376 protein-coding genes, 3 tRNA genes, 1 rRNA gene and 1 pseudogene are annotated in these 415,698 nt (G+C 61.1%); 162 read left to right on the top strand and 219 right to left on the bottom strand.

All coding sequences use genetic code 11. The annotated features are described in order from the left end of the window. The 12 genes from H585_RS0104125 to H585_RS0104065 form a co-directional block, all read right to left on the bottom strand. The coding region (locus H585_RS0104125) for a flagellin N-terminal helical domain-containing protein (protein ID WP_027366869.1) at window positions 1–461 on the bottom strand (461 nt) is incomplete at its 3' end. Window positions 462–591: 130 nt separating this feature from the next. After that, window positions 592–1,377: a tRNA (adenosine(37)-N6)-threonylcarbamoyltransferase complex dimerization subunit type 1 TsaB gene (tsaB, locus tag H585_RS0104120; protein ID WP_034627081.1), complete on the bottom strand. Its 786-nt coding sequence runs from the start codon at window positions 1,375–1,377 to the stop codon at window positions 592–594. Then, on the bottom strand, window positions 1,367–2,443 hold the full coding sequence (gene rseP, locus H585_RS0104115) for an RIP metalloprotease RseP (protein ID WP_027366867.1): 1,077 nt from the start codon (window positions 2,441–2,443) through the stop codon (window positions 1,367–1,369). The genes tsaB and rseP overlap by 11 nt, the downstream gene beginning before the upstream one ends. Before the next feature lie 3 nt (window positions 2,444–2,446). Further along, on the bottom strand, window positions 2,447–3,718 hold the full coding sequence (gene dxr, locus H585_RS0104110; RefSeq protein WP_027366866.1) for a 1-deoxy-D-xylulose-5-phosphate reductoisomerase: 1,272 nt from the start codon (window positions 3,716–3,718) through the stop codon (window positions 2,447–2,449). Window positions 3,719–3,770: 52 nt separating this feature from the next. Continuing rightward, window positions 3,771–4,574: a phosphatidate cytidylyltransferase gene (locus tag H585_RS0104105; protein WP_027366865.1), complete on the bottom strand. Its 804-nt coding sequence runs from the start codon at window positions 4,572–4,574 to the stop codon at window positions 3,771–3,773. Window positions 4,575–4,708: 134 nt separating this feature from the next. Further along, the gene (locus tag H585_RS0104100; RefSeq protein ID WP_005983064.1) at window positions 4,709–4,927 is read right to left on the bottom strand and encodes a rubredoxin; all 219 of its coding nucleotides are present in this window, start codon (window positions 4,925–4,927) and stop codon (window positions 4,709–4,711) included. 47 nt (window positions 4,928–4,974) lie between these two features. Further along, window positions 4,975–5,745, bottom strand: a complete 771-nt coding sequence (gene nfi / locus H585_RS20785) for a deoxyribonuclease V (protein WP_027366864.1) — start codon at window positions 5,743–5,745, stop codon at window positions 4,975–4,977. Window positions 5,746–5,760: 15 nt separating this feature from the next. Then, window positions 5,761–6,696, bottom strand: a complete 936-nt coding sequence (locus H585_RS0104090; RefSeq protein WP_027366863.1) for a DUF5996 family protein — start codon at window positions 6,694–6,696, stop codon at window positions 5,761–5,763. A gap of 159 nt (window positions 6,697–6,855) precedes the next feature. Further along, the gene (locus tag H585_RS0104085; protein WP_005983069.1) at window positions 6,856–7,527 is read right to left on the bottom strand and encodes a TIGR04211 family SH3 domain-containing protein; all 672 of its coding nucleotides are present in this window, start codon (window positions 7,525–7,527) and stop codon (window positions 6,856–6,858) included. Between the two features lie 547 nt (window positions 7,528–8,074). Further along, on the bottom strand, window positions 8,075–9,364 hold the full coding sequence (locus H585_RS0104075; protein WP_027366862.1) for a homoserine dehydrogenase: 1,290 nt from the start codon (window positions 9,362–9,364) through the stop codon (window positions 8,075–8,077). A gap of 9 nt (window positions 9,365–9,373) precedes the next feature. After that, window positions 9,374–10,546: an aminotransferase class I/II-fold pyridoxal phosphate-dependent enzyme gene (locus tag H585_RS0104070; RefSeq protein ID WP_027366861.1), complete on the bottom strand. Its 1,173-nt coding sequence runs from the start codon at window positions 10,544–10,546 to the stop codon at window positions 9,374–9,376. Window positions 10,547–10,731: 185 nt separating this feature from the next. Beyond that, complete coding sequence (locus tag H585_RS0104065; protein WP_014260673.1) at window positions 10,732–11,154, bottom strand: universal stress protein; 423 nt, start codon at window positions 11,152–11,154, stop codon at window positions 10,732–10,734. Window positions 11,155–11,354: 200 nt separating this feature from the next. On the opposite strand from H585_RS0104065, the gene H585_RS0104060 reads away from it, so the two are divergent. The 3 genes from H585_RS0104060 (at window position 11,355) to H585_RS0104050 (ending at window position 12,841) form a co-directional block, all read left to right on the top strand. Beyond that, complete coding sequence (locus H585_RS0104060) at window positions 11,355–11,768, top strand: PA2779 family protein (protein WP_005983079.1); 414 nt, start codon at window positions 11,355–11,357, stop codon at window positions 11,766–11,768. Window positions 11,769–11,879: 111 nt separating this feature from the next. Continuing rightward, window positions 11,880–12,380 carry a cysteine peptidase family C39 domain-containing protein gene (locus H585_RS0104055; protein ID WP_027366860.1) on the top strand — a complete coding sequence of 167 codons (501 nt, stop codon included), beginning with the start codon at window positions 11,880–11,882 and terminating at the stop codon, window positions 12,378–12,380. Next, window positions 12,377–12,841, top strand: a complete 465-nt coding sequence (locus H585_RS0104050) for a tetratricopeptide repeat protein (RefSeq protein WP_027366859.1) — start codon at window positions 12,377–12,379, stop codon at window positions 12,839–12,841. The genes H585_RS0104055 and H585_RS0104050 overlap by 4 nt, the downstream gene beginning before the upstream one ends. An 872-nt stretch (window positions 12,842–13,713) precedes the next feature. Here the strand turns inward: H585_RS0104050 and H585_RS0104040 are convergent. Further along, a complete protein-coding gene (locus H585_RS0104040; protein ID WP_027366857.1) occupies window positions 13,714–16,926 on the bottom strand; it encodes an efflux RND transporter permease subunit in 3,213 nt (1,070 codons plus the stop codon). Window positions 16,927–17,038: 112 nt separating this feature from the next. Here H585_RS0104040 and H585_RS0104035 point away from each other — a divergent pair, with 112 nt between their 5' ends. The 5 genes from H585_RS0104035 (at window position 17,039) to H585_RS0104015 (ending at window position 24,219) form a co-directional block, all read left to right on the top strand. After that, complete coding sequence (locus H585_RS0104035; RefSeq protein WP_027366856.1) at window positions 17,039–18,319, top strand: TolC family protein; 1,281 nt, start codon at window positions 17,039–17,041, stop codon at window positions 18,317–18,319. Then, window positions 18,316–19,548 carry an efflux RND transporter periplasmic adaptor subunit gene (locus H585_RS0104030; RefSeq protein ID WP_027366855.1) on the top strand — a complete coding sequence of 411 codons (1,233 nt, stop codon included), beginning with the start codon at window positions 18,316–18,318 and terminating at the stop codon, window positions 19,546–19,548. Before H585_RS0104035 ends, H585_RS0104030 begins: the two co-directional genes overlap by 4 nt. 216 nt (window positions 19,549–19,764) lie before the next feature. Further along, window positions 19,765–21,120, top strand: a complete 1,356-nt coding sequence (locus tag H585_RS0104025) for a hypothetical protein (protein ID WP_027366854.1) — start codon at window positions 19,765–19,767, stop codon at window positions 21,118–21,120. 13 nt (window positions 21,121–21,133) lie between these two features. Beyond that, window positions 21,134–21,916, top strand: coding sequence for a transporter (locus H585_RS0104020; protein WP_244432472.1), 783 nt, complete (start codon window positions 21,134–21,136; stop codon window positions 21,914–21,916). Window positions 21,917–22,113: 197 nt separating this feature from the next. Continuing rightward, the gene (locus tag H585_RS0104015) at window positions 22,114–24,219 is read left to right on the top strand and encodes a copper-translocating P-type ATPase (RefSeq protein WP_027366852.1); all 2,106 of its coding nucleotides are present in this window, start codon (window positions 22,114–22,116) and stop codon (window positions 24,217–24,219) included. A 70-nt stretch (window positions 24,220–24,289) separates the two neighbouring features. On the opposite strand, the gene H585_RS20780 is transcribed toward H585_RS0104015, so the two are convergent. The 5 genes from H585_RS20780 to H585_RS23410 all read right to left on the bottom strand — a co-directional run bounded on the left by H585_RS20780 (window position 24,290) and on the right by H585_RS23410 (window position 27,934). Beyond that, window positions 24,290–24,529, bottom strand: a complete 240-nt coding sequence (locus H585_RS20780; protein WP_102046939.1) for an EF-hand domain-containing protein — start codon at window positions 24,527–24,529, stop codon at window positions 24,290–24,292. 40 nt (window positions 24,530–24,569) lie between these two features. Then, window positions 24,570–26,594 carry a methyl-accepting chemotaxis protein gene (locus tag H585_RS0104005; RefSeq protein ID WP_034627074.1) on the bottom strand — a complete coding sequence of 675 codons (2,025 nt, stop codon included), beginning with the start codon at window positions 26,592–26,594 and terminating at the stop codon, window positions 24,570–24,572. 328 nt (window positions 26,595–26,922) lie between these two features. Next, complete coding sequence (locus tag H585_RS23610; RefSeq protein ID WP_051182922.1) at window positions 26,923–27,183, bottom strand: SHOCT domain-containing protein; 261 nt, start codon at window positions 27,181–27,183, stop codon at window positions 26,923–26,925. A 70-nt stretch (window positions 27,184–27,253) separates the two neighbouring features. Next, window positions 27,254–27,610 carry a hypothetical protein gene (locus tag H585_RS0103995; protein ID WP_027366849.1) on the bottom strand — a complete coding sequence of 119 codons (357 nt, stop codon included), beginning with the start codon at window positions 27,608–27,610 and terminating at the stop codon, window positions 27,254–27,256. Between the two features lie 33 nt (window positions 27,611–27,643). Continuing rightward, complete coding sequence (locus tag H585_RS23410; RefSeq protein WP_027366848.1) at window positions 27,644–27,934, bottom strand: hypothetical protein; 291 nt, start codon at window positions 27,932–27,934, stop codon at window positions 27,644–27,646. A gap of 219 nt (window positions 27,935–28,153) precedes the next feature. Between H585_RS23410 and H585_RS0103985 the strand changes: the two genes are divergently transcribed. Both H585_RS0103985 and H585_RS0103980 read left to right on the top strand, forming a co-directional pair. Next, complete coding sequence (locus H585_RS0103985; protein WP_051182921.1) at window positions 28,154–29,977, top strand: ATP-binding protein; 1,824 nt, start codon at window positions 28,154–28,156, stop codon at window positions 29,975–29,977. After that, window positions 29,974–31,329 (top strand): sigma-54-dependent Fis family transcriptional regulator, encoded by a 1,356-nt coding sequence (locus tag H585_RS0103980; RefSeq protein WP_027366846.1) that lies wholly within the window; start codon window positions 29,974–29,976, stop codon window positions 31,327–31,329. The genes H585_RS0103985 and H585_RS0103980 overlap by 4 nt, the downstream gene beginning before the upstream one ends. 285 nt (window positions 31,330–31,614) lie before the next feature. On the opposite strand, the gene H585_RS20775 is transcribed toward H585_RS0103980, so the two are convergent. Then, a complete protein-coding gene (locus H585_RS20775) occupies window positions 31,615–31,977 on the bottom strand; it encodes a helix-turn-helix domain-containing protein (protein WP_081678587.1) in 363 nt (120 codons plus the stop codon). Between the two features lie 410 nt (window positions 31,978–32,387). On the opposite strand from H585_RS20775, the gene H585_RS22990 reads away from it, so the two are divergent. From H585_RS22990 to H585_RS20765, 8 genes are all read left to right on the top strand, one after another. Further along, the gene (locus H585_RS22990; protein ID WP_138708161.1) at window positions 32,388–32,723 is read left to right on the top strand and encodes a hypothetical protein; all 336 of its coding nucleotides are present in this window, start codon (window positions 32,388–32,390) and stop codon (window positions 32,721–32,723) included. A gap of 210 nt (window positions 32,724–32,933) precedes the next feature. Further along, on the top strand, window positions 32,934–33,962 hold the full coding sequence (locus H585_RS0103965) for an LPP20 family lipoprotein (protein WP_161628416.1): 1,029 nt from the start codon (window positions 32,934–32,936) through the stop codon (window positions 33,960–33,962). A 39-nt stretch (window positions 33,963–34,001) separates the two neighbouring features. Continuing rightward, complete coding sequence (locus H585_RS0103960) at window positions 34,002–34,937, top strand: hypothetical protein (protein ID WP_027366844.1); 936 nt, start codon at window positions 34,002–34,004, stop codon at window positions 34,935–34,937. Between the two features lie 21 nt (window positions 34,938–34,958). Then, entirely contained in the window at window positions 34,959–35,534 is a 576-nt protein-coding gene (locus tag H585_RS0103955) for an LPP20 family lipoprotein (RefSeq protein WP_027366843.1), read from the top strand. Window positions 35,535–35,681: 147 nt separating this feature from the next. Further along, on the top strand, window positions 35,682–37,103 hold the full coding sequence (locus H585_RS0103950; protein WP_027366842.1) for a WD40 repeat domain-containing protein: 1,422 nt from the start codon (window positions 35,682–35,684) through the stop codon (window positions 37,101–37,103). A gap of 189 nt (window positions 37,104–37,292) precedes the next feature. Further along, a complete protein-coding gene (locus tag H585_RS0103945; RefSeq protein WP_027366841.1) occupies window positions 37,293–37,952 on the top strand; it encodes a hypothetical protein in 660 nt (219 codons plus the stop codon). A 394-nt stretch (window positions 37,953–38,346) separates the two neighbouring features. Then, on the top strand, window positions 38,347–39,039 hold the full coding sequence (locus H585_RS0103940; protein ID WP_027366840.1) for an ERF family protein: 693 nt from the start codon (window positions 38,347–38,349) through the stop codon (window positions 39,037–39,039). Window positions 39,040–39,142: 103 nt separating this feature from the next. Continuing rightward, on the top strand, window positions 39,143–40,435 hold the full coding sequence (locus H585_RS20765; protein WP_051182919.1) for a hypothetical protein: 1,293 nt from the start codon (window positions 39,143–39,145) through the stop codon (window positions 40,433–40,435). 28 nt (window positions 40,436–40,463) lie between these two features. On the opposite strand, the gene H585_RS0103930 is transcribed toward H585_RS20765, so the two are convergent. Both H585_RS0103930 and H585_RS0103925 read right to left on the bottom strand, forming a co-directional pair. After that, a complete protein-coding gene (locus H585_RS0103930) occupies window positions 40,464–40,751 on the bottom strand; it encodes a type II toxin-antitoxin system RelE/ParE family toxin (RefSeq protein ID WP_027366839.1) in 288 nt (95 codons plus the stop codon). Continuing rightward, the gene (locus H585_RS0103925; RefSeq protein ID WP_027366838.1) at window positions 40,741–40,983 is read right to left on the bottom strand and encodes a CopG family ribbon-helix-helix protein; all 243 of its coding nucleotides are present in this window, start codon (window positions 40,981–40,983) and stop codon (window positions 40,741–40,743) included. The genes H585_RS0103930 and H585_RS0103925 overlap by 11 nt, the downstream gene beginning before the upstream one ends. An 80-nt stretch (window positions 40,984–41,063) precedes the next feature. Between H585_RS0103925 and H585_RS0103920 the strand changes: the two genes are divergently transcribed. From H585_RS0103920 to H585_RS0103910, 3 genes are all read left to right on the top strand, one after another. Further along, complete coding sequence (locus H585_RS0103920; protein WP_211221611.1) at window positions 41,064–42,047, top strand: AAA family ATPase; 984 nt, start codon at window positions 41,064–41,066, stop codon at window positions 42,045–42,047. 86 nt (window positions 42,048–42,133) lie between these two features. Then, window positions 42,134–43,162, top strand: a complete 1,029-nt coding sequence (locus H585_RS0103915; RefSeq protein ID WP_027366836.1) for a DUF3150 domain-containing protein — start codon at window positions 42,134–42,136, stop codon at window positions 43,160–43,162. A gap of 16 nt (window positions 43,163–43,178) precedes the next feature. Beyond that, a complete protein-coding gene (locus H585_RS0103910) occupies window positions 43,179–44,768 on the top strand; it encodes a VWA domain-containing protein (RefSeq protein ID WP_027366835.1) in 1,590 nt (529 codons plus the stop codon). 806 nt (window positions 44,769–45,574) lie between these two features. Here H585_RS0103910 and H585_RS0103895 read toward each other — a convergent pair. The 9 genes from H585_RS0103895 to H585_RS0103855 form a co-directional block, all read right to left on the bottom strand. Continuing rightward, entirely contained in the window at window positions 45,575–48,850 is a 3,276-nt protein-coding gene (locus tag H585_RS0103895) for a type I restriction endonuclease subunit R (protein ID WP_211221610.1), read from the bottom strand. Continuing rightward, window positions 48,840–50,765 (bottom strand): ATP-dependent helicase, encoded by a 1,926-nt coding sequence (locus H585_RS0103890; RefSeq protein WP_034627068.1) that lies wholly within the window; start codon window positions 50,763–50,765, stop codon window positions 48,840–48,842. Before H585_RS0103890 ends, H585_RS0103895 begins: the two co-directional genes overlap by 11 nt. Window positions 50,766–50,770: 5 nt before the next feature. Continuing rightward, on the bottom strand, window positions 50,771–52,498 hold the full coding sequence (locus H585_RS0103885; RefSeq protein WP_027366830.1) for an ATP-dependent nuclease: 1,728 nt from the start codon (window positions 52,496–52,498) through the stop codon (window positions 50,771–50,773). Window positions 52,499–52,574: 76 nt separating this feature from the next. Then, window positions 52,575–54,431 carry an AAA family ATPase gene (locus H585_RS0103880; protein ID WP_027366829.1) on the bottom strand — a complete coding sequence of 619 codons (1,857 nt, stop codon included), beginning with the start codon at window positions 54,429–54,431 and terminating at the stop codon, window positions 52,575–52,577. Then, window positions 54,428–54,946, bottom strand: coding sequence for an ABC-three component system middle component 2 (locus tag H585_RS0103875; protein ID WP_138708160.1), 519 nt, complete (start codon window positions 54,944–54,946; stop codon window positions 54,428–54,430). Before H585_RS0103875 ends, H585_RS0103880 begins: the two co-directional genes overlap by 4 nt. Continuing rightward, window positions 54,931–56,013, bottom strand: coding sequence for an ABC-three component system protein (locus H585_RS0103870; RefSeq protein WP_027366827.1), 1,083 nt, complete (start codon window positions 56,011–56,013; stop codon window positions 54,931–54,933). Before H585_RS0103870 ends, H585_RS0103875 begins: the two co-directional genes overlap by 16 nt. 70 nt (window positions 56,014–56,083) lie before the next feature. After that, window positions 56,084–56,917: a hypothetical protein gene (locus H585_RS0103865; protein WP_027366826.1), complete on the bottom strand. Its 834-nt coding sequence runs from the start codon at window positions 56,915–56,917 to the stop codon at window positions 56,084–56,086. Further along, window positions 56,914–58,056, bottom strand: coding sequence for a restriction endonuclease subunit S (locus tag H585_RS0103860; RefSeq protein WP_027366825.1), 1,143 nt, complete (start codon window positions 58,054–58,056; stop codon window positions 56,914–56,916). The genes H585_RS0103865 and H585_RS0103860 overlap by 4 nt, the downstream gene beginning before the upstream one ends. After that, on the bottom strand, window positions 58,053–60,167 hold the full coding sequence (locus tag H585_RS0103855; RefSeq protein WP_027366824.1) for a class I SAM-dependent DNA methyltransferase: 2,115 nt from the start codon (window positions 60,165–60,167) through the stop codon (window positions 58,053–58,055). The genes H585_RS0103860 and H585_RS0103855 overlap by 4 nt, the downstream gene beginning before the upstream one ends. A gap of 275 nt (window positions 60,168–60,442) precedes the next feature. Here H585_RS0103855 and H585_RS22355 point away from each other — a divergent pair. Then, a pseudogene (locus tag H585_RS22355) lies at window positions 60,443–60,686 on the top strand (integrase core domain-containing protein); the annotation flags it as partial. Window positions 60,687–60,761: 75 nt separating this feature from the next. On the opposite strand, the gene H585_RS20760 reads toward H585_RS22355, so the two are convergent. From H585_RS20760 to H585_RS0103830, 4 genes are all read right to left on the bottom strand, one after another. After that, window positions 60,762–61,088 carry a helix-turn-helix domain-containing protein gene (locus tag H585_RS20760; RefSeq protein ID WP_051182915.1) on the bottom strand — a complete coding sequence of 109 codons (327 nt, stop codon included), beginning with the start codon at window positions 61,086–61,088 and terminating at the stop codon, window positions 60,762–60,764. A 175-nt stretch (window positions 61,089–61,263) separates the two neighbouring features. Beyond that, entirely contained in the window at window positions 61,264–61,590 is a 327-nt protein-coding gene (locus H585_RS0103840; RefSeq protein ID WP_027366823.1) for a type II toxin-antitoxin system RelE/ParE family toxin, read from the bottom strand. After that, window positions 61,590–61,865, bottom strand: a complete 276-nt coding sequence (locus H585_RS0103835; RefSeq protein WP_027366822.1) for a type II toxin-antitoxin system Phd/YefM family antitoxin — start codon at window positions 61,863–61,865, stop codon at window positions 61,590–61,592. Before H585_RS0103835 ends, H585_RS0103840 begins: the two co-directional genes overlap by 1 nt. A 108-nt stretch (window positions 61,866–61,973) precedes the next feature. After that, entirely contained in the window at window positions 61,974–63,215 is a 1,242-nt protein-coding gene (locus H585_RS0103830; RefSeq protein WP_027366821.1) for a tyrosine-type recombinase/integrase, read from the bottom strand. Between the two features lie 516 nt (window positions 63,216–63,731). Here H585_RS0103830 and H585_RS0103820 point away from each other — a divergent pair. Beyond that, window positions 63,732–64,808: a hypothetical protein gene (locus H585_RS0103820; RefSeq protein ID WP_027366820.1), complete on the top strand. Its 1,077-nt coding sequence runs from the start codon at window positions 63,732–63,734 to the stop codon at window positions 64,806–64,808. Here H585_RS0103820 and H585_RS0103815 read toward each other — a convergent pair. Then, window positions 64,795–65,772, bottom strand: coding sequence for a ribose-phosphate diphosphokinase (locus H585_RS0103815; RefSeq protein ID WP_034627064.1), 978 nt, complete (start codon window positions 65,770–65,772; stop codon window positions 64,795–64,797). The two genes, H585_RS0103820 and H585_RS0103815, sit on opposite strands and share 14 nt — an antisense overlap. A 680-nt stretch (window positions 65,773–66,452) precedes the next feature. Here H585_RS0103815 and H585_RS0103805 point away from each other — a divergent pair. The 3 genes from H585_RS0103805 to galE all read left to right on the top strand — a co-directional run bounded on the left by H585_RS0103805 (window position 66,453) and on the right by galE (window position 70,311). After that, window positions 66,453–67,925: a sensor domain-containing diguanylate cyclase gene (locus tag H585_RS0103805; protein WP_027366817.1), complete on the top strand. Its 1,473-nt coding sequence runs from the start codon at window positions 66,453–66,455 to the stop codon at window positions 67,923–67,925. A 462-nt stretch (window positions 67,926–68,387) separates the two neighbouring features. Then, on the top strand, window positions 68,388–69,341 hold the full coding sequence (locus H585_RS0103800; protein ID WP_027366816.1) for a UDP-glucuronic acid decarboxylase family protein: 954 nt from the start codon (window positions 68,388–68,390) through the stop codon (window positions 69,339–69,341). Continuing rightward, entirely contained in the window at window positions 69,331–70,311 is a 981-nt protein-coding gene (gene galE / locus H585_RS0103795; RefSeq protein ID WP_027366815.1) for a UDP-glucose 4-epimerase GalE, read from the top strand. Before H585_RS0103800 ends, galE begins: the two co-directional genes overlap by 11 nt. Before the next feature lie 262 nt (window positions 70,312–70,573). On the opposite strand, the gene H585_RS0103790 is transcribed toward galE, so the two are convergent. The 3 genes from H585_RS0103790 to H585_RS0103780 form a co-directional block, all read right to left on the bottom strand. Next, on the bottom strand, window positions 70,574–71,062 hold the full coding sequence (locus H585_RS0103790) for a pyridoxamine 5'-phosphate oxidase family protein (protein WP_027366814.1): 489 nt from the start codon (window positions 71,060–71,062) through the stop codon (window positions 70,574–70,576). 3 nt (window positions 71,063–71,065) lie between these two features. Continuing rightward, window positions 71,066–71,755: a type 1 glutamine amidotransferase gene (locus H585_RS0103785; protein WP_027366813.1), complete on the bottom strand. Its 690-nt coding sequence runs from the start codon at window positions 71,753–71,755 to the stop codon at window positions 71,066–71,068. 127 nt (window positions 71,756–71,882) lie between these two features. Further along, window positions 71,883–72,755 (bottom strand): tetratricopeptide repeat protein, encoded by an 873-nt coding sequence (locus H585_RS0103780; RefSeq protein ID WP_027366812.1) that lies wholly within the window; start codon window positions 72,753–72,755, stop codon window positions 71,883–71,885. A 303-nt stretch (window positions 72,756–73,058) separates the two neighbouring features. Between H585_RS0103780 and uxx1 the strand changes: the two genes are divergently transcribed. The 5 genes from uxx1 (at window position 73,059) to H585_RS0103755 (ending at window position 77,403) form a co-directional block, all read left to right on the top strand. Next, window positions 73,059–73,265: a UXX-star selenoprotein family 1 gene (uxx1, locus tag H585_RS20755; RefSeq protein WP_014260336.1), complete on the top strand. Its 207-nt coding sequence runs from the start codon at window positions 73,059–73,061 to the stop codon at window positions 73,263–73,265. Between the two features lie 155 nt (window positions 73,266–73,420). Next, window positions 73,421–73,885: a hypothetical protein gene (locus H585_RS0103770; RefSeq protein WP_027366811.1), complete on the top strand. Its 465-nt coding sequence runs from the start codon at window positions 73,421–73,423 to the stop codon at window positions 73,883–73,885. 68 nt (window positions 73,886–73,953) lie between these two features. Next, complete coding sequence (locus H585_RS0103765) at window positions 73,954–75,543, top strand: FG-GAP repeat domain-containing protein (protein ID WP_027366810.1); 1,590 nt, start codon at window positions 73,954–73,956, stop codon at window positions 75,541–75,543. Between the two features lie 19 nt (window positions 75,544–75,562). Continuing rightward, the gene (locus tag H585_RS0103760; protein ID WP_014260333.1) at window positions 75,563–76,459 is read left to right on the top strand and encodes a branched-chain amino acid ABC transporter permease; all 897 of its coding nucleotides are present in this window, start codon (window positions 75,563–75,565) and stop codon (window positions 76,457–76,459) included. 2 nt (window positions 76,460–76,461) lie between these two features. Beyond that, complete coding sequence (locus tag H585_RS0103755) at window positions 76,462–77,403, top strand: branched-chain amino acid ABC transporter permease (protein ID WP_027366808.1); 942 nt, start codon at window positions 76,462–76,464, stop codon at window positions 77,401–77,403. 125 nt (window positions 77,404–77,528) lie between these two features. On the opposite strand, the gene H585_RS0103750 is transcribed toward H585_RS0103755, so the two are convergent. Continuing rightward, window positions 77,529–78,455, bottom strand: coding sequence for a lipopolysaccharide kinase InaA family protein (locus H585_RS0103750; RefSeq protein ID WP_027366807.1), 927 nt, complete (start codon window positions 78,453–78,455; stop codon window positions 77,529–77,531). A 502-nt stretch (window positions 78,456–78,957) separates the two neighbouring features. On the opposite strand from H585_RS0103750, the gene H585_RS0103745 reads away from it, so the two are divergent. Both H585_RS0103745 and bioB read left to right on the top strand, forming a co-directional pair. Beyond that, complete coding sequence (locus H585_RS0103745; protein WP_027366806.1) at window positions 78,958–79,584, top strand: TetR/AcrR family transcriptional regulator; 627 nt, start codon at window positions 78,958–78,960, stop codon at window positions 79,582–79,584. Window positions 79,585–79,692: 108 nt separating this feature from the next. Continuing rightward, window positions 79,693–80,661: a biotin synthase BioB gene (gene bioB / locus H585_RS0103740; RefSeq protein ID WP_027366805.1), complete on the top strand. Its 969-nt coding sequence runs from the start codon at window positions 79,693–79,695 to the stop codon at window positions 80,659–80,661. Between the two features lie 6 nt (window positions 80,662–80,667). On the opposite strand, the gene H585_RS0103735 is transcribed toward bioB, so the two are convergent. Continuing rightward, complete coding sequence (locus H585_RS0103735) at window positions 80,668–82,518, bottom strand: bifunctional serine/threonine-protein kinase/formylglycine-generating enzyme family protein (protein WP_027366804.1); 1,851 nt, start codon at window positions 82,516–82,518, stop codon at window positions 80,668–80,670. Between the two features lie 738 nt (window positions 82,519–83,256). Between H585_RS0103735 and H585_RS0103730 the strand changes: the two genes are divergently transcribed. The 3 genes from H585_RS0103730 to H585_RS0103720 all read left to right on the top strand — a co-directional run bounded on the left by H585_RS0103730 (window position 83,257) and on the right by H585_RS0103720 (window position 85,448). Then, a complete protein-coding gene (locus H585_RS0103730; protein WP_027366803.1) occupies window positions 83,257–83,937 on the top strand; it encodes a hypothetical protein in 681 nt (226 codons plus the stop codon). A gap of 292 nt (window positions 83,938–84,229) precedes the next feature. Further along, window positions 84,230–84,730 carry an RT0821/Lpp0805 family surface protein gene (locus H585_RS0103725; protein ID WP_027366802.1) on the top strand — a complete coding sequence of 167 codons (501 nt, stop codon included), beginning with the start codon at window positions 84,230–84,232 and terminating at the stop codon, window positions 84,728–84,730. A gap of 199 nt (window positions 84,731–84,929) precedes the next feature. Beyond that, a complete protein-coding gene (locus H585_RS0103720; protein WP_027366801.1) occupies window positions 84,930–85,448 on the top strand; it encodes a MarR family winged helix-turn-helix transcriptional regulator in 519 nt (172 codons plus the stop codon). Between the two features lie 41 nt (window positions 85,449–85,489). On the opposite strand, the gene H585_RS0103715 is transcribed toward H585_RS0103720, so the two are convergent. Then, complete coding sequence (locus tag H585_RS0103715; RefSeq protein ID WP_005987025.1) at window positions 85,490–85,801, bottom strand: hypothetical protein; 312 nt, start codon at window positions 85,799–85,801, stop codon at window positions 85,490–85,492. A 35-nt stretch (window positions 85,802–85,836) separates the two neighbouring features. After that, window positions 85,837–86,082: a GlsB/YeaQ/YmgE family stress response membrane protein gene (locus tag H585_RS0103710; RefSeq protein WP_005987023.1), complete on the bottom strand. Its 246-nt coding sequence runs from the start codon at window positions 86,080–86,082 to the stop codon at window positions 85,837–85,839. A gap of 187 nt (window positions 86,083–86,269) precedes the next feature. Between H585_RS0103710 and H585_RS0103705 the strand changes: the two genes are divergently transcribed. After that, a complete protein-coding gene (locus tag H585_RS0103705; RefSeq protein ID WP_027366800.1) occupies window positions 86,270–87,172 on the top strand; it encodes a DMT family transporter in 903 nt (300 codons plus the stop codon). 59 nt (window positions 87,173–87,231) lie between these two features. On the opposite strand, the gene H585_RS0103700 is transcribed toward H585_RS0103705, so the two are convergent. Next, window positions 87,232–87,765, bottom strand: a complete 534-nt coding sequence (locus H585_RS0103700) for a tetratricopeptide repeat protein (RefSeq protein ID WP_014260323.1) — start codon at window positions 87,763–87,765, stop codon at window positions 87,232–87,234. 167 nt (window positions 87,766–87,932) lie between these two features. On the opposite strand from H585_RS0103700, the gene H585_RS0103695 reads away from it, so the two are divergent. Next, window positions 87,933–89,354 carry a tetratricopeptide repeat protein gene (locus H585_RS0103695; RefSeq protein ID WP_014260322.1) on the top strand — a complete coding sequence of 474 codons (1,422 nt, stop codon included), beginning with the start codon at window positions 87,933–87,935 and terminating at the stop codon, window positions 89,352–89,354. Here the strand turns inward: H585_RS0103695 and H585_RS0103690 are convergent. After that, window positions 89,351–90,442: a protein-tyrosine phosphatase family protein gene (locus H585_RS0103690; RefSeq protein ID WP_034627059.1), complete on the bottom strand. Its 1,092-nt coding sequence runs from the start codon at window positions 90,440–90,442 to the stop codon at window positions 89,351–89,353. The two genes, H585_RS0103695 and H585_RS0103690, sit on opposite strands and share 4 nt — an antisense overlap. A gap of 178 nt (window positions 90,443–90,620) precedes the next feature. On the opposite strand from H585_RS0103690, the gene H585_RS0103685 reads away from it, so the two are divergent. Further along, a complete protein-coding gene (locus H585_RS0103685; RefSeq protein WP_027366798.1) occupies window positions 90,621–92,045 on the top strand; it encodes a ferredoxin reductase family protein in 1,425 nt (474 codons plus the stop codon). Here H585_RS0103685 and H585_RS0103680 read toward each other — a convergent pair. The 8 genes from H585_RS0103680 to H585_RS0103645 form a co-directional block, all read right to left on the bottom strand. Then, a complete protein-coding gene (locus H585_RS0103680; RefSeq protein ID WP_027366797.1) occupies window positions 92,032–92,850 on the bottom strand; it encodes an ADP-ribosylglycohydrolase family protein in 819 nt (272 codons plus the stop codon). The genes H585_RS0103685 and H585_RS0103680 overlap by 14 nt on opposite strands. 1 nt (window position 92,851) lies before the next feature. Continuing rightward, entirely contained in the window at window positions 92,852–93,391 is a 540-nt protein-coding gene (locus H585_RS0103675; protein ID WP_027366796.1) for an NYN domain-containing protein, read from the bottom strand. A 32-nt stretch (window positions 93,392–93,423) separates the two neighbouring features. Beyond that, a complete protein-coding gene (locus tag H585_RS0103670; protein WP_027366795.1) occupies window positions 93,424–96,021 on the bottom strand; it encodes a PEP/pyruvate-binding domain-containing protein in 2,598 nt (865 codons plus the stop codon). A gap of 10 nt (window positions 96,022–96,031) precedes the next feature. Then, on the bottom strand, window positions 96,032–96,397 hold the full coding sequence (locus H585_RS0103665; RefSeq protein ID WP_014260316.1) for a response regulator: 366 nt from the start codon (window positions 96,395–96,397) through the stop codon (window positions 96,032–96,034). 243 nt (window positions 96,398–96,640) lie between these two features. Next, on the bottom strand, window positions 96,641–99,763 hold the full coding sequence (locus H585_RS0103660) for a bifunctional diguanylate cyclase/phosphodiesterase (protein ID WP_027366794.1): 3,123 nt from the start codon (window positions 99,761–99,763) through the stop codon (window positions 96,641–96,643). Window positions 99,764–100,052: 289 nt separating this feature from the next. After that, entirely contained in the window at window positions 100,053–102,143 is a 2,091-nt protein-coding gene (locus H585_RS0103655) for an ATP-binding protein (RefSeq protein ID WP_027366793.1), read from the bottom strand. A gap of 2 nt (window positions 102,144–102,145) precedes the next feature. Next, the gene (locus H585_RS0103650) at window positions 102,146–103,090 is read right to left on the bottom strand and encodes a phosphate/phosphite/phosphonate ABC transporter substrate-binding protein (protein ID WP_027366792.1); all 945 of its coding nucleotides are present in this window, start codon (window positions 103,088–103,090) and stop codon (window positions 102,146–102,148) included. A 502-nt stretch (window positions 103,091–103,592) separates the two neighbouring features. After that, window positions 103,593–107,156 (bottom strand): FAD-binding and (Fe-S)-binding domain-containing protein, encoded by a 3,564-nt coding sequence (locus H585_RS0103645; protein WP_027366791.1) that lies wholly within the window; start codon window positions 107,154–107,156, stop codon window positions 103,593–103,595. 338 nt (window positions 107,157–107,494) lie between these two features. Here H585_RS0103645 and H585_RS0103640 point away from each other — a divergent pair, with 338 nt between their 5' ends. After that, window positions 107,495–108,040, top strand: coding sequence for a BON domain-containing protein (locus tag H585_RS0103640; protein WP_027366790.1), 546 nt, complete (start codon window positions 107,495–107,497; stop codon window positions 108,038–108,040). A gap of 325 nt (window positions 108,041–108,365) precedes the next feature. On the opposite strand, the gene H585_RS0103630 is transcribed toward H585_RS0103640, so the two are convergent. From H585_RS0103630 to H585_RS0103600, 7 genes are all read right to left on the bottom strand, one after another. Then, window positions 108,366–108,722 carry a hypothetical protein gene (locus H585_RS0103630; protein WP_014260310.1) on the bottom strand — a complete coding sequence of 119 codons (357 nt, stop codon included), beginning with the start codon at window positions 108,720–108,722 and terminating at the stop codon, window positions 108,366–108,368. A 35-nt stretch (window positions 108,723–108,757) separates the two neighbouring features. After that, a complete protein-coding gene (locus H585_RS0103625; protein ID WP_014260309.1) occupies window positions 108,758–109,405 on the bottom strand; it encodes a hypothetical protein in 648 nt (215 codons plus the stop codon). Window positions 109,406–109,423: 18 nt separating this feature from the next. After that, on the bottom strand, window positions 109,424–111,676 hold the full coding sequence (locus tag H585_RS0103620; protein ID WP_014260308.1) for a carboxyl transferase domain-containing protein: 2,253 nt from the start codon (window positions 111,674–111,676) through the stop codon (window positions 109,424–109,426). 112 nt (window positions 111,677–111,788) lie between these two features. Further along, window positions 111,789–113,204, bottom strand: a complete 1,416-nt coding sequence (locus H585_RS0103615; protein ID WP_005984783.1) for an ATP-binding protein — start codon at window positions 113,202–113,204, stop codon at window positions 111,789–111,791. 446 nt (window positions 113,205–113,650) lie between these two features. Next, window positions 113,651–114,049, bottom strand: a complete 399-nt coding sequence (locus H585_RS0103610; protein ID WP_014260307.1) for a PilZ domain-containing protein — start codon at window positions 114,047–114,049, stop codon at window positions 113,651–113,653. Between the two features lie 16 nt (window positions 114,050–114,065). Further along, window positions 114,066–114,815, bottom strand: coding sequence for an OmpA/MotB family protein (locus H585_RS0103605; protein ID WP_005984824.1), 750 nt, complete (start codon window positions 114,813–114,815; stop codon window positions 114,066–114,068). Beyond that, window positions 114,805–115,560: a motility protein A gene (locus H585_RS0103600; RefSeq protein WP_014260306.1), complete on the bottom strand. Its 756-nt coding sequence runs from the start codon at window positions 115,558–115,560 to the stop codon at window positions 114,805–114,807. The genes H585_RS0103605 and H585_RS0103600 overlap by 11 nt, the downstream gene beginning before the upstream one ends. A 123-nt stretch (window positions 115,561–115,683) precedes the next feature. On the opposite strand from H585_RS0103600, the gene H585_RS0103595 reads away from it, so the two are divergent. From H585_RS0103595 to H585_RS0103575, 5 genes are all read left to right on the top strand, one after another. Continuing rightward, the gene (locus H585_RS0103595; RefSeq protein WP_027366788.1) at window positions 115,684–116,508 is read left to right on the top strand and encodes a purine-nucleoside phosphorylase; all 825 of its coding nucleotides are present in this window, start codon (window positions 115,684–115,686) and stop codon (window positions 116,506–116,508) included. Window positions 116,509–116,649: 141 nt separating this feature from the next. Next, complete coding sequence (locus H585_RS0103590) at window positions 116,650–117,228, top strand: FlgO family outer membrane protein (RefSeq protein ID WP_027366787.1); 579 nt, start codon at window positions 116,650–116,652, stop codon at window positions 117,226–117,228. Window positions 117,229–117,364: 136 nt separating this feature from the next. Continuing rightward, the gene (locus H585_RS0103585) at window positions 117,365–117,748 is read left to right on the top strand and encodes a hypothetical protein (protein ID WP_027366786.1); all 384 of its coding nucleotides are present in this window, start codon (window positions 117,365–117,367) and stop codon (window positions 117,746–117,748) included. 148 nt (window positions 117,749–117,896) lie between these two features. Beyond that, window positions 117,897–118,115, top strand: coding sequence for a translation initiation factor IF-1 (infA, locus tag H585_RS0103580; protein WP_005984815.1), 219 nt, complete (start codon window positions 117,897–117,899; stop codon window positions 118,113–118,115). After that, window positions 118,112–118,411, top strand: a complete 300-nt coding sequence (locus H585_RS0103575) for a cold-shock protein (protein WP_014260302.1) — start codon at window positions 118,112–118,114, stop codon at window positions 118,409–118,411. Before infA ends, H585_RS0103575 begins: the two co-directional genes overlap by 4 nt. Here the strand turns inward: H585_RS0103575 and H585_RS0103570 are convergent. Continuing rightward, on the bottom strand, window positions 118,401–120,740 hold the full coding sequence (locus tag H585_RS0103570; RefSeq protein ID WP_027366785.1) for a cysteine synthase: 2,340 nt from the start codon (window positions 120,738–120,740) through the stop codon (window positions 118,401–118,403). The genes H585_RS0103575 and H585_RS0103570 overlap by 11 nt on opposite strands. Before the next feature lie 90 nt (window positions 120,741–120,830). Here H585_RS0103570 and H585_RS0103565 point away from each other — a divergent pair, with 90 nt between their 5' ends. After that, window positions 120,831–122,591 carry a motility associated factor glycosyltransferase family protein gene (locus H585_RS0103565; RefSeq protein ID WP_027366784.1) on the top strand — a complete coding sequence of 587 codons (1,761 nt, stop codon included), beginning with the start codon at window positions 120,831–120,833 and terminating at the stop codon, window positions 122,589–122,591. Between the two features lie 44 nt (window positions 122,592–122,635). Here the strand turns inward: H585_RS0103565 and H585_RS0103560 are convergent, their stop codons facing one another. The 7 genes from H585_RS0103560 to H585_RS0103530 all read right to left on the bottom strand — a co-directional run bounded on the left by H585_RS0103560 (window position 122,636) and on the right by H585_RS0103530 (window position 130,288). Beyond that, complete coding sequence (locus H585_RS0103560) at window positions 122,636–122,929, bottom strand: hypothetical protein (RefSeq protein ID WP_014260299.1); 294 nt, start codon at window positions 122,927–122,929, stop codon at window positions 122,636–122,638. Window positions 122,930–123,205: 276 nt separating this feature from the next. Continuing rightward, entirely contained in the window at window positions 123,206–123,787 is a 582-nt protein-coding gene (locus H585_RS0103555; RefSeq protein ID WP_027366783.1) for a flavodoxin family protein, read from the bottom strand. Window positions 123,788–123,846: 59 nt separating this feature from the next. Then, window positions 123,847–123,990: a hypothetical protein gene (locus tag H585_RS23205; RefSeq protein ID WP_154658844.1), complete on the bottom strand. Its 144-nt coding sequence runs from the start codon at window positions 123,988–123,990 to the stop codon at window positions 123,847–123,849. 385 nt (window positions 123,991–124,375) lie between these two features. Next, a complete protein-coding gene (gene clpB, locus H585_RS0103545) occupies window positions 124,376–127,042 on the bottom strand; it encodes an ATP-dependent chaperone ClpB (RefSeq protein ID WP_014260297.1) in 2,667 nt (888 codons plus the stop codon). A gap of 94 nt (window positions 127,043–127,136) precedes the next feature. Continuing rightward, window positions 127,137–127,451, bottom strand: coding sequence for a chaperone modulator CbpM (locus H585_RS0103540; protein WP_005984797.1), 315 nt, complete (start codon window positions 127,449–127,451; stop codon window positions 127,137–127,139). Between the two features lie 18 nt (window positions 127,452–127,469). Further along, window positions 127,470–128,459 carry a DnaJ C-terminal domain-containing protein gene (locus H585_RS0103535; RefSeq protein ID WP_027366782.1) on the bottom strand — a complete coding sequence of 330 codons (990 nt, stop codon included), beginning with the start codon at window positions 128,457–128,459 and terminating at the stop codon, window positions 127,470–127,472. A gap of 401 nt (window positions 128,460–128,860) precedes the next feature. Continuing rightward, window positions 128,861–130,288, bottom strand: a complete 1,428-nt coding sequence (locus H585_RS0103530; protein WP_027366781.1) for a YdgA family protein — start codon at window positions 130,286–130,288, stop codon at window positions 128,861–128,863. A 159-nt stretch (window positions 130,289–130,447) separates the two neighbouring features. Between H585_RS0103530 and H585_RS0103525 the strand changes: the two genes are divergently transcribed. Beyond that, window positions 130,448–131,161 (top strand): Smr/MutS family protein, encoded by a 714-nt coding sequence (locus H585_RS0103525; RefSeq protein WP_014260294.1) that lies wholly within the window; start codon window positions 130,448–130,450, stop codon window positions 131,159–131,161. 173 nt (window positions 131,162–131,334) lie between these two features. On the opposite strand, the gene H585_RS0103520 is transcribed toward H585_RS0103525, so the two are convergent. From H585_RS0103520 to H585_RS0103410, 22 genes are all read right to left on the bottom strand, one after another. After that, entirely contained in the window at window positions 131,335–131,739 is a 405-nt protein-coding gene (locus tag H585_RS0103520) for a DUF4150 domain-containing protein (RefSeq protein WP_027366780.1), read from the bottom strand. A gap of 10 nt (window positions 131,740–131,749) precedes the next feature. Beyond that, a complete protein-coding gene (locus H585_RS0103515; RefSeq protein ID WP_027366779.1) occupies window positions 131,750–132,376 on the bottom strand; it encodes a DUF3540 domain-containing protein in 627 nt (208 codons plus the stop codon). A gap of 20 nt (window positions 132,377–132,396) precedes the next feature. Continuing rightward, a complete protein-coding gene (locus tag H585_RS0103510; RefSeq protein WP_027366778.1) occupies window positions 132,397–133,464 on the bottom strand; it encodes a pentapeptide repeat-containing protein in 1,068 nt (355 codons plus the stop codon). Then, entirely contained in the window at window positions 133,461–137,207 is a 3,747-nt protein-coding gene (locus H585_RS22025; RefSeq protein WP_027366777.1) for a DUF2169 domain-containing protein, read from the bottom strand. Before H585_RS22025 ends, H585_RS0103510 begins: the two co-directional genes overlap by 4 nt. A gap of 8 nt (window positions 137,208–137,215) precedes the next feature. Continuing rightward, on the bottom strand, window positions 137,216–139,507 hold the full coding sequence (locus tag H585_RS0103500; RefSeq protein WP_027366776.1) for a type VI secretion system Vgr family protein: 2,292 nt from the start codon (window positions 139,505–139,507) through the stop codon (window positions 137,216–137,218). A 47-nt stretch (window positions 139,508–139,554) separates the two neighbouring features. Then, window positions 139,555–140,331: a hypothetical protein gene (locus tag H585_RS0103495; RefSeq protein WP_027366775.1), complete on the bottom strand. Its 777-nt coding sequence runs from the start codon at window positions 140,329–140,331 to the stop codon at window positions 139,555–139,557. A gap of 8 nt (window positions 140,332–140,339) precedes the next feature. After that, window positions 140,340–142,964 (bottom strand): type VI secretion system ATPase TssH, encoded by a 2,625-nt coding sequence (gene tssH / locus H585_RS0103490; protein WP_027366774.1) that lies wholly within the window; start codon window positions 142,962–142,964, stop codon window positions 140,340–140,342. Continuing rightward, on the bottom strand, window positions 142,961–144,028 hold the full coding sequence (gene tssG, locus H585_RS0103485) for a type VI secretion system baseplate subunit TssG (protein ID WP_027366773.1): 1,068 nt from the start codon (window positions 144,026–144,028) through the stop codon (window positions 142,961–142,963). Before tssG ends, tssH begins: the two co-directional genes overlap by 4 nt. Then, window positions 143,992–145,725, bottom strand: a complete 1,734-nt coding sequence (gene tssF, locus H585_RS0103480; protein WP_027366772.1) for a type VI secretion system baseplate subunit TssF — start codon at window positions 145,723–145,725, stop codon at window positions 143,992–143,994. The genes tssG and tssF overlap by 37 nt, the downstream gene beginning before the upstream one ends. 13 nt (window positions 145,726–145,738) lie before the next feature. Next, entirely contained in the window at window positions 145,739–146,155 is a 417-nt protein-coding gene (gene tssE / locus H585_RS0103475; RefSeq protein ID WP_027366771.1) for a type VI secretion system baseplate subunit TssE, read from the bottom strand. A gap of 105 nt (window positions 146,156–146,260) precedes the next feature. Further along, the gene (locus tag H585_RS0103470; protein ID WP_005984525.1) at window positions 146,261–146,743 is read right to left on the bottom strand and encodes an Hcp family type VI secretion system effector; all 483 of its coding nucleotides are present in this window, start codon (window positions 146,741–146,743) and stop codon (window positions 146,261–146,263) included. Between the two features lie 52 nt (window positions 146,744–146,795). After that, entirely contained in the window at window positions 146,796–148,283 is a 1,488-nt protein-coding gene (gene tssC, locus H585_RS0103465; protein ID WP_027366770.1) for a type VI secretion system contractile sheath large subunit, read from the bottom strand. An 11-nt stretch (window positions 148,284–148,294) separates the two neighbouring features. Beyond that, on the bottom strand, window positions 148,295–148,777 hold the full coding sequence (gene tssB / locus H585_RS0103460) for a type VI secretion system contractile sheath small subunit (protein ID WP_014260282.1): 483 nt from the start codon (window positions 148,775–148,777) through the stop codon (window positions 148,295–148,297). Between the two features lie 216 nt (window positions 148,778–148,993). Continuing rightward, entirely contained in the window at window positions 148,994–150,562 is a 1,569-nt protein-coding gene (gene tssA / locus H585_RS0103455; protein WP_027366769.1) for a type VI secretion system protein TssA, read from the bottom strand. Then, window positions 150,549–151,322, bottom strand: coding sequence for a TagF domain-containing protein (locus H585_RS0103450; protein ID WP_027366768.1), 774 nt, complete (start codon window positions 151,320–151,322; stop codon window positions 150,549–150,551). The genes tssA and H585_RS0103450 overlap by 14 nt, the downstream gene beginning before the upstream one ends. Next, window positions 151,310–154,792, bottom strand: coding sequence for a type VI secretion protein IcmF/TssM N-terminal domain-containing protein (locus tag H585_RS0103445; RefSeq protein ID WP_027366767.1), 3,483 nt, complete (start codon window positions 154,790–154,792; stop codon window positions 151,310–151,312). The genes H585_RS0103450 and H585_RS0103445 overlap by 13 nt, the downstream gene beginning before the upstream one ends. A gap of 1 nt (window position 154,793) precedes the next feature. Continuing rightward, window positions 154,794–155,462, bottom strand: a complete 669-nt coding sequence (locus H585_RS0103440; protein ID WP_027366766.1) for a DotU family type IV/VI secretion system protein — start codon at window positions 155,460–155,462, stop codon at window positions 154,794–154,796. 3 nt (window positions 155,463–155,465) lie between these two features. Beyond that, window positions 155,466–156,854, bottom strand: a complete 1,389-nt coding sequence (gene tssK / locus H585_RS0103435; RefSeq protein ID WP_027366765.1) for a type VI secretion system baseplate subunit TssK — start codon at window positions 156,852–156,854, stop codon at window positions 155,466–155,468. Continuing rightward, on the bottom strand, window positions 156,854–157,390 hold the full coding sequence (locus H585_RS0103430; protein WP_027366764.1) for a type VI secretion lipoprotein TssJ: 537 nt from the start codon (window positions 157,388–157,390) through the stop codon (window positions 156,854–156,856). Before H585_RS0103430 ends, tssK begins: the two co-directional genes overlap by 1 nt. A gap of 1,100 nt (window positions 157,391–158,490) precedes the next feature. Beyond that, window positions 158,491–158,712 carry a DUF2905 domain-containing protein gene (locus H585_RS0103420; RefSeq protein WP_027366763.1) on the bottom strand — a complete coding sequence of 74 codons (222 nt, stop codon included), beginning with the start codon at window positions 158,710–158,712 and terminating at the stop codon, window positions 158,491–158,493. Between the two features lie 191 nt (window positions 158,713–158,903). Continuing rightward, entirely contained in the window at window positions 158,904–159,614 is a 711-nt protein-coding gene (locus H585_RS0103415) for an endonuclease/exonuclease/phosphatase family protein (protein WP_027366762.1), read from the bottom strand. A 3-nt stretch (window positions 159,615–159,617) separates the two neighbouring features. After that, entirely contained in the window at window positions 159,618–160,460 is an 843-nt protein-coding gene (locus H585_RS0103410) for a ribonuclease H-like domain-containing protein (RefSeq protein WP_027366761.1), read from the bottom strand. An 85-nt stretch (window positions 160,461–160,545) separates the two neighbouring features. Here H585_RS0103410 and H585_RS0103405 point away from each other — a divergent pair, with 85 nt between their 5' ends. Further along, complete coding sequence (locus tag H585_RS0103405; RefSeq protein WP_027366760.1) at window positions 160,546–161,223, top strand: SOS response-associated peptidase; 678 nt, start codon at window positions 160,546–160,548, stop codon at window positions 161,221–161,223. Window positions 161,224–161,336: 113 nt separating this feature from the next. Here the strand turns inward: H585_RS0103405 and H585_RS0103400 are convergent, their stop codons facing one another. From H585_RS0103400 to H585_RS0103390, 3 genes are all read right to left on the bottom strand, one after another. Beyond that, window positions 161,337–161,693, bottom strand: a complete 357-nt coding sequence (locus H585_RS0103400) for a hypothetical protein (RefSeq protein ID WP_027366759.1) — start codon at window positions 161,691–161,693, stop codon at window positions 161,337–161,339. Window positions 161,694–161,695: 2 nt separating this feature from the next. Then, on the bottom strand, window positions 161,696–162,301 hold the full coding sequence (locus H585_RS0103395) for a DUF8043 domain-containing protein (RefSeq protein WP_014260272.1): 606 nt from the start codon (window positions 162,299–162,301) through the stop codon (window positions 161,696–161,698). Window positions 162,302–162,495: 194 nt separating this feature from the next. Continuing rightward, a complete protein-coding gene (locus H585_RS0103390) occupies window positions 162,496–164,037 on the bottom strand; it encodes a glycosyltransferase family 9 protein (protein WP_027366758.1) in 1,542 nt (513 codons plus the stop codon). 284 nt (window positions 164,038–164,321) lie between these two features. Here H585_RS0103390 and H585_RS0103385 point away from each other — a divergent pair, with 284 nt between their 5' ends. Next, on the top strand, window positions 164,322–164,894 hold the full coding sequence (locus H585_RS0103385) for a TetR/AcrR family transcriptional regulator (RefSeq protein WP_027366757.1): 573 nt from the start codon (window positions 164,322–164,324) through the stop codon (window positions 164,892–164,894). A gap of 324 nt (window positions 164,895–165,218) precedes the next feature. Further along, on the top strand, window positions 165,219–167,300 hold the full coding sequence (locus tag H585_RS0103380; RefSeq protein ID WP_027366756.1) for a methyl-accepting chemotaxis protein: 2,082 nt from the start codon (window positions 165,219–165,221) through the stop codon (window positions 167,298–167,300). A gap of 166 nt (window positions 167,301–167,466) precedes the next feature. On the opposite strand, the gene H585_RS20745 is transcribed toward H585_RS0103380, so the two are convergent. The 36 genes from H585_RS20745 to rpsL all read right to left on the bottom strand — a co-directional run bounded on the left by H585_RS20745 (window position 167,467) and on the right by rpsL (window position 189,906). Then, window positions 167,467–168,867: a pyridoxal phosphate-dependent aminotransferase gene (locus H585_RS20745; RefSeq protein ID WP_244432471.1), complete on the bottom strand. Its 1,401-nt coding sequence runs from the start codon at window positions 168,865–168,867 to the stop codon at window positions 167,467–167,469. Window positions 168,868–169,565: 698 nt separating this feature from the next. Next, window positions 169,566–170,609, bottom strand: coding sequence for a selenide, water dikinase SelD (gene selD, locus H585_RS0103370; protein ID WP_081678583.1), 1,044 nt, complete (start codon window positions 170,607–170,609; stop codon window positions 169,566–169,568). Between the two features lie 40 nt (window positions 170,610–170,649). Further along, window positions 170,650–171,543 (bottom strand): selenium metabolism-associated LysR family transcriptional regulator, encoded by an 894-nt coding sequence (locus H585_RS0103365; protein ID WP_014260266.1) that lies wholly within the window; start codon window positions 171,541–171,543, stop codon window positions 170,650–170,652. 80 nt (window positions 171,544–171,623) lie between these two features. After that, the gene (gene rplQ, locus H585_RS0103360; RefSeq protein ID WP_027366754.1) at window positions 171,624–172,061 is read right to left on the bottom strand and encodes a 50S ribosomal protein L17; all 438 of its coding nucleotides are present in this window, start codon (window positions 172,059–172,061) and stop codon (window positions 171,624–171,626) included. Further along, on the bottom strand, window positions 172,051–173,094 hold the full coding sequence (locus tag H585_RS0103355; protein ID WP_005984482.1) for a DNA-directed RNA polymerase subunit alpha: 1,044 nt from the start codon (window positions 173,092–173,094) through the stop codon (window positions 172,051–172,053). The genes rplQ and H585_RS0103355 overlap by 11 nt, the downstream gene beginning before the upstream one ends. A gap of 12 nt (window positions 173,095–173,106) precedes the next feature. After that, window positions 173,107–173,733, bottom strand: coding sequence for a 30S ribosomal protein S4 (gene rpsD / locus H585_RS0103350; RefSeq protein ID WP_014260264.1), 627 nt, complete (start codon window positions 173,731–173,733; stop codon window positions 173,107–173,109). A gap of 19 nt (window positions 173,734–173,752) precedes the next feature. Beyond that, entirely contained in the window at window positions 173,753–174,142 is a 390-nt protein-coding gene (gene rpsK, locus H585_RS0103345; RefSeq protein WP_005984478.1) for a 30S ribosomal protein S11, read from the bottom strand. A gap of 87 nt (window positions 174,143–174,229) precedes the next feature. Further along, window positions 174,230–174,604, bottom strand: coding sequence for a 30S ribosomal protein S13 (rpsM, locus tag H585_RS0103340; protein ID WP_005984476.1), 375 nt, complete (start codon window positions 174,602–174,604; stop codon window positions 174,230–174,232). A gap of 12 nt (window positions 174,605–174,616) precedes the next feature. Continuing rightward, window positions 174,617–174,730, bottom strand: a complete 114-nt coding sequence (rpmJ, locus tag H585_RS22350; RefSeq protein ID WP_014260263.1) for a 50S ribosomal protein L36 — start codon at window positions 174,728–174,730, stop codon at window positions 174,617–174,619. A gap of 105 nt (window positions 174,731–174,835) precedes the next feature. Then, on the bottom strand, window positions 174,836–175,603 hold the full coding sequence (map, locus tag H585_RS0103335) for a type I methionyl aminopeptidase (RefSeq protein WP_014260262.1): 768 nt from the start codon (window positions 175,601–175,603) through the stop codon (window positions 174,836–174,838). Between the two features lie 6 nt (window positions 175,604–175,609). Further along, window positions 175,610–176,932, bottom strand: a complete 1,323-nt coding sequence (gene secY, locus H585_RS0103330) for a preprotein translocase subunit SecY (protein WP_014260261.1) — start codon at window positions 176,930–176,932, stop codon at window positions 175,610–175,612. Between the two features lie 4 nt (window positions 176,933–176,936). Further along, a complete protein-coding gene (gene rplO / locus H585_RS0103325) occupies window positions 176,937–177,383 on the bottom strand; it encodes a 50S ribosomal protein L15 (protein ID WP_014260260.1) in 447 nt (148 codons plus the stop codon). Continuing rightward, the gene (gene rpmD / locus H585_RS0103320) at window positions 177,383–177,550 is read right to left on the bottom strand and encodes a 50S ribosomal protein L30 (RefSeq protein ID WP_005984468.1); all 168 of its coding nucleotides are present in this window, start codon (window positions 177,548–177,550) and stop codon (window positions 177,383–177,385) included. Before rpmD ends, rplO begins: the two co-directional genes overlap by 1 nt. A 24-nt stretch (window positions 177,551–177,574) precedes the next feature. After that, a complete protein-coding gene (gene rpsE, locus H585_RS0103315) occupies window positions 177,575–178,066 on the bottom strand; it encodes a 30S ribosomal protein S5 (RefSeq protein WP_027366753.1) in 492 nt (163 codons plus the stop codon). Between the two features lie 20 nt (window positions 178,067–178,086). Then, window positions 178,087–178,446 carry a 50S ribosomal protein L18 gene (gene rplR / locus H585_RS0103310; protein WP_005984463.1) on the bottom strand — a complete coding sequence of 120 codons (360 nt, stop codon included), beginning with the start codon at window positions 178,444–178,446 and terminating at the stop codon, window positions 178,087–178,089. Window positions 178,447–178,455: 9 nt separating this feature from the next. Then, on the bottom strand, window positions 178,456–178,995 hold the full coding sequence (gene rplF, locus H585_RS0103305; RefSeq protein WP_014260259.1) for a 50S ribosomal protein L6: 540 nt from the start codon (window positions 178,993–178,995) through the stop codon (window positions 178,456–178,458). A gap of 11 nt (window positions 178,996–179,006) precedes the next feature. Beyond that, window positions 179,007–179,390, bottom strand: a complete 384-nt coding sequence (gene rpsH / locus H585_RS0103300) for a 30S ribosomal protein S8 (protein ID WP_005984460.1) — start codon at window positions 179,388–179,390, stop codon at window positions 179,007–179,009. 13 nt (window positions 179,391–179,403) lie between these two features. Next, window positions 179,404–179,589 (bottom strand): type Z 30S ribosomal protein S14, encoded by a 186-nt coding sequence (locus H585_RS22345; protein WP_005984459.1) that lies wholly within the window; start codon window positions 179,587–179,589, stop codon window positions 179,404–179,406. Between the two features lie 10 nt (window positions 179,590–179,599). Next, the gene (gene rplE, locus H585_RS0103295; protein WP_005984457.1) at window positions 179,600–180,139 is read right to left on the bottom strand and encodes a 50S ribosomal protein L5; all 540 of its coding nucleotides are present in this window, start codon (window positions 180,137–180,139) and stop codon (window positions 179,600–179,602) included. A gap of 10 nt (window positions 180,140–180,149) precedes the next feature. After that, window positions 180,150–180,473: a 50S ribosomal protein L24 gene (gene rplX, locus H585_RS0103290; protein WP_005984455.1), complete on the bottom strand. Its 324-nt coding sequence runs from the start codon at window positions 180,471–180,473 to the stop codon at window positions 180,150–180,152. A 1-nt stretch (window position 180,474) separates the two neighbouring features. Then, window positions 180,475–180,843: a 50S ribosomal protein L14 gene (gene rplN, locus H585_RS0103285; RefSeq protein WP_005984453.1), complete on the bottom strand. Its 369-nt coding sequence runs from the start codon at window positions 180,841–180,843 to the stop codon at window positions 180,475–180,477. Between the two features lie 15 nt (window positions 180,844–180,858). Beyond that, window positions 180,859–181,128: a 30S ribosomal protein S17 gene (rpsQ, locus tag H585_RS0103280; RefSeq protein ID WP_005984452.1), complete on the bottom strand. Its 270-nt coding sequence runs from the start codon at window positions 181,126–181,128 to the stop codon at window positions 180,859–180,861. A gap of 3 nt (window positions 181,129–181,131) precedes the next feature. Beyond that, on the bottom strand, window positions 181,132–181,323 hold the full coding sequence (gene rpmC, locus H585_RS0103275; protein WP_027366752.1) for a 50S ribosomal protein L29: 192 nt from the start codon (window positions 181,321–181,323) through the stop codon (window positions 181,132–181,134). Further along, window positions 181,323–181,742, bottom strand: coding sequence for a 50S ribosomal protein L16 (gene rplP, locus H585_RS0103270; protein ID WP_005984448.1), 420 nt, complete (start codon window positions 181,740–181,742; stop codon window positions 181,323–181,325). The genes rpmC and rplP overlap by 1 nt, the downstream gene beginning before the upstream one ends. After that, the gene (gene rpsC / locus H585_RS0103265; protein WP_005984446.1) at window positions 181,742–182,380 is read right to left on the bottom strand and encodes a 30S ribosomal protein S3; all 639 of its coding nucleotides are present in this window, start codon (window positions 182,378–182,380) and stop codon (window positions 181,742–181,744) included. Before rpsC ends, rplP begins: the two co-directional genes overlap by 1 nt. A gap of 9 nt (window positions 182,381–182,389) precedes the next feature. Next, entirely contained in the window at window positions 182,390–182,722 is a 333-nt protein-coding gene (gene rplV, locus H585_RS0103260; protein ID WP_005984443.1) for a 50S ribosomal protein L22, read from the bottom strand. 10 nt (window positions 182,723–182,732) lie between these two features. Then, a complete protein-coding gene (rpsS, locus tag H585_RS0103255) occupies window positions 182,733–183,017 on the bottom strand; it encodes a 30S ribosomal protein S19 (protein WP_005984441.1) in 285 nt (94 codons plus the stop codon). 9 nt (window positions 183,018–183,026) lie between these two features. Next, a complete protein-coding gene (gene rplB, locus H585_RS0103250; RefSeq protein WP_005984439.1) occupies window positions 183,027–183,857 on the bottom strand; it encodes a 50S ribosomal protein L2 in 831 nt (276 codons plus the stop codon). Window positions 183,858–183,862: 5 nt separating this feature from the next. After that, window positions 183,863–184,153, bottom strand: coding sequence for a 50S ribosomal protein L23 (gene rplW, locus H585_RS0103245; protein ID WP_005984437.1), 291 nt, complete (start codon window positions 184,151–184,153; stop codon window positions 183,863–183,865). 2 nt (window positions 184,154–184,155) lie between these two features. Next, a complete protein-coding gene (gene rplD, locus H585_RS0103240; RefSeq protein ID WP_005984435.1) occupies window positions 184,156–184,776 on the bottom strand; it encodes a 50S ribosomal protein L4 in 621 nt (206 codons plus the stop codon). 10 nt (window positions 184,777–184,786) lie between these two features. After that, a complete protein-coding gene (gene rplC / locus H585_RS0103235; RefSeq protein ID WP_005984433.1) occupies window positions 184,787–185,422 on the bottom strand; it encodes a 50S ribosomal protein L3 in 636 nt (211 codons plus the stop codon). Between the two features lie 13 nt (window positions 185,423–185,435). Then, complete coding sequence (gene rpsJ / locus H585_RS0103230) at window positions 185,436–185,753, bottom strand: 30S ribosomal protein S10 (RefSeq protein ID WP_005984429.1); 318 nt, start codon at window positions 185,751–185,753, stop codon at window positions 185,436–185,438. 4 nt (window positions 185,754–185,757) lie between these two features. Next, on the bottom strand, window positions 185,758–186,951 hold the full coding sequence (gene tuf, locus H585_RS0103225) for an elongation factor Tu (protein ID WP_014258449.1): 1,194 nt from the start codon (window positions 186,949–186,951) through the stop codon (window positions 185,758–185,760). An 11-nt stretch (window positions 186,952–186,962) separates the two neighbouring features. Beyond that, window positions 186,963–189,035, bottom strand: coding sequence for an elongation factor G (fusA, locus tag H585_RS0103220; RefSeq protein ID WP_027366751.1), 2,073 nt, complete (start codon window positions 189,033–189,035; stop codon window positions 186,963–186,965). 16 nt (window positions 189,036–189,051) lie between these two features. Next, on the bottom strand, window positions 189,052–189,522 hold the full coding sequence (gene rpsG / locus H585_RS0103215) for a 30S ribosomal protein S7 (RefSeq protein WP_005987504.1): 471 nt from the start codon (window positions 189,520–189,522) through the stop codon (window positions 189,052–189,054). A 12-nt stretch (window positions 189,523–189,534) separates the two neighbouring features. Further along, window positions 189,535–189,906, bottom strand: a complete 372-nt coding sequence (gene rpsL / locus H585_RS0103210) for a 30S ribosomal protein S12 (protein WP_005987506.1) — start codon at window positions 189,904–189,906, stop codon at window positions 189,535–189,537. 601 nt (window positions 189,907–190,507) lie between these two features. Between rpsL and H585_RS0103205 the strand changes: the two genes are divergently transcribed. Further along, window positions 190,508–193,876, top strand: coding sequence for a hybrid sensor histidine kinase/response regulator (locus H585_RS0103205; RefSeq protein ID WP_244432470.1), 3,369 nt, complete (start codon window positions 190,508–190,510; stop codon window positions 193,874–193,876). A 6-nt stretch (window positions 193,877–193,882) separates the two neighbouring features. Then, a complete protein-coding gene (locus H585_RS0103200) occupies window positions 193,883–195,340 on the top strand; it encodes a sigma-54-dependent transcriptional regulator (RefSeq protein WP_034627041.1) in 1,458 nt (485 codons plus the stop codon). Between the two features lie 43 nt (window positions 195,341–195,383). Here the strand turns inward: H585_RS0103200 and H585_RS22985 are convergent, their stop codons facing one another. Beyond that, window positions 195,384–195,710 (bottom strand): hypothetical protein, encoded by a 327-nt coding sequence (locus tag H585_RS22985; RefSeq protein ID WP_138708159.1) that lies wholly within the window; start codon window positions 195,708–195,710, stop codon window positions 195,384–195,386. A 120-nt stretch (window positions 195,711–195,830) separates the two neighbouring features. Between H585_RS22985 and nifJ the strand changes: the two genes are divergently transcribed. The 9 genes from nifJ (at window position 195,831) to ldhH (ending at window position 212,296) form a co-directional block, all read left to right on the top strand. Then, window positions 195,831–199,529: a pyruvate:ferredoxin (flavodoxin) oxidoreductase gene (gene nifJ, locus H585_RS0103195; protein WP_027366748.1), complete on the top strand. Its 3,699-nt coding sequence runs from the start codon at window positions 195,831–195,833 to the stop codon at window positions 199,527–199,529. Between the two features lie 165 nt (window positions 199,530–199,694). Then, window positions 199,695–201,329, top strand: coding sequence for an L-lactate permease (locus H585_RS0103190; RefSeq protein WP_027366747.1), 1,635 nt, complete (start codon window positions 199,695–199,697; stop codon window positions 201,327–201,329). A gap of 294 nt (window positions 201,330–201,623) precedes the next feature. After that, complete coding sequence (locus tag H585_RS0103185; RefSeq protein WP_027366746.1) at window positions 201,624–203,336, top strand: L-lactate permease; 1,713 nt, start codon at window positions 201,624–201,626, stop codon at window positions 203,334–203,336. Between the two features lie 60 nt (window positions 203,337–203,396). Next, a complete protein-coding gene (locus tag H585_RS0103180; protein WP_014260252.1) occupies window positions 203,397–204,785 on the top strand; it encodes an FAD-binding oxidoreductase in 1,389 nt (462 codons plus the stop codon). Window positions 204,786–204,796: 11 nt separating this feature from the next. Then, the gene (locus H585_RS0103175) at window positions 204,797–206,083 is read left to right on the top strand and encodes a (Fe-S)-binding protein (RefSeq protein WP_027366745.1); all 1,287 of its coding nucleotides are present in this window, start codon (window positions 204,797–204,799) and stop codon (window positions 206,081–206,083) included. Between the two features lie 16 nt (window positions 206,084–206,099). Then, window positions 206,100–208,208: a phosphate acetyltransferase gene (gene pta / locus H585_RS0103170; RefSeq protein ID WP_014260250.1), complete on the top strand. Its 2,109-nt coding sequence runs from the start codon at window positions 206,100–206,102 to the stop codon at window positions 208,206–208,208. A 9-nt stretch (window positions 208,209–208,217) separates the two neighbouring features. Next, window positions 208,218–209,429: an acetate kinase gene (locus H585_RS0103165; RefSeq protein ID WP_027366744.1), complete on the top strand. Its 1,212-nt coding sequence runs from the start codon at window positions 208,218–208,220 to the stop codon at window positions 209,427–209,429. Between the two features lie 66 nt (window positions 209,430–209,495). Beyond that, window positions 209,496–210,137, top strand: a complete 642-nt coding sequence (locus H585_RS0103160; RefSeq protein WP_027366743.1) for a LutC/YkgG family protein — start codon at window positions 209,496–209,498, stop codon at window positions 210,135–210,137. After that, window positions 210,137–212,296: an L-lactate dehydrogenase (quinone) large subunit LdhH gene (gene ldhH / locus H585_RS0103155; protein WP_027366742.1), complete on the top strand. Its 2,160-nt coding sequence runs from the start codon at window positions 210,137–210,139 to the stop codon at window positions 212,294–212,296. The genes H585_RS0103160 and ldhH overlap by 1 nt, the downstream gene beginning before the upstream one ends. A gap of 107 nt (window positions 212,297–212,403) precedes the next feature. Here the strand turns inward: ldhH and H585_RS0103150 are convergent, their stop codons facing one another. Next, complete coding sequence (locus tag H585_RS0103150) at window positions 212,404–213,327, bottom strand: DUF362 domain-containing protein (protein WP_034627039.1); 924 nt, start codon at window positions 213,325–213,327, stop codon at window positions 212,404–212,406. 143 nt (window positions 213,328–213,470) lie between these two features. Between H585_RS0103150 and H585_RS0103145 the strand changes: the two genes are divergently transcribed. Both H585_RS0103145 and H585_RS0103140 read left to right on the top strand, forming a co-directional pair. Further along, window positions 213,471–213,971 (top strand): phosphate-starvation-inducible PsiE family protein, encoded by a 501-nt coding sequence (locus H585_RS0103145; protein ID WP_027366740.1) that lies wholly within the window; start codon window positions 213,471–213,473, stop codon window positions 213,969–213,971. Between the two features lie 162 nt (window positions 213,972–214,133). Continuing rightward, window positions 214,134–216,266 (top strand): Tex family protein, encoded by a 2,133-nt coding sequence (locus H585_RS0103140; RefSeq protein WP_027366739.1) that lies wholly within the window; start codon window positions 214,134–214,136, stop codon window positions 216,264–216,266. A 94-nt stretch (window positions 216,267–216,360) separates the two neighbouring features. Here H585_RS0103140 and H585_RS0103135 read toward each other — a convergent pair whose 3' ends face one another. The 4 genes from H585_RS0103135 to H585_RS0103120 all read right to left on the bottom strand — a co-directional run bounded on the left by H585_RS0103135 (window position 216,361) and on the right by H585_RS0103120 (window position 219,452). Beyond that, entirely contained in the window at window positions 216,361–217,209 is an 849-nt protein-coding gene (locus H585_RS0103135) for a universal stress protein (RefSeq protein WP_027366738.1), read from the bottom strand. A gap of 50 nt (window positions 217,210–217,259) precedes the next feature. After that, window positions 217,260–218,336, bottom strand: coding sequence for a sulfite exporter TauE/SafE family protein (locus tag H585_RS0103130; protein ID WP_027366737.1), 1,077 nt, complete (start codon window positions 218,334–218,336; stop codon window positions 217,260–217,262). 76 nt (window positions 218,337–218,412) lie between these two features. Then, on the bottom strand, window positions 218,413–218,859 hold the full coding sequence (locus tag H585_RS0103125; RefSeq protein ID WP_027366736.1) for a hypothetical protein: 447 nt from the start codon (window positions 218,857–218,859) through the stop codon (window positions 218,413–218,415). 83 nt (window positions 218,860–218,942) lie between these two features. Next, a complete protein-coding gene (locus H585_RS0103120; RefSeq protein WP_027366735.1) occupies window positions 218,943–219,452 on the bottom strand; it encodes a hypothetical protein in 510 nt (169 codons plus the stop codon). 281 nt (window positions 219,453–219,733) lie between these two features. Between H585_RS0103120 and H585_RS0103115 the strand changes: the two genes are divergently transcribed. Next, window positions 219,734–221,749, top strand: coding sequence for a S16 family serine protease (locus tag H585_RS0103115; protein ID WP_027366734.1), 2,016 nt, complete (start codon window positions 219,734–219,736; stop codon window positions 221,747–221,749). 2 nt (window positions 221,750–221,751) lie between these two features. On the opposite strand, the gene H585_RS0103110 is transcribed toward H585_RS0103115, so the two are convergent. From H585_RS0103110 to H585_RS0103040, 15 genes are all read right to left on the bottom strand, one after another. After that, window positions 221,752–223,116, bottom strand: coding sequence for a sigma-54-dependent transcriptional regulator (locus H585_RS0103110; RefSeq protein WP_014260239.1), 1,365 nt, complete (start codon window positions 223,114–223,116; stop codon window positions 221,752–221,754). Next, the gene (locus H585_RS0103105) at window positions 223,113–224,546 is read right to left on the bottom strand and encodes a sensor histidine kinase (RefSeq protein ID WP_027366733.1); all 1,434 of its coding nucleotides are present in this window, start codon (window positions 224,544–224,546) and stop codon (window positions 223,113–223,115) included. The genes H585_RS0103110 and H585_RS0103105 overlap by 4 nt, the downstream gene beginning before the upstream one ends. Window positions 224,547–224,758: 212 nt before the next feature. After that, window positions 224,759–225,187 carry an arsenate reductase ArsC gene (locus H585_RS0103100; protein ID WP_027366732.1) on the bottom strand — a complete coding sequence of 143 codons (429 nt, stop codon included), beginning with the start codon at window positions 225,185–225,187 and terminating at the stop codon, window positions 224,759–224,761. 4 nt (window positions 225,188–225,191) lie between these two features. Continuing rightward, window positions 225,192–226,295 carry an ACR3 family arsenite efflux transporter gene (gene arsB, locus H585_RS0103095; protein WP_027366731.1) on the bottom strand — a complete coding sequence of 368 codons (1,104 nt, stop codon included), beginning with the start codon at window positions 226,293–226,295 and terminating at the stop codon, window positions 225,192–225,194. Between the two features lie 44 nt (window positions 226,296–226,339). Continuing rightward, on the bottom strand, window positions 226,340–226,702 hold the full coding sequence (locus H585_RS0103090; protein WP_027366730.1) for an ArsR/SmtB family transcription factor: 363 nt from the start codon (window positions 226,700–226,702) through the stop codon (window positions 226,340–226,342). Between the two features lie 266 nt (window positions 226,703–226,968). Further along, window positions 226,969–227,805, bottom strand: a complete 837-nt coding sequence (gene arsM / locus H585_RS0103085) for an arsenite methyltransferase (protein ID WP_027366729.1) — start codon at window positions 227,803–227,805, stop codon at window positions 226,969–226,971. Further along, window positions 227,792–228,178, bottom strand: coding sequence for an ArsR/SmtB family transcription factor (locus H585_RS22340; protein ID WP_081678582.1), 387 nt, complete (start codon window positions 228,176–228,178; stop codon window positions 227,792–227,794). Before H585_RS22340 ends, arsM begins: the two co-directional genes overlap by 14 nt. Before the next feature lie 149 nt (window positions 228,179–228,327). After that, complete coding sequence (locus H585_RS0103075; RefSeq protein ID WP_027366727.1) at window positions 228,328–229,308, bottom strand: hypothetical protein; 981 nt, start codon at window positions 229,306–229,308, stop codon at window positions 228,328–228,330. Between the two features lie 39 nt (window positions 229,309–229,347). After that, window positions 229,348–229,800, bottom strand: a complete 453-nt coding sequence (locus H585_RS0103070; RefSeq protein ID WP_027366726.1) for a thioredoxin family protein — start codon at window positions 229,798–229,800, stop codon at window positions 229,348–229,350. Between the two features lie 85 nt (window positions 229,801–229,885). Then, a complete protein-coding gene (locus tag H585_RS0103065; RefSeq protein ID WP_027366725.1) occupies window positions 229,886–231,181 on the bottom strand; it encodes a permease in 1,296 nt (431 codons plus the stop codon). Between the two features lie 166 nt (window positions 231,182–231,347). Beyond that, complete coding sequence (locus tag H585_RS0103060) at window positions 231,348–232,061, bottom strand: cytochrome c biogenesis CcdA family protein (protein WP_027366724.1); 714 nt, start codon at window positions 232,059–232,061, stop codon at window positions 231,348–231,350. Window positions 232,062–232,071: 10 nt separating this feature from the next. Then, window positions 232,072–232,437 carry a thioredoxin family protein gene (locus tag H585_RS0103055; protein WP_034627035.1) on the bottom strand — a complete coding sequence of 122 codons (366 nt, stop codon included), beginning with the start codon at window positions 232,435–232,437 and terminating at the stop codon, window positions 232,072–232,074. A gap of 52 nt (window positions 232,438–232,489) precedes the next feature. Further along, a complete protein-coding gene (locus H585_RS20740) occupies window positions 232,490–232,903 on the bottom strand; it encodes a putative zinc-binding protein (protein ID WP_034627032.1) in 414 nt (137 codons plus the stop codon). 27 nt (window positions 232,904–232,930) lie between these two features. Further along, the gene (locus tag H585_RS0103045; RefSeq protein ID WP_027366722.1) at window positions 232,931–233,164 is read right to left on the bottom strand and encodes a thioredoxin family protein; all 234 of its coding nucleotides are present in this window, start codon (window positions 233,162–233,164) and stop codon (window positions 232,931–232,933) included. A gap of 94 nt (window positions 233,165–233,258) precedes the next feature. Next, window positions 233,259–233,597, bottom strand: coding sequence for an ArsR/SmtB family transcription factor (locus H585_RS0103040; protein ID WP_014260225.1), 339 nt, complete (start codon window positions 233,595–233,597; stop codon window positions 233,259–233,261). A gap of 312 nt (window positions 233,598–233,909) precedes the next feature. Here H585_RS0103040 and rsgA point away from each other — a divergent pair, with 312 nt between their 5' ends. From rsgA to proC, 13 genes are all read left to right on the top strand, one after another. After that, a complete protein-coding gene (gene rsgA / locus H585_RS0103035; protein ID WP_027366721.1) occupies window positions 233,910–234,992 on the top strand; it encodes a ribosome small subunit-dependent GTPase A in 1,083 nt (360 codons plus the stop codon). 266 nt (window positions 234,993–235,258) lie between these two features. Further along, on the top strand, window positions 235,259–235,645 hold the full coding sequence (locus H585_RS0103030) for a hypothetical protein (protein WP_014260223.1): 387 nt from the start codon (window positions 235,259–235,261) through the stop codon (window positions 235,643–235,645). A 32-nt stretch (window positions 235,646–235,677) separates the two neighbouring features. Next, window positions 235,678–235,836, top strand: coding sequence for a hypothetical protein (locus H585_RS23445; protein WP_169432896.1), 159 nt, complete (start codon window positions 235,678–235,680; stop codon window positions 235,834–235,836). Beyond that, complete coding sequence (locus H585_RS0103020) at window positions 235,833–236,681, top strand: 50S ribosomal protein L11 methyltransferase (protein ID WP_027366720.1); 849 nt, start codon at window positions 235,833–235,835, stop codon at window positions 236,679–236,681. The genes H585_RS23445 and H585_RS0103020 overlap by 4 nt, the downstream gene beginning before the upstream one ends. 18 nt (window positions 236,682–236,699) lie before the next feature. Then, window positions 236,700–237,383: an endonuclease III domain-containing protein gene (locus H585_RS0103015; protein ID WP_027366719.1), complete on the top strand. Its 684-nt coding sequence runs from the start codon at window positions 236,700–236,702 to the stop codon at window positions 237,381–237,383. Between the two features lie 101 nt (window positions 237,384–237,484). Then, complete coding sequence (locus tag H585_RS0103010; protein ID WP_081678581.1) at window positions 237,485–238,570, top strand: murein hydrolase activator EnvC family protein; 1,086 nt, start codon at window positions 237,485–237,487, stop codon at window positions 238,568–238,570. 92 nt (window positions 238,571–238,662) lie between these two features. Further along, window positions 238,663–239,946, top strand: coding sequence for a S41 family peptidase (locus H585_RS0103005; protein ID WP_027366717.1), 1,284 nt, complete (start codon window positions 238,663–238,665; stop codon window positions 239,944–239,946). Between the two features lie 17 nt (window positions 239,947–239,963). Further along, on the top strand, window positions 239,964–241,481 hold the full coding sequence (locus H585_RS0103000; protein ID WP_027366716.1) for a divergent polysaccharide deacetylase family protein: 1,518 nt from the start codon (window positions 239,964–239,966) through the stop codon (window positions 241,479–241,481). Between the two features lie 161 nt (window positions 241,482–241,642). Next, entirely contained in the window at window positions 241,643–242,611 is a 969-nt protein-coding gene (locus tag H585_RS0102995; RefSeq protein ID WP_027366715.1) for an ABC transporter substrate-binding protein, read from the top strand. A 76-nt stretch (window positions 242,612–242,687) separates the two neighbouring features. Beyond that, a complete protein-coding gene (locus H585_RS0102990; protein ID WP_027366714.1) occupies window positions 242,688–243,596 on the top strand; it encodes an ABC transporter permease in 909 nt (302 codons plus the stop codon). 44 nt (window positions 243,597–243,640) lie between these two features. Then, window positions 243,641–244,435 (top strand): ATP-binding cassette domain-containing protein, encoded by a 795-nt coding sequence (locus H585_RS0102985; protein ID WP_027366713.1) that lies wholly within the window; start codon window positions 243,641–243,643, stop codon window positions 244,433–244,435. Between the two features lie 66 nt (window positions 244,436–244,501). Continuing rightward, window positions 244,502–244,921, top strand: coding sequence for a nucleoside-diphosphate kinase (ndk, locus tag H585_RS0102980; protein ID WP_005987599.1), 420 nt, complete (start codon window positions 244,502–244,504; stop codon window positions 244,919–244,921). 3 nt (window positions 244,922–244,924) lie between these two features. Next, window positions 244,925–245,725, top strand: a complete 801-nt coding sequence (gene proC / locus H585_RS0102975; RefSeq protein WP_027366712.1) for a pyrroline-5-carboxylate reductase — start codon at window positions 244,925–244,927, stop codon at window positions 245,723–245,725. Window positions 245,726–245,995: 270 nt separating this feature from the next. Here the strand turns inward: proC and H585_RS0102970 are convergent, their stop codons facing one another. The 6 genes from H585_RS0102970 to H585_RS0102945 all read right to left on the bottom strand — a co-directional run bounded on the left by H585_RS0102970 (window position 245,996) and on the right by H585_RS0102945 (window position 252,256). Further along, window positions 245,996–246,400, bottom strand: coding sequence for a Ros/MucR family transcriptional regulator (locus H585_RS0102970; RefSeq protein ID WP_027366711.1), 405 nt, complete (start codon window positions 246,398–246,400; stop codon window positions 245,996–245,998). Window positions 246,401–246,945: 545 nt separating this feature from the next. Continuing rightward, entirely contained in the window at window positions 246,946–247,884 is a 939-nt protein-coding gene (gene cbiB / locus H585_RS0102965) for an adenosylcobinamide-phosphate synthase CbiB (protein WP_027366710.1), read from the bottom strand. Window positions 247,885–248,097: 213 nt separating this feature from the next. Beyond that, a complete protein-coding gene (locus H585_RS0102960; RefSeq protein ID WP_027366709.1) occupies window positions 248,098–249,480 on the bottom strand; it encodes a Ni/Fe hydrogenase subunit alpha in 1,383 nt (460 codons plus the stop codon). Between the two features lie 129 nt (window positions 249,481–249,609). Continuing rightward, window positions 249,610–250,356 (bottom strand): NADH-quinone oxidoreductase subunit B family protein, encoded by a 747-nt coding sequence (locus H585_RS0102955; RefSeq protein WP_027366708.1) that lies wholly within the window; start codon window positions 250,354–250,356, stop codon window positions 249,610–249,612. A 33-nt stretch (window positions 250,357–250,389) separates the two neighbouring features. Beyond that, window positions 250,390–251,223 (bottom strand): FAD/NAD(P)-binding protein, encoded by an 834-nt coding sequence (locus H585_RS0102950; protein WP_027366707.1) that lies wholly within the window; start codon window positions 251,221–251,223, stop codon window positions 250,390–250,392. Next, window positions 251,213–252,256, bottom strand: coding sequence for a 4Fe-4S dicluster domain-containing protein (locus H585_RS0102945; RefSeq protein WP_027366706.1), 1,044 nt, complete (start codon window positions 252,254–252,256; stop codon window positions 251,213–251,215). The genes H585_RS0102950 and H585_RS0102945 overlap by 11 nt, the downstream gene beginning before the upstream one ends. 366 nt (window positions 252,257–252,622) lie before the next feature. On the opposite strand from H585_RS0102945, the gene H585_RS0102940 reads away from it, so the two are divergent. Together H585_RS0102940 and H585_RS0102935 are read left to right on the top strand one after the other, a co-directional pair. After that, entirely contained in the window at window positions 252,623–253,603 is a 981-nt protein-coding gene (locus tag H585_RS0102940) for a TAXI family TRAP transporter solute-binding subunit (protein ID WP_027366705.1), read from the top strand. 22 nt (window positions 253,604–253,625) lie between these two features. After that, window positions 253,626–254,795, top strand: a complete 1,170-nt coding sequence (locus H585_RS0102935) for a GNAT family N-acetyltransferase (protein ID WP_027366704.1) — start codon at window positions 253,626–253,628, stop codon at window positions 254,793–254,795. 23 nt (window positions 254,796–254,818) lie between these two features. On the opposite strand, the gene H585_RS0102930 is transcribed toward H585_RS0102935, so the two are convergent. Both H585_RS0102930 and H585_RS0102925 read right to left on the bottom strand, forming a co-directional pair. Further along, window positions 254,819–255,274 carry a tRNA (cytidine(34)-2'-O)-methyltransferase gene (locus H585_RS0102930; protein WP_027366703.1) on the bottom strand — a complete coding sequence of 152 codons (456 nt, stop codon included), beginning with the start codon at window positions 255,272–255,274 and terminating at the stop codon, window positions 254,819–254,821. A gap of 70 nt (window positions 255,275–255,344) precedes the next feature. Continuing rightward, window positions 255,345–255,420: transfer RNA gene (locus H585_RS0102925), tRNA-Val, on the bottom strand. Window positions 255,421–255,585: 165 nt separating this feature from the next. On the opposite strand from H585_RS0102925, the gene rfbB reads away from it, so the two are divergent. The 11 genes from rfbB to H585_RS0102870 all read left to right on the top strand — a co-directional run bounded on the left by rfbB (window position 255,586) and on the right by H585_RS0102870 (window position 268,230). Then, window positions 255,586–256,608 carry a dTDP-glucose 4,6-dehydratase gene (gene rfbB / locus H585_RS0102920; protein WP_027366702.1) on the top strand — a complete coding sequence of 341 codons (1,023 nt, stop codon included), beginning with the start codon at window positions 255,586–255,588 and terminating at the stop codon, window positions 256,606–256,608. Beyond that, window positions 256,605–257,486, top strand: coding sequence for a dTDP-4-dehydrorhamnose reductase (gene rfbD, locus H585_RS0102915; protein WP_027366701.1), 882 nt, complete (start codon window positions 256,605–256,607; stop codon window positions 257,484–257,486). The genes rfbB and rfbD overlap by 4 nt, the downstream gene beginning before the upstream one ends. Window positions 257,487–257,596: 110 nt before the next feature. Then, window positions 257,597–258,637 carry a heat-inducible transcriptional repressor HrcA gene (hrcA, locus tag H585_RS0102910; protein ID WP_014260200.1) on the top strand — a complete coding sequence of 347 codons (1,041 nt, stop codon included), beginning with the start codon at window positions 257,597–257,599 and terminating at the stop codon, window positions 258,635–258,637. A gap of 18 nt (window positions 258,638–258,655) precedes the next feature. Further along, window positions 258,656–259,204, top strand: coding sequence for a nucleotide exchange factor GrpE (gene grpE / locus H585_RS0102905; RefSeq protein WP_027366700.1), 549 nt, complete (start codon window positions 258,656–258,658; stop codon window positions 259,202–259,204). 105 nt (window positions 259,205–259,309) lie between these two features. Further along, the gene (gene dnaK, locus H585_RS0102900) at window positions 259,310–261,211 is read left to right on the top strand and encodes a molecular chaperone DnaK (RefSeq protein WP_005987622.1); all 1,902 of its coding nucleotides are present in this window, start codon (window positions 259,310–259,312) and stop codon (window positions 261,209–261,211) included. Between the two features lie 163 nt (window positions 261,212–261,374). Then, the gene (locus tag H585_RS0102895; protein WP_027366699.1) at window positions 261,375–263,396 is read left to right on the top strand and encodes a type 1 periplasmic-binding domain-containing protein; all 2,022 of its coding nucleotides are present in this window, start codon (window positions 261,375–261,377) and stop codon (window positions 263,394–263,396) included. Next, entirely contained in the window at window positions 263,393–263,677 is a 285-nt protein-coding gene (gene gatC / locus H585_RS0102890) for an Asp-tRNA(Asn)/Glu-tRNA(Gln) amidotransferase subunit GatC (protein WP_027366698.1), read from the top strand. The genes H585_RS0102895 and gatC overlap by 4 nt, the downstream gene beginning before the upstream one ends. A gap of 23 nt (window positions 263,678–263,700) precedes the next feature. Further along, window positions 263,701–265,182 (top strand): Asp-tRNA(Asn)/Glu-tRNA(Gln) amidotransferase subunit GatA, encoded by a 1,482-nt coding sequence (gatA, locus tag H585_RS0102885; RefSeq protein ID WP_034627021.1) that lies wholly within the window; start codon window positions 263,701–263,703, stop codon window positions 265,180–265,182. Window positions 265,183–265,388: 206 nt separating this feature from the next. Continuing rightward, complete coding sequence (locus H585_RS0102880) at window positions 265,389–266,609, top strand: tetratricopeptide repeat-containing glycosyltransferase (RefSeq protein WP_027366696.1); 1,221 nt, start codon at window positions 265,389–265,391, stop codon at window positions 266,607–266,609. Between the two features lie 132 nt (window positions 266,610–266,741). Beyond that, the gene (gene mnmA, locus H585_RS0102875; RefSeq protein WP_027366695.1) at window positions 266,742–267,815 is read left to right on the top strand and encodes a tRNA 2-thiouridine(34) synthase MnmA; all 1,074 of its coding nucleotides are present in this window, start codon (window positions 266,742–266,744) and stop codon (window positions 267,813–267,815) included. Between the two features lie 73 nt (window positions 267,816–267,888). Beyond that, a complete protein-coding gene (locus H585_RS0102870) occupies window positions 267,889–268,230 on the top strand; it encodes a PilZ domain-containing protein (RefSeq protein ID WP_027366694.1) in 342 nt (113 codons plus the stop codon). 9 nt (window positions 268,231–268,239) lie between these two features. Here the strand turns inward: H585_RS0102870 and H585_RS0102865 are convergent, their stop codons facing one another. After that, window positions 268,240–268,749, bottom strand: a complete 510-nt coding sequence (locus H585_RS0102865) for a tetratricopeptide repeat protein (RefSeq protein ID WP_027366693.1) — start codon at window positions 268,747–268,749, stop codon at window positions 268,240–268,242. A 63-nt stretch (window positions 268,750–268,812) separates the two neighbouring features. Between H585_RS0102865 and H585_RS0102860 the strand changes: the two genes are divergently transcribed. The 8 genes from H585_RS0102860 to H585_RS0102825 all read left to right on the top strand — a co-directional run bounded on the left by H585_RS0102860 (window position 268,813) and on the right by H585_RS0102825 (window position 276,707). Continuing rightward, on the top strand, window positions 268,813–270,138 hold the full coding sequence (locus H585_RS0102860; protein ID WP_027366692.1) for a MiaB/RimO family radical SAM methylthiotransferase: 1,326 nt from the start codon (window positions 268,813–268,815) through the stop codon (window positions 270,136–270,138). Between the two features lie 100 nt (window positions 270,139–270,238). Next, complete coding sequence (locus H585_RS0102855) at window positions 270,239–271,123, top strand: YicC/YloC family endoribonuclease (RefSeq protein ID WP_027366691.1); 885 nt, start codon at window positions 270,239–270,241, stop codon at window positions 271,121–271,123. 54 nt (window positions 271,124–271,177) lie between these two features. After that, entirely contained in the window at window positions 271,178–271,441 is a 264-nt protein-coding gene (locus H585_RS0102850; RefSeq protein WP_005987633.1) for a DUF370 domain-containing protein, read from the top strand. Then, a complete protein-coding gene (gmk, locus tag H585_RS0102845; protein WP_027366690.1) occupies window positions 271,431–272,054 on the top strand; it encodes a guanylate kinase in 624 nt (207 codons plus the stop codon). Before H585_RS0102850 ends, gmk begins: the two co-directional genes overlap by 11 nt. Next, window positions 272,054–272,797, top strand: coding sequence for an orotidine-5'-phosphate decarboxylase (pyrF, locus tag H585_RS0102840; protein WP_027366689.1), 744 nt, complete (start codon window positions 272,054–272,056; stop codon window positions 272,795–272,797). Before gmk ends, pyrF begins: the two co-directional genes overlap by 1 nt. Continuing rightward, window positions 272,785–273,660 (top strand): tetratricopeptide repeat protein, encoded by an 876-nt coding sequence (locus H585_RS0102835; RefSeq protein WP_027366688.1) that lies wholly within the window; start codon window positions 272,785–272,787, stop codon window positions 273,658–273,660. Before pyrF ends, H585_RS0102835 begins: the two co-directional genes overlap by 13 nt. A 282-nt stretch (window positions 273,661–273,942) precedes the next feature. Further along, complete coding sequence (gene recJ, locus H585_RS0102830; RefSeq protein WP_027366687.1) at window positions 273,943–275,667, top strand: single-stranded-DNA-specific exonuclease RecJ; 1,725 nt, start codon at window positions 273,943–273,945, stop codon at window positions 275,665–275,667. Between the two features lie 368 nt (window positions 275,668–276,035). Beyond that, the gene (locus H585_RS0102825) at window positions 276,036–276,707 is read left to right on the top strand and encodes a TIGR04211 family SH3 domain-containing protein (protein WP_027366686.1); all 672 of its coding nucleotides are present in this window, start codon (window positions 276,036–276,038) and stop codon (window positions 276,705–276,707) included. 278 nt (window positions 276,708–276,985) lie between these two features. Here H585_RS0102825 and lipA read toward each other — a convergent pair whose 3' ends face one another. The 5 genes from lipA to H585_RS0102800 all read right to left on the bottom strand — a co-directional run bounded on the left by lipA (window position 276,986) and on the right by H585_RS0102800 (window position 283,572). Then, window positions 276,986–277,843, bottom strand: coding sequence for a lipoyl synthase (gene lipA, locus H585_RS0102820; RefSeq protein WP_027366685.1), 858 nt, complete (start codon window positions 277,841–277,843; stop codon window positions 276,986–276,988). Next, a complete protein-coding gene (gene lipB / locus H585_RS20735; protein WP_034627013.1) occupies window positions 277,815–278,468 on the bottom strand; it encodes a lipoyl(octanoyl) transferase LipB in 654 nt (217 codons plus the stop codon). The genes lipA and lipB overlap by 29 nt, the downstream gene beginning before the upstream one ends. Next, window positions 278,465–280,840: a small ribosomal subunit Rsm22 family protein gene (locus H585_RS0102810; RefSeq protein ID WP_027366684.1), complete on the bottom strand. Its 2,376-nt coding sequence runs from the start codon at window positions 280,838–280,840 to the stop codon at window positions 278,465–278,467. Before H585_RS0102810 ends, lipB begins: the two co-directional genes overlap by 4 nt. Beyond that, window positions 280,830–282,392, bottom strand: a complete 1,563-nt coding sequence (locus H585_RS0102805; RefSeq protein WP_027366683.1) for an ASKHA domain-containing protein — start codon at window positions 282,390–282,392, stop codon at window positions 280,830–280,832. Before H585_RS0102805 ends, H585_RS0102810 begins: the two co-directional genes overlap by 11 nt. A 76-nt stretch (window positions 282,393–282,468) precedes the next feature. Continuing rightward, the gene (locus tag H585_RS0102800) at window positions 282,469–283,572 is read right to left on the bottom strand and encodes a PilZ domain-containing protein (protein ID WP_027366682.1); all 1,104 of its coding nucleotides are present in this window, start codon (window positions 283,570–283,572) and stop codon (window positions 282,469–282,471) included. 239 nt (window positions 283,573–283,811) lie between these two features. On the opposite strand from H585_RS0102800, the gene H585_RS0102795 reads away from it, so the two are divergent. After that, on the top strand, window positions 283,812–284,066 hold the full coding sequence (locus tag H585_RS0102795) for a hypothetical protein (protein ID WP_005987648.1): 255 nt from the start codon (window positions 283,812–283,814) through the stop codon (window positions 284,064–284,066). Window positions 284,067–284,366: 300 nt separating this feature from the next. Here the strand turns inward: H585_RS0102795 and H585_RS0102790 are convergent, their stop codons facing one another. Next, the gene (locus H585_RS0102790; RefSeq protein ID WP_244432468.1) at window positions 284,367–285,644 is read right to left on the bottom strand and encodes a M23 family metallopeptidase; all 1,278 of its coding nucleotides are present in this window, start codon (window positions 285,642–285,644) and stop codon (window positions 284,367–284,369) included. A 317-nt stretch (window positions 285,645–285,961) separates the two neighbouring features. Here H585_RS0102790 and H585_RS0102785 point away from each other — a divergent pair, with 317 nt between their 5' ends. Next, entirely contained in the window at window positions 285,962–286,861 is a 900-nt protein-coding gene (locus H585_RS0102785) for a flagellin N-terminal helical domain-containing protein (RefSeq protein WP_027366680.1), read from the top strand. Window positions 286,862–287,028: 167 nt separating this feature from the next. On the opposite strand, the gene H585_RS0102780 is transcribed toward H585_RS0102785, so the two are convergent. Then, entirely contained in the window at window positions 287,029–287,952 is a 924-nt protein-coding gene (locus tag H585_RS0102780) for a DMT family transporter (RefSeq protein ID WP_244432467.1), read from the bottom strand. 142 nt (window positions 287,953–288,094) lie between these two features. Here H585_RS0102780 and H585_RS0102775 point away from each other — a divergent pair. Next, window positions 288,095–288,171: transfer RNA gene (locus H585_RS0102775), tRNA-Pro, on the top strand. Between the two features lie 96 nt (window positions 288,172–288,267). Here H585_RS0102775 and radA read toward each other — a convergent pair. The 6 genes from radA to H585_RS0102745 all read right to left on the bottom strand — a co-directional run bounded on the left by radA (window position 288,268) and on the right by H585_RS0102745 (window position 295,634). Further along, entirely contained in the window at window positions 288,268–289,626 is a 1,359-nt protein-coding gene (radA, locus tag H585_RS0102770; protein ID WP_014260176.1) for a DNA repair protein RadA, read from the bottom strand. Window positions 289,627–289,875: 249 nt separating this feature from the next. Beyond that, window positions 289,876–291,471, bottom strand: a complete 1,596-nt coding sequence (locus H585_RS0102765; protein WP_027366678.1) for a DUF3426 domain-containing protein — start codon at window positions 291,469–291,471, stop codon at window positions 289,876–289,878. 45 nt (window positions 291,472–291,516) lie between these two features. After that, window positions 291,517–292,062, bottom strand: coding sequence for a hypoxanthine phosphoribosyltransferase (gene hpt, locus H585_RS0102760; protein ID WP_014260174.1), 546 nt, complete (start codon window positions 292,060–292,062; stop codon window positions 291,517–291,519). Window positions 292,063–292,079: 17 nt separating this feature from the next. Further along, window positions 292,080–292,556 (bottom strand): N-acetyltransferase, encoded by a 477-nt coding sequence (locus tag H585_RS0102755; protein ID WP_027366677.1) that lies wholly within the window; start codon window positions 292,554–292,556, stop codon window positions 292,080–292,082. Window positions 292,557–292,563: 7 nt separating this feature from the next. Then, window positions 292,564–293,163, bottom strand: a complete 600-nt coding sequence (locus tag H585_RS0102750; protein ID WP_027366676.1) for a TlpA family protein disulfide reductase — start codon at window positions 293,161–293,163, stop codon at window positions 292,564–292,566. Between the two features lie 62 nt (window positions 293,164–293,225). Next, window positions 293,226–295,634: a homocysteine S-methyltransferase family protein gene (locus H585_RS0102745; protein WP_027366675.1), complete on the bottom strand. Its 2,409-nt coding sequence runs from the start codon at window positions 295,632–295,634 to the stop codon at window positions 293,226–293,228. A gap of 180 nt (window positions 295,635–295,814) precedes the next feature. Between H585_RS0102745 and H585_RS0102740 the strand changes: the two genes are divergently transcribed. The 7 genes from H585_RS0102740 to glpX all read left to right on the top strand — a co-directional run bounded on the left by H585_RS0102740 (window position 295,815) and on the right by glpX (window position 302,501). Beyond that, complete coding sequence (locus H585_RS0102740) at window positions 295,815–297,011, top strand: sigma-70 family RNA polymerase sigma factor (protein ID WP_027366674.1); 1,197 nt, start codon at window positions 295,815–295,817, stop codon at window positions 297,009–297,011. Beyond that, entirely contained in the window at window positions 297,004–297,762 is a 759-nt protein-coding gene (locus H585_RS0102735) for an HD domain-containing protein (protein ID WP_027366673.1), read from the top strand. The genes H585_RS0102740 and H585_RS0102735 overlap by 8 nt, the downstream gene beginning before the upstream one ends. A gap of 32 nt (window positions 297,763–297,794) precedes the next feature. Next, window positions 297,795–299,492: a tetratricopeptide repeat protein gene (locus H585_RS0102730; protein ID WP_027366672.1), complete on the top strand. Its 1,698-nt coding sequence runs from the start codon at window positions 297,795–297,797 to the stop codon at window positions 299,490–299,492. Then, the gene (locus H585_RS0102725) at window positions 299,489–300,298 is read left to right on the top strand and encodes a hypothetical protein (RefSeq protein WP_027366671.1); all 810 of its coding nucleotides are present in this window, start codon (window positions 299,489–299,491) and stop codon (window positions 300,296–300,298) included. The genes H585_RS0102730 and H585_RS0102725 overlap by 4 nt, the downstream gene beginning before the upstream one ends. 186 nt (window positions 300,299–300,484) lie before the next feature. Beyond that, window positions 300,485–300,850: a hypothetical protein gene (locus H585_RS0102720; RefSeq protein WP_027366670.1), complete on the top strand. Its 366-nt coding sequence runs from the start codon at window positions 300,485–300,487 to the stop codon at window positions 300,848–300,850. 12 nt (window positions 300,851–300,862) lie between these two features. Continuing rightward, a complete protein-coding gene (gene rpiB / locus H585_RS0102715) occupies window positions 300,863–301,321 on the top strand; it encodes a ribose 5-phosphate isomerase B (RefSeq protein ID WP_005987680.1) in 459 nt (152 codons plus the stop codon). Window positions 301,322–301,517: 196 nt separating this feature from the next. Beyond that, a complete protein-coding gene (glpX, locus tag H585_RS0102710) occupies window positions 301,518–302,501 on the top strand; it encodes a class II fructose-bisphosphatase (protein WP_005987683.1) in 984 nt (327 codons plus the stop codon). A 115-nt stretch (window positions 302,502–302,616) separates the two neighbouring features. Here the strand turns inward: glpX and H585_RS0102705 are convergent, their stop codons facing one another. Beyond that, entirely contained in the window at window positions 302,617–303,270 is a 654-nt protein-coding gene (locus H585_RS0102705) for a CBS domain-containing protein (RefSeq protein ID WP_027366669.1), read from the bottom strand. A gap of 225 nt (window positions 303,271–303,495) precedes the next feature. Between H585_RS0102705 and H585_RS0102700 the strand changes: the two genes are divergently transcribed. The 11 genes from H585_RS0102700 (at window position 303,496) to H585_RS0102650 (ending at window position 314,738) form a co-directional block, all read left to right on the top strand. Continuing rightward, window positions 303,496–304,002, top strand: a complete 507-nt coding sequence (locus tag H585_RS0102700; protein WP_027366668.1) for a hypothetical protein — start codon at window positions 303,496–303,498, stop codon at window positions 304,000–304,002. A 214-nt stretch (window positions 304,003–304,216) separates the two neighbouring features. Next, window positions 304,217–305,350 (top strand): lipoprotein intramolecular transacylase Lit, encoded by a 1,134-nt coding sequence (locus tag H585_RS0102695; protein ID WP_027366667.1) that lies wholly within the window; start codon window positions 304,217–304,219, stop codon window positions 305,348–305,350. 95 nt (window positions 305,351–305,445) lie between these two features. Next, entirely contained in the window at window positions 305,446–306,015 is a 570-nt protein-coding gene (locus H585_RS0102690; RefSeq protein WP_027366666.1) for a uracil-DNA glycosylase, read from the top strand. Window positions 306,016–306,084: 69 nt separating this feature from the next. After that, the gene (locus H585_RS0102685; RefSeq protein WP_027366665.1) at window positions 306,085–307,491 is read left to right on the top strand and encodes a sigma-54 dependent transcriptional regulator; all 1,407 of its coding nucleotides are present in this window, start codon (window positions 306,085–306,087) and stop codon (window positions 307,489–307,491) included. A 347-nt stretch (window positions 307,492–307,838) separates the two neighbouring features. After that, on the top strand, window positions 307,839–308,204 hold the full coding sequence (locus tag H585_RS0102680; RefSeq protein WP_244432466.1) for a hypothetical protein: 366 nt from the start codon (window positions 307,839–307,841) through the stop codon (window positions 308,202–308,204). A 19-nt stretch (window positions 308,205–308,223) separates the two neighbouring features. Beyond that, window positions 308,224–309,522: a KamA family radical SAM protein gene (locus tag H585_RS0102675; protein WP_237707553.1), complete on the top strand. Its 1,299-nt coding sequence runs from the start codon at window positions 308,224–308,226 to the stop codon at window positions 309,520–309,522. After that, complete coding sequence (locus H585_RS0102670; protein ID WP_014260157.1) at window positions 309,522–310,541, top strand: D-alanine--D-alanine ligase family protein; 1,020 nt, start codon at window positions 309,522–309,524, stop codon at window positions 310,539–310,541. Before H585_RS0102675 ends, H585_RS0102670 begins: the two co-directional genes overlap by 1 nt. 10 nt (window positions 310,542–310,551) lie before the next feature. Further along, entirely contained in the window at window positions 310,552–311,577 is a 1,026-nt protein-coding gene (locus H585_RS0102665; RefSeq protein ID WP_014260156.1) for a D-alanine--D-alanine ligase family protein, read from the top strand. Beyond that, window positions 311,574–312,149 (top strand): GNAT family N-acetyltransferase, encoded by a 576-nt coding sequence (locus H585_RS0102660; protein WP_027366663.1) that lies wholly within the window; start codon window positions 311,574–311,576, stop codon window positions 312,147–312,149. The genes H585_RS0102665 and H585_RS0102660 overlap by 4 nt, the downstream gene beginning before the upstream one ends. After that, window positions 312,124–313,881: a histone deacetylase family protein gene (locus H585_RS0102655; RefSeq protein ID WP_027366662.1), complete on the top strand. Its 1,758-nt coding sequence runs from the start codon at window positions 312,124–312,126 to the stop codon at window positions 313,879–313,881. Before H585_RS0102660 ends, H585_RS0102655 begins: the two co-directional genes overlap by 26 nt. Window positions 313,882–314,009: 128 nt before the next feature. Next, window positions 314,010–314,738: an SIMPL domain-containing protein gene (locus H585_RS0102650; protein ID WP_027366661.1), complete on the top strand. Its 729-nt coding sequence runs from the start codon at window positions 314,010–314,012 to the stop codon at window positions 314,736–314,738. Between the two features lie 173 nt (window positions 314,739–314,911). Here H585_RS0102650 and H585_RS0102645 read toward each other — a convergent pair whose 3' ends face one another. The 3 genes from H585_RS0102645 to H585_RS0102635 all read right to left on the bottom strand — a co-directional run bounded on the left by H585_RS0102645 (window position 314,912) and on the right by H585_RS0102635 (window position 317,207). Next, entirely contained in the window at window positions 314,912–315,724 is an 813-nt protein-coding gene (locus H585_RS0102645) for a hypothetical protein (protein ID WP_244432465.1), read from the bottom strand. Window positions 315,725–316,371: 647 nt separating this feature from the next. Then, complete coding sequence (locus H585_RS0102640; RefSeq protein ID WP_014260151.1) at window positions 316,372–316,563, bottom strand: hypothetical protein; 192 nt, start codon at window positions 316,561–316,563, stop codon at window positions 316,372–316,374. A gap of 567 nt (window positions 316,564–317,130) precedes the next feature. Then, window positions 317,131–317,207 (bottom strand) — tRNA-Met (locus H585_RS0102635). A gap of 72 nt (window positions 317,208–317,279) precedes the next feature. On the opposite strand from H585_RS0102635, the gene H585_RS0102630 reads away from it, so the two are divergent. After that, complete coding sequence (locus H585_RS0102630) at window positions 317,280–318,014, top strand: glycosyltransferase family 2 protein (RefSeq protein WP_027366659.1); 735 nt, start codon at window positions 317,280–317,282, stop codon at window positions 318,012–318,014. Next, complete coding sequence (locus H585_RS0102625) at window positions 318,011–318,727, top strand: TVP38/TMEM64 family protein (protein ID WP_027366658.1); 717 nt, start codon at window positions 318,011–318,013, stop codon at window positions 318,725–318,727. The genes H585_RS0102630 and H585_RS0102625 overlap by 4 nt, the downstream gene beginning before the upstream one ends. A gap of 42 nt (window positions 318,728–318,769) precedes the next feature. On the opposite strand, the gene H585_RS0102620 is transcribed toward H585_RS0102625, so the two are convergent. The 5 genes from H585_RS0102620 to H585_RS0102595 form a co-directional block, all read right to left on the bottom strand. Continuing rightward, window positions 318,770–319,558, bottom strand: a complete 789-nt coding sequence (locus H585_RS0102620; protein ID WP_027366657.1) for an ion transporter — start codon at window positions 319,556–319,558, stop codon at window positions 318,770–318,772. 259 nt (window positions 319,559–319,817) lie between these two features. Then, a complete protein-coding gene (gene rnr, locus H585_RS0102615; RefSeq protein WP_027366656.1) occupies window positions 319,818–322,226 on the bottom strand; it encodes a ribonuclease R in 2,409 nt (802 codons plus the stop codon). A gap of 207 nt (window positions 322,227–322,433) precedes the next feature. Beyond that, window positions 322,434–323,528 carry a tetraacyldisaccharide 4'-kinase gene (lpxK, locus tag H585_RS0102605; protein ID WP_027366655.1) on the bottom strand — a complete coding sequence of 365 codons (1,095 nt, stop codon included), beginning with the start codon at window positions 323,526–323,528 and terminating at the stop codon, window positions 322,434–322,436. A gap of 115 nt (window positions 323,529–323,643) precedes the next feature. Beyond that, the gene (locus tag H585_RS0102600) at window positions 323,644–324,351 is read right to left on the bottom strand and encodes a Bax inhibitor-1/YccA family protein (protein ID WP_027366654.1); all 708 of its coding nucleotides are present in this window, start codon (window positions 324,349–324,351) and stop codon (window positions 323,644–323,646) included. Window positions 324,352–324,568: 217 nt separating this feature from the next. Next, on the bottom strand, window positions 324,569–325,636 hold the full coding sequence (locus H585_RS0102595) for an adenine nucleotide alpha hydrolase family protein (protein ID WP_027366653.1): 1,068 nt from the start codon (window positions 325,634–325,636) through the stop codon (window positions 324,569–324,571). Between the two features lie 167 nt (window positions 325,637–325,803). Here H585_RS0102595 and recA point away from each other — a divergent pair, with 167 nt between their 5' ends. The 4 genes from recA to H585_RS0102575 all read left to right on the top strand — a co-directional run bounded on the left by recA (window position 325,804) and on the right by H585_RS0102575 (window position 332,676). Further along, window positions 325,804–326,895, top strand: a complete 1,092-nt coding sequence (recA, locus tag H585_RS0102590; RefSeq protein WP_027366652.1) for a recombinase RecA — start codon at window positions 325,804–325,806, stop codon at window positions 326,893–326,895. A gap of 159 nt (window positions 326,896–327,054) precedes the next feature. Then, the gene (locus H585_RS0102585) at window positions 327,055–328,725 is read left to right on the top strand and encodes an FkbM family methyltransferase (RefSeq protein ID WP_027366651.1); all 1,671 of its coding nucleotides are present in this window, start codon (window positions 327,055–327,057) and stop codon (window positions 328,723–328,725) included. A 328-nt stretch (window positions 328,726–329,053) separates the two neighbouring features. Beyond that, entirely contained in the window at window positions 329,054–331,693 is a 2,640-nt protein-coding gene (gene alaS / locus H585_RS0102580) for an alanine--tRNA ligase (protein WP_027366650.1), read from the top strand. 395 nt (window positions 331,694–332,088) lie between these two features. Then, the gene (locus H585_RS0102575) at window positions 332,089–332,676 is read left to right on the top strand and encodes a DJ-1/PfpI family protein (protein ID WP_027366649.1); all 588 of its coding nucleotides are present in this window, start codon (window positions 332,089–332,091) and stop codon (window positions 332,674–332,676) included. Window positions 332,677–332,885: 209 nt separating this feature from the next. Here the strand turns inward: H585_RS0102575 and H585_RS0102570 are convergent, their stop codons facing one another. The 7 genes from H585_RS0102570 to H585_RS0102545 form a co-directional block, all read right to left on the bottom strand. Then, window positions 332,886–333,623 carry an HlyD family secretion protein gene (locus H585_RS0102570; protein ID WP_027366648.1) on the bottom strand — a complete coding sequence of 246 codons (738 nt, stop codon included), beginning with the start codon at window positions 333,621–333,623 and terminating at the stop codon, window positions 332,886–332,888. A 2-nt stretch (window positions 333,624–333,625) separates the two neighbouring features. Next, window positions 333,626–334,600 carry a tetratricopeptide repeat protein gene (locus H585_RS0102565; protein ID WP_027366647.1) on the bottom strand — a complete coding sequence of 325 codons (975 nt, stop codon included), beginning with the start codon at window positions 334,598–334,600 and terminating at the stop codon, window positions 333,626–333,628. Between the two features lie 251 nt (window positions 334,601–334,851). Next, window positions 334,852–335,157, bottom strand: coding sequence for a response regulator (locus H585_RS20730; RefSeq protein WP_338042123.1), 306 nt, complete (start codon window positions 335,155–335,157; stop codon window positions 334,852–334,854). Then, complete coding sequence (locus H585_RS23865; RefSeq protein WP_338042122.1) at window positions 335,120–335,245, bottom strand: hypothetical protein; 126 nt, start codon at window positions 335,243–335,245, stop codon at window positions 335,120–335,122. Before H585_RS23865 ends, H585_RS20730 begins: the two co-directional genes overlap by 38 nt. Before the next feature lie 63 nt (window positions 335,246–335,308). Further along, a complete protein-coding gene (locus H585_RS0102555; RefSeq protein WP_027366646.1) occupies window positions 335,309–335,992 on the bottom strand; it encodes a hypothetical protein in 684 nt (227 codons plus the stop codon). Further along, window positions 335,989–336,345: a response regulator gene (locus H585_RS0102550; protein WP_014260135.1), complete on the bottom strand. Its 357-nt coding sequence runs from the start codon at window positions 336,343–336,345 to the stop codon at window positions 335,989–335,991. Before H585_RS0102550 ends, H585_RS0102555 begins: the two co-directional genes overlap by 4 nt. Further along, on the bottom strand, window positions 336,323–338,080 hold the full coding sequence (locus H585_RS0102545) for a sensor histidine kinase (RefSeq protein ID WP_027366645.1): 1,758 nt from the start codon (window positions 338,078–338,080) through the stop codon (window positions 336,323–336,325). The genes H585_RS0102550 and H585_RS0102545 overlap by 23 nt, the downstream gene beginning before the upstream one ends. 522 nt (window positions 338,081–338,602) lie before the next feature. Here H585_RS0102545 and H585_RS0102540 point away from each other — a divergent pair. The 3 genes from H585_RS0102540 to H585_RS0102530 all read left to right on the top strand — a co-directional run bounded on the left by H585_RS0102540 (window position 338,603) and on the right by H585_RS0102530 (window position 341,883). Continuing rightward, window positions 338,603–339,184 (top strand): hypothetical protein, encoded by a 582-nt coding sequence (locus tag H585_RS0102540; protein ID WP_027366644.1) that lies wholly within the window; start codon window positions 338,603–338,605, stop codon window positions 339,182–339,184. A gap of 278 nt (window positions 339,185–339,462) precedes the next feature. After that, complete coding sequence (locus tag H585_RS0102535) at window positions 339,463–340,692, top strand: sodium:proton exchanger (RefSeq protein WP_027366643.1); 1,230 nt, start codon at window positions 339,463–339,465, stop codon at window positions 340,690–340,692. A gap of 288 nt (window positions 340,693–340,980) precedes the next feature. Next, on the top strand, window positions 340,981–341,883 hold the full coding sequence (locus H585_RS0102530; protein WP_027366642.1) for a hypothetical protein: 903 nt from the start codon (window positions 340,981–340,983) through the stop codon (window positions 341,881–341,883). A gap of 267 nt (window positions 341,884–342,150) precedes the next feature. Here the strand turns inward: H585_RS0102530 and H585_RS0102525 are convergent, their stop codons facing one another. The 4 genes from H585_RS0102525 to H585_RS0102510 all read right to left on the bottom strand — a co-directional run bounded on the left by H585_RS0102525 (window position 342,151) and on the right by H585_RS0102510 (window position 347,308). Beyond that, window positions 342,151–342,879 carry a 3'-5' exonuclease gene (locus tag H585_RS0102525; protein ID WP_244432464.1) on the bottom strand — a complete coding sequence of 243 codons (729 nt, stop codon included), beginning with the start codon at window positions 342,877–342,879 and terminating at the stop codon, window positions 342,151–342,153. 23 nt (window positions 342,880–342,902) lie between these two features. Continuing rightward, complete coding sequence (locus H585_RS0102520) at window positions 342,903–344,882, bottom strand: putative nucleotidyltransferase substrate binding domain-containing protein (RefSeq protein WP_027366640.1); 1,980 nt, start codon at window positions 344,880–344,882, stop codon at window positions 342,903–342,905. Between the two features lie 377 nt (window positions 344,883–345,259). Continuing rightward, a complete protein-coding gene (locus H585_RS0102515) occupies window positions 345,260–347,035 on the bottom strand; it encodes a sodium:solute symporter family protein (RefSeq protein ID WP_027366639.1) in 1,776 nt (591 codons plus the stop codon). Between the two features lie 21 nt (window positions 347,036–347,056). Continuing rightward, window positions 347,057–347,308: a DUF4212 domain-containing protein gene (locus tag H585_RS0102510; RefSeq protein ID WP_014260122.1), complete on the bottom strand. Its 252-nt coding sequence runs from the start codon at window positions 347,306–347,308 to the stop codon at window positions 347,057–347,059. Window positions 347,309–347,799: 491 nt separating this feature from the next. On the opposite strand from H585_RS0102510, the gene H585_RS0102500 reads away from it, so the two are divergent. Both H585_RS0102500 and mazG read left to right on the top strand, forming a co-directional pair. Beyond that, window positions 347,800–348,339 carry a CvpA family protein gene (locus H585_RS0102500; RefSeq protein ID WP_027366638.1) on the top strand — a complete coding sequence of 180 codons (540 nt, stop codon included), beginning with the start codon at window positions 347,800–347,802 and terminating at the stop codon, window positions 348,337–348,339. Between the two features lie 205 nt (window positions 348,340–348,544). Continuing rightward, window positions 348,545–349,339: a nucleoside triphosphate pyrophosphohydrolase gene (gene mazG, locus H585_RS0102495; protein ID WP_027366637.1), complete on the top strand. Its 795-nt coding sequence runs from the start codon at window positions 348,545–348,547 to the stop codon at window positions 349,337–349,339. 203 nt (window positions 349,340–349,542) lie between these two features. On the opposite strand, the gene H585_RS22335 is transcribed toward mazG, so the two are convergent. From H585_RS22335 to H585_RS0102475, 3 genes are read right to left on the bottom strand one after another with little or no spacing between them, the layout of a single operon-like run. Further along, on the bottom strand, window positions 349,543–350,835 hold the full coding sequence (locus H585_RS22335) for a (Fe-S)-binding protein (protein ID WP_081678579.1): 1,293 nt from the start codon (window positions 350,833–350,835) through the stop codon (window positions 349,543–349,545). A gap of 23 nt (window positions 350,836–350,858) precedes the next feature. After that, window positions 350,859–351,338 carry a hypothetical protein gene (locus tag H585_RS0102480; RefSeq protein ID WP_027366634.1) on the bottom strand — a complete coding sequence of 160 codons (480 nt, stop codon included), beginning with the start codon at window positions 351,336–351,338 and terminating at the stop codon, window positions 350,859–350,861. Between the two features lie 28 nt (window positions 351,339–351,366). Beyond that, window positions 351,367–351,855, bottom strand: coding sequence for a PocR ligand-binding domain-containing protein (locus H585_RS0102475; protein WP_027366633.1), 489 nt, complete (start codon window positions 351,853–351,855; stop codon window positions 351,367–351,369). 459 nt (window positions 351,856–352,314) lie between these two features. Here H585_RS0102475 and H585_RS0102470 point away from each other — a divergent pair, with 459 nt between their 5' ends. The 3 genes from H585_RS0102470 to H585_RS0102455 all read left to right on the top strand — a co-directional run bounded on the left by H585_RS0102470 (window position 352,315) and on the right by H585_RS0102455 (window position 355,006). Beyond that, entirely contained in the window at window positions 352,315–353,061 is a 747-nt protein-coding gene (locus tag H585_RS0102470; protein WP_027366632.1) for an N-acyl homoserine lactonase family protein, read from the top strand. A 346-nt stretch (window positions 353,062–353,407) separates the two neighbouring features. Beyond that, window positions 353,408–354,088 (top strand): HAD family hydrolase, encoded by a 681-nt coding sequence (locus H585_RS0102460; protein ID WP_027366631.1) that lies wholly within the window; start codon window positions 353,408–353,410, stop codon window positions 354,086–354,088. Window positions 354,089–354,391: 303 nt separating this feature from the next. After that, the gene (locus H585_RS0102455) at window positions 354,392–355,006 is read left to right on the top strand and encodes a cyclase family protein (protein ID WP_027366630.1); all 615 of its coding nucleotides are present in this window, start codon (window positions 354,392–354,394) and stop codon (window positions 355,004–355,006) included. Window positions 355,007–355,119: 113 nt separating this feature from the next. On the opposite strand, the gene H585_RS0102450 is transcribed toward H585_RS0102455, so the two are convergent. Then, complete coding sequence (locus H585_RS0102450) at window positions 355,120–355,305, bottom strand: hypothetical protein (protein ID WP_027366629.1); 186 nt, start codon at window positions 355,303–355,305, stop codon at window positions 355,120–355,122. 236 nt (window positions 355,306–355,541) lie between these two features. On the opposite strand from H585_RS0102450, the gene H585_RS0102445 reads away from it, so the two are divergent. Genes H585_RS0102445 through H585_RS0102430 form a run of 4 tightly spaced genes read left to right on the top strand, consistent with a single transcriptional unit; the run spans window position 355,542 to window position 359,217 of the window. Next, window positions 355,542–356,474 carry an ABC transporter substrate-binding protein gene (locus H585_RS0102445; RefSeq protein ID WP_244432463.1) on the top strand — a complete coding sequence of 311 codons (933 nt, stop codon included), beginning with the start codon at window positions 355,542–355,544 and terminating at the stop codon, window positions 356,472–356,474. Next, complete coding sequence (locus tag H585_RS0102440) at window positions 356,464–358,428, top strand: SpoIIE family protein phosphatase (RefSeq protein ID WP_338042121.1); 1,965 nt, start codon at window positions 356,464–356,466, stop codon at window positions 358,426–358,428. Before H585_RS0102445 ends, H585_RS0102440 begins: the two co-directional genes overlap by 11 nt. A gap of 14 nt (window positions 358,429–358,442) precedes the next feature. Beyond that, entirely contained in the window at window positions 358,443–358,775 is a 333-nt protein-coding gene (locus tag H585_RS0102435; RefSeq protein WP_027366626.1) for an STAS domain-containing protein, read from the top strand. 10 nt (window positions 358,776–358,785) lie between these two features. Further along, the gene (locus H585_RS0102430; RefSeq protein WP_027366625.1) at window positions 358,786–359,217 is read left to right on the top strand and encodes an ATP-binding protein; all 432 of its coding nucleotides are present in this window, start codon (window positions 358,786–358,788) and stop codon (window positions 359,215–359,217) included. A gap of 12 nt (window positions 359,218–359,229) precedes the next feature. Here H585_RS0102430 and hisC read toward each other — a convergent pair whose 3' ends face one another. Together hisC and H585_RS0102420 are read right to left on the bottom strand one after the other, a co-directional pair. Continuing rightward, window positions 359,230–360,342 carry a histidinol-phosphate transaminase gene (hisC, locus tag H585_RS0102425; protein ID WP_027366624.1) on the bottom strand — a complete coding sequence of 371 codons (1,113 nt, stop codon included), beginning with the start codon at window positions 360,340–360,342 and terminating at the stop codon, window positions 359,230–359,232. Then, window positions 360,320–361,648, bottom strand: coding sequence for a hypothetical protein (locus H585_RS0102420; RefSeq protein WP_027366623.1), 1,329 nt, complete (start codon window positions 361,646–361,648; stop codon window positions 360,320–360,322). Before H585_RS0102420 ends, hisC begins: the two co-directional genes overlap by 23 nt. A gap of 296 nt (window positions 361,649–361,944) precedes the next feature. On the opposite strand from H585_RS0102420, the gene H585_RS0102415 reads away from it, so the two are divergent. Genes H585_RS0102415 through H585_RS0102405 form a run of 3 tightly spaced genes read left to right on the top strand, consistent with a single transcriptional unit; the run spans window position 361,945 to window position 365,602 of the window. Continuing rightward, window positions 361,945–364,281 (top strand): xanthine dehydrogenase family protein molybdopterin-binding subunit, encoded by a 2,337-nt coding sequence (locus H585_RS0102415; RefSeq protein ID WP_027366622.1) that lies wholly within the window; start codon window positions 361,945–361,947, stop codon window positions 364,279–364,281. Continuing rightward, a complete protein-coding gene (locus H585_RS0102410; protein ID WP_027366621.1) occupies window positions 364,278–364,766 on the top strand; it encodes a (2Fe-2S)-binding protein in 489 nt (162 codons plus the stop codon). Before H585_RS0102415 ends, H585_RS0102410 begins: the two co-directional genes overlap by 4 nt. Next, window positions 364,766–365,602: an FAD binding domain-containing protein gene (locus tag H585_RS0102405; protein WP_027366620.1), complete on the top strand. Its 837-nt coding sequence runs from the start codon at window positions 364,766–364,768 to the stop codon at window positions 365,600–365,602. The genes H585_RS0102410 and H585_RS0102405 overlap by 1 nt, the downstream gene beginning before the upstream one ends. A gap of 126 nt (window positions 365,603–365,728) precedes the next feature. On the opposite strand, the gene H585_RS0102400 is transcribed toward H585_RS0102405, so the two are convergent. Beyond that, on the bottom strand, window positions 365,729–366,943 hold the full coding sequence (locus H585_RS0102400; protein ID WP_027366619.1) for an MFS transporter: 1,215 nt from the start codon (window positions 366,941–366,943) through the stop codon (window positions 365,729–365,731). 412 nt (window positions 366,944–367,355) lie between these two features. Here H585_RS0102400 and H585_RS0102395 point away from each other — a divergent pair, with 412 nt between their 5' ends. Then, window positions 367,356–368,402: a hypothetical protein gene (locus H585_RS0102395; protein WP_027366618.1), complete on the top strand. Its 1,047-nt coding sequence runs from the start codon at window positions 367,356–367,358 to the stop codon at window positions 368,400–368,402. 386 nt (window positions 368,403–368,788) lie between these two features. Here the strand turns inward: H585_RS0102395 and H585_RS0102390 are convergent, their stop codons facing one another. The 13 genes from H585_RS0102390 to H585_RS0102330 all read right to left on the bottom strand — a co-directional run bounded on the left by H585_RS0102390 (window position 368,789) and on the right by H585_RS0102330 (window position 383,175). Continuing rightward, window positions 368,789–370,759, bottom strand: coding sequence for a response regulator (locus H585_RS0102390; RefSeq protein ID WP_027366617.1), 1,971 nt, complete (start codon window positions 370,757–370,759; stop codon window positions 368,789–368,791). 3 nt (window positions 370,760–370,762) lie between these two features. Further along, window positions 370,763–371,200 carry a response regulator gene (locus tag H585_RS0102385; RefSeq protein ID WP_027366616.1) on the bottom strand — a complete coding sequence of 146 codons (438 nt, stop codon included), beginning with the start codon at window positions 371,198–371,200 and terminating at the stop codon, window positions 370,763–370,765. After that, window positions 371,148–372,620 (bottom strand): ATP-binding protein, encoded by a 1,473-nt coding sequence (locus H585_RS0102380; RefSeq protein ID WP_027366615.1) that lies wholly within the window; start codon window positions 372,618–372,620, stop codon window positions 371,148–371,150. The genes H585_RS0102385 and H585_RS0102380 overlap by 53 nt, the downstream gene beginning before the upstream one ends. Continuing rightward, window positions 372,617–373,660, bottom strand: a complete 1,044-nt coding sequence (locus tag H585_RS0102375; RefSeq protein WP_027366614.1) for an ATP-binding protein — start codon at window positions 373,658–373,660, stop codon at window positions 372,617–372,619. Before H585_RS0102375 ends, H585_RS0102380 begins: the two co-directional genes overlap by 4 nt. Next, entirely contained in the window at window positions 373,661–374,065 is a 405-nt protein-coding gene (locus tag H585_RS0102370) for an ATP-binding protein (protein WP_027366613.1), read from the bottom strand. Next, on the bottom strand, window positions 374,052–374,447 hold the full coding sequence (locus H585_RS0102365; RefSeq protein ID WP_027366612.1) for an STAS domain-containing protein: 396 nt from the start codon (window positions 374,445–374,447) through the stop codon (window positions 374,052–374,054). The genes H585_RS0102370 and H585_RS0102365 overlap by 14 nt, the downstream gene beginning before the upstream one ends. Next, the gene (locus H585_RS0102360; protein ID WP_027366611.1) at window positions 374,448–375,320 is read right to left on the bottom strand and encodes an STAS domain-containing protein; all 873 of its coding nucleotides are present in this window, start codon (window positions 375,318–375,320) and stop codon (window positions 374,448–374,450) included. A gap of 809 nt (window positions 375,321–376,129) precedes the next feature. Then, complete coding sequence (locus H585_RS0102355) at window positions 376,130–376,591, bottom strand: hypothetical protein (protein ID WP_244432462.1); 462 nt, start codon at window positions 376,589–376,591, stop codon at window positions 376,130–376,132. A 209-nt stretch (window positions 376,592–376,800) separates the two neighbouring features. Continuing rightward, window positions 376,801–378,129 carry a hypothetical protein gene (locus H585_RS0102350; RefSeq protein ID WP_027366609.1) on the bottom strand — a complete coding sequence of 443 codons (1,329 nt, stop codon included), beginning with the start codon at window positions 378,127–378,129 and terminating at the stop codon, window positions 376,801–376,803. Window positions 378,130–378,407: 278 nt separating this feature from the next. Then, window positions 378,408–380,573 carry an amylo-alpha-1,6-glucosidase gene (locus tag H585_RS0102345; protein WP_027366608.1) on the bottom strand — a complete coding sequence of 722 codons (2,166 nt, stop codon included), beginning with the start codon at window positions 380,571–380,573 and terminating at the stop codon, window positions 378,408–378,410. Continuing rightward, complete coding sequence (locus tag H585_RS0102340) at window positions 380,531–381,637, bottom strand: glycosyltransferase family 4 protein (RefSeq protein WP_027366607.1); 1,107 nt, start codon at window positions 381,635–381,637, stop codon at window positions 380,531–380,533. Before H585_RS0102340 ends, H585_RS0102345 begins: the two co-directional genes overlap by 43 nt. Window positions 381,638–382,241: 604 nt before the next feature. Then, window positions 382,242–382,415, bottom strand: a complete 174-nt coding sequence (locus H585_RS23440; protein WP_169432895.1) for a hypothetical protein — start codon at window positions 382,413–382,415, stop codon at window positions 382,242–382,244. Window position 382,416: 1 nt separating this feature from the next. Further along, window positions 382,417–383,175 carry a PilZ domain-containing protein gene (locus tag H585_RS0102330; protein WP_027366606.1) on the bottom strand — a complete coding sequence of 253 codons (759 nt, stop codon included), beginning with the start codon at window positions 383,173–383,175 and terminating at the stop codon, window positions 382,417–382,419. Window positions 383,176–383,518: 343 nt separating this feature from the next. On the opposite strand from H585_RS0102330, the gene H585_RS0102325 reads away from it, so the two are divergent. Beyond that, window positions 383,519–383,806: an HU family DNA-binding protein gene (locus H585_RS0102325; protein WP_005984982.1), complete on the top strand. Its 288-nt coding sequence runs from the start codon at window positions 383,519–383,521 to the stop codon at window positions 383,804–383,806. Window positions 383,807–384,220: 414 nt separating this feature from the next. After that, window positions 384,221–384,382, top strand: a complete 162-nt coding sequence (locus H585_RS22330) for a DUF1328 domain-containing protein (RefSeq protein ID WP_005984980.1) — start codon at window positions 384,221–384,223, stop codon at window positions 384,380–384,382. A gap of 67 nt (window positions 384,383–384,449) precedes the next feature. Here the strand turns inward: H585_RS22330 and H585_RS23810 are convergent, their stop codons facing one another. The 3 genes from H585_RS23810 to H585_RS20720 all read right to left on the bottom strand — a co-directional run bounded on the left by H585_RS23810 (window position 384,450) and on the right by H585_RS20720 (window position 387,437). After that, window positions 384,450–385,493 carry a TolC family protein gene (locus tag H585_RS23810; RefSeq protein ID WP_274532692.1) on the bottom strand — a complete coding sequence of 348 codons (1,044 nt, stop codon included), beginning with the start codon at window positions 385,491–385,493 and terminating at the stop codon, window positions 384,450–384,452. Next, window positions 385,408–385,812 carry a TolC family protein gene (locus H585_RS23805; RefSeq protein WP_274532691.1) on the bottom strand — a complete coding sequence of 135 codons (405 nt, stop codon included), beginning with the start codon at window positions 385,810–385,812 and terminating at the stop codon, window positions 385,408–385,410. Before H585_RS23805 ends, H585_RS23810 begins: the two co-directional genes overlap by 86 nt. Before the next feature lie 164 nt (window positions 385,813–385,976). Further along, the gene (locus tag H585_RS20720) at window positions 385,977–387,437 is read right to left on the bottom strand and encodes an ABC transporter permease (protein ID WP_274532693.1); all 1,461 of its coding nucleotides are present in this window, start codon (window positions 387,435–387,437) and stop codon (window positions 385,977–385,979) included. Window positions 387,438–387,844: 407 nt separating this feature from the next. On the opposite strand from H585_RS20720, the gene H585_RS0102305 reads away from it, so the two are divergent. Together H585_RS0102305 and H585_RS0102300 are read left to right on the top strand one after the other, a co-directional pair. After that, on the top strand, window positions 387,845–388,540 hold the full coding sequence (locus tag H585_RS0102305; protein WP_027366605.1) for a response regulator transcription factor: 696 nt from the start codon (window positions 387,845–387,847) through the stop codon (window positions 388,538–388,540). Further along, window positions 388,541–389,899: a HAMP domain-containing sensor histidine kinase gene (locus tag H585_RS0102300; protein WP_027366604.1), complete on the top strand. Its 1,359-nt coding sequence runs from the start codon at window positions 388,541–388,543 to the stop codon at window positions 389,897–389,899. It abuts the gene before it with no gap. A gap of 70 nt (window positions 389,900–389,969) precedes the next feature. Here H585_RS0102300 and H585_RS0102295 read toward each other — a convergent pair whose 3' ends face one another. Further along, complete coding sequence (locus H585_RS0102295; protein ID WP_027366603.1) at window positions 389,970–391,604, bottom strand: coiled-coil domain-containing protein; 1,635 nt, start codon at window positions 391,602–391,604, stop codon at window positions 389,970–389,972. Between the two features lie 215 nt (window positions 391,605–391,819). Here H585_RS0102295 and H585_RS0102290 point away from each other — a divergent pair, with 215 nt between their 5' ends. The 3 genes from H585_RS0102290 (at window position 391,820) to H585_RS0102280 (ending at window position 396,533) form a co-directional block, all read left to right on the top strand. Next, window positions 391,820–394,276 carry a 7TM diverse intracellular signaling domain-containing protein gene (locus tag H585_RS0102290; RefSeq protein WP_027366602.1) on the top strand — a complete coding sequence of 819 codons (2,457 nt, stop codon included), beginning with the start codon at window positions 391,820–391,822 and terminating at the stop codon, window positions 394,274–394,276. Between the two features lie 5 nt (window positions 394,277–394,281). Continuing rightward, complete coding sequence (locus tag H585_RS0102285) at window positions 394,282–395,628, top strand: sigma-54-dependent transcriptional regulator (protein WP_027366601.1); 1,347 nt, start codon at window positions 394,282–394,284, stop codon at window positions 395,626–395,628. Window positions 395,629–395,756: 128 nt separating this feature from the next. Continuing rightward, on the top strand, window positions 395,757–396,533 hold the full coding sequence (locus H585_RS0102280; protein WP_027366600.1) for an OBAP family protein: 777 nt from the start codon (window positions 395,757–395,759) through the stop codon (window positions 396,531–396,533). Between the two features lie 223 nt (window positions 396,534–396,756). On the opposite strand, the gene H585_RS0102275 is transcribed toward H585_RS0102280, so the two are convergent. Continuing rightward, the gene (locus H585_RS0102275) at window positions 396,757–396,948 is read right to left on the bottom strand and encodes a hypothetical protein (protein ID WP_027366599.1); all 192 of its coding nucleotides are present in this window, start codon (window positions 396,946–396,948) and stop codon (window positions 396,757–396,759) included. A 240-nt stretch (window positions 396,949–397,188) separates the two neighbouring features. On the opposite strand from H585_RS0102275, the gene H585_RS22980 reads away from it, so the two are divergent. The 7 genes from H585_RS22980 (at window position 397,189) to H585_RS0102240 (ending at window position 404,460) form a co-directional block, all read left to right on the top strand. Then, the gene (locus H585_RS22980; RefSeq protein ID WP_138708158.1) at window positions 397,189–397,500 is read left to right on the top strand and encodes a hypothetical protein; all 312 of its coding nucleotides are present in this window, start codon (window positions 397,189–397,191) and stop codon (window positions 397,498–397,500) included. 132 nt (window positions 397,501–397,632) lie between these two features. Beyond that, window positions 397,633–398,007 carry a response regulator gene (locus tag H585_RS0102265; RefSeq protein ID WP_027366597.1) on the top strand — a complete coding sequence of 125 codons (375 nt, stop codon included), beginning with the start codon at window positions 397,633–397,635 and terminating at the stop codon, window positions 398,005–398,007. A 91-nt stretch (window positions 398,008–398,098) separates the two neighbouring features. Beyond that, window positions 398,099–399,190 carry an efflux RND transporter periplasmic adaptor subunit gene (locus H585_RS0102260; protein ID WP_027366596.1) on the top strand — a complete coding sequence of 364 codons (1,092 nt, stop codon included), beginning with the start codon at window positions 398,099–398,101 and terminating at the stop codon, window positions 399,188–399,190. Beyond that, complete coding sequence (locus H585_RS0102255) at window positions 399,187–402,336, top strand: efflux RND transporter permease subunit (RefSeq protein WP_027366595.1); 3,150 nt, start codon at window positions 399,187–399,189, stop codon at window positions 402,334–402,336. The genes H585_RS0102260 and H585_RS0102255 overlap by 4 nt, the downstream gene beginning before the upstream one ends. Beyond that, the gene (locus H585_RS0102250) at window positions 402,336–403,331 is read left to right on the top strand and encodes a hypothetical protein (protein ID WP_027366594.1); all 996 of its coding nucleotides are present in this window, start codon (window positions 402,336–402,338) and stop codon (window positions 403,329–403,331) included. Before H585_RS0102255 ends, H585_RS0102250 begins: the two co-directional genes overlap by 1 nt. Window positions 403,332–403,358: 27 nt before the next feature. Further along, a complete protein-coding gene (locus tag H585_RS0102245) occupies window positions 403,359–403,802 on the top strand; it encodes a MarR family winged helix-turn-helix transcriptional regulator (protein WP_027366593.1) in 444 nt (147 codons plus the stop codon). A 97-nt stretch (window positions 403,803–403,899) separates the two neighbouring features. Next, entirely contained in the window at window positions 403,900–404,460 is a 561-nt protein-coding gene (locus H585_RS0102240; RefSeq protein WP_027366592.1) for a WbuC family cupin fold metalloprotein, read from the top strand. 935 nt (window positions 404,461–405,395) lie between these two features. Here the strand turns inward: H585_RS0102240 and H585_RS0102235 are convergent. Beyond that, the gene (locus tag H585_RS0102235) at window positions 405,396–407,231 is read right to left on the bottom strand and encodes a methyl-accepting chemotaxis protein (RefSeq protein WP_027366591.1); all 1,836 of its coding nucleotides are present in this window, start codon (window positions 407,229–407,231) and stop codon (window positions 405,396–405,398) included. Between the two features lie 298 nt (window positions 407,232–407,529). Then, entirely contained in the window at window positions 407,530–408,705 is a 1,176-nt protein-coding gene (locus tag H585_RS0102230; protein ID WP_027366590.1) for a THUMP domain-containing class I SAM-dependent RNA methyltransferase, read from the bottom strand. A gap of 288 nt (window positions 408,706–408,993) precedes the next feature. Here H585_RS0102230 and H585_RS0102225 point away from each other — a divergent pair, with 288 nt between their 5' ends. The 7 genes from H585_RS0102225 to H585_RS0102195 all read left to right on the top strand — a co-directional run bounded on the left by H585_RS0102225 (window position 408,994) and on the right by H585_RS0102195 (window position 415,390). Continuing rightward, a complete protein-coding gene (locus tag H585_RS0102225; protein WP_014260071.1) occupies window positions 408,994–410,592 on the top strand; it encodes a DEAD/DEAH box helicase in 1,599 nt (532 codons plus the stop codon). A gap of 149 nt (window positions 410,593–410,741) precedes the next feature. Then, the gene (locus tag H585_RS0102220) at window positions 410,742–411,203 is read left to right on the top strand and encodes a YaiI/YqxD family protein (protein ID WP_027366589.1); all 462 of its coding nucleotides are present in this window, start codon (window positions 410,742–410,744) and stop codon (window positions 411,201–411,203) included. Between the two features lie 205 nt (window positions 411,204–411,408). Then, window positions 411,409–412,239: a phosphate ABC transporter substrate-binding protein gene (locus H585_RS0102215; protein ID WP_027366588.1), complete on the top strand. Its 831-nt coding sequence runs from the start codon at window positions 411,409–411,411 to the stop codon at window positions 412,237–412,239. A 177-nt stretch (window positions 412,240–412,416) separates the two neighbouring features. Continuing rightward, window positions 412,417–413,265: a PstC family ABC transporter permease gene (locus H585_RS0102210; protein ID WP_027366587.1), complete on the top strand. Its 849-nt coding sequence runs from the start codon at window positions 412,417–412,419 to the stop codon at window positions 413,263–413,265. Next, window positions 413,262–414,143, top strand: coding sequence for a PstA family ABC transporter permease (locus H585_RS0102205; RefSeq protein ID WP_027366586.1), 882 nt, complete (start codon window positions 413,262–413,264; stop codon window positions 414,141–414,143). Before H585_RS0102210 ends, H585_RS0102205 begins: the two co-directional genes overlap by 4 nt. After that, the gene (locus tag H585_RS0102200; RefSeq protein ID WP_027366585.1) at window positions 414,140–414,895 is read left to right on the top strand and encodes a phosphate ABC transporter ATP-binding protein; all 756 of its coding nucleotides are present in this window, start codon (window positions 414,140–414,142) and stop codon (window positions 414,893–414,895) included. Before H585_RS0102205 ends, H585_RS0102200 begins: the two co-directional genes overlap by 4 nt. Before the next feature lie 24 nt (window positions 414,896–414,919). Continuing rightward, window positions 414,920–415,390: an HAD family hydrolase gene (locus H585_RS0102195; protein ID WP_027366584.1), complete on the top strand. Its 471-nt coding sequence runs from the start codon at window positions 414,920–414,922 to the stop codon at window positions 415,388–415,390. Window positions 415,391–415,571: 181 nt separating this feature from the next. Here H585_RS0102195 and rrf read toward each other — a convergent pair. After that, a 5S ribosomal RNA gene (gene rrf / locus H585_RS0102190) occupies window positions 415,572–415,686 on the bottom strand. Window positions 415,687–415,698: the final 12 nt, after the last annotated feature.

Here is a 415,698-nt window from a genome sequence, read left to right as displayed (position 1 = left end):
AGCGCGGAGCCATCATGCGTGCTGTTTGCGCCGGACAGGTTGCCGTTCAGCAGATAGACGCCGTTGAAGTCGGTCGCGCTGGCGATACGCGTGATTTCCGAAGCCATGGCCTGGTACTCGGAGTCGATGATCAGGCGCTGGTCGGAGTTGTAGGTGCCGGTGGAGGCCTGCGTTGCAAGTTCCTTCATGCGGATGAGCTTTTCGTCGATGACCTGCAATCCGCCGTCAGCCGTCTGGATGAGGCTGATGGCGTCGTTGGCGTTGCGCACGCCCTGGTTGAGGGACGAGATGTCGGCGCGCATGAGTTCGCGAGCCGCCAAGCCGGCCGCGTCATCAGCGGCGGTGCCCACGCGCAGTCCCGAGGACAAGCGGCGGGTTGATACGGACAGGTTGGAGTACGAAGTGCTCAGGTTGCGGGCCGCGTTCGTCGCCATCAAGTTGTGGTTGATCGTCAAAGACATTGCAAATTCCTCCTTGAATTAGGGCTTCCATGCCATGACTGCATCCATGCAGCACATGTTGAAACTCTTATCGGAGGCTCGCGGAAATTGTTTAGGGCGTGCAAAACACTTTTACAAACGTAATCCTGAATCAGGGCGAGCTGCGCGGCGTTTCAGTCAGCTCTTCCAGAAGCCTGCGCGCCTCTTCAGGCGTCAGGCCGCGTTGGCGGGCAAATGTGGGCAGGTTGTCTTCCGCATCAGAAGCTCGCACATACAATGGCACGACGGGCTCGACCGTGTAGGGCGCTTCCAGGGCTGTGGACAGAAGAGCCTCGGCTGAGGGGTGGTCCAGAACGGACGGCAGTATCTCGCATTCCTGTGCATCAAGAAGTTCCAGCAGCTGTGGGATGCGCCGCAATGCGCTGCCCATGCAGAGGCTGGGTGGGTGCAGGGCTGCGATAAGCTCAGCCGCCTGCTCGGGTCGCAAGACGGCAAGATCCGACAGTGATTCGCAGGATGGCAGGGCAAAAGTTTGGGCATAGACCAGCCCTTTGCGGGCGTATGTCAGCACGGTCAGAGTGCCCTGGCGCAACGGAGCGGCCGAGCGGGCAAGCAGCGGCAGATAATCCAGGCCGGCCAAGGGAACGCCGCAGCCAGCCTGAAATCCCAAGGCCGTGGAGAGCGCGATGCGAATGCCCGTGAAGCTGCCCGGTCCGCGCACGCAGGCCATGCCCGCCAGGTCGGTTGGAGCCAGCTCCAAGAGCTTGAGCGCTTGCTCCACGGCAGGTCCAAGAACGCCCATGGTTCTACTCGGAACGATCCACTCCTGGTGGAGCAACAGCCGCTCGCTGCTGCCGAGCACGATTTGCAGCCGTTCCTCGCAGGTATTGAGGACCAGGACAGGCCGGGTGTCGAGGCCCTGCTTATTAGGATGCATCTCTGAAGATGCGCGTGACATCGTTGTAGATGGCCAGGAACATGAGTCCCAGCAGTAGAGCCAGGCCGATGCGTATGGTAATGGCCTGCCAACGCTCGCTCAGGGGCTTGCCGGTTATCGTCTCGATAGCGAAGAACAGGATATGTCCGCCGTCGAGCACGGGGATGGGCAAAAGGTTCAGGAAACCCAAGTTGATGCTGATGAGCGCGGCCAGGGCCAGCACATTGACCAGGCCTTGCTCGGCCTGTTGGCTGACCATCTGAGCAATCATAATGGGGCCGCCGATGGTTTCCACCGGTATGACGCGCTCGATCATCTTGATGACGCCTTCCACCGTAAGCACGAGAACGTTCCAGGTCTGCTCCACGGCAGCCGTGAAGGCTGAGCCGCCGCCAAGGGGCACGGCCCTGGTCTTGCCCGAGGCGGCCACGCCGATCATGGGCACGCGTGATTCCTCGCCAAAGATGTTCGTGCGCGTCAGCAGGCGCGGAGTGAGCGTCACGGTCTGGTTCTGGCCGTCGCGCTCGAGAGTCAGGCTCAGCTCACGGCCTTCGGCTTGGGATACGACCTGTAAAAGGTCTTCCCAGTTGTCGATGGCCTGGCCGCCCATGGAGCGGATCAGGTCGCCCTCGCGCAGGCCGGCCTCCATGGCCGGGCTGTCCGCCAGAATGCGGCCTACTTCCGGTACGAGTATGAGCTGGCCTTGGGACCAGAAGATGCCCCAGTATATGAGGATGGCCAGGAAGAAATTGAAGAAGGGACCGGCGGCCACGATGATCATGCGCTGCCAAGCGGGGCGTGCTGTGAAGCTTTCCTTGCGGCTGAAGCCTTCGGGCAGTTCCTGGCCGGGCTGCTCGCCGACCATGTGCACGTAGCCGCCCAGAGGTATGGCCGACACCTTGTAGTCGGTGTGGTTGCGTCGTACGCCGAACAGCCTGGGCCCGAAGCCCAAGGAGAAGGTGGTCACGCCCACGCCGAACAGCCGGGCCACGATGAAGTGGCCAAGCTCATGGAAGAAAATAAGACCGCCGAGGACAACCGCCACGGCAATGATGCTTTGAATCATGATCTATCCTTGCTCGGTTCTCTCGCCCCAGTGAGCCAGGGTGCGCGCGCGCACCTCATGATCCAGGGCCAGGATGGATTCCAAATCGTCCACGGTCACGGAGGTATGGGCCGACAATTCGGCCTCGATGCAGGCCGGAATGTCCAGATAGCTGATACGCCCGCGCAGAAAAAGATCCACGGCCACTTCGTTGGCGGCGTTGAGCACCACGGGATGGCTCGGGCCGGCGGCAAAGGCTTCCTGGGCCAAGCGCAGGCATGGGAAGGCCTGGGTGTCCGGGGCTTCGAAAGTGAGCTGCCCCAAGGCGATGAGATCCAGGGGCGCAAGGCCGGTGCCCAGACGCTCGGGGAAGCCCAGGCAATAGGCTATGGCCACGCGCATGTCCGGCGGGCCCATGTGGGCAAGCAGAGATCCATCCACGAACTCGGCGAGGGAGTGTACGATGGACTGCGGGTGCACGATCACGCGCACGTCCTGCGGGGCCATGCCGAACAGGTGGCAGGCTTCTATGAACTCCAGGCCCTTGTTCATGAGCGTGGACGAGTCGATGGTAATCTTGGCGCCCATGCTCCAGTTGGGATGGTTCAGGGCTTGCGCCCGTGTCACGCTGCGCAGCCGCTCCTTGTCCCAGCCGCGGAACGGGCCTCCCGATGCGGTCAGGATGAGCGAACGCACGGGCTTCAGGCCGTCGGCGTGCACAGCCTGGAACAGGGCGTTGTGCTCGGAGTCCACGGGCAGGATCACGGCTCCGCTCTCGCGGCAGGCTTGGCGGATGATCCCGCCGGCAAGCACCAGGGACTCCTTGTTGGCCAGGGCCACGATCTTGCCGGCGCGCACGGCTGCCAAGGTCGGCGCCAAGCCGGCCGCGCCCACGATGCAGGAGAGCACCACATCGGCCCAATCCAGTGCCGCGATCGACGTGTAGGCGGATTCTCCTACCAATACTGTCGGAGCGTAGCCGCTGGGCAGCAGATCAATGAGTTCGGCCGCGGTGTCGTCGTCGAGAACCCCAAGCCAAGCCGGCCTGAAAGCTGCGGCTTGCTCGGCCAGGAGCTTGGCGTTGCGGCCTCCGGCCAGAGCCAGCACCTGAAACTTGTCGGGGTGGGCGGCGCAGATTTTCAAGGCGCTTACGCCAATCGAGCCCGTACTGCCAAGAATGGCCAAGCGACGGGGGAATGGCGCCGCAGTGGCGGGCAGACGGGAGATATACTCCCGACTGGCTTGGCCAAGCCTGACGGTTTGTGGGGAATGAGAAAGATTGCTGTACTGTTGCATGCGCTTTTGGGGACCGTTAGGCGCTCTGGCCTTGTGGGCGGTTGGCTGCTGCTCAGGAGAAGAATGGCATCAGGGCGCGGCAGGCGGCATAGATCGGGACAACCAGCAGCAGCGAATCAATGCGGTCGAGCAGGCCGCCATGGCCGGGAAGCAGAGTACCTGAATCCTTGACCGAGAGCCAGCGTTTGAGCGCGGATTCGAAGAAGTCGCCAAACTGGGCCGCGAGATTGAGGAGTGCGGCCAGGACAAGCCAACTCCACCAAGGCGCATTGCCCCAGATCAGGCCCAAGGTCAGTACCGAGAGCATGCAGGTCAGCAAGCCGCCGAGACCGCCTTCCCAAGTTTTCTTGGGACTGATGCTTGGCCAAAGCTTGCGCCGACCAAAATAGGTTCCCGCATAGTATGCGCCGGTATCCGAGAGGAAGGCCGCCACGAGCACAAGGAAGATTTCCGCCGGCTGGAAAAAAAGGAAAAAGTGCAAGGACAGCGGAAGGTAGAGCAATCCCCCCACGAGCACCGTGGCATTCAGGTAATTGGCCTTGCCGGGCGCGCGGCTGTAACTGAACAAAAACAGGAGCCCTCCAAGCCAGAAGGCTGCCAGCAGCAGGGCAATGATCAACTGCGGGTCCTGACGCCTGGCGGCCACTAGCAGTGCCGTGCACAGGGCGAGGCCCAGGAGCTTCTTGCCCAGTCCTTCGCGGGACCAGAAAAGGCTGTAGAATTCCCACAGCCCAAGGTAACAGACAAGCAAAAGTCCGCCGAATATCCAGTTGCCCCCGGCGAAGATGGTCCACAGCAGCGCGGGGAGCAGGGCGAACGCGGTGATCAGGCGTTTAGTGTGAGAGCTGAGGGCCATGATGATCCGGATGGGGTGAAAGATTGGCGCAATGAAAACGCCTCTGGTGGATAAACGAAACCGGCAAATCCGGCAAGGGCGCGATCGGGTCTTGGACTTCTGCTACGCGCGATCAACAGTTTTCCCGCAGGAAACTAAACCGTGGGCGTTTCACAACCCGCAGTGGAGCCAGGTCCGGCCAGAGGCTTGAAACATTTCTTGCTCGCTCCGCATATCGGGCAGCGCCAATCCTCGGGCAGATCCTCGAAACGTGTGCCCTTGGGAATCTTGCCTTTGCGGTCGCCCCGATCCGGATCGTAGACATAGCCGCAATTGACGGTCTGACAGCGCCACATATCTTCTGGCTGGGACATTGTTCACCTCGTTAATGGCCTATTCCGCGCCAGCAGGGCGGAAGAAATCAAACACCACTATTCGAATGTCGTCGGCCTTTGTCAACTTCTTCGGTGTCTGACTCAGGTTTGATGCTCCTTGGTCTATGGCCCGAGGCAAGATTATGCGCTTGGCGCGTGGTTTCGGGCAGGCGGTACTTGGGCGCAAGGGCCATGGCCAATTCAAGGCTGCCATACAGGTCCAGGCGATGTCCGGGCGAGACGAAAACAGGCTTGACGCTCGTACGCGTGCGCAGAACCCAGCCCACTTGCCGCGAGCGGTACACGAGCGGCGAACGGCTGCCGCGTTCGCTGCCCGGCTCGGCGTAACGGCCCACGAGGCGGGATTTGGCCACACCCAGGCTCGGCAGCCCCGTGAGCACCCCCAGGTGGCTGGCGATGCCGAATCCGCGTGGATGGGCGATGCCCTGGCCGTCGCAGACCAGCAGACCGGGCAATGCATTGAGCTTGCCTAGAGCTTCCAGCACGGGCGGTATCTCCCGAAAGGAGAGAAAGCCGGGCACATAGGGAAAAGCCGCAGGCTGTATGGCCAGGGCGCTCTCCACGAGCGTCAGTGCAGGGAAGTCCAGCACGGCTACGGCCGCGCGCACCAAACCGTCTTGCAGCAGGCCCACGTCGATGCCGGCGACAAGTCTCGGGAGATCCGCGAGCGGCTCCAGACGCACCAGACCCCGCATGCGCTCCTGCACGGTGCGGGCGTCCTCGATGGTCGTGGGCCAAGGCTCGGGCAGGCTCAATGCGTTGCGCGCAAGCTCACTCATGCCATCAACATACGCCATGAGAGGGCTGCCTGCCTAGGAAGTTGGACTGTAATTTGCCAGCGTGCAGCCCTCCACATCCCAACCCGCCTGCGTCGCGCTGGCCATGTACACGCTCTCCAGGAAATCGAGCACGGCCTGCCGTGGATTGGGCTCGGCTCGTGCGTCGTCGTGCATGAGCAGGGCCATGCCCTTGTCCGGCAGCCAGTATGCCTTGTCCGGCTTGAGCGGCTGATCAAACAGGCCCTTGGGCGCGGGCGCGGCGTATCCATAGAAAGCCGGGGCGCGCACCTCCTTGTCGCCCGGCCACCAGCCGCAGCTGATGACTTCATGCGAGTAGGCTTCCCGCTCAACAATGTTCGCTCCAGGGCGGGGCGGGGCCACGCGGCCCGAGAAGCGGGTCACGGCCAGGTCCATGTGGTGCCAGAAGTAGTGCGGGGGAGTGGATTTGCCGATAAAGCGGGCACGATATTCCAGAAAAACATTATCCACGGCCGTGAGCGTTTCCAGAAAAAGGCGCACATGTTCCGGCGAGTATGAGGCATGGTCCGTATCGCGGTCGAATGGCGTGGTGCTGATGGCAGGTACGTCGAAGGGTTTATTGAGGAAAGGCACATCTCTTATGCCGAGTTCGGTCAGACGTGCGAATACCGATGCGTGAAAAGCGGCGACGGAAAGGCCGTCGTGCAGTTCCACGCTCATGGTGCCGGCTGCGCCTGCGTCTATGGTCAGGGTGTGGCTGAGAAAATTGAATTCCAGCTCCAGCTTGCCCGCACCGAGCGGGATCGGGTGAGTGCTCAGCCCGCGAGGCGTGACGTAGAAGGGTGCGTGCCACCAGTGATTGAGTTTGGGGTGCAGCCCAAGCCGAAATTTGCCAACGATCTGTAGCCACAGATGTAACGTATCGTAGGTCGGTTCCCATCCTTTCAGAGGTAGAGCCGGCAGGACATAGGACGTGGATGCGATTGGCATGACAACCTCCTTATGGCGAGAGCTGGCCAAGCTTATAGCATGATTCGGGGCGTGCCACAGCTTCTCGCGCCAAATGGAGGAATCTTTGAAAGGTGCGAATAAAAAAGCCCCCGGTCGTTCGGCGACCGGGGGCTGTCAAAATTCTGTCTATTCAGGCGCTTAGCCGTAAAGCATGGTCTTACGCTTGCGGCCGCTGCGACCGAGAACGAAGCCCACGAGCCATGAGAAGACCACAATGCCGGCACCCGCCATGAACCAGCGCAGGGTGGCGTCGGAACGCAGTTCCTTGTTCATGGCTTTGAGCTGCTCGGCTTCGGAAGTCATGGTCTCCAGCTTGGTGTGCGTCTCTTCGTAGTTCTTTTTCAGGTCCAGCACGCCGGCGGCGTCGGAACGGAGGCTGGCATACTCCTGCTGAATACGGGACAGCTCGCTGGTGGTCTGCTCCAAAGCGGCCTTGAGTTCCTTGTTCTCGCTGCCCAGCTTGCCCGATTGGTCCGAGGCTTGGCTCGTCTTCTGCTCAAGCTGTTCGGTGCGCTTCTGGAGGGTCTTGATGACGATCTCCTTGGGCAGCTCCGTGGTAATGAAACGCGTCTGCACGTAGCCTTCGGTTTCATTCCACTTGACCAAGGCCCATTCGCCGTCGTTCTGGACGACGTCCAATCTGGAGCCCGTGGGCACCATGCGCAGGATCTTGTGCTGCAGGGTCGGGCCCGAGCGCAGGGTTATCTCGAATTTGTCCGAGACATAGTAGGAGCCCTGGGATTGGGCATGAGCGGCCGTGGCCAAGATCAAGGCCGTGGCTAGAATAAGAATACGAAGATTGTGGCGCATCGTGTGCTCTCAAAGCTTACGTGGTTTTCATGGCCGGAAGCGGTGTCCGGAAATGCCTGGGCCGCGCTTTACGGGCGCGGCCTCTGGTCTCAGGTGCTTAGCCGGCGAGGGCTTAGTACCCTGATATCTGCGCGGGGGGAACCGTCGCGCTTGCCTGCTGACTGGTGGAGCCCGTGAAGGCGATGCCCGTCAGTGCGAAAAGGAGAAGAAAAATAAAAAAAAGCATGAACCTTTCCATGAAAGTACGTCCCCTTTCCTACCTATGCTGGAAGAACCCCGAGATTCGGCTCGCTGGTAGCATACAGCATGCCAGTTCTGCCATTTCCTGTATGGGTGCCTTCTTGAATAGGCGCGGACCGCGATACTGCGCAAAATGCGCACAATCAAGCCGGTTTTTTGCGCGGGCGCAAGGCGGAGCCGGAGACAAATCGGCCGCACTGTCTGCTGTTGTTTACAGCAGAGTCATTTTTATTGGATTAATGAATAGATTCATGGACGTGCGGCCGGAACTCGAAACGTTCATCGGGCTCCGGCCGCACAGTTCTGATTACAGGATGCGGTAATGCACCGTGGGGGCTTCGATGAAGTCTTGGGCGTCTATTCGGCGCACGGCTTCGTGCACGTCGCAGGTGCGCGCGGCGTGGGTCAGGAAGACGATCGGCACGCCGCGACCGGAGGGCGCTCCCTTCTGCACGGCCTGGGCAATGGAAATGTTCAGCTCGCCCATGACTCCTGCGATGGCGGCCATGACACCAGGCCGGTCGGCCACGGTGAAGCGGAAGTAGTGCTCGGCTACGGCCAAGTCCGGGTTTAGGATGTCGGCATCGGGCAGCGCTATTTCGGTGAATCCGGTATTGTCCGGTTTGCCGCAGCACTTGACCAGCGACAGGATGTCGGCCAGCACCGCGCTGCCCGTGGGCAGGCCTCCGGCGCCCTGGCCGGAGAACATGAGGGGCCCTGCCGCGTTGGCCTCCACGCGCACCGCATTGTAGTTGCCGCCCACGCGGGCCAGCAGGTAGGTATACTTGACCAGGGCCGGAAAAACCCCGGCTTCGATCTTGCCGTCCACCTCGCGCGCCTGGCCGATGAGCTTGAGGCGGTAGCCGAACTCGTAAACCAGGCGGATGTCCTCGCTGGTGACCCCGGAGATGCCGGTCACCGGCAACTGCTCGAACGGGTAGTGCGCGCCGTAGGCCAGGCGGATGAGCATGATGAGCTTGTGCGCGGCGTCGATGCCCTCGATATCCAGGGTCGGGTCGGCCTCGGCATAGCCCAGCAGCTTGGCCTGCTCCAAGGCTGTCTCGAACTCCAGATTGCTCGTGGTCATTTCCGAGAGCACGTAGTTGGCCGTGCCGTTCAGGATGCCCACGATCTTCTCGATGCGATTGGCGGCCAGCGACTCCTTGAGCGTCTGCACGATGGGGATTCCACCGGCCACGCTCGCCTCGTAGTAGAGGCCGAGACCCTTTTCGCCCGCCAGCTGGAAGAGCGGCCGGCCACGCTCGGCCAACAACGCTTTGTTTGCCGTGACTACGTGTTTGCCGGCATTCAGGGATGCCTCGATGATGTCGTAAGCCGTGGTGGTGCCGCCCATGAGCTCGACCACGATGTCGATCTCCGGGTCGGCCCACAGCCGGGAGGGGTCGGATGTGAACGACGTCTCTTGTCCGGGGTCGAAGGCGCGGGCCTTTGTCAGGTTGCGCACTAGCACGGTCTTGATGTGCAGGCGCTTGCCCGTGCGGCGACGGATTAGCTCGCCGTTCTCGGCGATGACCTTGGCCACTCCCGAGCCGACTGTGCCGAAGCCGGCCAGTCCCAGACGGATGACGTCGTTCACGCTTGTCCCCTATCCGCCGAGCACGTGTTTTATGCCGCGCACGGCCTGATTGATGCGGTGGCGATTCTCCACCAGGGCGAAGCGTACGTGGTCGTCGCCATAATGACCGAAGCCAAGACCGGGCGACACGGCCACCTTGCCCTCGCGCAGCAGGAGCTTGGAGAACTCCACGGAGCCAAGCTTCTTGAACTCGTCCGGGATCTCGGCCCACACGAACATGGTCGCCTTGGGCTTGGGCACATTCCAGCCGATGCGGGTCAGGGCTTCGCACAGGGCGTCACGACGGTCCTGGTGCACGTCCATGATTTCCCTGACGCACTCCTGGGGGCCGTTGAGGGCGTGACAGGCCGCGATCTGTATGGGTTGGAATATGCCGTAGTCCAGATAGCTCTTGATGCGTGTCAGCGCCTGGACCATCTCCCGGTTGCCGCAGCAGAAGCCCACACGCCAGCCGGCCATGGAATAGGATTTGGTGAGGGAGAAAAACTCCACGCCCACGTCCTTGGCGCCCTCGGCCTGCAGGAAGCTCGGAGCCTGATAGCCGTCATAGGTGAAGTCGGCGTAGGCGAAGTCGTGGATGACCAGGAGCTTGTTGTCCTTGGCGAAGTCCACGATGCGCTGGAAGAAAGCTATGTCCACGCACTCGGTGGTCGGGTTGTGCGGGTAGTTGATAATCAGCAGCTTGGGCTGGGGCCAGGTCTGGCGCATGGCCACCTGGAGATCGTCGATGAAGTTGCGGCCCTTGCCGATGGGGATGCGTCGAACGTCGGCGCCGGCGATGATCGAGGCGTATGGATGAATGGGGTAGGCCGGGTCGGGCGCAAAGACCACGTCACCCGGCGAGAGCATGACCAGGGCCAGGTGCGACAAGCCTTCCTTGGCGCCCATGGTCACCACCACTTCCTGGTCCATGTCCAGGTCCACGTCGAAGCGGCGACGATACCAGTCTGCGATAGCTCGCCTCAGCCCCTTGATGCCCTTGGATGCGCTGTAGCGATGGTTGCAGCCCTTCTGCGATGCCTCCAGCAGCTTATCCACAATGTGCTGTGGTGTGGGCATATCCGGATTGCCCATGCCGAGATCGATGATGTCCTCGCCTTCGCGGCGCATCTTCATCTTGAGCTCGGTGACTTGGGCAAAGACATAGGGTGGAAGGCGATGGACCCTGGGGAACTGATGCATAGCAGGGGGCTCCTTGAAACCCCAACGGCCGGACTGGCCGTGGCGGATGAGGGATAAACGAAGAAGAAAAGCTAAAGGAAAGCACATGCCTGGTCAAGATGCATCCTATAATGGAGCCGCAAAACTCCTTGGCAGCATCGTGGCCTGGCGTCGGATTGCAGTATTAAACCAGCAAGGCCCGTGCCTTAGCGTACAACAAGCACGGGGCAGGGCGCGATGTGCAGCACGCAGTGGGTCACGCTGCCCATGACGAGCCCTTCCAGGTCGGTCTTGCCCTTGGAGCCTATTACGATCAGGTCGGCCCGTTCGGCCTTGGCCACGTCGGCGATGGCCTCTCCGGGCGCGCCTTCCACTGCCATGTCCCGGAAGCGCAGGCCCAGGCCTGAAAGATAGTCGCGGACGGGTGAGAGGATTTCCTCGGCTTCCGCATCGCGATACTCCACGGCCTGCTGAAAGTTGGGCTCGCCGAGAAATGCCGGCACGGGCGGCTGGCAGTTCAGGACAACGATTTCCGCATCCATGCCGCCGGCCAGGTCCGCGGCGTATTCGACCGCGTGCCTGGAGTGCTCGGAGCCGTCTACGGGCAGGATAATGAGGCGAAGGTTCATGTATTACTCCCGGTATGCGCTTCGCATAGGCCTGTAGCACGCCATGCGCGGCCAAGGCAACGCACGCCCGCGTGAACCGGCCGCAGGCCGATCAGGGCAGCTTTGCGCAAGACCTTCGCTTGCCGCGCGTGTGCAATTTTTCTATAGGCTAGTGTAATCGAGGGCTTTTAATTTCACACTCCGCCACACAGGAGGGATTCATGCTCGCCATTCTCACCTCTGACTGGTTTCGTCGGATTGCCATGTTGCTCGTGCTGACCATGACCACTTTGTCTTTGGTGCCCAAGGTCGAGGCAGGCTTCGTACCCACGGACAGGTCTTTCGGTCCTTCCCAAGAAATGCAGGAATTGCGCGCCAAGGACATGGCCACGGTCAAGCAGGCCCTTGAGAACAAGCTAGTGACCGAGCGACTCTCGGCCCTGGGCTACTCGGCCGAAGAGATCGATGCCCGACTGGCGCAACTTTCGGATGCCGAAATGCATCAACTGGCCTCCGAGATCGATACCCTGACAGTGGGCGGTGACGGCCTGGGCGTGGTCATCGCCCTGCTAATCATCGTCATCCTCGTGATCGTCATCCTTAAACTTACCGACACGCGCATCACCGTAGGCTGATCGGTGCGCGCAAATCTCGGCGGGCGGTGTGCCGCCCGCCTGCCAATTCTTCTGGTCGCGTTGACTTTGGTCGCCTGTGCCGCCTGTGCCGGCAGAGGCCCGGACTCCCAGATGCTCCCGGCAGGCTTGCTCCCAGCGGAAGAGCAGGTCATCTCCGGCGTGCCTTTCCACAGTCAGGGCGTCGGGGAGTGCGGACCGGCCAGCTTGGCGGGCGTGCTCAACTTCCATGGCGATCCGGCCACTCCCGAAGAGATCGCCGCCGATGTCCTGCGGACGAATCTGCGCGGCTCACTGACCTTGGACCTGGCCTTGTGGCCGAGGAGCAGGGGCTTCACGACACGCTGGTACGCAGGCTCCGTGAGCGATATCCTTGACAAGACAGGCCAGGGCCTGCCCCTGTTGGTCATGCTGGATCAGGGTTTCGGCCCGGTGAGCGCCAATCACTTCGTGGTCCTGCTGGGCCATGCGCCGGACGCGATCATCATCAATGATGGCGCACGCGGGCCGGGAGTGCGCATGGACTGGTCGCGCTTTCTGTCTCAATGGGAGCGCGCGGGGTTCTGGACTTTGTTGGTGGAACCGGCCCAAGCCGAGCAGGGGGATAGGCAATGAGAAGGCTGATTATTATGTTGCTAGTCTTGGGCTGCCTCGGCTTGGCCGCTTGCTCGCTGCCGCGCGTGGCAGTGTTGCGTGACCCGCTCACGGCCCAGGAGCACCTGCAGCTTGGCTTGGCCTACGAGCATGACGGCGAGCTGGAACTGGCCCGCGAGCACTATGAAGACGCTGCCGAGGAAATGCCCGAGGCGCACTTCTATCTGGGCAATATTGCCTTTGGCCAGGAGGCTTGGGGCAAGGCCGAACGCGAGTACAAGCGGGCCATCAAGGGTTTGCCCGAAGATCCCAGACCGCGCAACAACCTGGCTTGGTTGTATTACACTAGAGGGGAGAATCTGGAACGGGCCGAGGAACTGGCGCAACAGGCCGCGAACCTGGCCCCGGAAGCCGAGAAAGGCGAGTACATGGATACCCTGGAGCTGATTCGTCAGGCTCGCAATGCCGAAGGGAAAAGCTGAGCTGAAGGATTGTCAGGCACTGGCGTTTTGTCCTCGCCTCTTACTCCGAGTGAAGTGCTCCAGGGCTGCCTCTCAGTTCCCAATTGCGTCGGGTATGGCGGCACGCGATCTTATCCTTAACGCGGCCGTTCGCCTGCACGGCTTCGCTTGAAACGCGGAAAAGCGTATCGCATCAAAGTCGGCCGCACAGATGCATGGCCCTTTCTGTTTACAGCTTTCTAGAGCAGATTGCTTTTAAGACGCCCGCTCCGGCGTTGACGGCGCAAGTGAATTGCGCCTGCGCCGAAGCTAGCGGCAAGCCATGCCGACGCATGGCTTGCAGAGCATTTTCAAAAGCAAAATGCTCTATGCTTGCGTATTAAATTTTGGGTCATGACTAGCTTGCAACTCCTCTGCTTGGGCTATAAGGCGCAGATCATGAAGCGTGCCGGTAGCGCTGCCCAAAGTACAGCATCACGCCCATGCCGCCCTGAGCCAAGGTGGCTATTCCCAAGACAAGCCGATAGACGTCTCCAGCAGGTCCTCCGCCATGGTGTATCGCGGCGAGGCTGTTCTCGAAACGTAAGTCGCTTGAGGCCGAAGCTGCGCTTGCGCTTTTGTATGCCTCGAATAGGGGGCGAGAACTGCCACTTTCCTGGGCATGAGCATGCTCGCCCTGCATCATGTGGCTGGCGCTAAGGATTAGTCCGGTCAAGGTCTGCAGAGCGAGGAAGAAGACCAGCAGGATGCCTAATTGCCTATGCCATTTGCGCAGGGACGCTCCATGCATTTGATCCTCCATTTCTAGATGTACTTCTTGCCCCCTGGGGGCAAGAAAAGCGGGCAGTATTTGGCAATCACTGGCCAAACTTTCTAGTAAGGGCCGAAAAGCTCTAGCCTTTCCCGCTCATCCGCTTGAGTTCGCGTTCCTTCCATATGCTGTAGAGCACGGGCACCAGGACGAGGGTCAGCAGCACCGCCGAGGCCAGTCCGCCCACCATCGGGGCTGCTATGCGCTTCATAACGTCGGCCCCCGTGCCGGTGCTGACCATGACGGGCATAAGGCCGAAGATGTTGGCCAGGGCCGTCATGAGCATGGGGCGGACCCGCAGCACCGAGCCTTCCATGATGGCCTCGCGCAGGTCGCTCTTGTCCTTCATCCGTCCAGCCTCAACACGCCTCTTCCACGCCTCGTCGAGGTAGGAGAGCATGATGGCCACCGTCTCGGCCGACACACCTGCCAAGGCAATGAGCCCCACCCACACGGCAATCGACATGTTGTAGCCCAGGCCGATGTCCGGCGAGAGGAGGAATATGGCCCCGGTCAGGGCAAAGGGCACCGAGAGCATGATGAGCAGCGTCTCCACGACCGAGCCGAAGGTGAAGTAGTACAGCATGAAGATAATGCCCAAAGTCAACGGCACGAAGACCTTCAAGCGCGCCTTCACCCGTTCCATGAACTCGTACTGGCCGCTCCACTTGATCGTGTATCCGGCGGGCATTTTGATATTGCCCTCCACGGCCGCCTTGGCGTCGGTCACGTAGGAACCGATGTCGCGCCCCGCGACATCGACGAAAACGTAGGCGGCAAGCTGTCCGTCTTCGTCACGGATCATGGCCGGCCCCGGCACGCGGCTGATGGTGGCGACCTGGGCCAGGGGGATTTGCGCGCCGTTCATGGCGCGCACGAGCACCCGCCCAAGGTCGGGCATCTCGGAGCGGAAATCGCGATGATAGCGCACGCTGACCGGGTAGCGCTCCCGGCCCATGATGGTCGTGTCGATGTTCTCGCCGCCGATGGCGTTCTCCACGGCCATCTGCACCTCTGCCACGGACAGCCCGTAACGGGCCGCCTCCTCGCGGTCTACCGCGATATCGAGGTAGTAGCCTCCGAGCACCCTCTCGGCGAAGACGGAGCGCGTCCCCGGCACAGTTACGAGCAGCGCTTCCAGATGGCGGGCAAGCTGATCGATCGCGCGCAGGTCGCGCCCCATGACCTTGATGCCCACCGGGGTGCGGATGCCCGTGGTGAGCATGTCGATGCGCGCCTTGATGGGCATGGTCCAGGCGTTCTGCTGGCCGGGCAGCTTCAGCGCGACATCCAGCTGATCCACCAGCTCATCCCAGGAGAGCTTGCGGTGCTTGCCGAAGAGGAAGTCGGCCGCCGGCCGCAGGAAGCCAGGCAGCCAGGGACGCTCAATGCGCACATCCCGCCACTGCTCTCGGGGCTTGAGCTGCACGATCGTCTCCATCATCGAGAAAGGGGACGGATCGGTGGAGGTTTCGGCCCGGCCCGCTTTCCCGCTGACCAGCGCGACTTCCGGAAAGCTCATGAGGATCTTGTCTTGGAGCTGCAGCAGTCGCTGCGCCTCGGTTTCCGAGATGCCCGGCATGGTGATGGGCATATAGAGGATCGTGCCCTCGTTGAGCGGCGGCATGAACTCCGAGCCCATGCGCAGGTAGAGCGGCACACTTAAGGCAAAGAGCAGCAGGGCGACGGCCACCGTCAGCCAGCGCCACTTGAGGGCGAACCGCACAATCGGTCGGTAGGTGGCGATGAGCCGCCGGTTGATGGGGTGCTTTGCCTCGGGCAGGAGCTTGCCGCGCACGAAGAGGCCCAGCATGGCCGGAATGAGGGTGATGGCCAGGATCGCGGCGATGGCGATGGCGAAGTTTTTGGTGAAGGCGAGCGGCTTGAAGAGCCGACCTTCCTGGGCTTCCAGGGTCAGAATGGGCAGGAAGGAAACGGCCATAACCAGCAGCGAGGCGAAGATGGGCGGGCCGACCTCCTTTGCCGAGGAGATGAGGATCTCATTGCGGTCGTGGGGCTGGCCGGTTGCCTCCGCGTCGGTCAGGCGCTTGACCCCGTTCTCGACCATGACGATGGCCGCGTCGACCATGTCGCCGATGGCCACGATGATGCCGCCCAAGGCCATGATGTTGGTCCCCATGCCTATGAAGTACATGGGGATGAAGGAGATGACGACGGCCAGGGGCAGCGAGATGATGGGCACGAGCGCCGAGCGGAAATGCCATAGAAATACGATGATGAGCAGGCTGATGATGACCAACTCCTCGATCAGGTTCTCGCTGATGGAGCGGATGGCGCGGTTGATGAGGGACGAGCGGTCATACGTGGTGAGGATCTTCACCCCGGGAGGCAGCGTGGGCTCGATCTCGGCCAGCCTCTCCTTGACCCTGGCGATGACCGCCTGGGCATTCTCGCCAAAGCGCATCACCACGATGCCGCCAACGACGTCTCCGGTTCCATTCAGGTCGGCAAAGCCCCGGCGCATGTCAGGGCCCGTGGTGACGGTCGCCACGTCGCGCAGACGGATGGGCACTCCCTGCATCGTGACGCTCACGGGGGCGGCGGCAATGTCCTCGACCGACTGCACATAGCCGCGACCGCGGACCATGAATTCGGTACCCCCCCACTCGATGACGCGCCCACCCGTCTCGCGGTTGGCCGAGCGCACCGCCTCGATTACTTGCGGGATAGAGAGACTATAGGCGGCAAGCTTATTGGGGTCGAGATTGACCTGGTACTGGCGCACGAAGCCGCCGAGCGAAGCCACCTCGGCGACCCCCTCAACGCTCGCCAGTTGATAGCGCAGGTACCAGTCCTGGATGGTGCGCAGCTGCGAAAGGTCGTAGCGCCCTTCATCATCGACGAGAGCATACTGAAAAACCCAACCCACACCCGTGGCATCGGGCCCCAAGGCCGGTTCGATCCCAGCGGGCAGCCGCCCCCGGAGCTGGCTTAAGTATTCCAGAATCCGGCTGCGGGCCCAGTAGATGTCGGTGCCTTCCTCGAAGAGGACATAGACGTAGGAGAAGCCGAAGTCGGACACGCCGCGCACCACCGTGACCCGCGGGGCCGACAGGAGCGCCGTGACGATGGGATAGGTGATCTGGTCTTCTATGAGGTCAGGGCTGCGCCCCATCCAGGTGGTGTAGACGATGACCTGGGTGTCGGAGAGGTCGGGCAGGGCATCCTTGGGCATTGCCCGGAAGGACCACCAGCCAGCGAGCGCGAGCACCCCCACGAAGAGGAAGACGATGAAGCGGTGCCTGGCGCTATATTCGATGATGCGCTCGACCATGGGTGGCTACCGGCCGGAGGGTGTTCGGATTTTTTTCCCCCTGGCACGTCACATGGTGGAAACTCTATGCTATGCGTACGGCAGTATTTTCGCTCAGGCAAGGATTAGGCTTATGAAAGTATCCACCTCGTTCGCAATGGCCCTGCTGGCCGCCTTTATTCTGCTGCCCGCCTGGGGCTGGGCCGGTTCAACTCCAGATTTGCCCGAGCTGATCTCCGAGGCTCTCAGCCGCAACCGCGAGGTGCTGGCCGCCCGGGCGGCGTGGCGGGCGGCCGGAGAACGCCCTTCGCAGGCCGGGGCGCTCCCTGACCCGCAACTAAGTGTCGGTGTAATGAACCTGCCCACAAGCTTCAGGTTCGACGAGGAAGACATGACCATGAAGCAGGTGCAGCTCTCGCAGATGTTTCCCTGGTACGGCAAACGGGATCTACGGGGGGAGGCGGCCAGCCAGGAGGCCGAGGCGGCCCGCCAGCGCTACATCGAGACGGCCAACCGCGTGGTGCGCGAGCTGCGGGAGGTTTATTACGAATTGTTCTTCGTCGCGCAGCAGGCCCGACTGGTCGAGGCCAATCTGGGCGTGCTGAGCCAGTTCGTCGAAGTCGCCAAGGCTGCCTATGTTTCTGGCACAGGCACGCAGGCCGACATGCTGCGCGCCCAGACCCAGCACGCCAGGATGATTGATGAGCGGCTCATGGTCGAACGCGAGCGGGTGATGGTTACTGCACGCCTAATGAGCCTCCTCGACCAGCCGGCCGGTTCGCGGATCGAGCCTCCGGAGAACTTACCTGCTACCGAACCGCCTTCCTGGAGCAGCGACGAATTGCTTGAGTTGGCCCTGGAGCAGCGCCCCATGCTCAAGGAAGCCCAGGCCATGACCCAGGCCCGCCGGCGCGAGATCGAGCTGGCCCGCAAGGAGTATTGGCCCGACGTCGAGGTCATGGTCGCATACGGACAGCGAGGCGAAGTCATGGGCAACAGGCTCGATGACATGCTCACGACCGCCGTGAGCATAAACGTGCCCCTGTGGCGGGACTCGAAGCTCGACCCCATGCTGCGCGAGGCGAAACAGGCCGAGCGGCAGGCTGCCGAGAGCTACCAGTCCGGCGTCAACGAGATCGAGTTCGAGCTGTGGCAGGCCCTGGCCAAGGCCAGACGGGCAAGGGAATCGCTCGCGCTTTATGATACAGGCATCTTGCCCCAGGCCCGCCTGACCGTGGAGAGTTCGCTCTCGGGCTACCGCGTGGGCAAGCTCGATTTCCTGAGCCTGACCGAGGCCCAGATGAACCTCTATGCCTCCGAGGTGGCCAGGGCCCGCGCCCTGACCGACTATTCCCAGGCAGTGGCCGAGATCGACTATATAATCGGCTCACAGCCTCTGGAGATGGCAAAGTGAAGACTTGCCGCATTCTCCTTACGGCTGCGCTGCTCGTCCTGTTGCGCGCGCCGGCGTTTGCCCAGGGGCACGCAGGCCATGGCGGACCGCCAGCCGCCGAACCCCGAGCCGAGACGCAAACTAAGCCTCCGGCGACAGCTCCACCGACCTCTGCCCAGGAGCACGCTGGCCACGGTGAGCCTCCAGCCACCCAACCTCCAGCGGCAGCCCCACCCGAGGCCATCCACATCAGCCCCCAGCGCCAACAGCAGATCGGCGTGCGCTATACGACCGTGGAGCATCGCCGTCTGGTCAAGGAGCTGCGCGCCGTGGCCAGGGTCGTCTACAACGAGCAGGCGCTGGCCACGATTGCGCCCAAGATCGGCGGCTGGATCGAGAGCCTGTACGTCAACACCACGGGCGAATTGGTCAAAAAGGGGCAGCGGCTGCTCGACATCTACAGCCCCGAGCTGCTGGCGACCCAGGAGGAATACCTGGTTGCCTTGCGCGCCAAACGGGAGCTTGTCCGCAGTCCCTACCCGGGCGTGGCCGAGAGCGGCGAGGCCTTGCTTGAGGCGGCCCGACGTCGGCTTGAGCTTTGGGACATAAGCGAAACCCAGATTGAGCGACTTGAGCGCAGCGGCAAGCCGACCAAGACCCTCAGCCTCTATTCGCCCCTGGACGGCTACGTGATCAATAAGGAGGCCCTGGAAGGCATGGAGGTGCGCCCCGGGATGCCCCTCTACCGGATAGCCGACCTGTCGAACGTGTGGGTCGAGGGAGACTTCTACGAATACGAGGTGCCCTTCATCGAGGTCGGGCAGAGGGCCGAGGTGCGCCTGCCCTATCTGCCGGATGAGGTGCTGTCTGGCCGGGTCAGCTACATATATCCCTACCTGAATGTGGAGACACGCACGGTGCGCGTGCGCATGGAGTTTCCCAATCCACAGGTGCGCCTGAAGCCCGGCATGTACGCCAACGTAAATCTCAATATCGATCTGGGCCATCGACTTGCTGTGCTGGCACAAGCCCTGTTGGACACTGGCACGAGGACGGTCGCCTTCGTCGACCGCGGTCAGGGATATCTGGAGACCCGCGAGGTGGCGGCCGGGGCCAAGGCGGGCGACTACTACGTTGTCGAGGACGGCTTGCAAGCCGGCGAGCGTGTCGTCGCCAGCGCCAACTTCCTCATCGCTTCCGAGAGCAAGCTGCGGGAAGCACTGGGTGGAGCCGCCCATGCGGGCCACTAAGGCATTGCTGAATTTGTGGGACGTTGCTCCTGCAGAAAAGAGTGACTGATGTAAGTATTGACAGCATTAACTAAGCTATCAACTTTTTTGGAAAAACTGCACCCCAATACTCAAGATATCCTATTCTAAATATCCTGCCCCATTAATCATAGCCAGATTAATTGGCGAGTGGTTTATTGAAATGCTTAAGATTTCCAACCGTAAAAGGAGGGAAGCATGCCAGCAAGACCACTCGTAACCCTTGCCCTATTCGGTTTGTTGCTCCTCGGTGCTTGGCCTGCTTTGGCGCTCCATGTCGAGCAGCGCGACGAGGTCTCCTACCTGCGGGGGCGGTACAACTTCGCATTCTTCGAGCGCCACCACGACAGCTACCAGATCTCGGCGGCCATCCACTTCGCCCACGGCATCCAGCACGACATCCTGGCCCTCAAGCCCATCGGCGCACACGCCGAAACCGACGCGAAGGCCGACGCCGACTACCTGAATATGCTTTACGACCCGCCCCGCACCGAGCCGACCATGGAGCTCTTCGGGCCGTACACGGCCCAGTTCGCCTGGCGGCTTCTGCGCAGCATCGACTGGACGCACATGCACCACGAGCAGACCTACGACATCCTCTCGGACGCCGGCATCGCCTGGAACGACAAGAAGGGGTGGACCGACCGGTCCGTGGCCTACTATCTGGAGAAGCTCGACCTGCCCATGAGCTGCGCGCCGCTCGACGTGACCATGCGCCGCGCCGCGCCGCTCATGAAGCCCTACTTCACGCTCTTCCGGAACTACTACCCGCAGTCGAACAACTTCTTCTACGCCGCGCACTGGTGGCACCCGGTCATCTACGAGGCGCTCATGCTCTCTGGCAACGGAGAAGCCCAGCACACCATGCTCGGCCAGACCGACAGGACCTACTTCGAGCAGGTGCTGAAGGACAGGCCCCGGCGCATGCTCCTGTCCCGCGAGGCCATGCCGCGCTATAGCCGCATGTCGCCCGAGTCGGCCAACATCTTCGACAACCTGCACATGCTCCACGGCATCGCCTACGACATCCTGTCCTACGACAAGTGGAGCCCGGCCGAGCAGCGCGAGGAGCTGTACCGGGTCATCAGGGCCCTCAGCTACCAGCCCGGCGACGAGCAACTCACGCGCAAGTTCCCCATTCCCCACCCGGACATGGACCCGCGCGTGTACTCGGAGTGGATGCGCGGCGTGGACGGCGAGATGAACCGCATCATGTACGAGATGATCGACGAGATGATGCCGGTCATGATGCCCGAGGGCATGAACATGGACGACTCCATGAATAGGCGCATGCGCGAGCAGGCGCGCATGAAGCTCGCGCCAGGCCTGGAGCAAGGCGAGAAGCCCGGTTCGCTGCATGACGCTATGAAGGCCATGATGCCGAACATGAATATGTCGCCCGAGGCCATGCGGCCCGGCGGCGAGCCCACGAAGATGTCCCAGGCCATGCTCCAGGGCTGGCAGCGCAAGTACGGGGACATGCCAGACGTGCAGCCCATATCCATGAACACCGAGCCGACGCCGCCGGTCACGGCCGCCGCAACCGCACAGTAGGGAGGATATGACCATGCTCAAGATAGGCGCTCAAATCGCCACTACCTCTATGACAGCAATTCTTCTCCTTGCGGCCATGCTCACGATCCCGGCGATCGCACGAGCCCACGATCACCCACAGGTTGACGACAATATCCCTCTGCGCGTGGAGGATGCCTACGCCACGCCTTACCGCAACCGTGAGGTCCAGGGTGTGTTCCGCTACGAACGCACGGACAAAGGTGAGGATCGTTTCCTCCTGGAGCCTATTATCGAGGTGGGAGTGTGGCACAACACCGAGGTTGAACTCTCAGCGCCGTTCTACCTTGGCGATGCCGACGACCGGGGCAGTGGGGACATCAACCTGTCTGGGCTCTACAACTTCAACCAGGAAGGGCTCTGGCTGCCGGCGCTCGGCCTCAAGGGCAAGCTGACCTTCCCTTCGGGCGAGGACAGCGAGGGCGTAGACACGGAGCTCAAGTTCCTGGCCACCAAGACCCTGGGCCGCACCTCCTGGCTCAACCAGCTGCACGTAAACGCGTCCTGGTTCTACAACAACGAGCGACTCGACGACGAGCGCGAGCACTACTGGGCCGCGGTCCTTGGCTGGAGCGCGCGGCTCACCACCGACCTCATCTTCGTGGCCGATGTCTGGCGCGAGGCGACCAAGATCAAGGACGAGGAGCAGAACGTGGCCGAGATCGGCCTGCGCTACATGCTGCGGCCCAATCTGGTCATCGCCATTGGAGGTGGCCCCGGTTTCGGCGACGAGTCGCCCGAATTCCTGACCACCACCGGCTTCCAGTATTCATTTTAGTTCGCAAGAAATGACTGGATCGACAGGGAGGCTCAGTTATGCTGAGTCTCCCTTTGCGCTACCCGCAAGGCTCACAGCCAAACCATCGATCATGGAGTACATCCGCAAAGGCGAGATAATCCGTAGGTCCGTAGGAGCGTGAACGGATCAAGCAGGACCTTCAGGAGTGAGCGCCTCAAGCCGAGAGGAGCGGACGCATGGACCACCGAGATCATGAACACAGGCATCATGAGCATGAGGCCGAGAAGCAGGCTGACGCGCGCGAGCCCGTGGCCGAGCGCTCCGTGCATGGCACTGCCCAGAAGCGCAAGCACGAGCACGCCGGCCCAAAGGACCATGGCAGCCACCACGAGCACATGGTCGCCGACTTCCGTCGCAGGTTCTGGGTCTCCCTCGTCCTGACGCTGCCCATCCTGGCCGTTTCGCCCATGTTCAAGGACCTTGTCGGCCTGGAGGACTTCCTGCGCTTCCCAGGGGAGATGTACGTCCTGCTCGGCTTCGCCTCGACCGTGTTCTTTTACGGGGGCTACCCCTTCTATACAGGACTGTTCAGGGAGTTGCGCGACCGCCGACCGGGCATGATGACCCTCATCGGGCTGGCCATCGGCGTGGCCTACTTCTACAGCGCGGCCGTGGCGCTCGGGCTGCCTGGGGCGACCTTCTTTTGGGAAGTGGCGACGCTCATCGACGTCATGCTCCTGGGGCACTGGCTCGAGATGCGCTCGGTCATGGCCGCGTCTTCGGCCCTAGAGGAACTGGCCAGACTGCTGCCTAGTACGGCGCATCGCCTCTCGGAAGACGGCGGAACCGAGGATGTGGCGGTGGACGACCTCGTCTCGGGCGATCGCATCGTCATCAAACCGGGCGAGAAAATTCCGGCCGACGGCAAGATCGACAGGGGCGAATCCTCCATCAACGAGTCCATGCTCACCGGCGAGTCCACACCCGTGAGCAAGGGCCCCGGCGGCAAGGTCATCGGCGGCTCGGTCAACGGCGAAGGCTCGCTTACGGTGCGCGTCACCCAGACTGGCGAGGAGTCCTATCTTTCGCAGGTCATCAATCTGGTCAAGCAGGCCCAGGAGAGCAAGTCGCGCTCGCAGCACCTCGCGGACCGCGCAGCCCTGTGGCTGACCATAATCGCCCTGACCGCCGGCACGCTGACCATGATCGCCTGGTGGTTCCTACTTGGCCGCGAATTCGTGTTCGCCCTTGAGCGCACCGTGACAGTCATGGTTATCACCTGTCCGCACGCCCTAGGGCTGGCCGTGCCGCTGGTTGTGGCCGTGTCCACGGCGCTGGCGGCGGGCAACGGCTTTCTCATCCGCAATCGCGGGGCGTTCGAGCGTGCCCGCAACCTGGACGCCGTGCTTTTCGACAAGACCGGCACCCTGACCATGGGCGAGTTCCGCGTGGCCGAGACCGTGCCCCTGGAAGGGACTTCGGAAGAGGAACTGCTGCGCCTGGCGGGATCGGTGGAGGCCCACTCCGAGCACCCCATCGCTCGCGGCATCATGGCCTCCCTGAAGGAGCGAGGCATCGAGCCAGCGGACATGGAAAACTTCCAGGCCCTCAAGGGCAAGGGGGCCAAGGCCCTGGTGGACGGGCGCGAAATCGCAGTGGTCAGCCAGGGCTACCTTGACGAGCAGCGCATGGAGACGCCAAAGTCCATTGCGAACCTCTTCTCGGGCGGCAGGACCGTTTCCTTCGTGCTCGCGGACGGCCGGTTGTTAGGCGGGATCGCCCTGGCGGACAAGGTGCGCGAATCCTCCAAGGGAGCGGTGGCCCGCCTGAACGAGATGGGCGTCAAATGCATCATGATAACTGGCGACAACGAGGCCACGGCCGAGAGCGTCGCCCGGCAAATCGGACTGGACGAGTACTTCGCGCAGGTGCTCCCGGACAAGAAGGCCGAGAAGGTCAAGGAGGTCCAGGGCCGGGGGCTAGTCACGGCAATGGTCGGGGACGGCATCAACGATGCGCCCGCACTAGCCCAGGCAGATGTGGGCATCGCTATCGGTGCGGGTACCGACGTGGCCATGGAGACGGCAGACATCATACTCGTACGCAGCGACCCCGGAGACGTGGCGGCCATCGTCGGCTTGGCCAAGAAGACTCACCGTAAGATGATCCAGAACCTCCTCTGGGCCACGGGCTACAACGTGTTCGCCATCCCGCTCGCCGCCGGCGTCCTCGCGCGCTGGGGCGTCGTGCTCAGCCCCGCCGCCGGGGCCATCCTCATGTCGCTGTCCACGGTCATTGTGGCTATCAACGCGCGCCTGCTACGATTCGACCGAAAGGTGTAACCAGCTGGCGGACCGGGTGCCGGCCAATTCTTGTTGGCCGCGAGGCCACAGGACTCGCGGCCGATTCAATCTAGCCGTGCGAATGGCCGCTTACGTGGTAGTTCTTAAACTCATCTGCATTGAGCGTTCCGTCTCCGTCGGCATCGGCCTTGGTGAATGTATCCTTGTCCAAAGTTAGGCCCGCTTGCTGCACCTCACTCTGGGTGACTTTCCCGTCCTTGTCCGCATCGACACCCTCGAAGTTTTTGGCCGCGTAAACGGTGGAGACGAGCAGCGTGGTCGCGAAAAGGGCTACGAGAATGCTCTTCATGACTGTTACCTCTGTGTTTATAGACCAGTGCGCACCTTGATCATCCGTTGCCGTCACTGGCGACATCCCGCAGTTGTTGGGCCAGCGCCGCCAAGTCTCCTACGGCTGAATGGGCGTGGGTCATGCCCTCGGCCGTCTCGGAAGAGATGCGGTTTACCTCACTCACGTGACGGTTGATCTCTTCGCTGGCCTTAGACTGTTCCTCCGAGGCGGTCGCGATGGAGCGTATCTGATCCGTTGTCGCGTCGACGAGCGGCACGATCTCGTCCAGCGCCTCACCAGAGCGTTTGGCCAGTTCCGCGGCGTGCTCCACGGCCTTGGCCGATTCCTCCATGCTGCCGATATTGCGCTCAACTCCCGCCTGGATGGCCTGGATGGCCTGCACGACTTCCTTGGTCGCGTGCATGGTCTTTTCCGCCAGCTTGCGGACCTCGTCTGCCACTACGGCGAAGCCCCGGCCGGCCTCGCCAGCGCGGGCCGCCTCGATGGCCGCGTTGAGCGCCAGCAGGTTTGTTTGGTCGGCAATGTCGGAGATAACGTCGATGATCCGGCCGATATCCCCTGCCTGAGTACCAAGAGCGGAGATATCGCCCTTGAGGATATCGGCCAGCCGCGATACGGCATTGATGGCCTGAACCGAGTCCTTGACTATAGCCGAGCCTGCCTGGGCCTTGCGCCTGGCCACTTCGGCCTGCTCAGCGGCCTGGATCGCGTTTCTGGCCACCTCGAAGATGCTTGCATTCATCTCTTCCATTGCCGTTGCGGTCTCGGCCATCCTGCCCTTCTGGTGCTCCGCGCCTGCGTTCACCTGCTCGACCTGAGCCGAAATTTCTTCGCTCGTTTGGGCAATACGTGCCGAGGCCTGGCCTATCTCGCTGTTGATTCTCTGGAGATTTGCCAAGCTTGCCTCGATCTCCTGCTCTTTGGTGACGACGTCGGTCATGTCGCGAGCCAGTTCGAGAAAGCCGATCTCCCGGCCTAACTTGTCGCGCACAATATCCACAAACGGCTTGAGGACGCGTTTTCGGCCAGCCTGAACGCACTCGATGAGCTGCCCATCGGAAGCAGTTTCCCCGCGCATCAATCGGCGGACCGGGCAGGCATCCGTTGAGCATGATGATGATCCGAGCACATCGGCGCAGTCCTTGCCCAGCACCTCCTGTGGAGAAAGCTTGAAAGAGCGGGCAGTGGCCTCGTTGGCGAGCACGATCTTCATGTCCCTGTCCACGAGGTGAAGAGGGTCCGGGATGGAATCGAGCACGGCCCGGTTGAGCGCAAGCATGGTGTCGACTTTGTCCAGCAGGACATTGAATGCGGCTCCCAGCTCACCTACCTCGTCGCGAGTGTCGGCTTTGATGCGCAAGGACATATCTCCCGCCGCTATGCCGCGGGCAGTCGCCGCGATCTGGTCGATGGGCTTGGCAATGAGTCTGTTGAGGAGGAAAGCCGTGAGGACTGCCAGCGCCAGGGCGATTCCGCCGGACACGATCAACACCAACCGGACTGTGTCGATGGCGCTGACCACGTCGGCGCTCTTGCCTTTGACGACTTCCGTCTGTCGGCTCCTTAACTCCACCACTTTGGCTTCCAGCTCGCGCGCCAGAGTTTCGAGCCGTGCGCCAACCTTATGGCCTTCCTCCATCCCTTGGCTTTGAAATACCTTGACCATATCCGTGCCCAGGTCAAAAAAGCGCAGGAAGGAATCCTCGATTTCCTGACTCTTGCGGACAAATTCCATGTTGCCCATCCGCCGGAACATGTCCTTGAATTCGTTTATGTTCTTGAGGAACTGCTTTCTCTGCTCGTCAAGCCTCTTTTGGTACACGCCTTCATGATCATGGGCCGTGGATGCCGTGGAGAAGGTCAGCTGCATACGCAGCAAGGTCTTCTCAAGATTATCGGCCTGGAACGCATAGTCCAGATAATGATCCGCGACGGCCATGGACTCCTGGTCGGCCTTGCCAAGGAAGGGCATGAGCGCGAGAGTGCATAGCAGGATGATCAGGAGGATGGCCCCAAATCCGAGGCCGAGCTTCATGCCGATCTTCAGGTTCCGTACGGACATCAGCCGTCCCCTTGGAGGCGTGCGCAGGGATGGTGAACAAACGGAACGTCCCAGCTTTGGAAAGCGCGAGTCTTGAACGTCCAGTCAAACCCGGTGCAGAGAGCGCAGCGTTTGCTGTCTGCACAAGGCTCACGATCCATGGCGAGCCCTATTTCAGATTATTCAAGTAGACTTTCAGGAAACCTAACAGGCCAAAGAGGTGATGGCAATCCTTTTACGGCGGGTTCCTTCGTCGCAAGGCCCATCCGGCGCACATAGACAACGGAGCACATGACCGCAGGCCGCAAGGCAGAGCGCATGCTTCTGGAAGCACACCAAGCGTAGGGATCTATCCCTCCAAAACCTCGCGCATGCGCCAGTATTCTTCATCGCTGATTTCACCCCGGGCAAATCTTTCCTTAAGCAAAAGTAGGGAATGATCCCGGTCCCGATTGAGGACGCTCCTTTCCTTGAAGACACCGAAAGCACGCAGCACGAGCCAAACAAGGCCGACCATGAGCAGGAGCTGTATTAACAGACCGAACAGGCCCCCGCCCGGAAAGTGAAAGAAGCTGCCCAGCCCCGTTCCCCATTGGCTGCAACCAAACATATGTCCGCCCTCCTGATGCTTTCACAATGCAAGGGGGAGCCAGGCTCCCCCTCGATGTGGCGTGCGACTGTTACCAACCGCAATTGGCGTATCCGCTTCCGTGTCCCAGACCGTGCCCCGCACCATGAGCCGGCAGGTTGTACTCGCGGGCCTTGAGGGCCAGTGCGACCTGCTTGTCGGCCACGCTACAGCTCAGTTCGCGGATCTTGGCCTCGTTGGGCTTGGGCTGGGCGAGCTGGGCATTCAGCTCGGCCTGGGCCGCGTAAAGTTCATTGCGTAGCGTGCCCGTCTCAGTCAGAAACTTCTGCTGCTCGGGCGAGGCGGCCACGCCATGCCCCCATCCGAGACCGCCATGATAGGCCTGGACCTGGGTACCGATGAAGCCCACGGACAGGATCAGGGCAAGAGCGAAGATAACTTTACGCATGGTATATCTCCTTCGAGGTGATTTCGTCGTTGGTTAACGCTTTGCGGGAGCTTTGGTCGCGTCCGCCACCGGGACATTCACAGTGTTCAGAGCCAGGCCGGGGCATGCGCCGTACCCGGCGGTGTTCCCTTTCATCATATGGTTGCCGTTCATCATGTGGCCGCCCATCATATGGCCTCCACCCATGTGGCCCATGCCGCCCATCATGTGACCGCTCGTGCTGGCGGTTCCCTGCATGCCGTAGCTTTGTCCTCTGGCGAAAGCCGCTCCGGCGGAAAGGGTCAGGGTCAGGGCCAGAGCCGTGATGATCGCGATGCTTTTCATAATCGTGCCTCCTTGTGGCGTTTGATTTTCTATGAGCACGCGTTGTGCCAACTCGCAGCCACAATATTTAATCTTTAGAATACAAATATTTAGATGAAGAGTGGTTAGATTGAGCAGGCTGTCGCTCTTGCTTTTTCTCTGTGGAGTGTTCATTTTGTTTTCGCTGCTTTGACCTGCTGTTTAATTTTTGAACATACCCCTGATCACAGGACGATCCAGATGATTTTAAGGCGACTCAAGGCAATCCCACTCGGGGCTCAGGCCTCGCCCTGGCTGATCATCGGCTTCTCACTCATCCTCGTGGCCGTGGTCACAACCCTTGCCGTGGTCAATGCGCACCGGGAGGAGCGCAATGTCCGGCAAATCCTGCTCGACAAGGGCGGGGCGCTCATCCGGGCCTTCGAGGCCGGAGCCAGAACCGGCATGATGGGCCATCTTGGACAGGGGGCGGAAGTACAGACGCTGCTTGAAGAGACCGCCCAGCAAGAAGGCATCCTCTACCTCGTACTCACGGACCAAAGCGGCCGTATCCTGGCCCACAGCGACCGAGAGCGCATCGGCGAGCGCTTCATGCCCCAGAGCGCGTTCTCCGAACTGCGCCCATCTCAGGATGAGCAGTGGCGCATGGCCCCGTTGGGTGGTGGGGCCGAGGCGTTCGAGGTGTATAAAAATTTCACCCCGCTTGAGGGCGGAGCGGGCTCACATGACATGAACACGGGCATGGGAGAACAAGGGCATCACGGAGGGAATGCCAGCGGCTTCTGGTGCGCGGGCGACACCCAGTGGCCGCGCCGGGTCCAGCCGGGCGTCGCGGAGGAGGAGCCGATCATCTTCGTTGGCCTGGACCCCGAGCCGTTCGAGCATGCCAGATGGCAGGACCTACGCATCACCCTGATCATCTCGGCCGTTCTTCTTCTGCTCGGCTTCGCGGGCGTGGTCTCACTCTACTGGGCCCAGTCCTACCGGGCCTCGCGCAGGCTCCTCCAGGACACGCGCGCTCTGGCCGCCGAGGTCGTCTCCAGCCTTCCGGCGGCGCTGCTCGTTCTCGACCCGCAGGGGCGCATCAGCCTGGCCAATGAGTCCGCCGAGGAGCTTTTTGGCACCCGTCACTGCGAGCTTGTCGGCAGGCCCGTTCAGGAGGTGCTGCCTGCGGAACTGGGCAGACTCCTGGACGATACCGGCGCGACCCACTCCGCTGAGGCCATCGAGCGTGAGCTGGATGCAACCATCCCTGGCCGCGGCCGAGTGCCCGTGAGCGCAAGCGTCTCACGCATCGTTACCGAGGACGGGCATGGCGTGGGCACTGTGCTCACCCTGCGAGACTTGAGCGAAATACGTCAGCTCCAGGAGGAGCTGCGCCGCAAGGAGAAGCTCGCGGCCGTTGGTCGGCTGGCCGCCGGCGTGGCGCACGAGATCCGCAATCCCTTAAGCTCCATCAAGGGCTTCGCGACCTACTTCGGCGGCCTGTTCGAGGAGGGCAGCGAGAACAAGGAATCCGCGCGCATCATGATCCGCGAGGTGGACCGGCTCAACCGGGTCATCACCGAGCTGCTCGAATACACGCGGCCCATGGAGATCAAGCCCGCGGCCGTGGACGTAACCGACCTCGTGGCGCACAGCCTGCGCCTTGTGCGCGAGGATGCCCGCGTCTCGGGCGTCGATGTGCGCTACACCCCGAACGGTCCACTTCCGGCCAGGCTTGATCCCGACCGCATATCCCAGGCACTGCTCAATCTTCTGCTCAACGCCATTCAGGCCATGGACACGGGCGGGGCACTGGATGTGGGTCTTGCTCGCAAGGGTCGCCACCTGACCATTTCCGTGCGCGACACAGGCAAGGGCATCGCCCCGGAGGACGTGGGGCGCATCTTCGATCCCTACTTCACGACCAAGCCCAAGGGCACGGGCCTTGGGCTGGCCATCGTCCAGAAAATCGTCGAGGCGCACGGCGGCGAGATCGCGGTTGAGAGCGAGCCGGGCCAGGGCAGCACGTTCACCATGATGCTGCCGGACCAGGCTGGAACGACAAGCGAGGCGGCATGAAACCGAAAGTGCTTATAGTGGATGACGACCAGGGCCACCTGGCCATGCTGGCCACCATGGCCAAGGGCTGGGGCTACGAGGTCGAAAAGGCCGAGGACGGCCTGCAGGCCGTGGCCAAGGTCAAGGAGAGGGCCTTCGACGCCCTGCTCATGGACGTGCGCATGGCCAGGCTTGGCGGCATCGAGGCGCTCAGGGAGATCAAGGAATACAACCCGGCCATCCCCGTGCTCATCATGACCGCCTACTCCTCGGTTGAGTCGGCCAAGGAGGCGCTCAAGGCCGGGGCCTACGACTATCTGACCAAGCCGCTCGACTTCGACGAGTTGCGCATCACCCTGGAGCGCGCCCTGGACCACACGCGCCTGCGCGAGGAGAACCGGGTCCTGCGCCAGCGCATGGACTCAAACAGTATCCAGCCGAATATCATCGGACGCAGCCAGTCCATGAAGGAGCTTCTGGACATACTGGCCATGGTTGCCCCGACCGAGGCCACGGTGCTTGTGACCGGCGAATCCGGCACGGGCAAGGAGCTGATCGCCAAGGCCGTGCATGCCGGAAGTCCGCGCAAGAACGGCCCGCTTGTGGTAGTCAACTGCGCCGCTTTGGCTGAATCGCTCCTCGAATCCGAACTCTTTGGCCACGAGAAAGGTGCATTTACTGGTGCGGACCGCCGCCGCGAGGGGCGTTTTCAGCAGGCGCATCATGGCAGCATCTTCCTGGACGAGATCGGCGAGATCTCCCAGGCCATGCAGGCCAAGCTTCTGCGGGCCATCCAGGAGCGGGAGGTGCAGCGTGTCGGCAGCGACAAGCCCGTGAGCGTGGATGTGCGCATCATCGCGGCCACCAATCGCGATCTGCGCAAGGAAGTCGAGGAGGGGCGCTTCCGCGAGGACCTCTTCTACCGCCTGAACGTGGTCACCCTGCGTGTGCCGTCACTTCGGGAGCGCAAGGAGGACATCCCGCTGCTCGCCCAGCACTTTCTTGAGCGCTTCGCCAAAAAGAACCGCAAGACGCTCAAGGGCTTCACGCCCCAAGCCATGGACGCCCTGCTACGCCATGACTGGCCGGGCAATGTGCGCGAGCTTGAGAACGCCGTCGAACGTGCCGTTATCCTGTCCCTGGGCGAGTACGTCAGCGAACGCGAACTGCCGCTGCTCGTGGCGGGAGAGGGCTCGACCGAAACGCAGCCACACCTTGCTCTCAACGGTGATCGCTCCCTGGAGGATGTCGAACGAGAGGCCATCCTGGCGACCCTGGATAAAACCGGCGGCAACAAGAGCGAGACGGCGCGAATTTTGGGCATCACTCGCGCAACCCTGCACAAGAAGCTGAAGCAGTATAGGCGGGAATGATACCACTGTCTTGAATGCTGACAATGCTTACGAATGGTTTGACCAGATTCCGGATCAGTTTCATGGTTACTATCAGAATTTTTTGTGCCTACGGAATCGTCTTCATACTGCTCTCCAGAAATCCAGGAATTGACCACATCCCTGGTCAACGTTCAGCGAACTCTGCAACCAGCCTTCAGAGACTGGGAAGGACACGTTTGTCAAGAAACCGCTTCGTCTCCCTTGTGCACCGAAGGGTCAAACTCGCTTTCCAGAAGAGGCAGAGTTTTGCGAATCCGGCGATAACTACTCGCCGCGCTCGCGGCCTTCCTCCTGGAGGATCTTTACCAAGCCCTTCACATGGCTGAACACCAACTCCCGCCTTCTTGCGTCCAATCCCTGAAGCATGTCGGCGATGCGTTCCACAAGCGCCGATGTGCCCCCTTCATTCTCACGAAAGAGATCCGTCACCGGGCATTCCAGCGTATCGGCAATGATCTGAAGCCGCTCAAACTTCGGTGCGATGCGGCCCTTTTCCATGCGGGAGAGAGACTGCTGGCCGATGCCGATCCGCTCGGCCAATTCTTCCTGCGTCAAGCCCAGTCGCTTCCGCTTGTTGTAAATATTCCTGCCCACCAGCCGGGTGAGCATATTGGTATCGCTCGTCACTCGCAGGTCTCCTGTTACGCGTTTTACGCATATTTTCAGGAGACACAGCTGGGAATACAGGTGTTAAAAAGCGTATTGTGTTGACGTAAAAAGCGTATCCATATAGTCTCCAACACACAGAGTACATGTTGCGCGTGCCAAGCTCCATGCTGGCTGGTTTGTCGCGAAGGTAGGCTGTTTCGAGCCTGTTAGGCGACCCTTAATTGCTACGACTTGCCATCCACGGACTGAAAGGTGCGCTTGCAGCCAAGTGCATGATCACCGCTCGGCCTCGGCCAGAGACTTCATGCCGGAATAACAGACGACTGCTTCTACGCTCCACCCTTGTACAAATTCAGCGTGGTGTGCATTTTATTTTACATATACGCTATTCAAGAATGCCCATTATTACAGCCAGGAGGACTACTACCATGCAGGAAGGCCAGAAAGTCAACCAATTGCGTGTGTTTTACTTGGTTATAGCCATTCTCTTTTCAGGATTTCTAGCTTTTACTCCAAATGAAAAGAACCACCTTGGGTTCTTCGCAAAATTGCTTTTCCTCATTTTGGGCAGTGGGCTTGGCTATATTGGAGCCCTTGTTGGTGATGCGGTCAGAAAGTTTGCACTGCCTGATGCTGTTTTTACCAATGGCGGAATTGGTCAACTTATCAAGACGAAGCTTTTTTGGATGATTGGACCGCAATTCGTTGGGATAGTTGCTGGATCTTTTGTTGGTCTTGGCATTATCCTCGCGATATTTCAGTAGAAAAACATTGGTGTTGCACATTCAGTAACAGACTACCCAGGCGACCACCCGATTTCCATGCTAAATGCGGTATGCCGGGATGACCCGGGTAGTCTCGCAATGAGTCAAACGATTCTGCTCGCGCAAAAATGTGCACGGATTCATTTATGCGAAAGCCAGCAATTGTCTACCAGACTGGAGGACAAAATGTTTTGCTTTGGCATGCTATCCATGTCTTCTTTCGCGCATGCCCGTCCACGCGCCAGACTCGCTTACGGACTGACCGTCTGCATCCAGACGGCCCTTTTATTCTTCGTGGCCATGAGTTGCGCCTGGGCCGCCAGCTTGCCCAACTGGTACCTCAATCCGCCCCAGATCGACGAACATACCCTGTACGGCGTGGGCGAGGGCGCGAACTTCCAGGAAGCCCGACGCATGGCCCTCAACGCCATTGCCGAGGAGATCTCCGTGACCATCACGTCGAAGCTGGATCAGCGTGCGAGCATGTCCCATGGCAGCGGCGGCGCGAGCTACGACAAGCAGGTCAACCAGAGGCTCACGGCCGAAATACAGAAGATCCGTTTCAACAATGCCGAAGTCGTCAGGAACGAGGTCACTGGCGGCAAGGTCTATCTGCTCATGTCCGTGGACAGGCAAGCCCTGGCCACGGACCAGAAGGCCGAACTGGACCGCAAGCTGGCCTCGATGGATGAGCTGTACAAGAGCGGCAGGAACGATCCAATCCACCGGAAGTTCCAGAAGCTGAAGAGTATAAGCGCGGAGAAGGCGGGCATCCTTTCGCTCGTGGCCATCATGCGGGGCCTGGACGGATCCTTTGACCCGAACCCGATCCACGCCAGGCTGCAAGTCTACGAACGCGAGCTGCTGGCCATCAGGAACCAGGTGGTCGTACACGTCCGGCCGGACAAACAAATGCCGCAGGTCAAGGACATGCTCGAAGCCGCCTTTGCCGACGAGTCCATCAAGGTCAGCTCGCCCCCCCCGAACAAGAATCCCCACGCTCTGGTGGTCAGCTACTCCACGGAGCTGCAGAACAGGGAGATCTATTCATCCAGAATGAGCAAGCTGATCGTCACCATCAGGACGCAGGCCGGTGGCGGAGATGTCGTGGCCACGAACAAGATCGAGAGCAGCGGAAGCTCCATGACGGATTTCAACAAATCCGCCGCCGAGGCTGTCGCCGCGTTCGCCAGGCGCGTCCGGGAGGTTGGCGTCATGAACATCATCGGCCTCCAGTGATCTCCGATTCATCTTCCATATCTCAAAGCGAGGGAAGCGATGCGTTTGCTCCTGCTGCTGTTTCTGCTGTTGTGCTTCATCGTCGCGGGTTGTGCTCCCACTATAGCCAACCTGGGCGAATACCATGCGGTTCAACTGTCGCAGGCTGACTTCATGCCCACCGCCGAGCAAGTGAAGAGCGGCAAGGTCAAGGTCGTTGTGTTCCCTCTGACCGAGAACACCGACCTGGCCAAGCGGACCAACCTGGGCACCGTGACTGCGGGAGCGGTGGAAAGCCAACTCGCCGACGGCGCGGTCGAACTGGTGGACAGAAACAACGCGTACAAGCTGCGGCAGGAAGTCCAACTCGCCGAGATCAACGACCATGGCACCTACAATGGCCCTGAAGTGGCGGATTTCGCCATTTCAGGCAGCGTGGACAAGGCAACCCTGGGTAATGACAGGGCCGCCGTCTCCGGCAAGATCAAGATCATACGGTTGCCCTCGCTAAAGATTGTGAAGACCATCACCTTTTCCGATTCCGTCCTCGGGACCTCGGGGAACAGCAGCCTTGTGGTCACGGCTGCCACCGACGCCATCCACTCCGCGCGCATCGAGCTGAAGAACTACTTCGCCAAGAAGGGCTATGTCCTGGAGAAGCGCAGCAAGAATGACGAGACCATCTACAAGATCAATCTTGGCACCGAGGACGGCCTGAAAACTGGCGACACCTGCCAGATCTACACCATCAGCCGCACGGTCAACGCCATCACTCAGGAAGAGACCACGGAAGAGTTGTTGTTGGGCGAAGGCACGGTCTCCAACCAGATCGGCCCCAACTACAGTTGGCTCATCGTCGAGGACGCCGATATGCAGTCGCCGGTCCGACTAGGTGATTACATCAAGCTCAAACACTCCAAGGAAATGCTTGAAGGGTACTCCAAGGGAATACTTGAAGGCCTCTCCCTGGGCAGCAAGTTGTTGTTGTCTCAATAACAAACAGAATCGAGGTGGACCATGAATCTTCGCAAGGTTGTCATTACGCTCTTCGCTCTGGTGCTGGTCGCCGGCTGCGCGGCCCAAGACAAACCGCAGCCCGTCTCGCCCGACGACGCCCTTGCCGGCGCGCCGGAGTGGGTTCTCAACCCGAGCAGCGCCGGCCCCGTGGCGGAAGTCGGCTCGGCCCCCAAGAACCTCGGCGGCGTCCAGATGCAGCGCACCGAGGCCATGGGCAACGCCAGGGACAACCTGGCTCGCCTGCTGGTCGTCAAGGTCAAGAACTCCCTGGAGAACTTCTCGCAAGTGACCGGCGTGGGCGACAGCCAGACCATGGACAAGGTCGTCGCGAGCACCTCCAGCCAGTTGGCCAAGGTCGAGCTGGTCGGAGCCACGCAGAAGGCGATGTGGATCGCCAAGGACGGTACCATGTACGTCCTGGTTACGGTGGATCCCGACAAGGTCGCCGAGACGGCCAAGAAGCTCGCGACCAGCAGCTTCAAGAACGAGCAGGCTCTATGGCAGCAGTTCCAGGCCCAGAAGGCCCAGGATCGGATGAGCCAGGAGATCGAAAAGGAATTCGGCGCGCAGCGGTAGGGCTGAGGGGAGCCGGCAAGCCGCCCCCCCCTTTTTTTGCTAGGGATTTCCATCCTCGCGCATGTTCTGACGGGTCCGGACCGTCGATGGCAATGCTTATCGCGGGATCTGATTCCGGAACAAACCCTTTCCTAAAGGAGCCCACACATGCGTCTTCTGCCGGCCATAATGCTCCTGTGTGCCGCGATTTTCGTCCACGGGGTTGCCTCCGCCTTCGAGGAGGACGCCGCGACCGCTCCAGTGCTCAAGCCCAGTTTATCACTGAGCCATTCCAGGCCGATAACCGCCATCGATTTCAATGACCGTCTGATCGTCTCGGGCTCCGAGGACGGCGAGGTCAAGTTGTTCGCTCGGGACGGCAAGCTCCTCTCAGGTTTCAAGGAGCACATCAGCCCCATCTTGGGCGTGGCTTTCCTTGGGGAGGAGTTTATCATCTCCGTCGATTCCACGCAGGTCATCCTGTGGAACCTGCCCCTGGCAAGGCGCGCACCGCTCAAATTTCGCAATGAAAATGGCAGGAACATCCAGATCAACACCGTGGCCATATCGAGCAGGTTCAAGCGGCTGGCTGTCGCCGCGCCCGGCCTGCTCCAGGTCATCGACCTGACGACCGGCGACATACTGCAATCGTTCACGGGCATCGGCGACCCGCGTTCTATCGAAATCTCGGACTCGGGCAAGTTTCTTTGCTTGGTAAGCGGTTCCTATTCGCACGAGTTTATTTATATTATCGACCTGGAGCAAGGCACACTGGCCAACAAGGTGCGACACGACGGCAACGTGCGGCGCGCCTCCTTCCTCGACGACAGCCGCCTCATTGTCCTGCAACGGAAAAAAGGCAGCCAAGACCCCATGCTGCGGCTGGTGGACCTGACTACACAGGCTGACCTCGCGGCCTACGGACAGACCCATACGAGTGTCCAGTCCGCCATTGCGTATGCCGACGATCTGATGGTCTACGCCGATGATGTATTCGAGCGGGTCTCGTTCACATATGAACCCGGAATGTCTTTCACTTCATCTTACTCGCTCTTCAAGCCAAGCATGCCTTCAAACTCCGGCCTGAACTGGTCCAAGATCGATGGTCAAACTGGCCTGCTTGCCCTGCTGACAAACGACGGAACCGCCTTCCTCTATGACTTTGGAAAGGTGTTGGAGAAAGAGGCGGCCTTGCGGGACAGGGCACTCCAAATGGAGCGCGAGTTCTTCCAGTCCAAGCCTTCTGACGAGGCTCCCCGGCCCGAACCGAGCCTGACCATCGGCGTGGCTTCCCAGGAAGGCTTCGCGCCGTTCACGGTGAGCGTGGACATCGAGCCGGCCAACCTTCCCGGCCCAGTACAGCAACTGGCCCTGGACCCCGGCGACGGCAAGCCGCAGGTACTGCATTCGGACACGCTCAGCTGCAAGTACGCTTACCGGCAACCCGGAACTTACATGTTGCGCGCGGCCGTACAGACCGAGGCCGGCGTAGTGCTCTCGAACAAGATTGCAATCACGGTCAAGCCCATGACCTTTGAGCAATACCCCAAGGATATGCAGCAAGAGTCCGAGAAGTCCATGCAGCAGTAACCTTGAGCCACCGGCACGCCCTGCCTTCCGCCTGCCAGGCGCGAACAAAGTGGTGGCCTTCCAGGTTGACGTGCCTTGATGCGTTCAGGGAGGGGTTTTTCCTTTCTCTTGCCTGGGATCGGATCGCAAGATGTATTTTATCATCGCATATTTATGGTCAACAGCTATATACCACAAAAGGAGAGAGGTATGTCGCGGCACATCGCTTATCTTGTTTTTACATTGCTAATACTTGCTGGATGCTCTGACAGCAATGTTGAAGTTGTTAAAAATGGAACCATGCTTGAATATCCCAACACGACTGTAGGCAAAGCGCTTGAGGCAAGCTTTGCTAATGCCAAATGGGAATCTAAATCCACCGAGAAGGGTGCAATAACTGTACACTTTAAAGGAACAATCACCCAGAGAACTCACGATTCTGCCGCAGCATACTTAGTCGATCACTATAAGAATCTCAGTTTTGATGGAGAACGCTCTGTTTTACTCTCAAATGCTGTCTCTTTTGCCAGAAAAATACTTATTCAGTATATGGGAAGATCAGAATTTGAGCGTCGAACTCGTGATGAGGAGGCCGCCTTTGATACTGCCCTGAAGAATGACCGTGTTGATGGGAATAGAGACACGAGAGAGGCAAGACGCGAGGCGGAACAGGCTCTCGATATTGCTACAGTTAACTGCTATTTAGATTTTATTGCTAGTGAGTTTTGGCCAGTTGGCTCTCCTGTTGAATTTGTCTGGGTGCTCTCACACGATAAGAAGGGTTTTGAATTGTCTTCGCTTTCTAATGATTCATGGATGAAGTTTGGTCTAAGATCAGACCAAGTGATCAAAACTATATATACAGAATAATAGATTCGATTGTCACGAGCTTGCTAAGGCAAAAAGGCCAAATAATCTATTTGGCCTTTTTGCTTTTATGTATTCATCCTTTAAAACATTATTAACATATTCATTTTTGCATCACATAACTTACAGACTTTGACCATTGCCTATCATCTGACCCGCCTTCTCAATCAATTCATGTTGGACAAATCTGCAAGCAGTCTTCGATAAAAATCTACCTCTTGCCTCTTTCGAGAGGCTTCTTGCCAAACGGATCGTGTAGTTCATTCCAGATTCAAATATATATTACTCAGTTGAAGTAAATCGCTTTTTCCTGCCCCACACGCCCCATTCCGTCTTGCCCTGCCTGGCCTCATGCCGGCAGGGCGTTTTTTCACCATTTACCACCAGGATATAGGCTATGGACGCATCCTCATACTGTTCTCCAGAGATCAAGGAATTGGCCAAGGCCCTGATCAACGTTCAACACACCCTTCAACCCGCTCTCAAGGACCGCGAGAACACATTCGCCAAATCCCGTTACGCCACCCTCAACTCCGTTATGGATTCCTGTCGTGAAGCGCTACTTTCCAACGGCATCTGGGTGACCCAGTACCCGGTGCCGGCTGATCCAGGACACCTGGGCTTGGTCACCAAGCTCACCCATGCCGAATCCGGGCAATGGCAATCCTCGCTTCTCGTGATGCCTCTTCCGAAGACCGATCCGCAAGGGTACGGCAGCGGGCTGACCTACGCCCGCAGATACGCGCTCTCAGCCATGCTCGGGATGGTCAGCGAGGACGATGACGATGCGGAACTGGCCACTCACGGACAACTTACGCCTCGACAACGCTCCACCAGAGAGCAAAGGAAATCAGCCTCCAAACCGGTTCCCCAGTCCCAGATCAGCACGATACCAAACGATACTCATCCTGCATTGGCCGCCATGCCCAAGCTCGATGGCATCAGCTACAAGACCGCAAGCGCTCAGGATGGCAGGCTGTGCATCGTGGCTACCGGCAATGTCTCGGCTAAGCAGCAGGTACTCAGAGCTTCAGGCTTCAAGTGGAATGAGGAGCGCAAGATGTGGTGGAGGTACGCTGACTCCGCCTAGTAGTAGCAAGCGACATCACCTGATCACGGCCACGGATGCCGTGGAAGCCCGGCTGGGAAAGTCTCTGCTGGGGACTCTCCCGTCGAATTCTTCGGAGAGAGCCATGGATTTAAACCTTCCCACCAGATCTACTGCCTTGCTCAGTCTTCTCGCCAAGGGCCTTCAGACCCACTCTCAAAACAGCACTATGACTCAGCTTGGGGACCGCACAGGCTACGTTGGCATGTCGGACATCGGCAGAGCCCTTGAATGCCTTCGCGCAACGGTCTCAGGCAAGCTCCAGTCCACTGTACGATATGAGCACTCGGATGTGCCTGCGGACGATTCGCGCATGCGGCAGTTGCTCAGACGCGAGCTTATCCTTCAGCGTGGCCACTGGCAGGAGGCAGGCATTGCCTCAGCACTGGGTGCCGCCGGCCTACACCTCATCCCTCAGCTTGAGATCGAGGCCACCTGCTTTGGTGTGCCCATCAAGGCGCATCTTGATTTGACGCTTGTCTGGGGCGGCAACGCTCCTGCCGTGCGGATTCTGGAACTGAAAAGCAACGAACGCCTGCCCGAGACGCTTTATGCCTCCAACGAGATCCAGCTCTATGGTCAATTGGGCCTTCTCCAGACCACCTGGAACCGGCCCTGCTTCAACTTGAGGGATGCGCAGGGTCAAACGGTCTTCACTCGCAAGAGCTTCCCGGAAGTCGCGAAAATCCTGTTCGGAATCGATCTGCCAAACGATGCGGGAGCAGTCGCCATCGAAGGCTGGGTGCTCTCGGTGTCCATGTCGGATGCCAAGGCGTTTGGCCCCTACCAACCCAACCGGAGCATGCTTGATGTCTGCCTGCAAACCGCCCGGTCACTTTGGAGGTCACTTGAGGATGTCCGAGGCGGCAGCATTGCCCTGAACGATGTGCCTACCTGTAGCGGGTTCCATCCGCTATGCGACTGGTGCGAGGCAAACTCGGATTGTCCCAAGTTCCGTCCCATGAGCATCAAGGGGCAGCAGGTCGAGCTACCTCCCGAATACGCTTCTGACCTTGTGCAGCTTGATGTCCTCAAGGAGCAAAAGCTCGCCCTGGAAGGCAGTATTGAGGATCTTGAAAATCGCATCCGATCGGCCTTCCAGCGTTTCGCGGCCCATCAAGATCAAAAATATCCTTTATGGCTTGCAAGCACTGATTACCGCTTTCGAGTAGCAACCATGCCCGGCAGAAAGAGCATCGACCAGGCAGCGCTTTTGGCCGAACTTCTGGCCCTGACAGGCGATGAAGACAAGGCCAGGGACGCCCTGACGCAAGTCCAGAAGGCGGGACAGCCCTATGAGCGGCTGACTATTGGAAGAATCAACAAGAGAGGGAAGAATGCCTGTGCTACCGACGAAGCCTCGCTCTGCCCAGGCTAGCTCTTCGTGAGAATCCTATGAATAGCCCCTACTCGCCACTCCCAGGCCAATCCCTGCGCTCATGCAGGGCACGCAGGATGATCAAACGGCCCTCCTCGACCGTGTAGACCAAGACATACGGCGCACGCTTCACCAGAAGCTCGCGCGTGCCTTTGACTCGTCCTTCCCTTCCCGCCCGTGGAAAGCTCGTAAGCATCTCGGCTGCCGCGAACACTCGGTTCACTATGGCCGTAGCTGTCGCCTCGTCATCCTGGCGCAAGTAGCTGACGAGATCTTCCAGGTCCCCAAGCGCCGGGGCCGACCACTCAATCAACATGGATGCCCAGAGCCCGAATGCGGCTCTTGGCCTCGTCATGGCTCACGACCTGCCCTGCTCGGGCAGCCTCAAGACCCTGCCTAACCTTCGCGCGAAACCAGGCGTCGTACTCCAGATACTGAGCCACGGCCTCCTTGATGACCGCTGCTCGCGTGCTGTCCGTGGCCGCCGCGACCTCATCGAGCCGCGCCAGCGTGTCCTGATCCAGGCGGATCGTGGTGGGGCTTTGCATATGTCCCTCCTGTATTCGCTTTGAAATACATCCCGCTCCATTTCCTGTCAAAGCCACATCTCGCTCCCAAGGAGATCACCATGACTCATCCCTTTTACGACTTGAGAGACCTCACGGTCACTGACGCCGATGCCGGGGCCGTGTTCAGCGCCGCCCCGTCAGGGCGCATGGTCAAGGGCTATGCAGCCCCGTGTGCCTACACGCCTGCACCTGATCCCGGATACCTTTTCCACGAGGCCAGCAGAGACATCATTGTCTGGTTCATGAATACGTCCGATCCGCTTTACGTTTTCGGCCCAACCGGCAGCGGCAAGACGAGCGCCATCAAGCAGCTCGCCTCGCGCCTCAACTACCCCGTATTCGAGATCACGGGCCACGGCCGGCTGGAATTCCCAGATCTGGTTGGCCACTTGAGCCTTCGCCAGGACAACATGGAGTTTCAGTACGGCCCCCTGGCATTGGCCATGAAGCATGGCGGGCTCTTCCTGCTGAACGAAATCGATTTGCTTGATCCGGCAACCGCTGCGGGCCTGAACGGCATCCTGGATGGAGAGCCCCTGTGCATCCCGGAGAACGGAGGGGAACTCATCACGCCATCACCAATGTTTCGCTTCGCGGCCACGGGCAACACCAACGGAGGCTCGGATGAAACCGGACTCTATCAGGGCACGCTCAGGCAGAACCTGGCCTTTCTCGACCGCTTCTGGCTGTGCGAGATGGGCTACCCGGCACCAGAAGCCGAGGAGAGGCTCCTTGAGAGCTGTGCGCCCATCCTGCCAGAAGCGATCCGCAAGAAGATGGTCGAGTTCGCAAACGAAGTGCGCCGACTGTTCATGGGTGAAGCCGGAGCAGGCTACGGCTCCAGCATCGAAGTGACGTTCTCGACCCGCACTCTGATTCGCTGGGCAGACCTCATGGTCCGTTTCCATCCGCTTGCCAGACAGGGTGTCCAGCCCGTGTCCTATGCCCTGGACCGTGCTCTGGGATATCGGGCCACACGCGAGACAAGGGCGGTCCTGCACGAGCTTGTGCAGCGCATATTCCCCATGTCTATTGGGAGCTAGCCGCAATGCATCAACCAGATCTTCGTAAGAAACAAACCTGAAGAGAGCCCCTTACTCGGGGCTCTCTTCGTTTTCAGGAGGAAGACATGACCGACAGAATTCTCGACTGCCTCATGGCCATCAACCTGGACGTGACCATCTGGACAGCCCGCAGGAAGCTCACCCCGGCCGACTTCGGAGGCGCAGAGCTTCCGCCCGAGGAACTGGCCTCTCTTGGCAGCAAGCGAGTCTGCAATCCCGAGGAGCTTAAGGTCTTCGGCATGCTCAAGGCTCGCGCGGTGAGCCTGCTTGATCGGCATGGTGTCCGTTTTCTTGGTGGCTGGGGCATACCTGCGGACAAGGCGGAAGGACTCGTGGAGGAACTGCGCAAGATCCAAAGCGAGTTCGCTGCCGCCAAGACCGACTTCCTCTCCCGCTATGACCAAGCGGTGCAGGAGTGGATTTCCAGGCATACCGGCTGGGAACAGCTCATCGCCGACTCAACAGTCAGCGCCGACTACGTTCGAAGCCGCCTGGGATTTACGTGGCAGGTCTACCGGATTATGCCGCCGGGGACGAATACGCCCATTGACGAGGGACTTAAGGAGGAGATGCGCGGGTTAGGTAACACGCTCTTCGACGAGGTGGCCAAGTCCGCAAGCGAGGCTTGGCACAAGAGCTTTGCCGGCAAGCTAGAGGTGACCCACAAGGCGCTCTCACCCCTTCGAACCATTCAGCAAAAACTTGCGGGGCTTACCTTCATCGAACCCCGTGTGGCACCTATTGCCGATCTCATCCAGACCGCCTTTGCCAGCCTGCCCCGCAGAGGAATGATACGGGGCGGACGTCTGCTCATGCTCCAGGGGCTCGTGGCCTTGCTGCGCGATCCCCAGGCGCTCATTGAGCACGGCCAGAAGATCATCGAAGGCTGCACTCCTGCCGCCATCCTGGACGGGCTCCTGGCCGGCGGATGCGCTCAGGTGTCCTCTTGTCCCAACACCGTCCCACAAGACGTGGGACAAGACATGCCCGTGGACATCGCCGAGATCCTTGATGCCGACGACGGCCCTGTCTTCCCCGAGGACCTGCCGGATGCACGGCCTCAGCCTGTACTGCCGAATTGTGGGCTCTGGTAACAAGCGGGAGACGACCATGCACGATCCAAAAGCGGTCATGCGCTCGCTGCCCCTGGTGGCGAGCGTTCTTGGCCGGAAATACGGGGTGAAGGTCGAGATAGGAGGCCAGGTGGCCTACACCGACGGCAAGGCCATCCATCTGCCCTCCCTGCCTCTGGATGCGCCGGAGATCCTCGTAAATCTGGCCAGGGGTTACATCGACCACGAATCCGCCCACCTGCGAGAGACCGACTTCGGAGCACTCAAGGAGGCCGAGCTTACACCCCTTGAAATGCACATCTGGAACACAATCGAGGACTGGCGCGTGGAGAACAGGCTGGCTGCGCTCTTCCCAGGCTGTCGCCAGAACTTCAACTGGCTGATTAAGTACCTCTTCGGAAGCGAAAACGCAGCAGACGCCACCAGCAATCCAGCCCTGCACGTCCTGAATTGGCTGCTCATGACGGTGCGCTCCTGGGACGTGCCGGCCTTGGCCTTCCAGCGGGATGACCTGGCGTGGTTGATCGACGGCTACTTTCCCGGACTGAGAATACAAATGGAGTTCATCCTGGACGCGGTACGTGCCGGATGCAGGTCAACCGGGGACGGCTTTGCATATGCCAAGCAACTGGCTGCTCTGCTTGCCCAGGAATCGGAGCAGCCGTCTCAAACGACCAAGCCAGGCGGTTCTGGTCAGGCTGAAGACTCGGGACAAGATGACGGCGAGACTGACCCGGACGATGCCAGAAAGTGTCTTCGGGATTTGCTCCACGCCGATACTGATTCTCTTCCCAAGGAGATGGGCTCGATTCTGGCCGAGGCCCTGGGACAGATGATTCCTGACAATCCGGACCAGTGCGTGACTGTGGCGACTCCCAGGCCCAAGCCGACCTTCCCCCTATCAAACGATGAACTGAAGGAGGTGCGTCAGGCCTCGGTAGCCCTGAAGACGCGACTGCTCGGGCTGCTGCAAACCACGACACTTGTCAGAAACCATACGGGTCGCAGGGGGAAGCTCGACACGCACAGGCTCCACCTCATCGCAACGGCTGATCCGCGCGTGTTCAGGCGGAGAGGAACGCGGCAGGGGATCGATACCGCCGCCCACATTCTGCTCGACTGCTCATCTTCCATGGCCCAGCAGCTTCAACTGGCGACCAAGGCCTGCTTCGCCGTGGCCAAGGCGCTTAAGTCCTGCGCCATCAACGTGGCCCTGACGGCGTTCCCTGCCGGATTCGTCCAGGACGATCATGGGGGGAAAGGATCATGGGCGACCATTGGGCAGATCATCAGGCACGGGGAACGCGTCCATGAGCGTGTCCTGGTCAGGCCCGTGGGCAGCACTCCCATGGGCGAGGCTCTGTGGTGGGTGCTTCAAGACATGCTGCTACTCTCCGAGAAGCGCAAGCTCATCCTGATCCTGACGGATGGGGAGCCGGATTCCGTCCCGTGCATGCTGGATGCGACTGAGCAAGCCAATCGGCTTGGGATGGAGGTCTATGGCATCGGCATAGGGTCAACAGGCATTGAAAGCCTTCTGCCGGGCAAGGCTCGGAGCATCAGCTCGCTTGGAGACCTGGCCCCGGCCATGTTCGAGATGCTGCAAGGAGCGCTCATGCGCAGGTGAACGGCCTGCCGAGCATCATGACATATACGACCTTGAGAAGGGGGAGCCTGGTGCTCCCCCTTCTGTTTTCAGGAACCATTAGCCAAGCAAGGAGAATTTATGCGCTGGCTACCATTCTGCCCATGCCTGCCATGGCAGATCTGCAAAATGCCGCCATCGGGATGCTTCATGTGGGCTTGCTGCCTGAGGCGTCTTGGAAGTGGCCTGGGATCAAATAACCAAGAGAGGTGCCCATGAGCTGGGGGCCAATCATCGCCATCGCCATCGGCGTGCTTGAACTCGTCAGGGAGCAACTCGACGACTGAACACAAACGGAAGGAAGAGGATACGCATGAATAAGCTCTGGGTCTTTGTAGGAGGCTGTGTAACCGGTGCGCTGGGACTGCTTGCGGCAGCGGCTATGTCCGACGATACCTCGGGTGTGCCAACGAATGCCGATGACAAAGCTGGCGATACTCTCTCAGAGAACTGCCAAGAGGAGGATGGTCACTGTGCGGCTGAATCGAATGAGGCTGCGCAGGTGAGAGCCGTGGAGTAAACCAGAAACGCCCCGGCACCTTCAAGGTGTCGGGGTTGCCCTCTTCCCAAAAACTGGTCCAGTTTCCTGGGAAGGGGGCAAGGGCGAGGATTATGAGAAGGACGGGAAGAAGGCATCGGGCATTGAAAAGGTCAAACCAGCGGCGGAAGAAAACCTTGCGTTTATACGAAAGGTCGAGGAATTGCTGAAGGGCGAGATTGAGGTGGAGGAAGTCTGGTAGGTTACCCGACTTATGCATTTTACTCCATCAGAGTCGTGTTAACCTGCTTCAAGCTGATGGGGAGGAAAAATATGGAGAAGGTATTGTCGGATATGCTCTGAAGACATGGGTAAAGACGTCTTCAGCTTTTTGGATAACATCATTTTCGTCATAGGAATTAACAGGGAGACCTGTTTCTTCGTCCCACAAAAAGTTTGTGATTGCAGTCCGGACGGCATCGCGTGTTGCTTCTTTTTCTCGCCAGTTGTCGATTTTCAGCTTTTCAGCCTTTAAATTATCCAGAAGATCAACGGCCACAGTTTTAATCCGCTTGATGTCGTCCCTACTAAGGTCGTCCTTTTTCAATAGATCAAATATGGCGAGGGATTCCTCTGTGAGCCCTTCACGAACTGCTCTTGATTCCTCTTCACTGAGAGCCTGCACAAATTTGATCAAGGCTTCGAAGGTCTTCTCGATAGTTGCACGGTCCTTTTCCCGGTTGTAGTCGGCAACAATCCCCTCATAGTGCTGCTGAAAGTCGGTTCGCAAAGGATTCTGCAAGAGAAGGCGGTTTACTCGCCGTTCAATGGCGTCTTTCAGGCTCTGGACCGTTGTACGCTGCCTTGGGCTGTTTTCAAATTCCTTCCTGAGCTTATCGAAATCGATTTTACTGATGTCATATGGATCGCCTTCATGCCCAGCCTGGGAGGAGTCCGTCTCGATGGCCTCATCCACCACTTCGTGGAGACGGCGGATGATGTCGGATATGTCGGCCTGCTCCCGATCCTGCTGCAAGCTCTTGTAAACTACGTTGATGGCGTCATAGTCGGCCCGGTGACTGTTCACGCCTTTGACATTGATGCAGGCTTTGAACTTCTTGAAGACCTCCCTGCACATTACCTCGAATCGTTTACGGGTCTGGTCATTTTCGTTTGCTGCTTCCTTGGCTTTGAGAATGGCGGCATTCCTTTCAAACCCAGTCTTGTTGATGATATCATCCAATGAAGCGCCGCCTTGTTCCAGAAAAGCACGAACAAAAGCGATAGCCTCGGACAGGTCCGCGAGAAGCTCTTCTTCAGGCTTGGCTGGTTCTATCTCGCCACCGTCACCACCATGTCCGGTATCCCCTTGTCCTGCAAAGGTCGCCAGGGCTTTGCGGAGGTTTTTCAGGATTCCGCAATAGTCAACGATAAGGCCGTTGTTCTTCCCTGCGTTGACTCTGTTCGCACGGGCGATGGCCTGCATCAGGGTATGGGCCTTGAGAGGCTTGTCCAAGTAAAGAGTTGAAAGGCTGGGAACGTCGAAGCCCGTCAGCCACATGGCGCAAACAATGGCAATTCGGAAGGGATGCTCCTCTTCCTTGAAGGCTTCTTCCAGGCGCTGCAAGTTTCTGAATTGCGGCTTGTTCCTCATGGACTCGGGAAGGTCAATACCCTCTTTGATCAGGCGCCGGTGGGGTTTGATGTCCAGACCCCACTTGCTGAACTTGTCTACTTCCCCCTGTTCTTCGCTGACCACCACGGCGGCAACGGTCTCTTTCATCCACTGAATCAGCCTGCGTCGGTAGAGTTCGTCCTGTTCATCCGCAGCCGATTTCAGTTCCGTTTCAAGGTCAGCTATGCGCTGGTTCCAATTCTTGAGAATCAACTCGTGCATTCGTACGCAGGTAATCTTGTCGATGCACACCAACATCACCTTGCCGGTTTCCCACGCCCTCGAATAGTGGAGGACAAAATCCTGTGCGACCTGATCGAGTCGTTTCTCGGCCGTGATGATATGGTAGTCCCGTTTCAATTCCTTTTCGAGCCGCTGTTCCACATCTATGTCGCCAGTCTCCAGTTCCTCCAGTTTCTCGGCAATCCTTTCGTTGAGGTCGCCGACAGCCAGGCCGAGCTTGTCGCCTCGGGCGTCGTAGTAAAGGGGGACAGTCGCCTTGTCTTCAACGGCCCGCTGAAAATCGTATGTGGAAATGTAATCCCCAAACACACGCCTGGTAATTTCGTCACTGGAAAACAGGGGGGTGCCGGTGAACCCGATGTAACTGGCATGCGGCAGTGCATTGCGCAGGTTCAGGGCCAAGGTGCCGTACTGCGTGCGGTGGGCCTCGTCCGTGATGACGATGACATCGTTTCTGTCCGTGTAGCTGCTCTCGGGGTCCACTTCCTGGTTGAACTTCTGGATCAGGGAGAAGACATAGGCTTTGTGCTCTGCCAACAAGGTGCTCAGGTGCTGGCCGCTGGAAGCTCGGCAAGGGTCGCGGTCATTATCCACCACCCCACACCCGGCAAACGTCTTGTATATCTGTGTGTCGAGGTCTTCCCGGTCTGTAAGCACCACAAAGGTGAAATTGCCGCCGAGCTTGCGATGCACCTTACGGGTGAAGAAGACGATGGAGTAGCTTTTCCCTGCGCCCTGCGTGTGCCAGAACACCCCAAGTTTTCCCTGGCGGCTCTCTCTGTCCTGGACGGCTTCAATCGCCCGGTTCACGCCAAGGAACTGATGGTTCCTCGCCAGAATTTTTCGCGGCTCTCCTGCGGACTCATCAAAGAGGATAAAATTTTCAATCAGGTCAATGAGATTGCGCTTGTCGCAAACCCCCTTGAGCAAGGTCTCCATGTCCACGACTCCCGGCTCGTCTTCCTCCAGCCGCTTCCAGTCGTTGAAATGCTCAAACTTGCTGGAGACCGACCCGAGCTTGGCGTCCACCCCATTGGCCAGGACGACTATGGCGTTGTGATGAAACAGGTGGGGGACTGTGTCCTTGTAGTCCATGAAGTTCTGCTCAAAGGCCGCGCGAATATCTTTGCTGACGTTCTTCAGCTCCATGAACAGCAACGGAAGGCCGTTGACGAAACCGACGATATCCGCCCGCCGCCGGTAGAGGTCTCCCTTGACCCAAAGCTCACGCACACAAAGGAAATGGTTGTTTGTGGGATCGGAAAAATCCAGAATCTTCAGCCGTTCCCGAACTCGCTCCCCGTCAGCATTGCGAAAGGTAACTTGTACTCCGTTTGTGATGAGTTCGTATTTTTCGCGGTTGGTCGCCAGCATTGTCTGGCTGGCCACGGTGGAGGTGATTTTGCGTACAGCATCGTCATAGGCGGAGTCAGGCAGGCCTGGATTGAGCTTCTCCAGTGCCTCGCGCAGGTAACGAGTAAGCACGACCTCTTTGTCCGAATCCCGCCCCAAGGTTCCGTCAGGGCCATAGGTTTCGGTGTTGTATGCGTATACGGAGTCCCAGCCGAGCTGGGATTCCAGGTATGCGGCAGTGGTCTGCTGGACGAGGGTGTCTTCGGTATATTTTGAGACGGGCGTCAAACCGTGGTCTCCTTCTTCAAAGCGCAATCCCCATCTCTCTTAGGAATCTGGAGGGTTGCTTCCTCCATCCAAAAACTTCAGATGAATAGGTCATTGTAAGACTTTCTTGGGAACGAGTGATTGCGACAAAACAATTTCTACGTTCCTCTTGCATCTCTAGCGAGTCGTCACCTTTTTTAACGGCGGCCCAACTTGGAAGCTGATCCTCAACTAACCCCATGAGATATACATGGCCGAACTCCATCCCTTTGGAAGCGTGGATAGTGAAACACGGAATTGCTTCTTGGGGTTTCGGCGGTGTTTTGGAGGTAAGGTCCAATTCATGGAGCAATTGGTGAAGACCAACATCTGTGCCTTCGAATTTTTTGGTTATCTCGGCCAACAGAATTCTCCAGACATCCTTTTCTTCCTCGAACTCGTTGAAGGCATTTTCATCGGGGTGTGCCTCGGTTTGACATGCTTCTGCCCAGGCAAATAGCTTGTCCGCAAATGCTCGGTAATTCAATGAATTTAATAGAGGTTTGATGTCTATTGAAAGCAGTTGTCGTGTACGGTCCTCAAGGACGTCACGAAGCTTTACTTCATCAAGCCAAGAATAGAGCAAATCCTTGCCGTCTACGGATGCTCGAGAAAGTACTGGAGCCAATTCGATGCTTATGCCTTCAAGTTCGTAAAAAGATTTTGAAAGACGTGCTAGCGACTGTTTATCTTCCTTTGAGTTCACTAATCGAAGGATGGAGTGCAACATCCTCAACGGCGCGCTTTTGAACTCATTCTTCCTGGCCGCAAAATATGCCGGAAGCCCGGCCTCCTCCAGCTTACTACCAATCAGATCAAGCAGTTTTTTCGTTCGTGCAAGGACCGCGCAGTTTACTTGCTCCTCTTGGCTTCTTTGTGAAATATCGAGAGCAATCCATTCAGCTTCTTCGTCCAAGGAGTCGAAATGGAATATCCTTACAATGTTGTCACTTTCACCTTGTTTGACTGCTTTTAATGGCTTTTTACCCACCGACCGGTTCATATTTTTTTCAATCAAGGCATTTGCCAGCTCTATGACCATCGGTGGGCATCGGTAGTTTTCCGGCAACTGCAACTCGGCGACGCCGAAGTCATCGCGCAGGGCTTGTATTCTTTTAGGGCTTGCGCCATTCCATTGGTAAATAATCTGATCGTCGTCAGCTACGACAAATAGTGTGGACGGGTCGGGCTGGGCTATGTACGAAAGAATCCGGTACTGAGAGTGGTTGGTGTCTTGAAACTCATCAACAAGGATATGCTTAAAAACCTTGCGGATGTGTTTAATAAGGAAAGGGTATTTCCCAAGAAGGTCAAGTGACTCGGCTATCAAGCTCGGAAAATCGAGAGAGTTAGTCCGCCGCAATGCTTCCCGGTAAGCCGTATAGACCCGAGCCAATGGAGCGGCATTTTCCACGTTGGCCTGTTGGAGTAACACCTCTACTTGCTCTATTGGGACACACTGTTCAAGGAGTCGTGTGATTGCGGGGAGCAACTGGCCAGCTTTGAAATGCTCGGGGAGCGAGTAGGTCAGGTCTTTTCTGAGCTGCCCAAGGACATCATCAAGCAACGCTTCTCGGTCTGCATCATTTGATAATATTTGGAAATCTGGACGAAATTCGAGATGGTTTCCATGCTGCTGGAGCAATTCTGCCGCATACGAATGGAAGGTGGTGAGACGTACTCGGGCAAATTCACTTGGCACCAGTTTTTCGACCCTACCACGCATCTCGGCTGCGGCCTTATTGGTGAAAGTAAGCGCCAGAATTCGAAAATGCTGTCCTGCTGATTCCTCTAGAATCCGAGCAATTCGAGTAGTCAGAACTCGTGTTTTGCCTGAACCTGGGCCTGCCAGCACAAGGAGAGGGCCCTCATCCCAGACCACGGCCTCTCGTTGGTTTTCATTAAGTGTAGATAGATCAATCATTGTCTTCAGTCTCCAGCCAGTTGGACAATACGAGCAATGATATCCTGGAGTGTTTGTGGGATGGTACCCGCCCCACGTTGTCGGATTTCAGTTGCTAATTTTTGCGCAAAGGCAGGCTTGCCACCTGCTTCATCAATGGCGGTCTTGATTGTCAGTTTCGTTTCTTTCGCGACATCACCAGCTGCTCGTTGTGCTATTGAACTTTTGCGGTGGGCTGGCACCATATTTTCAATGAATGCTTGATATCCATTGTGCCAGAATTCATGCTCAATGTCGTTGTAGGCCAATGATTGGGCTCGATCAGCTATGTTTTCCCCCGCGTCAAGATGGTTGTTTGCTCGATTGATGTAGTTTGTTCCCTCTGCGTCTCCATCGGCCATCAAGAACCATTGAATACCTAGCAATTTAGCAAATTGAATCAATGGTTCCCCTTTTTCAATAACTTGGCTGTACTCAAGGATAGAGAAGCTTACCTCATCAGCAGAATGCCCCATTATTTCCAAAAGTAACGGCATGATATGATAATCAGATTCCCCTTCAACCAGAAGCCAGCAGCGGGAAAATAGGTAATGTCCTCTTGCGAGACGGATGCAATAGTCAAGGGCTTGGAGTTGTCGACCCGTAAAATCACCGGTTTGCACCAAACCTACTTTTGTCTCTCCATTTTCTTTATAAATCCGCCGGATTGCAGTAACCGGAACCCTCGAAACAAGATCGCCAGAATGACTTGTCACGAGAATTTGCCCGGTCAGTTCCTTTAAAAATGCCCCAAATGCTCGAATCGCTGAAGGGTGGAGATGGGCTTCAGGTTCTTCTAAGGCAAGAAGTGGCGCAGACTCCGGTGCATAAGCTTCGGCTAGATTGGCGACGGTGAAAGCCTCGAAGAGCATTAACACAGCGAGGCTTTGCGTTCCTTCACCGTGTCGGTGCAAGGGCAGCTTTGCCCCACAACAAGACTTCAGGTGGACCTGAATTTTACCTACCATATCGAAGACTCGGGTAGGAATAGCTTCAAGAACAACAGGATTACCGGAATCTAACGGCACTAGCTTTCTTGCTTCGGCAATCTTATTCGTGACTTCAGTCAGTCCCTCATTTGCGCCAATCACTGAGGCGTTAACTCGCTGGAGCATTTCTTCGATTTCTTCCCGCTGCTCGTCCGGCAACTGGATAGATTTCAGAAATCCACTCCAGAATTGACCACGTTGCCCGAACTCCTGGGAGGCATTACGAATCGCGGAGAGAAAAAATAGTGGCACAAACCGCGTAACCAAATTGTGCGGGGTCGCGTTCTTGAGGTTTAGCTCATTCCCGTCGGCATTCAAAAAAGCCCATTTGGTCTCAAAAACGCCAGACTCAACTTGAAATGAACCTTGAGCCTGCAACCAGATATGGTAAAGCCCTGTGGTCACGTCGGGGAGAGCTACATCACTCATTTGTTGAACAACAGGCTCAGGCCATTCATCCTCATGTTTCTCTGCGAAGTGGAGTATGATGGAAATGGGGTCAGCCGTCTGGGGCGTTGCGGCACTATCTTTCAGGTGAAAATCATATTCAGTGAACCGCCCATCCTTCCTAAAGCCAACCCCACGCGTCAGCACAAGTCGGAGAGCTTCGAGCACGGTAGACTTACCGGCATTGTTTTCCCCAATGAGTACCGTTAACTCGTCAAGCGTCAGATGTAGTGAGCGGATGCCACGGAAATTTTTGATCTTTATATCTTGTAGTTTCATTCTAACATCTCAGGTCAATCATCAATTTAAAAAAGAGGAGTGTCTTCGTTATATAGTATTGTGATGAACCTCTGAGTTATCCCGTCGTATCTTTATGGACAGGAATGAATCCATATCGTCCTTCATTTGTTTTGGAAAACGCAATGAGGTTGAATCCTTCGGAGCCAATAAGATGTGCCGGCGGGTCTTCGTTTTCCAGGATGATGACTTGAACATCAGAAAACGACGAGGCAACGTCAGTGTAGAAAGAATCTTTCACATCAAGCGCCATGCTCGTGTCGCTGAGGTCTGGCTCCCTGTACACGACTAACGGGGAGTCTATCATGAGGAAGTTGGGATGTGGCATCTCTTTGTGCTTGCAATAGCTGAGAAGCCCCAACGAAAGCGCCGCATGTGTAATTGCTCGAACGCCTTTACCGTGGCTGGCGCGACGGCGGCCTGAAATCATAATGTCCCAATCAGCTTCGCTAAACGTAACTCGGCCGGTATTGGGGAAGTTCCAGGCTTTTAATCTCTTTTCGACCTCAAGGGAAAACTCTTCGATTCCCTTTGCAGGAAGAACGTTATCTCCAGATGCCTCAGCTTCTGATTTCTCTATTTGAGCAATCTCTTCAACCAAGCCTTTATATTCACGAAGACGATCTTGCAGCTCAATGGCCTTCTTGACCGAGTCCTTCTTTTCTTGACTTGCGCGGTACTCATTGAGCAGCCGCTTTAGCTGAGGCTTGAGGGTGCCTTGGATTTCCTTGCTGGCCGATTCCAGGTCGGATTCTAGAGAAGTTTTGAGCCCTCGCTTTTCTCTGATCTCTGCTTCCACATCAACCTGAGTTGTCTTCAAATCAGCTAGGAGCGAACGAAGTTTAACCGCTTCTGCCACACACGATTTGGACACTACTTCGGGATTGATCAAAGCGTCCTGATGTTCCGACTTGTGGTGCTCGGATGAAGAGCCACAGACCGAACAACGGTCTAAGTTCATTTCTGTGAGCCGCCTTCCGGTCTCAGCGATTGAGTCCAATCTGCGAAGATCAGAAATGTACTGCCTTTCCAGTACACTAAACCGGCTTCTCAGTTCAGAAAGAACACTCAGTCTGGATTCTGTTTGCCGTAAATACTCCCAAGAAGTGCTTCTGAGCTTTTCCATCTCAGTTACAGATTCTTGGGTTGTATCCAGAGCGTCAGAAGTAAGGTCATAGCTTTGCTCTAACCGTCCCATCTGGTCCAACAGTTCTTCGTAGCTTCCAACCACTTTTAAATCGTCATACTCTTCCGAAGTTTTATCTATGAGCCCTTGAAGAAGTTCATTTTTTGACTCGATTCGGACTCTGGAGACTTTGTCCGTACTTGCATCGACTACTGAAGAGTCGTCAACACCAGTTAGTAGCAGCCTGAATACAGAAAGCTCAGCCGTCTTTGAAGTCCGGTGACCTGTCAGCACCGGCGACGCCTCTTTAATAACCTGCTCTTCAGGAATTAGCGAAAGATGGATAAGGTTACGAAAGCTTAAAGATTGCGTAACTCCATCTGCGTTCTTTCTTATCCGTTTATTTTCAAGACTTGAAAGCTGCAACAAAAAATAGGATATGGAGTCTTGTTTGTCCTTACTGTGCTGCGCTTTGAGAACGATAGGTTCTTCTTCGTCAGGAGTGACTTCAATAGCACCACCACGAAGGCTGCGCTTTAATGTATAGTGCTTATTGTCGTGATATGTTGCTATCGTCAAAAGGATGGTGTCGTACGCTGCGGCTTCATCAATGTCTTTTGGCTTATCTTTCCCGCCAAGAACATAGTTTACACACTGCAAAATGAAGGTCTTGCCTGTGTCCGATGGTCCGCAAATGACATTCAGTCCTTTTTCAAACCGGACCTCTGCATCTTCGACATCTTTTCCGGTCAGCCTCAATTCGATTAACCGAAAGCCAGGATGGCTCATATCTCATCCTCCATCCACAGAACAGACTCCATTTCGAACTCTGCTCCCCATGCCCCAAGGTTTTCTTGCACCAGGGAGTTCAGCTCGTCATCACTTATTCTGTGAAAAGTATCGACCAGCCAACATGTTCGCTGTCTGAGGTCTGACACATATTCTGTTTCCAGCACGTCGAGAAATGCCCCGGTCCTTTCCGTGGCGGCATATGTGACACCGCTCATCTCGAATCGTTGTTCAGCCAAACCGCGCCCCATATAAAGCAGTAGGCCTTTTTGCAAAACATCCCGTCTCACAAGCAATTCGCCACTTCTATGAGGTGTCTTGGGGTGCAACCCTGCTGGTCCGCCTGAAATGTCGTCCGAATGAACTGAAAGATAATCGAAAATGATCAAGCGCTGAAGAGAATAGCCGCTCGGGTATGCGTCATTTAGAATAGAAATGGCCCTCAACCCAATCTCTATGGGGCCATTGAAAGGGGCGATGAAGCGGTTAGAATAGCCCATCATTTCTTTACCCACCGCACTTCATCTTTGTCATTGGCCAACTGGTGGCATATTCCGCCACGATCCCTGATGGTCAGTTTGCTAACCAGAGCATGTGACGTAATTTGTAGGCCACGAGCGGTTTTGACCACCGCCTGTAACCGTTTGTATCCGCTTGGGTGATCTTCACGGATGTCATCCTTGATTCCTTCATGCACTTCGTCCTGGAGCTTTTGGAACTCCCCAGGAGGCAAATAGTCCCTGGAGAAGGAACGCAAGGATTCGGCACTATAAAATTGAATACGTGAGTCAACGCAGTGCTCTTTCAAATCTTGTTCGGTCTCAATATCGGACAGGGCAGTGACATCCCTTTTGAGGTGATCGCCGTATGCATCCATGAGCTTGGAGATATAACCAAGCTCCTCGGTAACGGGCTTATCTGGAGGAGATGAAGCGTCTGGACGATCAGGAAGGCCACCACCGAAACGGCTAATGTGGTATCGCGTCGTTGCGTGCTGCTCGATTATTCGCAAGGGCGGGAGGTAGCCGATGATGCTAAAATCCAGTCCGTTAATATATCCAGTTATGGCGTCATCAAGCGGAACTTCGGTCTTCTTGGTGATTTTCTTTTTGCAGTATTGGTCCCACTTCTCCAAAAGCTGCTGCCGCAATCTATCCGGTCGGCGAAGTAGGTTGGCCAAGGTAGTGCCAGCCGCCTGGGGGGCGACGAAATAATATTTCCGAGGATAACTGAATTCGCCGGTATAGGTATAATAAACGAGTTTGCCGAGTTCGAGCCAAATATCAGTTGGCGTCAAAGGATGGTCATAATGCTTGCATTGGTAGTTGTCCCATACCTCCGAACCATCCTCAGAAGAGGCGAAAGCGATGACGTCCCTTCCCATGTCTCCCGCACCACCGCAACGTTCCACGAGTTCGTACTTGTCTCGCAGGGAGTCTGCCCATTCCAGAACAAAATCTTCCCATTCTGAATCACTAAAGAGCTTTATTCTGTCGATTGGGGGAATTAGTCGCCCTGTTGCAACGTCGCTTGCACTTGCTGCAATAGACTTTGGTTTGAGCATAGGGAAGGTTGACGTCATTGATCAACCTCCCAGCCAGGGTTTCCCTGCGGGCGTACTGATATATTCGCCGTCCCTTGTAAAATTGCTATCATTTCCGGCCTCCTGACAAATCGGCGATGGCCGCTTTCAGAACTTGCAGGCAGATTTCAGCCGTATGCTTATCGGGTTCGAATTTTGATGCGAGTTGTTGGTAAGGGTGGATGTAATTGCGGAAATCCCGCAACTCGTGGCTGAACTTTTTAACGTCTAGTTTCAGAAGCTTCAGCCCGTAGGCGACTTCGATAAACTGCGCCAGTGACCATTCGTGGAATTGCTTGACCGTGTTGTTTTTGTTTTTGTCCTTTGGTGCGCTGGTAGCTTGATTGAATTCCTTTGGCCTTTGCAAAGCGACACCCAGCAGGATGCCTTCCAAGATGCTCCCGCATAGAAAAATGGTCGCGAGTGGCGCGGCTTTCAGGCAGTGTTGCGCCTCGGTCAGGCGGCTCTCAAGCACCGGTATCAAGTTCGGGTCTATGGACAGATTTTTGATCGAGATGTTCTGATATTGTTGATGCAGGAATTCCTGCTCCGTGGGCACTTGTTCTACTTGTTTACCGGACAGCCGGGCAACAATATCCATCGCACGTTTGTATTGCGGTGAGTCAGCTGCCTTCTCAGTGTTTGAGGTAGTGTACCGCCATATCTCCAACAATCCGTTTAGAACCTTGCCGACCAATGCGTCCGGCTCAGTCTCCCAAAATGCCCGTAAACGTTTGGCCTTGGAGTCACCGTTGAAAGCGTATTTATCTGCGTAGATGTCGATCTTGGCGGTATCACGGAAGAAGTCCGCAAAGGTGTTGTTCGAGAAATCAAGGACATAGCCGCTCGCCATGCCGAAGAGGTCTTCAAAGACCCTTTTCTCGATCACCTTCAGGCTGCTCATACCGCCACCTCGCCATTCATGAGCCGGGGAAGAAGGAGGTCACGGGCTTTGGCTGCTTCAACTGATTGGAGCTGGAGGTCCAAGATTTGTTGAAAGACTGGGGAAACAAAATCGTCAAACTGTAGCCTGATGGACTTCTTAGGCACTAGAAATCGTTCTGCTGCAAGCACTTTAGCTGATAGGAAAGGAACAGCAGCACCGCTTGCATTACTATTGAAATCATAAGATGATAGAAGGATGTACAAAAACGATGTTGAAATCTTGTCCTTTGGGATCGCCCCCATCATGTTGTTGTCAATCAGAGTGTCGCGAGAGAGTGCTCGGATTCTATTCTTCCTGAGCGCTTCCCCAATTTTTGCAAACACTATCGTGCCGACAGGAAAAGGCTTTCCTTTGAATGCATAGCATTCATCGTTTGTAACCCAGTTGTCAGCGCCGGTTATATGTACAGAATTTCCAGCACCATTCATGTCCCGAACTTTGATGAATGGAAGATCTCCTTCGTCATTTCCTTGATATTTCGTCTTGAAGGAGCCGCCAGCTCTCAGCGTACATATACTTCCTAGCTCTTTCTTCTCCCACCCCTCCGGCACGCCATCCACAACATTGACGTGCTCATGACCGGGGAAGCGAAGCCGCACGAACCATTCCTTGTAGAGTAGCCGCGCCGACTCTTCGAGCAACTGGATGCGGCGGCGGTTGTTTTCGATGAGGTCGTCGTAGGAGGCAAGAATGGAGGAAATAGTTGCTTGCTCTTGTAAATCTTTTGTAACGAGTACCTTACGGGCGTGTAAATCATTTCGATTGACACCGGGTACAGCGGCTTTGTCGCTCTGTGTTCCACCTAAAATAGACTTCAAGAAATAGCTCACAAAGCGACGCTGATTTCCTTTGAAATCTTGAACGTATAATGCTGTGTTCAGCGGCCAGAACGGCTCATCAATGTAAAACACCTCACCAAGTGTGCCGTATCGTCCTGTTACAACTCCAGGGCCATCAACTTTTGCTTCATTGTGTGTTCCGGTAATTCCAGAAGAAGATACAATTGGAATACTTCCAGCTACTCTTGATCTCTCTGGGAGATCATACCCTCTTTTGAGGGTTATAAAGTCTCCTAGCTGTACAGTTGTCCAACTCATACTCCTAGCTCCTCAAAATTCTTCTTGATGGTCGCTGCGAGTTGTGCGGCCTCGGCGTTCAAATCCTCCAGCTCCACATGGATGTCCCGGAGGGCTTCTTCAAAATCGAAATCCTCGTCCACCTCTGCCGGGGCCACGCCGACATACCGTCCCGGCGTCAGACTCCAGTCGTTGGCCTTGATCTCGGCGCGGTCCACGAGCTTGACCAATCCCTCCACATCTCGGAGTTTTGCTTCAGGGAAACGTTCGGTCAGCCAGCGCGCATGCCGGTGGAAGTAGCGAACCAGCTTGAGTTGTTCCACGGCCAGTTGCCGCGCCTGATCCGCCGCTTTGCGGGCGCGGGTGATCTCCCGGCTGGCCCAGGCGTCATTGTCACGGGCCGCGCATTCGGTTTCACAGGTCTCGATGAGGCGGCAGGCCAGCTTGTAGAGCAGGTCTGTCTGCTTGACCAAATCCCGGCTTGTTTCGGCCATCGGCGCAAGGCGCTCAACGGCCTGCTTCAACTTGCCATTGCTGGTGTCCTGAGTCTTCCATGCTTCCACTTGTTCGTCGATGGCGGCTTTGAAGCCGTTCACATCGTCACGGAAGGCCGCCAATGCGGTCTCGTATTCCTTGAGCGGTTCAGCATGGGCGGCGTCCGCAGCAAGTGTCTTCACAAAGGGCTTAATGGCGGCAAGGAGCGCATCCAGGGACGCTGTAAATTCGGGAAGAGGTTCTATGGAATCGCCATTCTCTCCCTGACCGGTGAAGCAGCCTTCGGCCTCGCCAAGTAGCCGCTGGCAATACCCGGCGACCAAATCGAGGTATTTCTCTTCCTGCCCTCGATAGAGCCAGACAATGGCCAGGATGTTCTGCTCCTGCTCGGGGCTGAAGTCGTAAATCTTGCGCGTGACCTTGCGATAGATGTTCCGCGCGTCGATCATGAGCACCTTGTCCTTGTGCTCTTCCGGCTTGGCGCGGTTCAGGAACCACAGTTCGCACGGCACGGTGCGTGTGTAGAAAAAGTTCGAGCGGATCGCGACCATGGCGTCCACATCGCCGGTCTCCACGAGCTTCTGGCGGACCTTGGCTTCATCCCGGCCAGCACTGGAGGCCTGGGAGGACATGACAAAGCCAGCGCGTCCGGTCTCGTTCAGGTAGCTGTAGAAATAGCTGATCCAGATATAGTTGCCGTTGGAGACCTTGCCCTTCTTGTTCACTCCCGGCAGGCCGAACGGAATCCTTGGATCGATTTTGACCTTTTCCGCGTCTATCTCATCCACGTTGAAAGGCGGGTTGGCCATGACGTACTCGGTCTTGCCGAGCAGTTCGTGCGGGTCTTCGTAGTAGGTGATGGCCTTCTGGATGTCGCCTTCCAGGCCATGCACAGCCAAGTTCATCTTGGCCAGCCTGATGGTGGTGGCGTTCTTTTCCAGGCCCCGGAAGGTCAGTCTCTCGTTGGGGTTCTGGTGCTGCCGCTCAACCACGCGGGCGCTTTGCACGAACATGCCCCCGGAGCCGCAGGCGGGATCCAGGACGGTGCCGTGGCTAGGCTCCAGAATGTTGGCGATCAAGGACACAAGGGAAATGGGCGTGAAGAATTCACCGCCGTCGTGCGCCTTCTGGTCGGCGAACTGTGTCAGGAAATATTCGTAGATTCGGCCAAAGACATCGCCCTTCACCCGCTTTAACTCATCCGGGTTCAAGGTCCTCAGCAACTGCCCCAGGACCTTGTTGTCCAACTCCTGATATTCGTTCTTGGGCAGGACGCCGCGCAGGCTCTCGTAGTCGGATTCGATGGATTCCATGGCCTCGATGATGGCCTTGGCCCTGTCGTCGCTGTCCGTGAGCGCCACCAAAGTGTCGAACTGCGCCTTGGGCTGGAGGAAGATGGAGCTCTTTTGCGAGAAGTCTTCCTTGGTCAGCGGCCTGGTTTTGCCGCCACGAGAGGGCAGGTTCGCCACGATCTCATCTTTCACCATCAAGAACCGGCTGTAGGCATGTCGAAGAAAGATGAGGCCCATGACGGGCAGAAAGTATTCGTTGCTGGCGTAGTTCGAGTTGGCCCGCATGGTGTCGGCGGCGGTCCACAGCCTCTTTTCGATTGCCTCTATATGTTCTAGTTGCGCCATGTATAGTCACTCCAAAGCTTCGCTTAATGATCAAGGGCAGCCGGACAATTATTTTCGTTTCAATCTATTCTGGCAATGTATCTGGATATTTGTTTAAGCTCAAAATGAACCGAAATTTAAAGTGCATTTACTATTCGCACAACTGATATACCTAAATCTCTTTGATTACAAGCTGTTAATGCAGCAATTACCCCTCTTCAGGGGCGGTTAAACAGAAGACACAAAGGACAATCATCGCTTTGAAAATGCGACGAACCCGACATATGATATCTCCTGGTATGGTCTGTCGGTTTACTCCTGTCCGCAGCCCGCAAAGCAACGGCATGGCCGAGGCGTTCGTGAAAACCTTCAAACGCGATTACTTGTACGTCCTTGACCGCCCGGACGCGAGAATCGTCCTTGCTCAGCTTGCGGACTGGTTTGAGGACTACAACGAGGAACATCCCCACAAGGGCCTGCGGATGAAATCCGCCTAGAAAATTCATCCTCTCTTTGAAAACCGCTGAGTGTCCGGTTTAGCGGGGGGGCAACTCCAGTCAGAAATTACCATATAAAAGATCTATCTTCGGAGAATTTCAGAAGTGATCAGTATTACTATTTCTCAAAAACAGCCTTCAACACCCTAACTGCTGCAATTTTCTTTGCTCTATCAAGTCGTCTAAACAGCAACACAACTTCTTCTTCAAGTTCTTCTTCCCCCATGACGTATTCCCCAACCTCGATTAAATCCCAAAGCCTTACATCCAACGCAGTTGCCAAGCGCTCCAAACTTTGAAGCGTGGGATTTCCCCTCCCGCGTTCCAAGTCGCTTATGTGCTGAATGGACAGCTCTGCTCTCTCAGCCAACGCCTCCTGCGTGAATTTTGCTCGCTTTCTGAGTTGGCGCACGCGCTCTGCCAGGGCCTTTTGGATATCTTCCATGTTCTCCTCAGGTTCTGGGAACTTAGGAGGAGAGCTGGTTTTACCATCAAAAGCGGGCAACTACCAAATCGGAAGCTGCCCGCTTTCATTAGCAATTCTTATCCTAAATCGGGATTTGGGGAACTTCTCGCTCCTTTACCCCATGCAAGAGCTTGCTTTCTAGGGTTACCGTTGGTCAGCCCTCCAGGAGTCGACGCTGAAGCAATGTTTGCATGTCCCTGCGTCCGTCAGCGATCAGCATGACGTATACCCGCTCTCCCAGCACTTGGTAGATGATGCGGTACGGCTTGAAGAATACCTCTCGGTACTGCTTGATACCCAAGGAGGCAAGCTCTTTGGGATATGCGCCTCGTTCCGGCAACTGAGCCAGACTGAGGGAGGCTTTTTCAATCTGCTCCAGGACGTACTCGGCAGACTCTGGCGAATCATGGGCGGAAATGTAGCCGTGAAGGTCCTCCAGGTCGCGGGCCGCATCCTCGGTCAGCAGGACCTCGAAAGCCATCAGCGCTGCCCTGCCCGCTCGCGCAGGCGCTGGATCACTTCCCCAGCCGGTCTGACCTTACCCTCCTCGATCTGACGATTCCCAAGAGCAAGAATTTTGAGCAGTGCCAAGGTTTCTTGGGTCTGTTCGTAGCTGGCGACATCCTGGATCACCGCCTTGGCCTCGCCATTCTGGGTTATGACAAGTGGCTGACCCTGTTCCGGCAGGCCGCGAATTATCTCGGCGGCATGGGCCTTAAGGTAGCTGATCGGCTTGATTTGACTTGAAAACTTCATGGAAAAACCTCGCTTGCTTGTTCGTGACTAAATATAGTCCTCAAACGAGTCCGCTGCAAGACCAAAGCATTCCAGGGGGGTGATTCTGCCGCTATTGCTGTCGTTAGATCAAATTTTGTCCTTCCTCGTGGCGAATGAAATCACTTGCGCATGGGATTCGTCCTTCTCTTGGCCCCTGGCTTCCATTGCCCTGACCGCCGCTTCCAGTTGTCCATCCGAAACGTGGGCGTAGCGGGTAGTAACTGTCGGAGTTGAGTGCCCAAGGAGTCTTTGGCAAGTATAGAGGTCGCAGCCCGCTTCTATGAGCCAAGACGCAGCCGTGTGCCTCAACCCGTGGAAGCTGAAGCGCATCTTTGGATCAGTAACCCCGCGATTAATACCCACAGCTTCCAAGGCTCGCGCGAATGTGGAAGGCACTTGCTCGATGCGCTCTCCGGTACTGCTCTTGAAGAGCAGATCCGAAGGCTCACCTCGCTCCAAGCCAGATAAGTAAGTTTTCAGTTCCATGGTCATGGGAACTGATCGATCCCTTCCGCCCTTGGTCCGGAGGATGTGCAGCCGCCCTCCGGCGAGATCTACGCAGCCCCATGACAGGCTGGCGACCTCGGAGAAGCGCATGCCTGTGTGCAGGGAAACCAAAGCCAGTCCGTAGGTCGTGGGACTCCTACGAAGAAGCTCATCAAGGAGAAGACGGGCCTCTTCCCGAGACAGGTAGCGACGTCGCTCATTGTCCACGCGAGGCAAAGCCACGCCTTTCACGGGGTTGAGTCCCGACACCAGACCGGCGATTTGTGCGGCATTCCAAGCTCGACGAAAGGTCGCCATGACATATTGGACCGTGCGCGGCTTTTTACCTTTCTTCAACATGGAGGAACGCAGCCCCTCTAGATGGAAGGGTTTGACATCCTTCATGGGTAGGCGGCCAAGGCAGGGCTCAATCCAGTTGGTAAAGTGCTCCTGTTGCTTGCGGTGCGACTCGGCCTTGATCGTGTCGCCGGACGAAGGCAGGAAGTCACTCTCGAACCACTCCTTGACGGTAACCCGCTCACGCTCCTGGAGAACCTTGTTGCGCTCCTCTTCCTCACGCTTAGCTTCGGCAGCAGCACGTTGATCCGCAAGGCGGGCAAATCCCTCGCCCGTACGTGCCCCAGCCCTGAGGCGTTCCAGTACCAAGCCGGCCCTGGCCTCGGTCCAGCCTTCCGAAGCCCATCCTAACCCCTCCTCCTCACGCACACCTCCTTTCTGATAGCGCAGGGTGAAATATTTATCCGGCTGCACGCCATGCTTGCGTGTGGGGTGTAGTCGCCAACGCAATCCCTTGAACTTGGTCGAGGTAATCCACTTCGCCATGAAGAAGCCTCCAGCGGCACCGATTTTTGTCCCCACCCTGTCCCCACTTTTTGAGGGAAAGGATGGGTAAATTCGTGACGGTTCGGGAGACATGAGTAGGCCAGAAAGTGGCTTGTAGCAAGGAAAATTTAGCCAAATCGGGCATCTTAGGGATGACGCGGGAAGGTTCATTTTGAGGGACTGAAAATCCCCGTGTCCGCAGTTCAAATCTGTGTCGCGGCACCACAAGAATTCAAGGGCCTACGGTGAAAACCATAGGCCCTTTTTCTTGTTCCTAAATTGGCAGGTTTACACTCAGGACAAATCGCCTATGCTCAAGGGTGTCAGGAGCTTCAGGAGAAGCTGCCAAGGCGTGCCTTGGCTGGTCATGCGCTATTTCGAAGGCGAGGCGGTTCCGCATGCGGACTGACTTGAAAATCAGTGTTCCGAGCAAGTATGGGAAGCGCTCCTGTGTTCAGGTGGATGAACGCACACGCGTGGAGTCGCCGGCGCGGATGCAGCTTCAACGGATGCAAAATGGCCAAGGCCGCTCACAATAACAAGGTCCAGAACCACCGTTGCGCTTCCAGGGGTTCGGAATGCGGCGTAGACCTGGACAGCAAAGTCCGCTTCCTCCGTTCTCCAGACGCTTATGACCCACGCCCCGTGGGGGTCAGCGTGGTGGAGACCCATATGGCCTTGGTCTTCCTCACGGACCGCGAGGTCTACAAGCTCAAGAAGCCGGTCAAATATCCTTTCCTGAATTTCAGCACGCTTGATGCGCGCGAGGCTGATTGCCGCGATGAGGTTCGCCTCAACCGTCGCCTATCGCCGGACGTATATCTGGGGGTCGTCGCTTTGACCTTGGAGCCGTCAGGCCGGCTTGCCTTGGCCGGCACCGGCGATGTCGTGGATTGGCTCGTGCGCATGCGCCGGCTACCCGCGGAGAAGATGCTGGATCATATCATCGTCCATGGCCTGCTGACGCCGCAAGACATCGAGCGCGTGGGCACGCTGCTGGCCGATTTCTATGCAGGCCTTGAGCCTGTGAGTCTGGATGCGGATACGTACTTCGAGCGGTTTCGCTCCCAGCAGGGCTTGAACGTGGAGTTGTTCCGGCGCTTTGGCAACATCTTTGATGGGGCTCGGCTGCATGAGATCACAACGACAATCGAGACTTTTCTGGAGCGCAAGCAGGAAAAGCTTAAGGAGCGTGTCCGGCAGGGGCGAATCGTTGATGGCCACGGGGACCTGAAACCCGAGCATATCTGCTTGATAGAACCGCCAGCGGTCATTGACTGCCTGGAGTTCAACCGCTTTCTTCGCCTTGTCGACCCCTGCGACGATATCGCCTATCTCGGTCTGGAATGCTCGCTGCTTGGAGCAAGTTGGATAGGCAGGACCTTGCGACAGAAAGTTGAAGACAAGCTTGCGGACCATCCGGGCGAAGATCTCATCGCATTCTATACGATGTTCCACGCCTGCCTGAGAGCGCGGCTTGCACTTGCGCATCTGACCGAACCCCAGCCTCGCTCTCCGGAGCACTGGCCAAAGCTCGCAAGACGCTACCTGGAGGCGGCGGAGAAAGCCTGCAATGGGCTTACCCTTCCGTGAGTTCCGCCATGGAGCCGTCGTCGTGCAGTCTGCTGATCGCCTTCGCGAACAGCGGGGCAGCACTGAGCACCTCAACCCGCTCGCGGGCTGCGGCATCCAGGCGAAATGGGGGAACCGTATCGGTGATCACCACCCGACCCAGACTAGAGCTGAGCATGGCGGTGCTGGCGTCCTCGACGAAAAGGCCGTGGGCGGCATAGGCGACCACACTCGCGGCGCCATGTTCAAGACAGATTTCAGCGGCCCGGATCATTGTTCCGCCGGTGCTGATGAGATCATCGAGGATGAGCACGGTAGCCCCGCTCACCTCGCCAGCCAAATGCGTTCCCGAGACAATGCCTGCGCTGCGGCGCTTCGCCAGGTAGGCAGAGCCTATATCTCTGCGCAGGCGATTTTCCAAAGTTTCGCGGAAGAGTTGAGAGCGTTTAACTCCGCCAGGATCTGGCGAGACAACTACAATATGCGCTTGGCCCATGGTGTCCTGCACATGAGCGGCAAACAGGCTTCTGGTATCCAGATGCAGCGCCTGGATGCGGAATGCGTTCTGGAAAGCGACAATATTGTGGACCTCAAGTGTGACGATTCTATCTATGCCTACCGATTCAAGGACCAGAGCCATGTACTTGCTTGTCACTGGGTCCCGCGCCTTGGTCTGACGATCCTTGCGTGCATAGGCAAGGTATGGGACCAGGGCAGTGATTCTTGCCGCGCCGCTCTCCCGCAGAGCTCCGGCAAAGAATAGGAGGCGGCAGAGCTTGTCATTGGCGCTCTGCTCAGGGCCTCCATGCAGGCTTTGCAGCACGTATACGTCTTGACCACGGACACTCACCAGCGGCCTGGCTTTGTGCTCGCCATCTTCAAAATCACGCTCCTCATGAGGAGCGAGCTTGATCCCAAGCGCTTCGGCGACCTGTCCCCCAAAGCTACCGGTGGCGTTAAGGGCAAACACTTTCATTGCATTCATGCATACCACTCGAGGATGTCGTGATATTTCCCATTTTCTATTCTCTTGTCCCGACCCAGGCAAAGCACAACCAGCTTTCCATGAGGCCCCCCAAAAGAGCGCATCACACCGACCAACTATAATAAAGAATATGATGAACCGGCTGATTCTTGCCTCTTTTTAAATAAAGCCTTCGAGCGCATGTCGCTTTGCCATTTGTGAATGGTCTACCAGCATGAAACGCCACGCCCGAATCTGGAGACCACCTCGAGAATTGTGAGCTCCAAGAAAATCAGTCAGTTCGTCCGCACTTCGGCCACTTACCCCGCCTACAAGGAGCATCCATGCCGCATCGTGTTCGCCTTGATCAGCATCTCCAACCCTTTCCTTAGATTCCCGTATGAAATCCTGCATGGGCTCCATGTATAAGGCAGGCAATGGCTTTGGTTGAAAATCCATTTCTTCCAGTTTCAATACATTGTTGGTAAGTAAGGGTGATGCATAGCTCGGGGTAATGGCTACGAATCCGTAAGCCCAGTGGTGTCCTGTCCGGCACCCCATCTCCAAATATTCCTCGCAGATCTGGAGGCATTTGCGGACTCTTTTCCACTAGCCAGCGGAAGGGAGTGCCAACGCCGCGCCATACGCGCATTTCGATCATGTTCACTTTTGATCCTGCCACAAGGAAGTAGGCTGCAGGCATGAAAAAGGCGTTCAATACGCGGAATCGGTTGCTCTTTGTTCTCGCGCTTATCCTGGCCATTTCGTTTGTCGGCATCAGCGTCCTGAATTACAAGATCACCAAGGCCTCCGTGCAGCATGAGATCATACAGAACGATCTGCCCCTGACCCGCGACAATATCTATTCCGAACTGTCGTCGGTGCTTACGCGCCCCATTACCGTCTCCACCAGCATGGGCTCGGATTCCTTCCTCAAGGATTGGGCACTGAATGACGAGCGGGATCTCGACAAGATCACACGTTATCTCGGACAATTACGGGATCGTTACGATTATTTCTCCACGTTCTTCGTTTCCGCCAAGACCCGTCGCTACTACCACTTCAAGGGGTTCCATAAAGAAATTTCGCGCTACGATGCCCATGATGTCTGGTTCTACCGTTTCATCGTCTCCGGCAAGGAGTACGATCTCGACGTGGATACGGACGAAGCGTCCGATAACGTGCTCACCGTTTTCGTGAATTGCAGATTGGTGGACAGTACCGGCGAGTTGCTGGGAGTGACCGGCGTCGGGTTGCAGGTCGATTCCGTGGCTCGGCTCATCATGGACTATCAGGAGAAGTACGACCGTTCCATCTATCTCGTGGATGCTTACGGCATCGTGCAAGTACACTCGGACAAGCAGCTGATCGACAAGGCGAATATCCGGGACATGGAAGGAATATCTTCCCTGGCTAAGGCCATCTTGAAGACCAGGGTCGAGCCTCAAAACTTTCAGTTCACGCGTAGAGGGAAAAACATATTCCTTACCGTGCGTTATGTGCCTGAGTTGGACTGGATCATCTTCGTCGAGCAGGACGAGGGCAAGGCGCTTGCCGCGGCTCGCAGGAACTTCATACATACTATCCTCATAGGCATTGGTTCTTCGGTAGTCATCATCGCCCTGACCCTGACGACCATCAATGTCTACCAGCGTCGCGTTGAGGCGCTAGCCACCACGGACGAGTTGACGGGCGCGGCCAACCGCCGGCGTCTGGAGTTTGTCTTCCAGAACGCCGTCTACACCCATGAACGCTACAATCGCCCTCTCAGCTTGGTTCTTTTGGACCTGGACAAATTCAAACCAGTGAACGACCAGCTCGGACACCTGGCTGGCGATCAGCTCTTGATCCGCATCACGCGCATCATTTCTTCCGCCATCAGGCCTACGGACTTGCTGGCGCGTTGGGGCGGAGACGAATTTGTTGTCCTGACCGAAAGCACCCTCGCGGATGCCATGGGCATCACCGAGCGCATCCGTGCGATTATGTTCGAGGCTGATTTGGCTGGGCCAGAGGCGATAAAGGATGACCCCAGACGTAAAGTCACGCTTTGCTGCGGCCTGACGGAGTATTCCGCCGGAGACAGCCTTGACGCCATGGTCCTGCGCGCCGACGCGGCCATGTACGCGGGCAAGGCACGGGGCGGCAATATCGCGCTCAAGGACGTGAACTGAAAGCTGGCCGAGGGGGTATTGGGCGGTCCTATTGCGTTTGCCTGTGCCTGCCGTTAAGAGTCACAGCGTGAAATTCAGGCAGGACTCTCCGGCAGTGATTAGCTTTGGGAATTCCTGAGAACCTCGGCACAGCGCTTCGAGGCGGCTGACCGTAGGCACTGGCAGTCCCAAGCCCTTGTTGAGCTTGCGCCGATGATACGCGAACGCATGCGTGCCTTGCCTGGAATTCAAGGCTCGAAACGTCTGAATGGCTTGAATACTCCGTAAAACAGCCGTAAAGTTTTTCAAGACACCCTCGGACCGTGCGCCGTGCGAGACAGCCCGGCAAACCGAGTGAAGATACTCCCGGCAGGTTCCATTCTGCTGGCAAGTTGAGTTTCGTTGAACTCTGGAGCCTTCAGGCCATTATCATTGTGGCATTTGCACAAGGCCGGCATAATCACTCAAAAAAGGCTTACCTGCATGCACCTGCGTAAACGGATTCTCATAACGGGCGGTTCCGGCTTTCTCGGCTCGCACCTCTGCGAGCGCCTGTTGAGCGAGGGCCACGAAGTCGTCTGCGTGGACAACTTCTTCTGCTCGAGCAAGTCGAACATAGCTCACCTTCTGGGCAACCCATATTTTGAACTCATCCGTCATGACGTGACCTTCCCGCTCTACATCGAGGTGGACGAGATCTACAATCTGGCCTGTCCAGCCTCGCCCATCCACTACCAGACCGATCCAGTGCAGACGACCAAGACCTCGGTGCACGGAGCCATCAACATGCTCGGTCTGGCCAAACGCACCAGAGCCAAGATATTCCAGGCCTCCACTTCCGAGGTTTACGGCGATCCGAAGATTCACCCCCAGGAGGAATCCTACTGGGGCAACGTGAACCCCATCGGCCGGCGCGCTTGCTACGACGAGGGCAAGCGCTGCGCCGAGACGCTCTTCTTCGACTACCACCGCCAGCACAAGCTGCGCATCAAGGTGGCCCGGATCTTCAACACATACGGGCCGCGCATGCACCCCAACGATGGACGGGTGGTCTCTAACTTCATCGTGCAGGCCCTCAAGGGCGAGCCCCTGACGGTCTACGGCGACGGATCTCAGACGCGCTCCTTCTGCTTTGTTTCCGACCTCATCGAGGCCTTCGTGCGTTTCATGAACACGCCCGACGAAGTCACCGGCCCCGTCAACCTAGGCAACCCCGGCGAGTTCACCATCCTGGAACTCGCCGAGCAGGTCATCCGCATGACCGGCTCCAAATCCAAGATCGATTTCCGGCCTCTGCCCACGGACGACCCGACCCAACGCAAGCCCAACATCACCAAGGCCAGAGAGGTCCTAGGCTGGGAGCCCAAGATCCCCCTGCACGACGGTCTCGCCCGAACCATCGTCTACTTCGAGGAGATCGTCCGCAATGGGTTCTAAGGCCTGCGTGCTGGTCGTCGGAGGCGCGGGATATATCGGCTCGCACGCCTGCAAGGAACTGCACCGGCGGGGCTACGACGTGGTCGTGCTGGATAATCTCGTCTACGGCCACCGTGAGTTCGCAAAATGGGGTGAATTCGTGCTCGGCGATATCGCCGATCCGCTTCAGTTGAAGCTCGTCTTCAAGACCTACCCCATCAAGGCGGTCATGCATTTCGCCGCCTTCGCCTATGTCGGCGAATCGGTCACCGACCCGCAGAAATACTATCTCAACAATGTGGCCTATACCCTGAATCTCCTGCAGACCATGCGCGAAGCCGGGGTCGACAAGCTCATATTCTCCTCCACCTGTGCGACGTACGGCAATCCGCAGGCCATTCCCATCCCCGAGGACCACCCGCAGGCGCCCATCAATCCCTATGGCCGGGGCAAGCTCATGGTGGAGAACATCCTGGCCGATTATGCCCAGGCCTATGGCTTCAAGTACGTGAGCCTGCGCTACTTCAACGCCGCCGGCGCGGACCCCGAGGCCGAAGTCGGCGAATGGCATGACCCGGAAACGCACCTGATCCCACTGGTGCTCAGGGCGGCCCTGGAGCCGGATAAGCCCATTAAGATATTCGGCACGGATTACGATACGCCGGACGGCACGTGCATACGCGACTACATCCACGTCACTGACCTGGCGGATGCCCATATCCTGGCCCTGGAATACCTGCTCGCCGGAGAAAAGGGCGGCGTATTCAATCTCGGTAATGAGCAGGGTTACTCCGTGCGGGAGATCATCGAGACGGCTCGCCAGGTGACGGGCAGAGCTATCCCGGTCATCGAGGACAAGCGCAGGCCCGGCGATCCCGCGCGGCTCGTCGGCAGCTCCGCGCGCATCAAGTCGGAATTCGGGTGGAAGCCTCAGAACATCGAGATAGAACGCATCCTTTCGACTGCTTGGAAGTGGCATTCCAGAGCCTGATCACATACGCTTCCCGGCCAACCTGAGCGGTCCGTAAAGGCCGGAGACATGGACAGCACGCTCAAACAAGACGAGCGTAGTTGGGTCAAGCCAAAAGACGGCGAGATGCGGTCAGGAAAACGCAAAGCGATAATGCATAAAAGCCCGGCAGGAAATCCTGCCGGGCTTTTTTCTCGTTCATGGCTTCGGTCATCAGCCTTGCGAACTGCTTTGGTTGTGGGCCTTCCAGCTTCGGTGGACGGCTTGCCCGGGATTCTGGATCCTATCTGCTGCCGGGATTGCGCTTGCCGCTCAGACTTTCGATGGCTATGCGCACGACCATCGTGCCTGCCACGGCCGCGGCCGGCAGCTCATGCGGCCCAGGCGCGTAGTGTTCCATGAACTTTGTCAGAGCCATGGCTTTGTCCTCACCCTTCTCGATGACCTCGGCCCGGCCCTCGCCGCATAGACTCACATAATAAGTGGTCCATTCGCAGCCGTCGCCTGCGGCCTTCAACTCTTCCGAGAGTAGGATGCTGAACGCCACGCGCGGGTTGGAGCGCAGGATGTCGGCCTTGCGCCCCTTGGACGCCCCGTGGACGTACAGCGCGCCGTCGGCATAGCCGTAGTTCACCGGCAGCACATAGGGGCTGCCCACTTCGGACGAATCTTGTCCGGATTGCCCGCACATGGCCAAGTGGCAAACGCGGCCTTGGCGCAAAAGAGATTCCAGCTCGGCCTTATCGGTGATCTCACGGTCCTTGCGTCGCATGGCTTACCTGAAAAACCTGTCGCACAGACTGCGGCACAGGCGGTTGAGGGTTGGCAGATGCTCGTCAGCCAAATTAAGAATGGTTGGTGCGTCCTGCACCGTGGCCTTCGGGACAAGAGAGCCACCGAGATCGGCGACTAGGCGCTCCAGGCTTGTCCTGGTTGCCTCCAGGTGGAACTGCAGGCCCAAAACCTGTTCGCCCAGGGCGAAAGCCTGGGCGCATGTCCCGCTTTCGGCCAGAAGCACGGCATGGCGGGGCAACTCGAAAGCGTCATAGTGCCACTGAAGGGCGATGAACTCCGGCGGGAAATCGGCAAGATAACGCGTGCACGAGGCGTAGGGCGTCAGTTGCACGGTCTGCCAGCCCACTTCTGGCAACGGCGAGCGTCCAACCCACGCTCCCAGGGCCTGGGCCAGAATCTGCGCCCCAAAGCAGAGACCCAACACGTGCCGTCCCTGGGCCACGGCCTTGGAGATGTGTTCTTTCTCGGCCTTGAGCCAGGGGTATTTGAAATCATCGTTCACACTCATGGGGCCGCCCATGAGGACCAGAGCATCGTACTCGCGCGACGAAGGCAGGGCCTCTCCTTCGTGCAGCTTCGTGCGTGAGATGTCGAAGCCCTTCTCGACGGCCCACTGCTCAATGTACGCTCCGCCGCCGTAGGGAGCGTGCTCAAGGAAATGCATGCGCATGCTCTACTCCTGTTGGGCAAGGACATGAAAAAACGCAGGCGACGGCAAGGCATGCGCCGACCGCGCCTGGACTCGGCTATACGCACATGTAGGAAAGAAGAGAAGGCATGCAGCCCGCAAGGACGGGCTAAATGTCGAACTTTATGGGCTGTCCACTCCCCCCCTGTCCGCCTGCGGCCTGCCCATCGGCTCCGCGGCCGAATACGCGCGGCTTAGCCTGCTTCATGACCTCCATGGCCTCCTGGGAATAGGGATTGAGCTCCAGGACCTGCTGCGCCGCGTCAAAGGCCTCGTCCCACTTGCGCAGCTTGACGGCCAGTTGGGCCATGCGCAGGTAGATGCGCTCGTTGCCGCCAAAGTTCTTGAAGGCTTCCTTGACGTAGTGCTCGGCCTTTTCCAACTCGCCGAGGGACTCCTGCACGTTGATCATATATGAATAGGGCCGTGGATCGCGGTTGTCCTGGCGGATGGCTGCTTCGAAAAACTCCAGGGCTTCCGGGGCCAGGCCGGCCTTGAAAAGGCGCTGGCCGATATCCTGGTTGATGCCGGGCTCGTCGGCGAAGAGCTCCTGAGTCCTACGCAAAACCTTGCGTGCCTCGATAAAATTTTTTTCATCCAGAAGCTTTTGGCCTTGAAGCATATAGCGGTCTATCTCGTTCTTACGCTTGCGGAACTTATCGATCTCCGCCTTTTCAATGGCTTCGCTTATGGTCTTTAGCACCTTGGTCAGGATGCCGTGTAGAGTCTTCTCCTGACCTTTTTTGTAAGATAAGCCTTTTGGAAATATATTGCGCATCTCGTCCATGGAAGCGAGCGTTCGTAGAACCTCACCCAACAGGATTTCCAGCTCGAATCTCTCCCGTCCGAAAATGCTGTTGGACTTCATAAGCAATTCGAGTGCATCCACTATACACTGCATTGTGCGGATGGCCTCGAACTTGTTGACATACGCCTTGGCGCGGTTGATATGTCGAATTACTTCCTTGAACTCTTCGCTCATGTTCTACTCCGTGCAATGCCCAATGATATGCTCTCCGCTAAACCATGGTAGAATCATTTCCAACGTCGGGCATGACATTGTCGAATGACTCCCTTGCTACACGCATATGCATAATGCGTGCTCAGGCTTGCGCTCATGTCGTTTCTGGAATGGATTTTCTTAGACCTGATTCCATGCGCCATGTCAATCCGTCCGCCAGGGAACCCCAACGAGTGAGGCTTGCCCGTGGACACCATCGCCAACTATGATAATTTGGTGGGCTAGGCATTTAAGCATTTAAATACGTATTAGGAGGTTACGGGTATGCCCAAAGTACGTATCTACGGCAAGTCCGGTTGACCCTACACCGATCAGGCCAGGTCGGCCTATGGCGGTAAAGCCGAGTACGTAGACGTGCAACAGGATCAGGCCAAACTCGACGAAATGCTCAAGTTTTCGGCCGGACAGCGCCGGGTGCCTATCATCTTGGAGGACGGGAAGATCAGCATCGGCTACGCGGGCGGCTCGTGAGGCATTTAGCCGCTCGCGTGCCGGGCGACAAAATGACGGCCGCCCCTTCACGGGGTGGCCGCTCTTATCCGCGCATGTCCTAGGCTGTTGCTTCCAAGGCGTGGAGAGGATACAAGTCTTTCGTCCTTGGATTTACTCAGCCGTAAGGAGAATCCATGCCCCTTGAAAGGGCGCTGCCCCAAGGCCGCTCCTGTCGCATCCAACGCGCGGCCCTCTTCGCCGCTCTGCTGGCGGCGCTGGAAGGCACACCGGCGTCTGCGCACGCCGCCGCCCTGGACCGCCTTGAACGCGTAATGAACACGCCTTACGACGACCTGCCCGAAAAGTTTGCCAGCCTACGCCAGCCCCAGGCCAGCCTCGAGGATCGGCTCTACGGAGCCATGCTTCTGTACCTGAGCCTCAGCGAACCCCTGGCTTGGCGTGCCGCCGTATGGGTAGGCCCCGACCTAGGGGGCGACGACATGCAGGAATGCCTGCGCGTGACCGGTGAACTGGCCAAGCCCGAGGCCGTGGCGGCACTAACCGAGGAGCTGTCCCTGGTAGTAACCGGACTGGTCCCAGAAGCCCAAGTACATGGCACGGTTCGGGGCGAACAGGCCAAGTTCATCGTGCAATCCTGATACAATCCGAAAACCTGATCCCGAGGCAAGGCCTCTGGCCCGTGCCCATAGAGCGGAGGATTTCACCAATGCATCTGCGTCTTCTGGCCATTATGACCTTGGCTTTGCTTATCTTCCCGGCAAATCTGTCCGCCCAGCAGCCCCAGCAGTTCGCCGTGGCCATCTTCGGCGTGCACGGCCCGGACAAGTACGCCTATCTCGGCCCCGGCATCCAGTCCATGCTCGTTTCCCGACTAACATGGGCAGGCAAATTGGAGCCCATGGATTCGGCGAAGCTCAAGCGTTCCCTCCCCTTGGCCGTGGCCTCGGCCGATCAAGCCGAACAGGCTCTGAAGTCCCTGGATATCGATTATCTGGTCTGGGGCAGCACGACCATATTGGGCGACAACGCCAGCCTGGACGTCAATGTCGCGGGCAAGGATGGCCGCACCCTGACCAGGCAGGGCAGCATGCCGCTGAGCGAACTCATTCCCGGCCTGGAAGCCATGGCCCGCGAGATCAACAGTTCTCTTTTCGAACGCCCCGCGGAGGCAACTGCCCAGAGCGAGGGTAAAACCGCCGCAAGCCCCATTGCTGGCGGGCAGAGCGCTCAGGACAAAGCCAACCCGCTCTTCCAGTACGAATCCACCAGTGACCAAGGCGGCGTCTGGCGCAGCCGTAGCTATCCGTTCACCGCTGAGTTCATGGATGTAGGCGACGTGGACGGCGATGGCCGCAAGGAAGTGGTCCTAGCCGAGCAGAGCCGGGCGCACCTCTTGCGCATTGAGGAAGGCGAGCTGAAACCCGTGGTGAGCTTTGCGCTTCCCAAGCGCTCCCTGATGCTGGCCATGAACTTGTTCGACATCGACGGAGACGGCAAGGAAGAGCTCGTATTCTCGGGCTGGCGCGATGAACGTCCCTTGTCCTTCGTAGTCGGCTGGCGAGATGGCAAACTGGTTATTGTAAGGGACAACATCAAGCTGCACCTGAATGTCATGCGTTTCCCCCCGCTGTACCGCAAGGTGCTCGTTTGCCAGGATCAAGGTACCAATGATCTCTTCGACCGCGCCGGAGTGCGCCAGGTCAGCCTGGAAGGCCCTGAGCCGCGCGTGGGCGTCAAGCTGCTCACGCCCACGAAAGGCAACCTCTTCAACATGGCCTATCTGCCCATGGGAGCGGACTATAAAATTGCGGTCATTGATGATGACGAGCATCTGCGCACCTTCAATTCCACGGGCAGCTTGCAATCCAAGGGCGAGGAAGAATACAACGGCACCAGCGTCAGTCTGGAGTTCGACAAGATGGCCGTGCCGGGAATGGGCCGCACACAGGAACGCAACCGAGAACAGTGGTTTTATTTCATACCCATGCCCATGGCCACTGTGGATTCCGACGGCAATGGCGAGCATGAACTGCTGGTCAATCTGAACATCTCGGTTGCGGCACAATTCTTCGAGCGTTACCGGGCTTTCTCCCAGGGAGAGATCCACGCCCTGCGCTGGGATGGCGTGGGCATGACGACCTTGTGGAAGACACCCAGGATCAAAGGCACGGTCATGGCTTACCGCATGGCCGATGCCCATAATAACGGCAAGCAGAACCTGTGCGTGCTGGTGACCACCACGCCCGGCCTGGGCAGTGCGCGCAGCCTGCTCATTATTTACGATATGGCCAACTAGCGAAATTTCGGGCCCGGCCATGCCGGGCCCGAACCATACCCCAGCCGTGCTGCTGCTCTATTTCGCCCAGATCATAAATTCCGGCTTGGCCTTGGGTTCCGTCTACGGGCTCATGGCCATCGGCTTCGCACTCATTTACAACTCCAGCCGACTCATCAACTTCGCCCAGGGCGAGTTGCTTCTCCTGGGCGGACTGGGCCTCTTCAGTCTAACCCAGGCCATGGAGCTGAATCCTTTTCTGGCTTTGGCGGCAGCCTCCATATGGGGTTTCCTGTTGGGCCATTTCCTGTACGCCACCACCCTGGGCTTGGCCATGTCACAAAGCCCTCTGCGGCAACTCATGCTCACCGTGGCCGCCAGCCTGGTCTGGCAGGGCTTGGCAATCCTTGTCTGGGGCAAGAAGCCTCTTCTGCTCGCTCAGCTCCTGCCCATGCCCGAGGTACGACTCGGCTCGCTGTATTTCGGCAGGGATACTGTCACTGCCATGGTCCTGGCCTTGGCCAGCGGCGCGGCCCTGTCCTTTTTTCTACGCCACACCCGCCGCGGAAGGGCCATCCGTGCCGTGTCCATGAATCCCTTGGCCGCGCGGCTCCAGGGCATCAACCCCAAGGCCAGCCACGCGTTGGCCTTCGCCCTGGCCGGCGTGCTGGCCTGCATGGCCGGCATGGCCGTAGGGCCCCAGACCATGCTGCGCTATGACATGGGCTTGGGCCTGGGCCTCAAGGGCTTCGTGGCTGCGACCATCGGCGGCTACTCATCCCTGTCGCGGGTTTTCCTGGGCGGTCTGGGCCTGGGCCTGCTGGAAGCCGCCCTGGTGCTGCTCGTCTCGGCCGAACTCAAGGAGGCCTTGAGCTTCAGCCTGCTCATCGGTCTCATGCTGCTCATGCCCATGACCAGCCACGAGGAACGCGCCTGATCATGCCCGCCCAACCCCAAGCCATTAAACGAGCCGCTTCCCTGGGATTGAAGCATTGCGCGCTGCTCGTGCTGACCCTGGCCGTCCTGGGACCATTCGTGCCCGATTACGAACTCCTGGGTCTCAATCAGCACCTTCTGCTGGCCCTGAACGTACTGGCGCTTAATTTCTGCTTGGGGCTGGGCGGACAGGCGTCTCTGGCTCAAGGCGCCTTCTGTGGGCTGGGTGCCTATTTTTCGGTTTTGGCGCATCAGGCTTGGCCGGAGGCCTCGCCTCTCATCCTTGCCTGTGTGGCTCTATCGGCCTGGGGAATCGGTTTTGGCTTGAGCTATCCCATGGAGAAACTTGGCGAAGGTTTTCTGGCCATGGCTACCCTGGGCCTCTCGCTCATTTTCACCAATCTGGCCGTAAGCCTGTCCTCCATCACCGGTGGTCCCGACGGCATGCTCGTGACCACGCCGCTATCCATACTCGGCCTGAATCTGCGCGGAGACATCGCGCACTACTACGTATTCCTGGCCCTGCTCGCCGGGGGGCTGTACCTCTTTCTGGCCCTGCGCCACAGCCGCCTTGGGCGCGCCCTGCTGGCCTGCAAGTCCGATCCCATGGCCGCGGCGGCCTGCGGCATTCGCCGCCCAGCTGTACGCTCCCTGTCCTTTGGCCTTGGAGCGGCTCTGTCAGCCTTGGCTGGCGCCGTGTACGCGCCCTACGGCGGCTTTATCTCACCCGGCGAATTCGACCTGGAGCTGTCCCTCAAGACCCTGCTCTACCTCGTTATCGGCGGGCCTGGAAATCCGGTACGCCCAATCCTGGCCGTACTCGGGCTTGAATCGCTCCTGAGCCACGCTCATTTCCTGGGTGATACGCGCACGCTGTTCCACGGCCTGCTCCTAGGCGCGGCTCTGCTTGCTCCCGTGGCCTGGAAACGCTTGCGTAAGAAATGATCCGAATCGCTCTAACCTGACCTGCTGCCAGCCTGCCTTTCCGTAGACAGATGCAGGCCAGTGCAGATAGGGCACCTGTCATGCTGACCTAACAACGCATCGCCCTCTCACAGCAGGCCTTAGTTTCAGGCCGCCTTTCTCTGCTTCTCCGCTGACTCTGGCGCGTCCGGGGCGGTCTGCATTGCCGCAGAACTTGTACTGCTGGGGCTTACATTGAGACGCTCACTCAGGATCGCCCGCCAAGCAGGCTTCCCTCGCTCCCGCAAGTAGGAATCGAGGAATGCTTGACGCTCTTCCTGCCGGTGATTGATTTTCCGTGGAAAATATTTCCCGACAGATTTGAGGGTCCGACGCAATGTGGCCACGCGCCAGGGGTAGGAGTTGTCGAAGTCGATGAAGAAGAATTCAAAGCCTTCACCCTTGGCGCGCACCATGAGATTCTTGTCCGTGTCCTCGGTGTATGCTCCGAAGCGATGCAATCGGCCAAGCGCCTTGCCCAGCTCGGTATAGAAACGTAGGCGCTGCCTCGCCGACAGGGTTTCCAGACCGACGATGAACTGCTTGAATTCCGTCGCGCCCTCTATGCGCTCCGTGAACAACATGGCCCGACGCAGAAGTCCGTGCGAGCACTCGCGCAGCAGCCCCAAAGGGCGTGGCACGGGCAAGCCCGCGGCGTGCAAGTAGCAGTGATTATGGAAGTTGCGCTCGGCGTCCGCGAACCAGCCCAAACCTTCAAGTATTCTTGGAATATCCTTGTAATTGTAATACTTGGCAAAGTATTCTTTGTCCTGAACACTTATGCGCAGGTCTTGCACGGCTTGACGTTTACAGATGCGCCGCAGTTTTTCGCGCACTTTTGGAGCGCGGCAGGCCCGGTCCAAACTATCCACCGCAGCGCAGGCGATTTCGGACTGACCGGCGACAGGCAAAAGCAGGTTGCGCGAGTATCCATCATGACTCAAGGGAAGGCGCAGGCGTTGCGGTCGAAAATGGGTCAAAACTTTTGTCAGGAAAACGCCTGCAATAGAGGGGTAGGCCGGATAATTTTTCATAAATATTTGCCTCTTAAGACAGTGGAAACATGCATCGCCCTATTACATAGGGCTGGTCGTTAAAAGCGGCCTGCACGATACCTTAATTACGAATCTCTGCAAAGAGATAGTGTAGCTGACCTGACCTTTTAGGATACCTTATAGACTGATTTCGAAGCATTATTAAGAACAAAAAAAATAACCAGCCTAACACTAATCTAAAAACGCTCCCCATTACTACAGCATGCACGGCTAATCCACAGCGTGCACGGCCAATCCGCTTCCAATCGTTTTTCAGACATATGCTTAATCATATGTGATGCGGGGCTGCCCGATGGGACTGCGGTCCGACCCAGACCATAGCCTGGAGCCTGTGGTTTCACCACTTTCCTCGGCTGGGAAAGCATGGCACACGTATATGCACGGGCGGCGAGCGCTTTGAATGCATGGATCGACGCTCAGCCGCCGTCATGGCCGCTGCTCAGGGAATCCGGGCGAGTTGCAGGATAACGAGAATGTGTTCATGACTAGGCGCAAGGTCATACCGCTCTGTGACGCGGATTTGACCCGCGAGAGACTCGTCGGAGCCGCGGGCGAAGTCTTGGCGCGCGAAGGCTTCAAGGGCCTCACGGAAGAGAAGGTCTGCGCCGAGGCGGGAGTGGAGCGCCGTCTGCTCTACAAGCACTTCCACGGCCTTAAGGGTCTGCTGGCAGCGTTCCGGGTCAGCCCTGATTTCTGGCCCACGGTCGAGGAACTGGTGGCCGGGGATGAGGAGGCCTTGCGCAGGCTGCCGCCCCACGCTCTCATGGCCGAATTCTTCAAGCGCTACATGCGCGCCATACGCCGGCGGCCCCGCACCCTGGACATCTTGTCCTGGGAAGGACGCGAGCGTAACGCCTACACGCGCGTCATTGAACAAGGCCGTGAGCGCACTGCCTTGGAATTCTTCGAGTACATGCGTGACGATCCGCCCGAGGACGTGGACTTGTCGGTGCTCGTGGCCCTGGTGGCCGGGGCAGTGCATTTCCTTACCGTTCGTTCAAGGGTCGGAGACTTTTTCGGAGGCCTGGACTTGCGCGCGGACGAGGATTGGCTTCGCGTGGAGCGAGCCATCGAACACATTTTTCGTTGTTCCTTGGCCCGTACCTGAGCTTTGCGAGGCACGCCAAGTCCGCTTGCGATGAATTGCAGGAACCAAGCATCCCTGTGTGAATAACCCCCTGTCCCAAATACTCGCTTCGAGATTGCACGGAACATCATGAATACGCTTGATGTCATAGGCGGCAAGGCTCTGGAAGGGCTTCTGCCGCATGCCGAAGAGATAGATTTCCTCGTGAACCTGCCTCTGGAACGCCTGCCGGAACTGTGCGCCTGGGCCCAGCGCATCAAGGAACACTCCCTGGGCAAAACGCTGGGCTTTTGCGCCATCGTCAACGCCAAGAGCGGGCGCTGCGAACAGGATTGCACCTTCTGCGCTCAGGCCGGCCACTACCGCACGGGAGCACGGACGCACGCCTTCATAGGCCGCGAGGGCATCCGTGAGGCGGCGCGTCATGCACTGGACAAGGGCGCGCGCCGCTTCGCCATCGTAACCAGCGGCATGCGGCCACGACCGGAGGAGTTCGCGGCAATCGTGGCCAGCGTGGCCGAACTGCGCGCCCTGGACATGCTGCCCGGAGTGTCCATCGGCCTGCTCGATCAGCAGGAACTGCTCCGCCTGCAAGAGGCCGGTCTGGCTTGCCTGCATCACAACCTGGAAACATCGGGCAGCTTTTTTCCACGCATTTGCACCACGCACGCCTACGCCGAGGACGTGCGCACCGTGCGCGACGCCGTGGCCCTGGGCCTGAACGTCTGCAGTGGAGGCATCTTCGGCCTGGGCGAATCCTGGGCGGACCGCGTGGACCTGGCATTGCTGCTGCGCGAACTCGGGGTTTGGTCCGTGCCCATTAACTTCCTGGTACCCATCCCCGGCACACCGCTCGGCGAACAACCGCTCCTTGCTCCCGAGGAGGCTCTGCGCATTGTGGCTGTATACCGTTTCCTGCTCCCGGACCGCCATATCCGCATCTGCGGAGGCCGAGTTCAAGTCTTTGGGCAACGGCGCGCCGAACTGCTCATGGCGGGGGCCAGCGGCATCATGGTCGGCGACCTGCTGACCGTCCACGGCGGCGATGCGGAAGAAGACCGCAAGGATGCCGAGCGGCTCGGGATGCGCGTGGAGTAGCCGCCGTCACCCGACCGGCGAAGCTGCAGAGTCTTGGCGCGGCGCACTCATGGCCGTGCGGAAGCCCACGTCCTCGAAGGCTTCCCAGGGCTGGCGCGGCAGAGGCGCGCAATCGTGGAGTTCCTGTCTGCCGACAAGGCCGCCTCGCTTGAGGCCCTTGCCTTCCAGGGCTCCGGTGTCGCCCATGACCACGAAAGCCTGATTCTCTGTCGCTCCGAGTGCGGCATCGCACGCGGCCCACTCGCGCACATTGCCGTCCAGGCCGCGCAAGCCCAAACCGTTCTCGGGCGGCAAACCCACGGGCAGTTGGACTTGTCCTTCCTCGTCGGGCTCCCCACCGATCCGATTTGGCTCCGGTAATGCCCCTGCGGCCAAGGCCCACTCCTCGGCCGTGGGCAGCCGCTGACCATAGTGGGCGGCGTATGCCGCGGCACCGCTGGCCGTCACACGCACCACGGGGTTGGCAGCCAGGGACGGATCGCCGATACGGAATTCCCCCCCTGCAAAGATGATGGGTTCCACACCGTCGAGCACCTCGCCGAGCTGGAGCCAGATCTGTTCGCCGTGGACCACCGCGCCATCACGCACCTCCACGCGGCTCAGACTGCTGTTCAGAAACTCCACGAATTGCAGGTTGGTCACCTCGGTACTGCCCAGATAAAAGGCGGGCAAACTTACTCGCCTATCTGCGCCTTGCTCTTCGCTCACCACGACATTCCCGGTCGGGACGAGCCGCAGGAGGCCGCCATCTTTCGCGGCCAAGGTTATGGGCAGCCCATCGCCGAGGCTTGCCGGTTTTTCGTCAGCCGATACCCGCAGGTCTCCAATCGGCTCTTCGACCTGGGGCGCACTCGCGATCGGATTCAGTGGGGCCGGACCGGAATGCCGCATTGTCATCACTGCCAGCACCAAAACCAGCGCGGCAAGAGCCACGGCAGGCCACCACTGCCGCTGCGGCCTGGTATCCGCAGGCACTTTATCCGCCATGCGCCGCGCGGGAGTCAGCGGCAAGGCTTCCAACTCTGCTCGCAGTTCGCGCACGCCGGGAATGCGCTCACCGACATCCTTGGCCGTGGCTCGCCGCACGATGCGGTCCAACCCGCGCAGCAGATCGCCATCCGCCTGCGGCAATCGCGCCGTTTCCATGATGAAGCTTGTGTCCCTGCGCATACGGCCGGCCGCAGCCTCGTAAAGAATCTTGCCCAAGGCGTATACTTCCATGCGCGCATCGGCGAGCTGCAGATCCGTGAACTGCTCCGGGGCCATGTAGAAGATGGTGCCGATGACGTGGTGGCTGCGCGTGACCACTGGCGCGAAGCGCGCTCCGGCCAAACCGAAGTCGGCGATACGCGGCGTGCCGTCATCCAGAAGCACGTTTTCCGGCTTGAGGTCGCGGTGCAGCACTCCCATGGCGTGCAGGGCCTCGACTCCGGACAAGAGCGGCAGGAATACCTCGACCAGCCAGCGGCGCAGGCCGTCCTCGTCTCGGCCGAAACCAGCCTCGGACATGGACTGACGCATGGTCGGGCCGGGCACGTACTCCATGACGTAGTAATCATAGTCGCGGCCAGACAGCTCCAGCGTACCCTGATCGAAGACCTGAACCACATTGGGATGGCGTATCTGGGCCATGATGCGCATCTCACGCCGGAAGCGCTCCACCTCGGTTCCAGCTTCGCCCGAGTCCTCCACGCTGCGCAGGAACTCGGGCGAGATCATCTTCACCGCGGCCTTGCGGCCCAGCTCACAGTGCTCAGCCAGATAGATGATGCCCTTGCCGCCGGTGGCGATATGTCCCAAGAGCCTCCAGCGGCCCCCGAGAATGACGCCTTCCTCCAGAAGTGGAATGCTATGCATAAATGTTCTCCGAGCGCTCGCGCTCAGCTTGATAGCGTTTTCAGGGATACACGATTTTAGCACTCCATGGCGCTGGGGCAAAGGCTGGAGGCATTTTTCTTCTTCTGCGATTCCGCCGGGAAGGCGCATGTTCCCGAATTGTCACGTGGCCATACAGGCAGAGCAGATGCCCCGCTCGGATTACCCCGAGAATTGCCGGGACCACCTGTTTGCGGATCGTGATGCGGCCGAGATACCCGTAAAGGCCATCACGACTTGCAGGCTGTTAAGTATGCAAGCGTATGATTTTAATGGTGGTCAGTATCCTGCTTATTGCGAATCGAGCTATTCGCATGCCCGCCATCCTTTCAGGGACAACGTGTTACATACTGCGCATGTAATGAATACTGCTGAACAAGCTACAAACGCATTCTGATACCTTATAAGTAATGCCTGCACGCCATAAAACCAGCTCGCTGGTTCACATACAGCATAAGTCTATATCACTTCATGCACGTCATTCATATCGCTTGAGACAGGTGCGACTCGTCCTCCGTGTGATACGAAAGGCATAAGGCTTGCAAAAGTTTAAAAATTAAAACCAAACTGCAACAATTGTTTTTTGAACCACGCTATCCAGGGCGCTGATCAACCATGAGCCTCTTTCTGCATCCACATTGCGTGGAATTGATGACAGCCCCATGGATTACAGCCGTCATGGCAGCAGGCACGGAAAACTCCATTGCAAAGGAGCAGCATATGGGCAAGGGCTACGCACGGCTGACGGTATTCCTCTTCCTTCTCGGCACGCTTCTGCCCGCCCAGGCCTGGTGCCTGGACGTTTTCATCGGCCCCCGAATCGGCACCTTGGGCGCGGGCGCCGAGGCTGGAATCGAGTTCACTGACTTCATCAAGCTTCGTGGAGTCGTACAGGGCTTCAAATGGACGATCGACGACAAGAAGGTTTCCGGGATCGAGTACGACTTCGGCATGAATTCCTTCACCGCCGGAGCCCTGCTTGACATCCATCCCCTAGGCATCTCGCCCGTGGGCGGCTCCTTCCGTGTGTCCGCCGGAGCGTTCTACAACGCCAACAACTTCTCGCTGGAAGCCAAGCCCACCGAGACAGTGACCATCGGCGGAACGGACTATACGGCAAGTAATGTGGACAGACTCGATGCCGACGTGGATTTCAATGACATCGCTCCGTACGTGGGAATCGGTTGGGGCACGAGTCCGGGCCTGCTGCCATTCTCCTTCACCGCCGATATGGGCGTGCTTTACCAGGGCTCCCCGCGAGTGGACCTGAGCTCTCCCAGGGCACGCGATAATGCGGCGCTTGCCGCGTCCATCGAAAGCGAGGAGGACGACATGGAGGACGACCTGTCCTCCTGGAAGTGGTACCCGGTGGTCATGGTCGGCTTCGCCATCAGCTTCTAGCCATGGTGTCCTCAGAATGAGCCAGGATACTCACCGAGGGCATCCCAAGAATAATCACGAGCCGAAAGCCCGGCTTTCGGCTCGCCCGCGCCTTCTTGGGCAGCGAAGCCATCCGCCGGCTGCCTAGTATCAAGGACTTGCGTGCGCATGGAGAATGCGCCCTGGGTGCACGGCAGGCAGGGTGGTATTTAGCGGCAACCGTGCCGACGCCTTTGTCGCTTATTCTCAACTTGAATTTGCCCTCTTTCACCACTGCGGCTACCATGGCCTTTGTAATAAAGGGGGTTGCGGCATGCTGCGGTTTGAACGCTCAGTGGCGATACTGGCGCTTACGGTTCTGACTGCCTGCTCCGGGAGCACGGCCGGCATAGGTGTGGGCATAGGCGGAGGTAGCGGAGGAGGCGGCGTCTGGGTCCAGGGCTCGCCTGGAGCCTTGAGTCGAGAACAGCCGCCCGCCAAGGTGGTCACCGAGGGCAGCGCGCTGTCTGTGCCCGCATCGGCCCAACTCTCCGAGGGCATGCGGATTTGGCTGCAGTCCCAGGCGGATCTGACGGACCTCAAGGCCATCAACTACGGCCTGGAGCACAATCCGCAGGGCGAGGCCATGGGCTGGCGCAACTTTGATACCGGCCGCGCCTATTCTCTCATTCCTGGCGAGTACAGAAGCGTGAACGACCGCCGCTGCCGTGATTTCGAATTGAGCATGACCCAGGACGGAACCACGGGGCAGTCCTTCTCGGGCTCGGCCTGCCGGGAAGAAACCAGTCAATGGAGCCTTGAAAAAGGCGTCTGAGCCGACCGGATAGGCGGTTTTCTACAACGCAACAACTTCAGCGGCAGTTAGTATTCCGCCTGCCGTTGAAATTTGTTGCGTTAATTATTCAATTTGCGAAAATTAAAGCCACAGGCGCACAAATAAGTGGCATGCGAGCTTCCAACAGGTACTCGCCGTTCGCCTTATCCCATGCTGTCAACCCGGAGGTCAGGTCGCGGTGCTGTACACTCCCGAGATTCCCTCGGAAGAAATTCTACAAAAGCTGTCCAAACGCTATCCGCAGATGGACCCTGATTCATTCAGGGCCTGCCTGGTGCTCGCGCGTTGCGGAACGGATATGAACGCAGCTTTTGAGGATTTCCTAGTCGAATGCAAGCTCTCCCAGGGCCGGTTCATGGTGCTGGGCTTGATGAACCGCACACCCGAAGAACCATTCACGCCGACTCAGTTGGCCAAGGCCCTTGGCGTATCCCGGGCGACCATGACCGGTCTGGTGGACGGCCTGGAATCGGCTGGGCTGGTGGAACGCGGCATCCACTCCGAGGATCGGCGCAAGATGCGCGTGCGCATGACTGCCAAAGGCCGCAAGGCCATGGACGAGATCATGCCCGAGTTCTACGGCTCGGTTGCGTCCATCATGAGCGGCGTCAATTCGTCCGACCACAAGCTGCTGGTGGAGATGCTCGAAACCGTAAGCAAGGCGCTCGTGGCCTACAGAAGAGGCGAGCATAGCTGATTCGCCGGCCGTCTTGCCTGTCCATGGACTGCACTGTTGGGTCATCCGCGCCTGGCCTTCCAGCTATTCGTCCTTGGCCGAAACCCCGAGGGCTTGCGGCGAATCCAGCATAGCCAGTTCTGGACGCGCGTATCAGCCAAGAGCCGCTCCAGGCTGTTATACTCGCTGGCCAGCTCTTTTTCGCTGAAAATCTGGTGGATGCGGATATGGCAAGGAGCGCACAGATCCACGATCTCTCGTAGATCCTGGGCGCGAGCGTCCTTCTTGCGCTTTAGCCTGCGGTGCAGGCTGCGCGGAAAGAGGTGGTGGCGTGTGGTCAGTTCCGGCCGGCCGCAAAGGTCGCAAGGGCGCATGAACCAGGATAGATGCCGATCTGATCGGAGGCAAGCTAGCCTCGTCGGAATCGGCCCACAATCCATAGCAGGAGCACGGCGCCTACCGTCGCCGAAATCAGAGCGCCAATGGGGCCGAAAGGTCTGAAGCCCACAAGGCGGAACAGAATGCCGCCGATGAAGGCGCCGGCGATGCCCAGAAGGATGTTCTTCGGCAGTCCGAAGCCGCCGCCGCGCATAATCTTCCCGGCCAGCCAGCCGGCCAGCGCACCGATGACGAGCATGAACAGGAGATAGAGCATTTGGCCTCCTTGGCCCTGCGGCTTGCTTAGCCCTTCTCTTGCGTACCCGTCAGGGATACCTTCAAGGGCTTTTCATCCCGCAACGTATGAAGCATTCTCCCACTCCACACCTTGTGAGCATTATCCGAGCCCTGGACAATTATTTCCACGACGACCTCGGCCGTCGTACGCTGATATGGAGACATGCATGCGCAGCAAAACCGAAAAGAGCGGGCTGACCGGATTGCCCCTAATGGCTGGGGCAGTCCTCATCAGCTTCGCTCCGGTCTTCGTGAAAATTTCGGGGGTGGGCCCAGCCACGGCTGGCTTCTACCGTCTGCTATTCGGCGGCTTGGCGCTGAGCCTTGCGGCCCTCGTCGGCGGGCGGCTCAGCTTGCCTAGTGGCGGCCGGCTGGGGCTGGTGCTGCTCGCGGCCGTGCTCTTCGCCTTGGACCTGGCCTTCTGGCACCGCTCCATCCACCACGTGGGACCGGGACTGGCCACGGTGCTCGGCAATTTCCAGGTCTTTGTCCTCGCCGTCGCGGGAATCCTGTTCTTCCGAGAGCGACCTGGACTGCGCTTTTTTGCAGCGGTGCTCATGGCCATGCTTGGCGTATTCCTACTGGTGGGCACGGATTGGCGAAGCCAAGGCTTCGAGTACAGGCTGGGAGTGATCGAAGGCTTGATCACCGCCGTATTCTACGGAGCATATCTCATCACCCTGCGCCGGGTGCAATCCAGCCAGGGCCATGCGGCTCAGGTGGCGGGCATCGCCGCCGTGAGCCTGTTGAGCGTCGTGCCCATGTTCGGGGTCATGCTCCTGCAGGGCGAATCACTAGCCATACCGGACCTGCGTAGCGGCGGAGTGCTCCTGGCCTACGGAGTGCTCTGCCAGGGCGGCGGCTGGCTGCTCATCTCTCGCGGCCTGCCGCGGGTCACGGTTTCGGCGGCCGGCCTGTTCATTCTCCTGCAGCCTACCCTGTCCTTTGTCTGGGACGTGCTCTTCTTCGCCCGGCCCCTGCGTCTCACGGATCTTGCCGGTGCGGCCCTGGCCCTTGGGGCCATATACCTTGGAACCCGCAGCACGCAGACGCCAGCGACCCAAGCGTAAGATGCCGAGGCAGGCAAACGCCCAAAGCACTGGAGCCCCGGCCACGACGCCAATTCCCTTTAAGCCTTGCTGCGGTCAGCCGCGGCCTCCACTTGATCGGCGGCCGCCTGCGGCTCCAGGGTTTGCCCCGACTCAAGCCGCGCCCGGATCAGATTGATCTCGCGCATGATCTCCGGTTCATCCGGGTTGAAATAGTTTTGCCAAGCCTTTAAGGCAGCTTCCAGCTTGCCTTCGCGAGTCAGGCACAGGCCCAGGTATAGCGAAGCAAGACGGCTCTCGGCCTTGCGCAGCACTCGCTGCAACTCGACCTTGGCCTGAACGATCCTGCCGGCTTTATACAGGCACCAGCCGAGCTTGGCTCGGATATCGTGAGCCTCGGGCGACTGTTCCAGGATACAGCGGTAGGCGGCTGCGGCCTGTGCGTATTCGCCGCTTCCGGCCAGTGCATCGGCCTGCAGTGACTCGGGCGCGATGCCTGTAACCTGCCCTCCGGCCTCTTCGGGGCCACGAAAGCGATTGACCAGTCCCAGGAGCAAACCGCGCCGGGATACTTTGGCTCCGCTCAGGCCCTTAGCATCATGCGTTTCCTTCACAAAGCCCTCCTTACAGCTACGCTGCGTCGAGCGCGGTGCGTTCTTGAAGATGGGTGGATCAACACATCCACATAAGTGTCATTTGACACGCGGCCGGAAAAAAACCATCTTACAGCCACTCGTTCCTGGCAGTCCCTGCCGGAATCATCCGTTACATACGACGCAAGATGACAACAACAAACACCAAGTTTTTACAGCAGCAACGTCTGCATGAAAAGACCGTGCGCGAATTCGTCGAGCAGCAGGGCGGCGTGTTCCTAGCCTTGTCCGACGATTCGGTATTCGTCAACAATTTGCGCGGAGCGGCCTACAAGCATTTGGCCCTGCGCGCTGGGGCGGTGCGCAGCTTCAGTGGCCGGGAGCACCTCATCAGGGAGCTCAAGGAGGTCATCAAGAACCGCAACAAGCCGCTCATCTTCGTGGAACGCGAGACCGACAGCGTATCCAACGCAGATTTCATCAAATTTCTGCGCGCCAACATCCCGGACATCTTCATCCTCGTGCTGACCACGGAGATCGCCAAGGAGCATCTCATCCTGTTCCTGGAAATGGGCGCCAACTCCTGCATCACCAAGCCTATTTCCATCGATCAGCTCGTGGAGAAGATCGCCTTCACGGTCAAGCCGCCCACGCAACTCGTGGCCCTCATCGAACGCGGCAAGAAGCTCATGTTCCTCAAGGAGTACGAGAAGGCCCTCAAGATCGCCACCAAGGTTCTGGAGGTCAAGCCCAACTCCCCGGCCGGCCTCATGCTCAAGGGCGACTCGCTAAAAGCCCTCGGCAAGCGCAAGGATGCCCTGGTGGCCTATCGCCAAGCCAGCGACATGGCCGAGATGTATCTGGAACCGCTCAAGAAGCTGGCCGATTACTACAACGAAGAGGGTGACGATCAACGCGAGCTCGTGTACCTGGACCAGCTCGACCAACTCTCGCCGCTCAACATCGATCGCAAGATGTCCATCGGCCGCATCAACGCCAACCTGGGCAACTTCGAGAAGGCCGAGGAGGTCTTCGACCAGGTGGTGCGCCTGACCAACCGGGATGCCAAGACCCGCGTGGCCAGCGTGTCCAAGAACATTGGCGAGTACCTGACCCAGAAGAACGCCAAGCTGGCCGAAAAATACCTGACGCACAGCCTGCGCACCAAGCGCAACATGATCTCCAAGTCCGACATGGAGACCTTCAATACCCTGGGCATCGCCCTGCGTAACCAGGGCAAGTGGCAGGAAGCCGTCAAAAACTACATGTCGGCCCTCACGATCGCGCCGAACGAAGCCAACCTGCACTACAACATGTCGCTGGCCTACACCGATGGCGAAGATTTCGCACATGCGGCCGAGCACATGGACGAAGCCACTCGTCTGGACCCCACGCTCGGCGAGGACAACGACATCGTCAGCTACAACATTGGCTACGCATTCCTACGGGTGAAGCAGGTTCAGAAATCGGGCAAGTACCTGACCATGGCTCTTAAGCTCAATCCGCAAAACGAAGACGCCCAAGGGGCCCTGGCCAAGCTCAGGGTCTTGGCCACGGAGATGGCCGCGGCTGCCAAGGCCGCGGCGGCGCAGAAGGCTCAACAGGGCTAGGGCCGGCCCTCCGCCTTATCACCTGCCTGCTCCTGCGCCTCGGGGCTGGACAGCATGTGGAAGAACTCCTGCACGAACTTGCCTGAAACCACCTCCGGCAAGGTGAAGCGCGGGGGCGTAAGGCCGTTCGTGCTGCCGGCATAGGACGCCAGAAGCCGCGCCGAGATGTCCCGCGAGCGCGCCTCGGCCAGGGCCAGCAACTCGTCACGCTGCTCACTCGGCAGATCGAAGGCTCGGCAGGCCATGGGCCTGCGCTCGAAGATCAAACACTCCCCATATTCATTCAACGGACAGAGCACTTCGGCCGCCCGATAGGCCGTCCGCACCTCCGGCCCGAAGCGTTGGCCCCCGCAGGAGCTACGCGCCTGGCGCACGGCGCGCGTGGCCTCCACGGCTTGCTTCACGCACATCTCACGGCTGGTACGTGACAGAAGCTCGGTCATGGCGTGCTTCACATACACCGCCTCGGCCAAGGGAACTTCTACCAGATCGCGGCAGCATCCGGCGTGCTCGCGGCCGCACAAGCGCTCTTCCTCGCCGAGCTGGCTGTCCAGGGCGGCCAGGATTTGCTCGTGCTCGGCCAGGAACGGAACCAGGTCCACCATGTGCCGCACTTCGAGCATGGGCTCGCGCAGGGTCAAAGGCTTCTCGCGCTGGCCGTACTTGCGGATGAACCACCACTGGTTGAAATTGACGGGCTTGGACTTGAGGGGTTTGAGCGTGCGGTTGGCCAGCTTGGAGCCCAGGCCCTTGCGCAGCAGGTAGGCATTGAGCACCGTGCCCGTGCGGCCGATGCCGTGACGGCAGTGGATGAGCGCCCTCTTGCCCAGGTAGATGACCTCGTCCAGCCAGTCCAGGGCCTTTTCAAGCTCCGGCAAATCCGGGGCCTGCTCGTCCGGAATGGGCAGATAGTAGGTTTCGAAGCCCGCTTCCGACTCGATCCAGTGCAGATCGCAAAACTCGGCGCACAGGTTGAGGATCGCCGTGATGCCCTGGTCCTTTAGAGCGCCCAGGTCGTCATGGTTCATGGGCGCGGAGCCCACGGCGAGGGAATCGGTCACCCAGTTGACTTTGTAGTGGCTGGCCATGGGCTGAGATATATGCACTTCGGCGCAGGTTGCAACACAGGGGAATCAGCGACAAGCTTGCGACAACGGCCGCCTGACCGCCAATAGGCAACGCAAACCGGGCGGGCTCGCACGGGAGCGACGGGAACCTTTCGCGCCCTTTCTTGTGGTCCGATCGCAATGACGCTATTCCTTGGGCATGCTGACCATTTCCAAGTCCTCGCAGCGTTACACGCCCGTCATCCTGAGCGTCATTCTAACGCAGGCCCTATGGCTGGGCAGCAAATGGTTCTTCCAGGACTGGTTCGACGATCCGTTCAAGTACCCGGCCAAGGCGGCATCCCTCACGGCCACAGTGCTCATGTGCTGGTGCATCGCGCTGTCCACGCGCTGGCGGCCGATCGAGGACTATTTCGGCGGGCTGGACAAGGTCTATCAAGTGCACAAGCGTCTTGGACGCTGGTCCTTCTACATAATCCTGATCCATCCGCTATGTCTTGCAGCACACAGGCTGCCCGACCTGCCAGCTTTTCTCGAATACCTGTGGTTCCAGAAGCTCGTTGGCAATCCGTACCTGGTCGGGCATAATCTCGGCATCATCACACTCATGCTCATGGCCGGCCTGGTGACGCTGACCCTGTGGATCAAGCCGCCCTACCACATCTGGAAGCACAGCCACGAGTGGTTCGGCCTGGTCCTGCTGCTGGTCATCGCGCACATATGGTTCTTGGACGCGGACATCGCGGCGTATCCACTCCTGCGCGCGTTGATGTACGCACTTCTGGCCATCGCAGCGGCGAGCTTTGTGTACATCCGCTTCCTCTACCGTTTCCTCGGCCCGCACTATCGCTATGCGGTTTCGCGCGTCGAAAAGATAGCGGACATCCTGGAGCTGACCTTCGCGCCCAAGGGAAAAAAGATGGACTTCAAGCCAAGCCAGTTCGTCTACCTCGTGGTCCGCAAGCCAGGCATATCGCCCGAGCCACATCCCTACTCCATCGCCTGTGGCTACAGTCTGGGGGCCGAATTCAAGCTCGGCATCAAGCAGACCGGCGACCACACACGAAGCATCGAGGCTCTGACCAAGGGCGACCCGGTCGACGTGTACGGCCCCTACGGCCGCTTCAGCGACCAGTTCCTGGCCGGCGGGCGCGACTGCGTGTTCATCGGCGGCGGCATCGGCATCACGCCCTTTCTAGGCATGTGGCACGTGGCCCTGCACTCCGAGGAACGGTTGAGCGCGGAAAGCGTGTCCGGCGAACTTCGCAGGATGCACCCCGAGATCATCAAGACCTGGGAAAGCCCCCGCGTGTTCCTGTTCTACGTCTGCCGCGAGGAGCATGAAGCCAGCTTCGACGATGACATCAGGCAGGAGGTCGTCCTCAGCCAGTTCCACGGCTTCGAGAACTTGGAGAAGCGCGGCCACCGCTACGAGCTGTACCTGAGCTCCAAACAGGGCCGCATCGACGCGCGGTACATCGCCGATCGCGTGCCCGGCGGCGTACTGGACAAGGATATTTATCTCTGCGGTCCCACGCCCATGGTCGATTCGCTCATCAGTCAGTTCAGGCGCATGGGCGTACCGGCCGGCCAGTTCGTGGTCGAGGATTTCAATCTGCTATGATGGAACGGCCCATCCGGGCCGAGAATCGCCGTACGACATCCGCCAACCGTTCGTCCAGCCGGGCCATGGCAGCATCGCGCAAGGGCGCCGGAATGTTGCCCGTGGGATGGTAAAAGGCCTCGGTGATGGACCCGGCCATGGCCCCCTGCGTGTCCGCGTCGCCACCCAGGGACACGGCGTTGCGAATGGCGGATTCGAGGCTGTCCGCTTCCAGGAAGGCGATAATGGCCTCGGGCACCGAACCCTGGCAGGTCACGTCGAAGTGGTACGTCGGGCGGATAGCGGCAAGCGTGCGGTCCAGGTTGTAGCCGAAGCGGGAGGAGATGAAGGCGCGGATGTCGGCCTTGGAAGAGCCGGTACGCGCGAGAAAGATCGCGCCAGCAACGGCCTGCGCGCCCTTGATGCCCTCGGGATGATTGTGCGATGCGCTGGCGCTGGCCTCGGCCTGGGCCAGGACCGTCTCCAGATTGTCGAACCACCAGCCCACGGGCGACACGCGCATGGCCGAGCCGTTGCCGAAGGAGCCGTACGGGCCAGCGTCGTCGGAAGCACACCAGGAGATGAAGCTGCCGCCGTAGCCGGCGGAAGGATAGGCGCGGCAGAACTCGCGGTACTTGACGGCATACGGGGCGACGCAGGATGCATCGCCCCTATCACAGCCGAGCAGAGCCTCGGCCGTGGCGCAGGTCAGCACCGTGTCGTCGGTGAAGCGGGAGGCGAACGTAAAGAGTTCGAACTCAATCGACTTGTGGGGGCGTCCCTCGAAGCGGGAGCCGATCATGTCGCCGAGAATTGCGCCGAGCATGCTACTCCACCTTGCGTATCCTCTCCCAATGATCGTCCAACCACACTACCCTGTCCGCATAGCACTGCAAGTCAGCCGAAATAGTATCCGTGAACCCGGCCAGCCAGAATTCCTTGTGCAGGTCTTCCTTGATGTAGGAGATGGCGTCCTCGAAGTCGCCGTCGCCGGTGGACAGCACCAGCCGGTCGTACATGCCCTGCGTGGCCAGACGGATGAGCAGCGTGGTGATGCCCACGTCCACGCCCTTCTGCACGTGGCGCTCCACGTATTCGCCGTTCGGGCAGCGGAAACTCAGGGTCTTCACCTTGTACAGGCGCACGCGCATCTTGGGGCCCTTGGGCGGCGCGGTCTTGAGCCAGGTATAGAAGGCGTTCTGTGCGTCGGAGGGATCCAGGGTCGAATCCAGGAAATAGCTTTCGTAGAAGGGACAACCGTTCAGATCTTCCAGCGTGTCCTTGAGTTTCAGATAGTCGAATTTACCTTTGGGCGCCTTGAGCAGATAGGACCCGTCCACAATCCAGATGACTCTCTTTTCGTTCATGATGGTTTCTCATAGGGGTGATAAAAGGAATTCTATAATGCGTTCATATCGGTGCCATAACGCTTCCAAAACTCTTCGACCATGGCCTCAACTTGGGTTTGACCGGTCATGGCCATGTCCATAAGCCGCGTTTGCCCGAGGATAATGCCCAGAAGGGTCAGCCGCTGCAAGCACTTTTGCTCGTCCTGGCGGCTGTAGCGTGCGTCCAGCAGGTCGCTGCGCGAGGTTGATACAAAGCCCGCGCGTTGCAGCACCTCGGCGATAAAGGCCAGACGCAGCAGCCGGTGTTCGAAATCCGCTCCGCCGCCCTTGAAGCGGAAGGCCACGTAGTTGGCGTCCTCTCGCTCGCAGCACAGGGCGTCCACCACGGCGAAATGGTAACCGAAGCGCACCATGGCGTGCAGGTAATCGTCCGAGAGCACGGCGTAGCTGGCCAACTCCTTGGAGCCCAGCACGCCCACCCCGGCGCTGACCTGATCGAAAGCCTCCCAATCCAGATGCTTGAGTCCCTTGGCCCAGACCACATCCTGGTGGGTCAGGCCTTGCCACAGGGCGAGCATGGGCCGGCTGGCCAAGTCGCTCGGGCCGATCTCGGCCTTGCCCGAGGCCTTGGCCCGTGTGCCGCCGTGCAGATCCAGCACATAGAAGTCCATGGGCACTCCCGTGCGCAGCCGTTTGGCCCGAGCAAGACCACGCCCGCCCCGGTCAACCAGGGAAAACATCTCGGCCACGCCCTTCTCGTGGCAGAAACGCACGATATCGTGCAGCGAGCTGCAAAAACGCGGGGTGAAACGCGGGGACTGCGGATCCGTGAGCGTGAGCGGCGAGACAAGCGGCATGATCGCCTCCAGCCTGCGGGCCATGGGCGAGGAGCGGCGCGGCGCGCGCGACTGCGCCGCCTCGCGCAGACCTTCCACGCTGCCCTCATAGATCATGCGACTTTCGGCGTCCACGGTCACGGCCTGGCCCGGTCTGAGCATCGTGCGCGCGCCCACGGCGCCCACCAGCACGGGCAGGCCGAACTCGCGGGCCACGGAGGCGAAATGGCTGGCCCGGCTGCCCCGCTCGGCCACGACGGCCTTGACGCGGCCAAGCAGACTGACCAGATCGGGCGAAAGGGTACCGCACACGAGCACCGTGCCGCCGGGCACCGAACGCAGCGGTTCGTCATCTCGCAGCAGATGCACCCGGCCCAGAGCCACGCCGCCCGCGGCCATCAGGCCGCCACGAAAGAGCACGGCATGGCTTTTGGCCAACCCCTCGGCAAACTCTTCGGCAGACTCGGCAAAGTCGGCGGCCTGGGCGCGGCCGCCCTCGTCCGCCTGCGGCTGCGCACGCTCTCCAAACGCGCTTGCAGCCTGCAAGGGCCGGGACTGAATCACATACATCTCGCCTTCGTCATCCTGGCACCACTCCACGTCTTGGGGACAGCCGAAGATCCGCTCCAGGACCATGGCCCAATCGGCCAAGGTCTTGATCGAAGGGAGATCCAGAACGGCCGTGGAGCGGCCCGGCACGCCCTCCTGCACGCGGCGCTGGGCCACGGATTTGAGAAGAACCGGATTGTCCGTGCGCGAAAGGTAGAACATGTCCGGCACGCTGGAGCCGCCGACCAGCCGCTCACCCAAGCCCGGCACCGCGTAAATGCCGATGCGCTCCCGCCGGCCTTCCGCGACCGGATCCAGGCTGTAGACCACTCCGCTGGACTTGGCCTGAACCATGGCCAGCACCAGCACGGCCATGGGCGCTTCACGGTCGGCCAGGCCGTAACGCACGCGGTAGGCCACGGCACGCGGGGCATACTTGCTGGCCAGCACACGCAGCCAGGCTTGTCGGACATCGGCGGGCACCACGCCCAACTCGCTCTCGTACTGGCCAGCAAAGGACACGCCTGAGTCGTCGCCGCCGCAGGCGATCTCGCTCGCGTCCTCGCCGACGGCGCTGGAGCGCACGGCCAGCCTCGGCGCGGCCACCCCGGCGGTCAGGCCCGCCACGGCTTCGGACAGGGCCTGCTCCACTGCCGGTGGCAGCGCGCCGCCGAGCACCATGTCCTGCATTTCGGCGCAAAGGGCGTCCAGCCGCTCGGGCTCGTCCAAGCGCACCCGCGACAGCAGTTCGTCCAGGCGCGGAGCCAGATCGTTATGTTCAAGGAAGGCGAAGAAGGCCGAGGTGGTCACGACGAATCCCGGAGGCACGGGCAGGCCCACGTCGACAAGCACGCGGCCCAGATGCCAGGCCTTGCCGCCCGCCTGATCCCGAGCGCCAACAACCTGCTCCAGAGGCAGCACGTAAGGTGGCCCGGCGTACAGCGTGGGAAGTCGGGCCAAAGGCTCCAGCCGTGCCAACAGGTCGCGCAGGCTCGGCTCCAAATCCATGTACTGGCCGGGATTCATGGCCACCAGATGGCGCGCGAGGCTGCCCACGGACCAGGTCAGGGCGCGCAACAAGCTTTCCAGCTTGGCCCAGTCGGCCTGCACCTGGCCATAGCGGATCTCCTCCAGGGCAGTGATCAGTTCCAGGCAGCGTTTGTCATCCTCCAGCAGCCGGCGGAAGGAATCATAACGCTCACGCAGCAGCGCGCCGGGCGCGAAGAGTTGGTAGGTCCAGTGGCGGAAGAGCTGGCCGAGCACCCTCTTTCCCTTATCCCGAGCTGCCGAGGGCCACGGCCACCTTCTCTTCCAGCTCGTCTTTATCGATGGGCTTGATGCAGTATTCGAATGCGCCGAGCTGCTGGGCCTGACGCGCGGTTTCCAGGGTGGGATAGCCCGTAAGCATGATGACCTTGGTATCCGGAGAGATGCGACGTATCTCGTCAAGCACTTCGATGCCGCTCATGCGCTTGAGCTTGATGTCCAGGATGGCCACGTCCGCGCCTTGCTCACGTAGATGAGCCAAGGCCTGCTCCTCGTCGGTGAAAGGATGCACCTCATGACCCTTGCGCTCCAGTATGCGCTGCACCATGCGTCCAGCGTCGGCCACGTCGTCCAGCACGATGATCTTGCTCATGGTATTTCCTCTTATGGGCATGCGGCCCCGATCTCGTGGGGCTCCGCGCCAACGGCAGCCGGCCGACTATGGGGCGATACCGCCCCCAAGCTCGCTCCAGCGGCCGGGACCCTCAGGTGAGTGGGTAGAATATGGCCGAATGGTCCGGCATGGTCTAAAAAACCTTAGCATGATTCAGCGGCGGAATCCATGCGCAAGACTCGCGGTTTCGCGACCTTCCGCTGCATCTAAGCCACAGGCATTTCAGGCGGGCTGTTCGGCCGGAGACAGATCGTCGGTGCCCTCCAAGCCGGATGGCGCAGGCAGGCCCTGGGATAACAGGTCCATGAAGGCCTGGGCGGTCAGCGGAGGCGCGAACAGAAACCCCTGGGCCAGGGCGCAGCTCTGGCTGCGCAGGAAAGCCAATTGCTCCTCGGTCTCCACGCCCTCGGCCACTACGGCCAAGCCCAGGCTCTCGGCCAGGGAAATCATGCCGCGCACGAGCACCGAACCGTCACTGCCTGGCGTACCTATATCGCTTACGAACAGGCGGTCGATCTTGAGTACGCTGATGGGCAAATGCTTGAGGTAGGCCAGCGAGGAATAGCCCGTGCCGAAGTCGTCCAGGGAAATGCTGACGCCCTTGGCGCTCAAAGCCTGTAGCACGGGCGCCGTGGCGCTCTTCAGATCCTTAATGAGCGCGGTTTCGGTGATTTCCAGGCCCAGCCTGGAAGCCGGGAAACCCGTGGCCGCGAGCACCTCGGTGACCATGCTCTCCACGCCGCCGAGCGCGAAATGCTGTGCCGACAGATTCACGGACAGCTTTAGCGGGACCTCGCCGCCGTTAGTCCAGCGCAGGGTCTCGCGGCAGGCTATCTCCAAGGCCAGGCGATCCATCTGCACCACCAGGCCGCATTCCTCGGCCTCGGGCATGAACTGCGAGGGCGGAACCACGCGACCGCTCTCATCGATCCAGCGCAGCAAGGCCTCCATGCCCACTATGCTACGGCTGGCGACATCCACGATAGGCTGATAGCGCAGCACGAAACGCCGCTGACTAATGGACTTGCGCAGCTCGGCTTCCAGATTAACCTTGCGCAGCAGGCGCGCGTTCATTTCGCCGGAGAAAAGCCTGTAGGCATGCTTACCCGAGTTCTTGGCCTCGTACATGGCCAAGTCGGCGTTCTTGAGCACGGCCTCGGCATCGTTCCCATCCTGGGGAAAGCGGGCGACGCCCACACTGGTGCTGGCGAATATCTCGCGGTCGCCCAAATGGAAGGGTTCGGCAAAGGCGCGCACCAGTCGTGCGGCCATGCGCTGGAGCAAATTCTCGTCGTGGGGTCTCTCCACCAGAACCACGAACTCGTCCCCGCCCAATCTGGCCACGAGGTCGTCCTTGCGCACGGCCTGATTCACGCGCTTGCCGGCCTTGCGCAGCATCTCGTCGCCGGCCAAGTGGCCCATGGTGTCGTTGACGTTCTTGAAGTCGTCCAGGTCCAGAAGCATGATCGCGAGTCCGCCGCCTTCCCTGCGGGCGCGGACAATGGCCGCCTCCAGACGCATGGAGAACATGGTGCGATTGGGCAATCCGGTAAGCTGGTCGAAATAGGCCTTGTTATACAGCTCGTGTTGGTAGCGCCGCTGCTCGGTGAGATCCACCATGGACAGCACGCCGCGATCCGAGCCCGGCACGCGGGCCAAGGTCAGGTACACGCTATGGGGCTTTCCGCTCGCATGCGCAAGCGTCGCTTCCAGGCACAAGGCCTTGCCGGAAGTTCCTACCGTCCCGGCCAGGGCTTGAATGTTCGCTACTTCCTCGGCCGGGAACAGGTCCTCCCAATGCAAGCCGGCCTGAACCGCTTCAGGCCTCAGGCCGGTCAATTCGAAGAATCCCTCGTTGGCCATGGTCCCCAAGCCCTGCTCGTTCAAAAGCAGGCTGGCCGCGCCGGAGTTCATGAAGATGGTCCGGTAGAGCAGTTCGCTCTCGGCCAAGGCCTGCTTGGTGCGCTCATGCTCGGTCACGTCGAGGAACGTCTCCAGGAGGTATTCCTTACCCTCGCGGGAAACCCGAGTGACGGTCTTGAGAATGCTGCGGCTGACGCCGTTCGGCCCTTCGAGCACGCGCACCATGGGCTCGCCCGGCCGAATGGCCCCGGCAAGAAACGGGCATGCGGCAACATGGGACGTGCAGAACAGTTCGAAGCACGAACGCCCCACGATCTGGCCTGCGGGCACTCCCGCGAGCCAGGCCGCACGGCTATTGGCCTCCACGATCACGCGCTCATGCGGATCGATTAGCACCACGCCGGCATCCAGGCTGTCGAGCATTGTGGATAAAAAGCCTCTGCTCTCGCGCAGGCTGTCCATCATGGCGCCGATCTTGCGCGAGACGGCCGCCAACTCATCCGAGCCGGACAAATGAGCCAGTTTGCCTTCGTCGTCCTTTAAGGCCGTATCGGCAATCTGGCTCAGTCGGACCACCCGCGAGGTGATACGCTGCTCCAGGAGCGCGTAGACCACGCCCAGGAGCAGCAAACCGCCCACGCAAAGGCCCACCAGACTATTGCCGAACGCGGCCTTGCCCAGGACATGAATCTCCCTGGGAGCTTCGATGAGCACGAAGGCGGCCGGGCCGCCGAAATAGCCATCCATGCGCAGAATCGTGCGCAACAGGTTTCCATCGGTTGAATGCCGCCATTTGGCCGTCGTACCCGCCAGGACTTCCATGATTCCTGACAACTCCGCAGACTGTTGGCCTTCAAGGGGCAGCAGGCGCATGCCCAAGTCTACACGTTCGCCCATGCTGGCCAACAGATCCTCGGTCAAGTAACGGCCAATTAGCATGACCCCACGCGGCGGGCCGGCGTTCTCGCTGGTCAAGATGGGTCTGCAGGAAAAGATGAATGATTTGCCATCCAGCACGATCATGCCGGCGTGGACAGTGCTTTCGGAGGCGGGGCGCAAAAGCTCCGGATGCTTTGTCAGTACTGTATTCAGGGTTTCCGGCACCGGGGCCCAGGCGCTTGTCTCCAGGTCGAAGAACCTGCCCCAGACCATGGCACCCTGAAGATCGTAGATCACGATGGCGTTGAGCTGCTGATCGATAAAGGTTTCCTTGGGCAGTGCGGAGCGCACGTACGCCTCGTCGCGGGTCGCCACGAACTCGCAGGTGTCATCCCACCAGGCCCAGTCCTTCACGAGCCTATCGAGGTATTCCGCCTCGGTGCCGATGATGTTGGCGGCACGCTTGGCGTTCTCGCCGGCGATCTTCTGTTCCAGCGAAGCGAAGCTCTCGAGGACGATATGCCTGGAAACCAGCGCATAGGTGCCTGCCAGCCCGAGAAAGGCCGCCAGAATTATGAGGAAGAGTCTGAGACGCAGGTTCATGCGTATGACGTGCTCTCGATCGCCGTGAACGCCAGAGGGGGGAAGAATAAGCGGCGCAAAACGGACGCATTATGACCAAGCCCGAGCGAACCACGTATGGGAGCATGCTCGCAACGTGCATCTTGCATCGATGCAAGGGGGATACTCTTAACTTAGACAGGTGAGTCTACGAAAGGAATAAGGAAATGACAATACAAAGACGCTAACGGCGTTCCGCGGCTGGGTTCCAAATCTGCGTTCCATTTCCTGCCTTCCTGGGTAAGGCAGGCCTATCAGGCTCCCGGCGCGCTCAGATATCCAGACACTCGTCCTCGGGCAGGCCTTCATCGGTCAGGGGCAGCTCGATGATGAACACCGTGCCCGGTCCCACGGGCCTGCCGTCCTCCTGACCCATGCCCAGATACTCCACCGGGGCGGGGCTCACGGCCGAGATCTTGCCCTTGTGATCCTTGATGATGCCGAAGGATACGGACAGGCCAAGGCCCGTGCCCGCGCCCACGGGCTTGGTGGTGAAGAAGGGGTCGAAGATCTGGGCCATGTGGTCCTGGCTGATGCCCTTGCCCGTGTCGGCCACGGTGACCACTACCCTGCGGCGGTGCTTACACAGCTTGGTGCGTATGACCATGGTGCCGTCCGCGCCTATGGCGTCGAAAGCGTTGCTCAGCAGGTTCAACCAGACCTGCTTGAGCTTTTCCTTGTCCCCGCGGATGGGGGGCACCCCGTCGTCCAGTTGCATCTCGATGAACACGCGCTCTTGCTGGAAAATATGCCGCACCAAGGCCACGACTTCACGGATGGATTCGTTCAGGTCCACCTCGGCCCAACTGGATTCCATCTGCCGCGAAAAACCGAGCAGGTCGGCCACTATCTTGCGGCAAACCTGGGTCTGCTTCTCGATGACGGCCACGTCTTCGCGCTCACGGCTGTCCTTGGGCAAGTCCTCCAAGAGGATCTGGGAGTAGCCGAGGATGATGCCCAGAGGAGTATTGATCTCATGGGCCACGCCGCCGGCCAGCTTGCCCAGGTCTTCCATCTTCTGTGACTGGATGAGCTGCTCCTGGTAGCGCTTGATGACCGAGATGTCGCGGGCCGTGAGCAACAAACCGATAATGCGCGGGGGCCGGGCCGAATCCGCCGGCTCGCCGTCGTAGACCGGCACCTTGACCACATGGAACCAGCGCCGGTTCTCCCCGCGCTGCACGTAGATTTCCTTGGATAGCGGCATGCCGGTTTCCAGGATCTGCCGGTTCTCATCCTCGCTGAGCACGCCCTGGCCGGACGGGAAGATATCCTTGTCCGTGCGCCCGACGACCTCCTCCCCGGACAGGGAGAAGTAGCGGCGGAAGGCCTTGTTCACCAGGCGGTAGACTAGTCGCTCGTCCTGCAGGCTGACCAGGTCCGGGGTCACGTCGAAGACCGTGTGCAGCAGCTGCTCCTGACGGGCCAGGCCGCGCCGGGCCGTCTCCAATTCGCCGATATGGTCTTTGAGTGTCGCGGCCATAACGTCGAAGGCCTCGGCCAGACTCTGAATCTCGTCACCGGCATTTTGCTGGTAGACAGGGCAGCTCTTGCAGCTTTCGCGCTTGTCTTCGCTCTCGGTATTGGCGCAGGCGGGACAAAGCGTGCCGGCCATGTACCAGCAGCGGCGACGGAGGTCGCCGTAGGCCGGACAGTTCTCCAGCCCGCAGTTCATGACCTCCCAGCAGTTGCGCCCCCTGGCCGTGCCTACCTGCACGTCGAGGTTGCCGCGCATGATCTCCTCGGCCGAGGCGCGCAGGAGGTTGATGCGCCTGGTCACGTTGCGCGCGAAGAAGGAACCCAGGATGAGCGAGAGCAGCGCGCCTGCGCCGGTGATGGCGAAGATGGCCAGAAAAAGCCGCCGGCCGGTGCGCTGCACCTCTTGCCGGGACAGGCCGATGCGCGCCGTGCCGATGCGGTTGTCGCCGATGTGCACACCGGCCGAAAAGTCGTAAACGAGCAACCTCCCCGTATCCAGGAGCAGGATGCCAACGGCATCCCCATCCGGCTCCGTGTTGACCTTCTTGAGCCCCGATGGGAAGCCGTCCGCGAAGGTATGCGCCAGAACCAGGCCGTCCTTGTCCAGGATGAAGGCATACTCCACGGTTTCGCCCAGGGCCTTGTACTGGTCCACGGTCTTCTTCAGGCGCAGGTAGTCGCGAGTCAGTAGCTGCTCTTCGGCCCTGCCGGCCAGGTTCAGCACCATGCTGGAGCCGCGTTTCTTGCTTTCCGCCAACAGCGAGCCTGTGACCAGGTTACTGACCAGGATGGCCGTGAACAGACCGAAGACAACGACAATTGCCGCGATGCCCAGGTTGATCTTGCCCCGGAAGGACAATGCGGACAGGAAGCCAACCCGCACGGCTACTCCTCCAGCTCCCCGCTGATCTTGGCCATGAGAGCGCGTACCGGATCAAAGTCCCTGTCCTGGGCCGGCACGATGCGCACGATGCCGGCGGGCGCAAGGATGGCGCGGTGCTCGGGGTTGTCAGAGGCCAAAGCCGTCATGGCCGCCCTGATTTTTTCCACGGTTCGCTGGTCCATGCCGCCGCGTGTGGCATAGGCCCAGGACGGATAGGCCGGGCTCTCGGCGACGACCCGGATTTCCCGAATTGGAATGCGATTGCGGGTGATGTCCAGAGTCCCGGTGCGAATGGTCCCGATGTCGTACTCGCCGGAGTATACCGCGTAGACCACGCGTTCCTGGTTGCCTCCTGCGAAATTGACCTCGGCGAAGTCCGCCTTGCGGATGCCATGGTCCCAGAACAGGCCAAGAGGAAAGAGGTAGCCGCCGGCGGAGGATTCGTCCGTGGCGATCCAGCGCTTGCCCCGACAGTCTTCCAGGGTTTCGATATCCGTGTTGTCCGCGCGGGTGATGACCTGTCCGCTGAAAGTGTCGTTGCCCGAGGGCTCGACGATGCGGGCGAAGGCCTTGGCCCCATAGCGGTCAGCTATCTTTATGTACACGAAGGGATTTGTATAGGAGATGTCGATGCGGCCCTGGCCGAACAACGACATGTGCTCCTCGAAAGACGAGGGGAATACCTGGCGGATGGACAGCCCCGTGGCCTTGGCCAGGTACTCGACCATGCGGTGGTGGCGCAGGTAGGACACGGCCGGCGAATATTGGGGCAAGTAGGCGTAGGTCAGGTCCTCCCGCGGCTTGGGAATGGTCACTTCCTCGCGCTTGGAGAAGTCCACGCGCACGACCGACTCCTCCTCGGAGCAGGCTACAAGGATCGCCACCAACGCAACGGCGAGGGCAAAAACCATTCCGCTCGTCCAGTCCGGCACCCTGTTCTTGTGCATGGCTCAATCCTACTCCATTGCGTTCCTTTTTCCTAGCATGCGTCCCGCACGTTTTGCTCCCTCCATGCGTCTATTCCGCCATGGGCATAATAGCTGGAACGCTACGCTTACCAGCTGTCCCCAAAGTCTCGTTCGGAAACTAGAGCAGATTGCTTTTAAGACGCCCGCTCCGGCGTTGACGGCGCAAGTGAGTTGCGCCTACGCCGGAGCTCGCGGTAAGCCATGCCGACGCATGGCTTACAGAGCATTTTCAAAAGCAAAATGCTCTAAGAGTCACGGGACGGCCTCCTTCATGTTAAAGGCGCGCAAAACGATGCGCGTGCCATGCCGCAACTCGCGGCAGAGCTAACACGGAACGCACGTCGACTTTGCAGGCCGGTTCCCGGACGGGTAATGGTAAACGGAGCAAGGAATTATACCGCGCGGGAGTCGTTGCACCCTGGCGGTGGGAGTGCGTGCGAGGAGGGCTGACGCCCTCCTCACGGCACTTTAAAGACGAAGTTTAATCCAGGTTCCTGACGATGCGCAGGCCGCGACGCTCCGGGTCCTTTGCCAGGCTCTTCAGGAGCTGCGTACGCCAGTCGGGTCCGCCGGCAAGTCTGGCCAGGTATTCCACCGCGTGCAGCACCTCGCGCCGGGCGGCCTGCCCTTCCATGCCCAGCAGGCAGCGGGAAATGCCCATCTTGCATGAGGGACAGCCGACCACGACCTGGCAATCGGCGCAGCCTTCCAGGTCCTCGGCCAGTTGGACCTGCTTGCGTCCGCGCAGCTTGTTGTAAATGGCCGGAGAGGTCATGGCTCCCAGGCCCGATTCGCCGCAGCACCCAGGCGAAAGATGCACTTTGGTTCCGGTAAGCTCGGCCAGACCCTTGCGGTAGGCCTCGCCGGACTTGGCCGGGGCCAAGCCGTTCCACTCGGCGTGGCAGGCGGAATGGTAGAGCAGCGGACCGGTCGCCTTGCCCTTCAGGCTCAGCTTACCCAGCAGGTACTGGGTCACATCCAGATGGCGCACATTCAGGCCGAAGATCATCTCGACGCCGTACTTCTGCAGGGACTCGCGGCAGGTGCCGCAGGAGGTCAGCACCGTGTTGGCAAAGAAGCCGAGTTGCTTGGCCTCGCGCAGGGCCGAGCGAATGACCGGCAGGTTGCGGTCCTGGTTGACCAGATAGGCCTCCTCCATGCCCTGGGAGAGCAGCGGATAGCCGCAGCACAGATGCTTGGGCGGCAGGATTACGCTCACTCCCGAGCGGATGAGCAGGTAGAGCGAGGCCATGCCGATGGAGCGCGAGAAGAGCGACGCGCCGCAGCCGGGGAAATAGAAGACCGCCTCTGGCACATCGCGGCCGTCCTCCAGGGACTCTGGCGCAAAGATGGAGCCCCGATTCAGGTGCAGGCTTTCGGCCAGGTTGCGGAAGTCGACTTCCGGCCCCTTGCCGGAAAAGAGCGGGTTGGCCAGCCGATCGCGCCAGCGCGGAGGCATAAGCCCGACCATGCGGTTCTGCAGGTTCTGGCCCACGGCCGCGGCCTTGGCGGCCATGGGCGCCCGAATCTCGGGCTCCTTTGCCAGCCAGCCCAGCACGTTGGTTTTGATGGGATGACCGCCGGCCTTTTTCTCATCCAGGAACGCGCGCATGAACAGGGTCACGTCGGCGCTGTTGATCTTCACCGGGCAGCTCGCGCAGCGGCCGCAGGCCGTGCAGTGCTCCGTGAGCCGGCGCAGGCTGTCCAGCAGTCGCTGCTCGGGACGGCCTTCATGCATCTGGCTGTAGTAGACGGCCTCCACCAGGGCGCCGATGGTCATGTTCTTGTTGCGCGGATGATAGAGCAGGCCCTTCTCCGGGTAGTACATGGGGCAGACCTGCTTGCACTTGCCGCAGCGCGTGCAGACCTGGATGTCGGACAGGAGCTTGATAAGCCGCTCCTTGTCGGGCAAGGCGGTCTTGGCCAGATCCTGGATGAGCCGGTTGAAGGAGAAGGTGTAGGGCTCCACGGCCATCTCGCGCGTGACGAGCTTGCCTGGATTGATGATGCCCTTGGGGTCCACCACGGCCTTGTAGCGTCGCAGGGCCTCCATCTTCTCTTCCTGCAGAAAGGCGATCTTGGTGATGCCGATGCCGTGCTCGCCGGACACGCCGCCGCCCATGAACAAGACTTTCTCGAAGACCTTGCCGGCTGCCTCGTAAGCCAGAGCGAGCATCTGCGGGTCGTTGGAGTTGACCGGAATGTTCACGTGGCAGTTGCCGTCGCCCGCGTGCATGTGGCTGGCCAGGACAATGCGCGTGGCGCGCATGTCGTGTAGGACCTGGGCCAGCCGCTCCTTTAGCTTGGGATAACGATTCTCCAGGTCCTGGAAGAACAGCGCCGCGCGGATCTCAAGCTCCTGCTCGGTCATGTCCTTGGCCGAGAGCTGCCCGCGCAGAATCTTCATGGACGTGATCATCTCCTGGTCCAGGGACTTGTCCTTGAGGTCCAGGCCAGGCAGCTTGCCGGCCTCCTGCAGGGCCAGGCGGTAGGCATACGCCATGTAATAGAGGTTCAAATCTTCCAGGAAGTCGGAAAAGACCGGCACGCCCTCCAGGGGAATGACGATGTCCTCGTTGACCTTGAAGCCCGAGGTGCGCTTGGCGATGGCCGAGAGCTTGTGACGGTCCTCCCAGAAGTGCTCGGCCTCCTTGTCGTCGCGGGCCACGAAAATGTCCACGCCCTCGTAGGGCTCGGCTAGGTCCACGATGGCGCTCACGGCGGCATCCAGGGCCTGCGCATCGTCGGAGTCGAGCTGGAGCAGGAGTACCGAGATCGGCTCGCCCTCATAGCGAGCGGATTTTTTCTGGTAGCCGATGGCCTGTACGTACTTGCTGTTGAACTCCTCCAGGGAGGAGATCTTGACCAGGTCGCCTTCCTGTCGAATGCGGTCACGCAGGCCCACTACGTCCTTGATGACGAGCATGGCGTTGTGCATGCTGCGACCGAAAAACTCCAGGCACAGGGTGCGCGAAAGCTTGAGCGTGTCATACAGGGTGAAGCAGCCCTCGACGATGACGCCGTCCACGCCTTCCTTCTGCACGCCGGGCAAGCCGCCCAGGAACTTGTTGCTCACGTCCTTGCCCAGGCCCGGCCCGCGAATCTCGTCCCCGCTCAGGGTCACGGTGCGCAGGAGCCCGCCGGACTCGTCCAGCACTTCGAACACGGCCGACTCGCCGGGCATGATCTTGTGCCGCGGGTGATCCTTGCGGCGCACCTCCACCAAGCTGCCGTCGGGCATGACCTGCTTGAAGGACAGGATGTTGTCGAGGGTGGTGCCGTACTCGAAGGCGAACGGCCCGCCGGAGTTTTCGGAGATGTTGCCGCCGATGGACGAGCCGGCCTTGGACGCCGGGTCCACGGTGAACAGCAGGCCGGCCTTCTCGGCCGCCTTTATGGCGTTGAGGGTCAGCACGCCGGCCTGGGCGCAGAGAACCTTGTTCTCCGTGTCCACCGGATAGATGGTCTTCATGCGCGACAGGCTGAGAATGACCGTGCGCCGCAACGCGGGCACTGCGCCGCCGGTCAGGCCCGTGCCGCCGCCGCGCGGCACGAGGAAGAAGCCCATCTCGCCAGCCAGTCGCACGATGGCCTGAACCTCGGCCGTGGTCTGCGGCGATACCATGAGCAGCGGCAGCTCCATGCGCAGGTCCGTTGCATCGGTGGACGTCTCGATGAGGCTGCCCGGCTCATGGACCATGCTCTCAGGCGGCAGCAAGGCCTCCAGGCGGCGCACGATTTCATTCTTGATGAACTGGTCCTCGTCATAGCCGCGCCAGAAAGTGTTCACGGCCTCGCGGAACATGTGCGGATATTCGCCCGACAAAGTGGGCAGACTGCGGGTCAGCCTCGCTCCCACGCTCTGGCGCACCAGGGCCGCGTCGATAAAGGGATTGCAGCGTACGAGGAACAGCTCCGCGGCGAGCTCCACCCCCAATTCCCGGACGGACTCGGGCCATTGGGCGAACTGTTCCAGGCTCAGGCCGAGAACCCTGGGGACGAGGCGTTCCTCGGGAATGGAAATATGCGGACCTTTCTTGGGCATGGCTATTTGGCTGCGCAGATGGCGCGAGTTTGTTGCTTAAGGAAAGATATCAGAATAAATCCTCAACCGGCGATTGACAAGCCAAAGTACTCGCGCATCTGGTCTACCATGTGCAAGCATCGGCATCCGAATGCTTATCCAGACAGGTTAAACACTTGCGCTGGTGTAAGGCTCGTCGACGGCAGTAACTGTCACGAATCTTGCTGTCATTCCCCAATAAGTGCTCGTCCTTGTGCGGCGTTAGGAGAGTATCACTTGCTCGGCACGCCGGCAGGCGCTTTTGGGGAAACATTTAAATCTACCACGTGATTGATCTATACACGAAAGATGGAGCGACCATGATTCCGGCTTTAACAGGCTGCCTGGCAGCCGTGCTGCTCCTTCTGACCGGTTGCGCTATGCCGGCCCTGTTCCGATCCGAGGAGCCGCCATCGCCGCAGGCGGTGGACGAGCGCATTGTAGCAGAAATATCCACGCGCTATCTTAAGAATGAAATGATCACGTTCCTGGACATCCAGCCGTATTCCTATGGCAGGCATGTCTACCTCGTGGGCGAAGCCGGCAGCCCCGAAGAGCTGGACCTGGTCGTGACTCTCGCCAAATCCGTGCAGGACGTCCGCTCCGTGACCACTTATGTGCTGCCCAAGCCCCAGCAGCCTGTCTGCTCATCCTTGGACAACGCACGCATCCAAAGCCGAGTGCTGACAGCCTTGGACGCGGACGGGAAGGATGCGCCCCACAGCGTCAACCTGACGGTCTTTCAGTGTGTCGTGGTGTTAACCGGCGAGGTGGACAGCAGGGAGACGGAAGCCAAGCTCTTGTCCGAAGTCCAGACCGTGGATGAGGCTCGAAAGGTCAAATCGCTGCTGCGCGTGGTCAGGTAGATCGGGCATGCATACGGCTTGCAGCGTTACGCAAGCTGACCGATAGGGAAATGTCGACCTCGTACCTCATCGACCTCGCCTTTTGGCCCGAAGCTTCCGCCACATAATTCGTCAGTAACGAGGTTCGACTGAGCACGGCCCGAGTGCAGGGCCGTCAGGTGACAATGGCGGGCAACAATACGGCAGGCATGAATTGAAAAGCGCAGCACATGAGGGCTGCGATCTGATCTGAAATGCGCACGGCCACCTTCAGCATGTGGTGGCCGTGCGCTCGATGAATTCTATACACGTAGGCGGCAGCGCTCGGATTCAGCCTGCCAGCCTCTCACTCGCTCAATAACGCTTCGGCGGCTCTTTTTTCCAGCTCGTCCAAGGCTTCCTCAAGCTGATAGCTCAAGGCATCGGCTTCCTGGGGTTTCCAGTCGGCCAGAGCCGAGGAAAGCTTGCCGCGAATGCCCAATAACCCGGAAACGGGACCACGCAGGACTTCCTGCCTGTCCTTGGGCCACTCGCCCAGGGAGATTTGCTCGAACAAAGCTTCGGGCAACTCCATGACCCCCTTGTGCGGCCAAGCGGGCGAAGGAGCCGGCCAAGCCAGCTTTGAAAGCGTGGGCCAGCGGCGTTCCACGCTCTCGGGCTTGTACGTCTGGGCCATGACCCGCACCTGGAGCACCTCGCCCATGTTCGCCTCCTCGGCCGCCCTTCAGGCGGCGCGCATCAGTCGATTTCCTTCCACTCGCTACGCACCTGGGCCACCACTTCCTGAATCATGGAAAACTGATCACCGGGGCAGACGCCGATCAGCGGCTGTCCGCTGTCGATGTTCTCTCCATAGGCGAAATAGGCCGAGTATATCTGGCCTTCGGGCCCCTTGTAACTGACCAGTGCCTCGCGCTTCATGCGCGACATGATAAACAGATCCATGCCGTCCGTCACCTTGATCGAACGGATGCCCGAGGCCTTGATCTTCTGGTCCACTTCGGGAACGAAGTAGTACTTGGCTTTTTCCGGCGCGGTGACCAGGTGCAGAGTCTTCTTGAGGATGGCCTCGATGACCTCGTCGCGCGACAGGAAGTGCCGCAGGGTCATGAGCCTGGTGCCCGCTTCCACGAACTTGCCCGAGAGATCCTGGGCTATATCCTTGATTTCGCCTTTCTGCGGCGCATGAATGGGCTTCTTGTTACGCTCGCGCGTGACATGAGCCAGCAGCGTGCCCGGCTTTTCCTTCCAGGTACCTGCGGGGCCAAAAACCTTGCCGCCGGCGTTTTTTACCGCGAACTCGATAACGCCCGTATGCGGGGCGCGGATTTCGATCTCCTCGTAGGGGGAGGCCTTGATCTCCTCCAGGAGCGCCTTGACGTCCATCACTTCTTCTCCGCCTTCTTACCTGTAGTAGAGATTGCGGCCGCCCATGGTCAAGAGGGCCTGATAGAGGTTCTTGCGCACCTCGCGGCGGTCCCAAATGCCTTGGATGTGCCCGCGAGACAGGGCTTGATGTGCCTGGTGGTAGTCCGGGGGGATGTCCACGCCCGTGGTTTCCTTGATGACGCCTGGGCCGGCGAAGCCGATGTTCGCCGAGCGCACCGAGAACTGGTAGGGCGAGCAGCCAAGGAAGCTGGCCAGCGGACCTGCGTAGGAATTGGTATCGTACAGCACCAGGTACAGGCCGCCCTCGTCGATGTAGTCGCGTATGGCCATGGTGCAGCGGGGCATCTGGATGACACCATTGGTGCCTTCCTGGATGCGGATGCCCGCAGTGCCGTGCACGTAGGCCAGCAGCGGGTAATGCTTCTTCTTGGCCCGCTCCACGGCGCGGATGAACTTCTCGCCCTCGGCCGCCCCGACGCTGCCGCCGCGGAAGGCTCCCATGAGCATGGCGCAGACCATGCGCACGCCTTGGATGCTGGTCTCGAAGGTCATACACGCGCTACGTTGGCCGATCTTCTTTTTGGCCGCTTCGAGCTTCTCGTCAAAGCCCTCGAAGTTCAGGGGATTGCCTGCCTCGATGCGTGCGTTGAACTCGTAGATGGAGCCCTGATCGAAGACATTGTACAGATACCATTGATGCTCCATGGGGAAATGGTATCCGCAGTAGCTGCATACGCCGGCGAAGTCGCCGAACAGGTCAGGCGCCCAGAGGTCCAGACAGCCATGGCTGTCCGCGCGCGGACAGGTCACGCTAACGTCCTCACGGGCCTTGGGGCTCAAGTAAACCCACTGGTCGTCGTTCAGACAGATGCCATTGTCCGGGCAAGACAGCTCCGTGAGTTGCTTGACCGCCTCGGATTCGTTCTTGCCATTTAGCCGCATGAACCCGGAAAGCGGCGCGGACACTTTGTCCGTGAGCACCTGGGCCTCGGCCTGGAAGTCCTCGAGCCAACGCTTGAGCTTCTTGTGCCGCTTGCCTAGAAATTCGTAACGGAAGAAGGAATGCGTGGCCCAGAGCATGTCCAGGGCAGCGGATACCGTCTTTTGCGAGAAAGTACGCTTGTCTACGTAAGCGTGCTGAGCCATGTTGCGGAACTTCTGGTAACGCCGCCAGACCAGGTTATCCCTGGCCTTGGAGGACAAGCTCCAACGCACGAAGATGGATTCGGCCTCCACGCCTCGCTTGTTGGCAACGCGCTTAAGCTCGTTGGCGCGCAGGAGCTGCAGACCCTTGGCCTTGAGCACAGACTGGTTGGTGGCCCAGATAAGCTCGCCGCGCAGGTTCTTGAAGAAGTCGTAGTGCTCGGGCCGCGCGCCCAAGGGAGGCTCCTGCACGATGCGGTCGATGTAGCCGGCGGCCAGATTATCCTCGGCCATCATCTTGAGCTGACGGGCGCAACGATCGATAAGCTCAGGCTCGGCGCGCTGGCCTTGGCGCAGTCTGCCTTCGATAGCCGCGGCTCCTTCGGGCGAGATGACCGAGTAATAGCCATGGGAAAGCATGAGCCGCGTATCGGCCAGGCCGATGGCTTCGGCGCCGCCGGAGCCGCCTTCGGAAATCACGGCCACGATGGGCACGCGCAGCGCGGCCAACTCGTAGAGGTTGCGCGCGATCTGCTGAGCCGCTCCCGGATAATCCTCGATCGGGTAGGAGCCGGGAGTGAACACGAAGGTATGGATGGGAATGTTCTCGGTTTCCGCGACCTTCATGTAGTGCAGGGCCTTGGCGTTACCCCAGGGCTTCACGGAGCCGCCGTTGCGGAACTCCTGGCCGTGCCCCTTCTCCTGACCGATAACCATGACCGGCTGGTTGACCAGCTTATTCCCCACGCGACGGCTGATGTAAGCCCTGGCGATGAGCATGCTCGGATCAATGGAGTACTCGTCCTGGCCGCCGATCTCCGTGTAGTTGTCATAGACGTTCTCAAGGATATCCTTGAGGCAGATGCGCTGCGAATGACGCACGATGCGCACCTTGTCCATGGGAGCCAATTCGGCGTCGAGCTTATTCTCCAGGAAGGAGAAAATATCCTCGAGCTGCTGCACCTGGCGCACCTGCTCCGGAATGGTCAGGTCCTTCTCCTTGGCCAGGAACTCGCCAAGCTTGGACTCAAGCATGGCCATGTTCTCGTTCTGCTTGGGCCCGAAGATATCCCTGATGTAGGCTAGGCGGTCTTTAAGCTGCTGTGTTCTCTTTTCGATGTCCATATGAGCGTCGACGCGTCCTCATCACTAATCCGCCCTGGAGGGCGATTGGGATGGACGCCGGAAGTTGCATGGTGGATGCCGTTTTTGTCCTCTCAGCCGGCGCGAATCAACCCTAGAACTCGAGCAAGTTCATGGTCTTCTTGCGCAGGAAATCGAGATTGGACTTGAGCGGGCTGCCGGAGCGGTCCTGTCCCCTGAGCACCAGGAGGTCCAGGAACTCGAGGCCACGCTGCTTGGCCTGTGCCAGATCGTCGCCCTTGATAATGGCCAGGGCGAGGTTCGGGTCGAACTCCGTGGGAATCTGATAGGGCTCGTCCGTGGGCACCTGGGTATACACGCTCAGCCAAGGCTGCTCGGGCCAGGTGAATTCGTCGATGCGGCCGACCCAGGGCGCGAACCTGTTATCCGGGTCCTCGGCAATGATGCGGTATTCAATGCCTACACCGTCGAACTCGATGTCCGACTGGGCATATCCTATCGACTGGCCGAGCCCGACCCGACACTGCTCGGCAATGAGATCCGTGGGCCCGTTGCCGCGCACCTTGGAGATGATGCCCGAGACACCGTTCTCCACCTGGATGCGCGTATTGACCTCCATGAGGAAGGGGTCGCCCTTGGGGGTCACGATCCACTCCCAGGTTCCCACACTGTCATAGCCCACTTCACGAGCCATGCTTAGGGAGTGGCGCGTGATGTCGGTGAGCACCTTGGCCGCGTCGAAGCTGTAGCCGAGTTCGCCTGGCGCGAAGCCCGGCGCGACCTCGATGCGCTTCTGGCGCCCCGTGGACTGCACCGAGCAATTGCGCGTGCCGAAATGCACCGGCTCGCCCTTGCCGTCGCCCAGGATCTGCACCTCAAGGTGGTTGAAGCGAAAGACGCGCTGCTCGATGAGCACGCCCTCGTCGTGGAACTGACGCTTGGAGTAGTTGCGGATACGCCGGAAGACATTGCGGAAGTGGTCGATGCGGTCCAACTCCTCGATGCCCATACCGCCGCCACCCGCCGAAGCCTTGACGAGTACAGCGGGCCGCTCGATGCCCTGCTCGGCCTGGAAGGCGAACAGATTCTCGGCGATTTCCTCGGCCTCCATCTCGTCATAGATGGGCCGATCCGAGCCGGGAACCGTTGGCACACCGAGGCGGCGGGCAAGCCGCTTGGTGTTGATCTTATCGCCCAACTCGCGGATGACCCTCCAGGACGGCCCCAGGAACAGGAGCGGATTGTCGCGCTCACTCACTCTGCGAGCAAAGCGGAAATCCTCGGCGAAGAAACCGTAGCCGGGGTGAATCGCCGTGGCGCGGGCGTCATCGGCCACGGCCATGAGCTCGTTGGCGTCCTGGTAGGAGTTGACTCGGTACAGGGACTTGGGTCCGCCGTGCCGTTTGGCCAAGGCCACATGGCCCGACTGGTGGTCTTCCTTTGTATAGATGCAGACAAACCTGTGCCCGAGCTTCATGCAAGCCTGGGCAATTCGGATAGCAATCTCGCCCCGATTGGCGATAAGAACCTTATGAGTGTTCGCAACCACGCGAAATAATCCTTCTTTTCTTATGCGGGCAGATACTTCACACCTCGAACAAGGAGGCCCTTATATGTCGCAAAGCGTAAATAGTCCACATGCCAGCCGCCCTGGATTTAGCTTGGATGCGGACATTTTCATGCCAACGGTGCAGGAGCGATCCCAAGGCCGAAACGGATCCGCCCTCCAGAGTCGCTTGGGGTGAAGCCCGCTAGTTTGGCATTCTCTCGGAATGCTTCCGGAAAGGTCAATCATCGGCCCTGCACAGCCATGTGCCGGAAGCATTCGCGAAGCCGTGATCGGCCTCGCACTGGTTTGGCAGTCTGATCCTAGAGCAGATTGCCTTTAAGACGCCCGCTCCGGCGATGACGGCGCAAGTGTATTGCGCCTACGCCTACGCGGTGGCAACCCATGCCGACGCGCGGCTTGCAGAGCATTTTCAAAAGCAAAATGCTCTAACCCAGCTTATCTTCGGACTTGGACTGCTGCTTGGCCTTGCGTTGAGCGATCATACGCTTCTGAAATTCCAGCACCAGCTTGTCCAGCCTAGCTTCCTGGCGTCTATCCAACTCCACGAATTGGCAAGCCAGAATATCTTGGTTGATACGGCGCACGATCTTGGACTTGAGACCGATCAGCACGGGCTTGCCGGCGATCATCAGATCCGCGGTGACAGTGGTGCCTTCCTTGAGCCTGGATTCGACGGTAGCCAGCAAGGCAATGCCCGTCGCACTCAGGTCCTTGACATCAAAACTGACGCCTGTCTCCTGCAGCTTGGCCTTGAGCCCGGGAATTCTAGTCCTGAAGGCTCCGCGCTGATTATCGCCGTCAGGTATCTCTAACTTGAAGTCCATAACTACCTCCCTGTCATCATCCGCCGACGCGTTTCTCCAGCGTAATCTCAATCCGCCGGTTGCGCGCTCGATTCTCCGTACTGTTGTTCGGGAACAGAGGCTCCAGGTCGGCCAAGCCCGTGGCCGTAAGCCTGGTGGGCTCCATGCCCAAGGACATGAGCACACGCAAGACATTTACCGAGCGCATGGCCGATATTTCCCAATTATCCTTGAAGCGGGAATTGCCCGAGGGCCGCACGTCATCGGTAAAACCGCGTATGTTGATACGCTGGTCCGCGTGTTTGATGAGCAGATCCTTGAGATCCCGCAGCACGGCCACGCCCTGGGTCGTGAGTTCCACCTGGCCTGGGGCGAACATGACGTCCGAAGGCACGCGCAGGGTGATGATGCCTTTGTCGAAATGCGCGCCTACCACGCCTTTGAGGCCCTTGGTATTCTGATAGAACTGCACTTCCGTGAACAGCTTGCGCTGGTTCTCCATGATCTGGCGCTGGAGCTTGACCTGATCGATAAGCACTGCCTGCTCGTCGCGCACAATGCGCGACGAGGATAGATCCTTTTTATTGCCTTGCAAGGCGAGTTGCACGGCCTGGAACGAGTCCGTAAACTTGGTAAGGTCCAGATTGGACATGGAAAAGAGCAGAATGAAGAAACACAGAAGCAGAAGCGACAGGTCGGCGAATGTTGTCAGCCAATCCGACGAGTTATCCTGGGACTCTTCGTCATCCGAGTCCAGAGGTCGGTTTTGCAGTTCCTCATCGGTCATACCGACGCTCCTGCGGGGCTATGAAGGAGGACAACTTTTCGTACACCAGCCTGGGGTTGTTGTTCTCCAGGATGGATTTGGCGCCTTCGAAAATGATCTCCATGTGCAGAGTTTCCTGCAGCGTACGGGCGTTGAGTTTGCCGGCAATGGGCAGAAAGATCAGGTTGGCCAGAACCGAGCCATAAAAAGTGGTGATGATGGCCACGGCCATGGCCGGGCCGATGGCCTTGGGGTCGTCCAGGCGGGCGAGCATCTGCACCAGACCTATGAGCGTTCCGATCATACCGAAAGCGGGCGCGAAACCGGCCAACTTGCGGAACACTTCCTGACCTATCCGGTGGCGGCGCTTCATGGACGAAATTTCGATGCGCAACGTGTCACGGATGATATCCGGGTCGGCGTTGTCGGCAATGAGCTGACAGGCCTTCTTGAGCACCTTGTTCTCGGTCTGGATGTTCTCCAGAGCGACAAGACCTTCACGCCGGCTGATGTCGGCCACGCGGATCATGATATCGACCACTTCCTGAGGCCGGACCTTGCGTGAGGCAAAAGCCTTGAAACCCGCGGCTATGGCCTGGCGCACTTCCTCAAAGGGGAAGGCTACGCAGATGGCCGCCAGCGTGCCGCCGATGACGATGAGAATGCTGGGAAGGTTGATGAAGAGAAATGAATCCCCTCCCATGTAAATCGCGCCACCGACCATTGTCAGGCCGATGATCAATCCGCCCAGTGTTGCGATATCCATCTGCTCTACGCCCTTGCATTTACTGGTTGAGCTGCCTGCGAATGGCCGCTATCAAGATGCGGGTGCGCTGAATCGTCCCTATGGCCAACCGGTACTGAGACTCTAACATACAAAGATGTCGATATGCAAAATCAACAATTAGTGGAAGCCGCCACGGAATATCTCCGCGCCAGAATATCCCTGACGCCCCCTGTCCGCGCGGGCGTTGTCTTGGGTACGGGCCTGGGTAGCTGGACGCACTCTTTGCAAAATGCATGCACAATACCTTATGCAGAGATACCCGGCTTCCCCAAATCAACGGTGCCCGGCCATGCCGGAGCCCTGATCTGCGGGACCATCGAAGGTCGAAGCGTGCTCGCCCTCTCCGGCCGCTTTCACCTGTACGAAGGTTACTCCCCGGCCGAAGTCTGCTTCGGCGTGCGCGTCCTGGCCCGCCTGGGAGTGGATGCACTCGTGCTGACCAACGCCGCCGGGGCGATCAACCCTCAATGTGACGCAGGCTCGCTCATGTGCATCACGGACCATATCAACGCCACGGGCGTCAGCCCGCTCACGGGCCCCAACACGGAAGCGTGGGGACCACGCTTCCCGGACATGAGCTCCGTGTGGGATCCCGGCTTGCGCGCACTGGCCATGGAGCAGGCTTTGCGGCTCGGTATCCGCCTGGAGCGCGGCGTCTACATCCAGGTTCCCGGGCCGCAGCTCGAGACGCCGGCAGAAACTCGGGCCTACCGCAGACTGGGAGCCGACGCCGTGGGCATGTCCACGGTCCTGGAAGCCATCGCCGCCCGGCACATGGGACTGCGCCTGCTGGGAATTTCCTGCCTGACCAATAAAAATCTTCCGGACTGCATGGCCGAGACGAGCCTGGAGGAGATCCTGGCCATGGCGGCTCTCAGCGGCGAGGCCATGAGCCGATTGATCTCGGCTGTCATTGTCGCCCTTTAAAGGCTCGCACTGGCGCGCATCGTCTTTACTGTGGTTTTCCTGTAATCGGGACTAAACATTTCCGCCGGATGGCCGAAGAGAGCTGCAGGTGGATGCGCATTCCGGCCGCGTCCGATTTACTCGACAACCGAGGATGCCCGCATGCGTCTTTTCAGCGTATTGCTTTGTTTCCCTCTATTCATGGCCCTGGCTCTCGCCGCCTGCTCGCAAAAGCAGGCCAAGATCATCGGCGAGACCTTCACCCGAGGCGAATGTTCGGCCCGCACCTGCCTGGTGGACGCCAACTATCGCGCCGCCAACGTCATGGTCGACGCCCTGGAGGAAGTACTGGTGGAAGGGGACGGCATCATCATCTCCGACTTCATCTATTTGGGCGATCCCAGTAAGGAGTCGACCCTGGGCAAACTCATCCCGGAACAGATATCCTCCAAGCTGGCCCAGCATGGCTTCAACCCCGTCTCCAAGCGCCTAGCCAACCCGGACGAGGCCCAGACGGAGGTTCCCGGCAAAGCCCGACTCGTGGGCTCCTACACCACGGCCTATGACGTGCTCTACGTCAACGCGCGCGTTATCCGCCTGAAGGACTCGGCCGTCATTGCCGGTTACGATTACGAACTGCCCGCCAGTTCCAATCTGCGCGCCCTTATACCGGGCGTATGGGGAGATGCCGGCCTGGATCCCACGGTCAAGACAGCCTTCTCCACAGCGGCCAGACGTTAGCCGCCCATAGCTGTACATCAGGCCGCCCAGCGTCAGCCGGGCGGCCTTTTTCTTCAACCAGACTTGTCCATACAGCGCAAAAACTGCATATGTTCCTGCATGGCCGCAATCTTCAATGGCATCTCGCGGAGGCCGCATGGATAAAGACGCACTGAGAAGCTTCCTGCTCAAGGCCCTTATGAGCATGGTCGCGCCCAGCATGGGTCACGAAGAACGACGGGACATGCTGGATTGCATGTTCCCCGTGGGCCAATCCCTGGATGACGAAACCTTGGACGCCTTTGCTCAAGGCATTGCCCCGCCGCCGCGTGAGTTCTTCGCCAAGTGGATCGGTATCTTCGTGGACAAGGTCTTGGACGAGATGCCCGCCGAGCGTCTGCATGCCGCCTGTGAAAACGACCAGATGGCGCAGGCCGGGCTCTATGTAGCCTATCTCGACTTCTGCCGTGAGCGACAGGCTGACATGGACCGCGACCTGGAAGCATTGCGCCTGGAGTGCATGACCCGCATGAAGCAGTAAGCCATAAGTACTGCGCTTACGCTGTGCCATACTTTCCAGTTGACAGCGAAAGCGTTTACGCTTACCGGCGGGATTGGCCTGAACATGAATGTTTCTTCATGAATGCCTCCCGGTGGAAAACGGGGCAGGCCACAGGAGACGTCAGGGAATGCCCAAGGAAGACGCCATTGAAGTGGACGGTGTTGTGCAGGAGGCCCTGCCCAACGCCATGTTCCGTGTGGAGCTGAGCAACGGACATGATGTGCTGGCCCACATATCCGGCAAGATGCGCAAGTTCTATATCCGCATCCTGCCCGGTGACAGTGTGAAAGTTGAGCTTTCTCCCTACGACCTGACCCGAGGTCGCATCACCTACCGGATGAAATGAACCCACTTTCCATGCCCGACCATCCAAGCCAGACCAATATCGCAGGGAAGGCGCCCAAGCGCCGAGGCGTGGTGGTCTGGTTCCACGAGCGCAGGGGCTACGGCTTCATCCGCGATGAGACCGGAGAGGACGTGTTCGTGAGCTGGCCCGACATTCTGCGGCCGGGGTTCAAGACTCTTGCTCAGGGCGAACAGGTCACCTTCACCCTCAAGCCCGGCGAGGGCGGCCGCAAGGCCGCGGAAGTCGTGCCGCTGCAGCCGTCAGCCGAGCCGCCCCCGCATACCGTCAACTCCTGACGTATAGCCTGGGTCCCGAGGGCGTATCCTCAAGCCTGTAGCCCTTCTCCCACAACCTGCTGCGCAAGTCGTCCGCCTGGGGGAAATCCTTGCGCCCACGGGCCTCCTCGCGCAGGCGCACAAGCTCGGCAAGCTCCGCGGTGAGCATGCTCGGGCTCACGGGCGCCTGCGAGTGGTCCAGAATGCCCAACACCTGATCGCAAGCCGTCAGCCTGCGCAGGCACAACTCAGTGTCGGCCCCGCTGAGTTGTCCGACCGCAAGCTTTGCGTTGATCGTGCGCACGAACTTGAACAGTTCGGGCCAGAATCGGTGCAGGGACAGATCGTCTTCCACCGCCGCGAACAACCCCTGGCGCAGGTCGTAGGCCGCTTGGGCCACGGCCTGGCCCGGCTCGCCTTTTTTCCGCTCCGCGCTGCTCAAGGTGACGTACAATTCCTGCGTCTTGCGCCAGTTCCTTGACCACATGGGCAGGCTCTGCAGCGAAAGCGGCTTGTGATAGGATGTGGATAAGAGCCACATGCGCAGGGCCGCTCCCGAGGAGACAGCTCCCACGGCTTCACGCAGGCCGAAGACTGGCTGCTGAACGCCCGGCGCATCGGCCCCGGCGGAATCGAGAACGCCGATCACGGGCTGGGCCACGAGCCAGGCCGTGGGAACGACGCCCGCGCCCAGGGTCCAGATGGCCCGGAAATTCTCCAGGTGCGGGAAGCGGTGCGTCTCCGCGCCCAAGGCCACGCTCAAGACCGGCAGGCCATCCAGGGCCGCGGCCGCCTGCTGCAGGAACCAACTGGGACGCACCTTGCCCCATTCGGTTTCCAGGGCATCGCCGGCCTTGAGATCCTGCAGGGTGACCCGTTTAAGCAGCGTGAAGTCGCGCGGGTTGTCCTTGACATAGTCCCGCAGATCCACGGTCTTGCCCAGGCTCAAGCGCTCCAGATCCATGGAGCCGGTCTGGCCATAGGCCTTATCCCGCAAGACATCGTAGTAGACGCTGCGCAGCTTCTCGTAGGCCAAGCCGCGGGCCAGCAGCCTGCGGCACAGGGTCAGAGCGCGCTCGGTGCTCTCGCCGGCCAGGGCGAAATGGACATCCTCGCTCACGCCGAGCATGGCCGCCAAACCTTGAATCTCCTCACGCGTGCGACGGGCGAACTCGCGCCTGGGCATCCCGGCAGCCCGGGCCGCCGCCAAGGCGCGATCATCCAGGTCGGCCAAGCCAACGCAGGCCTTGGCCTGCACCCCGTTCGCGCGCAGATGCCGGCAGAGCACGTCCAGGAGCACCACGCGCCGCCAGACCTCAAGATCGCCCGCCTGGTCCAGGCTCGGACCGGGCGTGAACAAGCCAAGGCCGGCCTTGCCGGGTTCCAGCACGCGCGCCTGCCCGCTGGCTAGATCGCGCACGCGCAAGCCCTGCTGGGTCGGCGCGGCGAAGAGCGGCGTACTCAGGTAACGCTCGCCGCTGTCCGGGCAGATGAATACGATGGTGGCCCGCCGGCCGCTTCCGGTCAGGTCCTTGGCCAGACGCAACGCGCCCGCCATGGCCGCCCCCGCGCTCATGCCCACCAGCAGGCCCTCCTCTCGGGCCATGCGTCGGGCCATGTCGAAGGCGGCGTCATCTTCTACATTGAGCACCGCGTCCAGGGCCTTCTTGTCGTAGATGCCCGGAGGATAGGACTCCTGCATGTTCTTGAGGCCCTGGATCTTGTGCCCTGCAAAGGGCTCCACGGCCGCGACGAAGATGGCCGGATTGAAGGCCTTGAGCCCGCTGGCCAGGCCCATGGCCGTGCCCGTGGTGCCCAGGGTGGCCACCATGTGCGTGACCTGGCCTGCGGTCTGCTCCCAGATTTCCCGGGCCGTGCCCTCGTGGTGGGCGCGGACGCAGGCTTCGTTGTTGTATTGATCCATGAGCACGTACTTGCCCGGCTCCTCGCGGGCCAGACGGTAGGCCTCCTCGATGGCTCCGTCCGTGCCCATGTGGCCGGGCGTAAGCACTATCTCGGCCCCGTAGGCGCGCAGGATGCGCTTGCGTTCCTCGGATGCGCTCTCGCTCATGAGCAGCTTGATGCGGTAGCCCTTCACAGCGCAGACCATGGCCAGACCGATACCCGTGTTGCCGCTGGTGGCCTCGATGACGATCTTGTCCGGGGTCAGCTCGCCGGAGCGCTCGGCCGCCTCGATCATGGCCAGGGCCACGCGGTCCTTGATGGATCCGCCGATGGACTTGGACTCGATCTTGGCCAAAATCCTGACATCGGGATACGGATTGAGTCGGCCGATCTCCACCAGGGGAGTATTGCCGACGAGCGAGAGGACATTCGTGTGTATGGGCATGTTATTCGCGCTCCCACGCGCTGGGGAAGTTGCGCCGCGGCCGTGCCGGGCGGAGGGAAGCCCTGGCAGGGAACTTGCTTTGCGCGGACCATGAGCCAGCAGTTTCTCGCCGATAACCTTGCGGCCCTGTCCCGCGTGAATCCCGCGCTGCTCGCCTGGCTGACGGCAACGCGCGAGGGTTCGAGCGATCTTGCGGCCGACGAGGCGCGCATTGTCAAGAACCGTCTTGGGTTTCTGGACTGGCGGTTGCCCTCGGGCGCCTGCCTGTTCGAAACCCTTTCTCCCCAGGCGGTTTACCAGAGGTGGATTCCCGAGGAAAGCCCCGAAAGGGCCGCCACGTTCATCGTAGGCGTGAACCTCGGCTATGGGCTGCACCGTGTGCTGACCGGCACTCCGGACAGCCACAAGGTACTTGCCCTGGAGCCCGATCCGGACATGCTTCTGGCCTGCCTGAGCCAGACCGACTACCGGCCGTTCATCGCGGCTGGCAAGCTCCATTTCGTAGCCCCGGATAAGGAATGCATGGAGCGGGTCATTCACCAGCTCGACATGCACGTGTTCTTCGGCAAGGTGTATCTGCGCGGCGACACGCCCAGCCAGCAGATCGGCCCGGCATACGCGCGCTGGACCGAAGAAGTTCACGCGGCCCTGGAAGCCTTCACCGTGGAACTGTCCACCCTGCGCCGCAAACAGGACGTCATGGTCGGCAACGAGCTGCGCAATTTCCGGCGGGCCTCGGCGCATCGCAGCCTGCTGGCCCTGCAGGGCCGAGCCAAAGGGCTGACAGCGGTCATCGTGGGCGCTGGTCCGTCGCTGGCGCAGATCGGTCCGGCCCTGGCCCAGTGCCTGGGAACCTGCAACGCGCTGGTGGTCTGCGGCTTCCAGACCCTGCCCGCATTGCGCAAGACCGGCATCACGCCCCACCTGAGCCTGGGCCTGGACTTCAACCGCACGCTGGAATCCGTCTACGAACACCTGGACAGCGCCTGGGCCGCGAACATCCCGTTCATCTACTCCACCAAGATGGACGCGTGCGTGGTGGAGCGCTATCCCGGCCCAGCATTGGGCCTGTGGACCGTGGGCGGCCTGTCCACTTACATAGGTCAGGACCGGGAGCTGGTTATCGACGCCGGCGGCAACGTGGGCGTGGCCATGTTCCGTTTCCTGGCCTGCTGCGGCGTTTCCGACTTTCTCCTGCTTGGGCAGGATTTCGGCTGGCGCGGGGATTCGGTGCATGCGCCGGGGCACTTCAAGCACGGCCGTCAGGTGAGCTTTAACCCCAATCAGCATGTGCTGTTAAAGGACCCTGACGGAGGCGAAGTCTACAGCTCGGTACAATACGCGGCTTCCAAGCGCGAACTGGAAGCGTCCATCGCCCAGTCCGGAGCGCGCGTGCGCAACGTCTGGGGCGGCGGCGCGGCCATCGAGGGCGCCCCGCGAATCTCCCCGGACGAAGCCGTGGCCTGCCTCGCAAATCTGGACGCCCAGCCTCGATCCGCATTTCAGGCCGTCTTGGCCGAATGCATGCAGCCAAGTCCGAGGCCGGTGTTCGAAGCCCGCTCGCCAAGTTGGACCGCATCCCTGCGCAATGTGGAGAAGCGCCTGGCGCGGTTGTTCGACACGCCGGCAGCCTCCCGGCAGGATATCCATGAGACGCTGCTGCAGGTGGAGGCCTTCCTCAAACAGGACCCGCTCTATCTGCCGTACCTGTTCAACGAGGTCGTGGATCTAGGCGGACTTCTGCGCACCAGGCACACGTATGCACTGGCGGACTTGGGAGAAGTGCGCCGCATCTTCAAGCGCGTACTGTCCAAGGTGCGCGAGATGGATCGCTTTCTGGCGGTGAAATAGGATTAGGAATATTGCTGGGGTATGCTGGATTCCCCAGTTCGGATTCAGGCTCCGAGGTCCTGGCGTAACTCGTCAAGGTCGGCAGGCAACGTGGCATCGAAGGTCACACCCATGTAGCTCATGTCGAACCAGACCACTCGGCCGACGATTTCCCGCAGCAGGTGTTCGAAGCGATTGTCCACGCCGACGAGCGTTACCTGCTGCTCCGGCTGGAAGTGGTTGCCGTCGACGGTCCGCTTGAACTCCAGGGTCGCGCCAGCCGGAGACAGGGAAGATAGAAGCATTGGGAAGATACCGAACTCGTTGCGCACAAGGCAAAGCCGCTCTTCGCCCTGCATGAAGCGCTGCAGGCCCTTGCGCTTCTGCCTGGACAGGATGATCTTTTCAAACGTGTCATGCTCCGACCCGCGGACAGTATGATTCTGCCCTCAAGTGAAGCAATTATCGACGCATCTTTGCATGTTTATGACGCAATAAGCGTGTATTAGTTGACGACCAAAACAAGGCTCAACTGAATTCCGATCTTATACTCAAAGAGCTCTAATACTTTATACGCCGAGCACATACCTGTAAACCGCGTTTTCACGTCCGCCTCAGCCAACCACTCAAGACAATCACTCCCCGGCGAGAACCCGAGAGGCCAAGGCGTCGGCCTCGGCCATGACATCTTCGCGCCCTTCGGCGTCACCCGGATAGTAGACGCCCAGGGCCCGCAGCATATGCGAGCGGGAATAACCGATATAGCGGGTGAAGAAATACTCGTAGCGGGGATAGATGTCGGTGAAGAGGTCGGCCTTGGGATGGCCCTGGGCGATCAGCATGACCAGGGTCTTGCCTGGAGCCAGCCTGCCCTTTTTCATGAGTTTGGAATAATTGGGCTGCAGGAAGGAGAAGCTACGGTCGATGAAGGCCTTGAGCTGTGACGAAACTTCGCCGAAATACACGGGCGTGGCCATGACCAGCACATCCGCCGCACGAACTTCTTCCAGCACCGGGGCGAGGTCGTCCTTGAGCACGCAATGGTCCGCATTGGTCTTGCAGCCGAAGCAGCCGATGCACCCGGAATAGCGCATCTCGCCGAGCCTGTGCACCGACACAGTGGCTCCGCCCGCCGTCAGCCCATCACAGAACCTGGAAGCCATGGCCGCCGTGTTGCCCTTCCTGCGGGCGCTGCCCACCAGACAGACTGCATGCATGCTGTTCCCCTTGCTCTGACTATTTCCAGAGCCCCTGTTTCATCCCACATTCGCAGGATCTATTTCAACGGAAAAACGGCCATTGAGTCTGCTTGCGCGTGCAGCACGCAGGCCATGGCGATACTCGTCCAGCCCCTCATGCCCAAGGGCTTGCGGGCGATTGGCTTTGTTTTGTTTTTTGGTCCGTTGTAACCCTGGCTCATCTCCAAGGCTCCTCGGCAACAAACTAGATCAGATTGCCTTTATGACGCCCGCTCCGGCGATGACGGCGCAAGTGAATTGCGCCTACGCCTACGCGGCGGCAAGCCATGCCGACGCACGGCTTGCAGAGCATTTTCAAAAGCAAAATGCTCTAAATTATACCAGAAAACTGCCCTAGCCCCAAGCTCGCCGCAGGACCCTATTCGACTCAAGGCGCAGTCCAGGGCCCGCGCGATTAGTTTGCGAAGTTCTCCAGCCGTCGGATGAAAAAGCCCCGGCATATCAAATTGATATGCCGGGGCCTTCTGTCCAGCTAGCGATGTCAAAGCTGGTTCATTTTCAAATAAGCGGATGGCTCAGCAGCTCTGGATTACCAGGGCTGCAAGCTTATACCGCTATCTGCCCTTTGGCCTGCCCCTTGGTTTGGCTCTCGGTTTGGCTCTCGGTCTGCCCGTCGGTCTGGAAAACCAGCTTGTCCAGGCGCACGTCCACCAGAACCTTCTGTCCGTCACCCAAGCGGCCGGAGATGAGCTCCCTGGCCAGCGGCGTTTCCAGCCGCGACTGGAGGAAGCGCTTGAGCGGCCGCGCGCCGTAGACCGGGTCGTAGGACTCCTCGGCCACGAAGCTCTTGGCCGCGTCGGTCATATCCAGCTCGATCTTGCGGTCGGCCAGCCGCCTGCGCAGGCCGGCGAGCTGCAGATCGATGATCTGCTTGAGCTGCTCCTGCAGGAGTGGCTTGAACAGCACGACTTCGTCCACGCGGTTCAGGAACTCGGGACGGAAGTTGCGGCGCAGGGTGTCCATGACCTTGTCGCGCACGCCGTCCCGGAACTCGCCCTTGGGCGTGATGCCTTCGAGCATGTACTCCGCGCCGAGGTTGGAGGTCATGATGACGATGGTGTTCTTGAAGTCCACGGTGCGGCCCTTGGAGTCGGTCAGCCGGCCGTCGTCCAGGATCTGCAGGAGCACGTTGAATACGTCGTGGTGCGCCTTCTCGATCTCGTCGAACAGGATGACCGAGTAGGGCTTGCGGCGCACGGCCTCGGTGAGCTGGCCGCCCTCCTCATAGCCCACGTAGCCCGGAGGCGCGCCGATGAGCCGCGCCACGGTGTGCTTCTCCATGTACTCGGACATGTCGATGCGCACCATGTTCTCCTCGCTGTCGAAGAGCGCAGCCGCCAAGGTCTTGCACAGTTCGGTCTTGCCCACGCCCGTGGGACCCAGGAAGATGAACGAGCCGATGGGCCGGGCCGGGTCCTTGAGGCCCGCGCGGGCGCGCAGCACCGCGTCGGCCACGGCGTCCACGGCCTCTTCTTGGCCGATGACCCGCTCGTGCAGTTCCTCGGGCAGACGCATGAGCTTCTCCCGCTCACCCTCCATGAGCCGCGAAATCGGGATGCCGCTCCAGCGCGAAATGATCTCGGCCACGTCGTCGGGTCCGACCTCCTCGCGCACCATGCGCGCGCCCTTGCCGCCGTCCGTGGCCTGCTCCATGGCCGCGAGCTGCTTCTCCAGGGCATGCAGTTTGGAATAGCGCAGCTCGGCCGCGCGGTTGTAGTCCAGGCTGCGCTCGGCCTCCTCCACCTCGCGGCGGGTGCGCTCGATATCCTCCTTGACCTGGCGCATGCGCTCGACCGCGCCCTTTTCCTTCTCCCATTGGGCCATGAGCACGGACTGCCGCTCCTTGAGGTCGGCTAGCTCGCGCTCCAGAACCTCCAGCCGTTCGCGGGACTTGGGATCGGTTTCGCGGCGCAGGGCCTCGCGCTCGATCTCCATCTGCAGGACGCGCCGGTTGATCTCGTCCAGCTCCGTGGGCATGGAGTCGATCTCCGTGCGGATCATGGCCGCGGCCTCGTCGATGAGGTCGATGGCCTTATCCGGGAGCTGGCGGTCGGTCAGGTAGCGATTGCTGAGCACGGACGCATCCACCAGGGCCGCGTCGGCGATGCGCACGCCGTGGTGCACCTCGAAGCGCTCGCGCAGGCCGCGCAGGATGGAGATGGTGTCCTCCACGCTGGGCTCGTCCACCAGGATGGGCTGGAAGCGCCGCTCCAGGGCCGGGTCCTTCTCGATGTTCTTGCGGTACTCGTCCACCGTGGTCGCGCCGATGCAGTGCAGTTCGCCGCGCGCCAGCATGGGCTTGAGCAGATTGCCGGCGTCCATGGCGCCCTCGGCCTTGCCCGCGCCCACGATGGTGTGGATCTCGTCGATGAACAGGATGACGCGCCCCTCGGACTGGCCGACCTCCTTGAGCACGGCCTTCAGGCGCTCTTCGAACTCGCCTCGGTACTTGGCCCCGGCGATGAGCGCGCCCATATCCAGGGAGAAGATGGTCTTGTCCTTGAGCCCCTCGGGCACGTCCTGCTTGAGGATGCGCTGGGCCAGGCCCTCCACGATGGCCGTCTTGCCCACGCCCGCGTCGCCGATGAGCACGGGATTGTTCTTGGTCCGCCGGGACAGAATGCGGATGGCCCGCCTGATCTCGGCATCGCGGCCGATGACCGGGTCGAGCTTGCCCTTGCGGGCCTCCTCCACCAGGTCGCGGCCGTATTTCTTGAGCGCGTCGTAGGTCTCCTCGGGGTTGTCCGAGGTCACGCGCTGCTTGCCGCGCACTTCCGTGAGCACCGTGAGGATTTTGTCGCGGGTCAGCCCGAAGCGGGCATTGACCTTGCCCACGCCCGTGGTCTTGGGCTCGTCGGCCAGGGTCAGGAAGATGTGCTCGACGCTCATGTACTCGTCGCTCATCTGCCTGGCCAGGTCCTGGGCCTTGACCAGCACCTGGTTCAGCCGCTGGGTGACGAAGACCTGACCGGGCTGCGCGCCGGGTCCGCTGACCTTGGGCATGCGCTCAAGCTCGTCCTGCACGGCCTTGGCATAGGCTTCGGGATCGTATCCGGCCTTGCTCAGAAGATTGGGCACAAGCCCGTTCTCCTGCCGCACCAGGGCCAGCAGGAGGTGTTCGGCGTCTATCTGTTGATGTCCAAGGCGAACGGCCTCGGCCTGGGCCTCGGCTACGGCGTCCCTGGACTTCTGGGTGAACTTGTTCATGTCCATGTTAGGCTCCTTTCTCGATTGCGATGTCGAGTCGTCGCTTCCGTCGGTGCCGCATATACATGGTATTTATATCCTGTTTGGAAACCGGCAAGAGCTACAAAAGCCTGCGCAGCTCCTCCACGCGTTTCTCCAGCGTCTCGATGCGGTCCAACAGGTCAACGATGATGCTTGCACCCGTCAGGCAGACATCGAAGTCGGTGGCGATGCGCTGAAGCTTGCCGATGCGGTACACGTCGCGGACCAGAAACAACGGCTCGTCATTGCCTGCCATGATGGGGTCGATCCAGCCCAGCTCCAGAATTTCGGTCAGGCGCACCTCGCCCACTCCCGTGATCTCCAGTAGCTGCCGCCGGGAATAGAGCTTGGAGCGGGAAGGCAGATTGCGCGCGCTCGTGATGTCGGGAGTCATGCCGTGCTTCCCCCTTGCCTAGAAGTTCCGGGCCTTGAAGCCCGTTTTGGACTCCAATTCGCTCCACAATCGGCGGATCTCTTCGTCTTCGGCCTGCGGCACCTGCACCATGATGCGCACGTACATGTCGCCTCGCCGGCCCGCCGCGCCGAGGCCCTTGCCCCGCAGACGCATCTTGCGGCCGCTGCCCATGCCCGCCGGGACCTTGAGTTCCACCTGACCGTCCAGGGTAGGCACGTTGACCGTCGCGCCCATGGCCGCCTCCCAGGGCGCCAGGGGCAGATCGAGCACGATGTTGCCCTCCTCGACCTTGTAGAGCGGGTGCGGCGCGAGCTTAACGCGCAGGTACAGGTCGCCGGCCGGTCCGCCGGCCATGCCGGGGCCGCCCTGACCCGAAAGCCTGATGCGCTGGCCTTCCTTGATGCCGGCCGGGATGTTCACGTTCAGCGTGCGCGGCACGGGCATGCCACCCGGCCCTTGCTCGGTGACCGTCACGGCCTTGGAGCCGCCTCGGATGACCTCCTCCAGCGAAAGCTCGATCTCGGCCTCGGCGTCCTGGCCTCTGCGCGGCCGTGCCGTGCGGCTACCGGCACCATAAAAGCCCTGCCCAGCCCCGGCTCCACCAAAGCCGCCGCGAGCCTGACTAAAGCCTCCGCCGCCTCCGAAGACACTCTCGAAGAAGTCGCTGAAGTCGAACCCCGCCCCGCCCCGGCCTCCGCCGGACTGGAACCCGAAGTTCATGTTCTCGAATCCCGGAGGCGGCTGGAAATCCTGGCCCTGTTGCCAGTTGGGACCCAGGGAGTCGTACATCTTACGCTTCTCCGGGTCCTTGAGAACCTCGTAGGCCTCGTTGATTTCCTTGAACTTATCCTCCGCCGTCTTGTCGCTGGGATTGAGGTCCGGATGGTATTTTCTTGCCAGCTTCTTGAATGCCTTGGAGATATCCTCCTGGGAGGCGCCGCGCTTCACGCCCAGCAGTTCGTAGTAGTCCTTGTACTTGACGCTCATTGTCGCTCGGTTCTCCTCTGGGCTCGATTTCCTTAGGCTATATTCCGAAACAGAAACGATTCCGGAAGCCTAGATAATTCTGCGCAGGCCGATGTCAACGATCTGACAACAATGTACTCTGCTGCAGTGTCAGGCACTATATATTAGGGTAGGCAAGGAAACCAAGTGCAAACAAACAGCTAGGAGCTGTCATCAGAAGAGTTGAGGCTGGCTCCGCCCTTCTCGCACTCCTCCCGGCCGGGCAGTGGCCCTTGCCCCCGCATTTTTATGATTCGATAGTTTTTGGCTTGGCCGTGCGACCAGCATAAGGACTTTGAAGATACGCTCCAAAGCAAGCTGGAATGGCAAGGGAGGAGCGGCGGGCAAGGCCGCCGCTCCTGTCAGTTCAGGTCTGGATGCGGCTACTGCCCGGATAAGGATATGGGTATGGGCTTGCCGTTGACTGCGATCACGCCGTTCTTGATGGTGAAGCCTGAGCGCACGTGGCCGTCCTCCCGCAAGAGCACGCCCTGGGCCGCGAGACTGTCCAGGGTCTGGAGAGCCGACTGCTTGGCCGCGTCATCGACAACCTCGGGCTCGGCACCGGCCTCCACCAATTGAGGCTTGATGAACCGCTCCGCAAGCGCAAGAAATAATCCTTCGTCCACAGCCGCGTCCGCCTTGATATCCAACAGCATGGGCACCTGGGCCGGCGTGATGTTTTCCTGGACCGTCTCGCCATGCACCGCCACCTTGAACAGCCCAGTCAAATCACCATGGGGCGTGCGCAACACCAAATCCTTCAAGGCGAATTCCGGCGAGGGCCGCAACAGGCCGGGCAGCAAACCGTCCAGTGAATCGAGGAGCAGTTTCTGCTGCTCTTCCTCGGAAATCGCGCCGGCCTTGAGTTGCATTTCCTGAAAACTGGCCTGGTATTGGCGGATCAAAGCGATATCGAAATTGCGCATGATCATGGTCAACGACAAGGGACCCGCATCCCAATCGCCCGCATGGACGGTCTTGGCGCTCAGGGCATACTCGATCGCCAACAACCCGTTTTCGGCGCTATCCCGCATCGCGACATCCAGCTCGGCCATTTTGAAGTCAATGGAACTATTGTCCTGGCCCGCGCCCATGGTCATATTGTCGAGCTTTCCCTGCATCTCGCCGACATACAAGCCCTCCTCACTGCGACGGCACTCACCGGTCAGGGAGAAAGGTCCCACGGCAAGGCGGACGTCGGCATCCCCGATTTCCAACCCCTCACCTCTGGCTTCAATTTCAAGCTCAACCATGTCGCGGGACAGGCGCAGTTCCTGTTCCATACCTTTCCAGAACACCCGTGTCCCCTGGCCCCCAGGCAAGGCAATCTCCACAGGCAGTACGGATGTGGAGACCGTGATACCTCCCAAGGCTCCCACAACCGCGACCGAGCGGATATCCAGCTCCTGTGGGATCACGCTTGCGGGCTCATGCACAAGTTTCGACTCGATGATCGCCTGCACGGGCTTGAGCACGAGCCGTCCCTCGGGCTGCCGAAACGGGAGCGGTCCATGGATAATGGTCGATTCCAGCAGCAGAGACACTCGTTCGGGAGCCCCTGCCGCACCCGCCTCTCGGGTGGCCTTGGGGTCCGCCGGATACGGCAGCACGACTCGCGTCCTTGCCGTGGAAGTGAGTACGCCTCTCTCGTAGCCCTCGTGAACCAGTTCTAGTCCGCTCTGCGTGACCACGGGCTCAAGCAGGGCTTGATACTTCTGCTCAGCCTGCGCGCCCATAAACCACGCTAGCGCCACATAGAGTGCCGCGACGCCCGCCGCGCCAGCCAGCACATACAAATGCTTGCGCATGTATTCCCCTTATGGTCAGAATTGCCTCCGGACCCAACCTCCGCATGGCACATTCAATATACATTCCAAGGTGATCCGAAATATGTGGGCTGCCGGCTTGCCACCCCGGCTCCGAGTGGCTACCTTCCCCGGCACTAACCCGCCTTTTTGGATACAACCATGGATGACAATAAGCCTTTCGAAAAGCTTAAGAAGATCAAGATCGCGCCCAAGCAGGCCAAGCAGGCGCCCAAGCCCAAGCCTCAACCTGCTCCGGCCCCAGAGGTCGAGCCGGACGAGGGCGCCATGTTCTGTTCGGCCATGGGTGGCGTGCAGCCCATCAAGGGGCGCTCGGGTCGCGACCTGACCAAGACTCCCCCCCCGGCCCCCGAGACGCTCCAGCCCGCTGGCGAGCAGACCGGGGAAGCCGCCGCCAAGGAGCAGCTCCGCCGCCTCGTGGCCGGCGAGCAGGAGTTCGACCTGGAATTCACCGACGAGTTCCTTCAGGGCCACGTACGCGGCTTGGACGAACGCACCCTGCGCCAGCTCATGGCCGGCGCGCTATCCGTGGAGGCCCATTTGGACCTGCATGGCTGCAACGCCGAGCAGGCCATGGATTCGGTGCTCTTTTTTGTGCGCGAGTCCTATCTCATGGGTCGGCGTGTGGTGCTGATCGTCACCGGCCGGGGTCTCAACTCGCCCGGAGGCTTGGGCGTGCTCCGGCAGGAAACCCAGACCTGGCTGACCCGCGATCCGCTCAAGCGTGTTGTGCTGGCCTTCTGCACGGCCCAGCCGCGCCACGGCGGGGCCGGGGCCATCTATGTGCTGCTGCGCAAGCGCAAGAAGAGCGAGGGCAAGGTCAAGTTCGACCGCACCAGTTTCTGGGGCGATTAGAGCATTTTGCTTTTGAAAATGCTCTCAAGCCATGCGTCGGCATGGCTTGCCGCCGCGTAGGCGTAGGCGCAATTCACTTGCGCCGTCAACGCCGGAGCGGGCGTCTTAAAAGCAATCTGCTCTAGGACGGCTTGTGTGAGCGCTCGGCCTCCCGGTGCTGCCGTCCAGTCGTTTCAGCCCAAAGAGAGAACCGTGACCTGACTGGGTACGCAACAGAAGCCGGGGCTGTTGGGCAGCATGCCCAGGCAGTTCTGGCCCGTGACCGAGGTCAGGCGCTGAGCCGGGACGCCGTCGACCAGGATGGTGGCGCAGCCGACCATGTAGGTGGTCTCGCCGTCGATGAGGTGTGAAACAACGCCGAGCAACACGCCGGCCGTGTCGCCGACGCTGACCAACCCCTGGGAGAGCTGGTTAAGGGCCGGCATGCAATCCACGAGCACGTTGTAGGCGGCCGGCGCCGAAGTGATGGAGTACTGCAGGTCCGGGTAGGGAACCGGCGTCGGCACCGGTCCGACCGGGGTGAGGCAGACGTCTGGGAAGCCGAGATTCATCCCGGCGCCCATGCTAAGCATGAACATATCCTTCCTCCTAGCCCAGGTGGATCTGCTCGGCGTTGACCGTGACATGCTCCTCAGAAACGATCATGGCGTTCTTCGAGTGCATGGTCAGGAGATCTTCCACGAGCACCCGCTGGGTCTGAGCCTGAGTCTCATCGTGCTCCTCCACGTAGCGGAAGGAGTTCCCCAGCCGTTGCGTCAGCCTGCGGCAGACCGCGTCGACGGACTTGGACACGGACTTGATCCGCTTGACCTGACTCTCCAGCCTTTCGGCCACAAGAGACACCAAGCCCAGCCTCACCACGGCTTTCTCCGCGTCGACTGCGACCCGGCCAGCGGCCAGGCCGATTTCCCCCAGGGCAGCCAGGGTCAGGTTGCCCTGGGCGACCCTGAAGCTGGCCGGGCCATCGAAGGACACGATCGCCTCCGTTCCCTCGGGCCTGCGAAGGATCGAGAGAATGAAGGCACTCCCGGCTCCATCCACGCTCAAGAGCACCTCGTCCCCGACATGGGGGTCCAGGAGGCATCCAACAGCCCGCTCGGCCGTAATGAGCCCTAGCCCCATGCGTACCTTGGCCAGCCGACCTGCACACGCCTCGACCCGTCCATATTCCATCCACGGCCGGGCCGGCTCCAACTTTCTCGCTACGTTCTCCATCGCTCCCCCCTGGCTCATTCCTATCCGCCGGTCGGCCGCGGCGGGCTAAAATCCTCGGCCTCGGCCATATCCCGATCCGGGCCCCGAAGCAGCGTCTTGTCCGCGCCGGTCCAGATCGCGTGTTCCGTCACGGTCTGGTGCATCCTGGCCATGAACAGGCTGGCTTGGGTGAAATCCGCCGCGCTCAGGTCGGCGTGCGAAAAGTCGACGTAGGGACAGCGGGCTCGCGCGAATTTGGCCGCCCGGCAGACGGCCCGGGTCATGGTGGCGCTGGTCAAGTTCGCATCCGAGAGATCCGCCCCGGTCAGGCTCGCTTCGTTCAGGCAGGCTCGGGACAATTCGGCGCCAGCCAGGCGCGTCTTCACCAGCTTTGCCTTGAGCCACATCGTGTCCTCGCCGTTGATCCCCTCCAAGTTCGCGCCGCTCAGGTCCGCCTCCTGGAACAAGGACATGCGCGCGTCCGCGCCGCTCAGGTCCGCGCCCGTAAGGTCGGACCCGGAGCAGTTGACCTGGTTGAAGCGCGTCCCACGGAAGTCCTGGCCGGCCAGCGCGCATCCCGCAAGAAGCACCTTGAGAAACTTGGCGCCCTTGAAGTTCGCGCCGCTCAGGTCCGCGTCGTGGAACACGGTCTTGACCATGTCCGTCTCCGAGAAGTTCGCGCCTTTGGCCGAGCTGTGCGAGAGGACCATCTTCTCGAAGGCCGCACCTCGGAAGTTCGCGCCATCCAGGATGGCGTGCTGCATGAGCGACCAGCGCAGGCTGCCGCCACCGAAATCCGCGCCGCTCAGATCCGCATGGTTGAAGAGGGTCATGTACAGAACGACGCCCTTGAACGAGGCGCCGGTGAAGCGCATTTTGCGCAGATCCACCTTGGTCATGTCCGTCCCGTCCAGGATCGCGCCCGAGAAGTCGCACCCCTTGAGGCCTGTCCTCAAGATGTTCACGCCCGAGAGGTTCGCCTCGCGAAAGGAGACGTCCTCAAAACGGCCGCCGGTCAGGTCGGTTCCCGAGAGGTCGATGCCCGACAGGTCAACGTCTTCGATGGTTCGGTTGCGGCGGATGGCCTCCAGAACCTCTTCTCTGGTCATGGCAGGAACTCCGTCCGGTCTTGCAGCAGCGACATCTTGAGATTCGCTCCCTCAAGTTGCGTGCGTCCCATGACCGCCTTGTAGAAGTCGACGCCGTAAAGATTGGCCCCGCGCAGGTCGGTCCCGACCAGGCGCGACTTTCTGAGCGAGCCTGACATGAGGTTCGCGAAGCGCATGTCGGCGTTCTCCAGGTTGGTCTTGATGAAACGGGTGCGCACGGCCCGCACTCCGTAGAGGCCCGCCCCGCTCAGATCGCAGCCTTCGATGATCGACCACTCCAGGACCGAGCCGGAGAGGTTCGCGCCGGCCAGGCAGGAGTCCTTGAGGCAGCCGTGGAGCATGTGCGTGTCGCGCAGGTCGGCCCCCGGCAGGGAGGTCCCGGCGATGAGCCGGATCTTGTCCAGGTTCGCGCCGGTGAAGCGAACGCCCTCGCCTTGGCAGGCCTGGAGCACGGTGGAGTTGAGCGCGGCGCCGGAGAAGTCCGCCCCGTCCAGGAGCATGCGCTTGAGCACGCACTGCGTGAAGCGCGCGCCGCGGAAGTCGGCCCCGGCCGCCGGGCCTTCGATGACGCACATCTTCAGACTCGCCCGACGCACGTCGGCGCCGTCGAGTTTGGCTTTCTGGATGACGACCATGTCCAGGGTCGCGTCCGAAAGGTCGGCACCGGACAGGTCCGAGCCGTTAAGCACTGCTTGCTTGAGGCACGCCCCGGAGAGGATTGCCTCGACCAAGGACGTTTTCTGGAGCACTGCACCCGTAAGGTTGGCACCGGAGAGGCAGGCGCCCGAGAAATCGGCTTCCTGGCCCATGGCCTTGGAGAGGTTCGCGCCTGCCAGGTTGGTGCCGCACATGAGGGTCTTGCCGAGCTGCGCACCGGAGAGGTCGATACCACGCAGATCCAGATAGGAGAGGTCCACCTCCGAAAGAATCGCGCTGGCCAGGCTCTCGCCTCGGGCGTGCATGGCCACGACCTCTTCCCGGCTGCGACGGACAATGCGATCCGGGTCGATGCCGAAGGCCGCGAACTTATCTTTGGCCTCGGGCGGCAGTTCGCCCGCCCTGACCTTGACCATGGCCTCGGCAATGCGTTTCTTGCCATCCTCGATCTCGGCCAAGCCTTTTGTCAGGCGCGCCTCGCCGTCAGCACCCATGGCCTTGATCCGGGCCGCGGCCTCGTCGTACTTGGACGCGATCTCCGGGGTCAGCCCCCCGGCCGCCTGGACCTTCTGTTTGGAAAGCGCGAGGCTCTCGGCCATGCGCTGCCCGGACTCGGCCAATCCGGGCCTGGGTGCTTCGGCGGATTTGGCCATGACCTCGTCAAGGTCCAGACCCCGCTTGGCGAGCTGGGTTCGGGCCATCTCCATGGCCTCGGCTTGTTTGGCCTTTGCCGCGTCAAATTTCGGCATCAGCGCCGCCTTGACCTCATCAATGGCTTTGAGAATCTGATCCTTGATCTCGCCTGGAGCAGGCGGCTGGAATCCGGGTGCTTCCCGGCCGTCCGCCTCGTCCGCCGTCGGGATCGGCAGCAGGCCCACGGCCTCGGGCGGCAAGGCGTCTAGGATCAGGTCGCGCAGGGAGATGCCGTTGGCCTGGGCCTGCAGCACGCTCGCGCCCTTGGGCAGCCGGGTCACGCACGCGGCCGGTTGCAGGGCCTGCCACGGCGCGGCGTCGGCCTCTGTCAGGGGCGGCCCCTCGGGCAGGATCGCCACCAGGGCCCGCGCTGCCTTGAGGGCCTCGTCGCCCGCCTTGCCTGGATCGGCGTCAGGACTTGGCAGCACAATTACGCCGCAGACATCACCGACCTCCTGGGCCAGAAGCCAAGCCTCCAGCTCGCCGGCCACGGCCACAACCGGCGCGCCCTCGTCGGCAGGCAGAAATAATGTCGCATCGTCCGAGCCCTTGGCCGCGACGCGCTCAACGGGCGGAGACAAGGGCAAATCTCCGGCTGAGAACTCGGAGCTCCAGCCGACCAAGACCACCAGGCCGGTCAAGGTCGCCTCCCTGAACCTTGGCAAGACGAGCCCGGCCGGCAGGATCACCTCGCCGTCCTTCAGGCCCCACTGCGTGCCATCCCAGCACCGCTCGGCGTCATTCAGCCCGAACCAGGCCCTACCGATGCTCCGGCGCGACAGCCCCATGGCCCTGAGTGCATCCATGGCCTTGGCGTCGACCTCCAGCCGTCGCCGGCACTCGATGGCCACGGGAAAGCCTGCGTCGTGCCAGGGATTGACCTTGCGGATCGGCAGGGGATCGTCGGGATCGATCCCGGCTTTGGCCAGAAGGTCCGGCCGTACGTTGGCCTTGAGGCTTTTCTTGAGCTCGTCCATGCCCTTCGCGCCCTTGGCCTGCGCTGCCTTGGCCTGGTCCACGGCCTTGCCGACCTCCGAGGACATGGCCTTCAGCTTGGCCCGCCAGGTATCGAAGACCTCAAGGTCGATCTTTGCCAAATGGCCGAAACGGGCGTGCAGGTCGCGGGCCACGGGCTCCAGCTCGTCAAGTACCGCCGCGCCCTCGGCCGTGAGCCTGTCGGACAGGGCAGCCATGTCCTCGGGTGTGCGGGGCATGACCGGGGTCTTGCCCAGGGCCTGCTGCTTGGCTTCCTCGATTTTTCTGGGCAGGGATTTGAACTGGAGCATGGCCCGGTCGACCTTCTTGCGAGCGTCGGCCCCGGGATCGGAGTTGAACGGCACCATCCTGTCCACGTGCTTGCGCTGCTCTTGCAGGTAGTGCTCGATGGGCTTGGCCGGCTCGTCAGGGCTCTCGGTGGCGGACAGGACGTAACGCACGTCCTCCAGCTCTTCGTCCAAAATCTCGGTCAGTCCCCGGTGCATGACCACCCCGCGCAGGACCTCGGGGAAGAGCCACAGGGTGTCGACATGCAGGCCGATCTCCCGGAAGGTGTCCTCCTCGGGCCCGGCCTTGGGCGATTTCTTGAGCGTGGCGAACAGGCGCAGCCTGACGCGGGGCAGGCGGCTGGCGATGAGGGGCAGGTCCGGGTGCATGTTGCGGATCTCGACCGCCTCCTCGCCCGTGAGGAAGCCTGGCAGTATCTGGTCAGCCGGGGCGAGATTGAAGAACTCGTAGTTCATGTCGTCCGGGAACCACGGCCAGCGTTCCCTGAGCCACTTGTCGCCGTAGGTGCCGGCCTTGGACGCCCGCAACGGCCAAGTCATGTCCACGGGGCCGAGGCAGGCCGGGGGCGGTCGGTCGTCGGGCGAGCCTACGAGGCGGTCGGGGTACTCGAGGTTGGGCAGCGGCAGGACGCTCCCGCCGCCCGGCGTGGCCAGCGGCTGGACGCCCTTGCCCAGGGGATTGTCAAGGAAGCCCGGGCCGCCAAAGGCGTGCTCCCAAGTAACGGGCATGGCCGAGAAAGGTGTTGGCTCAGCGATGCTCATAGCCGCGTTCCCGACCTGCTTCCAGAGCCGATCACCGATGACGCTGATCGTTTTGCTGAGCGGCCCGACCCGCACCGAGACCTGCGAGGCCGGCCGGGTCTCGCCTCTGGGCGCGCAGCAGGCGCCCGTGACGAGGAACTCGCCGCGCGGCTTGGGCACGCCCTGATCCAGAGCCGTGCCCTGGCCGAGCAGCCCGGGTACCGTGGTCCACAACTCCTGCTCGCCCAGCAGGCCGTCGGGCGCGGTCAGATCGAAGTAGAGCATGACCGTGGCCGCCATGTAGGTCTTGCCCTGGATGCCCAGGGGCCGGACCATGAGCGCGTGCTCTTTGGGCTTGAAGACTTTCACCGCGGCTCCTAGATCGTGATGGACAGGGACGTGATCAGGGTGTCCTCACCCGCCAGGCGCATGTTCTCGCCGATGACCGAGGTTTCCCCGCCTATTGTGCTGATCCTCTCCCCCACAGCCTCGGTCATGCTGCCCACCAATGTAGATCCTTCGGCAAGCATCCGGGTAAATTGAGCGGAGATGGTGGTCCTTTCGCCGCCGATCTCCTGAACGGCCCCGATAACCTTGGATACCTCACCAGCCAACTGGCTGGTATTGCCGGCCAGCATCTGGACCGAACCTGCGATTTCGTTCTGTTCCCCCGCCAGCTTGCTCACTTCTCCCGCCAGCTTGCTGGTCTGCCCTGCCAGCAGAGTGTGCTGTGAGGCAAGGTACTGGACCATGGTCGCCAATTCAGTACTCTCACCTTTGACCTTGGTATGCTCGCCTTTCACCTCGGTATGCCCGTTGCTGTATTCCAACTTGTGCGGCACATGAATGTCGATCTTGCCTCCAAGAACGATGTCATTTGCGTCCAGGATCTTGATAAGGGTCTCCGATCCCAGAATGGTCTCGGAGCTCTCGCCCATGATGATTTCATTTTTGGCTTGGCATTCAAGATAGAGAGCATCTTCAGTATGGAATCTGATGCCATGCCACGTGCGGGAGCCTTCGTACTCGAGGCTGCCGCCTTCATTCTCCTTTTCGTTCTCCTTCTCGTTTTCATTCTCATTCTCGTTCTCATGCTCGCCGTGGCCCTCCGGAGAGGGATCATTGGGCGCGCCCAGGCGCAGGAAGGTGCCGGAGGTCGGGGAGTGCAGAAGGATGCGCTGGGAGCCGGCCTGGTCCTCCATGTGGATCGTGTTGCCGCCGGCCGAGGTGATCACGCTCTTGGTCAGGTTGCTCGACGTGACCGGGCTCGGGTTGTCCGGGTTGGGCACGGCGCCGGAGATGACCGGCCGGTCCGGGTCGCCGTCGATGAAGGTCAAGAGGACCTCGGTGCCTTTGTGCAGTGGAAAATGCATGCCGTGGTTCGAACCGACATAGGGCTGGACCATGCGCAGGCGGTGCGAGGCCTTGCCGGCCCTGCTCCCGGCGATGTCGAAGGGCAGGCGGACCTTGTAGCGGCCGTGCTCGTCCAGGTCGGCGTACGGGCCGTCAGACTCGGAATCGATGACCGCGCTCAGGCTCCCGTTGAAGCGGGCCTTCTCGGTCTTGCGCTGCGGCCTGAACTGGACCCCGGCCGGGATGGCCGTGAAGCTGTTGCGGTAGTATGGCTCCGTGGCCAGCGTGCCCAATCCGTCCTTGGCCGCGGCCGGCAACAGCGCGACTTGGTTGCCCTCGTGCTCGATGTCGGTCGTCAGGTAGCGGGCGTTCGTATCCTTGCGGAAATGGCCCTGAAGATCAAAGACGAAGCCCGGCAGCAGGTAGGGGATGAGGCTCTCGCCCAAAAAGCGCTTCTCGCCGGCCATCAGCTCCTCGGCCCTGATGCGCGCCAGACGGCTACCCGCCTCCGGGGTCAGGAAGTGCTCGCCGTACAGGTACACCTCGCCCATGCCCCGCTCCGAGACCGCAGCCTCGACCGTGAGGTCGAGCGAGGGCCTGAGGTAGTTATAGTCCTTGAGCTTGACCTTGGCCGGGAGCATCTGCTGGCGGCAGGTGAAGCTCTTTACGACCTCCGTGCGGGAGGCGTGGTCCAGGCCCGAGGTCTGGGAGTAGGAGAACTTGCCGCCCTTGGCCGCCAGCACGTGGGCCGAGGCCGTGTCGGTCAGCACGAGCTTCTCCCGGTCCGGGCCCTGCTCGAAGAAGTAGTAGATGCCTTCTCGCTCCATCCAGCGCGACACGAAATCGAAGTGGCTCTCCTGGTATTGGCAGACGTACTCGCAGGGCGCGTAGTTGCCGGTCAAACGCAGCTCGAACTCGTCCGTGGCCAGCCCGCCGTCCTTGAGCACGGTCTGCAGGATCTCCGGCACGCTCTTGCCCAGGAATACCTGGTTGTGATGGGTGAGCGACAGCCGCCAGAAGGCCGGCCGAAGCACGGCCCGGTAGAAGTAGGCCGTGTTGTAGGCTAGGGTCTGCTCGAAGGCGGCCAGGATGCCGTGAAAAAGCACCTCCTCGCCCGCCTCGCGCAAAAGCACGAGCGTTGAGCGGCTGCGCACGACCTCGGTCAGGTCGATATCGGGGTTGGGCGAGACGAGCGTGACCTCGAACATGTAGGGCGTGGACAGCCCCTCGAGGCCCTTGAATTCGACTACGTCGAAGGTCTCCTGAGGCAGACCCTCGCAGCGGAAGTCGAAGTAGCAATCCTTGTGGAATCCCATGGCCGTCGCTCCTCTTCTCTACCTGGTCCGGCCGGGCCGGACGCGGCTCACATGCTCAGGGTATGGACCTCGGCCTCGTCGCCCTCGGGCAGGGGGCCGAAGACCAGGCCCGCCGGGTCACCCTTGACGGAGATGTAGTAGGAACTCCGTTCATCCAGGACGTTGCGCACGCCCCAGGCCGTATACTCCCGCTCGTTTTGGGCGAGCTTCAGGCCCTGCATGGGGTACTCGAGGACGCAGCGCTCGGGAGGCCCTCCGGCAGGGCCTACGCCGTGAGCCGCGATCTCGGCCCCCGTGATCCCGAGCATGGCCCCGCTCCACGTGCGTCCCTTACCCGGTCCGGCCTCGATCCACAGGCCCAGGCCCGGCAACCCGTGCACATCCAGGCGGTATTCGGCCTCCGCCGGCCTGACCGGCATGTTGGCCCTGGCCGTGAGCTTGGAGCCAAGCGTCGGGGAGCCCGCGGGGATGACCTCGGCGGCCATGAGCGGCGTGGGCAGCCCGGCCGGGTCCACCTCGCCCGTTGTCGGCAGGACGAGCAGGGGCAAGCCGTGGCCCCTGGCCGCCTGCAGCCGAAGGGCCGCCAGCGACAGCCCGGTGCGCACCGAGGGCTTGGTCAGAGTCTCGGCCGGACCCAGGATGGCCCACAGGGCGCAATCCGGAGCTGCAAGCTCCAGGCTTGGCCCGAGCCAGGACAAGTTCTTCAGGTCATCCTGCCAGAAGTGGCCCCCGGGCTCCATGCCATATGTCCGCACGGTCTTCATGAGCTGCATGACCGCGCCCTCGTCCTGGGTCAGGGCGGTAATGACGATTTTCTTCTTCATGGCTGCCCCTAGGCTCCGAATACCATTGAGAACCCGCCGTCCTTGGCCACGTCCAGATGTACCTTGGCGGGCATGCCGCCTTCGCTCATGTGCGAAAGGATCATCTGGGACATCTGGGGCAGGACATTGCCGTTCAGGATGTATTCAATGTTGCGCGCGCCGGTCTCGACCTCGGTGCAGCGGGCCGTGATCTGGTCGGATACGGCATCGGCCCAGGTCATGGCCATGCGGTTGGTATCCATGAGCGTCTGGCGGAGCTTGCCGAGCTTGAGCTCGACGATCAGCCTCATGGCCGACGGCGGCAGGGAGTAGTACGGGATCACGGTCATACGCGCGAGCAGGGCCGGCTTGAAATGCTGGGACAGGATCGGCCGGACCGCGGCCATGACCGCGTCCACCGGCGGCCGTTCCTCGCCAGGGGCCATCTCCTGGATGACGTCCGTGGCAAGGTTGCTCGTGAGCATGATGACCGTGTTCTTGAAGTTGATGACCTTGCCCTCGCCATCGGCGAGCATGCCCTTGTCGAAGACCTGGTAGAAGATGTTCAGGACGTCGACGTGAGCCTTTTCGACTTCGTCCAGGAGCACGACCGAATATGGGTTGCGGCGCACCGCCTCGGTGAGCATGCCGCCCTCGCCGTAGCCCACGTAGCCCGGCGGCGAGCCGATGAGCCGGCTCACGGTGTGCTTCTCCTGGAACTCGCTCATGTTGATGGTCACCACGCTCTTCTCGCCGCCAAAGAGCAGTTCGGCCAGGGCCAGCCCGGTCTCGGTCTTGCCCACGCCGCTTGGGCCCACAAGCAGGAATACGCCCATTGGTTGGTTCGGGTTTTTGATCCCTGACTTGGCCGCCCGGATGACGTGAGCCAGGGACTCAAGGGCGTGGTCCTGACCTCTGATCCTGACTTTTAGCCGATCCTCCAGATGGATGATGGTCTGGGCCTCGTCCCGCTGGACCTTGCCGAGCGGGATGCCCGTCCAGTCCGAGACCACTTGGGCCACCAGGTCCGGGCAGACCTCGATGCGGATTAGCGGATCATCCTTCTGCAGCTCGGCCAGGGCCTTGTCCGCGTCGGCAAGCCTGGCCTTAAGATCCTCGGACTGGCTCTCGCCGTCCTGGCCCACATCATGAAGTTGGGCGCGCAAAGCCAGAACCGCCTTGGCCGCCTCCTGCTCCTTGAGCCAGCGCTGTCGGATCTCCTCGGCTTGGGCCGTAAATTCCCCGATGCGCTTGACGATCATCTCTTGGCGCTCCTTGTCCACGGCCACGCCGTTGGCAAGGTCGCGATCGAGCGCTCTCTTCTCCCGCTCAAGGGCCTGGATTGACCGTTCCTTGTCCTCCAGGACCGCAGGCTTGGCCGTGAGGTTGACCTTGACCCTGGCGCAGCTGGTGTCCAGGAGATCGATGGCCTTGTCCGGCAGGAATCGGCCGGTGATGTATCGGTCAGAGAACACGGCCGCGGCCTCCATGGCGTCATCCCGGATGACGACCTTGTGGCACTTCTCGTAGGAGTCGCGCAGTCCCCGCAAGATGAGGGCCGCGGTTTGGACGCTCGGCTCCTCGAGCCTGACGAGCTGAAAACGCCGGGCCAAGGCCGCGTCCTTCTCGAAGTACTTCTTGTACTCCGACCATGTCGTGGCCGCGCAGGTCTTGATTTCACCCCTGGCCAGGGCCGGCTTGAGCAGGTTGGCCGCATCCGAGCCGCCGGTCGCGCCACCCGCGCCGATCAGGGTATGGGCCTCGTCGATGAACAGGATGATCGGCCGTTCAGAGGCCTTGACCGCGTTCAGCAATCCCTGCAGCCGCCGCTCGAACTCGCCCTTCATGCCCGCGCCGGCCTCCAGGGCTCCCATTTCGAGGCCCAGCAGCGTGACGCCGGTCAACGATTCGGGCACATCGCCTTCCACGACGCGCAGTGCCAAACCCTCCATGACCGCGGTCTTGCCCACGCCCGGATCACCGACCAGGATCGGGTTATTCTTGCGCCGCCGGGCCAGGATGTCCACGATCTGGCGGATCTCGGCGTCGCGGCCAAAAACTGGGTCGATCTTGCCCTCCCTGGCCTTGGCCGTGAAGTCGGTGCAGTACTTGGCCAGGAAGTCCTCGGCGCCCGCCGGCGCTCCATCCTTGGCCCCCGAACCCGGAGCCGGGGCAGCTCCCTCGGTCGAGCCCTTGAGTAGATTGCCGAGCTCTGCCTTGAGGGCGTCGCGGCTGATCTCTCTGACCATGTCCATCCATCGGCCGCTGCCGAAAAAGGCCGGCTTGGCCAGGAAGGCTAGCAGAACCGCGGCCGAGCGGATGCGCGTCTCGCAGAGCTCCAGGGAGGCGATCAGCCAGGCAGCCTCAAAAAGTTCAATGAGCAGCGGCGAGAATACCGGCCTGGAGGCGTTGCCGGCCTTGAAGTCCTCCAGGGAATCCAGCAGAGCCTCGGACAAACGGCCCTGGTCGATGGCAAAACGCCGCAGGATGAGCGGCATGTCGCTGCCGGCATCATCCAGGCACTTAAGAAAGAAGTGCTCCACCGTGACCTCGTAGTTGGTCCTGGAGACGCACAGGCCCGCGGCGTTCTGCAGCGCGGTGGTGGAAAAAGGGCCGAGCCTGGAGAGCAGGGCCTTGATGTCAACATCGATCATGTGCAGCAACCTTCCTGTTGGCGATGATGAATCCGCGCTGACGACTGGCCCTGTTCCACCGGGAAGCGCGCCGCGGCCGCGGCTTCCGGGTATTGACCGCAAAACATCCAGGTGTCCTCGCCAAGTCTCGACCAGGTGTCTTCGCCCAGCCGGGCCGGCTGGACCTGGTCCCGGGCCAGGCTCAACTCCAGATCGCACTCGAGCGGCTGCTGGAGGTAGAACTCGACCAGACTGCCCAGCAGCACGGCGTCTGGCTCGCCGGAAAGCAGGCCATGGTAGCGATCCTCGGTGAGCGGTCCGGTGGTGATGCGGAACGCGGACATACAGTCCATGGTCTCGCTGCCCAGGTGGCAGTCCTCGCCAAGCGTGGTGGCCTGCGCGCCGAGGCGGCAGACCTGATCCTGCGGGATGCGCACCCGCCGGGGGATGAGCGGGACAACGCATAGGCTGGGAATGTTCAGCGCGTCCGCCAGCAGGGTCGCAAGGCCCAGGGCCGACCTGGGAAACTGCGTGAGCAGCCCGGCATAGCGCAGCAGCCGGAAGGCGAAGGGCAGCTTGCTGCGGAGCCCATCGTGGCCCAATCCGACGAGGCACAGAAGCCGCCCCACGTACTCGGGGTCCTGTTCATCGTAAATCTTCGTCCACCAGCGGTACTTGCTCCAGCAGCGATAGAACAAACGGTAGAAGGGCGTATTCAGGATATCCAGGAAATCCCTGCTGATGGAGGAATCCTCCGAGGCCTCGTCCAGGAGATCCTCGGTGTAGAACGTCGGCAGCGGCGAGGAGGCTCCGTAGAGGCCCATGAACGTCGCCGTGATCCGGTAGAAGGACGCCTGTCCCTCCCCGATTTCCTCGATGGAGCTGATGTCCGTGGCCGGGAAGCCGAGGGAGAGCAACGGCCGGGCCATGATCTTCCCGGCCAGGAAACTCTCGGGGTCCGCGCCCCTTCCATCCTGCTCCAGGAGCCTGAGCAGCCGCACCGCCTGGATAAAGGAGTACGAACGGCCCTGCCCGAGGAGGTCGCCCTTCAGATCAGGGGCTTGTCGCCTGCTCTCGCCGGCCATCGGTAGGTATCCCCTTTGAGCGCGTCCTGCACGGACAGCTGTGTGAATGTGTTGATCTGCGCGTATGTGCCCAGGAAATAGTCGAGTATGCAGCCGAAGAGGTACATGTCCCCCCGGCTGGCGAAACTGTCCGGGTTGAGGGTCAGGCTGAGTTCGTTGCCGCGCACGAGCAGGCCGCGCACGAGCCGGTCCGCGGCCTTGACCGACAGCTTCTCGATGCCGTCCAGCCGCTTCATGTTCCCCTCGAAAAGCGTGCGGTCGCGGCCCGACGGATGGACGGAGAGCTTGAGGATCTCCCTCAGGTTCGAGGCGTCGGCCAGCGACATGAGGTTGAGGGTCATGTGGGACAGCAGACGCCAGAGCTGATCGCGGCCCATGGGCGGCTCGACCTGGGGGGTCGGCTGGCGGATGTTCCTGAACTCGCACAGTTCCGGCGAAGTCGAGGTCGGCTGGTTGATGTCGCCCAGCCTGAGCCGTTCGGGGAGCTGCGCATTGGTGCATAGCAGGCTGACGGCGAGCGTCTCGCGTTCAGGCGGCAGCTCGCCCGGAGGATAGGCAACCGAGAGGAGCACCTCTGTCAGGCCGCTCACCGGTGAGATCCTGCGATTAACGTAATGGACCGGGTTCCCTGTACTGGAGGGCTTCATGATCTCGAACGGCGTGTACTCTCTGGTCTTGACCGAGCCCTGGGCTATTCCCACGACCTTCTCCACGGAAAAAACCTGGTACTGTGCGCTGCTGCCGCCCTCCGGCAGGATTCGATACTCGCTTGCCCGATGGTCGAGACGGATGGGAGCTGCGTCGTGGGTGAACACGTTGACTACCGGCGTGGCGAAGAGCTGGAAGCTCTCCGCGCCCACCCTGGGAAGATCATTGGGAATCTGGCCCAGCTCGAAGTGGATCTCGAACCGGCTCCCCGCTCCAGGGTCTTGCCACCCGTCCAGTCCGCTTATGTCCAGGAAGAGGAACTTCTCCGGCAGGGTGAAGTACTCCTGGATGATGCGGTAGCCGGGAAACGCTTGCGACGGATAGGGCAGCAGCGCCTCGTCCCGGCCAAAGCCGGCGGACTTTATGCGGATCGGAGGGAGGACCAGGGGCGAGCCCCCGTCCAGGGGCCGGACCACGATGCGCTCGGTGCGGGTCAGCAGCAGCTCGAAGAGATTCGTGGCCTCCGCGTACTGGCCGGACACATGCAGCCGGAGCGACTTCGGCCGCCATTTGTTCAAGGCAAGCCCCGAAAGCTGCAAGGAAAGCTGGATGGACCTGCTGCCCCCGGTCCGTTCGGCGAGCTTGGCCGAAGTCAGCTTCAGCGGGTGGACATCGAGATCGTAGCAGGTCCGGAAAAGGCACTTGGTTCCCTCGACCGGAATGGAAGCTAGCTCCGTGCCGGCCGGAATGCGCATCGTCTCCTTGAGGTTCGGCTTGGGAGCGAAGACGACCATTGAGGTCGACGGCACTGGCCGCAGGCTGTGCGGGAAGGTCAGCTGCGCGAGGCCATGGATCAGCTCGGGAAAATCGTCGTCGAGCTTGCAGCGCAGAAGCCCGGTCAGGAAGGCCGTACCTTCGAGCAGCCTCTCCACGTCCGGGTCCTTGGTCGGACCGCTGAGCATGGGGGCCAAGGCGGGATGCAGCCGGGAGAACTCGGCCGCCAAGTCCCTCAGATGGGACAGCTCCTGCTGGAAAAACCTGTTGAGCATCGCTTCTCCGGTCTCACTCGCCCAGGCTGACATTGCCTTCGGGCGATACGAGGGCTTGGATCTCCACCGGACTTGAGGCGCTCTCGAGCAGCAGCCTGCCGGTGATCTGGAACTTCAGGCCGAGGTGGTTGTCGTCCAGCGGCAAGGCGGTCACCCGGACATCCGCGAGCCGCGGCTCGAAGCTCTCGATGATGCGCTGCAGGGTCCGCTCCAGGTCCCTGATCGTATCCAGGCCGTAGGAACTCGGCAGGTCCGTGAAGTCGGGCATGCCGAATTCCTCGGCAATGGGCGCGCTGCCTTGTCGCGTGTTCAGGATGTGGCGCAGGTGGTTCATCACCGAGCGGTAGATGCCCACGCTGTCGGACACCCCTCGCCTTTCCGGATTCTTCTCCAGCAGGCGGATGCGCTCAAGCAGCCGTATGTCGATCATGGCCCTCCCTGCCGGGGACAGCGCCCCTGCCCGTCATGGGGCGGGACGGGACGGCCGGTGGTCCTGCTCCGGCGTCCCGCTCCCGCCTCTGTCCATCGCGCCCGGTTACTTGGGCGTAAGCCAGGAATCCTCGGCCTCGATGCCGTCGGGTACATAGGTCTGAATCATCTTCGCGTAGCCGAAGAGCACGGTCTCCATGTCCTTGTAGGGCTTGTTCGCTTCGAGGAAGGTCATGGGCTTCTGGTGCTTAAGGCCCACGATGATCGCGTTCTGCATCTTGACGGTGTAGTACTTTTCTTCCTGCCCCTTCTCGCTGATGCGGTAGTAATCGATGCTCACCTCGATCTGTTCACCGGTGCAGCAGGCCTGGAAGAGCTTAGGCGAGGCCTGGTCTTTGTGCTTGGTCACGATGAAGGGCTTGTGCAGCCTCTGTCCCGTGGGCAGGCCCGAATGCGGGTCCTGGGGTATTTCCACCGAATGATCGATGGCGTACACGATGATGCTGCCTTCCCTGCCCTTCTGTGTGCAGTCGCCCTTGATGTCGCCCTGGGACTTGCCCTTGATCGTCATGTAGCTGGTCAGCGCCATATGAGTTTCTCCGTTTCAGGTAGAGGTGTCACCGGTTGCTACGCTACAGGATCTATTCCTTGTCCAGCTTGCCAACGAGAGACAGCTCGAAGTTCGCGCCCATGTACTTGAAGTGGGGCATGACCTTGAGCGTCACTCCGTACCAGCCCGGATCGCCCGGGATGTCGTTGACCGATATCTCCGCGCGGCGCAGGGGACGCCTGGAGCGCACGCCGGCCGAGGGGCTCTCCTGGTCGGCCACGTACTGGCGGATCCAGTTATTCAGTTCCGTCTCCAGGTCGGTGCGCTGCTTCCAGGTGCCGATGTTCTCGCGCTGGAGGACCTTGATGTAGTGGGTCAGCCTGCTGATGACGAACATGTAGGGCAGCTGTGTGCCCAGCTTGTAGTTCGTCTCGGCCTCCTTGCCTTCCTTGGTGTTGCCGAAGAACTTCGGCTTCTGGCACGAGTTGGCCGAGAAAAAGGCCGCATTGTCGCTGCCCTTGCGCATGGCCAGGGCTATAAAGCCCTCCTCGGCCAGCTCGAACTCCCTGCGCTCGGATATGAGCGTCTGGGTAGGGATCTTGGCCTGGGTCGCGCCCATGGCCTCGTAGGTGTAGACCGGCAGATCGTACACCGCTCCGCCGCCCTGGGGGCCGATGACGTTCGCGCACCAGCGGTACTTGGCGAAGCTGTCCGTCAGGCAGGAGGCAAAGGCAAAGGCCGCGTTGCCCCACAGAAAGCTCGTGTCTCCGGCCGAGACGTTCTCGCGGTATTCGAAGTTCTTGGACGGGATGGTCTCCGGGCCGTAGGGCAACCTGAGCAAGAAGCGCGGCAGGACCAAGCCCACGTTGCGCGAATCCTCCGACTCCCTGAAGCCGCGCCACTTGGCGTGCTGCGGCCCTTCGAAGACCGACTTCAGGTCCTTCAGGTTCGGGAGCTGCTCGAAGGAATCCACCCCGAAGAAGGACTCCCCGGCAGCGGCTATGAACGGGGCATGGGCCATGGCCGAGGTCGCGGCCACGGACTGCAGCAGCGAGATGTCCCTGGGCCCGGGCCCGAACTCGTAGTTGGCCACCATGGCCCCATAGGGCTGGCCGCCGAACTGCCCGTATTCCGCCGTGTAAAGCATCTTGTAGAGCCCGGACTTGGTCAGCTCCGGCGCATCCTCGAAGTCGGCCAGCAGATCCTCTTTGCTCAGGTTGACCATGGAGATCTTGATGTTCTCCCGGAAGTCCGTGCGCTCCACGAGGAACTTGAGACCCCGCCAGGCCGATTCGAGCTTCTGGAACTGGCTGTCGTGCAGGATGGCGTCGACTTGGGTCGACAGCTTCTGGTCGATGTTCGCAATCATCTCGGTGATGACCGCCTGGGTCACCCGGATGCCTTCCCGGCCGGGCTTGAGGAGCTCGTCGATGAACGCCTGCACGCCGACTCTGGTCGCGGAGTACGATTCATCGGAAGGCTTGACCTTGGTGGCCTGGACGATCTCGTCCAGCAGGGAGGGCTCTCCTCCTGCCGTAGCGGCCTCCGGCTTGGCTTGCTTGAGCACTTCTTCAGCCATGTTCTTTCTCCTTATCCTTCGAGGCCCAGTTCCTTGAGCAGGCGCTCGCGCGCTCCTGGATCGGAAACCAGCTCCTGAATCTTCTTGCGGAACTCGGGAACGTTGCCCAAGGGTCCCTTCAGGGCCAACAGCGCATCCCTGAGTTCGACCAGCTTGGCCAGTTCCGGCACGTTCTTGACAATGCTGTCCGGATCAAAATCCTTGAGGCTCTGGAACTTGAGGTCCAAGGTCAGCTGTCCGCCCTCCTTGTCGGCGAGGCGGTTCGGGACCGTAAGCTTGAGTCCCAGGTTCTGCGCCTTGAGGACCTCCTGGAAATTTTCCTTGCCCACGTTCACGGGCTCGCGCTGGTCGACCGGGCGGTCGTCCTGGCTCTGAGTGAAGTCGCCCATGACCAAAAGCTTCAGGGGAAGCTCAACCTCTTCCTTCGCACTGCCCGTGGCGGGCTTGTAGGTAATGTTCACCCGCTCTTTTGGGGCCACGGAACCGTCTTTCATAACCGGCACCTCCTGCCTTGCATGTTCTGTTACCGAGCCGAGACCAGCGTCCCGGAACCGCGCTGCTGCAGCCTTGCGCTGGCCGCTTCGTCCGCTTCCCGGTCAGCAGGGAAGCACGTCCCGAATTCCGCACTTATCCAAAAGACCTTTGCACACTTGGCAGCCCGGCGGCTCCGGACCTGTCGGCGCCTCCGACAGCGGTCAGGGTCCGGCTTGCTAAGCTTTGCCGAGAAGCTCCAGGGCCTGCGCAGGCCCGACCCTGGCGAGCTTGTCCATGACCTCGGCAGCCAGGAGCCTGGAATCCTCCGAGCCGTCGTCTTCCAGGCACCCGTGGACCACGCTCAGCCCCTGCAGGGCCAGCGCGGGCTCCCACTCCTCCAGGCGATGTTCCTCCATCAGCCTGAGGATCTCCCGGCAATGGGGACGGGCTATCTCCGGGGCCGAGATCCTGGTTAACAACTCGACCAGAGCTATGCGCCAGAGCAGCCGCTGCCTGGCGCTCGCAGCGTGGACAAGGCCGTCATGCACGAGGCCCAGGGCCTGGGCAGGCTTGTGCTTCTTGAACAGCTCCGCCGCCTCGGCCAAAGCTTTGGCGATCTCCTGTTCCGGGCCGGCCCCGGCCGGGTCGGCCGGCTCCGTGCTCGCGGAGCCGGCAGCGTCCTTCAGCCAAGCCCTGGTCTCCCTATCGGCGAAGGGCGTGCCGTCCACGAAGGCCAGGGTTTCGATCCCGGGCAACCGCCTTATGTACGCAACCGTCTCGTCGCGCACCGCCGCCATGGCGGCCTGGTACTTGTCTCCGAGCGCTGCAAAGGCTTGGACAGCGAAGCGGCTCAGGTCCAGCCAGAAGAGGGCTTGCGGCACGTTTGCTTCCACGGTCTGCACTACGCCCGCATGGTCGCCGGCAGCCGCAAGGCGCTGCAGGGACTCCCTGGCCGCCTGGTCCGGCGGCGGCAGCAGGGTCTTGCCAGCCTCGGCTTGCGGCAGAGCGGTCACGCTCGCCCAGGCGCTGATACGCAGCAGCCGGTACGCAAGCGGGTCGGCCTGATCCAGGATCAGTAGCCCGGCCGCAGCCCGGCCGACCTGCTGCAGGCCAAAGTCGAGCAGCTTTTCCAGGTCCGCGGCCGTGCCTGCTCCGAGGCTCGGGGCAGGCGGAAGTTCGGTCCCTGGCGCAGAGCCGGTCTTGGCGGGCTCCGAAAGGGACGTCTGGTTGGCTTGGTTGGCTTGGTTGGCTTGGCTGGCCTGGGGGGAGGCCTGCACCGGCAGCATATCCACGTACTCGACGAGCCTCGAGATGATCGGCCCGTCATCTAGCTTGTCCACGAGGAACGCATCGAGCGCCCGCAGGGCGGCACGCAGGGAGTCTACCGTTTCCTGGGGCAGCGGCTCGGGCCGCAAGTCCGCCAGAAAGGCATTGGACCGCTCGTACCACCAGGCCAGGGCGTTAACCCGGCCCTTCATCCTACTCTTGGGCGGGTGGAGAGTGTCCCAGAAAGTGTCGACGAGGTCCCCGAGGATACGCACGCCGACCATGAAGCCGTCGAGCTGACGGGTCTGGCGCAGAGCCTCGGCCAGGTAGACCGCCACAAGCAGGTTCTTGGACTTGCCGGCCAAAATGGCCGAGGAAAGGGAGGCGACCTTGTCCCAGTCCACCCCAAGCGGACCGGATAAGCCGGAGAGCTTGTCGATCTCCTGCTGCAGCGCCTCGAAGTCCGGCTCGTAGCGGACATCCTCGCCGGTCGGCCGTTCGGCGCTGACTGGCTGTCTACCCAGATCAAGGAGTTCCATGGCTGCCTCGCATAGCCTGCCGGCTCCACATCGCTAGAAAGTCTTCCGGGCCGAGCGGCCTGGCGTAGAGCCAGAGCAGCGTGCTCTGGCCGCACCGCCCGAGGAACACGGCGGTCGGGGCCGCATGGCGGCCCGCATGCTGAGCGAGCCAAAGCGCTGACTGCCTTGCCTCGTCCTTGGGCAGGCAACCAGCGATCTCGCCCTCTATCGCCTTAGCATCCGAGACTTGGCACTCCCTGAAACGCAGCCGGCCGTCCTGGGAAACCGCCCGGGCCTCGTCCGGCTCCCGCGGGACCACTGGCGCCGGGACGGCCGCCACGGCCTGCTTCAATTCACGGATTGAACCGAACCTGCTATGGGCGATCGTGGCCATGGCCGCCCAGGTGCTGCAGAGCGCCGGCGGCAACCCGCTCCAGCGCTCCCGCCAGCCAGGCAGGCTCCCCCGTCCCAGCAGCAACAAGGGGTACGGCCTGCCGAGCGAATCCGTGCTCGCGGCGAGGCAGCCGCAGATCAGGGCATCCGGCGAGGCCCCCGCGATCCAGAACTGCCAGCATCCGTTTCCCCCGTTTCCCCCGGCCTCTCCGGCCACTCCGACTGACACCGCCCCGCTGCCCACCCTGGAAAATGAGCGGGCAATCCAGACCGCGAGGCCCCTGGATACTGGGCACTGGCGGCCAAGGGTGATGAAATCGGCCAGCGCGGGATGCTTGCCCTGGGCATGCCACTCCCAGCCGGCGGCCTTGGTCGCTACCGCCAGCATTGGGCTATGACTTCCGGCACTTTGAGCGGCTTGACGGCCTGCAGCTTCAGGATCGGGACACTGCCCTCGAGCTGGTACTTCACCGTGATTTCGCGCACCCCCAGGTCCTCGAGGCTGGCCTTGTTGTCCGGGAAGTCGTTAGGGGTGAAGCGCCTGACGCCCGTCCTGAAGTCCGCCAGGAACATGGGCACGCCCCTGACGCCGGCGTATTTCTTGGTCAGCGTGAAGCTGCTGAACTTGATATCGAGGCTGACGTCTCCGCACACGTCGGGCGCCCAGTCCAGGCTCATGCTTACGGGGTAATTGTAATTCTCCAGCCTGTGCGTGGCGTTGGCGCACTGGATGTTAAGGATGCCGGCCGAGGGCTCCTCCTGCGCGTCACTGTTCACGTCGAGCGGCTGGGCGTTGATGGTCAGGGGGTAGCTCGGCAGGCGCATCTGCTCTTGGGTTTTGGTTCTGCTCAGGAAGGCAAGGAACTCCCCGCTCACGGGCAGGCTGCTGCCCAAGGCGACCTTGGCGAAGTGCCCCCGCCTGTTCTGGCCGAGGAAGGGCGCGGCTGAGCCCTTGAGGAACTTCCAGACCAGCCCCGCCGATGGCTCGAACAAGGTCTTGCCGAGTTTGGATTCGGGCACGCTCTGGATCTGGCTCAGCACCTCCTCCTCCCAGCGCGTCTGCAGCTCGCAGGCCGCCTCCTGGGAGGTGTAGTCAAGAAGGTACTGCAGAGGACCTGAAGCCAGATCCCAGAAGGGCTGTTCCGCTGCACCGCGCGTGCCGAGGATGGACTTTAGCTTGGAGATCGAATTGGCGGCGGCGTAGAACGGCGATTTGCTTTCATGCTGCACCGTGCTGTAGGGATAAAAGTCCGCTGCCACGGCATAGGCCACGGCCGGAGAAGTCGCGACCGGCAAAATCTGCTCGAGCGCTGCGGCATAGGCCTCGAGTTCCTTGGAGGCGGCGCGCACGGCCTCAATCCGTTTGATGTCCGATCCCGAGCCCTTGCCCAAGGCCTGCTCAAGGCCCTGCTCCCCTTCCCTGACGGTCCTTACGACCACCGGCGCGGACTTGTCCGCTTCCTGCCGCTGCGCCAGGAGCTTGGCTTCGCGCAGGCGCCAGGCAAGCTCCACCCAGCCCGGCAGGCCGGCCTTGCCCTTGAGGAATCCAAGTTCCTCGGCCATGACGTCCAACAAGGTGAAATAGGGACTAGACAGTGAGGCCATCCCGCCGGCCAGATCCTTGCGGCGGTCCGCATCGGTAATCTGGTGCCGAGCCTGCGCGGCCTTGCCGACGAAGCTCTCCCAAGCTAGGAGGTACTGGTCTTCGTACCAGCGCTCGAATTCCACCCGGCGCGGCTCCAGGTCCTGGGGCCTTTCCAGGGAGGCCTGGATCTCCTTGAGGAATGCATCGATGCGGGCCTTGCCCTGGCGGGTAAAGGCCGGAGGCAGGCCGGCATTGTCATGGCCATGCAGGCTGCCGAGGCCCCAGAACTGCTCCAGGGTGATCGGCTGGCCATCCAGGCCCGTTTCATTGGCCCAGCTGACGAGCCAATGCAGGCTTACGTTGGACTTGGCGGCGATGGCCGTCAGTTGTTCCCGAGCCTTTGTCCGGCTCTGGATCAGGCTGGCTTGGTCCGGGGTCCACTCCAGCCAGGCCAGGGCGAGCCCGGAGACCAGGAAGGCCTCCTCCGACAGGGCTTCGGGCGAGAAGACTTGCAGCAGCTCATAGGTCGGCTGGGGCATTGCGGCGAGCTGCGCATGGCCAGCGCCCTTTAGCTTTGCGTCGATAAGCTTTGCGCGCCGGACCAGATGCTCGGCGAGCTTGGCCACCACGGCATCCGAGTCCGAGGTGGAAACCCGGGCCAGCATATCCTGGAATTGCCTGTCCCATTGCCCCAGTGCGCCTTCCTCGAGCAGCGCGCAGAAGCGCAGCTTGAGGTCCTTCTCCACCTGCAGGCTTTGGGTCAACCCCATCCGGGGCAACCACCAATCCCTGTCACGCTCGCCCATGCGCACGAGTTCTATGCGGAAGCGGTCCATGAGCAGCAGATCCTGCTCTATATCGTCAGACAGGCTCGGCACCAGGGAGAAATCCTCGGTGAAATCCTCTAGGGCCGTCTTGTTCTTCAGGAAGGAGGCGGTCAGCAGGCCGCAAAGGGAGAGCATGACGAGGTTCCAGGCCAGCAGCCCCAAACCTTCCGACAGCCTTCGCCGGCGCAGGAACGCGGCCAGCGGGGTGAACAAACCTCGATCCGAGGGCAGCACCCTGGCGAACAGTCCGCGCAGGAAGAGCCCCTTCTCGCCTGCCCGCAGCTGCTGCCCCCTCTGGTCAAGGGTCGCAAGTCCCTGCAGGAGCTGCGAGCGCGCGATGCCCTCCTGCCGTGCGCTGGAAAAGTAAAGCCCCCTGCACAGCGGGGTCTCCTGGTATGGATTCTCTGCAAATAGGGCCTTGGCAAAGGTGAGCAGCCCGGAACGCAGGGCGTCGACCTCTCCTGGCAGGAGCAGCAGCCCGGAGGGAGATCCCTCCCGGCAGAGCACTATGCGGCAACGTAGCGTGCGCAGCTGCTCGCTGATCGCGTCAAGGGCCCCTTCCAGGGCCTCACCTATCTCCAGGCCGGGAAGAGGCACAACCTGCCCCATGGCTCCTTCCAGAGCCTTGTCCGGCAGCGTTTCGGCCAACTCGGCCAAGCCGAGAATTTTGTCGGTCTTGGTCACCAGGACATACACGGGAATACGCGCGCCAATGGCCCGCATCAGCTCGTCCACGCGGGCCCGTATGCTCCTGCCCTCCTCGACGAGCTTGTCCAGGCCGGCATCGAGCAACTTGTCCGCGGCAATGGTCACGACCAGCCCGTTCAAGGGCTCTCGCTTGCGGTACTTGACGAGCAGGGAGAGGAACTTGCGCCACTCCTCCTTGTCATGCTCCTCGTCCACGGGGATGGCGTAGCGGCCGGCCGTATCGAGGATGATGGCGTCCTCGCAGAACCACCAGTCGCAGTTGCGCGTGCCTGATATGCCCTGGGCAGGGCCGACGTCCGTCAGGGGCGTGGCCAGGCGAGCGCTTTTGATGGCGGTCGTCTTGCCCGATCCGGCCTCGCCCATGACCAGGTACCAGGGCAGGACGTAGAGCGGATTGCCGTGTTGCCTGATGCGTGAGGTGCGTAAAATCTCGATGGCTTGGCGCCAGCGTTCCTGGAGGTCCCGAAGCTGCGGTCGCTCCTTGGCCGGGGCAGCGGCAATGGTTGCCTCGTCCTGTTCGATGATGCGCTTGACGAACTCCTCCTCCCGCCGGCGGATAAGCCAGCGCTTGAGGAGCAGGGCGCCCAGGATCAGCCCGAAAAGGCCGCACAGGATGACCGGGCCGGTCCACCACGGCCAGCCGAGACGCTGGCCGAGCACGTGGAGGCCGACAAGCGCGGCGGCCAGCAGAATGAGCGCCAGCAGGGCCATGAGTGCCACGAAGAGGAACCGTTTCATACTAGGCCCCGCCCAGGAAGGCCCGCATGGCCCGGTCCAGATAGGTGTGATAGACCATGTACAGCCCGATCAGTACGCCCAGAGGCGCCAGAAAGAACACGGCCAGCCACGGGTCGAGCCGCACAAGGGACTTGCGCTGTCCCGGGCCGAGGTCCTGGGCATAGGCCCCGGGAAAGAGGTCCCCGGACGGACATCCGCCAGGCCGATCCTCGCCCAGCAGGAGCCGCGTGTTCACCCGCTTTATCTCGTCCAGTAATGTCTTCTGCTCCTCGGAGTAGAATCTGCCTCTGTAGCCAAAGGCCAGGCAGTACAAGTAAACCTCCCGCACTTGGCTCTTGTCGGCCGGGAGCTTGCCGAGGCGCTCGAAGAACTCAACGCCGGCGTTGGTTGTGTTGTAGTAGCGGCGCTGGAGGTGCTCGCGCAGCCAGCCTGCCCTGCTCTCCCAACTGGAGCACAGGATGGTTTCATCGATCCAGGCGCAGACTGCGAAGCGGGCGTTGTCGAAATCCTCGGCCGGGAACTTGCCCTCGTTGCTGCGCTGTTCGCTGCGAGCAAGAAGTTTGTCCACATCCTCGCGCACCTGAGCGACGGTGGGCTTCAGGCCCTCCACGTTCTCCAGCATTTGCCTGGTGAAGGTGAATGTCTCGATGAAGTAATCGACCAGCCGCATGGTTTAATTCCTCAGGATGACGATTTCGCCGGCCAGGTCCTCTGGCTTGGAGTCCCAGTAAAGCGACACCCGGCGCGTTCTCTGGACTTCGCCCCACTGGGGGCTCTCATGGTCGATCCGGAAATAGAAGGACTTGGCCCGCCTGGGCAGACCCGGCGGCGGCACCGGGAAATAGTGCAGGGGCACGCCAGGCACGGCCATGGCCACAAGGGTGGTGATCTTGGCCGCAGCCGAGAGCTTGGCCATGTTGCGCACGGACTCCAGGACCTCCTCCGGCGAGGTCGAGGTGTGCAGGACGAGCCAGTAGGAGTTGCTCTCCTGGAAGTGACGCGGCTCGAAGGAGGCGCTCAGGTAGCTGCCCTCGGGCTCCAGGCGGACGGTGTGTTCCGGCCCCACGCTGATGGAGCTGAACAGCTGCTCGACGAGCACGCTCAACTCTGAGAAGCAGTGCCAAAGCTCGCCGTGGTCGTATTGCGGAACGGCCAGGGTGGAATCCCTGCGCTCGCCAAGGGCGTTCAGGTCCTCGGAAAAGGTGCTCATTTCCCCTGCGAGCTGGCGCAAAACCCCGTACACGTCCCAGGGATGAATGTGCGGCGCTTCGAGCAGATGGCAGAGCTGCGGCAAATACCTGTTCAGGGAGCGCAGGGCCAGCAGGAACACGAAATAACCCGCATCCAGGGCGCTGACCTGCACCTCGCGCGGGCTCTTGTACTCCTCGAGCTGGCGGCAGCGCGAAACAAGCTGGTCCTTGAGGCTGCGCACCATCTCCCTGAGCAAGCCGCAGGCTGACAGGGTCAGACACGGTGGAATGTAGCGCCTGCAGACCCGGACCTCACCGCCGTCGCGCTCCAGGCTGGCGATGGGCAGCAGACTATAGTTCTGGGCCCGCTCAAGCTCCGACTCCCAGAAGAGCCTGAGCCCGTAATTCAGGAAGCGTACCTGGGCCACCGGGCCCTGGCCATACTGGTCGCCGGCCTCTTCCGGTCCGGAGCGGGAGGTGTAGCGCTTCGGCATGTCGGCCAGCCCGTCCGGGCCATCGATGACCTCGACGTTGCCGTCCTGGCTATCCTGCCTGCGCAGGCCAAGGTAGACCTTGAAGGGTCGCTGGAAATCGGTCCACTCGGCCTCGAAGGATCGCGGCCGCAGCAGGGCGTTGCCCGGATAAGACACCAGTTCGCCGTCAGGGAACAGGAACTCCCCCTTGCTCAGCTCGAACCTGGCGTTGCTCAGGGCTGCCTCGTGGATTTCCAGGGAAATGACACCCCAGAAGTAGGGACGCAGGTACTGCCGCAGGGGGTTCAGCAGCGATTCATGATAGCGATCCAGGAGCTGGAAGTGCTGGGGCTGGAGAAACTGTCCCTGCTGCCAGAGGATGGGCCTGTCTGTACGCATTAATCTCCCCCGACATCTTGAATCTCCTGGGGGTCCAGGAGGAGATTGATCTTGAGCCGACCGGGCTGGCGCACGGTATCCCTGAAAAATGGAATATAGCCCTGCTTGTGCTCATCGATGGGGATCTCGAACAGCCGGGTGGCCTGAGCCGGATTTACGTTGTAGTAGCCGGCGGATATGCCGATAAAGCGGGCATTCTCGGCCCTGTCCAGGAAAAGGATTTTCTGTTCGCCTGGTTGGGCGACGATACGCCTGTAGCCGGAGACGCTTGCATCGAAACTGTCGCACTTGAGCAGGGCGAGCACGCCTGAGGGGGTCCCCGAGAGTTCACCGAATTTATCGGGATCGGAAAGCTGATGGACGCAAAGCGCCAGCGTGTGCGGTTCACCAGCGTATTGATTCAGGCTTCCATCCGCAACAATCTCCAGGGATATTGCGTCCTTGGAGTGGGACCATATGACACTGCCGGACTTGCCGCCGCAGCCGACGATGAGCGGCAGCAAAAAAAACCATATGGGAATGGAATAGCTTGCCATATGAAGTGCCTCCGCATGACTTTGGCGGTGAGTAAAACCTATAAGCGAAGCAATTTTTGATTATTAAATTTATTAACCATGTTTATATGGTTTGAATAGAGAGGACAACAAAAAGAATTATGGTACCTGTTTTTTTAGACGCATACTCTCTAGGGTAGAAAATTTGACGAGGTCGAAATCACGTCTACCTTGTCCTGCAGCGTTTCATAATTAAATCATCGAATGGTCTTTATCGTCTTCGCTGAACTAGCAAGCAAGTCGGCAATCCAGATACGTGTACCGCGCCTGATTCATGTTGTTGCAAACGGCAATTGTTTTCGCCTACTTCCAATCTATGAGAGCAACAGGCTGCTTACCTCTGCTGGCGTCAATCTCGACCACGAAAGTCTGGGCTTATCGAAGCCCGAGGTAAGCCCGCCGACCGTCATGGTTCATCCGCGCTACTCCCTATCTTGAGAGTTGTGCCTCGTTGAAACACCTCGACCTGTATAGATGATCAAGCCAGCCCAAGCGTGCGTCATTCTTGGTTGAGTCACGAACTCGGAAGCATCCCAAGGCTGTGTCCTCTTCAGCATCTTTCTTTCTCATGATCCAGGCTCACGCATTTCCGAGTGTATAAAAGCCATATCTAGTAACTTTATGTACTGAAGAGATTTGTGAAGATTCCTCTGACTTCAACTTAATGTGAATTACATTCCAAGACTTAAATACCAGAGCGAATCGAATACCCATTAAGCTTACCCAAATATCTACCATTCCTAGGCGGGATAATGAGCGTTGGTCCGTTGGACGAAGGCTTCGCAGGCTCTCTTCCTGCGTGTGCACTCCCACAAGATCGAGCATTTGATCGATTGCACGGAAATTCTCATTAAGCGCATGGATACTGCCCTGAACGCGGCAGTTTGAAAGACTGGACTGAGCCTACGGCACTTGTATGTACGACATCCAGCATTACGACCATGCTCAGCATAAACGTTGAGCCCCTGGTGGTCGCGGAGATGGCAGGGACGAACGTGGAGATGGTTGTGAAGAACTACAACTAGCCACACGCAGCCGTAACAGCGATGATCGTCGGCGGGTCCAGTATCGGATTGCCGCGACTACTTCCTGAAGATGTTCAGCAGAATGGTCAGGACGATGGACAGGATGATGGACGTTACGATGGGGAAATAGAAGCGGAAGTGCTCCCGCTCGATGACGAGGTCGCCCGGCAGGCGGCCTAGGCGATTCAAGAAAGGCAACTTATCCGAAAAGAGCATGACCAGGCCCACGGCGACCAGCACCACGCCGAAGATGATGAGCAGCTTGCCGAGTGGAGCCATGCCTCACTCCCCTTCTGTCTTTCGATGTGATCAGGCCCGTGAAGGCCCAAACATGAGGCCGCCTGCTTGCCCCTGCGGCCGAGCACTCTCTCGCCCAGAGCCAGCACGCATTTCAAACGACATGGACATGCCCGAGACTGCACCATGCCGGCGTCCTTGCCAAGCGGGCTCAAGTTTATCGGGTCACGTCGTCAGGACAGGATGATCTCGGCCCGCAAGGGTAGGTGATCCGAAGCCAGGCGCGTGGCCGGCGTGTCCAACGATCCCACTCGGCCGAAGCGCATGCCGTCGGAAAGGTATATGCGGTCCAGGGCCAGCAGCGGGCGGTTGGCCGGGAAGGTACGCGTGAGCGGCGAGGCCTTGACCCGGTGCGTCAGCCTGGCCGAGGCGCCAAAGAGCGGCATCCAGAAATTGAAGTCGCCCAGCAGGATCGTGGGATACTCCCCGTCCTCATCCAGGGCCGCCAGGAGCGACCGCACCTGGCAGATACGTTCATTGCGCTTCAAGCCAAGATGCGTGGCCAGCACGCGCACGCTCGTTCCGTCGGCGTCCAGCAGCGCGTCGATGCAGCAGCGCGGCTCGCGCCCATCAACGGCCAGATCGCGCTGATCGTAACTGAGAACGGGCAGGCGCGTGAGCAGCATGTTGCCGTAGCGGCTCGTGCCACGGACCATGGTCGGCCCGGGCAGGACTTGGCAGCCCATCTCGCGGCACAGGACCTCCTCGGCCGTGGCCCCTTCGCTCCACAGGAAGTCCACTTCCTGCAAGGCCAGGATATCAACGTCCAGCGCCTGCATGATCTCCAGCACGCGAGAGGGATTCCATTGGCCGTCGGTGCCGACCCAGGCGTGGATGTTGTACGTAGCCGCAGTCAGTCTGCGCTGCGAGCCCGTCTCGTCCATGTCTCAGCCGTACAGCCCGTAGCGCATGCGGATATGCTCGATAACCGCTGCCTGGGCCAGGTGAGGGTTGGCGGGGGCAACGGGCGACTCCAGGGCATGAAGGGCATAGAACGGCGTGTCTTCGAGCCGGGCGTTGCAGGCATGCACAAGAAGCGCCTCCAGGCTGAGCACATCGGCCACGTTGTAAGCCAGCAGCGTTTCCAGGAACTGCTCGTCGCCAGTCTCCTGGTACTCCTTCCATAGCAGGACGGCGAAGTAGCCGTCCACGCCGTCGAGTTCGTCGCGGCCCAGGCCGAGCATCTTTTCGCAGGCCTTGAGTCCGCCCCGATAGCCGATCTGGCGCAGCACATAGCGCAGGTCGATGTGCGCCTTGGTCAGGCGGGTGCGAAAATGTCTTTCGAGGAAGGGCACGTCGAAGCATTTGCCGTTGAAGGTCACCAGCAGGTCGTAGCTCGCGATGTCCTGCTCGAAGGCCTCCAGGTTGCGACCCTGGACATAGGTGCGCACTTGGCGGCCGTCGTAGAGGGCGATGCTCGTTATGGCGTCCTCGCCGAAACCAAGGCCCGTGGTTTCGATATCCACGTAGGCCACGGAGTCGCGGAAGTCGGGGAAAAGCCGCCACTGCTCGCTGACCGGCAGGATCACGGCGAAGTGTTCGGCGTCGCGGCGGGCCAGGGCCTGCACGGACGCTTCCAGGCTCGGTTTGGCCAGGGCGCGCTTCGCCTCGGAGAGCACGGAGGTCTCGCAGGAGAGCCAGTCCTCCCAGCGATGTATGCCATGCCGCCAAAGCTTACGCTCGCTCTTGAGCCCAATGCCCGGAATGTGACAAAAGCTGTGTTGCAGCATAGGTCCTCCGCGGGGCGGGATAGCATGTGCCGTCCCGATGGTCACCCATCTTATTCGTCCCGTCCGGAGGCCGCAGGAGACGCACATGTGTGGTCGTTTCGCCCTGGCCATCCCCAGGACCCGACTTGAGGAGCATTTCCGGGTCGAGTTGCCGGAGTTGCCAGGTCGCTACAACATAGCTCCCGGCCAGGATGTGCTGGCCGTGATCGTCGAGCCGGACGACTCGGGTCGGCGGCAGGGCCGTTTGTTCCGTTGGGGATTGGTGCCCTTCTGGGCCAAGGATGCCAAGATCGGCAACAAGCTGGTCAATGCGCGGATCGAAAGCGCCGCGGACAAGCCTGCCTTCCGTAGCGCCTTCGCCCGCAGGCGCTGCATCATCCCGGCCCAAGGCTTCTATGAATGGCGCAAAGCCGGCCGGGAGTCAGTGCCCTACTTCTATGAACTGACCACGGGAGAGCCCATGGGTCTGGCAGGCTTGTGGGAATCCTGGCATCCCCAACAGGGAGACACTCTCTTCACGTGCGTCATCCTGACCTGCCCCGCCAATGAACTGGTGGCGCAGGTACACGAGCGCATGCCTGTTGTGCTGCGACGTGAGGATTATGAGGTCTGGCTGGCGCAGGCCGCGCCAGGGCCCGAGTTGGCCGCGTCCTTGGCCTTGCCGCGCAGGCCTGAGGAATTCTCGGCGCGGCGCGTATCTCCAAAGGTCAATACGCCTCGGTCTGACGGCCCGGAACTTCTCAGCCCTTGGCCCCCAGTGTGATCCGGAGGCATACACTCGAGCGCCCGCCGCGGTTACTTCCACGACGGGCCTCTGTCGCCATCCGCCGGTCAGCGGACAGCGCGTATTTCGTTATCGACACAGGAGGGTAGGCGTTAACCGTGCTTGCTGATGAAGCGGCTCTGGACTCCGGCTCCCCCGCGCACTCCGGACCTGTAGCCGTCCATACGTTTGCCTTCCTGCCTGGTCCTGAGCAAATCAGCCTTGACCTCTTCCCGCAGCCGCATGGCCTGGCTGGTGATTCGGTTATGAAGCTCCTGGAGTTCGCCAATCCTGTCCCGTAGAACTAGCGGATCACGGCCAGTCGTTTCCTGGGCCAAGGCGTTATTAATCAGATCGCCCCGCTCGTGCGCCAGCGCCTCGGCCTGCTCGATCTCGCCCGCCAAAAGGAACTCAAGTTCCCTGCGGCCCACATCCAAGGCCTGATCAAGCATCCGCAGGGACTCATACATGGCTAACCCTTGACCCGCGCGGCGATATCGCTACGGATGCCGGTCAACACGGCCTGCCACTTCTCCAGCGCCGGCACGAACTCGTATTCAAGCAAGTCGGAGAGCAGGATCCAGTCCTGATTTTCGACGACTTCCATGATCTCGGAGAACAGCTCCGACAGTTCTTCCATGCGCTGGCTCAGGTACTCGCTGTCCGTCATGCTGAACTCGTCGCGCAGCACGCCGACCATGGCCATGAAGTCGCGGGTCACGTCGATGAGATCCTGATACAGTTCCAGGGCTTCGGCATCGTCAGCTTGGCGGAACAGCTCCGCAATCTGGCGAGAGCCCGCGTACATGACCTTCTGGACCTTGAACAGCTCTTCCACAATATTGGCGGCCATCTCGGTCACGCCGACAGTGCGGATCTCGACGCTCTTGATGTCACGGACGCCGATATCCTCAGCCTGATGCGGATATATCTCGGAGAAGGCTTCTTCGTTCACCAGGACGTCCGTGACGATCCTGTTGCCCAGGGTTTCATCATCCATCACCTTGACGAGCAGCTGCTCGAGGTTGGCGAAGTTGCCGATGCTATGACCGGACTGCTGGCCGTCAATGACTATCATCAGAGTCCCTCCTGCATTTTTTTCTGCACAAATGCCTTTGCAAGTGACATATCAACTTTCATGCCAGTCTAGAGCAGATTGCTTTTATGACGCCCGCTCCGGCGTTGACGGCGCAAGTGAATTGCGCCTACGCCTACACGGCGGCAAGCCATGCCGACGCATGGCTTGCAAAGCATTTTCAAAAGCAAAATGCTCTATCTGACCAGGGAGCGCAGCCCCTGGAGCAATTCAAGATACCTCCGCAGGCAGGTCAACAGGCCTTGCATATCGGACGAACGCGCTTCCATTTCGAACAGAAGCATGCTTCCCAGCACCTTGAGCCGTCCGCTTTGGGCCAGCAAAGCCTGCAAACGTTGCCAGTATCCGAGAAATTTTGCCTTAAGGGCAGGCCTGGGCTCCCTGGCCAACAACGCGCCCTGGCTGGCCAGCAGAGTCAGGAGATCGCACGCGGCCCTCAGCTCCCCGGTCAAAATCGAATCCTCCATAACCGCTTCAGACCCAACGGTCGAAGGATCCACCTCCTGACCATCCAGGAAGCGGCTCAGGAAGCGGCGCTGCAACCTGACCCAGGCTGTTCGCGCATCGTCCGGAGCATCGGTGAGCGAGCGCAGGCCCATGAAGCCGGACGGCTCAACCTCGGCCAACCAGGCCCGCGTCCCAGGCGTTTGCGCCCGGCTCCACGCACCCTGTTCCAGCCGGGAACGCACCAGCCCGAATACTACATCCGGCTTGATGGCCTGACGGCAGGCCAGGCCATGTTCGCAGGTGATGCCGAATCCGCAAGGATGGCAGGCAAGCGCCGGCTCAAGACTCAGACTGCCCTGACGGTAAGGTCCCGTGTCCCATGGCTGTGCCGTGGCCAGGAAGATGGCGGCCACCGGCATGTCCAGTCCCGCGGCCAGGTGCATGGTCCCTGTGTCGTTGGTGACCAGCAGCCTGCAACAGGTCAATGTCGCGGCCAGGCTCGACAGGTTCGTACGACCGATGCGGTCCACATGAGGGTAGTCGGCCAGTGCGGAAAACCGCTCGGCCAGCGGCCGCTCGCCAGGGCTGCCCAGGAGCACGGGCGTCAGGGACAGTTTTTCCCACAGCAAGCGCCCCAAGCGGGCAAAATGTTCCAGGGGCCAGCGTCTGCGTTCCTCGCTGGCACCGAGTTGCAAGGCCACGAAGCCGTTGCTCCCGTGCGGCGCGTCGCCAGCCAAGGCCGTCCGTGTCGCTGAAACCTCCTCCTCGCTAGGCCGCGTAAGACTAAAGCAGCCGTTGGCCGGAGGCAGCTCAGCAACCCGACGAAAGACATCCACCACATTGAAGGGACTGCACCCACGGCTGGAGGAAGCAGTCTGCAGAAACATGGCCCAGGGGTTGGAGTGCGTGGTGAAGCCATGGCCATCCAGACCGAATCCCACGCGATGCTGCCCCAGGCACGAGGCCAGCAATCTAGCCGTGATGGTGGGCGTCAGATTGACAACGCGGCAGTCGGGATACTCCGACGTAACTTTCGCGAGGTAACGCTTGAGAACGGTCAGCCCTTCCAGCCAACCCCGATCCAGGGACGCCAGCAAAGCCGCGCCCTGAAGTGGGTAGACGGTATCCAGGCCAGCTAGAACCTCCGTGGTGGCCTGGAAATTGTCCAGGCAGACCAAGCCGGTCCTGCCCTGAGCAGCCAGGCCGCTCAGCACGGGTTGCGTCTGCAGCAGATCCCCAAAGCGGGTAAGATTGATGACCAACGTGTTCATTGACTGCTGTCGCATTCAATTACAGGGCCAAACGAGAATCTCTTTTTTTGGGCACGCAAGAACGCCCAGGCACGATTGCAGACGGAGCATAAGAGGCCGTATCATCCCTGGAGCTGGCTGCGATCAGAATACAATGCAGAGCCTTGACAGTTGCGCGCGTGTCCAATCCGATCTGGAGCCTCAAGAGAAAGGAGCTTCCGCCTTATTAATCCACTCAATATCATTGACAATAGCATGCCTGGTGGGTACTTTTTGCATTAGTAAATTTGTCAGCAGTAAACTTTATGGAAAAGATCACTCCCATCCTGAACGCCGCACGGGATCTGTTCGCCGAAAAAGGCTTCGAGCAGACGCCCATAGCCGATATCGCCAAGAAAGCCGGGGTTGCGGGCGGAACGATCATTTACCATTTCAAGAGCAAGGAAAACTTGCTTTTCATCCTCATCCGCCAGATTCTCTATTCACTTTATCGCCATGCGCAGGACGAAATCAGTGCCGCCACGAACGGGCTTAACGCCGTCGAAAGCTATATTCGCGCGTTCTTTACTTTTTTGGACTCGCGCGGCAACGATTTCAAGGTCCTGCTAAAGACCAACCCCTTCGAGGTTATCAACCTCCAAGAGCATCCCAATGCCGACGTCAAACTCATCTTCGACCGTTATCTCGACCTCCTTGTAGATGCCATCAAACGCGGCCAAGCAGACGGCAGTATCCGCGATGGTCAACCCGCGGAACTGGGCAAGTTCATCTTCGCCGCCCTTTTCGGTTCAGCCCAACTCAAAGTTGTCTTTGGTGATAGCAGTACGAATCTCAGGGACTCGGCACTGCACTTCGCTCGGGCCGGGCTGAAAAAGTAAGCATATCTGTTCATCCGCATAGCTTTTTAACCCAATTGGCATCTGTCAGATGGTAATTGACTAGCTTCTTCTTGCTACTTTTTTCACTTTATCCACTGCACAGCCTCTAGAGCCATTTACTTTTCCCACCCATTTTGGTATAGATTCTCACCTTATTAATTCAGTACAGGTATTTTATATCTGTAAACGGCAAATCAGGCATAGCAATACTTATGTTCTGTGCTGACCGGTGCTGTTCACCCACGCGATATTCTCTATCCTGCGTGAATGTCATTTTGTATCCTATTGAAAGTTTAAAGACTTTTATACTCAAGAGGCTCAACCATGCGCTGGCGCGACCTTGGACTCAAATGGAAATTCACTACTGGCTTTGGCCTGGTCTTGGCCTTACTCCTGGCCGTGGGCGCATGGTCCGTGCAAGGCATCGGAGGCATTGTCGGAGATGCCGAGGAAGTTATCGGGGGTAACAGGCTGCGCGCAGAGTTCGTTCAGAAAATCGTCGATCACCTCAACTGGGCCAACACGGTTTCCAGCTTCCTCAACGATACGCAAGCGGCTGAATTGAAGGCGCAAACCGACCCGCGACAGTGCGGTTTCGGCAAGTGGTACTACAGCGACGGGCGCACAGAGGCAGAGACGCTCATACCGGCAATCAAACCGTTGCTCCAGAGCATAGAGCAGCCCCACGCCCTGCTGCACGAGTCGGCCAAGCAGATCAGCGCCAAGCGGGTACAGGTTGATCCTGCCCTGGGCAACTTCCTGCGTGAAAAGAAGGTCGATCATCTGCTCTGGGTAAACCAGGTAAACGAAGCTCTCACGGCAGGAAGTGGCGCAAAGGCCGAGGTACAGACCGACCCCAGGCTATGCAGCCTCGGCAAATGGCTCCATTCCGACCAGACAGCCCAATTGCGCAGCAGTGATCCAGCCCTTGAGGCAGTCGTTGCCCAGATATTTGCTCCGCACGAGGCCCTGCACAGAAGCGTGCTGACCGTCAACGCTCAAATCGCATCACGCCGGCCTGACCAAGCCATGGAAATCTATCGCAGGGATACCTTGCCCGCCGCGCATGCCACCCTCGGCGCCCTGGACGAGGTCATCGGCTTGCATGATAGCCGCCTGCATAGCCTGGAGGAAGCCCGCGCCATCTACGCCGACCAGACGCTGCCGAATCTTCAAGCCGTCCAGGGGTTGCTGCAAGACATCCGAGCGGTTGTGGACGAAAACATCATGACCGACGAGCGCATGCTCCAGGCAGCCAATACGACGCGCATAGGCGTGCTGGTGGCGGCCGCCGTCGCCCTGCCCCTGGGCGTGCTCCTGGCCTTGGTAATCGCCCGCGGCATTATTGGCCCCATGCGCAAAAGCTCCGAATTGGCCGAACATATAGCCGACGGCAATCTTGATGCGAATCTGGATATCCAACAGCAGGACGAAATCGGCGTGATGGTCGAATCCCTGCGTGCCATGGTGGAGAAACTGCGCGATGTCGTGGGCGAGGTGACCTCCGCGGCGGATAACGTGGCTTCGGGCAGCCAGGAGCTTTCGGCATCCTCCGAGTCCATGTCCCAATCAACGTCGGAGCAAGCCGCCAATGTGGAAGAGATTACCGCCTCCATGGAAGAGATGGCCGCGAGCATCCGCCAGAATGCCGAAAACGCCATCCAGACGGAGAAGACCGCCCTGCGTGTAGCCACGGAGGCCGAGCACGGCGGAGAAGCCGTTGACCGTTCGGTTCAGGCCATGAAAGATATCGCCCAAAAGATTACCATCATCGAGGAAATTGCCCGCCAGACGAACCTCCTGGCCTTGAACGCAGCCATTGAGGCGGCTCGGGCCGGTGAGGCAGGCCGCGGATTCGCTGTCGTCGCAGCGGAAGTCCGCAAGCTGGCCGAGCGTAGCGGCGCGGCAGCCGCGGAAATAAGCGAACTGTCCACCCACAGCGTGGACGTGGCCGTCCAGGCAGGCGAAATGCTGCGCAAGATAGTGCCCGAGATCCGCAAGACCGCTGATTTGGTCCAAGAAATCGCCGCAGCGAGCAAGGAACAAGACGCCGGCGCCGATCAGGTCAATCGCGCCGTGCAGCAACTGGATATCGTGGTGCAGCAGAACGCCGCGGCGGCCGAGGAGATGGCTTCGACAGCCGAGGAGCTTTCCAGCCAGTCCGAGCAGCTGCTGCAGACCATCTCGTTCTTCAGGTTCTCGACCGGTCACGACAAGCGCCGCGTCCAGCCCAGGGCGGCCCTTGCTGCGCAAGCAGGCAAGAACTCAGGCAACGTGCAATTGAATGGTCTGGCCGTGAAAACCGTCCTCGCCCATCGCCCGTCCAGCGCCAGGACCTTGTCCGCCACGTCCGCCAAAGCGGCCATTCCCGGCGATGAGCGGGACATGGATTTCGAACGTTTCTAGAGCAATTTGCGTTTGAACTGAGAGAGGGCGCTGCCCTCTCTCAGACTCTCTCCCGGCAGGGAGCGGCGCTCCCTGCACCCCATTTTTCATTATATTTGCAAGGTGCTGTGGTACGACTGTGTCACAATCCTGTCCCTGCTGCGGGCTTCGTCCGCAGCAGGGACAGCTAAGGAGGCGGCGTGCGATCTCCCGCGCGAGCGCAAGCCGTATGCTCACCACGGAGTCCGGCACGTGCCGCCGATCCAGCGCCATCGTACCTCCGGGCACGGCTCCGGAACATCCGCTCCAGCCCGATCACGCCGCGTCGGAGCACTTCCATGTCCGGCCCAAAGCTCAGCCGGATGTGGTCCCGGTAGCAGGAGTGGGGGCGCCGCCGGTCGGGGTTCACGTCGAAAAACACCCCGGGCACCACGATGACCTTTTCCTCCAAAGCCCGTTCAAAGAAGACCATGGCATCGCGGAACTCCTCGGGCAGCGCTTTGAGGCTCGCCCAGATGTAGAAGCCTCCCTCTGGCAAGGCCTCAATAACAAAGCCCAAGCGGGTGAGCTCTCCCAGCAGATAGTCCCGCTTGTGGCTAAACTCCGTCTTGATGGCCGCGATTTCCCGGCCGGCTCCTTCCAGGGAGAGCAACTTGATGGCCGCGCGCTGCAACGGGTGGTTCGCTCCGCCGTCCAGGAACGATCCGGCGCTAGCTACGGCCTCAATCACCGTGCTCGGCCCCACAATCCAGCCGACTCTCCAGCCGGGGTAACGCCAATTCTTGGTCACGCCGTCCACCACGAGCACCGGGTCCCGGTCCACTTCCTCCACGAATTCCGCGGCCGAGACCCGAAGGTCACGCTTTCCGTAGAGGTAATGGGAATAGAACTCGTCCATGATCAGGGCGCAGCCGTAGGACCTGGAAAGTTCCACCCACTGCCGGAGTTCCTCCCCCGCCACCAGCCGTCCGGTAGGATTGGACGGATTGGAGGCAAGGAGCGCCCCGAGGCCCCGGCTGACTATTTCCCGCTCCAGAATGGACGGGGCCGTCCGATAGGCGGTTGCGGGGTCCAGGCGAATGGGGATTGGGGTGAAGGAACGAAATACGGATAGGAGTTCCTCGTAGGCCGTGTAGTCCGGGATGAAGTGGCCAAGGTTAATATTGCCGAGGGCCGCGGCGACGCGGGTCAGTGCCGCCCTCCCGCCCGGCGCGATGCAGACGTTGCGCCATGTGTACTTGGAGCGTTTCCCCTGGCGATGGAAGTGGTTGTAAAACTCTGCCACCGCCATGCGCAGGTCCTGTCTGCCGGCGACCGGCGCATACTCCTGCTCCCAGGCATCGCAGTTGATGCGCTGCGGCGCGTCAGGGAGCTGCGCGGTGGACGGCGCACCCTGCCCGAGGTTGGCCCACTCCGGATGGTCGGGGGTGAAGCCGAGGGTCTGGGCGCGGTGCATGACCTGGATAACGCCCGTACGCGGTACGGTCCGGAAGCCGGGGATACTGCTTGTGCTGATCGAAACAGGCCGTAACGGCAGTTGGGGCATGGAATGCGAAAGCGTTAGGTCGGCGGGCCGCGGTGCGTACATGCTATCTTCTCCGTGCAGCGGGAGTTGTGACGGGCGACATCCCGGCCGGCGCAAATGGCGCGCGCGAAGCGGCAGGCAGGCGGGTGGTCGCGACTATATGGCCAAGACCAACGAGTTGTTCCGGATCACGAGGATCAGCCGAGCTGAGCGCTGGGGAGCGCGGCCCGGCTATCCAGCAGCGGCTGCGGAGGCGAAGGCGGGAGCGTTCCCGGGAAGACGGGAGAGGAAAGAAAAATGGGACGGCAGGGTTGCGTTCCCCACGCCATCAAGCCATACGCTTTCGGGACGACGTCCATCGAGGCGCGGACTGGATGGGCATATAGGGGATATGGACTTCATCGAATGATGATAAGGAGAGAGGGACGCAAAAGTCAAGTGTCGCGGGTGGCGTTGTCAGTGAATTGCGTCAACGCCTACGCGGCGGCAAGCCATGCGACGCATAGCTTGCAGAGCATTTTCAAAAGCAAAAAACTCGAACTCGACGGAGTAGATCGGCATGGGTTTTCTTGGACACCGACCTAGTACGACTGTGTCACATCATGGGGCCATATATTATAATGATTTGCATTATTCGACCACTGCTTGTGCAAAATACCCGGCTGACTCAGCAACCTACAGAGGCTTATGACATAGCCGTACTATAGCAATATGCAAATGAAATTCGCGGGACCCTGGCCTACGGGCCTGCCCGCAACAGCTCAGACAATCTGGAGACGCGGACCCGCTTGATCCTCCAGCACCCGGCCGATGCAATCGGCCGGTTCGCCATGGGACTGCAGCATGGCCCGGACCTGTTCCAACAGAGCTTCTGGCACGGCCAGGATCATGCCTCCCGAAGTTTGAGCGTCGAAAATACAATCCAGTCGGACCGGATCAACATCCGTTGAAGCAGTGACCGCATGGCTGCAGAATTTACGATTAGCGTGACTACCTTCGGGCACTAGGCCCATGCCCGCCAATTCCAGTGCTTCGGGCAGTATCGGCACGGACTGTGCGTCGATCTGAACGCATTGACCCGAAGCGTTGGCCATCTCCAACAAATGCCCACCCAGGCCAAAGCCGGTGACATCCGTGGCGCCCTTGAGTCCCACTTCGCGGATGATCTGCCCAGCCACTCGGTTGAGCCGGCTTGCCCATTGATACAGCAGATCCTCCATGCGCTCGTGGCCTTCCCAGCGGGCCTTTATGGCCGTAGCCAAAATGCCGGTGCCCAAGGGCTTGGTCAGCACGAGTCTGTCGCCAGGGCAAAGACCGCCATTGGTTGCGTATCGATCCTCGTCCACAACACCGGAAACGGAGAGACCGTACTTGATCTCGACGTCTTCGACGCTGTGGCCGCCAGCCAAAAGGGCTCCGGCTTCACGCACCTTATCCAAGCCTCCGCGCAGGATATCCCGCAAGATTGCCTTGTCCATGCGCTTGGCTGGGAAGCACACGATGTTCATTGCGCACAGTGGCTCTCCGCCCATGGCGTAGATATCGGATAGGGAATTGGCTGCGGCAATCTGACCGAAGCGGTAAGGATCGTTGACAATGGGTGTGAAGAAATCGAGGGTCTGAACCAAGGCCTTGCCCACGGGAAATCTGATGATGGCCGCATCCTCATTAGCCGCCACACCACTGAGTACCCGCGGATCGGCATCCGTCCGCAGATCGACAAGAATCTCCTCCAGGTCCCCCGGAGGTATTTTGGCTGCTCAGCCCGAAGCCTTGACCTTATCCACCAGGCTGATCTTGCTCATGCTGCCTCCCAGAACTCGTTTACGTCATCCCTGTCGCCTGTCATCGGCAGGCATTCATCAAAAAATCAATGAAGTAGCGTGTGACAGGGAATATGTGGCGCTTCTCGTGACGAATGAGATAAAAGCGGCGTCTGATAGCCAAGGAAGGCGCATTCAACTCCAGGAGTTCGCCTCTGTCGATATAGGCCTGAGCCGCTATGCGGGAAGTGATGCCTACTCCGAAGCCAGACAGGACGCATTGCAGCACCGCCTCGGTGCTCTCCACCGTAAGCGAGATATTCAGGCAGCGAATGTCCAAGCCGATTGCCAGCAAGCCTTTTTCAAAGGCCTTACGCGTACCGGAACCACGCTCGCGCATAACCCAGGGCCATGTGCAGATCTCCTTTGTGCCGAGAGTCTTGCCTATGGGCCGATTGAGCTTGGGCGAGGCCACGATAACGAGCTGGTCATCCTTTAGCGGGATGAACTCGAGTTCCGGCCTATCCAGTTCAGCGCCGACAACACCTAAAATGAGATCACCGCGAGTGACCATATCGACTACCGAAACGGTATCCCCGACCCTGAGATCCACATGCACGTCGGGGTAACGTTTGGTGAAATCGGCAAGAACGCGGGGCAGTATGTAGTGCGCGGGTATAGTACTGCCGCCGATGACCAAATCCCCCGAGATCTTATCCTGCAGCAGCTGGATCTCCGCCTTGGCATTCTCAAGGCTGAGAAAGGCTTCTTTGGCATAACGAAAGAGAACCTTGCCGGCCAGTGTGGGCAAAATCATGCGACCCAGGCGATCGAAGAGTTGAACGCCCAACTCTTCCTCCAAGCTGGAAACATGGGCGCTTATGGTTGGTTGAGAGAGAAACAGATCCTGTCCCGCCTTGGAAAAGCTTCCCAATTCGTACACCTTGCAGAAGGCTTCAAGTCTTCGGATATCCATTGGCTATAGTCTCGATAGCTTTTATCTATGCACAAGGACAAAAAAAAGGCAGGCTGTTTGCCTGCCTTTTTCATTACTGACTATTCGGCTTTCGAAGCTTCGGAGCTCGCAGCCTGAGTCGGCTCGGCGCTCTGAGCAGGCTTGGTCGCCTTGGTGCCGCGATCGGTAGCCAGCTCGATTACAGCCATGGACGCGCAGTCGCCACGGCGAGGAAGAGCCAACTTCACAATGCGGGTATATCCTCCCCCCATGCCCGAGAAGCGCGGTCCGATCTCGTCGAACAGCTTCTGGACCAGGGTATGGCTTTCCAGGACACGGTAAGCCAAACGACGGGAGTGCAGATCGTTCTGCAAGGCTAAAGTGATGAGCCTATCCGCAAACTTCCGCAGTTCCTTTGCCTTGACTTCGGTGGTCGTTATACGATCATGAGTCAGCAGAGACTTAGCCATGTTGCGGAACATAGCCTTGCGATGGGAGCTGCTCTTGCCGAACTTCTTTCCGGATACGTTATGCCTCATCGCTGTCTTTCCTCTTCAGCCACTCTTGGTATTTTTCGTCGAAACTGTCGACGTGCATGCCGAACTCGAGTCCCATGTTCTCGAGCACCCGACGAATCTCCTCAAGGGACTTGCGGCCAAAATTCTTGGTCTTGAGCATCTCATTTTCCGTCTTCTGGACGAGCTCGCCCACGAGACGGATATTGGCGCTCTTTAGGCAATTGGTAGCCCTGACCGAGAGTTCCAGCTCGTCGATGTTCTTATAGAGGTTCGGGTTCTCTTCGCCGCTGGAGGGCTGATAGGACTTTTCCTCGTCCGAGGAGTGCTCGTCGAAGTTGATGAACACCGAGAGCTGATCCTTGAGGATCTTGGCGCTGTAAGCCACTGCATCCTCGGGAGTCACCGATCCGTCCGTCCAAACTTCCATGAGGAGCTTATCGTAGTTGGTCATCTGCCCAACGCGGGCCTGCTCCACTGTGTAGGCGACCTTCTTGACTGGAGAGAAGCTCGCGTCCAGAGGGATGAGCCCGATCTCGTTCTGCAGGCCGTCGTGCATTTCAGCTGGCACATAGCCCTTGCCCATGCGCACTTCCAGGTCGATCTTGAACTCCATCTCCTCGCTCAAAGTGGCGATATGCTGGCCCGGGTTGAGCACTCGGAGGTTTTGGTTCTCCTGGATCGCCGCCGCGGTGACCGCCCCTTTCTTGTCGGCACGGAGCACTATGTGCTGAGGCTGGTCAGTGGTCATGGAAAACCTGACCAGCTTGAGATTCAGGATAAGGTCGGTGACATCCTCCTGAACCCCTGGAATAGTGGTGAACTCGTGCTGAACGCCCTGGATGCGCACGGAGATGATTGCCGCTCCCTGCAAGGAGGACAGAAGCACACGACGCAGGGCATTGCCTATTGTCGTGCCGAAACCGCGCTCCAGGGGCTCGCAGACGAACTTAGCATACGTGTTCGTCGACTTGGCGGCCCTGCCGATCTGTTCCGGCTTAACCAGCTCGGACCAGTTGCGGGTGTTGATGAGTCTGTCGCCATTATGGATGAGCATGCCGTGCACCTATTACTTAGAATACAATTCAACGATGAGGGACTCGGAAATCGGGAACTGGATGTCTTCTCTGACGGGCCTGTCCTTGACGGTCCCCTTGAAGTTCGCTCCGTCGACCTCGAGCCAAGCAGGCAGGCCGCGACGAGCGATGACTTCCTGAGCTTCCATGATAACGGGGATCTTCCTGTTCTTCTCGCGCACGGTGATCGTGTCACCCGGCTTGAGCTGCAGCGAAGGAACGGTCACCTTATGACCGTTGAGCACGAACACGCCATGTCGCACAAGCTGGCGGGCCTGGTTGCGCGAGTTGGTGAAGCCCATGCGATAGATCACGTTGTCAAGCCGCAACTCAAGCAAGCGCAGCAGGTTGGTACCCGTAACGCCATGCTGCCGGTCGGCTTCAACGAAGTAATCATGAAATTGTGCTTCAAGAATGCCGTACATGCGCCGAACCTTCTGCTTCTCGCGCAGCTGGACAGCGTAGTCGCTCATCTTCTTGCGCGCACGGCCATGCATGCCGGGGGCATAGGGACGGCGTTCGTAGGCGCACTTGTCGGTGAAGCAGCGATCACCCTTAAGGAAAAGCTTCCCGGCTTCACGCCGGCAGATGCGGCACTTGGCTTCTGTATATCTGGCCACTGTAAATATCCTCCTCTACCTAGACGCGACGCCGCTTAGGAGGACGGCAGCCGTTATGCGGAATGGGGGTGATGTCGCGAATGAAGGTTACTTTAAAACCCGCATTGTTGATAGCGCGCATGGCGGCTTCACGGCCAGCGCCTGGGCCAGTAACCAGAATGCCGACGGAACGCATGCCGTTATCCTGGGCAGTCCGCGCTGCGCTCTCGGCAGCCACCTGCGCAGCAAACGGCGTGGACTTGCGCGAGCCCTTGAAGCCGGCTCCGCCAGAGCTGGCCCAGCTTATGACGTTACCCTTCATATCAGTGAAGGAAATAATCGTATTGTTGAATGTAGCCTTTATATGGGCAATGCCCATAGGGATATTCTTCTTTTCCCTTTTCTTGCCTGCGCGGCGAGGTTTAGCCATTGGCTTTCTCCGGTTCTACAATGCTCATGGGATTGGTAAGCCAGCGATTGAGCCAGCTAGCTACCTGCCGAGGCTTGCTGCCCCGGACTACTTCTTCTTCTTGCCGCCGACTGCAGCGCGGCGCGGGCCCTTGCGGGTGCGCGCATTGGTATGCGTGCGCTGACCATGGACAGGCAGTCCACGGCGGTGCCGAAGTCCACGATAACAGCCAATATCCATAAGTCGCTTGATATTGCCTGTCACATCGCGGCGAAGATCGCCCTCGACCTTATAGTTCGTCTCAAGCTCACGACGGACCGTATTGAGCTCGTTATCATCCAGGTTGTCGATATTGCGAGCCCAGTCCACACCGGCACCATCGCAAATCTTGAGAGCGGTGGTACGGCCAATGCCGTAGATATAGGTAAGCGCAATATCCAAACGCTTGTTCCTGGGCAGTTCTACACCAGCTATACGAGCCACGATCTACCCCTCTTAACCCTGACGCTGTTTGTGCCTGGGGTTTTCACAAATAATACGAAGGATTCCGTTACGCCTTATGATCTTGCACTTGGGGCAGATCTTTTTAACGGAAGGCCTGACTTTCATCGTACCGTCTCCACTTGGTTGTCCGCTAGCCGCCAATACAAAGAGCGGCTTCCGTATATATTCATGCCGTGCCGCGGTATTGCAACACAAAGAGGTAAGCGATGTCTAATCGCTTACACTCAAAATCTCCGGTCCATTTTTGGTCACAGCCACGGTGTGCTCAAAATGGGCGGATAGTTGGCGGTCCTTCGTGACCGCCGTCCAATTATCAGCCAGGATATCAACATCGGCCTGCCCCACGGTCACCATGGGTTCAATGGCCAAAACCATCCCAGCCTTGAGCGGCATCTCCTGTGTTCCTGGAGGCACGAAATTGGGCACTTCTGGCTTTTCGTGCAATCGTCGGCCAATGCCGTGCCCGACGAAGCGCTTAACGACATTGTAGCCTTTGCCCTCGACATACCCTTGGATGGCCCTGGATATGTCCTGCACCGTGTTGCCTTCACGGGCCTGGGCGATACCCTTCAGGAGGGAGTTGCGAGTCACCTCCAGAAGGTCCATGGCCTTAACAGAAATTTCACCCACTGTATAGGTCCTGGCTGAATCTCCGAAAAAGCCATCATGTATCACGCCCATGTCAAAGCTGACGATATCGCCTTCATTAAGAATCCGCTTTGAAGGAAAGCCGTGGACAATCTCCTCGTTAACCGAGCAGCACAAGGCAAAAGGATACCCATGATAGCCCTGAAAGGCAGGCGTAACCTTATACTCGGCACACAGATTCTGGGCCAGTTCCTCGAAGAACATGGTCTGAACCCCTGGCCTTACCTCGCGGCCCAAAGCATCCAGGATGCGGGAGACAATCCTGTTTGCCTCGCGCATTATGGCAATTTCCTGCTCATTCTTCAGGTAAACGCCACGAAACTTCTTCACTGCACCCTACTTCCCGGTCCGGCCTTTGACGCGACCAGCCTTGGACATAAGACCTTCATACTGGCGCGATATGAGATAAGACTCGATCTTACCCATGAAGTCCATCGCCACACCCACAACGATGAGCAGCGAGGTGCCGCCATAGTAGTAGGGGACGTTGAACTGGGCGATCAGCAGCATGGGCAGCACACAGATGGCCGAGATGTACAGCGAGCCCCACAGGGTAATCCTGGCAAGAACCTTGTCAATGTACTCTTTGGTCTTGGCGCCGGGGCGTATTCCCGGGATAAAGCCACCCTGCTTGCGTATATTCTCCGCTATGTTCTGCGGATCAAAGATGATCGCAGTGTAGAAATAGCAGAAGAAGATAATTATGCCCACGAAGAGGACATTGTAGAGCACCGAGGTCGGGTTGAACCAACCGGATATACGCTGCAGGATCTCAATGTCCGAGAAGTTGGCCAGTGTGGCCGGGAACATGAGAATGCTCGAGGCGAAAATAGGCGGTATCACACCAGCCGTATTGATGCGCAGAGGCAAATGGGTGGTCTGGCCTCCAAACATCTTCCGCCCCATCATCCGCTTGGCGTAATGAATTGGAATGCGGCGCTGCCCCCGTTCCATGAATACAATGAACACGAGCACGCAAACCATGACGGCCATAATGAACAGCAGGATGAACAAGGACATTTCACCTGTGCTCACTAGCCGCCCGGTATTGATGAGTGCCCTGGGGATGCCTGCTACGATACCCGCGAATATGATAAGCGAGATACCGTTGCCGATGCCCTTCTCCGTGATCTGCTCTCCGATCCACATAACGAAGATGGTGCCGGCGGTCATGGTCACGATTGTTACCAGGCGGAACCCCCAGCCTGCGGTGACCACAATGGGCGCACCGGTAGGACTGGTCATGTTTTCCAAGCCGATGGCAATCGCCAGACCCTGCACGACGGTGATCAGCACCGTGCCGTAGCGGGTGTACTGGGTGATCTTCTTGCGCCCTGCGGCACCTTCTTCCTTGGACAACCTGCTCAACTCCGGGCTGACCACCGTGAGCAACTGCAAGATAATGGATGCCGAAATGTACGGCATGATGCCCAAGGCTAGAATGGACAGGTTGCTCAGGCCACCGCCAGAAAACATGTCGAACAAGCCGAATAAGGTGTTGCTGACGGTAGCAAAGAAATCGGAGAGAGCCTGAGCGTCCACCCCTGGCACTGGAATATGAATGCCAACACGATAGACGGCCAGGAGCAGGAAGGTCCAAAAAAGACGCTTCCTGAGCTCCGGCAGCCTAGCGATATTCTCGAATCCGGAAGCAGCCACAGCTCTAGCCTTCCAATGCCTTGGCCGAACCTCCGGCCTTGGCGATCTTCTCCAAAGCGGATTTGCTGAACCGATGCGCCTCGATACTCATGGCAGCGGCGAGCTCGCCATTTCCGAGAATCTTGACTGCTACGCCGCGAGGGCACAATCCCTTGGCGTACATGTCCTCAAGGGACACTTCGGCCGCACCCTGGAATACTTCCGCAATGCGCGACAGATTCACAGGAGCATACTCGACACGAAACGGATTTTTGAAGCCGTGCTTGGGCAAGCGGCGTGCCAAGGGCATCTGGCCACCTTCAAAGCCCGGCTTAGCACTGTAGCCGGAGCGGGAGCGTGCGCCCTTGTGGCCCTTGCCGGATGTGCCGCCAAGACCCGAGCCGCCGCCGCGACCTACGCGCTTCCTCGTTTTCCGCTCTTCATCGAACGGATAGAGTTCGTTAAGACGCATTACTCTGTGACCTCCACCAGGTGCGCCACCTGCATGATCATGCCTCGGGTGGCGCCGTTATCAGGAAGCTCATGGACCTGACGGATCTTGCGCAGACCCAAAGCTTCGAGGGTAGCCCTCTGCTTGGGCGTGCAGCCGATCTTGCTCTTGATCAGTTTAACCTTCATGGGTTCGTTCCTTGTACCGCGGTCTTATTTCCGCGGGGTCGAGAGCGCCTTGCCGCGCAGGCCGGAGACATAATCGGCGCTCATCAGGGAGTCGAGCCCGGCAATGGTTGCCTTGAGCACGTTGTGCGGGTTGTTGGTCCCGATGGCCTTAGTCAGGATGTCGGAAATACCCAGGGCTTCCATGACCGCGCGAACCGGACCACCAGCTATGATGCCAGTACCCTTGGAGGCGGGCTTGAGCATCACTCGGCCGGCGCCAAAACGGCCCAGAACCTCGTAAGGCAGGGTGCCGTCCAGCACCGGTACGGTGATCAGGCTTTTCTTGGCTTGATCGCTAGCCTTACGGATAGCCTCGGGGACTTCATTGGCCTTACCAAGGCCATAGCCCACCTTGCCCTTACCGTCGCCGACGACCACCAGGGCACTGAAGCTGAAGCGACGGCCGCCCTTGACGACCTTGGCCACGCGGTTCAGGTAGACGATCTTTTCGATCATCCCGGAATCGTCACGATCCATAGGAGATTTCTGATGGTTCATTAGAACTCAAGCCCCCCTTCCCGGGCACCGTCGGCCAGGGCCTTGATGCGGCCGTGGTAGAGATAGCCGTTGCGGTCGAAAACAACGGTAGAAATGTTCTTTTCCTTGGCCTTACCCGCCATATCCTTGCCAACCTTGGCTGCAGTTTCCTTGTCGAGCTTGGTCTGCTCGCCGGACTTGTTCAGCACAAGCGTGGAGGTGGACAGCAGAGTCTTGCCAGCATCGTCGTCCACAAGCTGCACATAAATGTGCTTGTTCGAACGGTATACCACCATTCTCGGACGGGCGGCCGTGCCGGATATCTTCTTGCGGATGCGAATTTTTCTCCGCTGACGCTGATCCTTCTTGGTAACCTTCATGGCGCCATCCTACTTCTTGCCGCCGGACTTGCCAGCCTTGCGACGAATCTGCTCGTCCACATACTTGATGCCCTTGCCTTTGAACGGCTCAGGCGGACGCACCCGGCGGATTTGTGCAGCAACCTCACCAACCATCTCCTTGCTCATGCCGGCAATGGTCAGCTTATTGCCCTCGGCCTTGGCATTGATGCCTTCGGGCATGGGAAACTCCACTGGGTGGGAGTACCCTACGGTAAGAACGACCTTCTTGCCCTGGACCTGGACCTTATAGCCCACGCCCACGACCTCCAAGGACTTCTCGAACCCCTTGGTCACGCCGTGGATGGCGTTGGCCATAAGGGTGCGCCGCAGGCCGTGCTGCTCGCGAGCAGCGCGGGTTTCATCCCTGCGCAGTACGAGAACCTTACCGCCCTCGACCGTGACTTCAATTTTAGGGTGTACGGGCGTGGCAAGCATGCCCTTGGGTCCCTTGACCTCAATGGCTTCGCTGCCAACCTTGACTTCAACCCCGGAAGGGATCTCAATGGGATTTTTTCCTATTCGCGACATGGCTCCACCTTCTACCAGATTTCGCACAAAAGCTCGCCGCCAACATTATCGGCCTTGGCGTTAGCACCGGCGAGCAAGCCTTTGGAGGTGGACAGAATGCAGATGCCGAGTCCATTCTGGACATCCGGAATCTCTTGCGCCGGAACGTAGACGCGACGACCAGGCGTGCTGATGCGACGCATCCCCCTGATCAGGCGCTGTCCCTTGACGTACTTGAGCTTTATGATGATATCGCGCTCGGCAAGAGAGTAGTCCTGTATGAAGCCTTCATCCTTGAGGATGCCGGCTATGGACTCCTTAATCTTGGAGAGCGGGATTTTCGTCTCCGCGTGTAGGGCGGAATGGGCATTGCGGATGCGAGTCAGCATATCCGCAATAGGATCAACTACAGCCATGGGTATCTCCTTCCTACCAGCTCGATTTCCTTACCCCAGGCAGCTCGCCACAAAGGGCCTTGTTCCTGAAGCAGATGCGGCAAACGCCGAACTTGCGCAGGTAGGCACGAGAGCGGCCACAAATAGGGCAGCGGTTGTACGCCCGAGCGGAAAATTTGGGTTTACGGCGGGCTTTCACCATCATTGCGGTACGGGCCATTGAACTCTCCTTACTTCTTGAAGGGCATGCCGAGAAGGGAGAGCAGTACCTTCCCTTCCTTGTCGGAACCGGCCGTGGTGACGATTGTCACGTTCATGCCCTTGACCTTCTCCACCCTGTCCACCGTGATCTCGGGGAAGATGGTATGGTCCTTGATGCCAAGGGTGAAATTGCCCCTGCCGTCGAAACCGCGGTCAGGAATGCCCTGAAAGTCGCGCACGCGCGGCAGGGCGAAGTTGACCAGCTTGTCCAGGAAGTCCCACATGCGTTCGCGACGCAGGGAAACTCGGCAGCCAATCGGCATGCCTTCGCGCAGTTTGAAGGCTGCGATAGACTTCTTGGCCCTGGTGACGAGCGACTTCTGCCCGGCTATCAGGGTAAGCTCTTCATGCGCGTCCTCAATGAGCTTGTGATTCTGGCTCGCCTCGCCAAGACCGATGTTCAGGTAGATAGCCTTGATCTTAGGTATCTCCATCGGCGACTTGTAACCAAACTCCTTGGCTAGCTCAGGCGCGACCTTCTCCGTATACAGCTTTTCCAGGCGTGTCATTGCGTACCTGCTACTTGATAATCTCATTGCACTTCTTGCAGAAGCGCACTTTCTTGCCGTCTTCCGTGTACTTATATCCTACCCGGGTCGGCTTGGCGCAGGCGTCGCAAACGACTGCCAGATTGGAGACATGGATGGGGGCTTCCTTCTCCACAATCCCGCCCTGCTGACCGCTATAGGGATTGCCACGGGTATGCCTCTTGACCAAATTGACTTTCTCGACCAGGACCCGGTCATGCTTGCGCAATATCTTAAGGACCTTACCAATCTTGCCCTTATCCTTGCCGGCGATGACCTGGACCTTGTCGTCCTTGTGAATTCTAAATTGCTTCATCTTAGAGCACCTCGGGGGCCAGGGAGACAATCTTCATGAAGTTCTTCTGACGAAGCTCTCTGGCTACTGGGCCGAAAATGCGTGTGCCGACGGGCTCAAGCTGCTTGGTGAGCAGCACGGCCGAGTTGGTGTCGAACTTGATGAAGGATCCATCAGGACGACCCACTTCTTTAGTGGTGCGCACGACGACCGCCTTCATAACTTCGCCCTTCTTTACCTTGGCGTGGGGCATGGCTTCCTTGACGGAAACCACGATGATGTCGCCCACGGAGGCATACCGGCGCTTACTGCCGCCAAGCACTTTGATGCAGGCGACTTTCTTGGCCCCGGAGTTGTCGGCCACGTCGAGCGTGGATTCAACCTGAATCATGGCGGACTCCCTGCCTTAAACCGCTTTCTCGAGCACTCTTTGCAACTGCCAACGTTTCTGGCGGCTCAAGGGACGCGATTCTATGATCTCAACCTTGTCGCCGATCTTGCATTCATTGGCCGCGTCATGGGCCATGAACTTCTTCCGGCGGCGGACGTATTTGCCAAACAGCGGATGCTTGACCATGGTTTCGACACGCACGACAATTGTCTTGTCGCACTTGTCACTTACCACTTCGCCTATGAGGATCCGCTTGTTGCTGCGCTTTTCCATGCTCTCGCTCATGCCCTATGCTCCAGTCTTTTCCTGAATGATAGTCTCGATGCGGGCAATGGTCCTGCGCACGGCCTTGATCCGTTGCGTATTCTCGAGCTGGGCCGTGGCGTGTTGGAAGCGCAAGTTGAACAGTTCCTTACGGTAGTCCACGAGCTTCTGCCCCATTGCACCGGCATCGAGATCCCGGATTTCTTTTGCCTTCATCATTGTCCAAGGCCCTCCTTGAGTACAATGGCGGTCTTGACCGGAAGCTTGTGCTGGGCGCGAACAAGGGCCTCACGCGCAAGCTCCAGGGCAACGCCTTTGACCTCGTAAAGGACACGACCGGGGCGGACGGGAGCGACCCAGCCCACCGGTGCGCCCTTGCCGCTTCCCTGACGGGTTTCAGCAGGCTTGGCAGTGATGGGCGCATCGGGGAAGATCCGGATCCAGACCTTACCGCCGCGCTTGATATGCCGCATGATGGCCACACGGGCTGCCTCGATCTGCTGAGCGGTCAACTTGCCATGCTCGAGTGTCTTTATGCCGATATCGCCGAAGGAGATTTCAGTGCCACGAGTGGCATTCCCCTTCAGGCGGCCTTTCTGCCGTTTGCGGAACTTAACTCTTTTGGGGCTAAGCATTACTGTTCAACCTCATCCAAGATTTCACCCTTGAAGATCCAGACCTTGACCCCGATGACTCCGTAGGTGGTGCGGGCCTCGGCGAAACCGTAGTCGAGATCAGCGCGCAGGGTCTGCAGGGGCACGCGGCCATCGCGGTACCACTCCTGACGGGCAATCTCGGCGCCGGCCAAGCGACCGGAACAGGACAACTTGATGCCCTCTGCGCCGAACTTGCGGGCCAACCCCACGGTGCGCTTCATGGCGCGGCGGAAAGCCACGCGACGCTCAAGCTGCAAGGCAATGTTTTCGGCCACGAGCTGGGCATCGATTTCCGGACGACGGATCTCGATGACCTCGATGGAGAAGTCGCGCTGGAACTTATGCTTGAGAGTGTCGCGAATCTTCTCGATCTCAATGCCTTTGCGTCCGATAACGATGCCGGGGCGAGCAGTATGGATTATGAGGCGAACCTTGCCCCCTGCGCGCTCGATTTCGATGCGCGAAAGACCGGCGTGGTACAGAGCCTTTTTCACGTACTTGCGGACTTTGTCGTCCTCGTACACGAATGCAGGATAGTCTTTCTTGCTGTACCAACGGGACAACCAGTTCTTGTTGTACCCAAGCCGAAAACCGTAGGGATGGACTTTCTGACCCATGTTCGCCTCTTAGCTTTCCTCGACAACCACGGTGATGTGGCTGGTCCGTTTCAGTATCCTGTAGGCGCGGCCCATTGCCCGGGGCATGATGCGTTTCCACATTGGCCCTGGGTTAATGATAACCTGCTTGACCTTCAGGGAGTCAATGTCCACGCCTGGAATCTGCTCGGCATTAGCTACGGCCGAATGCAGAACCTTGCCGACTTCGAATGCGGCCTTCTTGGGCGTGAACTTCAGCACATTTATCGCATCTTCAACTGGAAGACCATTAATGTTGCGAGCAACTATGCGGGTCTTCTGGGGAGAGATGCGGATGAACTTAGCGGTTGCTCTAGCTTCCATCGTTCACCCCTTACTTCTTGCCCGCTTTGGTCTTTTTGTCCGCGGCATGGCCGAAATAGGTCCTCGTCGGAGAAAACTCTCCGAGTTTGTGGCCGACCATATTCTCGCTAACGAACACAGGAATGAACTTGCGGCCGTTATGCACGGCGAAAGTCATACCAACCATTTCCGGGACGATTGTTGAACGCCGGGACCAGGTTTTGATCACCCGGCGGTCCCTGGTCTCGTTGGCCTTCTCCACCTTCTTCTGAAGGTGGTTATCGATAAAGGGCCCTTTCTTGAGCGATCTGGGCATGGTCTACTCCTATTTCTCGCCGCGCCGCTTGATGATCAGCTTGGAAGACTGCTTCTTGCGGCTCCTGGTCTTGTAGCCCTTGGTGGGCATGCCCCACGGCGACACCGGATGACGTCCGCCGGAGCTTCTGCCCTCGCCGCCACCAAGCGGGTGATCGACGGGGTTCATGGCCACGCCGCGCACCTTGGGCCGCTGGCCGAGCCAACGGTTGCGGCCAGCCTTGCCGAGAGAGATGTTCTCGTGCTGGATGTTACCCACCTGGCCGACAGTGGCCGTGCAGGTGGCCAGCACCTTACGCACCTCGCCCGAAGGCATGCGCAACAAGGCGTGGTTGCCTTCCTTCGCGATCACCTGAGCATACGTTCCGGCTGCGCGGCAGAACTGGCCTCCACGGCCCGGGTACAACTCAATGTTGTGCACGATTGTGCCAACGGGAATCTTGATCAGCGCCAAGGCATTGCCGGGCTTGATATCGGCTGTATCACCAGCCACGACATTATCACCGGCATTGATGCCAACCGGAGCCAGAATGTAGCGCTTCTCACCGTCGGCGTAATGCAGCAGTGCGATGCGCGCACTACGGTTAGGATCATATTCAATGCTGGCGACCTTGGCGGGAACGCCAACCTTGTCGCGCTTGAAATCAATGATGCGGTACAGCTTCTTATGGCCGCCGCCACGGCGACGCGAAGTGATGCGGCCATTGTTGTTGCGGCCAGCCTTCTTGCAAAGGCCTTCGGTCAAAGACTTCTCAGGTGCGATCTTTGTGATTTCCTCGAAGTCCGAGACCGTCTGGAAGCGACGTCCCGCAGACGTGGGCTTGAGCTTGCGAACAGCCATGTCTCTTACACTCCTTCGAAGAACTCGATTTTATCGCCCTTAGCCAATGTGACGTAGGCCTTCTTATAGCCAGGCGCCTTGCCAATGTTCCGGCCCGAGCGCTTTCTCGCCTGCGGCTGCCTGCGGATGACGTTCACAGCCTCGACTTTCACTTTGAAGGCCTCTTCCACAGCTCGCACGATCTCAATTTTGTTGGCTTCCGGGTGGACATAGAAGGTTACCTGATTATCGGTGTCCTTCAATGCCGTAGCCTTCTCGGATATTACAGGCTTAATGAGGATTTGTGTGTAATCCATGGTTATTTCAACCTTTCCTGTACGGACTCGACGGCGCTCTGGAGCATCACCAGCTGCGGGTACTTCAGCACATCGTATACGTTGAGCTGGTCCGCCATAAGTACTTTGATGTCCGGGACATTCCGGGCCGAAAGAGTGAGCGTATTATCAACTTCATTCAGGACGATCAAGGCCTTTTGCAGCCCAAGACCCTTGGCGACCGCGGCGAACTTCTTGGTCTTGATCTCGTCCATGATGATGCCGTTCAGCACCATGAGGTCGTTACCGGCTAACTTGGAGGACAAGGCCATCTTCAGCGCAAGAGCTCTGACTTTCTTGTTCACCTTGAAGGCATACGACCGGGGCTGAGGACCAAAAGTCGTAGCACCATGACGCCACAATGGGGAACGGGAGCTACCCGCGCGGGCGCGTCCGGTGCCCTTTTGACGCCAGGGCTTTTTCCCGCCGCCAGTGATGAGCGCACGGTTTTTGGTCATATGTGTGCCGGAGCGGGCGGCCGCGCGCTGGGCGCGTACCACGAGATTCAGAATCTCGGGGCGGACCGGGACTTCGAAGACCTCTGGCGCCAACTCGATGTCGCCGATTTCTTTCTTCGCTTGATCGACTACTTTAACAACAGCCATGGTCTTTCCCCTAGCTCTGCTTACGTACCATAATCAGGCTGTTCTTGGCACCCGGGATCTGGCCCCTAATGAGGATGACGTTCTCCTCGGGCCGAACCTCGATGACCTCCAAATTCTTGTAGGTCACGCGACGGTTGCCCATTTGGCCAGGCATCTTTTTGCCGGGAATGACGCGGCCTGGATACGTGTTGTTACCTACGGAACCCGGAGAGCGGTGGACCTTCTCGGCGCCGTGCGATGCGCGCATGCCTTTGAAGTTGTGCCGCTTGATGACGCCCTGGAATCCCTTGCCCTTGGAAGTGCCGGTGACCTTGACGCGGTCGCCGCGCTTGAACAGCTCGGTGGTCAGATCCTGACCAACTGCATATTCAGAAACATCCTGAATACGGAACTCACGTGCGAAGCGGAAAAAACCCTTGCCAGCCTTGGACTGGTGGCCAAGCGTGGGCTTGTTCATCTTGCGCTCGGGAATAGAATCGTAACCGACCTGAAGGGCTGTGTAGCCATCGGTCTCCGTATTCTTGACCTGGAGCACCGGACAGGGGCCGACTGCAATGACAGTCACCGGAGTGATGGTGCCGTCGTCCGCGAAGATCCGGGTCATGCCCAGCTTGCGTCCGAGTAATCCTAGATTGTGATTGGCCATGTCCTTCCTCACACTACAGCTTGATTTCGACATCCACGCCGGCAGGCAGAGACAACTTGCCGAGCGCGTCCACGGTTTGCTGCGTGGGCTCCAAGATGTCCAGCAGGCGCTTATGGATGCGCAGCTCGAACTGTTCACGCGACTTCTTGTCAACGTGCACAGAGCGGTTGACCGTCACCTTGTTAATGTTGGTCGGCAGCGGAATGGGACCGGCTATGGCCGCTCCAGTATTACGCGCCGTATCAACGATCTCGGCCACCGCCTTATCGAGGATGCGGTAGTCATAGGATTTCAGCTTGATGCGGATGCGATCGCTCGTCATTGCAACCATTGTCTTACTCCGTGATTTCGGAGACAACGCCGGCGCCCACGGTGCGTCCGCCCTCGCGGATGGCGAAGCGCAGGCCCTTCTCCATGGCGATGGGGGCGATCAGCTCGACCATGAACGTGGCATTGTCGCCGGGCATGACCATCTCCACGCCCTCGGCCAGGGTCACCACACCGGTGATGTCCGTGGTGCGGAAATAGAACTGCGGACGATATCCGGAGAAGAACGGCGTATGACGGCCGCCCTCTTCCTTGGACAGAATGTACACCTCGGCATTGAACTTCTTGTGCGGCGTGATCGAGTTCGGGGCAGCCAGCACCTGGCCGCGCTCCACGTCCTCGCGCTTGACGCCGCGCAGCAGCACGCCCACGTTGTCGCCCGCCTGGCCCTGGTCCAGGATCTTGCGGAACATCTCAACGCCCGTGCAGGTCGTCTTGACCGTATCCTTGATGCCGATGATGGCCACTTCACCGCCGACCTTGATGATTCCGCGCTCCACGCGTCCCGTGACCACGGTGCCGCGGCCGGAGATGGAGAACACGTCCTCGATGGGCATCAGGAAGGGGCGCTCGATGTCGCGCTGCGGCTCGGGAATGAACTCGTCGCAGGCCTTCATGAGCTCGAAGATCGGCTTGCAGGCGTCGGAGTTCACGTCGTCGGACTCCAGGGCCTGCAGGGCCGAGCCGCGCACCACCGGGGTGTCGTCGCCGGGGTAGTCGTACTTGGACAGAAGCTCGCGCACTTCGAGCTCGACAAGCTCAAGCAGCTCCTCGTCGTCCACCAGGTCGACCTTGTTCAGGAAGACCACCAGGGCCGGCACGCCGACCTGACGGGCGAGCAGGATGTGCTCACGCGTCTGGGGCATGGGGCCGTCGGTGGCGGCCACGACGATGATCGCGCCGTCCATCTGGGCCGCGCCCGTGATCATGTTCTTGATGTAGTCGGCGTGACCCGGGCAGTCCACGTGCGCGTAGTGACGATTGGCGGTCTCGTACTCCACGTGCGCCGTGGCGATGGTGATGCCGCGCTCTTTCTCTTCAGGGGCCTTGTCGATCTGATCGAAGGCCGTGAACTGGGCCCAGCCCTTCATGGACAGGGTCTTGGTGATGGCGGCCGTCAGCGTGGTCTTGCCGTGGTCGATATGGCCGATGGTGCCGATGTTTACGTGCGGCTTCTTCCGCTCGAATTTCGCTTTACCCATGGTGAGTACCCCTATTGCTGCTTCTTGATGATGGCTTCCGCCAAGTTGGCGGGCACCCGCTCATAATGGTCGAACTGCATGGTGAAGGTCGCACGACCCTGAGTGCGGGAGCGGAGATCGGTTGCGTATCCGAACATTGCGGACAGCGGCACCAACGACCGGATGATCTGCGCGCCACCGGTGGCCTCCATGCCGGACACACGGCCGCGACGCCCGTTCAGATCGCCCATGACATCGCCGAGGTACTCCTCGGGAGTTACGATCTCAACGGACATGATGGGTTCCAGCAGTATCGGGTCAGCCTTTCTGATGGCTTCCTTCACCGCCATTGAACCCGCGATATAAAAAGCCTGCTCCGAGGAGTCGACTTCATGGTAGGAGCCGAAGGTCAGCTCAACCTTGAGGTCCACGATCGGATAGCCGGCGACAACACCGCCCTTGAGAGCTTCGATGATGCCCTTGTTTACGGCCGGAATGTATTCCTTGGGAATAACGCCGCCCTTGACAGCATCCACGAACTCGTAGCCCTTTTCGGCGTTAGGCGAAACCTCGATGACCACGTGGCCGTACTGGCCGCGGCCGCCGCTCTGCTTGGCGTACTTCGTGTCCTGCTTGACCGGCTTGGTGATGGTCTCACGATAGGCCACGCGAGGAGCACCCACGTTGGCGTTCACGCTAAACTCACGCAGCAGACGGTCGACGATGATCTCAAGGTGCAGTTCGCCCATGCCGGCGATGAGCGTCTGATTGCTCTCCTCGTCGGTGGACACGCGGAAGGACGGATCCTCCCTAGCCAACTTGGCCAAAGCGTCCGAGAGCGCATCGCGGTCGGCCTTCGACTTGGGCTCGATGGCAACTTCGATGACCGGATCAGGAATGGTCAAGGACTCCAGCTTTACAGCGCGCTTGGGCTCGCACAGCGTGTCGCCCGTGGAGACTGCCTTGAGGCCCACGGCGGCAACGATATCGCCGGCCCAGGACTCCTTGATTTCCTCACGCTTGTTGGCGTGCATCTTGAGCAGACGGCCGACGCGCTCCTTCCTGCCGGTATTGGCGTTGAGCACGGTCATGCCGGTCTCAATATGACCGGAGTAAATGCGCAGGAAAGTCAGGTGACCAACAAAAGGGTCGGTCATAAGCTTAAAGGCCAGAGCGGCCAAGGGCTCATTGTCGTCGGTATTGCAGACGATCTTATCGCCCTTGTCCGGGTCCACGCCCACCATCTGCGCTACGTCGAGCGGAGAAGGCAGATATTCCACCACGCAGTCGAGCAGAGGCTGCACGCCCTTGTTCTTGAAGGCCGAGCCGCACAGAACCGGCGTGATGGACATGTTGATGGTGGCCTTGCGGATACCAGCCTTGATCTCATCCGTGGAGAGCGTCTCGCCACCGAGATACTTCTCCATGAGCGTATCGTCTTCTTCGGCTATTGCCTCGACGAGCTCCAGGCGCATCTCTTCGTACTGGTCCATCAGGTCGGCGGGGATTTCCTCATAGCGGTAATCCTTGCCCATGGACTGGTCATCGAAATAGATGGCCTTGCCCATGACCAGATCAACGATGCCCTTGAACTCATCCTCGCCGCCGATAGGCAGCTGCAGGGGCACGGGCTTGGCGCCCAAGCGATCCTTGATGGTCTTGGTGGCGCGGAAGAAGTTGGCGCCGATGCGATCCATCTTGTTGATGAAGCAGATACGAGGAACTTTGTATCGGTCGGCCTGGCGCCAGACGGTTTCGGACTGCGGCTGCACACCAGCCACGGCGTCGAAGAGGGCTACAGCGCCGTCCAGGACACGCAGGGAGCGCTCGACTTCCATGGTGAAGTCCACGTGACCCGGCGTATCGATAATATTGATGCGGTGATCCTTCCAGTAGCAGGTCGTGGCCGCACTAGTGATAGTGATGCCGCGCTCCTGCTCCTGAACCATCCAGTCCATGGTGGCCTGGCCGTCATGAACCTCACCGATCTTGTGCGAAACGCCGGTGTAGAAAAGGATGCGCTCAGTGGTAGTCGTCTTACCGGCATCAATGTGAGCCATGATGCCGATATTGCGCTGCTTAACAATGGGTACAATTCTCGCCACGGTCTATACTCCCAGCCTACCAGCGGTAATGCGCGAAGGCCTTGTTGGCGTCCGCCATCTTGTGCACGTCTTCGCGTTTCTTAACGGCGCCGCCGCGGCCATGATAAGCATCCAGCAACTCGGCGGAAAGCTTGCTGGCCATACCCTTCTCACCGCGGGAGCGGGAGTAGTTGATGAGCCAGCGAATGGCCAGGGACACCTGACGATCGGGGCGCACCTCGACGGGGACCTGATAGGTCGCGCCACCGACGCGGCGAGACTTGACTTCCAGGTGAGGCTTAACGTTGCTCAGAGCCTTCTCGAAGGCATCCAGAGGCTGATCGCCAGTCTTCTCACCAAGGAAATCCATGCACTTGTAGAAAATTTTCTCGGCCACACCCTTCTTACCCTGGTACATCAGCCTATTCATAAAACGGCTGACGAGCACGCTGCTGTAGAGCGGATCGGGAAGAACTTCGCGAGTGGGAACCGGACCTTTACGGGGCATATCAACTCCTCCTTACTTGGGCCGCTTGGCGCCGTACTTGGAGCGGCCCTGGCGACGATCTGCAACGCCGGCGGTATCAAGAGTGCCGCGCACGATGTGATAGCGGACACCGGGAAGGTCCTTGACTCGGCCTCCGCGGATCATGACCACGGAGTGCTCCTGCAAGTTGTGTCCCTCGCCGGGGATGTAGGCTGTCACCTCGAGGCCATTGGTGAGACGCACGCGCGCGACCTTACGCAAGGCCGAGTTAGGCTTCTTGGGTGTGGTCGTATAAACGCGGGTACAGACGCCGCGACGCTGCGGACAAGCCTGCAGCGCGGGGGTCTTCTTGCGCTTGACCTGCAGCTCGCGCTGCTTCCTGACCAGTTGGTTAATCGTGGGCATGAGCCAAACTCCGTACTTTAATTTAGCGTGTCACAAAGGCCATGCGGCGCAATCAGCGCATTCCTGCTTTGAGCGCCGATCGCTCCATAAAAAAATATACGCGCTATTCCCGTCTGGCGGCCCATAACTCCCCTTGGGGTGCCCGGAAGGATGGCTTTCGCCGGGCTGGGAACGAATCGCGGTAAACCGCGGTGATCCCCTTGGGTTATCGGGCCTGCCGTGCCGAAGGCTGTCCGCATTAATCGGGACTGTCGGCAGGAATTAAAAACATCGCCCCGCTTACGGGACACGCTCTTATATACGATTTTTTTTAGATTGCAAGGGGCAAATCGGATCAAGTCGATTTTTTATGCCACCTCGCACCCTCGCATCTCGCATTTTCCAGCTTTCGCGCCAACCATTGTCTACGGCGAGGCACGCTGGGTGGGTTGCCTTCGAGAGCGTTGCTCCTTACATAAGGCCTACCCGACCATACTGCAAGGCGAAGTATACTATAATGATCAAACGCTCTCTATCCTTCCCTCCGATCTGGTTGATCGTTGCGCTGGCTTTGCTGCTCCCCTTTACTTTCGCAACGGGCTCCAAGGGGGCCGAGTCCCCTATGGCCGGCAAAGGCAAGAAGCGAAATATCCTTTATATCAATTCCTACCAGAACGGCTACATCTGGTCGGACACGATTCTTGACGGCATCCGCCAAACGTTTGTCCAAAGCGGACTTCAGATCGACCTGCAGGTCGAATACCTTGATGCCAAAAAGCACCCGGACTATGCCGTGCGTGAACAACTGCGCGCTCTCATGGCCGTGAAGTTCAGAAACATCGACTTCGACGCGGTGATCGTTTCCGACAATGATGCCTTCAGCTTCGCCCTGGATTACCGCCAGGAACTGTTCCCCGGGGTCCCGCTGGTCTTCTGCGGCGTCAACCATTTTGATTCGGAAACGATTGCCGGCCAGGCCGCCGTTACCGGCGTACTTGAGCATACCCGCGTGGCGGAGACCCTGAAGCTCGCCATGCGCCTGCATCCAGGCCGCAAGCGGCTGCTGGTCATCGGCGACGAGTCCACCACATCCGTGGCCATCGAGGCCCAGGTGCGCGACGCCATGCCCCAGTTCAAAGATCGACTCATTTTCGATTACCGCAGGGTGAACAACATGGAGGAGCTCACCCGGACTGTGGAAACGGCCGACCGAAACACCATCATCTACCATATCCCCTATTATATGGATGAAGGCGGGACATTCCTGACACCCTGGGAAGTCGAGGCTGCCGTAGCGGAAATGACCGACGTGCCCATCTACAGCGGATGGGTTTTCCTGCTTGGGCACGGCATGCTGGGCGGCATGCTCCTCTCGGGCGAGCATCAGGGCCATCTGGCGGCCCAGATGGTCCTGGATATCCTGGCCGGCAAGTCGCCTGACGACATCCCAGTGCTGGAGCGCACCGACGAGCAGTACTACTTCGACAACGACGTCCTCGCGCGCCATGGCATTCCCCATGACCGACTGCCTGCGGGAAGCATCATCATCAACCAGCCCAAGCCCTTCTACGAATTGGAAAAACCTGTTTTCTGGACCATCATGGCCAGCCTGGGCGTGCTCACGGCGGTGCTCTTCTTCCTGGCCCTGAACATCCGCCAGCGCAAATACGCCGAGCGCAGACTCAAGGACCAGCTCTATTTCATGGAGCTGCTCATGGACACCATTCCCACACCAATCTACTTCCGCAGCAAGTCCGGGGCTTATACCGACTTCAACAAGGCCTTTCAGCGCTGGTTCGGCACGGACCGCGATGCGCTGAACGCCACGCTGCCCAAGGAGATCAAGGCCGCCGGAGGCTCGCGGCTGCGCAATCCAGCGACATTGTCCGACGCGGCGGACAAGGAGCTTTTGGCCAGGCCGGGCGTGCGCGTCTACGAACAGGTCCTGGAGAGCATAGACGGTAAGCGCCATAACGTGCTCATGCACAAGGCCACCTATCGCAACGCCAGTGGGGAGGTGGAGGGTCTTGTGGGCGTGCTCTACGACTTTACGGATCGCCATAAAGCCGAGGAAGATCTGCGGCGGGCCGAGGAAAAGTACCGCTCCATCTTCGAGAATTCGGCGCTGGGCATATTCCGCGTGACCGCCGAAGGCGACTGGCTGGACGCCAACCCAGCCCTTGCCCATATGCTCGGCTACGCAACGCCGGTTGCACTTATGACTTCCGGGCGCACGATCCTGGCCGATCTGCATTGCGCCGAGTTGGAGGCCTTGGCCGTGACGGCCGCGGACCGCCCCGGCGCCGCGGCCTTTGAATGCCGCCTTACGCGCGTCGATGGCCAGGAGCTTGCGGTGCGGGCGTATCTTCGGTCGATAACATCCGAGGACGGCAGCTCGACCCGCCTGGAAGGAATCGTTGAGGACGTGACCTCGCGCCGCAAGGCCGAACGCGATCTGCGCGACTCGCAGAAAATGCTGCGTATGGTTCTTGATAACATCCCGCAGCTTGTGTTCTGGAAAGACAAAGACCTGCGCTACATGGGAGCCAACAAATCCTTCGCCGATTTCTTCGGCCTGTCTGATCAGGACGAAATCATCGGCAAGACAAACCGCGACCTGCTTCCCCGCGTAATCGACGCTCTTGCCGCCGAGCGGCTGGATGCGGAGGTCATGCACGAAAACCGTTCCTGTCCGCGCACGCCCCTAGAGCTAAAAATGGCTAACGGCGAAATGGTCATCGTGGAGCTGACCAAGCTGCCGCTGCATGATTACGAGGGCCGGGTCATCGGCGTGCTCTCCACCGCCGAGGACGTAACCCGCAAGGTCAGCCTGGAACGCCAGCTCCTACAGTCCCAGAAGATGGAAGCCATCGGCACTTTCGTCAGCGGCATCGCCCATGACTTCAACAACATCCTGACCACGATCATCAACTCCGCCGAGCTGGCTCTACTGGATTTGCCGGAAGAGTCCGAGCCGGCCGAAGACGTGCGGCGGGCCCTGAACGCCGCCCAGCAGGGCAGCCATCTTGTGAGCCAGATCCATACCTACAGCCGACCCACGCGCGAGGGCTTCCTGCCCACGGAGGTCGCCGCGACCGTGCAGCAGGCCCTGGGGCTTATTCGCGCCAGTCTGCCCGGCAACATCCGCCTGCGGGAGGATGTGGAACCATCCTTGGGGCTTTGCCTGGCCGACCCGACCCAGCTGCGACAAGTTGTCATGAACCTGTGCACTAACGCTTTCCAGGCCTTGCGGGAGACCGGTGGGGTTATCGAGGTCGGGCTTCACCGCGTGGAGCTGCAACCCGAGCGGGCCGATCTGCTCGCCTTGGCCCCTGGCGAGTTTCTGTGCTTGAGTGTAAGCGATAACGGACCCGGCATTCCGCCTTCCATCGCGTCCAAGATATTCGACCCCTTCTTCACCACCAAAAGCATGGGTGAAGGCACGGGTTTGGGATTGGCCGTGGTTCAGGGCATCGTCAAGGGTCATAAGGGAGCCATCTCCCTGTCCAGCGAGCCTTGGGTCAAGACGCGTTTCGAGATATTCCTGCCCTACGAGGACGAGGGAGCCCAGCCCAAAGAGCTGGCCGAGCGTCCCACACCCTCGGGCAGCGAACGCATTCTCTTCGTGGAGGATGATCTGGATCAGTTGGAAACCATCCCCAAGGTCCTGGGACGCCTGGGCTACAGCGTCGTGGCCTGCCGCGGCGCGGACGCGGCCTTGGCGGCCTTGTCCTCCGGTGATAAGGACGCACGGTTCGATCTCGTGGTCACGGACTTCGACATGCCCGAGGCTACAGGCGTTGATTTCTCGCGCACTCTGCATCAGATTCGCCCAGGCTTGCCGGTGATCCTGGTTTCAGGCCGACGTGGAGCGATCGATGCGGCCATGGGGGTTACCAACATTCGGCACGTATTGACCAAGCCCTACAGCGGCAGAGGTCTATCCGAAGCCATTCGGGCTGTGCTCGATGCCGTTCCGGCGGAGGTCTAATCAAGGATGGTCGACAAGGCAATGAGCACGGCCACGCCCACGGTGCTGGTCATCGACGATGATCCCCAGGTAAGTCAGACCTTGCAGCGCATTGTGGCGCGCATGGGTCTGGCGAGCCTGCGCGCGTCCTCGCTTGCCGAGGGCCGAAAGCTGTTGAGCGAGCGAGATGTGGAGGTGGTATTCCTGGATGTGCGCCTGCCCGACGGCAACGGCCTGGACGCCCTGCCCGCAATCATCGGCTCGCCCTCCTCGCCCGAGGTCATCATCCTCACGGGCCAGGGAGATCCCGACGGCGCGGAACTGGCCATCGAAGGCGGTGTTTGGGATTATCTGGTCAAGCCCACCTCCATCAAGGACACCATGCTCAGTTTGGAGCGGGCCCTGAAATACCATCAACAAAAGAAGAGCTGCAGGCCTGCTCCCGTGGCCCTGAATCTGAACGGAGTCGTCGGTTCCGGGTCGGGCATGCGCGCGTGTTTCGACTTGGTGGCCCAGGCCGCCCGCTCGGACGCTGGCGCGCTCATCACCGGCGAGACGGGCACGGGCAAGGAGCTGCTGGCCCGCACCATCCACGCCAACAGCGCCCGCGCGAATCGCGCCTTCGTGGTGGTGGACTGCGCCTCGCTCACCGAGAACTTGGTCGAGAGCGCCCTGTTCGGTCACAAGAAAGGCGCCTTCACGGGCGCGGACCGCGACAGCATCGGCCTTATCCGCACGGCCGACGGCGGCACACTGTTTCTGGATGAAGTAGGCGAGCTGCCCTTGACCATCCAGAAGGCATTCCTGCGCGTCCTGCAAGAGAAGCGCTTCCGCCCATTGGGCGATGTGCATGAGACGACCAGCGACTTCCGGCTCCTTGCCGCTACCAACCGCAATCTCGCGGCAATGGTCGAGCAAGGCTCCTTCCGCTCGGATCTGCTCTTCCGGCTCAAGACCATCTACATTACCGTCCCTCCGCTGCGGGAGCGGTCCGAGGATATCAAGCCCCTGGCCATGTATCACGTCAATCGCCTTTGTGATCGTTACGGCGTGCCCAACAAGGGCTTTGACCCGGAACTGTTCGATTACCTGCGGGCCTACTCCTGGCCTGGCAACGTGCGTGAACTGTTCAATGTGCTGGAGATGGCCTTCGTCTCGTCGGGCGAAAGCAAAGTGCTCTATGCCATGCACCTGCCCAATGAGGTACGCATCGCCGTGACAAGGGCCAGTCTGCACAAAGGCACCCGCATGTCTCAGGACGACCTCGCTCAAAAGGCTCCGGCTGCCACCCTTACCCCACCTACGGTCGAATCAGGCAGCATGACGCTCCGCGAATACAAGACGTCCATGGAGAAAGACTACCTGGAAAAGCTGTCGGCCACGTGCGGCAACGACGTGGAGGCTATGTTGTCCGCCTCCGGCCTATCCAAGTCGCACCTCTACTCACTGCTCAAGAAACACTCCATCGCTTTGAAAGCCGAGTAGCAGCGTCGCATTCGGCTTTCTTTTTTTTCGGACCGCACCTCAACTATTCCGATAATCCGGACTTGGCTGGAGTATACGGCAGTTCCTCGCTTCTCTGCCCTTCATCCCCCATTTGGCCGCATTTAACCTCCGTTGGCAGGCCTGCTCGAGCAGGGAGAAGTCCTTTCTTCTTTTTAGGAGTCAGGGCGAAACTCATGGCATGCAGCTTGTGAAAAATTTCCAACATATTGACCTTTAAGCATTTTTTAAACATAGTGCCAGATGGCACGTTTCTTGTTGTTAGGCGTCTGGATGCTGATCCCAAGCCAAAGGCCGGATCGGCGTGCCGGAAGGGTCCGCCGCGCGCCGAGGGATGGGACTGCTCGGACATTATCCAGCTTTCCTTTTTCCCCTGCTTTGCTAATAGGTGAAGGACCCTGGCGACCTGATCTGTATTCCGGCTAGCGGGACCAGTGACCACATCCATCTTTTCAGCGCGAAGGAGCACCATATGGGAAAGAAAATGATGACGACTGATGGCAATACAGCGACAGCGCACGTGGCGTATGCCATGAGCGAAGTCGCCGCCATCTACCCCATCACCCCTTCCTCGACCATGGGCGAGGAGGCTGACGACTGGGCGGCGCAAGGACGCAAGAACATCTTTGGCCAGACCCTGACCATACGCGAAATGCAGTCCGAGGCCGGCGCCGCCGGCGCGGTGCACGGGGCCCTGGCGGCCGGCGCCCTGACCACGACCTTCACGGCGTCGCAGGGTCTGCTGCTGATGATCCCCAACATGTACAAGATCTCCGGCGAACTTCTGCCCGGCGTGTTCCACGTCACCGCCCGCGCCATCGCCGCGCACGCCCTGTCCATCTTCGGTGACCACCAGGATATCTACGCCGCGCGCCAGACAGGCTTCGCCATGCTCGCCTCCAGCTCGGTGCAGGAGGCCCACGACATGGCCCTGGTGGCCCACTTGGCGGCCATCGAGTCCAACGTGCCGTTCATGCACTTCTTCGACGGATTCCGCACCTCGCACGAAATCCAGAAGATCGAGGTCCTGGACTACGCGGACATGGCCTCGCTGGTGAACCAGAAGGCCCTGGCGGAATTCCGCGCCAAGTCCATGAACCCCGAGCACCCCCACGTGCGCGGCACGGCCCAGAACCCCGACATCTACTTCCAGGGTCGCGAGGCAGCCAACCCCTACTACCTCAAGGTGCCCGGCATCGTTGCCGAGTACATGCAGAAGGTCGCCTCCCTCACGGGCCGCAGCTACAAGCTCTTTGACTACGTGGGTGCTCCCGACGCCGAGCGCGTCATCGTGTCCATGGGCTCCTCGTGCGAGACCATCGAGGAGGTCATCAACCACCTCGCGGCCAAGGGCGAAAAGATCGGCCTGATCAAGGTCCGCCTGTACAGGCCCTTCGTAAGCGAGGCCTTCTTCGCTGCTCTGCCCGCTTCGGCCAAGGTCATCACGGTCCTCGACCGCACCAAGGAACCCGGCGCGCCCGGCGATCCGCTCTACCTCGACGTGTGCTCGGCCTTCGTGGAGCGCGGCGAAGCCATGCCCAAGATCCTGGCCGGCCGCTACGGCCTGGGTTCCAAGGAATTCAGCCCGGCCATGGTCAAGTCCGTGTACGACAACATGTCCGGCGCTAAGAAGAACCACTTCACCGTGGGCATCGAAGACGACGTGACCGGCACTTCGCTGCCGGTGGACAACGCCTTCGCCGACACCACGCCCAAGGGCACCATCCAGTGCCAGTTCTGGGGCCTCGGCGCCGACGGCACTGTGGGCGCCAACAAGCAGGCCATCAAGATCATCGGCGACAACACGGACCTGTTTGCCCAGGGTTACTTCTCCTACGACTCCAAGAAATCGGGCGGCATCACCATCTCGCACCTGCGCTTCGGCGAGAAGCCCATCCAGTCCACCTACCTGGTCAACAGGGCCGACTATGTCGCCTGTCACAACCCGGCCTATGTGGGCATCTACGACATCCTCGAAGGCATCAAGGATGGCGGAACCTTCGTGCTCAACTCGCCTTGGAGCAGCCTCGAGGACATGGACAAGCACCTGCCCTCCGGCATCAAGCGCACCATCGCGAACAAGAAGCTCAAGTTCTACAACATCGACGCGGTGAAAATCGCCACCGATGTGGGACTGGGCGGCCGCATCAACATGATCATGCAGACGGCCTTCTTCAAGCTGGCCGGAGTGCTGCCCTTCGAAAAGGCCGTGGATCTGCTCAAGAAGTCCATCCACAAGGCCTACGGCAAAAAGGGCGAGAAGATCGTCAAGATGAACACCGACGCCGTGGACCAGGCCGTCACCTCCCTGCAGGAATTCAAGTATCCGGATTCCTGGAAGGACGCTCCCGCTGAGACCAAGGCCGAGCCCATGACGAACGAGTTCTTCAAGAACGTCGTCAAGCCCATCCTGACCCAGCAGGGCGACAAGCTGCCGGTGAGCGCCTTCGAGGCCGACGGCCGTTTCCCCCTCGGCACCAGCCAGTTCGAGAAGCGCGGCGTGGCCATCAACGTGCCGCAGTGGGTCCCCGAGAACTGCATCCAGTGCAACCAGTGCGCCTTCGTCTGTCCGCACAGCGCCATCCTGCCCGTGCTGGCCAAGGAAGAGGAGTTGGTCGGCGCGCCGGCGAACTTCACGGCCCTGGAAGCCAAGGGCAAGGAGCTCAAGGGCTACAAGTTCCGCATCCAGATCAACACCCTGGACTGCATGGGCTGCGGCAACTGCGCCGACATCTGTCCGCCCAAGGAAAAGGCTCTGGTCATGCAGCCCCTGGATACCCAGCGCGACGCGCAGGTGCCCAACCTGGAGTACGCAGCGCGCATCCCGGTCAAATCCGAGGTGCTGCCGCGCGACTCGCTCAAGGGCAGCCAGTTCCAGGAGCCTCTCATGGAATTCTCGGGCGCCTGCTCGGGCTGCGGCGAGACGCCCTACGTGCGCGTCATCACCCAGCTCTTCGGCGAGCGCATGTTCATTGCCAACGCCACGGGTTGCTCGTCCATCTGGGGCGCGTCGGCTCCTTCCATGCCTTACAAGACCAACCGCCTCGGACAAGGCCCGGCCTGGGGTAACTCCCTGTTCGAAGACGCGGCCGAATACGGCTTCGGCATGAACATGTCCATGTTCGCCCGCCGCACGCATTTGGCCGATCTTGCCGCCAAGGCCCTGGAGAGCGATGCCTCCGGCGATGTCAAGGAAGCCCTGCAGGGCTGGCTTGCCGGCAAGAACGATCCCATCAAGTCCAAGGAATACGGCGACAAGCTCAAGAAGCTGCTGGCTGGTCAGAAGGATGGTCTGCTCGGACAGATCGCCGCCATGTCCGACCTGTACACCAAGAAGAGCGTGTGGATCTTCGGTGGCGACGGCTGGGCCTACGACATCGGTTACGGCGGCCTGGACCATGTGCTCGCCTCGGGCGAGGACGTGAACGTCTTCGTCATGGATACCGAGGTCTACTCCAACACCGGCGGCCAGTCCTCCAAGGCAACGCCCACGGGCGCCGTGGCCAAGTTCGCGGCGGCCGGCAAGCGTACCGGCAAGAAGGACCTGGCGCGCATGGTCATGACCTACGGCTACGTCTACGTGGCTACGGTCTCCATGGGTTACAGCAAGCAGCAGTTCCTCAAGGTGCTCAAGGAAGCCGAAAGCTTCCCCGGCCCCTCGCTGGTCATCGCCTATGCTACCTGCATCAACCAGGGTCTGCGCAAGGGCATGGGCAAGAGCCAGGACGTCATGAACACCGCGGTCAAGTCCGGTTACTGGCCGCTGTTCCGCTACGATCCGCGCTTGGCCGCCCAGGGCAAGAACCCCTTCCAGCTCGACTCCAAGGCTCCTGACGGTTCCGTCGAGGAGTTCCTGATGGCCCAGAACCGCTTCGCCGTCCTCGATCGGTCCTTCCCCGAGGACGCCAAGAGACTGCGCGCCCAGGTCGCTCACGAATTGGACGTGCGTTTCAAGGAGTTGGAGCGCATGGCCGCCACGAACATCTTCGAGTCCTTCGCGCCAGCGGGCGGCAAGGCCGATGGTTCGGTGGATTTCGGCGAAGGTGCGGAGTTCTGCACGCGCGACGATACGCCCATGATGGCCCGACCTGATTCCGGTGAGGCCTGCGACCAGAACCGCGCTGGCACGAGCGAACAGCAGGGAGACCTCAGCAAGCGGACGAAGAAGTAGAGCGTCGGCCGAAAATGACCGTTGCGACTCATGATACCTGGTCCTGATATGTCAGGACCGCTGCCTCGATAGTAAAGGCGGGCGCTCCGTTAGGGAGCCATGCAGCCCGGAGCGCCCGCCTTTTAATTACGCGCTTTTGAACAGCCCGACGGAGAGATTCGCAGGATGCAATGGGTTCAGGAATATAATCCCTTGGGGAATATCCTCCTGTCCGCCTTCGTGGCGGCCATTCCGCTCTGTATTCTCTTCTATATGCTCGCGGTGCGGCGGTCCAAAGGGCACCTTGCAGCCCTTGCCGCGACCGGCGCCGCCATCCTGCTCGCAATGGTTTTCTGGGGCATGCCCGCCGAGCTGGCGCTCGACGCCACGGCGTATGGTGCGGCTTTCGGCGTTTTCCCCATCGTCTGGATCGTCGTCACGGCCATCTGGGTCTACAACATGACCGTTGAGTCCGGCGAATTCGAGATCATCAAGAACTCGCTGGCCTGCATCACGGAAGACCGCCGGCTGCAAGCCATCTTCATTGCCTTCGCCTTCGGCTCCTTCATCGAGGGCACGGCCGGATTCGGCACGCCCGTGGCCATCACCGCGGCGATGCTCGTGGGCCTGGGCTTCAACCCTCTATATGCCGCCGGCATTTGCCTCATCGCCAACACCGCCCCAGTGGCCTTCGGAGCCATCGGCATTCCCATCGTGGTCGCGGCCAAGGTCACTGACCTGGACCTGATGACCATCAGCAGGACCGTCGGCCGACAGCTGCCGCTTCTGTCTCTCATCGTGCCCCTGTGGCTATCGGTAACCATGTGCGGCTTCAGGCGCTCCCTGGAAGTTCTGCCGGCCATCCTTGTGGCCGGAGCGTGCTTCGCGGGCTCACAGTTCCTGGTCTCCAATTACATGGGCCCGTATTTGCCCGACATCATTTCGGCCATCGTGACTATCGCGGGACTGGGCGCCTTTCTCAAAGTCTGGCAGCCAAAGTCCATCTGGCGCTTCGCCGACGAACCGGCAGCCACACAGGCGCGCGCCACCTGCGCGTACTCCCGGACCGAGGTCATCCGCGCCTGGCTGCCCTGGCTGGTGCTTGCCTTGATGGTCTTCCTGTGGGGCCTGGAAGATATCAAAAATTTCCTGAATTCCATTTTCGCTCTGTCATTCGAGTGGCCCGGTCTGCATGACGCCGTGCTCAAGGACTCGCCCATCGCGGCGACCGACACGTCCTACCCGGCTACCTACGCCTTCAATCTCCTGTCTGCCGCGGGCACGGCCATCCTCTTCGCCGGCCTTATCGCGGTTTTCATCCTGCCCAGGTATGGTTTGGGTAAGGCCACGGCCTGTTTCGGCCGCACAGCGTTCCAGCTGCGCTACCCCATCATGACAATCGCCATGATCCTGGGCTTGGCCTATATCATGAACTACTCGGGCATGAGTTCGACCATGGGGCTGGCTTTTACGCTTACGGGTCCCATGTTCCCGTTCTTCTCGCCCATCCTGGGCTGGCTGGGCGTCTTCCTGACCGGCTCGGACACATCATCCAATGCTCTGTTCGGCGCACTGCAGAAAACCACCGCGCAACAAATCGGCGTATCTCCCGAGCTGTGCGTGGCGGCCAACGCATCCGGCGGCGTCGCCGGCAAGATGATATCGCCCCAATCCATCTCCGTGGCCACCGCCGCCACCCGGCTTGTGGGCCATGAGGGCGACCTTTTTCGCTTCACCCTTTTTCACTCCATCGCCATGGTCCTGGTCATGAGCGTTCTCACGCTCATGCAGGCTTACACGTTGCGCTGGACATTGCCCTAGCTGAAACCGACGCCAGGGCCTACAGCCCTTGGCTGAATATATTTATACTGAAGTAAACACGCGTTAGGAGCACGTTAAGCACCCATGACGACCAAGTCCCTCCTCGGAAACGAGTTCGCGAAGGCTGGCCTGTCGAACCTGTGCAGCTCCACTTTGCCCTGTCGCGGCGCGGCATGCGCGACCACCGGTCTGGCCCCGGAGGATGCTCGCGGCGCACGCGACACAACACCCTCACCATGCGTTGTGTTCACTTTCGTGTTGATCCTTTAACGTCTTATCTGGGGAGGTTTTGCAATGTCGATTGGACTCCTTGCCTTGGTCGCTGTCGTACCCATCGCTTTGGCGCTGGTACTGATGGTGGGCATGCGCTGGCCGGCTACTCGCGCCATGCCCGTAGCCTGGCTCGCCGCCGCCGCGGGCGCCATTGCCGTCTGGAACCTGCCGGTCGGCTATGTGGCTGCGTTGACCCTTCAGGGCTTCATCACCGCCATCGGCATCCTGATCATCGTCTTCGGCGCGATCTTGATCCTGTACACGCTGCGTGACAGCGGCGGCATGGAAACCATTCAGTGCGGGATGCAGAACATCTCGCCTGACATGCGCGTGCAGGCCATCATCATCGGCTATCTCTTCGCCGCCTTCATCGAAGGCGCGGCAGGCTTCGGCACCCCGGCCGCCCTGGCCGCCCCGCTGCTGCTCGCCCTGGGCTTCCCGCCCTTGGCCGCGGCGGTCATCTGCCTGGTCTTCAACTCGTTCCCGGTCAGCTTCGGCGCCGTGGGCACGCCCATCATCCTGGGCCTGAGCTTCCTGAAGGACCTGGTAGCCAAGGCTGTCGCCAGCGGCGTGCCCTTGAATTTCAGCAACATGGAATCCTTCAACATGCTGATCGGCCAGTGGGTCACGCTTCTGCACGTGCCCATGGCTTTCATTCTGCCCATCTTCATGCTGGGCTTCATCACCCGCTTCTTCGGCCCCAACCGTTCCTGGTCCGATGGCTTCCGGGCCTGGAAATTCTGCGTCTTCGCGGCCGTTGCCTTCTCCGTTCCTTACCTGGTCTTCGCCTGGCTCGTTGGTCCCGAGTTCCCCGCGCTCATCGGCGGCCTTGTCGGCCTGGGCGTGGTGGTCTGGGGCGCCAAGAAGGGCATCGCCCTGCCCAAGGACGGCACGTTCACCTTCGGCTCCCAGGCCAAGTGGGAACCCGAGTGGACCGGCTCCGTCAAGGCTTCCGAGGGTTGCAAGTTCCAGGCGCGCATGAGCCAGTTCCGCGCTTGGTTGCCCTACGTCCTCATCGGCATCATCCTGGTCCTGACCCGTATCCCTGAAATCGGCCTTAAGGGCATTCTCGCCGCTCAGGCCATCAGTTTCAAGAACATCCTGGGCTACTCCTCCGTGAGCGCCTCGATCCAGTACCTGTACCTGCCTGGCACGATTCCCTTCGTGCTGGTGGCCATCCTGACCATCTTCCTCCACGGCATGCGTGGTGAGAAGGTCAAGGCCGCCTGGAGAGACTCCATCGTACGCATGAAGAACCCGACCATCGCGTTGTTCTTCTCCGTGGCGCTGGTGTCGATCTTCCGCGGTTCGGGCGTTGCCGATCAGTTGCTGAACCCCAATGCCTACCCCTCCATGCCCCTGGCCCTGGCACAGTCCATGGCAGGCGTCGTCGGTCAGGCTTGGCCCATGTTCGCCTCCTTCATTGGCGGCCTGGGTGCGTTCATCACCGGATCGAACACGGTCTCCGACCTGCTGTTCGCCGAATTCCAGTGGGGCATGGCTTCGCAGCTGAACCTGCCGCACCAGATCATCGTGGCCGCGCAGGTCGCCGGCGGCGCCATGGGCAACATGATCTGCATCCACAACATCGTGGCCGTTTGCGCCGTGGTGGGCCTGTCCGGCATGGAAGGCGCGATCCTGCGCAAGACCTTCTGGCCCTTCATGCTCTACGGCATCGTGGTGGGCATCATCGCCACGCTGATGAGCTTCGTCTTCTTCCCCAATTTGTTCTAAACTAAATGTGGGGGCGGATCTCGGTCCGCCCCCACTCAAAAAGCACCGGAGGGTGATCATATGAATAAGAGCCCCGATTCCTTGAAGAAGGAATTTGAGGCCATCGTCGGCAAGGATAACGTGATGACCGCCGAGGCCGACCTTCACAGCTACTCCTACGACGCAGCCGTGCTGCCCAGCCAGGCCCCCGCCGTGGCCGTTCGCCCCGAGACCAGCGAAGCCATGGGCAAGGTGGTCAAATTCTGCAACGATAACGGCATGCCGCTCACCGTGCGCGGCGCAGGCAGCAATCTCTCTGGCGGCACCATCCCTGAGAAGGGCGGTGTCGTCGTGGTGACCGGCGCGCTGAACAAAATTTTGGAAATCAACGCGGAAGACATGTACGCCGTGGTACAGCCTGGCGTTGTCACCGCCAAATTCGCGGCCGAGGTCGCGGCCAAGGGGCTGTTCTATCCGCCTGATCCGGGCAGCCAGACCGTTTCGACCCTCGGCGGCAACGTAGCCGAGAACGCCGGCGGCCTGCGTGGCCTCAAGTACGGCGTGACCAAAGACTATGTCATGGGCGTGGACTTTTTCGACGTGAATGGCGAGCTCATCAAGACCGGCTCCAAGACCGTGAAGTGCGTCACGGGCTATAACCTGGCCGGGCTCATGGTCGCCTCCGAAGGCACCCTGGGCGTATTCGAAAAGATCATCCTCAAGCTCGTTCCGCCGCCCCAGGCCGCCAAGGCCATGATGGCCGTCTTCGACGACATGATCGCCGCCTCGCGCGCCGTTGCCGCCATCATCGCCAACAAGATCGTGCCCGCGACCCTTGAGATCATGGACAACTTCACCATCCGCACGGTCGAGAACTTCCGCAAGGCCGGACTGCCCGTGGACGCACAGGCCCTGCTGCTCATCGAAGTCGACGGCCACCCGGCCATGGTCGAAGAGGATGCCCAGAAGGTCGAGAAGATCTGCAAGGAGCAGGGAGCCACCTCCGTCAAGGTCGCCAAGGACGCCGCCGAGCGCGCCAATGTCTGGCAAGCCCGGCGCGACGCGCTGCCCGCCCTGGCCCGCGTAAGCCCCACCACCGTGCTGGAAGACGCCACCGTGCCCCGCTCCAAGATCCCGGCCATGATGCAGGCCCTGAACGAGATCGCCAAGGAGTACAAGCTGCAGATCGGCACCTTCGGCCACGCCGGAGACGGCAACCTGCACCCGACCATTCTCACGGACAAGCGCAACCATGAAGAGTGGCACCGCGTGGAGAAGGCCATTGACGCCATCTTCGACCGCGCCTTGGCCCTGGGCGGCACGCTCTCCGGAGAGCACGGCATCGGCCTGGCCAAGTCCAAGTACATGAAGCTTGAATGCGGCCTGGGCGCCCTGGACTACTCGCGGCGCATGAAGTCCGTGCTCGACCCCAAGGGCATTCTCAATCCCGGCAAGATCATCGGCTTCTAGGAGGGCACAACGTGGCTGATATTCATGAATTAGCAGGCCTGCTCAAGGAGCTGGACGACCAGCTCGTGGGCTGCATGCGCTGCGGCATGTGCCAGGCCGTATGTCCCCTCTTCGCCCAAACCGGGCGCGAGGCCGACGTAGCCCGCGGCAAGATATCCCTGTTGGACGGCCTGGCCAACGAACTCATCAGGAATCCCGTTGGGGTCAAGGAACGCCTGGATCGCTGCCTGCTGTGCGGCACCTGCGAGGCCAACTGCCCGAGCGGAGTCAAGGTCCTGGACATCTTCTTCAAGGCCAGGGCCATTCTCACGGGCTACCTGGGATTGTCGCCGGCCAAGAAGGCCATCTTCCGCGGCCTGCTGGCTAACCCAAGGCTCTTCAACCAGCTGCTCTCTTTTGGAGCCAAATTCCAGAAGCTGTTCACCAAGGAAGTTAACGACCTGCTGGGCTCGTCCTGCGCGCGCTTCCAAGCGCCCATCGTAGGCGACCGGCACTTCAAGGGCTTGGCCGAAAAGCCGTTCCACAAGCTCGTGCCCAGCCTGGATACCCCGGCCGGCAAGAGCGGCCTGCGCGTGGCCTTCTTCCCCGGCTGCGTGATGGACAAGATCTTCCCCAACGTGGCTCAGTCGGTGCTCAAGGTCATGGAACACCACGGCGTTGGTGTGTACATGCCCCCCAACCAAGCCTGTTGCGGAATTCCGGCCCTGTCCAGTGGCGACACGGACACCTTCCAGAAGCTCGTGGCGCTCAACCTGGATGTCTTCAGCAAGGGCGACTTCGACTACTTCGTCACGGCCTGCGCCACGTGCACCGCGACGATTCGCAAGCTCTGGCCGCGCATGGCCGACCGTTTCAACTCCCGCGGCCAGTTGCGCGAGATATCTGACAAGACCATGGACGTGAACCAGTTCCTGGTGGATGTCCTCGGCATCAAACCCGAAAAGCAGACCGGCGGCGGCAAGGTCGTCACCTACCACGACCCGTGTCACCTCAAGAACTCCTTCGGCATCACCTCCCAGCCCCGTGCCATTCTGACCGGGCTGCCCGGCTACGCCTTCAAGGAGATGACAGACGCGGGCACGTGCTGCGGCTGCGGCGGCAGCTTCAACTTGCAGCACTATGACGTATCGGCACGCATCGGCGGCAACAAAGCCGACAACATTATAGCCAGCGGCGCGGAAACCGTGGCTACCGGTTGCCCGGCCTGCATGCTCCAGATCACGGACATGCTCTCCCAGAAGGGCGCCCGTTGCCGTGTGCGCCATGTAATGGAACTCTACGCGGAATCGCTAGGCTAACCAGCTCGGAGGCAGCATGTCCAAGAACTTGTACATTACCGGTACCGAAAGCCGTACAGGCAAGTCGGCCATAGTGCTCGGCATCATGCAGCTCGTGCTGCGCGATGTGCAGCGCGTGGCCTTCTTCAGGCCCATTATCAGCACGCCGTCCAAGACCAAAAAGGATCACGACATCAATCTCATCCTCTCCCAGTTCTACCTGGGCATGCGTTACGAGGATGCCTACGCCTATACGATCCAAGAGGCGCGCGATCTGGTGAACAAGGGCCAGCATACGGCCATGCTTGAAACCATATTGAACAAGTACAAGGACTTGGAATCTCGCTTCGACTTCGTGCTGCTGGAGGGCACCGACTTCCTGGGCGGTGACCCTGCCTTCGAGTTCGACATCAACGCCGAGATAGCCTCCAACCTTGGCTGCCCGGTGCTGCTGGTCGCCAACGCTCAACACAAGAGCGAGGAAGAGATCATCAGCTCCACGCATCTGGCCATGGATACCTACCTGCAGAAAGGCACGGAGATCCTGGCCGTGGTAGTCAACCGCGCCGACACCAAAAACACCCGGCATCTGCTGGCCGAACTGCGCAAGACGGCCAAGGGCATGCTCTTCTATGTCATCCCCGAGATGGCCTCCCTGGGCAAGCCTAGCGTGGCGGAAGTTCAAAAGTGGCTTGGCGCGGAAGTGCTCTACGGCCAGGATCGCCTGGAAACCCTGGTGGACGATTACGTCATCGCGGCCATGCAGGTAGGCAACTTTCTTGATTACGTCGGAAAGAGCAGTCTGGTCATCACTCCGGGCGATCGTTCGGACATCATTCTGTCCACCTTCGCCTCGCGCTCGTCAGCCTCTTTCCCGGATGTGGCCGGCATGGTGCTCACCGGTGGCCTTCGCCCGTCCAAGAACGTGGCCAAGCTAATCGAGGGTTGGACAGGCGTGCCCCTGCCGGTGCTGCTGGTCAAGGACCATACTTACAAGACAGCTCAGGTGCTCACGGAACTGTATGGCAAGATCGAGCCCGAGGATCAGAAGAAGATCCAGACGGCCCTGGGCACCTTCGAGGAGTGCGTGGACACCGAGGAGCTGCGCGGCCGCCTCATCGCCGCCTGCCCCACAAAGATCACGCCCAAGATGTTCGAGTACAGCCTCATCCAGATGGCCAAGAGCGCCAAGCAGCACATAGTGCTGCCCGAAGGCGTTTCGGATCGCGTTCTGCAGGCGGCGGACATCCTGCTGCGCCGCGGCGTGGCCGAGCTTACCCTGCTCGGAGACGAGGCCAAGGTGCGCACCAAGATCTCGCAGCTCGACCTCAACCTGAGCGGAGCCAACCTCGTCGACCCCATCAGATCGCCGTCCTTCGATGATTACGTGAACACGTACTACGAGCTGCGCAAGCACAAGGGCATCAGCCTGGAGATCGCGCGCGATCTGATGGCCGACCCGACCTATTTCGGAACCATGATGGTCCACAAGGATCACGCCGACGGCATGGTCTCGGGCTCCATCACCACCACGCAGCAAACCATCCGGCCGGCCTTCGAGTTCATCAAGACCAAGCCGGGCGTTTCCACTGTCTCCAGCGTATTCCTCATGTGCCTCAAGGACCGCGTGCTCGTGTTCGGCGACTGCGCTGTAGTGCCCAATCCAACTGCCTCGCAGCTCGCTGAAATCGCCATCCAGTCCGCGCGCACGGCCGAGATTTTCGGCGTCTTTCCGCGCGTGGCCATGCTGTCCTACTCCACCGGCTCCTCGGGCAAGGGCGAGGAAGTCGAGAAGGTCATGGAGGCGACACGCATCGCCAAGGAAAGGGCCCCGGAACTGCTCATCGAGGGTCCCTTGCAGTACGACGCGGCTATCGACCCCGAGGTGGCCCAGACCAAACTGCCGGGCAGCGTGGTCGCCGGACAGGCCACCGTATTCATCTTCCCGGATCTGAATACGGGCAACAACACCTACAAGGCCGTGCAGCGCGCAGCCGGAGCCGTGGCCATCGGTCCCGTACTGCAGGGCTTGAACAAGCCGGTCAACGACCTCTCGCGCGGCTGCACCGTTCCGGACATCGTCAATACCGTGGCCATCACGGCCATCCAGGCCCAGTCCAAGCCGTCCAAATCCAAAGTGTGTTAAGGGAGAGCAATGAACGTACTGGTCATCAACTCGGGGAGTTCCTCCATCAAGTACCAGCTTCTGGACATGGCCAACGGCTCTGTCCTGGCCACGGGTCTGGTGGAACGCATCGGCGAGGGCACGGGCAGGATCAAGCACAAGAACGCCCCGGACAGCGCGCATGAGACCGAATCGGTCCGCGAGTTGCCCATCCCGGACCACAAGACCGGCATGCAACTGGCCGCGGAGCTGCTCACGGAGCCCGGCAAGGGCGTGGTCAAGGACACCTCGGACATCGACGCCGTAGGCCACCGCATCGTGCATGGCGGCGAGTACTTCAGCGAGCCGGCCCTGGTGGACGACTCGGTGGTGGAGAAGATCCGGGAAGTGTCGCCCTTGGCTCCGCTGCACAACCCCGGACATATCGTAGGCATCGAGGAATCCCGCAAGCTCTTTCCGGGCATTCCGCAGGTGGTGGTTTTCGACACGGCCTTTCACCAGACCATGCCGTCCGAAGCTTACATCTACGCCCTGCCCTACGAATACTACTCCGAGCTCAAGGTCAGGCGCTACGGCTTCCATGGCACATCGCACCGCTTCGTGGCCAAGGAAACCGCCAAGTTGCTTGGCAAGCCCCTCTCGGAATGTAATATCATCACCTTGCACCTGGGCAACGGCTGCTCCATGGCCGCCGTGCGCGGAGGCAAGTGCGTCGATACATCCATGGGCCTGACTCCGCTGGCAGGACTCATGATGGGCACGCGCTGCGGCGACATCGACCCGGCCATCCTGGCGTATCTGGCCAGCCAGAAGGGCCTGTCCGTTATGGATTTGGACCAGGTCATGAACAAGCAGAGCGGACTCAAGGGCGTGTGCGGTTCCAACGACATGCGCGACGTGCATGCCATGCGCGAAAAGGGCGACGCGCGGGCCCAGCTTGCCTTCGACATGTTCTGCTACCGCATCAAGCATTATATAGGCGCCTATTATGCCGTGCTCGGCAGAGTGGATGCCCTGGCCTTCACCGCCGGCATCGGGGAAAACGACGAGCACGTGCGGGCAAAATGCTGCGAGGGGCTGGAGCCCCTGGGCATTGCCATCGACTCGGCGGTAAATCTCAAGCGCGCCAAGGGCGCCCGCGACCTGACCAAATCTGGCGGCCGGGTCAAGGTGTTCGTTGTGCCCACCAACGAAGAGCTTGAGATCGCCACGCAAGTCATGGATGTCATCAAGGCGGGCTAGTAACCCGCTGTCTGGCTGCCGGGCGGGCACCGCCTGCCCGGCGCCGCTTACCCTGGGGAGGAACATATGCAATTGAATGAGATGACGGACCTTTTCCGGCAGAAGGCGGAACTGGTCTCCGCCAAGGTCTCGGAGGTCGCCTCGCTCAAGGAGGCCTACGAGTACACCGTGGACCTTTGCGAGAAGAAAGAAGCCTGTCAGCTGCTCGTCTCCGGCTGCGAGGAGAACCTTTCGCCCAAGGCCGAAGCCCTGTGCGAAACCAAGCCCACGGCGCGCATCATCGCCGCGCCCGGCATGCGCAAGAACAACTTCTCCGAGTTCAAGAAGCTGGCCGACGAGCGCGGAATCATGCTGATTGAATCAGGTTTGCGCAAGCACCTTGGGGGCATCGACATCGGCTTCACCATCGCCGACTACGCCGTCGCCGAAACCGGCTCCGTGGTCCTGGACTCTTCCAGCGAGGATCTTAGATTAGCTACGATGGTCAGCGAAATTCACGTGGCCGTCGTGCGCAAATCCACTCTGCGGGCCACAACCAACGCCCTGGAGGCCGAACTCAAGGCCCTCATGGTCAAGGACGGCAAGGCCCCCAGCTATCTGGCCTTCGTTACCGGAGCAAGCCGCACGGCCGATATCGAGCGCGTGCTGGCCCTGGGCGTCCATGGCCCGCTTGAGCTGCACGTGCTGCTTTGGGAGGATAAGAAGTAATGCAGGACGCAAAAGACCTGAAGGAATACCGCGAGCATATCAAGTCCGCGCTGTCCAACGACTTCCAACGCCAGGCCCTGGACAAGTTCGCTAAGGCTTATCCCGTAGGCCGGGCCAACGCCTTCAAGGGCCATGACGTCAAGGCCCTGATCAACGAGGTCGCGCGCGTCAAGGACGCCGGCATCGCCCGCCTGGACGAGTTGTACGACGAGTTCAAGCGCAAGGCCGAAGCCTTGGGCGTCAAGGTCCATCTGGCCAAGACAGCCCACGAGGCCAACGAGATCATCGCGCGCATAGCCCAGGAGAACGGAGTCAAAAAAGTCCTCAAGTCCAAGTCCATGACGGCCGAGGAGACCCATCTCAACGACCACTTGGAAAAGTACGGCCTGGAAGTCACCGAGACCGATTTGGGTGAATGGATCATCCAGCTGCGCAAGGAAGGCCCGACGCACATGGTCATGCCGGCCATCCACCTCTCGCGCCATCAGGTAGCCGACCTCTTCTCGGCCGTGACCGGCGCTGCCCAGGAAGTCGACATCGACAAGCTGGTCAAGGTGGCCCGCCGCGAATTGCGCGCCAAGTACGTGGAAGCCGACATGGGCATCTCGGGCGCCAATTTCGCCGTGGCCGAGACCGGCTCCATCGGCATCATCACAAACGAAGGCAACGCCCGGCTGGTGACCACCCTGCCCCGCGTGCACGTGGCCCTGGTCGGCCTGGAGAAGCTCACGACCACGCTGGACGACGCGCTCAAGATCATCCGCGTGCTGCCCAAGAACGCCACCGGCCAGAACATCACGTCCTACGTGACCTGGATCACCGGCGCCAACGAGTGCGCCACGTGCCCCGACCAGAAGAAAGTCATGCACGTTGTCTTTCTGGACAACGGCCGCAGCAGCATGGCCAAGCACGAGAGCTACAAGGAAGTCCTGCGCTGCGTGCGCTGCGGAGCCTGCGCCAACGTCTGTCCCGTGTACCGTCTGGTGGGCGGTCACGAGTACGGCGACGTGTACATCGGGGCCATCGGCCTCATCCTGACCTACTTCTTCCACAGCAAGGAAAAAGCCAAGGCGCTCGTGCAGAACTGCGTGAACTGCCAGGCCTGTAAGGAAATCTGCGCTTCGGGCATCGACCTGCCGCGCATCATCAAGGAAGTCTACAACGACATCCTGAACGAGGAAGGCCATCCCGCGGAGTCCAAGGTTCTGGGCCTGGTGCTCAAGAACCGAGCCCTGTTCCACGGCCTGCTGCGCACGGCCAAATTGGCTCAGAAGCCGCTCAAGGCCGAGCAGGGCTACCTGCGCCATCTGCCGCTCATCTTCTCCAAGGAGCACAACTTCCGGGCCCTGCCGGCCATCGCCGACAAGCCCTTCCGCGATCGCTGGAACGAGATCAAGCACAGGGTCTCGCCCGCGAACCCGCGCTACAAGGTAGCCCTCTTCTCCGGCTGCGTGCAGGACTTCGTGTATCCCGAGCAGTTGGAAGCGGTCGTGGATATTCTGGAAGGCAAGGGAGTGCAGCTCGACTTCCCCATGGCCCAGACCTGCTGCGGCCTGCCCGTGCGCATGATGGGCGAGTTCAACGCAGCCAAGGACGTGGCCGAGCTGAACGTGAATGCCTTCGACCAGTCCAAGTATGATTACGTGCTGACCTTGTGCGCCTCGTGTGGCGGCTACCTCAAGGAGATGTACCCGCGCGTACTCACCGAGGGCGGCAAGATCCCGGTCAAGGCCCAGCAGTTCGCGGACAAGGTCATCAGCCTGAGCGAGTTCATGGCCAAGGTGCTTAAACTCGACCCGGCCGAATACCAGGGCCAGGGCAAGGTCACCTTCCACAGCCCGTGCCACTTGGCGCGCGGCATGAACGTGAAGGAAGAGCCGCACGAGGCCATCAGGGCCTCGGGCCACGAGTTCGTGCCCATGGAAGAGGAGCACGTGTGCTGCGGCTTCGGCGGCACCTACTCCATGAAGTTCCCGCAGGTCTCCAAGGAACTGCTGGACAAGAAGATCGCAAACATCGAGGCCACCGGCGCCGAGGTCATCGTGACGGAATGCCCCGGCTGCACCATGCAGATCCGCGGCGGCCTGCATAACAAGGGCAGCAAGGTCCAGGTCATGCACACCTCGGAACTGCTGGCCAAGGCCCGCAAGAAGAAATAGCGCCCCCAGCCTCCTAACGGAGGCACTCACACCCGAGCCCCGGCCGCAAGGCCGGGGCTTTTGCGTTTTGTCGAGACCTATTGTTCAGATTATGGTCGGCATATTGATCAGAGGAACCGCGCGCACAAACTCCTGAGCCTGCCGCGAATAAGCCGGTACGGGTGGAAGGTCTGCACGTCGAGGACCTCGGGGATGACGAAGCCCGAGAAGTCAAAGTCCGCAGGCTGCGCCAGGGAATAAGCCAAGCTGGAGAGCTCCGCGCCCGGCGCGCCGCGCCGCAGGGCCTCGGCCCATAAGGGCACGTCTTCTGGCCGCAGGCCCAGCAGCCCGTACATGGCTGTGTCCAGGGCCACGCCGTCAACTGAGGCAGCAAGCATGCCCAGCGGATACGGATCGCCCTTCATGGGGCCGCGCACGTGCATGGCCGTGATACCGTCCAGCAGATGCACGGTCTTGGGCAGCAGGGCCTGCGCCACGTCCATGAGCGCGCTCTCGAAACGGTTGCCGTGATCGCCCCAGCGGGCGTGGGCAATGGCCTTGCGGCAGCCTACCACACAACCGAAGAGATTCTTTACCGCCGCCGAGACGCGCATCTGGTTGTGGGCCTTGAACTTGGGCAGGTTGAGGATGGCGTCCGCCTCCAGAGCCAGAGACGCCAGTCCCAGACTGCCGCCCAAGCGCAAGGGCAGCCTGCGCGGGTTGCACAAGGTGGTCAGCTTAACGGGCAAACCGCGCAGGGCCTCGACAAGCCCACTCTGACCCGCCACGCTCTCGGCCGATCCGAAGGCCGGCGAATCAGCCACCACCACGCGAGCGCCATAATCCAAGACCAAACGACAAGCGACTCGCACCACCAGCGGATGCGTCGTGCTTAGACCCGCATTGGTTCCGGAAACGAGATTGGGTTTGAGCAGCACTAAACTGCCGGGAGCAGGCCGAAAGCCAATGGCCTCCAGGAGCAGGCCGGCCTCGCGCAGGAGCGCCGATTCTTCGTAGGCCCCCAGGCGGGCCATGGCCACGGTCGATTGCATCGCGCCTGCATACATGCCGCTCCAAAGCCAGTCAAAGACCTCGTGGACGTGCCGTTTGTACGTTGCCTGGCAGCAGGTTTGTGTTAGGTTGGACAGCGCGGCCGCTACACGCCGCCTCCCACCCGCACTTCACGAGGCAGGCCATGGACCATAACTTCGACGAGTGCCACATCCAGGGCTCAAACGATCCCTTCATCTGCTTTCTTCAGCGCATCCTGCGCTTATCGGTGCGCATGCTCGCCGTGCTCATGACCCTGGTCATCCTCTGGGGCATTCTCGACGTGATCTGGGTACTCTATCAGCGTCTGCTGGAGCCGCCCTTCATGCTCCTGCAGATCAACGACATCCTAGCTACCTTCGGTGCGTTCATGGCCGTGCTCATCGCCATCGAGATCTTCGCCAACATTGTCATGTATCTGCAGCAGGATGTCATACACATCCGGCTGGTGCTGGCCACGGCGCTCATGGCCGCCGCGCGCAAGGTCATCGTGCTCGACTTCAAAGAGACCGAGTGGCAGCACGTGGCCGCCTTGGGGGGAATCATCATCAGCCTGGGGATAAGCTACTGGCTGCTGGCCCATCGAGGCGGCGCGGTGAACAGCCATGAAAACGGCGCTGGTGGGCGGGCCAACGGCCAGGGCTAATCCGCACGGAATCCTGAATCCCTTCTCGTATCGCAAGCACTTGCGCTTCAGGGCCAAGGACCCTACTGTGCCGCCTGCCGTTCCGGTGGACGGGCGGCTGCGTCCTCGGCGCGGGCAGCCGATCGGCTGCTCCAGAGCACGGATCAACGGCACGGGGGGATCATGAGCCAGAAGCATATCGAACGCGTTGCGGCCGAATTCGGCCTCAAGCCGTCGCAAATACAGGCCGTGGCCGAACTCGTTGACGGCGGGGCCACGGTGCCCTTCATCGCCCGTTACCGCAAGGAGGCCACTGGTTCCCTGGACGAGGTGGCGGTCACGGCCATTCGCGACCGTCTGGAGGTCCTGGCCGAACTCGACAAGCGCCGCGAGGCCATCCTGTCCTCGCTGGAAGAACGCGGGCTGCTGACGGACGAGCTGAAATCCGCCATCGACGCCGCGCCCAGCCTGGCCGAACTGGAGGACATCTATCTGCCCTACAGGCCCAAACGGCGCACGCGGGCCATGATCGCCATGGAAAAGGGGCTGGAGCCGCTGGCCCTGGCCATCATGGAGCAGGGCGACATCGTCCCGACCAGGGCAGCCGAGGCCTACGTAAACGCGGACAAGGGCGTCGGCAGCGTGGACGAGGCCCTGGCAGGCGCGCGGGACATCATCGCCGAGCGCGTGAGCGAGCATGCCGTGGCCCGTGCGGACATGCGCAGGCTGTTTGCCGAGCGCGGCTTGATCCACTCCCGGCTTGCCAGGGGCAAGGATGAAACCGAGGCGGCCAAATTCCGGGACTATTTCGACTGGGAGGAAAAGGCCGCCCCTGCGGCGGGCCATCGCATCCTGGCCATGCTGCGCGGCGAGCGCGAGGGCTTCCTGTCCGTGTCCATCCGGCCGCCCGAGGACATGGCCCTGTGGTTCCTGAACAAGCGTTTCGTAAAGGGCCGCGGCCAGTGCCAGGAGCAGGTATTGCAGGCCATTGAGGACGGCTACAAGCGCCTGCTGGCGCCGTCCATGGAAAACGAGATGCGCGCTGAACTCAAGAAACGCGCCGACGCCGAGGCCATCGCCGTGTTCGCCGCCAATCTGCGCGAGCTGCTGCTGGCTTCACCGCTTGGGCAGAAGCGCATCATGGCTCTGGACCCGGGCTTTCGCACCGGAGCCAAGCTCGCCTGCCTCGACGCACAAGGCCGGCTGCTGCACCACGAGACCATTTTTCCCACGGGCTCGGAAAAGCAAAGTCGCGAGGCTGGGACGCGCGTGCGCGAACTGGCCGCGCGCTTCGCCATAGAGGCCGTGGCCGTGGGCAACGGCACGGCCGGCCGCGAAACAGAGGCCTTCGTGCGCGGACTAGCGCTCCCCGGCGTGGCCGTGGTCATGGTCAACGAGTCCGGGGCCTCGGTCTACTCGGCCTCCGAGATCGCGCGCGAGGAGTTCCCGGACCTGGACCTGACCGTGCGCGGCGCGGCGTCCATCGGTCGCCGGCTAATGGACCCGCTGGCCGAACTGGTCAAAATCGAGCCCAAGGCCATCGGCGTGGGCCAGTACCAGCACGATGTGGATCAGGCCGACCTCAAGCGCGCCCTGGACGACACCGTGGTGAGTTGCGTCAACGCCGTGGGCGTGGAGTTGAACACGGCCAGCCCGGCGCTGCTGTCCCACGTCTCGGGCCTGGGACCGACCCTGGCCAAGAACATAGCGGCCTGGCGCGACGAGAACGGCCCGTTCGGCGCGCGCCGCGACCTGCTCAAGGTCAAGCGCCTGGGTCCCAAGGCCTTCGAACAGGCTGCCGGATTCCTGCGCATCCGCGAAGCCAGGAACCCGCTGGACGCAAGCGCCGTGCATCCCGAACGCTACGCCCTGGTGGAGCGCATGGCCAAGGACCTGGGCGCGAGCGTTGCCGATCTCATGCGCGACGCCGGCCTTCGCGAGCGTGTCGATCTGAAAAAGTATGTCTCGGCCGACGTGGGCCTGCCCACCCTGACGGACATCATGGCCGAACTGGCCCGGCCTGGGCGCGATCCACGGCCGACATTCGAGGCCTTCACCTTTGCCGAGGGCGTGAACGCCATAGGCGACCTGGAGCCGGGCATGGTCCTGCCGGGCGTGGTGACCAACGTGACCCGCTTCGGCGCGTTCATCGACGTGGGCGTGCACCAGGACGGCTTGGCCCACGTGAGCCAGATCGCCGACCGCTACGTGAAGGACCCGGCCGAAGTCGTGCGTGTGGGACAGAAGGTCACGGCCAGGGTCCTGGAAGTGGACAAGGAGCGCAAACGCATTTCTCTGTCGCTGAAGAAAGCATAGGAAAAATCCAAGACTAGCTTGGTCATCAAGCATTCAAATACAAAGGCCCACCCCGGAAAAACCAGAGTGGGCCTTTGCGTTGCGAACCTGTAAGCTACTTGGCTATCAACACCGGGCTGACTCCCGAGGCGATGACCGCCTGGGCCACGCTGCCCAGGAGCAGGGCCTTGAGGCCGCTTCGACCATGCGAGCCCATGATGATCAGACCAGGCTGCTCCTCACGGACTGCCGCGACGATCTCGGCTCGTGGATGACCTTCGCGTACGAGTGCGCGGGTCTGGCGCACGCCGCGCCCACCGGCCATGCGGAGCACTTCCGCCTGCAGGCCGCGAGACTCCGCCGTGAAACGCTCCATGAGGCTCGAATCCAGAGCGAAACCCTCCAGGGGGAGATCGACGGCCGTGAGGACGGCCAGTTCCGAGCCATAGCGCGCCGCGATCTCCATGGCCTTGTCCGAGGCTTTGCGCGCATGCGCCGAGCCGTCGAAGGGAAGGAGAATGCGCTTTGTGTCGAGCTGCACGCTATCCGGGACAATGAGCACGTCGCAGGTCGACAAGCCGATAATCCTGGAGGCCACCGTGCCCATGGGCAGGAGATGGTGGAAGCCGGTCCCGCATTTGCCGATGGCCACGAGATCGACCTGCTCGGCCTCGGCAAGGGATAGAATGGCCTCGTAAGGCTCACCCTCCAGCAGCTTGCCGGTGCATGGCACTCCAGCGGCTTTGGCCGCCCGCATGGCTTTGTCGAACGCCTTGGCAAACGGCTCGCGCATGCCCTTCAGGGCCTCTGTGCTGCCCATGAGGCGCAGGTCGCCCTGATAGGCCGGGACCACTGAGACGACGAGCACTTCGGCCTGCTCGGCCTTGGCCAGAGCCAAGGCCTGCTCCAGTGCGTGGTAGGCGGTCTCGGAGCCGTCGACGGCAATAAGGATGCGCTTGATCATGGGTTTGCCCTACTCCTTGCCTTGATCCCTGCTCTAATGCTGGTGGCCGATCAGGCTTCCTGTCCGGTTGCAGCCGCGTCCGCCTGGGCGCGTTCCTGGCGCAAACCCGTGAAGATGGACTTGAGAATTATCCCCGCGCCGATGACGAGGGCCAGGAGCATGATGCCGAAGCTTATGGTGGTGAGGATGCTCACGGTGGTGTCGCCCAGGGACATCACGCCGAGCTTGGTCAGGTACTTGGGAATGGCCAGGCCGCGGCTTACGGCCACGATGAGCATGATCGTGGCCATGACCACCTTGATCATGTACTCCTTGACGTAGGTCGTGCCGATAGCGCCGAGCTGCACGCCGAGCAGCGAACCGGACAGGATGATGAGCGTGAGGCGGATGTCCACCAGACCGTAGTAGGCCCAGATGGCGCTGCCGCCCAGACCCATGACGAAGGCGATGACCAGTTCGGTGCCGGAGGCCATGATGCTGGCCACGCCCAGGAGGTAGATCATGCCGGGCACTCCGACGAAGCCGCCCACGGCGATGGTCGCGGCGAGCAGGCCGGTTGCCAAGCCCAGCGGCACGGTGAACCACAGGGATACGCGGATGCCCGAGCGCTTGAAGGTGATCATGGGCCACAGCTCGATGCTCTGGATCTTCTTGGACAGGCTGGTGGCCTTCTCCTCGCCGCCAGAGCGCCTGATGTTCATGGCGTCGCGGAAGACGATGCCGCCGACGATGACGAGCACGGCCACGAACATCAGGCTCACATACAAGTCGGAGCCGGCCGGGCCAAAGGTGTCCAGGATGTATTTCTGGAAGCCGATGCCGATCTGCACGCCGACTTCGGCCGAAGCGCCGAGGATAACGCCGAGCTTCACGTCCACCTGGTTGTAGCGGAAGCGCTTAATGGCGCCCACCAGAGCCTTGGGGAACTTGTGACACATGTTGCTGGCCACGGCCACGGTGCCGGGCACGCCGAGGCTCATCATGCCGGGGGTGAGCACGAAGGCTCCGCCCGAACCGATAAAGCCGCTGACCAAGCCGCCGACCAGGCCGACGAAGAAAAGGAAGGTGAAGGTCAAGAGGTTGAGATCGATGAACTGAACGACCTCACCGGGTACTGCGCCATGCATTGGTATTGTCTCCTGCTCTTAGTATTCTCTTTATACTAGCTGACTACGCACGCCCCGTGCCGGGACGATGATTCCATTAGGCGTTCAAGGTCGCACGCGGGCGCGTGTCGCGGGCCGGCTTGCGCACTTCGTCCTGCTTGGCCGCGGGCTTGCCGATCTTCTTGGAAGCCGTGATGCCCAAGGATGTCCACAATTCGCCGGCGAAGGTGCCGTGCACGTAGGAGAAGAGAAAAACCGTGGCGATGGGCAGGACCGCATGGACGCCGCCCATGGTGAAGTAGTGCATGATCGTGTCGGAGTAGGCGAAGAGCACACCATACAAGCCGAGGCTCATGGCGCCGAAGAGGGTCGCGCGCTTGGCAGCGGCTCTGCGTTGCGAGTTGCCCTTGCGCTGCTGCGTCGGTGGACGGGTTCCCTGGTCGGCGGCGCCGGCCATCAGCTCCATAGCGGTCTTGCTGTCGCCGCGCTCGGCGAAGGCCACGGCGGCCGGGATAGTTTCAAGTTTGTTCGAATCGGAACTCATGGTCCTCTCCTTCAGTTTCGTGTTGGTATCGTCCTGTTCCCATCCCCGAAGCGCGAGGTTGGGCAACATGATGCTGCGATGTCTCAGCCAGCCTTGGGGTCTTCGATGCAGAAGACCGTCAAGGCGGTCCGTTGGCCGAGGAAAATCTTCTTGTCGCCATGCACGATGGCGAACTCGATGCCGCGCATGCCCATGGACAGCATGTCCATGATGTGCTTGGCGCCTTCCAGGCTGGCCAATCTGGCGCACTGCAGCCGCTTGGCGGCCAATGCGCTCTTGAATCCACTGTAGAATGCGGCCGAATCAGCGATTTCCCGCTTCAGGCGCGCCCGGCTGGGAGCCCTGCCCTGCGAGCCGCTCAGCCCACGCAAGCAGGTGGCCAGGAAAACATCCCTGCCCAGGCGCTCGGCGAGGTCGATCACATGGCGAGCGACGCCTTCGGGAAGAACGAGATTGGGCGAGATGACGATGAACTTCTTGGAACCGCGCTCGGCAAGTTCCTGAACTCCCTCGGCCAAAAGCAGGGCCGAGGTGAAGTCCCCCTGCTCGGCGAAGGCTACGGCTGCGGCCCAGTCTTCCATCACATTCTGCATGGTCGCCCTCTTCTTCATGATTGGCCTAAAACCAAGAAGCGCGCCAAACATGTAATTACTTAATATATATCATGATAATTTTAATTGATGGCGGGCTGTCCGGCGAGAGTGTTGCAGAAGCGAACGTCTGGCAGTATGCGCTACGGAAAGTTGGCTAAAACAAGGGCCTTTGGCCTACGTTGCAATGCGCAACACCTGGATTGCAGAATGCAACGCATGGACATCAAAGGATCGAACTTGTAGCGGTGGAGCAGAATCGCCAACCCAAAGAGAGGTCGGACATGCCCTTCTTCAGGCGCATGGAGGAGACGGCGCAGAGACCGGTCGAGGAAAAGCCTGAGCCGCTGGCGGAACTCAGGAAGGCCATAGCCGAGGCGCGCCTTCCGGAGCATGCCCGCCAAGCCGTGACCAAGGAACTCGAACGGCTGGACAAGACCGATCCAAGCGTGGCCGAGTACAGCGTCGGCTATAACTGGGTCCAGTTCGTGCTCGCTCTGCCGTGGAATGCGGCCACCCCGGACAACCTGGATTTGTCCAGGGCCGAGCGGGTCCTCAATGAGGATCACTTCGGCCTGTCCAGGGTCAAGGAACGGGTCCTGGAACACTTGGCCGCCAGCATCATGGTCAGCAGCAGACCCAGGCGGGTGCTCGTGGTCGACGACGAGCGCATAGCCCTGGACAACATGGCTTACGTACTCGGCAAGGACGGCTACGAAGTCCTGACGGCGGAGAACGGACGGCAGGCTATGGAAGTCCTGGCCCGGACCGAATGCGACCTGGTCATCACCGACCTCAAGATGAACCAGATGGACGGCCTGGAACTCCTGGAGCGTCTCAAGGCGGCCAGCCCGCAGACCGAACTCATCCTCGTCACGGGTTTCGCCACCGTGGACACGGCCGTGAACGCCCTGAAGAAAGGCGCGGCCCACTACCTGCCCAAGCCTCTCAATCTCGACGTGCTCCGTTCCGTGAGCCGCGACATTCTCGACGCCAAGGCCAAGAGCCGAGTGGCGCGCGGGCCGATCCTGTGCTTCTCGGGCCCTCCGGGCACGGGCAAGACGTCCATCGGCCGGGGCGTGGCCGCTGCCCTGGGCCGCAAGTTCATTCGCCTGTCCATGGCAGGTCTGCGCGACGAAGCCGAACTGCGCGGCCACAGGCGCACCTATGTCGGAGCCATGCCCGGCCGCATCCTGGCCGAGCTCAAGCGGGCCGAGGTGAACAACCCAGTGTTCATGCTCGACGAGGTGGACAAGATAGGCAAGGATTTCCGCGGTGATCCGGCTTCGGTGCTCCTGGAAGTCCTGGACCCGGAACAGAACCGGCGATTTCTGGACTACTACCTGGACATGCCCTTCGACCTGTCCGGGGTCATGTTCATCACCACGGCCAATGTCGTCGAGGAGCTGCCGCGCCCCCTGTACGACCGCATGGAGGCCATACCCTTCCAGAGCTACACGCCACTGGAGAAACGGCGCATCGCCAGGGACTATATAGCCCCGCGCCAGATGCACGGCGCAGGGCTGAGAACCAAGGACCTGAGCTTCACGGACGCGGCCCTGGACACGGTAATCGACGGCTACACGCGCGAGGCCGGCCTGCGCAACCTGGACCGCGAGATCGGCTCCCTGTGCCGAAAGGTCGACCGCCAAGTGCTTGCCGGGAAGCTCCGCCTGCCGTCCAGTCTCGACGCAGCCGAGGTCACCGCCCTGCTTGGCCCCCCGCGTTTCAGGCCCGAGGCAGCGGCCAGGGCCGACGCAGTGGGCGTGGCCACGGGTCTGGTCTACTCGGAGTACGGGGGCCAGATTCTGTTCATCGAGACCGCGCGCATGGCCGGCGGCGGCGGACTCATGCTCACAGGCTCCCTGGGCGAGGTACTCAAGGAGTCGGCCCAGACGGCCCTCAGCTATATCCGCAGCCGCGCCGGCGAACTCGGCATCGCTCCGAACTTTTTCAAGGAGTGCGACATCCACGTGCACATCCCGGCCGGGGCCATCCCCAAGGACGGCCCCTCGGCGGGTGTGACCATCGCCGTGGCGCTCGTCTCGCTACTGTTGGACCGGCCCGCGCGCAGCGACGTGGCCATGACCGGCGAGATGACCCTGAGCGGACGGCTCCTTCCCGTGGGCGGACTGCGCGAGAAGCTCCTGGCCGCCCAGCGCGCCGGAGTCGTGACCGTGGTTCTGCCCAAGCCCAACGAAATCGAATGGCGGGTTTTGGATGAGGATGTCAGGCAGGCGGTGCGGGTCGTCTTTGCCGAGACCGCGATCGATGCGATAGAGGAAGCCTTGCAGCGATAGGCTCAGGAATCCGTGCCGGAACCGAGGCCGTAGCGCTTGATCTTGCGCCACAAAGAGGCGCGGTCGATGCCGAGGACCTCGGCTGCACGGGTCCTGTTCCAGCCTACGGATTCGAGCACGGCCAGGATGTGCCGCTTCTCGTTGTCGAGCAGGGTCATGGGCTCGTCGCCCGTGGCGCGGGTCAGGCGGACGCCGAGGCCGCGCACATCGTCGGGCAGGTGGGCGGGCTGAATGAGCGAGCCGTTGCACATGGCCACCGAGCGCTCGACGATGTTCTCGAGCTCACGGACATTGCCCGGATACGAATAGCCCTTGAGCAGGCCCATGGCCGCATCCGATATGCCCTCCACGTTCTTGCCCATGAGCCGGGCGTACTTGCCGACGAAGAACTCGGCCAGGACAGGGATGTCCTCGCGACGCTCGGCCAGGGTCGGGATATTCAGGGTGATCACGTTGAGCCGGTAGAACAGGTCGCGGCGGAAAGCGCCCTGCTCCACCTCGCTCTTGAGGTCCTTGTTCGTGGCCGCCACGATGCGCACGTCCACGGGTATCTCCCGCGTGCCTCCGACCCGGATGAGCGTCCTGTCCTCAAGGACCCGCAGGAGCTTGGCCTGCATGGGCAGGGGCATGTCGCCAATCTCGTCCAGAAAGAACGTCCCGCCCTCGGCCACTTCGAACAACCCCGGCTTCATGTTCCGCGCCCCGGTGAAGGCCCCGGCCTCATGGCCGAACAGCTCGCTTTCCAGGAGCTGTTCGCTGAAGGCCGCGCAGTTGACGGCCAGAAAGCGCTTGTCGCGTCTGGGGCTCTGCACGTGGATGAGCTTGGCCACCAGCTCCTTGCCCGTGCCGGTCTCGCCCAGAATGAGCACGTTGGAGTCCACGGCCGCGAACTGGGCGATGGCTTGGCGCAGAGCACGCGTGAGCGGGCTGTTCCCCACGAGCGCGGTTCCGGCCGAGGCCGCGATCTGCTCGCGCAGCAGGTTGACCTCCTGACGCAGCCGAACCTTCTCCAGAGCTTTTTTCACCGTGACGCGGAGCTCGTCGAGCCCGATGGGCTTCTGCAGGAAATGGTATGCGCCCAGGCGCATGGCCTCAACGGCCATGGGCACCGTGCCATAGGCCGTGATGAGCAGAACCTCGGCCTCGGGCAAGCGCTCCTTGGCTTTCTGGAGGACATCCAGACCATCCATGTCGGGCAGGCGCAAGTCCGTGACGACCAGATCAAAAGTGCTGCGCTCAAGGGCGGCGAGCGCAGATTGTCCGTCACCGACGCCGGTCACGTCATGGCCTTCCTTGGCCAGGACATACTCGTAGTTGGACCTGGCTATTTCCTCGTCCTCGACAAGCAGGATGCGCGCCTCGATCATCTGGCGACCTCGGCGCGCTCGGCAGGCGCGCTTTTGGGCAAGGTGATGAAAAAGGTCGCGCCCTGGCCAACGGAGCTCTCCACCGAGATGCTCCCGCGGTTCTTGAGCACGAGTCCGTAGACGATGAACAGGCCCAGACCCGTGCCGACCTCGACCTCCTTGGTGGAGAAGAAGGGGTCGAAGACCTGACTTTTGACAGCCTCGGACATGCCCCTGCCCGTGTCGGACACGGCGATACGCACCTCGTTGCGGCCCGGCACGTCCTTGGCCGTCACGCGCACCTTGCCCGGCGGCTGGTCGATGGCTTGCACCGCGTTGAGCAGGAGGTTGATGAAGACCTCCTGCATGCCGTTCTTATCGCAGAATGCCACAAGGTCTTCGGGGATGTCCGTTTCCAGGGTCACGCCGGCCGGAGCCTGGCTCTTGATAAGCAGCATGGAGCGCTCCACGATGTCTTTGACCCGATTGGACGCCGGATTGAAGTCCTTGTGCCGTGAAAATTCGAGCAGACCGCGCACGATGTCCCTGGCCCGGAAGGTTTCCTGCTCGATGTTGGCGAGCATTCTGCGCTGGAACTCCGGAGCCTCGCCGCCAAGCTCCTCCTTGAGGATCTGGCTGGAGGTCGAGATGTTGTTCAAGGGGTTGTTGAGCTGGTGGGCGATGCCCGAGGAGAGCGTGCCTATGGAGGAGAGCTTTTGGGCCTGCACGAGCTGTCCCTGACGCTTGAGGAGTTCCGTGGCCATGTGGTTCAGGGCCGCCATGACTTGGCGGATCTCGTCGCGCCCGGGCGGCAGCGGCAGCGGTACGAAGCGGCCCTGGGCGATGCGCTCGGTGGCGTGCTCGATGAGCGACAGGGGTCTGATGAACTTGCGGTTCACGAACACGAGCAGAATGGAGCCGAAGAGGGCAACGGCCGAAAGGCCGACCCACAGCGAAACCTTGAGCTTGTCCGTGATGCGCAGAATCTCCACCCGCTGCACGTTGGCGGCATGCAGCGCCTTGTCCACGAGGTCCTTGCCGACATCACGCAAGTCGTCCTCGGCACGGGCGGTGCGCTGCACTCGGATGGCTTCCATGATCTGCCCGTAGCGCACGAGATCGTCGCGCAACGGGCTGAGCATGTCCGGGCTTTGGCGCGTGAAACGCAAGGGTTCCTGATTGTCGAGCATGGAGAACCCCCGCGCAAGCCAAGCCCTGCTCTCTTCGTAGTCTTCCTGTGATCCGTACAGAAGGTAGTTCTTCTCGTAGCGGCGGGCTTCCAGGACGGCATTGGTGAAGTCGTCGGCCGTCTCCAGAAGTCTGATTTTTTCGCCCACGAGAAGAAGATAGTACAAAGATACTAAGCCAATGGCGCTCATGATGAGCAGACAGACTATGTAGCCCAGTAATATCTTCGTACGGATATTAAGGGTCAGGGAAAAGTTCTTCACGTTGGATTATCTCCAGCCTTGCTGGAGCGTGCTTATCAGGTCCTGGGCGGAAGCAGAAGCGGTTTTCCCCTGACGCGGAAACGCCGGATCCAACCCTTTGCTCTGTATGCACCGGCAATGCTCCAAAGGTCCAAGCATCGCGTTGAGGCGTGGAAATGAATCCTCACGATTCAAGCCCACCGCGAGAAAACGCTGGTCAGCGCCGGAACAGGCTACTCCGCCGGGAGGTTTCCCGGCATGGCCTCGACAAAGGCTCTGATCTCGTCGCGTACGCGGCGGTAGTGGACCAGGGCCTCTTCTTCACTCTTGGCATCCTTGGCCAGCTGCGGCGGATCGTCGAAGCCTGCGTGCAGGCGTTTGGCCTTGCCCGGGAAATATGGGCAATTTTCGCTGGCGTGGCCGCAGAGGGTGATCACGTAGTCGAACTCGCGCCTGGGCAACTCGTCCACAGTCTTGGAATACTGTCCCGAGATGTCCACGCCCGCCTCGGCCATGACCTTCACGGCCAGCGGGTTCATACCGTGCTTCTCTATGCCGGCGGACCAAGCCTCGATGGTATCGGACTTCAGGGCGCGGACCCAGCCTTCGGCCATCTGGCTGCGGCAGGAGTTGCCCGTGCAGAGAAAGAGCACTTTGAGCATATGGCTACCTCCTCGGGTCCGGCTTGCAGGTCACGTGGCACACGCCGCCGATCCTCTGCACTGCGTAGGGGAAGTATTTGCGCTTGAAGTACAGGGCCACGTTGACCAGGCCGATGAGCACGGGCACTTCCACGAGCGGCCCGATAACCGCGGCGAAGGCCACGCCCGAATTGATGCCGAAGACCGCGATGGCCACGGCGATGGCCAACTCGAAGTTGTTGGAGGCTGCGGTGAAGGAGAGCGTGGTGGCCTGCTCGTAGGTCGCTCCGACCTTCATGGACATGAAGAAGGAGACCAGGAACATGACCAGGAAGTAGACGCACAGCGGGATGGCGATGCGGATGACGTCCAGCGGCAGTTGCACGATGTACTCGCCCTTGAGCGAGAACATGACCAGGATGGTGAACAGAAGAAAAATGAGCGTAAAGGGGCTGATGGCCGGCACGAATTTCTGCTCGTACCAGTCGCGGCCCTTGGTCTTCAAGCCTATGTAGCGCGAGAGCATGCCGGCGATGAAGGGTATGCCCAAGTAGATGAACACGCTCTGGGCGATCTGGCCCATGGAGATGTCCACGGCCGCGCCCTCCAGGCCGAACCAGCCGGGCAGGACGGTGATGAACACGTAGGCGTAGACCGAGAAGAGGAGCACTTGGAAGATGGAGTTGAAGGCCACAAGTCCCGCGCAGTACTCGCAGTCGCCCTCGGCCAGGTCGTTCCAGACGATGACCATGGCGATGCAGCGGGCCAGACCGATGAGGATGAGCCCGACCATGTATTCGTGATGGCCCGATAGAAAGGCGATGGCCAGCAGGAACATGAGGATCGGCCCCACGATCCAGTTCTGCACGAGAGACAGGGTCAGCACCTTCGCATCCCGGAAGACGCGATGCAGTTCCTCGTAGCGCACCTTGGCCAGCGGCGGGTACATCATGAGGATGAGGCCGATGGCGATGGGGATGTTCGTGGTGCCCACCTGGAAGTAGTTGATGACGTCCTGCACGCCCGGGGCCAGGTAGCCGGCCATGACGCCGATGAACATGGCCAGGAATATCCACAGGGTCAGGTAGCGGTCCAGAAAGGACAGGCGCTTGATCACGGTCTCGGCCATGGTGCAACCTCCTTATGCGCCGATATGGCGGCTTGCGGTCAGGGTCAGCAGGATTCCTGCTTGGTCGCCAGATAGCGCTTGAGCGCCTCCAGGTCCTGCTCGACCTGCGGACATTCGCGACGCAGGTCGTTCAGTGCCTGCTCCAGCCACTTCCAAGGCCCCTCTCCATCCTGCACAAGCCGGTAGTAGGTCCAGGCCCCCTTGCGGCGGCCCTTGACCAGATCGGCCCCGCGCAGGTGCGCCAGGTGCCGCGAGGCCGTGGACTGGGGAATGTCCAGAGCGGACATGATGTCGCACACGCACAGTTCGCCTTTGTCGGAGAACGCCAACAGGGCCAGCATGCGCAGCCTGACCTCCTCGGAGAGGGCTTTGAATAGCCCGGAAAGACTCTCACAGTTTATTTTCATATCCGGATAAACGGATATCAATAGGTCGGAGTCGCCGTCAAGACTAACGAAACGCATCTCATCTAGAGCAGATTGCTTTTAAGACGCCCGTTCCGGCGTTGACGGCACAAGTGAATTGCGCCAACGCCTACGCGGCGGCAAGCCATGCCGACGCATGGCTTGCAGAGCATTTTCAAAAGCAAAATGCTCTAATTAAAACGGGCGGGCAAGATGGTTCCTGTCCGCCCGAGTAAACGTAGGCCGTTCGCATGGCCCACACTTGCAGCCTATGTTTTCCCGCCGATGAACTTGGCGCTCCAGATCTTGCCTTCAAGCTCCTCGAAGGAGATGGCCGCCCCGGCCGGCAGGATGAGATCGCTCAGCCCATCTCCCACCAGCGCCCGCATCTGCTCGGCCGAGTACACCAGCCGTTCCGCGACTTCCACGCCGGACAGCCCGGCCGCCCCCAGCCCGCGCAGGTACTTCTGCTCGGAGATGGCTCCGGCCACGCAGGCGGCATAGGCCCGCGCGCTCTCGCGCAACCATTCCGGCAGGTCCTGGGCCACGATGTCCGAGATGCTGAAGCGGCCTCCGGGCTTGAGCACGCGGGCGATCTCGCGGAACACGGCCGGCTTGTCCGGCGAAAGGTTGATGACGCAGTTCGAGATGACCCAGTCCACTGTGCCGGACTCGACGGGCAGCGCCTCGATATAGCCCTTGCGCAGGTCGATGTTCGCCTTGCCCGCTCGTTTGGCGTTCTCGCGAGCCGTGGCGAGCATATCATCGGTCATGTCGATGCCGATGACTTTGCCGTGCGGTCCGACCTTGTCCGAGGCCACGAGCAGGTCGAAACCCGCACCAGATCCCAGGTCCAGCACGGTCTGGCCGGGCTGCACGCCGCTGAAAGCCAAGGGATTGCCGCAGCCAAAGGAGCTTGCGGCGGCGTCCCGATAGGCTTCGCGCTCCTCTCCATAACCCGCGGCGACGGCCAGGGTGCCGAAGCTTCCCGCCGAGCCGCAGCAGCCGGACCCGCCGCAGCATCCGCCGCCAGTGCCTGCCTTCGATCTGCGCAAGGCGTCCGCGTAGGCGCGGGATACGTCCTTGCGTACATCACGTTCGCTCATGTTCGTCTCCTTGTTGCTCGGTATTCTCGGTGACGCAGCACTCCCCCGAGGCGCAGCAATCTTCCAGCGCATCGGCCAGCCCGCGCAGAGTCTTGATGAACTCATTGAAGCATGGACGGTAAACCACCTCGCGACCGCGTTTCTCGGCTTGCACCAGCCCGGCCTCACGCAACATCTTCAGGTGCCGCGAGGCTCCGGAGATGTGCGCGCCGCAGCACGAGGCGACCTCGGAAACAGTGAGCGGTCCAGGCGCGCAGGCCAGACGAGTGAGCACGGCCAACCGACTCGGATCGCACAGGCTCTTGAACAGCTCTGGCTGCAGATGTTTGGATAACGCGGCGAGACAAGCTGGGTGTAGTGAGCAACAATTCATGACCTAACGTTATCATGTTTGCGCAACAATGCAAGCATCACATCGGCCGTCACTCGAAGCCCAGCCAGCTCGGGCCCTTTCGCCGCCTATTCCCTATGCTGGTCAGACGAGTCTGGGGCTTGCGCTGCCGGCAAAATGATGTGCGGCTTTTACTGCGGGCTGCTCTGGCGTGAATTGCGGCTATACAGCTGCGCATTGCGCGCGGCCTCGTCGGCGCAGGAGCTTTCCCGCGCATAGCCGCAGCCTTCGTCGGCCGGTGCAAGGCCGGGGGCCGCGCCGATATCGCTTGCCACGGCGGGAGTAGGAGCTTGCCGTGCCGATGCCGACTGCAGAAGCGCGGGCGAGGAGGTCAAGACATAGGGTATGCTGCGAGCGCCAGCCCTGGCCAGGAAGACTTTGTTTCGAAAGGATACGGCCTGCAACTGCAGGGACTCGCCCAAGGACAGGCCCTCCCCTGCGGAAAACAGGGCATCCACGGCCATGGGCAGCGAGCCTGACTCGGCAACCACCCGGCGGAAGCGGTGAATGGCCTCCAGGTCGCCGGATTCGTTGGCGACGGGATAAAGAGCCAAGTCTTTATGCAAATCCGACTTGCCGGCAAGCTCCTGCAACTCCATCTGGCATACGAAGCAACTGGGTGAGAAGAAAACCTTAACGGCTGCCGTCGGATTGCCGAAGGCCGGTACCGGAGTAAGTTGATCACGCGCGACGCCGGCAAGGGCCGCCGCGAAGATCACGACCCACACAACAGCCGTCCTGGCCAGCAGGGTCGATCCGGGCAGCAGCATGAGCACAGTGATTCCGAGCAAAGCAGCGACGACAAGGCAACTCAGGCATGGCGCCGTGACCGCCTGCACGGCCAACAGGAACGCATCCACGACAAGCCCGGCCGCGAGCAGCAGCATGACGGATGCCGATAACTCCCTGCGCCGCCTTTGAAGCAGGAGGAGCAGAGACATGCCGAAGAAAAAGGCCGCGCCTATCCAGTACAGATCCAGCCCTAAAATCGCTGCGCCCTTGAACAGCGCGCAGCCTTCCGTGGCGCAGACCGCGTCGGCCAGGCCTAAAGCAGCAAGGATGCAGAATGCGGTCCCGGCCAGGGAAAAGAGAATCGCGGCTGCGCGTCTCATCGTGGCTCCTGTTTGCATGACGGCCATAGGCCGGGCAAGTTAGCTTACGCCAAGTTCCTTGAGCACTGCCGTGATGCTTCCCTTGTCCATGAAACCCTCATGACGCATGATCTCCCGCCCCTTGGCGTCGAAGAAGATCTGCGTGGGAATGGCACGGATGCCGAAGCGGTCAGCTTGATTACGGTGGATGCTGACATCGACGAAGGCAATCGCCGCTCGGCCCTCGTACTCCTTCTCAAGTTCGGCCAGGATCGGCTCCATCATCTTGCAGGGAATGCAGCTCTTGGCGCCGAGATCCACCATGGTCACCATGCCGAGTACAGGCAACGTTGCGGGAGAAGCTGCCCCGGACAGAGTGTTCGAGCCGGATTGCGCTGCAGGAGCAGGCTCCTGCAGCACGCTCTCCTCGTCCACGCGAGGCCTGTTGCTCAGCACCAGGGCCACGACGACCGCGGCGATAACCACGCCAAGATACATATAACTTCTTTTCACCTGGTTCTCCTTTGGGGCATGGCTCGGCTTGTCCATGAATTCGTGGACAAGCCGAGCCAGGTAAGCCGAAAAATGCCTCTAACCCCTATCCGAAGAAATGCCCATAGATAACGCCACTCAGCGTGGCCATTACAATGACAAGGCTCACGAAAACGACCGTCTTCTGGGTTCCCATGACGCTTCTGATGACCAGCATGTTGGGCAGGCTCAAGGCCGGGCCCGCCAGCAGTAGCGCCAGGGCCGGACCCTTGCCCATGCCGCTGCCGATGAGGCCCTGCAGGATGGGCACCTCGGTCAAGGTGGCGAAGTACATGAACGCACCGGCAAAGGAGGCCATGAAGTTGGCAGCCAGCGAGTTGCCGCCGACAGCCCGGCTGACCCACTCGGAGGGAATCAGCCCTTCGCTTCCGGGGCGGCCGAGCAGCAGGCCGGCTACGAGCACGCCAAAGAGCAGCAGCGGCATGATCTGCTTGGCGAAGGTCCAGCTTGCGCGGAACCACTCGCCTGTTTCGTCCTCGCGCACGCTGGTTACGGCGGACAGGGCAATGACGCCGGCCACGAAGGCTAGCTGCGGCATGGAGGGAAAGAGCAGAGCCAGGGCCAGCACCGGCAGGGCCATGACCAGTACACGCCCCCAGCCCAGGCGGAACCACTTGGCCAGGGTGAAGCCCAGCAGCGCTGCGAACAGGCCGGTGATAAGCCACTTGGAGGAATATATGGCATGCCATAACCCCGTGGACTCTTCCGGACGACCCCAGTTGGCAAAGACCAGCACGCCGACCATGGCCGCGAAGTAGATCGCGTTCTGCCACAGCGGACGCGCTACTTCAGCTTCAAGGCTGGCCATCTCGGCCTTTTCCGCTTCTTCGCGGCGGTAGATGAAGTGCATGGCCAGGCCGATGACCACGCTGAAGACGATGGCTCCAATGGCGCGCGCAATGCCGAGTTCCGGCCCGAGCACCTTTGCCGTAAGGATGATCGCCAGCACGTTGATGGCCGGTCCCGAATAAAGAAAGGCCGTGGCGGGGCCAAGCCCCGCGCCCATGCGGTAGATGCCGGCGAAGAGCGGCAGGATGGTGCACGAGCACACGGCCAGGATGGTCCCGGAGCAGGAAGCCACGCCATAGGCACAGATCTTGTTGGCCTTGGGTCCCAGGTATTTCATGACCGAGGCCTGGCTGACGAACACGCCGATGGCCCCGGCGATGAGGAAGGCTGGGATCAGGCACAGCAGCACGTGTTCCTGGGCGTACCACTTGGCCAGATGCAGGGCCTCCATGATCGCGTTATCGAAGCGCGCCCAGCCCACGGGGAGGTAGAAGATGGCAAGAAATACTCCGACCATGACCACAAGGGGCTTCCATTGGTCTTTCCAAAACATAACGGAACCTCATTAAGTTGATACGCAAGAGAGATGGACTGATCGGATGCTGCTACGAATCCTGCCCATAGGCTGTCAGGTCCTTCTGGACGATGCGGCACCAAGGCTTATTCCCTCAGTACGAGTGGCATGCGGAATATCCTGGCGCGGAGCATGCGGCCATGCGCTAGAAGATTGCCTTGTCCAGGAACGGCAGTACGATGAAGTAGACGCCCAGCAAAGCGATGAGCGTGCCGGCCGCGCGCTTGAACCACAGGCCGCCGCGCGCCATGGAGTTGCTTTCAAGCAGCCTTCGCACGAGCGCGGTGGAGCTTCCGGCCACCACAATGGGGATGCAGTGGCCGATGCCGAACAGGACGATGAGCAGGATGCCTGTCGCGAGCTGCTGCTGGATGGTGATGATGGCCAGAATGGGCGCAATGAAACCGAAGGTGCACGAGCCCGAAAGCACGCCGTAGGCCAATCCGAGCACCAGCGCGCCAGTCAGGCCTTTGACCTTCAGCTTGCCCATGATCCCACCGGCCATGGAGCAGCTGGATACGCCTAGCATGTCCAGGGCCACCCAGATGAGCACAGCGCCCACGAGGATGGTCCACCACGGCCCGATATCGCCGAGCATGCGCCCTAGCAGGGCGCAGAGGATGCCGACCAGGGCAATGGTCATGAACAGTCCAAGCGAGAAGATACCGGCATAGAGTGCGGCGCGGCGACCATGCACGGGCTCGTTCTGACCGCCCACATAGCCCACGATGAGCGGGATGGAAGCCAAATGGCAGGGGCTGAAGAGCACGCTGACCATGCCCCACAGAAAACTGCCCGCCAGGGCCAGGCCCGTGCCGCTGGTCATCCACTGGTTGATGGTCAGGAAGAACTGGTCCACGCGCCGTCTCCTATTTTACGCCCAGCTTGGCAAGCTCGGCCTCAATGCTCTGCTTGTCCATGAAGCCAGTGTGACGCATCACCTCGTTGCCGCTCTTGTCGAAGAAAATCTGCGTTGGGATGGCGCGCAGACCGAAACGCTCTACCTGCTCATGGTGCTTGTAGACGTCGATGAACACGATGGCCGCACGGCCCTCGTACTCCTTCTCAAGCTCGGCCAGGATGGGCTCCATCATTTTGCAGGGAATGCAGCTCTTGGCGCCCAGATCCACCATGGTGACCATGCCCGGCACGGGCACCTGCGGCACTTCCTCGGCGAAGGCTGGATGGCTCGCCATGATCAGACTCCCCAGCAGCAGGACAAGTCCGAGCGCCATTCGCACCGGCGTGCCCCCCGGCACCAGGTACTTTTTAAAAGAGAACCTCCCGCTACCCACAGCAACTGCACCCTGCGCCGCGAACAGCCATCTTGTTCCTGGCAAAGCCCATCTTGACCTCCTGCACGAGACGCTGCACCTCGGCCTCGTCCAGACGCAAAGTCTTGTTCTTCTGCATGCCCATGGCCGTCAGCTCGAAGGCGTTCTTCGGCGCGACGCCGATGTTCTCCAGAGTCTTTCTGGCGCAGCCCACGGGGCAGCCGTCGAGCACGATGATGTCTTCGGCAGCCTTAGCCGACTTGACGAAGCTCTCGATGCCGCCGCCGATGCCAGCCAGGCAGAACAGCTTGCCGTACTCGGACTCGGTCAGCTCCACTGCGATACGGTTACTCATCTGCCCCACATTGGACGCCCCGGCGCAGGCCAGGATCAAAGGCACATTCGCACGCGAACAACAGTCACTCATGGCTGCTTCTCCTTTTCCTGGGGCTTACTAGCCTTTGATCCAGGCGATGACGTCCTTCTTGGAGGGCACCTTGCCCATGGCCTTGACCTTGCCGTCCACGATGACCGCCGGCGTGCTGAACACGCCGTGCTTCATGATCTCCTGCAGGTCGCTGACCTTCTCGACATCGGCGGCCACGCCAGACTCCGCAACGGCCTCCCTGACGATCTTCTCGGTTTCCTTGCACTTGGGGCAACCGGGGCCCAGGACCTTGATAATCATATGCATCTCCTTTTCAGCTGTTGCAATCAGATGGCTATGCCTGCATCGTTTCACTGTGCCTGTTTGGCAAAGTAGGAAAATTTAGGCCGCGAGATTACCGCTGCATGGAAGGGATTGTCGGCTCGACACCCAGCGCCCTGGCCTGCTCTTCGGCTTGTTTTGCGTGGAAACGGTCCACGCAGCCCAGAAAGCCGCGCACGCACTCCATGCGTAGCGAGTAGTAAACATTGGTGCCGCGTTTCTCGTCCTGCACGACGCCGGCGTCCTTGAGCACGGAGAGGTGCTTGGAGACCGTGGACATGTCCGCCCCCACGAGTTCACGCAACTCGCACACGCACCGTTCGCCCTGAAGCAGGGCATCCACCAGGATTATTCTGCTGCGGTGGCCTAAGGCTTTGAATACCTTGGAACGAAGTTCGTTTTTATGTGACATTCATTCTCCAAATTTCTTATTTGGCTAAATAGCCAAACAAGAAAGAATCGTCAAGAGGCATTGCCGACCTTCCATTGACCTTCACGAACCACCGGAATATGAACTTGGAAAATTGGAGGATTGTAGATGATTGCCGTCATTGCGCATCCGACCCCGCTGGTGTCCGGACAGAGCGCAACCGCCCTGGCCAAGTAGGCCGGGCTCGCCTCATCAAGGCTTCGCCGCTTCCCGGATGCCGGCCCGTCAGGACCGGCGCGTTTTGTCGCGCCTGACATCGGAACGACGACACCGGATGGCATCCGGAGGCAAGCAATGCACGACCTCATTTCCCTTGGCTGGAACCAAGTCTTTGAAAGCCTTTTCCTCTCCCTGAACGATCCCACGCTCGCCCCCGCGCGGGTGGCCGCCGTGGACCGCGGCCGCTGGACGCTGCTTGGTCCCGACCTTGCGGTCTCCGCCACGCTGAGCGGACGCCTCTCCAACCAGACACTTAACGCCGAGGACCTGCCCGTGGTGGGCGATTGGGTCGCCGCGCGCGTGGAGGGTGGCTCGGCCATGATCGAGCATGTCCTGCCCCGGCGCACTTCGCTCATGCGCAAGGCCGCTGGACGCGCCCAGCGCGCCCAGCCCCTCTGCGCCAACATTGACCTCGTGATCGTAGCTTCGGCCCTGGACGCCAAGGTCAGTCCCAACCGGGTGGAGCGCACCCTGGCCGTGGTTTGGGATGGCGGGGCCGTGCCGCTCGTGGTCCTGACCAAGGCTGACCTGGCCCCGGACGCCGAGGAGATCGCCGACGAACTGCGCGCACGGCTGCTAGGCGTCGATGTCCTGGCGACCAGCTCCCGCGCCGAAGACGGCCTGGACGCGCTACGGCCATATCTGCAACCCGGCAGGACCGTGGTGCTCCTCGGCGCATCCGGCGCGGGCAAATCCTCTCTGGTCAACCGCATCCTCGGTCAGGAACACCAGGCTACGGGCGAGGTTCGCGCGGATGATGCCAGGGGCCGCCACGTGACCACGCGCCGCGAGCTGTTTGTCGCGCCCTCGGGAGCCATCGTCGTGGATACGCCCGGCCTGCGCGAACTGGGATTGTGGGAAGCCGAGGGCGGCCTGGACGCCGTGTTCGCGGACATCGCCGCCCTGGCTCTGAAGTGCCGTTTCAGGGATTGCAGCCATAGCGACGAGCCGGGCTGCGCCGTGGTCCGGGCCGTAGGACAGGGACAGATTGCCCCCGATCGTCTTGAGCATTATCTGCGCCTGCGCGCGGAGCTGGCCAGCAGCCGTGAGCGCCTGGAAGCGAGAAGCCCCGGACACGACGACAAACGCTGGAAGACCGTGAGCAAATCCCTTCGTCAACGCGACAAACTGCACAATAAGCTGGGCCTGAAGCACTAAACGACCGGGCCGGATCGGTCATGTGCGGCGCTACCTACCAACAGATGTATTAAAGTGGGGGCGACGACCGATCCGGCCCTGAAATCCGACCTATCAAGGGAGCATATACCACCGATATGGGCCGTCTTGTTCGTCTTTGATAAGCCATCGAGGAAATTCCCGACCTCGATCGACTCATGTGCTATCCAAATCGGTTACATGCCGTGCTCGCGACATTCGCGACAGCCGCCTCTTGATACTCAGACCGGGCCGGGCTACGGTAGGCCATGGACCATGTTGATGATCCCTTGGCACAACAGCCAGCCGAGATGGCCACGCCGCCCGAGACGTTGGCCCTGCCCGCGACTCCCCCGACTTACGCCGTGGAGCCGACCGGCGAAGTGCCGCCGCTGCCCTTGGACTGGCAAGCCCCGTGGGGCTCCGGTTCCAAGGACAAGCTGCCGCGCTCAGGACCGAAGCACTTGTCCGGCGTGACCCTGGCCGATGTGCTCAAGTCGCCGCTGCAGGAGTTGCTGGGCATGCTGGACAACGCCGCAGCCAAGCCCGTGCAACCCCAGGCCGGGCAAACCATGCTCGAATGGGTACAGCTCGGCCTGCCAGCTTTTCCAATCCCCGAGGATGTCCGGGGTTCGTTCATGGACCAAGTTATTTGACCTTGAGCTGAAAACACCACCGGAGAACCGTTATGAAGAAGTGCGACTGCGGCTGCGCGTCCGGCTGCAGACTGGATATGGAACATCCCAAGGGCCAAGAGGCCATGCAGGACTTCCGGCGCAAGCATCCCATATGCAAGCCCGAGGAGTGCGCCACGCAAACGCCCGTAAAGGACAAGGAGTACAAGTGAGGACGCTGCCCGGTTTGAGCTTCAGCCTGCCCGCATCCGAGTACGAGGCGGTCTGCGCCTTCCTGGCCCAGGCCACTCCCCAGGGTTGGGAAGAAGACGAGATCGACGGGAACGTGCGCTTCCGGGTCTTTTTCGAGGAGCCCGCCCTGGCCATGGCCGCGGCCGAACAAGTTGTGCTCCAGTGGCCCGAGGCGCGCATCGAATCACTGGAAGTCGAGGAGCGCGATTGGAGTGAGGCCTGGCGGCAATATTTCACGCCCGTGGACGCCGGCCGGTTCCTGGTCCTGCCGCCCTGGATGCGCGACAAGGCTCCCGAGGGCCGCACTCCTATCTACATCGAGCCCAAGATGGCCTTCGGCACCGGCCATCATGCCACCACGGCCCTGTGCCTGGAGGCCATCTCCGAGCTGGGCGATGCCGGCCATATCCGCGCGGACCAACGCTTCCTGGATCTGGGCACGGGATCGGGCATCCTGGGCATCGCCCTGTGCACGCTCGGCCTCACGGGCCTGGGCGTGGACATCGACCCGCAGGCCATCACCTGCGCGCAGGAGAACGTGAGCCTGAACGACTGCGACAAGCTGGAACTGTCCGTGGGCACCGTGGACGCGGCGCGCGGCCCTTTCCAGATCGTCGTGGCCAATATTCTCTCCGGTCCCCTGGAGCGCATGGCTTCCGACCTTGCGGGCCTGCTGGCCCCTGGCGGCCGGCTGATCCTTTCGGGCATTCTGGATACCCAGGCCGAGGCAGTGCGCCGGGCCTACACGGCTCAGGACCTGCCCGAGCCCGAGTTGCGCAGCCGTGGCGAGTGGGTCTGCCTGCGCTTCGCCAAGCCCGCCAACTGAACTTCAAGGCAAATTGCCATGTCACGCGCGAACCGGTTCATGGACATGTACCAGGCCATGCTGGCGGCTCTTGGCCCCAGCGGGTGGTGGCCGGGCGAAACCTCCTTCGAGGTTGCCGTGGGCGCGGTGCTGACCCAGAACACAAGCTGGGCTAACGTGGAAAAGGCCATGGCCACCCTGCGCGCGCACGATCTGCTGACCCCGGCGGCCATGCTGGACATCTCCGAGGCTGCGCTGGCCGAGGCCATACGCCCTGCCGGCTACTACCGGATCAAGGCCGGCCGGCTGGCCAACGTGCTGCGCTTCCTGCGCGCCGAGGCCGAGGAGTTCGGCCATGGCGAAGCCGATCTGCACGATCCCGCGCTGCCCATGCTGCAGGGCCGCAACGCCCGTGAGCTGCGCGAGCGGTTGCTGACCGTGCGCGGCATCGGTCCGGAAACGGCCGACAGCATCCTGCTCTACGCCCTGGGGCTGCCAATGTTCGTGGTGGACGCCTACACGGCGCGCATAGCCCTGCGCCACGGCCTGGCTTTCGAGGACGCCGGCTACCACGAATTGCAGGAAATCTTTACCGACGCGCTGCCTGAAGATGCGGCGCTGTTCAACGAGTACCATGCCCTGCTCGTACGCGTGGGCCATGAATGGTGTCGCAAAAAGGAGCCTAGGTGTCGGGACTGCCCCCTGGCGATCTTTCTGGATTAGCCTGGCGCGCTCCGGCGTTGCTTGGATCAGCGAGGCTGCACGCGGCCTGGTCATGGTCAGCCCGACCTTGTTCGTGGCCCGTGCTCTTGCTTGCGCTTTTAATGATCCTGAGCTGCCTGCTGGCTTCCACTCACGCTCCCGCGGCCGAGTCGCGCAAGGCCGAAGAAATTCGCCGCGAGCTGGAGCGCATCCAGATCCGCGCCCGTGAAAAACGCGGGGCCGTGCGCGAGTTGACCAAACGCGAGCGCGAGTTGTTTTCCAATCTCGCCGAGCTGGAAACCAGGGTCAACACGCTGGAGCTGGATGTCTATCGTCAGGAACGTCAGATGGAGCGCACGGAGCGCAAGAAGAGTTTGCTGCTGGCGCGCCAGGTGACCTTGCAAGCCGGCAGGGAACGCTCCGAAGCCGAGCTGCGCGAGATCCTCAAGGTGCTCTGGCCCATCCACATGAGCGGCGCGCGCGACCATTGGCAGGGATTGACGGAATGGCAAGAGGCCGACAGGCACTTCACTTGGCTGGCGGCCATCTACAAGCGCGCTGAACAGGTCATGGCCGACATCCTGAATCAAAGCCGGGCCATCGAGGACACGTTGGCTTCCGAGATCGCCCTTACGCGCGAACTGCAGGAAGGCATGGCGAGTCTCAACAGCGCCAAGGACGAGCTGCTTACCAAAAAGCTCACCTTGCTCAAATCCATCCAGGAGGTCCGCGCCGAGCAGGTGGACGAGCAGGAGGAGCTTCGGCGCATTCTGGCCACGGTCGAGGATCTCAACTACACGCTCAAGACCCTGGACAAATCCCCCATACGCGATTTCAAGGGCAACTTGCCCTGGCCCTGCAAGGGCAAACTGGTGCAGGCCTTCGACCCGCGAGCCGATTCACCCAGCCGCGGCATAGGACTGGCGGTGCCGCACGAAGTCGACATCAACGCCGTGTCCTGGGGCAGGGTGGTGCATAACGACCGCTTGCGCGGCTTCGGCCATGTGGTTATCGTACTTCATGATCAGGAATACTATAGCCTGTACGCCTACCTTGCGAATAGCCGCGTGAAGGTGGGACAGGAGGTGGAGCGCGGACAAGCCCTGGGCACTGCCGGCTATTATCCCCTCGCCAAAGGCAACGGGCTCTATTTCGAATTGCGTTTCGGCCAAAAACCCATTAACCCCCAGGACTGGCTAAGCCGCTAGGCGTCTCGGCATACGGCCGCCCGCGGAACCCGCCAACGACTGATCACATGCCCATCATGCATTCACTGAAGAACGTGCCCTTGGAGGCAATCATGCGCGGTTTACGTCTTTTCGCATGTCTGGCTCTGCTCATGAGCCTTACCATATTCTGCGGCGACACCATGGCCGTGGAGCAATCCGATTACATGCCCTTCAAACGCTTCAGCCAGATCCTGGACCTGGTGGAGCAGCACTATGTGCTGGACATATCCCGCAAGGAGCTCATCGACGACGCCATCAAGGGCATGCTCCAGCAGCTTGATCCGCACTCCGCGTACATGGACTCCGAGGAATTCAAGGAGATGCGCGAGAACACCATGGGCGAGTTTCCGGGCATCGGCGTGGAAATCGGCATGGACAACAGCCGCCTGATTGTCGTCTCGCCCATCGAGGACACGCCCGCCTACAAAGCCGGGCTGCGCTCCGGCGACCTCATCCTGGAAATCGACGGCGTGTCCACCCAGGACATGTCCATGATCGATGCGGTCAAGCGCATCCGCGGCCCCGAAGGTACTCCAGTGGTGCTGACCATCCTGCACGCGGAGTCCCAGGCCCCTGAAAGAGTAACCATTGTCCGCGGCATCATACCGCTGCTGAGCGTCAAAGGACAACTCTTCGATGGCGGCGTGCTCCTGGCGCGCGTGACCCGCTTCCACGAGGACACCACCAACGAGCTGGTCAAGGCCATCAAGGATGCATCCAAGACCGGTCCCATCAAGGGCATCGTCCTGGATCTGCGCAACAATCCGGGCGGTCTGCTGGACCAGGCCGTGAGCCTGTCCGATCTGTTCATCAAGGAAGGCCTGGTGACCTACATCCAGGGCAAGAACAAGGCCGACCGCCGCGACTTCAGCGCCACGAGCAAGTCCTCGGACCTCACCGTGCCCATGGTCGTGCTCATCAACGCCGGTTCGGCATCTGCCTCGGAGATTGTGGCCGGCGCCCTGCAGGACCACCGCCGGGCGCTCATCGTGGGCGAGCAAAGTTTCGGCAAGGGCTCGGTACAGACGGTCATCGGCCCCCTGCCCGACGGCTCGGGCATCAAGCTGACCACGGCACTCTACTACACGCCCAAGGGCCGCTCCATTCAGGCCGAGGGTATCGTTCCGGACCTGATCATCCCCTTCCAGCCGATAACGGACAAGGCTGACGCCCCGGATCGCTTTACTCTCCGCGAGCGCGACTTGTCCCGGCATCTGGCGAACGGCAACGGCTCCAAGGCGCCGAAAACGACGGAGCAGAAGGCCGTGGAGCTTCTGGCCAACGACAATCAACTCAGGATGGCCGTGGAACTGGTCAAGGGTTTGCCTGCCATCAGGCAACTCCAGCACCAGTAGGGCTCGGCGGACGGCGCATGGCTGGCGGGCAGGACGAGCGCGAGCAACCGGACCTCCGGGAGGCATCTTCCGGGGAAGCCCGCCAGGGTCGCACGGTGCGCATCAGCTTCCGTTTGGCCGCGCTCATCTGTCTGGGCCTGCTGGCCGGTTTGGCCTGGGCGCTGACCATCCTCTCGGCTCCGCCCAGGCCGCTCGCATCCGAGCCGGTGCTGGCCTCTCCCGCGTCCGGTTCTCCCCTGGGCCCAGGTTCCGCGTCAGAGTCGGACGGCATGGCCGTCCGGAACGTTCAGGCCCGGCTGTATGAAGAACCGGCTCGCGACGGGCCGGCCGAAGCCGCGCGCATGATCGATCTGGCCATCCTGGAAACGCTCAAGGCGGTGGGTCAGGACCTGTCCAGCGTGAGCATCCTGGAAGTCCGCACCCTGTACTCCGGCCGGGAATCATACCTTCAGCAAACCCTGGCCATTCGCCTGGATGGAGAGCGGGCGCGCTTCCTCGGCGTACTGAACGCCTGGCTTGCCAAAGCCGCGCCTGAAGCGACTCTGAGCGAGGATCACGACCGGCTGAGCATCGAAGTATATGGCCAGCAGACGCACAGCCTTTTGCTGCAAGCCCCGCCTACGACCGACCTGCCTCCCCCGCCCCCTCCACCAGCCTTGCCCGGTGCTAAGGCGCGGCTGGCCATCGTCATCGACGATCTGGGCGAGAGCGTCGAATTCGCCTCCAACCTTTCCAGGCTGGGCATACCGGTGGCCTTCGCCATCTGGCCTTCGGCCAGCAACAGCCAACGCATTGCCGCCCTGGCCCGCAAAGCCCACATGGAAGTGCTCCTGCACCAGCCCATGGAGCCGCGCAGCTACCCCGAGGATGACCCCGGCAAGGGAGCCATGTTCATTTCCATGAACGAGGCAGCCATCCGCGCTGTGATCATGGAGAATCTGGCGCACTTTCCCATGGCCGTGGGACTTAATAACCACATGGGCTCACGCTTCACCGAGGACAGACGGGGCATGAGCGTCGTGATGGATGAGTTGCGCAGTCGTGGGCTCTTCTATCTGGACAGCATGACCTCGGCCAAGAGCGTCGGGACTTCCGTGGGCAAGAAGGCGGGAACTCCGGTGCTGCGTCGCGACGTATTCCTGGACAACGTGGCTGACGTGGACGCCATTTTTTTGCAGTTGCGCAAGGCCGAAAACGTGGCCCTCAAGCACGGCAAGGCCGTGGCCATCGGCCATCCCTATCCCGAGACGCTGCAGGCGCTGCGCACCTGGGTCGCCCAGCGCGACACGCGGGTGGAGGCAGTAACGTTGAGCAGCCTGCTGCATCCTGCCGTACGGCCCACGGCAGCGACAGCCACCGGCAAATCTCGCTCCGGAACAAAGCTTCCGCAGGCCAAGCAGCTAGTGTCCCCCAACGCGAACCCGCAGATCCAGGCAAAAACGCCACCCGCCCAACAGCCCCATACGCCGATCGGTGAACCGCCTTATCTGCCGCCATCCGAGTCGCAACCCATCGAGATTACGCCGCTGCCTTGAAAGGCCCGCCATTTCAGCCTATAGCAAGGCGTGCCTTGACTGCCTGTCGGCAAGCAGGCATGAATGCTGACCTTTGCATTTACCGGCATTGAGCCGGCATGGGCCGGCCCTGCTGACCTTTGCCGCTGGCCACACCCCAACCTAGCACGCGGAGAATGCGCATGAAACGCTTCATCGCACTGACGCTCCTCCCGGTCCTCGGCCTCCTGTCGGCCGCTCCAGCCATGGCCCAAAACCAGGCCAAGCAAACCTACACCGTGTCCGTGACCCAGATCGTCGAGCACCCGTCGCTGGATGCCGTGCGCCAGGGCTTCATGGATGAATTCAAGACCTTGGGCCTTGAGGCCAAGTACAACGTGCACAGCGCCCAGGGCAACATCGCCACGGCCAACCAGATCGCCAGCCAGATGCTCGGCGAGGAGCCCGACGTCGTGCTGGCCATCGCCACCCCCACGGCCCAGGCCGCGGCCCAGAAGATCAAGAATATCCCCATTCTCATCACCGCCGTGACCGACCCGGTAGGCGCTGGGCTGGTCAAGAGCCTGCAAGCTCCGGGCGCAAACATCACTGGCATGACCGACCGCAGCCCCGTGGATCGTCAGCTGGCGCTGATCAAGGAATTCGTGCCTGGCGCCAAGCGCCTTGGCATCATCTATAACGCGGGCGAGGCCAACTCCGTGACCACCTTCGGTCAGGTCAAGGCAGAGGCGGCCAAGCTCGGCTGGACCGTCATGCCCGCCACGGTGGCCAACTCCGCCGGCGTTACCCAGGCCGCCAAGAGCCTGGTGGGCAAGGCCGATGCAATTTACGTCGGCACCGACAACACGGTCATCACAGCCCTCGAAGCCATCATCAAGGTCTGCCAGCAGAATAAGCTGCCGCTGTTCTCGGCTGATAACGACTCGGTCAAGCGCGGCGCAGTCGCGGCGCTGGCCGTGGATTACTACCGCATGGGCAAGCAGACCGCGCATATGGCCAAGCGGATTCTTGTGGACGGAGCCACTCCCGCGACCATGCCCGTTGAAGACTTGCAGGAGCTGGAATTGTACGTGAACATGGGCGCAGCAAAGGCCATGGGCGTCAACGTGCCCCAGGCAGTGCTGACCCGCGCCGACAAGATCATCGAGTAGGCGTCAAGCAAGACGTCGGACTTTCAGGGCGCGGCGCTCGGCCGCGCCCTCTTTTTACCGACGCACCACTTAAAGCATGACCTGGTACGCATTCTACGGCGCTTTGGAACAGGGCTTTGTCTTCGGACTCATGGTGCTCGGGGTCTATCTGACCTTCCGTGTGCTCGAATTTCCGGACCTGACCGTGGACGGCAGCCTGCCCCTTGGCGCAGCCGTGACCTCGGTAGCCATCACCTCGGGCCTGCATCCGGTTCTGGCCCTGGCCTTGGCCGCTGGAGCCGGCTTCCTGGCCGGCGCGGTGACGGGCATCCTGAACACCAAGCTGCGCATTCTGCACCTGTTGGCGTCCATCCTGACCATGATCGCCCTGTATTCCATCAACATCCGCATCATGGGCGGCCGGCCGAACATGGCCTTGCTGGGTCAAGACACGGTCATCGACCCAATCATCGCCCTGGGCATCCCTCCGCACATGGCCTCCTGGCTCCTGTTCGGGGCCATCGCCGTGGCTGCGGCCGGGCTGCTCATGTGGTTCCTGTCCACCGAACTCGGCCAGGCCATGCTGGCCACGGGTGACAACCCGCAGATGGTCACGGCGCTGGGTGTCAACACGCACTCCATGATCATCTTCGGCGTGGGCCTGTCCAACGCAATGGTGGCCGTCAGCGGCGGGCTTGTGGCCCAGAACCAGGGTGCAGCGGACGCGAACATGGGCGTGGGAACCATCGTGGCCGGACTGGCTTCGGTCATCGTGGGCGAGACGCTTCTGGGCGTCGGGCCTGGACGGGTTAAACGGGCTATCGTGGCGGCAATCTTGGGCTCGGTGGTTTACCGCCTGGCCATCGCACTGGCCCTGGGACTCGATATCGGCGGATTCTCCTTCGCCCCCAGCGACCTGAATCTCATCACCGCCCTGCTCGTTGTGCTCGCGCTTACGGCCCCTCAGATCAAGAGCCGCTTCGGCCTGCGCAGGAGGGCCTGCTGATGGTCGCACCCAAGAAGGCGGAAGGCTCGGCCCGAAGCGCGCATATGCTCGTGCTCGAAGGAGTGACCAAGTACTTCCATCGCGGCAGCGTCAATGAAGTCCTTGCGCTCAAGCGCGTCAACCTGCACGTGAACCACGGCGACTTCATCACGCTCATCGGCTCCAACGGAGCGGGTAAGTCCACTCTGCTCACCGCCACAGCCGGCGGTTTCCTGCCCGACGAGGGCCGCATTCTGCTGGCGGGAGAGGACGTGACTGGCTGGCCCGAGCATCGGCGCGCCGCGCATATCGGCCGCGTATTCCAGGATCCGCTCAAAGGCACCTGCGCCAGTGGCACCATCGAGCAAAACCTGGCCCTGGCCGCGAAGCGCGGGAAATCTCGCGGACTGGGACGTGGGGTCAAGTCCCGCGACCGGATATTCTTCCGCGAACTGCTGGCCAAAATCGGCCTGGGCCTCGAAGACCGGCTCACGGATCTCGTGGGCCTGCTCTCAGGTGGCCAACGCCAGGCCCTGACCCTGCTCATGGCCACCATGCAGCGGCCGGACGTGCTCCTGCTGGACGAACACACCGCGGCCCTGGACCCCAAGACAGGTCAGCAGATCATAGAGCTGACCCGGCGCGTTGTGGACGAAGAACGGCTGACAACGCTCATGGTCACGCATAACATGAATCAGGCCCTGGCTCTGGGCAATCGGCTGGTCATGATGCACCAGGGCGAGATCATTCTCGACATCGACGGCGAGGAGAAGCGAAACCTGCGCGTCGAGGATCTGCTGGCTCGCTTCTACGCCCTCAAAGGCGAGGCCTTCTCTTCCGACAAGATGCTCCTTGTATAATCATGCGCTTTTTAGCTTTATCTGATACTGCGTTCACAACTACACCCACCAATTGGAGGAACTAGAATGGCCGAAAGAACCCTTTGTATTATCAAGCCCGATGCCGTGGAGCGCAACCTGACTGGCGCCGTGCTCAAGATGGTTCAGGAGTCCGGGCTCAAGGTCGTGGGCATGAAGATGCTCCAGATGTCCGAGCAGCAGGCCGGAGGCTTCTACGCCGTGCACAAGGCGCGCCCCTTCTTCGAGGATCTGTGCAGGTTCATGTGCTCCGGCCCCATCGTGGTGGCAGTGCTCGAAGCCGACAATGCCGTTAAGCGCTACCGCGACCTCATGGGCGCGACCAACCCGGCGAATGCCGCCGAGGGCACCATCCGCAAGGCCTACGCCCAGAATATCGAGCGTAACTCGGTGCACGGCTCCGACTCGCTGGAGAACGCAGCCATCGAGATCGCCTACTTCTTCAGCAATCTCGAACTGGTGGGCTAGTCTATGAGCCCGGTCATCGGCTTTGTTGGCACCGGCAACATGGGCACGGCCATCATCCGTGGCCTGACCGGGCGTGGCAGTCTTGAATTCTGCGGGACGGATCTGAACAGGGACAAGCTCGCTGAACTCAAGCGCGATTGCGGGCTCGAGCCTTTGGCGACCCCCAACGATGTGGCTCAACGCTCGGACTACGTCGTGCTCGCCGTCAAACCGCAGCACCTGCGTCCAGTGCTGCAGGACATGTCCGGCCATCTCACGGAAGCCAAGTGTCTGGTGTCCATCGCGGCCGGCATACCCGTAGCGCGGCTGCGCGAATGGAGCGGCAATGCTTGTCCCGTGGTGCGCGTCATGCCCAATACGCCGGCCTTGGTGGGCGCGGGCGTGAGCGCGATATGCCTGGACGATCCTCGCTTGAGTGAGGCGCAGAAGCGTCAGGTGCAGGATCTGTTCACAGCCGTGGGCGCGGTGCATGTCCTGCCCGAGACATTGTTCGACGCATTCACGGCCGTGGTCGGCTCGGGTCCGGCCTATGTTTTCTATTTCATGGAGGCTCTGGTTGAATCGGCCGTGTACCTGGGCCTGCCCAGAACGCAGGCCACGGACATGGTGCTCGGCCTGCTGACCGGCTCTGGCAAGCTGGCCGCCGAGAGCGGCGAACATCTTTCGGTGCTGCGCGAGATGGTCACCTCGCCCGCGGGCACGACCATCCGGGCTCTGGTCCACATGGACCGCCAGGCCGTGCGCGCGGCGATCATCGACGCCGTGGAGGCCAGCTATAAACGCAGCATTGAACTCGGCAAATAGCGCAACAGCATGGCCGCGGATCTTACGAAAAGCCCCCGAAGCTTGTGCTTCGGGGGCTTTTTCATGCATTGCGGCAGAGAGCGCCCTTGGCAATCAGCCGATAAACAAGCCTGAAGCCAGGGACACGCCGCCCTAGAGGGCCGTCATAGAGCAGATTGCTTTTAAGACGCCCGCTCCGGCGTTGACGGCGCAAGTGAATTGCGCCTACGCCTACGCGGTGGCAAGCCATGCCGACGCATGGCTTGCAGAGCATTTTCAAAAGCAAATGCTCTAGCTGTCCTTGCCTTTGCCCGTGCCAGTGCGTTTCTCCCACAGGCGCATATCCTTCATCTTCTTGCGGCGCTCGCGCTGCAGGGATTTGCAGACCAGGGGCATCTTCTTGGGATAGTCCCACTTCTCTCTGTACTGGTCGGGCGTGAGACCATGAGTGGACAGATGCTTCTTGGTCAGGATCTTGAAAGACTTGCCGCAATCGAGGCAGACGATCGTCTTTTCCTTGACTGCTTTTTTGGGATCCTCGGCCGGATTGAAGGATTCGCCGCCTTCGCTGGCTCCGATGGCTTGAATGCCTCCAGCCAACGACTTGACCATGGAGATGATCTCCTCCTCGGTCATATTGCGCACGCTCGCCTGTGCTTTGACGATCTCCAAGGCTTCCTTGAGAAAGTCGTCCATTGTGCTCGCTCCTTATCGTTCGCAGGGTCTGTATGTCGATGGACGCTCGCGGAAACTGCCTAGCGTCCTTTGGGGCAGGTGCGATTCATGTGACGTAAGGTCTGGACTCGCTGCCGACACATCGCCCGCTCCGTGACTCACGTCACGCATTCGCGTGATGGACAATCAGAAATCACACTTTTGCATGTATTGCAAGGGTATTCTGCTGCATTTTTGCTTCATAATTAAAAAGTAAGCTTTCATTGCTATAGATAAAGAATGGAAACCAGCCTTAATGAAGCAACTAAAAGCACGCTACGCCTGCAACGAAGGCAAACCACTTTCCTGGAAAGCTGGATGACAAGCGTTCACTACACTATGTAAAAATTTCTTGTCCGAGAAATATGGACTAGCAAAACCCTTAATCCACCGTGTCCTGAAACACTGGACACACGCACCACTCGATTATTTTTAGACACGAGTCTGCAACAGACAAATGGAAGGATACCATCCATCAATGGATATTCGCATGGAGACTTCACATTGTAGTAACTCCGCAGAGGCTACTATGCCGCGGCAAACAGCATGGCGAAATAGGCGGCCAGAGCGGCGGTCGACACAAAACCTGTAGCCAAAATCATCCGCAGCAAGCGTTTGGTCTTAATGCTGCTCCAAGCTCCTTCGGTCGGCCCCAGCACTGGTTTGTCCTTCAGCCGTCCGAAGTAAACCGCCGGGCCGCCTACCCATGCGCCCAATAACCAAGCGGCGGCGGACATGGGCCAGCCGGCATTTGGACTCTCGGTCTTGAGCGCATCGGTACGCATGTTGTCGAAAGCGCGATGCACGTCCAGGGACATGAACCAGCCTGCGCCTAGCATGAAGAAGGCGGTCATGCGTGCAGGCAGGAAAGCCAGCACGTCGTCCGTGCGCGCCGCGGCCCAGCCGAATTCCCGGTAACGCTCGGTCTTGTAGCCCCACATGGAATCCATGGTGCTCACGGTCTTGTATAACCACAAAAGCGCCGGCCCGCCGATGACCAGGTAGAAGAACGGAGCCACGAAGCCGTCGTTCATGTTCTCGCTCATGGTTTCGGCAAGGGAGCGCCGCAGAGCCTGCTCGTCCATGGCCGAAGTGTCGCGCGTCACGAGATGCGCCAGCGCCAGCCGTGCGTTCGACAGATCACCGGCGTCGATGAGCCGCGCCACGCGCCGGCCGTCCCTCCAAAGTTGGCCAAGGGCAAGCCCCGTGTATGCCAAGTATAGTGCAATCAACCAGCCGAGCACGGGAATGGACGTGAGCAGACGCACCACCAACCATGCGCCGAGAGCATTGAACAGCACGAAAAGGATGCCCCACCACTTGAGCGACAAACCTCCCGCACTGCGGACAATGGCCTCTTCTCTGTCCATGAGCGCGCCCAGGGCCCGCACCGGATGGTAGAGACGACGCGGATCGCCCAAAGCCAGATCCAGAAGCACTGCTAGAAGTGCAATCGCGAAATCCATACCGCTGTCCTTGTCTTGATATTATCCGCCACCATTCCATGCTGGAGGGTTTGGCGCACGAACTGAGCATCAAGCGCGCACTAGGCCTGCAGCATCCACTTCCCAGTGTTACACAAGACGCGGAAAGAGCGTCAACATTTACATTTCAACAGAGAAAAGCGTCCTGCCGCTGGCTGCGACGGGACGCCGACTGTTGTTATATGCGCTTCGGAGTTAAGTCCTGATAAATCGGACGGGACGTTCGGCTTTACGCTGCTCGGTCTCCAGCAAATGTGTAGAGCAAGAGATGCACGGGTCGTATGCGCGCACGAGCATGCTCAGCAGACGCTCTATCTCGGACTCGGGCAGACCCGACAATCTCGGCGTCAGGGCCTCCATGTCCTTCTGAATGTTGGCGTGGTTCTGGTTGGTGGGAATGACGCAGTCAGCGGACACCACCCTGCCCTGCTCATCATATTCGTAGGCATGGAAGAGGATGCCCCGGGGCACCTCCACGGCGCTGGCGCCCCGGCCTGCCTGCAGCTTGATCTTGCTGGACGCCTCATGGCGCAGGCCGCGCGAAAGCAAAGCCTCGACCAGGAGCAGGGAGTCCTCCACCGAGTGCACGCACTCCACGAGCTGAGCCAGGGTGATGAGAAACGGGTTGTGGCACGGCGCAGCGAGCCCCAGGGTAGCGGCGGCCTTGCGCGCCCCATCCGTGAGCTGGGCATGGTTCAGGTTGAAGCGGGACAAAGCGCCGACCATGAAGGATTCGGCCTTGTTCCTGGCCCACTTGGCCGTGGATTGGCGCACGAGATACTCGCGGGTCATCTGCTCGTATTGATCCACGGGCCGTCGATCGTCCATGCTGGACCCGATGTGCCCCCAGTAAAGCGGATACTCGGATGGCGCCACCAGGGCGATGTATTCGGTTTCGCGCTCGAAGGCCGGCACTCTGTCACGCAGGGAAGCGCATAAATCAATAACACGACCCAAGCCAGGCAGGCTTTCGGCCAGCAGGACCCGCAACTGATGCAAGTCATCCATGCTAGGCAGCCTGGCGAAGCCTCCGGGCACAAAACGTTGCGGGTGCGTGGTACGTCCGCAGACGAGCCGGCTGAACTCGTTGGACATGCGCCGGCAGGCGATGAGGTTCAGGACCTCCTCACGGTGCGTCTCGGCCAAGTGCAGGGTCGAGGGCACGCCCATATAGTCGGGCAGTGCCAGGAAGCCTATGTGCAGCAGATGGCTTTGCAGGTTTTCGGCGTGCAGGGCCAGCTTGCGCAGGGCCAAGGTCTGCTCCGAAACGCGGATGTTCAGGGCCTGCTCCGTGGCCTGCAGGGAGGCGACTTGGTGCCCGATGGAGCATATGCCGCAGATGCGCGAGGTGATATGGTGCACATCCTGGTAGTCGCGACCCAGCAGCATGGCCTCGAAAAAGCGTGGGGCCTCGCTGACCTCCCAGCGGCACTGTTCCACTGTTCCGTCGGCCGCGATGCGCACCACGATGTTGCCGTGGCCTTCCACCCTGGTCAGGTGATGCACGTCGATGCGCCTGGGGCCGGTCGAAGGCTCGGCTGCCGTGGCCAGTGCGGAGATATCGTTGTCATTGTACATCGCGTATCCACCGTGCGGGCGAAGCCCGGTTAGCAACCTGTTTCAACAGACTATGCAGGCCAGGATGGCCCGCTGGATGCGAAGCATCCGGCGTTGAAAAATGCCAGGACGATTTTTTCCAACAGTCAGTTAGAGAGCGGCGCTTGTGTCGCCCAGATAGAAGCGGAACAGGTCCTGGACAGCTCGGCGGGAAAAGCCGGCCCGATCCATTATCTGGCGCGCTGCGTCCAGATTCGCCTTGGGAGCCATACCGCGACAGCCCCAGCAGTGCGCGCCTTCGGTGACACAGGCGGCTCCGCAGCCTGCCCGGGTGATGATGCCCAGGCACATGCGGCCGAGATCGAAGCGACACACGTTGCCGGCAGCCTTGCAGTCCACGCAGACGGGATAGTCAGGCAGCCATGGCGTACGGCCCAGAAGCAGCTCCTTGGTCACGCGGGCGAATTCGTTCTTGTCGATAGGGCAACCGGGAATCTCGGCGTCCACCGCGACCACGCTGCGCAGGGGCCGGGCCGGGCCGGTCGCGAACCAGCGGCCCTGAGAGCCGTATACGCGCTCGCGGTAGACGTCCTCTTCCATGAAGTTCTTGAGGCAGTTGACCCCGCCGATGGCCGCGCAGGCCCCCAAAGCCACGAGATAGGCCGAGTTGTCCCGAATGCGCCGCAGGCGCTCCGCGTCCTCGGGCCGGGTCACGGAGCCTTCCACGAAGGCCACGTCGCAAGGTTCGATATCCCCGCCGGTCATGACCTCGCGGAAGCTGACCACCTCCACGTGGGAGAGCAGCTCCAACAGGCGCTCCTCCAGGTTGGCCACCTGCAGTTGATCGCCCTCGCAGCCCGCGAAATCGTAAAATGCTATTTTTGGCTTGGCGCCCATGTATCCTCCTGCTTCGGTCGGCCAGCGCTCGGCTTAAATGGCCTCGGGCAGCGCGGCGATGTCCGTGTAGCGGAACACGGGGCCGTCCACGCACGCGTTCAAGTGGTTGATCTGGCAGTGACCGCACTTTCCCAATCCGCATTTCATCTTGCGTTCAAGAGAAACGTAGATGCGCCCTGGATCGATGCCCATCTTGACGCATTCGGCCAGCACGAAGCGGTACATGACCGGCGGCCCTACCATGGCCACGTTGGTCACGTCAGGGTCGATGGCCACCTTGGGCAGCAGCGTGGTGATGACGCCCACGTTGCCTTTCCAATCCTGGTCCGGGCAGTCCACGGTTTCCTGGATCTCCACGTCGCCGCGACGGGACAGTTCCTCGATCTGGTCGATGAAGATGCGCTCCTGGGGATTGCGGCAGCCCACGAGCACGATGATGCGGCCGAACTCCTGGCGATGCTTGAGCTGGTAGTGCAGCAGGCTGCGCAACGGGATATAGCCCAGGCCGCCGGCCACGAAGAGCGTGTCCTTGCCCACGAAGTCCTGCACCGGAAAGAAGCTCCCGTAGGGGCCGCGGATGCCGACCTTGTCGCCCACCCGCAGGTTGTGCATGGCCGTGGTCATGGTGCCGATCTTGCGCACGGCCAACTCGAACTCCGTAGTGTCGCGACTTGGCGCCGAGCTGATGGAAAAGGGCGCTTCGCCTACACCATAGGCGGACAGGACGATGAACTGGCCAGGCTTGTGCGCCAAATGCCGGCCGTCGTCGCGCACGAAGCGGAACAGCGTCACGAAATCCGACAGTCGTTCCGTGGCCACCAGAGTCGCGGGTTGGGGCACATAGGCCGAAAAAAGCTTAGCCTTCATTTCTGGCTGCCTCCCACAGGTCGTTGAATGTCCTCAGAGGATTGGCGATGCCCGCTGTGCAGGCCCGCACGCAGCGGCCGCAGCCCACGCAACCCAACTCTCCGAGCCGGTCGAAGATGTACTTGCCCTTGCGGTACGTGCGATGGCGGTAGCGCTCCAGAGCCTTGCGCCGGAAGTTGTGGTTGCCGGCCACGGCTGCGAAGGAATGCAGCATGCAGCTATCCCAGACCCGGTAACGCACGCCGCCCTGGAGGCTGTCGTCGACCTCCTCGCGGATGTCGAAGCAGTAGCAGGTGGGACAGACCATATTGCACGAGCCGCAAGCCAGGCAAAGCTCCGACCGCTGCTCCCACAGGGGCGAGTCCCAGGCCTTGCCCAGTAGTTTGGGAATTTCCCGCCAGTCGAAGGCCATGCCTTTGCGAGCCTTGGACAGGATGCGGCCCTTGGCCCGGCGCGCGGCTTCGCGTTCGCCCGGCGTGGCCTGTGCCAAGTCACCGCCGTCCAGCAGCAGTTCCTCGCCGCGCTGAGTGCCCACCTCCACAAGGAATGACGACGGCCCGAGCTTGGTCCAGTAGAGATCAAAGCCCACGTCCACCCTCTCCGCTCCCACCGAGCCCCAGAAGGACCCTTCGGCCACGCGCAGGGGTTCCAGGGCCATGATCATGGTCTGCTCGCGGCGGCGCAGATAGTAGTTGTCCGGCGCGCCGGACTCCATGAGCTGGTCGAGTTGGGTGATGGCCCGCAGGTCGTAGGGATGTACTCCAAACAGAAGCTGGGCCGGAGCCTCGAAGATCGGCTCGGCCGTGCACCGGCTCAAGTCGTAGCTGATAAGAGGTTCCTTGGGCGGGATCAGGAAACGTTTGAGGCTGTTGTAGGCCAGATCGTAATCCCAGGCTATCTCATCGCCTTGGCGCCAGGGCCGGAAGTCATAGATGCCCTCCCCAATGTCCTTGGGAGCGTAGACAGCGTATTTTCCGTTCCAGCGGGCAAGCAACCCGGGAAGCTGGTCCGCGTAAACCGTATAGGCGGACATGCGATCCTCCTGTCGAATGCGCGAGCAGACCTGTAGCGGCAGGCCCGCGGAGTCATGATTAATGATCTTCTTAAGGGTAGAACGGCCGAAGATAGTCCCGCCGAGCCTGGGTCTCTTACTAGGCAGTATCCTTGCTGATTTCGAAACGGCGATAGCCGGCGACCTTACAAGATTCCTAAGAAAATAATAGGATTAAGGTTATTTGTGAAACATATCACAATAGTATGACTCAAAAATCAACCAGCCATACTCCTCTAGAATGATGCCCGCATGCGCCCTCTATGTCATGTTGAGCGACGATCAGGGTCCTTTCCCGAACATGACGGGACATTGGTCGCAAAGGGTTTGCCGAAGAGAGAGGAATGCATGAAGCGCGTAACGCTTGGGGCGTTTCTGTTGATGGCAGTGATGGCTTTCTGGCCGCTAATGCCGAGCGAGTCCTTGGCCGGAACCGGGCTACAGCTCAATTTGGGCGGCGGCCCCAGCGGAAGCGCCATGACCCACGCGGCCAACGCCGTGGCCATTCTGCTTTCCAGGAGCATAAAGGATCTGGAGGTCAGCTCCCAGGTAACCCTCGGCTCCAGGGCCAATTTGAAGCGCCTGCGCGAAGGCAGCCTTGAGCTGGGCATCGTACTCGCGGGGGACACCCTGCCCGACTTGACGCCAATAATCGATTCCCCGGCCATTGAATCGGGACAAGTCTGTGCCGTGGCCGGGCTGTACCGAGTCCCGGCACAACTCGCCGTGCTGGCGGATTCGTCCACCATGCTGGCACAGGATCTCCGCGATAAGCGCATATGCGTGGGCAGCCCTGGATCGAGCACGGCCCTGGTCGCCGAACGATTGTTCTCCGCCCTGGGCTGGTGGGATTCCATGGAGAAGCTGCACCTGGGCCACGCGGAGGCCGCGCAGGCGCTACGCGAAGGCCGCGCGGACGCCATGCTGCTCATGGACGGCCTGCCCAGCAAGCATCTGCTGGAGCTGGCCAGCACACAAGGCGTGCGCTTCATCGACCTGCACCAATCCGCCCTTGTGTCAGGCTTCTATGACTTGGGCTTGGGCTATGCGCCCGTGAACATCCCGGCCGGAACGTACCCGGGACAGACCAAGCCCATCACCACATTCGCGGATACGGCTTGGCTTTGCGCCATGGAAATGCTCCCGGCGCAGGTCGTGCGGGACTGTCTGGCGATCCTTGCCTCGACTGCGGGCCTGGAGCATCTGTCCATCCTGGTGCAGACCGCCGAGCCAGTGGCCAAGTTGGCGCAGGCCAAGCCATTGCTGCCACTGCATCCGGGCGTGATGCACAGCAACGAGGTGGCCTTGATACCCGGAGCAACTCCTTAATGTTCTGTTACTGGAGATTTAGATGAGCCAGATGGAAGTGCATGGCGCACACAAATTTGAAGAACTCGACATGCACGCCGAGGCCTGGGACAGGCTGAGTAGCGTTGCCCCGCAGAGGTCGCCGGTACTCTCTCATGCCTGGGTTCGCTCCTATCTGGAACACTTGCTGAAGCCAGGGGAGAAATGGTTCTGCTTGTTCGCCTACGAAGACCAGGAGCTTGTCGGCGTTCTGCCGGTCATTATCCGCCAAAAGCAATCAGCCTTGTATGGGGGCAAGCGCTTTCAAGCTCCATCGGATCCGGACGTATGGACCGGGGATATGCTCGTCGCTAGTGGAAGAGAGCTAGAAACCGCAGCCGCCTTGCTTGACGGGTTCGCGCGCAGGGAACCGGCGCATGCAGTTCTAAGGCTCAGCAAACTGCCTCCGGAATCCCCGTCCTTCCGTGTCATGCAGGACGGCTTCGGCGGTTGCCGAATCCTCAAGGAGCCGAATGGATACGGTTCATACCTAAAGATTAACGGCAGTCATGAGGCCTACGTGGCGTCGCTCTCCTCGAATTTCCGCAGCAACCTGAAAAAAGCCGGCAAGCGACTAAACCGCCTCGGCCGTAACGATATTTTGTTCCTGAGCAATGAGGACATCACAGAGGAGCATATACAACAGTTCTTCGGCCTCGAAGCCTCGGGCTGGAAAGGGCGTGCCGGCAGCGCGATCCTCAGCTCCAAGCGCCACACCGGTTTTTTCACTAACCTTATCAGGCGACTGCGTGCACGCGGCATGCTCGAATGCCATTTCCTCAAGGTTGAAGGGAAACTGCTTGCAGGACACTTGGCAGTGAGAACGCAGAGCAAACTCACACTCTGGAAGATTGCCTATGATGAGGAGTACGCCCGCTACGCTCCTGGGAACATACTCCTGGAGCGACTCATGCACAGGGTGCACGAGGAAGGCGCCACGGATGAAATCGACCTGATCACCAACTTTCCCTGGCACTCCAACTGGGGCGCGCAAAAAAGGCCTTACCAGAACCTGATCATAAGCGCCCCAAGACTTGTTCCTTACCTCGGCAATCTCGTTTCGCTCAAGGCGAACGCAAGTCTCAGGCTGCTTCGGGAGCGCGTCAAGAAATCCCCGAAGCTGAGTGCGGTCGCCTACGGGGTCCGCGACCTTGTGCGGAGAGCAGGATTGTGAGCTATGGGCGGGAGAGGCGCGGCCTAGCGGCCATGGAGTGCGCCGGTCTGGCGATAGGCTTCGTAGAGCAGGACACTTGCCGCGTTAGCCAGGTTCAGGCTGCGCACCTGACCCCATATGGGGATGCGCACGAGCTGCGGGATGGATTCGATGATGCGCATGGGCAGGCCCGTGGCCTCGGGGCCCAGCACCAATGCGTCATCGGACGCGAAGGAAAACTCATGGTGAGGCGTGCCGAAACGCGCGCAAGTGGCCACCAGCCGCGTCGGTTGCGCACTGTCCAGGTAAGCCTGCCAGTCGGGCCACACCTTGACACGCACGTGCTCCCAGTAATCCAGGCCGGCGCGTTTGAGGTGGCGGTCGTCGATGGAGAAGCCCAGGGGCTCGATGAGATGCAGCGGCGTGCCCGTGGCGGCGCACAGCCGGGCTATGCTTCCGGTGTTGGGCGGAATCTGGGGTTGATATAGCACGATGTGCATGGCGGGTTCGGCTTACTCCCAAAGCAAAAGCCCGAAACCGTGTTGCGGCTTCGGGCTGTGGGTTCTAGAGTGGTGGGCGATCCGGGATTTGAACTCGGGACTTCCACCGTGTGAAGGTGGCACTCTAACCGCTGAGTTAATCGCCCACGCGGGAGACGGAAAATAGACATTCGGCCTGTACTTGGCAAGAAATTTTTTGCACAGGGATAAAATTTGCCTCGGGCCGGGCTATTCCGTAAAAGACAGCACCGCCGGCCAACGGTTCAAGCGACCTCGTTAGACGGCCGGCACGCACCTCAAGAGGATTCCCGATGCGACTTCTTATCACCGGCGGCTGCGGCTTCATCGGCTCCAACTACGTCCAGCAGGTCCTCAACGAGACCGACGACGTCGTCGTCAACCTGGATAAGCTGACCTATGCGGGCAACAGGCTGAACTTGGCCCAAGTCGAGGAGCGCCACGGCGGTCGCCGCTACCATTTCGTGCACGGAGATATCGGCGACGCCGAGTTGATCCAGCGCGTGTTCGACGAGAAACGAATAGAGGCAGTAGTCAACTTCGCGGCCGAGACCCACGTGGATCGCTCCATCCACGACTCCGCGCCTTTCCTGAACACGAACATCATGGGCGCGCACAACCTGCTGGAATGCGCGCGCAAGGCCGGCATCGAGCGTTTCGTGCACGTCTCCACGGACGAGGTCTACGGCTCCCTGGAGCCCAACGACCCGGCCTTCAGCGAGGAGACGCCGCTTGCGCCCAACAGCCCTTACTCCGCATCCAAGGCCTCCGCGGACCTGCTTTGCCGGGCTTACTTCCACACCTACGGCTATCCGGTCGTGGTCACGCGCTGCTCCAACAACTACGGGCCCTACCAGTTCCCGGAGAAGCTCATCCCGCTCATGTACCTGAAGGCTTCCAGGGACGAGCCTCTGCCTGTGTACGGAGACGGCCGCAACGTGCGTGACTGGATCTACGTGGGCGATCATTGCCGCGGCGTGGACCTGGCCCTGCGCAAAGGGCGGCCGGGCGCGGTCTACAATTTCGGCGGAGCCGCCGAGCGGGCCAACATCGATGTAGTCAAGGCCATGCTGAACATACTAGGCAAAGGCGAGGATCTCATCCGCTATGTCAAGGACCGCCCCGGCCATGACAAGCGTTACGCCATGGATTTCTCTCTGGCTGCCCGCGAGTTGGGCTTCGCTCCCAGCCTGGATTTCGAGGAAGGGCTGGCGCGCACCGTTCGCTGGTACGAAAACAACGCCCAGTGGCTGACGCAGGTTCAGGACGGCTCCTATCGGGAGTTCATGGCCAACTGGTATGGAGAACGGGCATGAACGCCAACAAGGCTGTCGTATTGGGAGGTCGGACTGGGCTGCTGGGCCGGAGTCTGGTGAGAGCCCTGGAGGCCGCCGGCTGGGCCGTGGTCCCCTTGGGCCGAGCCGATGTGAACATTTTCGATTCCCAAGCCTTGGCCGGCGTCCTCGACCGCGAGGAATGCAGCGCGCTTTTCAACACCGTGGCTTACACGCAGGTGGACAAGGCCGAGGACGAGCCCCAGGAGGCCTACCGCCTCAATGAGAAGCTCCCGCAACTGCTCGGCAGGCTGGCCCGACCTCGCGGCATCCGCCTCGTGCACTACTCCACGGATTTCGTCTTCGACGGCCGGGCCGATACTCCCTATGCTCCCGATGCGCCCACCAATCCCTTGAGCGTCTACGGCAAGAGCAAACTAGCCGGAGAAAGGGCCTTGCTGAATCAGGATGTGCCAAGCCTGCTCATCATCCGCACGTCCTGGCTCTTCGGGCCGGGCAAAAACAATTTCGTGCAGAAGATCCTGGAGTTGGCCAGAAGCCGCGATACGCTGGGCGTGGTCCACGATCAGGTGGGCTCGCCCTCCTACACGCCCGACTTGGCCCGCAACTCCTTGGCCCTGATGCAGGCCGGGGGCTCGGGCGTACATCACTTGGCCAACGCCGGACAGGCCAGTTGGTGCGAACTGGCCTCCGAGGCCGTGAATGCCGCCGGGTTGCAATGCCGCGTGACGCCCATCACCACGGATCAGTATCCCACCAAGGCCAAGCGGCCAGCCTACTCGGTGCTGGACATCTCCAGGTTCACCGGCATCACGGGACTCAAGCCCAGGCCCTGGGTGCAGTGTCTGCGCGAATACGTTTTCGATGATCTGCACTACCCCACGGAGCTGCACGCTTAGCCAACCTACTGGAATAGCTTGATCTCCTGAGCGTTGCCTTGACAGCCCGACATGGCGTTGTTACCCGCATTGGCACTCGTGACGGAAGTTTGCCAAAACAGGACTGAGCCATGCAATTGACCGACAGGGAACGCGAAATCCTGGCCACGATCATCGAGGCCTATATCGCCTCGGCCGCGCCGGTTGCCTCCAGGGCCGTGGCCAAGCGCTCGCATCTTGACCTCTCCCCTGCCAGCATGCGCAACGTCATGGCCGACCTGACGGAGAAGGGCCTTCTGGAGCAGCCGCACACCTCGGCGGGACGGGTGCCCACGAGCGAGGCCTTCCGTGTCTATATCGACACCATGCTGCCCAGGCCCGAGCCCAGCAAGGAAGTTCAGGAGCGCATCGCGCGCGTGCTCTCCGAAGCGGGCCTGGAGATCAAGGACATCCTGCGCCAAGCCGGGCGCATTCTTTCGGACCAATCGCATCAGGTAAGCATGATCCTGGCCCCGCGCTACGGTTCCGTGCGCTGGAAGCAGATCGAATTCGTGCTGGTCAGGACCGGCCTCGTGCTCGTGGTGCTCGTGCTCGAAGGCGGCATCATCCAGCAGAAGCTCATCGCCCTGGAAGAGATCGTCACGGCCGACGATCTGACCAAATATGCCAACTACCTCAATGAGCTGTTCAGCAACCGGACCGTGGCCGAGGTGCGCGCGCACATCCTGCGCGAGTTGCGCGGCGCGCGCGAGCGTCTCTCGGACCTTTGCGGCCGGGCGCTCAGCCTGGTTGAGGAGGCATTCGACAAGGATGGGCCGCAGGAGCTGTACGTGGATGGCACGGCCTACATCCTGCGCCAGCCAGATTTCGCCGACCTGCGGGCCATGCGCGAGATGTTCGATGTCCTTGACGATCGCTCCAAGCTTCTGGATATACTCGACCGGGTCATGGAGTCGAACTGCCTGTGCGTGACCCTGGGCAAGGAAACGCCCCTGCAGTCAGGCACGGATATGGGCCTTGTCTCTTCGCCCTACACGATCCAGGGGCGGAGCCTCGGCGTCATCAGCGTCATGGGTCCGTTGCGCATGGATTACGCCAAAGTCGTGCCAATGGTTGATTACATGGCCCGCATTCTCACCGACATCCTGCAAAAACGGCTGGACCAGCCGTAGCACACACGGAGCGCGAACATGAGTGAAAAAGCCAAGAACGCACAGACTCCCGATACCGCCGCCGACGCGACCGCTGTCGGCCAGGCCGAAGCAGCCGCCCCGTCCGACTTGGAGGCGCGTGTAAAGGAACTTGATGAAGAGCTGGCCCGCGTGAAGGATGACAAGTTGCGCGCTTTGGCCGAGACGGAGAACGTCAAGCGCCGCCTGATGCGCGAAAAGGAAGAGTTCCAGAAATTCGCCGTGGAAGGCGTGCTCGCGGACCTCCTGCCCGTGCTGGACAACCTGGATATGGCCTTGGCCTACGCCGAGAAGAGCGAAGCCTGCAAGGGTTTCGTCCAGGGCGTGGAGATGACGCGCAAGGTATTCCTGGACATCCTGGCAGGCCACGGCCTGGAGGCCACGGGCGGCGCGGGCGAGGAGTTCAATCCCGAATGGCACGAGGCCGTGGGCGCGGAGCCGAGTAAAGACTTCCCCGAGAACCATGTCTGCCAACTCCTGCAGAAAGGCTACAAGCTTAAAGGCCGCCTGCTGCGCCCCGCCAAGGTGCTCATCAGCAAGCCCTGCTGAAAAAATCGCCTGCAACCCTTTACAGCCTTTCGATCGTGGTTAGTACATAAAGCGATCGCATGAGCGCGTAAGCAAGCGAAATTCCCAGTGAACGAGGAGAATAGCATGGGTAAGATAATCGGAATCGACCTCGGAACGACAAACTCCTGCGTATACGTAATGGAGGGCAAGGAAGCCAAGTGCATCACCAACCCCGAGGGCGGCCGCACGACTCCCTCGGTCGTGGCCTTCACGGACAAGGAGCGGCTGGTGGGCGAGATCGCCAAGCGCCAGTCCGTGACCAACCCCGAGAAGACAATATACGCAGTCAAGCGCCTCATGGGCCGCAAGTTTGATGCGCCCCAGGTCAAGGAGTGGGTCAAGCACAGCTCCTACAAGGTCGTCTCCGGCAGCGGCGGCGATGCGACCGTTGAGGTCGCGGGCAAGAAGTACAGCCCGGCGGAGATTTCGGCCATGATCCTGGGCAAGCTAAAGGCTGACGCCGAGGCTTACCTGGGCGAAAAGGTCACCGAGGCCGTCATCACAGTGCCGGCCTACTTCAACGATTCCCAGCGCCAGGCCACCAAGGACGCGGGCAAGATCGCCGGCCTTGAGGTCAAGCGCATCATCAACGAGCCCACGGCCGCTTCCCTGGCCTACGGCTTCGACAAGAAACACAATCAGAAGATCGCTGTCTTCGACCTTGGCGGCGGCACCTTCGATATTTCCATCCTCGAAGTCGGCGACAACGTCGTGGAAGTGCGCGCCACCAACGGCGACACCTTCCTGGGCGGCGAGGATTTCGACCAGCGCGTGGTCAACTACCTCATCGAGGAGTTCAAGAAGGAGAATGGCATCGACCTGGCCAAGGATCGCATGGCCCTGCAGCGCCTGCGCGAAGCCGGGGAGAAGGCCAAGAAGGAGCTCTCCTCGTCCATGGAGACCGAGGTCAACCTGCCCTTCATCACCGCCGACCAGAACGGCCCCAAGCACATGATGGTCAAGATCAGCCGCTCCAAGCTCGAGTCGCTGACCATGGACCTGGTGGAGCGCACCATGGGCCCGTGCAAGAAGGCGCTGGCCGACGCCAATCTCAAGGCCAGCGATGTCGACGAGGTGGTGCTCGTGGGCGGCATGACCCGCATGCCCATCGTACAGAAGAAGGTTCAGGAATTCTTCGGCAGGGAGCCCAATCGCAGCGTGAACCCCGACGAGGTCGTGGCCATGGGTGCGGCCATCCAGGGCGGCATCCTGGCCGGCGAGGTCAAGGACGTGCTGCTGCTGGATGTGACCCCGCTGTCCCTGGGCATCGAGACCCTGGGCGGAGTCATGACCAAACTCATCGACCGCAACACGACCATTCCCACGCGCAAGAGCCAGGTCTTCACCACCGCGGCAGACAACCAGCCTTCGGTGTCCATCCACGTGCTCCAGGGCGAACGGCCCATGGCCGCCGACAACATGACCCTGGGCCGCTTCGAGCTGACCGACATCCCGGCGGCCCCGCGTGGCGTGCCGCAGATCGAGGTCGGCTTCGACATCGACGCCAACGGCCTGGTCAACGTCTCGGCCAAGGACCTGGGAACCGGCAAGCAGCAGTCCATCCGCATCACGGCTTCCAGCGGCTTGTCCGAAGCCGAGATCGATAAGCTCATCAAGGATGCCGAGTCCCATGCCGATGAGGACAAGCGCAAGAAGGAGCTCATCGAGGTCCGCAACCACGCCGACACGCTCATCTACACCACGGAGAAGACCCTGCGCGACCTGGGCGACACCGTGGACAGCGTGCTCAAGGGCCAGATCGAGACCAAGCTCGAAGAGCTCAAGAAGGTCAAGGACAGCGACGACCCCGAGGCCATCAAGCGCGCCACCGACGAGCTGGCCCAGGCCTCCCACAAGCTGGCCGAGCAGCTCTATGCCAAGAAGAGCGGCGAGGAAGGCCAGGCAGGTCCCGAGGGACAGGCCGGAGGCCAGGCCAAGGGTCCGGACGAGGACGTCGTGGACGCCGACTACACCGAGGTCAAGTAAAGCTGCGCTGGTTGCGGCTCTGGGCCCTTGCCTCGACCCGCAAAGACGTATACTTTGGCTTGGTCCGCCTTGCGCGGGCCAAGCCTTTTTCGTCCCGCGGCCAATGGTTCCCGCAATGCCACCCGTGACGACCCAACGCAACAGAGCACTTGGAAATCACCGTATGTCCCGTATAGTTACCTTACTTCTCCTGGCCTGCGGCCTGCTCCTCTCGTCGGCCTGCCAAAAAGCGCCGGTCATCCCCGCGCCCCAGCTCCAAGCCTTGCCTACCCAGGAGATCCTGAACCGCGCCGACGCGGCCTGGACCGCCGAGGACTACCAGCAGAGCCTGACCTACTATGGCGAAGCCCAGAATCGCACGGACCTGAGCGGACAGAAACGCGCCCTCAGCTACGAGCGAGCAGCCCGCAGCGCCCTGGCGGTGAAGGAATATGAGCGTTCTCTGCAATCCCTCAGGGGCTGGGCCGGCTTCGACGCCAAGGTTCGCCAGACTTGGCCCTGGAATGAATACTATGCCACGGCCCTGGCGGGCTCGGGACAGGATGACCAGCTCCAGGACTTCCTGGCCGGGCTCATCGTCTCGCGCCAGACCACATGGGACGTGCGCCGCAACGCGGCCTTGTTCCAAGCCGATCACTTCCTGCGCAAGGATAGGCCCATGGCCGCCGTGCCCGCACTGCGCGAAGTATATGACACCGCTCCCAATCGCGAGGCCAAGGCCAGCTTGGAACAGACCCTGCTCGTGCGGCTGCTGGATCTGGATGACAAGCAAGCCATCGGGCTCCTGGAAGTCGGTGAGGGCCAGGAGCTGACCTTCCCGTACTCGGTCATGCGTCTGGCCGCGGCCAAGCGCTTGGCCGAGACCAAGCCCAAGCAGTGGGACACCGCCTGGCGCGAACTGCGCGTCCTGCTCACCCGTGGCCGTTTTGCCGACGACAGTCTGCCCCGCGTAACGCTGCGCGCCCTGGAGAGCCAGCGTGGGGCGCCACGCACGGGCATCGCCCTGGCCGTGCCCCTGTCGGACAAGATCGGCGTCATCGGCTGGAAGATCGTTACCGGCGCTAACATCGCTCAAAAACAACTCGCGCTGCAGGGCCTGAATGTGGAAGTGCGCGTGGTGAACACCTCGCGCCCCGGTTGGCTGAACGACCTGAACGCACTGCCCCCCGGCTTCACCGTCGTGGGCGGACCGCTTTTGCGTAGCGACTTCCAGCAGATCGTGGACTCCAAGCTGACCCGCGAGCGGGTTTTCATGACCTTTCTGCAGAGCCTGGGCGAGTTGGATGAAGGCCGTGACGCCTGGCGTTTCTTCGCCAGCCCCCAGGACCAGGTGCGCGCCCTGCTCGACTTGGCCGCAGGCAAATTCGGCCTCTCGGAATTCGCCGTTCTCACGCCGCAGGAGCCTTTCGGCACCTACATGACCGAGATATTCAGCCAGGAAGTCTGGGATCGCGGGCTGACCATGGCCGCTTACGGAACCTATCCGCCCAAGACGCACACGGCCTGGGGCGGCAAGGTGGCCGAGCTGCTGGGTCTCGAAAGCGCAGCTTCTCCGGGCAAGTCCGGCCAGTTGCCGCCCGAACCGGGTTTCCGGGCCGTGTTTCTGCCTGACGGCTGGACCCAGGCCCAGCTGCTGGCCCCGCAATTCTACTATTACGATGCCGAGCACACGCTGCTCATGGGTTCCGAGCTATGGAGCCAAGCCATCATCGGCGGTACCGACGCGGACTTGAATTATTTCGGATTGGCTGTCTGCCCTGGGCCCTGGTGGGCCCAAAGCCAACGCTCCGCGGTGCGCGAGCTGACCCGACGCATGGCCGACGAAAACCGCGGCCAGCCCGACTTCTGGCACGCGCTGGGCTATGACTTCGTGCGCTTTGCCGCAAACCTGGGCAACCTGCCCGGCGGCTGGGACCGCAAGGCGATCAACGAGCGCCTCTCCACCGCGCCCGCCATGGACTGGAGCCTGGCTCCCATGAGCTGGTCCCAAAGCGGCAAGGCTCGCCAGGATCTGTTCCTCTTCCAGCCCTCGCGCAAGGGGCTCGTGCCCGTGGATGCGCAGGAGCTGTTCACAAAGATGCAGCAGGTCAAGCAGCGTCACGATGAACGCATGGAGCTGAACCGTGCGAAGCTGGAGCAGAAGGCCAAGACCGCCAATCCGGTACTGCAAGGAGCCGCGCAATGAAAATAACCCCTGAAATCGTAGCCAAGATGGCCTCCTTGGCCAGACTTGAACTTTCCGAGGACAAGGTCGGGCTTTTTGCCGAGCAGCTCGGCGATGTGTTGGCCTACATGGACAAGCTCGGCGAGTTGGATACCTCCGCGGTGGAGCCGCTCTACAGCCCCGTGGACAAGCCCACGCCCATGCGCGAGGATACAACGGTCAAGGAGTTCTCCCGCGAGGATCTGCTCGCGGGCGCCCCGCAGACCGATGGCGCGTTCTTCATTGTGCCTCGAATTGTCTAGCCCGTGCAGGCGAGGACCAATACATGGCTGACAACATGACCGAGTTGACCCGCAAAACGCTCGTCGAAATCCGCGGCCTGCTGGCCGCGCGCCAAGTCGCTGCCCGAGAGGCAGTGCAAGCCTGTCTGGCGCGCATCGAAGCCACCGAGCCCAAGGTGCAGGCCCTGCTGCATGTGGACGCCGAGGGCGCCCTGGCGACCGCCGAGGCCATGGACAAGATCGGGCCCGACACGAGCAAACCCTTGTGGGGCGTGCCCGTCATCGTCAAGGACGTGCTGACCACCAAGGGCCTGCCCACGACCTGCGGCTCGCGCATGCTGGAGAATTTCGTCCCGCCCTTCGACGCCACGGCCGTGGCCAAGCTCAAGGACGCCGGCGCAATCATCCTGGCCAAGGCCAACATGGACGAGTTCGCCATGGGTTCGTCCACCGAGAACTCCGCATACCATCCCACGCGCAATCCCTGGGATCTGGGCCGCGTGCCCGGCGGCTCCAGCGGCGGCTCGGGCGCGTGCGTTGCCGCCGGCCAAGCCTTTGCGGCCCTGGGCACGGACACGGGCGGCTCCATCCGCCTGCCCTCCTCCTTCTGCGGCGGCGTGGGCATCAAGCCCACCTACGGCCGCGTCTCGCGCTACGGCCTGGTGGCCTATGGCTCGTCCCTGGACCAGATCGGCCCCATGACCCGCAACGTGGCCGACGCCGCCCCAGTGCTGCAGGCCATTTCCGGCCATGACCCGCGCGACTCCACGTCCATGGATCTGCCCGTGCCCGACTACCTCGCGGCTGTGGACTCCGCCGACGGGCTCAAGGGACTGCGCATAGGCATGCCCAAAGAGTACTGGGGCCAAGGGCTTGACCAGGAAGTCGAGACTCTGTGCAAGCAAGCCATGGATACGGCCAAAAGCCTGGGCGCGGAGCTTGTGCCCGTATCCCTGCCGCACACGGAATACGCCATCGCCACTTACTACATAATCGCCATGGCCGAAGCGTCCTCCAACCTGGCCCGCTTCGACGGCGTGCGCTACGGCTTCCGCGACAAGCAGGCCGCCAGCCTGCTGGACATGTACAAACAGTCGCGCACCAAGGGCTTCGGCGACGAGGTGCAGCGGCGCATCATCACCGGCACCTATGTGCTCTCCTCGGGCTATTACGATGCTTACTACCGCAAGGCCGCCCAGGTGCGCCGGCTGATCCGCCAGGACTTCGAGCAGGCCTACAGTCAGTGCGACGTCATCTGCGGCCCGGCCTGCCCCACGGTGGCCTTCCCCTTGGGAGACAAGACCGCCGATCCGCTGCAGATGTACCTGATGGACATATTCACGATTTCCCTGAACCTGGCGGGCCTGCCCGGCCTGAGCCTGCCCGTGGGGCTCGGCAAGGACAGCGGCATGCCCGTGGGCCTGCAGATCCTCGGCCCGGCCTGGGGCGAAGATAAGATCCTTTCGGTGGCCAGGAGCCTGGAAAAGACGATCGAGCCGCTGCCGGAGCCTCGGGCGCTGGCGTAGGCGTAAGCGAATTGGGGAGGGCGCTGCCCTCCCCGCCTTTTTTATGAATTCAATCCCGGGCAATCGCTGGGGCTCCGTCACTCCCCAAACAGGCAGCCGTAGCAGAGCCGTGCAGCCGCAAGCCCCCAGCCCTGGCATGATTCTGGAACAGGACATGCCCGCATGGATCTCTTTTCCGAGCCCAATAGCCTGCCGGAGTGGCCGTCATGCATTACCTGGCCCTGTGCGCCATCGCCAAGGACGAGGACCGCTATCTGCTGGAGTGGATCCACTACCACATCCTCGTCGGCGTGGAGCGCTTCATCATCTACGACAACGACAGCGCCACGCCCATAGCCCAGACCTTGGCCGAGTACGTCAAGGCTGGGATCGTCGAGGTCATTCCCGTCTCCGGCAAGGATCGCCAGATACCCGCCTACGCGCACTGCCTGCGCGAATATGGCCCGCGCTTTCGTTGGATCGGCTTCCTCGATCTGGACGAATTCCTCGTGCTCAAGGACACACGTGACGCCCGCATATTGCTGTCGGAATACGAGGATCACGGCGGCCTGGCCGTGCATTGGGTCATGTTCGGCTCCTCGGGGCACGTGACCAGTCCATACGGATTGCAGATCGAAAACTATACGATGCGCCTTGCGACGAATGATTTCCACGTGAAGAGCATCGTCCAGCCCGCGCATGTCAACGAAACCGTCAATGCCCACATATTCAACTACAAGCCGGGCTCGTGCTGCGTGAACGAGGAGCACCTGCCCGTGGGAAGCTCCATCAGCTATCATGCGACCAGGCGAGTGCAGCTCAACCATTACTGGTACAGATCCCAACAGGATTTCGCGGCCAAGCTGCAGCGCGGCAGGGCCGATACCGCAGCGCTCAACGAGACCACGCGAGGCTGGCGCCATTTCCATGCCCATCTCGACCAGCCGCAAGTGAAGGAAGACCTGCTAAGGGACATGGCCCACAGGATCAAGCTGCTGGCGCGCAGCGGTAATGCCCATGTCTGGGCTGCGCTGAGCAATCGCCACTCGGGCCAGCGGGAACTTTACCAATATGTTGCGCAAGCCTACGAGGCCATGGAGAAAGGCGATCTGGACGCCGCGGAGGTCATCATGTGCGCGGCCAGCCTCCGCTATGGGGAGACCGTCGAGTGCCTCCTGTTCCGCGCGTCCCTTTGCAGGCTGCGCAAGGCCTGGGAACGGGCCAAAAACCTCGTCGTCAAGGCGCTGGCCCAGGAACCCTCGCTCACGGTGTATTATGAGCTGTTTCTCGTGCATTTTCAGATGGGCGACCGGGATAGGGCTGAGCGGCTGCAGCAGTTCATGGAGCGCTCCTTGGGCACCTTCGGGATCAATGACGAATCCTGGCGGCAACGTTTGGCCCAGAGCAGAACAATGTTGAAGGCCGGCAACACGGGAGCGAACCCCTAGACCGCGGTTTATGAGCTGTTTGGCTTTTCAACGTTCGTATAACTACCAGCAAACCTTTCCCTGGCCTTCGCACAAGAATCCAGGGACGAGCCAAGCCTTCCGGAGACTGTTATTTCAGGCGTTCATCCAAGCATGTCCATCCCACGCGGCACCCTCATCGCCGTGGCTGTAAGCGGCGGCCGCGACAGCCTGTTGGCCCTGGCGCTTCTCCAAGAGCAAGGCCACGAGGTCGTCGCCGTGCACGCACGCTTCCTGCCAGGGGAATGGGACGAGGAACGCTTGGGGAAGCCGTTGCGGGACATTTCCGCACAGCTTGGCGTGGAACTGCGAGTTCTCGATCTACGCGCGGAATTCGAGCAGCGGGTCGTCGCGCCTTTCGTAGCCGAATACCAGGCCGGGCGCACTCCCAACCCTTGCGCCCTGTGCAATCCCAGGCTCAAGTTCGGTCTGCTCTTCGAGCGTGCGGCCGAAGAGTTCGGCGCGGGAGCCATCGCCACGGGGCACTACGCTCGGCTGGAGCATGATCCCGCGTTCGGCTTGTGCCTGCGCCGGGGTGAAGACGCGACCAAGGACCAGAGCTATTTCCTGGCCCTCGTACCAAGGCACAGGCTGGAGCGCGCGGTCTTTCCGCTGGGCGGCTGGCGCAAGGCCGACGTGGCGACAGCTCTGGAGGCGCGGGGTTTGCAGCCGCCTTTGCCGCTGGAAAGCCAGGAAGTCTGCTTCATCGCCAACGATGATTACAAGGCATTCCTGCAAGCGCGCGGTGTGGAGCTGCCCGGGCCAGGGCCCATGGAAATGGAGGACGGCACCGTTGTAGGGCGGCATGAGGGCTTGTGGCGGTATACGCTTGGCCAGCGCCGAGGGTTGGGCATCGCCTGGTCCGAACCTCTGTACGTGCTGGACAAGGATGTGCGCCGCAATGCGCTGCTGGTCGGACCCAAGTCAGGTCTGGCCTCGACGGGCTGCGAGGTGCGCGACGTGAACTATCTGGTGCCTCCGGCGCAATGGCCCGAGGTCGTGCTGGTCAAGACGCGCTATCGCCAAGGAGCTGCGCCGGCCCTGACGCGGCGCACGGAAACGGGCCTAGCCTTCGAGTTCCTGGAGCCGCAGGAGCGGCCCGCGCCAGGTCAGGTGGCTGTGGCCTACGACGAGGCCGGCATAGTCCTAGCCGGGGCTATCATCGAGCGCGGCCTGTGGATGGCATGACCATGGCATTGCCAGACGCTTGCCCTTCGCGCTACCCTGCGGGCCTGGACTCCAACCGGGATAAGCATTCAGCATGAACACTCACGAACGCAGGGAAACGCCGCGAATCAGCCTGTCGAGCCTGGTGGAAGTGGTTGTAAGCGACGGCCGCGACGCCCAGGCAGCATGCCGCATCCTCGACATCAGCCCCTTCGGGCTGCGCCTCGAGTTCATCGCCAGCGAGGATGCCGAACGCTTCGCGCACTGCCAGGCGCTGACCGTTGCCCGTTGCGCCCAAGCCGTCCAGGACATGCTGCTGGGCAAAGCCTGCGAAGTCAGGTGGCGACAGGGCGCAACCCTGGGCGCGCGCTTTCGTGCCCCCCTGGCTGTTTCTCTGCAGGGGCTGGGCATGAATCTGGAGTTCACATCCTTATGAACCGACACGCTAGTCGTTACTGCTCATCTCCCGCATCATTTGCCGTCTTTCCGCCTCGTTGAGCAGGTTCCTTGCCGCGTCCAGGAATTCCTGGCGCGGCAGCCCGCGGCTGATCAGAGCCTCGGTCATGTACAGGATGTCCTTTTTCAGGAACAGCTCCAGCGGATAGACGCTGGCATCGAAACGCGCCAACCCCTTCGCTGCCTGCCCGTCGAGGATGTCGGCCACGGCCAGGTAATAAATGGCCCGCCACTCCGATGGTCTCAGGGCGGCCGAGGACGCAAGCTGCGCCCTGGCTTCCACGTCCCGGCCCAGATAAAGATAGGCCCGGCCCAGATCGATGCGCGCATTGGCCCAGTCCGGGTGTTCAGCCACGGCCTGCTCAAGCAGCCTGACGCCCTCCCGGTAGTCTCCGCGGTTCAGGGCCAGATTGCCCCGGTAGTATCCGCAGGCATGTGTGGCAGCGAGCAGGAACAAGGCCAGGATGACAGGGATTTCACGGACGTGCCGCTTGGACATGGTTCCCCTCTTGGTCAGTGCCCAATCAGTGGTCCAAGCTAGCATGCTCATCGACCGGAACGAATGATAACAGACATGGATCAAAGACGAACCTTCGCCATCCGCACTCTCGGGTGCAAGATCAACCAGTACGAGAGCCAAGCCTTGCGCGAAGCATGGTTGGCCCGGGGCTGGTCCGAAGTCGACATGCGCCGGGCTCGGGTGGTGTTGTTCAATTCCTGTGCGGTCACGGCCGACGCCGTACGGACCCTGCGCGGTCAGGTCCGTCAGGTGCACCGTGTTAATCAGGAAGCCGAGATCGTGATTACAGGCTGTGCGGCCCAAGTCTTGTCGGCCGAGTTGGCGGATCTGGTCGACATGGCCCGCGTGGTCCTGGTGAACCAGCCACGCAAAGCCGGGCTGGCTTCATACCCCGACATCGGTCCGGCGCTGCCGAAGTCCGCCTTTCCGCCCCTGTGCATTTCGGATTTCAAACGTGCCAGGCCGGTGCTCAAGATTCAGGACGGCTGTTCCCACGGCTGCACCTATTGCATCGTGCCGCAAGGCCGCGGCCCGAGCCGCAGCCGCCCCATGGCCGATATCCTGGCCGAGGCCCGTCGGCTGCTGGCCTCTGGTTTTCGTGAAATAATCCTCGGCGGCATCAATCTGCGCCACTTCGGTCGCGATCTGCCCGGCGCGCCGGACCTGTGGGATCTGCTGGCCGTCCTGGACTCCGAGCTGGCCCCGGAGTGGGCAGGCCGCGCCAGGCTACGCCTGAGCTCCCTGGACCCTGCTCAGCTCGGTGGCAAGGCCCTGGATACGCTGGCCGCCTCAAGGCTGGTCTGTCCGCACCTGCACCTGTCCCTGCAGAGCCTGTCGCCGGAGATCCTGCGTTCCATGGGCCGTGGCCACTACGCCCCCGAGGAGATCGAGGGCTTTCTGCGCGAACTCGAAAGAGTATGGCCCACGTTCGCCTTGGGCGCCGATCTGCTGGTGGGCTTTCCGGGGGAAACCGACGGGCATTTCGAGCAGACATTGACCGCCCTGGATCGCCTGCCCCTGACCTACGCGCACGTCTTCCCCTATTCCAAACGGCCCGGCACTCGCGCGGCAAGCATGGCCAACCAAGTCTCGACCAGGGAGAAAAAAGAGAGGGTCGGGCAGTTGCGTGCTTTGGCCGATAAACGCAAGGCTGCTTTCATGCGTCATCTGCTGACCAGGGATAAACTAGCTGTGATCATGGAAAAGCCCGGTCGCAAGGCCGAGCTGTCCGGTATCTGCGAATTTTATGTGGAGTGCAGCTTCGCAAGTCCGCCAGGCCAAGCCGGATTCAAAGCCCTGGCCTGCGGCCGCCCTTTAGCCGTGGCCGACGGACGCATGATACTCGCTCCCGGCATCGAGCATCCATGACTTTCCAGCCGAGGTCCGTCGTCCCTTCGGGGCTGACGGCCAGGTGGTTTTCCTGTATAGCGCGACATTCGTGCGTATAACACAAGACACGGAGCAGACCATGCCGCGCAGCATGACAGGATATGGCAGATCAGAACTGACCAGCCCCCAATGGACCCTGACCTGGGAGATACGCAGCGTCAACAGCCGCTTCCTGGATATCAAATGGCGCACTCCGCACAACCTGCGCGGCCTTGAAGCCGACTGGGAACGCACTGTGCGCGAGGAAGCCTCGCGAGGCCGCCTGGACATCTACCTGCACTTCCAGCCCCATGGCAGCGGCACGGCCATGCTCGCCACGCTCAACACCGAGCTGGCCAAGCAGATGCTGGCCCAGATGTCCAAGCTTGCCGAGGACATGGGCCAGGACTACCGACCCGACTACAACCGCCTGCTGTCACTTTCGGTCCTGTGGCAGGAGTCCGTGGCCGAGCCGGACCCGCAGTTGGTGACCGACCTGGACAAGAGCCTGCGCGAAACGCTGCGCGTTTGGAACATCACGCGTGGTCAGGAAGGCAAGACCTTGCTCGCCGACCTGCAGGCCCGTTTCACCGAGTTGGGCAGTCTGCTCGAGCGCATCCGCGAACGCGTGCCCCAAGTACTGCAGGACAAGACCACGACACTCGCCGAGCGCATCCGTGCCATGGTCGAGCAGGCCGGAGTGGAGATTTCGGACGATCGCATGCTCCAGGAAGTGGCCATCCTCACGGACAAGCTGGACGTGTCCGAGGAATTGACTCGCCTGTCCATGCACCTTTCACGCATGGACAAGGTCTTGCAGAGCAAGGGAGAAGTAGGCCGGCAGCTCGACTTCCTCTTGCAGGAGACCTTCCGCGAGATCAACACCTGCGGCACCAAGAGCCAGGATGCCGAGATGAGCCGTCTGGCGGTGGATTTCAAGACCTTGCTTGAAAAGTGCCGGGAGCAAGTGCAGAACATCGAGTAGCGACCGCCGGAACAACACGCTCCGCGCACTGCGCTCTCTGTCAGGATTCTCCGCATGCAGAAATCAAGACTGCTCAATATCGGCTTCGGCAACTTCGTGGTCGCCTCGCGCGTGGTGTCCATCGTCAACCCGTCCTCGTCGCCCATGCGCCGGCTGCGCGAGGACGCCAAAGGCAGCGGCAGGCTCATCGACGCCACCCAGGGCCGCAAGACGCGCTCCATCATCGTCACCGACTCCAACCACGTCATCCTCTCCGCCATCCAGGCGGAGACCATCGCCCAGCGCTTCGGCGCCGAGGAAGAGGACCATGACAAGTAGTCTCCTGGGCCAAGCCTACATTATCTGCGCCCCGTCCGGCACAGGCAAGTCGACGCTCATCAAGCGACTGCTCTCCGACCTGCCGGGTTTCGCCTTCTCCGTGTCCTGCACCACTCGCGCTCCGCGCGCCGGCGAGGTCAACGGCCGCGACTATCACTTCGTCACCCGCGCCGAATTCGAGCGGATGCGCGGCCTGGGCCATTTCGCGGAATGGGCCGAGGTGCACGGGAACTTCTACGGCACCCCTCTGGCCGAGGCGCGGGCCCTCCTGGAAAGCGGCCGGGACATCATCTTCGATATAGACGTGCAGGGCGCCTTGCAACTCAAGCAGACCATTCCCGACGGCTGTTTCATCTTCCTGCTGCCGCCCTCGCGCCAGGCCCTCGTGGAGCGCCTCTCCCGACGCGCCAGCGACGGTCCCGAGGTCATCGCCCGCAGGTTGGCCAACGCCCGCAACGAAATTCGCCAGGCGCCCGAGTTTCAGTACCTTATCGTCAATGCCGACCTGGATCAGGCCTATGCCCAGCTCCGGGCCGTGGTAGTGGCCCAGAAGCTGGCCCCTGAGCGCAATCCAGGGCTCGTGGACTCCATTCTGGCAGGCTGGTCCGACTAGTGGCGGAGCTCATCATCGCTCTGGACTTCCCGCACGCGGAGCAAGCCTTGTCCATGGCGCGAACCGTGCGCGGCGAGGCCGACTGGGTCAAGATCGGCCTGGAGCTGTTCACCGCCGCCGGCCCGCGCGTGGTGACGGACATGAAGGAGCTTGGGCTCAAGGTATTCCTGGACCTCAAGTTTCACGACATTCCCAATACCGTGCGCGGCGCGGTGCGTTCCGCCGCCAATCTCGGGGTCGACATGCTCACCCTGCACGCCTCGGGCGGCCGGGACATGCTGGAAGCCGCGCGCGAGGCAAGCCTGACTTCGCGGCAGTCACCGCTGCTCTTCGCCGTAACGGTGCTCACGAGCATGTCGGCCGAGGACACGGCCCTGCTCGGCCGAAGCGACGTGCCAGGGCTGGTGCGCGACCTGGCCCACGCAAGCGGGCAAGCCGGCCTGGACGGCGTGGTCTGCTCGGCGCTGGAGGCCAAGCTCGTCAAGGAGGATTCCCGAGGCAAGCTGGCTTGTTTGACGCCCGGCATCCGCCTGGCCACATCGTCTGACGGCGCAAGGGCGGACGACCAAAAGCGCGTGGCCGATCCGGCCTTTGCCGTAACCCAAGGCTCCGACTACCTGGTGGTAGGCCGCCCGATTACCGGTGCGCAGGACCCGGCCGCGGCGATCCGCGCCTTTCAGCGCGCCATGGCCGAGGCCGGCCCGGCCAAGAGAAAGCCAGAGGACGGGGCATGGAACGGATAAAAGGAATTTTCTCCACCCAGGGCATGGAGGGGACCAGCACCGGCAGCACAACGCGGCAGGTCATCCGCAAGCAGTACTGGAGCGCCCTGGAACTCGATGGAGAAATCATCGAGGTGCAGCCCCTGAATGCGAACTATGTGCCCTCGGGCCCTAAGAAACACGTTGCCAAGAGCCAGTTCCTGGAACAATTCAACGCCGAACCCGAATTCTACGTTTCCACGGTTCTGCCGCGCATGCGCGAGCTGGAAAAGACCCTCCGGCGCGGCGAGACGCACCGCCAGGGCGGCGAAGCGTACAGCGCCGAGTTCGAGTTCAACTCCGCGCTCAAAGTGGACGAGGAAAACGTACGCGCCACCTTCGGTTTGGGCCTGACCTACATGGACCGCGGCGACACGCTTAAGGCTGAGGACATCCTCAGGCGTCTGGTGAACCTCGAGGCGGCTTTCGATTCCAGGCATAAGCACCTGTTCAACGAATTCGGCATCAATCTGCGCAAGAACCACATGTTCGGCCAGGCCTTGGAGTATTATGAACGCGCCCAGGAGCTGAGCGACAGCGACGATCATCTGCTCGTGAACATCGCCCGCCTGCACTTCGAGCGGGGCGACATCCGCAAATGCATTCTGCACCTCAAGGAAGCCCTGGAGCTCAACCCGGAGCAGGACGAAGCCAGGCAGTTCTGGTCCTTTCTGCAGCGCCGGGGACAGCTGGATGGTCCGCTCCAGGACATGGATTTGAACAAAGAGCTTGCCAGGCTCAAAACGGAACGCAAGCAACGTATCGAAAGCAAGCGACAGAAACGCAAGCAGAATACAAGCGACGAGGACCTCAGCGTCAAGGTCTACAAACCGGATTTTCCGTAGCTACGAGCAATGCCTCCGCGAGTCCGAAACACGACCAAAGACACTTCCAACGTTCTACTCCCAACATTCTGGCCAATTCCACGGCCATGGGCTACTCTTGCCACGAAGAGAGAATCCAGGGGCTGGACCATGGCATCATGCCGCCCTTCTGCCTGGGACCTGGAACCCCTTGTGCAATGCGGGCGAGCCTGCCAACCAGCATCATAACCCCGAAGCCCGCCCCGCGTTCCGGTAAAAGACGGGAATCGCCCGCCACACATAGCCATGCAGGACACGTTTTTCATGAGCAGCACTGAATCGCAGCACGTTTCCCAAGCGCGCCGCTGGATTTTTCGCCACTCCGATCAAGCCCCGGCCGAGACTGAAAGCTGGGCTCACGAGCTGGGCATCTCGCCGCTTCTGGCAGCCCTGCTCTGGCAACGCGGCTTGCGCACCTTGCGCGACATGGACGTGTTCCTGAGTCCGGGTTTGCGGCACCTGGCCAAGCCCGGTGATTTCCCAGGATTGGATGACGCGGCCCGTGTGCTGGCCCAAGGTTTGGAGCAGGGCCTGCCGATGGCCGTGTGGGGCGACTACGACGTGGACGGCGTCACGGCCACGGCACTGGTCACGGATGTGCTGGCCCGCCGCGGCTTCGCCGTGCGCCATTATCTGCCGAACCGCATGGAGGAAGGCTACGGCCTCAACCTGCAAGGCATCGAGCAGCTCGCGGCCGAAGGCGTGCGCCTGCTACTTACCGTGGACTGCGGCATCACCAGCACGGTCGAGATCGACCGAGCCCGCGAGCTGGGCATGACCGTGGTGGTCACGGACCACCACCTGCCGGGCAGCGAACTGCCCGCAGCCCACGGCATGTGCAACCCGCGCCTGGCTCCCTGCCCCTGCGAATCCCTGGCCGGCGTGGGCGTGGCCTTCCTGCTCATGGCGGCGGTCAATCGTCTTCTGCCCGGTTCTCCCTGCGACATGCGCGAGGTGCTCGATCTCGTGGCCCTGGGCACCTTGGCCGACGTGGTGGATCTGAATGGACAGAACCGCATCCTGGTCAAGAACGGACTGCTGCTCATCGCCGAGGGACGCAGACCGGGCATCTTCGCCCTCAAGGAGGCCGCCTGCTACAACCCCACGGCGCCCATGGGCGCGGGACAGGTGGTCTTCGGCCTGGCTCCGCGCATCAACGCCGCCGGCCGCCTGGGCCAGGCCGATCTGGCTTTGGAGCTGCTGCTGGCCCCGGATCGCGAGACAGCCAGGCCTTTGGCCGCCAAGCTCGACGCCATGAACAGCGAGCGTAAGCACGAAGAAGAACGCATCACGGCCGAGGCCCTTGCCCAAGCAGAGACGCAGCTGCACCGCGTCGGATTGGTGCTCTCCTCGCCCGGCTGGCACCACGGGGTCATCGGCATCGTGGCCTCGCGCATGGTCGAGGCCTTCTACCGGCCCGTGCTCATCTTGAGCGAGGAGGACGGTCTGCTCAAGGGCTCGGGCCGCAGTATCGACGAATTCGATCTGCACCAGGGCCTGTGCGCGTGCGCCGCGCTGCTGACCGGCTTCGGCGGTCACCGCCAGGCCGCCGGGCTCAGGCTGCGCTCCTCGGAGCTGGATGCCTTACGCGAAGCCTTTGACCAGGCCGTGCGCACTCAGGTCGGCGATGCGCCGCTTGCCCCGCGCATGAAACTGGATGGCCTATTGGCCTTCGGTCTCATCGACCAGCGCCTGCTGCGCGAACTGGAGCTTCTGCAACCCTTCGGCATGGGCAACCCGGAGCCGGTTTTCCTCCATTCCGGGGCCATGGTCCGCGCACACCGCATCTTTGCCGGCAAGCATGTCAGTCTGGACCTGCGCGACGAGGCTTCGGGCGTAACCCTCAAGGCCAAGGCCTGGCGCCAGGCCGAAAGCCTGCCGCATGCGGTTCTTGGGAAGCCCATCAGTCTGGCCTTCACGCCCAAGATAAACTCCTACAACGGACTTGATCAGATCGAGTTGCACATCAAGGACTGGAAACCGGCCTGACAGGGCTGCAGAAAGTTCCTGCCATATGCCTTTTCATCTTCACCGCGGTTGAAACCCGTCCTGCGCAAGCGCAGGATGCTTTGTCCTTCACGCGCCTGCCAGCAGGAGCTGTTTGGATAAGGCGCGTCCTTGCGATCACAAATCCATCAGCTTGTTTCCATTAAGCTTACCCACAACGGCTTACCTCTCTTGCGCCATCAGCGCATCCGCACGCATGCGGCGTTTCCACCTGGTGAGTCATCCTGACATGCTGCTTTCCGCACGAAATTTGCGCACTATGGTTCGCACCTTGCATATTTTTACACGTCAGGATACTGCCTGAGCATACCGAAACAGTTCAAGGAACCGTAACCAGCACAGGATACGCCATGGCTGCTGCGCATCGCCTCTCTTTCGCGATCGTATTCGCTTTCATATTTTTTGTCGCAAGCCCTGCTTGGTCCGCCTACTACGTCACGGATGAACATGAGTTCACCCTGCGCACGGGGCCGAACACCACACACAAGATCATCCAGATGCTGCCCACGGGCTCTTCGCTGGAGCTGCTTGAGGATGGAGACGAGTGGGCCAGGGTCCGCACGGAGAAAGGCCGTGAGGGCTGGGTGGCAAAGCGCTTCATCATGCAGGAGATGCCCAAGGCCATGGTTCTGGACCAGGCGCGTAAGCGTTATGCCCAGCTCCAGGAGGATTCCAAAACGGCCCTGGAGCAGGCCAGGGCCCTCGGCGTCGAGAACAAGGATCTTCAGGTCAGCCTGGAAAGCGCAAAGGCCGAATTAGCTCGCGTCAGCCAGGAGTATGAGACCCTGCGCGCCGAATCGAGCGAGGTTATCGAACTCAAGCAGCAATACCAAACGGCCTCGGTCGGTCTGGAGAGTATCTCGGATCTGGTGGCCAAGCTGACCAAAGAAAACGAATCCCTGCTTAGCGCAGAAAGCCTGAACTGGTTCCTGGCCGGCGCGGCCGCGGTGCTCGTGCCGTGGCTGCTGGGCTCCGTCGTGGGCCGCTTTGGCGGCAAGCGCAGGGAGCGCATTTCTTTCTAGAGCAGATTGCTTTTAAGACGCCCGCTCCGGCGTTGACGGCGCAAGTGAATTGCGCCTACGCTTATGCGGCGGCAAGCCATGCCGACGCATGGCTTGCAGAGCATTTTCAAAAGCAAAATGCTCTAAGGCGGGATGCATGGGGACGAGCTAGCCGCTTGAGCCCACAAAGTCAGTCAACGCAATAGATGCCAAAAGGCCCGGTGGAATCGCCAACCGGGCCTTTTTTGCGCTCAAGGACTTGCGTTCACCTCAAGAAGCGGATCTGAAGGTCGTGGCGACTACGCGCCCGTTTCCTTTCTAGCGAACAATTCCGCGTTATAGCTGCTACGCACCAGCGGGGCGCAGAACATGTGCGGAACGCCCAGGGAGCGGCCGTAGGCCGCGTATCCCTCGAACGTGTCCGGATGCACGTAGCGTTCGACCTCAGGGTGTTTGCGCGAAGGCCGCATGTACTGGCCCACCGTGACGATATCGCAGGCCGCGGCGTGCAGGTCGCGGATGACCCCGCGCACTTCCTCGTCCGTTTCCCCAAGGCCGACCATGAGCCCACTTTTGGTAGAAGCCTCCGGAGCCAATTCCTTGGCCGTGCGCAGCAGCTCCAGACTGCGGGCGTACACGGCTTGTGGACGGATGCGGGGGTAAAGGCCGGGCGCGGTCTCCACATTATGGTTGAGGATTCCGGGCTCGGCGGCCAGCACGGTTTCCAGAGCCTGCCGGTCTCCCTGGAAATCTGGGATGAGCACCTCGGTGGAGACTTGCGGATGGTCGGCGCGGATTCGCCGCAGCACGGCCGCGAAGTGCGTCGATCCGCCATCGGGCAGATCGTCGCGGGTCACGGAAGTTATGACCGCGTGCCTGAGCTCCAAGCGACCCACGGCTTCGGATACGCGAGCCGGCTCGTCCGGATCCACGGGCTCGGGCCTGCCCAGGCCGATGTTACAGAAGGCGCAGCCGCGCGTGCACTGCGCGCCGAGAATCAGAAAGGTCGCCACCTTGCGCGAGTAGCACTCGAAGATATTGGGGCAGCGCGCCGAGCGGCACACCGTGTTCAAGCGCAGGTCGCCCAGCAAAGCGCCGGTGCAGGAAAACCCCTTGCCCCGCGGCAGCTCAATCCTGAGCCAGGGCGGGATGCGCAAGGGTTTGCGCGAAGCCTCTGACAAACCGCTCGCCGAAGTCATGCCGTACCTCGTCCATGTCCACCCGCCGGCCCAGCTCGCCTTCCATCGAGGCGGGCCGCACTCCGGACAGGCCGCAAAGGGTGATGAGCTCGAACAGGCTGGTATCCGCCGCCACGTTCAGGGACAGCCCATGCCAGGTGGTCCAGCGCCGCACGGCAATGCCTACCGAGGCGATCTTGCCACGCTCGGTCCACACTCCCGGTCGGTCGTCAAAGCGACGGGCCGTGATGCCGTATCCAGCCAGCAGCCCGATGGCCGTATCCTCCAGCAAGGTCACGAAGCGGCGCACGCCGCCGGGTCGCCGGTCCAGGCGCACTATGGGATAGGCCACGAGCTGGCCGGGGAAATGGCAGGTGATCTTGCCGCCCCTGGCCGAGCGCACGTAGCCGACGCCGAGCCCGGCCAGGGCCGAGGCGGGCACGTGCAGATGCTCTTCACCGCCATGGCGGCCCACGGTGACGACCTTGGGATGCTCCAGCAGGAAGAGCGTCTCTTCCGCGCCGGCAGCCACTTCGGCCAGGCGTTCAAGTTGCAGGACCTCGGCCTCAACGTAGGGAACGAGTCCCAGATCGCGAACGATCACCTGCCGCCCTTGCCGGAGCCGCGACTACGCTTGGGGCCGCGCGGCTTGCGCTCATCACGTCCCCGGGATTCCCGCTCGTCGCTATCCGGCCTGCTCTTGGTTTTGCGCTCGTCCGGCCGAAGGTCTCGGCGCTGTTCAGGGCGCCCATTGGTGTTCTGAGCACCACGGCGATCAGCGCGTTCAGGGCGACCACTCTCCCGCTCGGGCGCACGTCCTCCGCGCTCGGACGGACGGCCGTCGCGCGGCCCGTAAGCCTTGTCCGCTTTCTGACCTGCCGGCTGGCCATGCCGTTGTGTCGAGGGCTTTCGCTGGTCGAAGTGGGGCTTGCCCTTGCCAAAGCTCTTGGGCTTTTCACCGGACGGCCCGGTGCCACGTTTCTCGAAGCGGCGGCCTTCGGCTTGTCCACGCGGGGCATATCCACGCTCGGAATGCCCGGCTGCCGCCCTGGGCTTGAACTCGCCCCGTCGCTCTGGCCCCGCCTCGCGTGGACGCTCAGCCTTGCCCGCATATGGCGAAGCCTCAAAGTCCTCCGGCTTGCCTTGTCGGCCCTTGGGGCCAAGCTTGCCGGAAAACGGCTTGCCGCTCTTCGGTCCGCCGAAGGCTGGCTTGGGCTTGAACTTGCCTCTGCGCTCTGGCCCCGCCTCGCGCGGACGCTCAGTCTTGCCCGCGTATGCAGAGGCTTCGAAATCCTCCGGCCTGCCTTGTCGGCCCTTGAAATCAGGTTTGCCGGGAAACGGTTTGTTGCTCTTCGACCCGCCGAAGGCTGGCTTGGGCTTGAACTTGCCCCTGTGCTCTGGACCCGTCTCGCGCGGCCGCTCAGACTTGCCCGCGTATGGCGAAGCCTCAAAGTCCCCCGGCCTGCCCTGCCGGCTCTGGGGCCCAGGCTTGCCGGGAAACGGCTTGCCGCCCTTGAACTTGTCATCCCTGACCTTGCCGGCCCAGGGCTTGGCGGTCGTGCCTGCCGGTTCCCGCTGCGGGCCATGGCCTGACTTGCGGACGCCCTCTCCGGTCTCACGCTCCTCGGATTGCCCCGCGCGAAACGCCTGCAGGGCCATGTTGCGCACCTTGAGGATTCCTGGAGCCTTGTTCGGCTTGGGCACATATGCGGGCCTGGGCCGCCCGCCTACTTCGCGCGCGCTCTTTTGCGCCTCTTCGCGCATATCGGGACGCGCCGCACGCCGCGGCTCATTCAGCGGCTCCAAGGGCAGGATGATCGCATCGGTCTTGGCATCGCGTAGCGGTTCCTCGGGCTGCTGGCGTGGACGCCACAGGCAGCCCGAAGGCAGACGCTTGAGTTCGTGCTCGTCGCCGGCGGCGATCACGAGTCCGGCTTCCGCGCAGCCGTAGCGGCCAGCGCGAAATCCGACCCCGGTCAGCTCGAAAACATCTGAAATCATGCGCACGCCCGATATATCCGCGGGCGAACGCGCGGCTTCTCCCCGACCGGTGTAGAGAAAGCTCAGCGCCACGCCGCGCCGGCGGAAGCCCACGTCCTCGGACATGCGCTGCAGCCATTGGGGAGCGCCGACCACGCCGAACTGGAAGTGGCACCAGGCCTTGCCGGTCGTGCCCGGCATGGGGCATTCGGCTACGTGGGTGCAGGGCGCCAAGGGCATGAAGCCCTCCTCGGCCAACTCGGTGCGCAAGGCCGACAGGAGCCGCCCTCCCGTGCGCGTGCCGGGCTCCACCAGCAGCATGCGGGCATTTTCGGTTGTCTGGCGAGCGAGGCTTTGGGCCATGCGCTCCTCGCGGCCCTCGCCCGTACGCGTTGAAAACTCGTTGAGCACATTGGCCGCGATGAGCAGATCAGCCCGCGCTGGCAGCCGCGCGCCCATGGCGCCTTGCACCAACTCGATACGCCAGGGCGTGTCCTGGCCCACCAGAGCCCGAAAGAGGTTCAGCCCCACGCGCATGGGCTGTGCGGCACGGTCCAGGCAGAAGAAGCGCAACTTGCGTTGGCGCAGCTCGGGTTTGGCAATCCACAGCGCCTGCACGGCGGTAAGCGGGCCGGAACCGAGATCCACGCAGACCGCATTGTCGGGCAGGTCCAACTCCAGGCCGGACAGCAGCCGCGTAAGCCGATAAAGGTTCCAGGGCAGAAAGAAGGCCACGTAAGCAGCCAAGCTGGCTGCATCACTCATGTATTTCGGCGCGAAGCCTTGAGCCCGCTCGTCGGTCAACTCGTGCGACAGACGGCGGATACTGAACGGCAACTCGCGGCGATGTTTGGGTTTCAGATCCAGGACCTTGGCCGCGATCAGGCCGTAGCCCTCCAGCAGCCGGGCGGCCTCGGCGGTTAATGGAGGAAAGAGGCAGGCGGAGGGCCGGGGCAGGCTGCCCGCGGACCGAGGGTCTTGCGATTCAGGGCACATATTCAAACACCATGCGGGTTAAATAATCTCTTTCGAATGTCGGGCGGGCAGTCAAATCCAGGACCGTGGCCCGATCGGCCAACTGCTCAAGCTGCTTCCTGGCGGCCGTGTTTTCCAGGAGCCTGCGTGCGCCGGCCAACGAAGTATTGCCGGCCACGCGCACGCGTTTGGCCAGCACCGGGGAGAGGAAGCCGAGCCGCTCCAGGTCGCCGGGCGCGGTGTGCTCGCCCAAAGCGCCGGCCAAGAACACGGCCGTGAGTTCCGAAGCCGGCAGGCCCGCTTCGGCCAACAGCGCCGAGAGGGCCATGTTGAAAGCCGCCTTGACCTTGAGCAGCTCTTCCACATCGCCGGCGTGCAGCCATAAGCCGGGAGCCATGCGCAGGCGCGCTTCGCCGCGCGTCGATGCGCCCAATTCGCGGGCCAACCTCATCGCCAGGGGTGTGGTGGACTCGGTTCGGAACCTACCCTGCGCATCCAACAGCCCCACGCGCAGCAGGACGGACACCAACGACAGGTAGCCCGTTCCGCTCACAGCCACAGGCCGTGAGCCGTCGCCGAGCACGCTGCAAGTCAAGCCTTGCGGCCCAAGCTCGAAGCGCGTGGCCACTCCAGGGCCCGCCAGGCTACCGTGGCGCAGACCTATGCCTTCAAGGGCAGGCCCCAAGGGTACGCTGGCCACGAGCACCCGTTCCCGATCGAGCACCAGGGCGAACTCGCCGTTAGTGCCCATGTCCGCCAACAGATAGGGCGTGGGTCCGCCTGCGTCCAGGGCGTCCAGAGCAGCTAAGCCGGCGCTCAGGTCTCCCCCTGCAAAAGGGCCGAACAGCGGAGGGATGTAACAAGGCGGCAAGTCGGGGGTCAGGCTATGCCAGACCCCGCCGCGAAAGTCCAGCTTATATGGAGCGGCGGCCAGGCCGTCGGGCGAAAGCGCCAGCAACAGATAGGTCATGGCCGAATTGCCGGCCACGCACATGGATTCCAGCGGACCCGGCAATGCGCGCGCGATGCGCACGAGCAAATCCAGAACCACCTGACGCAGAAGCCCGGCCTCTCCCCTTGCCGCCAAGGCCAAGCGGGACATGACCTCGCTGCCCGCGCCGAGCTGCGGGTTCAAGGCCCGGCCGCGGGCAACAACGACTCCTTCCGAAAATGCTTCCCAGTGCACGCTGGTGGTGCCCAGATCCACGGCCAAGTGCAATGGCCCGACTGGCGAGGTCAGCACCTCGTGGACCTCGACGGGCACACTGGAGGCCACTGGGGGCAGTTCGATATGATCGCCGGAACGTGGGAAATGGCGGCAGGCCAAGCGCATGCCGGATTCCAATTCAGCGGATGAGAGGACTTCGAGCTCGGTATCCGTCGGCTGCGGGAATTCGGTGGCGGAGGTGAGATAGCGCACACGGCACAGGCCGCAACGGCCCAGGCCCGAGCAAAGTGGCAGAGGCGGGCGCAGTCCTGTGGCGAACAAGGCCTGGGACAGACTGCTGTCGCGGCTTACGACGATTTCACGCCGCTTGCCCGCGCTATCGCTAACGATTATCGTGGCTGCCATGCGGAGCACCTGGTTCCAATCTAATACTTAAGCTTACGCTCAAGCGTTAGGGAAAGGAAGCCCGGTATCCGACAACTCAGACCAGAGCCTCTTGATCCTTTTCCTGACGTCCTGCCAGATAATGCTCCCACTCATCGATGACGCGGTTCATTCCCGGCAGACCCTCGGCCACGCCAATGTCGGCCCAACGCATCTCGCTTTCCTCGGCATTGACCACGCTGCCCAAGGCGGCGAAACGCATGCACAGGTTAAGACCCTTGCCGCTGGTGAATACCTTAGTCACCGTGACGCCGAGCCAAATCCAGCGATAATTGCCCTTGGCGGGATTGAACAGGAAAAGCTGCAGGCACATGTCCTTGCCTTGTTTATAGGCTTGCGGACGGGCTCCCTCGGGCAGCACCAGACGGATGCCTCCGGCTGAAATGTCGTGGACCCAAGCGTCGCCGGCTTTGTCCATGTTGATTCGCAACGACGGACCGAGCAAGCGCAGACGCGAGCGGCCATCCTCCCAGCGCTCCAGCCACAGCTTGCCTTTGATGAAGCTCTGGCGCTCCACCTCATAGCGGGAATGGTTACGCCGGAGCAGATAGTTGAGGGACATGGGCATCTGAAAATGCAGCAGATATTCCCTGGAGCCGGGCTGGGATACTCGTTCAAGATAGGTATTGAAGTGGTTGAACTGCCGGTCCTTGAACTGAATGGGTCGAAACAGGAACATAAGCATCTTGCCCACGGGAAACCGCATGTTAGCCGAGTTGCCCATGACCTTCAGAACGAAACCTGCAGGACCAACCTCTTCTATCTTCCCTTCGGACAGGTAGCGAGCATTCTTGCCGTCGCCCTGATGCACTTCCAAGGGTGATTCAGCCTTGGCGAGGTGTTCTAGAATGCGTCGATTGTCTTCCAGGCGCTTCTTGCCGGCGAACATGGCCAGCAGATGATAATGAAGCTTCTTGTAATTATGACGCAGGAGATAGCCCATGAGCAGAACCGTCACTATGCCCAGTATGCTGCCGAGGAAATATGTATCGGCAGGCTTCATCTGGACTCTGGCGAAGGAATTCTGGACCAGATTGAGATAGCTCTTATCGAAGCTCGCAGCCATGGGCGCCCTGTCGGCACCGGAGCAGAACTCACCGAGACGCTGGAAAGCCATCATCCACCATGTCTGAAAAACCATGCACTGCTCCTCGAAATGATCTATCTCCATCAATACTCGGCAAACCGGCAATCGTCGAGAATTCTCGATCACTCCCTGGCGGACGGCGGTAAGGTATACCTGCTTGTCTCCTACTCCAGCGCGGAGCTTGATCAAAAAGCGTAGCGCAGGGTGTTGACGTTCTCGGTTTGCTCTTTATTTAATGTTTCGCGACGCTGATCTCGCGTCCCGATACCAAGATTTGCCCAAAGGAGCAGCTAATGTCCGACAACAAGTTTGGAACGCACACCTGCCCGCATTGCGGCAGCGAGCTTAAAATCTGGATCGCACCGCCCGAAACATGGTGGGGCGAAATTCTCGTCTGCAACAACAACGATTGCCCGTATTACAAGGGATCCAACGATACTATCGCCAACAAGCGCGACGACTCCCGCCTGGGATGCCGCTACGCCATCGATCCCGGCAACGAGTTCAAGCCTTTTAACCTGTTGTCCTGGTGCCCGACGTTGGATTAATTCCAGCCGTCGAGATCCACGTTTCGCGACAGCCACACGGGAGGCCTTGCAAGCCTCCCAGCGCATAAACCCCGTCAGGTGACTTCCCGGCGGGGTTTTGTGTGTTCTCGGCTCATGCAACGAGTCTTGCCCTCACTGTGCGCAAAACTCCATGGTACGTATAAATAATTATAGCTGTCGGAATTCCCCGCAGTCACGAATGCGACCATAAGCCAAGCGTTTATGGCGCTATCTGACCAAAATCATCGCCACATGCCCAGAGAGGCGCAAGCCTCCCCTACTGCCCGGCAAGCTGCAAGGCTAGATCGCGGGAATGGTCTGACGCTGAGCTTCCGCGGTGTGACTCGCATCCTGCTCCAGCGTTGTGGTCAGATGGCTGACCAATCCGGCGAAGGCCTCTCTGCGGTCCTGGGGCACTCCCTCGGCCGGCGGCGTCTTGAGCTTGACTGGATTGATATGCTGACCGTTCTTCTTCATGCGAAAGCAGACGTGAGGCCCGGTCGCCCAGCCAGTTTGGCCCACGTAGCCGATGACTTGCCCCTGCCGCACGCGCGAACCGCGTTTGAGGCCGGACGCGAAGCGGCTCATGTGCAGGTAGGATGTCTCGTAGCTGTTGTTGTGGCGGATGGTGATGTAGTTGCCCGATGCGTTATTCCTGGTCCGGACCGTGATCACACCATCCCCCACGCTCTTGATGGGCGTGCCTGTGGGTGCGGCGTAATCGGTACCCAGATGAGGGCGGTTGACACCGAGCACGGGATGGAACCGCTTGCGTGAAAATCCCGAAGTGATGCGGGCGAAGTCTAGCGGAGTTTTGAGGAAGGCCTTGCGCATGGAACGGCCGTTCTCATCATAGAAGTGGGCTTGGCCCTCGGCCGTTTCGAAGAGAAAGCCCTTGTAGACCTGCCCCTGATTGATGAACATGGCCGCCAAAATGCGCCCATAGCCTGCGGGTTGGCCATCCCGTGAGCGCTTCTCCGCCAATACGGTAAACGTATCGCCCTCGCGAATGTCGCGAATGAAATCGATGTCCCAGGCGAAAATTTCCGCTAGCCGCACGGCGAGTTCCGGCGATTCGCCGGCAGCGTCCACAGCAGCGTAAAGGTTGCTGGTGATCACGCCCGACACGCGCTCCGTGCGCACATCGTACTCGATGGGTGCGCGCTCGACTTGAAAGCCCTCTTCCGCCTTGAGAATCCGGAGCTTCTCCGCCGCGCTGATCTCATACTCGAAGCCGTGAAAATCATCGCCCTGGGTCGTGATGGCGAAAGCATGGCCCGCGCAGATGCGCGACAAAGAAAAAATTTCCTCGCATTCGCGGGCCAGGGAAATAATTTCGGCGGGGGAAAAGAAGTCACCGAGCAGCGTCATGACTGTATCGCCCTTCTGCACGACGCCTTCCTTGAGTAGAAGGGCATCCACGCCACTGTCCCCTGCAAGGATTTCGTTACCGGCCTGTCCAGTCGCTTCCGTGAACTCGTCCCTTGCGGCTCCGGGCTTGCTTGCAGCACGAGAGTCCGAGGCTCCTTCCTGCCTGTCATCCCGGTCGAGCATGGGCATTAGGCTGAGAATACCCATGAAGCATATCATGACAAGCACGATCGTCTTCCGCTTTGAACGCTTCTTGATGGTCATTCGGTAGTAATTGGTCATTGCGCAGATTCGGGTGGGTTTGGTTGATCTCGCCTGAGCGATTTTTCAGATTTGGTACAGCTTTTCAGGCCCGGTGTCCATACATCATGGCCGCGAATCCTTGTGCCAGGCGGGTTGGCGGTCGACGAACCTCATCCGGGAAGCACCGGAATAATTCCCTAAAGTTTCCAACGGGGCCGCCGATAAGAGTTGCATAGTTCACATTGGCAAGGACGCCAACACACTTCAAGGAGGAATCAACTATGTCTCTTACGATCAATCACAACCTGATGGCGACGAACGCGGCCCGCAACCTGAGCACTTCGTACTCCAACCTGTCCGTGTCCACCCGCCGCCTGTCCTCGGGACTGCGCGTTGGCACCGCCGCCGATGACGCGGCCGGTTTGGCTTCCCGCGAGCTCATGCGCGCCGACATCTCGTCCCTCAACCAGGGCGTGCGCAACGCCAACGACGCCATCAGCCTCATCCAGACGGCTGACGGCGGATTGCAGGTCATTGACGAAAAGCTCATCCGCATGAAGGAGCTTGCAACGCAGGCCTCCACCGGCACCTACAACTCCGACCAGCGCCTGATCATCGACTCCGAGTACCAGGCCATGGCTTCGGAAATCACGCGTATCGCCAGCGCGACCGACTTCAACGGCGTCTATCTGCTGAACGGCAACCTGTCCGGCGCAAACAGCACGCATGATGGCTCCGCGCTTGCTTCCACCGGCCCGCTGAAGGTCCACTTCGGCACGGGCAACGACTCGGCCGAGGACTACTACTACATCGCCATCGGCAACTCCACGGCCTCGGCTCTGGGCGTGGGCCTTTGCGCCGGCGCCACCGCCGCTGGCGCTTCCATCTCCACGCAGGAGAATGCCCAGAAGGCCCTGGAAGCCATCAACAGCGCTATCATCTCCAAGGACAAGATCCGCGCCAACCTGGGCGCCCTGCAGAACCGCCTGGAGAACACCGTCTCCAACCTGCAGATCCAGGCCGAGAACCTGCAAGCCGCCGAGTCGCGCATCTCCGACGTGGACGTCGCCTCCGAGATGACCGAGTTCGTGCGCCAGCAGATCCTGTCGCAGTCCGCGGTGGCCATGCTGTCCCAGGCCAACTCCCTGCCCAGGATGGCCATGCAGCTCATCGGCGGCTAATTCTGACCATCTTCATATTGTTGAAGAAAAAGGCCCGCTCTTGCGGGCCTTTTTCATTTCCAGCCGACCAAGCCGAGCTGCGTTGTAGCCTGCCTGGCTTTGTCGAAATTCCGCCGTGACAGAGCAGGGCCTTTGGGCTCTGGTCGAACACGCCAATCCGCTACGCCTTATCCCTTCACCTGCGAAGCAACTTTCCGCCTCGTGAAGCCTCGTCCCTGGCTGCAATAAATACCGATGAATACCAAGCCGGCACCCAGAAATTGGACGGTAGTAAAGCGTTCACCGAGCATGAGCCAGCCCAGCGCCACGGCGACCACAGGTATCAGGTTCACATAGGCTGCAGCCTGGCTCGCGGGCAGAATGCTCATACCGTAGTTGTAAAGGCCATATGCCCCGACGGTAATGATCGTGCCAAGGAAAACCACGGCCAGGGTTGGCGCCCAGGCAAAATTGGCTGGGATTTCGGGCGCGTGCCACAAAAACGCTGGCAAAAAGAACACCGCGCCGCATACGGCCTGCATGGCGGTCAGATACCAGGGAGAGTGGCGAGCCGAAAGTCGCTTGACCAGCAGCATGTAACCAGTGGCGCTGACCATGGCCATGAATTCCAGGAAATTGCCCAATACTGGATTAGGCGCATCTTCCGTGGCAGAGCCGCCCAGGGACAACACAGCCACGCCCGCAAGCGAAACAAGAAAGCCGACGACCACGCTTGCCCGAATATTCTCTGCAAGCATGAAGTGTGCGCCCACCGCCACGGTCAGAGGCAATATCGCCGAAACAGTCCCGGCCTGGGAGGCCGTGGTATAGTGCATGGCGTAGCCTTCAAAGAGATAATAGAGACACGGCTCGAATAAAGCCATGAGCAGGATGGCCCAGATGTCGCGGAGTTGAAAAACCACTCGGCGCAAGCTACGCGAGCAAGCCATAAATATGAGCGAGGCGATGGCCATGCGACCCCAGATCACCGGCATGGGGCCGTAGGCAGTTACGGCTATCTTCATGGCGATGAACGAAGCGCCCCAGAGTACCGTCGAGGTGAACAGAGAAGCGTGGGCCAGACGCAGACTACGCTCCGAAGGCATTATCATTGTTTGTCCCCTGTAAACGGTCCCAAGCAGGACGCCGAAAATGGCCCTGCCGCTTCCGCAAGTCAATGGAGACCTATCCTCCTTTGCTTATCTTTTTTCTTGCCAAAACCAGCTCCACTACCTATATCAGCACCTCGCACAACGGGATGTGGCTCAGTCTGGTAGAGCGCCGCGTTCGGGACGCGGAGACCGGAGGTTCAAATCCTCTCATCCCGACCAGATTTCAAAGGGTTACGAGACAATCGTAACCCTTTTTTGTCTCGGTACATAAATTCGGTAGACAAGCGCCTTTCTTTGCGTTGGACGGAATCAATTTCAGCCTTCTCCCTGTCCGCCCTCCTGACCGAAAAGCGCCTTCTGGAAGCCTCCAATCGTCCCGCTGCCGTGCAGGCCCTTGCCTTGCCTGGAAAAGAACATGGGGCCGTATCCCAAGCGCTTGGCCTGCTTGCGTCGTATGTCGTGAGCGCTGACGGGCCTGACCATGCCGTTCAGGTCAATCTCACCCCAAAACACCGCGCCTTCTGGAAGCGGCCGATCGTAGAGGCTCGACAGCACGGCCGCGACGATGCCCAGGTCCAGACCCGGCTCGGCCAGCTTCAGCCCGCCGCCGATCTTGCAGTACACATCAGACGTAGCCAGGTTGATGCGCAGGTGTTTCTCCAGCACGGCCAACAGCAGGTGCAGACGGTTCACGTCAAAGCCCAGGGCCGTCCGCCGGGGGAAGGACAACGTAGAGCGGCCCACGAGGGCCTGCACCTCCACTGCGAAGGGTCGCTGACCGTCCATGGCCATGACCACCGCCGTCCCTGATAAAGAGGCGTCCCGCTCACCCAGGAAGAAGGTAGACGGATCGCTGACGATGGACAGTCCTTTTTCGAGCATCTCCAGCACCAGCAACTCGTCGCTGGGTCCGAAGCGGTTTTTGAGCACGCGCAGGATGCGGTACAGGTGGCGCCGGTCGCCCTCCAGGTAGAGCACCGTGTCCACCATGTGTTCCATGAGCTTGGGGCCGGCGATGCTGCCTTCCTTGGTCACGTGTCCCACGAGGAAGAGCGTGGTGGCGGACTTCTTGGCCTGCTCGATGAGTTCCGTGGACACGGCGCGCACCTGGCTCACGCTGCCGGGTATGCCATCCACGCGCGAGGATGCCATGGTTTGCACCGAATCCACGATGAGCAGCTCGGGCGGCTGACCGGACGTAAACAGGCTCAGCAGGTCGTCGTTATTGGCCGTGGCCATGGCCAGCAGCCCCGGCCCCAACAGACCAAGACGCTCGGCCCGGCCCTTGAGTTGCGGCAGGGACTCCTCGCCCGAGGCGTAGACCGCCCGGCCGCCGCGAGTCGCCACACTGCCGGCGAGCTGCAGGAGCAGCGTGGACTTGCCGATGCCCGGTTCACCGCCCAGGAGCACGGCCGCGCCGGGCGTCAGCCCCTTGCCCAGCACGCGGTCCAACTCCTCGAAGCCCGTGGGTCGGCCCTGCATCAGCTCGCCGCCGACCTCTTCCAGGGCCACGGGGGCATTCTTGCCGCCCGGCTTGGACTCGGATGGGCTTTTCTTGCTCACAATCTCGGCAGCCAAGGTGTTCCACTCCTTGCAGGCCGGGCACTGGCCCTGCCATACAAGGCTCTGGTTGCCGCAAGTCGAGCAGATATAGATTTCACGCGTCTTGGCCATTCCATCTCCTCAGCAGCTCATATTGCCGCTTTATGTAGAGCATTTTGCTTTTGAAAATGCTCTGCAAGCCATGCGTCGGCATGGCTTGCCGTCGCGTAGGCGTAGGCGTAGGCGCAATTCACTTGCGCCGTCAACGCCGGAGCGGGCGTCTTAAAAGCAATCTGCTCTAAAAAGACAGGGCCGGGAGAACGAAGCTCCCGGCCCTGCATAAATACTCACTCTTCCAGCTATAGCCAGCAGTCCGCTCGTCTACTTCGCTGGGTCCTTGGCCTCTATTACCTTGACCCCGAATTCGGCCACGGTCTCGGGCGCATTGAAGAACACGGCCATGAACGGCACGGACTCGCCGGTCTGCACGTCGGAATTGTTGCTCAGGATGCCCACGTCGGAGTTGAGCGCGGCATCGATCTCCTGAGGGCTCATGATCTGAAGTTGAAACAAGGAGACCGTGTTGCCGGCGGACATGTCCTTGCTGACCACGACGTTGCCCGTCTGATCATATAGGCTCGCCTGCACGCGGATGAATTCTTTAGAGCTGGGGAAGTTATTGACCACCTTGCCCTCGATGACGAAGACTTGGCCCGCTTTTTCGTTCTGCACGGTGTACTGGCGGATGTTCTCCAGTGAGAGCAGACGAACCTGCTCCTCGGCGGGCTTGGCCATGCTGCCGCTCTGGGGCAAACCAGCCGTGCGGGCCATATCCTGGACCCACGGAGGCAGACTGGACCACAGGCCGAGATAGTGGATGGCGGCCACGCCGCCTCCTGCGAGCAGGAACACGAACAAGAGCAGAAAGAGCAAAAGCTTGCCTGCGCCGCCGGACTTCCTTTTCTGCTTCTTGGGCTGACGGTCGAAATCGTCGTCCCCATCCAGGTTCAAGCCTAGGCCTGAGGCACTAGAACCAGATCCGGTCTCGTCCTCAAAACCTGTCTCGTCATTAGCCGTCGGCCACAAGTCATCCATATCGTCGGACTGGTCCAGAGAACGCTGCCGCCCTGCCGACCGTCCGGCAGGGGCGGGATCGCCTTCGTCCAGGTCCATGGACAAGCCGCGCAAGGCAGCCTCGAACTCGTCGTCTCCAAGTTCTTCCTGAGCCGCGGCGCCGGGCTTGTCTTGCCTGCCGCCAGCTTCCTCCTCTACATTTTCGGTCGATTCGCCCCAGCCCAAATCCTCACCGAGACCAAGATCGTCCGGCTCACCGGACCCCATCTCAGAGGCCTTTTTGCTTTCACGACTTGGACTCGGTGCGAAATCAGAGCCCAAATCAAGGTCGTCCAGACCCAAGTCATCGGCAGGCTTCTTGCGAGCCGCAGGCTTGTCGCCCAGCAGCGCGCCCAGGTCCGTTTCGGAACTTAGGCCGCCGAAGATATCCTCGTCCTCGACCGCGGGCTTTTTCTTTCTATCCGCCTTGGCCGGAACATCCTCCTTGAGGAAATCGTCAGAGAAGGAAATCTCGTCGCTTTCCTTCTGCTTGTCTTCAAAGGGGTCCTTGCCCAGGTCGCTCAGATCGCCCAGGCTGGCGAGGAAATCCTCCTCGTCGAAATCGGTCTCGGAAGCGGCCTTGCCGGACGTGCCGCCAACGGCATCAGCCGTGTGAGCGACTTCCTTTTGAGGCTGGGCATTGGGAGCGACAGGCTCGGGTTTGGACGCTGAGGGTTCGGGTACAGGCGCTGCCTTGACTTCCGTTTGAAGCTTGGGCGCCGGCTCAAATGCGGGTTCGACGCTTTCAGGATAAGCGGTGAAGGTATGTGTGCAACGGGAGCAGCGGACCTTGGTGCCGCTGTCCAAAATCTTGTTGTCGGGGAGGTTGTATTTAGTCTGACACTCTGGGCATTGAACAATCATGGATGTAATCTCCGATGGCCGGACTACGGCCGCGTCAGCACAGACCTATCCGCTTCGGCCGTCGCCATCGGGGATTAGGTCGTAGATGCTACGCATGCCGCGATATTTTTCAGCATAGTCAAGTCCGTAGCCCACCACAAAACCTTTGTCCAGGGCAAAGCCGGTGAAATCAACCTGCAATTCCACCTCGCGCCGTTCGGACTTGTCTATAAGGGCACATATCTTGACCGATTTAGGCCTGCGCAAGGCAAGAACCTTGAGGAAGTAATCCATGGACCGGCCCGTGTCCACGATGTCTTCCACAACGAGCACATGCTTGCCTTCGATGTTCGTCTCCATATCCTTCTTGAATTCGACTTTCTCGGCGCCGTGTGTGCGGTCGCCGTAGCTGGCCAGGCGCACGAAGTCCAAGCGCACGTCCATCTGCTGCGGCAAGGCGCGCACCAGATCCGAGAAAAAGAGAAAGGCTCCCTTGAGCACGCACACGGCAATGATTGGTTCGTCGCCATAGTGGCGGCATATCTCCAGGCCGAGTTCCTGCACGCGGCGTGCTATATCCTGTTCGTCAATGAGCTTGATGAAAGTCGGCATATTGGCAGGGCTCCGGTTCAACGGGAGGGGAGCGTGATGAGCATTGCGGTCTCGTCGCACTCCGGGAATTTGGGACAGTTGATGCAGTCGGACCAGACCTTCTGCGGCAGGGTGTCTTTTTCCACCTCGGAAAAGCCGCACCTGCGAAAAAAGTCCACCACGTAAGTCAGGGCAAAAACGCGCGACAGCCCCAGTTGGGAGGCCTCATCCAGACAAGTCTGAACCATGGCCCGCCCCACGCCCCTGCCCTTGTGCGCTTCATCCAGGGCCAGCGAACGCACTTCGGCCAGGTCTTCCCAGCAGATGGTCAGAGCGCAGCAGCCAACGGGCGTGCCTGTGGCGATCTCCTCGGCCACGTAGAAGTCGCGCACGTGCCCGTACAATGAATTCAGGGAGCGCGGCAGAAGTTGGCTCTTCTGGGCGCAGGACATGAGCAGCCTGTGCATGACCTTGATGTCGGACATGCTGGCCTTGCGAATTGTATACGCCTCCATGGGCGAATCAGTTCTCCTGCATGAGGTTGCGCACCATGGCCTCGACCTCGCCGGCCACATAGCCGGCCATGTCGTCGGCCTGGTGGCCGTTACGGTCATACACTACGGTATATGGCACGCCGCTGACCTGATAGGCGGCCAGCAGCTCACGTGAACTCATATACACTGGGTAGTTGAGGGGCTCATCCTGCATGAAGCGCCTCACGGGCTCTTTGGTTTCGTCCACGGAGACGCCGAGCACGACGAGCTGCTCGGGCGAATACTTCTCCCGCAGGGCCTTGAGCTCGGGAAGCTCCTGCCTGCAAGGCGGACACCAGGTGGCCCAGAAGTTGACGAGCACGACCTTGCCCTTGCTGCCGTCGATGAACTCCAGCAGCTCGCTATAACTCAACGTCTGAAGGTTCGAGCCGTCATGGAGTTCCCCCCAGCTCGCGGCAGGCCGCTGTTGCTCAACGGCGGCGGGGCTGTCCGTCGGGGCGGAAGCCTTGCGACCCTCCTGCTCGTCGGCCCGATCCGAGCCCTCATCGCGCGAGCAAGCCGCGAGGCAAAGCAGGGCCAGCACGCAGCCCATGACCATCAAACGGATCAAGCGGTTCGAACCTGTCATCAATGAGAAACCTCGCGGTGAAGGGAGCCGGCTGAGCATCGAGCCCCGAGCCCACTCGCCTATTAAGCGCTGACCAGTTGCTTGGCAAGCCTTACGGCAGCCACGGCGTCCTTGGCGTAGCCGTCGGCTCCGATGGCTTCGGCGTAGCGCTGGGAAACCACCGCGCCGCCGATTATGATCTTGGCCTGCAGGCCGCTTTCGCGCACCAGCTTCACGACTTCCTCCATGCGCACCATGGTCGTGGTCATAAGCGCGGACAGGCCGATGAGCCTCGCGTCATGGCAGCGCGCGGCATCCACTATGGCCGCCGCCGGCACGTCCTTGCCCAGGTCCAGCACGTCGAAGCCGTGGTTGCGCAACAGCAGACAGACGATGTTCTTGCCGATGTCGTGGATGTCTCCCTCCACCGTGGCCATGACGATGCGCGGCCGCGCCTCGTCCCGGCCCGACTGCTCCAGCAGGGGGCGCAGGCGTTCGAAGCCGAGCTGCACGGTCTCGGCGGAGAGCATGAGCTGGGGCAGGAAGTATTCTCGGCGCTCGTACTTCTCGCCCACTTCCATAATGCCGGGGATGAGCTCCTTGTCCACCAGGTCGAAGGGGTTGTCACCCCGCTCCAGGGCAGCCTCCAGCAGAGGGACAAGGCGCTCCTTGTCGCCCCGGATCACGGCCTCGCGCGGCGTGGCAGCCGCGGCATCCGGACCGGACATGCGCAATCCGGCGGACGGGCCGGCCTCGCCCGGTTTCCAGGCCGAGAAACCGGCGATGAAGCGCCCGGCCTGCGGATCACGGCCCAGGAGCACTTCGGCGGCGGCCAAGGCCTCCCGCAGGCGCGTGGAGCCCGGATTGGCGATGCAGGCAGTGAGTCCCTCGGCCATGCACATGGCCAGGAACGTGGAGTTGACCAGCTCGCGCGCGGGCAGGCCGAAGGAGATATTGGACAGGCCCAGCACCGTGGGCAGCCGCCAGACGTCACGGCAATGGCGGATGACCGAGAAGCAGGACTTGGCCGCTTCGGGCTTGGAGGAAACAGTCAGGGCCAGGGCATCGACCATGATCAGCCGGCGCGGAATGCCCAGGTCGTCGGCCTTGCGCAGCAGGGACTCGATGGCCGCAAGTCGTTCGGACGCAGTGACGGGCAGCTTCTTGCCCGCCAGGGGCAGAAGTATGAACGGTGTGCCGAGTTTCTTGCACAGCGGCCCGAGCTCTTCCAGCCGGCCGGGCTCGCCACTGATGGAGTTGACCAGGGGCGAACCGGCGCAGGCCCACAAGCTCGCGGCCATGGCCTGAATATCCGTGGTGTCGATGGCCAGTGGCGCGTCGAAGCGCTCGGACAGCGCCTTGACCAGAGCGGGCAGCACCTCGGCCTCCTTGACCATGGGCGCTCCCACGTTCACGTCCAAGATCCCGGCTCCGGTAGCGAGCTGCTCGGCTGCCATGGACAGGGCCTCGCCGAACACGCCGGACTGCAACTCCTCGGCCAGCTTCTTCTTGCCCGTGGGATTGATGCGCTCGCCGATAAGCACGAGGGGCAGCGCATGGTCCACGGCCACGGAGCCGCCGCGGGTGGTCAGCACGAGACAGGGATTCTCGGGCGGCGCGAGTCTGGTCCAGGTTTTGCCCTGCAGGGCGGCGGCCAGGGCCGCTATGTGTTCCGGGCTCGTGCCGCAGCAGCCGCCCAGGAATTTGGCCCCCAACTCCGCGAAACGGGCGGTCTTGGTCGCGAACTCCTCGGGACCCAGGGGAAACACGGTGCGGCCGTTCTCCAGCCTGGGCAGTCCGGCATTGGGCTGCACGTGGTAGCGCGTCTCCAGCCTGCGCCTCATCAGCTCCACGAGAGCGGCCATTTCCTCGGGCCCGGTGCCGCAGTTCACGCCGACAACATCCACACCAAGATTCTGCATGGTGTCCACGAAGGTGTTCGGCGGAGTGCCCGTGAGGCTGGTCTTGCCTTCATAAGTCATGGACACGAGCACGGGCAGATCGCAGATCTCCCGCGCGGCCACCACCACGGCCTTGGCCTCGGCCAAGTCGAAATGCGTCTCGGCCTTGATGAGGTCCGCGCCGCCTTCCACGAGACCGCGAATCTGCTCGATGAAAAGCGCCACCATGTCGTGGAAGGAAATCGGCCCCAAAGGCTCCACGAACAGGCCCGTGGGGCCCACGCTGCCGGCCACGAAGGCTCTGTCGCCGGCTGCCTGCCGTGCTATCTCGACAGTCGCCCGGTTAAAGGCGCGCACGTCCACGCCCTTGCCCAGCTTGGGAGCCGTGCCCCCGAAGGTGTTGGTGGTCAGGATGCGCGCGCCCGCGGCCAGATATTCCTCGTGCAGGCCGCGCAGGACGTCCGGCCGCTCTAGACCGAAAAGCTCAGGGGACATGCCCGCCGGCAACCCGCGCTTCTGGAGCAGAGTGCCGTAAGCCCCATCAAACAGATGGAGAGCCTGATCATTCAAAGCTGTTCTGAAATCGGGCACGATCCAACTCCTGCAGTCATTTCGGGGGGACGGGAAGCGCGGCTGGCCTTACCGGAGAGCAAATCGTGATACTGAAAAGCGTTGAAAAGGACAAACAGAAAATATACCCTGCTCCTCTATGCTGCCTCATCCACGCGTTTGCCGGCAAACCCAACCAGCCCGAAGGCGAATATATATACTATGAAGATTTCTCGCCAGAAAAGCCCCGCACTCGACGCCCCTAGCCAGGAACGCCGCAAAAACCGGCGAGCCAAGACGGCCGGTGAGCTCGGTGATCGCAGCGGCGCCGAACGCCTCAAGCCGGAAGACACCGACGAGGACTCGCCCGATACCGAGCTGACCGGGGAAGACGAAACGGATACGCCCGAGATGGAGCTCGAGGCCGAACCTGATCTCGATGATTTGGTCGAGGAACTCGCACCCGAAGGTATGGACCAGGACGAGGTCAAGGAACCCGGCGAGACCTCACTGGGACCGGGAGCCTTCCGACTGCCCGTGCTCAAGGCCGGTCGTGGCGGAACCGCCGATATCCTGCACATGTACATGCAGGAGATAAGCCGTTTCCCAATCCTCAAGCCCGAGGAAGAGGTCGAACTTGCCAGGCGCGTGCGCGACACCGGCGATCAGGATGCGGCCTTCCGTTTGGTGACTTCTCACCTGCGACTTGTGGTCAAGATAGCGATGGACTTTCAGCGCCGATGGATGCAAAACGTCCTGGACCTCGTTCAGGAAGGCAATGTAGGCCTCATGCGGGCGGTCCAGAAGTTCGACCCGGAGAAGGGCATCAAATTCTCCTATTATGCGGCGTTCTGGATAAAGGCCTACATCCTCAAGTTCATCATGGACAACTGGAGGATGGTCAAGATCGGGACGACCCAGACCCAGCGCAAGCTCTTCTACAACCTGAATAAGGAGCGCCAGCGCCTGCAGTCCCAGGGTTTTGACCCGACCTCGTCCACCCTGTCCAAGAGTCTCGGCGTGTCCGTGGAAGATATCGAGGAGATGGACCAGCGACTGTCCAGAAGCGACATGTCCCTGGACATAACCATCGGCGACGACACCACCGCCACTCGCATGGACTTTCTGCCGGCGCTCGGGCCAGGCATAGAGGAAACCTTGGCCAACTCGGAAATCTCGGCCCTGCTCCGGGAGCATCTGGCCAGCATCGTTCCCATGTTGAGCGACAAGGAACAGGATATACTTCAGAAACGCCTGCTATCGGACTCCCCCGTGACCTTACGCGAAATCGGTGACCAGTATGGGATTACCCGCGAGCGTGTGCGACAGATTGAGGCTCGGCTTCTGCAGAAGATTCGGGAGCATCTCACCGACAAGATTGAAGACTTTTCCAAGGATTGGATTCGAGAAAATGAGTAATGTCCTCTCCGGGTTCAAGCGGGAGGCGAGGAAGATCGCGTCATCACTTGGCGCACCCAAGTTCTACATCGCCTGCGCAGCCGACTACGACATCTCCCACGAGCATTTCTTCGACAATCCTATCATCTTTCGCCTGCGCGAGGATGTCATCCCTTTCCTGTACGACGATTACGGCCATGGCATCGAGCACTCGAAGAACGTGGCCATTGACGCGGGAGCCATTGTGCTGGCCGAGTCCAAAGAGCAGGACAGGGAGGGTGTGCGCCGCATGGTTCTGCTGGCCCAGGTGGCCGGCCTGCTGCACGATGTCTGCCGTCTGGACCTGGACCATGCGCGCCACAGCGCCGAGACCTCGCGCCGCATTCTGGCCAGCTACCCGCTGAGCGATGAAGACCGCGATATCGTGGCATACGCCATTGCCAACCACGAGAATACCGGCCCCGTGGAACCCGCGGGCGACCAGATACGCCAGACCGTTTCCGACGCGCTGCACGATGCCGACGTGTTCCGTTGGGGACCGGACCACTTCGTGACGACGCTGTGGGAGATCTGCGATTATCAGGACTGGCCCATCAGCGCCACCATCGAACGCTTCCCCACGGCCATGGAGCGCGCGGCGGCCAGGGCCGCTGGACTGCGCACGGCGACCGGCCGGACATACGGCCCGGACCTCATGGAGCGCGGCTTGATCGTGGGCCGCCGGATGTATGCGCTCATGCGCGAATATTGCGAAACCCATCCTTGCGACTGATTTTCCGCCAGGCCTGCTGGCCGGACAATATTATGAGAAGAATCAAGCGCCTAGCCGGCCATAAGGGCTTGCGGCTCGCCATGCTCATGCTGGCCGCGCCCGCAATCATTTCTTGCGCCTCCATGTTGCCCACGAATGCGGGGCAGACGGAGTGGCGGCTCTCTCCATCCGCCGAGGCGAGCTACAACTATCTGGTCTACCTCGATGCCGCGCGTGCGGGGAAGGCGCAGCAGGCTGACGGAGCGTTGTCCAAGGTGCTGGAGTTGGACAAGCGCCAGGAAGTCTACCTGGAGCTCGCCGATCTCAAATGGCGCTTGGGCAAGACCGAGGAGGCCGCTGTCCTGCTTCAGGACGGACTTGTACGCTACCCTGGCGACAAATGGCTGACCCTGCGTCTGGCCGATATTTACCGGCTCCAGCAACGCTATGACGGAGCCGCCACAACCCTGGAAACCTACCTTGCGGCACACCCTTCTGATGCCGAGGCCTTGTCGCGCCAAGCACGCCTGGCCCTGGAGCGCGAACGTTTCGCCCAGGCCCGCGACATTCTGGCCAAGCTGCCGGCTGAACGGCACTCTCCCGAGGTCTTGTACCTGCGGGCCAAGGCCGAAGTCGGCCTTGCGCAGAACCGCAAGGCCATAGCCACCCTGCGCAAGGCGCTCGAAAAGGACCCGACTTACCTGCCGGCCGTGGTGGAACTGGCGTACATCCTGGAACTGGAGAACGACTTCGCCGAGGCCGAGCGCGTCTACGTGCGACTCCTGGAACTGGGCGAGGCCAGCACCGAGGTCTGGATTAAGCTCATCGACCTGAACCTCAAGCTGAACAATCCGGAAAAGGCGTTGAGCCTTGCTCAGAGCGGCCCCCAGAGCAAAGCCTTTCTGCTCGAAACTGCGCACCTGTTCCTGGGCCAGAAATTCTATGACGAAGCCACCGAGGTCCTGACGCCTCTTGCGCAACAGGAGCCAATGGACGCCGACGTGCGCTTCTACCTTGCTCTGCTCGAGTATGAAGGCCGCAAGAACAGCGAGGCGGCCCTGTACCAACTGACGCAAATCCCGCAGGATTCGCCGCATCACCAGCGTTCACTGTCCTTTCGGGCCCAGATTCTCATTTCCCAGAAGCGCTCCGAGCAGGCCTTGGTGGTTTTGCAAGAAGCTCGCGAGTTGTACCCCGCCGAGGCAGAGTTCGCCGAAGTCCAGGCTTGGGCCCTCGCGACTTCGAACCGCAACGCCGAGGCGGAGCAGGTCCTTGTGCAAGCCTTGACCCGCTGGCCCGACAATGCGGACATCCTGTACCGCTTGGGCCTGATCCAAGAAGAGCAAGGCCGCAGCAGTGAAGCCCTATTGTCCATGGAGCGAGTCATCACGATCGCCCCCGACAAGGCTGACGCCCTCAACTTCATCGGCTACGTGCTGGCCGAGCAGGGACGGGACCTGCAGCGCGCCCTGACGCTCATCCGCAAGGCCATGGAACTGGACCCGGACAACGGGTATATTCTTGATTCCCTGGCTTGGGTCTTGTTCAAGCTTGGTGAATATGACAAATCCATGCTGGAGATCCGAAAAGCCGTGAGCATGGAAAAGAACGATTCGGCCATATGGGAGCACTTCGGCGATATCGCCCGTGCCCTCAATAAGCGCAAGGAGGCCCGCAAGGGTTACTCCAATGCTCTCAAGCTCGGCTCAAAGCATACCGAACGCGTCCAAAAAAAACTTGAGGGCCTATGATTCCGGCCGTCACGTATCGCAAGAACCATTGCTACGCCCCGGCCCTGATTCTAGGCTTGCTGCTGGCTTTTATCGCGGGTTGCGCGGCGCGGCAGCCGATGCTCCACCCCGACGCCGCCCCAGCTGAGGCATGGGCTCGCTTCCAGGAAACACAGCAGGCTTCGGCCGCCATGCCCAACGCCTTCAGCCTCAGCGCCTCGCTCTACTACAGCGCCGAGGGCCGGACCAACCGCACCATACTTGATATCTGGGGCAACCGTGCTTATCCCTTGCGCCTGAACATCCGCGCTGGAATCGGCACGACTTTGGCCCATATGCGCGAGGACGGAGACGGCCTTATGGTCTTCTACCCCTCCGAGAACAAGGCGTTCATTCACCCTGACAGCCGAGCGGCCATGCCCGCCCTGGGGCTGGATTTGCCTTTCAATCTGCGCGACCTGTCCATGCTGTTGCTCGGTTCAGCCAGTCGGCTCATGCCCGCCGAGTACACCTCGGCGCGCCTGGACGGACAAGCGTACGTCTATACCTTGCCCTCCGGCTCCGCCATCGCCGAGGTGCGGCTGCTCCCCGACGGCAGTCTGTCCAGTCTCGCTGGTCGTGGAAAACAGCCCTGGCGCATTGATATCACGGAATACAAGCAGATTTCCGAAGCAGGGATCATCCCCGGACGGTTGGCCATGAGCGTGCCGCCCAAGCAGCGCGCCACATTGCGCCTGCGCACCCTGTCATTCCGTGACGAGCCGTGGGCGACCAGCGCCCTGGAGCTTAAGTTGCCTCCGCAGATTGAAGCCGCCGTTGTCCAGTAGTTACCGGCTTTCGACGCTGCTCTATCCTTGAAGCTGGCGCACTGAAACAAGCAACGCGTGCCGCCGGTGAAATTACCGTGAGCATGCGCCAATAACGGCCATGCCGAACGTTTTGGCGGGACGGCTTGTAAACGCAGGCCTTGATCGCATAAACGGTTTGCACGCCGAGCAAAGCAAGAGATCTTCATGTCTGTGAAGCAAGACTTGTACGAAGCCGCTGGCCCCTTGGACATCCTGCGCTTGGGCCTGCGCGTTCTGGCCAGCGAACTGGGCTGGATGCTCAAGAACAGCCTGCGCGAACTGGAGATTCATCAGTTGCGCAAGCGTCTGGATCAGGAATACCTGGCGCTGGGCCGAATAGTCGAACGCTTGACCCAGGAAGAGTCCCAGGTTGGCGACTCCGAGGCTGCCAGAGGAGAGCAGGAGTTGTCTCTGGGGCAGATCGCCTTTCTCAAGCAGGAGATGGCGCTCCTGCGTGGCGAACGAGATCGCGCCCGCTGCGAGCACGTCCGGCGGCGGGTCAGCAAATGGAATTTGGACGGAACAACCTAGTCAGGACCAGCCATGCCCTTCATGTCCATCTATCTTGCCTCTGACCATGGCGGATTCCGCCTCAAGCAGGAACTGCGCGAACACCTGGCCAAACGCGGCGTCAAAGTCACGGACCTGGGCCCGGACTGCATCGAGAGCTGCGACTATCCGCCCTATGCGCGTGCGGTCTGCCAGCGTGTTCTTGAAAATGAAGCAAGCCTTGGCATTCTCGTGTGCGGGACCGGGCTCGGCATGTCCATGGCCGCCAACCGCCTGCCGGGCATCCGCGCCGCCGTGTGCAGTGACGAGTTCTCGGCTCGCATGGCGCGCGAGCATAACGACGCCAACGTGTTGTGCCTCGGTGAACGCGTGGTCGGCCCCGGTCTGGCCGCGGCCATGGTGGACGTGTTCCTGTGCACGGCCTTTCAGGGCGGTCGTCATCAACGGCGCATAGACCTCATTGAAACCCCAGGTGCGGATGTCTCTAGCTAAACACTTGCGTTTTGGGGAACGGATACCGAAAATCACCACCTTCCCAGGTTGATGTTTCAAAAGTATCTATAGTAGACTCACGATTCAACAACCAGCCCTGCGGCCAAGCACATCTAGGCCGCGCGAGCTGGATTGCCGCCTGACGGCCGCGCCGCCGCAGTGCGACCTGCCCATTGGCGCAGGACAGGAGACTGTTATGGAAGCTCCCTCACGAAATTTAGCTCTTGATCTGGTGCGCGTAACCGAAGCCGCGGCCCTGGCCTCTGCGCGCTGGCTGGGACGCGGAGACAAGGAATCCGGCGATCAGGCGGCCGTGGACGCCATGCGCAAGACATTCTCATCCCTGGATATCGATGGCACCGTGGTCATCGGCGAGGGAGAGAAGGACGACGCGCCCATGCTGTACAATGGCGAGCGCGTGGGCTCCGGACGTGGACTGAAAGTCGATGTGGCCGTCGATCCCGTGGAAGGCACGCGGCTGCTGGCCTTCGGCCGGCCCAACGCCATCTCCGTGCTGGGCGTGGCTCCGGCCGGCAGCATGTTCCGGCCCGGACCGAGCTTCTACATGAAGAAGCTCGTCGTACCCACGGCTGCCATGGGCGTGGTGGACCTGGAAGCCCCCGTGGCCGAGAACCTGCGCAAGATCGGCAAGGCCGTGGGCAAGGATGTCGACGACCTGACGGTCTTTGTGCTGGACAAGCCCCGCCACGAGCGGCTCATCGCCGAAATACGCGCGGCCGGCGCACGCATACAGCTGCACACCGACGGCGACGTGGCCGGTTCGCTCATGGCCATCGACCCCAAGAACAACGTGGATGTCATGATGGGCACCGGCGGCACGCCCGAGGGCGTGCTCTCGGCCATCGCCATCCGCATCATGGGCGGCCAGATGTACGCCCGCCTCGACCCGCAGAGCTACGACGAACGCAACGCCCTGTCCGACTTCGGCTATGACCTGCGCCACACCTTCACGGTGGAGGATCTGGTCAAGAGCGAGGATCTCTACTTCGCGGCGTCCGGCATCTCGGGCGGCACTTTCCTTGGTGGCGTTCGCTACACGGGCTTGGGCGCCACGACCTACTCCCTATCCATGCGCGGCAAGACCGGCACCGTGCGCTGGATCGAGGCCTCGCACAAGTGGGACACGCTCATGCAGTTCAGCTCGGTCAAGTACGATTAGAATCGTTTTTTAAATTCGATGCAGCGAGGAGGGCTTCGCCCTCCTCGCATTCCCGCCTAACTCCCGGCTTGCCGCCTGCTCCATAGTCCCCATGCCGTTAACCGGCAGACAAGCCTCAGCTCCGCCATTCGCCTGCGAAATCCTCCACCGTCTTGAGCTTGAATCCGCGATTTCGGAGGACAGCCTCGATGGCGGAAGCGTCCCCAGTGGCCATACGAATGACGACCAAGTGTCGATCCTGGTGGAAGGTGCTTGTGGAGATAATGGATATGCCCTGGTCCGCGATGATCCCCGTGATGTCCTTGAGCACTCCCGGACGGTCCTCGACTTCGAGCACGATGCGGGCCCCCCCCTGACGCAGGCCCATCTCCTCCACCAGCACATCGAGCATGACCGTACGATTGATATAGCCCACGAGCTTACCGCTCCGGTCCACGACCGCCAGCCCGGCCAGATTCTTCTCATGCATGATGTTCGCCGCGGCTTCGATCTCCATCTCCGGCGGCACGGTCACGATATCCTTGCGCATGATCATGCCGATAGTCAGCTTGCGGAGAAGATAGAGAGCCTCGAACTTGTCCAGGGTCGTCATCATCGACGGCAGCGCGGCGCTGATGTCCTCGTCGCGCACATAGCCCACCAGCTTTTCGCCGTCGACCACGAGCAGCATCCACAGATGCTGCTTCTCCAGCAGCGCCTGCGCCTCGGCTACCGAGGTCTTGGTGGTCACGGTCTGAAAGCCCTTCAACATCTTTAGGCCAACGTACATGGCAGCCTCCAGCGTGCTCGGCATCTTGATCGGTTTCCGTGTCAGGCAAGGGACATTCGCATAGACGACCATCCCTCGTCGGCCACACTGCATTCTGTGAATCCGCTTCTCGCGCATCTGTCAAGAGATGCGCGCGGAACGTGCGACAAGCATGGCCATATCGCGTCTTGCCGACGCATCAGTACTAGCCTATTCTGCGCTCGAACACACTACTCGGAGTCGATTGTGAAGCGCACTGTTTCCAGGGATTCGTCAGCCACTGGCCTCGACATACGCCTGGGCCAACAGGCCAAACCGATCAAACGCGGATTTGCGTCCTTGCGGACCTTCCTCATCCTGGCCGCGTGCCTCGCGGGGATCATCCTGGCCGCAGCCGCCGCATTTTTTCTTCCAGGCTCCGGCATAAAATTCGAAAAAGAGCCTTCATCCCAAGCAACTACCCAACAGCCTGCATCCTCGGCTCCCATTGATCTGGTCGATGCCCGCGCGGTCATCTTCGAGATGCTGTCCCGGATCGGCATGGACGCCGGACGTTATGAACTCGACGCGCGCCATGCGCCCTACGTGACTCTGCAGGGTAACGCCTGCGAGATCACGGGCGAGATATCCCTGCTCAACAATCCAGAGGGAGCCCGCCCTTACTACGCCATCGTCCGCCAGTCCGGCCCTTTGACCACACTGCTCATCCTGCGTGTTGATGGAAAGGTGGTATACACCCGCGCCGAGCCCTGAACCGCTTTGTGCCTGTCCGACTTTTTGCTAGAATAGATTTTTCTGGGCCAGCAAGCGGCTGACAACACACTGCGGCCTTCACCGTGTGAACAGGGAAGCGTCCCTGGACCCGACGGTTGATATATGCCCATGACCGCTCCCAGCCGTTGTCCGCCTTCGGCTGCACGTGCCCGTTCCACGGCAACGAAGCCATGCAAGGCCAGTGGGATCATACATGCGTACGGCTCTCATCCCTCATCTCACCCATATCCTCGCCGCCCTGGGCTGGTGTTTCATTCTAGCCGTTATCGGCCTGGAACTGCTTGTGCGCCTGGACCTTTTCACATCCCTGTTCCTGAACGCGCTGGGCGTGCCCAGCCGCATACCGGACGCCATGGAGCTGCATCACGGCGTAATGGGCTTTCTGCTGGCAGGCACGCCCCTGCCCGCAGGATTCAGCCCCAAGGAGGCCCGGCACTTCGCCGATGTCGCCGCGCTGCTGGGCAGCCTGCGCTTGGCCGGGCTGGCCGCACTGGCGCTGGCTGTGAGCCTCGGTCTGAGCCGCAAGGCCCTGGCGCGCGACCTGCGCCTGGGTGCGCTGCTGCTACCGGCCCTGCTCATGGGCCTGGGCTTGACCGCCTTGGAGTGGCCGCTTTTCTTCACGGCTTTCCATCCCCTGCTCTTCCCCGGCGGCGGGTACAGTTTCAACCCGCATGTGCACCTCATCGTGCGCCTGTATCCCAAGACCTATTTCGCCTGGATGGCCGCAACGCTGCTGGCTGTCACGGGCCTGTTGGCCCTTGCCGTATATGCGGCCGCGCGGCTGCGAGCCGGAGCGGGCGAGGCCGGGTACTGGCGGCCGAACCGGGTCAGCCTGTGGGCCGCTGGAGCGGGAGTGCTGCTGGTCGTTCCGGCTTTCTACGCGGGCCAGCGCTCGCTTACACCGCTTAGCCCTTGCTTCCTGGCTTATTATCTGATTTCCGTGACTCTGCTGGCCGGCAGCACGATCCTGTGGACCACGCGCATCAAGGCCGTGGGGCTTTGCGTAATCCTGGCCGCCTTGCTCGCGTACGCAGGCCTGGACCTGGGCTTGCGTGAAACCCACGCCAAGGCCCTGCAGACCATGCGCCGCGGCGACAGCCTCGTACAGGCCATTCAGGCGCACGCGCGGCATACGGGCCGCCTGCCGGCACTGCTCGAACAACTCGTGCCGGCTCAACTCCCCTTCCTGCCGCCCGTGCTGATACAGGGCAGTCAGTGGAAATATTCCGTACAGGGCGACAGGTTCTTCCTGGGCTTTGTGGGGCCGCTCGGCTATCATTTCCAGTACGCCTCGCACCGGGGCCGTTGGAAGTGGCTGGATCTCTGACAAGCTGCAGGAAAGGCCGGCAGGGCTTTTCCAACCCCACAATGGTTGGCAAAGGCTCAATTGTTAATGCGCGTGCTTCGTGGCAGGAGGGCATCGTGAGCGCCGACCTGGATTCCGCGCGGCTGGACGAGTTGGCCGAGGGCATTCGTATCTGCGAACGTTGCCCGCTGCACCTTGGCCGGCGGCACGCGGTGCCTGGCGAGGGCGGCTTTCGTTTGCATTGCCTGCTGGTGGGCGAGGCTCCCGGACAGCGCGAGGACGAAGTGGGACGGCCCTTCATCGGCAGAACAGGCACGTTCCTGGATCGCTTCCTGGTTCCCTTCGGCTTGTCCCGCGACGACTTCTTCATAACCTCTTCGGTCAAATGCCGTCCGCCGGGCAACCGCGCCCCAAAGCCTTTGGAGATGGACATTTGCCGCGAGGCTTGGCTTTTGCCGCAAATACAGGCTCTGAAGCCGCGCCTTGTCGTGCTCATGGGCAATGCGCCCATCCGTTCCCTGCTCGGCGTCCGGACGCCCATGAACGAGCTGCACGGCAAGCTGCGGCAGCATTCCGGCCTTTCCATGCTGCCGACCTATCATCCCACGGCGGCCATGCGTTTTCCGGCCGTACGGCGGCTGGCCGAGGCCGATTGGGAAACGATTCGCACCCTGTTGCGCCCGTAATCGTCCGGAACTGTTGCCAAGGCGGTACACTGGTCTTACAAGGGCCGCACCAGGGGGCGGAAGAACCATATGCGCAACATCCTTGTGGCCACGGACGATGCCGCGGCGGCCGGAGCCGTGGAGAAGAGCTTTTCCGAGACTTTCGCCGTTCGTCGGGCGCAACGCCGCGACGCGTTGCTCCCCATGTTGGAGAAGGAGAATATCGACGTCCTGTTCATCGATCTGGATTGGCTTGACCGCAAGAAGGAGGACCGCTCCTCAACCACCATGAAACCCGCCCTGAGCGAGCTATGGGCCAAGGCGCCCAACCTGGAAATCATTGTCCTGACGCCCCAGGACAATATCCGCGAGGCCGTTTCCGCCGTGAAGGCAGGCGCGGGCAATTACCTGACCTACCCCGTAAACCCCGCCGAAGCCACCTATGTGCTTGAAAGCCTGCAGGAGTCGCACAAAATCCAGCATGAGCTGGACTACCTGCGCAAGGCTGCCTGCGATGTAGGCCAAGCGCCGATACTGGGCACTGAAAGCCCCCATATGAAAAAGGTCTTCGAAAAGGTGGCCATGGTGGCCCCCACCAAATCCACGGTGCTCATCACTGGCGAGACGGGCACCGGCAAGGGCGTCATCGCCCGGCTCATCCACAGCAGCTCCGCGAGCCGCAAAGGCCCTTTTGTGGCCGTGCACTGCGGGGCCATCCCCGAGAACCTCATCGAGAGCGAGCTGTTCGGCCACGAGAAGGGCTCCTTCACCGGCGCGGTCAAGCGCAAGGCCGGGCGCTTCGAGATCGCCGCCGGGGGCACCATCTTCCTGGATGAAATCGGCACCATCTCCCAGGCCGCCCAGGTGCGCCTGCTGCAGGTGCTGCAGGACAAGGTTTTTCAGCGAGTCGGAGGGGAGACGGACATCCCCATGCACGCGCGCATTATCGCCGCGGCCAACGTGGACCTGGAGCAACTCATCAAGCAGGGAGCCTTCCGCCAGGACCTGTACTTTCGGCTCAACGTCTTTCCCATAGAAATTCCGCCCCTGCGCGAACGACGCGAGGACATTCCGCTCCTGGCCGAGGGCTTTCTGGAGCAGCTCCGCCGCCAGACACCCAAGGGAATCGGCGGCATCCACCCCACGGTCATCGATGCGTTGTGCAACTACTCCTGGCCGGGCAACGTGCGCGAACTGGAAAACCTCATCGAGCGCGCCTTCATCCTGGAGACGAGCCACATGCTCACGCCCGAGAGCTTCCCAGCCGACCTCTTCGCCCAGGACGCGCCCGTAGCCAGTGTGCCGCTGGACTTGAGCCTGCCCCTGGCCGAGGTGCGCAACCAGGCCAAGGAACACGCCGAGCGACGCTACCTCAAGGAGCTGCTGGGCGAGTGCAAGGGGCGCATCGGCCGCACCGCCCAGCGTGCCGGCATAACGCCTCGCCAGCTGCACAAACTGCTCACCCGCTACAACATCAACAAGGTCGAGTTCCGCTAGCAGCCGGAACAGCAAGTTCCTATTCCTCATAGCCGGAACAACTAGTTCTGATTTGCTTCCGCCCGCCCGAAATTACCCGTTTCATGGCCTTTTATTCTTCCGTAACGTGATCACTGCGCTCCTATGGCGGCCTGCAGCCGAACGTCATATGGACGACCGGAACAATCTATTCCGATTATTGTCGAGACGTATTTAAATAACTCTTAAAAATCAGGTTAATACGCTTTGGCCCAAGCTTTGCCTTGAGTCGCGGAATCGGCTCGCACATGTGTGCGCGAGCCCCGATGACAGACATCCGACGCGCGGACCATGAGATGCTCCACGCCGTCATTGACAGGAACGGCATCATGCGTAGTTGGCATCCTTCACCTCTCACCCACCACAGCGCCATGCTCATGCGCCTTGTCCTGGCCCTGTCGCTGCTGTGGGCCGGCCAGGTCGAAGCCCGGCAGGAGCTGACCGTGGTCGGAGTCCTGTACGTCTCGGGCAAGGACTACTACCTGGAGACGGAGGACGGAGACGTTTTCACGCTGATCGGCGATGAGTTGACACTCTACCAGGAAGATCTGGTGCTGGTCACCGGAACAGCCCTACAGCGCGACGGCGATATGCCCTTGCTCAATGTGTCCTCCATCCAGCCTTACGAAGAAGGCGTGCACCAGCCGGAAGCCGAAGCCGAGCCCGAAGAGCCCGGCGGCCCGGAGACCCTTTAACCCAAGGAAGAAGACGGATATGGAAATGCTGGACAGCGGCGACGTTCCCCTTGAACCATTGCCCTCCGTTGTCACCGCAAAGCCGAGGAAGCGCCAGACGCTCCTCACGCTGCCCTTTGCCCCCTTCCCCCCGACCAGAACTCGGGATCGTGGGCCCGTCTTTCCGGTAGGCCCCAAGACACAAGCCTTCCGGAACAGCTTTTACCCTCGGGTTGCCGATGCACAGTGGAACGACTGGCGCTGGCAGCTCAAGAGCAGGATTACCTCCTACCAGGACCTCGGCTCCATGCTCGCCTTGAGCGAGGCTGAGCAGGCCGCCGCCAATTGCGGCGCTCCCCTGCCCCTGGCCATTACCCCATACTATCTTTCCCTGTTCCACGACCAAGGCCCGGATAATGGCGTGCGCCGCTCCATCGTGCCCACGGGCTTCGAACGGCTGGTCAACCCCGGAGAGGCCGAGGACCCGCTGGGCGAGGATCACCACAGCCCCGTGCCGGGGCTCGTGCACCGCTATCCCGACCGGGTGCTTTTCCTGACCACGGACTACTGCGCGGCCTATTGCCGCTACTGCACGCGCTCGCGCCGGGTAGGCAAGAAGGCCTGCTCCTCGGGCAACCGCAAGCATTGGGATGCGGCCATAGATTACATTGCGCGCACCCCGAGCGTGCGTGACGTGCTGCTGTCCGGCGGCGACCCGTTGACCATGTCCGACGCGGCTCTGGATTACCTGCTGGGCCGCATCCGGGCCATCCCGCACGTGGAGGTCATGCGCATCGGCACCAAGGCGCCCATGGTCCTGCCCCAGCGCATCACTCCGCAACTCACGCGCGTGCTGCGCCGCTATCATCCGCTCATGATCAGCGTGCACTGCACCCACCCCGGCGAGTTGAGCCCGGAATCGGCCGAAGCCTTCAAGCGTTTGGCCGACGCCGGCATTCCCCTGGGCAGCCAGACCGTGCTGCTCAAGGGCATCAACGACGACGTGCCGACCCTCAAGTCGCTCATGCACGGCCTGCTGAAAAATCGCGTGCGGCCTTACTATCTCTACCACTGCGACCCGGTGCAGGGCACGGGACACTTTCGCACTTCGGTGGCCAAGGGCGTGGAGATGATCGAGGGCCTGCGCGGGCATACCTCGGGCTACGCCATACCCACCTTCGTGGTGGATGCTCCCGGCGGCGGCGGCAAGATCCCGGTCAACCCGGACTACATCGTCGGCCAGGACGGCGACGACCTGGTGCTGCGCAACTTCGAGAAAAAACAATTTCGCACCCACGATCCGCTCACGGCTCCGGCCTGCGGCATGGGGGACAAGTAATGCTCGTCGGCCTTACCTATGATTTGCGTGAAGATTACCGATCCATGGGCTTCTCCGAGGAAGACGTGGCCGAGTTCGACTGCGAGGAGACCATCGCCGGCATCGAGGGCGCACTGCGCGCCCTCGGTTTCGATACCGAGCGCATCGGCTCCCTGCCCGCGCTCATGTCCGCCCTGGGCCAGGGGCGGCGCTGGGATCTGGTGTTCAACATCGCCGAGGGCCTCAACGGCTTCGGCCGCGAGAGCCAGATCCCCTGCGTGCTCGACTGGCACGGCATTCCGTACACCTTCTCCGAGCCCATGACCCTGGCGCTCGGCCTGCACAAGGGCATGACCAAGCACGTGGTCCGCGCGGCCGGCATTCCCACCCCGGATTTCGCCGTGGTGGCGGAACCGGCCGAGGCGGCCAAGGTGGATCTGCCCTTTCCGCTGTTCGTCAAGCCCGTGGCCGAAGGTACGGGCCTGGGCATCGGCTCGGCCTCACGCGTGACCGACAAGGCGGGCCTCATGGACGCCTGCGCCAGGCTCATCGAGCGATTCCGCCAGCCCGTGCTGGTGGAGACCTTCCTGCCTGGCCGCGAGCTGACCGTGGGCGTCGTGGGCACGGGCGCCAAGGCCCGCTCCGTGGGCGCCCTGGAGGTCATCTTCGGCGATCAGGCCGACCCTTCGGCTTACGGCTACATCAACAAGCAGGACTGGGAGCGCCGCATGCACTACCGCATCGCGGACGACGCCGAGGCCAGGACCGCCGAGCAGGTCGCCCTGGACGCCTGGCGCGCCCTGGGCTGCCGTGACGGCGGCCGCGTGGACCTGCGTTTGGATGGGGCCGGAGTGCCCAACTTCATCGAGGTCAATCCCCTGGCCGGGCTCAACCCGACCTATTCGGACCTGCCCATCCTCTGCCGGCTGAACAACATGCCCTACCAGGAGCTCATCGCCGCCATCGTCCATTCGGCCATGGAGCGCCTGAACTCCGTCAGCCAGCCCCTGCCCCGGACCAGCGCCGGGCGGGCCGCCTAGGTCAGCAGCCATGCGCGTGGCCATCCTGTACAACCTGCCCGCCGGCGACCGCCCGGACGAGGCCGACACCCTGGTCCAAGTGCGCGCCGTGCGCCAAGCCCTGTTCGCCATGGACCATATGCCCATCGGAGTGGCCTTCTCTCTGGACCTGGACGACGCTCGCGGCACGCTGGCGGCCATGCGGCCGAACTGCGTGTTCAACCTCGTAGAGGACGTGGGCGGCAGCTCGCGCCTAGCCCATCTGGCTCCGGCCCTGCTGGAGCACATGGGTATGCCCTTCACGGGCTGCGGCAGCGAGTCCATGCTGCTTTCCACGAGCAAACTGGCTTGCAAGCGCGTGCTCACCGCAGCCGGCATCCCAACGCCGCCCTGGTCCGAAGGACTGCCCGAGGAAACCTCCTTCGTGCCCGGCCGCTACATCCTCAAGTCGGTCTATGAGCACGCATCCCTGGGCCTGGACGAAACCTCGGTTGTTCAAGCTTCTTCGCCCGCCGATCTGGCCAAGCCCCTGGCCCGCCGCCGCGAGCGCTTCGGCGGCCGCTGGTTCGCCGAGGGCTTCGTGGACGGCCGCGAGTTCAACATCGCGGTCATCGACGGTCCCAACGGTCCCGAAGTACTGCCCCATGCGGAGATCGTCTTCCGCGGCTTCTCCAAGGAGCGCCTGCGCATCGTGGGCTACCGAGCCAAATGGGACGAGGACTCCTTCGAATACGAGAACACGCAGCGCCGCTTCGACTTCCCGGACAAGGACGCCCAGATCCTGGCCCAGCTCAGCCAGAGCGCCCTGGGCTGCTGGCGCGCCTTCGGCCTGACGGGCTACGCGCGCGTGGATTTCCGCGTGGCCGAAGACGGCACGCCCTGGATCATCGACGTGAACGCCAACCCCTGCCTGTCTCCCGACGCCGGATTCGCGGCCGCGGCAGGTCGGGCGGGCATGGACTTCACCGCCCTGGTCAGTCGCGTCCTTGAAATCGGCGCAGCCAACACACGCAACGGCCGTCCGGCCCAGACGTCCACGGGATGCGCCTCGGCATGAGCGACACGCTCCAACTCACGTTCCGCGAGCAGGTCCGCCCCGAGGACTGTGCTGACGTGCGCGCCGTCGTGGCCTCCACCGGCTTCTTCTATCCCGAGGAACTCGACATTGCCGAAGAATTAGTGCGCGAGCGGCTTGAGAAAGGCCCCGCCAGCGGGTACTATTTCATTTTTGCCGACGCGGAAGTGGACGCAGGGGCCGAGAAGGGCGCGTCAGGCACGGACAGGCTGCTGGGTTACGCCTGCTATGGCCCGAGCGTCGCCGACCCGACCCTGTTCGATCTTTACTGGATCGCCGTGCGCCAAAGCAGCCGTGGCAGCGGACTGGGCGCGGAGATCTTGCGTCGGACAGAGCAACGGGCGCGGGACATGGGCGGCAGGCTGCTGGTGGCCGAAACTTCGGGCCGCGAGCTGTACGCACCCACGCGCCGCTTCTACGAGCGCCACGGCTTTTTCGAGGCCGAGCGGGTCAAGGACTTCTACCGGCCAGGCGACGACAAGGTCGTCTATCACAAGAGACTTGAGTACAAGGAGCCGAGCGTAGGGAATGTTCCGCATCCGCCGCATCCATGACGACGTGATCCCCCTGGATCGAGACATCATCGCCTCGGTCCAGGATATTCTGCGGCAACGCTTTACGGCGGTAAGCGAGGACGAGGTCCAGGCCCTTCCTGAACGGTTGTGCGATCCCCTGGCCAAACGTTACCGGACCATCCTGCTGGTAGCCGACGACGGGCGCAATAACGTGCTCGGATTCGCCCTGCTCCTGCACTTCCCCGACCGTCGCTTCTGCTATCTGGATTGGCTCTCCGTACCGCTCGGCCGCTCCGGCGGCGGCGTCGGCTCCGCGCTGTACGAGCGCATCCGTGAAGAGGCCAAGGCCCTCGGCAGCCGTGGGCTTTTCTTTGAATGCCTGCCCGATGATCCCGAGCTATGCCCGCACCAGGAACTGCTCAAGGACAACGTCTCGCGGTTGCGCTTCTACGAGCGCTACGGCGCGCGGCCCATCGCCGGGACGCTCTACGAGACACCCTGCATGGAGGGCGATACCTGCCCGCCCTATCTGGTCCTGGACCCACTGGACGCGGAAAAGCCATTGCAACGCCCCCGGGTGCGCGAGATCGTGCGCACCATCCTGGAGCGAAAGTACGCCGACACCTGCCCGCCGAGCTATGTGCGCAAGGTCGTGGAGTCCTTCAAGGACCCGGTGGTCAGACTGCGCGAGCCGCGCTACCTGCCGCCCACGGAGCGCGCCACAGGTCAGCCGCGGCGCAGGTTGGCCGCGGATCGGCTCATCGCCGTGGCCGTCAATGGCCGCCACTCCATCCATCATGTGACTGAGCGCGGCTATGTGGAAGCGCCCGTGCGCATCTCTTCCATTCGCCGCGAGTTGGACCGTAGCGGGCTGTTCCAGGAACTGCCGGTCAAGCGCCACCTCGAGAGACACATCACGGACGTGCACGCCAAGGAGTATGTGGAGTACTTCAAACGCGTCTGCGCGCGCCTGGAGCCCGGCAAGTCGGTCTATCCCTACGTCTTCCCCATCCGCAACGCATCCAGGCCGCCGCGCGATCTGCCCGTACGAGCCGGCTACTACTGCATCGACACCTTCACGCCCCTCAATGCCAATGCCTTCGCCGCCGCCCGCCGCGCAGTGGATTGCGGCCTCACCGCAGCCGAAGCCATCATCGAAGGCCGCAGGCTGGCCTATGCCCTTGTGCGCCCGCCCGGCCACCATGCCGAGCGTCGCGTCTTCGGCGGATTCTGCTATTTCAACACCTCGGCCATAGCCGCCAACCGTTTGGCCGAGCTTGGCCGGGTGGCCGTACTGGACATCGACTACCATCACGGCAACGGCACCCAGGACATTTTCTATCAACGCAACGATGTGCTCACCGTTTCAATCCACGGCCACCCGCAGTTCGCCTACCCCTATTTCTCCGGTTTCTCCGACGAACACGGCGAGGGCGAGGGCAAAGATTACAATCGCAATTTCCCGCTGCTGGAGCGCGTGGACGGGGCCATGCACGGCCACGTGCTCAAGAAGGCCCTGGGCATCATCCGGGACTTCAAGCCCACCGTGCTCGTGCTGGCCCTGGGGCTGGACACGGCAAAGGGCGACCCAACTGGTACCTGGAGCTTGTCGTCCAAGGATTTCACGAATAACGGCCGCATGATCGGGGCCGTGCGCCTACCCACCCTCGTGATCCAGGAAGGCGGCTACCGCATCCGCTCCCTGGGCGTGAACGCACGGCACTTCTTTCAGGGGTTGCACGAAGGGGCTTTCATGGGGCGGGGTTTTTAGGGGGCCTACGCGGCCCTGGACCCGCGAGTATTTAGCAAGTATGGTGACTTAGGTTCGCGCTCCGGGCTTGAGAACTGGTAACGCACGCCCAGGGTGATTGCGAGCCTGAAAGATTCACGGAGCGCTTCATGCCTGCCACTGACCGCACTGACCGCAATCCATCGATTTTCTTTCTCGGCTTTTTTCTGGCCGTTGGCATGGTCGCCGCGGCCTGGCTGCTTGGTCATGCCCTGACCGAATTCAAGGCTTATGACCGCTATGTGACCGTAAAGGGCCTGGCCGAACGGGAGGTGCCCGCCGACCTGGCCATGTGGCCCATCAGCTTCAACGCGGCTGGCGATTCCCTGGTCCAGGTGCAGGACGACCTGACTCGCCAGGAGAAGATAGTCCGCGAATTCCTGCGCCAGCAAGGCCTGGGCGATGCCGAAGCCACCCTTGCCGCGCCTCGTATTACCGACCACTGGTCCATGGGCATGCGCCCCCAGGATTTGCCCGCCAACCGCTATTCGGCCCAGGGCGTGCTCACGGTGCGCTCCGGCTCGCCGGATAAGGTTAAAAAGGCCATGGCCGAGGCGGGCAAGCTCGTGTCCCAGGGCGTGGTGCTCGTGCACAATTACGAGTATCAGCCCCGCTTCGAGTTCACCAAGCTGAACGACATCAAACCTGACATGATCGCCGCCGCTACCAAGGACGCCCGCGCAGCCGCCGACCAGTTCGCCCGCGACTCGGGCAGCAGCGTTGGCGCCATCCGCCGCGCCACCCAGGGCTACTTTTCCATCGATGACCGCGATCCCTACACCCCCGAGATCAAGCAGATCCGCGTGGTGACCACCGTAGAATATTTCCTGGAAAATTAGCGTATTGAGTTTGAACTGAGAGAGGACGCTGCCCTCTCTCAGCCTCTCTCCCGGCAGGGAGCGGCGCTGCCTGCACCCCCCATTTTCATTTGCAAGTTGCTGTAGCCGACCGCAGAACGCAAAAGAGCCCGGCCAAGGCCGGGCTCCGGATGAATCGTCGTAGCAACTCGCGGTTAGAAATGCACGGTCAGGCTAGCGCCCCAGATAAGGGTCTCTCCGCGCTGCGTGCTGAAGTTCTCGAAGTTCTCGGTATCTCCGGAACCGTAGCCGGGACGGCGCACCCAGTCTCCGTCGGAGCCTTCCACGTTCCAGTAGCGGACAAACGGTTCCAGGCCAACCCCCACGGCCTCGAACTGCTTGCTGATGTACACCGAGGCGCGCAGGCCGTAACCGAAGTCCAGGTCGTTGTCGGCCTCGCCGCTACGGCCCCCATCGCCCTCGAAATCCGTGGTTGCCGTGCCGTTGAACACGTAGTCGGCTTCGAGGCGCGTGCCGAAGTCGACAGTAGGCATGAGCGAGCTTTGGGTCTCAACTCCCAGCGGGATGTAGTAGTAAGACTGGCTCTGGTCACGCGCGCCGCTCACGTTGTTGTTCCAGTAGCGCATCGCCAGGCCAGTGTAGGGAGTCAGCACGAGATTGTCGTGATAGAGGATGTCGTAGCCGAGGAGGCCGCGGGCATTGATGATGATATCGTCCGAATCAGACGAACCGCCATTACGCTTGAAATCCGTGGAGCCGAACAGGATCTCGAATTCGCCGCGAGCCATGAGCGGATAGAAAGCATCATGGTAGGTATAGGTCACGGCTGGACCGTGCAGAAGGCCTTCGACCTTTTCGCCGCCCGCTTTAAAATCGAACGAAGCGATGGAGTCGCGTATGACCATGCTGCTTTCCTTGAGCAACATGCTGGAATGCTCTTGCTGAGCCAAAGCCGAACCGGGCAGGATGATTGTCAGGGCGACGAGGATGAGGACCTTGCTTATCACGGCGTTCTCCATGCAGTTTGTCATATCCGCTCGTGGCCTGGGATTGAGCGGTTAATATGCGCGAGGCGGCGGTAGCAATAGTGTTTCAATGCGTGTGGGCAACTGATTGCCTCGCTCAGGTCGGGTTGTAACCATTTGCGCTCGCAGAGTGAAGGGCTATATAGCCCCAGCCATCCATAAAGCCAAGCTTGTCAAACCTGTACTTTGACCTCTTTATGTTAAAAGCCCCCTTGCCATGAAATCCACGTCAAGACAACTCGATTCCATGACCTTTTTACTGCGGCAAATAGTCTCGCTTGACCTCGATATCGTGGTTCAAACCGATTATATCCAGCTTCTGCTATAAGTCAGTGGCCTAAGAGCTGGCTTCACAAGCACGGACTTCCAATGAGAATCGTCGGGCATCCCACTGAACATACGCAAATTTTCTGCGTCCAGGATCACGAGGCCGAACACCCGGCCTTCACGAGACATATCAATAACGCTCCTGATCCATCCGACCTAAAGAAGGCAGTCGGGGTATCATGCTGCTAGCTTGGGATTGGCTTTAAACGAGGAAGAGGCGCACGGAGCACCGCACGCCTCTTCCTTCCGGCAGTCGACCTGATGGTATGGGCTGCCCATCTCCCGGGCAGCGCACTCGCCCGCTACTTGTCGATGTCCCTTTCGCTCTTGTCGATTTCGTGCGGATCCATATCCGAACGCTTTCGCTCAGGGCTCACGTCCGACTGGAAATTCTCGGGGCTCTCTTCACCGCTCTGCATTTGCTTGATTCTATGCTCGCACTCGCCCTCGGCGCCACACGAAGGGCAGGGACCCGGATAATCCATATTGACCATACTTGCCTCCCTGGAGTTTAGGTTCTCCCATACTCCAGTTTATGCGCCATTGGGCTTGCGATGGCAACCCCCCGCATCCAGAACCAAGACGAACGTGGATTCTTCGGGCTTTTGAATAGCTTGAGCTGAATGTCTTGAGGTGAGCCGCCACAGAGCCCCATCTTAATTTCGCGGGGCTTGATCGCTTTAGAAAAATGCTGTCCAGGTGAAGGGACGGCCCTGTGACAGGCAAACCGGACTGACTGCGAAAGACTGTGCTTTCCCATTGCAAAGCAGCGCAATCCAGGTATTTTCGAGCATTAGAGCATTTTGCTTTTGAAAATGCTCTGCTAGCCATGTGTCTGCATGGCTAGCCGCCGCGTAGGCGTAGGGGCAATTTACTTACGCCGTCAACGCCGGAGCGGGCGTCTTAAAAGCAATCTGCTTTAGCAGTGCTGCCCTGGCATGTCGTAGATTATCTTGGGCAACTCGAAAAGTAGGTGTGACTGCTTGGGGAGATAAACCAGCCGCGGAACCGGCTACGGGCGAAACGAAAGAAGGCCCAGGATGACCTGGGCCTTTGATTTCTGGTAGCGGGGACCGGATTTGAACCGATGACCTTCGGGTTATGAGCCCGACGAGCTACCGAGCTGCTCCACCCCGCAACACGCGAGACGAACTTCTAGGCCAAGGCGGGCTCACTGTCAACCGAGAGTTTCAGAAAAAAGCAAAAGAAAATGAAAGAACCAATCAACCCAGCAGGCTACGTGTCGATAATTGTTCCAGTCCGGAATGAAGAGGAGAACCTTGTCCCCCTGCTAGCCGAGATCGAAGCAGCCGCAGCCGGCCTGGACAAGCCCTGGGAAGTCATTTTCGTGGACGACGGCAGCACGGACCACAGCCTGGACGTAATCCGCGGCCTGGCACGCGGAAAGCCTCACGTGCGCTATCTCTCCTTTGCTTGCAACTGCGGCCAGAGCGCGGCCTTCAAGGCCGGCTTCGACGTAGCGCGAGGAGATGTGCTCGTGACCATGGACGCGGACCTGCAAAACGACCCGGCCGACATATCCGCCATGCTCGCCTTCTACGAAGCCGGGAACGACATGGTCATCGGCTGGCGCGCCTGCCGTCGTGACAGCCTGGCCAAGCGCTGGGGCTCGCTCATGGCCAACAGGGTGCGCAACAGCTTCACGCGCGAGAGCGTGCGCGACACGGGCTGTTCGCTCAAGGTCATGCGCGCCTCCATGGCCAGGCGCATGCCCATGTTCACCGGCATGCACCGCTTCCTGCCCACGCTCATGAAGCTCCAGGGCGCCAAGGTCGCGGAAGTGCCCGTGAACCACCGCCCCAGACGCTACGGCGTGTCCAAGTACGGCAACTGGGAGCGGCTCAGGGCCGGACTCCTGGACCTTGTGGCCGTGCGCTGGATGCAAAGCCGCTGGTTCACCTACGACATCAAGGAAAGCAAGTGAGTCAGGCCCCCTCAATCCCCTCCGCTCGGCGGCAGCCTGCCGCGGCCATGCGGATTTTTGCCGGGGCGCTGCTGCCTGCACTGATTCTGGCGATAGGAGCGGCCCTGGTCCACTGGGGAGGTCTTGGCGACCAGCTCGGGCAGGAATGGATCGACGCGCATATACGCGGGCAGGGCTTGGCCGGCTGGCTCCTGTTCGTGGGTCTGATGGGACTTGCCACAAGTCTGGCCGTGCCGCGCCAGGCCGTAAGCTTCCTGGGAGGCTATGCTTTTGGTTTCATTGGCGGCAGCCTGCTGTCCTTGGCCGCCGCAGGGTTCGGCTGCGTACTGGGCTTCTGGTATGCGCGCCTGACCCGCCTGGCCTGGCAACCCGAACTCATGTCCAGGCCTATCGGCAGGCGCATGACCAGTCTGGCCCAAGTGGACGGATTCTTGCGCGACAACCCCTTCGGCATGGCCCTGACGATCCGGCTCCTGCCCGTGGGCAACAACAGCCTGACCAACCTGCTGGCCGGCATCTCGGGCGTACCCTTCGGCCCGTTCATGGCCGGCTCTCTGCTGGGCTACGCGCCGCAGACGCTCATCTTCGCCCTGCTGGGCAGCGGCATGAGCGTGGCTCCGGCTTGGCGCGTCAGCCTGGCGCTGGTCCTGCTGGCGGTGTCGAGCCTGTTGGGCTGGCGCATGTATCGCAGGAGCGGGTTGGCACTGGATTGAGGATCAGGCCGCTTGCAGTGCGCCGTGCTCTGGCGACCGCCGCTATTCGCGCGACTTGGCTGCAATCTCTTCCCTGAGCGTCGCGATTTCTTTCTTCAGCTCCGCCATTGCCTTGGCCCCCGCGACTCCCTCCTCCCGCCTGGCATCCGAGCCGACAAGTATGGAGGCTATGGATGCCGTGATGTAGCCGAAGACCGCAAAGCCGTAGAGGCTGATGAGGAATCCGAGGATGCGGCCCTCGGGGGTCTGAGGCCAGAACTCCGAGCCGAGCGAGGTAATGATCATGGCCGTCCACCATAGGGTGTCCCCATAGCTGGTGAAGCCTTTTGAATCGGCCCCGCCCTCCAGCGCGAGCATGCCCGCCGCGCCCGCCAGGACGACCGCGACCGTGAGCAGCGCAACGTAGCCAAGTCCCCTGCGCCGCATGCTCGTCCTGAGCGCGCCCATGCTCCGGTTTATGGAACCGACGACCTGCACAAGCCGCAGCCCCCTGGCCGCTCGTGCTGCCTGCAACACGCGCAAGGCCCTGAGAGCGCGAAAAACCCGCAGCGCCGGCAGGACAAGGGACAGAATCGTAAGCACGTTGGATTTGAGGAAGTCGAGCTTGTCCGGCGCGAGCACGAAACGCACGCTGACATCGACGATGAAAATAAACCAGATGGCGTATACCAAGCCTTGCAGAATCGGGCCTAGGCCCCAGATCATCTCTGCTATGAACAGTCCGAGCCAGACGAAGCTCAGGAAGACGACAGGCCAATCAAGCCAGTCCTCCAGTTGGTGAAGCGCCTCGAAGCGCTCCTCCCGGAGCTTGCCTTTGTCCTCGCGGCTCACCTTCACCTCATCATCTATACGCCTGCAAGGCCCGAGACCACGCAAGCCTTTCATGCCGCACACGCGTGGCTGCACTGATCTCGGCCTACGGGCCCACGGGGTCCAGCGTGCGTCAAATCTTACGGACGCACGGGAACGGGCGCTCGGCCCGTTCATGGCCGGCTCGCTGCCGGGCTACACGCCGCGAACGCTCATCATCGCCTTACCGGGCAGCGGCCGCAGCGAGGCTCCGGCCTGGCGCGTCGGAGTGGCCCTGGCCCTACTCCTCCTTCTTCTTCCGCCCAAACCTCGGCCGCCTGACCGGCTTGCGCGCTCCGCGCTTGGCCTTGGGCGCTTCCGCGCCGCCTTCCGCCTTTGCGGGCTCGCCCTGCCTGGACTTGGGTCTGGCCGGCTTTTCGCCCTTGCGCGCCGTGGTCATGGTCGTCTTGCGGCCTTCCTTGCGCACGGTCTTCACCGCCTGCCCCACTGCCTTCTTGCGCTGCTTGCGCGTGCCGGGCAGCTCGACTCCGGACTCGGCGGCCTCCGCGCCCTGCTCTCCTTCGGCCAACTCCATGTTGACCTCAAGCCGCTCCAGGCTCACGTCCATGAGCCTGATCTTCACGGCCTGACCCAGCCGGAAGATGCGACCCGTGCGCTCGCCCACGAGCATGTGCCGCTCGGAGAAAAATGCGTAGTAGTCGTCGCTGATGGTGGACAGCCGCACCATGCCTTCGGCCATGACCTCGCGCAGCTCTACCCAGAAGCCGAAGTCGGCCATGCCGTTTATGACGCCGGTGAACTCCTGGCCCACTTTGTCTTTCAGGAACAGGATGGTCACGCGCTTGAGTATCTCGCGTTCGGCGTCCATGGCCACGCGCTCGCGGGCGCTGATATGGTCGCCGACCTCTGTCAGGTGATCGTGGCTCATGCGCGCACCGCCGGCCAAACTCAGCTCATCCTTGAGCGCACGATGCAGCACAAGGTCGGCATAGCGGCGGATGGGCGAGGTGAAGTGCGCGTAGCATTCGCTGGCCAGACCGAAGTGGCCCACGTTGTCCGGCGAATACTTGGCCTGCATCATGGTGCGCAGGGTCAGGCGGTTGACCATGAACTCCAGGGCCTTGCCTTGCGCCGCGGCCAGCAGGCTCTGCAGGCCCTTGGGCGAAGCCTCCTCTGGCACCTTGTGGCCGATCTCCGTGCCCATGAGCAGTTCGAAGAGCGCGGCGATCTTGTCCACGTTCGGCTCGGGGTGGATGCGGTACAGGAAATCGCGGTCCCTATCGCTCAGGAAACGCGCCACGGCCTCGTTGGCCGAGACCATGAATTCCTCGATGATCTGGTGGGCGAAGTTCCGCACGCGCGGCCGGATATCCATGGTCTCGCCCTGAAGATTGAACAGGATCTCGGGTTCGGGCAGATCGAAATCAAGACTGCCGCGCAGCTTGCGCTGCTTGTTGAGCTTGCGGGCCAGTTCCTCGGACAGATCCAGCATAGGCAGCACATGAGGTATGCGCGCACGCTCCTCCTCGTCCTTTTCGAGCACGGCGCTGTTGACCTGATCGTAGGTCAGCCGGGCGTGGCTCTGGATGACCGCGGCATAGAAATCCGTGCGGCCGGGTTCGCCCTTGGCGTCGAAGTCGATCTCGGCCACCATGGTCAGCCTGGGCACGTCCGGATTCAGGCTGCACAGGCCGTTGGAAAGCTTTTCCGGAAACATGGGTTCCACGGACTGCGGGAAATAATAGGAGTTGCCGCGCTCCTGGGCCTCGCGGTCAAGCGACGTGCCGGGCCGCACATAGTGGGCCACGTCGGCGATGGCCACCCACAGGGTGTAGCCCCTGCCGCGACGCTCGACATAGACGGCGTCGTCGAAGTCGCGCGCCTTGGCACCGTCGATGGTCACGAAGCCCACCTCGCGCATGTCGCGGCGCTCGCCCCATTCCTTGGGGTCAGGCACAGTGGGCATTTCCTCGGCCTGGGCCAGGACCTGGGCCGGAAACTCCGTGGGCACGCCGTTGTTCAGCTTGACCAGAGCCTCCTGCACGACCACGTCGTCCTCGCGGCCCAGGCGATGGAGCAGCTCACCGTCCCACAGGTTGCGGTCGATCTGCTCGCCCACGCGGGCCACGAGCAGGTCGCCCGGCCGGGGCTGCTCGCCGTCGATGTCCACGACCATGCTGATGGTCAGCTTGGGATTGGCCGGCTCGCACAGCCAGAGAGTCCCGTGCAGGCGGCGCTGCACGCGCACGGCCAGCTCCTGCGTGGAGCGTTCGATAATGCGCGCTATGCGGCCTTCGGGCCGACGGGTTCCACCTGGGTCGCGCGTGACCACGACCATGACCCGGTCGCCATGCCAGGCTCCATTGAAATCCTTGGGGTTGACGAAAATATCCCGACGCCGCTTGTCTTCGGAGATGACGAAGCCCACGCCCGAGCGCTGCACCTCCAGCCGGCCGCTGACCATATTCATGCGGTCGGCCAAGCCCCAGCCTCTGCCGATCTGCACCACGCGGCCCTCTTCGGCCAGGTCCAGCAGCACATGGCGCAAGGCCTCTTTCTCCTGTTTCTGCGCGCCCAGGTTGCGCAATATTTCTTTGTCGCTCAACGGCTTGCGCGCCTCGCGAAAGAGTTCGAGCACTGTTTCGCGATCAACAGCCGATTGGTGGGACTTGCGTTTGGGTCTACTCATAAGAATGCCTCCGGCGGCCAGGGAAGTACGATTTCCACGCGGGCCATGTTGTATATCTTGCTTACAGCTGGAAACCGGGAGAGGGCGTTGCCTGCCAGAGCGGCTCGCTCCTCTCCCAGACCCTCACCCACCAGGGGGATCATCCCCCTAGACCCCGCGTTCAATGGCGGTGAAGCCCATTGGGTGAGGGTTTCTTGCCGTGGCTGGTCAGTTAGTCGCGGGCTTTTCGAGTTCATTCACGCCACTTTGACGCGAATTCCAGAAATGCTCAATGAATTGCGGCAGGGTTTGTGTCGAGAACAGTCCGAGGCCAAAGGCCAGGGATAGTTCGAAAGTCACGAATTCAGGCGTGGCGAGGTTGCGCAGCTTAACGGCATCCTTGGGCGTAACCAGCACGCGCGGGCAGGACTGAGCCCTGGCGCGCTCCAGCATGCGTTGCACATCGGCGGCCGTGAAGGCGTGGTGATCCGGGAAGGCCATTACTTCGGCGGGCGCATGGCCCAGGTAGGCCGTGGCGGTATCAGCCACCTGACTTGGCGCGCCCACGCCCGTGGCCAGCAGATACGGCCTGCCTCCCAAATCGGCGAAGCGCTCGCCGCCGGTCAGGCTCACCACGGCCTGAGGCTTTATCTCGAAAGGAAACACCGGCTTGCCGAGTTCCGCCAAGTGCTGCTCGATGGCAGGCCTCAGCATTGCGAACGCCGGGCTTGAGACCTTGATGCAAAAGGCCGAGGCTCGCCCCAATGCCGCCTTGCCTTCGCGCCACATGCCTGCGGGGAACACGCGATTCCAGCCGGTCGTCAGATCGTCGGGATGCAGGAGCACGAGATCAAGGTCGCGCTGCACGGCCAAATGTTGAAAGCCGTCGTCGAGCACGAACAGGTCGGGATGGTAACGCTCCCAGGCGTATGCGCCGGAACGCACTCGCACGGGGTCCACGACCACCCGCGCACCGGGATGCGCCTGCGCCAGCAATAGCGGCTCGTCGCCTGCCTGATCCGGCGAGTTGGACGGCTCCACCACATAGGGCAGATGCAGCGGTTTGGCCTTGTAGCCCCGCGTGAGCACGACCGGGGTCAGTCCCCTGTCGGTTGCCCAGCCCAGCAGCCAGTCGCACAGCGGGGTCTTGCCGCTGCCTCCCATGGAAATGTTGCCAACGCTAATGCACGGCGCGGGCGGCCGCCAACGGTCGCTGCCTTTCAGCCAACTCCGCTCGCGCAGGCGCATGGCCAAAGCGTAGGCTTTGCCGAGCGGCCAAAGAATTGGTGACAGCGCTTTCTGCAGTAAGGGGAGCGAACTCATGCGCAGGCTCTACACCAAGCCCCGCAAAATAAAAAGTTCTGGAAGGGTTGGGGGTTCGGGGGAAGGGAGAACCTCTTTTAAGAGGTTTCCCTTCCCCCGATTGGCTTTCAGACTATTACTCGCGGCTGCCGCCGAACAGGCGCAGGAGCATGAGGAACAGATTGATGAAGTCGAGGTACAGGCGCAGCGCTCCGAGGATGGAGCCGCGGCGGATGGCCGTGGCGTCGCCATAGGGCGCGCTCTCGCCCATGACGCGCAGCTGCTGCGTGTCGTAGGCGGTCAGGCCGGTGAAGACGATGACGCCGACGAGGCTGATGACGAAGTGCATCACCGGGCTTTGCAGGAAGATGTTCACGATCATGGCGATAAACATGCCGATGAGGCCCATGAACAGGAAGCTGCCCCAGGAAGTCAGGTCCTTCCTGGTGGTCAGGCCGTAGATGGTCATGGCTCCGAACATGCCGGCAGTGGTCACGAAGGCCTTGAAGATCGCTGCAGGCGCATAGGCCGCGAAAATGACCGACAAGGTGATGCCGTTCAGCGCGCTGTAAAGCAGGAACAGACTGGTGGCGGTGCCTGCGGACATGCGGTGAATGGCGCCGCTGATGGCGAAGACCAGGCCGACCTCGGCGATGATGATGCCGATGAGCAGGATGCTGTTGCCCCAAAAGAGCTGAGCCAGCGTTGGGCTAGTCGCCACAAGAAAGGCCAGGACGGCGGTGACGCCCAGGCCGGCGGTCATCCAGCCGTACACGCCGCGCATGAAGGCGTTCATCACCTCGGCGCGAGCTTGAGTGCGTGGCATGGAACCGTAATTAGCCATGGAATTCCTCCTAATTATCTTACCGATCGAAAGTTTAACTATATTAATGCGTCCAAAACGGGTTGACAAGGAAAACCGGATTCGTCCCCTTGCCAACTTGGCCCGGCGGACTGGGGCTGCGCGGTCGGCGCAGGTTCGTCCAGGCGTTTGGGAGAAATTAACATTTGGTAAGCATCGCGGCGCATGGACTGAACGGATTCTCCCGTCCATGTTGAAATCAGACCGTGACCAGCTCCTTTCGCTCGGCGCGCACATCCTCCCAGCGCGGTTCGGCCCAGCCGAGCGGTGTGACGCGGCTCGGGAGTACGCTGAACTCGCGGGTCGTGCCTCCGCAGGTCACGGCCACGACCACGGCCTGGCCTGGGGCCTCGCGCAGGGCCTTGGGCGAGAAGGAAGCGGCGAAGGCCGCGGCGTCGCGCATGACCTCCTCAGGCCATGGCTTGCCCGGAAACTGGCGGCCTATGGTCACCGGGCTCGGGTAGTCGCGCAGGTCGAAAAGCAGATCCGTGTCCTGGACAAGGGCACGCAGCCGCTCATTGCCGATCTTGTTGCGGCCGACGACGAGCATGTGTCCATCAGCCCAGTAAACGCGACCCTGGTTGCACAGTTCGAAATCCTCGGGTCCGGGATCGGCGATGGCGCGCAGGACTTTGAGGTAGCGCGCCGAGGGCGCGATTTCCGTGAGCATGCAGCCGCCCGCGGGGGTAGGAATTTTCGTGATGCCCAGCTCCGCCGCCAGCTCCATCTGGGCTACACGGCTTCGGCCCGAAAAGCCGTACAGCCGCTCGCGGTCCACCAGACCCCGCTTCTCCACCTCCGAGGGCTCCATGACCTTGGCGGAGAGCGGCCGCAACAGCACGTCCTCGGCCGCGGCATCCTTGCGCACGGAGTTCATGGCGTCGCGGCGCTGGGACATGGGCCGCTGGCCGACGACTTCACCGGTGATGATTATCTGAGCGCCATAGGCCGGCATGAGCGCCTTGGCCATGCGCACCATGTAGGCGTGGCAATCCACACAGGGATTGAGGCACTTGCCGTAACCGTGTTTGGGACTTAGCAGGACGGTGCGCAGGTAGTCCCGTTCCAGGACAACGGGCCGGACGTCGATGCCGTACTCGCGCCTCCAGAAGCCGACCTTGTCCGGCGTTCCATAGAAGGGGCTGACGAAGTGCAGGGCCAGCACGGACAGGCCTTGGGCCTGAAGCACCTTGACGGAAAGTATGGAATCTAGACCGCCCGAGAACAGTGCCAGGGCGTCGTAGTGTTTTTCGTTTTTACAGGTCATTTTTTTAGGATAGGCCAGTCGGACGCTTTTGGCAACACTCTGTTCGCTCTTGCTTTACAAATAGCGACTTTTAAATTTTATCGACAAACCTTTTTTCGCCTGTTGCCAACTTTTTCCGCTTCTGCTATCCAGATGCGGACCAATTCACCATACTGAAGGATACACCAATGGCCAAAAAACCGACCGTTACCGCCAATACCGGGGACATGCGCCGCGAAGCGCTCAAGACCGCCCTGACCACTATCGAACGCAAGTGGGGCCAGGGCTCGGTCATGAAGCTGTCGGACAACGCCCATATCAGAATACCCGTTATCCCAACGGGCTCCATCGGCCTGGACCTGGCCTTGGGCGTCGGCGGCATCCCGCGCGGCCGAGTCTGCGAAATCTACGGCCCGGAGTCGAGCGGCAAGACCACCATGGCCCTGCACATAGTGGCCGAGGCTCAGAAGCTTGGCGGCGTGGCCGCCTACATCGACGCCGAGCACGCACTGGACGTGAACTACGCCAGGCGCCTGGGCGTCAAGACCGACGAGCTGCTCATCTCCCAGCCCGACTACGGCGAACAGGCCCTGGACATCGCCGATATGCTCGTGCGCTCGGGAGCCGTGGACATCATCGTCGTCGACTCCGTGGCCGCGCTCATCCCGCAGGCCGAGCTTGAGGGCAGCGTCGGCGAGACCCAGGTGGGAGGCCAGGCCCGGCTCATGAGCCACGCCCTGCGCAAGCTCACCGGCTCCATCCACAAGTCCAACACGGCCGTGATGTTCATCAACCAGATCCGCATGAAGATCGGCATGACCGGCTACGGCAGCCCCGAAACCACCACGGGCGGTAATGCGCTCAAGTTCTACGCTTCGGTGCGCATGGACATCCGGCGCATCCAGACGCTCAAGAACGCGGACGAATCCTACGGCATCCGCGCCCGCGTCAAGGTCGTCAAGAACAAGGTCGCGCCCCCCTTCCGCGAGGCCAGCTTCGACGTGCTCTACGGCACGGGCATCTCCCACGAAGGCGAGCTGCTGGACATGGGCGTGGACCTGGGCGTCGTGGACAAGTCCGGAGCCTGGTACGCCTTCGGAGCCGAGCGCCTGGGCCAAGGCAAGGAGAACGTGCGCCAGTTCCTGCAGGAACACACCGACGTGCGCGCGCAGATAGAGCAAAAGCTCCTGGAGCACCTGGGCATGAACGAGTACAAGCCCAAGCACGAGGGCGGCGAGGAAGACGCGTCGGAGACGGTGGAAGCGGATACAGCGGAGTAGCTATCCCAAGGTGACCCGGAGATGATACGTCCCCGGGTCACCTCAATATATGACATAAATGTTCTTAGGTTAATTTTAATTATCTGGTGTTAGTCAATCCAATTCCGCCCACCTGCGTTGCATCTTAACTCACGGCAATCTCCCCAGGTCAGATAAGTCATGCATAAGTATTTTTCCCAAAGCGGAGAAGATTATCTCTTGTGGCAAACCTTCGAACATAAAGCTCATGGTTTTTATGTCGACATAGGCGCTTTCGACGGGATTCATCTCAGCAACAGCTATTCCTTTGAATTGGCAGGATGGAATGGAATATGTGTCGAGCCTCATCCTCGCTATTATCCTCTTTGCAAACACAATCGTCAGAACGCTACCTGTTTAAATAACGCCTGCGTTGGCGATAGTGAAACGCTGGAAGTTGAGTTTCTTTGCGAGGAACTTGGTCTGCTGTCTGGCATCGATCCAGACAGCAAGATGGTCATCGAGAGCCGCTACAAGGCGCGCGGCATGCCTTTTTTTGGTTTTGAAAAGGTAAACGTGCCTGCTACAACTTTAGATATGATACTCGGCTCCGAGCCAGCAATACCCCGCACTATCGATTTTATCACTATTGATACCGAAGGAACCGAGATTGACATCTTAAGGCCATTCCCGTTCGACAAGTGGGATGTCAAAGTTTTCATTATCGAGGCAAACACAGATACAGCTAAAGTTGAACTAACTAAGCTTATGCGTTCTGCCGGCTATGAGCTAATCCGCCAGTTACGCCCAAACTTATTTTTTGCAAAGCTGCATAAATACAATACGGACATACTCCGCTGGTCCGGCATTGATTGTCCCGTGGAGAACACTCTGCATCCCCTGGGGGAACAGGCCACGCCCATTGCTTTCCGCGGCCGACATATTCGCAATGATCCGCAATGGATCACATCTAACGTGCTTTGTCAGCATCCGGACCAGCCTCTGGGGATGCTTGCCAAGTCGTTTCCCAGGCTGACACAGCCAATCGACACGGCTAAGATCAAGATTGCCCATATAATCAATGTATTTTCACGTCATGGCGATGCTACCCACAAGCGAATTATGCAGCTGACGATTGATTCATTAATTCAGGCACGCAACTTTGACCAAGGGCCTACCCAATTGATTGGCGTCATGCAGCATGATGACCATGTAGATCTATCTGAAGATTTCTCTATCGTGCCATCCCTAACGCGCACGGTCTCGGATATAAACTCTTTTCAGCAAAAAGCATACCTACCGCTTTTATTCGATATTCTTGATAGCGGAATACAGAAAGCTCATGAAGCTGAGTATGTAGTTTTTAGTAATTTGGATATCTGTTTGGTTCCAAATTTTTATTTGGCTATTCGCGAATTGATCGGCTTCGGCTTTGACGCATTAACGATCAACAGACGGCTGCTTAATAAATCTCTTCTTGGGACGAATGCTTCTGCTTCCTTGCATCTCGGAGACTACGGCATTCCCCATGCCGGATTTGATTGTTTTGTTTTTCGCAAAGAGGCGTACCATAATTTTATAAGGAATAATGCCTGCATTGGAAAGGGTGCTGTCATGCGTGGGCTAATATACAATATGGTAGCTCATTCAAACAAGCTGCTCATGCTTAAGAACTGTCATCTCACGTACCATTTTGGCAATGACGAGCCCTGGCGAGACAGCATTACTTCGGAGTACTGGAAATACAACTTGAAAGAGTCATATACAGTATTGAAAGAGCTTTGCTGCAACGATACCAAGCGTGCGCGACTTGAAGGATTTTGTGTTAAACACAAGGAGCCTCTTCACCCATCCCATGAATTTCCATACTAGCCGACTTGATTAGATCATCTTAACCAGGCGCCGATGGCTAGCTTGAAAAGTCCTTCGCGGCAGCCTCACGTTTTAATTTCTAGCTTTTTGAAAATTAGAGGCCCTGGCACGCATAGAACTAGTCTTTACTGAGCCAGAACTACTCATTTTCCCCTTCTTGAGATTTTCTTGAATTTGTAATCTAATATCCCCTTTGCGGCGGAACCGGGCCTGTACGCGATAATCGCGTACAGGCCCGATTACGCCGCATGATCGGGCGGCCAATCCAAGCGAGCGGCCGCACGGCGTAGGGACTTGGTCCCGCGATTCTTCCCAAGGAGCACAGCACATGAAGGCCAGCGAGATTCGCCAGAAGTTCCTCGACTATTACAAGCGCCAGGGACACGAGATCGTGTCCTCCTCGGGCCTGGTGCCCAAGGACGACCCGAGCCTATTGTTCACCAACGCGGGCATGGTCCAGTTCAAGAAGGTCTTCCTGGGTCAGGAGCGGCGGCCCTACAACCGCGCGACCACGGCCCAGAAGTGCCTGCGCGTGGGCGGCAAGCACAACGACCTGGAGAACGTGGGCCGCACCGCGCGCCACCACACGTTCTTCGAGATGCTCGGCAACTTCTCCTTCGGCGACTACTTCAAGGCCGACGCCATCCGCTTCGCCTGGGAGTTCCTGACCGAGGAGCTCAAGCTGCCCAAGGAACGCCTTTACGTGACCGTGTTCCGCGACGACGACGAGGCCGAAGAACTTTGGCAAAAGGTCGCCGGCGTGCCCAAGGAGCGCATCTACAGGCTCGGCGAAAAGGACAACTTCTGGTCCATGGGCGACACCGGCCCCTGCGGCCCGTGCTCCGAAATCCTCATCGACCAGGGTCAGCACATGAGCTGCGGCCTGCAGTGCGGCATCGGCAAGTGCGACTGCGACCGTTTCCTGGAGATCTGGAACCTGGTCTTCATGCAGTACGACCAGACCGAGAACGGCACCCGCGTACCGCTGCCGCGCCCGTCCATCGACACAGGCATGGGCCTGGAGCGCATCTCGGCCGTGGTCCAGGGCGTGTTCTCCAACTTCGACACGGACCTGTTCCAGCAGCTCATCGGCCACACGGCCAATATGGCCGGTGTGACTTACAAGGCCAACGACGAGACGGACACGGCCTTGCGCGTCATCGCCGACCACTCGCGCTCCGCGGCCTTCATGATCACCGACGGCATCCTGCCCTCCAACGAAGGTCGGGGCTACGTCCTGCGCCGGCTCATCCGCCGCGCCTTCCGCTTCGGCCGGCTTATCGGCCTGCGCGACCCTTTCCTGCACTCGGTCTGCGCCAAGGTAGTCGAGGCCATGGGCGATGCCTATCCCGAGCTGCACGACAACAGTTCCTTCATGGTGCGCGTGGTGCGCGAGGAGGAAGAACGCTTCGGCCAGACCCTGGACAAGGGCCTGGACATCCTTGAGGAAGAGCTTGCCCGCTTGCAGGAGGCCGGCGCAAAGGCCATCTCGGGCGAATTCGCCTTCAAGCTCTACGACACGTTCGGCTTCCCCCTGGATATCGTCAACGACATAGCCGAGAAGCGCGGCTTCTCCGTGGACGAGCCCGGCTATAAAGCCTGCATGACCGAGCAGAAGGTGCGAGCCAAGAAGGCCTGGAAGGGCAGCGGCGAGACCGACATCGCCAGCCGCTTTCACGACCTGCTGGCCGCCGGCCTGACGAGCGAATTCGTGGGCTACCAAGACCTGGAGGCTGAAAGCCGCGTCGTGACCATCCTGGATGAGCATGGCAAGCCCGCCACGCGGCTCACCCAGGGCCACGGCGGCTGGGTCGTGTTCGCAGCAACGCCCTTCTACGGCGAATCCGGCGGCCAGGCCGGCGACCGCGGCACGGTCTCGACCATGACCGGCGACGCCGACGTGCTCGATTCGCTCAAGCCCTCGCAAAATCTCACGGTGCATAAGGTCTTCGTCAACGAAGGTGAGCTGCTCATGGCCCAGGACGCCATGCTGCGGGTGGACGTCGAGCTGCGCGCGGCCACGGCCCGCAACCACACCACCACGCACCTGCTGCAGGCCGCCCTGCGCAAGGTCCTGGGCGACCACGTCAAGCAGTCCGGCTCACTGGTTGGGCCGGATCGCCTGCGCTTCGACTTCACGCATATCTCGGCCCTCACGCCCGAGGAACTGCGCGCAGTGGAGGATGAGGTCAACCGGGCCATAGTCGCGTCCCTGCCCGTGTCCCGCGAGTACCTGAGCCAACAGCAGGCCCTGGCCAAGGGCGCCACGGCACTGTTCGGCGAAAAGTACGGCGAGACGGTCTGCGTGATCGAGGTTCCCGGCGTGTCCATGGAACTGTGCGGCGGCACGCACCTGGCATCCACGGGCCAGGCCGGTCTGTTCGTCATTCTCTCCGAGTCCGGCGTGGCCGCAGGCGTGCGACGCATCGAGGCCGCCACTGGCCTCAACGCCCTATCCGTCTACCAGGCCATGCGCGACGAACTGAACGAGGTGGGCGGGATGCTCAAGGCCCGGCCCGGTGAGATCGTGAGCCGCGTGCAGAATATGCAGAAGGAAGTCAAAAGCCTCATCAAGGACAAGGACCAGCTGCAGGCCAAGCTCCTGTCCGGTGAGAGCCGCAACATCATGGACGAGGTGCAGGAAGTCGGCGGAATCAAGCTGCTGGCCGTCAAGGCCGACGTGCCCAACGTCAAGGTGCTGCGCGAGCAGATGGACGACATCCGCTCCAAGCTGCCCTCCGGCGTGGCCTGCCTCGCCGCACCCCAGGAAGACGGCAAGGTCGCGCTCATCCTGTACGTGTCCAAGGACCTTCACGGCCGCTTCACGGCCGGCGGGCTCATCAAGGACGTGGCCGCCGAGGTTGGCGGCTCCGGCGGCGGCAGGCCCGACATGGCCCAAGCCGGCGGCACTAACCCCGAGGGCATCGACAAGGCCTTCGAGAAGCTCAAGGAACTCGTGGCCGGATAAACCCGCGCCAGGCAATACGCTCTCAAGAAGCCGGACGGCATACGCTGTCCGGCTTCTTTATTTTGATCGCCCGGCTTATCGCTCAGTTCGGTGTACATTCCCACAATGCGAGTCCAAGTCCGTCTCACGACCACAGCGTGACATCTCCGCACAATAATGCATTTAGAGCATTCTGCTTTTGAAAATGCTCTGCAAGCCATGCGTCGGCATGGCTTGCCGCTAGCTTCGGCGCAGGCGCAATTCACTTGCGCCGTCAACGCCGGAGCGAGCGTCTAAAAAGCAACCAGCTCTAGATTGCCCTAAGCCTTGCCACGACATATACTCACCGTACTATTCATGGCGTGCCCGCAAGGTCTGCGCCAGGCCACATTCACCAAGATCACAAGGAGACATCTATGGCTGCCAAGAAGATTCTCATGCTCATCGGTGACTATGTCGAAGACTACGAGGTCATGGTGCCGTTCCAGATGCTGCTCATGGTCGGCCACACCGTTCACGCCGTGTGCCCCGGCAAGAAGGCTGGCCAGACCGTGCGCACGGCCGTGCACGACTTCGAGGGCGACCAGACGTACTCCGAGAAGCCCGGCCACAACTTCATGCTCAACTTCGACTTCGACGCGGTCAAGGCCGAGGAGTACGACGCCCTGGTCATCCCCGGCGGCCGCGCGCCCGAGTACATCCGCCTCGATCCCAAGGTCGTGCAGATCGTCAAACACTTCGCCGACAAGAAGAAGCCCATCGCGGCCGTCTGCCACGGCCAGCAAGTGCTGGTCACGGCCGGCGCGCTGGAGGGCAAGACGTCCATGTGCTACCCCGCCGTGAAGCCGGACCTGGAGCGTGTGGGATGCGCGTACATCGAGCCGAACGCGACGTTCACCAACGCCCACGTGGACGGCAACCTGGTCACTGCCGCGGCTTGGCCCGCACACCCCGAATGGATGCGCAAGTTCCTGGGCGTGCTGGGCACCAAGATCGAAGCGTAGAGTTTTTTCGAAAGAAGCTGGGAAAACATGAAATGCCCGCACGTATGCGGGCATTTCACGTTCAGATTATGTGAACGAATCCTGAACAGGATTCGGGTTGGACAGAGCCCGAGACGCCTATCGTAGTCGGCGCATGATCAGTTGGCGTGTCCGCACTTGGCGAGATTAAGCCTGGGGAAAGCAACGCATCCCCTCTTGAGCAAGCAGGCTTAGCCGCGGCCCTTGCCGCCGCCGTTGCCATTACCACCACCATTGCCTCCGCCCTTACCACCGCCATTGCCCTTGCCACCGCCGTTACCGTTGCCGCTCTTGCCGCCCATATTTCCGCCGCTGCTAAGGCCGTTATCGCCGGACAGGGCGGCACGACTCTGCTTCTTGGACCCGAACTTGTCAGCACTCACGGTCGACTTGTCCTTGGCTTTATTCGCGGAAACGCGCTCCGTCTTAGACGCCTTTTCCTTGGACTGCTTCATCTTGCCATGAGCCTTATCAGCCTTGACCTGGGTCTCTTCCGGGGCCGAAGCTTGCTTCTTGGCCTTGCCGAAGGCCAACGCCGCAGGATGCAGACCGGCGGTATGGGCGATCTCTCCCCAGCCCATGCCGCTGGTGCGCATGGCGCCCACGTCTACGCCCTCCCGGTTGATGGCGGTATTCGCGTCCGCCACGGCTTTATCGTAGGCTGCCTGGGCTTGCTCGAGCTGCTGTTCGTCACCCTTTGCGCGAACCCGGTTCAGCTGGACCTCGGCGGCCTGGAACTGCTGCAGCGCGCTGCGAATCTGCTGCTGGCTGGCGGTCATTTCCTGATCGGCCTGCTGCTCGGCCTCTGCAACCTGCTCCTGGTCGGGCAACGACGAATCCTGGGCAAAAGCCTGTCCGCCCAGGCACAAAGTCGCAGCACAGGTTACACTGCCCGCCAACAACGCGATGCGTTTGATGATGCTTTTCATGCTCATGCTCCTTTCTTTGCGTCGGTTATGAATAGGATGGATTCATCCAGTTCTCGCGTCGTATCGCCCAGGCGCAGTTGCTGCGACGAGCCGAGCCAACTCAGCGACAAGCGCGCGCGGTCAATGAGCGAAGTCTCCTCGCGCAGGGCCGCGGCTACTGCTTGAGCGCGCCGGCGCGCCAGCTCCTGGTCGCCCGCCACAAAAGCCACCACATGGATGTTCAGTTGCGGATCGTCGCGGAGCGCCTTGGCTACGCTGGCCAGAGCCTCCTGGCCGCGCACCGTGGCGCTGTCGGTGCCCGGGGCGAAATCCACTGCAGGCAAGGCCAGGCGGTAGCGGCCCACGGTATGGATGCGCCAGGAATAGTCACCAACCAGGTTGAGTTCCTCCACGGCCTGGGCCGCCATGGGCGCATCCGCGCCGGCGCTCAGGTAGTCGTGAAGTACCTCCAGACGCTCGGTGCGGCGCCCCAGCTTGCCCAGCGCCTGGGCGCGGCCCCAAAGCACGTCGAGATTGCCATGCTCCACGGCCAAGGCCAGGTCATAGTGGGTAAGAGCCTTGGCGGCCTTGCCTTGATTCAGGAAAATATTGGCCAAGGCCAGGCGAGCCGGTACATGCTCAGGGTCGATGGCCAGGCTGCGCTCCAGGGCCCGCTCCTCTGCCGAGGATTCACCCACGGCATGGTAGGCCACGCCCAGCCAGTAGTGGTACTCGGCGTCTTCCGTGGCCAGGATGGTGGCGCGCTTGAGATAGCCCGTGGCCTTCTCGCCGCTGCCCAAGGCCAAGTGGAAACGTCCGAGATAATAGTTCAGCTCCGGGTTCCAGGGATCCTGGGCGTATTCCTTGGACAGCGCCACGATGCCTTGGGCGTACCTGCCGGTCTCCAGGTAGTAGGCGCGCTCCATGCGCGAGCATCCCAGTGCTGGAAGCAGCAGGAGAGCTGCGCAGAGCGCGATAATCTTGGCGGCATGCAGCATGAAGCCTCTCATGCCGGGTGAAATACAAAAGTCGTTCCTCCACGAACAACTCAAGGCCGGACACGCTTAGAAGCCAACAATGTCGAGGCTTTTCAAACCGTCGCTGCAAACGGCAAGGGGCCCGGAACGATCCGGGCTCCTTGAAATATCTGTGCGAAAATTGCGCGCCGCGGGCAAAGTGCGTGCAGTGCGACATGTATGCGGCAATACAACGTCAGCCGCCAGGCCTTGAATTGGATACTGCGGAGGACCTACTCCTCGGACTTGCGCTCCACGAGGATCATCTTGCGGACCTGGGCTTTCTTTATCTTCACGATCAACTGCCCGATGTCCGCAGGCTTTTCCATGAAGTCCATGGCCCCAAGCTTCATGGCCTCGGCGCTCATCTCCACGGTGGCCCGGCCTGTAAGCAGGATGACCTGCGTCTCCGGCCGGCGCGCCTTTATGATCTTGAGCGCCTCGAAACCATCCATGCCGGGTAGCATGAGGTCCAACACGATGGCGTCGTAGGTGTCGTTCTCAACCTTGCCCAAGGCTTCCTCGCCGGATGTCGCCACGCTGACCTCCATTCCTCGCAGGCGCATGCTCGGACAAGGCTTCCAGGAAATCCTGTTCATCGTCCACGAGCAAAACTTTCTCGGCCATGGCAGCTCCAATACTCTCTTGACCAAAGGTAGGCGATTCATGTGCGCCAAGCCGCGCATTGGTTCAGCACCAGGCCGAGGCAACCGGTTGTTCCGGCAGGACCAGGATTAACGCACCATCGGGATCGCGTCGTAGTTCGGCCCCAAGCATGGCCAGCAGACCGGTTTCCCTGTCATCCGCGGGAGCGGATACGGCCGCTCGTGTCATGCCTCCGAAGCGCACTAGCACTGCGGACTGCCCCGGGGCCACGGACACGCGCACGGACCTGCTCGCGTCGGCGCCTTCCACGGCGCGCCACAGGAGCAGGAACAGAAGATTCTGCAGGAAGAACGGGCTGGTTCTGACCGGCAGCGAAACGCCAGGTTCGGAGATGGTCAAAGCAACCCCTTTGCAGGCGGCAAGGCGTCTGCTCAGGGCCAGCACGAGTGCGGCGACGCCGGCTGCGTCCACATCCGCCTCTGGAGTGTCCACGCTGTGAGCGAAGGCGTTCATGTGTCCCAACACGACATCGGCCCGCTTGACCTGAGCCTGCATGTTGCCGGCCAGGGTCTTGAGACGCTCGATGCGCAGCTCACCACCCTTCTCGGCAAACAGAGCCATGTCTTCCAGGATGCCTGCCTGCTCGTTGAAGATAGCCAGGAAGTTCTTGAGTTCGTGGGAGATGGAGGCGCTGATGCGGCCGAAGAACGCCAGACCGTCCAGCCCGAGACGTTTCCAGTCGGCGGGTTGCGTGTCGGTCGTCATCATTTGGCAGCCTCCTGCATCTTCTTGATGAGGTCCTCGATGGCCACGGGCTTGACCAGATAGAACTCCCGGCCGGACTCGGCCGAGCCGCGCCGGAAATCATCCTCGGAACCATGGCCCGTAAGGAAGAGGATTTTGATGCCCGGGCAGATTTCCACAAGTTTACGCTTGAGCTCAATGCCGCCCATGCCGGGCATCTTAACGTCCAACACCGCCAGTTCGAAGCAAACCTTGCTTGCCAGTTCAAGAGCCTTTTGCCCGCTGGTGGCCCATGTGGCCTCTATGCCGCGAAAAGAAAGCCGCTCGGCCAGGGCCGAAACCAATTCTTCCTCATCATCCACGAGCAGAACCCGCATCGCATTCCCCCTTTTGTTTTGGCGGCGCCTCGGCTGGGAGCCGCACGGTGAAGGTCGTGCCATGGCCGACCTCGCTCACCAAGTCCACACGACCACCAAGCTCCTGCACGAGGCTATAGGTGATGGACAAGCCCAGGCCGGTTCCGCCCTTGCTCGCCTTGGTGGTGTAGAACGGTTCGAAAATACGTTTCTGGTCCGTTTCCGAGATGCCGCATCCGTCGTCGGACACGGCCACGGAAAGCCCGCCATTCGGTTCCGGGCTAATGGCGATAGCCAGATGGCCGCCATCGCTCATGGCCTGGAAGGCGTTGTTTATGAGGTTGAGGAAGATTTGCTGCAGTTGGCCACGATCGCTCACGACGTCCGGCAAGTTCTCTCCGCCCTGAAGCTTAACCTCAATGGAGCGGTATTCCGCCTCCTTGTGCAGGAAGCCCAAGACCTCCTCCACGACCTTGCGCACGCCTACCGGCTGCAAGCACACGTCCAGGTGCCGGGCAAAGGAGAGCAGCCGCTTGGTTATGGTTCCGCAACGCTGCACCGAGGCGATGATCGAATCCATGTGCTTCATGAGCCTCGGGTCGGACTGGTACTCCTGGCGATAGGTGAACAAATCCTTAATGAGCCCGGCCTTCTCATTGATGATGGCCAGCGGGTTGTTGATTTCGTGAGCCACTCCGGCGGCCAGGCGTCCGATTGAGGCCATCTTGTCAGCATGCTCGACATGATGCAGGGCCGCGACGCGCTTGCGGTCGGCTTCGTGAATCTTGCTGACGAGGTAGGTGGACACGCCCAGGATCGTCAGCAGCATTACCCAGATGCTGCCCACCAGGAAGCCCAACATATCCAGACGGGTCTCGTACCAAGCGCTCATGAGTTCCGAACGGGACTTGCTGATGACCAGGATGAACGGCGAATCCGGAATATAGGCGTAGCCGACCACCATGTCCGGCGCGCCGACGGCCTCGCCCGGGATCACGGTCGTGTGCTCCTGGTACTGCGGCACCTCGAATGGCGCCTTGGTGAGCACGGCGCCATAAAGCGTCGACGGAGTCTGCAGCACGCCTTCTCGATTGATGAGGAAGGCCTCGCCGTGTGCGGCCAACTCCAGGCCCGTGGTTAGGCTCATGAAGCGGGCCGTGTCCAGGGTAGCGCGCAGCACGAAAAAGCCTCCGTCCGGCAGGTCGCGGCGCACGGTTACAACGAGGTGCGGGTCGTCGCGGAAGCCGCGAAACACGTCGCTCACATACCTGCCCTTGCTCAGAACCTCCTTGAACGAAGTCTGCTGCGAGTAGTCGCGCCCGACCAAGGCATGCGGTCCCACGTAGGCCACCTGCTTGCCGCTGGCATCAAGCACGCCCAGATCCACGAAGCCGCCGAAGGACACCTTGAGCGAATCAAGGATTTGGTCCAGCCGGGCAGGATCGGCAAGCTCCTCGTAGGTGTTGTCCCTGGTCACGAACCACACGGCGGCCTCGCGTTCTTCCAGGAACGCGGACACCACGCGCTTGGTGTTGGAAACGAGTCTGGTCACGCGCAGCATGGTCTCGGACTCGGACGCTTTCTCGGACAACCTGTAGTCGATGACGGCCAGGGTCAGCAGCGGACCCAAGGTAACCACACTGGTGATGAGCATGGCCAGCTGCCACATGCGCCGATAGTTGAAGAGGTTTTCCCCCAGGCCCTTGCCGGGCTTTTTGTCCCAGAAGGAAGGCTTCAAGCTGTCGAATATGCCCATGTTCCCCTCGATCGATGGTTAGCGGCCCAATTGCAAACCGAACTGCGCGGCCGGAATGGCCTCGAGAAGATTAGGGATGTGCAGCATCAGTGGGCGCCGGCCTTGTCCGGGCCATGCCGACCACCTCATTCGCGCGACGGAAATCACTGCTGAACACGGTCACGATGGGCATGGTTCGCACTCCTCAGCCCTGGCCCGTGCGAGCGCCTGAGGCTGCAGCGCCGAGGACCCTCTCTTTTTCAGGTCACGGTCTTGGCTATGGCCGTGGGGTTGTGCGCGTTTCTTTTTTACCAAGCATTCACTCAACTTTAGACCAAACAAAAACGCATGGTCAATTGTCGCCATTGGCACTCTTAAAGAGAATGCCAGAGCATCCGTTGGCTGCATGGACGATGCTCGGAAACCCGGCAGATAAAGAAGAACGCTCAGCTCTCACATCCTCATGCCCGGCATGCTGGCATTGCGATTGCTCATATATGACTGCATACGGAAAAAATTGCAGCCAGTTAAGAGGACAAGGCCATGCCCATCAACGCCATCAGAAGCTTCATCATAGGAAATCAGGTGCACCCCGGCTTGCTTGTTGGCGAGGCAGTCCGAGATCGCCAGGGGTCCGATGAGCGCCAGGATGCGTCGCGTGATTCGGTGCGCCTGTCCGATACTTCCGGCGACTTGGCCGCCATGGCCAAGCATGGCTCCAGTGAGGATGTCCTGGACATCGTCTCCACCAAGGTGGCCGAATTGCGGATTCGGCTCATGGAAAAGCTGAGCCATAGAATGCGCTATGAAGGCCTCGATCCCGAGGCCAAGGTTTCCCTGCGGCTCGACGAAGAGGATGTCGTGCGTGCCTCGGGCGAAGAACCGGCGGCTTCCAAGGTGGAGGACCTGCTCGCCGAGGATCCCAGCCTGGGCGAACTGTTTCGCGAACTGGCCGCTCACTCGGACCTTTTGCGCACCCTGCGCGCCGCTCGTGTGGGCAAGACCCGCACTGTTTCCGGATACCAAGCCTATACCCGCGCCGCCAGCGAGCTTGACGCCAGCTCGGCCGCTTTCGTGCTGACAATGCTCGGTTCGCAGGTCACTTCCTACTTCGATAGGCAGTAAGCCTCGCTTATCGGTTCGCCGAGTCGAACGCGGCACATTTTTCCACTCTCCGAGGTTCGGCAGGCTTCATCGATAGCCATATTGACAGCGACCGGGCCGAGGACTAGATTCGGGCCGGTTCAAAGGGGAGTAGCTCCGATAGGGCAAAGTCACCATCACAGCGTTCGCGCTTGGCTTTGCTGTTGGCGAGAGGCCGATGAGCGAGACCTTTGGCATGAGTGTGTCATGCCGGAGGTCTTTTTGTTTGTCTCCGGCCAATCTGCGATCGGAGTTGCACCATGCTCGACGCCAAGAAGCTTCTGCCTTTCGTCCTGGCCGTGGCGGCCTGTCTGCCCGGCCTGCTCCTGCGCTTTTTCCATGTGGAACTGACTCCGCCGCTCATGGCCGCCATCACCGGCGGCTCCATCCTCGGCGCATCCTTCCTGCTGACCTGGGCCTGCGACGTGGCCCAGGAGGACATTCCCCAGACCCTGGCCCTGGCCGTGGTGGCCCTCATCGCCGTACTGCCCGAGTACGCCGTGGACATGTACTTCACCTGGCAGGCCGGCCAGCATCCGGAATCCGACTACGCGCACTACGCCATCGCCAACATGACCGGCGCCAACCGGCTGCTCATCGGCGTGGCCTGGGCAGCTATCGTGGCCATCTTCTGGATGCGCACGCGCAAGAGCGTGCAATTGGAGGAGGAACGCCGCACCGAGCTGTTCTTCCTGGGGCTGGCCACGCTGTACGCCTTCACCATTCCGCTCAAGGGCAGCCTGGCCTGGTATGACGGCCTGGTCTTCATCGGCATGTACGTCTGGTACATCTACCTGGCCAGCCGTCGTCCCTGCGTCGAGTGCGACATAGAAGGCCCGGCCGAATTGCTGGCCCGCCTGCCCAAGGCCTCGCGTCGCCTGGCCACCGTGGTCACCTTTCTTTACGCGGCCCTGGTCATCCTGGCCTGCGCCGAGCCCTTCAGCGAGAACCTGGTCGCCACGGGCAAGGTGTACGGCGTCAACGAGTTCCTGCTCGTGCAGTGGCTCGCGCCCATCGCCTCCGAGTCGCCGGAGTTCATCGTGTCCATTCTGTTCGTGCTGCGCGGCCATCCCGGCATCGCCCTGGGCAGCCTGTTGTCCTCCAAGCTCAACCAATGGACATTGCTGGTGGGCATGATTCCCGGCGTGTACGGCGTATCCAGCGGCTCCTTCGCCACGCCCATTCCCATGGGCTCCATCCAGATGCACGAGATCCTGCTCACCGCGGCGCAATCCCTGCTGGCCGTGGTGCTCCTGGTCGGCCTGAAGCTGTCCATACGCGGGGCCAGCGTGCTGTTTTTGTTGTTTATCGGCCAGTTCCTGGCCCCGTTCTGGTCCGAAGGCTTGTCAACGATGGGCGTGCTCATCGACCCCGACGCCATCCACATGGGCTTCTCCATGGCCTACATAGGCCTGGCCATGATGCTCATGATCATGCGCTTGGCCGAAATCCGCGCCCTGTGGCGCGGCGTTCGCGTCACACAAAGCTAGGTACGTGCAGTTGAACTGGGAGAGGGCGCTGCCCTCTCCCAGACCCACACCCGGCAGGGAAATGATTCCCCTGCACCCCTCTTATCTTTGCGCTCATATGAAACTCTGGAAATCGAAACGAGCCGGTCCTTCCGCCCTTCCCTGCCAATGCCGACGCGTTCAAGCTCTCCCCACTTAATTAAACATCCTTGGGACTCGAGCAATTCGCTGGTGGATTGCCACGGCTACGTGGTTTAGCTTAATCCACACCGACTAACTCCACCTATCCGCCAGCAGGAGAACAATCATATGTCAACGCCGGAACGCCTTGCCCAAGCTCTGAACGATCACCTTCATCTGGCACAGCTTATCAGCGACGAAGTCGTGCAGTTCGCCCGTACGGCCTTGGGGGTGGACGCCGAGGACCCGAAGGCGCTGTGGCGCGCAGTGGATGATGACAGCCCGGAGCGCGAGGCCCTGGTGGAGCTGATGCTTTTTCCGAGCTCGAAGCTGGTGGTGGAACTGGAGCCACTGCTTGCGCAGGAGTGCTACTCGGATGAAGACGAACCGCGCATTGTTGAGCGGCTGCTATCCTTCAACCCGGGGGCCTGTTTCGCCCTTCCGGGCGGCGGAACGCTCACTTTGCTCTTGCGTGCCGAGGACGCTCGGTTGCTCGTGCGCAGGCTGCGCATCGAGGATACGCCGCCCGAGGAGTTGCGCCAAGCCGCATCCGGCCGTTTCGACGCGCAGCAAGCCGCGCAGCTCATGGCTCTGCTGCGGCATGAATCCTGGCCTGATACGCCGCAATCGCGCTTTCTATTGTCCGGCGTTCTGGAGCGGCTGTCCGACAAGGAAGCGGCAACAGCCGAGGCCCTGCGTTACGCCTGCCGCTTCCTTGCAAGCCTGGCTCCCGACGCCGAGCCGCTGGCGGCCCTCAAGCATCGCCACGCCGAAACGCGCCGCGGTCTTGAACGAGCCCGCCGCTTTCAGGCCATGCGCGAAACCATGAACATGGAGACGCTCATGGCTCGCGGCGTGCGCGAGCCGAACCTCGATCCGGCCGCCCTGGAGCATGAATTGGCGCTGCAGGACGCCATATGCCGCGCGGCCTACGGCCTGCCGGCCTCGGATTTCGGCCCGGCCGAGGAGGACCTTGGCGAGTTCGACGGCGAGGAAGGCGCGCGCAGGCTGCTGGACATCTGGGGCGAGTAGGCTTGGGGCTCGGACGCTTTTCTGGTATAATGACAAACTCCTGCGCGAGTCCTGGAGAAGGTCCGGGCCTGCGGCGGACCCAAAATCACGAAACAAAGCCAATCACCCGCAAGCCCTTGGGCATGAGGAGCTGAGCGGTTATCGGACGTTACGTGCACGCCCTGGAGCAATGCGCGGACGAACTTCGCGGGTCCAGGGCCGCGCCGGCCCTGGTGGGTGAGAGCCCGAGAGAGGGCAAAGCCCTATCTCGGTTCCTGTTCAAATTCTCTAAAAATACCAGCGCCAACTGCGACCCATGTCGTACAGGTCCTTGAGCGTATGCACATAGCCGCTGCGCAGCTTGCGCACGAGGAACAGGAACAGGTAGGCGGTCTGCATGGCGTCGGACAGGGCGTTATGGGCCGGGAAGCTCGGTAGGCCGTATTGGACCGCGAGGTCCGTAAGGTTGTAGGACACGCGCAGATTGTAGCGGTCGTAGTAGCTGACCCAGCGCTCCTCTTCATAGACCTGGGCCAGACGCATGGTATCCAGGCAGGGATTGGCCATGGGCCCGCCCAGGATGCGCTTGCAGGCGCGGTTGAGAAAGGCCGCGTCCATGCCGACATGATGACCCACGATCAGGCTTTGGCCCAGGTAGTCGGCGAACTCGGGCAGCACATCGGACAGCTCGGGCGCGTCCTCAACCTCCGAGGGCGTGATGCGGTGAATGAGCGTGCAGGTCTTGGGCAGGCACGACGGTCTGACCACTGCATACCAGTTGGCGCCGGGCTGAATGGCCATGCCGCGGATGCGCACCGCGCCGATGGACACGATCTCGTCCCGGCGATGGTCCATGCCGGTCAGCTCCGTGTCCAGCACCGTGAATTCGCACTCATCCAACGGGATGTCCTGGTCGAAGCCCTGGAAGAACTCGCGGCTTTCGCGCAGGGCCGGATGCCATGGAGCCCGGCCCAGCATGCGGCCCAGGGGGCCGGAATCAAGCAGGCGATCGAACATGGCTTGCTCCATCACGTTTACCCTCAGACGTTGAGCCGAAATGTCTCGCGCACGTAGGACTGCATGCGTCCGATAACGCCGAAGGCCTCCTTGAGCGTGCGCTTTTCCAGTTCCGAGAGCCTCCCCGGATTCACGTGGTTGCCGGGCTGGCGGCCTTCGTCCATTTGGCGCAGCTGACTGGCGATGCGCACCTGCATGAGGAACTCGTAGGCCTCGCGCAGCTCGGCGTGAAACTCGGCTGAAATGGCCCCCAACTCGGCCAGGGCCTTGAAGCGGTCCAGGCTGTTGGTTTCGCGCAGCCCATGCTTGAGGGCCATGACCCGGCCGAACTCCGTAAGCGGCAGAACACCCCGGCCCTTGATATCCAGGGCATCCTTGTGCTCTCCATCCTTCTCCACGATGAAGCTCTTAAAGAAGGTCAGCGGTGGCCGTGAGCGCAGGCAGTCGGCGGCCATATGGCGCAGGAAGACCTCCTCGCGCGCGGCCAGCGGTGTCACGTAGTCCCGCAGGGCCTCACCCAGCGCCACATAGCCAAACACAGGCCTGAAGTCGAAGAAGATGCCCGCGAAAAGCACCTGCTTGGGCTCGGGCCGGGCGATCCACTCCGTGAACTGCCGCTTCCAGGCCGACAGGGACATGCGCCATTTCGGATTCTCGACCATGATGCCGCCGGGACAGCGTGGATAGCCGAAATCCACGAGGCACTCGCCGGCCCGCCGGCCCAGTCGGGCGAAATACTCATCGGCGCGGGCCTTCAGATCGGCATCCGCAGCCTTGGGACCATGCCCATTATCTTGTCCGTAGTCCTGCCCGTAGTCCTGGTAAATGAGGGCGTTGTCCTGGTCCGTGCGGATGGTTTGCTCCCTACGGCCCTCGCTGCCCATGGATAGCCAGCAGAACGGCAGCGGCGGTGGGCCCAGCTCCTCCTGGAGCATGGTCAGCAGCCGCTCCAGCACCAGATCATTGAGCACGGCCACCATGCGGCCGACCTTGCCCGCCCTGGCCCCTTCCTCGAACAGGGCGCGCACCACGTCGGGGATGCCCTTGGCCAGCCGGGCCAAGCCGTCAAGGCGGGTTTCGCCCACGATGTCCTTGAACAACGAATAGGGCGAGCGCCCAGTGAGGGTCATGAAATCATGGGCCGTGACCATGCCCTGCACGCGACCGGCACGGCGCACGCCAAGGTGGTGCACCTGGTTCTTCATCATGGTCAGCAGCGCGTCGAAGCACAGGGTGGCCTCATCCACGGCCAGCAGTGGCGAGGACATGATCTCGCGCACGGGCAGTTCTACGGACAGCCCCCTGGCCGCGACCTTGTCGCGGAAGTCCTGATCCGTAACGATGCCGGCCACCTCGCTTTTGTCCGCTTCCGCCGAGCCATCGAGCACCACAAGCGAGCCCACACCGGCCCGGCCCATGCGCTCGGCGGCCGAGCGGATGGTCTCGTCCGCGTTGATGGTCGCCAACTCACGTCGCACGACTTCGCCGACTCCGGTGGCGAATAGCGACAACCTGGTTCCGGAGTCCGCCGGGTGTCGTGTGCGACGCAACTCCGCGAAGGCCTTGTGCACATAGGCGTCGGACAGCGTGCGCAAATAAAACTGCGCCACGGCCGGCCAGCGCCCCATGAGAGATTGGAAATCCTGCTTGGAGATGCGATAGAAGAACGAATCCTCCACTGTCTCCACGTTGAAGTTGGCCAGGCTACCGCGAACGATAGCCAGCGCGCCGAAAGTGCCGCCCTCGCCCTGAATGTCCAGCAGCGTGATGCCGCCGTCATCGTTGATCAGGTAGCTCTTCACTCCGCCCTTCTGGATGATCCACAGGTAGTCAACGGCGGTTTTGCCCTGTTCGATAAAACGCAAGCCCGCCGGGATAAAATCTATGCTGCAGACTTTGGCCAAGCGCATTAGCTCGTCTTGCGGCAACTCGCTGAAGGGCATGGTTCGTTGCAAAATCTCCACGGCGTCGGCGGGTGAAACCGAATGCACGTTCCTGCTCATGGCCACCTCGATATTTCCATAGCAATCTGACGGGAATAGTCTTGACCTGTTTTTTCACCTGGACTATACAGACAACCAACGCGGTTGGTTGAACAACCAACACAGCACGCCAAGGCCGGTCTAAGCCCCCGCCGCTCGGCGTGACCCGGACGGCTCCTTGACCCCGGAGCCCATGGACGCCTACCCGGTATGCGAACGCGGATACCTCCCCAGGACGCGAACGACTCCGGATTAGCATATATGCCTTCCTCACTTGCCCCAGGCTTACACCGCCTCAAGGGCCTCTCCAGGAGGGGGAATCCCGGGCCAGAAGATTCCCCCTCCTTTCTTTTATTCAATTCTTCATTCGGATACATCGTCGGCGCGTCCTTGCGATCTTAGTGATCCACGGCAGCGCCCGCTCCGCGCGGAGTTCGCACGCTCTCCACGAGATCACGAATCTCCTGGGGAGGCGGCGGCGTGACATGGGAGACGGCAAAGGTCACCGCGAAGTTGATCAGCATGCCCACGGCGCCGATGCCTTCCGGGCTGATGCCCATGAACCACGGCGCAACGCCCAGGAACTTGGTCTGCACTATGTAGAAGATGGTGAAGCCGATGCCCGAAAGCATGCCGGCGATGGCCCCTTCCCTGTTCACGCGCTTGGAGAAGATGCCCAGGATCAGGATGGGGAAGAAGCTGGACGCGGCCAGGCCGAAGGCCAGAGCGACCACCTGGGCCACGAAGCCAGGCGGGTTGATGCCGAAGTAACCGGCGATGACCACGGCGATGCCGATCATGATGCGTCCGAGTCGCAGGCGCTGGCGCTCCGTGGCCTTGCGGTTGATGACCCGGTAGTACAGGTCGTGGGAAATGGATGACGCGATGACCAGCAGCAGGCCTGAAGCCGTGGACAAGGCAGCGGCCAATGCGCCGGCAGCGATGAGCGCCACGACCCAGGCCGGCAGGTTGGCGATCTCCGGATTGGCCAGGACCATGATGTCCGCGTCCACGTACAGTTCATTGGGCGTGTCCGTGGGCGGGTTCTTGACCATGCGCTGGCCCCAGTCGCCAACTTCGCCGATGAACTCGGGCTTGCCCTTGAAGGCCTCGCCTGCCCGATACTGGATGATGCCGTCGCCGGTCTTGTCCACCCAGGCCAGAAGTCCGGTCTTTTCCCAGTTCTTGAACCAGGAGGGCGCCTGCTCGTAAGCCACGCCGCTGATGGACTCGATCATGTTGTAGCGCGCGAACACGGACACGGCCGGAGCGGCGGTGTACAGGATGGCGATGAACAGGAGCGCCCAACCAGCCGACCAGCGCGCGCCACGCACCGTGGGCACGGTGTAGAAGCGCACTATAACGTGCGGCAGGCCGGCCGTGCCGACCATGAGCGCCATTGTGATGGCCAGCACGTCGAGCATGGACTTGTTGCCCGCTCCGAAAGCGGATGTGTACTCGGAGAATCCCAGGTCGCGGTGCAGATGATCCAGGGTTTCCAGCAGGAAACGGCCGGCGTGGGGGCCTTCCGTGATGGCCGAGCCGAAGCCGAGCTGTGGGATGGGGTTGCCCGTGATCTTCATGGAAATGGCCACGGCCGGGATGAGGAAAGCCAGGATGAGCACGCAGTACTGGGCCACCTGCGTCCAGGTAATGCCCTTCATGCCGCCCAGACCCGCGTAGAAGAAGACGATGGCCATGCCGATGATCACGCCCGTGTTCACGTCCACTTCCAGGAAGCGCGAAAAGACGATGCCCACGCCGCGCATCTGGCCGGCCACATAGGTCAGCGAGGCAAAAATGGCGCAGACCAGGGCCACGATGCGCGCCGTGTTGGAGTAATAACGGTCGCCCACGAAGTCGGGCACCGTGAACTTGCCGAACTTGCGCAGGTACGGTGCCAGGCACAGGGCCAAGAGCACGAAACCGCCGGTCCAACCCATGAGGTAGACCGCGCCGCCATAGCCGGCGAAGGATATGATGCCCGCCATGGAGATGAACGAGGCTGCGCTCATCCAGTCCGCGGCCGTGGCCATGCCGTTGGCCAGCGGAGGCACGCCGCCGCCGGCGACGTAAAAGCCCTTGGTGTCCTTGACCCGGGACATCCAGGCGATGCTCATATACAAAGCGAAAGTCGCTCCAACGATGATGTAGGTCCAGACGAGTATTGACATGGATGTGCTCCCTGCTCTCGGCTATTCGTGGACGTCATGCTCGCGGTCGAGCTTGCTCATGCGCCAGATGTACACAAAGATGATCACCACGAAGGTAAAAATGGAGCCTTGCTGTGCGAACCAGAACCCCAATGGGAACCCGGCTATGCGCACGGCGTTGAGCTGCTCCACGAAGAGGATGCCGCAGCCGTATGATACGGCCGCCCAGACGCCCAGGAGCACGAGCATGAGGCGCAGGTTCTTGAGCCAATACTGTTTCTTGTTGTCCTGCATGGTTCCCTCCTTGGGTCATGCGTTCACAGGGTCCATGCCAGCTTTCTACATCCCCACCGTCCATGTAGCGCGCTTTATTTGGTAAACGGGTGAACGGCCCCGTGATGGCGAGCAGCGGCGCACCAAGGTGTGACGAAGCTCCACTCCCGCCTTTTAGACGACCATTCGCAGGGCATAAGCGCCGTCCACCGGCCACGCACTCAGCGGCGAGCGAGCCGCTCAAATGACGGACTTCCGCCAAGTCCAGATCACCGATGCACGAATACTGGACACGCACGACATCTTTTGCATCAACCTGCGCAAATAATTGTTTGCCCGGTTTTCTCGGGGCGAGCCCAGAAACGCTCCCACCCTGGCCGGCAGCGGAATATGCAGGCTTGGCGCGAATCAAGCTTGCATCCTTGAACCCTTCATTTTTGGAACGTCATCTGCTAGCAGAGGTGTGGAACCGAACCCTAGACAATATGACCACCCGCCTGCCGAGGAGCGCCATGAACATTTTGGATATCGTGCTCGTACTGATTCTCGCCTTCTTTACTATCAGGGGCTTCCTCAGGGGGCTGCTCATGGAACTGGCCGCAATCACCGGCCTTGTCCTGGGCTTCTGGGTCGCCAACAGCCATTCCGACCTGCTTCTGCCCATTGTCGGCAGAGCCATGAACGATCCCACCACGGCCCATATAGTCGCGTACATACTGACCCTGCTAGCCGTAATGCTGGCGGTCTGGCTGATCGGCTTCCTTTTGCGCACGGCGCTCAAGGCGGGCAAGCTTTCTGGCATGGACCATCTCTTCGGCTCCATATTCGGGTTCATCAAGGGCGCCCTGCTGGGCGCCATTCTGGTCATGGTGCTAATCGTCAATTCGTCCGACTCCGGGGTCCTGCGCGAGTCCACCCTGCAGCCCTACCTGGGTGGCGTATCCGACTGGCTGGCCGACTACCTGCCAAACAGCCTCAAGAAGGTTTACCACGACAACGCCGCCGGCCTGCGCCGGGCCGCCGACGGATTTACGCTGCAAAACCCCGCCTAGCTTTCCGTAATGCTACCTAGAGGAGGGCGCGACCGGTCTGAGCGGTTCGCCCTCCTCTATCTTGCCCGCCAAGCTTCTTCAGAATCCGGTGCCCGGCTTCCGTTAACGGTTGCGGAGACACTCCTTTCGGGTTGCCGCCGCCGATCACCGGAGGTACACCGGCCGTACCCGTAATCGACGTCACCTCAAACCGACCGAGCACATCATGTCCGACGACAAGAACGCATTGGCCGCCTTGCGCCAGGTGGTGCAAACACTCATCGGCCCGGGCGGCTGTCCCTGGGACCTGGAGCAGACCCCGGAGAGCCTGTGCGACTATGTAGTGGAAGAGGCCTTCGAACTGGTGGAGGCCATCCGAGCCGGGGACGTGGCCGGCGCGCGCGAGGAGCTGGGCGATGTCATGTTCCTGCTCCTGTTCATCGGCGAGCTGTACGAGCGCGACGGCAAGTTCACCCTTACCCAAGCCCTGGAGGACGGCGCGGCCAAGATGATCCGCCGCCACCCGCACGTGTTTTCCGACACCAAGGTGGAGAACCTGGGCGAGCTGTTCACTAACTGGGAGCGCATCAAGCGTGAGGAAAAGAGCGCCGCAGCCGAGGATGACAAGCCCAAAGGGTTGTTCGACAGCCTGCCCAAGGGATTGCCGCCCCTGCTGCGGGCCTACCGCATCCACGCCAAGGCCGCGCGCAACGGCTTTACTTGGGAATCCGAAGCCGACGTCGAACGCCAGCTCGACGCCGAGTGGCGTGAATTTCAGCAGGCACTGGCGGAAGGTGACGAGGCCAGCCAGAACGACGAATTCGGCGACTACCTGTTCACCTTGGTGGAACTGGGCCGGCGCAAGGGCATCAAGGCCAATGCGGCCCTGGATTTTGCCAACCGCAAGTTCCTGGAGCGCTTCAGCATCATGGAGGGACTTGCCGCGGCCCAGGGCAAGAGCGTGCCGGACATGAACCTGGAAGAGTTGAACACGCTATGGGAGCAGGCCAAGGCGAGGTAGCCGGTTTAGAGCAAACTGCATAAGAGTTGGGAAGGGCTTTGCCCTCCCCAGACCCCACCCACCAGGGCCGACGCGGCCCTGGACCCGCGCAGTTCATTAGCGAAGTGCTCAGATGAATGAAAAACCCCTGCCCGACGATCGGGCAGGGGCAGCAAGGGGAAGGGGTCTGAATGTCTATTGTAATACGCTGTTCCCGATGGTCATTAGAGGCCGACCTCGGCCAACTCGGGTCCCAGGTAGGATCGCTCATTCTCGCCGAGCACGCCCAACGACAATGCCAACAGCGTCCACAAATGCACGGTGTGGTACGGAGCCTTGTAGTGCTCGGCCAAGTCATGAACCTGGGAATGGCAGTTATGGCAGGGCGTTATGCAGTACTGCGCCTTGGTGGCCAGGATCTGGTCGAGCTTGACCTTGCCGTACTGCCTGCGCGCGTCGGCGTAGCCTGACTGGAGGAAACCGCCACCGCCGCCGCAGCAGTAGTTGTTCGACTTGTTGGGCCACATGTCCACGAAGTTATCCGCGCCCACCACGGCCTTGACCACGAAGCGCAGGTCCTCGGCGATGGGGTCGCCCAGGGATTTGCGCACGAGCTGACAGGGGTCCTGCACCGTGAACTTGATCTTCAGGTCCTTGTTCCAATCGGAGCTGGGCTTGAGCTTGCCTTCGCGAATCCAGAGGGCATACCAACGGATGATCGTATCGAGTTCGAAATTGGGCTTGATGTTGAACTTTTGCAGTCCGGACCGGACTGCGTAAAATTCGTGGCCTCACTCGGTGTTGAGCCAGATCTTTGCACCAAGGTCCTCCACGCCCTTGACCTTTTTGCGCACGATGCTTTCCCAGGCCTCATCGTCGGCCGCGAACATGCAGTAGTTCTCCGCGGCCCAGCCCGTGGTTGCATAGGTCCAATCCGCGCCTGCCAGATGCAGTATCTTCCACAATGGAACCATCTCGTCGGGCTCGGTAACCGGCTCGCGGGAGTTCTGATTGAGGAAGAACTTGGCGCCGGGCTTGTTGATGGGCGCTTCAAGATCCTTGAAGCGCGGGTCCGCCTCGCGCACCTCGGCCAGCACATCCTCGATGACGAACTGGAAGTCCTCGCTGCTCGCGCCCATGGCGCTACCGCCCTCTGTACGCAGGGCCTGATCGCAGGAGCCGATGATGCCCTTGGGCCGCTTGTCCCTGGGCCAGGTCTGCCGCGCGTAGTAGATCATCTGCGGGATGTCCACGCCCATGGGACAGGCGTGCACGCAACGCCGGCACATGGTGCACATCCATATCCACGGATTCTCCAGGGCCTGCTTCTCCAGGCCGAAGGCCAGCATGCGCAGGAACTTGCGCGGATCCATGCCCTCAAGGCCCGTGGCCGGGCACCCCGAGGCGCAGGCTCCGCAGGTGAAGCACTGCGTCAGGTGGCCACCCTCCGGGACCAAGGTCATGACCTTGTCCAGGAACGGGTGCTCCACGCGGTCGAGCACTACAGCGTCTGCCATATCTCGCTCCTTGTGTTGCGGGTTCAGTGTATTATCTCCGGAGCCTGGCGGGACTGACACGTAGCACAGCTCCCGTCGGACGCCTTTTCCTGCTCTTCCTTCAGGGTACAGCGCCGGCGCATGGCCAGGGCCATCTCGATGACGGCCTTTTCCAAATCCCTGATGAAGACATCCAGAACCTCCTCCTGCAGGAGGAAGTTGAAGAACACCTTGAGCCCGTCCTCGAACAAATGGACATTGCCGTCGCGCATGAGCCGACCAAGGTAGACCTTGTGCGGCCAGGGCCTATCCATGATGGCCAGGAAGGGCCGGATGCCTTTGCCACGGCAGATGAAACGGATGGAGTAGGCCTCGGTGTCGAATGCGCATTGAGCCAGGATCGGCGGTTTCTGGCCAGGTTGGGGGCTGGTCTTGTTCTTGGCCATTATCCTGAGCAGGGCGCACATGGCGGCATGAAAGGGCATGACCTTGGTGCGCAGAAATTCCTTTCTCTTCTCGTCCATGGAGACCTCCTCAGTTTACGTGGCCGGGCTATAAGGCCGTCAGGCGCTTCTGGATGAAAGTTATGATTTCGTGTGCACGCTGGCGTGAAATTGCGGGAATCGAAGCCGCCAAGTCTTCGATCTCAGTCACGGGCAGGCCGGTTACGCGCGACACGTAGTCGGATTCGATATGCGACCCGTCCAGCAAAAGCCCGCAGCAACCTACCACGCCCAGGAATTGCCCGTCCCGGATGACAGGCACCACCAGTTTGGCGAAACCAGCGTCGCACTCCTCCAGGACAGCATCCTGACGCTGCTCCGCATGCCGGGCGATGACCTGGTTGGCGCAGGCGCAGATAGCCTGCAAGCCTTGGGGATTGGACTTGATGCGCGGGCACAGCTTGTTGCCCCAATTGGCGTAATCCGTGATTCGGCGGCCTTGGGAATCGAACACGCACGAATTCATGTGCGAGAAAGCGTGCAGGTCCTCTTCCAGCTTCCGCCAGCCATCTACCGGCATGATGTCCGTCAATGTCATCGCATGCTCCTCCCGTTATGCTTTGCCGCAAATTCCGGCTACGGGATTGCGGCATCTATAGAAAGACTCGTGCCAAGCACGACTACACATAAAAACATCAAGCTAGTTAGTAACTTATAAAGTGTGCTCCAGCAAAGGCTACATGGTAATTGATTGGAGGTTGCGTGCATGCATCTTGTCATGTTGCGTATGCGCAACATAGATGCAACATCCTAATGGTTGGACTAGAATTGATTTTTCTGGATCGCTAAGCTAATCAGCTGAATAGTGCAGGTATAAGCGCAGAGCTACGTTTGGCAGCCAAGGGAAAACGGTCCGCATATGTCAAAAGAATACGGGATGGCTTGCAACATCCCCTGCCGTGTATGGCGCCAGGGAGCGCCTTGCCCTCTCGCACCGCCAGAGTTAGATCAGGACAGATGCCGCTCAGGAAATCTTCGCACCCTATGGGGAGGAGCTATGCCGACATTCACCATTCATCCCATCGTCATGGGCACCAAGCGCTTCGACAAGGGTATGATGACCTACCAGCAGGGCTATGGGCAGCCGTACGTCATTCCTATCTACAGCTGGTTTCTTGAAGGCGGGGATAAGCGCATCCTGGTGGACACGGGCGAACTGAGACCCCTGCAGTCGCCTGACCGCGAGCAGGCCATCGGCGGAAAGATCTACACCTTCGAGGAGGGCCTGGCCCGCTTCGGGCTCGCGCCCGAGGACATCGACATCGTCATCCACACGCACCTGCACGCCGATCACTGCGAGAACGACTACAAATGCGTGAACGCGGAAATCCATGTGCACGAGAAGGAACTGGAGCGCATCCACGATTCGCACCCGCTCGACTTCCGCTATCTGGAGGACCACATCCTCGATGTGGAGGAAAACGGCCAGCTCAGGATCGTGCGCCAGGACATGCAGATCGTCCCTGGCGTGCGCGTGGTGCACACTCCGGCGCACACCGAGGGCGGCCTGACCGTGCTCGTGGACACGACCCAAGGCACGGCGGCCATCACCGGCTTCTGCGTCATCCAGGAAAACTTCGAGCCGCCGCAGGAGGTCAGGGCCATGGAGATGGAGGTCATCCCTCCGGGCACATGCACCAATCCGGCTCAGGCTTACGACACCATGCTCAAGGTGCGCGAGATGGCCGACATCATCATCCCGCTGCATGAGCCGCGCTTCGCCGCGCTGGACAGCATTCCGTAAGCCTTCAGTACAGCCATTTGCTGAGCAGATAATAAACGAGAGCTCCCACGCCCAGGGAGCCGTAGAGCAAGACTCAGGGGATGCAGCGTTTGCGCAGCCCAAGCACCAGTGCCGCGAAGGTCAGCACCCCGGCCAATGCGGCCAGGCCCAAAGCCAGTGGATGATCCATGGCGATCGTCCTCCTTGATGAGATTGATGGGCTTGCATAGCAGACTTCCCCAGTCTTGGGCCAGCTAAGGATAGCCTCAAGTCCGGCTTGGTAGCTCAGGCAGGTCTGGTAGCGAATCACCTTCTATCCGCAGATGGTGCCATGCGGACGTGCACAAAGCTTGCATGCTAAAGTCCCATGCAAGCCATTCATTTTCTGTGGGACATTGACGGCACCTTGGTGGGCCGCTCCGAAGGCCCTATCGAGGCCTGGAAGGAGCTGGCGGAGAGGATGCTCGGCAGCCGCTTCGAGTGGGACCAGCTGGACGCGGGCGGCAGCACCGATCCGCTCATCGCCGCTGGCATCTGCGACCTGTTCCCCGAGGCCGCCGACTACTGCACGGCCGAGCAAATCTGCGCGGCCTACCGCGAGCTGGCCTGCCGCAACTTGCGGACGCAGCCCTGCCCGCCCCTGCCCGCATCTCAGGCCTTGTTCCGCGAGGCCGCCTCGTCGCCCTTGTGCAGCAACTTCTTCCTCACGGGCAACTTCCGGCAGGTGGCCGCGTCCAAGCTGGCGGGCTCCGGGCTCAGCGTATCGGAGCTGACAGGCGGATTTGCTGAGCACGGACCGGCGCGGGCGCGCATTGCCCGCCACGCGGCGGCCGAGGCCCTGACCCTGCGACCGGGCAGGCTGGTGGTCGTGGGCGACACCCCGCGCGACGTGGCCGCCGCACGAGCCATCGACGCCGTGGCCGTTATCGTGGGCAATGGCCAGGCCAAGCCCGAGGCCGTGCAGGCTTCCAAGCCGGACCTGTTCTACCCTGCCCTGCCCGGCCTCGACGACCTGCTGGCCGACCTTGATCAAATCCGAAGAACTTAGGCCACGTCAACAGCTCGCTGATACGCTTGTCGAGATCGGACCGCACCCGCCCTCGTCAGTACTCGGAATCAAGTTCCCTTGGATTCTCTCTTCACCTATACTCCAAGATGCCCTTTACCGGAGCGGAGGAGAATCAGAGCGCAAGAGGCGAGCCATGCCGCAGAAATGGTCCAACTGGTCGAGCAGCCTTGGTTCACGGCAGGCAAAGTCGCCCGACCCGGGAGCGAGTGGGAGAGACCACCAGAGAGAACACGCCCTGGCCGCCAATCAGAAACGAAACTGAATCCAAACGGAGGCATGAGCATGCGCATCATCGACATCTCCATGGAAATTCACGCGGACATGGTTGTCTATCCAGGCGATCCCGCGCCTCGCTTCGAGCAGTTATCCACTCTGGCCGAGGGCGAAATGAATGTGTCCCTGCTGACCATGGGCAGTCACACGGGCACCCATGTGGATGCGCAACTGCACATCTCCGACCAAGGGCGCAGCGTGGCCGACCTGCCCTTGGACAGCCTCTATGGACCTTGCGAGGTGCTCGACCTGAGCGGCGTGGGCCGGGTGATCCATGCCAAGCACTTGCAGGGCCAGGACATCGACTACGGCTCCATCGTGTTGCTCAAGACGCGCAACTCACTGGAACAATACGAATCCTTCCGCGAGGATTACACCTATCTCTCCGAGGACGCGGCGCAGTATCTAGTGGACAAGGGCCTGCGCACCCTGGGCATCGACTACCTGAGCATTGAGGCCCAGGAAGGCTCGGGCCGCGTGCACGAACTGCTCGTGCAGCGCATGACCGTGTTCGAGAGCCTGTACCTCAAGGATGTCCAGCCTGGGCGCTACATCTTCTGCGGGCTGCCGCTCAAGCTGCGCACCGATGGGGCGCCGGTCAGGGCCATCCTTATCGAAGCATAGGCCGGACGCGGATCAGAACCGGGCGTAACGGCCAAAGGCTGTTATGAGCTCCCGCGCGACTGCCTGAGATTCAGATAATGCAGCTTGCTGGCGGCGAAGGGTTTCACGCGGCTTCAGCCGCTTCCCGCGCCGAGACAGTCGCCGCGCGCCAGACGCTCCATGCTGTCGGACTGCAAATCATTTCCCGCGATCTCCAAAAGCTTGCGCTGCCAGCAGCAGAAGCGCCGCTGGATGATCTCCAAGGTCTCGAAGTTCTGCCGTGAATTGCGTTCTAGCCACGTATTTCGCCGCTTATCCAAACGGCCTTGCGTAAACCTTCTCTGCTATCAAAGCACAATCCCGGCGTTTGAACCCCTCAAAGCCAGTATAGGCGAATCGACTGCGCGGCATGGCCATGATGAGCGTGCATATCGAAAAGAAATACGATAACAAACTATCGCAAGCTCACTGCATGACAACCCGGATTCAAAAAATGATATCGAGTGCGCGACGCATTGGTCTTCATGTGCTCTGTCTTTCGGCTCTGGCAGTGTTGATGCTCGCCGGTCCGGCGCCATGCCAGGAGTTGCGGAAGGCCACGTTCCTCCCTCAATGGTCTCCCCAGGCGCAGTTCGCTGGGTATTACGTTGCGCACGCCAAGGGCTTCTACGCACGCCGCGGCATCGACCTGGAAATCCTGCGCGGAGGCCCGGACCGCCCAGCCGCTCAAGCCTTGGCCCAAGAGGAAGTCGAATTCGTCACCCTGTTCCTCTCCACGGGCATCGATCTGCGCTCCAACGGGCTTGAGATTCTGAACATCGGCCAGATCGTACAGCGCTCGGCCTTGGCCCTCGTAGCCAAGCGTTCGAGCGGCATCCGAGCCGTGAAGGACCTTGACGGCAAGGCCGTGTCCATCTGGCCGGATTTCGCGCTCCAGCCCAGGGCCTTCTTCCGCAAGTACAACCTGCATGTGCGGGTGGCCCCCCAGGGCGGTTCGATCAGTCTGTTCCTGCGCGGCGGAGTCGATGCCGCCTCGGTCATGCTCTACAACGAGTACCACACCATACTGAATTCAGGCCTCGACCCAGCGGAGTTGAGGGTCTTCGATTTCAGCCATTACGGCATCAACTTCCCCGAGGACGGCATCTACTGCCTGGAGCAGACCCTCAAGGAATCTCCCGAACTCTGCCGGGACTTTGTGCTGGCCTCAATCGAAGGCTGGGCATATGCCCTGGAGCACACCGAAGAAGCCCTGGATATCGTCATGAAGCACGTGCGCGCGGCCAACCTGCCCACCAACAGGGTGCATCAGAAGTGGATGCTCGAACACATGCGCGACATTATCATGCCGCCGGGCAAGAATATTCCCATGGGCACACTCCTGCCCGACGAGTACAGATTCGTTGCCAAGCAACTCATGGAAAACGGCATCATCAGCAGCATGCCGGAGTATGGGGACTTCCATGCCGACCTTGCCCATGCGCGCTAAGCCCCGCGGGCTGGCGCTCAGGCTGGCTCTGTCCATTCTGGCAAGCGCGTGCGCCATCTTCCTGGCGGTCTTCGCCTACACGTACCGCGAATCCGAAAGGACCGTGCTCAGGAACGTGGAAGAAGGCGCGCGCAACCTGACCCTGGCCACGGTGTACCGCATGGAGACCGTGATGGCCGGAGCCGAAAAGCTGCCGGCCTATGTCGCCAGGCGGCTGGAAACGACCGAGCTGTCCCAGGCCGACCTACAGGCGCAGATCGTGGACGCGCTTGAGACCAACCAGCAAGTCTTCGGCTCGACCATCGCCTTCGAGCCGTATGCCGCCAACCCGGAGCAACGCTATTACGCGCCCTACTGCTGTCGAGGTCAAGACGGACAGCCTCTCGCCTTCAACTATCTCGGAAGCGAGACCTACAACTACTTCCACATGGACTGGTACCTGCTCCCCAAGGTCATGGGGCGGCCGAGTTGGAGCGAGCCCTACTTTGACGAGAACGGCGGCAAGGTCGTCATGACCACCTATTCGCATCCCTTCTACAAAGTGGCGGATGGCGCACGCGCCTTCGCCGGGGTGGTCACGGCCGACCTTTCACTGCAGTGGCTGCGGGAACTTGTCTCATCCATCAGCTTCAACCGCAGCGGGCATGCGTTCCTCGTCTCGCAGGCGGGCGTGTTCATCACCCACCCGAACGAGCAGCTGGTCATGCGCGAAAGCATATTCAGCGTGGCCGAGGCCACGGGCGACAAGGACCTGCGCGCCGTGGGCAGGAGCATGATCGCCGGCGGAAGCGGCTTCACGCGTATCTCCAACCCCGTGCTTGGCCCCGCATCCGGCCCCGGGCTCCCCAAGGACGCTTGGCTTTACTACGCGCCGCTGCAATCCACGGGCTGGAGCCTGGGCGTGCTCGTGCCCGAGGCTGAACTCTTCGCCGATCTACAAAGCTTGAGCCGCAAGGCCCTGATCATGGGCGGGGCAGGCCTCGCGCTCATGCTCTTCGTGCTCGCGGCCATCTCCAAGGCCATAGTCCGACCACTGGAAGCCTTGGCCCATAGCGCGGCCACTATTGCCCAGGGCAACCTGGACACAGCCCTGCCACCCGTACGGCGCAAGGACGAGATCGGCGAACTGCGCAACTCCTTCGAGTCCATGCGCCAGGCGCTCAAGGAGCACATCGCCACTCTCGTGGAAACCACGGCGGCCAAGGAACGCCTGGACAGCGAGTTGAAGATCGCCCGCACCATCCAGATGAGCTTCCTGCCCAAGCACTTCCCTCCTTTCCCGGAGCGGGACGAATTCTCCATATTCGCCTTCCTGGAGCCGGCCAAGGAAGTCGGCGGCGACCTTTACGACTTCTTCCTGCGAGACGAGAATCATCTGTTCTTCGTCATCGGCGATGTTTCGGACAAGGGCGTGCCCGCGGCCCTGTTCATGGCCGTGACCAAGACGCTCATCAAGGGCGTGGCCGAGGGCGGCACCGAACCGTCGGACATCCTGGACAAGGTCAATCTGGAACTTTGTCGGGACAACGAGAGCATGATGTTCGTGACGGTCATCTGCGGAAGCCTCAACCTAACCAGCGGCGAGCTGCGACTGGCCAATGCAGGGCACTGTTCACCGCTTCTGCTCCGCCAGGGAGCCGTGGAAAACCTGCCCTTGCCGCCTGGGCTGGTCCTCGGTGTCATGGAAGACGCACGCTACACGACGCAACGCATGGAACTCCAGCCCGGCGACATGCTCGTGCTCTATACCGACGGAGTTACCGAGGCCATGGACGGGGACAATACTCTCTATTCCGACGAGCGCCTGGAAAGATCCTTGCTGACCTATGGTCCCAACGGATCGGAGCAGCTGGTCCGCGCCGTGCTGGCGGATGTGCGGGCCCATACGGCCGGCGAGCCGCAATCCGACGACATCACCCTGCTGGCCCTGGAGTACCGGGGCAAGCGCACCTGACAAAGGAGAAGAATATGGAGTTTATCGGCACACCTGTGGGCGACAGCCTCGTACTCGCGGTCAAGGGCAGAATGGATGTCACCAGCTCCCCCAAGTTCGAGAAGGAGTGTCAAACGTGGCTGGATAAGGGGCAAAAGCGCATGGTGGCCGACCTGTCCGGGCTCGAGTACATCAGCAGCGCCGGACTGCGCAGCATCCTCGTGGTGGGCAAGCGCCTCAAGGCCAGTGGCGGCGGCTTGAGCCTGTGCGGTCTCAAGGGCATGGTTCAGGAGGTCGTCACGGTCTCTGGCTTCGCCACGATCTTCCCCATCCATGACACGGTGGACAAGGCCCTTGGCAAATCCTGAGCCGAATAACATGGCTTGGCTGGAACTTCCCGCCGGGCACGAATCGTTTCCGCCCCTGCGGGACCATATCCTGACCAGGGGCGCGGGACTTTCCTTGTCTGTGGAAATGCTCGCCAGGATAGAGCTCGTGCTGGAGGAGATGCTCGTCAACGTCATCGAATACGCCTACCCGCAGCCCACCCGCACCGGGCCGGGTCCGGTGCGGGTGGGCTGCGGCCTCGATGACCAGGGACGGTTCCTGCTGGTCATCGAGGATCACGGCCCGGCGTTCAATCCGCTGGAGAGGCCGTCCCCCGATGTGCTTGCGAGCATGGACGAGCGACAGGTGGGAGGGCTGGGCATATTCCTGGCACAGGAGATGGCCGATGCCTTGAGCTATCAAAGGGCGGACGACAGGAACAGCCTTATGGCGGCTTTCTCGCCCCGACTGCCTGTTTCGTGATACGGGCCGAGCTCAGGCTCCGAGCACATCCTCCAGCACCTGACAGAACTCTTCCATGACCGGCCGTTGCACCAGGCTGACCCTGATCCAGTTTGGAAAGCGAAAGCCGGTCATGGTCCTGACCATGACCCCACGCTTCATAAGCTTGCGGTAGAGGAGCGTATCCGACAGGGGCGCGCGGGCCATGATGTAGTTTCCCTCGCCGCTTACGAATTCGAGCCCCAGCCGGGTAAAACACCCTTCAAGGATGGTCCTGCCTTCGGCGACCATGCGCCGGGTGGCCGCAATGTGTCCCGCGTCGTCGGCGATAGCCGCCGCAGCCGCCGCCTGCGCCTGCGTATTCACCGAGTAGACGATGTGCGTGCGGCGCACCATGTCCACCAGTTCCTGGCTCGCGCACAGGTAGCCGATGCGCAGGGCCGCCAGGCCGTACATCTTGGAGAAGGTCCGAAAAACGACGAGGTTCGGGTAATGCTCCATGAGGCGCATGCCGTCGGGGAAGTCGGGCTTGTCCACGTACTCCAGGTAGGCCTCGTCCACGACCACTATGCATCGATTGTCCACGGCATCCATGAAGGCGCACAGTGCGGCCTCGCTCCAGTAGGTGCCGGTGGGATTGTTGGGGTTGCAGACAAAGGCGATCTTGGTGCGCGCATCCATGGCCGCGAGCATGGCCTCGGGATCGAAGGCATAGTCGCGCAACGGCGTGAGCCTGGCTTCGAAACCTGAGAACTCCGCCACCCACTCGTACACGGCAAAGGTCTTGTCCGCGGTGACGATGTTGTCGCCGGGGCCGCAGAAGGCCTTGATGACGCTGGTGATGACCTCGCAGGAGCCGTTGCCCACGAGGAACTGCTCCGGCAGCTTGCCGAACCGTTCGGCCAAGGCCTCGCGCAGCAGAAAGCAGTCGCCGCTGGGATAGATGGCTGCCCGCTCGGAGTGGAAGGCTTCGATAGCCAAGCGCGCGGCGTTCGGAGGCCCCAGGGCGTTCTCGTTGTTGTTGAGCCGATGCAGATGCTCGACGCCGTACATGCGCATGAGCACCGGGTCCGGGCGGCTCGGCGTGTACGGCTCGAAACGCCGCACGTGCTCGGGCACGAGACTATGGAGCGACAGGGAATTCATGCTGGAATATCACGAGATCGGAGCGCCCGCCGAGAGGATGGACCATGCGCGGCTTGAAGCCGTTGTCCGCCAGAAGGCCGGCCATGGCAGCCTGCCAGCCGTGGGCCAGATCTAGTTCAAAAAGGATGTTCGGGAAGCCCTTGGCCCTGAGCGCACTCACGTGGCGGCCTATGTTCGCGGATGCGTCGCGGCCTTCCATGAGCGGCCTGAGCAGGGCGACGCCCGGACCGACTTCAAGGCTTGCGCTGAAAACCGAGGACTCGGGCCGGCTTTCTCCCAGCGACACCACGGAGCGCAGGTCACGCACGAGATCGAGCCGCTCGTATTCGCGTTCCAGGAATTCCTGGATAGCGGGATGCGCCCAGACCGTTGCGCCCATGTCCTCGGCGATGAGCCTGAAGGCCGCATGCCGGACCTGCTTCGCGCCGTCCGGCAAAAGGCGGTCCAGGCTACCAAGACCTTCGTACTCCCCGGACGGCAGAAGGTCCGAGGCAAGCGGCGTCATGACGCCCGAGGCTCCGCTTTTGGCCACGCCTTGCAGAAAGACGTCCAGCAGTCGTCTTGCGGTTTCCTCGCGCTTTGCGGACAGCGAGACGTAGGGCCCATGGAAGGTAATCGTTTTCGCGTTTCGGCCTGTCCAGCACAAGAGCCCGCAGACCCGTTCGCGGCCGTCCAGGGCAACCATGGCCTTGGCTTCACCGCCTGCCACGAGGTCCATGAGCATGCCGGGTGCGCGAATCATGCGCGGCAGGTCCCCGGCCGCGTGGCGCGCAAGGACTCGCAGGCAGGCCTCCTGGAGCAGCTCCGACGCAGGCGCAAGCTCCAGGCGGAACGGGCCTTGTGGTTCGAAATCGACGGCTGCCGGTGCGGGCGGCTCGGGATAATCGCGATCCAGCTCCAAAGCCAACCGCATGCGGCCGGCGCCCAGGTGCTCCAGGCGCATTCTGTCCACGGCCGAGGCGGCCAGGAGCAGACCAACCTGAGCGAAGTCCTCCTGCTCCAGGAATGCGCAAGCGTCGGCCTGGGCCGTAAGGTTCAGCGCACCGAGGTCGAGCGTGCGCGCCTCGAACCCGAAGGCGACTTCCACGGCCGTGGGGCGAGGAATGATGTCCAGCTCCATGCGCCGCTCGCGCGAGGCCGCGTCGAGCAGGTAGAGAAAGACCTCCTCCACAGCCAGGGTGAGCTTGAGGGCCGCGCCGGCTCCAAGGCCGAATGCCTCCGCGGCGCGCGGCACCGCCGTGTTCACCACGGCCGCCGAGGCAGTCTCCGTCGGCAGGAGTAGTGTGACATGCCGTTCGCTGATCAAGGGATCCTCAATTGCCAAAGGGTAGTGCGGTAAGATGCTAAAGCATATGTCAATCCAGATGATTCATGCAAGCCCGGTCTATGCTGTGCATCCAAAGGACCACCGCCGGGCCACGAGCCGACCCTGTGTCGAAGTCAGGATAGTGTGCGGCGCAGTCGGTCGCGCCAACTTTTCGGGAACCATGCAATCCTTGCCGTTCCTGATTGGCCATGGTAGGCGGAAGGCACTCAAACACCTATCATTAGGTAACATTCGGAACACATGGCAACTCGCCCAGCCTAGGGCAAGGACGGAGCGTGTCGCGCCCAAATCCGCTTGAAATCGGCCGCCCAGCCAAGCGCATCGACGGATTGTCCAAGGCCGTGGGAGCCGAGCGCTACAGCGCGGACCACTATCCCGAGGGGGTGCTGTGGGCAGGCGTGAAGCGCGCGGGCATCCCCCATGGCCGCATCCTCGCCGTGCACACGGATGAAGCCGAGCGCGCGGAAGGCGTCGTTCGCGTGCTCACGCGCAAGGACGTGACCGGCACCAACCGGCAGGGCATCGTGCACAAGGACCAGCCCGTGCTGGCCGGGTCCAAGGTACGCCACTGCGGCGACCCCGTGGCCCTGGTGCTGGCCGAGAGCCGGGAAGCCCTGGCCCGCGCCCTGGGCCTTGTGCGTGCGGAGATCGAGCCGCTGCCGGGCGTATTCGACCCCGAGGAAGCCCTGCGGCCCGATGCTCCCCGCGTGCACGAAGAGCATGCCAAAGGCAATGTGCTCGTGCGCGCCAACATCGAGACAGGCCAGGGCAAAACAGCCTTGCGCGAGTGTCCGGTGGTCGTGCGCGGAGAGTACGAAGTCCCGGCCCAGCGCCACGCCTTCCTGGAGACGGAGAACGGCGTTGCCTGGCTGGACAACGACGGCGTGCTGCACATGAACGTTTCCACCCAGGCGCCCTTCCGCGACCGTTTCGAGGTCGCGCACGCCCTTGGGCTCAATCCGATGCGCATCCGCGTCATGGCGCCCTATCTGGGCGGCGGATTCGGCGGCAAGGACGGCTCCACGGTGCAGTGCCTGTTGGGCCTGGCCGCGCTGCATGCCGGCGGGCGGCCCGTCAAGATGTGCTGGGACCGCGAGGAGAGCTTCCTGGCAGGCTACACGCGGCATGCCGTGCGCATGCGCTTCAGCCTGGGCGCGGACCATGACGGGACGCTACGCGCCCTGCACTGCCGCCTGCTCTACGATACCGGGGCCTACGCCCACCTGGGCGGCGAAGTCCTGGCGCTCGGCATGGAGCACGCCGGCGGCCCATACCGCATTCCCAGCGTGCTTATCGAAGGCCTTGCCATCTATACGAACAACCCGGTGGCCGGGGCCATGCGCGGCTTCGGCGTGGCTCAGGCCACCTTCGGCATCGAGCGAATCATGGACGCCCTGGCCCTGAAGTTGTCCATAGACCCGCTGGAGCTGCGCCGCAAGAACGTCCTGCGCCGGGGCGACCGCAACGCCTGCGGCGTGACGCTCACGGCCTCCACCGGCATCGAGAGCTGCATCGACGAGCTTTTGCGCCATCCGCGCTGGCGGGAGCGCCAGGAGTGGAAACGCGCCGCGCCGCGCTTCAAGCTGCGCGGCGTTGGGGTGGCGACCGTGCACAACGCCATCGGCTACGGCCGGGGCCTGCCCGATACGGCCATAGCCAAGGTGGAGCTCACACCGGAAGGTCTGTTTCGCATCTACAGCGGCGTGGCCGACATGGGCCAGGGAAACGCCACAGCCTACGCCCAGATCGCGGGTGAAATCCTCTGCCAGGACGCCTCGGGCGTCGAGGTGCTACAGCCCGATACGGCCCTGTCCCACCCGTCCGGCTCGGCCACAGCAGGCCGGACCACGTATACTTTCGGCAAGGCCCTGATTAAGGCCTGCGAGGACCTGCGACTCAAGCTGCTGGCCCGCGCCGCCCTGGTGCTCTTCGTGGAGCAGCCCGAGGGCTTCGCCCTGCTGCCAGGCTTGATAAGGCACCTGCCCACGGGCCGGGACCTGCCCCTGGAGCGGCTCGCTGCGTTGCTGCCCGAGGTCGACCGCTTTTCCATCCGCGAGGCCTTCATGCCCGTGGCCCAGGACAGCCTCAGCTCCGGAAAGGAATTCATGCTGGGCTACCCCCATCTGCTCTTCTCACACGCGGCCCACGCGGCTTTCGTGGAGGTTGACCAGCTCACGGGCAAGGTGGAGGTCGCGGACTACATCGCCGTGACCGAGGCCGGCCGCGTGCTCAATCCGCAAACCTTCGAGCAGCAGGTCCAGGGCGCCATGGCGCAGGGCCTGGGCTACGCCCTGTGCGAGGACATGCGGATCAAGGAAGGCCGCGTGCTGGCCAATAACCTGGCCACCTACATCATTCCCACCGCCCTGGACGTGCCGGACATGCACTGCGCATCGGCCGAAATCGATGAGCCCAGCGGTCCCTTCGGCATGAAGGGAGTGGGCGAGATCGGCTTCAACGGGCCGCTGCCCGCCGTGGCCGGAGCAGTGCAGGACGCCTGCGGCGCGGATGTCCGCCGGGCGCCTCTGACGGCCGAGAACGTGCTGGCGGCCATGCGCGCCCGACGCACAGGGCGCATAGGGCGCACAGGGCGCGCACGGAGAAAATCATGACCATCCGCTTCGTGCTCAACGGGAAACCCGTGGAGGTCGAGGCCCCCGCCGAGCGCAGAGCCGTCGATCTGCTGCGCGAGGACCTGGGGCTGATCGGCACCAAGGAAGGCTGCGGAGGCGGCGAGTGCGGAGCCTGCTCCATCCTCGTGGACGGCGTGACGCGGCTGTCTTGCCTCATGCTCGCGGCCCAGCTCCAAGGTCGGGACATCACCACCGTGGAAGGTCTGGGCACGGCTGAAGCGCCCCATCCGATCCAGACGGCCCTGGCCGAGTGCGGCGCGGTCCAGTGCGGTTTCTGCACGCCGGGCATGGCCGTAACGGCCGCTGGGTTTCTGGCCGGGAATCCGTCGCCGGATCGCCAGGCAATCCGCGAGGGCCTCTCCGGCAACCTGTGCCGCTGCACCGGCTACCAAAAGATCATCGATGCCGTCGAATCAGCGGCGCTGGCCATGCAAGCCAAGCCGGCCATGCAGGAGGACGAATAATGAGCCTGGTGCTCCTGCCGGCAAGCCTTGGCGAACTGTGGGCCATGCTGGGCGACGAACCGGGCTGCGCGGTCTTTGCCGGGGGCACGGATCTGCTCGTGCGCAAGCGCGCCGGGTTTGCCCACGGCGAGCCGCTGGTCTGCCTGGATCGCATCCCGGAACTGCGTGAAATTCACGAATCCGACGGTCTGCTGCGCATCGGCGCGGGGATCACGCATACCGCGTGCAGCGCCTCGCCGCTCGTGAACAAACACGCGCCGGTCCTGGCCCTGGCCCTATGCCGCATCGGCTCGCCTCAGGTGCGCAACATGGGCACCATCGGCGGCAACATCTGCACCGCTTCACCGGCCGGCGACAGCCTGCCTGCCTTGCATATTCTCAACGCCGAAGTCGTGCTCCGCTCGCGGAAATCCAAACGTGTGCTGCCCATCGCGGACTTCATCCGCGGGCCAGGCAAAACCGACCTGCGGCCCGGTGAAATCCTCGTCGAGGTCCGCATTCCGTCGGCTGTTGATTTCCAGGTCCAGCACTTCGAGAAGGTCGGCCAGCGCAATGCCCAGGCCATCGCCGTGGTCAGCCTGGCCGCGCTGGTCCGCCTGAACCGGCGCGGGATAGTGGAAGAGGCCCGTTTGGCCCTGGGAAGCGTCGGCCCCACCGTGGTGCGGCCCCGCGAGGCCGAAGAGGCCCTTGCGGGACGACGGCTTTCGCTCACCGCCCTGCGTCAGGCCGCCGAGCTGGTCCGTTCGGCCGTCTCGCCCATCGACGACATCCGCGCCACGGCCGCATACCGCAAGGAAGTCGCCGGCAACCTGCTCCTGCGTCTGGCCGTTTTGTAGAGCAAATTGCTTTTAAGACGCCCGCTCCGGCGTTGACGGCGCAAGTGAATTGCGCCTACGCCGAAGCTAGCGGCAAGCCATGCCGACGCATGGCTTGCAGAGCATTTTCAAAGGCAGATGCTCTAATCAGGCCGGGGCAGGCTGAGCCTTTCTGGTCAAGCGGGCCATGCTCAGAGCCACGACCCCGGCTACCAAGGGAAGCGTCCCGATCAGGCCGAAGATTCCGGCATAGCCCATCCCTCCCGCCGACAAGAACCCGGCCAGAAGCGGCCCGAGCCAGTAGCCGCCGTCCATGGTGAAAAGCATCAGGTTCGTGTTCAAGCCCCGTAAATGCGGCGGCGAGATGACGAACATGGCCGCGTTGAGCTGGGGCATGATGAAGCCGAGACAGACGCCGTAAAGGCCGGCCAGGGCCATGACCCAGGCGGGCTCGGTCGCCGCGCCGAACAGGTAAAGGCACAATCCCAGGATCGGCAGGACGACGGCGAGCATGGCCGCCCTGTTCACGCGGTCCAGGAGCGGCCCGCAGGCCACGCGGACCAGGATGGTCGCCGCCGTGAATATGCTGAAGAAAAGACCCGGATTAGCGGAACCCAGGCCCGCCAGATGGTCTTTCATATGGAAGAAGACCACCGTGGTGGCCGTGAAGACAAACAGGTTGGCCAGCAGCAGCCTGGCCACGCCGGGCGAACGCAGATCGGCCCGAATTTCGCCCAGGCTCGGCCTGGACATGGAGCGTCGCGGGAGCACGGCGGCGAGAGCCCGCGCGCGGCGGCCCAGGGGAACCAGCAGCAGGAAGGCCGGCAGGAACAGGGGCGCGGCAAGCAGGTAGACGCCCGCCTCGTCGCCGGCGCCGGGCAGGAGGCTTTCCACGAGCGGTGGCATGAGCGCATAGGGCAGCAGGGTCATGATGGAGAAGACTCCGAAGCCCTGGCCGCTGCGTTCCTTGGGCACGTAGTGCACGAGCACGGAGATCACCGCCGACACGAGCAGCACGAAGCCCACGCCATGCAGGACACGCACCAGAACGAGCGCTCCCAAACCCTCCGCGAACGAATACCCGGCCAGGGCGGCCATGACCGTGGCCAGCCCCAGGCCCATGACCCGCACTCCATTGCCCAGGTTGAGCAACGGCCCGATGATCGGACGTAGCGCAAAGGCCGCCGCCGGTTCCAGGGCGAGCAGCGCACCGCGCCAGGCCGGATCGATCCCCTGCCGCTCCAGGTAGGCGTTGAAGCCGTAGAAGATGGACAGGTTGCAGAAGGCCAGAAAGGAAATCGCGCTCAGGGCCACGAATTCGAAGCTGAGCAGCCTGTCGGGCTGACGGGGCGATGCGTCCACTTGCGCTCCTTACGCGCGACAGGCTTCCTCGGAACTGGTGCCGGGAAACTGAAGCGGGATGATTCGTCGCTGGCGTGATGGTCTACTTACCATTTCGAGGCAGCAAAACCAAGACATGGCAGATCCTGCGCCGTCCAGCCAATGTGTGAGACAAACGCCCGCATGGAGAATGGGATACAGGACGGAGATACACGGCTCATGGGCCGGGAATGCTTGTCGAATGCAACGCATGCGCGATGCTTTAACCCTTGGAACAGGCCATGCTTGCGCATTCGCCCGGAAGCACGGTACTAATCTGTCACGTAACATTATTAAATACATGGACCGCCAACCCTCTTTCCGGCAGTTCCTCACTGTCGATTGCACGGATCGGCCGGTCCGTTTCAACAGCGGAGCCCTTCAGGAGGTCGCAATGAGCGGCAAGCAGTATCGCACGAGGCAGGAATGCCTGGCTAGGCTGACGGAGAACACCAGGGACATCGCCCCTAATCAGAAGATCGCGATCGGCGATTTCCAGCCCGAAGATGCCGAGGGCGTGGCCCGGCTCTATTACGCCATTTACGGCGACAAGTTCCCCCTGGACTACGTGTACGACCCGGAACGGATTCTTGAAGCCAACCAAGGGCCGGACCTGTACCAGGTCGTAGGCCGGACCGCCTCGGGAGACGTGGTGGGTTTATCCGCGCTGTTCAAAGCCCCGCCGAACGAAAGCCTAATGGAATCCGGCTCGCTCATGGTCCTGCCCGAGTACAGGGCTGGCAGGCTGGCTTACGAGCTGATCAGGATGACCATGAACGAGCTTCCACCACGTCTGGGCTTGCAGGGGGTCTATGGCCAGAGCGTCTGCGACCATCTCATTACGCAGAAGTTCGGCGATCGTTTCGGCTCCCGTGGCTTTGCCCTTGAGATGGAGAGCATACCGGCGCGACCCGGCGTGGAGGGCGGTGCCAACGGCCGCATCTCCCTGCTCAACGAGTTCAAGATTCTTCAGGATACTCCGCAGACGCTCTACCTGCCCCAGGTCTACGACGTGTTTCTGCGCGGCGTTTACGCCTTGAACGGCCTCAAGCGCGACTTCGCCGCCCAAGGCACTCCCACCGGCGAAACCCGCTGGGATGCGAGCGAGTACGCCGAGGCGTCGATCGCCAAGATGGCCGTGCACGAGGTGGGCATGGACTTTTCCAGTGTCCTGGGGCGTTTTGAGGCCGAACATCCGGGCCGCTACGCCTATCAACTGCTCCTGCCTCTGACAAATCCAGGTCTGCCGGCGGCCGTGGAGGCAGCTCGTGGACGCGGCTACTTCATGGGCGGCTTGCTGCCGCTCTGGACCGGGCAGGACGTGCTGCTCATGCAGAAGATCGCCGCCGCGCCCGACTTCTCGGCTCCCCAACTCTACAGCGACGGAGCCAAGGCGATCCTGGAGTTCATCAGGCAGGACTACGCCACGGTGTCCCGATAGCGCGCAACTGAACCGACGGCCTGGCAAGTCTGCTTCAAGGGCCGTCGGTTTCCCTGTCGCCGTGAGCCCTGGGCCTGAACGGCTACCTGCTGCGTTTTGCTGAGATGTGTATCGAAATCCAGCAGCGTCCTGAACGACGCAAGCCAATTGAGCAGATCGCTTTTAAAGCAGATTGCATTTGAAATGGGGGGTCCAGGGGAATCATTTCCCTGGTGGGAGGGTCTGGGAGGGCAAAGCCCTGCCCAGTTTCTGCCAGCTCTTGTGCAAAATGCTCTAAGACGCCCGCTCCGGCGTTGACGGCGCAAGTGAATTGCGCCTACGCTTACGCGGCGGCAAGCCATGTCGACGCATGGCTTGCAGAGCATTTTCAAAAGCAAAATGCTCTATTACTGTTCGGTTAGCGTAGCTTTGTCGTGCACTTCCTGCAGCACCCTTTCCAATTCCTGCATGTCTATCGGTTTGGATATGTAGTCGTCCATGCCTGCGGCCAGAAACCTCTCCCGATCGCCTTTGAGAGCGTAAGCGGTCAAGGCCACGATAGGCACATCCGGGTCCCCTGCTTCTCCAGCTCGGATGCGTCGCGTGGCCTCTTCCCCATCCATCACCGGCATCTTGGCGTCCATGAGCACCAGATCGAACTTTTCCTTGCGCAGAGCCTCTAGCGCAGCCTGGCCGTTTTCCACCACAAACATCGAGTGTCCTTTCTCCTTCAGGATCTCCGAGGCCAGGATCTGGTTGATCGAGTTGTCCTCGGCGATAAGCACCTTGAGCGAGCGAGCCTCGGCATGGACGGCTTCCACGGCTTGGGTCTCGGTCGCGATCGGCTCGGCCGCGAGGGCTTCAAGCGGAACCACGAAGGTGAACAGGGAACCCTTGCCCGGTTCGCTCTCCACCCAAATCTTGCCGCCCATCATCTCCACGAGCTGTCTGGAGATGGCCAAGCCCAATCCCGTGCCGCCGAACTCGTAGTTGCGTCCGTTAACCTGGGTGAAGCTGTCGAAGATCTTCTCAAGCATATGGGCAGGGATGCCCACTCCGGTGTCCCGGATCGAGGCAAGCAGACAAAAGGAGCCCTCGGCCCCGCAGATGTCCCGCCATCTTTCTCCGCGCGGCACATCAATGCTGACGACAATCTCGCCCTGCTCGGTGAACTTGATGGCATTGCCGATGATATTGAAGAGTACCTGCCGCAGCCGCCCTTCGTCACCTAGAGCCATGGAGGACAGTGCCGGGGCGACGTTGGATCTGAATTCGAGCCCCTTTTGCTCGGCTGCCAGGGACATGGTGGCGAACAGCGACTCGAGCATGGCGCGCGGATCGAAGGGCTGCTCTTCTATGGTTATCATCCCTGCCTCGATCTTGGAGAGATCGAGGATGTCGTTGATGATGAGCAGGAGCGCCTGGCCCGACTGCTTGGCCAGATCGAGGTACTGCTGGACCCTGGAGGTCGGCCTGCGCATGAGCGCCAGTTCGATCATGCCCAGTACGCCGTTCATGGGAGTGCGAATCTCATGGCTCATGGCCGCCAGGAACGCGCTCTTGGCCTGACTGGCCTCCTCGGCCAGGTCTTTGGCTTGCCGCAGTTCCTCCTCGGTCTCCTTGAGGGCCGTGATGTCGTTCAGGATGCTCAGCACGGTCTCTATCTCGCCCTTGGCCGAGAACTCCGGCACGAAGCGGGCATGATAATGCCTGCGCTGGTTTTGGGCGAAGCATTCGAAGACCAGGCTGTCCTCCTTCCCGCGCGAGAAGACACCTTTGACCACTTCCTCGTACTTGCCGGAAAGCTCCTGCGGGAAGCACGCCTCGTGGAGCGGCTTGCCAAGGTAATACGCCGGCGGTTGGCCCATGGCCGGCTCGATGGCGGGGTTTACGAACTGGACGAGCAGATCCTTGTTCAACCTGACGATGATATTTGGCGCGTTCTCTATGAGCGCTTTATATTCCTGCTCTCGCTGATGAAGGATTCTCTCCGCGCGCTTGCGTTCGATGGCATAGCGCATGGCCCGGGCCAGGACCTGCACATTGAACTGCCCCTTGACGAGATAGTCCTGCCCGCCGGCGCGGATGGTCTGGACCGCCACGTCCTCGTCGCTCAGCCCGCTCAGCACCACGGTCGGAATATCCGGGATCTCCGCGTGCAGCGTGTGAAAGGTATCCAGTCCCTGGGTATCCACCAGTCCCAGATCCAAGAGGATGATGTCGACTGCATTGCTCTTCAAGTACTCCAGGCCTCCAGACAGCCTGTCGAAACTCACCAGTTCAAAGCAACTGTCGAGCGCCCCCCGCAGCATGACGCGCAGCAGATGCACGTCGCCAGGATTATCTTCAAAAAGAACAACCTTGATTGCTTGGTCCATTGTTTACCTGTCCGGCAGCTTGGCGATTCTCAGCCAATAATTTAACGTCGCCGAAATAACCCGTTCGTATTCATCCCAGCTCGAAGGCTTGATGATGTAGCTGTTGGCTTGCAGCCGATAGCTTCTGACAACGTCGTCCTCCGATTTGGAACTCGTGAGGGCGATGACTGGAATAACCTTGAGTTGGGGATCCTGCTTGATCTCGGCCAGTATTTCCCGGCCATCCTTTTTTGGCAAGTTGAGATCAAGGAGAATGATGTCCGGCAACCGGGCATCGGCGGTCCGCCCGCTCTGGCGCAGGTAGGCCATGGCCTCGGCGCCGTCCTTGACCACTACGACCTCGGCCTCGATTTTCCCTTTCTCAAGCGTCTTGCATGTCAGGCGCACATCACCCGGATTGTCCTCTATCAGAAGGATGACGGGTTTCCTGTCCCTGGTCATGAGCACCCTGATCCTGGCGTTTGGGGATGGAGAAAAAGAAGGTCGATCCCTTGCCCGATTCCGACTCGACCCAAATGCGGCCGCCGTGACGCTCGACGATGCGCTTGCAGACCGCCAAGCCGATGCCTGTGCCCGGATACTCGTCCCTGGCGTGCAGGCGCTGGAAAATGACGAAGATGCGCTCGAAATATTGGGGCTCGATGCCGATGCCGTTGTCGGCCACCCACACGATCCACTCGTGCGACTCCTCCCGTGCGCCGACGTGCACCCGGGGCGGCTCGTCCGGCTTGCGGAACTTGATGGCGTTCCTGATGAGGTTCGAAAGGAGCTGCATCATCTGGGTTGGGTCCGCGTATACCGTGGGGAGCGCATCCCTGGTGATCCTGGTCCCGGTTTCGACCACGAGCTTGCCGATATCCTCGATCACCGTATCCAGGGCGCAGCCTAGGTCCGTGCTCGTAAAGGGCTTGCCCTTCCTTCCGACCCGCGAATACGTGAGCAGATCCTCGATGAGATCCTGCATGCGGACCGCCCCGCCGACCGCGAAGCGGATATATTCCCGCGCCTCCGCGTCAAGTCCGCCGACGTGCTCGGCCTCCAGGAGCTGCAGGAAACTCGAAATCATGCGCAACGGCTCCTGCAGGTCGTGCGAGGCGACGTATGCGAAGCTCTCAAGCTCGGCATTGGAGCGCTCAAGCTCCTGCATGGTCACCCGGAGTTTCTGCTCGGCTGACTCACGCTCCTGGATCTCGTGCCTGAGTTCGGCGTTCTTGTCTTCGATCTCGTTGTACAGGGAGATGACACCCTGATTCGTCCGATCCAGTTCGCTATTCAGCCTGTCGGCCTCCTCCAGCTGACGGGCCAGTTCCAACTCCTTGGCACGAAGCTCCTCCAAGGTCCGCAACATCTCCCTGTTCTGTCGCTCGACCTCCCGCAGGGGCGAATCCGGAACCTCGCGCATGAGGATGTCCCGCCACTGGGCGATGACCTGCGGCGTGACTTCCGGCGCTCCGGGCGGCAGAGCCTTGACCATCGACAAAAGCACGTTCGAATCGGCTCGGCTCTCCATTTGGAAGCCGTCCATAAGCCGCCGGGCTCCATACAACCCCACGTCGCTCCAATTGCTGGCGGAATTCTGGAAAGTCCGCCGCACGCTCGCAACGTCGCATTCATCAGCATTGACGGCAATTTCGAGACTGGAGCCATTTTCAAACCCGGCCCGCCCGCCAATGCGAAAATCAAGGCCCACCGAGGCGGTATGCTGGAGGGTGTGCCTGACGATCTCGGAGACGGCGGTGGTGATGCGAGTCTGGTCCTGCACCGAGAAACCGGCCAGGGAGGCGATCTTTCTCGCTCGCTGGCGCGCCAGGATGAAGTCCTCCTCGGAGCGGATCTCGATCTGCAGGATCGGCAGGCTCATCGACGTCCACTCCGCGCCATTCGCAGGACCACTACCGCGACATCGTCGCTGCCTCGAACGAAGTCCCGGTATAGAACGCCGGCGATGATGGCCGGGTGCTGGTGCTCAAGGCCGGGGTAAGCCGAGAAATCCCAACCGGTGCGCAGTCCATCGGTGTTCATGACCAGCAGGTCGTCGTCTCCCCATGCGTAGGAAAAATCCAGCAGCTTGCGGAATTGATGGCCAACGATCCCGCTCATGGACACAAGGCTTGTCATGGCGCCGTCCGGACGCACGATCCTGCCGGCGATGTTGCCGATGCCAGCAAAGACAAGCGTGTCACGTCCGGTGCGGATGTCGGCCACGGCAGCGGCTGCCCCGCGAGTATGTCGCAACCGTCCATGCAGGTTGTGCACTGCCTCGGAAGGCACTAAATCCGGCTGCTCACTGAATGCACGCACGGCTTCCTGGGAAGCCGCTGCCGCCTGGGGTCCGTGCCCAAGCCCATCAATGACCAGCACGGTCAATCCGTTATCAGTAAGCGAGACGCACCAGCCGTCGCCGCAGGCCTCTTCGCCGGGCTTGGGGAGCATGACCATGCCCATCTCGCAGGGGATGACGTTTGGCTGCTCCTCATAGTGACTGGCCCACGAGCGCACAAGGACAACGGTGCCCGATCCCACGCGGGAGTAGATGGCGAACTCGTTGGAGAGGCGTCTGAGCGCGCCCAGGCCAGTGCCGGCGCTGCCCATCGTGGAGACCCCGTCCTGGAGCATGTGAGCCGGGTTCTCCATGCCGGGTCCCTTGTCCAGGCTCAGAAGCTCCAGGCCGCCGAACCTTCCGGCAATGGCGCGCACGAGCACCTCGCCCCCGCCGTGCGCATGCTTTACGAGATTGGTGCCCATCTCCGTGGCCATGATCGCCGCCTTGGCCGTCTGCTCCTGGCTCATGCCCTGGTCTCGAGCCAAGCCGGCCACAGCGCGGCGCAGGCTGCCCACCTGGCTCGACTCGGCCACGGGGTAGCGCTCGTGCGCCTTTAGACCATTCATAAGCGTGCGCATCTATTTCCACTTAATGATGGTCACCGTCGTTCCGACGCCCACCTCTGAATTAATGGTGAATTCGTTCACCAGACGCCTGGAGCCGGGCAACCCCTGCCCGAGTCCGCCGCCAGTGGTATAACCGTCGCGCATGGCCAACTCCAGGTCCGTTATGCCTGGCCCGTTGTACGCGAAGGTTATCCGCAGCCCCCTCTTTATCCCGGCCTCGACTTCCTCGATGGTGACTTTTCCGCCTCCGGCGTAGACTACCATGTTGCGGGCCAACTCGCTCACAGCGGTCACGAGCTTGGTCTGATTCACAAGGTTCAGGCCCAGCCGAATGGCATGATCGCGCGCCATACGCCGCGCCGTGACGACTCCGGCTTCGTTGGCGACCTGCATGACCTCACGCTCAATCGTCTTCATGCGAGGCCTTGCTGTCTCCACGTGACGATCCCAGACGCGTCGTCAGCATTTCCATGCCTTTGTCCACGTTGAGGGCCGTGAGCACCCCAGGCAGTGACAAGCCCAGCTCGACGAGCGTGATGGCGACGGCGGGCTGCATGCCCACGACCACCGTTTCGGCGTCCATTATCCGGGTCATGGACGCGATGCTGCTGAGCATGCGGCCCATGAAGGAGTCCACGATATCCAGGGCCGAAATGTCGATGAGCACTCCGTGCGCACCGCTCGTGCCGACCATCCGCGTCAGGTCATCCTGGAGCGTCATGGCCAGGCGGTCGTGCATGTCCACCTGAATGGTCACCAGCAGGAACTGGCCCATTTTTAGGATGGGTATTTTATCCATCTAGCTCCTCTCGGGAGCGGCCTCGCTCCGGACGACCCGCAGGCCTATTCGACTAAAAGCTTCCTTGAGCGCCTCGCCCAGCGTGGCTTTGGTCTTCACATTGATATCCACGCCAAGGTTGACCATGGTCTGGGCGATCTCGGGCCGAATGCCGCTGATGATGCACTCCGCGCCCATTAGCCGGGCTGCGCTGACCGTCTTGAGGAGGTGCTGAGCCACTAGGGTATCCACCGCCGGCACTCCCGAGATATCGAGAATGGCCACGGAGGACTCGGTGGCCACGATCTGCTGTAGGAGGCTCTCCATGATGGTCTGGGTGCGCGCGCTGTCGAGTGTGCCGATGAGCGGCACGGACAGCACGCCCTTCCAGATGCGGATGACCGGGGTGGAGAGTTCGAGGATCTCCTGCTGCTGGCGCTGGATCACGTCCTCGCGGCTGTGCGTATAGGCCTCGAATGTGAGGAGTCCCAGGCTGTCGAGCAACTTGGAGAACCTGAGGACCTCTTTGTTCAGCTCCTCGGGCTTGTCGCTGAATGCATCCTGCAGGAAATGCAGGAGCGTGTCCTTGAGGCTGAAAACATACATGGCCGTTTCGGAGGGGCTGAAGCCCTGCCTGGTCCTCGACCTGGAGATGTCACCGAGCATCTGGACCACGTACTTATACTCGGGAGCCGAGATGTCCGTGAGGTTCTCAGTTTTGATGGCGTCCACGAAAGCGTCCAGGAAATCCTCGGACTGGGTCGCCAGTTCTCCCTTGTTGATGAGATCCAGGCGGATGCTTTTGCTGTCGTATTGGGCTTCCAGCCAAGCCTTTAGAATCTCCTTCTTTCGGGCCATGATCATCTGAATGGTCGACTTGTCCGTCTTCGGCATTCTGTCCTCCGAGATTTGCCGATAAGTACTTTTCGAGGCAGATACCCCGTCGGCGATATTCAAAGGGGTTGTTGCGGAACCACCTGTAAACTCAAGAACTACGGCTCATACCTAGACTCCTCAAGAATGTCATTCCCGAGGAGTTCCGGGCAAGTCCTGGAGCGGATAATCGCACCAACAGACCTATGCCAAATTATATAACACGGCAATTTTAGCGCAAGTGATTAGTCATTACGGCACCTATCGACATATATAATTCCTCTGCAACTCATGGCAACGATATATGGTAACTGTAGACTCTCCCTGCTCCATGCCATTGCAGGAAGCATCTGCCCTATATAGTAGTCCTTCCTTAAGATTACTAAGTCAATACGACTTCGTGTCCATGCTCTTTCTAGAGATCTCTGCAAGAGAACTGCACGAATCAACCCCATCTGTGTGGCTAAAAATGCGGCGTTCAACTTTAGATTGCCGCATGTTCCACAGGTGGAATACTGATCCGATCCGTCACATTCCACCGCAAGTCCAAACACGGTTACCCTGCTGCAGGCTTGGGGGCTCGGACGGTTTATCGGTATTGTCTGGTTTGGAATAATTCTTGGAAGGGCCGGGGCTGCGATCGGGCCATGGCCCTGCTTGAAGGCAAGTATCTGCCGCGCCTGCCGGCCATCCTGCGCATGCTCGACGACTGAGGCGCCCATTTCAGGATGCGCGGTGCTCCCTGCCTTCCTCCCGGGAGAAGTGCGTCCCTTGAGGACCTCTTTCCGGAGCAGCCGCCATCGAAGACCGGGCGACGGCCGCTCCGATTTTCAATCGACCTTCTTCAGGCTCGCCTTAGGCACCCAGCCATCGTGAACTCTGCCCTCGTGGCGTATACGTACGTGGCCCCAGAGCTTGTCGTCCGACCAATCGTCCACCACGACCTTGGCCCCGGCCTTGAACGTGCCGTGCACGCGGGCCCTGGGAGTGGGGCTCGCTCGCAGCTCGCTGTGGCGCGTCAGCACGTACTCGTTTTGGGCCAGCTTATCCTGGACCGGCTGAGCCTTGCCGTCGATCTTGTCGCTTGCGCGGACCACGCCGTCCTGGGCCTTGGCGCTCGAACGTGACACGCCGCTCTGAATTTTTGCACCTGCCCGCTCGATTTTTTCCCCAGTTTTTGTCGCGGCCTTCTCCACACCATCACCGACCTTGGTTGCGACATTCTTCGTCTTGTTCACGACCTTGTCGGTGAATTCGGCCATGTCGGCCTGGGCCATTGCAGGCAACAGCATGAAAGCGAATCCGAGAGCCAGGAAAATGTAACCACGTCCGCGACAAGCCATGAGCACCTCCAGGGTTGGTCGACCCCGGAGGCAATGCAAGCTTCATGCGATCCACGTTCGGACATTTCGAAATAAACGTCCCTTGCAGGCCATCGCCTGACGCTCCAACAATAAGCCCCGGAATGGACCGGGGCTCGACAACAGTTATGTTTGATCGTTTAGAGCGAAAGCAGGTATTGCTCCAAATCCATCTTCTCGGCTTCGGTCAGTCCCAGGTCCATGTTCGTATTGTAATGGTTGATCACATCCAGCAGAGTCGCGAAACGACCATCATGGAAGAACCCGCCTTCGACATGCGCCCACAGGCCTTTGAGCGGCGCGGTCCGATACCGATCGGTCGGCGAACGCGAGGCCTGGAAGTCATCGATCCCAATGTCATCGGGAGAGTGCAGGTTCCAGCCCGGCTCGGTGTATAGAGGCGGAACATGACAACGGGCGCATTCGGCCTTGCCGGAGAAGAGTTCCTCGCCGCGCTCCGCAGCTGCGGTATCGAAGCTGCCCGCGGGCGGTTCGGGAGCCGGCAGCGCGAGCTGATAGAAATGCAGATCGGCAAGCTTGGGCGTGATCAAGTCCGGTGTATTCCGGATATCATTGAATCCATTCTCAGCTGCTATCGGGAACTTCTCGGCATCGGTCAGCCTCTCGTCAAAGAAAGTTCCCATGCCGCGCATCTCAAGATTGGCGACGAATGCGTTCCAGTAGGTCACTGATCCCCACCCGGTCCAGGTCGCCAGATTGAACCCAGCCAAGCCAAATGCCGGCGGAATGAGCACCGAGGCCGAACCGCCGTCCGGCCGGAAGCCCTTGCCATCCAGGACAAGGATCGCATCGAACTTTCCTGGCCCCCAACTCGTGAGCACCTGCTCCACCGCGGCCTCGCTCACCCCGAGCACTTCGGCAAACGGTTGAAGCGTGGGCGCGCTGGCAATGACCTTGCCCACGTCGAGGTCGCGGTTGGCCCAACCATCCAGACGCCGGCCGACCCCGGGCGCAAGCGAGTCGTCCACGGTGGAATGGCACAGCGAACAGTTGATGCCTACGCTGACAAGATTATCACCCTCGAAAAAGCCCTTCACGCCAACCACGGCATCCTGCTTGAGCAGCAACAGCGTACCGGCAGGATCGTCCAGATCCACCATGCCTTGCTCCAGCTGATCGATGAAATCTCCCGGCAAGGCTTCAGCATCGACCTTCAAACCTAACTGCAAGGCCGCACTAGGAGGAAGGACCGACAACGTCTCATGCAGCCTGAGCTGTCCACCCCAGAACTCCTCGCTTCCGAACGTGTCGAAACGGAAGACTTCCTTGCCTCGATCGAATTGCTCCTCTGCGTTGTTCAGCGTCTGTTGCTCGTAATCGCCCCCATTTGCGCATTTGTCCCCTGCCTGAGCCCCGGACTTGGCATCCGCCGCCAAAGCTGTGGCCGGAAACGCAAGGCAAATGCAAGAGAGCAGCATTAACCCTTTAACGAGCATGCTTCTTTCCACGACCTATCCTCCTCGGTTCAAGTTGCAGTGCTATTGCTTTCTTGCATCTGCATAACTGCCTGAGATTCCGCCTGGCATAGGATGACAAGTCGTCAAGTTGTAGGGGAATGGCCCACGCGCATCGCATGTGACACTATCCACAAGCATAATATGAGCTTACGGTCCTGCGTGGTCAGCTAATCTTCTGTTAGAAGAATAGATGATTTATATAACGAGAATCACTAAAGTGTATCTGGTCACATGACGCAGCCTGTATACCAGCGCACTTCCCGCGTCTGTCACTTGAGGATGCGCAAGGTCACGTCGCCTTCGCGGCGTTCCAGGTACGCGCCCACATCGCCGGCTTGGCGTGTTAGCACCAGATCCAGCCTGGCTTGCCCCACGCGCAGATTGCGCATGCGGATGCGCCCGATGAATTCGGGCAACTCGGGGCGGTCCAAAGTCACGGTGCGCGCCACGGCGTCCACGTTCAGGCCCAGACAGGCCTGCAGGAGATGGAAGGGCGTGGCGCTGGCCCAGGCCTGGGGCGCGCAGGCCACCGGATAGAGGGTCGGCCCCTCGCCGCTGCGGCGATGAAACCCGCAGAACAGCTCGGGCAGCCGCTGCTGGTCCACATACAGGCCCACCCGGAACATGTCCTCCAGCATGCGCACGGGGCCCTTGCGCAGCCCGTAGCGCGACAGGCCATAAGCGATAAGCGCGTTGTCATGGGGCCAGATCGAGCCGTCGTGATAGGACATGGGGTTGTAGCGCGGCTGGTCCGAAGCGATGGTGCGCACGCCCCAGCCCGAATAGAACTCCTGTGACAATAGTTCGCTCTCCAACCGCCTGGCTCGCTCTTCCGAGGCGATGCCAGTCAGCAGGCACTGGCCGGCATTGGACGACTTGACCCGGCAGGGACGTTTCTCGCCGTCCAGGGCTAAAACATAGACGCCCAGCTCCTCGTCCCAGAAGGTGGCCTCGAAACGCCGCTGCATCTCATATGCTTCGGCGCGCAAGCGCATGGCTTCGGCCCTGCGGCCCGATGTCTCGGCTATGTACGCCGCTTCGTTCTTGGCCCCGTAAACATATGCCTGCACCTCGCATAGTGCGATGGAGCCCTCGGCCAGCCTGCCGTCCTCGTGGAACACCGAGTCCTCAGAATCCTTCCAGCCCTGGTTGCGCAGCCCGCGTTCCGATCGCTTGCAGTATTCCACGAAGCCGTCGCCGTCGGCGTCGCCGTGCTTGTCGATCCACTCCAGGGCGCGCTCCACGTGCGGCCACAGGGACTGGATATAAGCCAGGTCGCCGGTGCGCCGCAGGTACTCGCCGGCGAGCATGATGAACAGCGGCGTGGAGTCGATGGAGCCGTAATAGTTGCCGAATGGCACTTCGCCGGTATTGGCCATCTCGCCCTTGCGCGCCTCGTGCAGAATCTTGCCGGGCTCGGCATCCTGCACCGCGCTGAAGTCCGCGGCCTGGGTCCTGGCCAGGAAGGTCAACACTCCGCGCGCATTGCCGGGGTTGAGCCACAGGCTTTCCAGGGCCGTGATGATGCCGTCCCGACCGAAGGGCGTGGAAAACCAGGGAATCCCGGCGTAGGGATAGAAGGCGTCGTCCATGGAGGTCATGAGCATGCGCAGGTCGGCCAGGGAGCGGGTCAGGAAGTTGTTGAATAAATCGTTGTCGCTCTCGACCGCGCAACCCTCCTCGCAAATGCGTCGGTGGCTGGCCTTGACGTGCCGGTAGGCCGTTTCGAAAGAAGGTATGGAAGACTTGGGGGTTCCGCTTTCGCAAACGATGGTCTGGCCTATGTGCGCCTGCTCCTTCGGGGCCAGGCGCAAGGGAAAGATGGCCTCGCCGCCCTCGAATCGCTCCGGGGCCACGGTGAACACGGAACGCACCGTTCGGGTCAGGCCGTCCAGCCCCTCATAGCCCAGCGAAAGGCGATCGCCAGAAGTTTCCAGGGGCAGAAAGCGCCCGCGGCTTTCGCGGTGGATGCCCCGCACCTCGAACATGTCCACGAAGTCCGCATCGAGTATCAGACTCAGGGAAAATTCCGCCTCTTCCTCGCCGAAGTTGGACAGGCGGATGGCTTCGTGGCAGGCGCCGTCATAGAGGAATCGCGAGCGCATGATATGCACAGTGCCCCTGGCGAGCATGCTCGCTCGTCCTTCGACAAGGTCCGGGTTGGTCAGATCGGCCGAAAAGAGCGAATTATCGTCCTGGATGTTGGAACTCAGGATGAGCGGCCGCTTGCCGTCGATGAGCAGCTCCTGGCGCGACACGAAGCGAGTGCCCTCATGATAGACGCCTTCCTCGCCAAGGCCCAGAGGCAGGATGTCCCCGTAGCGGTCGAACACGGCGAAGGTGTCGCCATGCTTGAGCACGCGCCGGGAGCTGTCGGCCCGGGCCGCGGTGGCTAGGACATAGTACTGTTGGCCAATCTGGATGACTTCTGCCATGTGCTCCTGCTCCCGTTCGGCAACTGCCTGCTCCTGGGTTCCCAATCGGATATCAGCGTCTCATAGATCTTCACGTAGCGCTTGGCCATGGTCCGCACGCTGAAACGACGCTCGAACTCCTGCCGGCATTGGCGGCGCGGCAGACTCTCCACTTGCCCTATGGCCTTGGCGCCCGCTTCCACGCTGTCCACGATAAAGGCCGTATGGCCTTGCCTGAGAACCTCGGGCACCGAGCCGTGGTCATAGGCGATAACCGGCGTGCCGCAGGCCAGGGACTCGATCATGGTCAGGCCGAAGGGCTCGGGCCAGTCGATGGGGAAAAGCAGAGCCATGGCCCCGCCCAGAAAAGCGCCCTTCTCCGCCTCGCCAATCTCGCCAACGTACTCCACCAGGGGATGGTCGAACAGGTGCTTGATGTGTGTTTCAAAATACTCCGCATCCTTCTTGTCGATCTTGGCCGCGATTTTGAGCGGCACGCCCGCGGCCACGGCCATGGCGATGGCCCGGTCCACGCGCTTCTCGGGGCTGATGCGGCCCAGGAAAGCCAGATAACCTTGGTGGCGCTCGCTGAATGGCAGCAGGTCCAAGGGCAAGCCGTGGTAGACAGTCCCGGCCCAATTCATGAACAGCCAGGGCAGGCGCTGGCTGTCGCTAATGGACACCAGCGGAAGGTCACTGAACTCAGTCGCCAGGGATTTCAGGTTAGCCAGATCCAACCTGCCGTGCATGGTCGTCACGTGCGGCGCGCTCAGACGCCTGGCCAGGGGGAAGTGCAGGATGCCTGTATGGAAATGCACGACATCGAACCCCGCGGCGAGCTGAGCGACTTTTTCGATCATGTAGACATGGTGCGGCATATCATCCACACAGTCGCTCAAGCGCAGTGATTTGCGGCACATGGGCACGAGCCTGGCCGAGGTCAACGAGTCGCCGCTGGCAAAGAGAGTCACCTCATGCCCCTGCCGGACAAGCTCCTCGGCCAAGTAAGAAACCACTCTTTCCGTACCTCCGTACAGCTTTGGAGGCACACTTTCGAAAAGAGGCGATACATGGGCGATCTTCATGTACTGCACCTCGGAAGGCGAACTCGGCAGTTCTCCTCCCATTCCATGCGCAGGTGAGCGGTGCCAGCCTTCCGGCGCATTTCGGACAAGCGGCAGAGACGCACTCTGCCACATTTTTATCAACACTGAGAAGAGCTGAACCAGCCTTTGAGCAAATTACGCTGTATCAATAAAATTTTTGTTTTAATTTTTAGCTTACTACGCCAAAACGGTTTTCTTTTAATTTTTGCACAACAAAAGCCTCCATGTCATATTATTGGATACAATAGTTGTCATACTTACTCTGACAGGTTGGCCTATAAGAAGGAATATTTGTTGTTGCACGCAAAAAAGCTCGGTTCCCTGGACAGGACCGAGCTTCCGAATAACCACAGGCTATAACGCCACTTATGCGTTAAGATGAGTTTTGACTTACACTAGCGGAGGCTGCCCTGGCATTCATAAACAGCTGACAGGGCCGCGAGTCCTCTTGGCATACCTCTCCGCCCAAAAATTCGCCACAACGGGAAGGCCGCTTGCGGAAGAGACTCCGGCTCTCCGCCCGCGCCGGAGGTATCACCGCCCAGGGCTGACCACGCATAAATGGCCCAGGCGTAAGGACAGGCTATTTTTTCTTGGAGCGGCTATAACTGGTCACTGCGCCTAGCACGCCGCACAGCATGCCCAGAAACAGAGCCCGGGAAAGGTCTATGGACAGGACGAGGCCGCCGACGATGCCCACGGAACCGCCCAAGAGAATGCCCCTGACCAGGGCATCGGTGACGTTCTTATCAGCCATGTTAAGCTCCCTGACCGTGGCGCGAAGCGGCCGCCCCGGAAAGCAGGACGTCGAGGGCCGCGCGCTGGGTCGGTGTGATGTCGTTGAAGCTCAGGCCGATGCCGGGCACCAGCCCGCCGGCCTTACCCATGGGCGAATCCCGATCCTGTCCTGGCCATGGCTGCGGTCCCAGCGCATCGCCGCGCCAGGGAACCACCCTGCGGCAGACAGCACGCAAAGCCGGAATTCCAAGGGACGGAATCGTAAGCCAGGCGATATCGCCCGGAAGCCACGCGGCCGTTGTGAACACAAAGCAACCTGATTTCGAAAGGCTGAGCACCGCCGTGCGTTCCGCCGGCCAGTAACCCTGTTTTGCTTCGCGTACAAGCTCCACATGCAATATGCAAGTTTGCCGGGGGTCGCGGCGCAATAGGCGCGGGTGAAAGGCCGCCGCGTGGATACGCAGGAAATCGTCCAGCGAGTGCCCGGCTCCGGATGGCCCATAAAAAAGACAGCGCATGACATCCTGAGTGTGGTCCCAGTTCAGGCGCAACACGGGAAAGATAGCCATGGCTTCCGCAACCTGCATATTGCTTTCACACGAGGCGCGCATGAGCGTGGGCACATCCAGGAGCAGACCGCTGCATGGCCTTCTCGCGAGGCTGACGCACATCTCGTCCAGACCGGCCACACACGCGATGTCCACTCCGCGCTCCGCCAAGGCCTGCTCGTAGCGGTTCCGCCTCTCGCCGTACTCGGCCAAAAGCAGCACTCGCAGCATGAACAGTCCTCCTACACGGGCAATATCCGCCTGTTTTTGCTCTGGGCCAGGGCCTTTAGCTATATTCTGGATACAACATGCAAATTTTTAGCCCCTTGCATGGAGCCGATGCCGTTGTTACCAGGATCCCATTGAATTTCCAAGCATTACTCTGAATAAAAGTTGATGATCTCTCCGTGACGAAACGCAGAGACCGGCCGAGAAGGCCCGTGTTTGCAGGACCTACCAGCGGAACCATTTGACAAGCAGGCCGTTGCGGGGCAAAGACCACCTAGTACGCAAAAGGAAGGGTGACACCTCGCTCCGCGTAGGTGTTGCACGAGCAGCCCAAAGGAGGATGACCATGTTCACTAAAACGCAGTTTGTTGAGTCACTGCGCCAGGCGCTTCCCGACGTATTCACCACCAAAGTGAGCGCCGAGAAAGCATTCGATGTCTTCTGCGAAACGCTTGCGCAGGGGATCAAGAGCAATGAAGGCGTGCGCCTGCCCAATGTCGGCTCCTTCGCCCTGAGCGCCCGCGCCAGCCGCACCGGCAGGAATCCGCAGACCGGCCAGGAGATCACGATCCCCGAGAAGAAGGTCGTGAAGTTCACCACGAGCAAGACCCTGAAGGAAGACCTCAATCCCTAACGGTCACGCCGCAAGCATTTCAAAAAGCCGGCTTGGCGATTACGATCGCCAAGCCGGCTTTTTTATGTCCTCTGCTCGGCAGGGCATCCTCGCAAGGCCTCTTTGACTATCCGACCATACTTACGATGCTTGGGATCTTGCCGCATCGGGTCACGCATGCATGTGCGGCAGCCAATCGAGCATACTGACAAGATCAACTGAAGTTTCACGGGCTTTCTTGGTTGCAAGTTGCCGCACGAGACATGCGCCTTTTGCCTGCGCGTCCTCGGCGCACAAGCAGGCAGCCTGTACGGGCAGAGCCTTTCCCTTGAGTCTAACGCTCGTCCTTAATCATGGCCTTCTCCTCATGCCCACAGCATCCTCGTAAAAGGCAAAAACGGCCGGCGACACCGGCAAGGGCAAAGGAGGTCAATCATGCTGAGATGGGCAGTCATTTTCCTCATCATCGCCATCGTTGCCGCCATCTTCGGCTTCGGCGGCATCGCCGGCACCGCCACGGGCATCGCCAAGATTCTTTTCTTCGTCTTCCTGGTCCTGTTCATCGTCTCGCTCATCATGGGCCGCGGAAGAGTCTGAAACCGTCCGAAAGGGCCGGATGCAGGGAGGAAAGGCGCCTTGCGGCGCGGGCTGGCAATGGGCTCGATCATAAGGGCTGGCTTGGCAAGGCAGCCTCGCCCCCAAGCGTCTGAAGCAGGGTGACGTGGTTGGCCAGCCGGTTCAGGAGGTTCTCCGCGAGAGCGATTTCGGATGTCCTGCGTGTTTCCTGGGCATCGAGCCAGAACTTGAGGGAAACGTAGCTGGCCTTGTAGCGGACCTCGTACATGCGTTCGACCTGGCGGGCGGCCGCCAGAGCCCGTTCAAGACTTGCGCCCTGCTCGGCGAGCATGCGTCTTGCCGACAGGGCGTTTTCCACTTCGCCCAGGGCCTGGTACAGCGTCTGCCGGAAGTTCACGACGACCTCTTCGTATTCGGCCTGGGAACTTATGACGCTAAGCCGCATCTCGTTCCACTGCAGAAAAGGCAACGCCAATTGCGTCGCCAGAGCCGCGATGGGATTCCGCAGGACCTCGCTCAAGGACGTGCTCGAGCTGCCGAGGGTGCCCGTCAGCGTGAGGGACGGGTTGAAACTGGCCCGTGTGGCGTCGGTATCGGCCAAAAGCTTGCGCAGACGCAACTCTGCTGCCTGCAGGTCCGGACGCCGGCCCAGAAGCTCCGCTGGCAGTCCCGCATCCACGGGCGGGAGCTCCCCTTCGGGCATGACTTGCGGGTTGGCCACGATGTCGCCCGGAGGACCGTCGAACAACAGCGCCAGGGCGTTGTACGCCTCCACCCGCTGCTGCAGCAGGTCCAATTGGTCTGCCTGCTGGCTGGCCAGGCTCTGCTCCGCCTCGGATACCTGGAGGGATGACGCCGCTCCGGAGCGGTACTGCGCGCGCACCAGAGCCAAGGTCTTCTCGGCATAGGCGATGCTCTGCCCACTCAAGTCGATGCGCACGTTCAGGTAGGCTATCCGCCAGTACAGGTTCATGGTGGTGCCCACCAGGGACAAGGCCGTGCTCTGTCGGTCCTGCTCCGTGGTCAAGGCCTCCCACTTGGCTGCATCATACTGACTGGAAAGCCTTCCCCACAGGTCGGCCTCGTAGCTGACCGACCCGTTCAACGCGTAGGCGCGCGGTACCCCCGCCATGGCGTATGTCCTTTTCATGGCTCGTGCTCGCGGTCGCGCCGAGGGTGGGTATCATCTGGTCCGCCGCCAAGCCGGCCTGCAACTGCGCCCGGCGCACCCTGATGGTGGCCGCGGCGAGGTCGTTGTTGCGCAGCAGGGCCTGTTCCACCAGCCTGTCCAGCACCGGGTCGCCAAAGCCGCTCGACCAGCCCGCCAGAGACGTGGACAGGGACTCGGCCGTGGGGGCCGAGGCTGCGCTCCAGCCTTGCGGCATGCTGACTTCCGGCGCGGAATAGGGCGTCTTCAGCAGCAGCCCGCAGCCCCCAAGCAGCAAGGCCATGAGGATCGCCCAAAAGATTTTTCGAGCCGAGTGGCGCGCTCGTCTCTGGCAAGTGATACTCAGGGAGGATGCTGCCCTTCCCCACGCTTGCGCAGGCAATTCCGTGGTCATACGGGCGGCCTGTATGCATCTATTCATGGGAGCATCCGAAGTTTTCAAGGTGCTCATTCCCGCGCCAGCGTCTCCACCGGATCGAGCCTGGCCGCGTTGCGGGCCGGCAGGAAGCCGAAGATCACGCCGATGGACAGGGCCAGGAGGATACCCAGAATGCCGCCCAGAAGGCAGACCAGCACGGCCTCGATGAGAAACTGGCTCATGATGTCGTTGCGCCGGGCCCCCACGGCCATGCGTACGCCGATTTCGCGGGTGCGCTCGGTGACGGACACCAGCATGATGTTCATGACGCCGATGCCGCCCACCACCAGCGAGATCACGGCGATGGCCGAGATGAGCAGCGTCATAGTGGCCGTGGTGCTCTCGATGGTCTTGCGTATGGTGTCGGTGTTCATGACGAAGAAATCCCTGAGCCGATGGCGCTGCGTCAGGAGATTGAGGATGCCCTGCTCCGCGGCCTTCATGGGTGCGCCGTCGCTGACGCGCACGGTGATGCTCTGCAGGTAGGCTTGCCCCAGCAGCCGGCTCATGGCCGTGGTGTAGGGAATCCAGATGTTCAGATCCTCGCTGTTGCCGAAGGGGGATTGCTTTGCCTTGGTGACGCCTATGACACGGCAGGGCACGCTGCCCAGGAGGATGACCTGCCCCAGCGGATCGCCCGCTTCGCCGAAAAGCCGCTTGCGGGTGTTCTGGTCGATGACCGCCCCCTGGGTATGTCGTTGGATGGCTTCGTCGGCGAAGGCCCTGCCCTGGGCTATTTCGTAGCCGTACACGCGGAAGTACTGGCTGCCCACGCCGCTGACCGAGGCCGAAACCGCGATGTTGCGATAGCGCAAGGTGACGGAGCTGGATACCTTGGGCGTGACGCTGTCCACGAAGCTCAGCTGCGCGAGCGTGTCGGCATCGGCCGGCACCAGGGAATGGATGCTCTGAGCATCGCGGTCGCCGAAGTCCTTTCCCGGAAATATGTTGATGACATTGGTGCCGATGGCGCTGATGTCGTTCAGCACTCGCTGCTGGGAACCTTGCCCCAGAGCCACCACCGAGGCGACCGAGGCGATGCCGATGATGATGCCTAGCATGGTCAGGAACGTACGGAGCTTATGCGCGGCCATGGCCACCAGCGCCATGCGCAGCAGTTCCTTGGATTTGTCGATGCCGGCGCGCAGGCCGTTGCCCTTGGGTTTCTCCTCTGGCAATGCGCGGGATGTGGGAGCGGAAACGTCGCCGTTGGGCCTGTCGGCCACGATTTCGCCGTCGCGGATCTCGATGATGCGCCCGGCGTAGTTCGCCACCTGCATGTCGTGGGTGACGACGATGATGGTATGCCCTTCGGCGTGCAGCTCCGTGAGCAGCTTCATGGTCTCCCGGCCGCTACGACTGTCCAGTGCGCCCGTGGGCTCGTCCGCCAGAATCACCCGGCCGCCGTTCATCAAGGCCCGTGCGATGCTGACTCGCTGTTGCTGACCGCCGGAAAGCTGTCCCGGCCGATAGCCCGTGCGGTCCCCCAGACCCAGCCGCCGCCACTATGAGCAGCGCGACGGCGAGCGCGAACCGTTTACTCCAACCCATATGCATTTTCATGATCAACCCACGGGATATGTATCTTGCATCAATCGCTTGCCAAGGAATGCAGCAAGTCTTCGAATGCTTGGCTCCGGCGACTCAGAGCAGATTGCTTTTAAGACGTCCGCTCCGGCGTTGACCGCGCAAGTGAATTGCGCCTACGCCTACGCGGCGGCAAGCCATGCCGACGCATGGCTTGCAGAGCATTTTCAAAAGCAAAATGCTCTAGGCGGGCACTATAGCGGGAACGCTGTGCGATGAGGGTAAGAAGGCAGCCAGGGATGCGTAAAGATAGCGTAAAGATAGCCCAACCTTGTTCCTTTCCTTGCCACTGCCTTATAGAGTGTTCGACATGGATACAAAAACACGGATCCTGCTGATAGACGATGATGCCGACCTGGGCTCCATGCTCACCGAGTATCTTGCCGGCGAGGGTTTCGAGACGACCACCATACTCAATGGAGACACCGGCGCCGAGGCGGCGCTTTCCGGCGCTTACGACGCGGTCATCCTGGACGTGATGTTGCCGGGACTGGGCGGCGTCGAGGTCCTGCGCAGAGTGCGGCAGGCGAGCCGCATCCCCATCATCATGCTGACGGCCAAGGGAGACCATGTGGACCGCATCGTCGGGCTCGAAATGGGCGCGGACGATTACGTGCCCAAGCCGTGCTACCCCCGCGAGCTGGTGGCCCGCCTGCGGGCGGTCCTCAGAAGGATGGCCGATGCGAGCGAGCGGCCGCCAGGCGAGACGCTGGTCCAGGGCAAGCTCAAGCTCCTGCCGCCGCAACGAAAAGTGAGCTGGGACGGCAAGCCGCTCGATCTCACCGTTTCGGAATTCAACCTGCTTGAAATCCTGCTGCACGAAGGGGATCGGGTCGTATCCAAGGATGAGCTGTCGGAGCGTGCGCTCGGCCGCCCGCGCGAGCCGTATGATCGCAGCGTCGACGTGCACGTGAGCAACCTAAGGCAGAAGCTGCATGCCGCCGCAGGCGACGAGATCTGTATCGAAACAGTGCGGAGCATCGGCTACCGCGTAAGGCGGAGTTGAATGAAGCAACGGCTGTTCTGGAAGATTCTGTTCAGCTTCTGGCTGACCTTCATGCTCATCGTCGAAGGCGTCTGGGTCATGTTCGCGCTCCATGACGCATCGCGCAAGCCCTTTGCGACGCAGCATGCCGAAAGAATCGCCTACACTCAGATCGCCTCCGCCGCGACCGTCTTGCGCCTAGGCGGAATGTCCGCGACCGAAGCCCTGCTCGCTTCATGGCCTGAAGCGGAGAGGCGGCGGTTGACCGTTGCGCCCGTAAACTCGGAGCAGGCGGCTGCCCCGGAGGAAGAGGCCGTGCGCCCATCGTCACCAAACGCCGGTGACGACCGGAGCATGGTGACGGAAATGGTCCAGGACCGAGATCAGGCCGCATACCGACTGACCTACGACATGCGCGACATGTTCCCGAGGCCGCCCCGGCCGGGCCCGCTGAATATTCCGCTAGAGATGCTAAGTCTTGGCGTGATCGGAGGGCTCATGTTCAGCGCCACCCTGGCCTGGTATCTGACCAGGCCGGTCAGGCGCATCCGCAGCGGATTCGAGCAGCTTGCGCAAGGTCAGCTGGGCGTGCGGCTCAAACCCCACATGGGACGACGCCGCGACGAAATAGCCGACCTGGCGCGGGATTTCGACTTGATGGCCGAACGGCTGCAGCAGCTTGTCGCATCGCGGGAGCAGCTCCTGCATGACGTTTCGCACGAGTTGCGTTCGCCGCTGGCGCGACTGCACATGGCCATCGGACTGGCGCGCCAGAACCCGCAACGGCTCCAGGCTTCGCTGGACCGGATCGAACTCGAGTCCTGCCGGCTCGACGAATTGGTGGGGGAACTGCTGACCTTGTCCCGCGTGGAGGCCGGAGCACCACAGCTCGACGATTATTTCGACCTCGACAGCCTCGTACGAGCCGTCGTAAGCGACGCCAGCTTCGAGGCCAACGCTTCCGGGGTCCTGGTCGAAACGAATATCGATGCGCGCGAGCCATCCGGGGCCAACCCGACTGTCCGAGGCAACGCGGAGCTGATTCGCCGCGCCGTGGAGAACGTGGTTCGCAATGCCATCCATCACTCCACGAGCGGGCAGAAGGTCGATGTTAATGTCTCGGCCGATTGGGATGCGCGCTCTTTCGTGATCCGCGTGGCCGATGAAGGCCCGGGAGTGAGGCAGGACGCCCTTCAGAGCATGTTTGAACCGTTTGTCAGGCTGCCCGACGCCGCCATGGGCCTAGGCTTCGGACTGGGGCTGGCCATCGCAAAGCGCGCCATCGCCGCCCACGGCGGTTCGATAGAGGCGCAAAACCGGGAAGAGCGGGGGTTGCTCATGACCATACGCTTACCATTTGGTCCCCTGAGCAGCGCATAAGTCTATGCTCATGAAAAAAAGCCGGGAAGGACGTTACCCTTCCCGGCTTTCATTTCCAGGGCAAATTGCCCTACTCCGCCTGGTGCACCGTGATCTGGGTAAAAGGAATCTCCCAGCCCCTGGCAGTGCAGGTCTCGGTGCATATGCGCTGCATGAGGCGCTCGATGGCGTAGAATTTGTGGCCCGCGCCTTCCTTCATGGTGGTCCACACGCCGATGTCCAGGGACGATGCGCCGGCGGCCTTGAAGTCGGCGTTCACGGAATCCAGCATGTCACCCAGCCCAGCGTGGCGGATGCCCTCCTCCACGGCCGCGCGGAAGGTTTCGGGGATCTCGTGCGTGGCGATGGCCTGGTGCTTGTAGTCCACGCCGAAGGTCGTACCCACGGTGAAGCCCTGGGAAAGGTTGCGCGGCGTCTGCCCCAGGTAGTCGGCTATCTGGAACGTCTTGTGACTTCCGCCTATCAATTGCAGCCGCACGTGTTCGGGAGTCTGGCGCTGCACCTGGCCGTAGCTTCCGTCGGCGAGCATGACCCAGTCGCCTTCGCGACTTGGGAACCAGTCCTCTTCGTTGCCCAAGGGCCGCGAGACCTGTTCAATCAAATCGTTGAGCTGCACGCGGATGCGCCCGCCCGAAAAGGCCGGGTTCACTAGCGTGGAGTAGTAGTGCAGGGTTTCCACTCGCCAAGGCAGGCCGTTCCAGATGATACGCTCGCCCACGCGCACGCCGCCGATGTTCAGGATGAGCTTGCCCTGCTCCCAGAAGCGCCGCAGGCCTTCCTTGGCCGACCACACGATGGCCACCAGCAGGATGAAGGTAAGACCCAGCAGCACCCAGTCGCCCGACAGGTAAAGCACGACCAGCGAAGCGGTCGAGGCCGCCAGGACAATGCCCATGTAAAAGAGCACGTCGAACAGGCGCAGCAGGAAGCTCTCCTGCTCCATGCGCTGCATTGGCGTGCGACGGTGAATTACTCCGTGCAAAAAGCGCAGGGCGAAGAAGACCAGGAAAAACGCGCCCACGGCAACCAGCAGGTTCTTGCCCCGGCTCTTGAAGAAGCTCTCGAATATGTTGCGTGCGGATGCGGCAAAGGACTGTTCCTCCGAGAGCTTCTGCTCCAGTTGGTAGCGAGTCACGGCGATATCGCTCAGGAGCTGCTCCTTGTGCTCCCGCCATTTCAGCTCCAGGTTGTCCAAGGCAGTCCGCAACTCGGGGTCCACGGCGCTCGCGCGGACCTCGCCGATGCGTGCCATGGCCTTGTCCGCTCCTTGCAGCCTGGACTGATGCGCGGCGATCTCCGTGCGCAGACGGTCGATCTCTCTGGGGCGGTCGGTGATTTGCTTGAGTTCCTTGAGTAGCGGACTGATAAGCTCCTTGAGCTCCGCCTGCCAGTCAAGGTTCTCTTCGGTCTTATCCGTAGCGGCCTGCAGGTTCAGGCCCGAGGCGATAGTTTCGAAGTTCTGGCGCTGCCTGGCCAGCTTCGTGCGCAACTCGGTCAGCTCCTGGCCGATGGCCTCGCGCCGGGCCCGGTTGGGGGCGTCGGCCATCTGCGTCTCGACATCGGCGATGTCGGCCCGGACCTCGTTCATGGCGCGCTGTATGGACATCAAGGTCTCCACCAGCTCCCGGCCATCCTGGGCCAGAGCCGGCAGGCCGCACATGAGCAGGGCCGCGGCAAGCCACAGCGTGGCGATCACTTTTCGCATGCAATACCTCGGGAATGACTGTGACCATGCGCTCTGCGGCCTTGCCGACCGTGGCCCATGGCCGTTTATCCGTAGCGGCGGACGACTGCAAAGAGCCGGCCGTCCCGCATTCTTCCAGCGCAGGGGGTTGCGCTCGCACCGGAAATAAGGGAATTCCCTGCATATCCGCTTGCCGCGATGAACCGATCACCGGCCCTTGGCCAGGGGCAAAGCCCATGACGACCCGACGGAGCCTGCCTTACCGTGCGCACTTTTTGCGCTTTGCCCTGCTGTGCGCGATTCTGCTCTGCGCCTTGCTCCTGCAGGCCTGCCAGCCGGATATTTGTGAACACGGCTCGTGCATGGCGCATAGCCTGGCCCTGCACGGCTTCACCGAACTCTCGGAGCGCATGGATTTTCTGGAAGACCCCTCCAGGACCATGACAATCCAGGATGTCGCATCCCCGCGGACGGAAGGCATGTTCGCTCCGCTCGTCGAGTCCTACCGGCGTTTCGAGCCCGGCCTGAATGTCTGGCTCCGCCTGCCCCTGAGGCCGGAGGACGTCCTTGGGGCCGACGGCCAGCCCGTCCGCGATTGGGTGCTCGTACTTGAGGACGTCTATTACGACAGGTTGAGCCTGTATTTACCAAACACGAGGCACCCCGGCCAATGGATGGTCAAGGAGACCGGCCGGTCCATGTTCCATCCGCACGGCCACCTGGCCATCCCCTTCGCCCTTGGTCCGGAACCGGATATCCGGGCGGCGCAGGGAGAGCCGCTGTATCTGTACATCCGCGTCCAAAACAGCTTCCATTATCTGAAAAAGTTGTTCCTCTTCGAGAGCCAGAGCTACTACAACGCCCTGGTGGTCTGGAACGTGCTCCTGGGCGTGTTCTACGGCGTGATGCTGCTCATGGCACCGCTGGCCCTGCTGCTCTTCCTGGTAACGCGCGACCGCGGCATGCTCTGGTTCTCGCTGCTGCTCGTCTTCCTGACGGCCTTCTTCGTGCTCGACAACAACTTCCTGGATCGGCTGCTCAAGAACTGGAACCATGAGGAGGTGAACCTCCTTTATTCGCTGGTCCTGGCGGCCATGATCTACTCGGCCACCAAGTTCACCCGTGCCTTCCTCATGACCGCTCGCACCGCACCCGTGCTGGACAAGCTGCTCCGGCTCTACGGACTGCTGGGGCTCAGCGCCGTGCTCGTGGCCTTTCTGCACAACCCCAAGCTGCTGGACATGTGGCTCAATTTCCTGGGGCTGGCCGCGCCCTTCGCGGTCATCGGCACGGGCATCTGGTGCAGGATCAAGGGCTTCAAGCCCGCCCGTTTTTTCCTCATGGCCGTGTCCTTCTTCCCACTGGGAACCTGTGTCTACATCCTGGCCGATATGAACCTGTTGCCGCGCAACGTGCTGACCATGAACTCCTTCCAGATTGGAACCATGCTCATGGCCGCCAGCATGTCCCTGGCCCTGCTGGACCGCATCCGCGAGCTGCGCCGGGAAAGCGAGAACCTGGAGCAGGCCCGCCGGGCAGCGGTCGAGGCCCTGGAGGAGCGTGACCGCCGCGTGCGGGCCATCTTCGACCAGAGTTTCCAGTTCATGAGCCTGCTTGACGCCCAAGGCCGCGTCCTGGAGATCAACCGGTCGGTCCTGGAACACCACGAAATTAAGCGGGAGGATATCATCGGCCGGCCGTTGTCGGAAGTGGATCCGCACTTTAACCCCGCACGACGCGAGATCCTCCGTGACGCCCTGGCGCGCGCCGGGCAGGGTGAATTCATGCGTTTCGAGCTGTCCCAGCATGGCAATCATGTCGATATCTCGATCAAGCCCGTGTTTGGCGAGGATGGCAAGGTGCAGCTCATGGTGGCCGAAGGCCGCGACGTGACCGAGCTGCACCGCGTGCAGCAGCAGATGTACCACGCGGACAAGATGGCCGCCCTGGGCCGCATCATTGCCGGCGTGGCCCACGAGATCAACAATCCGAACAACTTCATCTACTTCAACCTGCCGGTGCTGCGCGACTACCTGCTGGCCATCCGCGCCGAGCTGGACGAATGCCTCAAGGAGCGGCCCGAGGCGCGCATCATGAACATGCTGCCCGAGGATTTGATGAACGACGTGTTCCAACTGCTGGAGGACATGGAGCACGGCTCCAGGCGCATCACGGGCATCGTGGACGAGCTCAAGAACTACATCCGCGGCCAGGGCGAGGACGAGGAGATGCGGCCCGAGAGCCTGTCCACCGTGTCCGGGCAGGTCATGACTCTGGTGGGCAAACAGGTGCGCAAGTCCGTGGGCGCGCTCACGGTGGACGTGCCGGCCGACCTGCCGCGCGTGGTCATGCATCCGGGCCGCATCGAGCAGGTGCTCATCAACCTGCTAATCAACGCCTCCCAGGCCCTGGAGGGCGTGCCCCACGCCGAGGCGGCCATCGTCCTGCGCGCCCGCACCGATGGGACCGGAATGGTGCGCGTGGACGTGGAGGACAACGGTCCGGGCATCCCGCCAGAAATCCTGAGCTCGGTTTTCGAGCCCTTCTTCACCACCAAGGGCAAGCAGCACGGCACGGGCCTGGGTCTGGCGATCTCTCAGCGCATCGCCGAAGAGCACGGCGGGAGCCTTGCCGTGGACAGCCATCCCGGCCGCACGGTCTTCAGCCTGCGTCTGCCCGCGGCCAAGGAGTGACGCCCGTGGGCGCAAGCATTCTCATTGTGGACGACGAACAGGCCTTCCTCAATTCCGTTACGCGCAAGCTGCGTCTGGAAGGCTTCGACGACCTGACCGCCACGCCGGACCCCACTGCCGTGGCCGGATTGCTGGCGGAAAAACGCTTCGACGCGGCCATCCTGGACATCACCATGCCCGGCATGGACGGCCTGGAGGTCCTGGAGCTGATCAAGCGCGAGAGCCCGCGCACCGAGTGCATCATGGTCACGGCCAACGAGTCCATCCCCATGGTCATCCAAGCCATCAAGCAGGGCGCTTTCGACTATCTGGTCAAGCCACTGCAGCCCGACCAGCTCGTGCACGCCCTGAAGCGAGCCCTGGAGCGCGGGGCCATGCTCGACCTGCTGCGCCTGCGCCAGGAAGCTGTGCGCGGCCCCGAGAATTCCGAGGCCTTCGCGGAGCTGACCACGGCCAACGAAAACATGCTGCGCGTGCTGCGCGAGGCCGAGCTGCACGCCCGCTCGGACATCGCCGTGCTTCTGACTGGCGAGACGGGCACGGGCAAGGAACTGTTGGCCAGAGCCATCCATAAAGCCAGTCCGCGCCAGGCGGGGCCGTTTATTGCCGTGAACATGCTGGCCCTTTCAACCGGGCTCTTCGAGTCCGAGTTCTTCGGCCACGCCAAGGGCGCCTTCACCGGCGCCATGACAGACACAGCCGGCTATCTGGCCCAGGCTCGCGGAGGCACCCTTTTCCTGGACGAGATTGGCGACCTGCCCCTGGAACTACAGGGCAAGCTCCTGCGCATCCTGCAGGAGCGCGAGTTCACGCCCGTGGGCAAGACCAGGCCCGAGAAGGCCGACGTGCGCTTCGTGGCCGCCACGAACTGCGATCTGGATGCGTTTGTGAGCCAGGGCCGCTTCCGCAAGGACCTCTACTACCGCCTGCGCTTCGCGGCCCTGCACCTGCCGCCGTTGCGCGAGCGCAAGGACGACATCCGCGCCCTGGCCGAAGCCTTCATCCAGGGTTCGGCGCATCCCCAGGTGACGCTATCCGAGCAGGCCATGCGCCGTCTGCTGGCCCACGACTGGCCGGGCAACGTGCGCGAACTGCGGGGCGTGATTGAGTCCGCCGCCAACCTGGCCGAGAACGGTCGGATTCAGCCTGAGCAGCTCCATCTGCCCGAGCCTGCACCCGGCCTTATTCAGGCTCTGGAAAATGGCGGCCTGGAACCCTTGGCCGAGGTGGAGCGCCTACACATCCTGGCCGTGTACGAGGCCTTGGAGTGCAACAAGACTCAAGCCGCGCGCGTGCTGGGCATCGGTCTGGCCACCTTGCAGCGCAAGCTCAAGGGCTACGGTGCAAAATAGGCGAACAATTGCCGCCATCCTACACGCCTCGCAGGACCAACCCCCTCCAGGCATAGTCCCGCCACTGATTCCCCTGGCTCCGACGCAAGCCTATACTCCCGAGGGAAACCAATACCTGGAGGCATGCCATGCGCCGGATCATCGTGTTGTGCAGCTTGGTCCTCCTCGCCTGTTCAGCCGGGACCTTGGCCTGGACCGCTGAGCAGGAACGGGGCACGCCGGGCGAGGAGAAGAGACTCAAGTCCCGCGCCCTGGAGGCCGGAGCAGAACTGATGCAGAACATGGAACCAGTAGAAGCCCTGAACATGTACCTGGACGGCTTTCATTTCTACGCCGACGACGCGGGCCACCAGATGGAAGCCCACCATTTCTGCTCGCAGATCGGCGAGGAGATGCACCAGTGCGTCATCTACGACGGCAACGAAACCGCATCCCGGCTCATCGGCGTGGAGTACATCGTCAGCAAGCGCCTTTACGGGCAATTGCCCAAGGAAGAGAAACGGTTGTGGCATAGCCACCATTATGAAGTGAAGTCAGGGCAGCTCGTGGCTCCCGGCGTTCCTGAATTCGCCGAGCACGAGCTTATGGAGAAACTCGTCAGCACCTACGGCAAGACCTGGCATACCTGGGACTCACACAAGCACAAGCTGCCCGTTGGCATCCCTGCGCTCATGATGGGCTTCACCGAGGACGGGCAGATCAACGAACGCATGCTCAAGGCGCGTGATGAACGCCTGGACGTGTCGACACAGGAGAAGCGCGAGGGGCGAGAGGATATCCCCATGCCCGAGGTGGACCCGGACGCCAACTCCTGGCAAAGCGGCAAGACATACCAGCTCGGTCTTAAGCAGAAGAATTTTCAGGGGTTTGACGGGAAGCAGGCTGACGCCCAAAGGTCTAAATAGAGTGATCGAATAGTGAGCATGAGGGGGGGTCGCCCTTCTCATGCTTTCTTGCCAGGGCGTACCGACGCCTTGGCCCCGCCAGCTTTGCAGGCTCGCCTTAGTGCAGATTGCCTTTAAGACGCCCGCTCCGGCGTTGACGGCGCAAGTGAATTGCGCCTACGCCTACGCGGCGGCAAGCCATGCCGACGCATGGCTTGCAGAGCATTTTCAAAAGCAAAGTGCTCTAATTCTCCTCGCTTATGCTCAGCACGTAGCTGGCACCCGCGCTGACCGTTGACTCGGCCTGCACCCGGACATAGTAGGTTTCACCATCATTCAGAGTGTAGTTGAAGGCTTCCTCGGGGTCGTCGGTATCGCTGCTAGCCAGGACGTTTTCATCCGCGTCGTACAAATACAGGGTGAGATCGTTATCCATGCTGTTGAACGACGCGAGCAGGAACCTATACTGCAGATCTTCGTCCGGGCTGATCCTAAAGTAGTCATTGGGATCATCCGACGTTTGGACAAAACCGATAATGGTGACCGGCAGGCTTACCTGCTGGGCGGTCCCCGGTGTATCGTTGTCCTCGGTATCGTACTCGACATCCCCCCGCCGCCGCCACCGCCGTCATCGTCATCCTCACCATTGAGTCTGCATCCGCCAAGCAGGGCCAGCATGAGCAACACGATACAGACCATGCGCAATAAAATGACGAAAAACTGGTTGCTTTTGGCCTTAAGAATAGACATGTACTCCTCCGGGAAGCGTAGTGCGTCATGCGGCGAACCTCGTAGCAAGGCATGTTCCTCATGGAGGATCGCCATCCGGACTTCGCCAAGCCTCAAAGCGCGCCATTATGCATGCATAGCACGAGCGGGCTGGGTTAATCAAAAAGAGCAGGTGTATCATTTTGAGCATGTCGAGCCACATGGCAAGATTCATCAAGACATTTTCACGTCTTCCCGCGTAGAAAGCGCGTTGATCTGATGGGGCCGAAGCATGGCCAAGCGTACTCCTGGGCGCGGAATGCAGGCAAACCGCCGCTTCCGGGCCAGGCCGTTCTGGCACCGGCTTTGCTCTTTGCAGGACGGAACTACATGCCCTTCCAAGGAGAAACGCATGCCTATTTCCGTCCTGGTGCTGGATCCCGAAAAGGTCTTTCAGACCTCTGTGGCCCGCAAGCTGCGGCTGCACGACATACGCGTGCTGACCAGACCAGGCTTCGAGGGTCTGAAGCCCATCCTGGAATCCTTGCGCTTCGATGCGTTGCTCCTGGATGCGGCGCTTCTGCGCGCTGGCCTTGATCCGCTACGGGCAGTCCTGGCGGCCCACCCGGCCATGGCGGTCATTCTCACCGCCTCATCCGAGGACGCCGCCGTGGTGCGCCAGACCAGCGCCCTGGTTGCCGAGTGCCTGGTCAAGCCCATACACCCCGATACCCTACTGGCTTCCGTCGAACGCCACGCGGGAGAAAAGCCGGAATGCGCCGACTAGCCGGGCGCCTCTCCTGAGCAGGCTCAGGCCTTACATAAGTCCAAGACTGCAACCGCTAGCGATAGCTAAACTAATACAGCGGAGACGAATCATGCCCATGCGAACTCCTATCCATAAAGCCCGCGCACTTCCCCTGGCGGGTTCCCAACTCCTGCTGCCGACTCTGCTCTGCCTGGCTGCGCTGTCCCTGGCCGGTTGCGGCGGGGACAAGGCCAAGGCGGATACGCCAACGGCACAGACAGCCCCAAATCCCGTGGCCGTCAGCGTGGCCGTGATCGAGCCCATGGCCATGCGCGATGTTCTTACCTTGCCGGGAGATACCGAGGCCTCCGAGGACGTGGTCCTGTCCGCCGAGCGCGGCGGCCGCGTGGAGTGGATCGGCCCCGAGGAGGGCGAACGCGTGCGCAAGGGCCAGCTCATCGCCAAGATCGACCTGTCGGCTCTCAATGCTTCCTTGCGCAAGGCCCAAGCCTCGTACGAGCTGGCCAAGGATCAGTCCGAGCGCCGCAAGAGCCTTTACGAGCAGGCATTCATCAGCCGCGAGGAGCTGGACAAGGCCGAAACTGAGCTGCGCCTGGCCAAGTCCGGCCTGGACGAAGCCCAGGTGGCTTACGATCAGGGCCTGGTCCACTCGCCCATCGACGGCGTGGTGAACGAACTGCACGTTGACCCCGGCGAGTTCGTGGCGGAGGGCGCTCCGGTTGCCGAGGTGGTCAACACCGACATCATCGACGTGCGGCTCGGCGTGCCCGAGTTGGATGTGCGCCATTTGTCCATGGGCCAGCCGGTACTGGTCACGGTGGACGCCTATCCCGGTCAGGCCTGGGAGGGCCGGATAACCTTCCTGGCCTACAAGGCCAGCTCCAGCACGCGTACTTTCTCGACCAAAGTCACGGTGGCCAATGGTGACGGCCGCATCCGGCCCGGCATGATCGCCCGCGCCAGCCTGCAACGCCGCCTTGTGCCCGACGCCTTGGGCGTACCCCTGTTCTGTCTGCTGGATAAAGGCGGCGAGCGGTTGGTTTATGTAGAGGAAGACGGCATTGCGAAGGCCCGCACCGTGCGTCTCGGCATCATCGAGGCCGACCGCGTCCAGGTGCTGGAAGGCCTGACGGCCGGTGACCGGATCATCGTCAACGGCCAGAACATGGTCGAGGAAGGCATGCGGGTGGTGGTGCGATGATCATCAATCAGCTTGCCCTCAAACGCCATGTCACGGTCCTCGTGCTGGTGATCATCATCGTGCTGGCCGGCCTGTCCAGCTACTTCAGCCTGCCCCGCGAGTCGGACCCGGACATCAATATCCCGTACATCTTCGTGACCACGACTTACGAGGGCGTGGCCCCGGTGGATATGGAGAAGCTCGTGACCATCCCCCTGGAGCGCAAGCTCAAGGGCTTGGACGGCCTGGAGGAGATCACCTCCATGTCCGGCGACGGCCTGTCCTCCATCACTCTTGAATTCGCTCCCTCGGTAGACATCGACGACGCCTTGCAGAAGGTGCGCGACAAGGTGGACCAGGCCAAGGGCGACCTGCCCGACGACTTGGATGACGACCCGCTGGTAAAGGAGATGAACTTCTCCGATTTCCCGATCATCCGCGTGGTGCTATCGGGTCCCTTCAGCCTCAAACGGCTCAAGACCTTTGCCGAGCAGTTCGAAGACCGCTTCGAGGCCATCCCCGGCGTGCTGGACGCAGAGATACTGGGCGGCCTGGACCGCGAAATCCATGTGGAATTCGACCTGGACCGCCTGCAGGGGCTGCGCGTTCCCGTATCCAGCGTGACGGCCGCCCTGAGCGGGGGCAATGTGAACATGCCCGGCGGCTCGGTTGACATCGGGGACGCCAAATACCTCGTGCGCGTACCCGCCGACTTCAAGCATCCTTCCGAGATCAACTCCATTGTGGCCTTCGTCAAGGACGGAAAGCCCATCTACCTGCGCGACGTGGCGCGCATCGAGGACAGCTACAAGGACCCGACGACCATCAGCCGCATCAATGGCCAGGACGCCGTGACCATCGCCATCAAGAAGCGCAGCGGTGAGAACATCATCGACATCGTGGACGAGACGCACCGCATCATCGCCGACATGCGCCAGCAGCTCCCACCCTCGCTGATCATCGACACCACCGGCGACCAGGCCCGCGATATCCGCCTGATGGTCAAGGATCTGGAGAACAACATACTCACGGGCCTGCTCCTCGTGCTCGTGGTCGTGTTCGCCTTCATCGGCGGCCGCTCGGCGGTGTTCGTGGCCCTGTCCATCCCCTTATCCATGCTCATCACCTTCGCCATGCTGCAGGCCTTCGGCATAACCCTGAACATGGTCGTGCTGTTCTCCCTGACCCTAGCCCTAGGCATGCTCGTGGATAACGGTATCGTCATCGTGGAGAACGTCTACCGCCACATGCAGGAAGGCATGACCCGCATGGAGGCCGCACGCGTGGCCGTGGACGAGGTGGCCTGGCCGGTCATAACTTCCACCCTGACTACCGTGGGAGCCTTCATTCCCATGATTTTCTGGCCGGGCATCATGGGCGAATTCATGAGCTTCCTGCCCAAGACGGTCATCATCGCCCTCATGGCTTCGCTGTTCGTTGCCCTGGTCGTCAACCCGGTGCTCTCGGCCCGCTTCCAGACCATCAAGGCCGGCGATCGCCATCCGGACGAGATCGACGAAGCGAACCTTGGGCGTGTGCTTCGATTCTACCGCGCCATGCTGCGTTGGGCTCTGCGCCACCGATTGGCCGTGATCGGCCTGTCTTTCGCGATGCTGGTGGGTTCCGCCGTCGCCTTCGGCATGTTCGGCAAGGGCGTGGAATTCTTTCCGGACATCGAGCCCAAGCAAGCCACCGTGACCATCGACGCGCCCGTGGGCACCAACCTGGACGCATCGGACCGCCTGGTGCGCCAGGTGGAACGAATCCTCGCCGACGGCGGCCACAAGGACATCCAGAGCGTCATCTCCACGGTTGGCGACGCGACATACGGCACGCACAAGAGCGAGATGACCATCGACTTCGTGGACTTCGACGAGCGCGAGCGCAACTCCTTCGACATCATCCGCGAAGTGCGCGAGGCCATCAACTCGACAATGGGCGGGGCGGAATACCTGGTGGAGCGCCGCAAGGAAGGCCCGCCCAGCGGCGCGGCCGTGAACATGGAAATATACGGCGACGACATAGCCGTGCTGGGCGGTCTGGTGGAGCAGACGCGCAAGATCATGTCCGGCGTGGCCGGCGTGGTTGACCTCAAGGACGACTTCGTGGAGGGCAAGCCGGAAATCCGGGTGGACGTGGATAAGGAGAAGGCCGCCATTCTCGGTCTGGACGCCGCCAGCGTGGGCACGACCGTCAAGACCGCCGTGGCCGGAGCCAAAGTCGGCGTCTACCGGGAGGGCAAGGACGAATACGACATCCTCGCCAAGCTGCCCGATGCGGCCGTGAGCAGTTTGGAAGGCATCCGGCGCATCACCGTGCCGGGTCCGGACGGCGATCCCGTGCCCCTGACCAGCCTGGCCGAGGTGCGCATCGGCAGCGGATACGGAGCCATCAACCACAAGGACCTCAAGCGCGTGGTGACAGTGTCCAGCGACGTGTCCGGACGGCTGGCAAACGAGGTCATCGCCGAGATCACGGCCAAGCTCTCGCATGTGGAGTTCCCCCGTGGCTACTCCTGGCAGTTCACCGGCGAGCAGGAGGAGCAGGCCAAAGCTCAGGCTTTCCTTGGCAAGGCCTTTATCGCGGCTGTGTTCTTCATCTTCCTCGTGCTCGTTACGCAATTCAACTCCGCGGCCGTGCCGTTCATCATATTGACCTCGGTAATCCTGTCCTTCATCGGCGTATTCCTGGGCCTGCTGGTCACGGGCAGGCCGTTCGGCGTCATCATGACCGGCATAGGCGTCATCAGCCTGGCCGGCGTGGTGGTCAACAACGCCATCGTGCTCATCGACTATTTCGAGCAACTAAAGGCCAGGGGCATGGAAGCGACCGAGGCGCTCATCACCACCGGCCTGACCCGCTTCCGGCCGGTTCTGCTCACGGCCATCACCACGTTGCTGGGATTGTTGCCCATGGCCACGGGAGTAAGCTTCGACTTCATCGGCTTCCGGCTGGAGGTCGGCAGCGAGTCTTCCATGTGGTGGGGCTCCATGGCCGTGGCCGTCATCTTCGGCCTGGGCGTGGCCACCATGCTCACCCTTATCGTGGTGCCCGTACTCTGCTCGCTGCGCGAGAGCGCGGCGGCCTGGGCTACGCGGCGCGAGGCGCGGAGCCGGGAGCGTAAAGCCAACCCCGCGCAAACGGCCCTGAACACAAGGGGAGCGTGATGCCGACCGTACCCGCTTCGAACCAAGCCATGCCCAGGCACGAAAAGGAAATAGGCAGGCCCTTTCTGGCCTCCATCCGTCAAACGCGGGCGCGCTTCTGGACGCATGCGGCGCATTGGCGGATTGCCATTGCCCTCTCAGCCGTCCTGTGCCTGCTCGTGCTGGCCAGGACAGCCGCTGCCGAGGATCAGGAGCCTCCTCAGGAGCCGCAATGGGAGATCACCAGCAGCGCGGCGGCTTACGGGCATGCGGAGGTCAAGTCGGATCGCGGGTCCATGTCCATGGCCAGGACCGGCGTATCCCTGGAGCGCTCGGGCCTGAGCCTCTCGTATGCCCTTGTGGACCACGATTTCGAGGATTCGGATCGCCTGCCCTTCGGCAACGGCCGCGACGAGCCGTGGGGCCTCCTGCACTCGGTCGCCCTGGCCTATCACCGCCTTGATCATATACAGGGAATATACGGCTGGTTCGGCGGTTTTTCTCTATCGTCGGGCTTCGAGCAGGAACTGGACAATTCGGTCAGCGGCGATGTCTGGCTAGGCGGCATGCTGTTCCTATCGCCTAAGTGGCATGTCGGTCTGGGCGCGGGGTATGGGGCTTCGGCCGTGGACAGCCAGGTGCTGCCCGCCTTTTTCCTGTCCTATAATCGTTCCGCCCCTGAAGGCGTGTCCTTCTCGCTGGGTTTTCCGGCCACGGAAGTCACCTACCGCTTCAACCAATCTTGGGCCGTGCGGATGGCGGCGGTCCTGGAGTCCGGCACTTACCGCCTGACCGACGACAACCCCACCGCGCCGCGCGGTTACTATAAGACCTTGGATGTCGGTGGTCGGCTAGGACTGAGCTGGACGCCGCTGCCCATGGTCGAGACCAGCCTGGGCGCGGACATGCTCTTCTATCGGGAATTCGAGCTCTTCGACAGCAACGAGGACCGCATCGACAAATACCATCTGGAAGACGCCTTAGGCGCATCGGCCAAGGTGATCCTGCACTTCTAGCCGACCGCCGAACAAGGAAGCGACGCCATGACGACGGATCTCATATCCAAGCTGTTCCTTCTCCACTCAGTCATTCGCAGGGAGGTCAATGCCGCCATCAAGCGAGGGGGATATCCCTGGCGCTTCGAGCACTACATCTTTCTCTCCGCGATCCCTCCAGGCAAGGGCATTCCCTTGAAGTACATCTCCACGGCCATTTTCGGCAGGGATCAGCCGCCTCTGCGGCGGGCCCTGGACGTCTTGGAAAAGGCCAAGCTCATCAGGCTCAAGCGTGAAGCCGCGGACCGGAGGCATCTGCGTATCCATATCACCAGCGAAGGGCTCGATGTGCTTGCCGTCTTGCACCAGTTGACCATGGACTCCATCGATCAGGCCTTGGTAGAGACAGAGCCCGAGATGCTAAACGACCTGGCGAACCTGCTCGATCGTGTGCAGGTCGATGCCGATCCGGAAAGCTCGGAAGTCGCGTAAGCCTAACCCCGACCGGGAAGTAACGGCGGCGTGCAGTTCGCGCCATCGTAGCGCCGCTGACATTGCCAGCCATACTACGACGGTATATGTCTCGACCATGCCACATTGCGACGCAAACGAACTCCGGCGCATTTCCGCTCTGGCCACGCGTTCCACGCATGAACGCTTCGCCGTGGTGGACGCCGCGCTCCTGGATCGCAAAGCCGCCGACGCCGCGGCCAACGCACGGCTGCGCGAGATGCATCAGTTTCACGGCAGCGACACCAGCTCCCTGCACCGCATGCTCAATGCCGTTGAGCCGGGCAGTTATATCCGGCCTCACCGCCACCTGCACCCGCCCAAGGCCGAGTGCTTCATCATCCTGCGCGGCCTGGTCGGCTTCGCCTTCTTTGACGATCAGGGACGCGCGGCCGACGAGGATCTTATACTGCTGGATGCGCAATACGGCCCCTTTGCCGTGGACATCCGCCCCGGCGTTTGGCATATGCTGGTGAGCATGTCTCCAGGCTCGGTGCTCTTCGAGATCAAGCCTGGACCCTACGATCCACTGGATGACAAGGACTTCGCGCCCTGGGCTCCCGCACCCGATTCTTCCGGCGCGCAAGCTTGGCTGACGGAGCAGGAACTGAGGCTACGTAGCCGCTTCGGGTTGCCGTAATACACACATTGCCGCCTTGAATCGTCCTAGATCTGTTAAAGCCGCCCAGTCGAACGCCACTGCACGCGCCTGACTCTCAGCAAGTCTGGCCGACCCGTGGCTTGCGCCTGCCGCATTCCATCAATGAACGCTCCGGCTGCGCAGACATGCTTGCGTGCATGCCCATGGATGCCCTTGCCGAGTTCATGATCCCACGCTGGGCGACCATCCGCGACGATTCACGTCAGGTTTCTTGCCGCTCCGGCCTTCAAGGGACATGCACCAATTTGCTCCTGCGCCCATAAGACATTCCATTCTTGTCAGTCACATTCCTACAAGCATATAGGTCATAGCCTGACAGAAAAATCAGAACACTTCCTATATCCCTAAAAAATTAAACAGCTAGTATGTGCTCACGTCGCCGCAGGAAACATCCGGCAGATGCCTGCCGGCGATTACCTTTCCTACATCCTTCCGAGGACGGTCAGCTCCTCACTCGCCCCTTCACCTTAGCCCGGTCAGGTTCAACTTGGCCGGGCTCCTACCTTTTCTAGGGGGGAATGCGAAGGCTCCCTAGCTAACCAAGTCAAATCGGGCCGCCAAATCCCAATTGAAACCGAAGTAATAAGAACTGTCCGAAAATGTGTCTTGCCTGGAGGATTGTGCTTACCATAGCAATCCGCCAAGAAATTGGAATGGCCAGATTCCTGTTTCTCTTTGGTGAAGATCTTTTAAAGCAAATTGCCTTTAAGATGCCCGCTCCGGCGTTGGCGGCGCAAGTGAATTGCGCCTACGCCTACGCGGCGGCAAGCCATGCCGACGCACGGCTTGCAGAGCATTTTCAAAAGCAAAATGCTCTAAATTCCGTAAAGGCGACCTCTCTCCGACATCAGCAACAAAAAAGGAGCGCTCCGCTTCGGCGGCAGCGCTCCTTCTTTGGAAGCTTATCAACGGCTCTACTGAAAGCGGATGGTCGCCACAGCCGTGGCCGCGTCCTTGGATTTGACCTTGATCTCCGCCTTGCGGCCAAACATCTTGGTCGCGCCATGCAAGATGCCTTCGAAATAGTCGAAAAAGCCGCGCTTGGAATGGTAGGTCATGACCAGGGTGTCGCCCTTGTCCTCATAGCTGAAGCGCGGCGGCGTGATTCCGGGCATGCCCTTGGTGATTTCCTCGTGCACCTCGTTCATGCGCAGAAGGAATTTCTTGAGATCCGTCTTTCCCAGCTCCGAACCGTGAATGTGCTTCTTGTAGAGCTTGGCGAATTCGCCGGGCGTGTAGGAACCCAGATCGAAGAGGATCTTGCGTTTGGTGTCGCCCGTGAGCCTGGACACGATACCGGCCATCTGGCCCATGACTGCGTCGGGGTAGCTGTTCTGGATCATGAACACCGGATTGCCCAGCTCCTCCAGCAGCTTGCGACGCACGCCGTCGCCGTAGGTCTTGCCTATGTAGTCGACCATGAGCTTGGGCAACACGCCCTTCATCTGGCCTTCGGAAGCGGCCAGGGAATTCTTCTGCGCGCCGCGCACTTCCTTGAATATCTGGTGCAGCCGCTCCGATTGCTTGCGGATATCCTGAATGGTGCGCACCGTGCCCTGGACCTCGCTCGTGGTATCGTCGGACAGGCGGTTGATCTCGCTTATGGCCCGGTTGATCTCCTCGCTGGCCGCGGACTGTTCCTCGGCGGCGGTAGCAATGGAACGCACCTGGTCCGAGTTGTCACCCACCAGGGCCACGATCTCCCCCAGCATCTCGCCCGAGCGCCGGGCCAGGTCGGCCGCCTCGGTCACGGCCGCCGAGGCGGCCGACATGCTCGTGAGATTATGCGCCACGGACTGCTGGATGGTCTTGATGGACTCCTCCACGTCGCGCGTTGCGTTCATGGTTTTTTCGGCCAGCTTGCGCACTTCGTCGGCCACGACCGCGAAGCCTCTTCCCGCATCGCCGGCCCTGGCCGCCTCGATGGCCGCGTTGAGAGCCAGCAGGTTGGTCTGGTCCGCGATCTCGGTGATCATGTTCATGATCTCGCCGATGCCGCCGGCCTGCTCGCCCAGGCGGCTCATGGCCGTTTCCAGTTCCTTGTTCATGACTTCCACGCGATCGATGGCCTGCACGGCCCTGCCCACGATGCCCGAGCCCTGACCGGCTTTCTCCCGCGAGCGCTCGGCGCTGCTAGCCGCCCGCTCCGCGCTGCGGGCCACCTCCAGGACCGTGGCGTTCATCTCCTCCATGGCCGTGGCCGTCTCGGCCACGCGGTCCTTCTGCACGACCATGGCCTCGGCCACCTGGTCCGCCTGGGAGTTGAGCGTCGCGGCCGAGTAGGACAGGTTCTCGGCGATCTCAAAAGCCTTGAGGGCCGTGCCCTCAAGGCTCGCGGTGCGCTTCTCCGCCTCGGTGCAGACGTTGCTGGACTTGGCCACGGCGGCTTCCAGGCCAGCGGCGCGCGACTCGGCCTCGTCCTTGGCCTTGCTCAGCGCGGCCACGCGCTCGCGATGGGTCTTGGCCACTGACTCAAGGGTGGCCGAGAGCCCGAACAGCTCTTCCAGCACAGCTCCATGAGGAATTGAGGCCTTGCCCGGATCACGCACATGGCTCAGAAGCAGGCTTGACGAGGCGTCCAGCGCCCGGCGCAATAGAACCCAAACCACGAGCAGCGCCACGGCCGCGGCCATGAGGCCGGAAACGGCAGACATGCCGAAAGAATCGCCCACGACTGCGAGCATAAGCACAAACAAGCCGGAGAACACGACGAAGGCCGTGGCCAGTATAGCGGCCAGGGACATGAGCATGGAAAACCTCGGGGGTGACGCGTGCGGCTGTTGCGAAAGCCGAAACAACGCAAGGTTGAAGCCATTCTGGATACATCAGGCTCTAGTCCAAGCCTCCAAGGAAATCAACGCCAGCCCAACACGTTGAAAGAAAAACACATTCAAGGCCGCCCTTGCAGTCGCATCATCACGTAGCTGATGACTAGACAACGCCGTCGGGTTTTATCCACACGCAAACACGAGCACGGCCTGCAGACTACAGGACGTGCCGTCATGTTGCGTGGAAGCTGCCCGGATCGTTGCGAAGGCGGAGGAGGAACTACGCCGATGCTCCGCGCTTCGCCGCCGCTCCCTCCCACATGTTGTACACGAACAGCGTGCAGGAGAACTTGGCGCTGAAGAATGGCGCCTTGCGCTCGGCGCGCAGGCCGATGCGCTTGGCCAAGGCGAGATTGCACGTGAATATGCCTGCCCGGTAACCGGCGCAGCGCTGCTTCAGGAAGTCGCCCACAGCCTGGTAGGTTTCGCCGAGTTCGTCCGCTTCACCCAGTCGCTCGCCATACTCCGGGTTCACGAGCACCGCGCCCTTGCCTTCCGGCACCGTTGTCTGACGGAAGTCGCAAACCGTGAATTCAATGTTCTCCTCCACCCCGGCCTGACGGGCATTGTCACGGGCCGCGTCCACTGCCTGCGGATCGATATCCGAGGCGATGATGCGTCCCTTGGGCCGAGGCAGGATGGCGGCTTCGGCCTCGGTGCGCATCTGCTGCCACGCGGAGGCGTCGAACTCTGAAAGGTGCATGAAAGCGAAGGATTCGCGCAGCAGGCCGGGCGCGATGTTGCGGGCCATGAGCGCGGCCTCGATGGCCAGCGTGCCGCTGCCGCACATGGGGTTCACGAAGTTGTCGGCCGGGTCCCAGAAGGTCGCCCGGATCACCGACGCGGCCAGAGTCTCCTGCATGGGCGCGCGGAAAGGATTGAGCCTGTAGCCGCGCTTGGGCAACGGAATGCCCGTGGTGTCCAGGAACAACTCGGCCTTCTTTTCGCGCCAGTGCAGAAACAGGCAGACCCCTTTGCCCTCGTCAGGGCCGGAGTCGGGCCGGCTTCCCGTCTTTTGCGAGAAACGGTCCACCACTGCGTCCTTGATGCGCAGGTTGGGAAAACGGGTGTCGCTGATGGTGGGGTGCACGACCGACGAGTGCACGCTCAGGTAGCCGTCAGCCGCGAAGATCTCCTCCCAGGGGATGGAGTTGACCTCGCGGTAGACCATGTCCGGATGCAAGGCCCCGAAGCGCTTGAGGCGGTAATGAACGCGGTGGCCGCAACGCAGATGCAGATTCAGGCGCATGCAGTCGTGAAGCGTGCCCGTGGTGCGCACCCCTGCCTCCAGCTCCTGCGTTTCATAGCCAAGCTCGCCCATCTCCAGGGCGACGTAGGGGGCCATGCCCTTGGGGCAAGAGACAAGTATGGAGCTTTCGCGGGCGAGTGTGAACATGCGGCCTCGTTATTTGGTAATTCGGTAATGAATGGAAGAACCGGCACGGATGATCGAAAAAGCCGGGCCGGCGCTGTCAACCTCCTATACGTCGCCCCTGCGGCTCACGCAAGGCGGGCCTTGCCGCAGGCATACGCCCGCCCTGCGGTTACCCTCGAAGAGTCCGGACTTCACAGGGCACATCCGCAGGTGACTTCCTGGCCAATTTCCTTATAATGGCGAACTCTGTTCGGCGACAATTACATTACGCTGACACTACGCTGCGCTTCGCGCGACAAGGAAATAAGCATGGAAAATTTGCGATTTGAAAGCCTGACTCTTTCCAAGGAGATGCTCAAGGCTATTGAGGATATGGGCTTCGAGGAAGCTTCTCCCATCCAGGCTCTGGCCATACCACTGGTCATGGCAGGACGGGACGTGGTCGGCCAAGCGCAGACCGGCACGGGCAAGACCGCCGCTTTCGGCATTCCCATTCTGGAAGCGGTCGACCCGCGCAGCCACGACCTCCAGGCCCTGGTGCTCTGCCCTACTCGCGAGCTGGCCATCCAGGTGGCCGAAGAGCTGAACACGCTGGCCAAATACAAGCTCAACCTGCGCGTCCTGCCCGTCTATGGCGGCCAGCCCATCGACCGACAGTTCAAGGCGCTGCGTCAGGGCGTGCAGATCGTCATCGGCACTCCCGGCCGAGTCATGGACCACATGGAGCGGGGCACGCTCAAGCTCGGCAAGGTGCGCATGGTCGTGCTCGACGAGGCCGACGAGATGCTCGACATGGGCTTCCGAGAAGACATCGAGCGCATACTCGACGATGTCCCCGAGGAGCGGCAGACGATCTTCTTCTCCGCTACCATGCGCCCGGAGATCATGCGCCTGGCAGAAAAGTACCTCGACAAACCCGAGTTCGTGAAGGTCTCGCACAAGGTCCTGACCGTTCCGAACGTCGAGCAGATCTACTACGAGGTTCCGCGTTTCGGACGACTTGAGGCCATGTGCCGGATCATTGATTTCTACAATCCCAAGCTGACCGTTGTCTTCGCGAATACCAAGAAAGGCGTGGATGAGCTGGTGGAGCACCTGCAGGCCAGGGGCTACATGGCCGACGGCCTGCACGGCGACATGAACCAGGCCCAACGCGATCGCGTCATGGCCAAGTTCCGCGCCGGGTCCATCGAAATCCTGATAGCCACGGACGTGGCTGCGCGCGGCATCGACGTCGAAGACATCGAGGCCGTGTTCAACTACGACATCCCGAGCGACGTGGAGTACTACGTGCACCGGATCGGCCGCACCGGCCGTGCCGGACGTTCGGGCAGGGCCTTCACCTTCGCCTCGGGCAAGGAGTTCTACAAGCTCCGGGACATCCAGCGCTTCACCAAGGCCAAGATCGTGCAGCACAAGGTGCCGACGGTCACCGATGTCGAGCAGGCAAGGACGGAGAAGTTCCTTGCCGCGGTGCGGGAGACGATTGCCGAAGGCGGCATCGACAAGTACCTGCGCATCGCCCAGGAATTCGTCGAGGAGGAGCAGGAAGCCACCACGCTTGATCTGGCCGCGGCGCTCCTGAAGATGCTCATGGGCACGACCGAGGAACCCGAGAAGTCCAAGCCCGGAACCCCTGTGAAGTACGGCGACACAGGCGCGGAGCCCGGCATGGTCAGGCTGTTCATGAATGTCGGCCGCAGACTGAAGATCGGCGTCAAGGATGTCGTCGGCGCCATCGCCGGCGAAACAGGCATGCCGGGCCGGCTCATCGGCAAGATCGAGATCTACGACAAGTTCACCTTCGTGGAAGTTCCGGAAGAGTATGCCGAGGATGTCCTGCGCATCATGAGCAACAACCAGATCAGGGGCAACCGCATCTACATCGAGCCCGCAGTCAAGAGATAGGCTGCCTGCAATACGGTGAAGGGATTTTGCCCTACCCGCCCAAAGGACAATCATGTCCCGGCCGCCTGAAGTTCATGGGAGCTTCGCCGGATGCCGGGACATCTTTATGTCCGGCAAATGGTGCCGCACCTGCCATGAGGAGAACTCCGGTGAAGATATGGATCGATGACGACGCCTGCCCGGCGGCCATCCGCGAGATCATCCTTCGGGCCTCGCAGCGCCTGCGCATTCCGGTATACTTGGTCGCCAATCGGCACCTGGGAGCCGTAGGCGCAGGCTCGGAGCTCATCACGGCCATACGCGTGCCCGGCGGTTTCGACGAGGCGGACAAGTACATCGCGAATCAGGTTTCGCCGGGCGATCTGGTCGTCACCGCGGACATTCCCCTGGCCGCCATGATCGTCGAACGAGGAGCCACCGGGATCGATCCGCGCGGGGAGTTGTACACCGAGGATAATGTCCGCGCTCGGCTGACCATGCGCAACTTCATGCAGGAAATGCGCACCATGGGCCTGGCCCAGGGCGGCCCGCCGCAGCTCGGGGCCAAGGACCGGCACCGTTTCGCTGCAGCCCTGGATCGCTTCCTGTTCAAAGCGTTGAACGCCGGGTAAACATCAGGCGCTGAGCAATTCCCTCCTTAGCTATCCTTTCCCACAGGCACGAATCGCGATCGGCACATCATAAATCCAAATACATTTTTAGCTAAATAATTGGCCATTTCGATTTGTTACAGCTTTGCGACATGAGTAGAACCCTTGCAACGATCGACTTATAGCCGCGCCGAGGCATCAACAACCGCATGCAGGGAGAACCACCATGTTGAGGAAGCTCGAAACATTTATAATCATCACGTTCTTCATTCTTGCCATGTCCACGCTGGCCTCGGCCCAGGGTCTGGATGCCTTCAAAGGTAAGTCCGGCAACATCGAGATTGGCGGCGGCACGGCGCACATTCCGGTCATGAAGGAAGCCGCCAAGCGCATCATGACCACCAATCCAGCCATCCGCATAACCGTGGCGGGCGGCGGCTCGGGCGTGGGCGTGCAAAAGGCCGGCGAGGGCCTGGTGGACATCGGCAATACCGGCCGGGCCGTGACCGAGGCCGAGAAGAGCAAGTACGGCCTGGTTTCCTTCCCCTTCGCCATCGACGGCGTGGCCGTGGTGGTGCACAAGGCGAACCCGCTGCATGGGCTGACTCAGACCCAGGTCAAGGACATCTTCGCCGGCAAGATCACCAACTGGAAGCAGCTCGGCGGCCCCAATGCGGCCATCGACGTGTACACCCGCGACGAGGCCAGCGGCACGCGCGAGGTGTTCTGGGAAAAGATGCTCTCCAAGGGCGCCATCATCGACTCGGCCAACGTGGTGGCTTCCAACGGAGCCATGAAGACCGCCGTGGCTGGCGACAAGAACGCCATCGGCTATGTGAGCATCGGCCACATCGACGACACGCTCAAGGCTCCGCTGCTCGACGGCGTGGAGCCCAGCCAGGAGACTGCCGTCAGTGGCGCGTACAAAGTCACGCGGCTGCTGTACATGAACACCAAGGGCGAGCCGCAGGGACTCGTCAAGAGCTTCATCGAATACGTGCGTGGCCCCGAGGGCGCGGAGATCACCAAGGCCAGCGGCTACATCCCCACGAAGTAGTTAACTGGAGAGGGGCGTTGCCCCTCTCCAGACCTCACCCCACCAGGGGAATCATTCCCCTGGACCCCGTGTTTCGTGGCGGTGTATTCGCCGACTCTGTCGCGAATACACCGCCAAGAAATGCGGGGGGGTCTGGGGGGACCACGTTCCCCCAGCCGCCGGAGGCATCTTCATCCTATGGAACGAATAACACGCGGCCTGCTCCTGCTGTCGGCCCTGGTGGCTGGTCTGGCCGTGCTGGCCATCCTCGGCTTCCTGGTCTGGTTCAGCCTGCCGCTACTGTGCGGCGAGGGGCTGACCCAGGTCCTGTCCTGGCGCTGGCGGCCCTTCCAGGGCGAATTCGGTATTCTGCCTATGCTCGTGGGCTCGCTATGCCTGTCCACCACATCCATGGCCGTGGCCCTGCCCATGGGTTTGGGCCTGTGCTGCTTCGCCCATGGGGTCGGCCCCCGGAAGCCGGCGGCTCTGGTCATGGGCGTTGTGCGCTTCATGACCAGCGTACCCACGGTGGTCTACGGCTTCGTGGCGGTCTTCCTGCTCGTGCCGCTCGTGCGCGCGGCCTTTGTTTCGGGCTCGGGCTTCTCCTGGCTGGCCGCGTCCCTGACCCTGAGCCTGCTCGTGCTGCCCACGGTTGTGCTCATGCTGCACGCCCAGTTCGAGCTCATCGAGCCGCGCGTTCGCCTGACCACGGCGGCCCTGGGGCTGACCCGCGCCCAAGCCGTGAGATACGTGGTCCTGCCTGCCGCCCAGCGCGGGCTATTGGCGGCTTCGGCACTGGGATTCGGCCGCGCCGTGGGCGACACCCTGGTGCCGCTCATGCTCGCCGGCAACGCGCCTCAGGTGCCAGGATCTCTCCTGGACGCCACGCGCACGCTCACGGCGCATATCGCCCTGGTCGTGGCCACGGACAGCCAGAGCACGGCTTATTTGTCACTGTTCGCCTGCGGGCTGATCCTCTTCGTCACCAGCGTGGCCGTGAACCTGACCTTGCGCAGCCTGAACAGGTCTGACGGAGGCCGCGCGTGAGCAGATCCGGCCAGACATCCTTCATAATTTTTTGTTGGCTTAGCGCGCTCATCCCCGTGCTGTGCGTGGTCGCGCTGTTGGCTTTCCTGGCAGCCCGAGGCCTGCCCACGGTCTCGGCCGCCCTTTTTTTCGGTGATACACAGCCTCTGGCCGCTCTCCTGGGCCGCGCGCCGGTCTGGGACGGAATCTGGCCGGCCTGCGCCGGAACCCTGAGCCTGGTGATCCTATCCGCCGCCTTGGCCATTCCCGTGGGCGTGGCCTGTGGCATCCACTTGGCCGAATTCGCTACAGGCCGCTCCAAAGCCGCCCTATCCCTGGGCGCGGATCTGCTGGCCGGTGTGCCGTCAATCGTCATGGGCCTGTTCGGCTTTGCGCTCATCCTGCTGCTGCGCCAAACGCTGATGCCCGATGCCACCACCTGCCTGCTCCTGTCGGCGACCTGTATGGCCCTGCTCATCCTGCCCTACCTCATCAAAACCACCCAAGCCTCCTTGGAAGGCCTGCCTGAGGAGTTGCGACTTCTGGGGCCGAGCCTGGGTCTGACGCAGCTCCAGGCCATCCGGCACATCCAGCTGCCCGCCGCGGGCAAGGGCATCCTGGGCGGCGCCGTGCTGGCCATAGGCCGAGCCGCCGAAGATACGGCCGTGATTTTGCTCACCGGCGTGGTGGCCAATGCGGGCCTGCCGCGCGGCTTGCTGGATAAATACGAGGCCTTGCCCTTCTTCATCTTTACCACCGCGGCCGAGCACCAGACGGTTGGGGAGCTGAACCGCGGATTCGGCGCGGCCCTGGTGCTCCTGCTGCTGACCTCGGGTATTTTTCTGGGCGCTCATCTGCTGCACGCGACCATGCAGCGCCGCTGGAGGACTTCGGCATGAGCACCACCGTGCGTATTGAAGGGTTGACCGTTGCATTCGGTGGAACGCCCGTGGTCAGGGACGTGGACATGGAAGTTCCAGCTGGCGGCATCACAGTGCTCCTGGGTCGCTCCGGCTCGGGCAAGACGACCTTGTTGCGAGCCGTAAACCGACTCAATGAGTGCTTCCCGGGCTGCACAACATCGGGTCGGGTGCGCCTTGCGCTAAAAGATGGACAATTGGACGTCTACGCTCCGGATAGGGATGTGGAAGAACTGCGCCGCAGGGTCGGAATGGTTTTCCAGACGCCTAACGTGCTGCCTATGAGCGTGGAGAAAAATCTGCTCCTGCCCTTACGGCTGGTGTGCGGCATTGCGGGCCTAGAAGCCCATGAGCGCATGCGCTCGGCTCTGAACGAAGCAGGGCTGTGGGACGAAGTCGAGAACCGCTTGAACGCGGGAGCGCAGACCCTTTCCGGCGGCCAGCAGCAGCGGCTATGCCTGGCCCGCGCCATAGCGCTGGAGCCCGATGTACTGCTGCTGGACGAACCCACTGCCTCGGTAGATTATCAGTCGGCCTTACGTCTGGAAGAATTGTTGCTGCGCCTCAAGGAGCGCTACACGTTGCTGGTTGTTTCGCACAGCCTGCGCCAAGCCCAGCGCATCGCCGAGCGCATCGTGGTCATGCGCGCCGGACAGATGTCACGCGTGCTGGAGAAGGAAGAGTTGGCAAGGGCCGGCTCACTGGAAGAGGTGTTGGACGACTGTTTCTGATATCTGAGCAGTGAAGGAGTATGCATGAAAGCGTTCGACATACCCGGACTGGGCCGTCTGGAGCTGGAGCACCTCGTGCTGGACTACAATGGCACCATCGCTCGCGACGGCGCGGTGCTGCCCGAAGCCGTGGAGCGCATGACTGTCCTGGCCCAGTATTTATCCGTGCACGTCATTACCGCCGACACCTTCGGCAGTGTGCGCTTGCAGCTCCAGGGACTGCACTGCCAAGTGGCTGTGCTGGCCCCGGGCAACCAAGCCGAGGCTAAGCGCAATCATATACGCAGCCTGGGCGCACAGCGCTGCGCGGCGATGGGCAATGGCCGCAACGACCGGCTCATGCTGGCCGAGGCAGCCCTGGGCATCGCCATCCTAGGTCATGAGGGCATGTCGGTGGCCGCTATGACTGCCGCGGACATAGTGGCCGCAAACATCACCGATGGCCTAGACCTATTGCTGCACCCGCTGCGCCTGACGGCCACATTGCGTGAGTAACTGACATGTCCCCGCCCATCGCCCGTGCGGCTCGCGGGGACGCGCAGTGGGGTCTGAAGGCTAAGGAACTTGGGTCGTCTTGGCGCGGCCGGCCTTGGGGTAGGTCGGCTGGTCATTGGACCCCGCAAACGCGGCAAGGCCCCGAAGCGTTGAGCTTCGGGGCCTTGCTGTGGAAGAAAAAACCTGGCGGCGACCTACTTTCCCAGGAGTGGACTCCAAGTATCATCGGCGAGGGTGGTCTTAACTGCCGAGTTCGGAATGGGATCGGGTGTGGCCCCACCTCTATGGCCGCCAGGAAATTTGGCAAA

This window comes from Desulfocurvibacter africanus subsp. africanus DSM 2603 (genome assembly GCF_000422545.1).
Classification (GTDB): domain Bacteria; phylum Desulfobacterota; class Desulfovibrionia; order Desulfovibrionales; family Desulfovibrionaceae; genus Desulfocurvibacter; species Desulfocurvibacter africanus.
The sequence above is the reverse complement of the archived record's forward strand: the minus strand, read 5'-3'. Positions and strand labels throughout refer to the sequence as shown.

What these genes read in the sequence shown, in the direction of transcription:
- tsaB (WP_034627081.1), bottom strand. Translation starts at nt 1,377, where the DNA reads ATGCATCCTAATAAGCAGGGCCTCGACACCCGGCCTGTCCTGGTCCTC.
- rseP (WP_027366867.1), bottom strand. Translation starts at nt 2,443, where the DNA reads ATGATTCAAAGCATCATTGCCGTGGCGGTTGTCCTCGGCGGTCTTATT.
- dxr (WP_027366866.1), bottom strand. Translation starts at nt 3,718, where the DNA reads ATGCAACAGTACAGCAATCTTTCTCATTCCCCACAAACCGTCAGGCTT.
- H585_RS0104105 (WP_027366865.1), bottom strand. Translation starts at nt 4,574, where the DNA reads ATGGCCCTCAGCTCTCACACTAAACGCCTGATCACCGCGTTCGCCCTG.
- H585_RS0104100 (WP_005983064.1), bottom strand. Translation starts at nt 4,927, where the DNA reads ATGTCCCAGCCAGAAGATATGTGGCGCTGTCAGACCGTCAATTGCGGC.
- nfi (WP_027366864.1), bottom strand. Translation starts at nt 5,745, where the DNA reads ATGGCGTATGTTGATGGCATGAGTGAGCTTGCGCGCAACGCATTGAGC.
- H585_RS0104090 (WP_027366863.1), bottom strand. Translation starts at nt 6,696, where the DNA reads ATGCCAATCGCATCCACGTCCTATGTCCTGCCGGCTCTACCTCTGAAA.
- H585_RS0104085 (WP_005983069.1), bottom strand. Translation starts at nt 7,527, where the DNA reads ATGCGCCACAATCTTCGTATTCTTATTCTAGCCACGGCCTTGATCTTG.
- H585_RS0104070 (WP_027366861.1), bottom strand. Translation starts at nt 10,546, where the DNA reads ATGCATCAGTTCCCCAGGGTCCATCGCCTTCCACCCTATGTCTTTGCC.
- H585_RS0104065 (WP_014260673.1), bottom strand. Translation starts at nt 11,154, where the DNA reads ATGAACCTTCGCCTCATTATCCTGCCCGTAGACGGCTCCGAGCACTCC.
- H585_RS0104060 (WP_005983079.1), top strand. Translation starts at nt 11,355, where the DNA reads ATGCTCGCCATTCTCACCTCTGACTGGTTTCGTCGGATTGCCATGTTG.
- H585_RS0104055 (WP_027366860.1), top strand. Translation starts at nt 11,880, where the DNA reads ATGCTCCCGGCAGGCTTGCTCCCAGCGGAAGAGCAGGTCATCTCCGGC.
- H585_RS0104050 (WP_027366859.1), top strand. Translation starts at nt 12,377, where the DNA reads ATGAGAAGGCTGATTATTATGTTGCTAGTCTTGGGCTGCCTCGGCTTG.
- H585_RS0104040 (WP_027366857.1), bottom strand. Translation starts at nt 16,926, where the DNA reads ATGGTCGAGCGCATCATCGAATATAGCGCCAGGCACCGCTTCATCGTC.
- H585_RS0104035 (WP_027366856.1), top strand. Translation starts at nt 17,039, where the DNA reads ATGAAAGTATCCACCTCGTTCGCAATGGCCCTGCTGGCCGCCTTTATT.
- H585_RS0104025 (WP_027366854.1), top strand. Translation starts at nt 19,765, where the DNA reads ATGCCAGCAAGACCACTCGTAACCCTTGCCCTATTCGGTTTGTTGCTC.
- H585_RS0104020 (WP_244432472.1), top strand. Translation starts at nt 21,134, where the DNA reads ATGCTCAAGATAGGCGCTCAAATCGCCACTACCTCTATGACAGCAATT.
- H585_RS0104015 (WP_027366852.1), top strand. Translation starts at nt 22,114, where the DNA reads ATGGACCACCGAGATCATGAACACAGGCATCATGAGCATGAGGCCGAG.
- H585_RS20780 (WP_102046939.1), bottom strand. Translation starts at nt 24,529, where the DNA reads ATGAAGAGCATTCTCGTAGCCCTTTTCGCGACCACGCTGCTCGTCTCC.
- H585_RS0104005 (WP_034627074.1), bottom strand. Translation starts at nt 26,594, where the DNA reads ATGTCCGTACGGAACCTGAAGATCGGCATGAAGCTCGGCCTCGGATTT.
- H585_RS23610 (WP_051182922.1), bottom strand. Translation starts at nt 27,183, where the DNA reads ATGTTTGGTTGCAGCCAATGGGGAACGGGGCTGGGCAGCTTCTTTCAC.
- H585_RS0103995 (WP_027366849.1), bottom strand. Translation starts at nt 27,610, where the DNA reads ATGCGTAAAGTTATCTTCGCTCTTGCCCTGATCCTGTCCGTGGGCTTC.
- H585_RS23410 (WP_027366848.1), bottom strand. Translation starts at nt 27,934, where the DNA reads ATGAAAAGCATCGCGATCATCACGGCTCTGGCCCTGACCCTGACCCTT.
- H585_RS0103985 (WP_051182921.1), top strand. Translation starts at nt 28,154, where the DNA reads ATGATTTTAAGGCGACTCAAGGCAATCCCACTCGGGGCTCAGGCCTCG.
- H585_RS0103980 (WP_027366846.1), top strand. Translation starts at nt 29,974, where the DNA reads ATGAAACCGAAAGTGCTTATAGTGGATGACGACCAGGGCCACCTGGCC.
- H585_RS22990 (WP_138708161.1), top strand. Translation starts at nt 32,388, where the DNA reads ATGCAGGAAGGCCAGAAAGTCAACCAATTGCGTGTGTTTTACTTGGTT.
- H585_RS0103965 (WP_161628416.1), top strand. Translation starts at nt 32,934, where the DNA reads ATGTCTTCTTTCGCGCATGCCCGTCCACGCGCCAGACTCGCTTACGGA.
- H585_RS0103960 (WP_027366844.1), top strand. Translation starts at nt 34,002, where the DNA reads ATGCGTTTGCTCCTGCTGCTGTTTCTGCTGTTGTGCTTCATCGTCGCG.
- H585_RS0103955 (WP_027366843.1), top strand. Translation starts at nt 34,959, where the DNA reads ATGAATCTTCGCAAGGTTGTCATTACGCTCTTCGCTCTGGTGCTGGTC.
- H585_RS0103950 (WP_027366842.1), top strand. Translation starts at nt 35,682, where the DNA reads ATGCGTCTTCTGCCGGCCATAATGCTCCTGTGTGCCGCGATTTTCGTC.
- H585_RS0103945 (WP_027366841.1), top strand. Translation starts at nt 37,293, where the DNA reads ATGTCGCGGCACATCGCTTATCTTGTTTTTACATTGCTAATACTTGCT.
- H585_RS0103940 (WP_027366840.1), top strand. Translation starts at nt 38,347, where the DNA reads ATGGACGCATCCTCATACTGTTCTCCAGAGATCAAGGAATTGGCCAAG.
- H585_RS20765 (WP_051182919.1), top strand. Translation starts at nt 39,143, where the DNA reads ATGGATTTAAACCTTCCCACCAGATCTACTGCCTTGCTCAGTCTTCTC.
- H585_RS0103930 (WP_027366839.1), bottom strand. Translation starts at nt 40,751, where the DNA reads ATGTTGATTGAGTGGTCGGCCCCGGCGCTTGGGGACCTGGAAGATCTC.
- H585_RS0103925 (WP_027366838.1), bottom strand. Translation starts at nt 40,983, where the DNA reads ATGCAAAGCCCCACCACGATCCGCCTGGATCAGGACACGCTGGCGCGG.
- H585_RS0103920 (WP_211221611.1), top strand. Translation starts at nt 41,064, where the DNA reads ATGACTCATCCCTTTTACGACTTGAGAGACCTCACGGTCACTGACGCC.
- H585_RS0103915 (WP_027366836.1), top strand. Translation starts at nt 42,134, where the DNA reads ATGACCGACAGAATTCTCGACTGCCTCATGGCCATCAACCTGGACGTG.
- H585_RS0103910 (WP_027366835.1), top strand. Translation starts at nt 43,179, where the DNA reads ATGCACGATCCAAAAGCGGTCATGCGCTCGCTGCCCCTGGTGGCGAGC.
- H585_RS0103890 (WP_034627068.1), bottom strand. Translation starts at nt 50,765, where the DNA reads ATGATTGATCTATCTACACTTAATGAAAACCAACGAGAGGCCGTGGTC.
- H585_RS0103885 (WP_027366830.1), bottom strand. Translation starts at nt 52,498, where the DNA reads ATGAAACTACAAGATATAAAGATCAAAAATTTCCGTGGCATCCGCTCA.
- H585_RS0103880 (WP_027366829.1), bottom strand. Translation starts at nt 54,431, where the DNA reads ATGAGCCATCCTGGCTTTCGGTTAATCGAATTGAGGCTGACCGGAAAA.
- H585_RS0103870 (WP_027366827.1), bottom strand. Translation starts at nt 56,013, where the DNA reads ATGACGTCAACCTTCCCTATGCTCAAACCAAAGTCTATTGCAGCAAGT.
- H585_RS0103865 (WP_027366826.1), bottom strand. Translation starts at nt 56,917, where the DNA reads ATGAGCAGCCTGAAGGTGATCGAGAAAAGGGTCTTTGAAGACCTCTTC.
- H585_RS0103860 (WP_027366825.1), bottom strand. Translation starts at nt 58,056, where the DNA reads ATGAGTTGGACAACTGTACAGCTAGGAGACTTTATAACCCTCAAAAGA.
- H585_RS0103855 (WP_027366824.1), bottom strand. Translation starts at nt 60,167, where the DNA reads ATGGCGCAACTAGAACATATAGAGGCAATCGAAAAGAGGCTGTGGACC.
- H585_RS20760 (WP_051182915.1), bottom strand. Translation starts at nt 61,088, where the DNA reads ATGGAAGATATCCAAAAGGCCCTGGCAGAGCGCGTGCGCCAACTCAGA.
- H585_RS0103840 (WP_027366823.1), bottom strand. Translation starts at nt 61,590, where the DNA reads ATGGCTTTCGAGGTCCTGCTGACCGAGGATGCGGCCCGCGACCTGGAG.
- H585_RS0103835 (WP_027366822.1), bottom strand. Translation starts at nt 61,865, where the DNA reads ATGAAGTTTTCAAGTCAAATCAAGCCGATCAGCTACCTTAAGGCCCAT.
- H585_RS0103830 (WP_027366821.1), bottom strand. Translation starts at nt 63,215, where the DNA reads ATGGCGAAGTGGATTACCTCGACCAAGTTCAAGGGATTGCGTTGGCGA.
- H585_RS0103820 (WP_027366820.1), top strand. Translation starts at nt 63,732, where the DNA reads ATGGCCAAGGCCGCTCACAATAACAAGGTCCAGAACCACCGTTGCGCT.
- H585_RS0103815 (WP_034627064.1), bottom strand. Translation starts at nt 65,772, where the DNA reads ATGAATGCAATGAAAGTGTTTGCCCTTAACGCCACCGGTAGCTTTGGG.
- H585_RS0103805 (WP_027366817.1), top strand. Translation starts at nt 66,453, where the DNA reads ATGAAAAAGGCGTTCAATACGCGGAATCGGTTGCTCTTTGTTCTCGCG.
- H585_RS0103800 (WP_027366816.1), top strand. Translation starts at nt 68,388, where the DNA reads ATGCACCTGCGTAAACGGATTCTCATAACGGGCGGTTCCGGCTTTCTC.
- galE (WP_027366815.1), top strand. Translation starts at nt 69,331, where the DNA reads ATGGGTTCTAAGGCCTGCGTGCTGGTCGTCGGAGGCGCGGGATATATC.
- H585_RS0103790 (WP_027366814.1), bottom strand. Translation starts at nt 71,062, where the DNA reads ATGCGACGCAAGGACCGTGAGATCACCGATAAGGCCGAGCTGGAATCT.
- H585_RS0103785 (WP_027366813.1), bottom strand. Translation starts at nt 71,755, where the DNA reads ATGCGCATGCATTTCCTTGAGCACGCTCCCTACGGCGGCGGAGCGTAC.
- H585_RS0103780 (WP_027366812.1), bottom strand. Translation starts at nt 72,755, where the DNA reads ATGAGCGAAGAGTTCAAGGAAGTAATTCGACATATCAACCGCGCCAAG.
- H585_RS0103770 (WP_027366811.1), top strand. Translation starts at nt 73,421, where the DNA reads ATGCCCCTTGAAAGGGCGCTGCCCCAAGGCCGCTCCTGTCGCATCCAA.
- H585_RS0103765 (WP_027366810.1), top strand. Translation starts at nt 73,954, where the DNA reads ATGCATCTGCGTCTTCTGGCCATTATGACCTTGGCTTTGCTTATCTTC.
- H585_RS0103760 (WP_014260333.1), top strand. Translation starts at nt 75,563, where the DNA reads ATGCCGGGCCCGAACCATACCCCAGCCGTGCTGCTGCTCTATTTCGCC.
- H585_RS0103755 (WP_027366808.1), top strand. Translation starts at nt 76,462, where the DNA reads ATGCCCGCCCAACCCCAAGCCATTAAACGAGCCGCTTCCCTGGGATTG.
- H585_RS0103750 (WP_027366807.1), bottom strand. Translation starts at nt 78,455, where the DNA reads ATGAAAAATTATCCGGCCTACCCCTCTATTGCAGGCGTTTTCCTGACA.
- H585_RS0103745 (WP_027366806.1), top strand. Translation starts at nt 78,958, where the DNA reads ATGACTAGGCGCAAGGTCATACCGCTCTGTGACGCGGATTTGACCCGC.
- bioB (WP_027366805.1), top strand. Translation starts at nt 79,693, where the DNA reads ATGAATACGCTTGATGTCATAGGCGGCAAGGCTCTGGAAGGGCTTCTG.
- H585_RS0103735 (WP_027366804.1), bottom strand. Translation starts at nt 82,518, where the DNA reads ATGCATAGCATTCCACTTCTGGAGGAAGGCGTCATTCTCGGGGGCCGC.
- H585_RS0103730 (WP_027366803.1), top strand. Translation starts at nt 83,257, where the DNA reads ATGGGCAAGGGCTACGCACGGCTGACGGTATTCCTCTTCCTTCTCGGC.
- H585_RS0103725 (WP_027366802.1), top strand. Translation starts at nt 84,230, where the DNA reads ATGCTGCGGTTTGAACGCTCAGTGGCGATACTGGCGCTTACGGTTCTG.
- H585_RS0103715 (WP_005987025.1), bottom strand. Translation starts at nt 85,801, where the DNA reads ATGCGCCCTTGCGACCTTTGCGGCCGGCCGGAACTGACCACACGCCAC.
- H585_RS0103710 (WP_005987023.1), bottom strand. Translation starts at nt 86,082, where the DNA reads ATGCTCTATCTCCTGTTCATGCTCGTCATCGGTGCGCTGGCCGGCTGG.
- H585_RS0103705 (WP_027366800.1), top strand. Translation starts at nt 86,270, where the DNA reads ATGCGCAGCAAAACCGAAAAGAGCGGGCTGACCGGATTGCCCCTAATG.
- H585_RS0103695 (WP_014260322.1), top strand. Translation starts at nt 87,933, where the DNA reads ATGACAACAACAAACACCAAGTTTTTACAGCAGCAACGTCTGCATGAA.
- H585_RS0103690 (WP_034627059.1), bottom strand. Translation starts at nt 90,442, where the DNA reads ATGGCCAGCCACTACAAAGTCAACTGGGTGACCGATTCCCTCGCCGTG.
- H585_RS0103685 (WP_027366798.1), top strand. Translation starts at nt 90,621, where the DNA reads ATGCTGACCATTTCCAAGTCCTCGCAGCGTTACACGCCCGTCATCCTG.
- H585_RS0103680 (WP_027366797.1), bottom strand. Translation starts at nt 92,850, where the DNA reads ATGCTCGGCGCAATTCTCGGCGACATGATCGGCTCCCGCTTCGAGGGA.
- H585_RS0103675 (WP_027366796.1), bottom strand. Translation starts at nt 93,391, where the DNA reads ATGAACGAAAAGAGAGTCATCTGGATTGTGGACGGGTCCTATCTGCTC.
- H585_RS0103665 (WP_014260316.1), bottom strand. Translation starts at nt 96,397, where the DNA reads ATGAGCAAGATCATCGTGCTGGACGACGTGGCCGACGCTGGACGCATG.
- H585_RS0103660 (WP_027366794.1), bottom strand. Translation starts at nt 99,763, where the DNA reads ATGAACCTGCGTCTCAGACTCTTCCTCATAATTCTGGCGGCCTTTCTC.
- H585_RS0103650 (WP_027366792.1), bottom strand. Translation starts at nt 103,090, where the DNA reads ATGCACAAGAACAGGGTGCCGGACTGGACGAGCGGAATGGTTTTTGCC.
- H585_RS0103645 (WP_027366791.1), bottom strand. Translation starts at nt 107,156, where the DNA reads ATGCCCAAGAAAGGTCCGCATATTTCCATTCCCGAGGAACGCCTCGTC.
- H585_RS0103640 (WP_027366790.1), top strand. Translation starts at nt 107,495, where the DNA reads ATGATTCCGGCTTTAACAGGCTGCCTGGCAGCCGTGCTGCTCCTTCTG.
- H585_RS0103630 (WP_014260310.1), bottom strand. Translation starts at nt 108,722, where the DNA reads ATGGGCGAGGTGCTCCAGGTGCGGGTCATGGCCCAGACGTACAAGCCC.
- H585_RS0103625 (WP_014260309.1), bottom strand. Translation starts at nt 109,405, where the DNA reads ATGGACGTCAAGGCGCTCCTGGAGGAGATCAAGGCCTCCCCCTACGAG.
- H585_RS0103620 (WP_014260308.1), bottom strand. Translation starts at nt 111,676, where the DNA reads ATGGACATCGAAAAGAGAACACAGCAGCTTAAAGACCGCCTAGCCTAC.
- H585_RS0103610 (WP_014260307.1), bottom strand. Translation starts at nt 114,049, where the DNA reads ATGGACTTCAAGTTAGAGATACCTGACGGCGATAATCAGCGCGGAGCC.
- H585_RS0103605 (WP_005984824.1), bottom strand. Translation starts at nt 114,815, where the DNA reads ATGACCGATGAGGAACTGCAAAACCGACCTCTGGACTCGGATGACGAA.
- H585_RS0103600 (WP_014260306.1), bottom strand. Translation starts at nt 115,560, where the DNA reads ATGGATATCGCAACACTGGGCGGATTGATCATCGGCCTGACAATGGTC.
- H585_RS0103595 (WP_027366788.1), top strand. Translation starts at nt 115,684, where the DNA reads ATGCAAAATCAACAATTAGTGGAAGCCGCCACGGAATATCTCCGCGCC.
- H585_RS0103590 (WP_027366787.1), top strand. Translation starts at nt 116,650, where the DNA reads ATGCGTCTTTTCAGCGTATTGCTTTGTTTCCCTCTATTCATGGCCCTG.
- H585_RS0103585 (WP_027366786.1), top strand. Translation starts at nt 117,365, where the DNA reads ATGGATAAAGACGCACTGAGAAGCTTCCTGCTCAAGGCCCTTATGAGC.
- infA (WP_005984815.1), top strand. Translation starts at nt 117,897, where the DNA reads ATGCCCAAGGAAGACGCCATTGAAGTGGACGGTGTTGTGCAGGAGGCC.
- H585_RS0103575 (WP_014260302.1), top strand. Translation starts at nt 118,112, where the DNA reads ATGAACCCACTTTCCATGCCCGACCATCCAAGCCAGACCAATATCGCA.
- H585_RS0103570 (WP_027366785.1), bottom strand. Translation starts at nt 120,740, where the DNA reads ATGCCCATACACACGAATGTCCTCTCGCTCGTCGGCAATACTCCCCTG.
- H585_RS0103565 (WP_027366784.1), top strand. Translation starts at nt 120,831, where the DNA reads ATGAGCCAGCAGTTTCTCGCCGATAACCTTGCGGCCCTGTCCCGCGTG.
- H585_RS0103560 (WP_014260299.1), bottom strand. Translation starts at nt 122,929, where the DNA reads ATGCAGGGCGAAGAGCGGCTTTGCCTTGTGCGCAACGAGTTCGGTATC.
- H585_RS0103555 (WP_027366783.1), bottom strand. Translation starts at nt 123,787, where the DNA reads ATGCATGCAGTCTGTCTGGTGGGCAGCGCCCGCAGGAAGGGCAACACG.
- H585_RS23205 (WP_154658844.1), bottom strand. Translation starts at nt 123,990, where the DNA reads ATGAGCCAGGGTTACAACGGACCAAAAAACAAAACAAAGCCAATCGCC.
- clpB (WP_014260297.1), bottom strand. Translation starts at nt 127,042, where the DNA reads ATGGACATGAACAAGTTCACCCAGAAGTCCAGGGACGCCGTAGCCGAG.
- H585_RS0103540 (WP_005984797.1), bottom strand. Translation starts at nt 127,451, where the DNA reads ATGACTCCCGACATCACGAGCGCGCGCAATCTGCCTTCCCGCTCCAAG.
- H585_RS0103535 (WP_027366782.1), bottom strand. Translation starts at nt 128,459, where the DNA reads ATGAGCGTCAAGTACAAGGACTACTACGAACTGCTGGGCGTGAAGCGC.
- H585_RS0103530 (WP_027366781.1), bottom strand. Translation starts at nt 130,288, where the DNA reads ATGCGCAAGCATTTGTATGTGCTGGCTGGCGCGGCGGGCGTCGCGGCA.
- H585_RS0103525 (WP_014260294.1), top strand. Translation starts at nt 130,448, where the DNA reads ATGGATGACAATAAGCCTTTCGAAAAGCTTAAGAAGATCAAGATCGCG.
- H585_RS0103520 (WP_027366780.1), bottom strand. Translation starts at nt 131,739, where the DNA reads ATGTTCATGCTTAGCATGGGCGCCGGGATGAATCTCGGCTTCCCAGAC.
- H585_RS0103515 (WP_027366779.1), bottom strand. Translation starts at nt 132,376, where the DNA reads ATGGAGAACGTAGCGAGAAAGTTGGAGCCGGCCCGGCCGTGGATGGAA.
- H585_RS0103510 (WP_027366778.1), bottom strand. Translation starts at nt 133,464, where the DNA reads ATGACCAGAGAAGAGGTTCTGGAGGCCATCCGCCGCAACCGAACCATC.
- H585_RS0103500 (WP_027366776.1), bottom strand. Translation starts at nt 139,507, where the DNA reads ATGGGATTCCACAAGGATTGCTACTTCGACTTCCGCTGCGAGGGTCTG.
- H585_RS0103495 (WP_027366775.1), bottom strand. Translation starts at nt 140,331, where the DNA reads ATGAAGAAGAAAATCGTCATTACCGCCCTGACCCAGGACGAGGGCGCG.
- tssH (WP_027366774.1), bottom strand. Translation starts at nt 142,964, where the DNA reads ATGATCGATGTTGACATCAAGGCCCTGCTCTCCAGGCTCGGCCCTTTT.
- tssG (WP_027366773.1), bottom strand. Translation starts at nt 144,028, where the DNA reads ATGGCCGGCGAGAGCAGGCGACAAGCCCCTGATCTGAAGGGCGACCTC.
- tssF (WP_027366772.1), bottom strand. Translation starts at nt 145,725, where the DNA reads ATGCTCAACAGGTTTTTCCAGCAGGAGCTGTCCCATCTGAGGGACTTG.
- tssE (WP_027366771.1), bottom strand. Translation starts at nt 146,155, where the DNA reads ATGATCGACATACGGCTGCTTGAGCGCATCCGCCTGCTGGAGAAGAAT.
- H585_RS0103470 (WP_005984525.1), bottom strand. Translation starts at nt 146,743, where the DNA reads ATGGCGCTGACCAGCTACATGACGATCAAGGGCAAGTCCCAGGGCGAC.
- tssC (WP_027366770.1), bottom strand. Translation starts at nt 148,283, where the DNA reads ATGGCTGAAGAAGTGCTCAAGCAAGCCAAGCCGGAGGCCGCTACGGCA.
- tssB (WP_014260282.1), bottom strand. Translation starts at nt 148,777, where the DNA reads ATGAAAGACGGTTCCGTGGCCCCAAAAGAGCGGGTGAACATTACCTAC.
- tssA (WP_027366769.1), bottom strand. Translation starts at nt 150,562, where the DNA reads ATGGAACTCCTTGATCTGGGTAGACAGCCAGTCAGCGCCGAACGGCCG.
- H585_RS0103450 (WP_027366768.1), bottom strand. Translation starts at nt 151,322, where the DNA reads ATGCTGGCGGTAGCGACCAAGGCCGCCGGCTGGGAGTGGCATGCCCAG.
- H585_RS0103445 (WP_027366767.1), bottom strand. Translation starts at nt 154,792, where the DNA reads ATGAAACGGTTCCTCTTCGTGGCACTCATGGCCCTGCTGGCGCTCATT.
- H585_RS0103440 (WP_027366766.1), bottom strand. Translation starts at nt 155,462, where the DNA reads ATGCGGCTGGTCGATTACTTCATCGAGACATTCACCTTCACCAGGCAA.
- tssK (WP_027366765.1), bottom strand. Translation starts at nt 156,854, where the DNA reads ATGCGTACAGACAGGCCCATCCTCTGGCAGCAGGGACAGTTTCTCCAG.
- H585_RS0103430 (WP_027366764.1), bottom strand. Translation starts at nt 157,390, where the DNA reads ATGGCAAGCTATTCCATTCCCATATGGTTTTTTTTGCTGCCGCTCATC.
- H585_RS0103420 (WP_027366763.1), bottom strand. Translation starts at nt 158,712, where the DNA reads ATGGCTCCACTCGGCAAGCTGCTCATCATCTTCGGCGTGGTGCTGGTC.
- H585_RS0103415 (WP_027366762.1), bottom strand. Translation starts at nt 159,614, where the DNA reads ATGGACGAGACGGGCTCGCAGCGCAGACTGACTGCGGCTACGTACAAC.
- H585_RS0103410 (WP_027366761.1), bottom strand. Translation starts at nt 160,460, where the DNA reads ATGCTGCAACACAGCTTTTGTCACATTCCGGGCATTGGGCTCAAGAGC.
- H585_RS0103405 (WP_027366760.1), top strand. Translation starts at nt 160,546, where the DNA reads ATGTGTGGTCGTTTCGCCCTGGCCATCCCCAGGACCCGACTTGAGGAG.
- H585_RS0103400 (WP_027366759.1), bottom strand. Translation starts at nt 161,693, where the DNA reads ATGTATGAGTCCCTGCGGATGCTTGATCAGGCCTTGGATGTGGGCCGC.
- H585_RS0103395 (WP_014260272.1), bottom strand. Translation starts at nt 162,301, where the DNA reads ATGATAGTCATTGACGGCCAGCAGTCCGGTCATAGCATCGGCAACTTC.
- H585_RS0103390 (WP_027366758.1), bottom strand. Translation starts at nt 164,037, where the DNA reads ATGAACACGTTGGTCATCAATCTTACCCGCTTTGGGGATCTGCTGCAG.
- H585_RS0103385 (WP_027366757.1), top strand. Translation starts at nt 164,322, where the DNA reads ATGGAAAAGATCACTCCCATCCTGAACGCCGCACGGGATCTGTTCGCC.
- H585_RS0103380 (WP_027366756.1), top strand. Translation starts at nt 165,219, where the DNA reads ATGCGCTGGCGCGACCTTGGACTCAAATGGAAATTCACTACTGGCTTT.
- H585_RS20745 (WP_244432471.1), bottom strand. Translation starts at nt 168,867, where the DNA reads ATGTACGCACCGCGGCCCGCCGACCTAACGCTTTCGCATTCCATGCCC.
- H585_RS0103365 (WP_014260266.1), bottom strand. Translation starts at nt 171,543, where the DNA reads ATGGATATCCGAAGACTTGAAGCCTTCTGCAAGGTGTACGAATTGGGA.
- rplQ (WP_027366754.1), bottom strand. Translation starts at nt 172,061, where the DNA reads ATGAGGCATAACGTATCCGGAAAGAAGTTCGGCAAGAGCAGCTCCCAT.
- H585_RS0103355 (WP_005984482.1), bottom strand. Translation starts at nt 173,094, where the DNA reads ATGCTCATCCATAATGGCGACAGACTCATCAACACCCGCAACTGGTCC.
- rpsK (WP_005984478.1), bottom strand. Translation starts at nt 174,142, where the DNA reads ATGGCTAAACCTCGCCGCGCAGGCAAGAAAAGGGAAAAGAAGAATATC.
- rpmJ (WP_014260263.1), bottom strand. Translation starts at nt 174,730, where the DNA reads ATGAAAGTCAGGCCTTCCGTTAAAAAGATCTGCCCCAAGTGCAAGATC.
- rplO (WP_014260260.1), bottom strand. Translation starts at nt 177,383, where the DNA reads ATGCGTCTTAACGAACTCTATCCGTTCGATGAAGAGCGGAAAACGAGG.
- rpmD (WP_005984468.1), bottom strand. Translation starts at nt 177,550, where the DNA reads ATGAAGGTTAAACTGATCAAGAGCAAGATCGGCTGCACGCCCAAGCAG.
- rpsE (WP_027366753.1), bottom strand. Translation starts at nt 178,066, where the DNA reads ATGGATCGTGACGATTCCGGGATGATCGAAAAGATCGTCTACCTGAAC.
- rplR (WP_005984463.1), bottom strand. Translation starts at nt 178,446, where the DNA reads ATGAAGGTTACCAAGAAGGATCAGCGTCAGCGGAGAAAAATTCGCATC.
- rplF (WP_014260259.1), bottom strand. Translation starts at nt 178,995, where the DNA reads ATGTCGCGAATAGGAAAAAATCCCATTGAGATCCCTTCCGGGGTTGAA.
- rpsH (WP_005984460.1), bottom strand. Translation starts at nt 179,390, where the DNA reads ATGGCTGTAGTTGATCCTATTGCGGATATGCTGACTCGCATCCGCAAT.
- H585_RS22345 (WP_005984459.1), bottom strand. Translation starts at nt 179,589, where the DNA reads ATGGCCCGTACCGCAATGATGGTGAAAGCCCGCCGTAAACCCAAATTT.
- rplE (WP_005984457.1), bottom strand. Translation starts at nt 180,139, where the DNA reads ATGACACGCCTGGAAAAGCTGTATACGGAGAAGGTCGCGCCTGAGCTA.
- rplX (WP_005984455.1), bottom strand. Translation starts at nt 180,473, where the DNA reads ATGAAGCAATTTAGAATTCACAAGGACGACAAGGTCCAGGTCATCGCC.
- rplN (WP_005984453.1), bottom strand. Translation starts at nt 180,843, where the DNA reads ATGATTCAGGTTGAATCCACGCTCGACGTGGCCGACAACTCCGGGGCC.
- rpsQ (WP_005984452.1), bottom strand. Translation starts at nt 181,128, where the DNA reads ATGAGCGAGAGCATGGAAAAGCGCAGCAACAAGCGGATCCTCATAGGC.
- rpmC (WP_027366752.1), bottom strand. Translation starts at nt 181,323, where the DNA reads ATGAAGGCAAAAGAAATCCGGGATCTCGATGCCGGTGCAATGGGGCAG.
- rplP (WP_005984448.1), bottom strand. Translation starts at nt 181,742, where the DNA reads ATGCTTAGCCCCAAAAGAGTTAAGTTCCGCAAACGGCAGAAAGGCCGC.
- rpsC (WP_005984446.1), bottom strand. Translation starts at nt 182,380, where the DNA reads ATGGGTCAGAAAGTCCATCCCTACGGTTTTCGGCTTGGGTACAACAAG.
- rplV (WP_005984443.1), bottom strand. Translation starts at nt 182,722, where the DNA reads ATGGAAGCTAGAGCAACCGCTAAGTTCATCCGCATCTCTCCCCAGAAG.
- rpsS (WP_005984441.1), bottom strand. Translation starts at nt 183,017, where the DNA reads ATGCCCAGATCGCTCAAGAAAGGGCCCTTTATCGATAACCACCTTCAG.
- rplB (WP_005984439.1), bottom strand. Translation starts at nt 183,857, where the DNA reads ATGGCTGTTCGCAAGCTCAAGCCCACGTCTGCGGGACGTCGCTTCCAG.
- rplW (WP_005984437.1), bottom strand. Translation starts at nt 184,153, where the DNA reads ATGGATTACACACAAATCCTCATTAAGCCTGTAATATCCGAGAAGGCT.
- rplD (WP_005984435.1), bottom strand. Translation starts at nt 184,776, where the DNA reads ATGGCTGTTGTTAAAGTAGTCGATCAAGCGAAGAAAGAAATCGGCGAC.
- rplC (WP_005984433.1), bottom strand. Translation starts at nt 185,422, where the DNA reads ATGGCCAATCACAATCTAGGATTACTCGGACGCAAGCTGGGCATGACC.
- rpsJ (WP_005984429.1), bottom strand. Translation starts at nt 185,753, where the DNA reads ATGGTTGCAATGACGAGCGATCGCATCCGCATCAAGCTGAAATCCTAT.
- tuf (WP_014258449.1), bottom strand. Translation starts at nt 186,951, where the DNA reads ATGGGTAAAGCGAAATTCGAGCGGAAGAAGCCGCACGTAAACATCGGC.
- rpsG (WP_005987504.1), bottom strand. Translation starts at nt 189,522, where the DNA reads ATGCCCCGTAAAGGTCCGGTTCCCACTCGCGAAGTTCTTCCCGATCCG.
- rpsL (WP_005987506.1), bottom strand. Translation starts at nt 189,906, where the DNA reads ATGCCCACGATTAACCAACTGGTCAGGAAGCAGCGCGAGCTGCAGGTC.
- H585_RS0103205 (WP_244432470.1), top strand. Translation starts at nt 190,508, where the DNA reads ATGGCCGGCAAAGGCAAGAAGCGAAATATCCTTTATATCAATTCCTAC.
- H585_RS0103200 (WP_034627041.1), top strand. Translation starts at nt 193,883, where the DNA reads ATGGTCGACAAGGCAATGAGCACGGCCACGCCCACGGTGCTGGTCATC.
- H585_RS22985 (WP_138708159.1), bottom strand. Translation starts at nt 195,710, where the DNA reads ATGTCCGAGCAGTCCCATCCCTCGGCGCGCGGCGGACCCTTCCGGCAC.
- nifJ (WP_027366748.1), top strand. Translation starts at nt 195,831, where the DNA reads ATGGGAAAGAAAATGATGACGACTGATGGCAATACAGCGACAGCGCAC.
- H585_RS0103190 (WP_027366747.1), top strand. Translation starts at nt 199,695, where the DNA reads ATGCAATGGGTTCAGGAATATAATCCCTTGGGGAATATCCTCCTGTCC.
- H585_RS0103185 (WP_027366746.1), top strand. Translation starts at nt 201,624, where the DNA reads ATGTCGATTGGACTCCTTGCCTTGGTCGCTGTCGTACCCATCGCTTTG.
- H585_RS0103180 (WP_014260252.1), top strand. Translation starts at nt 203,397, where the DNA reads ATGAATAAGAGCCCCGATTCCTTGAAGAAGGAATTTGAGGCCATCGTC.
- pta (WP_014260250.1), top strand. Translation starts at nt 206,100, where the DNA reads ATGTCCAAGAACTTGTACATTACCGGTACCGAAAGCCGTACAGGCAAG.
- H585_RS0103165 (WP_027366744.1), top strand. Translation starts at nt 208,218, where the DNA reads ATGAACGTACTGGTCATCAACTCGGGGAGTTCCTCCATCAAGTACCAG.
- H585_RS0103160 (WP_027366743.1), top strand. Translation starts at nt 209,496, where the DNA reads ATGCAATTGAATGAGATGACGGACCTTTTCCGGCAGAAGGCGGAACTG.
- ldhH (WP_027366742.1), top strand. Translation starts at nt 210,137, where the DNA reads ATGCAGGACGCAAAAGACCTGAAGGAATACCGCGAGCATATCAAGTCC.
- H585_RS0103150 (WP_034627039.1), bottom strand. Translation starts at nt 213,327, where the DNA reads ATGCAATCGACCGTGGCCATGGCCCGCCTGGGGGCCTACGAAGAATCG.
- H585_RS0103145 (WP_027366740.1), top strand. Translation starts at nt 213,471, where the DNA reads ATGGACCATAACTTCGACGAGTGCCACATCCAGGGCTCAAACGATCCC.
- H585_RS0103140 (WP_027366739.1), top strand. Translation starts at nt 214,134, where the DNA reads ATGAGCCAGAAGCATATCGAACGCGTTGCGGCCGAATTCGGCCTCAAG.
- H585_RS0103135 (WP_027366738.1), bottom strand. Translation starts at nt 217,209, where the DNA reads ATGATCAAGCGCATCCTTATTGCCGTCGACGGCTCCGAGACCGCCTAC.
- H585_RS0103130 (WP_027366737.1), bottom strand. Translation starts at nt 218,336, where the DNA reads ATGCATGGCGCAGTACCCGGTGAGGTCGTTCAGTTCATCGATCTCAAC.
- H585_RS0103125 (WP_027366736.1), bottom strand. Translation starts at nt 218,859, where the DNA reads ATGAGTTCCGATTCGAACAAACTTGAAACTATCCCGGCCGCCGTGGCC.
- H585_RS0103120 (WP_027366735.1), bottom strand. Translation starts at nt 219,452, where the DNA reads ATGCAGAATGTGATGGAAGACTGGGCCGCAGCCGTAGCCTTCGCCGAG.
- H585_RS0103115 (WP_027366734.1), top strand. Translation starts at nt 219,734, where the DNA reads ATGCCCTTCTTCAGGCGCATGGAGGAGACGGCGCAGAGACCGGTCGAG.
- H585_RS0103110 (WP_014260239.1), bottom strand. Translation starts at nt 223,116, where the DNA reads ATGATCGAGGCGCGCATCCTGCTTGTCGAGGACGAGGAAATAGCCAGG.
- H585_RS0103100 (WP_027366732.1), bottom strand. Translation starts at nt 225,187, where the DNA reads ATGCTCAAAGTGCTCTTTCTCTGCACGGGCAACTCCTGCCGCAGCCAG.
- arsB (WP_027366731.1), bottom strand. Translation starts at nt 226,295, where the DNA reads ATGGCCGAGACCGTGATCAAGCGCCTGTCCTTTCTGGACCGCTACCTG.
- H585_RS0103090 (WP_027366730.1), bottom strand. Translation starts at nt 226,702, where the DNA reads ATGAAAATAAACTGTGAGAGTCTTTCCGGGCTATTCAAAGCCCTCTCC.
- arsM (WP_027366729.1), bottom strand. Translation starts at nt 227,805, where the DNA reads ATGAGCGAACGTGATGTACGCAAGGACGTATCCCGCGCCTACGCGGAC.
- H585_RS22340 (WP_081678582.1), bottom strand. Translation starts at nt 228,178, where the DNA reads ATGAATTGTTGCTCACTACACCCAGCTTGTCTCGCCGCGTTATCCAAA.
- H585_RS0103075 (WP_027366727.1), bottom strand. Translation starts at nt 229,308, where the DNA reads ATGAGACGCGCAGCCGCGATTCTCTTTTCCCTGGCCGGGACCGCATTC.
- H585_RS0103065 (WP_027366725.1), bottom strand. Translation starts at nt 231,181, where the DNA reads ATGTTTTGGAAAGACCAATGGAAGCCCCTTGTGGTCATGGTCGGAGTA.
- H585_RS0103055 (WP_034627035.1), bottom strand. Translation starts at nt 232,437, where the DNA reads ATGGCGCTCGGACTTGTCCTGCTGCTGGGGAGTCTGATCATGGCGAGC.
- H585_RS20740 (WP_034627032.1), bottom strand. Translation starts at nt 232,903, where the DNA reads ATGAGTGACTGTTGTTCGCGTGCGAATGTGCCTTTGATCCTGGCCTGC.
- H585_RS0103045 (WP_027366722.1), bottom strand. Translation starts at nt 233,164, where the DNA reads ATGATTATCAAGGTCCTGGGCCCCGGTTGCCCCAAGTGCAAGGAAACC.
- H585_RS0103040 (WP_014260225.1), bottom strand. Translation starts at nt 233,597, where the DNA reads ATGTCACATAAAAACGAACTTCGTTCCAAGGTATTCAAAGCCTTAGGC.
- rsgA (WP_027366721.1), top strand. Translation starts at nt 233,910, where the DNA reads ATGCACGACCTCATTTCCCTTGGCTGGAACCAAGTCTTTGAAAGCCTT.
- H585_RS0103030 (WP_014260223.1), top strand. Translation starts at nt 235,259, where the DNA reads ATGGACCATGTTGATGATCCCTTGGCACAACAGCCAGCCGAGATGGCC.
- H585_RS23445 (WP_169432896.1), top strand. Translation starts at nt 235,678, where the DNA reads ATGAAGAAGTGCGACTGCGGCTGCGCGTCCGGCTGCAGACTGGATATG.
- H585_RS0103015 (WP_027366719.1), top strand. Translation starts at nt 236,700, where the DNA reads ATGTCACGCGCGAACCGGTTCATGGACATGTACCAGGCCATGCTGGCG.
- H585_RS0103010 (WP_081678581.1), top strand. Translation starts at nt 237,485, where the DNA reads ATGATCCTGAGCTGCCTGCTGGCTTCCACTCACGCTCCCGCGGCCGAG.
- H585_RS0103005 (WP_027366717.1), top strand. Translation starts at nt 238,663, where the DNA reads ATGCGCGGTTTACGTCTTTTCGCATGTCTGGCTCTGCTCATGAGCCTT.
- H585_RS0103000 (WP_027366716.1), top strand. Translation starts at nt 239,964, where the DNA reads ATGGCTGGCGGGCAGGACGAGCGCGAGCAACCGGACCTCCGGGAGGCA.
- H585_RS0102995 (WP_027366715.1), top strand. Translation starts at nt 241,643, where the DNA reads ATGAAACGCTTCATCGCACTGACGCTCCTCCCGGTCCTCGGCCTCCTG.
- H585_RS0102990 (WP_027366714.1), top strand. Translation starts at nt 242,688, where the DNA reads ATGACCTGGTACGCATTCTACGGCGCTTTGGAACAGGGCTTTGTCTTC.
- H585_RS0102985 (WP_027366713.1), top strand. Translation starts at nt 243,641, where the DNA reads ATGCTCGTGCTCGAAGGAGTGACCAAGTACTTCCATCGCGGCAGCGTC.
- ndk (WP_005987599.1), top strand. Translation starts at nt 244,502, where the DNA reads ATGGCCGAAAGAACCCTTTGTATTATCAAGCCCGATGCCGTGGAGCGC.
- proC (WP_027366712.1), top strand. Translation starts at nt 244,925, where the DNA reads ATGAGCCCGGTCATCGGCTTTGTTGGCACCGGCAACATGGGCACGGCC.
- H585_RS0102970 (WP_027366711.1), bottom strand. Translation starts at nt 246,400, where the DNA reads ATGGACGACTTTCTCAAGGAAGCCTTGGAGATCGTCAAAGCACAGGCG.
- cbiB (WP_027366710.1), bottom strand. Translation starts at nt 247,884, where the DNA reads ATGGATTTCGCGATTGCACTTCTAGCAGTGCTTCTGGATCTGGCTTTG.
- H585_RS0102960 (WP_027366709.1), bottom strand. Translation starts at nt 249,480, where the DNA reads ATGTACAATGACAACGATATCTCCGCACTGGCCACGGCAGCCGAGCCT.
- H585_RS0102955 (WP_027366708.1), bottom strand. Translation starts at nt 250,356, where the DNA reads ATGGGCGCCAAGCCAAAAATAGCATTTTACGATTTCGCGGGCTGCGAG.
- H585_RS0102950 (WP_027366707.1), bottom strand. Translation starts at nt 251,223, where the DNA reads ATGAAGGCTAAGCTTTTTTCGGCCTATGTGCCCCAACCCGCGACTCTG.
- H585_RS0102945 (WP_027366706.1), bottom strand. Translation starts at nt 252,256, where the DNA reads ATGTCCGCCTATACGGTTTACGCGGACCAGCTTCCCGGGTTGCTTGCC.
- H585_RS0102940 (WP_027366705.1), top strand. Translation starts at nt 252,623, where the DNA reads ATGAAGCGCGTAACGCTTGGGGCGTTTCTGTTGATGGCAGTGATGGCT.
- H585_RS0102935 (WP_027366704.1), top strand. Translation starts at nt 253,626, where the DNA reads ATGAGCCAGATGGAAGTGCATGGCGCACACAAATTTGAAGAACTCGAC.
- H585_RS0102930 (WP_027366703.1), bottom strand. Translation starts at nt 255,274, where the DNA reads ATGCACATCGTGCTATATCAACCCCAGATTCCGCCCAACACCGGAAGC.
- rfbB (WP_027366702.1), top strand. Translation starts at nt 255,586, where the DNA reads ATGCGACTTCTTATCACCGGCGGCTGCGGCTTCATCGGCTCCAACTAC.
- rfbD (WP_027366701.1), top strand. Translation starts at nt 256,605, where the DNA reads ATGAACGCCAACAAGGCTGTCGTATTGGGAGGTCGGACTGGGCTGCTG.
- hrcA (WP_014260200.1), top strand. Translation starts at nt 257,597, where the DNA reads ATGCAATTGACCGACAGGGAACGCGAAATCCTGGCCACGATCATCGAG.
- grpE (WP_027366700.1), top strand. Translation starts at nt 258,656, where the DNA reads ATGAGTGAAAAAGCCAAGAACGCACAGACTCCCGATACCGCCGCCGAC.
- dnaK (WP_005987622.1), top strand. Translation starts at nt 259,310, where the DNA reads ATGGGTAAGATAATCGGAATCGACCTCGGAACGACAAACTCCTGCGTA.
- H585_RS0102895 (WP_027366699.1), top strand. Translation starts at nt 261,375, where the DNA reads ATGTCCCGTATAGTTACCTTACTTCTCCTGGCCTGCGGCCTGCTCCTC.
- gatC (WP_027366698.1), top strand. Translation starts at nt 263,393, where the DNA reads ATGAAAATAACCCCTGAAATCGTAGCCAAGATGGCCTCCTTGGCCAGA.
- gatA (WP_034627021.1), top strand. Translation starts at nt 263,701, where the DNA reads ATGGCTGACAACATGACCGAGTTGACCCGCAAAACGCTCGTCGAAATC.
- H585_RS0102880 (WP_027366696.1), top strand. Translation starts at nt 265,389, where the DNA reads ATGCATTACCTGGCCCTGTGCGCCATCGCCAAGGACGAGGACCGCTAT.
- mnmA (WP_027366695.1), top strand. Translation starts at nt 266,742, where the DNA reads ATGTCCATCCCACGCGGCACCCTCATCGCCGTGGCTGTAAGCGGCGGC.
- H585_RS0102870 (WP_027366694.1), top strand. Translation starts at nt 267,889, where the DNA reads ATGAACACTCACGAACGCAGGGAAACGCCGCGAATCAGCCTGTCGAGC.
- H585_RS0102865 (WP_027366693.1), bottom strand. Translation starts at nt 268,749, where the DNA reads ATGTCCAAGCGGCACGTCCGTGAAATCCCTGTCATCCTGGCCTTGTTC.
- H585_RS0102860 (WP_027366692.1), top strand. Translation starts at nt 268,813, where the DNA reads ATGATAACAGACATGGATCAAAGACGAACCTTCGCCATCCGCACTCTC.
- H585_RS0102855 (WP_027366691.1), top strand. Translation starts at nt 270,239, where the DNA reads ATGCCGCGCAGCATGACAGGATATGGCAGATCAGAACTGACCAGCCCC.
- H585_RS0102850 (WP_005987633.1), top strand. Translation starts at nt 271,178, where the DNA reads ATGCAGAAATCAAGACTGCTCAATATCGGCTTCGGCAACTTCGTGGTC.
- gmk (WP_027366690.1), top strand. Translation starts at nt 271,431, where the DNA reads ATGACAAGTAGTCTCCTGGGCCAAGCCTACATTATCTGCGCCCCGTCC.
- H585_RS0102835 (WP_027366688.1), top strand. Translation starts at nt 272,785, where the DNA reads ATGGAACGGATAAAAGGAATTTTCTCCACCCAGGGCATGGAGGGGACC.
- recJ (WP_027366687.1), top strand. Translation starts at nt 273,943, where the DNA reads ATGAGCAGCACTGAATCGCAGCACGTTTCCCAAGCGCGCCGCTGGATT.
- H585_RS0102825 (WP_027366686.1), top strand. Translation starts at nt 276,036, where the DNA reads ATGGCTGCTGCGCATCGCCTCTCTTTCGCGATCGTATTCGCTTTCATA.
- H585_RS0102810 (WP_027366684.1), bottom strand. Translation starts at nt 280,840, where the DNA reads ATGTGCCCTGAATCGCAAGACCCTCGGTCCGCGGGCAGCCTGCCCCGG.
- H585_RS0102805 (WP_027366683.1), bottom strand. Translation starts at nt 282,392, where the DNA reads ATGGCAGCCACGATAATCGTTAGCGATAGCGCGGGCAAGCGGCGTGAA.
- H585_RS0102800 (WP_027366682.1), bottom strand. Translation starts at nt 283,572, where the DNA reads ATGGTTTTTCAGACATGGTGGATGATGGCTTTCCAGCGTCTCGGTGAG.
- H585_RS0102795 (WP_005987648.1), top strand. Translation starts at nt 283,812, where the DNA reads ATGTCCGACAACAAGTTTGGAACGCACACCTGCCCGCATTGCGGCAGC.
- H585_RS0102790 (WP_244432468.1), bottom strand. Translation starts at nt 285,644, where the DNA reads ATGGGTATTCTCAGCCTAATGCCCATGCTCGACCGGGATGACAGGCAG.
- H585_RS0102785 (WP_027366680.1), top strand. Translation starts at nt 285,962, where the DNA reads ATGTCTCTTACGATCAATCACAACCTGATGGCGACGAACGCGGCCCGC.
- H585_RS0102780 (WP_244432467.1), bottom strand. Translation starts at nt 287,952, where the DNA reads ATGATAATGCCTTCGGAGCGTAGTCTGCGTCTGGCCCACGCTTCTCTG.
- radA (WP_014260176.1), bottom strand. Translation starts at nt 289,626, where the DNA reads ATGGCCAAGACGCGTGAAATCTATATCTGCTCGACTTGCGGCAACCAG.
- H585_RS0102765 (WP_027366678.1), bottom strand. Translation starts at nt 291,471, where the DNA reads ATGATTGTTCAATGCCCAGAGTGTCAGACTAAATACAACCTCCCCGAC.
- hpt (WP_014260174.1), bottom strand. Translation starts at nt 292,062, where the DNA reads ATGCCGACTTTCATCAAGCTCATTGACGAACAGGATATAGCACGCCGC.
- H585_RS0102755 (WP_027366677.1), bottom strand. Translation starts at nt 292,556, where the DNA reads ATGGAGGCGTATACAATTCGCAAGGCCAGCATGTCCGACATCAAGGTC.
- H585_RS0102750 (WP_027366676.1), bottom strand. Translation starts at nt 293,163, where the DNA reads ATGACAGGTTCGAACCGCTTGATCCGTTTGATGGTCATGGGCTGCGTG.
- H585_RS0102740 (WP_027366674.1), top strand. Translation starts at nt 295,815, where the DNA reads ATGAAGATTTCTCGCCAGAAAAGCCCCGCACTCGACGCCCCTAGCCAG.
- H585_RS0102735 (WP_027366673.1), top strand. Translation starts at nt 297,004, where the DNA reads ATGAGTAATGTCCTCTCCGGGTTCAAGCGGGAGGCGAGGAAGATCGCG.
- H585_RS0102730 (WP_027366672.1), top strand. Translation starts at nt 297,795, where the DNA reads ATGAGAAGAATCAAGCGCCTAGCCGGCCATAAGGGCTTGCGGCTCGCC.
- H585_RS0102725 (WP_027366671.1), top strand. Translation starts at nt 299,489, where the DNA reads ATGATTCCGGCCGTCACGTATCGCAAGAACCATTGCTACGCCCCGGCC.
- H585_RS0102720 (WP_027366670.1), top strand. Translation starts at nt 300,485, where the DNA reads ATGTCTGTGAAGCAAGACTTGTACGAAGCCGCTGGCCCCTTGGACATC.
- rpiB (WP_005987680.1), top strand. Translation starts at nt 300,863, where the DNA reads ATGCCCTTCATGTCCATCTATCTTGCCTCTGACCATGGCGGATTCCGC.
- glpX (WP_005987683.1), top strand. Translation starts at nt 301,518, where the DNA reads ATGGAAGCTCCCTCACGAAATTTAGCTCTTGATCTGGTGCGCGTAACC.
- H585_RS0102705 (WP_027366669.1), bottom strand. Translation starts at nt 303,270, where the DNA reads ATGTACGTTGGCCTAAAGATGTTGAAGGGCTTTCAGACCGTGACCACC.
- H585_RS0102695 (WP_027366667.1), top strand. Translation starts at nt 304,217, where the DNA reads ATGCGTACGGCTCTCATCCCTCATCTCACCCATATCCTCGCCGCCCTG.
- H585_RS0102685 (WP_027366665.1), top strand. Translation starts at nt 306,085, where the DNA reads ATGCGCAACATCCTTGTGGCCACGGACGATGCCGCGGCGGCCGGAGCC.
- H585_RS0102680 (WP_244432466.1), top strand. Translation starts at nt 307,839, where the DNA reads ATGCGTAGTTGGCATCCTTCACCTCTCACCCACCACAGCGCCATGCTC.
- H585_RS0102675 (WP_237707553.1), top strand. Translation starts at nt 308,224, where the DNA reads ATGGAAATGCTGGACAGCGGCGACGTTCCCCTTGAACCATTGCCCTCC.
- H585_RS0102670 (WP_014260157.1), top strand. Translation starts at nt 309,522, where the DNA reads ATGCTCGTCGGCCTTACCTATGATTTGCGTGAAGATTACCGATCCATG.
- H585_RS0102665 (WP_014260156.1), top strand. Translation starts at nt 310,552, where the DNA reads ATGCGCGTGGCCATCCTGTACAACCTGCCCGCCGGCGACCGCCCGGAC.
- H585_RS0102660 (WP_027366663.1), top strand. Translation starts at nt 311,574, where the DNA reads ATGAGCGACACGCTCCAACTCACGTTCCGCGAGCAGGTCCGCCCCGAG.
- H585_RS0102655 (WP_027366662.1), top strand. Translation starts at nt 312,124, where the DNA reads ATGTTCCGCATCCGCCGCATCCATGACGACGTGATCCCCCTGGATCGA.
- H585_RS0102650 (WP_027366661.1), top strand. Translation starts at nt 314,010, where the DNA reads ATGCCTGCCACTGACCGCACTGACCGCAATCCATCGATTTTCTTTCTC.
- H585_RS0102640 (WP_014260151.1), bottom strand. Translation starts at nt 316,563, where the DNA reads ATGGTCAATATGGATTATCCGGGTCCCTGCCCTTCGTGTGGCGCCGAG.
- H585_RS0102630 (WP_027366659.1), top strand. Translation starts at nt 317,280, where the DNA reads ATGAAAGAACCAATCAACCCAGCAGGCTACGTGTCGATAATTGTTCCA.
- rnr (WP_027366656.1), bottom strand. Translation starts at nt 322,226, where the DNA reads ATGAGTAGACCCAAACGCAAGTCCCACCAATCGGCTGTTGATCGCGAA.
- lpxK (WP_027366655.1), bottom strand. Translation starts at nt 323,528, where the DNA reads ATGAGTTCGCTCCCCTTACTGCAGAAAGCGCTGTCACCAATTCTTTGG.
- H585_RS0102600 (WP_027366654.1), bottom strand. Translation starts at nt 324,351, where the DNA reads ATGGCTAATTACGGTTCCATGCCACGCACTCAAGCTCGCGCCGAGGTG.
- H585_RS0102595 (WP_027366653.1), bottom strand. Translation starts at nt 325,636, where the DNA reads ATGACCTGTAAAAACGAAAAACACTACGACGCCCTGGCACTGTTCTCG.
- recA (WP_027366652.1), top strand. Translation starts at nt 325,804, where the DNA reads ATGGCCAAAAAACCGACCGTTACCGCCAATACCGGGGACATGCGCCGC.
- H585_RS0102585 (WP_027366651.1), top strand. Translation starts at nt 327,055, where the DNA reads ATGCATAAGTATTTTTCCCAAAGCGGAGAAGATTATCTCTTGTGGCAA.
- alaS (WP_027366650.1), top strand. Translation starts at nt 329,054, where the DNA reads ATGAAGGCCAGCGAGATTCGCCAGAAGTTCCTCGACTATTACAAGCGC.
- H585_RS0102575 (WP_027366649.1), top strand. Translation starts at nt 332,089, where the DNA reads ATGGCTGCCAAGAAGATTCTCATGCTCATCGGTGACTATGTCGAAGAC.
- H585_RS0102570 (WP_027366648.1), bottom strand. Translation starts at nt 333,623, where the DNA reads ATGAAAAGCATCATCAAACGCATCGCGTTGTTGGCGGGCAGTGTAACC.
- H585_RS0102565 (WP_027366647.1), bottom strand. Translation starts at nt 334,600, where the DNA reads ATGCTGCATGCCGCCAAGATTATCGCGCTCTGCGCAGCTCTCCTGCTG.
- H585_RS23865 (WP_338042122.1), bottom strand. Translation starts at nt 335,245, where the DNA reads ATGGCCGAGAAAGTTTTGCTCGTGGACGATGAACAGGATTTCCTGGAA.
- H585_RS0102555 (WP_027366646.1), bottom strand. Translation starts at nt 335,992, where the DNA reads ATGATGACGACCGACACGCAACCCGCCGACTGGAAACGTCTCGGGCTG.
- H585_RS0102550 (WP_014260135.1), bottom strand. Translation starts at nt 336,345, where the DNA reads ATGCGGGTTCTGCTCGTGGATGATGAGGAAGAATTGGTTTCGGCCCTG.
- H585_RS0102545 (WP_027366645.1), bottom strand. Translation starts at nt 338,080, where the DNA reads ATGGGCATATTCGACAGCTTGAAGCCTTCCTTCTGGGACAAAAAGCCC.
- H585_RS0102540 (WP_027366644.1), top strand. Translation starts at nt 338,603, where the DNA reads ATGCCCATCAACGCCATCAGAAGCTTCATCATAGGAAATCAGGTGCAC.
- H585_RS0102535 (WP_027366643.1), top strand. Translation starts at nt 339,463, where the DNA reads ATGCTCGACGCCAAGAAGCTTCTGCCTTTCGTCCTGGCCGTGGCGGCC.
- H585_RS0102530 (WP_027366642.1), top strand. Translation starts at nt 340,981, where the DNA reads ATGTCAACGCCGGAACGCCTTGCCCAAGCTCTGAACGATCACCTTCAT.
- H585_RS0102525 (WP_244432464.1), bottom strand. Translation starts at nt 342,879, where the DNA reads ATGTTCGATCGCCTGCTTGATTCCGGCCCCCTGGGCCGCATGCTGGGC.
- H585_RS0102520 (WP_027366640.1), bottom strand. Translation starts at nt 344,882, where the DNA reads ATGAGCAGGAACGTGCATTCGGTTTCACCCGCCGACGCCGTGGAGATT.
- H585_RS0102515 (WP_027366639.1), bottom strand. Translation starts at nt 347,035, where the DNA reads ATGTCAATACTCGTCTGGACCTACATCATCGTTGGAGCGACTTTCGCT.
- H585_RS0102510 (WP_014260122.1), bottom strand. Translation starts at nt 347,308, where the DNA reads ATGCAGGACAACAAGAAACAGTATTGGCTCAAGAACCTGCGCCTCATG.
- H585_RS0102500 (WP_027366638.1), top strand. Translation starts at nt 347,800, where the DNA reads ATGAACATTTTGGATATCGTGCTCGTACTGATTCTCGCCTTCTTTACT.
- mazG (WP_027366637.1), top strand. Translation starts at nt 348,545, where the DNA reads ATGTCCGACGACAAGAACGCATTGGCCGCCTTGCGCCAGGTGGTGCAA.
- H585_RS0102480 (WP_027366634.1), bottom strand. Translation starts at nt 351,338, where the DNA reads ATGGACGAGAAGAGAAAGGAATTTCTGCGCACCAAGGTCATGCCCTTT.
- H585_RS0102475 (WP_027366633.1), bottom strand. Translation starts at nt 351,855, where the DNA reads ATGACATTGACGGACATCATGCCGGTAGATGGCTGGCGGAAGCTGGAA.
- H585_RS0102470 (WP_027366632.1), top strand. Translation starts at nt 352,315, where the DNA reads ATGCCGACATTCACCATTCATCCCATCGTCATGGGCACCAAGCGCTTC.
- H585_RS0102460 (WP_027366631.1), top strand. Translation starts at nt 353,408, where the DNA reads ATGCAAGCCATTCATTTTCTGTGGGACATTGACGGCACCTTGGTGGGC.
- H585_RS0102455 (WP_027366630.1), top strand. Translation starts at nt 354,392, where the DNA reads ATGCGCATCATCGACATCTCCATGGAAATTCACGCGGACATGGTTGTC.
- H585_RS0102445 (WP_244432463.1), top strand. Translation starts at nt 355,542, where the DNA reads ATGCTCGCCGGTCCGGCGCCATGCCAGGAGTTGCGGAAGGCCACGTTC.
- H585_RS0102440 (WP_338042121.1), top strand. Translation starts at nt 356,464, where the DNA reads ATGCGCGCTAAGCCCCGCGGGCTGGCGCTCAGGCTGGCTCTGTCCATT.
- H585_RS0102435 (WP_027366626.1), top strand. Translation starts at nt 358,443, where the DNA reads ATGGAGTTTATCGGCACACCTGTGGGCGACAGCCTCGTACTCGCGGTC.
- H585_RS0102430 (WP_027366625.1), top strand. Translation starts at nt 358,786, where the DNA reads ATGGCTTGGCTGGAACTTCCCGCCGGGCACGAATCGTTTCCGCCCCTG.
- hisC (WP_027366624.1), bottom strand. Translation starts at nt 360,342, where the DNA reads ATGAATTCCCTGTCGCTCCATAGTCTCGTGCCCGAGCACGTGCGGCGT.
- H585_RS0102410 (WP_027366621.1), top strand. Translation starts at nt 364,278, where the DNA reads ATGACCATCCGCTTCGTGCTCAACGGGAAACCCGTGGAGGTCGAGGCC.
- H585_RS0102405 (WP_027366620.1), top strand. Translation starts at nt 364,766, where the DNA reads ATGAGCCTGGTGCTCCTGCCGGCAAGCCTTGGCGAACTGTGGGCCATG.
- H585_RS0102395 (WP_027366618.1), top strand. Translation starts at nt 367,356, where the DNA reads ATGAGCGGCAAGCAGTATCGCACGAGGCAGGAATGCCTGGCTAGGCTG.
- H585_RS0102390 (WP_027366617.1), bottom strand. Translation starts at nt 370,759, where the DNA reads ATGGACCAAGCAATCAAGGTTGTTCTTTTTGAAGATAATCCTGGCGAC.
- H585_RS0102385 (WP_027366616.1), bottom strand. Translation starts at nt 371,200, where the DNA reads ATGACCAGGGACAGGAAACCCGTCATCCTTCTGATAGAGGACAATCCG.
- H585_RS0102380 (WP_027366615.1), bottom strand. Translation starts at nt 372,620, where the DNA reads ATGAGCCTGCCGATCCTGCAGATCGAGATCCGCTCCGAGGAGGACTTC.
- H585_RS0102375 (WP_027366614.1), bottom strand. Translation starts at nt 373,660, where the DNA reads ATGCGCACGCTTATGAATGGTCTAAAGGCGCACGAGCGCTACCCCGTG.
- H585_RS0102370 (WP_027366613.1), bottom strand. Translation starts at nt 374,065, where the DNA reads ATGAAGACGATTGAGCGTGAGGTCATGCAGGTCGCCAACGAAGCCGGA.
- H585_RS0102365 (WP_027366612.1), bottom strand. Translation starts at nt 374,447, where the DNA reads ATGGATAAAATACCCATCCTAAAAATGGGCCAGTTCCTGCTGGTGACC.
- H585_RS0102360 (WP_027366611.1), bottom strand. Translation starts at nt 375,320, where the DNA reads ATGCCGAAGACGGACAAGTCGACCATTCAGATGATCATGGCCCGAAAG.
- H585_RS0102355 (WP_244432462.1), bottom strand. Translation starts at nt 376,591, where the DNA reads ATGCTGTTGCCTGCAATGGCCCAGGCCGACATGGCCGAATTCACCGAC.
- H585_RS0102345 (WP_027366608.1), bottom strand. Translation starts at nt 380,573, where the DNA reads ATGGCAGAAGTCATCCAGATTGGCCAACAGTACTATGTCCTAGCCACC.
- H585_RS0102340 (WP_027366607.1), bottom strand. Translation starts at nt 381,637, where the DNA reads ATGAAGATCGCCCATGTATCGCCTCTTTTCGAAAGTGTGCCTCCAAAG.
- H585_RS23440 (WP_169432895.1), bottom strand. Translation starts at nt 382,415, where the DNA reads ATGGCTGATAAGAACGTCACCGATGCCCTGGTCAGGGGCATTCTCTTG.
- H585_RS0102330 (WP_027366606.1), bottom strand. Translation starts at nt 383,175, where the DNA reads ATGCTGCGAGTGCTGCTTTTGGCCGAGTACGGCGAGAGGCGGAACCGC.
- H585_RS0102325 (WP_005984982.1), top strand. Translation starts at nt 383,519, where the DNA reads ATGTTCACTAAAACGCAGTTTGTTGAGTCACTGCGCCAGGCGCTTCCC.
- H585_RS22330 (WP_005984980.1), top strand. Translation starts at nt 384,221, where the DNA reads ATGCTGAGATGGGCAGTCATTTTCCTCATCATCGCCATCGTTGCCGCC.
- H585_RS23810 (WP_274532692.1), bottom strand. Translation starts at nt 385,493, where the DNA reads ATGGCGGGGGTACCGCGCGCCTACGCGTTGAACGGGTCGGTCAGCTAC.
- H585_RS23805 (WP_274532691.1), bottom strand. Translation starts at nt 385,812, where the DNA reads ATGGCCTTGCTGCTTGGGGGCTGCGGGCTGCTGCTGAAGACGCCCTAT.
- H585_RS0102305 (WP_027366605.1), top strand. Translation starts at nt 387,845, where the DNA reads ATGGATACAAAAACACGGATCCTGCTGATAGACGATGATGCCGACCTG.
- H585_RS0102300 (WP_027366604.1), top strand. Translation starts at nt 388,541, where the DNA reads ATGAAGCAACGGCTGTTCTGGAAGATTCTGTTCAGCTTCTGGCTGACC.
- H585_RS0102295 (WP_027366603.1), bottom strand. Translation starts at nt 391,604, where the DNA reads ATGCGAAAAGTGATCGCCACGCTGTGGCTTGCCGCGGCCCTGCTCATG.
- H585_RS0102290 (WP_027366602.1), top strand. Translation starts at nt 391,820, where the DNA reads ATGACGACCCGACGGAGCCTGCCTTACCGTGCGCACTTTTTGCGCTTT.
- H585_RS0102280 (WP_027366600.1), top strand. Translation starts at nt 395,757, where the DNA reads ATGCGCCGGATCATCGTGTTGTGCAGCTTGGTCCTCCTCGCCTGTTCA.
- H585_RS0102275 (WP_027366599.1), bottom strand. Translation starts at nt 396,948, where the DNA reads ATGGATAACGATCTCACCCTGTATTTGTACGACGCGGATGAAAACGTC.
- H585_RS22980 (WP_138708158.1), top strand. Translation starts at nt 397,189, where the DNA reads ATGAGCAACACGATACAGACCATGCGCAATAAAATGACGAAAAACTGG.
- H585_RS0102265 (WP_027366597.1), top strand. Translation starts at nt 397,633, where the DNA reads ATGCCTATTTCCGTCCTGGTGCTGGATCCCGAAAAGGTCTTTCAGACC.
- H585_RS0102260 (WP_027366596.1), top strand. Translation starts at nt 398,099, where the DNA reads ATGCCCATGCGAACTCCTATCCATAAAGCCCGCGCACTTCCCCTGGCG.
- H585_RS0102255 (WP_027366595.1), top strand. Translation starts at nt 399,187, where the DNA reads ATGATCATCAATCAGCTTGCCCTCAAACGCCATGTCACGGTCCTCGTG.
- H585_RS0102250 (WP_027366594.1), top strand. Translation starts at nt 402,336, where the DNA reads ATGCCGACCGTACCCGCTTCGAACCAAGCCATGCCCAGGCACGAAAAG.
- H585_RS0102245 (WP_027366593.1), top strand. Translation starts at nt 403,359, where the DNA reads ATGACGACGGATCTCATATCCAAGCTGTTCCTTCTCCACTCAGTCATT.
- H585_RS0102240 (WP_027366592.1), top strand. Translation starts at nt 403,900, where the DNA reads ATGCCACATTGCGACGCAAACGAACTCCGGCGCATTTCCGCTCTGGCC.
- H585_RS0102235 (WP_027366591.1), bottom strand. Translation starts at nt 407,231, where the DNA reads ATGCTCATGTCCCTGGCCGCTATACTGGCCACGGCCTTCGTCGTGTTC.
- H585_RS0102230 (WP_027366590.1), bottom strand. Translation starts at nt 408,705, where the DNA reads ATGTTCACACTCGCCCGCGAAAGCTCCATACTTGTCTCTTGCCCCAAG.
- H585_RS0102225 (WP_014260071.1), top strand. Translation starts at nt 408,994, where the DNA reads ATGGAAAATTTGCGATTTGAAAGCCTGACTCTTTCCAAGGAGATGCTC.
- H585_RS0102215 (WP_027366588.1), top strand. Translation starts at nt 411,409, where the DNA reads ATGTTGAGGAAGCTCGAAACATTTATAATCATCACGTTCTTCATTCTT.
- H585_RS0102210 (WP_027366587.1), top strand. Translation starts at nt 412,417, where the DNA reads ATGGAACGAATAACACGCGGCCTGCTCCTGCTGTCGGCCCTGGTGGCT.
- H585_RS0102200 (WP_027366585.1), top strand. Translation starts at nt 414,140, where the DNA reads ATGAGCACCACCGTGCGTATTGAAGGGTTGACCGTTGCATTCGGTGGA.
- H585_RS0102195 (WP_027366584.1), top strand. Translation starts at nt 414,920, where the DNA reads ATGAAAGCGTTCGACATACCCGGACTGGGCCGTCTGGAGCTGGAGCAC.